The 461,373-nt window shown below is 39.9% G+C and carries 366 protein-coding genes, 6 tRNA genes and 1 riboswitch (2 of these 373 running past the window's edge); of the genes, 160 read left to right on the top strand and 212 right to left on the bottom strand.

Annotation, left to right across the window (positions count from 1 at the left end; translation table 11 throughout):
• The 14 genes from HW120_RS05605 to HW120_RS05540 all read left to right on the top strand — a co-directional run.
• A protein-coding gene (locus HW120_RS05605) for an NAD kinase (protein WP_177731784.1) crosses the window boundary here: on the top strand, nucleotides 1-348 show its 3' portion. It extends 537 nt beyond the left edge of the window; the window shows 348 of its 885 coding nt (coding positions 538-885); its start codon lies off the left edge, out of view; the stop codon is at nucleotides 346-348.
• Nucleotides 349-501: 153 nt separating this feature from the next.
• Nucleotides 502-1,185, top strand: a complete 684-nt coding sequence (gene porG, locus HW120_RS05600; protein WP_177731781.1) for a type IX secretion system protein PorG — start codon at nucleotides 502-504, stop codon at nucleotides 1,183-1,185.
• A gap of 4 nt (nucleotides 1,186-1,189) precedes the next feature.
• Nucleotides 1,190-1,930 (top strand): isoprenyl transferase, encoded by a 741-nt coding sequence (locus tag HW120_RS05595; protein WP_177731778.1) that lies wholly within the window; start codon nucleotides 1,190-1,192, stop codon nucleotides 1,928-1,930.
• Nucleotides 1,863-4,610 (top strand): BamA/OMP85 family outer membrane protein, encoded by a 2,748-nt coding sequence (locus HW120_RS05590; RefSeq protein WP_177731775.1) that lies wholly within the window; start codon nucleotides 1,863-1,865, stop codon nucleotides 4,608-4,610. The genes HW120_RS05595 and HW120_RS05590 overlap by 68 nt, the downstream gene beginning before the upstream one ends.
• A gap of 44 nt (nucleotides 4,611-4,654) precedes the next feature.
• The gene (locus HW120_RS05585; protein WP_177731772.1) at nucleotides 4,655-5,857 is read left to right on the top strand and encodes an OmpH family outer membrane protein; all 1,203 of its coding nucleotides are present in this window, start codon (nucleotides 4,655-4,657) and stop codon (nucleotides 5,855-5,857) included.
• A 17-nt stretch (nucleotides 5,858-5,874) separates the two neighbouring features.
• The gene (locus tag HW120_RS05580) at nucleotides 5,875-6,387 is read left to right on the top strand and encodes an OmpH family outer membrane protein (RefSeq protein WP_177731769.1); all 513 of its coding nucleotides are present in this window, start codon (nucleotides 5,875-5,877) and stop codon (nucleotides 6,385-6,387) included.
• Between the two features lie 65 nt (nucleotides 6,388-6,452).
• Nucleotides 6,453-7,232, top strand: coding sequence for a glutamate racemase (gene murI / locus HW120_RS05575; protein ID WP_177731766.1), 780 nt, complete (start codon nucleotides 6,453-6,455; stop codon nucleotides 7,230-7,232).
• 222 nt (nucleotides 7,233-7,454) lie between these two features.
• On the top strand, nucleotides 7,455-8,666 hold the full coding sequence (locus tag HW120_RS05570; RefSeq protein WP_177731763.1) for a lanthionine synthetase C family protein: 1,212 nt from the start codon (nucleotides 7,455-7,457) through the stop codon (nucleotides 8,664-8,666).
• A 4-nt stretch (nucleotides 8,667-8,670) separates the two neighbouring features.
• Entirely contained in the window at nucleotides 8,671-10,896 is a 2,226-nt protein-coding gene (locus HW120_RS05565) for a lantibiotic dehydratase family protein (RefSeq protein ID WP_177731760.1), read from the top strand.
• The gene (locus tag HW120_RS05560) at nucleotides 10,889-11,773 is read left to right on the top strand and encodes a thiopeptide-type bacteriocin biosynthesis protein (protein WP_177731757.1); all 885 of its coding nucleotides are present in this window, start codon (nucleotides 10,889-10,891) and stop codon (nucleotides 11,771-11,773) included. Before HW120_RS05565 ends, HW120_RS05560 begins: the two co-directional genes overlap by 8 nt.
• Nucleotides 11,774-11,945: 172 nt before the next feature.
• Nucleotides 11,946-12,185 carry a class I lanthipeptide gene (locus HW120_RS05555; protein ID WP_177731755.1) on the top strand — a complete coding sequence of 80 codons (240 nt, stop codon included), beginning with the start codon at nucleotides 11,946-11,948 and terminating at the stop codon, nucleotides 12,183-12,185.
• A 64-nt stretch (nucleotides 12,186-12,249) separates the two neighbouring features.
• Nucleotides 12,250-12,495 (top strand): class I lanthipeptide, encoded by a 246-nt coding sequence (locus HW120_RS05550; RefSeq protein WP_177731753.1) that lies wholly within the window; start codon nucleotides 12,250-12,252, stop codon nucleotides 12,493-12,495.
• 39 nt (nucleotides 12,496-12,534) lie between these two features.
• Nucleotides 12,535-12,801, top strand: a complete 267-nt coding sequence (locus HW120_RS05545; RefSeq protein ID WP_177731749.1) for a class I lanthipeptide — start codon at nucleotides 12,535-12,537, stop codon at nucleotides 12,799-12,801.
• Between the two features lie 192 nt (nucleotides 12,802-12,993).
• Nucleotides 12,994-13,242, top strand: coding sequence for a class I lanthipeptide (locus HW120_RS05540; protein WP_177731746.1), 249 nt, complete (start codon nucleotides 12,994-12,996; stop codon nucleotides 13,240-13,242).
• Nucleotides 13,243-13,295: 53 nt separating this feature from the next.
• On the opposite strand, the gene HW120_RS05535 is transcribed toward HW120_RS05540, so the two are convergent.
• The 3 genes from HW120_RS05535 to HW120_RS05525 are packed head-to-tail and all read right to left on the bottom strand — an operon-like array spanning nucleotide 13,296 to nucleotide 21,041.
• Nucleotides 13,296-13,805, bottom strand: a complete 510-nt coding sequence (locus HW120_RS05535) for a gamma carbonic anhydrase family protein (protein WP_177731743.1) — start codon at nucleotides 13,803-13,805, stop codon at nucleotides 13,296-13,298.
• A 60-nt stretch (nucleotides 13,806-13,865) separates the two neighbouring features.
• A complete protein-coding gene (locus tag HW120_RS05530) occupies nucleotides 13,866-14,864 on the bottom strand; it encodes a PorP/SprF family type IX secretion system membrane protein (RefSeq protein WP_177731740.1) in 999 nt (332 codons plus the stop codon).
• A gap of 3 nt (nucleotides 14,865-14,867) precedes the next feature.
• The gene (locus HW120_RS05525) at nucleotides 14,868-21,041 is read right to left on the bottom strand and encodes a choice-of-anchor L domain-containing protein (protein WP_177731736.1); all 6,174 of its coding nucleotides are present in this window, start codon (nucleotides 21,039-21,041) and stop codon (nucleotides 14,868-14,870) included.
• 146 nt (nucleotides 21,042-21,187) lie between these two features.
• Between HW120_RS05525 and HW120_RS05520 the strand changes: the two genes are divergently transcribed.
• From HW120_RS05520 to HW120_RS05505, 4 genes are all read left to right on the top strand, one after another.
• Entirely contained in the window at nucleotides 21,188-22,087 is a 900-nt protein-coding gene (locus HW120_RS05520; RefSeq protein WP_177731733.1) for a NifU family protein, read from the top strand.
• 76 nt (nucleotides 22,088-22,163) lie between these two features.
• Nucleotides 22,164-22,364 (top strand): dodecin family protein, encoded by a 201-nt coding sequence (locus HW120_RS05515; RefSeq protein ID WP_177731731.1) that lies wholly within the window; start codon nucleotides 22,164-22,166, stop codon nucleotides 22,362-22,364.
• Between the two features lie 41 nt (nucleotides 22,365-22,405).
• A complete protein-coding gene (locus HW120_RS05510) occupies nucleotides 22,406-24,430 on the top strand; it encodes a thioredoxin domain-containing protein (protein WP_177731728.1) in 2,025 nt (674 codons plus the stop codon).
• A gap of 12 nt (nucleotides 24,431-24,442) precedes the next feature.
• Nucleotides 24,443-25,213, top strand: a complete 771-nt coding sequence (locus HW120_RS05505) for a mechanosensitive ion channel family protein (RefSeq protein ID WP_246297040.1) — start codon at nucleotides 24,443-24,445, stop codon at nucleotides 25,211-25,213.
• Here the strand turns inward: HW120_RS05505 and tsaB are convergent.
• The 3 genes from tsaB to HW120_RS05490 form a co-directional block, all read right to left on the bottom strand.
• Nucleotides 25,203-25,877 (bottom strand): tRNA (adenosine(37)-N6)-threonylcarbamoyltransferase complex dimerization subunit type 1 TsaB, encoded by a 675-nt coding sequence (gene tsaB, locus HW120_RS05500; RefSeq protein WP_177731725.1) that lies wholly within the window; start codon nucleotides 25,875-25,877, stop codon nucleotides 25,203-25,205. The two genes, HW120_RS05505 and tsaB, sit on opposite strands and share 11 nt — an antisense overlap.
• Nucleotides 25,878-26,012: 135 nt before the next feature.
• Entirely contained in the window at nucleotides 26,013-27,329 is a 1,317-nt protein-coding gene (locus HW120_RS05495; protein WP_177731722.1) for an efflux RND transporter periplasmic adaptor subunit, read from the bottom strand.
• A gap of 6 nt (nucleotides 27,330-27,335) precedes the next feature.
• Complete coding sequence (locus HW120_RS05490; protein WP_177731719.1) at nucleotides 27,336-28,769, bottom strand: TolC family protein; 1,434 nt, start codon at nucleotides 28,767-28,769, stop codon at nucleotides 27,336-27,338.
• 144 nt (nucleotides 28,770-28,913) lie between these two features.
• Here HW120_RS05490 and HW120_RS05485 point away from each other — a divergent pair, with 144 nt between their 5' ends.
• A complete protein-coding gene (locus HW120_RS05485) occupies nucleotides 28,914-30,305 on the top strand; it encodes a DUF4403 family protein (protein ID WP_177731716.1) in 1,392 nt (463 codons plus the stop codon).
• Nucleotides 30,306-30,356: 51 nt separating this feature from the next.
• On the opposite strand, the gene HW120_RS05480 is transcribed toward HW120_RS05485, so the two are convergent.
• The 21 genes from HW120_RS05480 to HW120_RS05380 form a co-directional block, all read right to left on the bottom strand.
• Nucleotides 30,357-30,632 (bottom strand): hypothetical protein, encoded by a 276-nt coding sequence (locus tag HW120_RS05480; RefSeq protein WP_246297039.1) that lies wholly within the window; start codon nucleotides 30,630-30,632, stop codon nucleotides 30,357-30,359.
• Nucleotides 30,622-31,161 carry a DUF420 domain-containing protein gene (locus HW120_RS05475; RefSeq protein WP_177731714.1) on the bottom strand — a complete coding sequence of 180 codons (540 nt, stop codon included), beginning with the start codon at nucleotides 31,159-31,161 and terminating at the stop codon, nucleotides 30,622-30,624. The genes HW120_RS05480 and HW120_RS05475 overlap by 11 nt, the downstream gene beginning before the upstream one ends.
• Before the next feature lie 5 nt (nucleotides 31,162-31,166).
• Nucleotides 31,167-31,793, bottom strand: coding sequence for an SCO family protein (locus HW120_RS05470; RefSeq protein WP_177731711.1), 627 nt, complete (start codon nucleotides 31,791-31,793; stop codon nucleotides 31,167-31,169).
• A 65-nt stretch (nucleotides 31,794-31,858) separates the two neighbouring features.
• The gene (locus HW120_RS05465; protein WP_177731708.1) at nucleotides 31,859-32,509 is read right to left on the bottom strand and encodes a hypothetical protein; all 651 of its coding nucleotides are present in this window, start codon (nucleotides 32,507-32,509) and stop codon (nucleotides 31,859-31,861) included.
• A gap of 80 nt (nucleotides 32,510-32,589) precedes the next feature.
• Nucleotides 32,590-32,940: a cytochrome C oxidase subunit IV family protein gene (locus HW120_RS05460; protein WP_177731704.1), complete on the bottom strand. Its 351-nt coding sequence runs from the start codon at nucleotides 32,938-32,940 to the stop codon at nucleotides 32,590-32,592.
• 19 nt (nucleotides 32,941-32,959) lie between these two features.
• Nucleotides 32,960-33,937 (bottom strand): cytochrome c oxidase subunit 3, encoded by a 978-nt coding sequence (locus tag HW120_RS05455; protein WP_177731701.1) that lies wholly within the window; start codon nucleotides 33,935-33,937, stop codon nucleotides 32,960-32,962.
• 44 nt (nucleotides 33,938-33,981) lie between these two features.
• A complete protein-coding gene (locus tag HW120_RS05450; protein ID WP_177731698.1) occupies nucleotides 33,982-34,563 on the bottom strand; it encodes a cytochrome c oxidase subunit 3 in 582 nt (193 codons plus the stop codon).
• Nucleotides 34,564-34,567: 4 nt separating this feature from the next.
• Nucleotides 34,568-35,470, bottom strand: coding sequence for a heme o synthase (cyoE, locus tag HW120_RS05445; RefSeq protein ID WP_177736193.1), 903 nt, complete (start codon nucleotides 35,468-35,470; stop codon nucleotides 34,568-34,570).
• A 157-nt stretch (nucleotides 35,471-35,627) separates the two neighbouring features.
• The gene (locus HW120_RS05440) at nucleotides 35,628-36,170 is read right to left on the bottom strand and encodes an SRPBCC family protein (RefSeq protein ID WP_177731695.1); all 543 of its coding nucleotides are present in this window, start codon (nucleotides 36,168-36,170) and stop codon (nucleotides 35,628-35,630) included.
• A 43-nt stretch (nucleotides 36,171-36,213) separates the two neighbouring features.
• Nucleotides 36,214-38,313, bottom strand: coding sequence for a gliding motility protein RemB (locus tag HW120_RS05435; RefSeq protein WP_177731692.1), 2,100 nt, complete (start codon nucleotides 38,311-38,313; stop codon nucleotides 36,214-36,216).
• 12 nt (nucleotides 38,314-38,325) lie between these two features.
• Entirely contained in the window at nucleotides 38,326-39,069 is a 744-nt protein-coding gene (gene deoC, locus HW120_RS05430) for a deoxyribose-phosphate aldolase (protein ID WP_177731689.1), read from the bottom strand.
• A gap of 48 nt (nucleotides 39,070-39,117) precedes the next feature.
• Entirely contained in the window at nucleotides 39,118-39,498 is a 381-nt protein-coding gene (locus tag HW120_RS05425) for a VanZ family protein (protein WP_177731687.1), read from the bottom strand.
• Nucleotides 39,491-39,871 carry a glycine cleavage system protein GcvH gene (gene gcvH, locus HW120_RS05420; protein ID WP_177731684.1) on the bottom strand — a complete coding sequence of 127 codons (381 nt, stop codon included), beginning with the start codon at nucleotides 39,869-39,871 and terminating at the stop codon, nucleotides 39,491-39,493. The genes HW120_RS05425 and gcvH overlap by 8 nt, the downstream gene beginning before the upstream one ends.
• Nucleotides 39,872-39,932: 61 nt before the next feature.
• A complete protein-coding gene (gene sov / locus HW120_RS05415) occupies nucleotides 39,933-47,177 on the bottom strand; it encodes a T9SS outer membrane translocon Sov/SprA (protein ID WP_177731681.1) in 7,245 nt (2,414 codons plus the stop codon).
• A 3-nt stretch (nucleotides 47,178-47,180) separates the two neighbouring features.
• Nucleotides 47,181-47,762, bottom strand: a complete 582-nt coding sequence (gene ruvA, locus HW120_RS05410; RefSeq protein WP_177731678.1) for a Holliday junction branch migration protein RuvA — start codon at nucleotides 47,760-47,762, stop codon at nucleotides 47,181-47,183.
• A 92-nt stretch (nucleotides 47,763-47,854) separates the two neighbouring features.
• Nucleotides 47,855-50,146: an NADP-dependent malic enzyme gene (locus HW120_RS05405; RefSeq protein WP_177731674.1), complete on the bottom strand. Its 2,292-nt coding sequence runs from the start codon at nucleotides 50,144-50,146 to the stop codon at nucleotides 47,855-47,857.
• Nucleotides 50,147-50,296: 150 nt separating this feature from the next.
• Nucleotides 50,297-51,136 carry a hypothetical protein gene (locus HW120_RS05400; RefSeq protein ID WP_177731671.1) on the bottom strand — a complete coding sequence of 280 codons (840 nt, stop codon included), beginning with the start codon at nucleotides 51,134-51,136 and terminating at the stop codon, nucleotides 50,297-50,299.
• A gap of 144 nt (nucleotides 51,137-51,280) precedes the next feature.
• Nucleotides 51,281-52,207 (bottom strand): tRNA epoxyqueuosine(34) reductase QueG, encoded by a 927-nt coding sequence (gene queG / locus HW120_RS05395; RefSeq protein ID WP_177731668.1) that lies wholly within the window; start codon nucleotides 52,205-52,207, stop codon nucleotides 51,281-51,283.
• 4 nt (nucleotides 52,208-52,211) lie between these two features.
• Entirely contained in the window at nucleotides 52,212-53,234 is a 1,023-nt protein-coding gene (gene ruvB, locus HW120_RS05390; protein ID WP_177731665.1) for a Holliday junction branch migration DNA helicase RuvB, read from the bottom strand.
• A gap of 65 nt (nucleotides 53,235-53,299) precedes the next feature.
• Nucleotides 53,300-53,584, bottom strand: a complete 285-nt coding sequence (locus tag HW120_RS05385; RefSeq protein WP_177731663.1) for a GNAT family N-acetyltransferase — start codon at nucleotides 53,582-53,584, stop codon at nucleotides 53,300-53,302.
• Nucleotides 53,577-53,807, bottom strand: coding sequence for a (4Fe-4S)-binding protein (locus HW120_RS05380; RefSeq protein WP_177731660.1), 231 nt, complete (start codon nucleotides 53,805-53,807; stop codon nucleotides 53,577-53,579). The genes HW120_RS05385 and HW120_RS05380 overlap by 8 nt, the downstream gene beginning before the upstream one ends.
• A 93-nt stretch (nucleotides 53,808-53,900) precedes the next feature.
• On the opposite strand from HW120_RS05380, the gene HW120_RS05375 reads away from it, so the two are divergent.
• A complete protein-coding gene (locus tag HW120_RS05375) occupies nucleotides 53,901-55,313 on the top strand; it encodes an APC family permease (protein WP_177731658.1) in 1,413 nt (470 codons plus the stop codon).
• Between the two features lie 49 nt (nucleotides 55,314-55,362).
• Here HW120_RS05375 and HW120_RS05370 read toward each other — a convergent pair whose 3' ends face one another.
• The 10 genes from HW120_RS05370 to HW120_RS05325 are packed head-to-tail and all read right to left on the bottom strand — an operon-like array spanning nucleotide 55,363 to nucleotide 70,022.
• Nucleotides 55,363-56,634: a 3-coathanger stack domain-containing protein gene (locus HW120_RS05370; protein WP_177731655.1), complete on the bottom strand. Its 1,272-nt coding sequence runs from the start codon at nucleotides 56,632-56,634 to the stop codon at nucleotides 55,363-55,365.
• 26 nt (nucleotides 56,635-56,660) lie between these two features.
• Nucleotides 56,661-58,628: a beta strand repeat-containing protein gene (locus HW120_RS05365; RefSeq protein WP_177731652.1), complete on the bottom strand. Its 1,968-nt coding sequence runs from the start codon at nucleotides 58,626-58,628 to the stop codon at nucleotides 56,661-56,663.
• Nucleotides 58,606-60,408, bottom strand: a complete 1,803-nt coding sequence (locus HW120_RS05360; protein ID WP_177731649.1) for a cytochrome c oxidase subunit I — start codon at nucleotides 60,406-60,408, stop codon at nucleotides 58,606-58,608. Before HW120_RS05360 ends, HW120_RS05365 begins: the two co-directional genes overlap by 23 nt.
• Nucleotides 60,409-60,433: 25 nt before the next feature.
• The gene (locus tag HW120_RS05355) at nucleotides 60,434-61,606 is read right to left on the bottom strand and encodes a cytochrome c oxidase subunit II (RefSeq protein ID WP_177731646.1); all 1,173 of its coding nucleotides are present in this window, start codon (nucleotides 61,604-61,606) and stop codon (nucleotides 60,434-60,436) included.
• 19 nt (nucleotides 61,607-61,625) lie between these two features.
• Nucleotides 61,626-63,104: a quinol:cytochrome C oxidoreductase gene (locus HW120_RS05350; RefSeq protein WP_177731643.1), complete on the bottom strand. Its 1,479-nt coding sequence runs from the start codon at nucleotides 63,102-63,104 to the stop codon at nucleotides 61,626-61,628.
• Between the two features lie 28 nt (nucleotides 63,105-63,132).
• Nucleotides 63,133-63,678: a c-type cytochrome gene (locus HW120_RS05345; RefSeq protein WP_177731640.1), complete on the bottom strand. Its 546-nt coding sequence runs from the start codon at nucleotides 63,676-63,678 to the stop codon at nucleotides 63,133-63,135.
• A gap of 8 nt (nucleotides 63,679-63,686) precedes the next feature.
• A complete protein-coding gene (locus tag HW120_RS05340) occupies nucleotides 63,687-64,211 on the bottom strand; it encodes a DUF3341 domain-containing protein (RefSeq protein WP_177731637.1) in 525 nt (174 codons plus the stop codon).
• 6 nt (nucleotides 64,212-64,217) lie between these two features.
• Entirely contained in the window at nucleotides 64,218-65,624 is a 1,407-nt protein-coding gene (nrfD, locus tag HW120_RS05335; RefSeq protein WP_177731634.1) for an NrfD/PsrC family molybdoenzyme membrane anchor subunit, read from the bottom strand.
• Nucleotides 65,625-65,664: 40 nt separating this feature from the next.
• Nucleotides 65,665-68,715, bottom strand: a complete 3,051-nt coding sequence (locus HW120_RS05330) for a TAT-variant-translocated molybdopterin oxidoreductase (RefSeq protein ID WP_177731631.1) — start codon at nucleotides 68,713-68,715, stop codon at nucleotides 65,665-65,667.
• A 32-nt stretch (nucleotides 68,716-68,747) separates the two neighbouring features.
• Nucleotides 68,748-70,022 (bottom strand): c-type cytochrome, encoded by a 1,275-nt coding sequence (locus tag HW120_RS05325; RefSeq protein WP_177731628.1) that lies wholly within the window; start codon nucleotides 70,020-70,022, stop codon nucleotides 68,748-68,750.
• Between the two features lie 217 nt (nucleotides 70,023-70,239).
• On the opposite strand from HW120_RS05325, the gene HW120_RS05320 reads away from it, so the two are divergent.
• On the top strand, nucleotides 70,240-70,629 hold the full coding sequence (locus HW120_RS05320) for an SPOR domain-containing protein (RefSeq protein WP_177731625.1): 390 nt from the start codon (nucleotides 70,240-70,242) through the stop codon (nucleotides 70,627-70,629).
• A 133-nt stretch (nucleotides 70,630-70,762) separates the two neighbouring features.
• On the opposite strand, the gene HW120_RS05315 is transcribed toward HW120_RS05320, so the two are convergent.
• From HW120_RS05315 to rimP, 9 genes are all read right to left on the bottom strand, one after another.
• On the bottom strand, nucleotides 70,763-71,980 hold the full coding sequence (locus HW120_RS05315) for a hypothetical protein (protein WP_177731622.1): 1,218 nt from the start codon (nucleotides 71,978-71,980) through the stop codon (nucleotides 70,763-70,765).
• Nucleotides 71,981-72,103: 123 nt separating this feature from the next.
• A complete protein-coding gene (locus HW120_RS05310; protein ID WP_177731619.1) occupies nucleotides 72,104-72,712 on the bottom strand; it encodes a DUF6705 family protein in 609 nt (202 codons plus the stop codon).
• Nucleotides 72,712-73,359, bottom strand: a complete 648-nt coding sequence (locus tag HW120_RS05305) for a DUF6705 family protein (protein ID WP_177731616.1) — start codon at nucleotides 73,357-73,359, stop codon at nucleotides 72,712-72,714. The genes HW120_RS05310 and HW120_RS05305 overlap by 1 nt, the downstream gene beginning before the upstream one ends.
• A gap of 358 nt (nucleotides 73,360-73,717) precedes the next feature.
• Nucleotides 73,718-74,308: a DUF6705 family protein gene (locus HW120_RS05300; RefSeq protein WP_177731612.1), complete on the bottom strand. Its 591-nt coding sequence runs from the start codon at nucleotides 74,306-74,308 to the stop codon at nucleotides 73,718-73,720.
• On the bottom strand, nucleotides 74,308-74,922 hold the full coding sequence (locus HW120_RS05295) for a DUF6705 family protein (protein WP_177731609.1): 615 nt from the start codon (nucleotides 74,920-74,922) through the stop codon (nucleotides 74,308-74,310). The genes HW120_RS05300 and HW120_RS05295 overlap by 1 nt, the downstream gene beginning before the upstream one ends.
• 6 nt (nucleotides 74,923-74,928) lie before the next feature.
• Nucleotides 74,929-76,437, bottom strand: coding sequence for a hypothetical protein (locus HW120_RS05290; protein ID WP_177731606.1), 1,509 nt, complete (start codon nucleotides 76,435-76,437; stop codon nucleotides 74,929-74,931).
• 545 nt (nucleotides 76,438-76,982) lie between these two features.
• Complete coding sequence (gene infB / locus HW120_RS05285) at nucleotides 76,983-79,880, bottom strand: translation initiation factor IF-2 (RefSeq protein WP_177731603.1); 2,898 nt, start codon at nucleotides 79,878-79,880, stop codon at nucleotides 76,983-76,985.
• A 62-nt stretch (nucleotides 79,881-79,942) separates the two neighbouring features.
• Nucleotides 79,943-81,187, bottom strand: coding sequence for a transcription termination factor NusA (gene nusA, locus HW120_RS05280; protein ID WP_177731600.1), 1,245 nt, complete (start codon nucleotides 81,185-81,187; stop codon nucleotides 79,943-79,945).
• 13 nt (nucleotides 81,188-81,200) lie between these two features.
• Entirely contained in the window at nucleotides 81,201-81,665 is a 465-nt protein-coding gene (rimP, locus tag HW120_RS05275) for a ribosome assembly cofactor RimP (protein ID WP_177731597.1), read from the bottom strand.
• A gap of 182 nt (nucleotides 81,666-81,847) precedes the next feature.
• On the opposite strand from rimP, the gene HW120_RS05270 reads away from it, so the two are divergent.
• Nucleotides 81,848-82,672 (top strand): universal stress protein, encoded by an 825-nt coding sequence (locus HW120_RS05270; protein ID WP_177731594.1) that lies wholly within the window; start codon nucleotides 81,848-81,850, stop codon nucleotides 82,670-82,672.
• Nucleotides 82,673-82,720: 48 nt separating this feature from the next.
• Here HW120_RS05270 and HW120_RS05265 read toward each other — a convergent pair.
• Nucleotides 82,721-82,791 (bottom strand) — tRNA-Gln (locus HW120_RS05265).
• 159 nt (nucleotides 82,792-82,950) lie between these two features.
• Nucleotides 82,951-83,021: transfer RNA gene (locus HW120_RS05260), tRNA-Gln, on the bottom strand.
• A gap of 164 nt (nucleotides 83,022-83,185) precedes the next feature.
• Between HW120_RS05260 and HW120_RS05255 the strand changes: the two genes are divergently transcribed.
• Entirely contained in the window at nucleotides 83,186-86,389 is a 3,204-nt protein-coding gene (locus HW120_RS05255) for a glycosyltransferase family 117 protein (RefSeq protein ID WP_177731591.1), read from the top strand.
• Between the two features lie 60 nt (nucleotides 86,390-86,449).
• The gene (locus tag HW120_RS05250; RefSeq protein ID WP_177731588.1) at nucleotides 86,450-87,091 is read left to right on the top strand and encodes a polysaccharide deacetylase family protein; all 642 of its coding nucleotides are present in this window, start codon (nucleotides 86,450-86,452) and stop codon (nucleotides 87,089-87,091) included.
• Here HW120_RS05250 and HW120_RS05245 read toward each other — a convergent pair.
• Together HW120_RS05245 and HW120_RS05240 are read right to left on the bottom strand one after the other, a co-directional pair.
• Nucleotides 87,088-87,384 (bottom strand): thioredoxin family protein, encoded by a 297-nt coding sequence (locus HW120_RS05245; protein WP_177731584.1) that lies wholly within the window; start codon nucleotides 87,382-87,384, stop codon nucleotides 87,088-87,090. The genes HW120_RS05250 and HW120_RS05245 overlap by 4 nt on opposite strands.
• Before the next feature lie 74 nt (nucleotides 87,385-87,458).
• Nucleotides 87,459-88,694 carry a metallophosphoesterase gene (locus HW120_RS05240; RefSeq protein WP_177731581.1) on the bottom strand — a complete coding sequence of 412 codons (1,236 nt, stop codon included), beginning with the start codon at nucleotides 88,692-88,694 and terminating at the stop codon, nucleotides 87,459-87,461.
• A gap of 197 nt (nucleotides 88,695-88,891) precedes the next feature.
• On the opposite strand from HW120_RS05240, the gene HW120_RS05235 reads away from it, so the two are divergent.
• Entirely contained in the window at nucleotides 88,892-89,419 is a 528-nt protein-coding gene (locus tag HW120_RS05235; RefSeq protein WP_177731578.1) for a hypothetical protein, read from the top strand.
• Between the two features lie 252 nt (nucleotides 89,420-89,671).
• Nucleotides 89,672-92,266 carry an FG-GAP-like repeat-containing protein gene (locus HW120_RS05230; protein ID WP_177731575.1) on the top strand — a complete coding sequence of 865 codons (2,595 nt, stop codon included), beginning with the start codon at nucleotides 89,672-89,674 and terminating at the stop codon, nucleotides 92,264-92,266.
• 76 nt (nucleotides 92,267-92,342) lie between these two features.
• Here the strand turns inward: HW120_RS05230 and HW120_RS05225 are convergent, their stop codons facing one another.
• From HW120_RS05225 to HW120_RS05215, 3 genes are all read right to left on the bottom strand, one after another.
• Nucleotides 92,343-92,534 (bottom strand): hypothetical protein, encoded by a 192-nt coding sequence (locus HW120_RS05225; RefSeq protein WP_177731572.1) that lies wholly within the window; start codon nucleotides 92,532-92,534, stop codon nucleotides 92,343-92,345.
• A 98-nt stretch (nucleotides 92,535-92,632) separates the two neighbouring features.
• Nucleotides 92,633-93,967: a sensor histidine kinase gene (locus HW120_RS05220; RefSeq protein ID WP_177731568.1), complete on the bottom strand. Its 1,335-nt coding sequence runs from the start codon at nucleotides 93,965-93,967 to the stop codon at nucleotides 92,633-92,635.
• Nucleotides 93,968-93,974: 7 nt separating this feature from the next.
• Nucleotides 93,975-94,649 carry a response regulator transcription factor gene (locus HW120_RS05215; protein ID WP_177731565.1) on the bottom strand — a complete coding sequence of 225 codons (675 nt, stop codon included), beginning with the start codon at nucleotides 94,647-94,649 and terminating at the stop codon, nucleotides 93,975-93,977.
• 133 nt (nucleotides 94,650-94,782) lie between these two features.
• Between HW120_RS05215 and polA the strand changes: the two genes are divergently transcribed.
• From polA to HW120_RS05080, 27 genes are all read left to right on the top strand, one after another.
• On the top strand, nucleotides 94,783-97,641 hold the full coding sequence (gene polA, locus HW120_RS05210; protein ID WP_177731562.1) for a DNA polymerase I: 2,859 nt from the start codon (nucleotides 94,783-94,785) through the stop codon (nucleotides 97,639-97,641).
• A gap of 124 nt (nucleotides 97,642-97,765) precedes the next feature.
• Entirely contained in the window at nucleotides 97,766-98,671 is a 906-nt protein-coding gene (locus HW120_RS05205; protein ID WP_177731559.1) for a nucleotidyltransferase domain-containing protein, read from the top strand.
• On the top strand, nucleotides 98,664-100,121 hold the full coding sequence (locus tag HW120_RS05200; protein WP_177731556.1) for a B12-binding domain-containing radical SAM protein: 1,458 nt from the start codon (nucleotides 98,664-98,666) through the stop codon (nucleotides 100,119-100,121). The genes HW120_RS05205 and HW120_RS05200 overlap by 8 nt, the downstream gene beginning before the upstream one ends.
• On the top strand, nucleotides 100,118-100,900 hold the full coding sequence (locus tag HW120_RS05195; protein WP_177731553.1) for a class I SAM-dependent methyltransferase: 783 nt from the start codon (nucleotides 100,118-100,120) through the stop codon (nucleotides 100,898-100,900). Before HW120_RS05200 ends, HW120_RS05195 begins: the two co-directional genes overlap by 4 nt.
• A complete protein-coding gene (locus HW120_RS05190) occupies nucleotides 100,897-102,282 on the top strand; it encodes a B12-binding domain-containing radical SAM protein (RefSeq protein ID WP_177731550.1) in 1,386 nt (461 codons plus the stop codon). The genes HW120_RS05195 and HW120_RS05190 overlap by 4 nt, the downstream gene beginning before the upstream one ends.
• Nucleotides 102,283-102,297: 15 nt before the next feature.
• Nucleotides 102,298-103,803 (top strand): hypothetical protein, encoded by a 1,506-nt coding sequence (locus HW120_RS05185; RefSeq protein WP_177731547.1) that lies wholly within the window; start codon nucleotides 102,298-102,300, stop codon nucleotides 103,801-103,803.
• A complete protein-coding gene (locus tag HW120_RS05180) occupies nucleotides 103,800-104,918 on the top strand; it encodes a hypothetical protein (RefSeq protein ID WP_177731544.1) in 1,119 nt (372 codons plus the stop codon). The genes HW120_RS05185 and HW120_RS05180 overlap by 4 nt, the downstream gene beginning before the upstream one ends.
• A 3-nt stretch (nucleotides 104,919-104,921) precedes the next feature.
• On the top strand, nucleotides 104,922-105,668 hold the full coding sequence (locus HW120_RS05175; RefSeq protein WP_177731541.1) for a glycosyltransferase family 2 protein: 747 nt from the start codon (nucleotides 104,922-104,924) through the stop codon (nucleotides 105,666-105,668).
• A complete protein-coding gene (locus HW120_RS05170) occupies nucleotides 105,665-107,224 on the top strand; it encodes a glycosyltransferase family 87 protein (RefSeq protein WP_177731537.1) in 1,560 nt (519 codons plus the stop codon). Before HW120_RS05175 ends, HW120_RS05170 begins: the two co-directional genes overlap by 4 nt.
• 36 nt (nucleotides 107,225-107,260) lie before the next feature.
• Nucleotides 107,261-108,424, top strand: a complete 1,164-nt coding sequence (locus tag HW120_RS05165; protein WP_177731534.1) for an MATE family efflux transporter — start codon at nucleotides 107,261-107,263, stop codon at nucleotides 108,422-108,424.
• Nucleotide 108,425: 1 nt separating this feature from the next.
• The gene (locus tag HW120_RS05160) at nucleotides 108,426-109,949 is read left to right on the top strand and encodes a B12-binding domain-containing radical SAM protein (protein ID WP_177731531.1); all 1,524 of its coding nucleotides are present in this window, start codon (nucleotides 108,426-108,428) and stop codon (nucleotides 109,947-109,949) included.
• A complete protein-coding gene (locus HW120_RS05155; protein WP_177731528.1) occupies nucleotides 109,949-110,611 on the top strand; it encodes a methyltransferase in 663 nt (220 codons plus the stop codon). Before HW120_RS05160 ends, HW120_RS05155 begins: the two co-directional genes overlap by 1 nt.
• A 54-nt stretch (nucleotides 110,612-110,665) precedes the next feature.
• Entirely contained in the window at nucleotides 110,666-111,979 is a 1,314-nt protein-coding gene (locus HW120_RS05150) for a serine hydrolase domain-containing protein (protein WP_177731525.1), read from the top strand.
• Between the two features lie 220 nt (nucleotides 111,980-112,199).
• A complete protein-coding gene (rplM, locus tag HW120_RS05145; RefSeq protein ID WP_177731522.1) occupies nucleotides 112,200-112,655 on the top strand; it encodes a 50S ribosomal protein L13 in 456 nt (151 codons plus the stop codon).
• The gene (rpsI, locus tag HW120_RS05140) at nucleotides 112,655-113,041 is read left to right on the top strand and encodes a 30S ribosomal protein S9 (protein ID WP_177731520.1); all 387 of its coding nucleotides are present in this window, start codon (nucleotides 112,655-112,657) and stop codon (nucleotides 113,039-113,041) included. The genes rplM and rpsI overlap by 1 nt, the downstream gene beginning before the upstream one ends.
• 162 nt (nucleotides 113,042-113,203) lie before the next feature.
• Nucleotides 113,204-113,971, top strand: coding sequence for a 30S ribosomal protein S2 (gene rpsB / locus HW120_RS05135; RefSeq protein WP_177731517.1), 768 nt, complete (start codon nucleotides 113,204-113,206; stop codon nucleotides 113,969-113,971).
• 100 nt (nucleotides 113,972-114,071) lie between these two features.
• On the top strand, nucleotides 114,072-114,896 hold the full coding sequence (gene tsf / locus HW120_RS05130; protein ID WP_177731513.1) for a translation elongation factor Ts: 825 nt from the start codon (nucleotides 114,072-114,074) through the stop codon (nucleotides 114,894-114,896).
• Nucleotides 114,897-115,046: 150 nt separating this feature from the next.
• On the top strand, nucleotides 115,047-115,712 hold the full coding sequence (locus HW120_RS05125) for a queuosine precursor transporter (protein ID WP_177731510.1): 666 nt from the start codon (nucleotides 115,047-115,049) through the stop codon (nucleotides 115,710-115,712).
• A complete protein-coding gene (locus HW120_RS05120; protein ID WP_177731507.1) occupies nucleotides 115,702-116,262 on the top strand; it encodes a DNA-3-methyladenine glycosylase I in 561 nt (186 codons plus the stop codon). The genes HW120_RS05125 and HW120_RS05120 overlap by 11 nt, the downstream gene beginning before the upstream one ends.
• Nucleotides 116,263-116,326: 64 nt before the next feature.
• A riboswitch (TPP riboswitch) is annotated at nucleotides 116,327-116,424 on the top strand.
• 51 nt (nucleotides 116,425-116,475) lie between these two features.
• Entirely contained in the window at nucleotides 116,476-116,682 is a 207-nt protein-coding gene (gene thiS, locus HW120_RS05115; protein ID WP_177731504.1) for a sulfur carrier protein ThiS, read from the top strand.
• Between the two features lie 33 nt (nucleotides 116,683-116,715).
• A complete protein-coding gene (gene thiC / locus HW120_RS05110) occupies nucleotides 116,716-118,536 on the top strand; it encodes a phosphomethylpyrimidine synthase ThiC (protein WP_177731501.1) in 1,821 nt (606 codons plus the stop codon).
• A gap of 3 nt (nucleotides 118,537-118,539) precedes the next feature.
• A complete protein-coding gene (locus HW120_RS05105; RefSeq protein ID WP_177731498.1) occupies nucleotides 118,540-119,124 on the top strand; it encodes a thiamine phosphate synthase in 585 nt (194 codons plus the stop codon).
• Nucleotides 119,097-119,852 carry a hydroxymethylpyrimidine/phosphomethylpyrimidine kinase gene (locus HW120_RS05100; RefSeq protein WP_177731495.1) on the top strand — a complete coding sequence of 252 codons (756 nt, stop codon included), beginning with the start codon at nucleotides 119,097-119,099 and terminating at the stop codon, nucleotides 119,850-119,852. Before HW120_RS05105 ends, HW120_RS05100 begins: the two co-directional genes overlap by 28 nt.
• Nucleotides 119,845-120,477 carry a thiamine phosphate synthase gene (locus HW120_RS05095; protein WP_177731491.1) on the top strand — a complete coding sequence of 211 codons (633 nt, stop codon included), beginning with the start codon at nucleotides 119,845-119,847 and terminating at the stop codon, nucleotides 120,475-120,477. Before HW120_RS05100 ends, HW120_RS05095 begins: the two co-directional genes overlap by 8 nt.
• A complete protein-coding gene (locus HW120_RS05090) occupies nucleotides 120,464-121,234 on the top strand; it encodes a thiazole synthase (RefSeq protein ID WP_177731488.1) in 771 nt (256 codons plus the stop codon). Before HW120_RS05095 ends, HW120_RS05090 begins: the two co-directional genes overlap by 14 nt.
• Before the next feature lie 11 nt (nucleotides 121,235-121,245).
• The gene (thiH, locus tag HW120_RS05085) at nucleotides 121,246-122,367 is read left to right on the top strand and encodes a 2-iminoacetate synthase ThiH (protein ID WP_177731485.1); all 1,122 of its coding nucleotides are present in this window, start codon (nucleotides 121,246-121,248) and stop codon (nucleotides 122,365-122,367) included.
• Between the two features lie 5 nt (nucleotides 122,368-122,372).
• A complete protein-coding gene (locus HW120_RS05080; RefSeq protein ID WP_177731482.1) occupies nucleotides 122,373-123,083 on the top strand; it encodes a HesA/MoeB/ThiF family protein in 711 nt (236 codons plus the stop codon).
• Nucleotides 123,084-123,104: 21 nt separating this feature from the next.
• Here the strand turns inward: HW120_RS05080 and aat are convergent, their stop codons facing one another.
• The 3 genes from aat to HW120_RS05065 form a co-directional block, all read right to left on the bottom strand.
• Nucleotides 123,105-123,752 carry a leucyl/phenylalanyl-tRNA--protein transferase gene (gene aat, locus HW120_RS05075; protein ID WP_177731479.1) on the bottom strand — a complete coding sequence of 216 codons (648 nt, stop codon included), beginning with the start codon at nucleotides 123,750-123,752 and terminating at the stop codon, nucleotides 123,105-123,107.
• A 56-nt stretch (nucleotides 123,753-123,808) separates the two neighbouring features.
• The gene (locus HW120_RS05070; RefSeq protein WP_177731476.1) at nucleotides 123,809-124,183 is read right to left on the bottom strand and encodes a DUF3127 domain-containing protein; all 375 of its coding nucleotides are present in this window, start codon (nucleotides 124,181-124,183) and stop codon (nucleotides 123,809-123,811) included.
• Between the two features lie 70 nt (nucleotides 124,184-124,253).
• Entirely contained in the window at nucleotides 124,254-125,129 is an 876-nt protein-coding gene (locus HW120_RS05065; protein ID WP_177731473.1) for a flavin reductase family protein, read from the bottom strand.
• Between the two features lie 169 nt (nucleotides 125,130-125,298).
• On the opposite strand from HW120_RS05065, the gene HW120_RS05060 reads away from it, so the two are divergent.
• A complete protein-coding gene (locus HW120_RS05060; RefSeq protein ID WP_177731470.1) occupies nucleotides 125,299-126,456 on the top strand; it encodes a sensor histidine kinase in 1,158 nt (385 codons plus the stop codon).
• Here the strand turns inward: HW120_RS05060 and HW120_RS05055 are convergent.
• Genes HW120_RS05055 through greA form a run of 3 tightly spaced genes read right to left on the bottom strand, consistent with a single transcriptional unit; the run spans nucleotide 126,446 to nucleotide 128,247 of the window.
• Nucleotides 126,446-127,357, bottom strand: coding sequence for a hypothetical protein (locus HW120_RS05055; protein WP_177731467.1), 912 nt, complete (start codon nucleotides 127,355-127,357; stop codon nucleotides 126,446-126,448). The two genes, HW120_RS05060 and HW120_RS05055, sit on opposite strands and share 11 nt — an antisense overlap.
• 2 nt (nucleotides 127,358-127,359) lie before the next feature.
• Nucleotides 127,360-127,749, bottom strand: a complete 390-nt coding sequence (locus HW120_RS05050; RefSeq protein ID WP_177731464.1) for an HIT family protein — start codon at nucleotides 127,747-127,749, stop codon at nucleotides 127,360-127,362.
• A gap of 21 nt (nucleotides 127,750-127,770) precedes the next feature.
• Entirely contained in the window at nucleotides 127,771-128,247 is a 477-nt protein-coding gene (gene greA, locus HW120_RS05045) for a transcription elongation factor GreA (RefSeq protein ID WP_177731461.1), read from the bottom strand.
• A gap of 159 nt (nucleotides 128,248-128,406) precedes the next feature.
• On the opposite strand from greA, the gene HW120_RS05040 reads away from it, so the two are divergent.
• Nucleotides 128,407-128,829 (top strand): Rieske (2Fe-2S) protein, encoded by a 423-nt coding sequence (locus HW120_RS05040; RefSeq protein ID WP_177731459.1) that lies wholly within the window; start codon nucleotides 128,407-128,409, stop codon nucleotides 128,827-128,829.
• A gap of 33 nt (nucleotides 128,830-128,862) precedes the next feature.
• Here the strand turns inward: HW120_RS05040 and HW120_RS05035 are convergent, their stop codons facing one another.
• The 6 genes from HW120_RS05035 to HW120_RS05010 form a co-directional block, all read right to left on the bottom strand.
• Nucleotides 128,863-131,067: a TonB-dependent receptor gene (locus tag HW120_RS05035; protein WP_177731456.1), complete on the bottom strand. Its 2,205-nt coding sequence runs from the start codon at nucleotides 131,065-131,067 to the stop codon at nucleotides 128,863-128,865.
• A 302-nt stretch (nucleotides 131,068-131,369) separates the two neighbouring features.
• Entirely contained in the window at nucleotides 131,370-131,774 is a 405-nt protein-coding gene (arfB, locus tag HW120_RS05030) for an alternative ribosome rescue aminoacyl-tRNA hydrolase ArfB (protein WP_177731453.1), read from the bottom strand.
• Entirely contained in the window at nucleotides 131,774-133,861 is a 2,088-nt protein-coding gene (locus tag HW120_RS05025; protein WP_177731450.1) for a DUF4301 family protein, read from the bottom strand. The genes arfB and HW120_RS05025 overlap by 1 nt, the downstream gene beginning before the upstream one ends.
• On the bottom strand, nucleotides 133,822-134,445 hold the full coding sequence (gene pnuC, locus HW120_RS05020) for a nicotinamide riboside transporter PnuC (RefSeq protein WP_177731447.1): 624 nt from the start codon (nucleotides 134,443-134,445) through the stop codon (nucleotides 133,822-133,824). The genes HW120_RS05025 and pnuC overlap by 40 nt, the downstream gene beginning before the upstream one ends.
• Complete coding sequence (locus HW120_RS05015) at nucleotides 134,442-135,167, bottom strand: geranylgeranylglyceryl/heptaprenylglyceryl phosphate synthase (protein ID WP_177731444.1); 726 nt, start codon at nucleotides 135,165-135,167, stop codon at nucleotides 134,442-134,444. Before HW120_RS05015 ends, pnuC begins: the two co-directional genes overlap by 4 nt.
• 1 nt (nucleotide 135,168) lies before the next feature.
• Complete coding sequence (locus HW120_RS05010; RefSeq protein ID WP_177731442.1) at nucleotides 135,169-135,810, bottom strand: 4'-phosphopantetheinyl transferase family protein; 642 nt, start codon at nucleotides 135,808-135,810, stop codon at nucleotides 135,169-135,171.
• Nucleotides 135,811-135,974: 164 nt separating this feature from the next.
• Between HW120_RS05010 and ahcY the strand changes: the two genes are divergently transcribed.
• Nucleotides 135,975-137,291, top strand: coding sequence for an adenosylhomocysteinase (ahcY, locus tag HW120_RS05005; RefSeq protein ID WP_177731440.1), 1,317 nt, complete (start codon nucleotides 135,975-135,977; stop codon nucleotides 137,289-137,291).
• 138 nt (nucleotides 137,292-137,429) lie between these two features.
• Here the strand turns inward: ahcY and rpmA are convergent, their stop codons facing one another.
• On the bottom strand, nucleotides 137,430-137,690 hold the full coding sequence (gene rpmA / locus HW120_RS05000) for a 50S ribosomal protein L27 (protein ID WP_136403778.1): 261 nt from the start codon (nucleotides 137,688-137,690) through the stop codon (nucleotides 137,430-137,432).
• Between the two features lie 23 nt (nucleotides 137,691-137,713).
• Complete coding sequence (gene rplU, locus HW120_RS04995; RefSeq protein WP_177731438.1) at nucleotides 137,714-138,076, bottom strand: 50S ribosomal protein L21; 363 nt, start codon at nucleotides 138,074-138,076, stop codon at nucleotides 137,714-137,716.
• A gap of 202 nt (nucleotides 138,077-138,278) precedes the next feature.
• Here rplU and HW120_RS04990 point away from each other — a divergent pair, with 202 nt between their 5' ends.
• Together HW120_RS04990 and HW120_RS04985 are read left to right on the top strand one after the other, a co-directional pair.
• Nucleotides 138,279-139,604: a M16 family metallopeptidase gene (locus tag HW120_RS04990; RefSeq protein ID WP_177731436.1), complete on the top strand. Its 1,326-nt coding sequence runs from the start codon at nucleotides 138,279-138,281 to the stop codon at nucleotides 139,602-139,604.
• Nucleotides 139,605-139,617: 13 nt separating this feature from the next.
• A complete protein-coding gene (locus tag HW120_RS04985; protein ID WP_177731434.1) occupies nucleotides 139,618-141,660 on the top strand; it encodes a M16 family metallopeptidase in 2,043 nt (680 codons plus the stop codon).
• Nucleotides 141,661-141,710: 50 nt separating this feature from the next.
• Here HW120_RS04985 and HW120_RS04980 read toward each other — a convergent pair whose 3' ends face one another.
• Complete coding sequence (locus tag HW120_RS04980) at nucleotides 141,711-142,574, bottom strand: DMT family transporter (protein WP_177731432.1); 864 nt, start codon at nucleotides 142,572-142,574, stop codon at nucleotides 141,711-141,713.
• Between the two features lie 113 nt (nucleotides 142,575-142,687).
• Between HW120_RS04980 and HW120_RS04975 the strand changes: the two genes are divergently transcribed.
• The gene (locus HW120_RS04975) at nucleotides 142,688-143,206 is read left to right on the top strand and encodes a cation transporter (protein WP_177731430.1); all 519 of its coding nucleotides are present in this window, start codon (nucleotides 142,688-142,690) and stop codon (nucleotides 143,204-143,206) included.
• Nucleotides 143,207-143,262: 56 nt separating this feature from the next.
• On the opposite strand, the gene HW120_RS04970 is transcribed toward HW120_RS04975, so the two are convergent.
• From HW120_RS04970 to mutY, 5 genes are all read right to left on the bottom strand, one after another.
• Nucleotides 143,263-144,488, bottom strand: a protein-coding gene (locus tag HW120_RS04970) for an IS3 family transposase (protein ID WP_394353019.1) whose coding sequence is annotated in 2 segments (ribosomal slippage) — nucleotides 143,263-144,140 and nucleotides 144,140-144,488 — 1,227 coding nt in all. Because the reading frame shifts where the segments join, the coding sequence is not laid out codon by codon here.
• 79 nt (nucleotides 144,489-144,567) lie between these two features.
• Nucleotides 144,568-145,137: a gliding motility lipoprotein GldD gene (gene gldD / locus HW120_RS04965; protein ID WP_177731428.1), complete on the bottom strand. Its 570-nt coding sequence runs from the start codon at nucleotides 145,135-145,137 to the stop codon at nucleotides 144,568-144,570.
• A gap of 3 nt (nucleotides 145,138-145,140) precedes the next feature.
• A complete protein-coding gene (gene gldE, locus HW120_RS04960; protein ID WP_177731426.1) occupies nucleotides 145,141-146,433 on the bottom strand; it encodes a gliding motility-associated protein GldE in 1,293 nt (430 codons plus the stop codon).
• A gap of 23 nt (nucleotides 146,434-146,456) precedes the next feature.
• Nucleotides 146,457-146,900, bottom strand: a complete 444-nt coding sequence (locus tag HW120_RS04955; RefSeq protein ID WP_177731424.1) for a single-stranded DNA-binding protein — start codon at nucleotides 146,898-146,900, stop codon at nucleotides 146,457-146,459.
• Between the two features lie 42 nt (nucleotides 146,901-146,942).
• The gene (gene mutY / locus HW120_RS04950) at nucleotides 146,943-147,998 is read right to left on the bottom strand and encodes an A/G-specific adenine glycosylase (protein WP_177731422.1); all 1,056 of its coding nucleotides are present in this window, start codon (nucleotides 147,996-147,998) and stop codon (nucleotides 146,943-146,945) included.
• Between the two features lie 116 nt (nucleotides 147,999-148,114).
• Here mutY and HW120_RS04945 point away from each other — a divergent pair, with 116 nt between their 5' ends.
• Together HW120_RS04945 and HW120_RS04940 are read left to right on the top strand one after the other, a co-directional pair.
• Nucleotides 148,115-148,426 carry an HU family DNA-binding protein gene (locus HW120_RS04945; RefSeq protein WP_262888439.1) on the top strand — a complete coding sequence of 104 codons (312 nt, stop codon included), beginning with the start codon at nucleotides 148,115-148,117 and terminating at the stop codon, nucleotides 148,424-148,426.
• Between the two features lie 334 nt (nucleotides 148,427-148,760).
• A complete protein-coding gene (locus HW120_RS04940) occupies nucleotides 148,761-150,320 on the top strand; it encodes an Rne/Rng family ribonuclease (protein WP_177731415.1) in 1,560 nt (519 codons plus the stop codon).
• Nucleotides 150,321-150,372: 52 nt separating this feature from the next.
• Here HW120_RS04940 and HW120_RS04935 read toward each other — a convergent pair whose 3' ends face one another.
• Nucleotides 150,373-150,813, bottom strand: coding sequence for a nucleoside deaminase (locus HW120_RS04935; RefSeq protein ID WP_177731413.1), 441 nt, complete (start codon nucleotides 150,811-150,813; stop codon nucleotides 150,373-150,375).
• A gap of 38 nt (nucleotides 150,814-150,851) precedes the next feature.
• On the opposite strand from HW120_RS04935, the gene HW120_RS04930 reads away from it, so the two are divergent.
• Together HW120_RS04930 and HW120_RS04925 are read left to right on the top strand one after the other, a co-directional pair.
• Nucleotides 150,852-152,621 carry a 1-deoxy-D-xylulose-5-phosphate synthase gene (locus tag HW120_RS04930; RefSeq protein ID WP_177731412.1) on the top strand — a complete coding sequence of 590 codons (1,770 nt, stop codon included), beginning with the start codon at nucleotides 150,852-150,854 and terminating at the stop codon, nucleotides 152,619-152,621.
• 46 nt (nucleotides 152,622-152,667) lie between these two features.
• On the top strand, nucleotides 152,668-153,618 hold the full coding sequence (locus tag HW120_RS04925; protein ID WP_177731410.1) for a DUF3078 domain-containing protein: 951 nt from the start codon (nucleotides 152,668-152,670) through the stop codon (nucleotides 153,616-153,618).
• A gap of 39 nt (nucleotides 153,619-153,657) precedes the next feature.
• On the opposite strand, the gene HW120_RS04920 is transcribed toward HW120_RS04925, so the two are convergent.
• The 6 genes from HW120_RS04920 to HW120_RS04895 all read right to left on the bottom strand — a co-directional run bounded on the left by HW120_RS04920 (nucleotide 153,658) and on the right by HW120_RS04895 (nucleotide 162,985).
• The gene (locus HW120_RS04920; RefSeq protein WP_177731408.1) at nucleotides 153,658-156,303 is read right to left on the bottom strand and encodes a T9SS-dependent M36 family metallopeptidase; all 2,646 of its coding nucleotides are present in this window, start codon (nucleotides 156,301-156,303) and stop codon (nucleotides 153,658-153,660) included.
• 90 nt (nucleotides 156,304-156,393) lie between these two features.
• Nucleotides 156,394-157,734 (bottom strand): dGTP triphosphohydrolase, encoded by a 1,341-nt coding sequence (dgt, locus tag HW120_RS04915; RefSeq protein WP_177736190.1) that lies wholly within the window; start codon nucleotides 157,732-157,734, stop codon nucleotides 156,394-156,396.
• Nucleotides 157,735-157,785: 51 nt separating this feature from the next.
• Complete coding sequence (locus HW120_RS04910) at nucleotides 157,786-158,496, bottom strand: AAA family ATPase (RefSeq protein ID WP_177731406.1); 711 nt, start codon at nucleotides 158,494-158,496, stop codon at nucleotides 157,786-157,788.
• Nucleotides 158,497-158,680: 184 nt separating this feature from the next.
• Nucleotides 158,681-161,065 carry a ribonucleoside-diphosphate reductase subunit alpha gene (locus tag HW120_RS04905; protein WP_177731404.1) on the bottom strand — a complete coding sequence of 795 codons (2,385 nt, stop codon included), beginning with the start codon at nucleotides 161,063-161,065 and terminating at the stop codon, nucleotides 158,681-158,683.
• A 94-nt stretch (nucleotides 161,066-161,159) separates the two neighbouring features.
• Nucleotides 161,160-162,137 carry a ribonucleotide-diphosphate reductase subunit beta gene (locus tag HW120_RS04900; RefSeq protein ID WP_177731402.1) on the bottom strand — a complete coding sequence of 326 codons (978 nt, stop codon included), beginning with the start codon at nucleotides 162,135-162,137 and terminating at the stop codon, nucleotides 161,160-161,162.
• Between the two features lie 281 nt (nucleotides 162,138-162,418).
• Nucleotides 162,419-162,985 carry a DUF3109 family protein gene (locus tag HW120_RS04895; protein WP_177731400.1) on the bottom strand — a complete coding sequence of 189 codons (567 nt, stop codon included), beginning with the start codon at nucleotides 162,983-162,985 and terminating at the stop codon, nucleotides 162,419-162,421.
• 214 nt (nucleotides 162,986-163,199) lie between these two features.
• On the opposite strand from HW120_RS04895, the gene HW120_RS04890 reads away from it, so the two are divergent.
• The 3 genes from HW120_RS04890 (at nucleotide 163,200) to HW120_RS04885 (ending at nucleotide 164,651) form a co-directional block, all read left to right on the top strand.
• Nucleotides 163,200-163,775 (top strand): MarC family protein, encoded by a 576-nt coding sequence (locus HW120_RS04890; RefSeq protein WP_177731398.1) that lies wholly within the window; start codon nucleotides 163,200-163,202, stop codon nucleotides 163,773-163,775.
• A gap of 62 nt (nucleotides 163,776-163,837) precedes the next feature.
• A complete protein-coding gene (locus tag HW120_RS17720) occupies nucleotides 163,838-164,038 on the top strand; it encodes a hypothetical protein (RefSeq protein WP_246297037.1) in 201 nt (66 codons plus the stop codon).
• Between the two features lie 4 nt (nucleotides 164,039-164,042).
• Complete coding sequence (locus HW120_RS04885) at nucleotides 164,043-164,651, top strand: FAD-dependent oxidoreductase (protein WP_177731396.1); 609 nt, start codon at nucleotides 164,043-164,045, stop codon at nucleotides 164,649-164,651.
• A gap of 36 nt (nucleotides 164,652-164,687) precedes the next feature.
• On the opposite strand, the gene HW120_RS04880 is transcribed toward HW120_RS04885, so the two are convergent.
• From HW120_RS04880 to HW120_RS04870, 3 genes are all read right to left on the bottom strand, one after another.
• The gene (locus tag HW120_RS04880) at nucleotides 164,688-166,265 is read right to left on the bottom strand and encodes a S41 family peptidase (RefSeq protein ID WP_177731394.1); all 1,578 of its coding nucleotides are present in this window, start codon (nucleotides 166,263-166,265) and stop codon (nucleotides 164,688-164,690) included.
• Between the two features lies 1 nt (nucleotide 166,266).
• On the bottom strand, nucleotides 166,267-166,695 hold the full coding sequence (locus HW120_RS04875; RefSeq protein WP_177731392.1) for a deoxycytidylate deaminase: 429 nt from the start codon (nucleotides 166,693-166,695) through the stop codon (nucleotides 166,267-166,269).
• A 166-nt stretch (nucleotides 166,696-166,861) separates the two neighbouring features.
• Nucleotides 166,862-167,455, bottom strand: coding sequence for a HupE/UreJ family protein (locus HW120_RS04870; protein WP_177731390.1), 594 nt, complete (start codon nucleotides 167,453-167,455; stop codon nucleotides 166,862-166,864).
• A 143-nt stretch (nucleotides 167,456-167,598) separates the two neighbouring features.
• On the opposite strand from HW120_RS04870, the gene HW120_RS04865 reads away from it, so the two are divergent.
• Complete coding sequence (locus HW120_RS04865) at nucleotides 167,599-168,030, top strand: tellurite resistance TerB family protein (RefSeq protein ID WP_177731389.1); 432 nt, start codon at nucleotides 167,599-167,601, stop codon at nucleotides 168,028-168,030.
• 53 nt (nucleotides 168,031-168,083) lie between these two features.
• Here HW120_RS04865 and fbp read toward each other — a convergent pair whose 3' ends face one another.
• Nucleotides 168,084-169,097, bottom strand: coding sequence for a class 1 fructose-bisphosphatase (gene fbp, locus HW120_RS04860; protein ID WP_177731387.1), 1,014 nt, complete (start codon nucleotides 169,095-169,097; stop codon nucleotides 168,084-168,086).
• Nucleotides 169,098-169,203: 106 nt separating this feature from the next.
• Between fbp and HW120_RS04855 the strand changes: the two genes are divergently transcribed.
• From HW120_RS04855 to HW120_RS04795, 13 genes are all read left to right on the top strand, one after another.
• Complete coding sequence (locus tag HW120_RS04855) at nucleotides 169,204-169,677, top strand: GNAT family N-acetyltransferase (protein WP_177731385.1); 474 nt, start codon at nucleotides 169,204-169,206, stop codon at nucleotides 169,675-169,677.
• A 48-nt stretch (nucleotides 169,678-169,725) separates the two neighbouring features.
• Nucleotides 169,726-170,979, top strand: a complete 1,254-nt coding sequence (locus HW120_RS04850; RefSeq protein WP_177731383.1) for an aspartate kinase — start codon at nucleotides 169,726-169,728, stop codon at nucleotides 170,977-170,979.
• Between the two features lie 126 nt (nucleotides 170,980-171,105).
• Complete coding sequence (locus HW120_RS04845) at nucleotides 171,106-174,528, top strand: hypothetical protein (RefSeq protein ID WP_177731382.1); 3,423 nt, start codon at nucleotides 171,106-171,108, stop codon at nucleotides 174,526-174,528.
• A 147-nt stretch (nucleotides 174,529-174,675) separates the two neighbouring features.
• On the top strand, nucleotides 174,676-175,269 hold the full coding sequence (locus HW120_RS04840; protein ID WP_177731380.1) for a TetR/AcrR family transcriptional regulator: 594 nt from the start codon (nucleotides 174,676-174,678) through the stop codon (nucleotides 175,267-175,269).
• 128 nt (nucleotides 175,270-175,397) lie between these two features.
• Nucleotides 175,398-176,522 carry an efflux RND transporter periplasmic adaptor subunit gene (locus HW120_RS04835; RefSeq protein WP_177731378.1) on the top strand — a complete coding sequence of 375 codons (1,125 nt, stop codon included), beginning with the start codon at nucleotides 175,398-175,400 and terminating at the stop codon, nucleotides 176,520-176,522.
• 23 nt (nucleotides 176,523-176,545) lie between these two features.
• Nucleotides 176,546-179,713, top strand: a complete 3,168-nt coding sequence (locus tag HW120_RS04830) for an efflux RND transporter permease subunit (protein WP_177731376.1) — start codon at nucleotides 176,546-176,548, stop codon at nucleotides 179,711-179,713.
• Between the two features lie 16 nt (nucleotides 179,714-179,729).
• A complete protein-coding gene (locus tag HW120_RS04825) occupies nucleotides 179,730-181,133 on the top strand; it encodes an efflux transporter outer membrane subunit (RefSeq protein WP_246297036.1) in 1,404 nt (467 codons plus the stop codon).
• A gap of 268 nt (nucleotides 181,134-181,401) precedes the next feature.
• On the top strand, nucleotides 181,402-182,004 hold the full coding sequence (locus HW120_RS04820) for a hypothetical protein (RefSeq protein WP_177731372.1): 603 nt from the start codon (nucleotides 181,402-181,404) through the stop codon (nucleotides 182,002-182,004).
• Nucleotides 182,001-188,117: a hypothetical protein gene (locus HW120_RS04815; protein WP_177731370.1), complete on the top strand. Its 6,117-nt coding sequence runs from the start codon at nucleotides 182,001-182,003 to the stop codon at nucleotides 188,115-188,117. The genes HW120_RS04820 and HW120_RS04815 overlap by 4 nt, the downstream gene beginning before the upstream one ends.
• A gap of 42 nt (nucleotides 188,118-188,159) precedes the next feature.
• Entirely contained in the window at nucleotides 188,160-188,681 is a 522-nt protein-coding gene (locus HW120_RS04810; RefSeq protein WP_177731368.1) for a hypothetical protein, read from the top strand.
• Between the two features lie 6 nt (nucleotides 188,682-188,687).
• A complete protein-coding gene (locus HW120_RS04805) occupies nucleotides 188,688-189,374 on the top strand; it encodes a hypothetical protein (protein ID WP_177731366.1) in 687 nt (228 codons plus the stop codon).
• A 4-nt stretch (nucleotides 189,375-189,378) separates the two neighbouring features.
• A complete protein-coding gene (locus tag HW120_RS04800) occupies nucleotides 189,379-200,556 on the top strand; it encodes an RHS repeat-associated core domain-containing protein (RefSeq protein WP_177731364.1) in 11,178 nt (3,725 codons plus the stop codon).
• Nucleotides 200,557-200,569: 13 nt separating this feature from the next.
• Nucleotides 200,570-200,992, top strand: coding sequence for a hypothetical protein (locus HW120_RS04795; RefSeq protein ID WP_177731362.1), 423 nt, complete (start codon nucleotides 200,570-200,572; stop codon nucleotides 200,990-200,992).
• 443 nt (nucleotides 200,993-201,435) lie between these two features.
• Here HW120_RS04795 and HW120_RS04790 read toward each other — a convergent pair whose 3' ends face one another.
• Nucleotides 201,436-201,837, bottom strand: a complete 402-nt coding sequence (locus HW120_RS04790; protein ID WP_177731360.1) for a hypothetical protein — start codon at nucleotides 201,835-201,837, stop codon at nucleotides 201,436-201,438.
• Nucleotides 201,838-201,988: 151 nt separating this feature from the next.
• On the opposite strand from HW120_RS04790, the gene HW120_RS04785 reads away from it, so the two are divergent.
• Genes HW120_RS04785 through HW120_RS04775 form a run of 3 tightly spaced genes read left to right on the top strand, consistent with a single transcriptional unit; the run spans nucleotide 201,989 to nucleotide 204,641 of the window.
• Nucleotides 201,989-203,737, top strand: coding sequence for an RHS repeat domain-containing protein (locus tag HW120_RS04785; RefSeq protein ID WP_177731358.1), 1,749 nt, complete (start codon nucleotides 201,989-201,991; stop codon nucleotides 203,735-203,737).
• Entirely contained in the window at nucleotides 203,725-204,114 is a 390-nt protein-coding gene (locus HW120_RS04780) for a hypothetical protein (RefSeq protein ID WP_394353043.1), read from the top strand. The genes HW120_RS04785 and HW120_RS04780 overlap by 13 nt, the downstream gene beginning before the upstream one ends.
• A gap of 2 nt (nucleotides 204,115-204,116) precedes the next feature.
• Nucleotides 204,117-204,641 (top strand): hypothetical protein, encoded by a 525-nt coding sequence (locus tag HW120_RS04775; RefSeq protein WP_177731354.1) that lies wholly within the window; start codon nucleotides 204,117-204,119, stop codon nucleotides 204,639-204,641.
• A 403-nt stretch (nucleotides 204,642-205,044) separates the two neighbouring features.
• On the opposite strand, the gene HW120_RS04770 is transcribed toward HW120_RS04775, so the two are convergent.
• Nucleotides 205,045-205,118 (bottom strand) — tRNA-Ala (locus tag HW120_RS04770).
• Between the two features lie 90 nt (nucleotides 205,119-205,208).
• Between HW120_RS04770 and HW120_RS04765 the strand changes: the two genes are divergently transcribed.
• A complete protein-coding gene (locus HW120_RS04765; protein WP_177731353.1) occupies nucleotides 205,209-205,979 on the top strand; it encodes an enoyl-CoA hydratase/isomerase family protein in 771 nt (256 codons plus the stop codon).
• Between the two features lie 3 nt (nucleotides 205,980-205,982).
• A complete protein-coding gene (locus HW120_RS04760) occupies nucleotides 205,983-206,153 on the top strand; it encodes a hypothetical protein (protein WP_177731351.1) in 171 nt (56 codons plus the stop codon).
• 35 nt (nucleotides 206,154-206,188) lie between these two features.
• Here HW120_RS04760 and HW120_RS04755 read toward each other — a convergent pair whose 3' ends face one another.
• Nucleotides 206,189-206,812: a 2OG-Fe(II) oxygenase gene (locus HW120_RS04755; protein WP_177731349.1), complete on the bottom strand. Its 624-nt coding sequence runs from the start codon at nucleotides 206,810-206,812 to the stop codon at nucleotides 206,189-206,191.
• A 91-nt stretch (nucleotides 206,813-206,903) separates the two neighbouring features.
• Here HW120_RS04755 and HW120_RS04750 point away from each other — a divergent pair, with 91 nt between their 5' ends.
• The gene (locus tag HW120_RS04750) at nucleotides 206,904-207,356 is read left to right on the top strand and encodes a 6-pyruvoyl trahydropterin synthase family protein (RefSeq protein ID WP_177731347.1); all 453 of its coding nucleotides are present in this window, start codon (nucleotides 206,904-206,906) and stop codon (nucleotides 207,354-207,356) included.
• A gap of 11 nt (nucleotides 207,357-207,367) precedes the next feature.
• On the top strand, nucleotides 207,368-208,129 hold the full coding sequence (locus HW120_RS04745) for a UDP-2,3-diacylglucosamine diphosphatase (protein ID WP_177736187.1): 762 nt from the start codon (nucleotides 207,368-207,370) through the stop codon (nucleotides 208,127-208,129).
• Here the strand turns inward: HW120_RS04745 and HW120_RS04740 are convergent.
• The 4 genes from HW120_RS04740 to HW120_RS04725 form a co-directional block, all read right to left on the bottom strand.
• Nucleotides 208,123-208,575 (bottom strand): hypothetical protein, encoded by a 453-nt coding sequence (locus HW120_RS04740; RefSeq protein WP_177731345.1) that lies wholly within the window; start codon nucleotides 208,573-208,575, stop codon nucleotides 208,123-208,125. The two genes, HW120_RS04745 and HW120_RS04740, sit on opposite strands and share 7 nt — an antisense overlap.
• Nucleotides 208,576-208,732: 157 nt before the next feature.
• Nucleotides 208,733-209,665: a bifunctional riboflavin kinase/FAD synthetase gene (locus tag HW120_RS04735; protein ID WP_177731343.1), complete on the bottom strand. Its 933-nt coding sequence runs from the start codon at nucleotides 209,663-209,665 to the stop codon at nucleotides 208,733-208,735.
• Nucleotides 209,666-209,764: 99 nt separating this feature from the next.
• A complete protein-coding gene (locus HW120_RS04730; protein ID WP_177731341.1) occupies nucleotides 209,765-211,843 on the bottom strand; it encodes a T9SS type A sorting domain-containing protein in 2,079 nt (692 codons plus the stop codon).
• A gap of 190 nt (nucleotides 211,844-212,033) precedes the next feature.
• The gene (locus HW120_RS04725; RefSeq protein ID WP_177731339.1) at nucleotides 212,034-214,901 is read right to left on the bottom strand and encodes a T9SS-dependent choice-of-anchor J family protein; all 2,868 of its coding nucleotides are present in this window, start codon (nucleotides 214,899-214,901) and stop codon (nucleotides 212,034-212,036) included.
• Between the two features lie 428 nt (nucleotides 214,902-215,329).
• Between HW120_RS04725 and HW120_RS04720 the strand changes: the two genes are divergently transcribed.
• Nucleotides 215,330-218,032 (top strand): zinc-dependent metalloprotease, encoded by a 2,703-nt coding sequence (locus HW120_RS04720; protein ID WP_177731337.1) that lies wholly within the window; start codon nucleotides 215,330-215,332, stop codon nucleotides 218,030-218,032.
• Nucleotides 218,033-218,085: 53 nt separating this feature from the next.
• Here the strand turns inward: HW120_RS04720 and HW120_RS04715 are convergent, their stop codons facing one another.
• The 4 genes from HW120_RS04715 to HW120_RS04700 all read right to left on the bottom strand — a co-directional run bounded on the left by HW120_RS04715 (nucleotide 218,086) and on the right by HW120_RS04700 (nucleotide 220,959).
• Complete coding sequence (locus tag HW120_RS04715; RefSeq protein WP_177731335.1) at nucleotides 218,086-218,526, bottom strand: hypothetical protein; 441 nt, start codon at nucleotides 218,524-218,526, stop codon at nucleotides 218,086-218,088.
• A 114-nt stretch (nucleotides 218,527-218,640) separates the two neighbouring features.
• On the bottom strand, nucleotides 218,641-219,207 hold the full coding sequence (gene pth, locus HW120_RS04710) for an aminoacyl-tRNA hydrolase (RefSeq protein ID WP_177731333.1): 567 nt from the start codon (nucleotides 219,205-219,207) through the stop codon (nucleotides 218,641-218,643).
• A 168-nt stretch (nucleotides 219,208-219,375) separates the two neighbouring features.
• On the bottom strand, nucleotides 219,376-219,987 hold the full coding sequence (locus tag HW120_RS04705; protein ID WP_177731331.1) for a 50S ribosomal protein L25/general stress protein Ctc: 612 nt from the start codon (nucleotides 219,985-219,987) through the stop codon (nucleotides 219,376-219,378).
• Between the two features lie 30 nt (nucleotides 219,988-220,017).
• Complete coding sequence (locus tag HW120_RS04700; RefSeq protein WP_177731329.1) at nucleotides 220,018-220,959, bottom strand: ribose-phosphate pyrophosphokinase; 942 nt, start codon at nucleotides 220,957-220,959, stop codon at nucleotides 220,018-220,020.
• 160 nt (nucleotides 220,960-221,119) lie between these two features.
• On the opposite strand from HW120_RS04700, the gene HW120_RS04695 reads away from it, so the two are divergent.
• Nucleotides 221,120-221,199 (top strand) — tRNA-Leu (locus HW120_RS04695).
• 670 nt (nucleotides 221,200-221,869) lie between these two features.
• On the top strand, nucleotides 221,870-222,943 hold the full coding sequence (locus HW120_RS04690) for an ankyrin repeat domain-containing protein (protein ID WP_177731327.1): 1,074 nt from the start codon (nucleotides 221,870-221,872) through the stop codon (nucleotides 222,941-222,943).
• Between the two features lie 212 nt (nucleotides 222,944-223,155).
• Here the strand turns inward: HW120_RS04690 and HW120_RS04685 are convergent, their stop codons facing one another.
• The 22 genes from HW120_RS04685 to HW120_RS04580 form a co-directional block, all read right to left on the bottom strand.
• A complete protein-coding gene (locus tag HW120_RS04685; protein ID WP_177731325.1) occupies nucleotides 223,156-223,668 on the bottom strand; it encodes a hypothetical protein in 513 nt (170 codons plus the stop codon).
• Nucleotides 223,669-223,672: 4 nt separating this feature from the next.
• Complete coding sequence (locus HW120_RS04680; RefSeq protein ID WP_177731323.1) at nucleotides 223,673-224,632, bottom strand: hypothetical protein; 960 nt, start codon at nucleotides 224,630-224,632, stop codon at nucleotides 223,673-223,675.
• A complete protein-coding gene (locus HW120_RS04675; protein ID WP_177731321.1) occupies nucleotides 224,616-225,140 on the bottom strand; it encodes a hypothetical protein in 525 nt (174 codons plus the stop codon). Before HW120_RS04675 ends, HW120_RS04680 begins: the two co-directional genes overlap by 17 nt.
• Nucleotides 225,133-226,323, bottom strand: coding sequence for a PilN domain-containing protein (locus tag HW120_RS04670; RefSeq protein ID WP_177731318.1), 1,191 nt, complete (start codon nucleotides 226,321-226,323; stop codon nucleotides 225,133-225,135). The genes HW120_RS04675 and HW120_RS04670 overlap by 8 nt, the downstream gene beginning before the upstream one ends.
• Nucleotides 226,323-228,236: a type II secretion system protein GspD gene (locus HW120_RS04665; protein WP_177731316.1), complete on the bottom strand. Its 1,914-nt coding sequence runs from the start codon at nucleotides 228,234-228,236 to the stop codon at nucleotides 226,323-226,325. Before HW120_RS04665 ends, HW120_RS04670 begins: the two co-directional genes overlap by 1 nt.
• 3 nt (nucleotides 228,237-228,239) lie before the next feature.
• On the bottom strand, nucleotides 228,240-229,643 hold the full coding sequence (locus HW120_RS04660) for a GspE/PulE family protein (RefSeq protein WP_177731314.1): 1,404 nt from the start codon (nucleotides 229,641-229,643) through the stop codon (nucleotides 228,240-228,242).
• The gene (locus HW120_RS04655) at nucleotides 229,640-230,122 is read right to left on the bottom strand and encodes a prepilin peptidase (protein WP_177731312.1); all 483 of its coding nucleotides are present in this window, start codon (nucleotides 230,120-230,122) and stop codon (nucleotides 229,640-229,642) included. Before HW120_RS04655 ends, HW120_RS04660 begins: the two co-directional genes overlap by 4 nt.
• 7 nt (nucleotides 230,123-230,129) lie before the next feature.
• On the bottom strand, nucleotides 230,130-230,564 hold the full coding sequence (locus tag HW120_RS04650) for a type IV pilin protein (RefSeq protein ID WP_177731310.1): 435 nt from the start codon (nucleotides 230,562-230,564) through the stop codon (nucleotides 230,130-230,132).
• 72 nt (nucleotides 230,565-230,636) lie between these two features.
• Nucleotides 230,637-231,758 carry a type II secretion system F family protein gene (locus HW120_RS04645; protein WP_177731308.1) on the bottom strand — a complete coding sequence of 374 codons (1,122 nt, stop codon included), beginning with the start codon at nucleotides 231,756-231,758 and terminating at the stop codon, nucleotides 230,637-230,639.
• Nucleotides 231,755-232,270 carry a hypothetical protein gene (locus tag HW120_RS04640; protein ID WP_246297035.1) on the bottom strand — a complete coding sequence of 172 codons (516 nt, stop codon included), beginning with the start codon at nucleotides 232,268-232,270 and terminating at the stop codon, nucleotides 231,755-231,757. Before HW120_RS04640 ends, HW120_RS04645 begins: the two co-directional genes overlap by 4 nt.
• The gene (locus tag HW120_RS04635; protein ID WP_177731305.1) at nucleotides 232,233-232,580 is read right to left on the bottom strand and encodes a hypothetical protein; all 348 of its coding nucleotides are present in this window, start codon (nucleotides 232,578-232,580) and stop codon (nucleotides 232,233-232,235) included. The genes HW120_RS04640 and HW120_RS04635 overlap by 38 nt, the downstream gene beginning before the upstream one ends.
• The gene (locus HW120_RS04630; protein ID WP_177731303.1) at nucleotides 232,555-233,769 is read right to left on the bottom strand and encodes a hypothetical protein; all 1,215 of its coding nucleotides are present in this window, start codon (nucleotides 233,767-233,769) and stop codon (nucleotides 232,555-232,557) included. Before HW120_RS04630 ends, HW120_RS04635 begins: the two co-directional genes overlap by 26 nt.
• Entirely contained in the window at nucleotides 233,753-234,526 is a 774-nt protein-coding gene (locus HW120_RS04625; protein WP_177731295.1) for a toxin-antitoxin system YwqK family antitoxin, read from the bottom strand. Before HW120_RS04625 ends, HW120_RS04630 begins: the two co-directional genes overlap by 17 nt.
• A gap of 2,449 nt (nucleotides 234,527-236,975) precedes the next feature.
• Complete coding sequence (locus HW120_RS04620) at nucleotides 236,976-237,131, bottom strand: hypothetical protein (protein WP_177731293.1); 156 nt, start codon at nucleotides 237,129-237,131, stop codon at nucleotides 236,976-236,978.
• Nucleotides 237,115-237,366: a hypothetical protein gene (locus HW120_RS04615; RefSeq protein WP_177731291.1), complete on the bottom strand. Its 252-nt coding sequence runs from the start codon at nucleotides 237,364-237,366 to the stop codon at nucleotides 237,115-237,117. Before HW120_RS04615 ends, HW120_RS04620 begins: the two co-directional genes overlap by 17 nt.
• 1,370 nt (nucleotides 237,367-238,736) lie before the next feature.
• The gene (locus HW120_RS04610; RefSeq protein ID WP_177731289.1) at nucleotides 238,737-238,955 is read right to left on the bottom strand and encodes a hypothetical protein; all 219 of its coding nucleotides are present in this window, start codon (nucleotides 238,953-238,955) and stop codon (nucleotides 238,737-238,739) included.
• A 5,672-nt stretch (nucleotides 238,956-244,627) separates the two neighbouring features.
• Nucleotides 244,628-244,771, bottom strand: coding sequence for a hypothetical protein (locus HW120_RS17835; protein WP_177731287.1), 144 nt, complete (start codon nucleotides 244,769-244,771; stop codon nucleotides 244,628-244,630).
• On the bottom strand, nucleotides 244,756-254,667 hold the full coding sequence (locus HW120_RS04600; RefSeq protein ID WP_177729788.1) for a thrombospondin type 3 repeat-containing protein: 9,912 nt from the start codon (nucleotides 254,665-254,667) through the stop codon (nucleotides 244,756-244,758). Before HW120_RS04600 ends, HW120_RS17835 begins: the two co-directional genes overlap by 16 nt.
• An 11-nt stretch (nucleotides 254,668-254,678) precedes the next feature.
• Entirely contained in the window at nucleotides 254,679-255,401 is a 723-nt protein-coding gene (locus tag HW120_RS04595) for a hypothetical protein (RefSeq protein WP_177731285.1), read from the bottom strand.
• 8 nt (nucleotides 255,402-255,409) lie between these two features.
• A complete protein-coding gene (locus HW120_RS04590) occupies nucleotides 255,410-258,859 on the bottom strand; it encodes a vWA domain-containing protein (protein WP_177731283.1) in 3,450 nt (1,149 codons plus the stop codon).
• A 23-nt stretch (nucleotides 258,860-258,882) separates the two neighbouring features.
• Entirely contained in the window at nucleotides 258,883-264,465 is a 5,583-nt protein-coding gene (locus HW120_RS04585) for a hypothetical protein (protein WP_177731282.1), read from the bottom strand.
• The gene (locus HW120_RS04580; RefSeq protein WP_177731279.1) at nucleotides 264,462-265,067 is read right to left on the bottom strand and encodes a hypothetical protein; all 606 of its coding nucleotides are present in this window, start codon (nucleotides 265,065-265,067) and stop codon (nucleotides 264,462-264,464) included. Before HW120_RS04580 ends, HW120_RS04585 begins: the two co-directional genes overlap by 4 nt.
• A 424-nt stretch (nucleotides 265,068-265,491) precedes the next feature.
• Between HW120_RS04580 and bioB the strand changes: the two genes are divergently transcribed.
• From bioB to HW120_RS04565, 3 genes are all read left to right on the top strand, one after another.
• A complete protein-coding gene (bioB, locus tag HW120_RS04575) occupies nucleotides 265,492-266,574 on the top strand; it encodes a biotin synthase BioB (RefSeq protein ID WP_177731277.1) in 1,083 nt (360 codons plus the stop codon).
• Between the two features lie 136 nt (nucleotides 266,575-266,710).
• Complete coding sequence (locus tag HW120_RS04570; protein WP_177731275.1) at nucleotides 266,711-267,583, top strand: cupin-like domain-containing protein; 873 nt, start codon at nucleotides 266,711-266,713, stop codon at nucleotides 267,581-267,583.
• A gap of 26 nt (nucleotides 267,584-267,609) precedes the next feature.
• Complete coding sequence (locus HW120_RS04565) at nucleotides 267,610-268,092, top strand: regulatory protein RecX (protein WP_177731273.1); 483 nt, start codon at nucleotides 267,610-267,612, stop codon at nucleotides 268,090-268,092.
• A 9-nt stretch (nucleotides 268,093-268,101) separates the two neighbouring features.
• Here the strand turns inward: HW120_RS04565 and HW120_RS04560 are convergent, their stop codons facing one another.
• Complete coding sequence (locus tag HW120_RS04560; RefSeq protein ID WP_177731271.1) at nucleotides 268,102-269,256, bottom strand: beta-ketoacyl synthase N-terminal-like domain-containing protein; 1,155 nt, start codon at nucleotides 269,254-269,256, stop codon at nucleotides 268,102-268,104.
• 23 nt (nucleotides 269,257-269,279) lie between these two features.
• A complete protein-coding gene (gene bioA, locus HW120_RS04555) occupies nucleotides 269,280-270,560 on the bottom strand; it encodes an adenosylmethionine--8-amino-7-oxononanoate transaminase (RefSeq protein WP_177731270.1) in 1,281 nt (426 codons plus the stop codon).
• Between the two features lie 140 nt (nucleotides 270,561-270,700).
• Here bioA and HW120_RS04550 point away from each other — a divergent pair, with 140 nt between their 5' ends.
• Nucleotides 270,701-271,522 (top strand): hypothetical protein, encoded by an 822-nt coding sequence (locus HW120_RS04550; protein ID WP_177731268.1) that lies wholly within the window; start codon nucleotides 270,701-270,703, stop codon nucleotides 271,520-271,522.
• A 34-nt stretch (nucleotides 271,523-271,556) separates the two neighbouring features.
• Here HW120_RS04550 and bioD read toward each other — a convergent pair whose 3' ends face one another.
• From bioD to HW120_RS04535, 3 genes are read right to left on the bottom strand one after another with little or no spacing between them, the layout of a single operon-like run.
• Complete coding sequence (bioD, locus tag HW120_RS04545; protein WP_177736181.1) at nucleotides 271,557-272,177, bottom strand: dethiobiotin synthase; 621 nt, start codon at nucleotides 272,175-272,177, stop codon at nucleotides 271,557-271,559.
• Entirely contained in the window at nucleotides 272,177-272,593 is a 417-nt protein-coding gene (locus HW120_RS04540; protein WP_177731266.1) for a putative signal transducing protein, read from the bottom strand. The genes bioD and HW120_RS04540 overlap by 1 nt, the downstream gene beginning before the upstream one ends.
• Nucleotides 272,593-273,735, bottom strand: a complete 1,143-nt coding sequence (locus tag HW120_RS04535) for an aminotransferase class I/II-fold pyridoxal phosphate-dependent enzyme (protein ID WP_177731264.1) — start codon at nucleotides 273,733-273,735, stop codon at nucleotides 272,593-272,595. Before HW120_RS04535 ends, HW120_RS04540 begins: the two co-directional genes overlap by 1 nt.
• A gap of 177 nt (nucleotides 273,736-273,912) precedes the next feature.
• Here HW120_RS04535 and HW120_RS04530 point away from each other — a divergent pair, with 177 nt between their 5' ends.
• Nucleotides 273,913-277,218: a zinc-dependent metalloprotease gene (locus HW120_RS04530; protein WP_177731262.1), complete on the top strand. Its 3,306-nt coding sequence runs from the start codon at nucleotides 273,913-273,915 to the stop codon at nucleotides 277,216-277,218.
• A 107-nt stretch (nucleotides 277,219-277,325) separates the two neighbouring features.
• Here the strand turns inward: HW120_RS04530 and HW120_RS04525 are convergent, their stop codons facing one another.
• The 5 genes from HW120_RS04525 to HW120_RS04505 form a co-directional block, all read right to left on the bottom strand.
• Nucleotides 277,326-277,607 carry a F0F1 ATP synthase subunit epsilon gene (locus HW120_RS04525; RefSeq protein WP_177731260.1) on the bottom strand — a complete coding sequence of 94 codons (282 nt, stop codon included), beginning with the start codon at nucleotides 277,605-277,607 and terminating at the stop codon, nucleotides 277,326-277,328.
• Between the two features lie 54 nt (nucleotides 277,608-277,661).
• The gene (gene atpD / locus HW120_RS04520) at nucleotides 277,662-279,173 is read right to left on the bottom strand and encodes a F0F1 ATP synthase subunit beta (RefSeq protein WP_177731258.1); all 1,512 of its coding nucleotides are present in this window, start codon (nucleotides 279,171-279,173) and stop codon (nucleotides 277,662-277,664) included.
• Between the two features lie 152 nt (nucleotides 279,174-279,325).
• The gene (gene glmS, locus HW120_RS04515; protein ID WP_177731256.1) at nucleotides 279,326-281,173 is read right to left on the bottom strand and encodes a glutamine--fructose-6-phosphate transaminase (isomerizing); all 1,848 of its coding nucleotides are present in this window, start codon (nucleotides 281,171-281,173) and stop codon (nucleotides 279,326-279,328) included.
• 3 nt (nucleotides 281,174-281,176) lie between these two features.
• Nucleotides 281,177-282,790 (bottom strand): DUF4270 domain-containing protein, encoded by a 1,614-nt coding sequence (locus HW120_RS04510; RefSeq protein WP_177731250.1) that lies wholly within the window; start codon nucleotides 282,788-282,790, stop codon nucleotides 281,177-281,179.
• 17 nt (nucleotides 282,791-282,807) lie between these two features.
• Nucleotides 282,808-283,614 carry a glycogen/starch synthase gene (locus HW120_RS04505; protein WP_177731248.1) on the bottom strand — a complete coding sequence of 269 codons (807 nt, stop codon included), beginning with the start codon at nucleotides 283,612-283,614 and terminating at the stop codon, nucleotides 282,808-282,810.
• A gap of 106 nt (nucleotides 283,615-283,720) precedes the next feature.
• Between HW120_RS04505 and panC the strand changes: the two genes are divergently transcribed.
• The 9 genes from panC (at nucleotide 283,721) to HW120_RS04460 (ending at nucleotide 292,552) form a co-directional block, all read left to right on the top strand.
• Nucleotides 283,721-284,569 carry a pantoate--beta-alanine ligase gene (gene panC, locus HW120_RS04500; protein ID WP_177731246.1) on the top strand — a complete coding sequence of 283 codons (849 nt, stop codon included), beginning with the start codon at nucleotides 283,721-283,723 and terminating at the stop codon, nucleotides 284,567-284,569.
• Nucleotides 284,570-284,582: 13 nt separating this feature from the next.
• A complete protein-coding gene (gene panD / locus HW120_RS04495; RefSeq protein WP_177731244.1) occupies nucleotides 284,583-284,933 on the top strand; it encodes an aspartate 1-decarboxylase in 351 nt (116 codons plus the stop codon).
• A 38-nt stretch (nucleotides 284,934-284,971) separates the two neighbouring features.
• Complete coding sequence (locus tag HW120_RS04490; protein WP_317168416.1) at nucleotides 284,972-285,901, top strand: lysylphosphatidylglycerol synthase transmembrane domain-containing protein; 930 nt, start codon at nucleotides 284,972-284,974, stop codon at nucleotides 285,899-285,901.
• A 51-nt stretch (nucleotides 285,902-285,952) separates the two neighbouring features.
• Nucleotides 285,953-287,095: an alpha/beta hydrolase gene (locus HW120_RS04485; protein WP_177731240.1), complete on the top strand. Its 1,143-nt coding sequence runs from the start codon at nucleotides 285,953-285,955 to the stop codon at nucleotides 287,093-287,095.
• 25 nt (nucleotides 287,096-287,120) lie between these two features.
• Nucleotides 287,121-288,485: a DNA repair protein RadA gene (gene radA, locus HW120_RS04480; protein ID WP_177731238.1), complete on the top strand. Its 1,365-nt coding sequence runs from the start codon at nucleotides 287,121-287,123 to the stop codon at nucleotides 288,483-288,485.
• Nucleotides 288,486-288,495: 10 nt separating this feature from the next.
• Nucleotides 288,496-289,008, top strand: a complete 513-nt coding sequence (locus tag HW120_RS04475) for a hypothetical protein (protein WP_177731236.1) — start codon at nucleotides 288,496-288,498, stop codon at nucleotides 289,006-289,008.
• Nucleotides 289,009-289,013: 5 nt separating this feature from the next.
• Nucleotides 289,014-289,859, top strand: coding sequence for a helix-turn-helix domain-containing protein (locus tag HW120_RS04470; RefSeq protein WP_177731234.1), 846 nt, complete (start codon nucleotides 289,014-289,016; stop codon nucleotides 289,857-289,859).
• A 72-nt stretch (nucleotides 289,860-289,931) separates the two neighbouring features.
• Nucleotides 289,932-290,474: a YbhB/YbcL family Raf kinase inhibitor-like protein gene (locus HW120_RS04465; protein ID WP_177731232.1), complete on the top strand. Its 543-nt coding sequence runs from the start codon at nucleotides 289,932-289,934 to the stop codon at nucleotides 290,472-290,474.
• A gap of 119 nt (nucleotides 290,475-290,593) precedes the next feature.
• Entirely contained in the window at nucleotides 290,594-292,552 is a 1,959-nt protein-coding gene (locus tag HW120_RS04460) for a transglycosylase domain-containing protein (protein WP_177731230.1), read from the top strand.
• 2 nt (nucleotides 292,553-292,554) lie between these two features.
• Here the strand turns inward: HW120_RS04460 and HW120_RS04455 are convergent, their stop codons facing one another.
• Nucleotides 292,555-293,307 (bottom strand): LytR/AlgR family response regulator transcription factor, encoded by a 753-nt coding sequence (locus tag HW120_RS04455; RefSeq protein ID WP_218618746.1) that lies wholly within the window; start codon nucleotides 293,305-293,307, stop codon nucleotides 292,555-292,557.
• Entirely contained in the window at nucleotides 293,307-295,127 is a 1,821-nt protein-coding gene (locus tag HW120_RS04450; protein ID WP_177731225.1) for a tetratricopeptide repeat-containing sensor histidine kinase, read from the bottom strand. The genes HW120_RS04455 and HW120_RS04450 overlap by 1 nt, the downstream gene beginning before the upstream one ends.
• Nucleotides 295,128-295,277: 150 nt before the next feature.
• Here HW120_RS04450 and HW120_RS04445 point away from each other — a divergent pair, with 150 nt between their 5' ends.
• The 4 genes from HW120_RS04445 (at nucleotide 295,278) to HW120_RS04430 (ending at nucleotide 300,459) form a co-directional block, all read left to right on the top strand.
• Complete coding sequence (locus HW120_RS04445; protein ID WP_246297034.1) at nucleotides 295,278-296,243, top strand: SIMPL domain-containing protein; 966 nt, start codon at nucleotides 295,278-295,280, stop codon at nucleotides 296,241-296,243.
• 105 nt (nucleotides 296,244-296,348) lie between these two features.
• Nucleotides 296,349-297,653, top strand: a complete 1,305-nt coding sequence (locus HW120_RS04440; RefSeq protein ID WP_177731223.1) for a prenyltransferase/squalene oxidase repeat-containing protein — start codon at nucleotides 296,349-296,351, stop codon at nucleotides 297,651-297,653.
• A 4-nt stretch (nucleotides 297,654-297,657) separates the two neighbouring features.
• Complete coding sequence (locus HW120_RS04435; RefSeq protein WP_177731221.1) at nucleotides 297,658-298,803, top strand: VWA domain-containing protein; 1,146 nt, start codon at nucleotides 297,658-297,660, stop codon at nucleotides 298,801-298,803.
• A gap of 39 nt (nucleotides 298,804-298,842) precedes the next feature.
• Nucleotides 298,843-300,459, top strand: a complete 1,617-nt coding sequence (locus HW120_RS04430) for a DUF4139 domain-containing protein (protein ID WP_177731219.1) — start codon at nucleotides 298,843-298,845, stop codon at nucleotides 300,457-300,459.
• Nucleotides 300,460-300,497: 38 nt separating this feature from the next.
• Here the strand turns inward: HW120_RS04430 and HW120_RS04425 are convergent, their stop codons facing one another.
• The 3 genes from HW120_RS04425 to HW120_RS04415 form a co-directional block, all read right to left on the bottom strand.
• On the bottom strand, nucleotides 300,498-301,106 hold the full coding sequence (locus HW120_RS04425; protein WP_177731217.1) for a hypothetical protein: 609 nt from the start codon (nucleotides 301,104-301,106) through the stop codon (nucleotides 300,498-300,500).
• A gap of 171 nt (nucleotides 301,107-301,277) precedes the next feature.
• Complete coding sequence (locus HW120_RS04420; protein WP_177731215.1) at nucleotides 301,278-301,685, bottom strand: hypothetical protein; 408 nt, start codon at nucleotides 301,683-301,685, stop codon at nucleotides 301,278-301,280.
• A gap of 7 nt (nucleotides 301,686-301,692) precedes the next feature.
• Complete coding sequence (locus HW120_RS04415) at nucleotides 301,693-303,393, bottom strand: T6SS effector amidase Tae4 family protein (protein WP_177731213.1); 1,701 nt, start codon at nucleotides 303,391-303,393, stop codon at nucleotides 301,693-301,695.
• A gap of 356 nt (nucleotides 303,394-303,749) precedes the next feature.
• Here HW120_RS04415 and HW120_RS04410 point away from each other — a divergent pair, with 356 nt between their 5' ends.
• Nucleotides 303,750-305,117, top strand: a complete 1,368-nt coding sequence (locus HW120_RS04410; RefSeq protein ID WP_177731211.1) for a PQQ-dependent sugar dehydrogenase — start codon at nucleotides 303,750-303,752, stop codon at nucleotides 305,115-305,117.
• Nucleotides 305,118-305,120: 3 nt separating this feature from the next.
• Here HW120_RS04410 and HW120_RS04405 read toward each other — a convergent pair whose 3' ends face one another.
• The 3 genes from HW120_RS04405 to HW120_RS04395 form a co-directional block, all read right to left on the bottom strand.
• Entirely contained in the window at nucleotides 305,121-306,155 is a 1,035-nt protein-coding gene (locus HW120_RS04405) for an NADP(H)-dependent aldo-keto reductase (RefSeq protein WP_177731209.1), read from the bottom strand.
• Between the two features lie 98 nt (nucleotides 306,156-306,253).
• The gene (locus tag HW120_RS04400) at nucleotides 306,254-307,219 is read right to left on the bottom strand and encodes an OmpA/MotB family protein (RefSeq protein WP_177731207.1); all 966 of its coding nucleotides are present in this window, start codon (nucleotides 307,217-307,219) and stop codon (nucleotides 306,254-306,256) included.
• A gap of 17 nt (nucleotides 307,220-307,236) precedes the next feature.
• On the bottom strand, nucleotides 307,237-307,998 hold the full coding sequence (locus tag HW120_RS04395) for an exodeoxyribonuclease III (protein ID WP_177731206.1): 762 nt from the start codon (nucleotides 307,996-307,998) through the stop codon (nucleotides 307,237-307,239).
• A gap of 193 nt (nucleotides 307,999-308,191) precedes the next feature.
• Between HW120_RS04395 and HW120_RS04390 the strand changes: the two genes are divergently transcribed.
• Nucleotides 308,192-310,003 carry a GNAT family N-acyltransferase gene (locus tag HW120_RS04390; RefSeq protein ID WP_177731204.1) on the top strand — a complete coding sequence of 604 codons (1,812 nt, stop codon included), beginning with the start codon at nucleotides 308,192-308,194 and terminating at the stop codon, nucleotides 310,001-310,003.
• A 51-nt stretch (nucleotides 310,004-310,054) separates the two neighbouring features.
• Here HW120_RS04390 and HW120_RS04385 read toward each other — a convergent pair whose 3' ends face one another.
• From HW120_RS04385 to serS, 11 genes are all read right to left on the bottom strand, one after another.
• A complete protein-coding gene (locus HW120_RS04385) occupies nucleotides 310,055-310,519 on the bottom strand; it encodes a DUF2752 domain-containing protein (RefSeq protein WP_177731202.1) in 465 nt (154 codons plus the stop codon).
• Nucleotides 310,494-310,877: a DUF4234 domain-containing protein gene (locus tag HW120_RS04380; protein ID WP_246297033.1), complete on the bottom strand. Its 384-nt coding sequence runs from the start codon at nucleotides 310,875-310,877 to the stop codon at nucleotides 310,494-310,496. The genes HW120_RS04385 and HW120_RS04380 overlap by 26 nt, the downstream gene beginning before the upstream one ends.
• Before the next feature lie 44 nt (nucleotides 310,878-310,921).
• Nucleotides 310,922-311,320 (bottom strand): VOC family protein, encoded by a 399-nt coding sequence (locus HW120_RS04375; RefSeq protein WP_177731200.1) that lies wholly within the window; start codon nucleotides 311,318-311,320, stop codon nucleotides 310,922-310,924.
• Nucleotides 311,313-311,711: a hypothetical protein gene (locus HW120_RS04370; protein WP_177731198.1), complete on the bottom strand. Its 399-nt coding sequence runs from the start codon at nucleotides 311,709-311,711 to the stop codon at nucleotides 311,313-311,315. Before HW120_RS04370 ends, HW120_RS04375 begins: the two co-directional genes overlap by 8 nt.
• On the bottom strand, nucleotides 311,704-312,660 hold the full coding sequence (locus HW120_RS04365) for a 2-hydroxyacid dehydrogenase (protein ID WP_177731196.1): 957 nt from the start codon (nucleotides 312,658-312,660) through the stop codon (nucleotides 311,704-311,706). Before HW120_RS04365 ends, HW120_RS04370 begins: the two co-directional genes overlap by 8 nt.
• Nucleotides 312,657-313,436, bottom strand: coding sequence for a pyrroline-5-carboxylate reductase (proC, locus tag HW120_RS04360; RefSeq protein WP_177731194.1), 780 nt, complete (start codon nucleotides 313,434-313,436; stop codon nucleotides 312,657-312,659). The genes HW120_RS04365 and proC overlap by 4 nt, the downstream gene beginning before the upstream one ends.
• An 18-nt stretch (nucleotides 313,437-313,454) precedes the next feature.
• Nucleotides 313,455-314,807, bottom strand: a complete 1,353-nt coding sequence (gene mgtE, locus HW120_RS04355; protein WP_177731192.1) for a magnesium transporter — start codon at nucleotides 314,805-314,807, stop codon at nucleotides 313,455-313,457.
• Entirely contained in the window at nucleotides 314,797-315,576 is a 780-nt protein-coding gene (gene rsmA, locus HW120_RS04350; RefSeq protein ID WP_177731190.1) for a 16S rRNA (adenine(1518)-N(6)/adenine(1519)-N(6))-dimethyltransferase RsmA, read from the bottom strand. The genes mgtE and rsmA overlap by 11 nt, the downstream gene beginning before the upstream one ends.
• A gap of 41 nt (nucleotides 315,577-315,617) precedes the next feature.
• On the bottom strand, nucleotides 315,618-315,929 hold the full coding sequence (locus HW120_RS04345) for a DUF4286 family protein (RefSeq protein WP_177731188.1): 312 nt from the start codon (nucleotides 315,927-315,929) through the stop codon (nucleotides 315,618-315,620).
• Nucleotides 315,930-315,982: 53 nt separating this feature from the next.
• Complete coding sequence (locus HW120_RS04340; RefSeq protein ID WP_177731186.1) at nucleotides 315,983-317,761, bottom strand: tetratricopeptide repeat protein; 1,779 nt, start codon at nucleotides 317,759-317,761, stop codon at nucleotides 315,983-315,985.
• An 80-nt stretch (nucleotides 317,762-317,841) separates the two neighbouring features.
• Entirely contained in the window at nucleotides 317,842-319,113 is a 1,272-nt protein-coding gene (gene serS, locus HW120_RS04335) for a serine--tRNA ligase (protein WP_177731183.1), read from the bottom strand.
• A gap of 174 nt (nucleotides 319,114-319,287) precedes the next feature.
• Here serS and HW120_RS04330 point away from each other — a divergent pair, with 174 nt between their 5' ends.
• The 4 genes from HW120_RS04330 to HW120_RS04315 all read left to right on the top strand — a co-directional run bounded on the left by HW120_RS04330 (nucleotide 319,288) and on the right by HW120_RS04315 (nucleotide 322,897).
• Nucleotides 319,288-321,201 carry a M1 family aminopeptidase gene (locus tag HW120_RS04330; protein ID WP_177731181.1) on the top strand — a complete coding sequence of 638 codons (1,914 nt, stop codon included), beginning with the start codon at nucleotides 319,288-319,290 and terminating at the stop codon, nucleotides 321,199-321,201.
• Between the two features lie 77 nt (nucleotides 321,202-321,278).
• Entirely contained in the window at nucleotides 321,279-322,604 is a 1,326-nt protein-coding gene (rseP, locus tag HW120_RS04325) for an RIP metalloprotease RseP (RefSeq protein WP_177731179.1), read from the top strand.
• A 71-nt stretch (nucleotides 322,605-322,675) separates the two neighbouring features.
• Nucleotides 322,676-322,749 (top strand) — tRNA-Asn (locus tag HW120_RS04320).
• A 74-nt stretch (nucleotides 322,750-322,823) separates the two neighbouring features.
• Nucleotides 322,824-322,897 (top strand) — tRNA-Asn (locus tag HW120_RS04315).
• A gap of 77 nt (nucleotides 322,898-322,974) precedes the next feature.
• Here the strand turns inward: HW120_RS04315 and HW120_RS04310 are convergent.
• A complete protein-coding gene (locus tag HW120_RS04310) occupies nucleotides 322,975-323,310 on the bottom strand; it encodes a winged helix-turn-helix transcriptional regulator (RefSeq protein WP_177731177.1) in 336 nt (111 codons plus the stop codon).
• A 231-nt stretch (nucleotides 323,311-323,541) separates the two neighbouring features.
• Between HW120_RS04310 and HW120_RS04305 the strand changes: the two genes are divergently transcribed.
• The 9 genes from HW120_RS04305 to HW120_RS04265 all read left to right on the top strand — a co-directional run bounded on the left by HW120_RS04305 (nucleotide 323,542) and on the right by HW120_RS04265 (nucleotide 335,537).
• Nucleotides 323,542-330,261: a T9SS type B sorting domain-containing protein gene (locus HW120_RS04305; RefSeq protein ID WP_177731175.1), complete on the top strand. Its 6,720-nt coding sequence runs from the start codon at nucleotides 323,542-323,544 to the stop codon at nucleotides 330,259-330,261.
• Between the two features lie 138 nt (nucleotides 330,262-330,399).
• Nucleotides 330,400-330,597, top strand: a complete 198-nt coding sequence (locus tag HW120_RS04300; RefSeq protein WP_177731173.1) for a hypothetical protein — start codon at nucleotides 330,400-330,402, stop codon at nucleotides 330,595-330,597.
• Nucleotides 330,598-330,633: 36 nt separating this feature from the next.
• Nucleotides 330,634-330,933, top strand: a complete 300-nt coding sequence (trxA, locus tag HW120_RS04295) for a thioredoxin (protein WP_177731171.1) — start codon at nucleotides 330,634-330,636, stop codon at nucleotides 330,931-330,933.
• Between the two features lie 21 nt (nucleotides 330,934-330,954).
• Nucleotides 330,955-331,161 carry a YgaP family membrane protein gene (locus tag HW120_RS04290; RefSeq protein ID WP_177731169.1) on the top strand — a complete coding sequence of 69 codons (207 nt, stop codon included), beginning with the start codon at nucleotides 330,955-330,957 and terminating at the stop codon, nucleotides 331,159-331,161.
• Between the two features lie 125 nt (nucleotides 331,162-331,286).
• Nucleotides 331,287-332,588 (top strand): NAD-dependent succinate-semialdehyde dehydrogenase, encoded by a 1,302-nt coding sequence (locus HW120_RS04285; RefSeq protein WP_177731167.1) that lies wholly within the window; start codon nucleotides 331,287-331,289, stop codon nucleotides 332,586-332,588.
• A gap of 3 nt (nucleotides 332,589-332,591) precedes the next feature.
• The gene (locus tag HW120_RS04280; protein WP_177731165.1) at nucleotides 332,592-333,104 is read left to right on the top strand and encodes a nuclear transport factor 2 family protein; all 513 of its coding nucleotides are present in this window, start codon (nucleotides 332,592-332,594) and stop codon (nucleotides 333,102-333,104) included.
• A gap of 121 nt (nucleotides 333,105-333,225) precedes the next feature.
• Complete coding sequence (locus tag HW120_RS04275) at nucleotides 333,226-334,386, top strand: Atu1372/SO_1960 family protein (protein WP_177731163.1); 1,161 nt, start codon at nucleotides 333,226-333,228, stop codon at nucleotides 334,384-334,386.
• A 132-nt stretch (nucleotides 334,387-334,518) separates the two neighbouring features.
• Entirely contained in the window at nucleotides 334,519-334,953 is a 435-nt protein-coding gene (locus tag HW120_RS04270; RefSeq protein ID WP_177731161.1) for a hypothetical protein, read from the top strand.
• Nucleotides 334,954-334,970: 17 nt separating this feature from the next.
• Entirely contained in the window at nucleotides 334,971-335,537 is a 567-nt protein-coding gene (locus tag HW120_RS04265) for a globin family protein (protein WP_177731159.1), read from the top strand.
• A gap of 48 nt (nucleotides 335,538-335,585) precedes the next feature.
• On the opposite strand, the gene HW120_RS04260 is transcribed toward HW120_RS04265, so the two are convergent.
• On the bottom strand, nucleotides 335,586-336,530 hold the full coding sequence (locus tag HW120_RS04260) for an L-threonine 3-dehydrogenase (RefSeq protein WP_177731157.1): 945 nt from the start codon (nucleotides 336,528-336,530) through the stop codon (nucleotides 335,586-335,588).
• 179 nt (nucleotides 336,531-336,709) lie between these two features.
• On the opposite strand from HW120_RS04260, the gene HW120_RS04255 reads away from it, so the two are divergent.
• From HW120_RS04255 to HW120_RS04245, 3 genes are all read left to right on the top strand, one after another.
• Nucleotides 336,710-337,297: a hypothetical protein gene (locus HW120_RS04255; protein ID WP_177731156.1), complete on the top strand. Its 588-nt coding sequence runs from the start codon at nucleotides 336,710-336,712 to the stop codon at nucleotides 337,295-337,297.
• Between the two features lie 85 nt (nucleotides 337,298-337,382).
• On the top strand, nucleotides 337,383-340,697 hold the full coding sequence (gene mfd, locus HW120_RS04250) for a transcription-repair coupling factor (RefSeq protein ID WP_394353042.1): 3,315 nt from the start codon (nucleotides 337,383-337,385) through the stop codon (nucleotides 340,695-340,697).
• 12 nt (nucleotides 340,698-340,709) lie between these two features.
• On the top strand, nucleotides 340,710-341,354 hold the full coding sequence (locus tag HW120_RS04245; protein WP_177731152.1) for a DsbA family oxidoreductase: 645 nt from the start codon (nucleotides 340,710-340,712) through the stop codon (nucleotides 341,352-341,354).
• A 79-nt stretch (nucleotides 341,355-341,433) separates the two neighbouring features.
• Here HW120_RS04245 and HW120_RS04240 read toward each other — a convergent pair whose 3' ends face one another.
• The 10 genes from HW120_RS04240 to uvrC form a co-directional block, all read right to left on the bottom strand.
• The gene (locus tag HW120_RS04240) at nucleotides 341,434-344,211 is read right to left on the bottom strand and encodes a TonB-dependent receptor (protein ID WP_177731150.1); all 2,778 of its coding nucleotides are present in this window, start codon (nucleotides 344,209-344,211) and stop codon (nucleotides 341,434-341,436) included.
• A gap of 199 nt (nucleotides 344,212-344,410) precedes the next feature.
• The gene (gene pgi, locus HW120_RS04235; protein ID WP_177731148.1) at nucleotides 344,411-346,021 is read right to left on the bottom strand and encodes a glucose-6-phosphate isomerase; all 1,611 of its coding nucleotides are present in this window, start codon (nucleotides 346,019-346,021) and stop codon (nucleotides 344,411-344,413) included.
• The gene (locus HW120_RS04230) at nucleotides 346,022-347,251 is read right to left on the bottom strand and encodes a M23 family metallopeptidase (protein WP_177731146.1); all 1,230 of its coding nucleotides are present in this window, start codon (nucleotides 347,249-347,251) and stop codon (nucleotides 346,022-346,024) included.
• 26 nt (nucleotides 347,252-347,277) lie between these two features.
• On the bottom strand, nucleotides 347,278-348,204 hold the full coding sequence (locus HW120_RS04225; protein ID WP_177731144.1) for a tryptophan 2,3-dioxygenase family protein: 927 nt from the start codon (nucleotides 348,202-348,204) through the stop codon (nucleotides 347,278-347,280).
• Entirely contained in the window at nucleotides 348,204-348,980 is a 777-nt protein-coding gene (locus HW120_RS04220) for a DUF3108 domain-containing protein (RefSeq protein WP_177731142.1), read from the bottom strand. Before HW120_RS04220 ends, HW120_RS04225 begins: the two co-directional genes overlap by 1 nt.
• Before the next feature lie 296 nt (nucleotides 348,981-349,276).
• The gene (gene hppD, locus HW120_RS04215) at nucleotides 349,277-350,437 is read right to left on the bottom strand and encodes a 4-hydroxyphenylpyruvate dioxygenase (protein WP_177731140.1); all 1,161 of its coding nucleotides are present in this window, start codon (nucleotides 350,435-350,437) and stop codon (nucleotides 349,277-349,279) included.
• Between the two features lie 82 nt (nucleotides 350,438-350,519).
• Entirely contained in the window at nucleotides 350,520-351,680 is a 1,161-nt protein-coding gene (locus tag HW120_RS04210) for a homogentisate 1,2-dioxygenase (RefSeq protein ID WP_177731137.1), read from the bottom strand.
• A 249-nt stretch (nucleotides 351,681-351,929) separates the two neighbouring features.
• On the bottom strand, nucleotides 351,930-353,567 hold the full coding sequence (locus tag HW120_RS04205; RefSeq protein WP_177731135.1) for an amino acid permease: 1,638 nt from the start codon (nucleotides 353,565-353,567) through the stop codon (nucleotides 351,930-351,932).
• A gap of 114 nt (nucleotides 353,568-353,681) precedes the next feature.
• On the bottom strand, nucleotides 353,682-355,883 hold the full coding sequence (locus tag HW120_RS04200) for a patatin-like phospholipase family protein (RefSeq protein ID WP_177731133.1): 2,202 nt from the start codon (nucleotides 355,881-355,883) through the stop codon (nucleotides 353,682-353,684).
• Nucleotide 355,884: 1 nt separating this feature from the next.
• Complete coding sequence (gene uvrC / locus HW120_RS04195) at nucleotides 355,885-357,690, bottom strand: excinuclease ABC subunit UvrC (protein ID WP_177731131.1); 1,806 nt, start codon at nucleotides 357,688-357,690, stop codon at nucleotides 355,885-355,887.
• Nucleotides 357,691-357,816: 126 nt separating this feature from the next.
• Here uvrC and HW120_RS04190 point away from each other — a divergent pair, with 126 nt between their 5' ends.
• Both HW120_RS04190 and HW120_RS04185 read left to right on the top strand, forming a co-directional pair.
• On the top strand, nucleotides 357,817-358,791 hold the full coding sequence (locus tag HW120_RS04190; protein WP_394353041.1) for a succinylglutamate desuccinylase/aspartoacylase family protein: 975 nt from the start codon (nucleotides 357,817-357,819) through the stop codon (nucleotides 358,789-358,791).
• Nucleotides 358,784-359,356: a 5-formyltetrahydrofolate cyclo-ligase gene (locus tag HW120_RS04185; protein WP_177731129.1), complete on the top strand. Its 573-nt coding sequence runs from the start codon at nucleotides 358,784-358,786 to the stop codon at nucleotides 359,354-359,356. The genes HW120_RS04190 and HW120_RS04185 overlap by 8 nt, the downstream gene beginning before the upstream one ends.
• Nucleotides 359,357-359,393: 37 nt before the next feature.
• Here the strand turns inward: HW120_RS04185 and HW120_RS04180 are convergent, their stop codons facing one another.
• The 6 genes from HW120_RS04180 to porZ form a co-directional block, all read right to left on the bottom strand.
• Nucleotides 359,394-360,596, bottom strand: a complete 1,203-nt coding sequence (locus HW120_RS04180; protein ID WP_177731127.1) for a hypothetical protein — start codon at nucleotides 360,594-360,596, stop codon at nucleotides 359,394-359,396.
• A gap of 74 nt (nucleotides 360,597-360,670) precedes the next feature.
• Nucleotides 360,671-361,264, bottom strand: a complete 594-nt coding sequence (locus HW120_RS04175) for a lipoprotein signal peptidase (RefSeq protein ID WP_177731125.1) — start codon at nucleotides 361,262-361,264, stop codon at nucleotides 360,671-360,673.
• Nucleotides 361,265-361,348: 84 nt separating this feature from the next.
• Nucleotides 361,349-361,729: a TraR/DksA family transcriptional regulator gene (locus HW120_RS04170; RefSeq protein WP_177731123.1), complete on the bottom strand. Its 381-nt coding sequence runs from the start codon at nucleotides 361,727-361,729 to the stop codon at nucleotides 361,349-361,351.
• Nucleotides 361,730-361,737: 8 nt separating this feature from the next.
• Nucleotides 361,738-365,142: an isoleucine--tRNA ligase gene (gene ileS, locus HW120_RS04165; RefSeq protein WP_177731121.1), complete on the bottom strand. Its 3,405-nt coding sequence runs from the start codon at nucleotides 365,140-365,142 to the stop codon at nucleotides 361,738-361,740.
• Nucleotides 365,143-365,234: 92 nt separating this feature from the next.
• Entirely contained in the window at nucleotides 365,235-365,948 is a 714-nt protein-coding gene (gene recO / locus HW120_RS04160; protein ID WP_177731119.1) for a DNA repair protein RecO, read from the bottom strand.
• A 45-nt stretch (nucleotides 365,949-365,993) separates the two neighbouring features.
• Nucleotides 365,994-368,285 carry a type IX secretion system anionic LPS delivery protein PorZ gene (porZ, locus tag HW120_RS04155; protein WP_177731117.1) on the bottom strand — a complete coding sequence of 764 codons (2,292 nt, stop codon included), beginning with the start codon at nucleotides 368,283-368,285 and terminating at the stop codon, nucleotides 365,994-365,996.
• Between the two features lie 225 nt (nucleotides 368,286-368,510).
• Here porZ and HW120_RS04150 point away from each other — a divergent pair, with 225 nt between their 5' ends.
• A complete protein-coding gene (locus tag HW120_RS04150; protein WP_177731115.1) occupies nucleotides 368,511-369,302 on the top strand; it encodes a THC0290_0291 family protein in 792 nt (263 codons plus the stop codon).
• A 67-nt stretch (nucleotides 369,303-369,369) separates the two neighbouring features.
• Here HW120_RS04150 and HW120_RS04145 read toward each other — a convergent pair whose 3' ends face one another.
• Nucleotides 369,370-370,515, bottom strand: a complete 1,146-nt coding sequence (locus tag HW120_RS04145) for a cystathionine gamma-synthase (protein WP_177731113.1) — start codon at nucleotides 370,513-370,515, stop codon at nucleotides 369,370-369,372.
• A gap of 104 nt (nucleotides 370,516-370,619) precedes the next feature.
• On the opposite strand from HW120_RS04145, the gene HW120_RS04140 reads away from it, so the two are divergent.
• The gene (locus HW120_RS04140) at nucleotides 370,620-371,369 is read left to right on the top strand and encodes a DUF3298 and DUF4163 domain-containing protein (RefSeq protein ID WP_246297032.1); all 750 of its coding nucleotides are present in this window, start codon (nucleotides 370,620-370,622) and stop codon (nucleotides 371,367-371,369) included.
• Here HW120_RS04140 and HW120_RS04135 read toward each other — a convergent pair.
• The gene (locus HW120_RS04135; protein ID WP_177731111.1) at nucleotides 371,362-371,817 is read right to left on the bottom strand and encodes a DinB family protein; all 456 of its coding nucleotides are present in this window, start codon (nucleotides 371,815-371,817) and stop codon (nucleotides 371,362-371,364) included. The genes HW120_RS04140 and HW120_RS04135 overlap by 8 nt on opposite strands.
• 138 nt (nucleotides 371,818-371,955) lie before the next feature.
• Here HW120_RS04135 and HW120_RS04130 point away from each other — a divergent pair, with 138 nt between their 5' ends.
• The 6 genes from HW120_RS04130 (at nucleotide 371,956) to HW120_RS04105 (ending at nucleotide 376,648) form a co-directional block, all read left to right on the top strand.
• On the top strand, nucleotides 371,956-372,306 hold the full coding sequence (locus HW120_RS04130) for an arsenate reductase family protein (RefSeq protein ID WP_177731109.1): 351 nt from the start codon (nucleotides 371,956-371,958) through the stop codon (nucleotides 372,304-372,306).
• Nucleotides 372,307-373,233: a DMT family transporter gene (locus tag HW120_RS04125; RefSeq protein ID WP_177731107.1), complete on the top strand. Its 927-nt coding sequence runs from the start codon at nucleotides 372,307-372,309 to the stop codon at nucleotides 373,231-373,233.
• 54 nt (nucleotides 373,234-373,287) lie between these two features.
• On the top strand, nucleotides 373,288-374,148 hold the full coding sequence (locus HW120_RS04120; RefSeq protein WP_177731105.1) for a YicC/YloC family endoribonuclease: 861 nt from the start codon (nucleotides 373,288-373,290) through the stop codon (nucleotides 374,146-374,148).
• A 26-nt stretch (nucleotides 374,149-374,174) separates the two neighbouring features.
• Nucleotides 374,175-374,747 (top strand): guanylate kinase, encoded by a 573-nt coding sequence (gmk, locus tag HW120_RS04115; protein ID WP_177731103.1) that lies wholly within the window; start codon nucleotides 374,175-374,177, stop codon nucleotides 374,745-374,747.
• A 43-nt stretch (nucleotides 374,748-374,790) separates the two neighbouring features.
• Nucleotides 374,791-375,372 (top strand): nicotinate (nicotinamide) nucleotide adenylyltransferase, encoded by a 582-nt coding sequence (gene nadD / locus HW120_RS04110; protein WP_177731101.1) that lies wholly within the window; start codon nucleotides 374,791-374,793, stop codon nucleotides 375,370-375,372.
• A gap of 115 nt (nucleotides 375,373-375,487) precedes the next feature.
• Entirely contained in the window at nucleotides 375,488-376,648 is a 1,161-nt protein-coding gene (locus HW120_RS04105) for an iron-containing alcohol dehydrogenase (RefSeq protein WP_177731099.1), read from the top strand.
• Nucleotides 376,649-376,744: 96 nt separating this feature from the next.
• Here HW120_RS04105 and HW120_RS04100 read toward each other — a convergent pair whose 3' ends face one another.
• Nucleotides 376,745-377,626, bottom strand: a complete 882-nt coding sequence (locus HW120_RS04100) for a nicotinic acid mononucleotide adenyltransferase (protein WP_177731097.1) — start codon at nucleotides 377,624-377,626, stop codon at nucleotides 376,745-376,747.
• A 159-nt stretch (nucleotides 377,627-377,785) separates the two neighbouring features.
• On the opposite strand from HW120_RS04100, the gene HW120_RS04095 reads away from it, so the two are divergent.
• Both HW120_RS04095 and HW120_RS04090 read left to right on the top strand, forming a co-directional pair.
• Nucleotides 377,786-378,781, top strand: a complete 996-nt coding sequence (locus HW120_RS04095) for an NAD(P)H-dependent glycerol-3-phosphate dehydrogenase (RefSeq protein WP_177731095.1) — start codon at nucleotides 377,786-377,788, stop codon at nucleotides 378,779-378,781.
• 223 nt (nucleotides 378,782-379,004) lie between these two features.
• Entirely contained in the window at nucleotides 379,005-379,982 is a 978-nt protein-coding gene (locus tag HW120_RS04090) for a TerC/Alx family metal homeostasis membrane protein (RefSeq protein WP_177731093.1), read from the top strand.
• A gap of 61 nt (nucleotides 379,983-380,043) precedes the next feature.
• Here the strand turns inward: HW120_RS04090 and HW120_RS04085 are convergent, their stop codons facing one another.
• The 4 genes from HW120_RS04085 to HW120_RS04070 form a co-directional block, all read right to left on the bottom strand.
• The gene (locus HW120_RS04085; RefSeq protein WP_177731084.1) at nucleotides 380,044-382,860 is read right to left on the bottom strand and encodes a GH92 family glycosyl hydrolase; all 2,817 of its coding nucleotides are present in this window, start codon (nucleotides 382,858-382,860) and stop codon (nucleotides 380,044-380,046) included.
• Nucleotides 382,861-382,928: 68 nt separating this feature from the next.
• On the bottom strand, nucleotides 382,929-383,336 hold the full coding sequence (locus HW120_RS04080) for a hypothetical protein (protein WP_177731082.1): 408 nt from the start codon (nucleotides 383,334-383,336) through the stop codon (nucleotides 382,929-382,931).
• 97 nt (nucleotides 383,337-383,433) lie between these two features.
• Nucleotides 383,434-384,453 (bottom strand): phenylalanine--tRNA ligase subunit alpha, encoded by a 1,020-nt coding sequence (pheS, locus tag HW120_RS04075; protein ID WP_177736166.1) that lies wholly within the window; start codon nucleotides 384,451-384,453, stop codon nucleotides 383,434-383,436.
• Nucleotides 384,454-384,565: 112 nt separating this feature from the next.
• Nucleotides 384,566-384,922: a hypothetical protein gene (locus HW120_RS04070; protein ID WP_177731080.1), complete on the bottom strand. Its 357-nt coding sequence runs from the start codon at nucleotides 384,920-384,922 to the stop codon at nucleotides 384,566-384,568.
• Between the two features lie 129 nt (nucleotides 384,923-385,051).
• On the opposite strand from HW120_RS04070, the gene HW120_RS04065 reads away from it, so the two are divergent.
• Nucleotides 385,052-385,591, top strand: coding sequence for a CvpA family protein (locus HW120_RS04065; RefSeq protein ID WP_177731078.1), 540 nt, complete (start codon nucleotides 385,052-385,054; stop codon nucleotides 385,589-385,591).
• A gap of 1 nt (nucleotide 385,592) precedes the next feature.
• Here the strand turns inward: HW120_RS04065 and HW120_RS04060 are convergent, their stop codons facing one another.
• The 8 genes from HW120_RS04060 to HW120_RS04025 form a co-directional block, all read right to left on the bottom strand.
• On the bottom strand, nucleotides 385,593-386,336 hold the full coding sequence (locus tag HW120_RS04060) for a tetratricopeptide repeat protein (protein WP_177731076.1): 744 nt from the start codon (nucleotides 386,334-386,336) through the stop codon (nucleotides 385,593-385,595).
• A 5-nt stretch (nucleotides 386,337-386,341) separates the two neighbouring features.
• Nucleotides 386,342-388,099, bottom strand: coding sequence for a BatD family protein (locus tag HW120_RS04055; RefSeq protein WP_177731074.1), 1,758 nt, complete (start codon nucleotides 388,097-388,099; stop codon nucleotides 386,342-386,344).
• A 54-nt stretch (nucleotides 388,100-388,153) separates the two neighbouring features.
• Complete coding sequence (locus HW120_RS04050; RefSeq protein WP_177731072.1) at nucleotides 388,154-388,924, bottom strand: tetratricopeptide repeat protein; 771 nt, start codon at nucleotides 388,922-388,924, stop codon at nucleotides 388,154-388,156.
• Nucleotides 388,924-389,958 (bottom strand): VWA domain-containing protein, encoded by a 1,035-nt coding sequence (locus HW120_RS04045; protein WP_177731070.1) that lies wholly within the window; start codon nucleotides 389,956-389,958, stop codon nucleotides 388,924-388,926. Before HW120_RS04045 ends, HW120_RS04050 begins: the two co-directional genes overlap by 1 nt.
• Nucleotides 389,959-389,960: 2 nt before the next feature.
• The gene (locus HW120_RS04040; protein WP_177731068.1) at nucleotides 389,961-390,962 is read right to left on the bottom strand and encodes a vWA domain-containing protein; all 1,002 of its coding nucleotides are present in this window, start codon (nucleotides 390,960-390,962) and stop codon (nucleotides 389,961-389,963) included.
• Nucleotides 390,962-392,587, bottom strand: a complete 1,626-nt coding sequence (locus HW120_RS04035) for a hypothetical protein (protein ID WP_177731067.1) — start codon at nucleotides 392,585-392,587, stop codon at nucleotides 390,962-390,964. Before HW120_RS04035 ends, HW120_RS04040 begins: the two co-directional genes overlap by 1 nt.
• Nucleotides 392,588-392,589: 2 nt before the next feature.
• A complete protein-coding gene (locus HW120_RS04030) occupies nucleotides 392,590-393,456 on the bottom strand; it encodes a DUF58 domain-containing protein (RefSeq protein ID WP_177731065.1) in 867 nt (288 codons plus the stop codon).
• A 75-nt stretch (nucleotides 393,457-393,531) separates the two neighbouring features.
• On the bottom strand, nucleotides 393,532-394,536 hold the full coding sequence (locus HW120_RS04025) for an AAA family ATPase (RefSeq protein WP_177731063.1): 1,005 nt from the start codon (nucleotides 394,534-394,536) through the stop codon (nucleotides 393,532-393,534).
• Between the two features lie 167 nt (nucleotides 394,537-394,703).
• Between HW120_RS04025 and HW120_RS04020 the strand changes: the two genes are divergently transcribed.
• The 4 genes from HW120_RS04020 to HW120_RS04005 are packed head-to-tail and all read left to right on the top strand — an operon-like array spanning nucleotide 394,704 to nucleotide 397,966.
• Nucleotides 394,704-395,459: an SDR family NAD(P)-dependent oxidoreductase gene (locus tag HW120_RS04020; RefSeq protein ID WP_177736163.1), complete on the top strand. Its 756-nt coding sequence runs from the start codon at nucleotides 394,704-394,706 to the stop codon at nucleotides 395,457-395,459.
• A gap of 24 nt (nucleotides 395,460-395,483) precedes the next feature.
• On the top strand, nucleotides 395,484-396,653 hold the full coding sequence (locus HW120_RS04015) for an ATP-binding protein (RefSeq protein WP_177731061.1): 1,170 nt from the start codon (nucleotides 395,484-395,486) through the stop codon (nucleotides 396,651-396,653).
• Nucleotides 396,646-397,374: a metallophosphoesterase family protein gene (locus tag HW120_RS04010; RefSeq protein WP_177731059.1), complete on the top strand. Its 729-nt coding sequence runs from the start codon at nucleotides 396,646-396,648 to the stop codon at nucleotides 397,372-397,374. Before HW120_RS04015 ends, HW120_RS04010 begins: the two co-directional genes overlap by 8 nt.
• Before the next feature lie 43 nt (nucleotides 397,375-397,417).
• Nucleotides 397,418-397,966 carry a DUF3575 domain-containing protein gene (locus tag HW120_RS04005; RefSeq protein ID WP_177731057.1) on the top strand — a complete coding sequence of 183 codons (549 nt, stop codon included), beginning with the start codon at nucleotides 397,418-397,420 and terminating at the stop codon, nucleotides 397,964-397,966.
• A gap of 69 nt (nucleotides 397,967-398,035) precedes the next feature.
• On the opposite strand, the gene amaB is transcribed toward HW120_RS04005, so the two are convergent.
• Nucleotides 398,036-399,583, bottom strand: coding sequence for an L-piperidine-6-carboxylate dehydrogenase (gene amaB, locus HW120_RS04000; protein ID WP_177731055.1), 1,548 nt, complete (start codon nucleotides 399,581-399,583; stop codon nucleotides 398,036-398,038).
• 131 nt (nucleotides 399,584-399,714) lie between these two features.
• Complete coding sequence (locus tag HW120_RS03995) at nucleotides 399,715-400,254, bottom strand: 3-hydroxyanthranilate 3,4-dioxygenase (RefSeq protein ID WP_177731053.1); 540 nt, start codon at nucleotides 400,252-400,254, stop codon at nucleotides 399,715-399,717.
• A gap of 110 nt (nucleotides 400,255-400,364) precedes the next feature.
• Here HW120_RS03995 and HW120_RS03990 point away from each other — a divergent pair.
• Nucleotides 400,365-401,590, top strand: a protein-coding gene (locus tag HW120_RS03990) for an IS3 family transposase (RefSeq protein WP_394353016.1) whose coding sequence is annotated in 2 segments (ribosomal slippage) — nucleotides 400,365-400,713 and nucleotides 400,713-401,590 — 1,227 coding nt in all. Because the reading frame shifts where the segments join, the coding sequence is not laid out codon by codon here.
• Nucleotides 401,591-401,632: 42 nt separating this feature from the next.
• On the opposite strand, the gene HW120_RS03985 is transcribed toward HW120_RS03990, so the two are convergent.
• Nucleotides 401,633-402,739, bottom strand: coding sequence for an endonuclease/exonuclease/phosphatase family protein (locus HW120_RS03985; RefSeq protein ID WP_177731051.1), 1,107 nt, complete (start codon nucleotides 402,737-402,739; stop codon nucleotides 401,633-401,635).
• A gap of 138 nt (nucleotides 402,740-402,877) precedes the next feature.
• Between HW120_RS03985 and HW120_RS03980 the strand changes: the two genes are divergently transcribed.
• Genes HW120_RS03980 through HW120_RS03970 form a run of 3 tightly spaced genes read left to right on the top strand, consistent with a single transcriptional unit; the run spans nucleotide 402,878 to nucleotide 407,695 of the window.
• Nucleotides 402,878-405,667 carry a TonB-dependent receptor gene (locus HW120_RS03980; protein WP_177731049.1) on the top strand — a complete coding sequence of 930 codons (2,790 nt, stop codon included), beginning with the start codon at nucleotides 402,878-402,880 and terminating at the stop codon, nucleotides 405,665-405,667.
• 10 nt (nucleotides 405,668-405,677) lie between these two features.
• Complete coding sequence (locus HW120_RS03975; protein ID WP_177731047.1) at nucleotides 405,678-406,313, top strand: choice-of-anchor J domain-containing protein; 636 nt, start codon at nucleotides 405,678-405,680, stop codon at nucleotides 406,311-406,313.
• Nucleotides 406,314-406,318: 5 nt separating this feature from the next.
• Entirely contained in the window at nucleotides 406,319-407,695 is a 1,377-nt protein-coding gene (locus HW120_RS03970; protein ID WP_177731045.1) for a DUF5689 domain-containing protein, read from the top strand.
• 249 nt (nucleotides 407,696-407,944) lie between these two features.
• Here HW120_RS03970 and HW120_RS03965 read toward each other — a convergent pair whose 3' ends face one another.
• The 3 genes from HW120_RS03965 to HW120_RS03955 all read right to left on the bottom strand — a co-directional run bounded on the left by HW120_RS03965 (nucleotide 407,945) and on the right by HW120_RS03955 (nucleotide 417,032).
• Nucleotides 407,945-409,816 carry an OmpA family protein gene (locus HW120_RS03965; protein ID WP_177731043.1) on the bottom strand — a complete coding sequence of 624 codons (1,872 nt, stop codon included), beginning with the start codon at nucleotides 409,814-409,816 and terminating at the stop codon, nucleotides 407,945-407,947.
• 19 nt (nucleotides 409,817-409,835) lie between these two features.
• Nucleotides 409,836-410,759: a PorP/SprF family type IX secretion system membrane protein gene (locus HW120_RS03960; RefSeq protein ID WP_177731041.1), complete on the bottom strand. Its 924-nt coding sequence runs from the start codon at nucleotides 410,757-410,759 to the stop codon at nucleotides 409,836-409,838.
• A 72-nt stretch (nucleotides 410,760-410,831) separates the two neighbouring features.
• Nucleotides 410,832-417,032 (bottom strand): fibronectin type III domain-containing protein, encoded by a 6,201-nt coding sequence (locus tag HW120_RS03955; RefSeq protein ID WP_177731039.1) that lies wholly within the window; start codon nucleotides 417,030-417,032, stop codon nucleotides 410,832-410,834.
• 164 nt (nucleotides 417,033-417,196) lie between these two features.
• On the opposite strand from HW120_RS03955, the gene hflX reads away from it, so the two are divergent.
• Nucleotides 417,197-418,432: a GTPase HflX gene (gene hflX, locus HW120_RS03950; RefSeq protein ID WP_177731037.1), complete on the top strand. Its 1,236-nt coding sequence runs from the start codon at nucleotides 417,197-417,199 to the stop codon at nucleotides 418,430-418,432.
• A 46-nt stretch (nucleotides 418,433-418,478) separates the two neighbouring features.
• Here hflX and HW120_RS03945 read toward each other — a convergent pair whose 3' ends face one another.
• The 14 genes from HW120_RS03945 to HW120_RS03880 all read right to left on the bottom strand — a co-directional run bounded on the left by HW120_RS03945 (nucleotide 418,479) and on the right by HW120_RS03880 (nucleotide 432,628).
• Nucleotides 418,479-419,351 (bottom strand): DUF3078 domain-containing protein, encoded by an 873-nt coding sequence (locus HW120_RS03945; protein WP_177731035.1) that lies wholly within the window; start codon nucleotides 419,349-419,351, stop codon nucleotides 418,479-418,481.
• Between the two features lie 81 nt (nucleotides 419,352-419,432).
• Nucleotides 419,433-419,936 (bottom strand): DUF2480 family protein, encoded by a 504-nt coding sequence (locus HW120_RS03940; protein WP_177731033.1) that lies wholly within the window; start codon nucleotides 419,934-419,936, stop codon nucleotides 419,433-419,435.
• Nucleotides 419,937-419,954: 18 nt separating this feature from the next.
• Complete coding sequence (locus tag HW120_RS03935) at nucleotides 419,955-420,278, bottom strand: SUF system Fe-S cluster assembly protein (RefSeq protein WP_177731031.1); 324 nt, start codon at nucleotides 420,276-420,278, stop codon at nucleotides 419,955-419,957.
• Between the two features lie 5 nt (nucleotides 420,279-420,283).
• Nucleotides 420,284-420,703 carry a SufE family protein gene (locus HW120_RS03930; RefSeq protein ID WP_177731029.1) on the bottom strand — a complete coding sequence of 140 codons (420 nt, stop codon included), beginning with the start codon at nucleotides 420,701-420,703 and terminating at the stop codon, nucleotides 420,284-420,286.
• Between the two features lie 4 nt (nucleotides 420,704-420,707).
• Nucleotides 420,708-421,187, bottom strand: coding sequence for a hypothetical protein (locus HW120_RS03925; RefSeq protein ID WP_177731027.1), 480 nt, complete (start codon nucleotides 421,185-421,187; stop codon nucleotides 420,708-420,710).
• 12 nt (nucleotides 421,188-421,199) lie between these two features.
• A complete protein-coding gene (locus tag HW120_RS03920) occupies nucleotides 421,200-422,420 on the bottom strand; it encodes an aminotransferase class V-fold PLP-dependent enzyme (RefSeq protein WP_317168415.1) in 1,221 nt (406 codons plus the stop codon).
• 199 nt (nucleotides 422,421-422,619) lie between these two features.
• On the bottom strand, nucleotides 422,620-425,745 hold the full coding sequence (locus tag HW120_RS03915; RefSeq protein ID WP_177731025.1) for an efflux RND transporter permease subunit: 3,126 nt from the start codon (nucleotides 425,743-425,745) through the stop codon (nucleotides 422,620-422,622).
• A 3-nt stretch (nucleotides 425,746-425,748) separates the two neighbouring features.
• A complete protein-coding gene (locus HW120_RS03910) occupies nucleotides 425,749-426,048 on the bottom strand; it encodes a DUF190 domain-containing protein (protein WP_177731023.1) in 300 nt (99 codons plus the stop codon).
• An 11-nt stretch (nucleotides 426,049-426,059) separates the two neighbouring features.
• Entirely contained in the window at nucleotides 426,060-427,061 is a 1,002-nt protein-coding gene (locus tag HW120_RS03905; RefSeq protein WP_177731021.1) for an efflux RND transporter periplasmic adaptor subunit, read from the bottom strand.
• On the bottom strand, nucleotides 427,062-428,315 hold the full coding sequence (locus tag HW120_RS03900) for a TolC family protein (protein ID WP_177731019.1): 1,254 nt from the start codon (nucleotides 428,313-428,315) through the stop codon (nucleotides 427,062-427,064). It lies immediately after the preceding gene.
• 246 nt (nucleotides 428,316-428,561) lie between these two features.
• Complete coding sequence (gene sufD / locus HW120_RS03895) at nucleotides 428,562-429,878, bottom strand: Fe-S cluster assembly protein SufD (RefSeq protein ID WP_177731017.1); 1,317 nt, start codon at nucleotides 429,876-429,878, stop codon at nucleotides 428,562-428,564.
• Between the two features lie 48 nt (nucleotides 429,879-429,926).
• Entirely contained in the window at nucleotides 429,927-430,673 is a 747-nt protein-coding gene (gene sufC, locus HW120_RS03890) for a Fe-S cluster assembly ATPase SufC (protein WP_177731015.1), read from the bottom strand.
• An 87-nt stretch (nucleotides 430,674-430,760) separates the two neighbouring features.
• Complete coding sequence (gene sufB, locus HW120_RS03885; RefSeq protein WP_177731013.1) at nucleotides 430,761-432,209, bottom strand: Fe-S cluster assembly protein SufB; 1,449 nt, start codon at nucleotides 432,207-432,209, stop codon at nucleotides 430,761-430,763.
• Nucleotides 432,210-432,298: 89 nt separating this feature from the next.
• Nucleotides 432,299-432,628: a HesB/IscA family protein gene (locus HW120_RS03880; RefSeq protein WP_177731011.1), complete on the bottom strand. Its 330-nt coding sequence runs from the start codon at nucleotides 432,626-432,628 to the stop codon at nucleotides 432,299-432,301.
• A gap of 313 nt (nucleotides 432,629-432,941) precedes the next feature.
• On the opposite strand from HW120_RS03880, the gene HW120_RS03875 reads away from it, so the two are divergent.
• From HW120_RS03875 to HW120_RS03830, 10 genes are all read left to right on the top strand, one after another.
• On the top strand, nucleotides 432,942-433,802 hold the full coding sequence (locus HW120_RS03875; RefSeq protein ID WP_177731009.1) for an MBL fold metallo-hydrolase: 861 nt from the start codon (nucleotides 432,942-432,944) through the stop codon (nucleotides 433,800-433,802).
• 71 nt (nucleotides 433,803-433,873) lie between these two features.
• Nucleotides 433,874-435,484, top strand: coding sequence for a S8 family peptidase (locus tag HW120_RS03870; RefSeq protein WP_177731007.1), 1,611 nt, complete (start codon nucleotides 433,874-433,876; stop codon nucleotides 435,482-435,484).
• Nucleotides 435,485-435,568: 84 nt separating this feature from the next.
• A complete protein-coding gene (locus HW120_RS03865) occupies nucleotides 435,569-437,458 on the top strand; it encodes a M1 family metallopeptidase (protein WP_177731005.1) in 1,890 nt (629 codons plus the stop codon).
• Between the two features lie 245 nt (nucleotides 437,459-437,703).
• Complete coding sequence (locus HW120_RS03860; protein ID WP_177731003.1) at nucleotides 437,704-438,180, top strand: M15 family metallopeptidase; 477 nt, start codon at nucleotides 437,704-437,706, stop codon at nucleotides 438,178-438,180.
• A gap of 60 nt (nucleotides 438,181-438,240) precedes the next feature.
• Nucleotides 438,241-439,278, top strand: a complete 1,038-nt coding sequence (locus HW120_RS03855; protein WP_177731001.1) for a patatin-like phospholipase family protein — start codon at nucleotides 438,241-438,243, stop codon at nucleotides 439,276-439,278.
• A 75-nt stretch (nucleotides 439,279-439,353) separates the two neighbouring features.
• A complete protein-coding gene (gene rnpA / locus HW120_RS03850; protein WP_177730999.1) occupies nucleotides 439,354-439,737 on the top strand; it encodes a ribonuclease P protein component in 384 nt (127 codons plus the stop codon).
• Nucleotides 439,738-439,838: 101 nt separating this feature from the next.
• Nucleotides 439,839-440,660, top strand: coding sequence for a DUF4349 domain-containing protein (locus HW120_RS03845; protein WP_177730997.1), 822 nt, complete (start codon nucleotides 439,839-439,841; stop codon nucleotides 440,658-440,660).
• Nucleotides 440,661-440,663: 3 nt separating this feature from the next.
• Nucleotides 440,664-442,304, top strand: coding sequence for a S41 family peptidase (locus HW120_RS03840; RefSeq protein WP_177730995.1), 1,641 nt, complete (start codon nucleotides 440,664-440,666; stop codon nucleotides 442,302-442,304).
• Nucleotides 442,305-442,370: 66 nt separating this feature from the next.
• Nucleotides 442,371-444,353 carry a KUP/HAK/KT family potassium transporter gene (locus tag HW120_RS03835; RefSeq protein WP_177730993.1) on the top strand — a complete coding sequence of 661 codons (1,983 nt, stop codon included), beginning with the start codon at nucleotides 442,371-442,373 and terminating at the stop codon, nucleotides 444,351-444,353.
• Nucleotides 444,354-444,369: 16 nt separating this feature from the next.
• On the top strand, nucleotides 444,370-445,188 hold the full coding sequence (locus HW120_RS03830; RefSeq protein WP_177730991.1) for an OmpA family protein: 819 nt from the start codon (nucleotides 444,370-444,372) through the stop codon (nucleotides 445,186-445,188).
• A 4-nt stretch (nucleotides 445,189-445,192) separates the two neighbouring features.
• On the opposite strand, the gene HW120_RS03825 is transcribed toward HW120_RS03830, so the two are convergent.
• The 9 genes from HW120_RS03825 to HW120_RS03785 all read right to left on the bottom strand — a co-directional run bounded on the left by HW120_RS03825 (nucleotide 445,193) and on the right by HW120_RS03785 (nucleotide 454,194).
• Nucleotides 445,193-445,639, bottom strand: a complete 447-nt coding sequence (locus HW120_RS03825; RefSeq protein WP_177730988.1) for a GNAT family N-acetyltransferase — start codon at nucleotides 445,637-445,639, stop codon at nucleotides 445,193-445,195.
• An 18-nt stretch (nucleotides 445,640-445,657) separates the two neighbouring features.
• Entirely contained in the window at nucleotides 445,658-446,626 is a 969-nt protein-coding gene (locus HW120_RS03820; RefSeq protein ID WP_246297031.1) for a DUF4837 family protein, read from the bottom strand.
• 36 nt (nucleotides 446,627-446,662) lie between these two features.
• Nucleotides 446,663-448,516 carry a LysM peptidoglycan-binding domain-containing protein gene (locus HW120_RS03815; RefSeq protein WP_246297030.1) on the bottom strand — a complete coding sequence of 618 codons (1,854 nt, stop codon included), beginning with the start codon at nucleotides 448,514-448,516 and terminating at the stop codon, nucleotides 446,663-446,665.
• Between the two features lie 119 nt (nucleotides 448,517-448,635).
• A complete protein-coding gene (locus tag HW120_RS03810; RefSeq protein WP_177730982.1) occupies nucleotides 448,636-449,823 on the bottom strand; it encodes a phosphoglycerate kinase in 1,188 nt (395 codons plus the stop codon).
• A 220-nt stretch (nucleotides 449,824-450,043) separates the two neighbouring features.
• Nucleotides 450,044-450,553, bottom strand: coding sequence for a hypothetical protein (locus HW120_RS03805; RefSeq protein ID WP_177730980.1), 510 nt, complete (start codon nucleotides 450,551-450,553; stop codon nucleotides 450,044-450,046).
• 76 nt (nucleotides 450,554-450,629) lie between these two features.
• The gene (locus HW120_RS03800) at nucleotides 450,630-451,646 is read right to left on the bottom strand and encodes a dioxygenase family protein (protein ID WP_177730978.1); all 1,017 of its coding nucleotides are present in this window, start codon (nucleotides 451,644-451,646) and stop codon (nucleotides 450,630-450,632) included.
• A gap of 117 nt (nucleotides 451,647-451,763) precedes the next feature.
• Complete coding sequence (locus tag HW120_RS03795) at nucleotides 451,764-452,447, bottom strand: pirin family protein (protein WP_177730976.1); 684 nt, start codon at nucleotides 452,445-452,447, stop codon at nucleotides 451,764-451,766.
• Nucleotides 452,444-453,142, bottom strand: a complete 699-nt coding sequence (locus HW120_RS03790) for a LytR/AlgR family response regulator transcription factor (RefSeq protein WP_177730974.1) — start codon at nucleotides 453,140-453,142, stop codon at nucleotides 452,444-452,446. The genes HW120_RS03795 and HW120_RS03790 overlap by 4 nt, the downstream gene beginning before the upstream one ends.
• Nucleotides 453,139-454,194, bottom strand: a complete 1,056-nt coding sequence (locus tag HW120_RS03785) for a sensor histidine kinase (protein WP_177730972.1) — start codon at nucleotides 454,192-454,194, stop codon at nucleotides 453,139-453,141. Before HW120_RS03785 ends, HW120_RS03790 begins: the two co-directional genes overlap by 4 nt.
• A gap of 130 nt (nucleotides 454,195-454,324) precedes the next feature.
• Between HW120_RS03785 and HW120_RS03780 the strand changes: the two genes are divergently transcribed.
• Both HW120_RS03780 and HW120_RS03775 read left to right on the top strand, forming a co-directional pair.
• On the top strand, nucleotides 454,325-455,473 hold the full coding sequence (locus tag HW120_RS03780; RefSeq protein ID WP_177730970.1) for a DNA polymerase III subunit: 1,149 nt from the start codon (nucleotides 454,325-454,327) through the stop codon (nucleotides 455,471-455,473).
• Nucleotides 455,474-455,478: 5 nt separating this feature from the next.
• On the top strand, nucleotides 455,479-455,865 hold the full coding sequence (locus HW120_RS03775) for a DoxX family membrane protein (RefSeq protein ID WP_177730968.1): 387 nt from the start codon (nucleotides 455,479-455,481) through the stop codon (nucleotides 455,863-455,865).
• A gap of 50 nt (nucleotides 455,866-455,915) precedes the next feature.
• On the opposite strand, the gene HW120_RS03770 is transcribed toward HW120_RS03775, so the two are convergent.
• The 4 genes from HW120_RS03770 to mnmG form a co-directional block, all read right to left on the bottom strand.
• Nucleotides 455,916-458,183 carry a helix-turn-helix domain-containing protein gene (locus HW120_RS03770; protein ID WP_177730966.1) on the bottom strand — a complete coding sequence of 756 codons (2,268 nt, stop codon included), beginning with the start codon at nucleotides 458,181-458,183 and terminating at the stop codon, nucleotides 455,916-455,918.
• An 87-nt stretch (nucleotides 458,184-458,270) separates the two neighbouring features.
• A complete protein-coding gene (locus HW120_RS03765; RefSeq protein WP_177730964.1) occupies nucleotides 458,271-458,840 on the bottom strand; it encodes an OmpH family outer membrane protein in 570 nt (189 codons plus the stop codon).
• A 261-nt stretch (nucleotides 458,841-459,101) separates the two neighbouring features.
• Complete coding sequence (locus HW120_RS03760) at nucleotides 459,102-459,950, bottom strand: class I SAM-dependent methyltransferase (protein WP_177730962.1); 849 nt, start codon at nucleotides 459,948-459,950, stop codon at nucleotides 459,102-459,104.
• Between the two features lie 161 nt (nucleotides 459,951-460,111).
• Nucleotides 460,112-461,373: the 3' portion of a tRNA uridine-5-carboxymethylaminomethyl(34) synthesis enzyme MnmG gene (gene mnmG, locus HW120_RS03755; RefSeq protein WP_177730960.1), read on the bottom strand. Its footprint extends 616 nt past the window's final position; the window shows 1,262 of its 1,878 coding nt (coding positions 617-1,878); its start codon lies off the right edge, out of view; its stop codon occupies nucleotides 460,112-460,114.

Raw genomic sequence — 461,373 nt, 5'->3', positions numbered from 1 at the left:
GGTTTAATCATTTCCACACCTACCGGATCAACCGGTTATTCTCTGAGCTGCGGCGGACCGGTTATTACCCCGGATGTAAAATGCATCATCATTACCCCGATTGCACCACACAACTTAAATGTAAGACCGCTTATCATATCAGACGACACCGCTATCCGCCTGAAAGTTTCCAGCAGGGAACCACAGTTTCTGGTTTCACTGGATTCCGGAACAAAAGCAATAGACAACGAAACGGAAATCCACATCAGCAAAGCACCGTTTACCATTAATATGGTAGAATTCCCGGAAGAAGGTTTCCTGAAAACCCTGCGCAACAAATTGCTGTGGGGAGAAGACAAACGAAATTAATGGTTTTTATAACGCCTCATTATACTATAAACATCATAAAATCGTTCTATTGTTCTAATGCATGATTACGGATTATCAAAAAATAATTGAAAATCCGAGTAATTAAATGGTTTAGAAATCAATATTATTATATTTGCACACTATTTTAGAAAAATGAGTCGAATCCTTATTGTTTTTTTACTGGTATTCTCTGCCACAACTTCGCAAGCTCAGATTAATGAGTTGGGAGTCTTTTTAGGCGGAACCAACTATGTGGGAGATGTGGGACCAACAAGCTATATTGCTCCTAAAGACTTCGGTTTTGGTATTTTATACAAATGGAACCGAAGCACCAGACATGCCTACAGAATTTCCTATACTCAGGGAAAAATAAGCTCCAGCGATGCCGATTCCAAAGTATCCGGCAGAAAAGACAGAGGCTATAGCTTTGAAAATTCTGTAAAAGAATTATCTTTAGCCCTTGAATTCAATTTCTTTGATTTTGATTTACACAATTCAGGACCCTTAACAACTCCGTATATTGCTACCGGAGTGAGTTTTTTCCGATATGATGAATTGTATATTATAAACGGTAGAACCCGAACAGACGATTCAAGAAATGCCATGGCTATACCTATTATTGCCGGGATAAAAACAAGATTAACAGACAATCTTATTCTTGGATTTGAAGTCGGAGCGCGTTATACTTTCACCGATAATTTAGATGGAAGTAACCCAAGGAATGATCAATATAAAAAATTACAATTTGGTAATTTAAACAGTAATGATTGGTATGTATTTTCCGGAGTTACCTTAACGTATACTTTTGGTCAAAACCCATGCTTTTGTGCAGAATAAATAAATGGATTTAGAAATTACGATTAATAAAGACAACCTTCCCAGACATTTAGCCATCATTATGGATGGTAATGGACGTTGGGCCAAACAAAAAGGCATGCTTCGTGCTTTTGGTCATGAAAACGGTACAAAATCGGTTCGAGAAACGGTTGAATGCTGCGCAAAATTAGGAATTGAATTCCTGACTCTTTATGCCTTTTCCACAGAAAACTGGAATCGTCCTAAACTTGAAGTGGAAACTTTAATGAAACTTTTAATCAAGTCATTAAAAGCAGAACTTCCCACCCTTCAAAAAAACAACATTAAGCTTAACTGTATCGGCAACACACAACACCTGCCGGATTCTGTGCAAAAAGAACTTCTCGAGGTAATCGAAAAGACAAAAAACAACACGCAGATGACGTTAACACTGGCTTTGAGCTATGGTTCCCGCGAAGAGTTAATCGCCGCAATTAAAAACATTAGCGATAAAGTTAAAAATAATATAATTTCATCAGGCGATATTGATGAATCAATTATAAATCAGCATCTTTACACGCACAATTTACCTGACGTAGATTTAGTAATACGAACCAGTGGCGAGCACCGTATAAGTAATTTCTTATTATGGCAAATCGCATACGCCGAGTTCTATTTTACGGAAGTACTATGGCCTGATTTTAGACAAAAAGATTTATATGAAGCAATTATCAGCTATCAAAAAAGAGAACGTAGATTTGGAAAAACAAGCGAACAAATTAAATAATTCACAAATGCTTCAAAAAGGAATAAAACTACTTTTTGCAATTTTAATTTTAGGAAATATTTCCAAAATAAATGCTCAAGAACACACTGAGCCTGAAACAGGCAGACAATATATTTTAGCAGATGTTGATGTTACAGGAAAAATAAGCTATAATCAGCAAACTGTGGTTACTTTTTCAGGTTTGGAAAAAGGACAAATGATCAGCGTTCCCGGAGAAGAGATTAGTAATGCCATCAAAAAATTGTGGAAGCTTGGACTTTTCAATGATATCAATATCTATTACAATAAAATACAAGGCGACAGCATCTACATTGAATTAAACATTCATGAATTACCAAAATTACAGGACGTAAAAATCACCGGTGTAAAAAAAGGTAAAAGTGAAGAGCTTATCAAAGATAACGACTTAAAGAAAGGGAAAGTAGTGAATGAAAACCTGATCACTACAGCCCGAAACTACATCGAAAACAAATACAAAAAAGACGGTTACTTCAACACCAAAGTAACCATAAACACTATTCCGGTAGATTCTACCGAGGCTAATGTGAATATGGTTATCCTTGTTGACAGAGGTAAAAAAGTGAAGGTTTCGGATATTGAAATTACCGGAAACTCCATGATGAAAACTTCCGCGATTAAAAAGGCAATGAGTAACACCAAAGTGAAAAATCCTTTTAACCCGATGCGTCTTTTCAAAACCTCGAAATACATCAAAGACAAGTATAAAGAAGATTTAGTTTCTGTTGTTGAGAAATACAAAGAGAAAGGATACCGTGATGCCCGTATTACTTCGGACACTGTTACTTACAACAAAGAAAAAAATACCGTTGCCATTAAATTCAATGTCGAAGAAGGTAAAAAATACTACTTTGGAGATATCCGTTTCTTAGGAAACACGGTATATACGGATCGTGACCTAAACCGTGTACTGGGAATCAACAAAGGTGATATTTACAACGGAAAAGAATTACAGGAACGAATCGCTAACAAGAAAAGTCCTGATGCAGAAGATTTAACAAACCTATACCAGAACAACGGTTATTTATTCTCCAATATTAACCCGGTTGAGGTTAGAACGGCTAACGACACTATTGATTTCGAAATCCGAATCGTAGAAGGTCCTATCGCCTACTTTAACAACGTTACCATTAAAGGAAACGACAAGACTAACGATTATGTTATTTACCGTGAGTTAAGAACCCGTCCGGGGCAAAAATGGAACAAACAGGACGTAATCAGAACGATCCGTGACTTAGGAGCGTTACAGTTTTTCGATCCGGAGGCTATCCATCCGGAGGTTAAAAATGCCGACCCTGCTTCCGGTAGTGTTGACGTGGAGTGGACCGTTGTAGAAAAAGGTTCCAGCCAGGTAGAGCTGCAAGGTGGTTACGGTGGTGGCGGATTCATCGGAACACTTGGTTTATCGTTCAATAACTTCTCCATTAAAAATATATTTAACAGGGATGCCTACAAACCGCTTCCGATGGGAGACGGTCAGAAAATGTCGCTTCGTTTACAGGGAAGCAGCTATTTCCAGACCTATAGTATTTCATTCCAGGAGCCATGGCTTGGTGGTAAGAAACCGGTGAGTTTCTCCACTTCCATTTCACACAGTAAACAATTCCTGTACAACTACCAGACAAGAGATGTAACCAGAAACCAGAGTTTCAACATTACAACCTTATCGGTAGGTTTAGCAAAAAGATTGAATGTTCCGGATGATTACTTCCAGTTATCACACGTTTTAAGTTTCCAGTATTATGACTTAAACAACTATAACACAGGATTATTTACATTCGGTAACGGTTCCTCTAAAAACTTAACCTATACCATTGGATTGACTCGTAACAGTAAAGGTTTCAACCCGGTTTATCCAACTTATGGTTCAGAATTTAGTATTTCTGGAAAATTTACCTTACCTTATTCCCTTTTTAACGGGGTTGACTATGGCGATTTAGGAAATCAGCAGGCTTATAAACTAAAAAATAACGGTGCAGGTTATACCAACTCTACTACCGGAAATTATGTTCCTGCAGGCGCCTATATCAATTCCAATGGTGATGCGGTTACCAATTACCAGGATGCTGCTGCCGATCAGTCGTTAGTGGATCAAAAGAAATTTAATTGGCTGGAATACTATAAAGTGAAGTTCAAAGCAGACTGGTATACCACAATTTATAATAAATTAGTACTTCGTTCTTTAGGTGAATTTGGATTCCTTGGTGCGTACAACCAAAATAGAGGTTTAGTTCCTTTCGAACGTTTCTATTTAGGAGGTGACGGTCTGGCGAATTTTTCTATGGACGGTCGTGAGGTTATCCAGTTAAGAGGATATCCTAACCAGTCCTTAACGCCAATCATCCAGGAAGGTCCTCAAAAAGGGCAACAATCCGGAGGAACGATTTATAATAAATTTTCATTAGAATTGCGTTACCCGATTACAATGAATCCGTCAGCGTCAATTTATGCCCTTTCCTTCTTAGAAGCAGGAGCATCGTTTGACTCTTTCAAATCCTACAATCCTTTTGACCTGAAACGTTCTGCAGGATTTGGATTAAGAGTATTTATGCCGGCATTCGGATTATTGGGTATTGATTTCGGTTATGGTTTTGACGCCCTTCCGGGACAAACACAGAAAAATGGATGGGAAACGCACTTTATCATTGGACAACAGTTTTAAAAAAGTTTGGCACGATAGTTGAAAAATAATATTTAATTAATGTTATGAGAAAATATTTTTTAATTGCACTTGTAACGTTTGCTAATTTAACGGCAAATGCGCAAAGTAGAGGTATCAGAATAGGTTACATTGATATGGAATATATTCTTGAGAAAGCTCCGGAATATGCCGAAGCAAAAAACCAACTGGAATTAAAGGCGCAGACTTGGAAACAAGAAATTGAAGTTAAAAAAAATGAAATCAATAAGCTTAAAGAAAGTTTAAAAACTGAAAAAGTATTATTGACGAAGGAATTGATCTCCGAACGTGAAGACGAAATCCGGTTCCTTGAAAATGAAATGCTGGATTACCAGCAAAAACGTTTTGGTCCTCAGGGAGATCTGATGACACAAAAAACCATGTTGGTTAAACCAATACAGGATCAGGTTTTCAATGCCGTTCAGGATATAGCCGAAGCAAAGAAATATGATTTTGTTTTTGACAAAGCCTCCGATCTGACGATGCTTTTTGCAGCGCAGCGTTTTGACATCAGCGACCAGGTTTTAAGAGTATTGACCCGTTCTCAGAAAAAAGAACAGATGAATAAAAAACAGCTTAAAGAACTGGAAGCACAGGAACGTAAGGAAGATATGGACAGTGCCAATCCGGATCAGGTGGAACGTCAGAAAAAAATTGACGAACGTAAAGCTGCCCGTGACAAGATCATTGCAGACAGAAAAGCTGCTTTGGAAGCTAAAAAACAGGAACAGCTGGAAAAACGTCAGCAGTTATTAGACGAACGAAAAGCAAATAAAGCACAGCCGAAAGCAGAAGGCGAAGAAAATACCGCTCCAACGGCGCAACAGGATGCAAAAGCCAGACTGGCCGAAGAACGTCAGCAGAAATTAGACGAACGTAAAGCCGCTTTGGAAGCGAAAAAGAAAGAACAGGCGGACAGACGTCAGCAAATACTTGACGAAAGAAATGCCAATAAAGCACAGCCAAAAGCACCTGCAGCTCCGAAAGAAGGCGAAAAACAGGTTCCGGCAGCACAAACGCCTTTAAGCGAAGAGCCTAAAAGCGATGTTAAAACAGAACAACAGGATGCTAAAGACAAATTAGCTCAGGAGCGTCAGCAAAAACTGGACGAACGAAAAAAAGCTTTGGAAGACAGAAAGAAAAAAATACTGGAAGACCGCGAAAAAGCTAAAAAAGACAGAGAAGAGAAATTAAAAAATAAATCATCAGAAAATAAATCAGAAAATTAAATTAAATACCTAAAACAATGAAACAGTTAAAAACTTTACTTATCGCTGCTGCACTTTTCATTGGTGCGAGTCAAACAATTTCTGCACAGGCAAAAGTTGCTCACATCAACGTAAGTGATTTGATGACAAACTATCCTGACATGAAAACGGCACAGGCTCAAGTGAAAAAAATTGGGGAGACATACGATGCACAATATAAAACTATGGTTAGTGAGTATCAAACCAAATTAAAAAAATATGAGTCAGAAGCTGCAACTGTAACGGAAGCTATCAACGAAACACGTTCTAAAGAAATGCAGGATATGGGTCAGAGAATCCAACAGTACAGAGAAAATGCTGGAAAAGAATTACAACAAAAAGAACTTGATCTTGTAAAACCAATCATGGAAAAAGCAAGAGCTGCTATCCAAAAAGTTGCTAAAGCAAAAGGATACCAATATGTTTTAGATTCTACAGATGGAAGTGGTGTTATCCTTGCTGATGGTCCGGATTTATCAGCTGACGTTAAAAAAGAATTAGGTTTTAAATAATAAATTAAAGCTAAAAAATAAAAACTGCCCTTATAATGAGGGCAGTTTTTTTTTATATTTGTGTAATGAGTAATAAAAATCCAATAGGCTTTTTTGATTCCGGTGTTGGAGGAATTTCCATCTGGAAAGAAGTACATCAGCTTTTACCCAACGAAAATACTATCTATTTAGCCGATAGTAAAAACGCTCCATACGGTCAAAGAACCAAAGAAGACATTATACGCCTGAGCTGCAAAAACGTAGATTATTTACTGGAACGCGACTGCAAGTTGATTGTGGTTGCCTGTAATACGGCCACAACGAACGCCATTAAGGAATTAAGGGCAAAATACAGCGTTCCTATCATTGGTATTGAACCGGCCATAAAACCGGCCGCAAATCAAACCAAAACAGAAACCATAGGCATATTAGCAACCAAAGGCACCCTGAACAGCGAACTGTTTCATAAAACGGTTGCCAATTACAAGCACATCAACATCATCGAACAGGTTGGTTACGGACTGGTACAGTTAATTGAAAATGGCGATCTGGAATCGGACGAGATCAAGGAACTGCTCAAAACCTATCTTAAACCGATGGTCGAAGCCAATATTGATTACCTGGTGCTTGGCTGCACGCACTACCCTTTCCTTTTGCCACAGATAAAAGAAATCATTCCGGCTCATATTAAGATCATTGATTCCGGGGAAGCGGTTGCCAGACAAACTAAAAATGTACTGAAACAAAACAACCTGCTCAATACTACCGAAGCAGAAAGCACCCACCTGTTTTATACCAATTACAAATCGCAGGTGCTTAAAAATATATCCGGCTTTTCAGCTAATGTTTTTGAAACCGATTTCTAAAATCGATTTCAAAAACATTTTGCAACAAAAGAGCCAAACCATTATATTTTATAAGGCTTCAATACAAAAAAGCAACAAACTCCTCACCTGCTACAGCTTTTTATTGCAGTAATTACATTTTTAAGTTTTTTCTTTCATTATTTGTTTCTAAATTTGTTTGGCTGCCATTCTTAAATGTTAAGCCGAAAACCATTAGACTTATCTCAAATATTTAAGAAAAATATGCTTAAAAACGACCTATACGCGAAACTTCAGGAAATCTACCAGGCCATTGCGGAAAAATACCAGCACGAAACCGATACCGGTGTTTTAGTGGGCAGTTCCGGTTTAACATTATTCCTTTTTTACTATTCCCGCCTGGTTCAGGATGACCAGTATTCTGATGTTGCTTCAGATATCCTGATGGAATGTCTTGAAAAAATGAACAACGGCTACAACTATCCGACTTACTGTACCGGGATTTCGGGCATGGCGTGGGTAATTGACCATTTGGAACAGGAAGGTTTTATCGATAACGATAATGACGACCTGTTATCGCCAATGGATACCTACCTGCATTCGGAAATGATGCGAAACATGCAGCTAAAAAACTACGACTTTTTACACGGCGCAATAGGCATAGCCTATTATTTCCTGAATCGCTACAGAAATACCAAATCTGACGCTTTAAAGCAACAATACAGCAATTATGTTGTTGAGGTTATTGACCTGTTAGACAGCTATTCGATAAAAGAAAAGGAAACCATAAAATGGCTCACCATTCTCAATTATGAAACCAATGAAAAAGCATACAACCTAAGCTTATCACACGGAATGGCGAGCTTCCTGAAATTCTTCTGCAAACTGCACAAGTTTGAAGCTTTCCGTTCAAAAGTAGAACCGTTGTTAAGAGGCAATGCCAAGTATCTTTTAGAACAGAAAAACCGGGAAGACAATCCATATTCGATGTTCCCGAACTGGGTGAGCGATGAAGGAGAAGTAAGCAAATACAGCCGTTTATCCTGGTGTTACGGCGATCTGGGTATTGCACTGGCATTGTGGGAAGCGGCAGGCTGCCTGGAAGATGAAACGATGAAAAAAGAAGTACTTACCATCTTCGAACATGCAGCAAAGAGAACATCCTATGAAGACAGCCGGATCATGGATCCCGGCATTTGCCACGGTTCCTTCGGAGCAGCAAAAATTTTCAACCGCATATACCGCGAAACGGGCGACGAACAATTCCTTGAAACTTCCCGCTTCTGGATTGAAGACGGTCTGAAAATGGCAATACACGAAGACGGTTATGCCGGCTTTAAAAAATGGAAAGCAAAAGAAGAGATCTGGCAAAGCGACCTGACCTTACTGGAAGGCGTTGCCGGCATCGGGTTATCGATGATCGATTTCCTTTCCGATCAGGACAATACCTGGGATGAATGTTTAATGTTAAACTAAAAAAATGGCCAATACAACCTATCATAATTTTCCACAGTTTGTACTTAGAACACCACTGCTTTCACTCGATTTCTATCGCAAATTCACCGGCAACGAAACCATTACCGATGAGCAATACAAAGACATCCTGACCAATCCGGTAATTGCGGAAGCACTATTTTTAGCCTCACCTGCTTTTTACGATGAACTCAAAAAATGGGAAGCCGGAAAAATTAACGATCCCAAAAAAGTGGAGCGCCTAAAAAATTCGTTCTTAAAATATATTTCCAGAATGGCAACAAGACCTACTCCTTTCGGTCTTTTTGCAGGACTGACCACCGGAGATTTTGCCGAAGAGACCAACATCACCCTCAAAGCAATTGACCAGCACAAAAGACATTCCCGTCTGGACATGAACTACCTGGTTTCCCTGTCGCAGGACATTTTAAAGTCCGAAAACATAACCGACCAGCTGTTGTTTTACCCCAACTCTACAATATATAGTGTAGGCGACCAGATCCGTTATGTAGAATACAAATACATTAACGGAAAAAGGGAGCATCATTTAATTGCCGTAACAAAATCGGACTATTTAGAAAAAATATTAGCGCTCTCCAAACAGGGCATACACGCTTCCGGTTTGGCTCAGGCCATCGTTGACGAAGAGGTTACCTATGAAGACGCAAAAGATTTTATTGATGAGCTGATATACAACCAGATCCTGGTAAGCAAATTAGAACCGTCGGTGACCGGCGACTCCTATCTGGATTCCCTATGCAGCACTTTAAAAGAAATTGATTCCGAAAGTCCGACATACAAAACCCTGAAAAAAGTAGGAAACGACCTTTCCGGACTTGACAAATCGATAGGCAATGACCCGCAAAAATACCTGGAAATAGCACAATCGCTGGAACAGATCGGTACGGAGATCAACTTAAAATACATGTTTCAAACCGACATGTTCATTACCCATGACACCAACTATTTAAGTACCGGAATAGCCGATTCCGTTAAAGAAGGACTGACCTTTTTAAACAAAATCACCTCACAATATTACAATCCTATTTTAAAGAAGTTTGCCGATTCCTTCCGGGAGCGTTACGAAACAAGCGAAGTGCCGCTTTCTCTGGCCTTAGATTCAGAAACCGGTTTGTTATACAAAGAGATCAATAATGCCGACATTAACACGCTAATTGACGATTTGGTTTTCACCAATGAAGGCCAGTCGGAAAACATGAAATTCGAATGGTCGCCATTTGATCTTATTTTCCAGAAAAAATTAATGGAAGCAACGTCAAAGAACCAGCCGATACGCCTGACAGATGACGATGTTAAAAGCTTTAAGGAAAATTGGGACGACCTGCCGGACACCATGGCAACACTGATTGAAGTAATCAATATTGACGGACAGCAAAAAATCACATTCACCGGTACCGGCAATTCAAGTGCCGCCAACCTTATTGGCCGTTTCTGCCACGGAGACGATGTTTTAAGAGAGCATTCCCAGCAGATCATCGACACCGAATCCCAGATAAACAGCGACAAGATTTTAGCCGAGATAATCCACCTTCCGGAATCCCGGACCGGCAACATCCTGTCAAGACCCAGTTTCCGGGAATACGAAATTCCATATCTTGGAAAATCGACTTTAAACGCCGAAAATCAAATTCCGTTGGACGATTTATACCTTTCCGTTAAAAATGACGGAAACATCCTCCTGCGCTCTAAAAAGCACAACAAAGAAGTGATTCCCCGTTTAACGAATGCCCACAATTACAGCAACAACTCCCTGCCTATATATCACTTTTTATGCGACCTGCAAACGCAGGGAAAAAGAAACCTTCCGTTTTTCCTGAATCAGATTTTCAACGGGCTGGATCATATGCCCCGCATTGAATACAAAAACCTGATCCTGCAGGAAGCCACCTGGAACATCAAAAAATCCGTGTTTGAAAAACTTTATAAAATCACAGACAACACCGAAATCTTAAAGAAGACAGCCGAGATTACCGAAGCCCACAAAATACCGCAATATGTTAAACTGATACAGGGAGATAATGAGCTAGTGATTAACTTCAGGAATACCGACTCCATCAAAATGCTTTTAAAAGCAGCCGAAACCTTACAGCAGTTCCAGCTGAAAGAGTTTCTGTTTAATGAGAAACAAGTTGTAAAAAACCAGCAGCACAACGAAACCTATTCGAATCAAATTGTAATATCCTACTATAATAAAAAACTGAAGCATGACTAATACACTCCAAAAGAATTTTATTATTGGCGATAAATGGCTATACTATAAAATATACACCGGAATAAAAACAACCGAACACATCCTACTGGAAATGGTTAAGCCGGTAGCCGAAAGACTAATGGAAGAAAAGATTATCGACAAATGGTTTTTCATTCGTTATACGGATCCCAAACATCATTTACGGCTTCGCTTCCACTGCACCGACACTAACAACCTGAACAGCGTTATTACGGCATTAGCGCCTTACCTGCAAAAGTTCACCGAACAGCATTATATCTGGAAAATTCAGAACGAAACTTATGAAAGGGAAATAGAGCGCTATGGCAAAAATTCCATGGATCTTTCGGAAAAGATTTTCCATCACGACAGCGAAATGATCCTTAACATTCTGGATTTAATTGATGAAGGAGAAGAAGGCGATGAATTAAGATGGCTGTTCAGCCTTAGAGGCATTGACGCTTTTCTGGAAAGTTTCCGGTTTACAATTGGTGAAAAAGAAAATTTTATGGATCGGCTCAAAACAGCTTTTGAAAAGGAATACGGATCTTCCAAATTCCTTAAAAGACAGCTGGACACGAAATACCGGAACCACCGGGAAAAGATAGAGGCTTTTATGACCCAATCGGGTGAAGAGCTGAATCACGCTCCGCTTTTAGCATTGTTAAACAGCAAACAGGAGAACATTGCCGCGACCGTTCAGGAAATTCAAATATTGCGAGAAAATAACAATTTAAATATCAATATTGATGACTTTTTGTCCAGTCACATCCACATGTTTATGAACCGTCTGTTTAAATCTAAAAACAGAACCTATGAATTAGTTTGCTATTTTTTCTTACATAAATATTACAAATCTTCCTTAGCCCGCTTAAAATAAGGTTTCATTGTTTTATTACATTAAAATCACCATATAAAACATTACACAAAACTTAATATTAAACTTTAACATAATTTAACTAAAAAATAAAAAACAAACATGTAAATTTTTCTTACATTTGGATACAACCGATTACAATAAATCTAACCGTTATACATTTTTTATTTAGATTATGAAGAAAAAAAACGTAAAGTTAAGTTTAGATAAAATGACTATTAGTCGTTTAAACTCAAATCAGGCAAGTCAGTTAAATGGCGGAAAAGCAGACACAACTGTTACCAGTACCCTATTAATGTGTACACCTTGTCCAAATGACACTTCAATAAATGCTACAAAATTAGGACTTTGCCCTGATTCACCAACAATGAACGCGGTTTGCCCAAGTTTTAACAAAAAATGCATTAGCCAATAAAACAATAAAAGGACATTTCATGTCCTTTTATTGTTTATACCTACCATAACACCCAGTACTAATTATGAAGAAAAAGAATCTGAAATTAAGTTTAGACAAAATGACGATCAGCCGTCTGAACTCCAACCAGGCAAGCCGGTTAAACGGTGGTGTTGCAAACACTACACTCACGAATATCTGCTCTCCCTGTCCGGGCGATACAGGTACTGTAGCAACGGCACGTACACAATGTGGTTCTATTTGCCCGACCGACCCCGGATTAACCAGTAATTGCCAGTCTTTTCAAAAGAAATGCATTACCCAATTATAAGCTTATTAGTCAAATACCAATAAATAAATCAATTTAATTATGAAAAAAAAGAATTTAAAATTAAGTCTAGACAAAATGACAATCAGTCGTTTAAACTCTAACCAGGCAAGTCAGTTAAACGGTGGTGCAGACACTACCGTTACCAGCACACTTATGATGTGTACACCATGTCCGGTTGACAACACTACTGTTAGTGCTACAAAATTAGGCATCTGCCCGGGTTCGCCAACTATGAATGCCGTTTGTCCGACTTTCAATACAGCATGTGCATCCTTACAGAAAAAATGTATCGGAGGAGGATTTTAATTCCCAATTATAAAGAATTAAATCCAACATCAATTTAAAACAAATAAAAATCAGGCGTTTAAGCGCTAATCAGGCAAACAAGTAAGTCAGTCGTAACAGACCCGTTGCGAATACGGTTTGCCTGACTTTTAAAAGTACATTTTCTTCATCACAAAGAAAATGTTTTACAGTAAACCCTTTTTAATTCAAATCATGAAAAAGAAAAACCTAAAATTAAGTTTAGATAAAATGACGATCAGTCGTTTAAATTCAAATCAGGCAAGCCAGTTAAACGGAGGAAAAGCAGATACAACTGCTACCAGTACGCTTATGATGTGCACGCCATGTCCGGTTAACGACACTACTGTTAGTGCTACAAAATTAGGCATCTGCCCGGGTTCACCAACCATGAATGCTGTTTGCCCTACTTTCAACAATAAATGTGTTGTAATCGGTCATTAAAAAATAAAAAGGCACTTCAATGAAGTGCCTTTTTTTATACTATTTAAAGCCTGCTATTTAAACCAGCTTGAATACATGACGTAATTATTCGAAATCCGTTCAATTTCACCGGCAAAATCGGAGGCATTAATATCTTTAACTTTCTTAGCCGGAACACCTGCATAAATGGTCCCGGATTCCACAACCGTATTCTGCGTAACCACAGAACCCGCCGCAACGATAGAATTGCTCTCTATAACGCAATTATCCATCACAATGGCTCCCATACCTATCAGGACATTATCTTTAACCGTACAGCCGTGTACGATCGCGTTATGGCCTATAGAAACGTTATTCCCGATAATGGTCGGATGCTTTTCATACGTACAGTGTATTACTGCACCGTCCTGGATATTCACCTTATCGCCTATACTGATAAAATTCACATCACCCCTGATCACCGTATTAAACCAAACGCTGCATGATTTTCCAAATGTAACTTCTCCGACAATAGTTGCGTTTTCCGCTACATAACAATCTTCCGGGATTTGAGGGTATTTCCCTCTGACTTCTTTAATGATCATACTATCTCAAAAAAAATCGTCCCGAATAAAATCGGGACGGAATTAATAATCTCTTTATAATTAATTAACTGCAGGACAGTTACAATCGTATGGTTCTCTTTTACAGAAAAGATTAATACCCAATGTGATCTGGTGAAATCCTGAATTATCAAACTTAACATCTCCAGTTAAGTGAGAATAGGTATACGCAAACATAAAGTTTTTATAATTCACACCAACAATCGGCGTGATGTATTGCAACTTCTGATCACTCACACTGTTGTCGGCCACATATTGAGCACCGTCAAAACTTCTTCTATAAGACAATCCTCCCCAAAGTTTACCGAAATCCATTTCTTTATAAACTTTCAGGTTGATATCAAACGTTTTCTCTTTTGTTTTATCTACATACTGTAACATGAAAGATGGCTCCCATGACAGGCCGTTATCTCTGTTTCCAAAAACATAACCTGCACTCCATAAGTATTTTCTAAGGTTATCGCTTTCCACATCTGTATAGATATCTCTTTTATTCGATACGGCATTTTTAACAGTGAAATGCGTATAGAAATCCAAGAAATGATATGAAGCCCCTAAATCAACATTAAAATAAGAATCTTTCTGTTTCATTCCTCCGTCAATAATCGGATCAAACTCAGGACCGAATTTAGACTCATCTAAAGTACTTTGTACTAACCCTGCACTCATACCGAAAGATAACTGATTCAAGTCGTTTACACCTCTTGAAAATCGGATGTGGTGTGCATAAGTCAATTTCCCTCCCACTTGAGAATGATACCCATTTTTATCATTAAAAGCGATAATACCAATACCGGACTGTTCTCCAACGCTGGTATTAAAACTCAAAGTTTGTAATGCCGGAGCATCATCCTGCCCAAACCATTGTTGTCGGGCTGTTAATCTTATTTTACCACAATTAGCAGCTCCCGCCATTGATGGGTGTATCAAATAATAGTTATCCGATAAATAATCTGAATAAACTGCAATCCCTTCCTGTGCGAAAGACATTTGTGATAAAAATAATGCTAAAACTAAATAACGTTTTTTAAAAATATTCATGAGTTATCTTTTTAATGAGAAATGGGCTTTAAATTCTTTTAATTGTCCTTGTTCGGTATAGGTCACTGTAAACCAGTAATCCGTAGATGGTAACGGCTGACCGTTTAACGTTCCATCCCAACCCGTAACTTTTGATGGTTTGATCTGTTTTAATAATTTTCCGTATCGGTCAAATATATAAATTTTTGCGCTTGCATCATTCTCTAAATCGCCAATATTCCAAGTGTCATGGTAATTATCACCATTTGGAGTAAAGTAATGCGGATAGTTGATCGCCGTTACAGGGATCGTTACACTCGCACAACCTTTATTGTCATATACCGTTACCGTATGGGAACCATGGGTTACGTTCTCAAATACAGGGCTCGTTTGAATATCGCCTTCATCCAATTGGTAAACATATTCTCCGATTCCGATCGCTTCAACCGTAATGGTCTGGTTATCGGTAAACGCATTCGATACATAAGCTGTAACTGCTGCCGGTTCCGATTGGGTTACCGTTACCGATACCGGTAGGTTCTGACATCCTGTAGCAATGTTTGTAGCTACCACTGAGTAAGTCGCCGGGTGGTTCACTTCTAATGTCGGTCCGGTTTCTCCTGCAATTAGCGTTGTGCCATCAAACCATTCAAAACTGTAAGTCGCTGCATCCAGGCCACTGTTGATGATATGGGTGCTTAGTACTGTTCCGGTTTCCTGGTCAATACATACAAATCCGCCGTTTGGTGTTGGTTCCGGTAGCGGGTTAACAACCAGGATCACATCTACATTTGCAGGACAGCCGGAAACGGTTGTCGTATGGGTAACCTGAGCGATTATCGTTTGCTGGTAAGCAATCGTATTGGTGAAAATAACATGTCCGTTATCCGCCGGGTTTGTACTGGCTGGAATCGGGTTGTTATTGATCAGATCCTGGGCATTGGCATAATAATGAATCACATAATCCGGATTGGTCTGACCGTTCATGATCTGAGCATCCAATAAGTCTGTAAGGTCAAAGGTATGGAAGCCATCGTTCGTGCCGTCTTCATCACAAACTGTTGTATCTGCAGGATCCGGAGCCGTGGCGGTCGCTTCCTCTTCTACTAACAGTTCAAAGAAGGCTGTGTTCACACATCCTGTTGCATTGTTCACAATACGAACACCGATAACTTTCGCCGGAATTACATTCGTATACGGGTAATTCGATGGCGTAGTGATAATAGCGGTATTGTTCTGGGCATCGGCATGGCTTTCATGGTAAGTTACCGTAAAGTCGGCCGGGTTCTGACCTGCCAAGGCTTGCGGGTCTTTGGTGGTTAGATCAAAGATGCCACTGCCGCTGGTACCTGGCTGACACAGGTAATACGTAGTCATCGGACCAACTGCCGGTAATGGGTTTACCACGATTGGTTGTTCTACTACTAAAGAGCATCTGTCTGCCGCACTTGCCGGAGCCGTAGTTACGCGGATCCATACGCTTTGAAGCGCGTTTCCGTTAGCATCCTGGTTAGACCAGTTGGTTGGTGTAGCAATTGGGTTTACTCCTGCTTCTGCATCGGCCTGACTCGCATGGTAGGTCAATACATAAGTAGGGTCTCCGTTTTGGATATAGGTTGCATTAACTGTCACATCTACAGTGGTGATACCATCGTTTGGATAAGCATCATCACAGGTTACTATTGGCTGCGGATCGAATTTCGGTTCCGGTAACGGAGTTACACGGATCGTCATACGAATATAGCTCGTACAGCCTTCGTTGCTGGTCACGCCAATCACGATCGATTGGGCTGTAGCAGTGTTCGTATAAGCTGTAGGAGTGGTAATTAAAGTACCCGCAGCTGGTGGAATAACCGTACTGGCATAGTAAGCAAAGGTATAACCTGTTGCTCCGCCTGTGATCTGGTTTTCTCTGATGGTTAAGTCAAATTCTGTGCGTTGGTCATTTGGTAAGGCTTCATCACATTTGGTGATCTGATCCGGCTGGGTTAACAGTAACGGACTGTTCACATGTAATTTGAAGCGCGTGATGTTATGACAGCCTGTTACCAGGTTGTTGATACGTACCCAGATGTCCTGACCGTCTGTTCCCATAAAGTTAGCATCACTCACGATAAACGGTGTTCCTGCCTCGGCAAATGCCTGAGATACAAAGTAACGTACTTCATAGTCTGTTGCAGGACCGGTTTGCGCCGTTAACAGGATCGGAGTTTGTACCGTCAGGTCAAAATAGGTCTGGTTGTCATGAGGGTTATTGTCTTCATCACATTTGGTTAAGTCAATCAACGTAGGGATCTCCGGTGCGGAGTTTACCTGAAGGTTGAACGAGTAAACACTCTTACAACCGGTAACCGTGTTGGTGGCCAATACCCATAGGGTTTGGGTGAACGGGTTAATGTTGTCGTAAGGGTTCGTTGTAATAGGGTCTAAGCCGTTTTCTGCATTGGTCTGGGTTTCGTAGAAGCTTACCGCTACGTTTGGCTCTCCGTTTAACATGTTCGGAATTAAAGCCGTCAGGTCAAAGCTGCTAAAGCCGTTACTGTTGGTATCACATACCATCACGGCTGCTGTTGGCATGACTAAAACCGGAAGCGGTTCTACTCGTAAATCCATAGCTGTTACGCTAAAGCAATGTGTGGTGGTGTTTTCTACACGTACAAAAATGGTTTGTACTGTAGGTACTTGGTTGGTATACAACAATGGTAATTCGGTACCGGCTACTCCTGCCTGAGCATCTGCCTGGCTGAAATAGAACGTTACATTCAATCCTGTTGTGGTTCCGATGATTTCCGGAATCTTAGTCGATAAATCAAATTCTTCATGTAATGGTAGTCCGGTATAGTCACATAATGAGTAAGCCGGTACTGGCATTGGCACAACCGGTAATGGGTTAACCATTAGTTTGAATGAGCCTACTGCGATACAACCGTGTATGTTTTTCAACTGGTACCAGATCGTTTCCGGATTGGTCGCATTGGTATACGTTCCCGGGGTAACGATAGCATTATTTCCAGCTAAGGCATCTGCCTGATTGGTATAGTACGTAACGGTAACGCCTGGTTGTCCGTTAATTACTTCAGTATCTTTAGTGTTTAAGTTAAATACTTCAAAGCCGTCGCCCGGAGTACTGGTTTCACACAATACATAATCCGTTACAACTGGTGCAATGATCGGACGTGGGTTTACAACCAAAGTAAGGGTTGTAAAGGAAGCACAGGCATTAACACCGGTATTCACCACTCTGATATACAGAATCTGTGTGTTCGGGTTAATGTTCGTATACAATGGCATCGTGATAGGATAGTTTCCTAACTGCGCATCTTGCGGGGTTTCATGGAAAGTAACGGTTAAGTTCGGATCACCACCTGTTATCTGAGGAATTACAGTACTCAGGTTAAAGGTTTCGAAGCCGTCGTTATTAGCATCACATACTTCCAATACACCCGGGTTATTGATTGTTGGAGCCACAACGGTAGTTACCGTATGGCTGTCGGTTTGTGGCTGGCTACAAGCTGGTGTACCGTTAGAGGCAACATTGATTAGCTGGTAAGTAATCGGGCCGGTTAATGCCGGTGAAGTTACCGTAGCTGTTCCGGAACTGTTAAGGGTAACCGTTTGTGTAGTAGTACCGCCATCAGTAGTATAAGTCACGGTAGCATTTGGCGTACCGTTAAACACAATTTCTGCTGTACTGCCGGAACATACTGAAGCTGGTCCGGTTACCGTAGCAACTGGTAATGGCTGGATACCGATAGTAATCGAAGCGGTTAAGGCTTTTGTACAAGCCGGTACATCAGTAGTTACAACACTGGTTAAAGTATAAGTCGTCGGGTTTGTTAATGGCGCCGTTGTAAAGGTAGCCGTACCCGCTGCATCTAAAGCGATGGTATAAGTTGTCGTACCGTCTGTATACGTAACGATAGCGTTTGGTGTACCGTTAATCGTTACCACACCAGTACTGCCGGAGCATACTAAAGCTGGTCCGCTGATCGTAGCTGTCGGTAATGTTTTTACAGTAATCGTAGCACTTCCTGTTTGTGGTTGTGAACAAGCCGGTGGTCCTGCAACAGCAACACTCACTAAATCGTAAGTAGTTGTAGCCGTTAACGGACCAACTGTTGCACTTCCTGCTCCGGTACCGTCTAAGGTTACTGTCGCATTGGTCGTACCATTGGTATAGGTAACTACAGCATTTGGTGTACCGTTAAAGGTCAACACCGCTGTGTCACCCGAACAGATTGTTGTCGCCCCGCTGATGGTAGCCGTTGGTAATCCGTAATATACAATCGTTACACTTCCGGTTAACGTATTATGACAGTTTGGTGTACCATTAGAATCAACACTTACTAAAGTATAAGTAGTATCTGCAGTTACCGGAGGAGTTGTTACCGTTGCGTTACCGGTAGCATCCAGCGTAACGTCTGCCGGGTTACCGTCTGCAGTATAATGAACGGTAGCTCCGGCAGGTCCTGAAAACACAATAGTTGCCTGACCTGAACAGATTCCGTTCGGACCGGAAATCGTTGCTGTTGGCAACGCCACAAGAATTAACTGGAATGACGTTGTTCCATAAACAATAGGATCCGACACTTTTTCCATACGAACATAAATTGTCTGTCCTGAACTTGGAAAAGCATTTGCCGGGGTTATAGGATTAATATCAGCATCGGCATTGGCCTGGCTGGTATGATAAGTAATGGTATAATCTGCAGCTAACTGCCCTCCTAATATCGTGGTATTTTGCTCCGTTAAATCAAATATTTCTGTATTATCCGAGTTAACATCACAAGCACGCATATCACCTGGGGTAACAGGATCGGCTGTACAGGAAATTACATTCAAATTAAATTGTCTGATAACATAACAGGAATTTTCCCCTGTTGAAATATTCACAAAAATCGGAATAGTTACAGCAGTTGGATAATTTGCAGGATTCGGGATATAGTTCGCTCCTATTTCCGCATCGGCAAGGCTGGTATGATAGGTAATAATTGTACTCGGATCAAGACCCGCTAAAATATTAGCATAATTATCATTTAAATTAAAGGGAACCGGAGTTGTTCCGTCACCACATTTTGTCAGATCGACCGGATTACCCGCTGCAATCGGTGGGAATGCTTCAACGGTAATAGGTGTAGGCTGCTGGATACAAGATCCACCGTTATTATTAATAATCACCCCATAAACACCAGGAGCAGAAACACCATAAGAAGCTCCGGTAGCACCCGGAATATTCTGTCCGTTTAAGGTCCATTGAAAAGTATAAAAAGCAGGATTCAATCCTGTATCTAAAGTTCTGATTTCACCCGGACACAATGCCGCTAAATTGTCGATTGTTAAATCTCCGCCCAAAGTAGCCTGTCCAACATTAAAACTTCCCGCTTTAAGGAATACCGCAGAGTCAAACCCTGTATCGGTTCCGTCGGCAATTACCATTTTAATTTTATACAGCGTATTCGGAACAACGGTAGAAGATGCCGTCATTGGAATTGTTCTTCCCATATAGTTAATGGGAGCAGGCGGAAAACCGTTTTCCGGGTAATATGCTCCAAAGAATCCCTGATTCTGGGATACACAGATAGCATTGTACAACTGATTTTTAATTGTAAGGGAAGAAATCGGTGTTGAGGTACCCGGCACAACTGCCAGATTGGTAACCTGACCGGTAACTGTATTGGTCAATATAAACGCAAAAGCATCAGCATAATCCCCGTTACACTGATATGTTCCATACTCTTCGGAAGCAAATAAAAATTCGAAACTAAAACTATCGGTTAAAGGAACGAAGTCGAATTGCAGATAGGTAGCATTTCTATAAACAAAGGCATTGTTCACTACTCCTGCAGCAACCATCTGCGCTTTCAGATCGGCATCTCCTGTCCAGGAATTAACCCCTTCACTTAAATTTCCGGTATTCGGACCGGGAGCAGACATGGCTCTACCGGTACTTAAAATAACTCCGGACTGAATTGGAAAACCAGCATTGGTATTTTGAAAAAAACCGATGCCGTTCTCAGAGTTCTGCCCGTTTGTATTACCGGTTCTCCAGGTAATATTTGAAACCTGAGCACACTGCGAATTAATCAACACGTCTTGCACTAACTGCGGAACAGTATACGTATTCGTATTAACGGTAATGGGTTGTGCAAATGCCGTAATTGATAATAACAAGACCACTAAAAAGTAGAGCTTCTTCATTGGCTATAACTGGTTATAAATGATTAATCCTTATCCTTATTTTAACGTTAAAACAACGCCTTAATGTTAATTTTTCCTTTAAAATTTCCAAATATACTTATTCAAACGATATATGTTCGTTAAATTTGCAAAAAATCACAAAAAAAATGTTAAAAGTAACAATACGAGATACGCAAAACCCGGCCATTGTAAAATTTGAATTTCCGGATTTCATCACAAAGAGCGAAAGTTTTGAATTTAAGAATATTGACGAAACGGCAGCATCCCCTTTGGCCAAACAATTATTCTATCTTCCTTTTGTAAAAACGGTATATATCTCAGGAAATTTTATCGCAATTGAAAAATATTCTATTGTGGAATGGCATGAGGTAAAAGAATTGCTTGCCGAACAGATCGAAACCTTTGTTGACAAAGGCGGCAAGATCATCAACATTGATGAAAATAAAAACAAAAAAATTCCGGTAACCGTTTATGCGGAAACCACTCCAAACCCGTCGGTTTTAAAATTTGTTGCCAGCAAATTACTGACCAAAACAAGTGTGGAGTTTAAAAATATTGACGAAACGGCGGCTTCTCCCCTTGCCAAAGAATTGTTCAAACTTCCTTTTGTAAAAGAGGTATTCCTTGATGAGAATTATATCTCCATCACTAAATATGAAATTAACGAATGGCAGGAAATCACTCAGGAAGTACGTACCTTCATTAAGAATTACATTGAAGAAGGCAAAACAATCATCGACGAAAGTCAGATCGTTAAAACAGCTAATCACGAGAAACAGCAAGAAGAGTATTTCAACAACCTGGATGTAACTTCGCAGCAGATTATCAACATTCTTGACGAATATGTAAAACCGGCTGTAGCCTCCGATGGCGGAAATATTATTTTCGAATCCTATGACGAAACAGACAAACGTGTAAAAGTAATTTTACAGGGTGCCTGCAGCGGATGCCCGTCTTCGACCTTTACGTTGAAAAACGGTATCGAGAACATGCTTAAAGAAATGTTACACGATCACGATATCAAAGTTGAAGCGGTAAACGGTTAACATTCTGCCGAAATCGTTGTTTTTCATTCTTTAATACTGTACCTTTATTAGCTATAACCTTAAAAACTAGCAAATTATGGGAGTATTAAAAGTTATCGAACTGCTCTCCAGTTCAGAAGTAAGTTGGGAAGACGCTACAAGAAAAGCCGTAGCAGAAGCTTCCAAAACATTGAAACACATACGCTCCGTTTACGTTCAGGAACACAGCGCAGTGGTTAACGACGATCAGGTCACCGAATTCAGAGTAAATTTAAAACTCACTTTTGAAATAAAATAGTTTATACAGGCGTTCCTTTGAGAACGCCTTTTTTTAAAATTATGAACGAACTACAATACGAATCCAGCCCCTATTTACTGCAACACGCCAACAACCCGATTCACTGGAAAGCTTGGAACGATACTTCCCTTTCGGCTGCCAGAGAAGCAAATAAGCTTATCATCATCAGTATTGGTTATTCCGCCTGTCACTGGTGTCATGTTATGGAACACGAAAGTTTCGAAAACAGTGAGGTTGCTTCCGTAATGAACTCCGGATTTGTTGCTATAAAAGTAGACCGTGAAGAGCGTCCCGATGTGGATGCTATTTATATGAAAGCGGTACAGCTTATGACCGGACAGGGCGGCTGGCCATTAAATGTGGTTTGCCTGCCGGACGGAAGACCCGTTTGGGGCGGCACCTATTTCAAGAAAGATAATTGGATGGACATTTTGAGCCAGCTCGATAATTTATACCGCACCAATCCGGATAAAGTAATTGAATATGCCGAAAAACTGCATGAAGGCCTCTCCTTTTTAGGTCTTGTAAACCATGCCAATGCCGATAGCGATGCTCAAAATCCGCAGCATATCAAACCACTGGTCGAAAAGTGGTCCAAAAGTTTCGACTGGGATTATGGCGGTTATGCCCGGGCACCTAAATTTATGATGCCCAACAATTACCTGTTTCTTCAGCGTTATGGCTACCAGACTGCTTCGGCAGACTTACTGGACTTTGTAGACCTGACCCTGACCAAAATGGCACATGGCGGGCTTTTTGACGTGTTAGGCGGTGGATTTTCCCGTTATTCGGTCGATATGCGCTGGCATGTTCCCCATTTCGAAAAAATGCTTTACGACAACGGTCAGCTGGTAAGCCTTTATGCCGAAGCCTACAAGCGAACCAAAAATCCTTTATATAAAGAAGTCCTTGAAAAAACACTTTCCTTTGTGGAAAGGGAATTGTGCAATCCTGATTTTGGCTTCTATGCTGCCCTGGATGCCGACAGCTTAAATGAAATTGCCGTTTTGGAAGAAGGCGCTTATTATGTCTGGACAAAAGAGCAGCTGCAAACTTTATTAACAGCAGATTTCGATCTTTTTGCAGCCCTTTTCAATGTTAATGAATTCGGTTTTTGGGAACACGATCATTATGTGCTGATCCAGAACCGGTCTGTTCAGGAAGTTGCGGAGCAGTTCAACCTGTCTGAAGCTGCCTTGCTGGCTAAAAAGAAAGCATGGGAATCGCTATTGTTCAGCGAAAGGGAGAAACGTCCCAAACCACGTCTGGACGACAAATCACTGACTTCGTGGAATGCCATTATGCTAAAAGGATATGTGGATGCTTACAATGCTTTGGGCGATCCGCACTATATTGCCATTGCCAAAAAAAACGCCGCCTTTATTACCGGCAAAATGTGGTCGGAAGAAGGCCATTTGTGGCACACCTACAAAAACGGCAAAAGTACCATCGTGGGATTTCTCGAAGATTACGCCTTTACAATAGAAGCTTTTATTGCTTTATACCAGGCTACCCTTGAAGAAACTTATTTGCTGCATGCAAAACAATTAACCGATTATTGTTTGGATCATTTCTACAATGAAGAACAGCAATTCTTTTTATTCAAAGCAAAAAACACCACGGCGTTAATTGCTGCTCATTATGAAATTGAAGACAATGTAATTCCTGCCTCCAATTCGGTTATGGCTAATAATCTTTACATCCTCAGCACGCTGTTTCATAACGAATATTATGAAAAAACTGCCCTGCAGATGCTCAACCACCTTATCCCGAATATTGATTATGCTTCGGCCTATTCGAACTGGATGAACCTGTGGATGAACCTATCAAAAGACACTAAAGAACTGGCCGTTTGCGGACCTGATGCTCTGGAAGCTTTAGCAACTGTTCACTCCGAATACCTGCCGCATGTTATTATTGCCGGTTCCAGACAACCGTCGGCAATACCTTTTCTTCAGAATCGGTTTGACGAAAAAAAATTACTGTTTTATATTTGTGAAAACAGGAATTGTAAACTGCCTGCCACCGCTGTTGAAACAACTTTAAACGAATTAAGAATTAAATAAATATGCCCCCCTATGGAAAAAATGAATAACTTTTTCATTCACTATCTCAACGTACTCCTTGACTATTCCCCAAAAGTAATTTCCGCCGTCATCATTCTGGTTGTCGGTATCTGGGGAATTAAGTTTATCCGGAAAATTGCCGAAACGGTCATGACCAAAAGAGAGCTAGAGCCTACGCTGATCAAGTTCTTATTAGACTTTTTGATCTGGGCATTGCGCATACTGCTTTTTGTTTCGGTCATCTCAAAATTAGGAATCGAAACCTCTTCTTTTGTTGCTATTTTAGGAGCAATTGGTTTGGCTGTTGGTTTATCGCTACAGGGTTCCTTATCCAATTTTTCCGGTGGTGTCCTGATCATTCTTTTCAAGCCGTTTAAAGTGGGCGATACGATTGAAGCTCAGGCAGAAAATGGAAAAGTACTCGCAATACAGATTTTTTCGACTAAAATACTGACTTCCCAAAATCAGATCATCTATATTCCGAACGGTATTTTATCGAATGGAAAAATCAAGAACTTTTCGCAGAAACCAACCCGAAGAACCAATTTAGTGGTTCCAACGGCTTATACTTCAGACATACGGGCCATCAAAACACAACTGGAAGAATTGATCAACAATCATCCTGATGTATTAAAAACGCCTGCTCCGGAAGTAGTTATTGAAACGTTGGGTGAAAAAAATGTAAACTTTGCTATTCGTGCCTGGACAAAAAATCAGGATTTCGGAGCCGTTAGTTCCCAGCTTTTAGAACAAAGCAGCAAACTCGTTACCGTTACGGCTTAACAGCCTTGGTAGTCATCACAAAATCCTTTAGATAAAAAGGCTCAAAATAAGCGACATCAACAGTGTCGCTTTTTTTATACTTCTCAAAAGACACTTTGCTCATTTCTTTAGCAGAAGGATAAATAACTGCATCGTGATATATAAAATCTGGCGTGTTTAGGAGTTCCTTGCATTTTGCAGCACCGTCACCAACCAGATGTATGGTTTCCCTAATGTCCTCATAGATCGTTTCGGTAATGATCTCCGCTTTAGTAGTTCGTAAGCAGGCAAACGATTTATCAAAAACAGCTGTAAATACTTCCATACGGCGGGCATCAATCATCGGGATAATCACACCGTTTTCGATCCGGAGCTGTCTTGCCAGCGTTTCTAAAGTATCCACCGCTATCAGTGGAATGCCCAAAGAATAACACAGTCCTTTTGCAGCCGAAACACCAATGCGCAGCCCGGTATATGAACCCGGCCCCTGACTTACCGCTACCGCATTTAAATCCTGAAAGCCAAGCCCGGCTTCTGCCAAAGCATCCTGAATGAAAACATGAAGTTTTTCTGCGTGCGAATAGCCTTCTTCTGCAATTTCCATAGAAACAAGTGTTTCTCCGTTTTTTGCAATTGTGATCGAACAATTTTTTGTGGCAGTTTCAATATTTAAAATATAAGTCATTCTGATAAAATTATTGGCAAAGATAGTTTATATTTTTTTGCCACGAACCGTATACTTTTTAGCTTCATGGCTAAAACATTTATACAGTTCGTGGCAAAATGGTTATCAGGAATCTTCCTGATGGCAATCAAAAAACTAAACTTTTTTATCTTTTTTCTTATCCGGAATCTCGTCCTTTTTAACAGTCACTCTATCACCCGGATTCAGATCTTTGGTAACCGTTGTATAGGGTCCTACAATGATAACATCGCCTTTTTTCAGTCCGCTTACAATTTCAATATTGGTATCATCCTGAATGCCGGACTTGATTTTACGCAATTCGGCTTTGTCGCCTATTTTTACGAAAACACATTCGAATTTCTTATCTGTTGATCCTTTTACTTTTTCTTTCTCTTCTTTTTCCAGTTCTTCCAGTACGTCTTTTTTACCGGAAATAGTATCCGTTTTCATTACAACAGCACTAATCGGAACTGCCAGAACATTTTCTTTTCGCTTGGTTTCAATATCAACCGTTGCAGTCATACCCGGACGGAAAGGTGAGAAATTTGCCGGTTTGCCCGCAATCAGATCTTCATACGATTCTTTTAATATTCTCACTTTAACTTTAAAGTTCGTTACCTGATCGGCTGTTAGTGTAGAACTTGCCGAGTTGGAAATACTGGTAACAATACCTTTAAATTCTTTTTTCAGGTAGGCATCCACTTCAATTTTTGCCGAATCCCCGATATTAACTTTAACAATATCGTTTTCGTTCACATCCACTTCAACTTCCATATTATTCAGGTTGGCCACTCTTAAAAGCTCTGTTCCTGCCATTTGCTGCGTTCCCAGAACACGTTCTCCCAATTCGACATCCAGTCTTGAGATCGTTCCGTCAACCGGTGCATAAATTGTGGTTCTGTTGAGGTTATCTCTTGCTTCTGTTACCGTAGCCGAAGCACTTTGAACGCTGTAATAAGCCGATTGCTTGGACGCTTGTGCCACTTCATAGGCCGAAACAATTTTATCCCATTCCGATTTGGAAATTACGCCTTTGGTAAATAATTTTTTATTTCTTTCATAGTTGGCTTTCGCTTCCTTAACCTGTGCTTCCGCCTGGCTTAATCCGGCTTTTGATGTAGACAGTGACGCTACCGTTCTGTTTAATCCCGATTCGTATAAATCCGGATTGATCTTAACCAGCAGGTCGCCTTTTTTTACTGTCTGCCCTTCTTTAACCGACAGCGCAATAATCTCTCCCGATACTTCGGATGAAATTTTCACTTCTACTTCCGGTTGTATTTTTCCGGTTGCCGAAACAGTTTCAATAATGGTCATCTGATTTGCCTGAGCTACTTCTACCTCAGTTCCTTTGTCTTTATTCCCGATGACACCTTTTTTACTTAGTATTAACAACAAGGCAACAACAGCTACGACACCTCCTATTAAAAGAAATTTTGTACTCTTTTTCATGATTTTTTAATTTTGAGTGATCGGCATTCCAAAATAGAATTCTAATATTTTCGTTCTGAAGATATAATCATATTTTGTTCTCAATACTTCCGACTGTGCATTTACAAATAAGGTTTGCGCTTGTGTAAAATCGAAAACATTCATTAAGCCAACTTCATAACGTTCTTTTGCATAATTGAATGATTCCTGTCTTGCTTCTAAGGTTGAAAGCGCCGCTTCATAGGATTTTAACGATCCTTTTGTATCGGTATAAGCCGTATAAACCGTTCTTTCCAAATCCAGTTCCTGTTGTTCCAGGTTGATTTTGGAACGTTCCAAAGCAACTTTTGAACGCTCTACATTATTTCGAACCGACAAACCGTTCAGGATAGGAACATTTAAAGAGAAACCGAAATTTTGTCCTTTGTTATCGCTAAACTGATCCAACACCGGAGCCGGGCTCCCTAAAATCGGGCGGTAATTATTCTGTAAAACGCTTAATCCGTTTTCGGTAAAATATTGTGTTGCTATGGTCGGGTTGTTAGGATCCTGCTGATAGCCCACTACTCTGTCTGCATAAGCCGCACGGGTACTGAAACTATAGAATCCCTGCAAGGTAGGATGGTATTTTCCTCTTGCGATAGACAGATCTTTTTCGGCAATCGATACGTTTGCTTCCGCTATTTTAATATTCGCTCTGGTTTCCCTTGCTTTTTCAACAATCTTTTCCGGTTCTTCCATCATCACACTGCTGTTTTTCACCGGTGTTTCGTTATCCACGATATCAAATTCCCTGAAACCGTCTAATTGCAGCAATTGCGCCAGACTTAAGCGGGAGATCAACAACGCGTTCTCACTGGCAATCAATTTCTGATTGTCTGCCATTACCGTTGCTTTGACATCCAGAAGATCACCTTTTGGCACCACTCCGGCATCAACAAGCTCCTGTGTTCTTTCCATCTGCTTGGTATCGTACGCCAGTTGCTCTTTCTGAACTTTCAGATTTTCTTTATTGAACAGGATCTGCAAATAGGCATTGACAATGTTTAACGACACGTCTTCCTGCATTTTCTGCAATTGATACTGTGACGCAATTATGGATAGATTGGCTTTTCGGAGTTGGTTCTGGTGTTGTAACCCTTTATAAATATCGATTCCTACGTTAAGCCCTGCAGAAGTAAACTGAACGGTTTGGTTTTCCAAAAGTCCTGTTGTAATATTCTGGTTCAAACCAACGTTCCATGAGTGGGAAGCCTGACCGTTAATTGTCGGCAGGAAACTACCATAAGCATCTTTTCTTGATATATGTGCTACCTGTTGATCTAAAACGGATTGTTTGATAGAAATATTCTTCTCCATTGCGTGGTTAACGCACTCTTCTAAAGTCCATTTTTTAGTTTGTGCTTTCGCTTGAATTGCCACCATCGACAAGCCCAAAAACAGCAATGTTGTACTCTTCATATCGTTTATTTTCCTACAAATATATAATTTCTGTTAGCATATCACTGCTATTTTTATTATGATTAGACGCTTTTCTTTAACAAACGTTACAATTTTATTTCAATAAAAACCTACTTTTACCGAAGATTTTTAGACGAACCCACTATGAAGCCTTTTTTTTCATTCATCGCTGTTTTTATCTTCGCGATGTTCTTTAGCAATTGCAGTACAACAAGCAGAATAGACGCCTTAAAACCGGAACCCAGCGACAACAAGCCCGCTGTTTTTGAAACCACCACTTCTTTCATCAGCTTACCGGTTGACATTCCTTTAAAAGAAATTGAAAACCAGTTAAACAAATCGTTAAACGGTTTAATTTATAACGACAGTATTCTGGTTGATGATAAAACCGAGATGAAGATCTGGAAACAGGCTCCGATCAAGTTAACAGAAAAGGACGGCAAAATCCGTTCGGTACTGCCGCTTAAAATCTGGGCTAAAATAAAATACGGAACGGATTTCCTGGGCTTAAACGATACCAAAGAAATCAATTTAAACGGGCAGATCATCTTATTGAGTGATGCCAAATTATCCAACTGGAAACTGACAACATCTTCTGTAATTGAAGATTTCGAATGGAAAGATAGCCCGAGTATCGTTGTTGGCGGAAAAAATGTCCCGATCACCTATGTGGTCAATCCGACGATACGCCTTTTTAAAGCCAAAATCGCCAGGACAATTGACGATGCCATCAACAAAACAACCGATTTCAAACCTCAGGTATTAGCAGTACTTGAAAAAATAAGCACGCCTTTTAAAACAAGTGAACTATATGAAACCTGGTTTAAGGTTGCTCCGACAGAATTATATGTAACCGATGCCGTACTTTCAAAAAGCAAGATCACGATGGATATGGGACTGAAATGCAAAATGCAGACCATCGTCGGACAGGAACCGTTAAACACTTTTAAAAAGGAGTCGATTGTTTTAAAACCGGTTTCAAAAATGCCGGATAAAATAGAAGCTACCGTTGCGGCTGTTTCGACCTATGAAAGTGCTTCCCGTATTATTACCAAGAATTTCCAGGGCAAAGAGTTCGCCTCCGGAAGCCGGAAAATTGTGGTTCAAAAGGTCGATTTATGGCATAAAGACGGCAAGATGATTATTGCCCTGAGCATGACCGGAAGCATCAACGGAACCATTTACCTTTCCGGAATACCCAATTATAACGCTTTGACCAAAGAGATCTATTTCGACCAGATGGATTATGTACTTAATACAAAAGGCATACTGACCAAAACCGCCAACTGGTTAATGCAGGGTCTTATTTTAAGCAAAATACAGGAAAGCTGCCGCTATTCTATTAAGGAAAACCTGGAAGAAGGCAAGAAAAACATGCTGCCGTATTTAAACAATTATTCCCCGATGAAAGGTGTTTTTGTGAACGGCAAGCTAAATGACTTTATTTTCGATAAGGTAGAAGTAACCGATAAGGCCATTATTGCTTTTATTAAAACTTCCGGACAAATGAGCATCAAGATTGACGGAATGGAGTAACATCCCGTTTACACCATAAAAAAAAGCAACCTGATCGGGTTGCTTTTCTATTTAATTCGTTTCCGGCTGTTTGACTTTCTTCCTCGTCTTTAACCGGTAAATAGCATATCCTAAAGCACCCACAAGGACATAAGGGATAATCATCAGGTATACAATTCCGTCATTTACCGCTTCCGCCTTTACACCGCCTTCTTCACTTTCCAAAGCAGCCCGGCACATTGCGCATTGTGCACTGGCACTAAATGAAGCCGCTAAAAACAATACTGCTATAAAAACAGACTGCAGGGAAAAAGCGCTTTTCTTTTTTTGTAGTTCTTTAGTGTGCATAATATGGTGAAATCATAAGGTAAACAATCACTCCGGTAACAGCAACATACAACCACATCGGGAATGTTATTTTCGCAAGCTTTTTATGTTTATCAAAACGCTCTGCCAAGGCTCTCACATAAGTAACCAAAACAAACGGTATGATAATTACCGACAGCAGGATGTGCGTTATCAATATAAAGTAATAAATATACTTAATAGCACCTTCTCCTCCAAACTTCGTAGAATCCGAAGTCATGTGATAGGCCACATACATTGCTAAAAACGCAACAGAGCACGCTATAGCCACTTTCATCAGGTTTTCATGCAGACTTCTCTTTCCGTTTTTAATCGCCATAACAGCGGCAACCAAAACCACAGCGGTAACACCGTTTATCGTGGCATAAATTGGCGGCAGGAACGATAGCGGTTCCACATCATACCCTAACTTTCGTAAGTTAACCCCAAAAAGCAAGGCTACCACAAGCGGAATAGCAACTGACAATACTACGATCCACTTATTATATTTCTTTTCAACTGAATTCTCCATTACTGTTATTCTTCTAATAATTTTTTGATATCTTCTTTTATTGCTTTTACTCCTGCTTCTTCCAATCCGTCATAATATAAAATCGGGTTGTCAAAGCTGTCTTTGCGGCATCGGATGTTTCCTTCTTTGTCCACCAAGGCAAACAAACCGGAATGTTCAAATCCTCCTGCCTGCTTATCATTTTCACCGGCATACAGGTTAAATCCTTTTAAAGCCAAATCGTAAATGTATTTTTTATCGCCGGTAAGAAAGTGCCAATTGTAATTTTTAACGCCCAACTGGGTCGCATGTGCTTTTAAAACAGCCGGAGTATCATGAGCCGGATCGATTGTAATGGATGCAATACCGAATTTCGGATTGCCATAAAACGCATCCTGCAGCTTTAGCATGTTCTGATTCATAATCGGGCAAATCGTCGGACAGGTTGCAAAAAAGAATTCCACCACATAAACCTTTCCTAAATAATCTTCGTTGGATATTTTTTTATTGTCCTGGTCAATCAGTTCAAATTTCGGAACCGGGCCGATAACGACTAAATCTGCCTTCTGAAATTTATTCAGGATTTTAGGAACTACCCAAATACCAAAAATTAAAACAATAAACGAAATCCCAATGTATGACTTGTTCTTCATAATATATGATTTAAACGTGACAAGATAACCGGCAAAGACAGCTGTTGCTAATTACCTTCAGATGATTATATTTTTCTTTTGTTATTTTTTTTGAGTGCCAGGCGGTATTCTGCCAGAATGATCTTAACATCGTCACTCATTTCATTGTGAAGGTCGGCAGCTGAAATGGTGTTATAACCTTCTTTGTATTCGTCTTCTCCTTTTTTGTTTTTCCCTTTCCGGCCTCTGAGGTTTAAATCTTTATCGATGATAAAAACATTTGGCGTTCTGAGTTTGTCGTCCAGCTTGCCAACCAGTTTCAGGGAATTGTAGTAGGCCTGGATTTCCTCCGGTTTGGCAAACACATAATGCCACACCGCTAAATCGGAAATACCGCTAAGTTCACTTTTCAATTGCTTTGCCTGATCTTCTGTTCCTTCCGGAGCAATCATCACCACCTGAAAATCGGTAAACTCTCTGTTCTTATTATAAATCTTCTGGTCCAGGTTAAAAGCGTCTCCTTTGTTATACAGCATTTCCGAACCCGGAAAGCCAAGAATGGTGATTTTCTCTTTCATCTGAACTTTTTCGCCATCCAGCGATTTCCAATCGGAAAGTTCTTTAATGTTAGGGGTAACGGTGGGTAATTTAGCGAAGCTGTTCACACCGGAAGCGAAGAATAAATAAGCACAGATGGGAAGTGCAAAAAGAACCGTAAGAACAATATATTTTTTCATTATGTAAGGCCTTTATTTTGTGAGTACAAAAATAAAAAAAGGCGGTTGAATAACCGCCTTTTTTATAATTTAATATGCTATTAAAAAATCCATTTATATTCAGAATTTTTAAACACATCAAAGATATAATTACCTTCTACTAGCAAGATGAACACTAAATAGATAATTAAAAAAACTAACGGTCCAACTATTGACCATCTAAAATTACTTTTTTCTCCTTCAAGGTGCATAAAAGCCCACATAATATAGTATGCTTTAACAACAGTAAGAATTATGAAAATCCAGTTCAGTAAGTTCATAGACAGTAAATCTGTCATGTACAATGAATGTGGTTTTATAATACCTAAAATAACTTCTACAGTTGTGATGATGGATAGTAATCCGAAAACAACCCAGATTCTTTTTGTATTTGATTCGTGTGTATGTGCCATGATATTCTTTTGTAATAAATTATACTAAATAGAAGAATGTAAATACGAACACCCAAACTAAATCTACAAAGTGCCAATACAATCCAACTTTCTCAACCATTTCATAACTTCTTCTTTTTTCGTAAGTTCCCAACAATACATTAAAGAAGATCAAGATATTAATCAATACTCCTGTAAATACGTGGAATCCGTGGAATCCTGTGATAAAGAAAAAGAAGTTTGCAAATAATTTATGCCCGTATTCATTTCTGATCAGGTTCGCTCCTTCAACAACATACTTAACGTCGTCTAATTTTTTAAGCGATTCTTCTCTGGATAAAACCGTTTTAACTTTATCCTTAGTATTGAATTCTGAACGGATTAAGATATCCGGATTTGCTTTGAAACCTTCTACAACTTCCTGAACCGAATAGGTAGGAACCGAAGATTCTTTCATAAACCAGGTACCTTTATCTCTTGTTAATTGCTCTCTTTCTTTTGGAAGGTGTGCTGCAAAATCAGCTAATGCCACACGTTTTCCGTCTTTATCTACAAACTGAAGGATAGAACCTCCTTTTGTTTCTACCGCGCCATACGTTCCCTGAATGAAGTTTTTCCACTCCCAAGCCTGAGAACCTAAGAATATAAAACCTCCAACGATCGTTAAAAGCATATAAACGGCAACTTTTGTTTTCTTTAAGTGATGTCCTGCATCTACCGCCAATACCATGGTTACAGATGAGAAAATTAAGATGAAGGTCATCAATGCCACATAGTACATTGGTGCATCCACTCCGTGCAAGAACGGAAAGTGATTAAAAACTTCGTCCGCAATTGGCCAAGTTTCAATAAATTTAAATCTTGAAAAACCGTAAGCTGCCAAAAATCCAGAGAATGTTAAGGCATCTGATACGATGAAAAACCACATCATCATCTTGCCATAACTCGCTCCCATCGGTTCATTTCCGCCGTCCCAAGTTTTTCCATTAGTAGCTGTTGTAGTAACTGTCGCTCCCATTATAAAGTTATTAGTTAAAAAGTTCCCAAATTTACATTTTTTTTCTATTTGTAGAAATAGAAAAATAAAAACAAATACACCCAAAGAAAATCCAAAAAGTGCCAAAACATCGCACCAAGCTCAATTCCAAGGGTTTGACCTGAATTGTATTTTTGTTTAAAATGATTATAAATTATAATTAAAAGTGCTATCAACCCTCCAAATAGATGGGCTAAATGCACGATAACTACCACATACAAGAATGACGTTGTGATCGTACTTTCACTTCCGGTAAAGAAATACCCGCTTTGAATTACCTGATCAAACCCCACAAACTGCAAAACAACAAACGCAATCCCTAAAGCAAGCGTTAGCAGCAGAAAATTGGAAGTTGCCGCTCTGTTGTCTTTCTGAATGGCTTTTTTAGCCAAATGAAACGTTGCACTGCTCAACAGCATTACTACCGTACTCGCTATAAAAGCACTTGGAAGCGTAAAATCCTTTAACCAATCCGGTCTGGATTTACTAATCACGTATGCACTTGTTAAGCCTGCAAATACCATAACGATGCTAATCATAGCAAACCAAAGCAGCATCTTGAATGACCTTGCTTTTCTATCGTTATGTTCCTGAACTGACATTTCCATATAATTAACGTAAAAATTTATCTATAACATAAATCAGCTGCAACAATGAAATATAAGTAACGCTAACGAGCATTAATTTTCTTGCTGCTTTCTCATCCATTTCCTTGTACAGCTTCACAGCATAATACAACATCCACAATCCTAAAAGCAATACAAACCCGGCGGCTACATAACTCAATTTCAAATCACCGGTAAATCCTACTACCGGAATTAACGAAGCCACAATAAGCCATACCGTATACAAAATGGTTTGTAAAGCGGTTTTCTTATCCTGTTTCCCTGTAGGCAACATAAAGAAACCGGCTTTCTCATAATCTTTATACAAGAACCAGCCAATAGCCCAAAAGTGAGGAAACTGCCAGAAGAATTGTATTAAAAATAACGTTCCCGCCTCTATACCAAATTCATTTGTTGCGGCTACCCATCCTAACATAAAAGGGATAGCTCCCGGAAAAGCACCCACAAAAACCGATAGCGGCGTCATGGTCTTTAACGGTGTGTAAACACTGGTATAAAGAAAGATTGAAATCGCCCCGAACATTGCTGTTTTAGGGTTGATCGTATACAGGATTGCCAATCCGATCACCGTTAGTACAGCACCTAAAATAAAAGCCGACTGTTTGGTGATTCTCCCTGATGGCAACGGACGATTTTTTGTTCGGTCCATTAAAGCATCCAGGTCTTTTTCTATAATCTGATTGAAAACATTTGAGGCGCCAACCATACAATACCCACCAATACCAAGCAAAACAAAGGTCATCCAGTCAAAAGGAAATTCAGCGGATACACCCAACAAATAACCTACTATTGATGAAAAAACCACACTAATCGCTAAACCAGCTTTAGTGATTCCCTTAAAATCAGTAAATAAAGAAGTGATTGAAATTGATTTTTCTGAAGCGTTCAAAGCAGTTTTCATTATTATTTCTAAAAACGGTGCGCAAATATACTCCAAAATTTACTTCTCATCAAAAGTATACTCTTAAAATCAATCTTTAACAGCACTTTTAACAAAAAAGAGGAACCCGGCAGGCTCCTCTTTTTAAATATTTCTTTTTTTGTGATTACGGTTTTTCAAGAATGGTTTTCAAATCTTTCAGTCCGGCATCTAAAGCACCACCCAATTCTTTGTCCATATCCATAAACAACAGCATCAGATTCATCGGATAGTTCATCGTTCCTTTAAAACCCCATTTCACTTTTGTTTCATTCGGACTAACGGTTTCCGTTATCATATAAGCATTATCTTCTGCCTCAAACGGCTCTTTAAAGCGCAGTTTCATGTCGATTCTATCCCCGTCCACTATGTTTACGATTTCCTGTTCTCCTTTACCGACTTCTTTGTCACTACTGTCCCAGGCTACCACAAATCCTACTTGTCCGTCATTCCCTTTATAATCTTTTTTCATTGCAGGATCCTTCTTGTTCCAAACACTGTAATTATCCTGATTTTTAACAAACTTCACGTAGTTAAAAACTTCGGCTTTAGGCTTATTGATCACAATCGCCCTTTCTACCGCATACTCTTTTTTAACAAACAATCCCGCTATTAAAAGCAAAACGATTATTCCGATAAAAAAGAAAATAAGTTTTTTCAAGATTCTCATATCACATTATTTTCTGGTTACTTTTTAAAAGTACAAAAAAATATTAATAGTCATAGTACCAATTGAACAAATCCGCCCTTAAGCCAACTGAAAACCAGGTTGTTGAATTTTTAAGCGTTGTAGCGGTTTCCGCCATCGGATCAAAGTTTCTATAGATGATATTTCCGAAGAATTTCAGATTCATTGCCGGATTGACCAGATACCCGGCCTGGAAGTCGCCAATCAGCACATTGGTTTTATTCCCCTGTCCTGTAACCACACCCGAATCATACGGTCTGTTTTCGTCATAATTTCTATAAATATTCCCTCCGTAGTTAAAGGTATTGTCGGCAGTATTGAAATCCAGACCTCTTTGTCCGTAAATCAGTTTGGCATCGGCAAACCATCGCCCGTAATAATATTTTGCGATCGCTACGACTTCTTTAAAGTTTCCACCCCACAAATGCCCCATGCTTTGGTTGTTATGCCCGTAATTGGTCAGCACATTGCTGTGTGCATAAACATAAGGGCGAACATGGTTGTATTCCAGCTGCAGCAACAGGTTTTTAACTTTAAAAGCATCATAATATTTTGCACCCAGCTGAAAGCCGTATTTATTTTTCCAGCTGTCGTTACCTTCTTCAACGTCTCCTAAAGAAAATTCATCTAACAGAAACTGCCCGTAAAGATTAAACTGGTTGCTCAGCTTGTATTTCGACGTTAATCCCAACACGGCATTTCCGCTTTTTGAAGAAGAGGAGAATTCAACCGCACGGTAAAAAATAATCGGGTTGACAAAATTGAAATCAAATCCACGGTCGTTGGTATTGCTCCAGATCACCGATTCGAAAAATCCTAAATTAAACCGTTTGGTAACATTCCAGCTCAAATAGTGGTTTGCCATGTATTTTGTAGCATAGGTTTTCTCGTCGGTCACCTCGTTACGCACATCTTTCAGCCACATATAGGTGTTTGTATATTTGATCTTCCAGAAGGTGGTATTGATCTTAAAGTACGGATACGGACTTGCCGCATCACTAAGCAGCAACGAGCGGTAACCGTCGCCAATAAAGTTTCTTCCGTAACCCAGTTGCAGGTTGATGAATTTATTGGGCGTATAGGTCAGATTTGCTTCCGCCATCGGGAAGTCATAAGCATCTGTCCGGAATTCTTTTGCAATACCGATACCCGGAATAATTGCCGGATTTCCGCCGGAAGGTTTTATGGATTCTGCATAGGCATTGTAATAATCGGCAAAACGTCCCTGACTTTCATAAACCGACGTCGAGAAACTAAGCTGCTCGCCAATGGCTCCCTGAACCTGAAGTCCGCGGGTATTCACATAAGTATATTTTAAATCACTACCGAAATCTTTCCCCAACCGCAGGTCGAAAATAGGATTTATCGTAAACCAATAATCCTCACCCTGGATCGCTGCCATATTTTCATTCCACAGCTTTCTTCCCCACCAGGAGGTTTTATTTTTCAGCAGCTTTCGCTGTTCGGCTTCAAAATCATAGTATTTCGCCACTTCCGCATAAGAATATGGTTTCGATGCCGAGTGATTATTGCTTCCCACCTGATTTACAGCCGCATCAAAAACCATATAGTTCTGATGGGTAAACGGGATGTTCAGGTTGCTTTTGAATTGCGGGTTTTGAAATGGTTTGCTCACAATTTTGTCAAACTCCTCCAATTCCTTATTCACATCCGATGTCTTCCTGAACGTACCGGCAACAGCAGTACTGCCCGGCATGGCCGGTTTTACCAGCGGTATGGCAATGTGAATGGTATATTTGGCATAGGTTGGTTTTCCGGCATATTTTGCCGGCTCCACTTTATCCAAAGCGGCGAAAACACGTTTGGTTTCTGCTGTTAGTTCCGGGAAAGCGGCATCGATATACAACGGTTTAAAAGCACCGGTTGTATCCACTTCAAAAAGCGCGATAACCGTTCCTTTATAGTTTTGCTGTACCAGTTCGTCCGGAACTTTAAAGTTATTATAGAAAAAGTCCTGCACCTGATGGTTAAAACAGGCTTCTTTGTTTTCCTGCGCAACTTCTTTACAGGCTTTAAAAACAGGATACTGCTCTCTCGACATTGTCTGAGAAAATGTTTTGCCATTCATTAAGAACAACAGGAACACACACCAAAAATACCTCATTAACAATGCGTTTTAGTAATCGTTTTTAGAAATTTCACCACTCGCTATGGCTTTTGCCGAAGAAGTGCCGATTCGTTTTACACCCAAAGCAATCATTTCCAATGCCTCCTGATAGGTACGTACACCACCGGCCGCTTTAACAGATAGCGGGAAAGCATTTTCGATCATCAGTTTGATTGCCGGAACCGTGGCTCCGTTTGGTTTTCCTTCTTCCGTTTTGTAAAAACCGGTTGATGATTTTACAAAAACCGATTCGTATTGCTGTTCTTTAAAGTTGGCAATGACAATATTTTTTATCAAAGCCGAAAGCTGTACAATCTGATGATCGTTCAGTGCCGCAACTTCAATAATCCATTTTACAATTTTATTATGGAAAAGTCCTAAGCGTGTACATTCCAGAACCTGCTTTTTCACCGCATCCACTTCACCGTTTTTAAAGGCTTCATAATCGAGTACAAAATCCAGATCATCCGCACCGTCTTCTATAGCCTGTACCGCTTCCGTCAGTTTCTCTTCAAGCGTACCGTTTCCATTCGGAAAATCGATTACCGTTCCGATCGTAAGATTGGATTTCTTCTTTGTAATCATTTTTTTAGCCAGCGCTACCCTGTCCGGTCTGATCATGATCAGTTTAAAACCTTCTTCAATTGCCTCCTCAATGAAAGCGGTTGCGATTTTTATATTTTCTTGTTCGGAAACTCCCGCCTGTTCGGCAGTTTTCAAATAGGTCGAATCTAAATAATTTCTAATATCCATGGTATAAAAATAAAAAAATCCCACAGAAGTGGGATCGTTATATGGTAATTAATTTGGTCTTCTGTTTTTTATCTTTTCTAAAAAATACAAAACAATTACGGCAAACAAACCTCCTGTACTATTGGCTAAAACATCCATGATATCTGCCGATCGTGTTTGGGTAAACAGTCCCTGACAAATTTCAATGGCTACCCCATAGGTAAAACCAAGAAGAAAAACCGTAATCAGTTTTTTATTCAGCGTCCACTGGTTCTGTTTTTTATCTAAAAACTTAAACCAAAAAAAGGTGAACAGGAAGTAAAAAACAAAATGAACAAACTTATCCTTATTTGGAATATCAATTCCGGTGTTATCATTAAACGTGATCAGACAGGCAATACCTATAAAAAGTGACCAGAATAATGCTAACCAAAGACTTAGTTTAGGCACCGATTAATTCTTTATAGGCATCACTGGACAACAATGAATCGAAATCAGCCACATCGGTAACTTTCACTTTAATCATCCATCCTGCTCCGTAAGGATCCGTGTTTACTTTTTCAGGTTCTGACTCTAATGAATCATTGAATTCAATAATCTCTCCTGTTAAAGGCAAGAACAAATCCGAAACCGTTTTAACCGCTTCAACTGTTCCGAAAACTTCATCTTTATCAAGTGTCTGATCTAAAGTTTCAACTTCTACATAAACGATATCTCCTAATTCTTTCTGAGCAAAATCAGTGATTCCTACCGTTGCAATATCGCCTTCAAGGCTTACCCATTCGTGGTCTTTTGTGTACTTTAAGTTAGATGGTATATTCATTGTGTTTATTTTTATTGGCAAATGTATATTTATTAGTGATAACTATAAAATCTTTTCTTTATTAATTTCCGAAGTTATAGCGCAATGTGAACCCGGCACGAATATTCGTCATTGGGAACGATGTTGAAATAACCGCCTGAGAGAACGAATGATCATAATAGAAAATCGCTGTCAGGTTTCTGCTGAACATATAATCGGCTGTTAGTTTTAGTGACCAGATATCCTGACCTCCTGCCAACTGGTTGTTATCATAATCCAGGTAACGGACAATCGTCTGGTTCTGACGTAATGATAAATCGGCTTTCAAGTTAATATCACTCTTAATGACACCCATTGGATTATCGGCCAGTTTGGAGTTGATCGTTACATCTTTGAAACGGTATCCCAATCCTACGATATATTCATTTCCTTTTACTTCTGTCAGCAATCCGTTATCAAAACTCAACGATAAGCTTCGGTCTTTTTTCATTTCCGCCAAAATCTTGAATGAGTTTTTCATTTCAAAATCCACTCTCATTAACGGGTTGAATTGTTCCACTAAGTTAACATTCGATACTATGGTTTTTACCGGATAATTCTGTGTGGTCTGATTCACAACATCCGGATTGGCATCATATTCAAAATTCGAACGGAAGGAGTTTACCGTATAGGACGCCCGGTATCCATGCTGTAAAGAGAAACGTTTGAAGTTATCTTTAAAGAATTTATAACGCATTAATCCGGTATATTTCACGGTCCAGTTCGGAATCGGAACATCACGGAAAATTCCTGTCGACACACTGGATGCATCCGCTCCGGTATAGGCCGCTAAGAATGCCGGCAACAATACTGCCTGGCTGTTTCTTCCGAATCCTTTCGGGAAACCGTCCGTACCAATATTGGCAGGGTTCGTTAAATCGATTCCTCTTTCTTCTGCCAAACGGTTTGCAATGACCAAACGGTTACTTCTAAAGTCATTAAATGCTGCCGAGAAGTTTTCATCACTTTGTGAGAACGCCGTTTTAATCAGCACCGTCGAAATGGAGAAGTTACCAAAATCGTATGGCGAACGGGAATTATAATTACCATAAGCATCAACATCATATTGCTCAGAGAAATTCTGTGCATAGGTTCTGTTGGCATTCAAGTCGATTTTTAAATCCGGGAATAACTCTACCTGAGCGGTTACATCAAGGATTTTATTTTTAACCTGAGTAAAGCTCTGATTGAATTCCGGATAGTTGGTCAACCAGCCGTTTCGGGCCGCTTCATAACGAACATCCGACTGACTACCCATAATAAATCCAAGTGTAGGCTGCATCGTTCCGAAGAAACCGATACTTGGCAGGTAACCCGGAAGTACCGTACCACCATTTTCGGTATAATTGATCTGGATGTTTTTCACACTGGTAGCCACGCTGATCAAACCGTCTAAAATCAGATTTGGCTTGTTGTCAACCGGAGCATCCAGTTTAGTGATCTTCTGACCCGGAACCGGTTTCGGCGCTGGTCCTGCCGGTTTCGGTGCCACTTTTTTACCTTGCTTGGTCAATCCGATATATTTATAGAAGCTGTCCATCGTTAATACCGTGTTCAATCGGTGGGAACCGGCATTCTGAATGGTGTTTCCTAAATCATAGCCATCAATAGAAGAGAAAGCATCGGAAGAACGCTGCCAGTTGTAATCACCGGTATACGTATAGGTCGATTTCACAAAGCTTAAGAACGGCAGTTTATTTAACGGCAGGTCATAGTTGATATTCAACTGCTGCGTGTGATTATTCGGTTCTCCGATATCGAAATAGCTGTCCCAGATCGTATTGTTCGGATCCGGAATTTTATTTTCATCCAGATAGTTTCTCACGATATTATTGGACGACGCATTGTAATTGATACGCAATGATTTTGTCAGGTTATAGTTAAAACCATACTGGTAGTTGAAGAAGTAATTTCTTCTGTATAACGGATCAATCGCAATACCTTCAACACCATCTACCTGACGGAATTGCTGTCTGTTGTACTGACGTAAAATTGTCGAACTGAATGAAATATTAGTCGGAAGGTAGTTAAAGTTAAAATCGCTCAACATTTTCCAGTAACTGCTTTTCTTCATGAATTTCGTATTCTTTAACGGTTCAACCGCTTTCGGTTTAAACGTAAAGGCATAGTCGGCAGATGTTTTTACCTGCTGATCCAATAAATTCTCTACTTCAAAATCATGGTGTTCCGTTTCGTTAAAGGAATACGATAAGGTAAGGTTTTCCGGGTCGTAAACGTGTTGTTTCTGTTCCGGAGCCCTGTCTTTTTTCACGCCGATAAAGTTAATACTCTTCCGTTTTGTATAGTCGATCGCACGGTTACGGATATTGTCTTTTTCAGCACCGTCAGCCGTTACATCCAGCAATTGCTGTAATTTAATATCCTGGTTGAACGGATCATATTCCGGCGTGATTATCTCTTCACCGATACCATAGTTGAATGGCAGGTTGATTCCCCATTTCTTCGGTAATAATTTACCCAGGTTAATATTGGTAACGATATTATACTGTTTAACATCTTCACGGCTTCTTTCATTTGGTCCCTGTTCCAGTGTTCCGAATCCAACGGTACTCATTCTACCGGTAGCCGAAATGTTCATTAAATCGGCAAAGTTGGTATCCAGATTGGCAATAGCCGCCATACCGCCTTTGTTGTCCATTTCCGACATGCGCAGCTCGTTGAACCAAACTTCTCCCCTTACTTCCTGGGTCGAGATATTTTTCAATCCGACCATTAAGGTTCTTACCATACCGAAATTCGGATTCCCTTTTATACCCAGCGTTAATTTATTCACTTTGGCAGACAAGGACGGATCCAGGATATCTTCCCGCACATAGGCAATTCCGGTAAGCGGGTCTGCCGGTACCGGCAGATTATTCTGTAAAGCCAATACTTTTAACTGTGTCAGCAATTCCAGTCGTAAATCGATTTCATTTTCAAGCGGCCAGATCTCTTCTGCCGAACGGGCTGAAAAAGCCGTCGGTTTTAAAGGAATCTCCACCTGGTAGAAGTTTTGTGTAAAGTCATTACCAAAACGGATGAAAGCAACCATCTGATCGGCCATTAACGGTTGTGTTTCTGCCGGTGGCTGCAATGCTTCTGCGTGCAGGAACATTCTCAGTTTTTTAAACTGACGCATGTCTACACTAACATTTTTAAACACCGCTCTTGCATCACCCGGTTCCAATCCGCCTAAGCCCGGAGATCCGGCCTCTTTTTTATAGACTCTTAGGGAAAGGGCCTGCTCGTTTTGGTTAATGATCGTATTGTTGTTATACAATTGCTCTCTGGTAACTCCCGGAGGGGTTACATAAGGAATTGGCGAACGGTTTCCGTTTTCCTGGATGTTTATCGCTACAACATCGAATCCGGTGTTGTCGTTTTCATTTTGTTCTTGTGTTTCGTTAGGATCCAATGTATTGGTATAACGTCTCCATTCTCCTCTAACCAGGTCTAAAGCTCCGAAACGCAATGTAATCTGATCGGAGAAGTTCGACATGAACATTCTCATAAAACGGATCGAACGGAAATCGGAAATTGTTCCTTCACGGTTAGCATCTGTTGCTTCCAGAATCGGGATTTTATACAGGATCCATCTTACCTGTCCGGTACCGCCATTGGCTAAATCCACGTTATTGTTGATTCGCACATCGGCAATAAAGTCCTGTCCAACCGGTACATCGCCCGGATAGTATTTAATAGGCACTTCAAATTTCCAATAGGCATTAATCGTATTCATGGTATTGTCACGATTAATATCTTCCACATCCGGTAAGGTAGTCGATCCTCTGTTTGTATCGGACACGGCTATCGGTGAGTTTCCTTGTACACCGTTGTAGTTTCTGTAACGCTGGATAATATCACCCTGTGCATTCAGGAAGTATTGGTAGTTATCTGCAGCCGGATCGGGATTTCCAGCAAATGCCGGGAATTTAGCCGCTTCTTCTGCATCATTTAAACCGTCGAATCCGACATCCTGTGCCTCACGGTTGTTTTCATTGGTATCGAAAGCATAGATCAGGGATTGGGAAGCCGGAACGTTACCCCAAGGTCCCTGCGGCTGTACCAATATCTGATTTGGTCCTAAACCGTTTTCATAGAACTTTCTTCCGTCTTTTAAAATATCTTCCGAAATTTCTCCTAAGTTGAATGTCAGTTTTCCTTCATTGGTAAACAACGACGGGTTATTGGCGCCGTAATAAGGGTCCATCATCCAAAACTGGATGTATTCCACATTCGACTGTTCGAAGTTGGTCGAGTTAATCGCTCTCATGATACCACCCCAGTTGTTTTGCGGATTCGCCAAAGAGTTATCGGCCGGATTCGCAAGCGTACTAAAGTTATAAGGTCCTCTCTCACGAGGATAGTATGTTAAGTCTAAAGTGTTCACAACCGTACTTTGTCCCTGGGCAATATCGGTAACCGGGTAAAGTTCCTGGCTGAAAATTCTACGGGTTCTGTTTGAAGAAATATCATCTACAGATAAACCTGCCGGTAATTGTGACGAAGCATAAAATGTAGGGTCAATAGAGTACCATGACAATTTCGCTCTTCTGAAGCCATAGTCCGGAGCAGCTAGTTCATCGCCGTAACCAACCGGTGTACTGGCTAATGACCAGGCCTGGGCCGAACGCATGTCTATAGTTGTCTGTGAACCTTCAAAGTCATCAATATAGGTTGTTGCTTCTCCGTTAAACTGGTCGGCTGTTGAAGCGCCCGGTTGCAGGTAAGCAATTTCTCCTCTAAAGGAAAGATTGGACGGTACATCTGTATCCACATTCGGAAGCTTGTTTACCAATCGGGTAAAGAATGGTACTTCTGTAGAGAAATTAGTATTTAATCCGAAGATCGTATTGTTAACGGATTCCTGTCCGTAGTTTGATTTTTGCGTGAACGGACGTTCCGATAGTCTCAGGAAGGTACCGCCTACCAGGAATTTATCCGAGAATTTATGTTCTACGTTCAATCCGTAGAAACGTCTTGTCTGCTGTCCGAAGATGGCATTGTTTTCCAAAGTTACTTCAATCGGAATGCTGGATGCCTGTAAAGAAGGGTCCAGAATCTGAACACGACCTCTCTGGTAATCAACCGTAAAATCGACACCTTCCACCAATCTTCTTCCTCCGGCTGTTACCACAACAGATCCCTGAGGAACGTTAAAGGCACCAATTGCAATACCGTCGCCTCCGGAAGATTTGAATTTACCTTTTAACTGGAATTTATTTTTATCGCTATCCTGTAATGCGCCTGCCTGTGTTGTTTTATAGAGGTTTCTAAAAACATATTTTTTCTGGTTCGCATTATAGTCAGATCCATTGTTTGGATTCCCAGTATAATCTTCTGTTGGTGATACTTTCAGTTTCTCGAATAGGTGTTTACCAAATGGTTCTACCGTGGTAAAGATAATCCGTCCGTTTTGCTGATCTACCGTAATACCCGGTACAAAGTCGAAGAAACCGTCTCCGCCAACCTGCGGGTCATTGGTATAATTCAGACGATCCAGGTTAAATACTTTAATCAACGGTGTATTTTCCACATCTGCCGGTAAAGGAACCGAAGGTTGTGACACCCCTCCTGCCGGAGCCTGAGTGATGTAATTTAACGGGGAAGGATCGGTATATAAAATATTAAAACGGAAATCTTCCTGTGTTAACTGGAAAGCTCCCGGAATCTGGTAGATATTTTTCATCATCAAATTCCAGACAGGCTGACTCACATTGGTCAAACTACTTTTCAACATCTTAAGGATAAGACTCTGTGTGTTTACAATTGGCTGATCGCCCTGGTTTGCTCCCGGCTGTACCACGGTACCGTCAATACCGTCTGTACCGAATTCTCCAACCTGAAAAACCTGATCGCCCATTGTATACTGGTAAGCTACCGCCAATACTTCATCGTTTGCCAAACGCTGGTTTAAGGAGATATATCCCAACTGCGGATGGAAGGTATATTCGTTTGAAGTCAGTTTTCTGGCATTTTCCAGTTTCGCAAAATCTTTTCCTTCAACAGCGGTATAAGCCGGAATATTAAAGGCTGTATTTCCACTGGAGATTTCCCTGATGCCCGATCCCAAATAGTTCGTACCGATATTTGCAGGGTTGAATTTGTTATTTTTATTGTCTACTGGCGATCCCGGCGGCTGGTTAAAAAATCCTGCCGAAGGAATACCGATAATATCCGTATCATTAACGCCCATCTGCTGTGCCTCCCCTAAATCCTGCAAGGCCATGATGTTTCTAAGGTTATTGTCTGTAGTACTAACCCTGTTCTGTTTGTTCGTTACCCAAACTTCCACACGGGTAATCTGTACACGGCTGTTGATTTGCGGATAGGGTTTTAAAGCATCGTCATAGCGGTTTCTAAAATACTGTGACAGGAAGTAGTGTCTGTCTGCATCATAATCCATTGCGAATAACTGGAATTCCTGAATGGTTCCTCCGCCCTGGGCCGTAACCGTTTTGGTTTGCGATTTTTGTTCCGAGAAAACTCCCGTTACAGTTGTTTTTCCAAATTGGAATTGGGCTTTAACCCCAAAAAGACTTTGTGCTCCACGAATCAGGGAGCTGTTTAATGGTAAGCTTACGTTACCAACTTCTATTTTTTTGATGATATCATCTTCACCCGGAGCATATTCCAGTTTGATTAAGTTCTGGAACGCAAAGGTTGATTGGGTATCATAATTGGCATTTACGTTTAACCGGGTTCCTACTTTCCCCTGTAAACTCAAACTGATCCGCTGATCGAAATCGAATGTAAATGTCGATCTGTTTCGGGGTGAGAAAGCCGGATTATCCTGTTTGGTGTACCGCATTCCCAAATCGACTTCTACGGAACCTAGCGGTTTCACATCGATGGTATTCCCTCCAAAAATGGCTTCGAAGAAGCTTGAATTCACATAATATCTTGGTAATAAATCTTTTTTAGCATTTTCACTTCCGGCTTTCTTGCCGTCAATCGCACTTGATTTTTGCTTGAAATAATCCCGCATTGATTCTCTCAAAACCAATTCTTCATATTCCTGTGGCGTTAGTATAATAGGGTAGTTAATATTAAAACCGTCAAAAGTTTTGGTATAGATATACCGATTCGTAACCGGATCATAGGTATAAGCCTCCAGAATGCTTTTGGGATTCGATATATTAAGTTTCCCTAAGGATGCCCCAGTTTTAATAGAATCTTGTTCTTCTTCGTCCACCTGAGCTTGGATAGAAAAACAAAAGAATAAAACCAAAATTGTAAATCCGGTCTTTGTCTTCTTAAAAAAATCATGAGAGTAAAATGTTTCCAAGAATTATAAGTTTTTTAAGGCTAGTTTAATGATTGACTCCACAGAAGCATCGGGATTGTCCTTTACAATTTTATCGACCACTTTTTCGGCTGATTTTCTCATAAATCCTAAAACCTCCAAAGCTGATAACGCTTCATTTTTATTTGTATTGCTTTCTACAGCAGAAACTTCCTCCAGATTATAGACTTTTAGTACTTTATCTTTCAGGTCCAATATGATACGCTGCGCCGTTTTAGCGCCAATTCCCTTAATGGATTGAACGGTAGCGACATCATTACCGGCTATAGCATGAATGATTTGCTGAGGTGTTATGGAAGACAGCATGGTTCTTGCTGTACTTGCTCCCACTCCTGAAACGGAAAGTAATAGTTTGAATAGTTCTCTTTCGGCTTTTTCCATAAACCCAAAAAGTGTATGGGCATCTTCTTTTACCTGTAGAAAAGTATAGAGCTTTATGTTTTCTGAATTTGGCAATAACGAAAACGTATGGAGCGAGATATTTATGTGATACCCTACACCATTACAGTCTATAATTACCTCTGTTGGCGACTTTTCAGTTAGTCTCCCTTGAATATGTGCAATCATAATTACGTATTCGTTATTACCAAAAATAAGAAAAATCTTTTATTATCCTAATTTAAAAGGGATAAGTGTCAATTTATCCGATTTAGACCAAATTATCGTTTGGCTTGTTTTACCCTTTTTTCTTTTTCCTGAGCGTCCACTACAGCTACTGCTGCCATGTTTACCATTTCTTCCACACTGGCACCCAACTGGAAAATATGTACCGGTTTGTCCAAGCCCAGCATGATTGGTCCGATAGAAACCGCTTTATCCAGCTCTTTCAATAGTTTATAGGTAATATTCGCAGCATCCAGATTAGGGAAGATTAAGGTATTCACCTTCTTATTCGCTAATTTAGAGAACGGGAATTTGCTTTTCAGCATGTCGGAATTCAGGGCAAAATCGGTTTGGATTTCTCCATCAACAATTAAATCCGGGTAGTTTTTATGTAAATAGGAAACGGCCTCACGAACTTTGGAAGCACTTTCGTTTTTAGACGAACCGAAATTCGAGAAGGACACCATGGCAATTACCGGTTCCATTCCGAACATTCTTACTGTTTTTGCAGTCATTAAGGCAATTTTCGCCAGATCTTCCGATGACGGATTCGGGTTAATTGCCGTATCGGCTAAGAAAAGCGGTCCTCTTTTGGTCATCATCAGGTTGGTAGTCGCCACTCTGGAAACACCATGTCCTTTTTCAATAAGTTCCAGCATTGGTTTTACAACCGTTGGGTAACTTCTGGAATATCCGGTAACCAAAGCATCTGCCTCGCCTTCGTTGATCATCATCGCGGCAAAGTAGTTACGCTCTCTCATCCATTTCTGAGCATCCAGCAAGGTTGTCCCTCTTCTTTGTCTGCTTTTCCAGTATGCTTCTGCGAAACGATTTCTTCTGGCTTCTTCTTCTTTTGTTTTCGGATCAATGATCAGTACTTCCTGTTCAAAGCCAATTTCTTCCATCAGTTCCTGAATGGTTTCTCTGTTTCCTAACAAAATAGGTTCACCGATTCCTTCTTCCGAAACAATTTGTGCTGCTTTCAATACATCCAAATGATCCGCTTCTGCGAAGATGACTTTTTTAGGATCTATTTTAGCACGGTTAATCAGCAATCGCAGCATTTTATTATCGGATCCCATTCTTTCCAGCAATTCCTCGCTGTATCTGTCCCAGTCGGTGATTGGTGCTGTGGCCACTCCGGATTCCATAGCAGCTTTAGCTACTGCCGGCGGTACCTGCGCAATCAATCTCGGGTCGAATGGTTTTGGAATGATATAATCCCTTCCAAAGTTTAGTTTTGTTTCGCCATAAGCGATATTCACCTGCTCCGGCACCGACTCTTTCGCTAAATTAGCAAGAGCGACTACCGCAGCTTTTTTCATTTCTTCATTAATTTTAGTAGCACGAACGTCTAAAGCACCTCTAAAGATAAAAGGGAATCCTAAAACGTTGTTCACCTGGTTAGGATGGTCCGAACGTCCGGTTGCCATAATAATATCTTTACGGGTTGCAATCGCCAGGTCATAATTAATTTCCGGACGCGGATTAGCCATCGCAAACACAATAGGGTTTTCGGCCATACCTATTAACATATCCGGCGTTACGATATCGCCTGATGACAGTCCGATAAATACGTCTGCACCCAGCATCGCATCTGCTAAAGATACATATTCTTTATCTGTAGCATACACCCGCTGCATTTCCGAAATCTTCGGATCGTCTTTACGCAAGGCTCCTTTACTGTTGAACATGACAATATTTTCCTGCTTCACGCCAAAAGAAACGTATAGGTTAGCACAAGCAATTGCTGCCGATCCTGCACCGGAAACAACCACTTTTACTTCGTCCATTTTTTTCCCGGCAAGTTCAACGGCATTTAATAAGGCGGCACTCGAAATGATAGCCGTTCCATGCTGGTCATCGTGCATAACCGGAATATTCAATTCTTCCACCAGTCTTCTTTCGATTTCAAAAGATTCCGGTGCTTTAATATCTTCCAGGTTAATTCCTCCAAAAGTCGGAGCAATATTTTTTACGGTTTCAATAAATTTATCAACGTCTTTTGTATCAACTTCAATATCAAAAACATCAATATCTGCAAAGATTTTAAACAAAAGTCCTTTCCCTTCCATTACCGGTTTTGAAGCTTCCGGTCCGATATCACCCAAGCCCAAAACTGCTGTTCCATTTGAAATTACAGCTACTAAATTTCCTTTAGCGGTATACTTATAAACATTATTTACGTCTTTCTCAATTTCCAAACACGGTTCTGCTACTCCAGGAGAATAGGCTAAAGCCAGGTCTCTTTGTGTTGCATATTTTTTAGTTGGTACCACCTGGATTTTTCCCGGTGTCGGTTTAGCATGGTATAATAAAGCCTCTCTTCTTTTGCTGTCTTTATGCATAGTTTTTTATTTTACTAACAGACAAAGATAACGGTAAGTGTATAATTTTAGAAACTTTTAACAGCGAATCTTTTAAAAAAACACAACCCTCAAAAAAGCACAAAGGGCTGCCTGAAAAGACAACCCTTTGAGATACAATTAACTAAAATATTAATTAACAGTCATTCCAATCACTTCTTCTACATAAATAACGCATTTTGCCGTTGGTAATGTCGCTACCGTGCCGCCCGGATTAATGAACATAAATTCCACTCTCCAGAATTTATTGTAGTTCACATCGTCAACGGTAAGGGTGTATTGCCGTTTTTCACTGGTGCTTCCGCCGCCCGCCTGGATAAATCCGGATTCACCCCACCATGCCCAGGAGTTAGCAGGCAATGTCCGGGTATTGGGATTCGCCAGATTCGCAGCGGTATTGATAACCGTTCCGGAAGTATAGTTAATGGTTCCGCTGCCATTTCCGTAGTTCATAGCAGCAAAACCCGTTAAGTCGATATTCGATACTGTGTTATTCCGGATCTGAGGTGAAACATTTTCACTGGTCGTTCCACTTACAATATTGGGACTTAACAGTATTCTGAAAGAGAAATCACCAACATTGATACCGTTAGTACTTTGACCGGAGTACGGCCCGACATAGGCATAGGTTTTGATTTTAGCATTACTGCCGTTTGAGTTGGATGTTTCTGCGATATTGACCCATTTTGTACCGTTCCAGTAATGGTAGCCAACCGGCAGTTCATCATCTGTTCCAACGGCAACTGCTGTTGTATTATACACCATCAGGCCTACAGCCGGGTTGGGTATCGTGGCAATATCAGCATTCCCGGATAGGGATACCCGTGATAATAATGTTCCTTTGTTGTTTCCGGCAACATCCAACATAGCCGACTGATCCGGTGTTGCTGTTCCGATTCCTACCTGAGCAAATACGTTTACACAAAAAAGTATTAAAAGGGATACTAAAATTTTTGGGGGACTTTGTTTCATAGGATTATATTTATTAAAATTACTAAAAATTGCTTATTTCTCAAATTTTAGAAAATAAAGCAACTACATTATTAATAAATATAACAAAAAACAGACCAATAATGTCAAGTTTTTATTAATTTAACAAATACTTATGCTATCCGTTTAGTCTTTCAGGAATTTCAGATTCCGAACCAGTCCCTGGTGTTTTGTTCTTTTAACGGCGGAGTTTTTAAATACTTTTCTGAAGGTGTCTTCCGTTATTTCTTCCCAATCTTTTTTAGAAAAAGAGAGTATGTCGCGATTGGGCTGCAATAGCGGTTCGTTATGGGGTTTTGAGAAGCGGTTCCACGGGCATACATCCTGGCACACATCGCAGCCAAACATCCAATCGTCAAATTTTCCTTTGACTTCCGTTGGAATGTTTTCTTTTAATTCGATGGTAAAATAGGAAATGCATTTACTGCCATCTACAACATAGGGTGCTACGATTGCCTGGGTAGGGCAAGCATCCATACAGGCGGTACATTTCCCGCAATGGTCGGTAGTGGCATTATCATATTCCAGATCAAGATCCACAATGAGCTCTGCGATAAAAAAGAAGGAGCCCACCTGTTTGGACAACAGGTTACTGTTTTTTCCAATCCAGCCCAAACCGCTCTTTGCCGCCCAGGCTTTGTCTAAAACCGGAGCCGAATCTACAAAAGCCCTGCCGGACACTTCCCCGATTTCTGTTTCGATAAAGTGCAGCAGTTCCCTGAGTTTTTCCTTTATCACAAAATGGTAGTCTTCCCCGTAAGCATATTTTGAAATTTTATAGCTTCCGAAGCTTTGCTGTTCTGCCGGATAATAATTCAACAGTAAGGAGATAACACTTTTGGCATCATCAACAAGCAGTGTCGGATCCAGTCTTTTATCAAAGTGGTTTTCCATATAGCTCATTTTTCCGTTTCTGTTGTTTTTCAGCCAGTCTTCCAGACGGGGTGCTTCTTCTGCTAAAAAACCGGCTTGCGAAATACCACATGACAAAAAACCGAGGCGTTTGGCTTCGGTTTTGATGAGATCTGTATATTTTGCTTTATTGTTAATCATGGTCTTAAAACAATCCTCCCTGAATATTGGTTCTTATTCTTCCCAGATGTTTATAGGCTTTATCGGTCACTTCCCGTCCCCGCGGTGTCCGGATGATAAATCCTTCCTGAATTAAAAAGGGTTCGTACACTTCTTCGATTGTTTCTCCGCTTTCCGATACGGCTGTTGCCAGGGTGGACAATCCCACCGGGCCGCCTTTAAATTTATCGATTATAGTGGTTAAGATGCGGTTGTCCATTTCATCCAGTCCATGGGCATCGACATTCAGGGCTTTTAGTGAGAAACGGGCAATTTCAATATCAATTTTTCCGTTTCCTTTTATCTGGGCAAAGTCACGAACACGTCGCAGTAAAGCATTGGCGATACGCGGTGTTCCGCGGCTTCTTCCTGCAATTTCAATGGCCGCTTCCATCGTGATAGGCATCTTCAAAATAGAAGAGCTTCTTTGCACAATGGTCGTGAGCAGTTCGGTATTGTAATATTGCAGCCTGCTCTGGATTCCAAAACGGGCACGCATTGGTGCTGTTAACAGTCCGGAACGTGTGGTTGCGCCTACCAGCGTAAACGGGTTCAGGTTAATCTGAACCGTTCTGGCATTCGGACCGCTTTCGATCATGATGTCAATTTTGAAATCTTCCATAGCCGAGTACAGGTATTCTTCAACTATAGGGCTCAATCGATGAATCTCATCAATGAACAAAACGTCACGCTCGTCCAGATTTGTCAGCAAACCGGCTAAATCTCCCGGCTTGTCCAAAACCGGACCGGAAGTAATTTTAATGTTCACATCTAATTCATTGGCCAGAATATTCGCCAATGTTGTTTTCCCTAATCCCGGTGGCCCGTGAAATAAGGTATGATCCAGTGCTTCTCCACGCATGTTGGCAGCCTGAACAAATACTTTCAGATTTTCCAGTACCTGATCCTGTCCTGTAAAATCGCTAAATGACAGCGGTCTCAATTTTTTTTCTAAATCGAGTTCCTCTGCATTATATTTTTGGTTTGTTGGATCTAAATGTTCATTCATGCGGCAAAGATAGAAAATGTTTACTTGCCAAACCGTTTATTCGTTCTTCATACTGCTTTACCGTATTAATGTGCCACAATAGTTTCCCATTCCGGATGCCGTTTGATATAGGCCGCCACAAACGGACATAAAGGGACTAACGAAAAACCATTGTCTTTAATATAGTTCAGTGTTTTGAGCACAATTGCATTCCCCACTCCTTTTCCAGCCAGTTCCGCCGGAACTTCAGTATGGATGAGGTATATTTTTTTGTCTTTTATTTTATAATCAATAAAGGCCATGTAGCCTTCCACTTTCAGTTCAAAGCGGTTTTTTTCCTGATTATTGACTAATTTCAAATGATCATCCATTGTTTTCTTTTTTATTGTAATAAAACGATAAGGCACCCGAAGGACATTGTTCGATCTGATGGATTATTTCTCCGGAACTGGCCTTACGGACTTCGATCCAGGGGGTAATTTTAGGACGGAATACTTCCGGAAGTCCACGAACGCAATTTCCGGAATGTTCACATAATTGTTGCTTCCAAACCACAGTAACTTCTCCGTTGCTGTACTCTTTTACGTTTTCCATAATGTTTTGTTTTTGTCTTTATGAAAGTTACAAAAAAAAGAGCAACAAAACTCATTTTTCATATCTTTAACCCTAATAAATCATTAATTCTATATGCATAACGAAACCCCAACTTTAAAACGAGAATTAGGTCTTCTGGACGGCACTATGCTTGTGGTAGGCTCGATGATTGGTTCCGGAATTTTTATTGTGAGTGCCGGAATCACTCAGAACATAGGCAGTGCCGGATGGCTGATTGCGATCTGGATTGTTTCTGCTTTAATAACCATAACGGCTGCCGTTAGCTACGGAGAGCTGAGTGCTATGTTTCCGCATGCCGGCGGGCAGTATATTTATTTAAAGGAATCGTATAATAAGCTGATTGCTTTTTTATACGGCTGGAGTTTCTTTGCGGTCATACAAACCGGAACCATTGCCGCTGTTGGCGTCGCCTTTTCAAAATTCACGGCCTATCTGATTCCTGCGGTAAGCGATGAGAATATCCTTTATGAGATCGGTTCTTTCAAGCTTAATGCAGCGCAGCTGGTTTCCATAGGAACCATCATTTTCCTGAGTTATATTAATAGTAAAGGGGTTCGAAACGGAAAATACATCCAGACTATTTTTACCATCACGAAGATCGCCTCCCTTTTTGGTTTGATCATTTTCGGTTTTATCCTGGCTGCCAAAGCCGATATCTGGAATGCAAACTGGACGGATGCCTGGAATGCACAGTCTTTCCAGAAAGACAGCAATTCATGGATTCCTGTTTCCGGATATGCCTTAGCATCGGCTATCGCTGCATCCATGGTAGGCTCCTTATTTTCCAGTGATGCCTGGAACGGGGTTACCTTTATTTCCGGAGAGATTAAAAACCCGGAGCGCAATGTGGGCTTAAGCTTGTTTTTAGGGACTTTAATTGTGAGTGTCATCTATATTTTAGCCAACGTGATGTATCTTGCCGTAATGCCGTTGCAGGAAATTGCTTTTGCTCCATCGGAAAGGGTTGCCGTAGCCGCATCGCAGCACATTTTTGGCGCGACCGGAACCATAGTCATTGCAATCATGATCATGATCTCGACTTTTGGCTGCAACAATGGTTTGATCATGGCCGGATCCCGCGTGTATTACACGATGGCAAAAGACGGTTTGTTCTTTAAAAAAGCCGCCGAGTTAAACAAAGCCAGCGTACCGGGCTGGGGATTATGGATCCAGTGTATCTGGGCTTCCTTTTTGTGCCTGACCGGGAAATACGGGGATTTACTGGATTATGTAATGATCATTGTAATCATCTTTTACATACTGACGATATATGGTATTTTTATTTTAAGAAAGAAAATGCCGGATGCCAACAGACCGTATAAGGCTTTTGCCTATCCGTTTTTACCGGCTTTGTATATTATCGTAGCATCAGCTATATGCATTGCTTTACTGATCGACCGCACCAGTACGTGTGGTTGGGGCGTACTGATCATGCTTGCCGGAATACCGGTTTATTATATCACAAGACCAAAAGAAACTGCGTAAATAAATTATCATTTATAAAAAAGGTTGGACATGTCCAACCTTTTTTCATTTAATTCTTAATTATTTTTTCAGTGTATATCTCACCATTCTCTGTTTGTATCATAAGTATGTATATACCTACTTTAAAACTGGTTACATCGAGAAGAAAAGCATCATCAGCATTAGTGATTTTACTTCTAAACATTTCTCTACCATCAATCGAACTCACAATTAACTCCCTGCTATTTACTGGTAAAATAATATTCACAGAAGAACTGGAAGGATTCGGACTAACATTTAAGCTATTCTTTCTATCTACTTCTAATCCCCCGGAATCTTCCTTACTATTTTTACCTGCGTAATTTCCGGTACAACCTTCTATATACCCTCTAAATCTTGATCCATTTGCCGAATAAAAACCATTTGTTAATACAACCTGATCTCCGGCATGATAAATCGCAACAGCCCCGTTATTAACTTTATTAGAAGCCGTTATTAATGAAGAAGCCTGGTGGTTACTTTGCAAAGAGACTAATACATCATCCGAAGGAGACACCAGATTTTTCACTGCAACACATGTTGGCTCTGCTACCGAACAAATATCATCTGTTACTAAATCAATCTCTGTTTGTGTTAATAAAAAATTCGTTTTAGGCAAATAAAACCTCGGGGTTGTTCCAGGTCCGCCTGGATCTGCAGGATAACTTTCCACAGGCCCCGTATACCCTCCTCCCACACTTGCAATAGCCGCTCCAGCAGGAGAATCAAAAATCTGATTTTGAGGAACATGCGTTACAATAAATATTGCATTTCTATTGTTTTTAAAATTAGTATAATTTAAAAACGCTTCATTAGTCCCAATACCTAGTGATGAAGATGGGTTGATCAATCCATAGTGTCTATATGCATCCGTAAAAAGATATACAGCAAGAGAATTTCCTGGTGTTCTTGTCAAAATCTGGTTTCCAAAAATATTTGAGTTTGGCGCACCATCAAGAGCATTACCTATCAACAAAAGCGCCCCATGAGCTTCATCTCCATATCCCACAAAATTAGTCCTTCTAACAAACGAATTAGCAACATTTACATTACTTGTAAAGTTTGATTCAATATATATTTTACTAACCCCATTTACACCATACTGAACGACAGCTACTCTATTTAATGGATTACACAATAAGATATTTTGAATAATTGCTCTTATTGACGTTCTCATATCCGCATACTCAACATTATCAACAGATCCACTATTATCTACCCAAATAATAACATCAGAGCCTTGCGAAAAACTTTTTAAAGAAAGAAAGAAAAGAAAGACAATAGAAAAATATAAGTTTTTCATAATTTACATTTTTAATTAAACTTATATTATTCTTTCTTATTTAACAATAATCTTACCTGCTCTTTTAACTCTTCGATTTCTTTATTTTGTTTTATAAGATACAGCGTTAACTCTTCGATTTTCTCCTGTTGGATTTTAGTCATTTCACCTAAAGCAATTCCCTCTTCTTTTACTTGTTGCGCAGAAGGCACATTTGGTAAGTGTCCGTTTTTATTGATAAAACTTTCAACATCTTTCAGACTTAACAAGTTATAATCTTTATTAAACACATAATCCGCCCAGGTAGATTGTAAACTAATACGAACTTCTTCCGTAAGGATTCCTCCTTTTACAAACAGGTTGTAATTTGATACGTTTACCGCACCAGCAGTAGTTGGGAAGTTTCCGAAATTTATTGAACTATTGCCTCCAATCCCCACTTTACCGTGCAACTTCAAAATATCATTGGCAAAATCACCAAAAATCAAAGGATTAGATGTGTTTGAATTATCAATAAATAATTGATTATTTACATTAGAAGCATTTTCACCTGCATGAAAACCAATCATCACGTTATTACTTCCTGCCGCATAACCTGCTCGCTCTCCTATTAAAACATTTCCGCCTCCTGTAGCATTATATCCCGCAATAGCTCCATAGATAGAATTACTGTTTTTAGCAGGAATATTTTTACCCGCTTCAAAACCTGTCAGGACATTATAGTAACCGGAGTCATTACTTAAACCAGCTGTAAACCCAATAAAGACATTATTATTCCCGGTAACACTATTTTGCCCGGACAAAGACCCTAAGAAAACATTATTACTTCCGTTATTTTTATCACCTGCATTTACACCAATATAAACATTGTCATTTCCTGTAACATTGGCCAAACCAGAGTTAGCACCAACAAAAGTATTGGCTCTACCAGCTGTATTCGCTTTTCCGGAATAAGAGCCCAGGAAAGAATTATGACTACCTGTTATGTTATCCATACCTGCTACAGCTCCAAAAAATGAGTTATCATCAGCATTTGTATTTAAACCAGCCAAACCTCCAAAGAAACTATTACGGGTACCCGAAACATTTTGAAACCCTGAAGATCTTCCCACAAAAGTATTCCAACCGGCATTATTATTAGCTCCGGATTCAAACCCAACAAAAACATTTTCAGCACCATTAACATTTTTCAATCCACTATTAAACCCAATAAAAACATTGTCATTTCCTGTAACATTGCCCAAACCAGAGTTAGCACCAATATAAACATTGTCATTTCCTGTAACATTGGCCGCACCAGAGTAGGCACCAACAAAAGTATTGGTTCTACCAACTGTATTTGCTTTTCCGGAATATGAGCCCAGGAAAGAATTATGACTACCCGTTGTATTATCCATACCTGCTGCAGCTCCAAAAAATGAGTTTTCATCAGCATTTGTATTTAAAAAACCAGCCAAAGCTCCAAAGAAACTATTACGGGTCCCCGAAACATTTTGAAATCCTGAAGATCTTCCCACAAAAGTATTCCAACCGGCATTATTATTAGCTCCGGAATCAAACCCAACAAAAACATTTTCAGCACCATTAACATTTTTCAATCCACTATTAAACCCAATAAAAACATTATTTCCTCCCTCTTCATTCATCGCACCTGTAAATGCTCCTAAAAAAGTATTATTGGCCGATCCTTTATTTAATCTCCCAGATTTATATCCAATAAATGTATTGGCATTAGCTCCATTTCTATTGCCTGCCTCATACCCTACATAAGTTGATTGCGGAGCCCCACCCGTTCCGTACATATTAGCTCCGTTGCTAATTCCAAAACCAGTACTTTCAGTTGATTCAATCGGTTGTGCATTTAAAGCAACAATAGACAAAAACAACAACGCTAATAATAATTTAGTTTTTGTTTTCACAATAGTATAATTTAAATTAACATTTATTCCATAAAAAAAAGAGCCATAATTATGACTCTTTTTTTTATTATTCTTAGTGATGTAATTGTTCTTCACCCGGCTTCATTGGTACATTCTGAGGAACGAAATCTTCATCATGTCCTGGTTTGCTATAGTCGTAAGACCATCTGTAAACCTCAGGAATTTCACCTGGCCAGTTTCCGTGAATGTGCTCAACCGGAGTAGTCCACTCTAACGTGTTTGATCTCCATGGGTTTTGCGTTGCTTTTTGTCCTTTGAAAATGCTGTAGAAGAAGTTCCATAAGAATACTAACTGGAATGCTGCTCCGATTAAAGCGAACATTGTGATTAATACGTTTACGTCTGCTAAATCATCAAATAAAGGGAAAGCAGTGTTGGTATAGTAACGTCTTGGCAAACCTGCCATACCGATAAAGTGCATTGGGAAGAATACTCCGTAAGCACAAACTGCCGTTACCCAGAAGTGAATATAACCTAAGTTTTTATTCAACATTCTTCCGAACATTTTAGGGAACCAATGGTAGATTCCGGCAAACATTCCGTAAAGAGCAGAAATACCCATTACCAAGTGAAAGTGTGCAATAACGAAATAAGTATCGTGAACGTTAATATCTAATGTACTGTCTCCTAAAATAATCCCGGTTAAACCTCCTGTGATGAATGTCGAAACGAATCCGATACAGAATAACATAGCAGGGTTTAACTGAAGGTTACCTTTCCAAAGTGTTGTAATGTAGTTGAACGCTTTTACAGCCGATGGAATTGCAATTAATAAGGTAGTAAAGGTAAATACAGATCCTAAGAACGGATTCATACCCGATACGAACATGTGGTGACCCCAAACGATAGTAGATAAGAATGCAATTGCTAAGATTGATGTAATCATTGCACGGTAACCGAAGATCGGTTTACGGGCATTCGTAGCAATAACTTCCGATGTAATACCCATTGCAGGTAAGATTACAATATATACCTCAGGGTGACCTAAGAACCAGAATAAGTGTTCGAACAATACCGGAGAACCTCCCTGGTAATGTAAAACTTCTCCGGAGATAAAGATATCCGACAAGAAGAATGATGTTCCGAAGCTTCTGTCGAAAATCAATAATAATGCAGCAGATAATAATACCGGGAACGATACGATACCAATAACAGCCGTAACAAAGAAAGCCCAGATGGTTAACGGAAGGCGTGTCATGGACATACCTTTTGTTCTCAGGTTAATAACTGTAACTACATAGTTTAGTGATCCCATTAATGAAGAAGCAATGAATATTGCCATAGAAACCAACCATAGTGTCATACCTGTTCCAGAACCTGGAATCGCTTGTGGTAAAGCACTTAAAGGCGGGTAAATTGTCCAACCTGCAGATGCCGGTCCGGATTCTACAAAAAGAGAGATAATCATGATAACGGAAGAAAGGAAGAACAACCAGTATGAAACCATGTTCATAAATCCGGATGCCATATCTCTTGCTCCAATTTGAAGCGGAATTAAAAGGTTACTGAAAGTACCGCTCAATCCGGCTGTCAATACAAAGAATACCATGATGGTACCATGGATGGTTACCAATGCCAAATAAATATCATTTCGCATAACTCCTCCCGGAGCAAATTTATCGCCTAAAAGGATTTCAAAGATTTTGAAAGACTCTTCCGGCCATGCAATCTGCATACGGAATAATAGCGACATTATAATACCGATGATACCCATAACAATACCTGTAATTAAGTATTGCTTCGCAATCATCTTATGATCTATACTAAAGATGTACTTTGTGATAAAAGTATCTTTATGGTGATGTTCGTGCCCGTGATCGTGTTCGTGACTGTTATCGTGTCCTACTGCTGACATATTTTTTAATTTATATTAAAAGCAATTATTTTTTTACTACTTGTGCTAAAACTTTAGTTGTATCAGCTACAGGAGCAGTCGCTTCCGGAGCTTTAGCTTCAGATGCAGCAGCCGGAGCTTCCGTTTTGTTAGCATCTTTAATAGCACTAGCTAAAGTAGGTTTCCCTTTTAACCATTTTTTGTAATCTGCTTCGCTTTCAACTACAATTTTCATTTGCATGTTGTAGTGAGAAGGACCACAAATTTTATTACATAATAATAAGTAATCGAAAGTATATGGATCTAAAGCGGTTTCACCTTTAGCAACAAGTTCAGCACTTCTTTTTGCTCTAATCTTATTGATGTTTGCTACTTTTTCAACGATAGCAGGATCCTGACGCATCTGATCTGTAGTTACAGAAGGCGTGAAAGCAAACTGCGTCACCATACCCGGAACACAGTTCATCTGCGCTCTGAAGTGTGGCATATAAGCAGAGTGTAAAACGTCCTGAGAACGAATCTTGAATACTACTTTTTTACCAACCGGCAAGTGTAATTCATTAACTACTTTATCATCTTGTGCATTTGGATCAGCCATGTCAACACCTAAAGTATTCACACCCTGAATGAATCTAACGTTTGCTTTACCTAATGAGTTGTCTTCACCGGCATAACGTGCTTCCCAGCTAAACTGTTTTGCATATAATTCAACGTAGATCACTTCTTCTTCTTCATCAACAAACATGATGTTTGTCCATGCATATAATCCGTAAAGGATTAATCCTGCCAATACAATTACCGGGATAATTGTCCAGATAAATTCTAATTTATCATTATCAGCAAAATATAATGCTTTTTTGTCTTTACTACCTCTGTATTTGAATGAGAAGTAGTGCAATAATGCCTGGGTGATTGTTTGAACGATGAAAATCAAAACCATTGAAATCATCATCAGGTTGTCATAATGTGTTCCGTGTTCCGAAGCCGGAGTTCCCAGAACCAAATGTCCCCATTTCAATAAAGAGTAGATAGTGAATATATAAATAAACCCTAAGAACCCAAACATTAAATACCCATTAACATTATTATCTCTTTCGTTGGCAATTTCTGATTTTTCAACAGAAGACTGTCCAATTTGAGTTAAATCGAATATCTTAGTCAATTGCCATATAGCAACTCCTAACAAAACTACAACTATAAGTACCAATAAACCTGTCATTTGTTTATTACTTTAAATATTAATAATGAAAATGTTTACTTTCTTCAATTAACGGATTACGTTTTGCCAGTAACGGTGCTTTTGTTAAAGCTGTAAATACTACAAAGATGAATAATCCAAAGAAGAATAATAATGAACTGATCTCAGATACTCCAATAAACCACTGATCTCCAACAGTTGCAGGCATAATCATATTAAAGAAATCAATATAATGTCCAGTTAAAATAAGAATACCAGCCATTACTACAACCCATGTCAGACGTTTGAAATCTGTATTAATTAAAATTAATATCGGGAATACAAAGTTAAGCGCTAACATACCGAAGAATGGTAATTTGTAGTTCTCAATTCTTGTAATAAAATAAGTAACCTCTTCCGGTATATTAGAATACCACATTAACATAAATTGTGAGAACCATAAATACGTCCAGAATACAGAGATACCAAACATGAATTTTGCTAAATCGTGGATGTGGCTTGTATTTACATATTCTAAATGTCCTTTTGATTTTAAGTACAAAGTAACGAATGCAATAGTCGTAATACCGCTTACAAAGAAACTTGCAAACACATACCATCCGAATAATGTACTATACCAGTGTGGATCTACAGACATAATCCAGTCCCAGGAAGCTATAGATTCTGTTACGATGAAGAATACTAAGAATCCAGCCGCTAATTTGAAGTTCTTTTTGTAGAAAGAATCATCATTAGCATTGTCCTGTGCAAGGGAATTTTTTCTTGACAAGAAACGGTAAAGATTCCAACCTGCTAAGAAAATAGCAGCTCTGATCAGGAAGAAAGGAACGTTTAGGAATCCTACTTTACCCTGAATCAATTCATCGTGTTTTACTACTTCCGGATCCATCCAGATAAACAAGTGGTTTAAATGCATTCCGCTTGCAATTAACAGGATAAAGAAAATGATCGAACCCGGTAATAAATAACTGGTGATCCCTTCCATAACTCTGAAAAGTACCGGAGACCATCCTGCCTGTGCAGCCCATTGGATTGCATAGAAAGCAAGTACTCCAACAGAGATTAACATGAAGAAGATACAGGCAACATATAAGGCAGCCCATGGTTTGTTTTGCAACTGGTGTAAAACGTGTTCTAAATGTTCTTGATGTTCAGCATGTGCATCAGCTCCCTCATGTCCATGAGCGGCTTCAACTTTGTGATTATCGTTATGGTGCTCGTCAACTACAGGTGCAGCTGCGGCTTTAACAGTATCTTGTGCTGTTGTTTTTAATGAATCTGAAACTACCGCTTCAGTTTTAGCAGCCTCGTGGTGTGCCACATCGGTTGCAGCATGATCGTCGTGCGATTCATGTGCTACAGCCTCTGTATGATGTCCACCATGATGACTATTGGCTAAAATTTTCTCTACGTCTTCAACGGTCTTAGGTGCAGTCAAAAAACCAAATGCAATCCCTACTAACCCTAAAGCCATTAAGACAAATGCAAAAGTTTTTAATTTGCTTGAAAATGTGTACATATCTAATACTTTCAAATGTGTTCTACAATTATAATCCTGCTTTTAATTTCAACACGTGATCCACAACTTGCCAGCGTTCTTCCTGGTTCAATTGGTTTGCGTGAGATCCCATGGAGTTCAAACCATAAGTAATTACATGGAAAACACTTCCCTCTGTAACTTGTCTGTCGGCGTAACTTGGTACCCCTAAGAATTTTTCTCTTTTAACCAATTTCCCTTTTCCGTCTCCGTTTTCACCATGGCAAATTGCACAGTAAATATTAAAAAGTTGTGTTCCTCTTTCAGAATCAATGGTTGTAGAATCCAAAGGAGATTTCAGGTTTGCTTTAGCTAATTCATAGCCTGCTGTTGAATTTTCATATTCATAAGGTGTAAATCCTCTTGGGATAGAACCTTTTGCAGGTAACTGACCTTCCTTACCATTTTTGAAAGCTGCAGATTGTGAATACGTTTCATAAGCTACAGACTCGTACATATTTGGAAAGAACTGATAGTTAGGCTTTGATTTGTTAAAACAAGATGTTGTAACAATCGATACACCTACTAATGCTACTATTTTATATAAGGCTTTCATATCTTCTATTAATGCTTATCAATTACTTTAACTTCTACAGCACCCGTGTTTTTGAAGAAAGAAACCATATCTTCTTCGCTTCCGTGAAGTGCAACTTCCATTAAGAAGTGATCATCTGTAGTTCTTACATCAGGGTTTTCAGCTGCTTTGAAAGGCCATAATTTACTTCTCATATAGAAAGTAATAACCATTAAGTGGGCAGCGAAGAACACTGTTAATTCAAACATAATAGGCACAAAAGCAGGCATATTATCAATGAAGCTGAAACTTGGTTTTCCACCAATATCTTGTGGCCAGTCTACAATCATTACATAATTCATTAATGATGCAGCAACAGATAGACCAACTAAACCGTAAAGGAAAGAAGCGATAGCAATTCTTGTAGGTGCTAATCCCATTGCTTTGTCCAACCCGTGAACCGGGAATGGCGTGTAAACTTCTTCAATATGATGATGAGCGGCACGTGTTGCTTTAACAGCATCCATCAGGATGTCATCATCATTGTATATAGCATGTATAACTTTATTACTCATGATCTATTAATGATTATGTGAATTATGTCCTTCTTGTTCTCTTTGTCTCTTGTAATTATCTCCGGATGTTTTCAAGATTGTTTTCACCTCTGCCTGAGCAATTACCGGGAAGCTTCTTGAATACAATAAGAATAATACAAAGAAGAAACCGATTGTTCCGATATAAATACCAGCATCAACAAATGTTGGCTGGAACATTGTCCAAGATGAAGGAAGGTAATCTCTGTGTAATGAGGTAACGATAATTACGAAACGCTCGAACCACATACCGATGTTTACAACGATAGAGATAATGAATGAGAACATGATACTTGTTCTTAGTTTTTTGAACCACATGAACTGTGGAGAGAAAACGTTACAAGTCATCATCAACCAGTATGACCACCAGTAAGGTCCTGTTGCTCTGTTTAAGAAAGCATATTGCTCATACTCTACTCCGGAATACCAGGCAACGAATAACTCTGTAATATACGCGATACCTACGATAGATCCGGTAATCATTACAACGATATTCATTAATTCGATATGCTGAACAGTAATGTATTCTTCAAGATTTGAAACTTTTCTCATGATAATCAACAAGGTATTAACCATTGCGAATCCGGAGAAAATCGCTCCTGCAACGAAGTACGGAGGTAAGATTGTTGTGTGCCATCCAGGAATAACTGAAGTAGCAAAGTCAAAGGATACGATCGTGTGTACAGAAAGTACAAGTGGTGTTGCTAATCCGGCTAATACTAAAGATACTTCTTCAAAACGTTGCCAGTCTTTTGCTCTACCGCTCCATCCGAAAGACAGGATAGAATAAACTCTTTTAGTAAAAGGTGTTACCGCTCTGTCACGTAGCATGGCAAAGTCAGGTAATAAACCAGTCCACCAGAAAACCAATGATACTGATAAATACGTTGAAATCGCGAATACGTCCCAAAGTAACGGTGAGTTAAAGTTCACCCAAAGAGATCCGAACTGATTCGGGATTGGTAATACCCAGTATCCTAACCATGGACGACCCATGTGAATAATTGGGAATAAACCTGCTTGTACTACCGAGAAGATAGTCATCGCTTCCGCAGAACGGTTAATTGCCATTCTCCACTTTTGACGGAATAACAATAATACTGCAGAAATTAGAGTTCCGGCGTGACCGATACCAACCCACCAAACGAAGTTAGTGATATCCCATGCCCAACCTACTGTTTTATTTAATCCCCATGTTCCGATACCTGTAGTAATGGTGTAAGTCATACAGCCAACTCCCCAAAGGAATGCTGTTAAAGCGATAGAAAAAACTATCCACCATTGTTTGTTTGCTCTACCTTCAACCGGTCTAGCCACATCTACTGTTACATCGTGATAAGTTTTATCACCTATAACCAAAGGTTTTCTAATGGGTGCTTCGTAATGAGACGACATAATCCTTTATATTGATTCTTAATTAATTTATTTTACTTTTTTAGGTATTTCTAACTTTTACGTGATAGAATACATTTGGTTTTGTTCCGATGTGCTCCAATAAATGATACATTCTGTCATCTTCAGCTAATTTAGCTACTTTGCTTTCTTTATCATTTACGTCACCAAAGATCATGGCACCACTTGAACAAGCTGCAGAACAAGCTACATCAAATTCATCTTTACCGACTGCTCTGCCTTCGCGTTTCGCTTTAAGGATAGTAGCCTGAGTCATTTGGATACATAGTGAACATTTTTCCATTACCCCTCTTGAACGAACGTTAACATCCGGGTTCAATACCATACGACCTAAATCGTCATTCATGTGGTAATCGAATTCGCTGTTCTTGTTGTATAAGAACCAGTTGAAACGACGTACTTTATAAGGACAGTTGTTTGCACAATAACGAGTACCAACGCAACGGTTGTATGCCATGTGGTTTTGCCCCTGACGACCGTGTGATGTTGCCGCTACCGGACAAACTGTTTCACAAGGTGCGTGGTTACAGTGCTGACACATTACCGGCTGGAATGCTACCTGTGGATTTTCTGACGGATCTTCCATACCTGTAAAAGTATCGATAGAGTTCATTAATCCGGAAGCACCTTCTTTTAACTCCACATCACCTTTGAAGGTATCCTGAGAAGAGTAGTATCTGTCAATACGCAACCAGTGCATATCACGGCTTCTTCTTACCTCTGATTTACCAACAACAGGAACGTTGTTTTCAGCGTGACAAGCAATAACGCAAGCTCCACATCCTGTACAAGCATTCAAATCGATCGATAAGTTAAAGTGGTGACCGATAGAACGGTCGAAAGAATCCCAAAGATCTACTTTAGTTGCAGGTGTTTCTTTGTGATCTAAAGATACCATTGGAACAATATTCCACTCTGCAGCATCTTTAGTATTGAATATTTCAAGGGTAGTTTCTTTGATGATATCACCTCTACCCATCAATGTTTTTTGTAACTGAACACAAGCAAACTCGTGATCTCCGTTAGCTTTAGTAACCTTAGCTACCTGGTCGGATTTCATACCTGCATAAAGCGCATAAGCATTAACCCCAACCTGCATTTCCTGTTTCATTGCTTCTTTACGGCCATAACCTAAAGCAACTCCGATTGTTCCAACAGCCTGACCTGGTTGAATAATTACAGGAACGTTTTCTAACTTAACACCGGCAACTTCAATAGTTGTATAACTTCCGTTCAAACCTCCGTTTGCAACATTGTAGTTTACCAATCCTAATTTTTCAGCATCTTTTTTAGCTACTGTTACATAGTTATCCCAAGACACACGGGTAATCGGATCCGGGAACTCTTGTAACCAAGGGTTATTTGCCTGTTGCCCGTCTCCCATTCCGGTTTTAGTATACAATACTAATTCTAATCCGCCAGCATTTTTAGCTTGTGCTAATTTTCCGGCAGCAGAACCGAAATCAGCAGCAGAACCTGCAAGAGGTGCTACTTCCGAAACAAAAACACCATCGTGTACCAAGCTATTCCAGGTTGTTCCGGTAGCGATAGCAGCGCTGGTTGCTTTTAGGAAATCATAATAAGAAGCCGGATTTCCTGTCCAGGACAATAATGCTTCCTGGAATTGTTTTGTATCAAACAACGGACGAATTGTTGGCTGCGTAATACTGTAGTGACCTTTGGCGATGGTTACATCACCCCAGGACTCCAGGTAGTGCGGCACAGCAACTGCGACAGCTGATTTTGAAGCTGTTTCATCTTCTTTTAATGAAAATGCAACCGATAATTTTACTTTATTAAGTCCTTCCAAGAAGTCTTTTGCATTTGGTAAAGTATAAACCGGATTAACACCGTTCATAATCAAAGTATGAACTGCTCCCGATTTCATATCGTTAACCAATTGCGCTACCGCTTTAGCATCCCCTTTACGGATTAAACGGGTTGCAGCCGTGTTGAACGCTTCAGAACTTAAAGCTCTGTTAATAGCCAATACTAATAATTGTGCATTAACATCGTCCAATCCTGAAACCAAAACTCCTTTTCCTGCAGCAGCTTTTAATTGCTGAGCAGCTTTCATTACCGCTTCTTCATTGGCAATTTTTGAAGTTGCAACAGAAGCACCGGTAACTACATTGAATATTTTTACTAAAGCAAGTTTTTGATCTGTAACAGTCAAAGGAATACGCTTGTCTGCATTTGCACCCGCTAAAGACATGTTTGCCTCAATCTGGATGTGTTTCGACATTTTCCCGTTTTTAGGAATACGTCCTTTTGCATAACCTGCATCATATCCTCCACCTTGCCAATCTCCTAAGATATCAGCACCAACAGAAACAATAACATCTGCTTTTGAGAAATCATAATTTGGTAATGCTCTTTCTCCATAAACCATTTGGAAAGCATCAAGAGCATCAGAGCTTGATACTGCATCATAAACAACGTGTTTAGCCGTTGGATTTTTTGCAATGAAATCAGCAATCAATTTATCTGTTGACGGGCTTGCCATAGTTCCTGTTAAAAGAACGATCTGACCACCTTTAGCTTTTGCGTCTGATAAAGCTGCTCTTACTTTCGTATCTACTTCAGACCACGAAGCATCTTTACCTGCAATTTTTGATTGCTTTAAACGAAGACTATCATACAGCGACAATACAGAAGCGTGAACTCTTGCATTAGCACCGGTTATAGCATTTGGTAAGTTATTATTTTCTACTTTAATAGGACGACCTTCGCGGGTTTTGATCAGGATGTTTGCAAAATCAAAACCATCAGCGATAGTAGTTGCATAAAAATCTGCAACACCAGGGATGATTTCCTCAGGTTGAACTACATAAGGAATAGACTTGATTACCGGACCTTCACACGCAGCTAAAGAAGCTGCTGCTGTAGAAAATCCTACGTATTTCAAAAAGTCACGACGAGTAGTTGATGAAGTCGATAAAGTATCTTTATCTCCTAAAAATTCATCTGTTGGAATTTCTTCAACAAACTCATTGTTTCTTAGCGTCTCAACAATAGAACTATTTTCGTTTAGTTCTTCAACACTTTTCCAGTATTTTTTGTTTGATGCCATTGTATATAGATATTAGCTTCTTAATTTATTTATTAATAGTGACATTTACCACACTCTAAACCTCCCATTTGTGCAGCAGTCAATTTATCTACACCGTATTTTTTAGAAAGTTCTTCGTGTATTTTTTTGTAGTATTCGTTACCTTCAACCTTAACATTGGTTTCTCTGTGACAGTTCACACACCATCCCATTGTTAACGGAGAATGTTGTCTCATAATTTCCATAGTCTCAACCGGACCGTGACATTTTTGACATTCAAGACCAGCAACAGAAACGTGTTGTGAGTGATTGAAGTACACAAAGTCAGGAAGATTATGAACACGAACCCATTTAACAGGTTTCACTTTTCCTGTATATTTTTGAGCTGTTTTATCCCAACCTACCGCATCGTAAAGTTTTTGAATTTCAGCAGTATAGAATTCTTTTGTATGATCCACATAAGTAGAATCTGCATCCCCCTGGAATTCATTAATGTTTTTATGACAGTTCATACAAACATTCAACGAAGGAATACCTGAAGTTTTACTTACTCTGGCAGAAGAGTGACAGTATTTACAATCAATACCGTTATCACCAGCGTGAATTTTGTGAGAGAAATGGATTGGCTGAATCGGCTCATACCCCTGGTCTACACCTACCTGCATTAAATATCCGTAGATAAAGTAAGCCCCTACCAAAAGCATAAGTATTACAGAAACAAGCACTAAGAACTGGTTTCTGGCAAAAGCAATCCATAATGGAATTGATTTTTCTTTTACCGGCAGCTCTACACCGTTAGCTTTTGCAATCTTGTTAAGCACATTCTTAACAAACAGCAACATCGCTACCAACATAGCCAATACTACACCCAATACTCCTAAAACCAGATTGTTAGAAACTCCGCCTTCCTGAGCAGCTCCCGTAGCTCCTGCTGTTGTAGCAGCCGCTTTAGGCTCTTCTTTAGGCTGAGAAGTATACGCTAAGATATTATCAATATCCGCATCTGACAATTGAGGGAAAGCAGTCATCGCTACTTTTCCATTTTCTTCAAACACTTTGATAGCCTTAGCATCACCTGATTTGATTAATTCCGGACTGTTTTTAATCCATTTATGCAACCAGGCTTTATCATATTTTTCCGCAACATTACGAAGCGCAGGCCCCGTCATTTTTGCGTCCAGCTTATGACAAGCGGCACAGTTAGAATTAAAAAGCGCTTTACCTGCAGCCGCATCCTGAGCTTTTGAGGTAAAAGAAAAAGATAGCACAAATGCTAAACTGAACAATAAAATCTTTGAAAACGATTTATGGTTACCCACTTTTTTCATAGTTAAAATGATTATCAACTAAATTTGGCATGATTTTATCAGAAACCTAATTTCAGATAAATAAATACCTTATTTATAAACTCCGACAAAAATACGACTTATGTATTATTCTAAAAACCTTAAATTTGTCTTAATTGTAATTTATACCCATTCTAAATAAACCTGAGAAAATTCTTTTAATTATATAATTGTATTTTTGCAGTAAACAGACTTCATTATGAGAATCTTAAGAGTAAACAAAAACCACTTCCTTCCTTTAATAGCACTATTTTTAGGATACACTTCCAACGCGCAGACCGCAAAAATTAACATTGATCAGGACCAGAAATTTGAGCAACTCCTGAATGAGAAAAGAAAAATCAATTCCTCTATAACCGTTAACGATCGTTATAAAATTCAAATTTTTTACGGCACTAATGAAGAAGCCAAAAAAACACTGGCGAGTTTCAGAAAAGAATTCCGGAATATAGACGGTACCATCGTTTATAACAATCCAACCTACAAAGTATGGATTGGCAGCTTTAAGACCCGCATAGAGGCCGAAAAGAACCTTAACGACATTAAAAAGAAATACCCGAACGCTCTTTTAATACGTCCGAATAAATAATGACCAGTCTAAAACAGGCTGATATGTTTTACAATACCATTTACAGTAACCAGTCAGGATTTCCCGGCTGGTTTTTTTAATGCATAACCTTAGGTGTTTGTACAGATAAACCCCAATGAGGTCATGTATGGTTTTAACAGTTATAATCTGCTTCAGGGACTTTAACCGGCTTTTTCGTCATTTGCTTCAATTGCTTAGCAAACGGATCAAAGAAATAAGTGTCGTCAATAAAAATGTCCCGATAATTTTCTGTTTTAAGATGAACAATAAAAACTGCATATCCGGATCCTTTTGCAGGAAGAACATTCTGAAATGTAAAATATTCAATTTTTTCAAGGTCCAGAATCAATGCAGTATCTATTCCTGCAAATCCGATTTTATTATTAGCACTATCGAGCCAGATACCACTTTTCTCTTTCAGTAATGCTTTTACTTTTTGTGGAATATGTTTAACGTCATCATCATCAATATACCTGACTTTCAGATCCAATTTATTATGGAAGGATATTAATCCGGATATTTCCATTACTTCTTCATACTCTTTATTTTCCAAAAAATACCTGTATTCCCGTTTGTTATAAAAATGAAGCGATGTACTGCCATCGTCATAAGCAGAGCCTTTATCGTAGGTATAACAAATAGAAACATCTATACCTTTTGCCAAAGCAAATTGCAGATAACACTGGTCTTCTCTTTCATAGCCGTATTGATCAATATCAACATCGTCACCGATCCAGAGTCTGCGTAGTTTTTTATAGCTCTCATCGGTATTGGTTGCATCATACAGGTCTACGAAAAACTCCTGCACAGGGCGATTAGTACTGGCGTTGCCTGCATATACTTCTAATTGATCGATAAGAATACCTTCTATTCTAACCGGATATTTGAATCTTAAATATTTAGTGCCGTAATCGGCAAAATAAACTGCGACACAACCCGATGCTTCCAATTGCTCGTAAGTAGTATCCCAGGATATCATCTGTTTGGGCGCTGCATATACTTCGTAGCCAGAATCACCATCATCCGGATATTCGTCCAGAATCTGATAATTTTGAGGCATTTTTTTTGCCCAGATTTTTACTTTCTCATCTTCTTTTCTTGCTTTGCATACTGCAAAAAAGGTTTTGTCATCAAAACAAAACCGATCTGACAGTTCGCGATACACCTCTTCAAATCCCTGTAATTCAGTGGATATATAGTGTTGATAATCTGCAACAACAAACAGAAAGGCTATATTTCCTAAAACCTGTACATAAGCATATTTTAGTGAATTAATATTTGCTTTTTCAATGCTGCTATGATCTTTGTAAAAAAGTGTATCTCCTTCTATCCAGGTTTCTTTATTTACCATTTACTGTTCTTTTATATATTTAGTAAAATCATTATCAACATCTTTATTATAAGTACCACTCTATAGCCTGTGCTTTACAGGATAAAAGGAAAGAGACTAACAGTATTGTGAGTATAGTTTTCATTACGGTTGTTTTATCAGAACATATTCTCCATAAGGAATACGCATTTCATCAGGAGAGCCTTCTGGTTGCATGATAGAATTATCACTCTTATATATTTTGGCTATTATTTTTTCGGTTCCATTGTCATTTTTATATCGCAAAATAACAGAGCTGCTTAAATATCTTCTTTCAGGGTCATAAATTGAAAGCTTAATACGACGTTCATTCTCCGCACAATCACTACATACAGGGTATAGATTTTTTGTCCAAATCAAATTTCCGGAAATACTATGATCGTCGCCACTTAGCGAATTATCAGCAAGTAATGATAATGTGTTTATGATTTCAGTCCCGTTGTTGATGTATTTGTATTCACCAACTAACAAATCCTGATAGTAATTTTTATATTCGAAGTACTCGAATGTTATTTTGGCAAAAGAAATTGTAAGTGATGTATTTCCGTTTTGGTATTTCCATGTACCAATATATTTAATGAAATCATTATCAACATCTTTATTATAAGTACCACTGGTATATGCCACATCGCTATCTTCGGCAATTGGCACTACAACCTGTGCTTTACAGGAAAAAAGGAAAGATACCAACAGGATTGTGAATATAGTTTTCATTACGGTTGTTTTACTAAAATATACTCTCCATAAGGAACACTAAAGCTATTTATGTTTGTTGAAGGACCATCCATTGTGTTTAATGTTTCAAGACCGTGTCCGGTATAGACAAATTGTACTTTTAGTTTTTCCTGTCCGTTTTCAACAAATTTTCTGATCACAAAATTATTACTTATCCCGCTCCAAATATTTCTACGTGAGGGCTCATTAAAAAACATTAACAGCCGCTTTTCATTCTCCCCGCATTCCGGACATAAAGGGTATGAACCCTTTTCCATCATAGCCACAGAGAACAAATTATAGTCCATAATATCTGAATAAGAATTACCTAAATTAGTTAATGTGTTCACTTTTTCAATTCCATTTTCTATGTATTGAAATTCTCCGACTAAATAATCCTCATAATAGTTTTTAAAACTTGACACATACACCATCGGCTTTTTAATAAAAACAATTTTGAGCGTCGTATTACCGTTAGAATAAATCCAGGTTCCGACGTATTGATTCAATAAGCCATTAACGTCCTTATAATACGCGTTTTCAACTTTACCAATAGTCATGCCCTCAAATCTATCAATCACCGGGCTTTGAGCGCACCCGTAAAAAGTGATCATACCTGCTATTGAACTATATAAGTATTTTTTCATTTTTTCATTTTAAAAAAGTACAAAATCTTTCTATTATGGATATGGCTTGTTTGCTATTTTCCCTTTGCTTATTGACAATTCACCCCATTTAAAATTAGTACCGGCTAAATCACTAACCGTTAAACCAGCACTACCCTCATACATCCCGATTCCATCCCGGAGCAGGAAGATGGTTTGGGAGAAAACTTTTTTCGGATCTGAGTATCCTACAGAATATCCGATATAGCTATCAAGGCGTTAAGAATCTTATTCTTAAGCTTCTCATCAGCCAGTTCTTTCTCAAATCTTTTGGACAAACTGAACAGGAGTTTATTTAGATTTAGACATAGTTTAAGATGGACATTTCAAATAAGACAGCCTATGGCTGTTTTATCAAAGTGTATTTATCAATAGGTACGGGCTCATATCCGGCCGGCATTGCTGGTAATTCTCCTGTATGAACATAAGTATCTGGTTTTAGCCCGATTTTTATTTTTTCAACACCATTTTCGATAAAATACTTTACACTCATTTGAGAGTTTAAATAACTTACGACCGGGTCATTAAAAAATAGAAATACCAAGTTTTTTGCGCCTGCAGGACATTCATCACATTTACCTAATGTTGTCCCGTAGATGTTATTATTACCATAGTCCGCCGAATTTGCTTCCATTAAACTTATGGTATTGGTCTGCTGAATACCATTGTGAATATAGCTATACTCACCAATGAGCATATCTGTTGTAAAGTTGCGGAAAGGATTAACCACCTGTGTTTTTTTTCTCAGTACAATGGTTAATGAAGTTGAACCATTAGTGTACTTCCACGTTCCCTGAAATTTATTCAGGTCATTATCTATATCTTTGTAGTATTTTCCAGATTCCTGGCTGTGTGCCAGATATAAAGGTAAAGTTTGTGAACAACCGGAAATTGATAATAATAAAATCGTTATTATAAATATATTTTTCATTACGGTTGTTTTATCAAAACATATTCACCGTATGGAAGCCGCATTTCATCAGGAGCGTTATCAGGTGGCATAAATGAAGTACCGTTTTTAAAGATTTTTGCAATTATCTTTTCAACACCATTTTCATTTTTATAGCGTAATACAATTGCATTATCCAAATACTCTCGTTCAGAATCATTTATAAAAAGAATAACTCGTTTTTCATTTAAAAGGCACTCAGGACATTGTGGATATACTCCCCTATGGACAATACGATTCCCATATATATTATATCCTCCCGTGGTTGATGGAGGATTGCTAAGGATACTTAAAGTATTAACTTTCTCTATTCCATTTTCTATATATTTATATTCTCCAATCAGTAAGTCCTCGTAATAATTTTTCTTTTGGTAGTAGTCAAAAATAATTTTCTTAAACACAATAGTTAAAGTCGTATTCCCTTGTTGAAACTTCCATGTACCTGTATATTTATCAAATTCATTATCAACATCTTTAGTGTAAGTATTCGATTTATGATACATATCACTATGATCTTGTGAAAGAGGTACGATGGTTTGCGCCTTGCATGAAATAGCAATAAAAAAATAAACAGTAAATACAAATATATTTTTCATGATAATTTAATTACAGTTAGTCTTTATTATAGGTTCGTTGGTGTTGGTATTCGAATCATTATTAAGAGATAATTTAGTCCAACCAGTTAAATCATCATTGGCATTATATAATGATATATTCAAATCATTTTCTTTTAAAAATTCTAAAAAAGTTTTCTGATAATTCTGTAAATAACCTATAGGTAATAATGTATTTTCATCAGCTAATTTATCATATCTTTTTCCAATATCGTTAATAAATTTCTTTCTTGAATCTTTATTCGAATAAATATCTAATAACTTTTGTATACTAACATGATCATCTGCACTGATAGCATAAATTCCTTGATTAGTTACTACAATATGTACTGGAATCGTTGGATCTGCAACTCCATTATTCCCTATAAAATTATGACGGGTATAAAAACCACTTAGTATAGCAACATCGTCATGAGAAAACATGGGAGCATGGCTACGGAGATGACAATGTATCCCTCCAAAAAGCATGGCAGACTGAGAATACCGAACAGAACTCTCTCCTGTACTCTGATAAGGCACTTCGGTTGCTATTAGTTTATTTTGCGGGTTTAGCGCCAGGTTATAGCCTTTTTCTTTAGTGCCGCCAAAAACCTGTTCACTATTCAGGGCACGAATAGCATTTTTAACGGCTGCACTTTTTAAAAGCCCTTTTAATTTGTCACAATGCAAAGGCGGCTCTACCCATTCCTCAACTGGCGTGGTCACAAAAACAGGACATCGCGGGCAATGATTAGGAGGTGTAAGTCCCCCTCCTGTTGAAGGATCACCGTCTCCGCCACCGCCGCCACTGCCGCCGCCATCGTCACCAATAGGAACAGTTACCCCCGGATCACCATCGCCGCCGCCGCCAATATCGCCATTAGTAGTATAACAAGTCGTAACCGGAGAGTAAAATAAATGGTTCTGGTCATTACATTCATTGGTAGCAACGTGTACACCGGTGTTGTCCGGACTCCACGCCTGGTCGCACATCAATATTTGTGCGGTTACACAAATGGTGGTTTTATCCATTTCCGAAGCATTATAAACAATCGGCGTAATTTTTACCTGCCCTTTGAATGCAAATGAACCGTGAGCGCTCAGAGATAATGGTTCACTTGGTGTGTACTTTAGGATATAGGCACTTGGTTGTCCTAAACTGTCTACGTTAATTACAAGGTTTTCAAAATAGTCCGGGTTAGAGATTTCTCTTGTAATCTTAAACGTATAAGAAGTTTTACTGCCATCTTCAATGACTTTCGCACCGTGTGGTACAATTGTAAAATTATACTGCCCTTCCATTACCGTACGGGATTTCTCTCTGTTCGCATAAACTGCATTATAGGCATTTACAAATTTGTTTTCACGAAGCAGTTTTTCAAGTGATGCCTCCCTGATATTGATTTTATTCGTATCGTTTTCCCTACGGATTACTTCCTCGTTCAGCTCACAACCAAAAAGAGCAAACAGCATAAAAATTAAAACAGGAAAGCAGGCGCGTAATTTACTATTCTTCATATTGCCACATTTTATTACTGCAAATCTTGCGATTTTATCGTAATGACAATTACAGAAATCCACAAAAAACAAAAATTGAGTATAAGTGCGTATAAAACACCCATATTTACACTTATATGGCATAGGAAATAGCATAAGTATTATTATGCCTCAAAAACAATTTGAGTATGTTTTGTGGATATCCATAAACTTACTTTACTTAAAATTTCTTCAAAAAAAGAATAAAAACACAAACCCATATAAAAATGCTATAGCAGAAAGGGTCAAAATGGAATATTGAAAGATGCGTTCTGACCATAGGATAAATGTGAAGCCATCAAACAAGCAGGAGAGCCCGCCCGGGAGAGTATTGAGATTTACAACCACTAAGGCCGCACATGAGTTGTTTGATGCTTACACCAAACCAAATGCATCAGCAGCACAGAATACAACGAATATCCTTTAAAAAGAAAAAGTTCAAACATTTTAAAAATGTTTGAACTTTTATCAAATTTATAGAATCAAAAATAGTCAGCCTATTTTAGAACTCGTTATTATAAAATCAACTATTTCAGTTTCTTTTTAACTTCCACTTGCTGGAATCCTTCAATAATATCCAATTCTCTGATATCATTGTAGTTTTTGATCTGCATACCGCAATCGTATCCTTTGGAAACTTCTTTCACATCGTCTTTGAAACGTTTCAGTGTTGACAATTCACCAGTGTAAATTACAACGCCTTCACGGATCAAGCGGATTTTAGAGTTTCTGAAGATCTTACCATCGGTAACCATACATCCTGCAATAGTTCCCACTTTCGAAATCTTGAATGTTTCACGAATTTCAGCTGTTCCGGTAATTTCTTCTTTCATTTCCGGAGACAACATACCTTCCATTGCATCTTTCAGATCATCAATTGCATCATAGATGATGGAGTAGCTTCTGATATCGATTTCTTCCTTGTCTGCCAATTGTTTTGCACTTCCGGAAGGACGAACGTTAAATCCGATAATAATCGCATCGGAAGCAGACGCTAACAATACGTCCGATTCTGTAATCGCTCCAACTCCTTTGTGAATAATTCTGATTTGAATTTCTTCTGTAGACAATTTAGAGAAGGAATCCGATAAGGCTTCTACCGAACCATCCACGTCTCCTTTTAGGATAATGTTCAATTCCTTGAACTGACCTAAAGCAATACGTCTTCCGATTTCTGCAAGGGTAATGTGTTTCTGAGTACGAACAGACTGCTCACGCATTAATTGCGTACGCTTAGCAGCAATTTGTTTCGCTTCTCTTTCGTCTTCAAAAACATTGAATTTATCACCTGCTGTCGGCGCTCCGTCCAAACCTAAAATAGAAATCGGGGTTGAAGGACCTGCCTCTTTAACGTTATGACCTCTTTCATCATGCATCGCTTTCACTTTACCATGATGCTTACCGGCCAATACGTAATCTCCGATTCTTAAAGTACCTGCCTGAACCAATACTGTCGAAACGTATCCGCGTCCTTTATCAAGGAATGCTTCTACTACTGTACCTACAGCCGGTTTATTAGGGTTTGCTTTTAAATCTAAGATTTCAGCTTCTAATAATACTTTTTCTAATAGTTCTTTAACTCCTAATCCTGTTTTTGCAGAAATATCATGGGATTGGTATTTTCCACCCCAATCTTCAACCAACAAGTTCATACCTGCCAGTTTTTCTTTAATTTTTTCAGGATTAGCCGTTGGTTTATCCACTTTATTGATTGCAAAAATCAAAGGTACCCCTGCTGCCTGAGCATGGCTGATAGCCTCTTTTGTTTGTGGCATGATATCATCATCCGCCGCAATCACGATAATTACAATATCCGTTACCTGAGCTCCACGGGCACGCATCGCCGTAAAGGCCTCGTGACCCGGTGTATCCAGGAACGTAATTTTCTGACCGTTGTCTAATCGAACACCATACGCTCCGATGTGCTGCGTAATACCTCCGGACTCACCCGCAATAACATTTGCTTTACGAATGTAATCCAATAAGGATGTTTTACCGTGATCCACGTGACCCATTACCGTAACAATCGGCGCTCTGTGGATCAGATCTTCCGGTCTGTCTTCAATAATTTCAATTGCTTCTTCAATATCCGTGGTAATGAATTCTACCTCATAACCAAACTCGTCTGCAACGATAGAAAGCGTTTCCGCATCCAATCTCTGGTTCATGGTTACCATGATACCCAAAGACATACACGTTCCGATAACTTTGGTAATTGGCACATCCATCATGGTTGCAATTTCACCAACCGTAACGAATTCTGTTACTTTCAGTACTTTGCTTCCTTCTTCGATAGCTCTTTGCTCGTCATCCGATTTCTGACGGTGAGAATCTCTCTTGTCTCTTCTGTACTTCGCCGCTTTCGATTTATTTCCTTTACCCTGAAGTCTTTCTAAAGTCTCCTTGATCTGGTTTTTAACTTCTTCTTCCGTTGGCTCAACTTTTGCTACGATAGCAGGACGGTTTCCTTTCTGGAATGACGGCTTGTTCGCCGTAAATTTACCTGGTCCTCCCGGTCTGTTAGCATTGTTACCACCCTGGTTGTTATTACCGCCCTGACCCTGGCCCGGTGTACCCGGAGCTCCCGGTTTGGTCGGAATACGTTTTCTCTTGTTCTTATTATTATTCGAATTGTTCGAATTCTGACCCTGACCTTGTCCGGCATTCTGGTTGTTACCAGTATTCGGCTTGTTTCCGTCTTTCTTAAAGTCTTCTTTCTTCTTTTTCGGTTTATTGAACTGAGAAAGGTCAATGGTTTGACCTGTAAACGTAGTACCGCTTAATTTCTGGTACTGTGTTTCGATTCTCTCTTCTTCCACTACAGGCTCTGCAGTTGCTGCTTTTTCAACCTGAGGTTTCTCTACAGGAGTGATTTTAACAACTTTTTCTTCACGAATAACCTTCTTCTCTTCTTCCTTAGGTTTCACTTCCTCTATTTTTTCAACAGGTTTCTCTTCAACAACAGGTTTCTCCTCCACAACAACAGGCTTCGTTTCCGGTACTGAGACTTTCTCCTCTACTACTTCTGAAGATGGTTTTTCAGTAACAACTTCAGCTTTTTTAGGATTCAGGTCAATTTTACCAATAGCTTTCGGACCAGACAATGTGGCTTTTGCTTTAATGATTTCTTGACGTTGTTTCTCTTCCTCTTGTTTGCGTTTCTCTTCAATCTCGCGCTCTCTTTCTACACGTAATGCCTCTTTTTCTTTCTTTTTCTCTTCACTCACCTCCAGAGAAGCTACTTTTTTACCCTTATCAGCAGAGAATTGACCGCACAAGATAGAATATTCCTCATTAGAAATTTTAGCATTCGGACTTGATTCAATGGTATGCCCTTTTTCTTTCAAATAGTCCACAGCTCTATCCAGAGAAATGTTTAATTCCCTTAAAACCTTGTTTATTCTTATTACTCTTTCTTCAGACATATAATCTTTTTAATATTATCGTAATGCGTGTTGTGTTGTTGTTGTTTGTTGTAATACTTAGGTTATTCTTCGAACTCTTCTCTCAGAATTCTGATAACTTCTAAAATTGTTTCCTCTTCAAGGTCAGTTCTTCTCACTAAATCGGCAACATCCTGATTCAATATGCTTCTCGCAGTATCCAATCCAATTTTAGCAAACTCCTCGATTACCCATCCTTCAATTTCATCTGAGAATTCTGTTAATTCAACATCGTCCTCTTCCTCTGCAATATTACCTTCACGAATTACATCCAGCTCATATCCTGTTAGTAATCCTGCCAGTTTTATATTATGTCCTCCACGTCCGATAGCTTTTGAAACTTCTTCCAGTTTCAAGAACACTTCTGCAGATTTACCTTCTTCATCAATTTTAACCGAAGAAACTTTAGCCGGGCTAAGCGCTCTGGTTATATACAATTGTGTATTGGTTGTATAGTTGATAACATCAATATTTTCATTTCCAAGCTCACGAACGATACCGTGAATACGGGAACCTTTCATCCCCACACAGGCACCAACCGGATCAATTCTGTCATCATACGAATCTACGGCAACTTTCGCTTTTTCACCCGGGATTCTCACAACTTTTTTAACCGTGATCAAACCGTCAAAAACTTCCGGAATTTCCTGCTCAAATAATTTTTCCAGGAATTTCTCTGAAGTTCTGGACATAATGATTTGCGGCTTGTTCCCTTTCAACTCCACATTCTCAATAATTCCTCTAACGTTATCTCCTTTACGGAAGAAATCGGAAGGGATTTGTTTTTCTTTTGGCAATACAATTTCATTTCCTTCATCGTCCACCAAAATAACTGCTTTTGGACGCACGTGATGTACTTCTGCTGTATAAATATCTCCGATTAAATCTTTAAATTGCTTGTAAAGATTTGTATTATCGTGCTCATGAATTTTAGAAATCAGATTTTGACGCAATGCTAAAATAGCTCTTCTTCCTAATTGAATTAATTTCACTTCTTCAGAAACTTCCTCTCCCACCTCAAAATCAGGCTCAATTTTTCGCGCTTCCGATAACGAAATTTCAGAATTTGAATCTTCCACCTCTCCATCAGCAACTACAATACGATTTCTCCATATTTCCATATCTCCTTTATCCGGATTTATAATAATATCGAAGTTATCATCTGAACCATATTTCTTTTTCAATGCATTTCTAAACACATCTTCTAAAATTGCCATTAAGGTAACTCTGTCGATTAGTTTATCGTCTTTAAACTCTGAAAACGATTCGATTAATGCAATATTTTCCATGCAAACTCTTTATTTAAAATGTTATTATAACAATTGCTTCCTTGATATCTGAATAAGGAATTTCTACCTTTTTGTGAACTGTTTCTTTACCTTTCCCGATTTGTTTTGGCTCTCTTGCTGTCCATTCCAAAACAATAAACGCATCTGTTGCTGCTGTCAATGCGGCTTCGATTTTCTCGGTAGCCGTAGTTACTTTCAGCGTTCTGCCGATATTCTTTCTGAACTGTCTTGGCAATTTCAACGGACTGGTTGCTCCCGCAGAAGCTACTTCCAATGAAAAATCCTGTTCTTCGCGATCCAAATTATGCTCTATAGCACGGCTAATATCAATACAGTCCTGAAGACTAACACCGTTATCACCGTCTAAAGTTACAATAATTTTATAAGAATCGGTTATTGCCAAATCAATTAAAAAAAGAGACGGTTTCTGCGACAACCCCTCATTCAGCAACGCGCTAACTTTTTCTTTAAATGCCATATTAGTATAAAAAGAGGGGACTTATTGCCCCCTCATTATTTAGTTCATTAATAAATAACGGCGCAAATATAGTGTTATTTTTTAAATATTGAAAATCAATTGTGTATTGTAATTTAAATTCCTACCTTTATAAAACAGATTTTAACAAATAAACCACAGCAAATCACTACAAATTATTTATTATGAAAAAGATTTTAGTACCAACTGATTTTTCCGATCATGCAGAATACGCCCTAAAAGTTGCCGCTCAAATTGCAAGAAAAAACGACGGAGAAATTGTTTTACTTCACATGCTTGAACTACCACATGAAGGAAGCGATGCTATTGGCAGCGGCCACGAAATCCCTGAAATCATGTTCTTCAAAAAGAAAGCAGAAGAAAGACTAGACGAAATCGCAAATTCTTCCATTTTATCCGGAATAAATGTAACACAGATCACCAAACTGGAAAGAGCTTTTGACGGTGTTCTGGACATCAGCAATAAAAACGAAATCGACTTAATCGTTATGGGTTCTCATGGCGCCAGCGGTTTCAAAGAAATGTTCATTGGTTCCAATACCGAAAAAGTGGTACGTCATTCAGAAGTTCCGGTACTGGTAATCAAAAAAGAATCTGACAATTTTAATGTAGACAAATTTGTTTTCGCTTCCGACTTTACAGACGAGGTTAAAAAACCGTTCGAAAAAGTAGTGGAGTTTGCCAATCAGTTCAATGCTAAAATACATCTACTGATGGTCAACACGCCAAACAACTTTAAATCTACAGCTGTTGCCGAAAAAATGATGGCTGATTTCATCACTCCTTTCAGCATTAACAACTACAGCACACACATTTATAATGATGTAAACGTTGAAAAAGGTGTTTTACACTTCGCCAAAAACATTGATGCCGACTTAATCGGAATCAGCACACACGGAAGAAAAGGAATTTCCCACTTCTTTAACGGAAGTATCAGTGAAGACCTGGTAAACCACGCGAAACGCCCGGTAGTAACTTTCAAAATATAACAAAAGATACCTAAAAGAAAAACCTCTCCGATCGGAGAGGTTTTTTTGTTGGCCTACTAGGACTCGAACCTAGAACGACTGAACCAAAATCAGCTGTGTTACCATTACACCATAGGCCACTAAATCAGTATTGATTTTTTCAGAGGGGCAAATGTAAAATATTTTTTTTATTCTCCAAACAAAGCCGGAAAATTTAACCCGGAAAATCCACTTTCAAAAACACACAAATCCCACACCCCTTAAAACAAAATAACCTCTCAAAATTGAGAGGTTATTTGTTGGCCTACTAGGACTCGAACCTAGAACGACTGAACCAAAATCAGCTGTGTTACCATTACACCATAGGCCACTAAAACCGGCATCATTACTGATTTCCGGGTGCAAATGTAGGACATTTTTTTTACAATCCAAATTTTTGATAAAAAAATATTAAAAAAACATTTTCAGCTTTCTTTCTCCAAAAAAATAGTTTCTTTGTAAAAGAAATTAATCCGAAAAAATAGACAAGTATATATGGTAACATTTAACTTTAAAAAATGGAACACGATCTTAGGATGGTCAACATTTGCAATTGCCTTAATTACTTATTCGCTAACCGTTGAACCCTCGTTAAGTTTCTGGGATTGCGGTGAATACATTGCTACTTCTGCAAAACTGGAAGTAGGTCACCCGCCGGGAGCTCCGTTATTTCAAATGATCGGTGCTTTCTTCGCGATGTTCGCAACAAGCCCTCAAAAGGTCGCTTTAATGGTGAACATGATGTCTGTTTTTTCGAGTGCTTTCACTATTTTATTCATGTTTTGGTCAATGACCATCCTTTTAAAGAAAATTGTTTCCGGCTTTACCGAGTTTGACAAAAACAATGCAATCGTTGTTTTAGGAAGTGCTTTTGTCGGTTCCCTTGCCTTTACCTTTTCAGACAGTTTCTGGTTTAGTGCTGCCGAAGCAGAGGTTTACGCCATGGCATCACTGTTCATTGCAGTATTGTTCTGGCTTGGCTTGCGATGGGAAGAAGACATGCACAGCCCGAGAGGAAACAGATGGCTTTTATTGATTTCGCTAATGATCGGACTTTCTTTTGGTGTCCACTTCATGGCTTTATTAACCATTCCGTCTTTAGGATTACTGTATTATTTTAAAAATTACAAAACCGTTACCATAAAGAACTTCATCATTGCCAATGTGGTAATTGTGGTAATCTTATTCTTTGTCTTTAAGTTCCTGTTACCGTACACACTGGCTTTCTTCGGAAAAATGGAGATTTTCATGGTAAATTCTTTAGGATTGCCGTTTAACTCCGGAACCATTTTCGCAGTCATCTTAATCGTTCTTTTCTTCTATTTCGGATTGCGTTATACAAAAAAGAAGGAAAAACCGCTTTACAATACCTTATTACTTTGTGTATTATTCGTTTTAATCGGATTCTCTACCTGGTTAATGCTGCCCATTCGTGCCAATGCCAATGTGGTTATTAACGAAAACAGACCTTCGGATGCTGCAGAGGTTTTAGCCTATTACAACCGTGAGCAGTACGGAGAACAAAAAACATTCTACGGCCCATTGTTTACCGAAGCCTATGTAGGACTGGACGAAGACAAACCGTATGAAGACGAAAAACCAAACTACGAAAGAGATTATAAAACCGGCACCTACAAAATTGTAAACAACTATGTTAATGCCCGACAAAATACCAGCGACACCCAGAAAGGCTTCCTGCCAAGAATGTGGAGTCCGGACAATGCGGTGAACTACATGACTTTTACACAGCCTGTAAAATTCACCATCAACCCGGAATATTCCCATGAAGACGAACTGGTACAGGTCGTAGCCGAGTTCCGTAACGCTTACAGTTCCGGGAAATTAGGGATTGAAGAATATGATAAATTCTTAAAATCTTACGGCGAATACCTTATCATCGAAAAACCGTCCTTTGTTGACAACATGAAATTCATGTTCGAATACCAGTTTGGTTATATGTACTGGCGTTACTTAATGTGGAACTTTACCGGTCGTCAAAACGACATCCAGGGTAAATATGACACCCAAAACGGAAACTGGCTGAGCGGTATCAAGTTTATAGACGAAATCCGTTTAGGCTCTCAGGACAATCTTCCTGCAGATGTATTAAACAACAAGGCAAGAAATACCTATTATTTCCTTCCTTTTATCTTAGCCGTTATCGGTATGATTTTCCATGCCAAAAAAGATCTTAAAAGCTTCTATGTATTACTGGTTTTATTCTTATTCACCAGTTTAGCACTAAAAGTATTCCTGAACGAAAGACCGTTTGAACCGCGTGAAAGAGATTATGCGCTGGTAGGCTCTTTCTACATCTTTGCCATGTGGTTAGGATTCGGGGTTTATGCGATATACGACGGAATCAAAAATTATTTACAGCCAAAAATTGCAGGACCGGTTGTGATAACTGCCTGTTTACTGGCGGCTCCGGTTTTAATGGCCAAAGAAAACTGGGACGATCACGACCGTTCGAACCGTTATACGGCTGTAGCAATGGCTAAAGCCTACCTGGATTCCTGCGAACCGAATGCGATTTTATTCACCATTGGTGACAACGATACCTTCCCGCTTTGGTATGCTCAGGAAATCGAAGGCTACCGAACAGATGTGAGGATCGTAAACACCCAGCTTTTCACACAAGACTGGTACATCGACCAGATGAAATCGAAAGCATATAATTCCGATCCGCTGCCTATTTCGTTCACACACGACCAATATGTAAAAGGAAAACGCGATTATATGTTCTTCCAGGAATTAACAAAAGAACGCATCGACATCAAACAGTTCATTGACTTTATTAAGAGTGACGATGAGCGAACGCTGTTTACAATTCCAAGAAGCGGACAAAAGATCCACTTCTACCCTACCAATAAAATCAGTATTCCGGTTAACAAGGAAACCGTTATTAAAAACAAAGTGGTAGCGCCACAGTTAAACGATTCTATTGTTTCGGCAATTGATGTGGATATCGAAGGCAGTGCTTTATACATTAACCGTTTAATGATGCTGGATCTGGTTTACAACAACAACTGGAAACGCCCTATCTATTTTACAGGCGGTAGTTTTGGTGACGACGATTATATCTGGATGAAAGATTACCTGCAGCTGGATGGAATGGTGTACAAACTGGTTCCGGTAAAAACACCGATACCGAAAAACGGAAGTCCGCTGGATATGGGTAATATCGATACGGAAAAAATGTACAAAATTGTAATGTCATGGGATTGGGGCAACAGTGGTGATCCGAAAATCTACCACGATCCTGAAACCCGTAAAAACAGTATTTCCTACCGCACGAATTTAGCCCGTTTAACAGAGAAGTTAATCGCAGAAGGCAAAAAGGATAAAGCGAAAAATATTATCGATTTAGCAATGGCTAAAATGCCGATTGACGAATTCGGATTCTATACGTTCGTAGAACCTTTCGCTTCCGGGTATTATGAAATCGGAGAAGTGAATAAAGCCCGTGCGATCTTAACCAGGTTAGCCGGGAAATACCAGGAAAACATCCGTTACTATAAAGGATTAAAGAGTGCCGAACAAAACGATATGTATGTAGACATCGTTACCGACATCGAAAGATACCGTGCGCTTCTGGACATCATGAAACAATATGACAAACCGTTTTACGAAACCAACAAAGTCAAATTCAACAGTTATAACAAAATGTTTGAACGTTTCGCAAGAGACATGGAATAACAACCCGATACAATATGCCAATGAGATTCATTGGCATATTGCTTTTATACCGTCATTACAATGAGTTTCTGGATAAAAACGAACCGCTTTATAAAAGCCATTTTCTTTAATCAGGTTTGGGATGTCCCGAATACAAAGAACAGGATATACCTTACTTTCGACGACGGACCTACTCCCGAAATAACGGAATGGGTTTTAGCCGTTTTACAGGAACACCACATCAAGGCCACCTTTTTTTGCATTGGCAACAACATCGATAAACATCCTGATATTTTCAGGAAGCTCATCGCTCACGGGCACACGATTGGTAACCATACCTACAACCACCTGAAAGGATGGCAAACAAAACAGTCGGAATATATTGAAAACACGGAAGCCTGCCGTAAAGCCATACTAAAGCATTCCGGCAGCAAAACAGCCTCCTGCCTGTTCAGACCGCCTTATGGCAAAATAAAGCCGTTACAATCGCGCCAATTGCGAAAATCAGGCTACAAAATAATCATGTGGGATGTGATCAGCATGGACTTTGACAAGACCATTACACCGGAACAATGTCTTGAAAATGTAGTTAAAAACACGACACCGGGAAGTATAGTCGTATTTCACGATAGCGTAAAGGCTTTTAAAAACCTCGAACATACGCTGCCAAAAGCCATACAGCTTTTAAAAGAAAAAGGATTTGAATTTGGTGTATTAAATTAGTATTGCTCCTGAACCAGCGCAATGATCGTATTGGCATCCAGCTCTCCGGATTGTCTCCATACCATCTGTCCGTCTTTATAAATCATTAAAGTCGGTAGTCCTTTAATACGTAGCGCTTCTGCCAGTTCCTGGTTTTTATCGATATCAATTTTAATCACTTTGGCTTTATCACCCAAAGCGGCCGCAACATCTCTGATAACCGGATGCATCGAAACAGAAGGTTCGTTCCAGTCCGTATAAAAATCAATCAGCACTGGTACTTGTGCATTGATAAGTTCTCCAAATTTTGACATAGCTTACAAGTTTAATATACTTTAAAGATACTTTTACAATCTATTATCTATACAAATGTAGCATTTTTAACGAATTACGCTACTTTTTCGCCTTTTTTTAGTTCGATAACCGTTATTTCCGGCCAGATGCCAACCCGTCCCGGATAGGCGTGGAATCCGAATCCGCGGTTCACATAAACATATTTACCAACCTCTTCATACAATCCGGCCCATTGTTTGTAAACGTATTCAATTGGACTCCATTTAATTATACCCGGAATTTCAATTCCGAACTGCAAACCGTGCGTGTGTCCGCTCAGCGTTAAATGGAAATGCTTGTCGTGCTGTTTCACCTCGGCATCCCAATGCGACGGATCATGGCTCATCAGAATTTTAAAGTCCTCTTTTACCAATCCTTCCGAAGCTTTGTTTAAATCGCCCGCCTGTTTGAACTTTACACCCCAGTTTTCAACACCAACAAGCGCTATTTCATCGGAACCTTTTTTGATTTTTACATTTTCATTAAGCAACAGCCTGAAATCAATTTGACGGTGTAAATCCTTAATCGCCTTGAAATTTTCATCTTTGGCTTTTTGCGAAGGCCAGTCAACATATTCCCCGTAATCATGGTTCCCCAAAACGGAATATTTCCCTAATGCCGGTGTTTTAATTTTCCGGAAAGTCTCAATCCACGGATGCATTTCTTCGGCATGTGTATTCACAATATCCCCGGTAAACAGGACAATATCCGATTGCTGCTCGTTTATCAGATCGATCGCATAACTGATTTTTTCAGGATTATCAAAACTGCCGCTGTGCACATCCGAAATTTGCGTGATCGTAGTCCCGTCAAAACTATCCGGAAGATCCGGGAAAAATATCGTCTGACGGATCACCTTGAAATTGTATTTCCCTTTCGTCATACCATACAGCAAAGAGCTGAAAGGAATCAGCGCTACCATAATGGCAACCTGGCTTACAAACTTTCTTCTTTCCGGAATGGCTTCTTTTATATTGTCAACCTGAGTGAAGTAGTTGATCACGGTGGCGAACATACGGAAAATATCTTCTCCTAATAATATGATCGCGATCAGCAGTTTGGGTAAAAGCGTTATCAAAAGCAGTCCCATCGTAAAGAGCGTCTGTCTGTTCTGCCCTGTTCTTTTATCAAACTGGCTGAAGGAGTAAATCAGATACACAAAAATCAGCAGGCTTATCACCTGATAAGCAATCAGTATCCATCGCTCTTTTGTAATTGTTTTAAATGCCTGGAAAGCATACAGCTCAACCAGTAGTAAAATTATCCCTATAAAAACTAAACGCATCATCATAAATTAATAAACAAAGTAACAAAGAATGCCCTTACTCTTGGTTTTATATTAGCAATATTTTAACTATACCCTGTCATTACTCCGGACTTATCAAAATACCCGCAAAGAGACTATCAATATACATTTTGTTTTAACAAAAATCAAACTGATTAATCAGCATAAGCCAAAATGATTATTTTTGCCGCAAACCTTACAAAATGAGAAAAATCCTATTTTTACTTTTTGCTTTTAGCCTGACTTCAGCCTATTCGCAAGAAGTATTGACCGCACAGTCCAGAGGACGTGTTTTCAATGCCGGCAACCAGCGCCTGACCACAAGTGAAGTCCGCAGCCTGATGCAGACCAATGCAGAAGCATTAAAACTGTATAATGCCGGAAGAAATAAAAAAACATTCGGAAACATCCTGATTGCTGCCGGATCCGGAATGATTGCCGGAAACCTTTTGTACAATCTTACCACCGACAGCGATTCTAAAGTGACCCAGCATAATTTTGGTGCCGGGCAAGTCACTACCGTTGAAAAAGAAAAACAAAAGTTCACAGTAGCCGCCATTGGTCTGGCCGCCATAATTGTGGCCATCCCGATAAAAATAGGCTATACCAAAAAAGTAAAAAAAGCCGTGGATATGATGAATACAGACCTAAAAAATCAAAACCAGGGTTTTATCGAATCTTCTGCTATTATTGCCAATGGCAACGGATTGGGCATTCAGCTTTCCTTCTAAGCACACACTTTTCAATACAAACGATACAACCAGAGCAAAATGCTCTGGTTTTTTTATACAATCCGTTCCTGCCCAATCCAACCAAACCAAAAATATTAACCTATAATTTTATTCAGAATACAATCTAACCGTTAAATAATTCCGCATCCCAAAAATATATTTCCAATATTATCACAAAAAACTAAAAAACGGCTTCTGTTATTTTTATTTAATCTAAATAAATAAATTTGCAAAGACTTAATTAAATGATTTATGAAGAAAATATACTTACTCTTTACTGTTGTTTTCCTTTCCCAGCTGGATTGTAAAGCACAGTTATTAACGCAAAACAGTGCTGTGTTTACCGGAGTATTTTATGGTGACTGCGTGGCAGCCGACTTTAACGGTGACGGTAAAAAAGAAATGCTGGTAACGGGTGCCTTACCCGGTTATGACAGCTTTACAGCCTTATACGAATTGGGTCCTGACGGATTTGTAATGAATACGGCAAACAATTTTACGCCAATAATGTATTCTGCAGTGGCTGTTGGCGATATCAATAACGACGGACACCTTGACTTTGCCATTACCGGTACCGAGTCTATTAACGAAACCCAGGTTTTTGAAATTTACTATGGCAACGGTAACAACACATTCAGCAAAGTAGCAATACCTTCCATAGTTCCTACCAATTACGGTTCTATCGGATTAGCCGACCTGAATCAGGATGGTCACATGGACATACTGGTGAACGGTATCAACGATACAGACAGTGTTACCAAAGTGTACTTCCAGACCGGAAATACCGGTGTTTTCGAACCGTCAAACATCAATTTATTAGGAACAAACTTTAGCGCAACCAAAATATTCGATGCTAATTCAGACGGATTACCAGACATATTGGTAACCGGATACAGCACAGCCTATGTACCGGAAACAAAACTATACATCAATCAGGGAAATGGTCAGTTTACCAGCCATAACAGCAGTTTAAACTCGGTTTATTTCTCTTCAATTGATACCGCAGACATTAACGGCGACGGTCATTTAGATATCTTATTATCCGGAATGAGCGACACGTTCGAACCGATACTTCACGCATATTTAAACGACGGAGCCGCACATTTTGCACCAATTGGCTCCTCTTTCTTAGGAACTTATTACGGCAGCTCCCGCTTTATTGACTACAACAACGACGGTCTTCTGGACATCTTTACCATGGGTTCCAATGCTGACGGAGACAACAAACTGGCTTTATACAAAAACAACGGCGACGGAACATTCAGCCAGGATGTTACAAACGCTGCTCCGCTGAATCCTTTAACCATGTCCCGCGCTTTATGCTTTGACTATGACAATGACGGCGATACCGATTTGTTTATCATGGGGTATGAAGACAATGATCTGGCAAAATCGATCCTGTACACCAACAATTCCGTTCAGGACTGTACTCCGGTATTCCAATACAATGCCGACAGTAATATGATTACCAATGTTACATTCGGTACGATTAACAATACTTCTCCTTTCCAATCGGGAACAACACCGGTATATGAAGATTTTACCAACATCAGCACACCGGTTATCAAAGGACAAACCTATCCTATCGCAGTAAAAGGACCATCCAGTTCTTTCCCGAGCGATGTAATGGTATATATCGATTTCAACCAGAACGGCAACTTTAATGATGCCGGCGAAGGTTTCTATATTGGCCAGCTTGCTCCGGCAAATCCGGCAAATGCCAATACCCTAACGGCCAATATTGCTATTCCGGCGAATGCCGCAACCGGAACTACGAAAATGAGAATTATCAAGAATACGAATGTAGCGGCTTTGAGCAATCCAGCTGCGCCAAACACCATTAACGATCCTTGTGACACCACATTAAGAGCCGGGCAAACAGAAGATTACAGTATTGCCATTGAAAGCGCTGTGGTTTGCCAGGAACCGGCAGAACCGGTAGGATCATTAGGCTGCATAACGTTTACTTACCAGGGCAATACGGTTACCTATACTACCGTTAGAGGTGCCGACAGAAACATCTGGCTACAGCAAAACTTAGGAACGCCTGCTGTAGCAACTTCCTCTACCGATGAAAACTCTTTTGGAGATTTATTCCAATGGGGACGTTGGGACGATGGACACCAATTGAGAACTTCTTCAACGGTTTTATCGCCGGCAGCAAACAATCCTTCAGGAATCGGAACCGGAAACCCGAACTTCTTTACATCCGGACCGGCATGGTGGAACGGTAACATTTTGACGGACGAATGGACTGCCGCAACACCGGCAGCAGCAACCAGCACAAAAGGTTGTGACCCTTGTAAAGCATTAGGTAACGGATGGCGATTGCCAACACAAACAGAATGGGAAGAAATTGCCGTGAAAGAAGTGATTACATCACCCGGAAAAGCGTATGACAGTAATTTAAAACTAACCGTAGGCGGAAACAGAGATACCAGCGGAAATGCTAACTATAAAGGACAAAGAGGTTATTACTGGAGCAGTACCACAAGCAGTATCGGAGCGAAATACTTCTATTTCAGCAGTGCGATAATCAACCCGTCTGCCGGAGGACCACGTGGTCAGGGATCGGCAGTGAGATGTTTCAAACAAGGTACTAATTTAGGCCTGCACGAAACCGCTAAAGCCCGTTTCACGGTTTATCCGAATCCGACAAATACAATCGTAAATATCGATACGGAACAAACGGATATCACTGTAAAAATATTCAACCAGCTTGGACAGCAGATCATCGTTGCGAAATCGAAATCAATCGATCTTTCCAGTCTGGCAGCAGGAATATACATCCTGAAAATAGATGGTGAAAACGGTGAAACCTACTCCCAGAAAGTAGTAAAACAATAAGGTGAAAGAAAACACCTCAAATAAAAGAGGCTGATTGTACAATCAGCCTCTTGATATTTTATAGCGAGAAAAACAATTATTTTTTCTCTGATTTCATTTTTGAATTCTCTGCTTTAGCATCCGTTTTTTTAGCCTCTTCTTTTTTAGCTTCAGCTTTCATTTCGGTTTTAGCGTGTTTGTGTGTTTTAACTGTTTTTGCTGGTTCAGTTTGAGCGAAAGTCATTGCTGCAGATCCTAGTAATACAGCAACTAGCATTAATTTTTTCATGATATAAAAGTTTTAATGATTAATTTATGAGTCAAAGTTATATCGCGAAAATGAAGCTAAAATGAAGATTTATCCTTCCCGGAAAAATTAACTTTTATTTAGCTTTTTGCCGGTAAATGGAAAAGCAGTGAAAAAACACTGCCGCTATCCGGCTCTGAGGTTACCGCAATCTCAATATGATGAAAATGCGCTATCGTATGCGCAATAGCCAGCCCAAGTCCTTGTCCTTCCACTTTTAAATTCATCCGGGCAAAACGATTAAAAAGCTTCGAAACCTGTTCCGGATCAATTCCGCAGCCGGTATCGGAAACCGAAAACCGGTATATCCCGGATTCAAAAGCATCCGAAAGAATTATCTTTCCGCCTTCTTTATTATACTTTATAGCATTCACCAGTATATTGAACAGTAAGATATGAATAAGTGTTTTATTCCCCTGGAATGAATAGGACGTACTCATTGTATTTATAACGGTAATGTTCCGGTCCCTGATCCGGTCCTCCAGTTCCAAAAGCAATTCTTTCAGCAATTCCTGCAACGCGATCGTTTCATCGGCCTGAAACTGATTGTTCTCAATCCTGGAAATCAGCAACAGATTATTGATAATCTTTTTTAAGGTATCCAAAGTCCGAAGCGAACTGACTATTTTGTCGAGTCCTTCATCGTTAATCGATTCGTTTACCAGCAGGTTTTCAAACCGGCTTCTCAGGATCGCGATCGGCGTTAGCAATTCGTGCGACACATTCGCAATAAACTGTTTCTCTTTATTAATAACATCCTGCATTCTGCCCATCATCTGATTCAAGGCCGTATCCAGTTCTTTAAAATCATCGGAATGTGACGGAATCATTTCATAATTAAACGCTTCCGGATTATCAATATACCTGATTTTTCTGTCGATAATACGGTAAAACGGCCGTAACAGGTAATCAATAAAAAAAGCCTCAAACAAAAAGGTCAGCAAGACCAGACCTATCAGTACGGCTACGGTAAAAGAACGGATCACAAAATACAGATCCTTTACCTGAGCCAGGTTATTCCCTATTTCCAGCAGATATGATTTGCCTTCATATTTAAAAAAATACTGCAGTATGCGGTATTCGTTCTTTTCCTTTTCAATAATTCTGGGTGCCGTTATAAAAACCGTTTTCGGTTCCACCTTTACACTGTCGGGAATACGGGACAGCTGCAAAAACTCGCTGTGCAGGTTGGAAAAACTGGCATAGGTATCGTCCATTGTATTGTTCGACAAAAAATCATTGATCTCCTCATTATTAAGGTTCTTGATAAACTTCTGCTTTTTCTCCGTTAAGCTGGTCGTGATATGCCGGAAAACCACTTTTTCAACCAGTATCGGCAAGGCAAACCACAACACTACAATAAGTGTAATTCTGGTGAGAATACTAAAGGTCGCGATCTGATGTTTAAATTTCATCGGCTGTTCATTCGTTAATGCGATATCCTACATTCCGGACCGTTTCAAACCAATCCAGCTTTTCGTGTTTTTCCAGTTTTTTCCTCAGGTTTCGGACATGCACGTCTATAAAATTGGAATCGGAATTGATTTCCAGTATATCGCCCCAGATATGCTCTGTGAGCTGCAAACGGGTAACCACCCTGTTTTTGTTGAGCACCAGGTACTGAAAAACGTCAAATTCCTTTTTTGTTAAGCTAATCGACTGTTCCCCGTGCCGGACTTTATAATCCTGCAACTGAATCCGGAAACCGTGAATCGGCAGTTCATTCATTGTAAAACCGTGTATCCGGCGGATCACGGCAAACAAACGGGCGCTCAATTCCGTCAATGCAAACGGTTTGGTCAGGTAATCGTCTGCTCCCAGATGAAAACCATTGATCCGGTCATCCAGTTCTCCTCTGGCAGTGATTACAATAATGCCCATCTTCGATTTATTCTTCCGGATGGTTTTTAGCAAATCCAGACCGTCGCCGTCCGGCAGTCCTAAATCCAGCAACATCACATCATATTCGTTTCTGTCAATTTCATCGAGTGCCGCTTTGCAGTTCTTTTTTACCGTACAGATATAGCCGCTATCGGTCAGGAAACGCATAAGCTCCCCGGCTAATTCCTGATGGTCTTCCACAACAATAATATTCATACGGATAATAGCATTAAAATCTATTAAAATTACAGAATAATCCCCATAATAAATGCGATTGCCAATAAAATTTCCGGGGTATTGAATCCTATAAATATTGGATTCCTTATTTTTACATTCAAATATCATTATCATGTCACAACAAAAACGCCTTTTTCTTCTTGATGCTTATGCATTAATCTTTCGCGGCTATTATGCTTTTATCAAAAATCCCCGCATAAACTCCAAAGGATTAGACACTTCAGCTGTTATGGGATTCATGAATTCCCTGATGGATGTTATTAAAAGAGAAAAACCGGGTTATCTGGCTGTTGCTTTTGACAAAGGCGGAAGTGATTTCAGAAACCAGATGTTTCCGGAATATAAAGCCAATCGTGATGAAACTCCCGAAGCGATAAAAATTGCCGTTCCCTACATACAGGAAATTTTAAGAGCCATGCATATTCCCATTATGGAATTACCGGGCTATGAAGCTGATGATCTGATCGGAACACTGGCAAAACAAGCCGAAAAAGAAGGCTATACGGTTTATATGGTTACGCCCGATAAAGATTTTGCACAGCTGGTTTCCGAAAATATTTTTATGTACCGCCCGGCACGAATGGGGAATGATATCGAGATCTGGGGTGTTCCTCAGGTACTTGAAAAATTTGAAATTGAAAGACCGGAACAGGTAATCGACTTCCTGGGCATGATGGGTGATGCTGTCGACAATATTCCGGGACTACCGGGAGTGGGCGAAAAAACAGCCAAAAAATTACTGAAAGAATACGGTTCTATGGAAAACCTCTTGGCCAATACCCATGAGCTGAAAGGAAAAATGAAAGAGAATATCGAAGCCAATGCCGAAAAAGGGATCATGTCCAAAACACTGGCAACGATCCTTTTGGACTGCCCGGTAACTTTTGATGAAAAAGACTTTGAACTGTCCCGTCCGGATGTTGAAAAAACGGAAGCCATATTCCAGGAACTGGAATTCCGGAGAATGAAAGAACAGTTCGACAAACTGTTTGCCGACGGATCGGAATTTGACGAAATCAATACCAATAATTTAGAACCTTCGGCATCGACTGTTTCCAAAACCACTCGGAAATCGGCTAAAAACGAAGACCAGTTCTCATTATTTGGTGAAGCGGCTCCGGCCGAAACAGCCGCTGCGGCACACAACAGTTACTACAATACATTAGAAAACACCAGTCATAATTACCAGATTGTACAAGGCGACCTGGGCATTAAACTAATGCTGCAAAACCTGCTACAGCAATCGGAAGTATGTTTTGATACCGAAACAACAGGCCTCGATGCCTTACATGCCGAACTGGTTGGAATTGCCTTTTCTTTCGAAAAAGGAAAAGGATTTTATGTACCGTTTCCGGAAAACCAGGACGAAGCAAAAGCACTGCTTGAAAAACTGCTGCCGTTCTTTGAAAACGAAAACATTACCAAAATAGGGCAAAACCTGAAATACGATTTAAAAGTATTGTCCAATTATGATGTGGTTGTAAAAGGAAAACTTTTTGACACCATGATTGCCCATTACCTGATCAATCCGGATATGCGCCACAACATGGACGTACTGGCGGAAACCTATTTAAAATATTCGCCGAAATCCATTGAAACCCTGATTGGTAAAAAAGGGAAAAATCAAAAATCCATGCGCGATGTGGAACTGGAAGATGTTAAGGAATATGCTGTGGAAGATGCCGATATTACGTTACAGCTAAAAGAACTATTCTCGGAACAGCTGGATAAAACAGGTACTAAAAAACTGTTTGACGACATTGAAATCCCATTGGTTACCGTTCTGGCAGCTATGGAACGCGAAGGAATCCGTCTGGATGTTGATTTTCTGAAATCGCTATCGAAAGAACTGGATAACGATATTAAAGTTTTTGAACAGCAAATCTATGAAACTGCCGGGGAGAAATTCAACCTGGCTTCTCCGAAACAATTAGGAGATATCCTTTTCGATAAATTAAAGATTGGCGGAGCCAAACAAAAGAAAACCAAAACCGGACAATATGCAACCGGTGAGGAAGTGCTGAGCTACCTTGCCAACGAACATGAAATTGTCAAAAACATTCTGGACTGGCGCCAATTGGTTAAACTTCAGAACACCTATATTGATGCGTTACCGAACCAGGTAGACAAAGTAACCCAGCGGGTGCATACCGATTATATGCAAACGGTTGCCGCAACCGGCCGATTGAGTTCGAACAATCCGAACCTGCAAAACATTCCGATCCGTACCGAAAGAGGCCGTCAGATCCGGAAAGCTTTTGTAGCAAGAGATGAAAACTACACACTGGTTTCTGCCGATTACTCTCAGATAGAACTGCGCATTATCGCGGCCTTAAGCGGAGAACAAAACATGATCAATTCGTTCCGGAACGGAGAAGACATTCACGCTTCCACAGCTGCAAAAGTATTCAACGTGCCTCTGGAAGAAGTAACCCGCGAACAGCGTAGCCATGCCAAAACCGTTAACTTCGGGATCATATATGGTGTATCTGCTTTTGGTTTGAGCAATCAGACCTCTCTGAGCCGTTCCGAAAGTAAGGAACTTATTGACACCTATTACCAGACCTATCCAAGACTGAAAGCCTATATCCAGGAACAAATGGAATTTGCCAGAAATCACGGTTATGTACAAACCGTTTTGGGCAGACGCCGTTATTTAAAAGACATCAACTCTGCGAATGCCGTTGTGAGAGGTGCCGCCGAACGAAATGCCGTTAACGCCCCTATTCAGGGTAGTGCTGCCGATATTATCAAGATAGCGATGATCAATATTCACAAACGCCTGATTGCCGAAAACTGGAAAAGTAAAATGCTGCTGCAGGTACACGATGAGCTTGTTTTTGACGTGCACAACAGTGAATTGGAGAAAATTCAGCCAATGATCAAACACGAAATGGAGAACGCTTTTATACTGGAAGTTCCTTTGAAAGTAGAATTAGGTCACGGAAAAGACTGGCTACAAGCCCATTAGAACAATCTCCTTCCGTTTCCCAATTATTTCATACCATATCATCAAAAAATTAATATTTAATAAAAGATTTTGCTAATTTTAATACGGTTCAACAAACATATTATTAATAGCAAAATCTTTTACTTTGAAGATATTAAAGCCTATTCTCTATTTTTCGATTTTTAATCACCCTCTGAAATTAGAGGAAATCTATTCTTTCTCCGATCATGAGAACAGAAATGATTTTGACTGCGAAATAGAACAGGCTTTAGCAAGCGGAATCATCACCAAAACCGATTCCTACTACCATATCAACCTGACTTCCGAACACATTAAAAGACGCGAAACAGGTAACCGGAATGCCGTCAAAGCACTGGGAACCGCACAAAAAAAAGCCCATTTTATCAGTTCGTGGTTTCCTTTTGTAGAAGCCGTTGCCATTTCCGGATCGCTTTCAAAAGGATATTTTGACAGCAAAAGTGATATCGACTATTTTATAATCGTTAAACCGGAACACCTCTGGACCTGCCGGACTTTCCTGGTAGCCTATAAAAAATTATTCCTGTTCAATTCCAGGAAATATTTCTGTATGAATTACTTCATTACAGCCGACAATCTTGAAATAGAAGAAAAAAACAGGTTTACAGCCACCGAAATTGCTACTTTAGTACCGTTACACGGAAAAGAAATGCTGACTGCTTTTTTTGAACAAAACCGCTGGGTAACCGACTATTTTCCAAACCATCAGAAAAAAGACGCAGAAATAAAACCCGTTGTTAAAAAACGAATTGTCCGCGCCGTTGAAAACCTGCTTTCCGGTTCCTTTGGAAAGAAAGTAGAGAAAATGACCTTTACCACTACTTTTTCATTTTGGAAAGTGAAATTCGAGAAAAAACTGGCTTCCGAATTTTCCATCGCTTTCAAATCATCAAAAAGAGTGTCCAAACACCATCCTTCCAATTTTCAGAAAAGAGTCATTGACGCTTTAAACCGGAAATACGAAGAATTATATACCGCACACAATATCCAATTAACCAAAGAACATGTCTGACATCCTTTTTTCGCATTCTTATTATTACAGGCTGGATCCGAAGCAATGGAAAAACAAAACGCCTTTTCCGCCTTTGGGAACGCTTTATGCAGCTTCGTTAATGCGACAGAACGGCTATAAGGTTGACTTGTTCGACACCAATTTATTAGACAGTCCGCTGTCTGTCATTCCCAAATTACAACAGTTTCAGCCCGATTACCTGGTTATTTATGACGACGGTTTTAATTACCTGACCAAAATGTGCCTCACTAAAATGAGAGAAGCCTGTTTTGAAATGATCGCCATCGGGAAACAACATCACGCCATTGTGATTGTCTGCAGTTCCGATTCGACGGATCATTATGAAAAATACCTGGAAAAAGGCGCCGATTATATTCTACAGGGTGAAGGCGAATACAGCCTGCTGGAGCTTATAAAAGCTTTAGACAGCAAACAAACGGCTGCCAGTCTGAGCGGGATTATTTTTAAAGACCCCGACACGCAGCACACCCGTATAAACCCCAAAAGAACAGTTATTCAGCACCTGGACGAATTGCCGCAGCCGGCATGGGACCTGGTAAATATTCCTGACTATAAAGCCATCTGGCAAAAAAGCAAATATCCTTTTACCCTGAATATTGCCACCACCAGAGGCTGTCCGTATAAATGCAACTGGTGCGCCAAGCCAATTTACGGCAATCGCTACAATGCCCATTCGCCGGAATATATCGTGCGGCAGATCGCTTATTTAAAAGAACAGTTCGGGGTTTCCCGATTCTGGATGTGTGATGACATTTTCGGATTAAAACCCAATTGGGTACAGGAATTCGGAAAAGAACTGGACAGGCAGAAAATCACCATCCGCTACTACATACAGAGCCGGGTGGATTTATTATTAAAAGAAGATACGATTTCTGTCCTGGCAAAATCCGGTCTGGAAGAAGTATGGGTAGGTGCCGAAAGCGCTTCCCAGAAAATCCTGGATGCGATGGACAAAGGAACTACGGTAGCCCAGATATATGAAGCGACCCGATTGCTCAAAAGCAAAAAAGTGAGCGTGGCGTTCTTTCTCCAGTTTGGCTACCTGACCGAAAACCAGGAGGACATTCAAAAAACCATTGCGATGGTTAAGGAACTGCTGCCGGACAATATTGGCATTTCGGTATCCTACCCGCTTCCGGGAACCAAATTTTACGACAAGGTTAAAGAAGACCTGAAACTCAAATCCAACTGGTCCGATTCTGATGATCTGGACATGATGTTTCACGGCACCTACTCCTCCGAATATTACCGGAAACTGCAACGCCTGGTGCATAAGGAATACCGCATCAGCCAGGGCATCAGTTTTCTGAAAAATATATTTAACGATTCCGTAAACCGGACACAGCTCAAATCCATATTAAAATTAGGGTATTATATTCCCAGTACCTATATTGATCGTTACCGGATAAAAGCATTGGCAAAATCATGAAGGCAACATTCGACATAGCCGCATCTACCTATGATGTAACGTTTACCAATACGGTCATTGGCAAATTACAGCGCAGTTATGTTTACGGTCACCTCAGCAATTGCTTAAACAACCAATCTGTCCGGTCTGTTCTGGAAATAAACTGCGGTACCGGTGAAGATGCGTTCTGGCTTGCCGGGCAAGGTTACCGGGTTACGGCTACCGATATTTCGGAAAAAATGATACAGGTTGCCCAACAAAAAAAGCAGGCTGAGAATATCACTTTCCGCCAGGCCGACATTAATGCGCTGCCGGCGGTTTTCCCTTCGGCACAATTTGATTGTATCTTTTCCGATTTTGGCGGTTTAAACTGTTTGTCGCCCGGAGAATTAAAGAATTTCTTTGCTAATGCAGCATCCTTATTGCCCCGAAACGGAAGCCTGCTTCTGGTGATCATGCCCAAAAACACCCTTTGGGAGCAAGGCTATTTTCTTTTAAAAGGACAATCCGGCAATATTTTCCGCAGAAAGCAGGAAAAGGTTCTTGCCAATGTGGACGGAGAAAAGATTGCCACCTATTATTATAATCCAAACGATATTAAAAAACTGTCGGAAGAACATTTTACCATAACCACGGTAAAACCGGTTGGGTTGTTTGTTCCGCCTTCTTATCTGGAAACATTCATAAGCGGTAAGCCCAAAACAACCGCCTTACTGAACTATCTGGAAAACAAGGCAAAGAACCTCAGCTTTACCGCCCGTTATGCCGACCATTATTTTATAGCATTACAAAAGCGATGAGTATTCTGCTGACACATGGGTACTATCTTACCGATGACCCGAAAGAACAGAAAATAATGAAGCCCTATCCGCCGTTAGGGCTGCTCTATATTTCTGCCTATTTGTTAGAACGCGGCATCGACAACAAAGTGTACGACAGCACTTTCTATACCCAAACAGAACAGCTTCGCTTTATTGCCGGAATGCAGCCGAAGGTCATTGCGATCTATACCAATCTGATGACCAAAATTGAAGTCATTCAGTTGATCCGGATCTTGCTTACCGATTCCCGCTACGGATTCCCGAAAATCATACTGGGCGGTCCGGACATTACCTATAACTGTGAGAACTACCTGAATACCGGGGCTCATTTCCTGATCATTGGCGAAGGAGAAGAAACCGCATACCAGCTCTACAATGCGATCATGGACAACACCGGTTATTCCGGTATTGACGGCATTGCCTATCTGGAAAACAATGTCGTGGTTAAAACCAAAGCCCGGACAAAGTTCAAAGAGCTTAACGAATTGCCGATACCCAACCGCGAAGCCGTTCCTATTGAAAAATATTTAGAAACCTGGAAAACAAATCACGGCAAAAGCTCGATGACCATTTCCACCCAGAGAGGCTGCCCTTACACCTGCAAATGGTGCAGTACGGCCGTTTACGGGCAAAGCTACCGCAGAAGGCCTGCACAGCAGGTTGCGGCAGAAATGCTGCTGTTAAAAGAAAAATACAATCCGGACAGCATCTGGTTTGTAGACGATGTATTTACCGTGAGCCACAAATGGCTGACGGAGTTTCACGATGAGGTCATTGCCCAAAAGGCGGTTATTCCTTTTGAATGCATCACCCGTGCCGAAAGGCTCAACGATGCGATATTGACCCTCTTGAAAGAAGCCGGCTGCTACCGGATCTGGATTGGCGCCGAAAGCGGTTCGCAGAAAATAATCGACCTGATGGACCGCCGTGTTGATGTTAACGTCGTAAAAGAAGCCATACAGAAAACAAATGCACTGGGTATCGAAACCGGAACGTTTATTATGGTGGGCTATCCGGGTGAAGACAAAACCGATATTTACAAAACCATTCAATATTTAAAAGAAGCCAACCCGACAGAATATACCATAACGGTGGCCTACCCGATTAAAGGGACATCCCTTTATGACGAGATCGAAAGCAACATTACCATCAAACCGGACTGGGAAACCTCAACCGACCGGCAAATTGATTTTAAAAGAACCTATTCCCGGAAATTCTATGATTATGCCGTGAGCAAAGTGGTTAACGAAGTCGAATTTTACCGCGAGCTCATTAAAAAGGAAAACAGGAATCCCGTTAAGATTTTAAAGCTGAAGGTAAAATCCCTTTTGGCCGGAGGACTAATGATGATTAGCAAATAGTATAAACAGACACTGATGATAACGGAAAAAGCCGAAGCAAAATACCTGATCTGTATTATAGCATTGTACTTTGCTGTAAGCCTTATTGGTATTCTCCATCATGAGCTCTGGCTGGACGAAGCACATCACTGGCTGTTGGCACGGGATAGCAGCAGTTTTTCGGAATTGTTGCAAAACAGGAAAAACGAAGGGCATCCCGTTGCCTGGAACATACTCCTTTTTATGATTAGCCGTTTTACCGCAAATCCGTTCTGGATGCAGTTTTTTCATATTGTTGTATCCACTATTGCCGTTAGCGTTTTTGTAAAGAAAGCCCCTTTTTCATTGGTCTTTAAAACCCTTTTTATTTTCGGGTATTTCTTCCTGTTCGAATACAACATTATCAGCCGGAATTACAACATCGGGATATTATTCCTGTTTTTAGCCTGCAGCATTTACAGGCAGCGAAACGAAAAGTTCACGCTGTACTGCCTGTACCTCATTATCGCGGCAAATATTCATCTTCTGTTTGCAACGATCAGCTGTGCGCTGCTGCTGACCTTTATCTATGAAAACAGAAAAATAAAAACGACGCATTATTGGGGATATACGATATTCTTTTTAGGATTGCTGCTGCTATTCATACAGGTAATCCCTTCCGATCTGCATGCTTTTGAACAGAGAGTAGCCGACATTCCTTTCTATGAAAAATTCATCAAAGGTTTTATCTCACTGTTCAAAGGCATCGTCACCATCCCTGACTTTAGCACCATTCATTTCTGGAATTCCAACTGGATTGTAAACACAAGCAAAACGCTGGCTTTATTAGTAGGCGCTTTACTCTATTTCCTGCCGCTATTGTTTTTCTACAAAAGAAAAAATACGCTGTTCTTTACCTATACCGCCTTAATTGGCGTGCAGTTCTTTTTCTTCGTTACCCAGACAGGTGCCACGCGGTTTGACGGAATCACCTACCTCATTATTGTCATTGCCTTATGGATCGACCGGTATTATCAACAGGCCGGAACTTCCGGAAACATTACCGTAGAGCTGTTAAAAAAAACAACTGTTTACGCAATATTGATCATTCAGTTTTGCAGCGGTATCCTGGCCTGTACCGTCGATTATAAAGAACCTTTTTCCTCCGGTAAAGCCGTAGTCGGTTTTTTAAACCGGAACAAACTGTCCCATCTGGAAGTGGTGACCCTGTTTTGTGAAGGAACCATCATCGCGCCTTACCTGAATCAGAAACCTTATTTTGTTTGCCAGAAAAGCCGTCAGAGTTTTTGCGACTGGAGTTTCCGGTGTGACACGCAGCTTTCCGGCGAACAAATCCTTACGATACTCTCGGCCGATACAAACATCAGCACGCCTTTTATCTTTATCAGCAAAAAAAACATCCTTGAAAACCCGGCCGGCATCAGCGACCGGCATCATTTAAAAGTGGAGCAATTAACAAAACTACAGGAAGCTATTGTCCGGAATACCGATTATTACCTTTATAAGATTAGCAATACCCGCCATAACCCGCAGCAACAATGAAAAAAATAATACTCCTTTTTAGCTTTATATTCCTCTCCTGTGTTAGTGAGACCTATTCGGATCTATTGGAAACCAACGACCCGTCACTATTCCTGAAATGGAATAAGGCTTATGAAAATGACGACATCCACACTTCCGTTATCGGTCTGAAATGGGCATTATCCTATATAGGTGCCAAACTGCCTGCCAATGCTAACGGTATAACCGCCAGCGGCAATCGCATTGCGATAGATCTAAACAAGCTGGGGTTTTCCGAAAATGCAAAAAACAAACTCCATCAGCTGCATGAAACTTTAAAAAACACTCCCGAATACCAGCTTACCGGCACAATCGACTTAGGACGGTATGTATCGCTGCTTTTAGGATCATCCGAACATTACTATAAAATTGCCGGAGTACCGGAAAATCTGAACACCCTTCTTAACAAGTACACCCTAAAACCCGAAAAAGGATATGTAAACGATTCGGGCGTTTCACTGGAGCACCGGATAATCCGGTTTTCAGAACAAAACGGCTTAAACCAGTTGTTTGTTTCTTCCGAAATTAATCCGGCAGACGGAACGGTACTGGAATATGAAACAATAGAACTGCTGGAAAACGGGCAATTGCGCTTTGGCATTTTCGACCCGAACGGACAGCGAAAAAACAATGCCGATCCGGTACACTCAAATGCCGGCAAACCGGCCAAATGCATGTGGTGTCATGAATCCTCCATACAGCCGCTTTTTAGTATTCAGAACAATTACAACGGCTATCTGTCCTACAATGATTTCCAGAATACCCTGCTCAATTACAGGGTTTCCCATAATGCGATAAAGAACAGCCTGTCCGGTGAGATTGATTTTTCCCAGACCCAGCAGCACACTTTAACAGAATTGTTATATATTTCCTTTATGGAACCTTCTGCCGAAAGACTAAGCCTCGAATGGAATCTCCCGCTGGCTGAGGTGCAAAGCAGATTATCGGGACTCACAACGCATGTGTATCCGGAATTTCCTTTTCTGGGCAATCTGTACAACCGGAAAGATGTTGAAGCGCTGGCTCCTTTTCAGGGACTGGCAGTTTCCGATCATGTAAGGGAGCAATCTCCGAATGAAGTCAATTATATCAACTGATTTATGGTAAACAATAAAAAAATAATAGTTGTCCTTCCGGCTTACAATGCCGCAAAAACCATTGAACGCACCTACAGCGAAATCCCTTTTGATATCGTAGACGACATCATTTTAACAGACGATTTCAGTAAGGACGACACTATTGCTGTTGCCAAAAAGTTAGGAATACAGCACATTATTGCCCATGACCGCAACAAAGGATATGGCGCCAATCAGAAATCCTGTTATAAAAAAGCATTAGCCTTGCAGGCCGATATTATCATCATGCTGCATCCCGATTACCAGTACACGCCAAAACTGATCCCTTCGATGGTAAACATGGTCGTTACCGATTTGTATGATGTGGTACTGGGATCCCGTATTTTAGGCAAAGGCGCCTTAAAAAACGGCATGCCGTTTTATAAATACATAGCCAACCGGCTGCTCACCTTTTTTCAGAATCTGCTTATGAACCAGAAATTATCGGAATACCATACCGGATACCGCTGTTATAAAGCGTCGGTTTTACAGCAGATTGATTTTGAAAAGAACTCAGACGATTTTGTGTTTGACAATGAAATACTGGCACAGTGCTGTTTTATCAATGCCCGTATTGGTGAAATTTCCTGCCCTACACATTATTTTGAAGATGCATCGTCCATTAATTTTAAACGAAGCGTTATTTATGGCCTCGGTGTGCTGAGGGTTTCTTTTAGCTATGCCCTGCAAAAAACCGGTTTGTTTTCATTTTCAATTTTTAACCGGTTATGAAAGCACTAACAGGAAAATATTACGGCCTGCTGCCACTGCTATTGCTGTGCGGTTTTTATATTGTTAAAGCCACCGGTTTTTCGTTGCATGATTTCGGGAACTACTATTTCGGGGGCTATTTCTTTGCTCAGGGAACGTTCACTGCCGACATGTACTTTCCTTATATTTTTAACCGGGACATTGCCGCTTTAGGATATGAATCCCTTTTTTTAAGTTATGCGCCCAATACGCCGTTCCTGACTATCCTCTTTTACCCGTTTCATTTTTTAGATCCTTTTACCGCCAAGCTCATATTCAACCTGCTCAGTACCTTTTTATTCCTGTACAGTACCAGCCGGCTTGTCGCTTTTTATAAGATAAAACCCGTTTATGCCGCTATCATACCGGTCCTGTTTTTCCTTCCGGTTAAAAACAACCTGTTATTCGGTCAGTTATATTTTTTATTATTCTTTCTGTTAGCCGAAGGATGGCTCGCTTATGAAAAAAAACAGCTGTTCCGGATGAGTTTGTTTTGGAGCATGGCCGTTTTGATTAAGGTCTTCCCGGTAATGCTAATTGCTTTCCTGCTGTTTAAAAAAGCTTATAAACCGGCTGCATACCTTATTTTTTGCTGTGCCCTCTTAACAATTGGTTCCGTATTGTTAAACGGTGTTGAGGTCTGGTTTTTCTTTTTTGAAAAAGTACTTCCAAAAGCTTCGAACGGCGAAATAGCAACTGCTTTTGTAGACAATTACCAATCGGTTTATATGTTTCTGAAACGTATCTTTATTACCGACGCCATCGAAAATCCCTACCCGGCAGTCAATAACCCGTTTCTGTTTCACTTACTGTTAATGAGTTTTAAGCTTGGCCTGGTATTCATGGGGTACTACATAACTCAAATAAAGAAGAATACGCTTTTTGTTTTTTCCTATTGGATCATCATCATGCTGCTGCTTTCTCCCTATGGCAGCACCTATACGTTTATACTGCTGCTTTTTCCGTTTTTTAGTATTGTGAATACCAACAGCAGTCCTATCGTAAAATGCGGCTTTATACTATTGCTTTGCGGCAGCTGCAACTGGCCTTTACATTTTTTCACAAACAGTAGCTTTCCGGTCAGCTACTGCCGTTTATTACTATTCCTGTTGTTTTTTATACTATACCTGCTTTCCGAAAAAAGTACCGTCAACTGGAAATGGAGTCCGCTGGTTTTAGTACTGGCCTCCGGGGTGAGCTATTACAGCATCCATACCATGCGCCCTGCAGACGCAACGGGGCTGCTACCTGCAAAAAGCCCGATTCTTATTTATAAATATACCATTGCCGATAACCGGCTGACTTATTATTACTGGAATGAAAATGGTGAAAACCGGATGTCCATACCGTTAGCTGCATCAAAAACGGCTGAGGCAACGATCCGGAACAACCAGATTTACCACAATGGCAAAAAGCTCACTTATGGCAACGATAATAAAACCAATGCCCTACTAGTCAATAACAAAACCCTGATCTATTTATCCGATTACAACCGAGGAATTGGTTTTTATACCTTACGGGTACTAAAAACAGAGTAACCTCAAACAGCTTTTCACCCTAAAACAAAAACGGAATTGGCCACAAAAATAAACCCTAAGCTATTACATATATCCAGCAATACCATCCGGCAGCTGATCATCTCAGCTTTTGGCATGGCGGTTCCTTTCCTGGTTATTCATTTTTCGCAAAAAGAAATATGGGGTGCTTTTGTTTCCATACTGCTGTACACGCTGTTCACCGTCCAGATCATCAATTGGGGCAACAAAGAATATTTACTCCGGCTGTTCAGCCTGCTTCCGAATAAGATCAAAAAGAACTATTCCGGAATATTATACACCCGCCTGCCTTTTGTATTCCTGTTTTCGGCAGGCAGCATGTTTTTCTTTCCGCTGCCTTACACCTTCTATATTTTTATCTGGATACTCGGGCGTTACTTTAATCATTCCACAGAAGCACTGGTGGTGTATGAAAAGAAATTCAATGCTTCCATTAGTATTGAATGCATCGGCTTCCTGATTTTTCTTCTTCCTTTTTATGTGTTGAAAAACGATTTCGGAATCTATTCACTGCTGGTTAGCTATAGCTTTTATCAGTTTGTAAGAGGCCTGCTGTACTTTTTGTTATTCAAAAAATACCTTTCCGTGAAAAACATGAAAATGGATTTTTCCTATTTTAAAACAGCGCTGCCTTTTTTCCTGCTATCCGTTCTGGGTTTCTTCACTTCCAAAATAGATGTGTATTTAGTGGACTATTTCGAAAACAAAACCGTGATTGCCAATTACCAGATCATCAACAGTCTTCTGGTTTTTGCCATGTCGCTGGCCGCTTTTATCTATGCCCCTTTCACTAAAAACATTTACCGCAATAACGAAACGGTCATTTTAAAAATCCAGCGAAAACTCCAATTATTAGGACTGCTGCTCGTTCCCTGCGCGCTGGCTGTTATTTACCTGATTGTACACTATTATCTCAGGCTCAGGCTTTCCTTCTGGTTTTATGGTATTGCTTTTTTATACATTTATCCCTCTTTTAGCTATGGCATTAAAATTGTGGAACTCTTCAAAATATACAAAGAAAAAAGCGTTATAAAAATTTTACTGGTTGGTGCCGTTGTTAATGCGGTTGTATCGACAATATTGCTATATTTAAACCACGGAATGACCGGTGCGCTTTTGGGTGCCGCAATTGCGCAGATTATTATATTACTGATTACCGACAAAACAACACTATTCCGATAAGTTGAAAAAGAATAAAGTCATATTATTCAATCCGAGAAGTGCTAACGGAAAGCACCGCATTCCCAATTCTATATTACAGGTTGGTGCCTCCATTCATGGGCTTTATGATTATGTGTTTATAGACGGAAATCTGGAAAAAGACCCGTGGAAAACCATTGAAAACTATCTTAAAACCGGCGAATTCAAATACTTCGGAGCAACGGTCATGCCCGGCCCGCAATTGCGGCAGGCGATTCCGTTTACCAAAAAAATAAAAGAAACATTTCCGGATATCATAACCGTCTGGGGCGGCTATTTTGCTTCCAATCAATACAAAGTAGCGCTAAATTCCGGTTATGTGGATTATATTATTAACGGTCCCGGCGACAGAACTTTTCCCGAGCTGATTCAGGCAATCGAGAATGAAGTGACCGACCGTGTCGTACTCATCAAAAACCTTATCTATAAAAACCCGGAGAACAATATTACCAAAACGGCCGTTGAAGCCTTACTGGATCAGGACACACTGCCGAAGTTTCCGTATGAATACCTCAATACGTTTTACCCGGTCAGAAACTATCTGGCCAAGACATTCATGGGTAACAAAACCTTGTCCTACCATTCCAGCATGGGCTGTCCGTTTTCCTGTTCGTTCTGTGCCGTTGTCCCTATCTACAATGCCCGATGGAAAGGCATGTCAGCTTCCCGTATTTATGAAGACGTACAATATTTCAAGGAAAAATACAACATTGACGCCATCGAATTTCACGACAATAACTTCTTTACCTCTAAAAAGAGAGTACTCGAATTTTCCGAGCTCATTTTAAATGACAACATCAGCTATTGGGGCGAAGGAAGGATCGACACGATCAACATGTATTCGGACGATGAACTCCGGCTGATGCGTAAGGCAGGCTGCAAAATGATCTTTTTAGGTGCCGAAACCGGTAACGATGAGATACTCAAACAAATGAATAAAGGCGGTACCCAATCCGGAAAGATGATTAAGGATTTTGTATTGCGGATGAAAAATGTAGACATCGTACCGGAACTTTCCTTTGTACTGGGAATGCCCGCTGCAACAGAAAAACAGGTTTACGACCAGATTGTATGGGACATCAACTTTATACGGGAAATAAAAACCATTAACCCCAAAGCCGAAATCATAATTTACCTGTACAGCCCGGTTCCTACAGAAGGTTCCGAACTGTATCAGCAGATTCTCGATGCCGGATTTTCCTTTCCGGAGCACCTGGAAGACTGGATCTCGCCAAGCTGGGAAAACTTCGACCTGCGCAAAAATCCGCTGACTCCATGGTTAAAACCATATATGATCGATACCATTAAAAACTTTGAAACGGTTTTAAACGGTTATTACCCCACCGCTTCCGATTTCAGGATCAGGGGCTTAAAAAAACAATTACTGCAAACCATCGCCGGACTGCGGTACAAAACCGGATTTTACCAATATCCTTATGAAATCAAGGCACTTCATAAAATATGGAAATACCGCCAACCGGAAATTGAAGGATTTTATTCGGAATAATGAGAAAACTAATTCAAAAAATAGTCAGCCCTTTTCTGAAAAAAGCGAGTGCTTTATACCTTTCCAAACCCCGGAAATACCATTATAAAAATATCACTGTACAGGTCGTACCAACGGTGTTCCCGCCTTTTATCACGATCAGTACCAAATTGCTGCTGCAATTTATCGAACCCCAGCCTTTAGCAAACAAGACCTTTCTGGAACTGGGTTGCGGCTGCGGCATTATTTCCATTTTAGCAGCAACAAAAGGAGCGGTTGTAACGGCTACCGATATCAATACCGCTGCACTTGAAGCCTTACGGCAAAACAGCTGCCGGAATGCCGTTTCGATAAACATACTGCATTCCGATTTATTTCAAAATCTGAAAGACCACGCTTTTGACTATATCGTCATCAATCCGCCATACTACCCGAAAACACCACAGAATATAGCTGAAAATGCCTGGTATTGCGGCGAGAATTTCGACTACTTCGAACAGCTTTTCGCCCAGTTAAAACCTTATTTAACTCCGGCAAACAAAACCTATATGATCCTGTCCGAAGATTGCGAACTGGATACCATCACTAAAATAGCGGCCGGAAACAGCCTCCGGATGCAGTGCATTCACACGGAAAAAGTCTTCAAAGAAGAAAACTATATTTTTGAAATTGACCGGCAATAATTTTTGACGTAACTTTCGGGTGTAATAAGAAACCTATTCCGAAAGCCCTTTTTTATGAAAAAAGCAATCGTATTTTTCCTTTTCCTGTTTTCAGTAACCGTTGTGGCACAGGAGAAAACACGCTTCAATAAAATTGACAGCCTGCTCACCTATCTTAATGATAACAACAGGTTTATGGGGGCTTTGACCATTCAGGAGAGCGGAAAAGTTGTTTTTGAGAAAAATTACGGATATGCCGATGCAGACTCTAAGACAGTGGCAAATCCGGACACCAAATATAAAATCGGTGCTATTACAAAAATGTTTACGGCAACGATAATCTTCCAGTTAATAGACGAAAAACGACTGACCTTAGATACCAAACTATCCAAATTCTATCCGGAAATACCCAATGCCGACAAGATCACTATCGGGCTGCTGCTGAACCACAAAAGCGGACTGTTCAATTATACTAACGATCCGGATTTTAAAACCTATTCCCAGACACCGCAGACAAAAAAACAAATGCTGAAACGGATCGCTTCCCGTGAGCCGGTTTTTGAACCGGATACCAGAGCAGAATACAGCAATTCCAACTACCTTTTGTTAGGTTATATTATCGAATCGCTGACCGGGAAAAGTTATGGCGACAATGTCGCTTTCCGTATAGCAAATAAAATAGGTTTAAAAAACACCTACTATCCTAAAAAGAACGGAACCGCAAAAGATGAAGCGTTCTCCTATACTTTTACCAACAATCAGTGGACCAGAACAGCCGCCAGGGATCCAAGTACTATTGGCGCCTCAGACGCTTTAATTTCCACACCTTCCGATTTAACGCAATTCATTAATGCCCTGTTTAACGGAACCCTGATAAAACCGGCTTCCCTTGCCCAGATGACCGAAATGGAGCATGGCTATGGAAAAGGAATACTGCAATTCCCTTTTGGCGATAAAAAATTCCTGGGACATAACGGAAGTATCGAAAGTTTCAAATCCAGCCTCGGGTATCACGCCAGTGAAAAGCTTGCCTTTTCGCTTATCATAAACGGAAACAACTATAACGAAAACGATATTACGATTGGTATATTGAGCATTTACTACAAACTGCCGTACCGTTTCCCGAACTTAAAAACCGTGGCCGTAGCCGAAAAGACCTTAAAATCATACGAAGGAATTTACAGTTCAAAACAAATTCCGCTCAAACTGACCATCAAATTAGAAAACGGGCAGCTATCCGGACAAGCTACCGGGCAAAATCCGTTTCCGCTGAATGCGATCAGCAATACGGAATTTATTTTTGACCCTGCCGGAATAGAAATTCTTTTTAAAGAAAAAGGCTTACTTTTGAAACAGGGCGATGCGAAATACAGTTTTATGAAAGAGTAATCCCAAAAAAACACACTTTTCTGCAGCTTTTAGCCCGATTCTTTTCCAAAAAAGATTTTATTTTAAAAATGCAGCTCCCAAATCATCGCAAATTCTGCAATAACACAACTGATTATCAATCAATAAAATATTATTAGACTAGCATTTGTATTTAAAATAATTTATTGTACTTTTGCAACCCCTTTATTGGGGATGGAATGTTTAATTAAAATAAATTATTGTGAACAATTTAAGCTACAAGACAGTATCAGCTAACAAAGCAACTGCTCAAAAAGAGTGGATCGTTGTGGATGCTGAAGGTCATAACTTAGGTCGTTTTGCTTCAAAAGTAGCAATGCTTTTAAGAGGTAAATACAAGCCAAGTTATACACCGCACGTGGACTGTGGAGATAACGTAATTGTTATCAACGCAGAAAAAATCAACCTAACAGGTAACAAACTTGAGGATAAAACATATATCCGTCACACAGGTTACCCAGGTGGTCAAAGAAGTTTATCTGCTAAAGTAATGCAACAAAAAAATCCTGCATTATTAGTAGAGAAAGCTGTAAAAGGAATGTTACCTAAAAACAAATTGGGTGCAGAATTATTCCGAAATTTAAATGTATATGTAGGTTCTGAGCACAAACATGATGCACAACAACCTAAAACCGTTAACTTAAACGATCTAAAGTAATGGGAGTTATTCACAAAATCGGTAGAAGAAAAACCGCTGTTGCTCGTGTATATGTTACAGAAGGAACTGGAAACATCACAGTAAACAAAAAAGAATTTACAACTTACTTCCCAACGGCTACATTACAGTACAAAGTTATGCAACCTCTAACATTAACAGAGAACGCTTCTAACTTTGACGTAAAAGTAAATGTATACGGTGGAGGAACAACTGGTCAGGCTGAAGCTGTACGTATGGCTATTGCAAGAGCAATGTGTGAAGTTGAAGCTGAAAACAGAGCTATCTTAAAACCAGAAGGATTACTAACAAGAGATCCTCGTATGGTTGAGCGTAAGAAATTCGGTCAGAAGAAAGCTCGTAAGAGATTCCAATTCTCTAAACGTTAATATTTATTTATTATTAAAAAAACTAAGTTTTTGTTGCTCTCCTATTGAGGTAGGAATTAGTTTAGCATCTAAATGGCTGAGACCTGAGCTTCAGCATCCCAAGGGACTGATGAAATCGCTACTCTACCATTGCTAATACAACAGAACGTAAACTATTACAAAATGGCAAACAAAGTAGAAGTTAAAGAATTACTAGAAGCAGGTGTTCACTTTGGACACATGACTAGAAAATGGGACCCAAACATGGCTCCTTACATCTATATGGAGCGTAATGGTATTCACATTATCAATCTATATAAAACTGCAGCTAAAATCGAAGAAGCGAATGAAGCTTTGAAAAAAATCGCTGCATCTGGTAGAAAAGTCCTTTTCGTTGCTACCAAAAAACAAGCAAAAGATATCGTTGCAGAAAAAGCTACGGCTGCTAACATGCCTTTCATCACAGAAAGATGGCCAGGTGGTATGTTAACCAACTTCGTTACTATCCGTAAAGCTGTTAAAAAAATGGCTTCTATCGATAAAATGAAGAAAGACGGTACTTTCATGACATTATCTAAAAAAGAACGTTTACAGGTAGATCGTCTTCGTGCAAAACTTGAGAAAAACTTAGGTTCTATTGCAGACATGACTAGATTACCAGCTGCGTTGTTTGTAGTGGATATCAAAGCGGAACACATCGCTGTAAAAGAAGCACAAAAATTAAACATTCCAGTTTTTGCTATGGTAGATACCAACTCTGACCCACGTCAGGTTGACTATGTTATCCCGGCTAACGATGATGCTTCAAAATCAATCGACAAAGTTTTATCTTTAGTAAGTGGTGCTATCATTGAAGGTCTTTCTGACAGAAAGTCTGACAAAGACGAGCAACCAGCTGGAGAAGTAGCAGCTGCTCAAACAGAAGCTACAACTACTGCAACTGAAGAATAAAAATAACATTATGATAAAGTCGTTGTGCTGGTGGTTGCTTACTTTTGGAGTTACTATCAACATAACGACTTCATTTTTTAACTTAAAATAATACATTCAAATGGCAAATATTACTGCTGCAGACGTAAATAAATTAAGACAAATTACCGGTGCTGGTATGATGGATTGTAAAAAAGCATTGGTTGAAGCTGATGGGGATTTCGATTTAGCTATCGAAAACTTACGTAAAAAAGGACAGAAAGTTGCAGCGAACCGTTCAGACAGAGAATCTACTGAAGGAGCTGTTATCGCTGTTGTAAATGCTGATAAAACTGCTGGTGTTGTAATCTCTCTTAACTGTGAGACTGACTTCGTAGGTAAAAACGAAGGTTTCGTTAAATTAGCTACTGATTTAGCAAACCAGGCATTAAACTATGCTACTAAAGAAGAATTTTTAGCTTCAGATTTCAACGGAATCACTGTTGCTGATAAATTAATCGAGCAAACAGGAGTTATCGGAGAGAAAATCGAAATCGGTTCTTTCGAGCGTTTAGAAGGAGCTTTCGTTGGATCTTACATCCACGCTGGTAACAAAATCGCTACTTTAGTTTCTTTATCTGCTAATGTTGCCGGAGCTGAAGAAGCTTCAAGAAACGTTGCAATGCAGGCTGCTGCAATGGCTCCAATCGCGTTAAACGAAGAAGGAGTTGATGCTGCTATCATTGAAAAAGAAATCGAAATCGCTAAAGATTTATTACGTCAGGAAGGAAAACCGGAAGCTATGTTGGAAAACATCGCTAAAGGTAAATTAGCACGTTTCTTCAAAGACAACACTTTAATCAACCAGGATTATATCAAAGAACCAAAAATGAGCGTTACAGAATACGTTAAATCTGTTGACGGTGCATTAACGGTAACTGGTTTCAGAAGAGCTGCTTTAGCATAATTTCAATTCGGAATCCGGTTCAGAATATAAAACCGTTTCCCGAATAACAATATTACCTTCGGGTAACCCAAAAAAACCTCAATCGAAAGATTGGGGTTTTTTATTTTTATAAAATATTAGCGTACTTTTGAAATAACAACAAGAACACCAATGTTTAAAACCAAAAAGGATCTCGTATACATTATACTTGCCGGAATTTTTATAACCAATGCCGTCGTTGCCGAATTAACAGGAGGAAAACTTATTCATATAGGCCCTTTCATCATGAGCATCGGGATTATTCCATGGCCGGTTGTATTCATCACCACCGACTTAATTAACGAACATTTCGGAAAAGACGGTGTCAAAAAACTATCATTCATCACTGCCGGGCTAATCGCCTACTGTCTGATCATTCTCTTTCTCGCCATCCATATTCCGGCGGCAAAAGGCATCAGCACCGTGACCGACGAGCAGTTTCAGGCTGTTTTCGGGCAGGGCGTCATGATTATGATTGCCAGCATCATCGCCTTCCTGGTATCGCAGTTAATTGACGTATCTATCTTCTGGTTTTTACGCAATAAAACAGGCAAAAAAATGATCTGGCTGCGCAGCACCGGATCAACCGTAATATCGCAGTTATTCGACAGCTTTATCGTTTCCGGTATCGCCTTTTGGCTGACCGGGAAAATCACCACTGCCGAATACATCAATATGGCAGCAACCGGTTACACCTTTAAACTGATCATTGCGATCTGCCTGACGCCAATGATATACCTTGGACATTATATTATTGAAAAATATTTAGCAGAAGACCCGATAGCCGATGGAGACTAAAGAAAGATGCGGATGGTGCAAAAACGATGCACTTTACGAAAAATATCACGACGAAGAATGGGGCGTACCCGTTTATGAAGACCAGAAACTTTTTGAATTCCTGATCCTGGAAACCTTTCAGGCAGGCCTGAGCTGGATAACCATACTCCGCAAAAGGGAAAACTTCAAAAAAGCTTTCGATAATTTCGACTACAAAGCCGTAGCCGCTTATCAGGAAGACAAAATCCAGGAACTACTGCTCGACAGCGGTATCATCCGGAACAAACTCAAAGTAAGAGCCGCTGTGACCAACGCACAGGCTTTTATGAAAGTGCAGCAGGAATTTGGCAGCTTTTCCGATTATATCTGGAAATTCACCGGCGGGAAACCCATTGTAAGCCAAAGGGAAACCCTACGGGACATTCCGGCAACTACACCGCTATCGGACGAGATCAGCAAAGACCTGAAAAAACGCGGCTTCAAATTTGTGGGCTCAACGGTAGTCTATGCACACATGCAGGCAACCGGTATGGTAGACGACCACATCAGCAGCTGCTGGAAACGGTCATGACTCCACACCCGAATGTTAAATCTTCCGATTTAGAATTCGACTTTTAAAATAATACTATACATTTGTTTCACTTTAGGGGTGTCTATTGAAAAGTAGGCTGAGATTTTACCCTTTGAACCTGATGCAGTTCATACTGCCGTAGGGAAAAGTGCAATGACTTCATTTTTATGTAGCCATTCCTAAAGTATATACCCATATAACAAACTTTAAGGAATGGAAATCAAAGTTAACAATCAAATTAAAGAATTTCCGTCTGGCGAATTAACCGTCCAGGCTTTACTCGATTTGGAAATTCCCAACAAGCAAAATGGCCTAGCCTTAGCCATAAACAATACCGTTATTCCAAAAACCGACTGGAGCACACACTACATCCACGACCGGGATGACATCCTTATTATCATTGCCACACAAGGCGGATAATCCCCTATTGCTTAACGACAAACAAACATAAAAATGGAACAAAAAGAACAGCAGATTTCGAGAACACCCTTTCCGAATTCAAAAAAAGTATACATAGACGGTACTATTCACCCCATTAAAGTAGCCATGCGGGAAATAGCCCTGCACGACACCAAACTATCCAACGGAAAAACGGAACACAATCCGCCGGTAACCGTTTACGACACCAGTGGCCCGTATACCGACCCTAACATGGAAATTGACGTGCGCAAAGGACTGGACCGCATTCGCGAACAATGGATTTTAGACCGGAACGACGTAGAAGTATTACCTTCCATAACGTCAGACTACGGCAAGGAACGCCTTAACGACTCCAGACTGGATCACCTGCGTTTTGAATACCAGCACAAACCCAAACGCGCCATTCAAGGTGCCAATGTTACCCAGCTGCATTACGCCAAAAAAGGCATTATCACTCCGGAAATGGAATACATCGCCATCCGCGAAAACCAACAGATTGAATTGCTGAACCAGCAAACCAAAGCCATGCAGCATCAGCATGCCGGAAACAGCTTTGGTGCCAATACACCTAAAAAATACATCACCGCCGAATTCGTTCGCAGTGAAGTTGCTGCCGGAAGAGCAATCATCCCGAACAACATCAACCACCCGGAAAGCGAACCGATGATTGTAGGCCGTAATTTCCTGGTAAAGATCAATGCCAATATCGGAAACAGTGCCGTTACCTCAAGCATCGAAGAAGAAGTTGAAAAAGCCGTATGGGCATGTCGTTGGGGCGCCGATACAATTATGGACCTCTCCACCGGAAAAAACATTCATGAAACCCGGGAATGGATCATCCGGAACTCCCCGGTACCCATCGGAACCGTACCGATCTACCAGGCATTGGAAAAAGTAAAAGGCATAGCCGAAGACCTGACCTGGGAGATCTTCCGGGACACCCTGATTGAACAGGCAGAACAAGGCGTTTCCTATTTTACAATACATGCCGGCGTTTTACTGCGTTACATCCACTTAACCGCAAACCGTGTTACCGGGATTGTTTCCCGCGGCGGTTCCATCATGGCAAAATGGTGTCTTTTCCATCACAAAGAAAATTTCCTTTACACTCACTTCGAAGAAATCTGCGAAATCATGAAAGCCTATGATGTAGCCTTCTCTTTAGGCGATGGCTTACGTCCGGGTTCGATTGCCGATGCGAACGATGCCGCACAATTTGCCGAATTGGAAACACTGGGCGAACTGACCAAAATTGCCTGGAAACACGATGTACAGGTTTTTATTGAAGGCCCGGGACACGTACCGATGCACCTCATCAAAGAAAACATGGACAAACAGCTGGAACATTGTGCCGAAGCACCATTCTATACCTTAGGCCCGTTAACTACCGATATTGCTCCCGGTTATGACCATATCACCTCGGCCATTGGTGCCGCTATGATCGGTTGGTACGGAACCGCAATGCTGTGTTATGTCACTCCGAAAGAACACCTTGGCCTGCCAAATAAAAAAGATGTAAAAGACGGTGTGATTACCTATAAAATTGCTGCACACGCTGCCGATCTGGCCAAAGGTCATCCCGGCGCACAGTACCGCGACAATGCTTTGAGCAAGGCACGGTTTGAATTCCGTTGGGAAGATCAGTTCAACCTGGCACTCGATCCGGATACCGCCCGTGAATTTCACGACGAAACGCTTCCGGCAGACGGAGCAAAAGTGGCTCATTTCTGTTCGATGTGCGGACCGAAGTTCTGCTCGATGAAAATCTCACAGGAAATCAGGGACGTAGCCGAAAAAGGAATGCAGGAGAAATCGAATGAATTTGTGGAAAGCGGTAAAGAAATCTATTTGTAAACCATGATCGTAATAACCAGTCCGACGGCTATTGCCAACGAAACAACCATTATCCATTCCCTTTTTGAAGAAGGCTTAACCTGCCTGCACATCCGGAAACCGGATTTTTCAGAAACGGCTATGGCTGCGTTTTTGGCCGGAATAGCAACCACCTATAGCCATCGCCTGGTTTTACACAGTCAGCATCAGCTGGCACCCACTTATGGAATACCGGGCATACACCTGACGGAGCGGGACCGGACCAGCCTGACGGACCGTTTCCCGCAAGTTGCCCGGTACACCACCGCCACCCATGCCATAGCAACATTCAACACCCTGCCGGAACTATTCGAATATGCCTTTCTAAGCCCTGTTTATCCCAGTATATCCAAACCGGGATATACTCCGGAACACGATTTGTTGAAAAGCATAACAAACCGGACAAATTACCAGACGAAACTAATTGCTTTAGGCGGTATTACTGCCGCAAACATCAGGCATACCCTGGAAAGCGGTTTTGACGATATCGCCCTGTTAGGAACCCTCTGGAATAGTCCCAAACCACTTGAAAATTTTAAAAAATGCCAGCAAATCGCCCTTTCGTATTAACCATCGCCGGACTGGATCCAACAGCCGGTGCCGGTATCTTATCGGATATTAAAACCTTTGAAAACCACCGCACACAGGGTTTTGCCGTGAACACAGCAAACACCATACAAACGGAAAATGTGTTCTATGAGCTGCAGTGGAGCGACATTGATTTTGTTCTGCAAAGCCTTCAGATCCTTTTAGAAAATTATGAATTCAAAGCGGTCAAAATCGGCATTGTTCCTTCATTGGATTATCTCAGCAAAATTGTGGCTATGATCCGCAAACACGCTCCGCTAACGGTCATTATCTGGGATACGGTCTTAAAATCCTCAACCGCTTTTAGCTTTCTGACCATTGAAAACCAAACGGCTTTGTTATCCATCCTGAAACAGCTGGATGTGATTACGCCCAATTATGACGAAATGCAGAAAATGCAGCCTTTTGAAAGTAATCCGGAAGCAACTGCCAAGGCACTTTCCAAATATTGCAGCGTCGTTTTAAAAGGCGGGCATAATCCCAACGAAAAAGGAACCGATTATCTCTATATGGAAAACAGTACGTTCGAATTCCCTCCGGAAAACAGCCTTGTATATCCAAAACACGGTTCCGGCTGCGTTTTTTCGGCCGCATTGGCAGCCAATATCGCTTTAGGACTGGATATCAAAACCGCTTGCCGCAAGGCTAAAGGTTATACCGAAAAATACCTTATTTCCAACAAGACCCTAATTGGCTACCATTATGTATAACAAACTGCAATATATTTCACAGGGGGCAACTCCGGACGAACAATGGTTCAACATCCAAACGGCACTGGACAACGGCTGCCAATGGATACAGCTGCGTTATAAAAACGGCACCAACATGGAATTATCCGCTCTGGCCACAACCGTTAAAAAACACTGTGAGCAATATGCCGCAACATTTATTATCAACGATAATCCTGAACTGGTAAAGCAAATCGATGCCGACGGAGTGCATTTGGGTTTGCAGGACATGTCCGTAACCGAAGCAAGGTCTTTATTGGGCACAGCTAAAATCATTGGCGGTACTGCCAACACCTTCGAAGATATCGAACAACGTTTTAACGAACAATGCGATTATATCGGACTGGGGCCATACCGCTTTACAACGACCAAACAGCAATTAAGCCCGGTACTGGGAACTGCCGGTTACCAATCCCTGTTGAGCCGGATGAAAACCCATAACATCAATATACCGGTATATGCTATTGGCGGAATCACAATGACGGATATCCCGGAATTAATGGCGACCGGTGTATACGGCATTGCCGTTTCCGGTTTAATAACACTACAGGACAACAAAAAAGAACTACTAACACAACTCAACCAACAATTATATGGCAGCTTTTAAAATCGCCGACAAGACATTTCAGTCCCGCCTGTTTTTAGGAACCGGCAAATTCGGCTCATCCCAGCAAATGGAAGCAGCAATTCTGGCTTCTGCAAGCGAACTGGTTACCGTCGCGCTGAAAAGAGTGGATTTAGAAACCGAAACCGATGCTATTTTAGCCCATCTGAAACATCCGCATATCAATTTATTGCCCAATACTTCCGGTGCCCGTAATGCCAAAGAAGCCGTTTTTGCCGCACAGCTGGCAAGAGAAGCATTGGAAACCAACTGGCTGAAACTGGAAATCCATCCCGATCCGAAGTATTTGCTTCCGGATCCTATTGAAACGTTAAAGGCTACCGAAGAGCTGGCAAAACTCGGTTTTATCGTGTTACCCTACATTCACGCCGATCCTGTTTTATGTAAAAAACTGGAAGAAGCCGGAACAGCCGCTGTAATGCCTTTGGGCTCGCCCATTGGCAGCAATAAAGGCTTAAAAACGGCAGACTTCCTGGAAATCATCATCGAGCAAAGCAAAGTTCCCGTTATTGTCGATGCCGGAATCGGAGCTCCTTCTGATGCTTCCAAAGCCATGGAATTAGGAGCCGATGCCGTTTTGGTCAATACCGCGATCGCAGTAGCCGGAAATCCGGCACTAATGGCGGAAGCTTTTAAAGAAGCGGTCATTGCCGGCAGAAAAGCCTATGAAGCCCGGTTAGCCCCGATGGCTTCCAATGCCGTTGCATCCAGTCCGCTAACCTCTTTTCTGTACGAATAACACTTACGATTATGAACACTACTTTCCAAACGGTTTTTGAACATTACGATTGGGATACCGTACAGGCAAAAATATATGCCACAACACCCGAACAGGTGCTCCGTTCGTTAGCCACAAACAAACGCAGCCTGGAAGATTTCCTGCACCTGATCGCTCCGGCTGCCCAGCCCTATCTGGAACAAATGGCACAACAGAGTCATGCTTTGACCACAAAACGGTTTGGAAAAACGATACAGATGTATGCCCCGATGTACCTGAGTAATGAATGCCAGAACATCTGCACCTATTGCGGTTTCAGCCTGGATAATAAACTGAAAAGAAAGACACTCTCAGCATCCGAAATCGCACAGGAAGTAACCGCGCTGAAAAAAGCGGGATTCGACCATGTGCTTTTGGTAACCGGAGAAGCCAATTATACCGTTAACATCCATTATTTCCTAAAGGTTATTGAGCAGATCAAAAATGACTTTGCCAATATTTCCGTAGAAGTACAGCCCCTTTCTGAAGAAGAGTATGTACAGTTGCATCAGGCTGGTGTTTACTCGGTGCTGGTTTATCAGGAAACCTACCACCGGGACGTTTACAAACAATACCACCCGAAAGGGAAAAAGTCCAATTTCGATTTCCGGCTGGAAACACCGGATCGTGTGGGAAGTGCCGGGATTCACAAAATCGGACTGGGCGTTTTGTTAGGATTGGAAGATTGGCGTACCGACAGTTTTTTCAATGCGCTGCATCTGGATTATCTGCAAAAAACCTACTGGCAAAGTAAATTCTCGGTTTCTTTTCCGCGGCTGCGTCCGGCAGAAGGAATCATTGAACCCAATTTTATAATGGACGACAAGGATTTGACGCAGCTGATCTGTGCGTACCGCCTGTGGAATGAAGATCTGGAACTTTCTGTTTCCACGCGGGAAAATGAGAAATTCCGGGACAATATCATTCCGATTGGTGTAACCAGTATGAGTGCCGGATCCAAAACCAATCCCGGCGGTTATGTTGTCGATCCGCAATCGCTGGAACAGTTTGAAACCAGCGATGAACGTTCTGCCTTGACCATAGCGCGGATAATAACCCAAAAAGGCTACGAACCGGTCTGGAAAGACTGGGACAAAAGCTACAGCCAACACTGATTTTTATGATAAGTATTCAGGATTTTTTACGATACAACCGGCAAATGCTGCTGCCGGAAATAGGCGAAAGCGGTCAGCAGCGACTAAAGGATGCCCGCGTTCTGGTCATTGGTGCCGGCGGATTGGGCTGTCCCGTTTTACAATACCTTGCCACAGCAGGAGTGGGAACCCTCGGGATCATTGATTTTGACGTGGTGGAGTTACACAACCTGCACCGTCAGATTTTATACAGGGAAGCCGATGTTAACCAGCCCAAAGCCCTTATTGCCGAATTGGCCCTGAAACAGCTGAATCCGGAAATCCGTACTATTGTTTTTAATGAAAAGCTTACTCCGGATAATGCCGCCGGGATTTTTCAGCATTTTGATGTGGTTGCGGACGGCTGCGATAATTTCACCACCCGCTATCTGGTGAACGACACCTGCGTAAACTTAAATAAACCGCTCATTTACGGCAGTATTTTAAAATTTGAAGGACAGGTAGCTGTTTTTAATCATAACGGCAGCAAACAGCTCCGGAACCTGTTTCCGGAACCGCCAAACCCGGAAGATGTACCGAATTGCAGCCTGAACGGCGTTTTGGGTACGTTACCCGGAATAATCGGTTCGATGATGGCACACGAAACCTTAAAGCTGATTACCGGTTTACCCGTTTTAACCAATGAGCTGCTGCTGCTAAACACGCTGGAATGGCAATTGACCAAACTACAGTTTTAAGTATTAAAAAAGGGAACCGTTTCAGTTCCCTTTTTTATAATGCAATACTTTCATAAAGTCTTCCCGGTTCACTTCAAAAGCGCCCAGACTTTCCAGGTGTTCATTATAGACCTGGCAGTCGAGCAATACGTAATTGTTGTTCCGAAGGTGTTCTACCAGAGTGATAAAAGCCACTTTGGAAGCATTGGAAACTTTGGAAAACATGCTTTCCCCGCAAAAAATATGACCGAGGTCAACACCATACAGGCCGCCAACCAATTCGCCATCCTGCCATACCTCAACAGATTGTGCATGTCCCTGCCGATGCAGTTCGCAATAGGCTTCAATCATGTCATCGGTAATCCAGGTTCCGTTTTGCCCTTCTCTTTTAATGGACTGGCAATTGGTAATGACTTCCCGGAAGTTTTGGTTGAATGTGACGGTGAAGATTTTCCGGTTCAGGATGTTCCGCATGCTTTTGGAAATCACCAGATAATCGAATACCAGCACCATTCTAGGGTCCGGAGCCCACCAGGTAATCGGTTCCCCGTCTTCAAACCAGGGAAATATACCGGAACGGTAGGCCAGTAAAAGGCGTTCTACAGATAAGTCGCCGCCTACGGCTAATATCCCGGAATAATCGGTTTCGGTAACCGGGGGGAAATACAATTCTTTTGTTAGAAAATACATAGTCGTTTAAAAAATAAATCCTGAAAGTTTTGAAGCTTTCAGGATTCTAAGTTTTATTAGAACGGCAAATCGTCATGTTCTTCTTCATTGAAATTTGAAGCCGGTTCAAAGGCATCGGCAGCCGGCATTGGAGGTACCTGACCTGCTGGTGCTTCTGCTTGTAATTTTTCGATTCTCCAACCCTGGATAGAGTTGAAATATTTTGTTTCTCCCTGAGGATTAACCCATTCTCTACCTCTAAGATTAATAGAAACTTTCACAGGTTCTCCCACTTGGTAACTATCCAGTAAATCACATTTATCCTGAGTAAACTCAATCATAATATGTTGCGGATATTGTTCTTCGGTAGTGACAACTAACTCTCTCTTTTTAAAACTTGCGCTAATTTGCTGCGCTCCATTAATCACTTTGATTTTCCCTGTAACTTCCATAGTAAAAATATTAATTGTTTATAGTAAGGCTTATATAAAAATTCAATTCAAAAATACAAACCGCTAATTCTTATTGTCTTGACAAAAGTACTTTCCAGGCGGTCAGCACTTCATTATTGTCCAGATATTCTTTCGCTTTCTGATGTTTTTTAGTTTCATCATCGGCACTTAAAACTGCTTTAATGGCAAAATTTTCTTTTACAAATATAGCAATATCTTCATCCGTTGGCAATGCTTCCACATTTCCAAGCTTACCAAGGTCATTCCCGTCAAAAACCGGACTTTCTTTAATAAAATCAGGAACGGCATCAACACCAATTCCAAGTGTTGTCAGTGGTTTTTCCACTTCAAACAATCCCTGATTAGCACGGGAATACCAGTTTCCTCCCATTCTGGAAACCAGATCTATTTTATATTGATCAACTGCTCCGTTTTCATCCAGGATGGCTTCATCAATATGTATTTTAACAACTTCACAGATAATCAGGTTTCCGGCACCGCCTTCGGTTCCCAGTTCGATAATATCGTTTACCTTACATTCAAACTGCACCGGGCTTTCTCCAACGCGATATGGCTTTACCACATCGGAAGGAACCATTGTCAATCCGGATTTCACAAACTCGTTAACGCCGTCGCCATATTCCGTACTGGACAAAGAAGCCTGCTGTACGATCGCATAGTTTACAATATTGATTACCACTTCGCGCGTTTGTTCGGCATTGATCAGTGTGTGTTTCACGGTATTGTTACGCACTCTTCTCGCCGGAGAGAAAATCAGTATCGGCGGATTAGAACTGAACACATTGAAAAAACTGAAAGGGGATAAATTCGGATTACCCTGTTCATCCATCGTACTTGCAAAAGCAATCGGTCTGGGACCAACGGCACCTTGTAAATAAGCTTGTAATTTCATCGGATTTAACTCCTTTGGATCGACACTAATCATAGCTGTAAAATTTCCACAAATATACTTTTTTTTAGCCCGAATGAAAATACAATTTTACATAGCTGTCCGTATTTATTTTGAAGTTCCCGATCGGGCAGCATGCATTTCCTGCTTATATTTTTGCTCCCTTATATCTTTTCCTTATTTTTAAACACAAATTACACAAAGCATGAACTTTTCGGAAAGAAGAAATTTAATTCGCTGGATAATTATTCTGGGATCCTTCAATATTTTAGTTTTGATTCTATGGAATACTTATACTTTTTTTCAGAAGTTCAAAGATGAAGAACGTCTTAAAATGGAGCTCTGGGCAACGGCAACCAAGACATTGAACAATGCCGATGAAAATACGGAAGTAGAACTTCCTTTCCAGATCCTGAGCAACAATACCACGATTCCGATTATACAGACGACCGATAAGGACAGCATTATCAACATGGTTAATGTGGATAAGGAGATTGTTGCCGATGCCGCCAAATCGAAAGTTTTCCTGAACAAGTTAAAATCCGAAAACCTCCCGATCATCATCGAGCTGGGCGGTTATAACCAATATCTCTATTACGGCAATTCATCGCTGCTGACCAAATTGAAATTTTACCCGGTGGCTTTAGTCCTTATCGGGCTTTTCTTTAGCGGTATGATCTTTAATTTTTACCGGGCGAGTAAAATGGCTACCCAAAACAGGCTTTGGGCCGGTATGGCCAAAGAGACCGCACACCAGATCGGCACGCCGCTTTCTTCTTTAATAGGCTGGCTGGAAATTATGAAAGCCGATAATGTGGATGAAACGACCATAGCCGAAATTGAAAAGGATATCAACCGGCTGCAGACAATAACGGATCGTTTTTCCAAAATTGGTTCCGAACCGGTGCTTGGTGATTATGATCTGGTAAAAGAAACCGAACAGTCGTTCGAATATTTACAATCCCGTACTTCCAAACAGGTTGAGTTTTCGTTCCTGGCTCCGGAATATCCTATCCATATCATGCTGAATCCTGTATTGCACAGCTGGACCATTGAAAACCTGGTAAAGAATGCTATTGATGCTATGAAAGGAAAAGGCAAACTGGCTATCGTTATTGAGGACACGGAGCGTTTTGTAAAAATCAAGGTTACCGATACCGGAAGCGGGATTCCGAAAAAACAGTTTAACAGTGTTTTCGAACCCGGTTTTACAACTAAAAAACGCGGTTGGGGATTAGGGCTTTCGCTGACAAAACGTATCGTGGAAGAGTACCATAACGGAAGGATTAAAGTAGCTCATTCCGAAATAGGAAAAGGAACGACCATGCAGGTCACGTTTAAAAAGGAGAAAGCTACTGCTTAATGATGCCTTCTTTCAGCTGGACTTTTTTTAGCAGGCTGGCTTTTTCGCCATCCCAGGAATAGGTTTCTTTCCACACCTTTTCCCGCATCATATAGTCCTCATTGTTTTCACTGTCTATTGCTTCGGCCTCTTCAATAATTTTGTAGATATAATCCGGTTTTCCTCCCGGTTCTTTCGGAAAAATAAAGTTCTCGCTGTGGTAGTAAACACCGGCATCGCCAACATTCATTTTTTCCGGCAGCAGCAATAGTTTTTTTCCGGTCCACCCGAAATAGAAAAAGTAGGTCGGTATACCACAGGCTTCCCCGCTAAAACTGATCCGGTATAGTTCCTGAATATTTTTAAGTCCCTGGTTCCCCAGAAGACTTTGCTGGTAATAATAGCTTTCGCTAATCGGTTTTTTAATTTCTTTACTATCCAGCACCAGATTGTTTTCATCCAGGACCTTAACGGCAATAACGTGTTCCTGGGAAACATAATCTTCTTCTTTTTTAGCATTGATCCGTTCCAGAACGGTCAGGAATTTCAGTCCGTTTGTTTCTTTATAGTCTAATGCTAAAAATCCGAGCCAGAGATAGCCCTTCCGGATATCGCGATTGGGTAACTGGTATTGAATTTCAACCCAATTCATATCGATACCTTTTAGTTTCTGTGTTTTTTCGGTTTTGGATAAAACCGTTATTTTTTTCCCCAATTGCAGGGAGTCAATCAGTTTTCCCGCTGTGGAAGGCATATCCCTCACATAGCAGTTTTTAACACCAACAATTCCTTCTACATTGATCTGATTGGTTTCGGAATATCCTGCGTTTTTGCCGGACAGCCACAAATAGCTATCCTGTCCCTGGGCAAAAACCGAAACGGACAGCCAAAAGAAAAACAGCAGGAAAGTATATTTTTTCATGTTTACATATTGCCGGCAATAGCCTGGGCAAGTTCTTCAAACTGTAATGGTGTAAGGCTTGTTTTACGTTGGAAACGCATATCATCCATGTCCTGTAAAGGAATTAAGTGAACGTGTACATGCGGCACTTCCAGCCCCACTACAGCTACTCCGATCCGTTTGCAGGCCACTGTTTTTTCCAAAGCTTTGGCAACTTTTCTGGAAAAACGCATCAATTCCAGATAGTGCTCTTCTTCCATATCAAAAATCTTGTTGATTTCTTTTTTAGGCACACAAAGGGTATGTCCTTTTGCATTGGGATTCACATCTAAAAAAGCGATAAAATTTTCGTCTTCCGCTACTTTATAACTCGGAATTTCCCCGTTTATGATTTTTGTAAAAACTGAACTCATTGCCAAATAGGATTTAATTAATTAGTCTCTGGAAATTTCTAATACTTCAAATTTTAAAATACCGTTCGGCACCTGAATTTCTGCAATTTCACCTACGGATTTCCCTAACAATCCTTTACCAATTGGTGAGGTAACGGAGATTTTTCCGGTTTTTAAATCGGCTTCACTTTCTGCCACCAACGTATATTTCAATTCCATTCCGTTGGTTTGATTTTTTATTTTAACAGTAGACAGTACCAATACTTTTGATACATCCAATTGCGATTCATCAATTAAACGGGCATTGGCAACTACATCTTCCATTTTAGAAATTTTAAGTTCCAAAAGTCCCTGAGCTTCTTTAGCCGCATCATATTCTGCATTTTCAGATAAGTCACCTTTGTCTCTTGCTTCTGCAATTGCCTGCGATGCACGAGGACGTTCGATGCTTTTTAACTGATCCAACTCATCTCTTAATTTCTTCAATCCTTCAGCCGTATAATAAGATACTTTACTCATAATTTCGTCGTTTATATAAATAGAAAAAATCCCATCGAAACGGGATTTATTTCTACAAAGATATTGTTTTTTATTTATTTCAATTTTTAATACGCTTTATAGCATTAGTCAAAGTTAATTAAATTAAATTTGTTTTTCAATTGTTTTACGATAATTTATATGAAAAAGTACATCTTTTTATTGTTTTTAATTCCCCTGATTGGCGGCTGCAGCAAAGACAGCGTTGTTAACAACAATAATCCTTATCTGCCTAACTATCAGGTTTTGATTACCATCGACACGAACCTTCCTTCATACAGTCCTTTAAAATTCACAAACGGATCAGCTTATATTGCCGGCCCGACAGCCGGAATCAGAGGAATCATCCTTTTTAATACCGGAACCGGCATTACGGCATTTGACCGCGCCTGTCCGAATCAGTCGCTGAGCGAATGCTCCACTATGGATGTAGACGGTATTTTTGCCGTGTGTTCCTGTGACAATAAAAAGTACAGCCTGTTCACCGGAATAGGCGACGGACAATATCCGATGAAGCAATACCGTACAGAACAGATGGGAACACTTATACGGGTATTCAATTAAAAAAAATCCTGATGTTGTCATCAGGATTTTTTTTTAGAACTTCAGCGTTAGGCCGGCCATAAAATTAATTCTTGCCTGCGGATAATATCCCGTTCCTTCAATGGTGGTAACTGTATCCGGACTGGACCAGTCATCATCATAAGTATAGAAGAATCCGTTGGACTGGTATTTGGTATTAAAGATATTGTTCACCAAACCGGAAATCACGATGGATTTAAAAATTCGTTTCGGTTTAATTTCATAGACAATATTAAAATCGGAAACCGAATAGGCTTTCAAAACAGATTTCTCCGAATCGATATTACCCATATACTGGTTCCCTACAAATTTTGACAACAAAGTCAGCTGCAGGTTTTTCAACGGTAAGAACGTTACCGCATTACCGGCAATAAAATCGGGTGAAAAAGCGATATTCGTTTTTCCGAAATTGTGCATTTCCCCATCTTTACCGGCTACAAAGTCGACAATTTTATTCTGGCTCACCGTAACATTTTGTCTCAATACCCATTTGTCGGAAACAAAAATACTGGCATCTACTTCAAGTCCTAAACGATAGCTGTTATCCACATTGATACGCTTTGATTCTCCCACATCGTTTAATGCACCGGTTAACACTAACTGGTCCTTGTATTTCATATAATAGGCATTAACATTCAGTCTGGCTACAGCCGAAGCATGCCGCCATCCCAACTCGTAATCGTCCATTTTTTCCGGTTTCGGAACATTTCCTTCATAATCGTTTCTGTTTGGTTCACGGCTTGCTTTTGCATACGAGAAATACAGGTTGTTCTGTTTGTTTATCGCATAGTTCAATCCTCCTTTTGGATTGAAAAATTTAAACGTATCGTCAACAAGTCCCGTTTTTACAGCATTGGCTTTGTAATTTACCGTACGGTATTGCAAATCCCCGAACAGGCTTAACTGACTGGTAATATCATAGGTTGCTTTTGCAAACACATTCACATCTGTTTTGGTCGCAAAATCATCATAGAAAAGCTGCTCATAGTTATAGACCGCTTTTTCTTTTACCCAAAGCAGTTTACCAAAATGCGCGCCTTCATATTTATTCGCACCACCACCCAAAATCAGGTCCAGTTTGTCTTTTTTGTAGTTTGTCGAAAACGTCACTCCGTAAAAGTCATTATCCAGCCATTTCTGGTTGATCAAATCGGATTTTTTTATTGTAACCCCGTTTTCTTCAAAAGGCGTCAGTCCGAATTCACTGAACTTCCCACCTCTTTTATAGCTTTCATAATATCCTTTTCCTTTGGTATAATGCAGTGCCACATTGGTAGACCAGTTATCGGTCCATTTTTCATTCCAGTGCAGCTGATAATGATCCTGTCTGAAATTATCCGTTTGATTATCGTAAAATTTCACATTGCCGTTTTCATCAAAATACAAACCGGAAATATTGAATTTCGGATTGTTATCCAGCATGTGCTCATCCAGACCCAGGTCTTTCAGCTCCATACCGTCCAGTCCGTTCCATGACTGGTATGTTTTTTCGGAACCGCCGAAAACCAGAGCTTTTATCAATGTTGATTTCCCTACATAAGTTCCCTGTAAAAAATAGGATTCCAGGTTGGAAGAAGCCCTGTCAATATATCCGTCAGAATTGATCTTTGACAAACGTCCGGCTATTTCGAATTTATTATCCATCAAACCGGTACTGAATTTAACAGTATGTTTTCGCGTGTTAAAGCTTCCGAAAGAGTTGGCAATTTCACCGTATCCTTTTTCGGAATACGTATCGGTTAACATGTTTAAACTTGCTCCGAAAGCACCGGCTCCGTTTGTAGACGTTCCGACACCTCTTTGCAGCTGAAGGCTTTCTACAGACGATACAAAATCGGGCATGTTTACCCAGAAAGTCCCCTGTGATTCGGAATCATTATACGGAATTCCGTTGATGGTAACATTCACACGGGTGGCATCGCTACCACGCACCCTGATTCCGGTATAGCCTACTCCGTTCCCGGCATCGGTTGTGGTCACTACCGATGGCAGGTAATTCATCAGCACCGGTATGTCCTGACCTAAGTTTCGTTCTGATAATTGTTTTTTACCAAGATTACTGAAGGTAACCGGTGTTTTGGAAGTAACCCGCACTGCCGACACCAAAACCTCATCCATCTGTTTGGGTTTAACGGTGTCCTGAGTTGTTTTTTCCTGCGAGAAAAGCACAAAAGGCTGCAGGCAAAATGCAATAACGACTGATTGTAATAACGTTTTCATTCGTAAAAGTTTACGAATAAAAGGGGTAATTATTCTTTGTTTTAAATTAAAATGATGTTTCAATGACGCGGAACAATTGCCTCATTCCGTTTGTCATTTCTCCCTAAACAGCATTACCTGTTCCAGGTTCATTGGGTATGATCTCAGCTCGATTGTCCGGAAAAACCGGATATAAGCACCCCTTTGAGACAGCGCAAAAGTATAAAAAGAAAACACACAAAATCAAATAATACCAATAAAAACGCAATAATCACCTGTAATTCCTTAGCATTATTACATTTTACACAAATCAGCACCGAAAGTTAGTCCAATTTCGGTTTTTTGCGGAAGTCTTTTTTCTGGGATAAATTCCGTTTGCTCTGAATACGCTTTTTAATTACCGAATGCGGAATTTTAGTTGCTTTCCGTTCTTTATCAACCCATAACGATTCCTGAATGAGTGACAGAAAGCGCCTGATAACTATTTCTTTATTTTTAAACTGGCTCCGGTTTTCATCACAATTCAGTAACAAAACCCCTTCTTTCGTCAGCCGGGCTGCCAGTTTTTCCAGCACTTTACTTTTCTCCTCATCGGTAAGTGCTGACGAATTGGAAACATCAAACGTGAGCTGGATTTTCGAAGAAACCTTGTTTACATTCTGTCCTCCGGCACCACTGCTTCTCACAGCCTTATAACGCAACTCGGCAATTAGCTTTTCTTTTTCCATTATCTGGGCTGATGTGCCGGTTTTAGCAGGTCGTTAATATTTTTTACCGGATTGAAGGTTAAAAGCGGCACTTCAACAAAAACGGTAATCCAGTTTGCCATAGCACCATTCCATAATCCGGGTAGTTCGTAGGCCTTAATATCGTGACAGCCTTTTGTTTTCTGAACGATAAAGCCTGCATTATGGTCTACAAAATTTTCCAGTTCAAACTTTTCTCCTTTGTAGTTTTTAAGTCCGCACACCAAATCCACCGGGTTAAAATGTGTTGCACTATTCAGGATTTGCCACTGCTTTTTATTTTGCAGATCAATTTGTGACGATTCGACAATCTGCAAGGACAGGCCACCTTCTTCACCGGTAACCCAAAACGGTCCTCCGCCCGGTTCGCCTTCGTTTTTTACCATCCCGCAAACCCGGACAGGTCTGTTTAACAACTGAAACAATAAGTTTTTCTGATTTTCAAAAGTGTATTTTGAAAAATTCTTCGGCAATACGATATTCAGCTGACTGGTTGCAAAATCTATTATTTTTTGCAGGCCTTCCTCGTTTACCGAGCTTTCCAGAGCATGAAGATATCCGAACGTTTCTTTTTGCAGTTGCATCAAAAGTCCGCCCAGTAGTTTTTTATAACGTACAATTCCTTCAAAATGGTTGTAACAAACATTGTCAATGTTTTTTACAAAGACAATATCACTCGTTAGCCGGTTCAGGTTCTGTATCAGCGCACCATGTCCGCCGGGACGAAAGAACAAACGGTCATTATCCAGTCTAAACGGAGTATTATCCATCGCTACCGCTAAGGTGTCGGTCGATTTATCCTGAAAAGAATAGAACACCGCAGCATTCACGTTGCTTTGTGAAACAGATTGTTCAAAACTGTCTTTATGTTCTTCCGATACCGTGAAATGGATTTTCGGTTTCCCGTCCACATTAGTATATACCAGTGCTTCTTTTAAATGTTTATCGATAGGAGTAGTAATAAAATCTCCTTCCTGATGAAACGGCAGGATTCCTTTTGGTTTATTCAGGAAGTCAAATTTTTCCGTAGCCAGCATTGCCGCAATAAAATGGTAATACTTTTCATCCTGTGTAAAATCATCATAGCCTTTGTGTATCCTTCTCACTTCATACAGCACACTTTCATAAAAAGGAAATTTCTCAATTCCTACCAGAAACACTGATAGCTCCGCCTCTTTTTTTCTGTTTATATAGGCATTGATGCTTTCTTTATGCAGTTTGAATTCGTTCAGGAAATCTACCAGAAATTTAAACATCCTGCTGGCAGCCCCGGATGCCGGAACGAATTTCTCAATTGAAAATGCGGCTTTACTGGCATCAAAGTAGTCCACCAACTGCTGGATCTGCTCTTCTTTAAAAGCTGTGATACCATCGTTTACCGTTGCAATTTTTGCGAGGTTAATTTTTGCAATCCCTTCATTAAAGAAACCCAATTGTCTCGCAATGCTGTCGATATTAGTTCCCTGTTCCCACATTTGCACAAAATCAGCAGCCGTGAATCCAATGGATCTGGCAGTGATTAGTCCGTTAACGGCTTTTACCGCTTTTTCGAAACGCGCTTTCTGGTTTCCGGAAAGCACTATATAGGGTTTATTGTTTTCGTCCAAGGCTTTTTTAAAGCGTTCAAACGTTTCTTTTCTGTTTTCCGGCCGGTCTCTTAAGTCATCTTTTTCCCAGGGCACATCTACATCCGTCAGAAAGAAAAGGTTGTATTCGTGTTCGCGTGCGGCTTCGTCTAAAGCCTCATCACAAAATCCGTAGTAAATTTCAGAAAACACTTTGGTCACCATTAAGTTGGTGTCACAAAACAGGAGTTTATTAGCCAATAAAACAGCTTCATTTTCCAGTTTTATCTGTCCAACGGCAATAGGAAGCATGTCGTTGGCATCGCAGATCTCTTTTTTTAAATCCCATTTTTCCTGCAGATAATCACGGGCAAACTCCGGTATCCAAATCGTATTGAAATGTGCAGCCAGCTGTTTTGACAAGGTTGTTTTACCGGTACTTTCAGGACCGTACATGGTTATCTTTATCGTTTCTGAATATCGTTGTTTAAGATCTTTCTCCATTCTAAATAGGCAGAGATTGCCAAAATTGTAAATATTAAATATTGTAGCGACAACATCCCCAAACCTCTATAGGCATAAAGAGGCACTGCAATTATGTCGCCTATTATCCAAAGCGTCCAGTTTTCTATTTTTTTATTGGCCATATACCACATTCCTGTAAAAAACAGTCCTGATGCCAATATATCGATATAATTTTCGTGCTTAATTTCGTAATCCACGGCATTATAGATCGCGAAAATTATAACAATTGTCGTTAAAAACAATGCCATACCGATAATTTTTTCCCGAAGGCTTGTCCTGGAGATAAGCAGACTATCTTCTTCATTCCGCTTTCTTGACCAGTTGTACCAGCCGTAAACACTCATGATCGAGAAATAAATATTGATGATCATGTCCCCTAAATAGCCTGCCTGAAAAAGCAGATAAACCGTGATTGTCGTTGCTATTAATCCTGTAGGATAGACCAGAATGTTTTCTTTTTTAGCATACCATACGCTGGCGATTCCAAATACAAATGCCAGAAATTCCAGAATGATCTGCAGTAGCGGTGCGTTCTTATAGGCGTTCAGAAAAAATTCGATCATACTTGTGCTTCCCTAAAAAAGTTAGTATCTTTTTCAAAAGCCGTCCCGATAACCAGCATGGTGGCACCTGCCTGATAGAGGGCTTCCATTGTTTTTTGCGAACGGATACCACCGCCCACAATCAGCGGAATATCAATATTATCTGAAACGTCTTTTACCATGGCTAACGGCACATGATTTTCGGCGCCGCTTCCCGCTTCCAGGTAAATGAGCTTATTCCCCAGCATTTCTCCCGCCATAGCCGTTGCCACAGCAATTTCGGGTTTATCTTTAGGAATAGGTGTTGTACCGCTCATGTAGGAAACGGTGGTTTGCCTGCCGCTTTCCACCAGCAAATAGCCGGTTGCCATTACTTCCAACTGTGTTTGTTTTAGCAAAGGAGCTGCCTGTACATGCTGCCCGATCAAATACTCCGGGTTGCGGCCGGAGAGCAGCGACAGGAATAAAATCCCGTCGGCTAAATTGGTAATATGGGAAGCATTGCTTGGAAAAAGCAAAACCGGAACAGTTAATACTGCTTTCAGTTCCCGGATGATCTCCTCCTGCGTGTCTGAAAAAAGCAGGCTTCCTCCGATAAAAATATGGGTCGCCGGTGCGTTTTTAATTTTTGTAATGAGATCCGCTAAATGTGCTAATTGTATCTTATCCGGATCCAGTAAAATTGCCAGTAGTTTTCTGCCTTCTCTTTTTGCTGCAACTATTTCGGCGTAAATTTTGTTCATGCTATTTTCTTTTATCTTGTTCTAAAGCATAAACCAGCGTAAAATCTTCAATTTCTTCAAAGTAAAACTGGAAATCTTTTTTAAAATCTTCTTTTCGAACGGTAGCCAGTCCTTTTTTATCTGTTAACTGAAAAGGATGTACGGTCATATTATCTTTAAAACTAAGGCTTTTCGAGTTACACATTTTGTATTTTGCTTCTTTCGCGCCCCATATAACGGTTAGTTTACGGATATAGTCATCTGCTGCTTTATCTAAAAACGAGAATTCCGTATCCATAAATTTATCGGCTATTTTACTTATTTTATCCCTGCGCAGTTCCATATCGATGCCCACATTGTCATAACCCACAATTATTGCCGCAAAACTATAGGAATGAGTTATCGAAATATGTTTACCGTCTTTTAAATGCGGTTTTCCAAATTCATCATAATACAAATCAAAATCGTCATACCCCAATGCTTCCAACAGGTTCCGCACACTTAAAAATCCTCTTTGATGCTGCTCGGATTTCATCCCTTCCACCCGGGTCAGACTGGAATCTTTTAAAGGTTTGTTCCGGAACAGTTCTTCCAAAGTTTCGGTAATTTTCCATACCAGAACCTTTGTATTACTATCTATTTCTATCGTTTTATACAGCGGCATCAGAGCGTATTTGATTTTAAGTTTACAACTTGTTAATTTATTTTTCTGAAAGTTAACACTTTAGCATCTTTAAACAAATGCTAATTATCAATCAATCCTATATATTTTAAAAAGTAATTCCGTAAATTTGCACTAAATTTTTTGTAAATACAAATATAGAGTAGATGAGCACAAAAACATTGCCTTTCGTGGCTTACAAAGTAAAAGATATTTCCCTTGCAGCCTGGGGAAGAAAAGAAATTGAATTAGCAGAAGCAGAGATGCCGGGATTAATGGCTCTTCGTGCTGAATATAAAGAGGAGCAGCCTCTTAAAGGTGCTCGTATCGCAGGTTGTCTTCACATGACTATCCAGACTGCCGTTTTAATTGAAACTTTAATTGCTTTAGGAGCTGAAGTTACCTGGAGTTCTTGTAATATTTTCTCCACTCAGGATCAGGCAGCAGCAGCAATTGCAGCAGCAGGTATTCAGGTTTATGCCTGGAAAGGATTAAACGAAGAGGATTTTGACTGGTGTATTGAGCAGACTTTATTCTTCGGAGAAGACAGACAGCCTTTAAACATGATTTTAGATGACGGTGGTGATTTAACGAATATGGTTATTGACCGTTACCCGGAATTAATCCCTGGAATCAAAGGTTTATCGGAAGAGACTACAACCGGAGTTCACCGTTTATACGAAAGAGTTAAAAACGGAACGTTACCAATGCCGGCTATTAACGTAAACGATTCTGTTACAAAATCTAAATTTGACAACAAATACGGATGTAAAGAAAGTGCTGTAGATGCGATTCGTCGTGCAACAGACTTAATGTTAGCCGGAAAAAGAGTTGTTGTTTGCGGATATGGTGATGTTGGAAAAGGAACTGCCGCTTCTTTCCGTGGAGCAGGTTCTATTGTTACCGTAACGGAAATTGACCCGATCTGTGCTTTACAAGCTGCTATGGACGGGTATGAAGTTAAAAAATTAGACACTGTAGTAGGAAATGCTGATATCATCATCACGACTACAGGAAATAAAGATATCGTTGTGGGAAGACATTTCGAGCAAATGAAAGATAAAACTATCGTTTGTAACATTGGTCACTTTGACAATGAAATCGACATGGCATGGTTAAACAAAAACCACGGTGCTTCTAAAATCGAAATCAAACCTCAGGTTGACAAATACACCATTAACGGAGTGGATATCATTATCCTTGCCGAAGGTCGTTTAGTAAACTTAGGCTGTGCTACAGGTCACCCAAGTTTCGTGATGAGTAACTCTTTCACCAACCAGACGTTGGCACAAATTGAGTTATGGAACCACAGCGATAAATATGAAAACCAGGTTTATATGTTACCAAAACACCTGGATGAAAAAGTAGCCGCTTTACACCTTGCAAAATTAGGTGTTGAGTTAGAAACATTAAATACAGAGCAGGCAGCTTATATTGGTGTTGAGGTACAAGGTCCATTCAAACCGGAATACTACAGATACTAAGCCGTATCGTTATAATAAACAAAACCCCTTACAGCTTGTAAGGGGTTTTTATTTACCTGTTTCTCAATATTCCGCATAAAAAAAGCCCGTTTCTTAGAAACGGGCTTTTTAATATTTTCTCTTGTAAGATATAAATTCTTATGCTTCGAATGGAATTACAGAAACGAAAGATTTGTTATCTCCTTTTTTCTGAAATTTCACAACTCCATCAACTTTTGCATGTAAAGTATGATCTTTACCCATGTAAACGTTTTCACCTGGATTGTGCTTAGAACCTCTTTGTCTTACGATAATGTTTCCAGCAATTGCAGCTTGACCACCAAAAATCTTAACACCTAAACGTTTCGATTCTGATTCTCTACCATTCTTGGAACTACCGACACCTTTCTTGTGAGCCATGACGTATTAGTTTTTAATGTTAATTATTCTTCTGTAGCTTCCGCTTTTTTAGTCGCTTTTTTCTTTGGAGCTCCACCTGCAACGATTCCCTCGATTACAATTTGAGTTAAAGATTGTCTGTGACCGTTTTTCTTTTTGTAACCTTTTCTTCTTTTCTTTTTGAAAACGATTACTTTATCACCTTTTAAGTGTTGTAACACTTTAGCTTCTACTGAAGCACCTTCTACAGCTGGGGCGCCTAAAGTTACATTCCCTTTGTCATCCAATAAAAGAACTTTGTCAAAAGTAACTTTTGCTCCTTCTTCAGATGCTAAACGGTGAACATAAACCTTTTGGTCTTTGCTTACTTTGAATTGTTGCCCTGCTATCTCTACGATTGCGTACATAACAATAATGTTTAATTAATTTTTTAAGAGTGCAAATATACAACTAATTCTTTATGATACAACCCTATATGCACAAATTTCACAATCCCGCAACAGGAAAGTAACTTAATTCTCAAAATTACGGGAAATCATCACTTTTAAATGTAACAATTTGCCGAAATTGCACACCTATACGAATATCCAAAATAAATTATTAATTTTTATGAAAAAATCTTTGATGGCTTTGAGTTCCCTTCTGATGCTTGGCGGCGTAGCTTCGGCGCAGAAAGTAGCGTTTGAAGAATACAATTTAGACAACGGACTGCATGTGATTTTACACAAAGACCCTTCCGCTCCGGTAGTGGTTACTTCGGTAATGTATCACGTTGGTGCAAAAGACGAAAACCCGGACAGAACTGGTTTTGCACACTTTTTTGAACACCTTTTATTTGAAGGTACTAAAAATATCGCAAGAGGAGAATGGTTTAAAATTGTAACGGCTAATGGCGGTAACAATAATGCCAATACTTCTGACGACAGAACGTATTACTACGAGGTTTTCCCTTCTAACAACCTGGAGTTAGCCTTATGGATGGAATCGGAAAGACTAATGCATCCGGTAATCAATCAAATTGGTGTTGACACTCAGAACGAAGTTGTTAAAGAAGAAAAAAGATTGCGTGTTGACAACCAGCCTTACGGAAACTTATTCACTGAGGTTAAGAAAAACATCTTTACAAAACACCCTTACCGTTGGGCACCTATCGGTTCTATGGAGCATTTAGATGCTGCAACACTTCAGGAATTCCAGGCTTTCAACAAAAAGTTCTACATTCCTAACAATGCGGTTCTGGTTGTAGCCGGAGATTTCGATAGCGCTCAGGCAAAACAATGGATCCAGAACTATTTCGGACCAATTCAAAAAGGCACGCCTATCACGCGTCAGAAAATTGAAGAGACTCCGATAACACAAACAATCCACGCAACATACCAGGATCCGAACATCCAGATCCCAATGGCTGTTACGGCTTACAGAACACCATCTATGAAAACACATGACGCCAGAGTACTGGACATGATTTCTTCTATTCTTTCTGACGGAAAAAGTTCAAGATTATACAAAAAGTTAGTTGACGATAAGAAAATGGCGCTTCAAATTGGTGCTTTCAACTACAGCCAGGAAGATTATGGTGTGTATTTTATCTACGGATTACCACAAAGCCCGACAACTCCTGCTGAATTAATTAAAGGTATGGACGAGGAAATCGTTAAGCTTCAAACGGAATTGATTTCTGAAAAAGATTTTCAGAAATTACAAAACAAGTTTGAAAACCAATACGTAAACAGCAATTCAAACTTAGAAGGTGTTGCAGAGAACCTGGCTTCTTTCTACTTACTTTATGGCGATGTAAACTTAGTAAATACTGAAATCGACATTTACCGTTCCATCACCCGTGAAGAAATCAGAGATGTTGCTAAAAAGTATTTAAATCCAAACCAACGTTTGATTTTAGATTATGTTCCAGCAAAAGATAAAGCACAAAACTAAGCAGCCAATAATCATGAAGAAAATAATATATATAGCAGCGAGCTTGTTTTTAACGATTACTATGCAAGCACAAGACAGACCTCAACCAAAACCGGGACCGGCTCCAACAATCAATGTTAAAAAACCGGAAACCTTCACTTTAAAGAATGGTTTAAAAGTAATGGTAGTAGAAAACCATAAACTACCGAGAGTTACTTATTCCTTAACACTGGACAACCCTCCGTATGCGGAAGGTGACAAAAAAGGTGTAGCCGATTTAACCAGCAGCATGATTGGTAAAGGGACCCGAAAAATATCTAAAGACGCTTTTAACGAAGAAATCGATTTCTTAGGCGCAAACATCAACTTCTCTTCCGGCGGAGCTTCTGCCAGCGGATTGTCTAAATATTCCGGAAAAATCCTGGAATTAATGGCTGATGGTGCTTTAAACCCTGTTTTCACTCAGGAAGAATTCGACAAGGAAAAAGCAAAATTACTGGAAGGAATAAAATCGCAGGAAAAAAGTGTTACGGCTGTTGCCGGACGTGTTGAAAACGTTCTGGCTTTCGGAAAAACACATCCAAGCGGAGAATATTTAAGCGAAGAAACGATCAACAAAGTAACGTTAAACGATGTGGTTTTAAACTACAACACATATTTTGTTCCGGGTAATGCTTATCTGGTAATTATTGGTGATGTGAACACAAAAGATACCAAGAAAATGGTTGAAAAACTTTTTGGTTCATGGAAAAAAGCGATTGCACCGCAGTTGGTTTATTCCGATCCAAAAAACGTACAATACACTCAAATCAATTTTGTAGACATGCCAAACGCGGTACAGTCGGAAATTGCTTTAGTAAATACGGTTAACATCAAAATGACGGATAAAGAATATTTCGCTTCTCTTTTAGCCAACCAGATCCTTGGTGGTGGTGGTGAAGGAAGATTGTTCTTAAACCTTCGTGAAAAACACGGATGGACTTATGGTGCTTATTCTTCTATCGGATCCGGAAAATACGTTACGAAATTCCGTTCTTCTGCTTCTGTTAGAAATGCAGTTACCGACAGTGCTGTAGTAGAGTTCTTCAACGAATTAAAAAGAATCAAAACAGACCTTGTTTCTGCTGAAGATTTAAAAAATGCAAAAGCAAAATACATCGGAAACTTTGTAATGCAAATTGAAAAACCGGCTACAATTGCCCGTTATGCTTTAAACACTGCAACTCAAAACTTACCGGAAGATTTCTACGAGAACTACATTAAAAACATTAATGCCGTTACTCCGGAAGATATTAAAAATGCCGCTAACAAATTCTTTTTATCAGACAACACCAGAGTTGTGGTTGTCGGTAAAGCTGCAGATGTATTGTCAGGATTAGAGTCTTTAAAAATTCCTATTTTCTATTTTGACAAATTCGGTAATGCTACAGAAAAACCAGTGGTAAACAAACCAATTCCTGCCGGTGTTACTGCAAAAACAGTATTTGACAACTATATCAAAGCTATTGGTGGTGAAAAAGCCGTTGCCGGCATTAAGTCTATCGCTACTACAGCTACAGCTACAATCCAGGGACAAGCTTTGGAAATGACTTCCAAACACACTTCAGACAACAAGTCATTGTTTGAAATGAAAGTTGCCGGAATGACAATGTCCAAACAAGTTGTAAACGACAAAGCGGCTTATGCTATTCAACAAGGTCAGCGAAAAGATTTCACTGCAGAAGAATTCAAAGAGAAAAAAGAAAGTGCTGCTGCATTCCCGGAATTGGCTTTAGCGAAAAAAGCAGATTTAAAAATCAAAGCTATCGAAAGCATTAACGGTAAAGATGCTTATGCTATCGAAAACGGAAAAAGTACCTTATACTATGATGTAAAAACCGGTTTAAAAGTAGCGGAAGCAAAAACACTTGAAAGAGCTGGTCAGAAAATGACACAAATGATTACTTACGGAGATTACAAAGATGTAAAAGGAATTAAAGTTCCTTACAAAATGGTAATGAACGTTGGAATGGATTTAGACTTTACAACTTCTGATGTAAAAATCAACGAAGGTGTAACACCAGCTGATTTCCAATAATCACAAAATACAATATCATAAAAAAGACCGCCTTCCGGCGGTCTTTTTCTTTATTTCCTGCTGGAGAAATACACTCCGACTAAAATTATCAGGGCGCCTACAATTTGAAAGAATTCCATTTTTTCATGATCCAATATACCCCACACAAAAGCAACCACCGGAATTAAATAGGTAACGGAAGACGCAAAAATGGGCGATGAGATCTGTATTAACCGGAAAAAGACAATGTTTGCAATTCCGGTTCCTACAATACCCAGAATAGCAATATACATCGCCGACTCCTGAACTTCCGGTTTACCGGCAACCTGAAAGAAATCGGTACAGGACAGCACTATCAATGCCGGAATGGTCAGCACAACAAAGTTCCCGGTAGTAATACTCAGCGTATTCAGATCGGAAAGGTATTTTTTAATCAGATTGACATTCATTGCATAGCAGATTGCCGCCACGACCACAAACAAAGTATAATAGTAATTCTGATTGGGATTGCTCTGCGCTCCGGAATAAATGAGCAGCACACAGCCTATCAGTCCTATCAGTACACCGAAGAATTGTCTTCGCTGAAATTCCAGCCCGAAAACAAAAGCACCGAGCAATAAGGTATTCAGCGGTGTTAACGAATTCAGAATCGCACTGGTTGAACTGCTGATTTCCGTTTGGGCAATAGAAAAAAGAAACACCGGCATAAATGTTCCCACAAAAGCCGTCAGCGCAATATATTTCCATTTTCCCAGCGGAATTTTCGGCAGGCTTCTAAATCCTATCAGCAGCAAAAAGGCAGCAGCAAACAATATCCGTAAAGCTCCCAGCTGAAAAGGCGATAATCCGACCAATCCTCTTTTGATTAAAATAAAAGAACTCCCCCATATCAGGGAAAGCCCTATCAGTAAAACCCACTTTAGCTGTTTTGTCATTTTCTATCAATTTTAAGGTGTAAAATTCCAATATTAAAACGAAAAAACGCCTGTTTTTTTATAATTTTGTAACTCTTTACAAAAGAGCTTTTTAATCTTAAAAAAACACCATCATGAATTTCACAAAAAAAATAGCTGTATTTGCTTTAACCGCTTTTGTATTGGTTAGTTGTAAAAAAGAAGATAAAAACACTACTGCAGCAACCGCAACAGAAGCGTCAAAAGACGTAGCAGCAAAAATGGAAACAGCCAGCATGAACATTGAAGGAATGACCTGCGCTATGGGCTGTGCAGCCACTATTGAAAATAAATTATCCCACCTGGAAGGCGTTACTTCTGCCAAAGTTGATTTTGAAACCAAAACAGCTACTGTAGAATTTGATGCAAACAAACAGTCAACTACTTCCCTGACACAAACTGTCGAAGGTGTTGCCGACGGAAAAACATACAAAGTTACCAGCGTAAAATCATCTGGTGACAAAGCAATGGTTATGGATCAGGAACCGAAAAAAGCAGAAGGTAAAAAATGCTGTTCGGCTGATGCTAAAAAATCATGTGCCGATAAAAAAGGAGACGCTCCTAAAAGCTGTGCCACAGATGCTAAAAAAGACACTGACGTTAAAAAGGCATAACCAGACACATATGAGTCGTCCTAAAATAGGTTGACAGATTTTAGAATAAAAATATATTAACCAGTCAGGTTTACCTGGCTGGTTTTTTCATGTATAAAATTAGGCGTTTTCATCATTAAACTCAAATGAGGTCTTTTAGCATTATACGTTTCTATCGCTGTTTTTATAAGCTTTCCTAAAGTCTGACCATCTTTGCATTTATAAAACAAGAATTCGTTTTTTAAAATTCCGTTTATTCTTTCAGCTAAAGCATTTTGATAACAATCATATCCGTCAGTCATAGAGGGTGTAATACCGTTTTTAGCTAATACTTCCTGATAAATTTTAGAACAATATTGTAATCCTCTATCGGAGTGATGTATCAGGGGTAATGTTGATTTCCTATTCTGTATAGCCATTTTTAATGCCTGTACCACATTTTCAGAACTCATATCATCACTCAGCTTATACCCCATTATTTTTCTGCTATAAGCATCAGTAACTAAAGACAGATAATGGGTTTTCCGGGATGATTTGACATAAGTGATGTCGCTTACATATACCTGTTCAGGACGTTTAATCTCACACTCTTTCAAAAGATTTTCGTACTTGTGTAGCCAATGTTTAGAATAGGTAGTTTTAGTGTAACTCTTCATTGGTTTAACAAGTAACTTCTCCCTTCTTAGATAACCAAATAAGGCATCACGACCTATCTTTACACCCTGTTGATCAAATTGCTTCGAAAGTAGGTAATATAGTTTACGTGTCCCTATACGTGGCATTTCCAATCGCAAAGAAAGAACCAGATGCTTTACTTTGAGTAACTCAGATTCCCGATCGAGGATTCTTTTTTGTTCCTGATATATAGCTTGCCTACTTATCCCAAACAATCGGCAACTTTTGGACAAACTTATTCCTGCTCCTTCCCGGAGTCGGAAGATGGTTTGGGAGAAAACTTTTTTCGGATCTGGGTTCCGTACTGACTATCAGAAATGTCGATCATCGTATTGAGGATCTTATTTCGAAGCTTCTCATCTGCCAGTTCTTTCTCTAATCGTTTAATAATCTGAGCCGGGGTTTCTTTAGATTTAGACATAAATAACAGATTTGGTTTACTCCAGTCTAAGTTACCATATTTTCGCAGCCAAACCAAAACAGTACTTCTGCCTTGGATACCGTAAACAGTTTGAGCCTGTTTATAGGTCATTTCGCCTTGTTCAACTCGGGAAACTACAGCTAATTTAAAAGCCATATTATAATCCTTTTGAGTACGCTTAACTCGCGTTGTTGTTGTGTCTTTCATAATAAGTCGATTTTGTGTCAACTTATTTCAGGACGGGACAATAGTATAAAAAAAAGCGAACTGAATAGTTCGCTTTTTTTTATTTCCATCGTATGCTTTGCATGATTTCCCGCATGTCGTTTTTAATATAACTTGCCGCCGGCATAATGGAATCAAAATTTGGTTTTGCATAAAAATAAACCGATCCCACAATAAAATGCCTCGTACTGTCCGTTACATAAAACTGTGCATTCGTAGCCGCATCGCCGCCCACCTGGTAAAACATTCCGTAAACTTTATCTTTACGGTTCACAAACGGCTGTTCCTGTATGTCGTCCGCTTTAATAACGTGCTCATACGTTAGTTTCTGCGCATCTCTTAACAAGACATCAATATTATTATTTACCGGCTTATAATCGATGTAAATGGTCCCTTTCATTTTCGGATACACAATATTAAAGCCACAGGCTCCTTTTTCGGTTATCTTCGTCAGCGTATTCACATCAAAAGTAAAAGCGCAGCCATCCGTAAACATTCTGTATTCCGGCATAGGGTATTCCAATCGCAGGTGTGCTTTTGGCTTTGGCACTACATCACCTTTACAGGCTGTAAACAAGAAGCCTATTCCCATTAGCAGCAGTAATCCGGTATTTCTTAATTTTCTATTCATTTTTTAAAGCAGTGTAACTTTAATTTGTTTCACACGGCGTTTATCGACCGATTCGACGGTAAATATACAATCTGCAAAATTTATTTTCTGGTGCTTTTTTGGAAAATTTCCGGAAATCTCTAAAATAAATCCGGCCAAAGTTTCCGATTCCCCTTTATTGGCTTCAAAAACCTCTTCATCGACCGGGACGATCCTGTAAAAATCTTTCAGGCTTATCTTCCCTTCAAACAGGAAGTTTTTGGCATCAATCTGCGAAAAGACAATATCTTCATCATCAAACTCATCACTGATATCTCCCACAATTTCTTCCAGTATGTCTTCCAGCGATATCAGGCCGGAGGTTCCGCCATATTCATCAACTACTATTGCAAGATGGTTTTTCATACCCTGAAATTCCTTTAGCAGGTTATCGAGTTTTTTATTTTCGGGAACAAAAAACGGACTCCTTAATAAGGTCTGCCATTCAAAATCGGTTTTATCAATATGCGGAATCAGGTCTTTTACAAACAAAACGCCTTCAATATGATCGATATCTTCTTTATAAACCGGTATTCTCGAATAGCCTTTATCTACGATCTTAGCAAAAATCTCTTCAAATGTTTCTTCAATATTTAAGGCAAAAACATCAATACGGGGACTCATAACCTGGCGCACTTCCGTATTACCAAACGTTACTATGCCTTCCAGTATTTTCTGTTCTTCTTTGGTTGCATCGCCATAGTCGGTCATTTCCAATGCCTGCGACAGCTGATCTACTGAAAAGTTTTCTTTTTCTTTCCCTATTTTTTTATGCAGATACAGGATGATCTGCCGAAGCGGAACACTTACCGGCGTTAGCAGTCCGGTTAAAAAAACCACAAACGTGCTGACCCCTTTGGCAAATTTTACATTATTCCGGGTGGCATACATTTTAGGCAGTACTTCCCCAAAAAACAGGATCAATACCGCCACTATGGCAATTTCAAGGATTACTTTCGTGCTCAGCGCCATTCCTTCGGAAAAAACGCGGTTTCCAAAATAGGAAAAAAGCACCACAATTGTAATGTTCAGAAAGTTATTGGCGACCAGAAAAGTCATGGACAGCTTTTTGGGTGTTTCCAAAAGCCTGCTGATTTGTTTTCCTTTATTCGTATTGGCCGATATCAAATCGTCAATCTCTTTTCTGTTCAGGGAAAAAATAGCGACTTCTGCACCGGAAACCAATGCAGAACAAAACAACAGGAAAAGTATTCCTATTATTAAAAAAATAAGGTTAAAATCTATTATACTTATTAAACTGACGGGGCCTGGGTCCAAATCAAATCAATTTAGTTAAACAATTAAAACGGCATGTCATCATTCTGACCTGACGTATTTGGCCCGTCAAAAGAAGGCTTCGAAGGATCTGATGACGAAGAGAATCCCTGTTTATTGTTTTCAATTTCCTTTTTAGTTGTTAAAAAAGTAAATTCCGTAACCTGGATTTCTGTTGTATATTTTGTAGTTCCGTCTTCTGCCTGCCATTGTCTGGACTTGATACGCCCTTCTACATAAATCTTATCTCCTTTAGAAAGATATTTTTCACATATTTCAGCCGCTTTATTTCTGACCACAAGATTGTGCCATTCCGTAGAAGTGATTCTCTCGTTAGTGGATTTGTTAATATAGACCTCATTAGTAGCCAAAGGGAAACGTCCTATACAATTTCCGCCTTCGAAATAATGCATTTTTACATCATCTCCCAAATGTCCTATTAACATAACTTTATTTACCGTTCCGTTCATGGCTGATACCTGTTTTATTCACTCAAATATACTAATTTCTATTCACTTTGCTCTATACTCTTCAATAAAATTATAGATCACTATCGGAAAGGGCAGCTTTTCAATCTCCGGAAAAGACATTCCGCCAACCAGTGGCTTGTCTGTTTTCAGCTCCCAAAAATGGATGTGCAGGTGTTGGTGCGAAAGTTTATGGATTATTTTTTTAGTGTTCAGCAACCTCAGATCCGATGTTTCAATTCCCTCCCTGCTCCAATCCTGCCCGCTGTTTTGCAGCAGCCCCGCCATTTCCTCCTGCCCTATATCCTGACTGGTTTCAAACAGCGGAAATTCATACAATCCATGCCAGATCCCTTTTGCTTCTCTTTTCGCAACCAGCGATCTTTCATTGACATCCTTTAGAATAAGGTAATTAAAATAGCGGTTAACAACTTTTGTCTTTTTTAATTTCACCGGCAGGCTGTCTACTTTTTTCTTTTGCAATGCCGCACAACTGTCATTAAAAACGCAGCTTCCGCAATCCGGATTCCTCGGCACACATTGCAAAGCACCAAATTCCATCATCGCCTGATTAAACAAGGACGCCTGTTCTTTGGGCAACAAAGCTGCCGCCAGCTCTTTAAATTCTTTTTTAGCCGCCGGAGAAGCAATATCCGTTTCCACATCAAAATAGCGGGACAACACCCGGAACACATTACCGTCTACCACCGGAACGGGCTCACCATAAGCAATGGAAGCGATTGCGGCGGCCGTATATTCACCCACTCCTTTTAATATTAGCAACTCCTTATAAGTACCGGGAAATACCCCACCCATTTCATACGCAACCTGTTTGGCCGTAGCATGAAGGTTACGGGCACGGGAATAATACCCCAAACCCTGCCAGAGTTTTAACACTTGTTCCTCTTCGGCATCTGCCAGATCACGAACCGTTGGAAAAGCCTCCGTAAAAGACAAAAAATAGGGCAAACCCTGCGCAACTCGCGTTTGTTGCAACATGATTTCTGACAGCCAAATAGGATACGGATTCGTTGTTTTTCTCCAGGGTAAATCACGTTTATTTTGTAAATACCATTGAATTAACAAGTTAGTAAAATGCATTCTAAAAAATTAGTCAACAAAAATAAAACTTTATGTAATTAAATTTTAATCAATTAAGGTTGAAATATTGTATTTTTAATTGCTATATTTGCAAACTCAAAAAATTACACATCAATATAAATCGAAAGAAAATGACGAAAGCAGACATCGTAGCGAAAATTTCCGAAAAATTGGGTCTAGAAAAAGGAGATGTACAAGCAACAGTTGAGTCTTTTATGGACGAAGTAAAAAACTCATTAGAAACTGGTGACAATGTATACTTAAGAGGTTTTGGTAGCTTTATCATCAAAACAAGAGCAGAAAAAACAGGTAGAAATATCTCTAAAAACACTACAATAAAGATTCCTGCCCACAACATTCCAGCTTTCAAACCAGCAAAAATTTTTGTTGATGGCGTGAAAACGAATACTGAAGTAAAAGTTAACTAATTTATTAATCACTAAACACTACAATTTATGCCAAGTGGTAAAAAAAGAAAAAGACATAAGGTAGCGACTCACAAACGTAAAAAAAGAGCGAGAGCTAACCGTCACAAGAAGAAAAAGTAGTTTAAAACTACTTTTTTCTTTTTAAAGTTTAAAGTTCATTGAAATTGAAATTATCGTATTTGACTCAAAAAAGAGCGATTTATATTACAAATCGGTTTTTTAGCACCTCAAATCTTTAATTTCGCGGGTTTAACCTGTAAATTAATGTTTAATCCATCTATACGTTTAGTTGCTGTTTTGCCTTGCAAAACACAATGGTCATGTATGGATAAAAATGTACCATGTGAACAAGGAATTAATTATCCGATCTGGTTCAGATGCTGTAGATTTTGCCTTATTAAAAGATGGAAAACTAATTGAATTACACAAAGAAGAGGGCGACAAAAACGGCAACGGCTTTCAGGTGGGCGATATTTTTATTGCCAAAATCAGGAAACCGGTTGCGGGACTAAACGCTGCTTTTGTAAATGTAGGCTTTGAAAAAGACGCCTTTTTACATTATCACGATTTAGGACCAAACCTATCTTCTTTAATAAAATTCATAAAACTTGTAAGCGCAGGTAAAATAAAAGATTTCTCCCTAAAAAACTTTCCTTTTGAACCTGAAATCAACAAAGATGGCGCCATCTCTGATGTATTAAGCGCCAACCAGTCGATTTTAGTTCAAGTAGTTAAAGAACCCATATCCACAAAAGGCCCGAGAATAAGCTCAGAGCTTTCTTTAGCCGGCAGGTATGTTGTTTTAGTTCCTTTTTCGGACCGGATTTCGATTTCTCAAAAAATTGAATCCAAAGAAGAAAAAGACCGCTTAAAACGTTTGGTTCAATCTATCAAACCAAAAGGATTTGGTGTTATTGTCAGAACAGTAGCAGAAGGCAAAAAAGTAGCTGAACTTGACAAAGACTTACAAAATTTACTGGACAAATGGACAGCAATGTGTAAGCGAATCCCTACAGCTCATCATCCTTCAAAAGTATTAGGTGAACTCAACAGAGCCTCCTCAATATTGAGAGATGTATTTAATGATACCTTTACCGGTATTCACATAGATGATGAGGATCTGTATTATCAAACAAAGGAGTATTTGCAAGAAATAGCTCCTTCAAAAGTATCTATTGTTAAGCATTATCAATCGAAAGAGTTACCTCTTTTTGAGAAATACAATATAGAGCGACAAATTAAAACGTCATTTGGAAGAACGGTTTCTATGAGTAAAGGAGCTTACTTAATCATAGAACACACCGAAGCATTACACGTCATTGACGTTAACAGCGGTAATCGTTCCAACAAAGCGCAAAATCAGGAAGACACTGCTCTTGAAGTTAATCTGATAGCTGCTGCAGAAATTGCAAGACAGCTGCGATTAAGAGATATGGGTGGTATTATTGTAGTCGATTTTATCGATATGTCCAATCCTGACAACCGCAAAGTACTCTATGATTTCTTAAAAGAAGAAATGAGCGATGACAAAGCAAAACATAAAATCTTGCCTCCTAGTAAATTTGGATTAATTCAAATCACTAGACAAAGAGTCAGACCTGAAGTTAATATCAAAACAAGAGAAGAAAACCCGAATAATGAAAACGGGGAAATCGAAGCTCCAATCTTGATTGTTGATAAGATATCAGCTGATCTAGAAAGAATTTTAAAGGATCACAGCAAAGTGGTTCTGAATGCGCATCCATTCGTGGCTGCATACCTTACAAAAGGTTTTCCATCATTACGTTCAAAATGGTTTTTTGAACATAAAAAATGGGTGAAAATTATACCTCGTGATGCTTACACGTATTTAGAATACCATTTCTTTGACAAACAGGGAAATGAAATTAAATAAACTAAAAAACCGCTATTCTTAACTGATTAGCGGTTTTTTTTATATGTGTATATTATCGTTTTTTCTTAAAGAACTCCTTCATTAAAGCAGCACATTCATTTTCCATAACTCCGCCGGTAACAAGCGTTTTGGGATGCAGCTGTGTTCCCATTTTCTGAAATCCGCGCTGTTCATCGCGGGCACCAAATACGATTTTAGAAATCTGGCTCCAGTATAACGCCCCCGCACACATCTGGCAAGGCTCCAGCGTTACATAAAGCGTGCAGTCTTTCAGGTATTTCCCGCCTAAAAAATTAGCCGATGCAGTAATTGCCTGCATTTCGGCATGTGCTGTAACATCGTTTAACAACTCCGTCAGGTTATGGCTTCTGGCAATAACCCGATTGTCTATAACCACTATGGCGCCTACAGGAATCTCCCCTTTTTCAAAGGCAATTTCGGCCTCTTGCAAAGCCTTTTTCATAAAATAATCGTCGGTGAAAATATTTTCCATAAAAACAAAAATACAATTTCAAATTGTACCTTTGCTGCATGTCCGAAAAACTCTTACCAAATATTCAATCTCCAGTCCATTTACGGCAGCTTCCGGTTGAACAACTTCCGGTTTTAGCACAGGAATTACGCGACTTTATAATTGATATTGTTGCTGTCAAAGAAGGCCATTTAGGCGCAAGCCTTGGAGTAGTCGAACTTACGATAGCGCTTCATTATATTTTCAATACCCCTGAAGATTTATTGGTCTGGGATGTAGGCCACCAGGCTTACGGACATAAAATACTGACTGAAAGAGCCGAAATATTTCATACGAACCGGCAGCTGAACGGCATATCCGGTTTCCCGAAACGCAGCGAAAGCATTTACGATACTTTTGGTGTCGGGCATTCCTCCACGGCAATATCGGCCGCACTCGGAATGGCCATTGCGTCCAACCTGAAAGGAGAAACGGAAAAACAGCACATCGCCGTAATTGGCGATGCTTCCATAGCTTCCGGAATGGCTTTTGAAGGACTGAATCACGCCGGGGTAACCGATGCCAATTTACTGGTTATCCTGAATGACAATGCCATTGGGATAGATCCCAGCGTAGGTGCTCTTAAAGATTACCTGACTTCGGTAAAAGCCGGAAAGAATCCGAAAGAGAACAACATGATCAGTTCCCTGAATTTTGATTATTCCGGTCCTATTGACGGTCATGACATCCCTCTTTTGTTAAGTGAGCTGAACCGTCTTAAAAATAAAAAAGGTCCTAAATTCCTTCATATTATCACCACCAAAGGAAAAGGACTGGAACAGGCCGAAAAAGACCAGGTGAAATACCATGCACCGGGAAAATTCGACAAAGTAACCGGTGAGATAATTCCCAAATCTGAAGATCATCTGCCGCCAAAATTCCAGGATGTTTTTGGTTTAACCCTAGTGGAACTGGCCCGACAGAATGAAAAAATAATCGGCATCACACCCGCTATGCCAACCGGTTCTTCCATGAAATTCATGATGGAGGAAATCCCGTCGCGTGCCTTTGACGTGGGCATAGCCGAACAGCATGCCGTAACACTGGCCGCCGGAATGGCAACACAGAGAATGGTTGTTTTTTGCAACATTTATTCTACCTTTTTACAACGGGCTTACGACCAGGTTATCCACGATGTGGCACTACAGGATCTTCCGGTAATTTTTTGCCTGGACCGTGCAGGGCTTGTCGGCGAAGACGGCGCAACCCACCAGGGTGTATTTGACATTGCCTACCTGAGCTGTATTCCGAACCTTATCCTGTTTGCTCCGCTTAATGAGATCGAACTGAGAAACGGGATGTACACCGCACAGACAGGACTGGAACATCCTATTGCGATACGCTATCCGAGAGGAAGAGGCTATATCCGCAACTGGCAGCTGCCTTTTGAAAAAATTGAGATCGGCAAAGCCAGACTATTGCAAAAAGGTACCCAAACAGCCATACTATCTACCGGCACAATCGGCAATAATATTACTGCGGCTTTAAACGAAATACAGGATGCGGCTTTATTTTCGCATTATCATTTTCCTTTTATAAAACCACTGGATGAACAAAGCCTGCATGAAATCTGTAACACACACACCACTATCATAACCATTGAGGATGGCAGCATCATCGGCGGCTTCGGCAGTCTTGTTACTGCTTTTATAACCGATAATAATTACCCTGTAAGTGTTAAAAAACTGGGGGTACCGGATTTTTTCATTGAACACGGCACAGTTATTGAGCAACAACAAAGTTGCAAAATTGACGTTATCAGTTTGAAGAATTTTTTATCAAGCCTCTGAATGTAAGCACTTTTGCCTATTACAAAATTAAAAACTCTATTTGATCATGAAAATTACTCCGTATCTAATCGGATTACTTTTTATTTTAACTATTTCAAAAAGTAATGCACAAGACGTTGTAAGAACAACAATCCCCGACACCACCACCTACTGGCACAAAAAGAACGTTATCGGCCTCGATTTCAGCCAGATTGCCTTTATCAATTGGAGCGTCGGAGGAAACAACTCCATTTCCGGCCTTTTAAAGGGCGCTTTCCTAAGAAACTACACCAAAGGCAATCTTAGATGGAAAAACGAATTAATCGTGCGCTATGGCGTAAATAAGCAGGAAGAAAGGGAATTACGGAAAACGGATGATGCGGTACAGCTTAATTCCACCATCGGATACCGTCATGATAGTATTTCAAACTGGTACCACAGTGCGAAATTAAATTTCAACACGCAGTTTACAAGCGGTTATGCTTATCCCAATACGGATCTGGCAATTTCGAAGGCTTTTGCCCCGGCTTACTGGTTTCTGGGTGTAGGAGCAGAATATTCCAATAAAGAAAAAAAGCTGAATGCCTATTTTTCTCCGCTGACACAAAAAACCACTTTAGTACTGGATCAGCGTTTAGCCGACCAGGGGGCTTTCGGGGTTGACAAAGCGGTTTATGACGCAGATGGTAATCTGATCAGGCATGGTAAAAAGTCGCGGACAGAAGTGGGAATTTTAGTCACCAACCAATGGAAGAATGAAATCTATAAAAATATTTTCCTGGATCATCGATTAAGCCTTTATACCGATTACCTGAATAATTTTGGCAATGTCGATGTAGACTGGCAGGTACAGCTTGATCTGGTCGTAAATCAATATGTAAAAGCCAATATCGGTACCAATCTCGTTTATGACGATGACATCAAATCGAAAAAGGAGATAGACGGCGTACAGGTTACACAAGGTCCTAAAATCCAGTTTAAACAATTACTCGGTGTAGGATTGAGCTATACTTTTTAAAAACAAAAAAGGTTCCTTTCGGAACCTTTTTTATTAGAATTAATTTAATATAACCTTCTTCGTATAACTTAGATTATCTCCATCAATCTTAAGAATATACATTCCTGATTGTAATCCTTTCAGATTTATTGTTTTTTCGATATTGAAGTCGTCAACTTTTTGGTTGTACACTTTTCTACCGTTTATATCAAATACTTCAAGTGTCACTTTTCCGCTGTAGTTTCCAATAAACACATTGAACGTTCCGTTTGAAGGGTTAGGATATACCTTGATCATATCTTCATTCTGGAAATAGTCTACTGCTAACGTACAGTTAGGTCCCTGTGGCGGCGTTGTAAAATCTTCCACCTGGTCGTTAATACCGGCAATACCGGAATTGGTTCCAGCCGAAGCATTAACACCCAATCCTCTTCTTGCAAATACATCCCAGATCATACAGAAATCCTGTCCGCCTGTCGTTGCCTGATCTGCTGCAATAATAGCATTTCTACCGGAAACGAATGAAGGGTTACAAGGCTGTAATTTTAAAGCGTCAATAACCAGTCTTAAAACTTTGTTATTTCCACCGGTACCGGTGTACATATTCGCATCGTATCCGTATTTGTTAACATAAGCCCAGGCTAAATCCCATAATACACTAGCCCAAACCGTTCCTACAGCGTGAACATCAATTCTTGTTGTTCCGTTAGCGTCTACATAGGTTAAACCATTTGTATCTCCGTAAGTAAGCGGGTTAATAGCTAAATCCGTTGAATATTTAAAAGCACGGATTCCTCTTCCGTCTGTAGGCTGATTGGCCAAGAAAGTAGCAATACCTTTACCAACAACCGGAGAATCACCAGCTTTCATCTGCAACATATAAGCAAAGAAATCTGACCATCCTTCTCCCATTTGCTCTGAACTTGTTAAACAAGCCGCATTAGCCGGTCCGCCGGTTAAACGGGAAGAAACACCATGTCCGTATTCGTGTGTAATAACACCATTATCAAAATCGCCATCAGAATTCACAAAGTTAACCGGCTGAATAGCAATCGTTAAATTAAGTGTTCCGTTTTGCATGGCTGCGATCATAGCATTTCCAACAGAAGGTCTGATGGAAATAGCAGGGATTGTTATCGCTGCATTATCACCACCCATCACGATATCTTCTTCTAAATTGTTTACCACGATAACTGCAAGTGCTCCTGCATTCTGAGCAAACATAACTTTTTCAACAAAAGAACAGGTTCCTCTTTTGATCATTACGATCTTACCGTTCAATTCTGCACCGTTTATAGCTGCTGTACAAGCATCTGCATTATCCGGAACACCGTCATTGAACAGGGCCACATTAGCCGTAATCCCTGCAGGCTGCACCGGCAATGCCACGTGACCGTTAGTAAAGTTATTGTCAACCGCTACATAGCTACCCGCTAAAGAAGCCGGGGAATGAATCTCGAAAAATTTAGGTCTTGGTCCAACATCCCATAAATACATCTGCATTCTCGGGCGCTGTCCGTCAACCGGTGTGGAAAAGTTTGCGTTATTTGTTCCGCTTCCATCCTGTGCATCAGCTAAAACAGCATCACCCTGAAGGGTAACTGTTCCTCCTTTTCCATAATTATTCTGCTGGAAGTTACCGTTAACTTCATTAAAACCATACTGATACATGATATCGTGCATGATATTATTCATGTAGAACAGGTTTGTCGTTGCAGCATTCGTATAAGTAGACGCTGCTACTCCGGTTCCGCCGTAAGGATAGTCAAAAACCAATCCTGCACCTCCGTCCGGACTTGCTCCGTTTCCGTTTGTTCCGGCAATATCTTCTTTTGCCCAAACGTTATTTCCTCTTGTAATGGTAAATTCCGCGCCGGCTGTTCCGTTAATATCATGCCATCCGTAAGGAGAAGCAAGCGCATTATCCGGAGAAACCAACAACTCTCTGTTACCGTGATTAGGACTTTCCACATTGAATGGGTACACACGGTAAGATCCCGACTGTACCTGCGCAAAAGAATTTGCTTCTTTAAACGCTTTATTGCCAAAGTTCATGGAGTGGTTGTGCTCTTTGTGATTCGCATCACCAAAATTACAACTTAAAACCAAGTCAAAATTTTCCAGAAGTTTACCGTTTACAGCATCGATTCTAACACTCCATAAATGCTTGTAATCGGAAGTATAAAACGTATAATCCCAGGCCAGACGCAACGATTCGTCTTCCATTTGCTGGAACACCAATTCTGCACTTACCGGATCATCCTGTAACGTTCCGTTAGACAATTTAAATTCTTTATTGCTGATTGTAGTAACAACCTGGCTGCTGAACGTTTGTACTTTCAACAGGCTTAACGCTTTCTGGAAGCCGTCAAGCACTGATAAAACCGGAGTAACCGTATTGATCTTTGCCGATATTCCCGGAACAAACCGATTTCCAACATTAATAACCTCTCCGTTTTTAACAGAAAAATTGGTTATTGCATTAAAAATTTCGATTCCTTTATACCGCTGCTTAACATAATAGTTATTGATTTTTGTAGTGGAAGAACTCGCTTCACTTTCAACAAACCAGTCCTCAACATCTTGCTTCGTTAATCCAAGTTTTTGATGATTATTAGCCAGATATCGCTGAATCTGCTCATTTTGGGATTGGGCAAATCCTACGCCACTTGCTAACATTAGCATCAATAGGGTAGTTTTTTTCATAATTTGTAGTTAGCTTTTTTAATTTAAGTATCACAAAATTAAACTTTTATTCCACTTAACAAAAAAATAGCGTTAATTTATCAGTAAGAATTAAATCCCGGCTTTTATAATATTAAAGATTTGTAAAGCTTTACCGTCAGTTAACATCGAAACGAAATGACAGATATGCATCAGCCGTTCATAAAGTTTCATTTTTTCGGTTATAAATTTCTCCGGCAATAATTTTAAGATCAGGATATCATAATTGGTTGCCTTGCCTTCAAATTTATTATTGTATGCTGTACAGAATTTATCCAGCAACGTATTGATAATCTGGTAACCCATGATTTCTTTTTCAATTACCTCACGGCTCTGATAGATATTCTTAATACTAATCTTGATAATGTCGTCCATCTGGGCTTTGTACTGGCTTTTGTCCATCAGGGCTACATGGAAGTTCCCCTGAAGAATTGCTTCTTCATTTTCAAGGAAGACCTTTACGGCATCGCCTATCAAGCTGCTGATCGCCAAAGCACGCAGGTAGCTGATACGGTCTTCTTTTGTGGTAAGGGTATTGTATTTTTTGTTATCGATCGTATGCCTTACTAAATTAATAAGGTATTCCAGAGCAAAGTCCTCATCTACCAGACCCAGATTAATACCGTCTTCAAAATCGATTATGGTATAGCAAATATCGTCTGCCGCTTCAACCAGAAATGCCAGCGGATGTCTTTCAAACCCGATATCTTCCGTTTTTTTATTGGACAGCATCCCCAGTTCTGCCGCTACGTCTTTAAAAAATTCTTTATCGGTCTGGAAAAAGCCGAATTTCTTATCGGCTATATTAGCCGTAGGTTTTTTAGGAAGGCTTTCTTTCGGATATTTCATAAAGGCTCCTAAGGTGGCATAGGAAATCCGAAGCCCGCCTTCATTACCCGGACGGGAACCGGTCAGTACCGAAAAGCCATTGGCATTTCCTTCAAAGTCCACCAGATCCTGCCATTCTTTAGGTTCCAGTTGCGCCTGATACTGCAAGCCGTTTCCGGTTTTAAAATATTCCCCTATCGCCTTTTCGCCGGAATGTCCAAACGGCGGATTCCCGATATCGTGTGCCAAAGCAGCTGCCGCTACAATCGTTCCGAAATCGTTCATGTGGAAACCGTGTATTTCTTTTAAATGAGGATATTTTTCTAAGATTTTCTTTCCAACCAAACGGCCTAAAGAACGTCCCACAACCGATACTTCCAAACTGTGCGTTAACCGCGTATGTACGAAATCGGTTTTCGAAAGCGGAATAACCTGCGTTTTATCCTGTAAGCTTCGAAAGGCAGATGAAAAGATGATCCTGTCGTAATCAACTTCAAAACCCAGCCGGGTATCATCCTGTTCTTTTCTTAAACGTTTGCTTGTATCGCCTTGTCTTTTTAAGGACAAGAGCTGTTCCCAGTTCATCATTGGATTCCTTATATTATATATTCTGAATTGTTCTGATTCAAAATAGGATTAATTATTTTGTTGTTTGGCTATCTCTGCCTGAATAATATTGTTTTTCACTTCTTTAAAAACATGGTTTTTTGCCTCTGCAAATGAAATGTCATAGATGCGTTCCAGTTTTTGGAATGGTACCGGATACTTAGACAATAAATGGGTGTAATATTTATCCAGCACATCTTTGGAAGGCAAGGTAAATTCCAGCTTTAATTCAAACCGGCGTACCAAAGCTTCATCAATCATCTGTATCTGGTTGGTTGCCGCAATTAGAATGGATTTTTTCGGGAAGTTATCAATCAGCTGTAAAATGGCATTGACAACCCTTTTCATCTCGCTACTGTCTTTGTTATCATAATCCCGGATTTGCCCCAACGAATCAAATTCATCAAAGAACAATACGGCGCTTTCATACAATACTTCTTTAAACAGTCCTTCAATATTCTTTGCTGTTTCGCCCAGTTTGGACGACACGATACTCGCCAGGTTTACAATGATGATTTTCTTATCGAGCCGTTTTGCTATGGCTTTTGCCGTCATTGTTTTCCCACAGCCGGTTTTTCCGTAAAGCAGCATTTTGTTGACTACCGGCAGTTCATACTGTTCCAAAATTTCCCGATACTGGTATTCCTTTAAAAACTGATTGATCTGTCCGGATACCGCTTCGTTAAAAACAACATCTTCCAGGTTGATATTACTCCTGTCTGTAAAATATAAAGTACTCAAAATTATTCCGGTTTTATACGTTAGGACTTATTCACAAATGTACAAATACAATTTCTTTAAAAACAAAACAGCTGTCAAATGACAACTGTTCTTTATATATTCTTTCTTTCTACTATTTTCTACAGTAAAAAAACAGCTACCTTTTCAAGTAGCTGCCTGTTATTCTTATAGTTTCATTCCAGAATTATGAACCACACATTTCGCAATCGTCCGGTTCTGCATTTTTAGAACGTTCCAGCATGGCGCGGAATTCGTCAACTGCAATTTCCTCTTCTTTTACAGATGGTGTTTCTTCTTTTTTATCATTATTCAATGTGAACTTGATCGCGTCAACCGCACTCTTCGTTCTTAAATAGTACATTCCTGTTTTTAATCCGGATTGCCACGCATAGAAATGCATTGATGTTAGTTTTGCAAAAGTAGCTCCTTCCATAAACAGGTTTAACGACTGGGACTGATCGATAAAATATCCTCTGTGACGTGACATATCGATAATATCTTTCATACTCATTTCCCAAACGGTTTTGTACAATTCTTTAATATCCTGAGGAATCGCATCGATATCCTGGATAGAACCGTTTGCACGCATGATTTCCTGTTTCAGGCTTTCATTCCACAATCCTAAGTTTACCAAATCATGTAATAAATGCTTGTTTACTACAATAAATTCACCAGACAATACCCGTCTTGTATAAATATTGGATGTATATGGTTCAAAAGCTTCGTTGTTTCCTAAAATCTGAGACGTGGAAGCTGTTGGCATCGGTGCCATCAACAAAGAGTTACGCACTCCGTGTTCCATTACTTCTTTACGCAGTGATTTCCAATCCCAACGACCGCTTAATTCTTCATCGCTTAATCCCCAAAGATTATACTGGAATTCTCCCTGAGAGATCGGTGATCCCTGGAAAGTTGAATATGGCCCTTCTTCTTTTGCCATTTCCATCGAAGCAGTAACTGCAGCAAAGTACATGGTTTCAAAGATTTCCTGGTTCAGTTTTTTAGCTTCATCGCTGGTGAAAGGCAAACGCAGTAAGATAAAAGCATCCGCCAGACCTTGCACTCCCAATCCAACCGGACGGTGACGCATGTTTGAGTTTTCCGCTTCCTGAACAGGATAGTAGTTTCTGTCGATTACTTTATTCAGGTTGCGTGTTACACGTTTCGTTACATCAAAAAGCAATTCATGGTTAAACGCCCCGTTTTCTACAAACATCGGTAACGAAATGGAAGCCAGGTTACAAACAGCAATTTCATCTGCCGATGTGTATTCCATGATTTCCGTACACAGGTTGGAAGAACGGATTGTTCCTAAATTCTTTTGATTTGATTTTCGGTTTGCCGCATCTTTATACAGCATATAAGGTGTTCCTGTTTCAATTTGAGATTCCAGGATTTTTTCCCATAGTTCACGGGCTTTTATTGTTTTTCTGCCTTTTCCAGCATTTTCATAGGCAATGTACATCGCATCAAACTCATCGCCGTAAACATTATATAATCCCGGACATTCGTTCGGACACATTAAAGTCCATGAAGCGTCTTCCTGAACTCTTTTCATGAAAAGGTCATTCATCCACATTGCATAAAAAAGGTCACGGGCACGCATTTCTTCTTTACCGTGATTTTTTCTCAAATCAAGGAAATCAAAAATATCCGCATGCCACGGCTCTACATAAACAGCAAAGCTTCCTTTACGTTTTCCACCGCCCTGGTCTACATAACGGGCCGTATCGTTAAACACACGAAGCATCGGTACGATTCCGTTTGATGTTCCGTTTGTTCCACGAATATACGAACCGGTTGCACGAACGTTGTGGATCGATAATCCGATTCCGCCGGCAGACTGGGAAATTTTAGCCGTTTGTTTTAATGTATCGTAAATACCGTCAATACTGTCATCCTGCATGGCTAACAGGAAGCATGAAGACATTTGCGGTTTTGGTGTTCCGGCATTGAATAACGTTGGTGTTGCATGTGTAAAGAATTTTTTAGACATTAACTCATACGTTTCGATAGCCGATTCAATATCGTTAAGGTGAATTCCAACGGAAACACGCATTAACATGTGCTGCGGACGCTCTACGATCTGCCCGTTGATACGCAGCAAATAAGAACGCTCCAGGGTTTTAAATCCGAAATAATCGTAATTAAAATCCCTGTTATAGATAATTGTAGAATCCAATCGTTCGGCATTTGCCATAATCACTTCGTGAACCTCATCGGAGATTAACGGTGAATCCTGATTGGTTCTCGGATTAACATACTGATACATGTCAGTCATGGTTTCCGAGAATGATTTTTTAGTATTCTTGTGCAGGTTGGATACCGCAATTCGCGCTGCCAACTGTGCATAATCCGGATGCGAAACGGTCATTGACGCTGCCGTTTCGGCAGCTAAATTATCCAATTCGGATGTTGTTACTCCATCATACAAACCTTCAATAACACGCATGGCTACTTTTACAGGATCAACCAGGTCGTTTAATCCGTAGCATAGAATTCTAACTCTATCTGTAATCTTATCAAACATTACAGGTTCTCTTCGTCCGTCTCTTTTTACTACATACATATTATTGAAAAATTTATGAGTGATTAATTAAAAATTGTGAGAAAACCTTTTTTGTTTTCTGCTTAAACTTTCCCAAAAAGGGAATACATGTCGATTAAAAATCAGCGTCGAAGCTAATTTTCTGCGAATCGGTATCTTTATTCATAACGCCCGCTTTCTGATATTCGGAAACTCGTTTTTCAAAGAAATTTGTTTTTCCCTGTAACGAAATCATGTCCATAAAATCAAACGGGTTTGTTGCATTATATACTTTTTCGCACTGCAATTCCACCAACAATCTGTCGGCAACAAATTCCAGATACTGAATCATCAATACAGAGTTCATCCCGATCAAACTCGCCGGTAACGATTCTGTAATAAATTCTCTTTCGATATTCAGTGCATCTGTAATAATCTCTTTAATTCTGTTTTTCGATACTTTATTAACCAAATGGTGGTTGTGTAAATGCACTGCAAAATCACAATGCACTCCTTCATCACGGGAAATCAGCTCGTTCGAAAATGTCAGTCCCGGCATTAATCCGCGTTTTTTCAACCAGAAAATAGAACAGAAAGCTCCTGAGAAGAAGATTCCTTCAACCGCTGCAAAAGCAATTAACCGCTCTGCAAACGAATCGGACTCAATCCATTTCAACGCCCACTCCGCTTTTTTCTTAATTGCCGGAAACACTTCAATAGCGTGGAACAACTGGTTCTTTTCCGCTTCGTCTTTTACATACGTATCAATTAAAAGCGAATAGGTTTCACTGTGGATGTTTTCCATCATGATCTGGAAACCGTAAAAGAATTTCGCCTCGGCATACTGTACTTCATTCACGAAGTTTTCAGCCAGGTTTTCATTTACAATACCATCAGAAGCCGCAAAAAATGCCAGAATATGTTTGATAAAATATTTCTCATCCTCATTTAACTTGGTATTCCAGTCGGTTAAATCCTGATGAAGATCAATTTCTTCCGCCGTCCAAAAGCTAGCTTCCATCTTTTTGTACCATTCCCAGATATCATGGTGTTTGATAGGAAAAATCACAAAACGATCTTTGTTTTCTTGTAAAATTGGTTCGACTGCTGACATAGTATGTTGACTTTTATAGAATTATAATTTTAAAGATTCCCAGAAAGAACCCCTACAAAGGTTGTCATTTGAAATGTAAAAAGAAAGTCAAACCCAGCCAAACTTATTCACAATTGGAACGAGTTTTTAACAACCGAAGAAAATTCTTTCAAGGTCATTATTAAAGTCTAAATTTTTGAATTTCAACAATTTACAAAAAATCAAAAAACAACGAAAACCTGCCCGAAAAGCAGTAAATACATTGGCTTAAAGCCTAAAGGAAACGATTCTTTTTTGAAGCTTTATGCTTTGAGTTCTTCGGCTACTTTTTCAAGCTCATCATACCAGTCTTGTCCAAATTTCCGAACCAAAGCTTCTTTTACAAATTTATATACCGGCACTTCCAATTCCTTTCCTAACGAACAGGCATCATCACAAATATGCCACTTGTGATAGTTAACAGCTGCAAATTCCGAAAAGTCTTTAACGCGAATTGGATACAGGTGGCAGGAAACCGGTTTTTTCCAGTCTACCAATCCCTGATTATACGCCTGCTCTATACCGCAAAGCGCGGTTTTTCCATCGAAAATAACGTAAGCACAGTCGGCTCCGTTAATTAAAGGTGTTTCTAATTCACCGTCTTCCCCAACAATAGAAGTTCCCTGCGCTTCAATAGCAGCAATACCTTCCGGACGAAGAAACGGCTTTACAATAGGATATATTTCCGCTAAAATTTTAGTTTCGTTTTCATCAAGCGGCGCACCGGCATCCCCGTCCACACAACAGGCTCCTTTACAAGCCGACAAATTACATACAAACTCTTTTTCAAGAATTTCCTCAGACACAATGGTTTTACCTAATTGAAACATTTTTACTTCCGATTCTAAATTTATCCGGCAAAGGTACAAAGTTTAAAGCATTAATGCGAATCAAAAACCATCTCACTCCAAACAGCTTTATTGCAGTATAAACAAAAAAAGCAGCCTTAAATACAGATATTTTATTTTTTTGTTAAAAATTAACTTGTTTTTATATAATTTTGTTAGAATAATACATAATTTTGCACCCTCAAAAAAACAAGTCATGGGATTCGATTGGAAAGAAATTTTTACGGTAGGAATGGTATTATTTGCGGTTATCGATATTTTCGGAAGCATTCCTATTATCGTAGATTTACGCAACAAGGTAGGACATATTCAGTCTGAAAAAGCGTCGATTGTTGCCGCGGTGATCATGATTTCCTTCCTGTTTGTAGGTGATGAAATCCTGAAATTAATCGGTATTGACGTGAATTCGTTTGCCGTAGCCGGTTCCTTTGTATTGTTCTTCCTGGCTTTGGAAATGATTCTTGGCATCACGTTATATAAAGACGATGCTCCCAATACGGCTTCCATTGTACCAATCGCATTTCCGCTGATTGCCGGTGCCGGAACCATGACCACTTTATTATCCCTTCGTTCGGAATACCAGACAATCAATATCATCTTTGGTATTGTAGCCAACATATTAATTGTGTACCTGGTCTTAAAGTCATCTGCCAAAATTGAAAAAACATTAGGCAAAAACGGATTGGGCGTGATCCGAAAGGTATTTGGAGTAGTGCTTTTAGCGATTGCTGTTAAATTATTTGCAGCTAATGTTAAAGGTCTCTTTATTTAAGCAGATTTTTATTAATTTCACCGCCATAATTTAACTACTCGTAGTTCTTTTTTTTAATTACAATGAAAATTTTCTCATACATACTAATTGCTGCTGCAATAGGGTTAATCATTTTTAATGTAACTCTTTTAGATTTTTCAAATCTTTTCGAAGGCAACAGTTTAGTGGCGCTAATAGGAATCGTAGCTTCTTTATGTGCTGTTTGTATTTTACTTATCTTTAAGATGTCGAAAGCCATCGAAGAAAAAACAAAAGGAAACTAGATTCATGTTTGATGTTTTAATTATTGGTGGCGGTGTAGCCGGGGTATCCTGTGCCCTGATTTTAGGCTCCGCACACAAGAAAAATTTCGTAGCCGATAAAAAGATCGGTATTATCACCCATCAAAAAGCGTCAGCATTACAAGATGCGCTTTTTAACAACGCCTATGGCATTCCTGCCGGAAAACCGGGCGCTGAGATCCTGACCGAAAGTACTAAACACCTGGCGATGACCTATCCGCATATCGAGCAGATTGCCGATGAAAAGGTTATTAGCGTAACCGGAAGTTATGGTAATTTTACGGTAACCACCAACAAAGCTTCTTATCAGTCAAAAATAATTGTAGTTGCCATTGGTGCTTCCAATCTGTTTAGCATTGAAGGTTTAACACAGTATATTGAACCGCATAGAAAGTCATTGGCAGAAAAGAACCGAATTCAATTAAAAAACAACGACCATCTTGTTGCCGAAGGCATTTATGCAGCCGGAACATTAGCCGGATGGAGAAGTCAGCTGGCTATTGCAGCCGGAAGCGGTGCAGCTGTTGCCACCGACATCCTGACCTTATGGAATGGCGGCATTGAAACCCATTCACACGACAGTATTCGAAAATAACACCAGCATATAAAAAAACAGGGAGACAATGTCTCCCTATTTTTTTGCACTTAAAACAGCCTTAATCATCGGGTCCTGTTTTAAGATGATCTGATAATATTTTTGTTCGTTAAAGAGCTGTCGCACAAACTCCGCTGCCAAATATTGTTTTACCACATCCTGGTGTTTTTCAAGATTAAAGATCAAACCGCTTTTGGAAAGGTGCTTTCTAAACCCGTTAAAGTAATAATCGGTATTCCTGATTTTCTCTTCAACCTGAACAGCGTTTAACTTTTCAAATTCTTTTCTGTTTTTATCGACTTCTTCAAAAACAAAATAGCTTACAATTCCGGATTGCATGATCATCGTTAAGGCTTCATCGCCGTGTTTTCCTTCCAGCGGAACAAAGATGTCCGGAATGATTCCGCCGCCGCCGTATACAATTTTGCCTTTTTTGGTTTTAAATTTCAGGCTGTCCGCCACTTTAATACTATCAAAGGCATACAGTTCACCGCTTTCAAAACGTTTTTCGAAATCACTGAAATAATCATCCGCTCCTTTATTATAAGGCTTCTGGATAGAACGTCCGGATGGCGTATAATAACGTGCCACCGTTAAGCGAACAGCAGAACCGTCACCCAAAGGCATTTCACGCTGCACCAATCCTTTACCAAAAGAACGTCTGCCTACAATTATCCCCCTGTCGTCATCCTGAATGGCTCCGGCTAAGATTTCACTTGCAGAAGCACTGTTTTCATCAATAAGCATGTATAATTTACCGTTTTCAAAAGCGCCTTTGGAAGTGGCATAGGTTACTTCTTCTGTTCCTTTACGGTTTTTGATCTTTACGATCTGCTCTTTATCTTTCAGAAACTCATCGGCTATTTCCACTGCTTTTTCCATATAACCGCCGCCGTTGTTGCGCACGTCAACGATCAGCTGCTGCACTCCGGCCGCTTTTAACTGCAGCAAACCTTTGTGAAATTCATCATAGGTGGTTTCGGCAAACCGGTTAATTTTAATATATCCCGTTTGATTGTCCAGCATTAACGCCACATCAACACTTTTAATAGGCACAACATCGCGGGTAACCTTTACTTTGAATTTTTTATTTTCACTTTTTCGGTAAATCGTCAGCTCCACATTAGAGCCCACTTCGCCTTTCAGCTTTGAAAAAAGGGTGTCGTTGGAAATTTTTCTTCCGAAAAGTTTGGTATTCCCGGCAAACAAAATCCGGTCGCCGGCTTTTATCCCGGCTCTTTCAGACGGTCCTCCCGCTATAGGTTTGATTACCGCTACCGAATCCTTATAGGTATAAAAGTTAACCCCGATACCTACAAAATCCCCTTTCATGCTTTGGGAAATGGCTTCAAATTCATTTTTTGCAATGTATACCGAATGCGGATCCAGTTTTTCAAGAATACCGTTAACCGTAATATCCACAATAGAATCGGTATTCACTTCATCGACATATTCATTATTAATAAAATCAAGCAGTTTGTTGAGCTTGTTTTTACTTGCATTGGATGAAAATGTAGCTGTGGGTGCCGAAAAATTCAGATAGCCGCCAATAAGTACCCCAACGGCTATGGCCGTAGCGATGATAACGGGCAAATATATTTTTTTGATTCTCATATTATTCCAAGTCTGTAATATGATCTACTTCTACGCCTGCCTTTCTCAGGAAATCCAATCCGGCATCATCTTTATAGCCTTCATAATAGACCACTCTTTTAATTCCCGCCTGGTGAATCAGCTTACTGCAGTCTTTACAGGGCGAAAGTGTTATATAAAGTGTCGCTCCTTCGCAGGACTGTGTAGAACTGGCTACTTTTAAAATAGCATTGGCTTCTGCATGCAGTACATACCATTTTGTCATCCCCTCATGGTCTTCACAACAGTTTTCAAATCCTGAAGGTGTCCCATTGTATCCATCGGAGATAATCATCCGGTCTTTGACAATTATTGCTCCAACCTGTTTTCTTTTACAATATGATAATTGTCCCCATTCTTTCGCAATACGCAAATAGGCTTTATCATATTTATTCCGCTTTTGTTCTTTCATTAATGATTGCTTTTAAGCCTTAGCTAAAACGCTATGGTTTCCCGTTTGCCCCGATGGCAATACATGCTTGTTACTGCAACAAGCTATCGCGAACAGCCGGCATTTTAGGCTTTACAAAAATACGCAAACGTTTCGCTACTGATACTGAAAAGATAAGCATTTTTTATTAGCGCTTCCAAATTTCGCTTTCGATAATCATCGGCAATACGACTCCAATAACAAAAGCAGACATTACCAGCGTCCAGTCGCGTTTTGAAAAACGGAAAAATGTCTGAATAATATACGATAAAATCAGCACAACCAGTACAACAATGATCTGTGCGCCTTCAATTCCCAAAGCAAATTCCAGCAACGGCAGCAGTTTGTCTGAAGCACCGCCCGGAAGCAGTGTTTTAAAGTAGTTGGAAAAACCCAAACCGTGTATGATTCCAAAAAACAGGGTTACAAAAGCAACAAAGCTCACACTTTCATTCTTACCCGATTTCCCGGCAGTAAACAAATGAAAAAGTGCCGTAACCAGTATGGTTATTGGTATTAAAAATTCGACCAGGCTGGCTTTTATATAAACAACGCCATACACCGAGAGCAATAACGAAAGGGTGTGTCCTAAGGTAAACAGGGTTACCAGAAGCAACACACGTTTCCAGTCTTTAAAAGCATAAGGAACAACAAGAGCAATAAGAAACAACACATGGTCATAAGCCCTGATATCCAGCACATGGCGCAGGCCGATATTAAAATATATCCAAAATTCCGACATAATTTTATTTTATTTAATTTGGGTTCTCAAACTTACAATTTATTTTGATATTTGATTTAACTGCTCAATAAAAGCTTCTCAATTGTTTTCAAACGATTGGAAATACAAGTATATTTGCATAACACCATTAATACCAAAAAATTATGTCATTTTCAGATTTATTCGATAGCGAATTTAAGAACAGAAATAAAGGTCATTTTTCTGCTATTGTAAGAGTTGCAATCGCCGACGGTGATTTAACCAATGAGGAAAGAGCCTTTTTAGACAAACTGGCTATCCAATTAGAAATTTCCAAGGAAGAATATGAAGAGATCCTGGAAAACCCTTCAAAGTACCCTATTAACCCTCCTTATTTATACACACAACGTTTGGAACGTTTGTATGATTTATCCCGTATGGTTTATGCAGACCATATTTTAGGTCCTAAACAAAAAGAAATTTTAATGCGTTTCACTCTGGCTTTGGGCTTTACACCCGGAAACGCTTCTTATATTGTAGACAAAGCCTTATCCCTTTTGGTTCTGAGTGTGGACCTGGATACTTTTGTATATGAAATGCAGAACATGAACAAATAAAAGATTCCGCTATAAAAACAAAAAGTCCTGATTGCTCAGGACTTTTTTTATGGTTACGACTGACTTGCTTTTGTCATAAATTCTTCTGCTTTTTCAACCATGTTACGGCTTCCGCAGAAAAAAGGAACCCGCTGGTGCAGTTCCGTCGGTTTTATTTCCAGTATTCGGTCAAATCCGTCGGATGCTTTTCCTCCTGCCTGTTCTGCAATAAAAGCCATCGGGTTGCATTCATACAGCAAACGTAATTTTCCGCTTGGCGCTTTGGAACTGGTCGGATAAATATATACTCCGCCTTTGATCATGTTTCTGTGGAAATCGGAAACCAGACTTCCGATATAACGGGACGTATACGGACGATCTCCTTCTTCCTGCTGACAGTATTTGATATAATCTTTTACACCTTGCGGGAAATGAATATAGTTCCCTTCGTTAATCGAGTAGATCTTACCATCCTGCGAATAACGCATGTTCGGATGCGAAAGATAAAACGTTCCGATAGCAGGATTCAGTGTAAATCCGTTTACGCCGTGACCGGTAGTATAGACCAGCATGGTCGATGTTCCGTAAATCACATATCCGGCAGCTACCTGATTGACACCCGGCTGTAAAAAATCTTCCAGCGTTACCGGTGTTCCCATTGGCGTTACTCTTCTGTATACCGAAAAAATGGTTCCTACCGAAACATTCACATCAATATTGGAAGAACCGTCCAACGGATCCATCAATACCACATATTTATTATTGTGGCTGGCGTCTTTTCCCTGAACCGTAATGAAATCATCATTTTCTTCCGAAGCAATTCCACAAACAATCTCCCTGTTGATCAAGGTCTGAATAAAAACCTCATTAGCATAAACATCCAGTTTTTGCTGATCTTCACCTTGTATATTCTGTTCGCCGGCTGCCCCTACTATATCAACCAGTCCGGCTTTGTTTACTTTGTGGCTAACCACTTTTGCTGCCAGACGTATGGAGTTGATAATACGAGATAATTCTCCCGATGAGTACTTGAATTCTTCTTGTTTTTCAATGATAAACTCACCTAGCGTTATATTGCGATCTTTCATTATTAAATAGGATTGTTGTTGTGTTTTCGAGTACAAATATCGCTATTTTTGTGCAATGCGAATAATTATTCTCGCAATAATAAAACTCAATAATTTTTCTAAAAAAATGACAATACGGGAAGGAAGAAAAGAAGATATGCCTGCTGTTCTTGATTTAATTCAGGAGTTAGCTACTTTTGAAAAAGAACCGGATGCTGTGGTAATAACGGCTGAGGATCTGGTTCGTGACGGATTTGGAGACCGTCCGCTGTTTAAAACTTTTATCGCAGAGGTGGATTCCGAAATTGTAGGCATGGCTTTGTATTACCACCGTTATTCGACCTGGAAAGGAAAAACGATCCATCTGGAAGACCTTATCGTAAAAGAAAAAATGCGCGGAACCGGACTGGGTCATGCCTTGTATTCCGAAATTATCAAACAGGGAAAGAAAGACAATGTCCGCCGTATCGAATGGGCAGTTCTGGACTGGAATCAGAATGCCATTGCTTTTTATGAAAAATCCGGGGCTAAAGTTTTAAAAGACTGGTATGTCGTTCAGATGAACGAAGCCGGAATTGCTGATTTTACAAATAATTTATAGCTTCCAGCAGTTATAAATCACAATATTTATATGTCTAATTAATAAACAATGAGAGTATTCAAATTTGGCGGTGCTTCTGTAAAAGATGCCGGTAGTATCAAAAACGTATATGACGTTTTGCAAAAAGTAGGTTTTGACGATGTTCTTTTAGTTGTTTCGGCAATGGGAAAGACCACAAACGCTTTAGAAGTGGTAATAAAGAACTATTTTGATAAGTCCCCGGAGCTGAAGGCTTCCATACAGGAAGTCAAGAAATACCACAATCAGATTTTACTGGATTTGTTTGAAGACGAACAACATGCCGTTTTTGCTGCGGTGAACAGGCATTTTTCCGATATGGAAAATTTCCTGAACATCAACAAATCCCCGAATTACAATTTTGTTTACGACCAGATTGTAAGCTATGGCGAGATCCTGTCGACAACCATATTGAGTTATTATTTTAATTATGCCGGACTGAAAAACGAATGGGTAGATGTCCGTAACCTGATTAAAACCGATACAACCTATCGCGATGCGATCGTAGACTGGGAACTGACCCAAAAAACCATTTCCAAAAACATCCGGAAAAAAGTACTGAACATTACCCAGGGCTTTTTAGGTTCGGATGAAAACAATTTCACAACAACTCTGGGACGTGAAGGTTCCGATTATTCGGCAGCAATTTTTGCATACTGCCTGAATGCGGAAAGCGTAACCATCTGGAAAGATGTACCGGGTGTTCTGAATGCCGATCCGCGTTATTTTGAAAATGCCGTTTTATTGAACCAGATCTCCTATCGTGAAGCGATTGAGCTGGCTTTCTACGGCGCTTCGGTAATTCACCCGAAAACATTACAGCCGCTACAACGCAAAGAGATTCCTTTGTATGTAAAATCGTTTGTCAATCCGTTGTTACCGGGAACGAGTGTTTCCAAAGGTGCCGACCTGGAACCACAGACGTCCTGCTTTATTGTCAAGAAAAACCAATTGCTGATTTCGCTTTCTTCAATAGATTTCTCTTTTATCATGGAAGAAAACATCAGCGAGATCTTCGGCCTGTTCCATCAGTATAAAATAAAGGTAAGCCTTATTCAAAACACAGCTATCAGTTTCTCGGTTTGTATTGAAGATAAATTCAATAACTTTAACGAGCTGAAAAACACTTTATCTAAAAAATTCAAAGTCACCTATAACGATAATGTTTCGTTATACACCATTCGTCATTTTACGGAAAAGGCGGTACAAATGGTCGAAAAAGACAAAGATGTACTGGTTAAGCAAATGAGCCGCGAGACCATGCAGATTATCACTAAAGAATAATCCAAAATATAAACCGTTAAAAGGAGTGCTTTCCTTTTAACGGTTCTTTTCCCTGTCCTACTTTGCGGCTTTTTTAAAATTTAAACGAAATTACACTACTTTTGGCATTTTGGAGTTATATCTTGTATGCTGAAAAACTGGATTTTAATTTTGTCTTTTTTATGTATTTCTGGGCTTTATGCCCAAGAAATAGAGACTCCCTATAAATCCAAAAAGATCACGGTTTCCAAAGACACCATTACCATTGACAAGGTCAGCATTAATAAGGAGTTTTTCAAGCTTCTGGACAAAGCCGGAAATGAAATTGACACGACTTATTATACCGTAAATTTCCAGAAAGGCACACTTGCTTTTAAAAACAATTTTCAGACAAGCGACACTTTAACGGTTCGCTATTTAAAATTCCCGGAATTCCTGACCCGAAAATATACGATTTACGACCCGTCCCGCGTGGTCAACAACGGAACCGGGCAAAAGCTATATACCATTACCCGGGAACCGGTAAACAATTTCAAACCTTTTGACGGTCTGAACACTTCCGGAAGTATTACCAGAGGTGTTACAATCGGGAACAACCAGAATACGGTTTTAAACTCCAATCTGGATTTGCAGATCACCGGTAAAATATCCGATAAGGTCAGTTTACGTGCGTCCATTCAGGACAGCAATATTCCTTTGCAGGAAGGCGGTTATTCCCAAAAGCTGGATGAATTTGACCAGATCTTTATCGAATTGTTTTCGGACAAATGGAACATCCGTGCCGGGGATTTATTCCTGGAAAACCGGCAATCCCGCTTTTTAAATTTCAATAAAAAAGTACAGGGACTTTCCACGCATTTCACTTTTGGCGATGCCGGTAACAAAACCGATGTTTTCGCTGCCGGGGCACTGGTTCGCGGACAATATACCCGAAGTACCTTTATCGGGCAGGAAGGTAATCAGGGACCTTATAAATTAAAAGGCCCAAACGGCGAATTGTATGTACTGGTCATTTCCGGCTCCGAACGGGTTTATGTAAACGGGATCTTATTGAAACGCGGGGAAAGCAACGATTATATAATTGATTATAATGCCGGGGAAATACGCTTTACCTCCCTTTTCCCGATTACTTCCGAAATGCGTATCAATATTGAATACCAATATACCGACCGGAATTATACGCGGTTTGTAACCTATGGCGGAGTAACCCATGAACGCGAAAAATGGAGTGTCGGCGGTTTTTTATATTCCGAAAGTGATGTAAAAAGCCAGCCGTTGCAGCAAAACCTGTCGCCTGAGCAGATTCAGATCCTAACCGATGCCGGCGACAATCCGGATCTGATGAATGCTCCTTCGGCTTATGTGGACAGTTATTCCGAAAATAAGATCCTCTATAAAAAAGTAGTGGTAAACGGCGTCACGACCTACCAGTATTCCAACAATCCGGAAGGTGAATTGTACAATGTCCGTTTTACTTTGGTGGGTAACAATCAGGGAAACTATATACTGGCCAACAATCAGGCAGTGGGGCGTATCTATGAATACATTGCACCGGAAAACGGCCTGCCAAGAGGAAATTACGAACCGATTATCCGTTTGGTTCCGCCTACGAAAATCCAGATTGCCACTTTTTTAGGAAAATACAATCCCAGTGAAAAAACACTGGTTGATTTTGAAATCGGGTTGAGCAATAATGACAAAAACCTGTTTTCTCCAATTGACAATGACGACAACCAGGGTTTAGCCGGAAGACTGAATATCAAACAACGTTTATGGTCAAAACGCTGGGAAGTAGATGCCCTGCTCAACTATCAGTTTGTACAGAAAGAGTTTAAAACCATTGAACGTCTTTTTACCATAGAATTTGACCGGGACTGGAATCTTACCAATCCGTTGGGCGATCAGACGCTTTTGGTTTCCGGACTGAATTTCAGATTGCCGCAAAAGGCCAATTCTGCCAACAGCGGTTTTGCCAAATACCAGCTGGAAAAGCTCGATTTTTCGGAAAGTTTTTCCGGAACCCGCCATGTCGTTGACGGTCAGTTCAGCTTAAAAAACTGGGCAATCCGCAATAACAGCAGTTTCCTGAACAGCGACAGTAATTACTCGACCTCAAAATTCATCCGAAGTCAGTCGCTGGTAAAATACCATATCGACAAAAACTGGGTGGGCGGCAGCTTCCGACTGGAAAACAACGAAGAAAAAATTAAGGAAAGCAATCAGTTTTCGGCTTTAAGCCAGCGCTTTAAAGAATTCGGCGCTTTTGTGGGACGTGGCGACAGTACCAAAGTTTTTATGGAAGTCGGCTATTTGCAACGCACCAACGACAGTTTGCAGCAAGGTCTTATTAAAAAGGTGAACACCTCTTATTCTTATTACCTGAAATCCCGGTTGATGCAAACCGAAAAAAGTGATCTATCCTTATTTGTCAATTACCGGTACCTGAAGTTTGAAGATCCGGCAAGAGCCAGCGAGCCTTCCTTAAACTCCCGTCTGCTCTACAACGATCGTTATTTTAACCAGCTTATCCAGGTTACTACTGCTTATGAAACCACTTCCGGTACAATTCCGCAGCAGGAATTCACCTATTTGCAGGTCGAACCGGGACAGGGAATTTATATGTGGAACGATTACAACGGCAATGGCATTCAGGAGCTGGAAGAATTTGAAATTGCCCAATTCCCCGATCAGGCAAAATATGTCCGCGTATTCCTGCCAAACCAGATTTTTATCAAAACCCATCAAAATAAGTTTTCCCAATCGGTAACCCTGAATGCCAATCAGTGGCAGAATGAAAAAGGTTTAAAAAAACTCTTATCTTATTTTTACAACCAGACGTCTTTTATCATGGACCGGAAGATCATACGCAAAAGCGGCAATTTCGATCTGAATCCGTTTTTTGGTAACGACGACGATTTATTAGGACTGAACTCCAGTTTCCGAAACAGTTTATTTTACAATCGCGGCAAGCAGGACCATTCCATTACCTATACTTTTTTAACGAACAGGGCTAAAAACCTGTTGTCGGTAGGTTCACAGGAAAACACCAGTTCTTCCCACCAGATCCAGTATGCGCATCTGATCCAGAAAAGCTGGCTTGTTGGCTTTAACGGAAAAACAATCCGCTCCAATACCTATTCTCAAAACTATGCCAGCCGTAATTTTGAGCTCTCAGGCTATCAACTGGCACCCAAAATCTCGTATTTGTTCTCCAAAAACGCAAGCTGGGATCTTTTTTATGAATACCAGCTGAAAGATAATAAGATTGCCGATTTTGAAAAGCTGAACCAGCAGCGTGTAGGAACTTCTTTTAGTTATGCTTCCGACAAGCGTTTTACGATTAACGGCGAGTTGTCCTACTATCAGAATAAATTCACCGGAAACGAATTATCGCCGGTTGCCTATCAAATGCTGGAAGGTTTACAAGCCGGTGAAAATTTAACGTGGCGCCTGCTTTTGCAAAAGAATCTGACACAATACCTGGATATTAACCTCAACTATCAGGGCCGAAAAAGCGAAACCAGTCAGACTATTCATACCGGAAACGTTCAGTTAAGAGCTTATTTCTAATCCTAATAACCGGCTATTCCCTACTGTTTCAGGCATTTTCAGGTTGCTGTTTATGGCAGCATAGAAAAAAATTATAGTTGTTTTGTTGCATGATTAAAATTTGTATTACTTTTGCTTAACACTGTTAAATGATTTAATAGATGGGTTATGGGAAGTAAAGACAGAATATTACGGCAAAAAGAAGAGACGCGAAATAACATCCTGGATGCAGCCTGCACTATTGTAAAAGAAGAGGGCTGGCAAGGACTTAGTTTGCGTAAAATTGCTGATGCCATTGAATATACTGCTCCCATTATCTATGAATATTTTGCGAATAAAGAGGCAATACTGCAGGAGCTGACCATAAAAGGTTATGTTGTTCTGAACAAAGATTTAATTGCTGCACGGGACAAGTTTGACAATCCTGCCGATCAACTGGAAGCCATGTGGCTGGCTTACTGGGAATTTGCATTTGCAAATAAGGAAATGTACCAGTTAATGTTTGGGGTGGAAATGACCACCTGCCAGATGAGTAAATATCCGGAAGTGGAAACACCTTTCAAACTTTTCACAGCTCCTATTAAAGAGCTGATGAAAGACAACAATCCGGGTGAAGATACTGTTTGTCAAAAATATTACACTTATTTCTCAGTAGTACACGGTTTAATCTCAATCAATATTGTCGGTAATGGGCTTCCACCAGATATCAACCAGCAAATATTAAAAGATGCCATTATTGGAATCACCCGTTCTATCCGCTAGCGCGGTTTTTTTTAAACACATTACTTAACACTGTTAAACAGTTTAATATAGTAAAACGCAAACAGTATGCAACGCACTGTTTTTTTTATTCAATTTCACTTAACACCATTAAATAATTTAATACCATTATGAGACTACTAATTCTAAGCTTAACTTCACTTTTAGTTTTTGCCTGTGGGAATAAAACTGAGAATACCGCCATGCCGGCACCGGAGTTACCTGTAATCAGCATTAATGCCAATAATGCTGTTACCTCATCGGAATATCCTGCTTCCATTCAGGGTACGACAAACGTGGAGATCCGTCCGCAGGTGGCCGGAAACCTGGAAAAGGTGTTTGTAGATGAAGGCGCTTTTGTTTCCAAAGGACAATTGCTTTTTAAAATTAACGAACAGCCTTTCCGGGAGCAGCTAAACAATGCCCTTGCAAGCCTGCATGCAGCAGAAGCAGCGGTAATTAACGCACAACTGGAAGTAGACAAACTAACGCCGCTGGTTCAGAACAAAGTGGTTTCCGACTATCAGCTGAAAGCCGCTAAGGCCGGTTATAAAATTGCCGTAGCCAATGTGAACCAGGCCAAAGCGATGGTAGGAAGTGCCGAGATTAATCTGGGCTATACTTCCATCAAAGCTCCGGTGAGCGGATATCTGGGAAGGTTACCTAAAAAACAAGGAAGCCTGGTTGGCCCTGCCGATGTGGAAGCACTGACACAATTGTCTGATGTACACGAAGTACACGTATATTTCTCGTTGGGAGAAAGTGATTTTATTGCTTTCAAATCGCAGCATGCCGGAAATTCCATCAATGAGAAAATCAACAATCTTCCTCCGGTTACACTGGTACTGGCAGACAATTCCGATTATTCCGAAAAAGGACGTATTGATATGGTTGACGGGCAGTTTGACAAAAACACCGGTGCGATTACCCTTCGTGCTTCGTTCCCTAATGCCAAAGGTTTGCTTCGCTCCGGAAATACCGGAAAAATCAAACTGGATATGAAACACAGCGATGCACTGCTGATTCCACAGGAAGCGACTATGGAAGTTCAGGATAAAATCTATGTTTTCACAGTGGACAAAACCAATAAAGTAAGCAAACAGCCTATTGTTGTTGCCGGAAAAAGCGGTACCGACTACCTGGTTACCAACGGGATAAAATCGGGCGACAGAATTGTCTTCAAAGGATTTGAGAATTTACAGGAAGGCACTGTGATCAACCCTGAAAAGGCTAAAAAAGCAATTGCTCAGAAATAATTAAAAACTAACCAACAACATTTATGTTTAAAAAATTCATTGACAAACCTGTACTGGCCACTGTCATCTCCATACTATTGGTAATGGTGGGTATTTTGGGCTTAACAAAATTACCGCTCCAACAATTTCCGGATATTGCCCCGCCGGCGGTTCAGGTAACCGCCTTATATCCGGGAGCGAATGCCGAAACCGTATTGCGTTCGGTGGCTCCTTCGCTGGAAGAATCCATCAACGGAGTGGAAAACATGAGTTATATGAGTTCCACCGCCAGTAATGACGGTTCTCTCGTGATTACCGTATTTTTCAAACTGGGAACCAATCCCGATCAGGCAGCTGTAAACGTTCAGAATCGTGTAGCCCAGGCTACAAGTCAGCTTCCGGCCGAAGTGGTTCAGGCGGGTATTACTACAGCCAAACAACAAAACAGCCTTTTAATGGTTGTGGACCTGTATTCGGATGATGAAAAAACATACGACCAGACGTTCCTGGCAAATTATGCCCAGATCAATATTATTCCGGAGATCAAACGTATTCCGGGTGTAGGACAATCCATTATTTTTGGTGGTAATAAAGATTATTCCATGCGTGTCTGGCTGAATCCGACACAAATGGCTGCCTATAATCTGACACCAAAAGAGGTAATGGCAGCAATCCAGGATAAAAACCTGGAAGCAGCTCCGGGGAAATTCGGGGAAAGCAGCGCCGAATCTTTTGAATATGTAATCAAATACAAAGGAAAATTAAACAAGCCAACGGAATATGAAAACATCATTATCCGTTCCAATGCCGACGGTTCGGTATTGCGATTAAAAGATGTGGCTAAAATAGAATTCGGGGCTTACACTTACGGAAACTTTACCCGCGTGAATGGTAAACCGGGTGTTAATATTGCTTCGATGCAGTTAGCCGGTTCGAATGCCAATGAAATCCAGATCGCTATTGACAAGTTAATGCAAAAGGTTTCCAAAGATTTCCCGAAAGGCGTAAAATACCTGATTCTTTACAATACCAAAGATTCCCTGGATCAATCCATAAACCAGGTAATTTCTACTTTGATTGAAGCTTTTATACTGGTATTTATCGTGGTTTTCCTTTTCTTACAGGATTTCCGCTCTACTTTAATTCCGGCCATTGCGGTTCCGGTAGCGATCCTGGGTACATTCTTTTTTATGTCCCTGTTCGGATTCTCGATCAACCTGTTAACGTTGTTTGCATTAGTACTGGCTATCGGTATTGTGGTGGATGATGCGATCGTTGTGGTCGAGGCGGTGCATTCCAAAATGGAGCACAAACACCTTCCGCCCAAAGCGGCTACGACTTCTGCCATGAGCGAAATTACCGGAGCGATCATTTCGATTACGCTGGTAATGTCGGCAGTATTCTTACCGGTAGGTTTTATGGAAGGTTCAACCGGTGTATTCTACCGTCAGTTTGCCTTTACGTTAGCCATTGCCATCATTATTTCGGCTATTAATGCTTTGACCCTAAGTCCGGCTTTAGCAGCTTTATTCTTAAAAGAGAATCATTCCCACGGAAATGCCACGGAAGAGAAGAAAACCTTTAAAGAGAAATTCTTTATCGGCTTCAACCAGGGTTTTGACAAATTAACCAACAAATACCTGGGCAGTATCCGTTTTCTGATCCGCCACAGATGGTTAAGCCTTGGTGGTCTTGCCGTTGTGATTGCTGCCACTGTTTTTATGGTACAGCGAACGCCGACCGGATTTATTCCTTCGGAAGATCAGGGCTTTATTGCCATTTCCTTATCCATGCCGGCAGGAGCTTCCTTAGAAAGAACAACCAAAGTGATTCATGAGGCAGAAGGTTTGCTTCAAAATATGGAGTCTAAAAAGACGTTAATGGGACTGTCCGGATTTAACATCCTTACTCAGTCTTCCAGTCCGTCATCGGGTGTTGCTTTCGTTTTATTGAAACCGGCTAAAGAGCGTGGTGCCGTAAAAGATATCAATGCGATCATGGATGAGGTACGTCAGAAATTATCAACCATAAAAGGGGCTAATTTCTTTGTCTTTACCTTCCCTACCGTACCGGGATTCAGTAATGTTGACGGTTTGGACCTGGTATTACAGGATAAAACCGGCGGCAGTCTGACCAAATTCAGCGAAGTCGGCAACAAATTCCTTGGGGAATTGATGAAGCGTAAGGAAATTGCTTTTGCCTTTACTTCGTTTAAAGCCGATTATCCGCAATATGACATGGAGGTTGACGATGTCAAAGCGGAACAACTGAGCGTGAATACGAAAGATATCCTACAGACCATGCAGGCTTATTTTGGTAGTGCCCAGGCATCCGACTTTAACCGTTTCGGAAAATATTACCGGGTAATGGTTCAGGCTGACAAGTCGGCCCGTACGGAAGCGTCTTCCATGAATGGTATTTATGTAAAAAACAGAATGGGCAATATGGTTCCGATCAATACGCTTGTAAAGCTAAAACGTGTTTACGGACCGGAAACAGCATCCCGTTACAATCTCTTTAATTCGATTGGTGTGAATGCGATTGCCAAACCGGGCTTCAGTTCCGGAGATGCCATTAGAGCGGTAGAAGAAGTTGCTGCACAGCATCTGCCATCGGGATATGCTTTTGAGTTTTCGGGCATGACGAAGGAAGAGCTTTCTTCCGGAGGACAGTCGACCGTGATCTTTGTACTATCCTTATTGTTTATCTATTTCCTGCTATCGGCACAATATGAAAGTTACATTCTTCCGCTGGCGGTAATCTTATCGATCCCGACAGGAGTGTTTGGTGTATTTGCGGCTATCGGAATAGCCGGTATTGAAAACAATATTTATGTACAGGTTGCCCTGGTAATGCTTATTGGTCTATTAGCCAAAAATGCCATCCTTATTGTGGAGTTTGCCTCACAACGCCGGAAAGCCGGTAAGTCGCTGCTCGCTTCTTCCATTGAAGCTGCGAAGCTCCGTTTGCGTCCGATTATCATGACGTCCCTGGCTTTTGTGGTTGGCATTATCCCGATGATGAGTGCCAAAGGACCATCGGCTATGGGTAATCACTCTATCAGTATTGGTGCTGCGGGCGGTATGGTTACCGGAGTTGTATTAGGGTTGTTTATCATTCCTGTGCTGTTTGTGGTTTTCCAGTATTTACACGAGAAAGTTTCCACCAAGAAAACAGAAACGGTACCACACGAAGAAGCGGTAACGGTTTAATCAAATGAAAAAATACATGAAAAAATATATCACCTTATCTTTATTTATTGCAACGTTAAGTTCCTGTCAGGTCTCCCGGAATGTGGAGACTCCAAAAGATGCAATTCCCTCTGAATACAGAGGGGTTGCTTCTACCGACAGTACCACCGCAGGTGATCTGGAATGGAAATCTTTTTTCACCGAAAAAACATTGCAAGGCCTGATTGACAATGCGATTGCCAAAAACAATGAGCTGCAACTGGCACAAAAGAATATCGAAATTGCCCAGCTACAGTTCAGGCAATCGAAATGGAATACTATTCCTTCCCTGAATCTTCAGGTAACCGGCAATTCCACCAATCCGTCTGAGAACAGTTTGAACGGGGTGAGTTTAAGTCAGTTTTTAGGTAAAAATCATATTGAAGATTTTACTGCTGCCGCCAATTTATCCTGGGAAGCAGACATCTGGAGTAAACTCCGCAATCAGAAAAAAAGTGCCCTGGCACAGTATTTACAATCGGAAGAGGTAAAAAAAGCATTGCAAACCACTATCGTAGCAACGGTATCCAAAGGTTTTTATAACCTGCTGATGCTGGATGCCCAGCTGGAAATCGCCAAACAGAACCTGGCACTGAATGACAGTACGCTGTTTATCATCAACCTGCAATATGAAGCGGGACAGGTTACTTCGCTAGCGAAACAACAGGCTGCATCGCAACGTTTGGTTGCCGCTCAGTTAATTCCGTTACTGGAACAGAATATTGTTATCCAGGAGAATGCGTTGAGTGTGCTAACCGGAAGTTTTCCAAAAGCGATAGACCGCAAAGCAACGCTACAGGCTATTGCTGCCCATGAAGATCTGAAAGCCGGAATTCCATCGACTTTGGTGAACAAACGTCCGGATGTGAAAAGTGCGGAACTGGCTTTACAAAGTGCCAATGCTAAAGTGGGTCTTTCAAAAGCAGCTTTATATCCGTCCCTGTCCATCACGGCAACCGGCGGTTTAAATTCTTTTGAGTCCAGCAACTGGTTTACCATGCCGGCTTCTTTATTTGGCGTTGTTGCCGGAAGTATTGCACAGCCTTTGCTGAACAATAAAAAACTGCGTACGCAATATGAAATTTCCAAAAAGGAGCGTGAAAAAACGGTTATCAGTTTCCGCCAGTCGGTACTGACTGCTGTTGCAGAAGTTTCGGATGCCATGGTAAAAATAGACAAACTGGATGCACAAAATAAGATAGCTGCTTCCCGTGTGGAAACGCTGCAGGAAGCAATCCGCAATGCGACTATGCTATTTAAAAACGGTATGGCCAATTATTTAGAGGTCATCACGGCGCAAAGTAATTTATTACAGAGTGAGCTGGAACTGGCTGCTCTTAAAAAATCAAGGCTGGAAGCCGATATCGAATTGTACCGCGCTTTGGGCGGCGGATGGCGATAACATTATCTTGCAATTATTATATTCATTAAACCCTTTTGGACGTTTTTCAAAAGGGTTTTCCTTTTTTTAAGAATTTTGTTATTATTAATCTATAAACAAACATCTGCTATAATATAGAAACGTTCTTTATAAAAAAAATTATATTTTTGCCGCATATACGCCCCGTATGATCTTTTCAACTCTGTTGAAAATTCAAAATATTTAAGCCTAAAAAAAACAATCATAGCTGATGGTTCTCCGGTAGAACTAATAGCTATACATTAAAGCCATGAAAATAGTTAAAGCATTCTTTACAGCCTGCTCCTTATTACTGCTCTTATCTTGCGCTAAAGATAAAAAGAGCGGTTCTGACGATTCCGAAATCCGGGAACGCTATTACAATCTTGAAAAAATCGGATGGAAATCCAAAGTTTACAGTCAAAAAGTTGATCAATTCGATTTTACAGCAACCGAAGTACCTATTCAGTATTACCTATTAAAGGATAAAGGCAATGCCAATTTATTCCTTGTAGACTCCCTATACAATGACAACAAAAGGGAAAGAGTAATTGAATTTACATTTGAGCAGGAAAACGAAAAAGACATTTTAGATCCCGAAACTACCGGAATCCCTTATGAAGATGGGGTTAAATATATGTCGTTTTCAATTGAAAACGACTTTTCTGTTGTTATCAATCAAAAAGATACTATCCCCTGTTCGGGAGCATTGTTTGAGAGAAGTTATAAAATAACACCCTATCAAAAAGTGATGTTGTTTTTCTCCAATATTGACCCCAACGCTAAAATTCAGCTTCTCTATAAAGACAACCTTTTTAAGAAAGGCACCCTAAAATTCCAATTTAAAGATCCATTTACAGAAATAGCCTTATGATAAAGCAAATCCGAAACAGCAAATTCACTAAAGTTGTGGCTTGGTACTTAACGTTAATGATTTTTGTTGAAATCACCCAGCCCATCCGTATGTATGCTTTGACCAGTGGTCCGTCGCAACCTGAATTTAACTCCTTTACCCCTATCGGAACTTCTGATATGGTTGATTTGGCCAGTGGTGATTTTAACTATAATATCCCGATTATGGATGTAGGCGGCTATCCTTTAAACTTATCCTACAATGCCGGTATCACAACCGATCAGGAAGCTTCATGGGTAGGTCTTGGCTGGAATTTAAACGTAGGACAAATTGAGAGACAAGTACGCGGTTTACCGGATGATTTTAATGGGGATAAAATTAAGTATGAAAATGATCTGAGGGATAATATTACCGTTGGAACTCATTTTGGTTTTAATGCTGCCTTTGCGGGTTATGACGCGATCAGACCCGGTGTAGGACTTGGTGTTCAATACAATAATTACGAAGGAATTACCTTTAAGCCTTCGTTTGGCGCCAACTTTGCTTTAAGTGAAAATGTAGCTGTAGGATTAAATTTTTCAAGTTCCGTTAGTGAAGGAGCAAGTGTTAATCCTTCTGTTAGTATATCTAAAAAATTAAAAGAAAAAGCAACAAGTGCAATCAGCTCAGAAAGCTTAAAAGGTACCGGAGGAATAGGACTCGGATTTAGCAGTAGAAAAGGTGTTGAAAACCTGAACTTATCTGCAAGTGTGAGGCGTATTAAAAACGTTTCCTTCTCTATTCTGGGAAACAGCTATAGTTTTACAAGCTCCAAAGGGGGTGGTGTTGGCGGAAGCATTTCATTCAACGATCAAAGCTATACGCCGAGTAAAAGAGTTGGTTTTGAAAATTCGAGTTTCACTTTTAACGGCGCTTTTGGTGGTGAATTTTACCTGGGTGAGTTTCAGGCACAACTGACCGGCTATGGCTCCTATCAAAAGGTTGCTTCTCAGTACCGAAACCGAACAGAGAAAGCATACGGTTATGACAATACGGAATACAAAAGAAAGCAGGCCGGTGTAATGGACTTTAACCGGGAGAACGACAGAACCGTTACAGAGAATACAACTGCTCTACCGGTAACCAATTACACCTATGACATTTACAATATTGAAGGACAAGGTGTTTCAGGAATGTTCAGGCCTTATCGTTCCCAAGTAGGCTATCTGTATAACGATAGAGTTTCAGATTATGGAGTCGGGGTAAGTCTTGGTGCCGAATTTGGAATTGGAAATTTAGTACATGGCGGTATTGACTTTAAAGTTGCTCCTTCAAGCAGCAGCACCGGCGGTTGGGTTAATAACAATCCGGCGTTGCAGTATTTCAATGAAAGTAGTGACGACACCAAAGCTTTAGGCTATGAACCTGTAACCTACAAACTTGTAGGAAGCACCGTTGTAGATCCGGAGCAAAGTATTTATTTTGATAAAATTCATCAGACAAAAGCACTGAGAATCGGTTTGGGCGGTAGTACCAGAAACCGGATGACAACCAACAATTATAATGAAACACTTAATAATTCGTCCTATGCCATTAACTCTAAAATCAAGAGAACCAAACGGTATTTAAGAAACCAGGTTATCCATAAAGTAACCGCCGAAGAAACAGCCGGCGATCCTTTTGTGATCAAGAATGACAGTGCCAAGGTGCATCATACTGCCGGGATTAAAGTTTTGCAAACGGATGGTTCTACCTATGTGTATGGAAAGACAGCCTATAACACTAAGAAAGTGGAGGCTACTTTTGATGTTTCCAAACAACCCGGAAACAACACGACCGGTTTGGTGCCTTATAACGGAACGACAGCAGGTAACAACACCAATGTGAGTGATAAATTCCTGAATAAAATAACAACTCCTGCTTATGCACATAGTTATTTAATCACTTCAGTTTTATCAGCAGATTATGAAGATGTGGACAGTAACGGGCCGAGTCTAAACGATTTGGGGACATTTACAAAATTTGATTATACGACCATTAACAACTATCAGTGGCGCATTCCTTTTCAGAGCAATACCGCCAATTATAACGAGGGTTTGATCTCTAATAAAGATGATCAGAAAGGAACCTATATCTATGGAACAAAACAACTGGTGTATCTGGATAAAATCAGTACGAAAACCCATGTAGCCTTCTTTGATTTAGAAGACCGTCAGGATGCTGTAGGTGTTAGTGGAGAACATGGCGGTGCCGGTTCCGGGCGGATGAAAAGAATCAAGTCCATCCGACTTTATTCCAGACCGGAAGTAACCAATGCCTCAGGTGCAATTTTCGATCCCGGGATTGATGGTGCTGTCAAGCCTATTAAAACGGCACATTTTGACTATGATTATTCGCTATGTCAAAATACGCCTAACTCATTGGCTTCTACAAAAGGAAAATTAACCCTGAAACGCGTTTATTTCACCTACCGAAGTTCCAATATGGGAAAATATACACCGTATGTATTTAATTACGGACTTGAGAAATCAAAAGACAAACCGAGCGACTATACCATAAACAATGATCCTGTTAACAACCCGGAATACAATCCGAAAGGTTTTGATATTTGGGGGAATTACAAAGTAAACCCGGCCGGAAGCGGTAATATTAACACACCGCTTTCTAATAGCGAATATCCTTTTGTGCAACAGGGCGACAAAACGCTGGCAGATAACAATACCGGTGCCTGGACCTTAAAATCCGTTCAGCTGCCATCGGGAGGAGTTATTGCTATCGAAACAGAAAGTGACGATTATCAATATGTTCAAAACAAAAGAGCAATGCAAATGTTTAAGGTTATTGGAGCAGGAACAACGAATACCCCTGGATCGAATAATATAACCAATACCTTATACGGTGATGGTAGTGGTCATAAAAAATACCTTTATGTAAAACTGAATGCCGCCGATTCGATCACAACAAGGCAGCAGTTTATTGACCGGCATCTGGGTGAAAATTATAATAAAGCGATTCAGTTTCGTTTCCTAATGAACATGACGGCGAATGATGCACAATATGATTATGTCTCCGGGTATTTTGAGATAGAAGAAAATGAGAATCAAAACATCAAAATAAATGTCCTGAACCATGAAACCTATGGTCCTATAGCGGCGATTCCGCTTAAATTCCTGAACCGTGATGGTGCAAGTGGAGACGCAGAGGTAAATCCTATTGTTAAAACCGGTTGGGGTTTTGGAAGAACCTATTTAAACCGGATTGTCTATAGTATCGGAGGAGACGCAACGAACACTAATTTTGTATCCATTGTTAACGACCTTGTTGCAAGTATCACTGCCATTGGCGAAATTTTTAGCGGTCCGAATAAAGCACTTCAAAACAAAGGCTGTGCCCGAATGTTCAAAACCGATAAATCATGGATACGACTCGAAAATGCAAAAGGAAGAAAATTGGGCGGTGGTTTGCGCGTTAAATCCATTCGACTGAGTGACGAATGGGGCTCCATGCTAGATAACAATCAATCCGGCGGCACCGATTTGTCCAACATGGAATACGGCCAAATCTATTCGTATAATGATGACCATAAAAGATCAAGTGGTGTGGCAACCTATGAACCTAACGGAAGTTCAGAAAATGCACTTTTAGAACCCTTATATCCAAAAAATGGCAGCTATGCTCAAAACATTTCGGCACCAAAGGAAAATAATTATGTAGAGAAACCGTTCGGTGAAAACTTCTTCCCGGCACCAAGAGTAACCTATTCGCGGGTAATGGTAAAAAACCTGCCTCGAAAAGATGGCAATAAAAAAGTCGAAAGACACGCAACCGGAATGGTTATAACCAGACATTACACCTCGTATGATTTCCCTACAAAAGTTGAATTCACCGACCCGGATATTAAAAATGATATTCCGGATCCAAGTAACATCATGAATATTGTTGTTCAACTGGCGAATGTTGTTGTAAGAAGTCATCTAACCATGTCACAGGGATATTCCATTGAAACCAATGACATGAACGGAAAAATCAAATCACAGGAAGTATATGCCGAAGGGCAGAATTCACCTATTTCGAAAGTAGAATATAAATATAACATAGCCGCAGATGGTACCCTGGATAATACTATACAAACCATTAATGAAAAGGGTGAGGTAAAAAAACAACTAATGGGTGTGGATTATGATATGGTGAATGATTTTAATGAAAGTCATTCCGAATCGGAATTGGCTGGTTTTGACGGAAATTTAGCGGCCTTTTTAGTTGCCATTTTCCCGGCATTTGTTCCTACTATACTTCCTAAATATTCGTATAACGAAAACTTACTACGAACGGCTGTTACTACAAAACACGTTCATAAGACCGGAATAATGGTTGAGAAAATTGCGTATGATTTAGGATCGACCGTTTCGACTAAAAACCTGGCATGGGATGCCAGTTCCGGTGAGGTGATACTCAATCAGACGATTAACGAATACGGCGATCAGTACTATTCGCTAACGTATCCGGCCTACTGGAAATATGACGGTATGGGATTAGCCAGTACTAATATCGGTCTTGAGGGAAGTTTAAGAGCTGAAACTCCGGTAACAAGTCCTCCTCCTCCTAATAACGACGGAACTCCGATTCTTGCGACAGGGAAACCGTATTTTAAAATCAACTTTCAAAACGACTTAACCAAGTTTTTCCACTTGGGCGATGAGCTATATATTAAAACCGGAACACCTTTGGAACCGATAGAAACACAGGCGCTTGCTGCCCCATCACCGGGAGCATCTATACTGGTAAACAGACTTTGGGTTATTGGCTTTAAGAGTGATAAATCCGGAATTCTATTGATGGATAAAGATGGTAACTACTTTAACAAGTGCGAAGATTATGTCGAGATTCCGTTTAAAATTGTCCGTTCGGGCTACCGGAATTTACAGGCCGCTTCAATGGCATCGGTTACTTTGATGAAAAATCCTGTTAAGATTACGGATGCGGTCAATCAAACCGGAATCCTGGATCAGGATATTCTGACGTATAGCGGTTCGGCAACTGCGAATCCGAGGATACTAAATGCTAGTGCCGTGGTTTACAATGATTACTGGAAACCACAGTCTGAAAATAATTTACCGTATTATCCGGAACCAACTGCGAATCCTAATTCTCCGATTGATGCACAGGGGAATCCGAATTATCCGTATGCCGTTAGAGTTAATCCATATCTCTGGAATATCAAAGGAGATTGGAAAACCGAAAAATCGTATGCATATTTAACCAGTAGAAACGCTTCGGCAACTACGGTAAATAACCCGAGAAATGAAGGTTTCTTCGCCAAGTTTACGCCTTTTTATATTGTCACAAATGGTCTTTGGTCGGTAAATACGGCTAACTGGACCAGTGCAAGCAGTATCACATTATATAGCCCTTATGGAACAGAACTGGAAAACAAGGATGCTTTAAACCGTTATAGCGCTGCGCAGTATGGTTATAACTATACGTTACCTATGGCGATAGCTTCCAATTCAAAATATTCGGAAATGGGGTTTGAAGGCTTTGAAGAAACGCCGAAAAACGGAACCACTAATCCATCACACTTTAGTTTCGATACCAGTAATGCATCGTATGCTACCAATCATTCGCATACCGGAAAGAAAAGTATAAAGGTGAGCACCGGCCAATCCGTTAAATTATCCCGTGAACTGGTTACGGCTCCGGCATCTATCCCGAAAGAAACCTGTCCGTCAAGTGCTGGTGAGAATCCGCCGAGCAACTGTACCTTTAATTTTACGCGAAATAGCTGTTCAAGTGGTGGTGATACAGATGCCTGCAAAGGATTAAAATTAACATTCCCTGTAAATGTTGCTACTGTTACGGTTACAACCATTCCAAGTCCAACACAAGTTGCTTTGACCATTCCAAATAACAATATCGTTATCACCGGAAAAACGGTTCAGGTAAATATCATCGGAGACTTTTTAAATGGGGCTGACAATAACGGACAAAATGATAATCAGCAGTCTTCATTAAACGCAGAGATACAACTGAACGTTACTTTGGTAGGAAACACCTCACCTTGCTGTATCATAATTAAGTGTGAACACAATGTAAGCGGAGGAACAACACAAAACTATTTGGGTGTAACTCCAAGAACATGTAACAATAACCAATAGGATTCAATTTTTATGAGATATATTATATTCTTCGTGTTATTTATGAGTGTAAAAATAAATGCTCAGTATACCGACTTCACTAATTCATTCCAGCCTGCCCCGGGCAAGTATGTGGTGAGTGGATGGATAAAAGAAATCCATCCGACACAACAACTAACCTATACCGGCATGATTAAAATAAACATGTCCAATACGACTTCACCACTACTGGCCACCTTACATCCGGTTGGAGAAATTATAGATGGCTGGCAGCTTATTGCCGGAGTGGTGGAAATTGTCTTTATTCCGGCCACGGTTCCGGGTTTGGAAATCGAACTGGTTTGTTCCAATACTGCCACGGAATGTTATTTTGACGATATCCGGTTCCACCCGTACAACGGCTCAATGAAAAGTTTTGTATACGATGAACAGACACAGCGTTTGATGGCCGAACTGGATGAAAACAATTACGCTACCTTTTATGAATATGATTTAGAAGGCGGCTTGATTCGTGTGAAAAAAGAAACGGAAAAAGGCGTCTTTACCATACAGGAGACCCGAAGTAACAGTATTAAAAAAAATTAATTCCTAATGATGAAAACATTACGATTCTATTTACTTTTCCTGATGGTGCTTCCTGCTTTTTCACAAGGGAAAGATACCGTTGAAGAGGTATTTGATAAAGTTGAAAAGAAATATAAGTCGGAGAAAAGCTACTGTTATCAATCGCAATATAACTTTTATAACACCGCTACTGCGACAAAACCGGTTGACAGTTATACCGGTACTATTTATAAAAATAATGCGGTAAGCTATCAGCAGATTAAAGACACTGAATTTGCCAGTTTCGGAGCGAACAACATCCTGATTAATCACCAGGAAAAAATAGTACAAATCGGTAAAGTGGAAAACAACAATTCACCAATTGCCTTAAAATCTTTTCTGAAACTATTTCCGGAGTATTCGCTAAAACAAGATAAAACGTACTATATCTGTGAATTAAAATCAGGAAAGTATTCCCAGGTTTCGATGGATAAATTGATCATCTATATCAATAAAGCGGATTACAGTCTGGTTAAACAGTATTTTTATTTTATGGGTGAAAAAGATTTTATGATTAAGGATAAAAAGATCAAAATAAAAAATCCAAAACTGGAAGTACACTATAAAAAGAACCCGAAATGTCCGGAGATCAAACAACAGGATTTCTTCACGGTTAAGGACAAAAAGTTTATCGTTACCCCTAAATTAAAAAATTACAAGGCTATAACATTATAATAATATGAATACAGTATTAGGCAGGTTATTGATTATAATTACCCTTTTTTCATCCGTTTTTGTTACGGCACAAATAGATGAAAAGGAATATCCCATTGCTCCGATTCAACTAAATGGTTTTAGCCAGCAGACTTCGGTATCAGACCCCGAAGCCGGTTGGGCCAACCAGCATAATAAGGATCCTTATTGCTATGCACGCTTGCGGGTTGACAATACTTTGCCGCCCTATATCTGGTATGAGTTCAAGGCTACTTTTTTAGTTACGCCATTGTTAGCTGACGGTACCGTTGACACTACGGTTACACCGAGAGAAGAGGTATTGTCGCTTTCGTATAATCCGCATTCGGCAGCCACGACCAATACCCTGTTTACTGATGTAAGCTTTTTACAGGTTAAGAATAGATACGGAATGAAGATCAGTTTGATTCCGGGGTCTGTTGTATATAAAAACCTTGTTAACAATACAACCTCTAATTATATTCCTGAAAACATTTTCCTGGATTTAGGATTAAAAGTAAAACGATATTATACGGTTTCCGATCAGTTACCGAATCCGGTCTCAACGATAACGAACCTGTTGGATTCCGCTACAGGAACCATGGTACCGGGTTCTATTAAAATAGAATGGCAAAAACTGACCGGTGCTCTCGAATATGAATTGGAATGGACGTGGGTAGATTCCTATTCCGATACCGGTGCTACTGATAACTTAGCCGCGAATGCAATCAATTTTAGCGATCGTGATTTTGAATTGAACAATACCCGTATTCTAACCAAATCCAAATCCTACGAAATTCCATTGCTTTATGCCAAAGGCTATCTTATTTACAGAGTAAGGGCTGTGGGTTTATATCCGGAGCTTTTCAGAGGAAAATACTATGGTAAATGGAGTTCGGGAACGGCTTCAAAAACCAAGGTTTCCGACTGGCCGCATATTGCCCAGCTGTCTGAACACGAAAAAAACAAAAACTGGCAATTACAGGTTAGTTATGCCGAGAATGGCAAAAAGAAAGAAGTGATCAGTTATTTTGACGGCTCGTTGCGTAACAGACAAACGGTAACAAAAATCAATACCGACAAAAATGCCATTGTAGGGGAAGTAATTTATGATGCACAGGGCAGACCTGCTGTTGAAGTTTTACCTACTCCGGTAAATGAGAATAGTATTCGCTATTTTAAAAATCATAATAAAAATCAATCCGATACGTCTTATTCCTATAAGGACTTTGATTTTGATTCTACCTCAGATACGATATGCAATGTGCAGGTCAATAAAATGGATTCCGGATTTGGTGCGGCCAGATATTATTCAAGCAAGAGCCTTTCCGATTTCCCGAACAGTATTCATCAGGAATATGTACCGGATGCGCAAAATCACCCTTTTTCCCAAATAGAATACACGCCTGACAATACTGGTCGTATTGCCCGAAAAGGCGGGGTAGGCTATAACCATCAATTAGGATCCGGGCATGAAATGCAGTATTTATACACTACACCTACAGATAAAGAAATCAATCGCCTGTTTGGTTATAGTGTAGGCGATGTCTCGCATTACAAAAAAAACATTGTAATCGATCCTAACAGACAGGTATCGGTTAGTTATATCGATCCGCAGGGAAGAACGATTGCAACAGCCTTATCAGATGATCCAAAAGACAATCTGGATAAGCTTGAAGATGCCGGAAACGACAACCCGATGCATGGCATGATGGAAGTTGACTTGTTGGGTATCAACCGACTGGAATCTACCGGTAATTTCCCGGTAAACAACGATAAATTAGTCGTTTCAAAACAACTGGCTGTTGGAGGCAATAGGATTGCACATGAATTTGATTATACGGTAAATCAAACACAGCAATTTACGCCGGCCAGTCCGGAAAATTGTAACAGACCGGTCTATCCTTTTGTTTATGATTTAAAAATCAATCTGAAAGACCAATGTCAGGAAGACAAGATCGCTGTTGAAAAAATTAAATTGGGAAGCGCATCAAATCCTTTCCCCTACCAGTCGAATCCAAGTACTTTTTTCATGGCTTTGAATTCCGGTTCCTATACGCTTTTAAAGGAGCTTAAAGTCAATGCTGAACAACTCAATGAATATGCCACGGATTATATCAGTAAGCTTAGGAATCCCAATAATTCCTGTTATGTAAATCCAAACCAGTTCTCTCCGAATATCTCATTGGATATGTGTAATATGACCTGTACAAGTTGTACGGCTGCCATTGGTACCCCGTCAAACTATATTATAAATTCATTGAGTACCTATTACAGTGTTCCTGCGGCCACATTTAGTTTACCAACCAATCTTACGGCTCCGATATCCGTAACGATATCCGGCAATACCAGTATTGACCAAACTCAGGCTAACGGACTCGCCAATCGCTTTTTTAGAGAATGGCAATTGTTAAAACAGGAGTGCGACCAACTATGTCCGGCTGAAGTGTATTTTGATTCCAGTTGTACGGTTAATGAGCAAACCTTATTGGGCGATGTGAGTCCTTTTGGACAGTATGGAATTACTAAAAGCACAATGCTGAATGCAAATGGACAAGAAGTAGCCAATCCGGATTTCGAGTTAAGTGTTTTCAATCAACAGGGGAAATTATACCGAAACGGAGCGGTAACCGGTAATAACTGGAAAAATTCAAGTCTTTCTTATAAAGACATCGACGGTAATGATGCCTACGTAATCGTAATACCAAACGGAGACGGAACCTATACACCTGCTGTTACAGGCTTAGTTCTTACAGAGACGGTGGACGGTACATTACGTCGTAAAGTAAAACCGCAACAATTAGTTAACTATGCTGACTTTGTTGAGGCCTGGGATCTCAGCTGGGCGAAATCATTACTTATTTATCACCCGGAATATCCTTATTTAGAGTACAATAAAGAAGTTTGTAAACTTACTAAAAATGTTCAGGGTACCAGTACAATAATTGCAGTCAATTCAGATGGATATGACAGTTACCTGCAAAATGTAAAAACACTTAACGATGCCGTAAGTAAAGGCTTAATTGGGAATAATCTTTCCGCACATACCGGAATTTATACTAATGACCCCTACTTCCAGCAACTGCCGGCAGCTTTTGAAAGTGCCGCACTGTTTGGTTACCGAACCGGTATTATGCAGGAAGCCATCAATTCCGATTATTTATCAGACGGTACAACCGTACTGAAATTATATCAGGCCGCTTTACAGGCCGCTTACTGTAATCCACTGGTACAGTGCAATCTCCCAACGGCTGTTTCGTCTTTAACAACCGAACAAAAAGACGTCTTCTGGAAAACGTACCGAAGCCTTTATATTGGTTTAAAATCGAAGATAAAACACGTTTTCAGCAATATTTATGCGATCGAAAAAGGATCGTATAATGGTTGTATCGGTGGCGTATTGGATTATTCGGTTACAAATGTATTAACGGATAACTTCTCGCAAAAAGCCAGTTTATTCAATTATATCTATAGTATTTCGGTACCGTCACTTTGTGCCAGCACCAGCGGCATCTTATACAAAGAAAAAACAAAGCGCTTTATCCCGGTTGATTTTGGTTATGATTCCGGTGTTGATCCGCAAACGGCTCTGGATCAGTTACAGGCACAAAACGACTACGAATATTATACCCAAACCGGTAATTGTCCGTTGCTTTTTGATTTTGAATATTTTATAAGCGGATTCTTTAAAGACGCATCATTTACCGGGCAAAACATTACAGCATTGTCCAGCCGACCTTTTACAGGACAATATGTAACAGCCGATTTAATCAAAGCCCTGGGATCGGCAATTGTGCCGTTAAATTCGCTGAACATCAGCTCGGCTACGGCAAACAATACGCTTACGATAAACTTTAACAGCAGTCCGTCGCAACCGTTTTGTGGCACCACAATTAAGGTTGATTCTTCCGAATATACGTGGGCGAATTATAACACCACGTGGAAAATTAAAAATATCAAGCAGTGTTATTATGACAGTGCAGCTTCCATGCCGGCGAATCAGGTTTTCGCTTACAAAGCAGTGGCAGTAATTTTAGTTAACGGAACCGAAAAAGAAGTAGTTCTTTACGGAACGACCTGTGCACCGATTGGGGAATGCAGTACGGATCATAATAATCAAATTGGTCAGGTACTGGATCCTAACGCCGGAACATCCGAAAACGGAAACAGCTGTATGAAGAGATATCAGTTCCGTCAGGCTTTTGTAGCTTTTATTAACCAGTTAAAACAAACAGGTCAATTACAAAGTACAACTCCGGTAAATCTTGACAACGTATCCTCCTATAAAAATTCCTATCTGGCTACATTCTTTAATGAGCCTGTCAATTCTCCGATTCAGACAACATGGGGCAGCGGTCAATATGGTTATGGTATGAGCCGGGGAGGAGAACCTATATTCTCATTGGATCAAACTGTAAATCTTTCTACTTTGAGCACCTATCCGTTTAGTAATGTAACGATTACAAGTAACGGTTCAATAGATATTTTTACGTTTCATTATCCGAATGCATCGGGATCTGTTCAGTCTGTAACCGCGCGGGCAAAACCAAATCTTAATTATACAGACAGTCAATGTACCGTATGTATTCCGCAAACGGTAGTTCCTGTTGCCTGTGATGCAAAAAAAGCCGATTTCTTAAACTTTATACTTCATGGAGGTCCTAATAATGGTCCGCGTTTCAGCGATTATGATGTTCAAGCCAATCAGTTTGACAATTTCTGTGCAAACAATCTTCAATATATTGTTGACAGCTATAAATATTACTGCAATCAGTTAGCGATCACATCGTCTTACGATTTTAATTTCAGAACCATTGCCGAATTTGGAAATACCTATTTGCATTACGGGTTTAATCAGATCAACAGTGTTATCGATGCCTATAAGGGATACTATACAGCTAATGCCGGCAATCCGGATCGTTTAAACTGGAACAACTGGGTAAACACCCTATATAAAGATGCACATCCGGAGATATGCCCTCCGGCTTCATTAGGCACATACTCGCCGGAATTACCTGCCGATAACGAAAGCACCTGCGTACATTTAATTAAAAACCTGAACGAAACCTATCAGCAGGAGGCCTATGACAATTATTTAGAATCCTTACGAAAAAAATTCATTAAGGAATATACAGCTGCTGCAATGGCAACAGTTAAAGAAACATTCAAGGTAAATTATTTCGATAAAGAATATCAATATACACTATATTATTACGATCAGGCCGGGAATTTAACACAAACGGTAGCTCCGGAAGGCGTAAAACGTTTTACACCGGACGAGATTAACACCAAAAACACGGCGATCAATACTTTTAAAAATAACTTTGATCCGTTGGCACCTAATGTTGAAAATACAGCGTTACAGCCACAACACACTTTTAAAACACAATACCGTTATAATACACTGAACCAACTGGTATGGCAAAAAACACCGGATGGTGGGGAAACCCGTTTTGCTTATGATGCGTTAGGAAGAATAATCGCTTCACAAAATGCTAAACAATATGTTCTTGAGTCTAGTATTAAGAGAATGAGCTATACGGTTTATGATAATTTAGGTCGCATTATCGAAGTTGGGCAAATCGTTATATCTGGTCAGCCAAATCAATATGGCACTCATTTTTTTATCTCAGATGAAGGAAGGCTGGTGCGTTCCTATCTTACCGGAGGCAATGTTACAAATCAGATTGTCAATGGTTTCCCGGAAGAAGGACTTATGAAAGTGGAAGTAACCCGAACCGTTTATGGTGAAGACCCTCAGCTTGAACTGTATCCGGAGTCAAGGTTGGCCTCCGATTTCTTCTATTCCAATTATAATCCGCAAGCGAGCAGGAATCGCGTAACCGGTATATTTGCCTATGACGAATACATTCAGGGTGAAGAGCTTGATTTTATAAATGCCATCGTTTATAATTATGACATACACGGTAATGTAAAAGAGACCCTGACATACATACCAACATTAAAAGATTATTATTGTGATCCGAACGTCATGGCGGATGCTGCTTTAGGGCTTAAAAATGATTGTGAACTGCATATTAAACGAGTGGTATATGATTATGACCTAATAAGTGGTAATGTGAACTCGGTTACGCTTCAGCCCGGAAGAGCCGATCAGTTTATTCATCAATATGAATATGATGCAGACAATCGTATTGTAGCCGTAAAAACATCTCCTGATGGTATTGTCTGGGAGAATGATGCAAACTATAAATATTATGCCCATGGTCCGTTGGCACGTGTTGAACTGGGTGATAAAAAAGTTCAGGGTATCGACTATGCCTATACGTTACAAGGATGGCTTAAAGCCGTAAACGGTGAGAATCTGGCGGCTCCGGAAAACGATATGGGGCTTGACGGAACGGCTTCAAAAAAAGACAGCAACAAAGATGCCTTTGGTTATTCCCTTACTTATTTTGACGGTGATTATAAAGCCATAGCAACGGAAGATAACGGAGACGCACAATTCAAACCGCTGATGTTTAGTCGGGACAATGGTATTGCCGCAAGTGGCAGAAATCTGTACAATGGTAACATCAAACAGATGACAACGGCTATTCGCACCAACAGAGAGGCCTTACTGGATGTTCAGAAAAACAATTACACCTATGACCAGTTAAACCGTATTACCGGTATGACCTCTGTTGCCATTACGCCTAACGCTACAGGTGCGGCCGATGTTAAAAACGAGAGTTACACCTCTCGATATACTTACGATCGGAACGGAAACCTAAAAACACTTTCCAGAACCGCTCCAGACCAGAATGGTGCTTTTCAGAAGATGGATGATTTATCCTATGACTATTTACCGGGAAATAACAAATTACGCCTGGTTAAGGATAAGGTTCAGGATAGCAATTTAAGTCCGAATGACCTGGAAGACCAGGTTCGGCAATTGGCTGAAATCGGAATTGTTTATAACATCAACAACCTGAATACGCATAATTATATTTACGATGAGATCGGTCAGTTAGTAGCAGACAAAACAGAAGGTTTAAAAATAAACTGGCGGGTTGATGGTAAAGTGCAAAGGATAACAAAAAATAAAAACGGAGCCGAGACGGTAATCTATTTTGAATATGACGGTTTAGGAAATCGAATTTCAAAAAACGTTGTTGAATCCTCATTTGGAGATCCGCTTACCAACTCCGATTATTATTCCAGAGACGCTCAGGGGAATGTCCTTGCCGTTTACAGGTATTCGACCCTTTCAAACAGAAATGGAATAAGTAAAAATTATTACATTAAAGAACATCATATTTTTGGCAGCAGCCGATTGGGTCTGGAAGACAAAATGGTTCAATTGTATAAATACAAAAAACCGGAAATTATCGGGCCGCTGGCACATGCTGCTCAGGCAGGCAATGCAGCCGCAGCAAGTGCTCCGAGTGTACCGCTGAGTGTTTCCGATTTAAAAATATATTCCTTAAATGTTACCCCGTCTACTAATGCGACCTGGAATGAGCCATATTTAACAACGGTAAATTCAAACGTTGATACTGTAGCATTAACCAGCAAGTTTAAAATAAGCCAGACAGCTACGCCGCCGGCTTCCACTTTAATCGGTCAGGTAGAAATTATGGGTCAGGGAACCTATATCGACCATAATAAAACGATTGTCCGTCCGCCATTAAATGTAATGTCCAATATTAACATAGAAGCCGATGGTACAATAACCCGAACAGTAGCCGGAGATAGTTGGGGTAATGTGGGTGGTTCTACACCATATCTTTTAACCGGAGATGGTTATGTGGAAAGAACTATAAAAGGACCTTTGGCTTCTAATGAATATGTGATGCTAGGTTTATCATATTCCGATCCTAACGTTCATTATAACACCATCAATTATGCATTCTATACTTTCGGTTCCAATATTTTGTATGCCTATGAAAATTCCGTACGATATACATTACCCACTGGAAACGATCTTTTTGCGATAGGTGACCTGTTACGAGTAGAAAGACGAAGTGGAAAAATCAGATACTTTAAAAATAATACATTGGTGCGAGAAGTTGTCGAGTCCCAGCCAGGACAACCTATGCTGGTTGACTTTGCCCTGTATAGAAGCCAGACTAAAATCTACGATCTGAAAGTTGTAAAATATAATATTCCTTATGTTAATGCAAATGAAGTAATCACCAAACCACAATTGACCAGCTCACAAAATGTTGCTGTTGATGCCTCCGGAAAAATTACGAAAACAAGTATGACCGACTGGAATTCGGGAGGTGAAACGGCTAAATTATTAGTTGGTAATGGTTATGTAGAAAGAATAATTGGCGGAACTTTGGAGTCCAATTATTATGTGATGCTTGGATTGTCATACCAGCCTAATCCGAATGTTGCAGATCATAGCAATATTAACTATGCTATGTATAGTTATATGGATGGCAGAGTTATGGCTTATGAAAATGGTGTGAATCAGCCCTTAACAGCATCGTTTCCGGCAGGGGCTAATTACTACAAAATTGGCGATGTCTTAAGGGTTGAAAGGATAAACGGCAAAATTAAGTACTCTATTAATGGTATTTTACTACATATATTGAATGAATCTGCTGCAAATGCCGGTCAGCCAATGTTAGTTGATTTTTCAATACTAAAACAAAATTCCAGTATTTACAACCTTAAAGTAGTCAACTATGATGCGGTACCGCAGCCGGAAAACTATTATACCATTACCAAGCCGCCATTAACGGCTTCACTGAATATCGCAGTGGATGCTAATGGTACCATTACCAAAGCTAATCCACAGGTTTGGGATTCCGGTGCAGAAACAGCTAAATTATTAGTGGCTAATGGTTATGTGGAGAGAACGATTGGCGGAACTCTGGATTCAAATTACAGGGTGATGTTAGGATTGTCATATCAGCCAAATCCGGATGTTGTGGGCTATAGTAGTAATTATGCCTTGTTTAGTTATCTGGATGGCAGAATTCTGGCTTATGAAAATGGTGTACTTCAACAACTATCGGCATCATTCCCGGAGGGGACCAATATGTTCAAAGTAGGAGATGTTTTGAGAATAGAACGCCTGAATGGTAAAATTAAATTCTATAATAATGGTATTTTACTGCACACATTGAATGAGCCTGCTGCAAATGCAGGTCAGCCAATGTTAGTTGCTTTTATAATGCCAGATCCGAAAGCTACTATTTACAACCTGAAAATTGTAAATTATGTAATGCCGCAACAGGTCACGGAAGGCAATATCAAAACAGGAATTCAATTGTTTGCCGATTACCAGAACGGCACTTTTAAACCGAAAGCAATCGTAACCAAAGAAGTATTTGCGAATGGTATTACCACTAAAAAGCAATATACAATAGCCAATCTTTCCGGTTCAACCGTAACGGCTGCGGAAATGAAAGAAAAAGGAATGCAGGTTTCTTTTGAAGGAAAAATAACACCGGTATTAGGTTCGGATAGTATTGAAGGTGGTATGGCGGTAAACGGAAGCCAGAATACTGCATTCAACAGGAATGCGGTGACCTCAACATCGGCAACTGCTCTAACAGCCCCAGTTTCAAAATTAGGTGCCGGAACGTTTGATATTTGTAGTGTCAATTATAGTTTTGGCAGTCCGGTTAACACACTAACGCGTGAATTTGACTTTAACAATAATGTAGGCGCCGGATTAAACAATCCGCCGGTTTCTGCTTCCGGCAATATTACAATGACCGTATCCCCTGCTGCCGTTCGTGTTTTAGGACCGTGTTTAACAGATACCGATGGCGATGGTCTTTATGACATTTTTGAAGATGTTAATAACGACAATAACCTGACCAACGACGATACCGATGGCGATGGTATTCCGAATTACCTGGATCTTGACGATGACGGCGATGGCTATGCAACCTGGGAAGCTATTGAAGGTGCCGATCCTAACGGGGATCATAACCCATCGGATGCGATTGATAGTGATGGTGACGGTATTCCGGACTATCTGGACAAAACAAATGGTAATTATCCTGTAGCAGGACTTATTGCATATAAAAAATATGTAAATTTGGTAGGTGACAAACGTTATGAGTTAGCCAACCACCTGGGTAATGTATTAGTCGTTATTAACGACAAGAAAATACCGGAGTTTAATATCCTTGACACACCAGACAGTGGTTTAAAAGCGTTTAATGCGGACGTTCTTACCTATTCTGATTATTACCCGTTTGGTATGATTATCGATGCCAGACATCGCTCAAAAACTGATTATCGTTATGGTTTCCAGGGACAGGAAATGGATAATGAAATTAAAGGGGAAGGGAATTCGTTGAATTACACCTTTAGGATGCATGATCCGAGAGTGGGTAGGTTTTTTGCGGTTGATCCGTTAACCCATAAATATCCGCATTATACTCCATATAGTTTTAGTGGAAACAAGCCAATTCAATTTGTAGAACTTGAAGGAAAGGAAGAATCTGTACCAAATTATCTTGATATAAATTTTGCTGAAATGACTGTAGCAACCTTTATGGAGGTAAAACATAGCGTTAATAATTTAGTACTAAATGGGTTATTACGGTCAAGTCCTACGGGTATAGTGTCTCCTTTTGGTAAAAAGGAATATTGGAATATATATGCCGAACAATTTAAAGATTATGGATATGCACCATCTAATCCATCTTCATATGTTCAATGGGGATATGATATTGACCCAAAAACAGGCTACTATGATTTAAAAAATTCAAGAGCATACATAATGCCTCGAGGCTCCAATAAAGAGGAGTTTATGAGATTCCTTGGAGATGTTGCAACTGTTGGATTAATGGCTACTACTTTTAAAGTTGGAGGTATGTCAGGACCTATGATATTGCTTGAAAGAGATGGATTAGGAGAATCTATGCTGATAAGTACTTTTAGAAGAGCTGGTAACTTTGGAGGAGATATAAAATTAGCTTGGGGTAATGCAAAAAAAGGATTAGAACATATTTTAAGAAGACATTCAGCGGATGAATTTTTAAATAACCCTGGAGGTAAGGGAGGATTATTTCCTAAAGGTACTTCAGATGCACAGATAATTAGAGGAATTGAAGAAGTTTACTCAAAAGGTAAAAGAGTGAGCAATATTAATAGTGGAGTACAAACTTTTGAAAAAAGAATTAAAATTAATGGTGAATCTGCAAATTACAGATTAGTAGTAGATAAAGCTGCCGAAAATGTGATATCATTTTTTAAAATAACTGAATAAATAAGCAATGAATATGAAATATTTTTTTAATGAGTCAGAGAATTTAGATACTCAGGATTCATCTTTAAGTCTTGGTTGGTTTAGTATCAATGAAATATTTTTTTTTAAGTCAACATATTGCATATTAACTATTTCTCTAGCTGACTTAATTTCTGAATTGAATCTTTTAAAGAATGAAAAAAAAAATAAAACTGTTTGGTATCCTAGTGATAGTGGAGAAAAAGTTGAGCTAATTAAAAGCAAAAATAAAATTGAATTAATTTATAATAAAAATAAAATTTTGTTTGATTTTCAAGAATTTGAAGAAGCTGTTTACAAAGCTTCTATGAATTTGTTACGTGAATTGTACTCGAATTATAATCAAGTTAAAATTGAATCAGCTTTTAAAGACCTTTTTAATTATGTTAAAGAAAATAACGAAAATTTTACATTATAAAAGATGATAATGTCCCAAATTAGGCCATAACACTAAAAATCATTTTAAATAATTGAGAAACAGTAATTAAAAGAAATTTAGTTACTGTTTTTTAGTATCATAAGTAAGTCTTGAATTGAATTATTTTTTTGTCTCAGGGCTTAAAATAAGAGGTTTTTTCAAATTAGGGCATGAAAAAAGTAAAACGTAAGTATTTGATAATAACGCAATCAACAAATCCTAACCGTAAATAAAAAGTTAGGATTTCTGTTTTTATTTCAATTGCTCCCACAATCACCATAGCACTTCAAACATCATAAGCAGTAAATCGCCAATAATCTGAAATACACCACCAACGAACATAAAGGCATCGGATATACTCAGAGACGAGAAACCTATTCCAGCTTTGGAATCGGTTTTCTGTTTTATTTGAATAGGTTCATTTTTCCAAAAACACCATCAATCTACGTTTCAACTACGCACATGGTTTTATATTCTTCAGTTACTTCATCAATAAAATCAAAATCATTTGATAATATATCATAAGATATGTCCAAACTTGTTTCCGTCACATAATTACCGTATTTTATCCTAAATCTTTTGAAAAATTCATCGATTGTTATTCGTTTGGTGTTGGTGTCCATGGTAACCGCTTCTGCTTCATTGACACCCTTTGTAGCCACACCTACAATGGAGCAATCAACATCGATTTTTGGGCTGGTATCTTTAACACAGGTTTTTACACCATGCTCCAAAATGATTCGGTTCATGGTTTCCATCACCACCGTTTTGTCTTTTTCTTCACATAAAAGCGCATCATAAACGTACAGCACATACACCGACCGAGTTGAAATATTTGATAACATCGGTCATTATCTCCACTTCAAGCCTAAACATTTTCTTTGAAGTGATTTTGTAGCATTCCCTTTTTGTCACGATAAATCCTAGAAATCATATCTGGCTTATGAAAATGGTGCACTTCAACAACTATCGGCATCATTCTCGGAGGGGACCAATATGTTCAAAGTAGGAGATGTTTTGAGAATAGAACGCCTGAATGGTAAAATTAAATTCTATAATAATGGTATTTTACTGCACACATTGAATGAGCCTGCTGCAAATGCAGGTCAGCCAATGTTAGTTGCTTTTATAATGCCAGATCCGAAAGCTACTATTTACAACCTGAAAATTGTAAATTATGTAATGCCGCAACAGGTCACGGAAGGCAATATCAAAACAGGAATTCAATTGTTTGCCGATTACCAGAACGGCACTTTTAAACCGAAAGCAATCGTAACCAAAGAAGTATTTGCGAATGGTATTACCACTAAAAAGCAATATACAATAGCCAATCTTTCCGGTTCAACCGTAACGGCTGCGGAAATGAAAGAAAAAGGAATGCAGGTTTCTTTTGAAGGAAAAATAACACCGGTATTAGGTTCGGATAGTATTGAAGGTGGTATGGCGGTAAACGGAAGCCAGAATACTGCATTCAACAGGAATGCGGTGACCTCAACATCGGCAACTGCTCTAACAGCCCCAGTTTCAAAATTAGGTGCCGGAACGTTTGATATTTGTAGTGTCAATTATAGTTTTGGTAGCTCGGTTAACACACTAACGCGTGAATTTGACTTTAACAATAATGTAGGAACCGGATTAAACAATCCGCCGGTTTCTGCTTCCGGCAATATTACGATGACCGTCTCTCCTGCTGCCGTTCGTGTTTTAGGACCGTGTTTAACAGATGGCGATGGTCTGTATGACATTTTTGAAGATGTTAATAACGATAATAACCTGACCAACGACGATACCGATGGCGATGGTATTCCGAATTACCTTGATCTTGACGATGACGGCGATGGCTATGCAACCTGGGAAGCTATTGAAGGTGCCGATCCTAACGGGGATCACAACCCATCGGATGCGATTGATAGTGATGGTGACGGTATTCCGGACTATCTGGACAAAACAAATGGTAATTATCCTATAGCAGGACTTATTGCGTATAAAAAATATGTAAATTTGGTAGGCGACAAACGTTATGAGTTAGCCAACCACCTGGGTAATGTATTAGTCGTTATTAACGACAAGAAAATACCGGAGTTTAACACCCTCGATACACCAGGCAGTGGTTTAAAAGCGTTTAATGCAGATGTTCTTACCTATTCTGATTATTACCCGTTTGGAAGCCTTATACCGAATAGGCATGGCAGCTCACAATCATACCGTTATGGGTTTAATGGAAAAGAAAAAGATGATGAGATTAAGGGAACTGGAGTTCAGTATGATTATGGATTTAGAATATATGATACGAGAATTGGTAGATTTTTATCAACCGACCCCTTATTTGAAAGTTACCCTTGGTATACACCATATCAATTTAGTGGGAATACCCCTATTTGTTCCGTTGACATTGATGGATTGGAAATGTGTTTTGCAGCTGATGGTAAATTTTTGGGTCAGAGTATAAAAGGGGGGTCAGAAATAAAGATTGCAACTAATTATACAGTTTTTCAACAAAGAGACAAAAGTGGAAATATGAAAACAATGTATAAAATTGCAGCTTCAAAAAGTATTGACCAATTTGATGTAAAAACTGCTGGAAAAGTTTACCAAACTATTTATGATAAAGAGATTAAAGGTAAATCTACAGGAGTAATTGCATACAAAGATGACACTAATTTTGGTGAAGGTGGTTTTACCGACACTGAAACGAAAAAGATATCCATTAATATGGAAAATGAACATGGAAAATTAGAAAATTAGAAAATGGGAAATATGAGAAACTAAATAATGATTATAATAATGTTGTAAATACTTTATTTCATGAAGATATGCATGTTCAAGGTATATCAGATTCTGGTTTTGAGCATTTTAAAGTTTGGGATGCACAAACATCACAAAAAAGTTATATTAATAGTACACCATTATTTAAAGATTATTTAAAAAATATTGGTTCAAATTACATCTCAAGTATGGAAACAAATATTAAACAATTAGTAAATAATGAAATGAAGTTCCCTGAAAGAGTTAGAAAAGAGAGTTTAAAAGCATATTATGGTGAATATTTAAAAAATGTCAAAACTTATAATAAGAAGACAGGAAGCAATTATTCAGCAAAAAAACTTACAGAAATTAAATAAGTATGAAAGGAAAATATAAGCTTATTTTAGCAATTATTATAATGTGTTTTTTTTCATGCAAAAAGAATATTGAAAAAAAGCGTGTTGACAATGAAATTATAATTGATTCGATAGAAGTGCATAAAATTACTGGTGATTTAAGTTTAAGTTCTGAAAAAGACAAAATAAGATTTTTTTTAAAACTTCCCAAACATGAATTACCAGATACTTTGACTATTCGTGCTTCAAAAAAATTTATAAAAATTTATAAAAATTTAAGATTAAATGAAAAAATAAAAACAAAGTTTATATACGATTTTTTGATACCGAGGGAGGAAGGTTATACTTTAAAGGTCATATTAGACAACTATAAGTCATTTGTCAATCTTAACGATGAAAATATCATGATTTATGATGAAAACTCAGCTATGTTTAAATTAAATAAAAGTGAATCTTTTTTTGTTAAATATTATTTAAACAGAAAATTAATTTCAAAAAATGATTCAATTAGCCTAAATATCGGTTTAACTTTCCCAAAGCCGAGGTAGCTAGTATCTAAATTAGAACTAAAATAGTGCGTAAAAAGTCTAAATTCTTCATTTACCTACTTATTAGATAGACTACAAAAGTTACAGCCATTCAACCATTTAGAACCACGTATTGATAGGTATTAACGACAAGAAAATACCGGAGTTTAATATCCTTGACACACCAGGCAGTGGTTTAAAAGCGTTTAATGCAGATGTTCTTACGTATTTAAACAGGAAAAATCAATTAGTTTAAATAGCAGCATAAACTTTCCAAAACCCATAAATACAGATTTTAATCCAAGTCCATATTAAAGACATAAAAACGTAAAGAATTTTATCTATTTAAAAAAATCTTCACACCCAGGTATATAAACATAAAAAACGCTGTAAAACTTTCGTCTTACAGCGTTTTGTCTTTTAGTGGAGAAGATGGGGCTCGAACCCACGACCTCTTGACTGCCAGTCAAGCACTCTAGCCAACTGAGCTACATCCCCGCTTATTAACGGGTACAAATATAGCTTTTTCAATCATTCTACAAATAGATTCTGCTAAAAATTGTATTTTTAAGGCAAAATATTTTACGAATGACTACTGACAGAATAAACGGTTCCTTATATACCCGAATTGACAACAAAATTGCCTTTGTAGAATTTGGCCATCCGGCCAGTAATTCTTTCCCCGGTGAATTATTACAACGCTTAACGGACGAATTGCATAAGCTGAGCGGCAATCCGGATGTTTCAGTGATTGTTTTAAAGAGTGAAGGCGACGGTGCTTTTTGTGCCGGAGCATCTTTTGACGAATTATTAGCGGTTTCGAATCTGGAAGAAGGCGCAAAATTCTTTTCCGGATTTGCCAATGTGATCAATGCGATGCGTAAATGTTCCAAACTGATTGTGGGAAGGATCCACGGAAAAGCTGTTGGCGGCGGCGTTGGCCTGGCTGCAGCCTGCGACTATGCCCTTGCAACCGAACAAAGTGCCATCAAACTATCGGAATTGGCTATCGGCATCGGACCGTTTGTGATTGAACCGGCAGTTTCCCGAAAAATTGGCAAAGCGGCTTTAGCCGAAATGACACTGGCCGCACATGAATGGAAAAATGCTTATTGGGCGCAGGAAAAAGGTCTATATGCCAAAGTATTGGAAAATGTACCGGAACTCGATAAAGAACTGGAGCTTTTCACGTCCAAACTGGCCAGCTACAATCCGGAGGCTTTAGCCGAAATGAAAAATGTATTATGGGAAGGAACCGAAAACTGGGACAGCCTGCTGTATGAAAGAGCCGGTATTTCCGGAAAACTGGTACTATCCGATTTTACCGTAAAGGCATTAAATCAGTTTAAAAAGAAATAAACCATGAAAAATATACTCCTGTTTCAGCACGCTACTATTGAAGAGAAAATAAAAAATGCTCCCGATAACAACTATGAGATCGGAGTCTTTATCGGTTCCTTACTGCCTTTTGTCGTGCTGGTTATCATAGCCTATTTGATGTACCACAGAGCCCGGAAACGAAACAGGGAATAACAAAAAAGCTGTTCATTAGAACAGCTTTTGTTTTTTTACCGGGTTTTTAACCAGCCGGTAATACTCAGCCGGGGTTGTTTGACCGGTTTCACTTCGTGTTCCAGCAGCTGACTTTCAAAAATAACCATTCTTCCTTTAACGGGATAAATATTTTCGGTGACTTCCAGCCCATTATTATCTTTATAAATAGCCAGTTCACCACCATAATCGGGCTGCCAGTTTTGCTCGTTCAGGTAACACACCATCGACAGCTTTCTTCTGCTGTCGCTCTGGAACGTATCCAGATGCCTTTTATAAAAAGTCCCTTCCGGATACAGGGCATAATGAAACTCCTGGTTCTGAATCCCCATAAAACAGGTTCTGTTCAGGTATTGTACGAAATCGTTTATTTTATTGAAAAATGCTTTTTCTGCTGCATTGCTTTCTTCTTCATTCAGCCAGAGAATAAAATCGCCACGAACGGCATCTATAATTTTTTCATTGCTGAGGTTTCCGATAGCGGATTTTTTAAAGTTGTCTTCTTCATATTTCTGCAACAAACTTTCCCGAAGGGCAATTACTTCATTATCAGAAAAAAAATCATCAGCGATGCTGTATTGCTGCTGCAGCAAATCGTCTATGATCTGCTCGTATATTGGATTCAATTGAAAATCACTCATACTTATTTATAATGGATGTGTAAAGATATGACAAAACGGAAATCCGATCGCTTTATTTTATTTACTAAATTTGCAGTCTAATTTCTACAGAATGAGTAACATCAGAATCACCAAACAATTCACTTTTGAAACCGGACATGCCCTATACGGATATGACGGAAAATGTAAAAACGTTCACGGTCACAGTTATAAATTATCGGTAACAGTAATCGGAAGGCCTATTACAGACAATACAAATGTGAAATACGGTATGGTTATCGATTTCGGTGACTTGAAGAAAATTGTAAAAGAAGAAATTGTTGATGTTTTTGACCATGCCACGGTTTTCAACCAGAACACGCCGCATCTAGAGCTGGCGAATGAGCTTAAAAACCGCGGTCATCATGTTATATTGGTGGAATACCAGCCAACAAGTGAAAACATGGTTACCGATTTTGCCGCAAAAATTAAAAACCGCTTACCACACGGAATCCACTTGCATTCTTTAAAATTACAGGAAACGGAAACCTCCTTTGCTGAATGGTACCAATCCGATAATCTGTAATATTGATGATGATGAACATTCCGCATAACAAGAAAATATATTTTGCATCCGACCAGCATTTTGGCGCTCCAACCCCGGAAAAGAGTTTTCCGCGGGAGCAAAAGTTTGTGGCCTGGCTGGATCTGATTAAAAAAGATGCGGAAGTACTGTTCCTTCTGGGAGATTTATTCGATTTCTGGTTTGAATACAAAACCGTTGTTCCAAAAGGTTTTATCCGGGTTTTAGGCAAACTGGCGGAACTGAGAGACAGCGGCATCCACATTTATTTCTTTGTGGGTAATCACGATTTATGGATGTATGATTATTTTGAAAAAGAATTGAATATCCCGGTATATCACACACCGCAGGAGTTTGTTTTTAACGACAAATTGTTCCTGATTGGCCATGGCGACGGACTTGGTCCCGGCGACAAAGGTTATAAAAGAATGAAAAAGGTGTTTACCAATCCTTTTTCGAAATGGTTGTTCCGATGGCTTCACCCGGATTTAGGGGTTCGGCTGGCACAATATCTTTCCGTAAAAAACAAGCTGATTTCCGGTGCTGAAGACGTAAAATATTTAGGAGAAGAAAATGAGTGGCTTGTACAGTACTCCAAGCAAAAGCTGAAGTCCAAACAGTATGATTTCTTTGTTTTCGGGCACAGACATCTTCCTCTCGAAATTACACTTTCCGAAAAAGCTACTTATATCAATCTTGGCGACTGGATAAGTTATTTCACCTATGGTGTTTTTGACGGTGCGGCTTTTGAGTTAAAAAAACATACCGATCAATGATGTGGTTTCGGCTTTAAGACCTTTCCGTGCCAGTACTGCATTAAAAGAATACAGCCAACTACAGACGAAGCAATACCTTCAAAAAGCAATCCGATACAATATTCATTTACTTTTGGTCTGCCTCCGGTAAATATAAAGCCATCGGAAAGTCTGCTCAGATACGGTTCACCTCCTCTTATATGAATATAAACAATAAGTGCCACAACGCTTATTAAAATCCCGATAACGCAGGTTTTAAAGCTCGACAGTATATTATTCAGATATTCGGCATTCCCGTCTCTAAAGTTCTCTTTTATCGTCCTGTTGGCACCATAAAGAACAATTACCGCGTTGAATAACCGCAAATACAATTTATCCGTCAGCCCCAGCAGTTCCATTACAAGGAAATACAAGGCAATACCGATAAAAATAACCATCCCGTTTTTAAATTCTCTTGACTTGAACATAATCTTACATTTTAACAGTTAAACAAGATTTTATGTTTCTGACGAGAAGTTTTAAGAAACTTACTATCAGGCATTTAATCAAATTTACAAAAAAATAAGGTTCCGAAAGTCAATTGAGCGGAATAATCGTTAAAGTCAAAAAAACACCTGTTATGGCTTATTGCTGGTTTGCAAAATAGGCAGAAGCGGTCTGTTTATCCAGAGCCAGTTGTTCTTTGAGCGCATCCAGAGATGGAAACTTCTGTTCTTCCCTGATTTTTTCATGAATGGCAATTCGTAGTTTTTTACCGTAAAGATCTCCGTCGAAATTCAGGAAGTTAACCTCAATGGTCAGGTTTTCACCATCAACAGTAGGTCTTATCCCGATATTCATCATGCCGTTAACCGGCACACCGTCGATTTCTGAAGATACGATATAAACCCCTCTTTTCGGGATAAGCTTGTACTCTTCTGCAATCTGCATATTGGCGGTTGGAAAGCCTATTGTTCGTCCCAACTGGTTTCCTTTTACTACGGTTCCGGTAAAGAAGTAATCATAACCCAGATAGGAATTTGCCAGGGCTACATTGCCTTCATCCAGGGCATTTCTGATTTTGGTAGAGCTAATCGAAACATCATCGATTTCCTGAGCCGAGATTTGCTCTACTTCAAAACCGTATTCCTGTCCGAAACGGATTAGGTCCTCAATAGTTGCCGTTCTGTTCCTTCCGAAACGGTGATCGTATCCGATTATAATTTTGCCGATATTGAATTTATCTACCAGGATATTTTTTACAAATTCTTCGGCTGTCAGTCGGGAAAAGGTCTGATCAAACGGGTGAATAATCAGGTTATCGATTCCGAATTCTTTCAGAAGATAGGATTTTTCGTCTATAGTATTCAATAGTTTTATATCCGAATCCTGCTGCAGGACCATTCTCGGATGCGGAAAGAAAGTAAGCAACAGACTTTCTGCATGCAGCGTCTTACTGCTTGTGATTACTTTTTCCAATATACTTCTGTGTCCCAAATGTACACCATCAAAGGTTCCTAAAGTAACAACTGTTTTCGATTCCGAATGAAATTCCTGTATTGATGAAAATATTTTCAATTGGCAAATTTTGATTCGCAAATTTAAGCTATCCTATTTATATAAAAAAAGAGGATTGTAATAAAACAATCCTCTTTGTACTATAAAGATACGGTTAATTTAGTTTTTAACGAATTTGATCGTTTTAGTGTTACCGTCTTTGTTTATTTTGATAAAGTAAACACCATTACTCAAGTCGGCTGTATTAACACTTAAATCAGCAGTAGTAACTTTATTTTTAGCTACAATTGTCTGACCTAAACTATTATAAACAACATAACTTTCCGGAAGGTCTAAACCTTGCGGGATCATAATGTTTAAAATATCTTTAGTAGGGTTCGGATAAACTGTTATCGCTCCTAACGCGTTAAATTCAGTTGTTCCTAATGCGTTTATTCTGAATGCTTTTGATTCTGAATCACCAAATTGTCCTCCGGAAACAATTACAGTTCCTGTTGGTGTTTTGATATCATAGAATCCGCTTCCGTAATCGCAGCAGATTCCATCTCCTTCTGCATCTAAAATTGTGAATGTATAACAATCGTTACTTGCCAATGTCCAGTTTTGTGTTAACAAAGCCGGCATGCTCGGACTGGTATTCGAATAACCACTTCCCTGATACAGGATCGTTCCGGCACTGTTTTTAAGGTTCCAGGTTGTTTCAGCACCATAACGATCACGTTGCAATCTGAATACTACCTGATTGGTTTCAAAGTTTGCCGGTAATGAAGCAGCAATAGTACCGGAAGCGGTATTATTTGTCGCTCTTTGATCTGCTACACCGTTAGCCGTTGTAACTGCTACATTGAACGTTCCGCTTGCTGTAGCCGCAACCGGTAAGCTGATTACCGCATAAGCATTAGATGCTAATGATCCGGTCCATGTATATGGTGTGTTTGCACCACCGTTAACATTGTAGTTTAATCCTACAGACGTAAGCGTACTGGTACCTCTGTTATAAACAATTACTTTTTTCACTGCCTGACCACCTGCTCCGCATGCTGCTCCTAAAACAGCTGTACAATCCGTATCGATTTTAATTTCGGCATCATTTGCAAAAAGCGCAATCGGCTGGTCTTTAGTAGATGTTTTCAATTCAACTCTTCTAAGCGCATTGTTCATTACAGTTGCAATTCTTGTTTTCTGATTAGCTGTAAAGATATTCATACAGGTATCATCTGTATAATCCATATAGTTCTGGATCATATCTAATCCCGGGCTTGAAGGACAAGAATCTGTTCCTGTAGGGCATTCGTAGTTTTCCTCTGAAGCCGCCGGAGTATCCGGACAGTAATCGTTAAAGCTATCTGCGATATTTACCGTACAGCTGGAGTTATCACCCCAGATATGACGTAATCCTAACCAGTGTCCCACTTCGTGTGTCATGGTTCTTCCTTTATCATAAGGAGCAGCTAACATAAATGTTCCGTCTGTATAATCCGAGCTTCCGAAAGTAGAGAAGTTCGAAACAACACCGTCTGTATTCGCCGGACCTTCGTCAGGAGATAATCCTCCTAAAGTGGAGTTGGATGGAAATTGAGCATATCCTAAAAGCGTATCGTCTGTAAAATTAACAGACCACATGTTCAGGTATTGTGTCGGATTCCAGATCGTATTTGGTTTTACATAATTATCAATCTCGGTTGTTGACCAGGAAGACTGACATAAATTCACACGATCAATACCGTTAGTAGGGTTTCCGTTCGGATCCTGTTTTGCCAAAGCAAACTGGATCATCGTATCTGCTCCAACAGGATTCGTGTTGAATCCAGGAGTTCCCGCTAATCTTCTGTAGTCATTGTTCAATACCGTGATTTGCGACATTACCTGTGCATCTGTAATATTCGGAGCAGCACCTAAAGCCTGACCGTTATGAATTACGTGTACTACTACAGGGATAGTGATTACCCCGCCTGCTTCCGATTTATTATTTTTAGCCTGCTCCACTAATGGTGCCAACCATGCCTCAAACTGGGCAGTAGTTGCTCTTTTTGGGTTTTGAGCACGCAGGTATTCTTCATATTCAGTTGTAGCACATCTGATATGTCCTGTTTTAGGATTTACCGAAGAAGCATGTACTGCTTTTCCAAAAACCATCGCTCCTTTTTGGTTGGGTGTTTTTTGGGCAAACGTAGCCATTGGAGTTAGTCCCGTCAATGCCGCTACACCCAGTAAACCCAATAAAGTATTTTTCTTCATAATCATTGGTTAAAAAATTAGTAACCTACAAATCTATTGAATATTTTATTTTTTCATACAAAAACCATAACTTTTTTCAAAAAATACACATTTTAAGCCATTATTGTTTTAAAAACACAGCAATAATTTATTTAAAAACAAAAGGGGATTACCAAATGGTAATCCCCTTTTTCAGCTATTAAAAAATATATTAGTTTTTAATAAATCCTAATGTTTTAGAAGAACCGTCTTTATTGATTTTAATAAAGTATACTCCTTTTGCAAAAGCTGACGTGTTTACAACTAAGTCAACCTGAGAAACATTATTTTTAGCAAGAACTGTTTGTCCTAAGCTGTTATAGATAATATAATCTGTTCTTGACAAATCTCCAGGAATGTTAATATTCAGGAAGTCATTTGCCGGGTTAGGATAAACGCTTACAGAGTTGATTATCTCAAAGCTTGAAGCACTTAAGCTGGCATCTGTTCCGAAGAAATAAACACCATTCATACCTGTATTCACAACAGTTTCTAAAGTAACGTTAGGTCCGAAAGCACCTAAAGTAGCTGTATTTGCTGTAGTAGCTCCCTGTTTGATAACTTTAAGAGCATTTCTTGAATTTCCGGTTGCAGCTTCCCATGCAGCGATTTCCGCTTCTGTGAAGTAGAATTTCAACGTAACGTTTCCAGAAGTATTGTTAGTTGCAGGCGTAATTGTAAATGATTTCGCCATAACTAATCTGCTAGGAGTATTATTTCCGTTATAGGCTACAGCAGCAGCACCTGCAGTTGCCTGATCTCTGGAAACAGCCACTGAAGTACATCCATAGTTGAATGCATCACTTGTAATACTTGCCATTACTTTACCGGTAGTAGCATCTTTAGCATACGTTACACCGCTTGTAGGAACACTTGCCTGGTAAGCAGTAGAAGTGTTAACAGCTGTTTGAACAGCAGTAGAAACGGTTGAAGTAACATCAACTGTATCCAGCATCAACATTCCATTTCCATTTGGATTGTGGAAGTGTCTGAAAACCAAATAACCTGTCTGACCTGCATAAGCCGTAAGGTTATGCGTTCTCATTTCTGCAGCTCTCGCCGGAATTTCTCTGTTATTTTCTAAAACTGCACCAGCCTGAATTGCTGCAGCTGTAGCTTTATTTGTTGTAAAGTACACATAATAATGTTCTTTATAACCTGTAGGGTTAGCTGTTCTGCTATAACCTCCAATTGCGTATGAAACACTTGCTGCAGTAGCACCTGCAGGAATTGTGAATTGCGGGCTGATCATATAGTTATCAGCGTTAGGATTAGATCCTACTCCACCGGTTAAAATAAGGTTATCTGTTGCAGAATAAGCAAACGCACCTGAAATACCTGTCCATGGAGCTCCTGATAAACCAGAAATTAATCCCCAGTTTTTACCATCACCGTCACCATCAAGGATAGTCCATCCTGTTGCATCTTCGAAATCTTCCGTTAATAAAACAGTTGTTTGCGAAGCTGAAGGAGCAGCATCATTGTCGATAATTGTAACAACAATTGAGCTTGCAGCTGTATTTAAGGTAGCATCACCACCATTAGCATTTAATGTCATGTTCACTGTGAACGTTTCATTAGCTTCTACTAAACCGTCATTAAACACACGAACTGTTAAGTTCTGAGAAGTTACCGCACCGGCAGCAAAAGTTACTGTTGGTGTCATGATTTGGTAATCTACTCCCTGAGTTGCTGTTCCGCCAGCAGCCACATTAAAAGTAACAACTGCATTAGCAGAAGGCGCTTTTCCGATAGAAACCGGGAAATTAACTTCTGTATAACTACAGTTTGTACCTTCATTTACAGAACCTGTAGAATTATCAAAACGGATAATTGGTGTAGGGGTCTGACACTTCGTTGAAGCATTTAATGAGTTTCTTCTTGGTGAGTTCTGCATAACCGCAACGATACGGTCTTTTTGATTTTGTGTAAATGTGTCCATACACGCATCGTTTGTATAATCCATATAATTCTGGATCATATCGTTTCCTGGAGACAACGGGCAAGAGTTAACGGTAGCACAAGTATAGTTTGCTGCCGCAGCTGCAGGAGTATCCAAGCAATAGTCATTAAAACTGTCTGTTGCATCAACAGTACAACTGGAGCTATCTCCCCAAATGTGACGTAAACCTAACCAGTGACCTACTTCGTGTGTCATGGTTCTTCCTAAATTATACGTTCCATTCATCATGAATGTACCATCATTTTCAGCAATTGTTCCAAATGCATCGTAACCTGCAACAACACCATCAGTATTTGCTGCACCACCATTTACATTCAGACCTCCTAAGTTAGAGTTTGAAGGAAACTGAGCATAACCTAACAACCCGTCTAATCCAGGTGCTGTTGGATGATTTAAAGGATTACCACCCGGACGAATTGTCCACATATTCAAATATTGATTCGGATCCCAGATTGTCGCTGCTTTCATCGTCTCAACATCTGCTCTGGTTTCCCAGTCAGGACCACCGGCACCATTGGTAATATTATTGCTGTAAGGCGCAATATTATGTCTGATGATACCTGTCGTTAAGTTTCCGGAAGGATCTGTCTGAGCCAGACAGAAGTTAATTTCAATATCTACAGCCAAACCGGTTGAGTTTGCTCCTCCCGGAGTTCCAACCATTTTTCTGTAATCCTGATTCATCACATTGATCTGGGAACGTGCCTGAGCATCGGTAATATTCTCACCGGTACCAATCGCATCTCCATTGTGGATAATGTGAATTACAACAGGAATGTTATACACTTGCTGAACATTTTTCCCGGCAGCACGATCTGCTTTTATCTGAGCGATCTTTGGAGCCAGCCATGTTTCAAATTGCTCATTTGTAGCTCTTTTTGGGTTTTCCGCTCGCAAATAAGCCTCATTCTCATCCGTCATACATCTGATATGACCACTTGGCGTTAGTGCTTGCGTTGGGAGTTCAATCACCTTACCAAAATGAGTAACTTTTCTTGTAGGATTCTGCGCCATCGCTGCATTGGAAAACATTCCAACTGCGATTAATGCAAAAATCTGCAATGTAGTTTTTTTCATAATTTGTTAGTTGTTTAAATTTTAATCTCGGTAAATATAAATCTTTTATCAAAAGTTTACCTAAATTTAACACCAACCCCTTATTTTTCAGCAGCTCACGAGAGAATACATTAATAAATTATTCACACCTAAAAACATAATTTAAAACCAAAAACATATATTATTTGTTAAAAAATAAACACAATTAAACAACAAAGTATTAAAAAATTCAAATAAAAAATTATCTCCGCAATAAAGCATCACTAGCTGTATTTTAAAACATATTGTAGGAATATTTTAAATTTTAACTTCATTTAACCCAATTATTCAGCGCATCAAACATACCGGTTCCCACAAAAAACAACGGCGATTTTTGTTAAAAAAATAAACATATAATTTATTATTAGTATATTCACGGCCAACTAATTAATAACTTAAACCCTTAACTAATGAAAAGACAATTACTTTTTGTTGTATCGGCCTTTTGTATTTTTGCTTCCGGCTATGCACAAAGTTCATTATGGAGTAAAGTTAGCGAGGACAAAATTCGAATGTATGAGAAAACGGAACGCGCTTCCCAGCCTCAAAAATTTGAATTATTTTCACTTGATCTTGCTGCTTTAAAAACAAAATTACAAACAGCACCGCTTAGAGACAACTCCAATGGCAATTCCAATGTAGTTATTTCCTTTCCTAACCCACAAGGAAATTTAGACAGCTATCGTATTTTCGAATCCCCTGTAATGGATGCTGCATTAGCAGCTAAATACCCAGGTATCAAATCCTATATCGGAAAAGGAATTGAAGATCCTACTGCTACAATCAATTTCACAGTAACCCTATTCGGATTACACACAATGACATTGTCTGCAAAAACAGGAACAAGCTATATTGATACCTATACAAAAGACTTAAACAATTATATTGTTTACTCGAGAGACGGATTGACTACCAACCGCACTTTCAGCTGTATGATTGAAGACGATCACGAACAAGTTTCCGGAAAAATGATTCAGGATGCTTCTCTTGCATTGGCAAGTGACGGGAAATACCGTGTTTTCCGTTTGGCTATGGCCTGTACAATCGAGTATGCCGCTTACCACGTAAATGCAGCTGGTCTTAGCACCGGAACTCTTGCTCAGAAAAAAGCAGCCGTTTTAGCAGCAATGAACGTTACCATGAACCGTGTTAACGGATTATACGAAAGAGACATGGCTATGCACATGAATTTAGTAGCTAATAACGACCTTATCATCTTTATCGATTCTGATAACTTCACTAACGACAACGCCAATACGCTTATTAACGAAAGTCAAACCGTTATCGATGCAAACATCGGTCTTTCCAATTACGATATCGGACACACCGTTAGTACAGGTGGTGGAGGTCTGGCTCAGCTAAACTCTCCATGTACAAACAACAAAGCAAGAGGAATCACGGGTTCACCAGCTCCGGTTGGAGATCCATACGATATTGACTATGTAGCTCACGAAATGGGACACCAATTTGGTGCCACACACACTTTCAACGGTATTGGAGGAAACTGTACAACAAGTACACGTAGCAACGCTACAGCTGTAGAACCAGGAAGTGGTAACACGATTATGGGTTATGCAGGTATCTGCCCTGGTGTAGACGTACAAAACAATTCTGATTCACATTTCCACGCTGTAAGTATTGCACAAATGCAAACTTTCGTTAACGGAGCAGGTAGCTGTGCCGTAACAACCAATAACGGAAATGCAGCACCGGTTGTAAATGCCGGAGCTGATTACACGATTCCTTACGGAACTGCTTTTATCCTTAAAGGAAGCGCTACTGATACTGCAGGAGAATCACTTACTTACTGCTGGGAGCAAACAGATACACAAATATCTACACAGCCTCCTGTAGCTACTGCTACAACCGGACCTAACTTCAGATCATTCCCTCCATCTTCGAATCCTAACCGTTATATGCCAAGATTCCAGGATGTTTTAGCCGGAAACCTTGTACCAACATGGGAAGTAGTTCCTAATGCTGCAAGAACAATGAACTTTGCGCTAACCGTTAGAGACAACAAAACACCAAACGGAGGTCAGACAAACCGTGACAACATGGTTGTTACATTTGCTAATACAGGACCATTCAGAATCACGTCTCCAAGTACTGCTGATGTTTCATGGACACAAGGTTCTTCACAAACTGTTACCTGGGATGTAGCAGGAACAACTGCAAACGGTATCAATACCGCTAACGTAAACATCTTATTATCTACTGACGACGGAGCAACCTTCACTACTTTGGTAGCGAACACTCCAAACGATGGTTCACAAGTAATCACTGTACCAAACGTTGCCTCTCCTAAATGTAGAGTTATGGTAGAAGCAGTTGGAAATATCTTCTATGCTTTATCAAAAAATATCGCAATAGGATATACTATTTCTACAACTTGTAACACATACACTGCTAATCCTAACACTACAATTGCTGCACAAAATCCAATTGCATGGCAAATATTAGGACAGGTAAATGTTCCGGACAACGTAACAATATCTGATTTAAACCTTGCGGTTAATATTTCACATACAAAAATCAATGATCTATACATTGGTTTATTAAAACCGGGAGCAACTACAGTAGGAGAAATCCGTATTGTTTACCAACAAGGATGTTCTGCCCTTACAACAAGCAACATGGTTACTACTTTTGATGATGCAGGAGTTGCGCTTGCCTGTGCAGGAATCGGAGCAAACAACACTTACAAGCCATTAAACTCATTAGACGTATTTAACGGACAGAGTTCTGCAGGAAACTGGAGATTGGTTATCGCTGACGTTGCTGCCGCAAATAACGGTACTTTAAACAGCTTTGGTGTAAACATTTGTTCCAGAACAGAAACTCTGGGAAGTGAAAGTTTCGGATTACAGGATTTCAATATCTATCCAAACCCTAACAATGGTAATTTCAAAATTGAATTCAACTCTAACTCTAACAACGATATCAAAGTTGTTTTACACGATATCAGAGGAAGAGAGATTTTCAACAAATCATACCAAAACTCAGGATTATTCAATCAGGACATCCAATTAAACCAGGTACAATCTGGTATCTATATCGTTTCCGTTCTTGACGGAGAGCGAAAAGAAGTAAGAAAGATTGTTGTTGAATAATCAAAACAAAATACTTTTATAACAAAAGAGTCCCGGAAAAACCGGGACTCTTTTTATTTTACGACAGCTTTAACTTCTGTAAACAGCTGCGGTACTTCTGTGACTTTAAAATTCAAATTAAAAGACACTACATTATCTTTTTGCGTCAGTTTAAGGTTTCCTTTGTTAACCCTGAAATAACCCGCCTGACCCCTGCAAAAACAGTGTCTGCCAAACAACATCTTCACATTACTCAAATCCCCATCGCTAAAAGCAATTTCCGAAGCTTTATTATCTATTTCAAAAATAATTTCTTCCTTGTGCTGCCCGTCCTGCAAACCTTCCGGCACATCGCGGTTATACTCGTAAATAACAACCGATTTACTACTATCGTCAGCTAACTGGTAGTATGTCGAACCCAGTCCGTCCATTTTAATATCTACGCTCTTATTTTTAATCAACTGAACAGAACATTTCCCGTTATCAGGACAAACAGATTCAATAGTAACAGCCATATCGGTTTTTTTTGTTTTTGCAGTATTACAAAATGACACCGCGAAAATCAGCGGAACAAACAACAATTTTTTCATAATTACTTATTTTTCATCTTTAAAGATAGTCAAAACCAATTACTTCCCGTTAAAAGTATTCATCGTATTTGCCAATCCGGATAACGCAAACGATTGTATCACCTCAACAGCCATATCCAAACGCTCCGGCAGTTTTGCTTTTTCCTCCTCACTCCATTCTCCTAAAACATAATCAACCTGCTGCCCTTTTTTAAACTGGTCGCTTATCCCGAAGCGAAACCGGGGATATTCAACAGAGTTCAATATCAGCTGAATATTTTTAAGTCCGTTATGTCCTCCGTCACTTCCTTTGGCTTTAATGCGTATCGTTCCAAACGACAGGTTCAGATCATCCGTGATTACCAAAACGTTTTCTTTTGCAATTTTTTCCTTACCCATCCAATACTGCACAGCCTTACCGCTCAGATTCATATAAGTGTTCGGCTTAAGCAGCAAAAGCGTTCTTCCTTTTATCCGGTACTCCGTAAGGGATCCGAGTTTAACCGTTTCAAACGACAGGCTTTCTTTTCTTGCCAGATGGTCCAAAACCTTAAACCCTATATTATGTCTTGTATTGGCATATTCTGCTCCAATATTACCCAAACCGACAATTAAAAACTTTTTCATGGGATCTGTATTTTCTATTATCTCTTTCTTACTAAAAAATCTCTCAAATAATTTCATGCGCAAAAATAATCTTTTTCAAACGGATCTGCTTCAAAAACCAGTCCTTCACCTGCAAACATAAAAAAAGCACCGAAAAATCGGTGCTTTTGATATAGGTAAAAAATAAAATTATTTTTTCTTTCCTTTTGCAGGTGCTTTTGCAGCTTTTGCAGCCTCCTGAGCAGCTTTCATAGCAGCACGTGAAATTCTCACCTGACATACTACAGTGTTGTCCGGGTGCAATAACTTGAAGTTATTTGTAGGTAATTTAGTTACATACAATTTGTTACCCATCTCTAATTCAGTAATATCAGCCTCAACAAAGTCAGGTAAGTTTGCAGGTAAAGCTCTTACTTTTAATTTACGTTGGTTTAAACGTAAAACACCACCAGCCATAACACCTTTAGAGTTACCAACGATTTTCACAGGAACTTCCATAGTGATTTCTTTATCGTTGTGTAATTGATAAAAGTCAATGTGTAGGATTTTATCAGACACCGGGTGAATTTGGATATCTTGTAAAATCGCGTTAAGAGTTTTACCGTTTTCCAATTCAATTACCACTGTGTGTACGTTTGGAGTGTAAACTAAATTTTTAAACGCTTTTTCTTCAGCGATAAAATGTACTGGTTGATCTCCTCCGTATAACACGCAAGGTACCATTCCAGCATTACGTACCGCTTTCGTTGCCGACTTGCCTACGCTTTCTCTTTCAGATCCTTTGATCGTAATTGATTTCATTTGAAATATAATTAAATTAATAAAAAATTCTTAAACAATAAATTTGCTGCTGATCGAATTATTATTCTGAACCATGTGCATTACATCTGCAAATAGTTGTGCACAGCTAACAACTTTAATTTTCTTACTCTCTTTTTTCAACGGAATCGAATCGGTAACGATTAATTCCAGAATTTTAGAGTTCTCTATTTTTTCATAAGCATCACCCGATAAAATGGCATGCGTACAAATTGCTCTTACGCTTAAAGCGCCTCTTTCCATCATCATGTCTGCCGCTTTCGCCAAAGTTCCTCCGGTATCAACCATATCGTCAACAAGGATAACATTTCGGCCGGTAACATCTCCAATCAATTCCATGGTATCAATTACATTCGCCTGCTTTCTCTGTTTGTAACAGATTACCACATCCGATTGTAAGAATTTTGAATAAGCATACGCTCTTTTCGAACCGCCCATATCCGGAGATGCAATCGTCAGGTTATCCAGGTTTAAACTTCTCACGTAAGGCAAGAATATTGTAGACGCAAATAAATGGTCAACCGGTTTTTCAAAGAATCCCTGAATCTGATCCGCATGTAAATCCATCGTCATGATTCGGGTTGCTCCTGCAGATTCCAGAAGTTTCGCTACCAATTTAGCTCCTATCGGAACCCTTGGTTTGTCTTTTCTATCCTGGCGTGCCCATCCGAAATAAGGAATAACCGCCGTGATGTGACGTGCCGAAGCTCTTTTTGCAGCATCAATCATTAACAAAAGTTCCATTAAATTATCAGAACTTGGAAATGTCGAACACACTAAAAATACGCGTAATCCACGTATTGATTCCTCAAAAGACGGCTGGAATTCTCCATCGCTGTATTTTGATATGGTAACCTTACCAAGCGTTACGCCATAGTGCTTTGCTATCTGCTCTGCCAGGTACACACTTTGGGAACATGCAAATATTTTTGCCTCCGGTTCTATATGTGACATTTTAATTCGTTGTTTTGTAGTTAGTTAGTGTTGTATCGTTTTAACGAGGTGCAAATTTAGAAATTAAATTCCACACATAAAGAATATTTTCATCTATTTTTTTGATTATTTATATTTTTTTTATTTACATTTGCACCCACAATTGAATGAGATAATTCATGCCTAGGTGGCGGAATTGGTAGACGCGCACGACTCAAACTCGTGTACTTCGGTGTGTGGGTTCGATTCCCACCCTAGGTACAAAAGCTCCAAACATAGTTTGGAGCTTTTTTTTATTTACAACAGCCTGAAAATCAATAATCCACAAAGTAAAATTGATTTAAAATTCTCTTTCTCTCAAAAATCACCATTTCTCCATATCGAACTAAAACAGCAAAACATAAGTTACTATATTTCAAGTTGTTACAATAAAAAAATCGGATTTTTCAATCATTTTCAAACTACCTTCCCTGCAACTAGGTTGACAGGAATCGAACCACACAACACACTGATTTACAAATAAAAACGAATTCAAAAAATTCATTTTGCCCTCTAATGACCAATAAGGTTATTTTCTTTAGGTAAACGATGCTATTTAAATATTTGCAGATTGAACCATTCTCTTTTCGTAAAACAGTCCTCAATAAAGATTAAATGTCTTTGATAAGTTTATTTTTCAAAATATCGTTAGCCATACAATGACCAAAAATATTGAAAAGATAAGAAACGACAGCTAACAAGCCGTTTGGCAAAATGGCGGGTTTTGGAAAAATTGAAAGTTTGCACATTTTTTTGTCGCCAATACTGTTCTCTTTGGCTTTTTTATTATTTTAGTCAACGGCTCCTGCGTTTCTGGCAAATTGAACTTCCCGTCCAATTTATCTGCCACTTCGCCAAGCTGCCGAACTGTTAGCTGTAATTAAAAAACGATATGGCAAAAAAAAGAAAAACATTACCGAAAGACTTTGAGGAACTTCTAAAGAAAGGGGATATTCAAGAACTTATTCAACTATTTGACAAATGCGAGATAGAAGCTCGTGGTGGATACAGCAAAGGAACTGCATTGTCGTTTGCAGAATGTCCGCACGAATTAGCCAAATGGCTGGTTGAACAGGGGACAGACATAGAGGCGCTTAATGACTATAGCTATACCCCACTTCAGGAGCGTTCCGGGAAGCGTTTTTCGGGCAACATCAGGAGTTTATTAGAATTGGGAGCAAACGTAAACACAAACACCCATAGAGGAACAGCGTTACATTGTGCAGCAAAAAACCATAACACGGAAAACATAAAAATACTGCTAGAATACGGCGCAGAAGTTGAGGCTTTAGTTTCGGACGGTTATGGAGAAAAAAGAGGAGATTACACAGCGTTGGAGCTGACTTTAAGGGCTTGTTGCAACATCGATATAAAAGATACCCTTGAAATTTCCAAAATATTGTTGAACGCTGGTGCTCAGAAAACAGAAAAAATGAAAGGGTTCGTTACTGAAATCGGAAAAACGTTTGAACAACACAGACCGAATTTTTATGATGAATCAACGGAACAAATAAGCAATGATTTAGATGAACTTTACAGCATCTTTGAGGTTGAACCTGTCCCAAGACGGATAGTGTATGACGGCAAATCGCCTATTACCGTCAAAGCTACAACCTGGCAGAAGCAACACGAAGAATTATGGGAGCTTTTGGTTCCCGGACGTGGTGCTGCCCAAACCGTACAGGGAGAAGTTATTCGTATCACAGGAAAAGTAGCCCGGGAATTATTAGATAACGGAGGCGGTAATTGGGACATTGAATTTAAAAAAATGGTGGACAGTTATTTCAAATATATTCAGCAAGAAAATCAACTTTCCCAGGAAGAAATAGAAGAACTGGCTATTATTACAAGTGAAGTGAAAGCTAGAAATACTGAAAACATATATTTAATGAGTGAATTAGGAGTAAAGTGGGTGCTTAATAATCCAATTCCTAAAAGTCTTACTGTAACAGATTATAACCGTTAAATAGCTACAGCCAACAAGGGTTTTTGCAAGTGCATTAATTCTAGTTTATACGCGAAAGTGCTTCTAAGTGCCTTTATTTGTCCAAGATCGGGTTCGATATTGGCACCACAGTGGATACAAAACCCTGAATGTTTGACATTCAGGGTTTTATTTTTTAGAACACATCCCAAAAAAAATGCCCTGTAATTAATACAGGGCATTTTTATGAGTATTTATCCTCTTCTCAGCATTCTCTTTTCTTTATTAAAGCTCAATTCTACAGAATCTTTATAGACTTTATTCAGTACCAGCCCTTCCACTTCCTGTCCTTTTCGAAGGCGGTGAATACTGTTCCCTACTTTAAGCATTACCAGTTCATCTTTTTTCTCACCCGATTTGATAAAACCGTAATAAGCAACCGAAGGCCAGTTTTTAACTTCCTTTGGTTTTTCAACAACTGTTTTCACAGGAGCAGTGTGTCGTTTGACACCTCTGTTTATAGTACCGGCAACAGCGGCACTTTCACTTCTTACCAGCGTTTTATTTAAAAACGGATCCCGGTGGATTTTCTCCAGCACAAAAGTATCCCGTTCAACCTGTCTTCCGCTGCTGCTATAACTGGCAACACTATTCGCCTCGACCGTTTCATTTGAAAAAAAATATTGCGCAAGCGCCTTATAGCCTACGGTTCCCCAAAGCCCCAAAACAACAATAATCAACACAATATTTATTTTCTTCTTTGCCATGATCTTAGTTTAAAACAAATTTATATCCTCCGCTATACACTCCTTCATTACCGGCTTTATCTTTGGCTTTAACTCTCCAGTAATACGTTCCGGGATTCGTAAAAGTTTGCTGTAATGATGTACCGCTCACATCGAACTGCTGTGTGACATTTGTAAAGTTAACATTGTCTGAAAACTGCAACACATAGCTTATAGGCGACTGAACCGTTCCGGAATCCTGAGGAATAGTCCACGAAAAGGTAATTTGCTGGTTAACGGTTAACGTTGCATTATTAGCCGGCGCTACATTTTGCGGCTGGTTCGGATTCACACGGTCTATCGAAAACTTACGGGTACTGTATTGTGTTTGTGTATCATTATCACTGTTTACCGCCTGAACTTTCCACTGGTAAACACCTTCTGCCGATAAAGCAACATTATTTAACTGCACTATGGTTGTTGTCTGGTTTGTATTTGAATATACCGACTGACCGGTAGTTGTATTGATCACCTCAACCACATAGTGTGTCGCTGCCTGAAGGCTTTGCCAGCTAAGGGTCAGGGCTGTCAAATTCGTATAGGCATCAATGTCCGGACTTGATAAAATCACCGATTGGTTCGTTAAATCTTCCGAAATTTCCGTTGAGAACGCTATCGGAAAGGTATATTGCGACTGGTACGCAAAATTTTCTGCCCGTACACGCCACTGGTAGTGACCGGACGGCAATTCCTGCTCTAAATGCGTATCTTCCGATTCTTTTTCTGCGATCAGCGACTGGTTCATATCAAAAACCTGAACACGATAGGTCTTCGCACCATCCATTTTGTTCCATTGAAAATTAACGACGTTACTCTGGATAACCGCTCCGTTTAAAGGATAGGTAGCCTGAACCGAACTGTTCGAAATATCTTTTTCCAAAATATCTTCACAGGAAGACATAAAAACAGCCAATAGTACGATGATAATTTTATTTATTGTTTTCATAATTTTGAAATATCATTTTTAAATGTAAAACTTCTTCTTTATTATTCTTTTTTGTCGCAAAAAATTTCATTCCAACCATTCTGGAATAGTCGTATTTCTTTTCAAAGTCGTAAGCCATCTGCAAGAGCTGGTTGGTATTCCCAACGACATCCAGCTGATTGGTATAAACCGTATAATTTTCATCAGCAAAACTATGAATCGGCGCCAGCTCATTTATGGAAACATGCGGCTGTGACTGTGTTGCAAAACTAACCATTCCCTGCTGTACCATTTCTTTTGTGACACCTTCTTTACCAAGCATCTGATCCAGATAGGCTATTTCGCGTCTTAACTCATCGGCATTCTTTGCCTTTTTATTAATATCACCCACACGTGCCGAGAGTTCTTTATACTCTTTTACCACCTGGAACAGTGAGCTAAAAGACCGCTTATAAGCCGTCACGGACAGCATTATAAAAATGACGATCAAAGCACCGCATTTTTGTTTATACGAGTAATTCTCAAACATCTTTAATCGTAATTTTCACTTCAAACTGGGACTTGTTTTTCTTATCCTTTTTTAAAGTTGTTATTTCAAACTTTTTAATCCACTTCACATTCTTCAAACTACTCATCCAATTATTAAAAGAGGTTTCATTATAGGTTTCCCCTTTTAACAGTATGGTTCCCGGATCGAACAATACTTTTTCATTCGATTTAATCTCTTTGGCCACCGGTACTATATTCAGTTCGTTAAGCAATATATCGCCCGGAATGATCTTAATCAGTTCATACGAATAAAAAGACAAGAATCTTGAAGAGGAAAATCCCGAGTCTCTGAGAATATTCTGTTTGTTTTCTTTTTGTTTCTCCAGATCCAGCACCAGCTGATACGATTGGTTGGAATAGACATTCTGAAGGTTCAATTCGGCATTTTTAGTCCCGTAATATTGTATCAGGAAATAGCTTACCAAAAGGCTTAGCAGAAACCCGACCAGCATTACTGCTCCAAAAAGCGTAAAGGCCTTTTTATAGATGATCTCTTCAATATTTAAGGCATCGCTTTCTGTTTTTGTAACTTCTTTTTGCCGCAGAAAAAAATGAACCAAAACACCATAAAGCGGTACAAAATCACTGCTTATCTGGTCTTCGTTGATCTTGTATTTCAGTTTCATCGGTATTTCCGCAAACTGCTTCGTAAAGCCAACAAATTCAGCATCTTCAAATTCCAGCATCAAATCGCCGGAAAGTATTTTCTTTTCGTTAATAGCGGGCTGCAACAGCGCTGTCAGGAAAGCACCAACATATACATCTATTACCTGTAATTTATGGTTTATAAATTTTTGCAGGACTTCCTCAACGGCATTTTTTCTGCAAAAACTGATATAGTTGCTTGTCCCGGTCTTATAGGCTGTAAAATAGATCGCATTATAATCGACATTTTTCTGCCAGTTTACATCGGCTTCATTATTAAAATCGATTTTCTTATTCAAAACACCTTTCCCGTCAACCACGATGATAACCGGTAATTTGGCATCTATCTTTTTCTCCAAACCGTCAAAAGAATCGTAGGTTTCCGTTGCCACGATATCGATTTTATTGCCTTTTCGTTTTACAACAAGCAGGTTAAAAACGTCACCGTTTTCCGTTTTGGAAACCCCAACGATATTAAGACTGTTAATCTTTATTATTTTAGACAGTATCGGCAGCATTAGTAAATAATGGTAGGTTTAATAAAAATGTGCAACTTCGAATCGTTCTTACCTTTTTTTCTACTGCTGAAAAACCATTTCAGGATCGGAATACGGGAAAGCAACGGCACACCCGAACCGGAGTTTTCTTTTTTCAGTTCGTCCAGACCTCCCAACAAAATCATTTCGTTGTTTTTCACTCGCACCAAGGATTCAAATTTCTGCGTTGCCTTACCCGGAGGTGCCGTATCGCCCGCTCTACCTAAGAAAGAACTTTTTTCCACAGATATTGTCAGCGTTACATTTTCGTCTGTTGACACAAACGGCTTGATCGAAACACTCAGGTTTGCATCGGTCGATTTCCACGTACCGGACTGTAAAATATCGTTTCCAATACTATTGGTCAGCAATCGGTTGTTTTGTTCAAAATAATAGCTGGTTTCCCCTATTGCCAATTTCGCTTCATGTCCGCTGATTGTTGCAATTTTAGGTGTGGACTCAATTTTTACAATGGAGTTGTTTTCCAGTAATTTCAAGTTCATATAAAACGACTGTGTTACTTTCCCCAGTTTAAAAAGTCCGAATCCGTTAAAAGCATTGATCAAGCTGTTAACGGAAGATCCGTTAACGGTCATATCTGCCGACGGGTATAATGTACCGCCTGTCTGCGCGATATTTTTACTGTCTATCCCCGCTTTAATCCCGGATTGTATGTCGTATGATTTATTATACTGTGCAATGATCACTTCAATCTGAACCAAAGGAACCACTTTATCAATTTGCTTCATGTATACTTTCAGCTCTTCTATAGCGCTTCTGGAACCGGAAACGATAAGTCCGTTTAATTCCACAAATTCTTTAATCTCTAATTTTTCGGAGAACGTTTTCGGCAATGACGGCAATACGGATTCTATGGAACGGTTTTCGAGCGGGATCAGTTCTGTAGCGCGCAATCCTTCTGTAGCGTGTTCTCCGATCAGATACAGGTTTTCCTGTTTTCTGTAAATGTATTTCTTTCCTTTAAAAACATGTTCCAACAGGTCGTCAAACGTGATATTGTCTGCCGACAAACTTGTTTTTTCATTTTCCGGCTTGTTGTACAGGAAGTAGTTTACATGCAGTTTTTCTGCCGCTTCGGTAATCAAATCGGAAACATCGGCAACATAGGCTTTTACCGTTAAAAATCCGGCTTTATTCAGGTCAACTTCATAATATCCGGCTGCACCGACCGATGCTTTGGGCTGTTTGGTTTTTTGACCGCTACCGCCATAAGTATTTCCGGCAGCACCGCTATTCGCATCCTTATTTTTTTCAATAAAGTAGAAACCGTTTTCATCTTTGGTCGCCAATAAATCATTTGACTTGGCCATCATTTCAATTACCTGGTCGAACGGGCGGTTCAGGATATAGGAAGATACCTTAAGGCCTTTAACATCCGGTGCCAGGATCAGGTTTTTACTGGATTTATCAATAATCGCCTTCGCAACAGACGGCAGTGAATCGTTTTCCAATTTCACCGACAGGAAATCGTTCTGAGGGTTATAGCTGACATCGACCAGTTTAGGCTGTTTCCGCTCTATGATCTTCACTTCTTTTCTTTTCTTGAAAGTGATGATATTACTCATAAAACCAACTTCCAGATCGTATTTCTGCGCCAGGAAAAGGAACACGTCTTTTACCGTTACATCGAAAAAGTTGTTTACAACCGATTGGGTCAGATCACTTTCGGCACTGACATTCAACTGATGTTCTTCGGCAATGGAGAGAATAAAGTCGTGCAATGTTAAGCCTGAAACATCAATTTTTATGATTTCGTTCAGTCCTTTTTTCTGTTTGGCTAATTCGTCAAATTTCTTTTCCAGCTCAATATCCTGAGCCGACAGTAATCCTGTGATTAATAAACTTATAATTAAAAAAACGGTCTTTTTAAACATTTCTTAGGCGTTAATTAAAATAGAATATATTTCTTCTAATGAAGTTTCTCCTTCGGCTAATATATCAAAGGCTTTTTCAGATAATGATTTGTGTTTTTCATCATTACCCAAAAACTGCGCTATGGTATTGTTTTTTATCGATTCGGAAACACTATGGTTAATATTTAAAACTTCATAAATAGCTCTTCTGCTTCTGTATCCGGTATGATAGCATTTGTTGCAGCCAACCGGTTTATAATAGGTTTCGATTTCATACGGAAATTCGAAATGGGACGGAAAATCTTCTTTATTACAAACGGCTTCTTTTTTGCAGTCATTGCAAAGTTTCCGAACAAGCCGCTGTGCTACCGAAAGATTGAGCGTTTCCGCAATCAGATAGGACGGCACTCCCATATCTACAAGTCTGGAAATTGTCCCGATTGCAGAGTTGGTGTGTATTGTGGACAACACAAGGTGTCCCGTTAATGAGGCACGTATTGCCATTAATGCGGTTTCGGAGTCACGAATCTCCCCGAGCATAATGACATCGGGATCCTGACGCAGGAACGATTTTAAGGCCGACGCAAATGTCAGTCCGATATCTTCTTTCAGCTGCACCTGGTTAATTCCTTTTAAGGTATACTCGATCGGGTCTTCTACCGTTACAATATTTCTTTTGGAATCATTGAGCAATCGCAATGTGGCATACAGCGTAGTGGTTTTACCGGAACCTGTAGGACCGCTGATCAGGATGATCCCGTTTGGTTTTTTTACTGCTTCCAGATAACTTCTCAGTTCTTCTTTTTCCAGTCCTAACGTGTTCAGATCTATATTTGAGGCATCCTGACCCAATAAACGCATTACGATTTTCTCGCCAAATAAGGTCGGCAATATGGAAACCCTGATATCAAATGATTCATTGGTAATCCTTCCGTCCTGCGGCAATCGCTTTTCGGTAATGTTCAGCTTGGACTTGATCTTGATCTTATTCACTAATTCCAGGTAGTTATCCTTTTCTACCTTGTAGCGTTCGATAAGCTGACCGTCGATCCTGAAACGAATACGGGACGACTCTTCATAAACCTCAAAATGAATATCACTGCTTTTTAAGGATTTTGCTTCTTCTAAAAGGTTTTCCAGGAAATCGCCTTTTTCAATATTCAGGGATTTATTACTACTGGTATGACGTTCTTTCCGGTAATGAATGGACAGTGCTTTTTCGATTTCGGAAGCATCCGAAATTTCAAATGAAATCTGTTTCCCCAATAACAATTCCAGTTCGTCTTTTATGTCCTGATGATTGTGGGAACCATCAATATATAATTCGATTGTATTTTCATTTACAGTTTTTGGTAAAACCCTGTAATGATTTGCCATATCACTTGAAATAATATGCTGTATATCCGGATTGACCATTATATCATTCATATTCTGGGTATCAATGTGATTTTATAAAAATTTAAAAATAGATCGCCTGCCATCAGTATCAATAGCAAAAGGGATGCAAAGCCAGCCAAAGGTATTGTCCTGTGTTTCATGACTTTCTTTAATCCCAATTGTAGTACTATGGAAAACAGCATGGAAAAAATAAAATAGACCACATAGTTTTTAAGCAGGAATAAGGGTGTTATCGCTAAATAGAACAGCAGGTCACCAAGTCCGAAATAGTGTTCAAACGGGTTTAAAAACTGTTTGTTCTTCCAGCTCATATAGAGTATTAATATCACAAAGGTGACCAGGAAGAAACCGGCATTATAGGCCGTTATCATCCACACGCTGCTATATTCCTGTTTTATCAACAGCAAAGACAATACAAAGACCAGCAGCGGTAAAGCCACGTGAATGGTCCTGTTTTTCCAGTCCTGAAAAACCATCAGCAATAAGCATAGTAATACTCCCGGCAACATATACACGTTATTCTTTTGTCACTTCTGTGAGCACTTTTTTACTGTCTATTTCCCATGTATTGAAATTACCGTCGCCATCCAAATCGGAAACCGAGGTCGCTCTTGCCATAAAAGAATCGTTTGACGCTTCAATGATTTCAACTTTGTAAACAGCCTGTCCACCTTCCTGAACGGTTTTTTCCTGTTCGAAGCCCAATTCCTCCAAACTGTTGGAATATTTTGAGTGTCTGTAGAAATAACTTTTCTGCAAGCCATATACCTGATTGAGCATTGCCTGCGCTTCAATTGCCTTAGCCTGGCTGATTACCGAGGTCTGGTTGGGCAATACCATCAGTAATAAAATTCCGATGATACATAAAACGATTAGAATCTCCGTTAAGGAGTAGGCTTTAACAGCGGCTTTCTTTATTTTTTGAAGATATTTTTTTGTGGTAGCAAACATCTTTATACTATTTTATTTATTAAAAAGTGTTAATTAACGGCGGCAAAAATACAAACATTAATGAGATGATTCTTAATTATTTATTATTTTACTTAAATCAAACATCGGCGCATACATCGATACCATGATCACCCCAACGATGACGCCAATTACAATAATAATCATCGGTTCCAGGATTACTCCAATCATTTTTGTCTGGTGACTGATCTCTTCATTATACTGTTCGGCCAGTCGTTCAAACATGGTATCCAGCTGATTAACCTGTTCGGCCACTTCAACCATGGAAACCATTTTATTTTCAAAAACATGGTGTTTCTTTAAACTGTCACTAAGCGAAACCCCTCTGGTAATATCCTCCTTGATTTCTTCAATCGCAATTTCAATCGGATAGAATCCGATCATTTTGGAGGTTAACGACAGCGCATTGATGAGTGTTGTTTTTGAGGTTATCAGCAGGTTCATGGCCTGACAGAACCTGGAGATGTATATTTTACGGATCAGGCTTCCAAAATAGGGTATTCTTAAGATCATGTTGGTCGTAAAAGCCCTGTAGCTGTTTTTACCTTTCAGGAGGACATGGATTAACACCAGTCCCGCAATCACAATCGCCACTATTGTAAAAATGGTTCCGGAATGATTCGATATCTTAAGAATGATCTGCGTGCTTTTAGGCAGCTCACTTCCGAATTGTTTGAAAACGGAGCTAAACATCGGCACGACTTTATTCAGCATAAAATACAATACCAGTATGGTCACACACATTACAATCGCCGGATAGGTCAATACCGAAACGATCTGCCTGCGCATCTGGATTTTCCGGTTGAAGTATTTTTGCAGTTCGGTTAAAACCTCTTCCAGTTTCCGGGTTTCTTCCCCAATCTGGATACTGTAATATTCATAGGGCGAAAATTGCTTGGTTTCCCTCATGGATTCATAGATACTCCTGCCTTCTACTACTTTATCCTTGATTTCGATAATGATTTCTTTTTCCAGCTTATTACTGGACTGGTTGCTCAGAATTTCCAGTGCTTTTTTAAAATCTACCCCGGACTTTAAAAGCATACCCAATTCCCGATAGAAAACTTCTTTCTTTTTATCGGATAGTTTTTTTGAGAACTGGAGCTGACCGGTTTCGATCCTGAAATCCTTTTTCTCCGTTTTTTCTTTTTTATAGGTACTTAAATCAAAACTCATTTCTCCTGTATTGCTTGTAATAGTTCGTTAGCATAAATCTGCTTATAAAAATTCAGCCCCATTTCTTTTTCGCTGACTTCCAGCTTCATTTTCAGTTTCCGGAAGGCTAATCGTTTCGAGCGACTAAAGACAGAATCCATAACCATTTCTTTTATCTGAATTTTAAACGTGTCAACAAACTCGCCTTTGGTGCGTAAAGCATAGTCTTCCTGAACGCTATATCTGACCAGTTCTCCCGAATATCCGGTAAAAACAAGTTCTTCCTGCCGGATCTGCATTTTATCATTTTCGAAAATATCTTTATTAACCGAATACGTCAGGCGGTTCAGATCGTTTACCGGCTGGTTCTGGTTTTTAAAATCCAGCAGTCTTTCGGTGACAATAGAAAAAACAACAAATATCAGACTCATGATAATTGCTGTAATGGCCATACCCACAATGGCCTCTATCATTGAAAAGGCCTGTAATTGTGTTTTATTCACCGCTGCTTTGTATGTAAAAACTTTTTTCAAATTTGAAATTAGTACTGTCTTTATACTGTATGAATATTTTCTTCACTCCGGGGTTAACGACTTCTTCCTCTATTTCAAGGTTCTTATCTTCACTATCATATTGCAGAGAATCTCCTTGCAGCTGCATCAGATAAAACATTTCATTGACTTTATTCTGGGTATTGTAAAACCTGGCAGATGTGCGCGGTGTAAATACCGCGGCATAAACCGTGATCGCAATATACAGGCATACCGAAATTATTGTCAGCGCAATTACGGATTCCAGAATGGAGTTTGCCGGAATATTACAATACTTTTTTAATAACACCATAATTGTTTTTTTTAGCCTCAAATAACGGAATCGCCATAAAGTACTCCGGCCGCTTTAAAGGATCTATTTCGATGTCTACAATCATATTATCATTGACGGAAGAACCGTTTTTATAGAAAAAATAGTTGGTGTACACCGAACCGCGTACATCGCTTTTTAAGTCCAGTTTTCCGGTACAATAGATATCGCCCAGTACGAAACTTTTTTCATCAAGCTCCATAATGTTTTTATTGATTGTCAATATCGAGCTTCCAAACAGGACTATTGCGCCTTCTATTTTACATTCCTTTTTTATTTTGAGCTTACTCTCCCCTTCCGTGTCGTTATACACGCAAACTACAGACGGGTATTGCAGATTCACTTTTTCCTGAAGCTCTATTCTTTTGGTCGCAAAAGCCTGAACCGTTCCTTTAAATCCTTCCTCGAAAGTTATTTTCGGGGCTATCAGTATGACATCTTCCAAAACCGTATTTTTCCTGATCACTATCGAATCATTCGAACGAAGTACGAAATTCCCTTTGAATATAACATTGGCCAGGAGCGTATTCGTTAACAGTATTTCCTTAGTTTCTTTCAGAAAGGAATTGAAATACAGGGAGTCTTTTGTTTTTTCAAACTGGGATAAGGCTACTTTTTCTGTTTTGATTCCTTCAAAGATCTTCTTAAAGTTTTCATTGATCTCCGGAAGTTTGATCTCCGAAACAGTATTTTTCCCGGTAACCGTCAACTGGCTTGCTTTGTTCGTGAGATACGACGTTTCTATAAATGTTGACGGTAATTTATTATCGCCATTCAGCCTGACCGTTCCCGAATAACGAAGCGATTTGGTAAGGTTCGCCAAATGAATCGCTGTTTTATCATTGGAATAACTTCCTACAATATGCGCCGAAACAACAGTATCATTCCTTAGGGATGTTTTTGCCAGCAGCACATTCAGTAATCCGTATTGTCTTACTTCATAATTTCCCTGAACTCCGGAGGCTTCGTCTGCCGGAAATTCTTCTGCAGCCAGTTTATTCCCCAAAGCATAATTCACCACCGACTGGTTATGAATGTATAATTCCTCCTGTAAATTGTAATACAAATTCAGCTGATTGTACAAACCGGAGAAATACAGCAATGCGCCGCAGATTATGGATACAATCAGGCAAATATAAACCGCATATAAAAGACTATGCGCCTTTACCATTCGTGTTCTCTTTTGGTTCTTTTTTCTTAAACAGCCTTTTAAAGAAACTTTCTTTTTGTTCCTGTGGCTGGTTCACTCTTTGTGGCTGATTCGCCTTTTGTTGTTTGTCCAGCTCTTTTTGCTTTTTCTTATTTTCTTTCTCAAGGGCTTTTTTCTCTTTGTCCAGTTTCTCCTGAGCTTTTTTAGCAGCTTTTGCTACTTTTTCGTCTTCTTTTACTTTTGCTTTTTCTTCTTTAGTCAACTTAGGAGGCGCCACAAATACTTTTCCGTTTTTATAAACGGTAGTATCTTTTTTGATATGGTCAATCCACTCCCCGTGTTTGATATGGCTTTTATAATATCCTTTTTCAATCAGCACTCCTTTATCATCATAGCGGTAAAAGTTTCCCGTTTTCAGACCACTGCTCCAGTATTGAGTTGTTTCCAATGTTCCGTTCGGATACCAGGTTTTCCACAAACCTATCTTTAGTCCTTTTTCAAATTGCCCCTGTTCTGCCAGTTGGTTGCTGTGGTACATTTTAGTAAAGGCATCATCCAGCAATTCACCAGCTGTACCGCCTTGTGCATTATGTATGGTTCCGCCTTTAAACCAATAGTAGGTTTTTTCCGATTTGGGTTTTACTTTTTTATCCGTTACATAGAATTCATAGCGGAAGTTCGCATCGGAAACGCGCTTTATCAGATACGGATCTGTAAAAGAAAAGAATATTACTACTAAGGATATGCAAAAAAAACGAAATAAAGTCTTTGTTTTCAAGGGATTCAATTATTTTTTTAATCGTCGCAATATAGTACTTTTTCAAAAACCAGAAAAAACCTTTTTGTACGATTCTTTTTTAAAAAATTTAGTTAAATTCAACCCTAAGCCTGTATCTTTTTCAGCGTTAAAAAAGGGTCGTTTTTCACCATAATAGGCAATTTTTAAATTTTACACAAACCTGTAAGTTATTATTAATAAGATTTTTATACTACTATAATTCCTATCCGTTTGGGATGCTGGGTACCTAATCATGAAGCCTCAGAATCATATCGTTACGGGTTTAATGGAATGGAGATGGATAACGAGTTAAAAGGCGGTGAAGGTGATAGTTATGACTTTGGAGCAAAGGATGTATGACCCTAGAGTTAGTAGATGGTTTGCTCCTGATCCATTAGAAAAAAATACCCCATTGGTCATCTTATTCATCGATGGGAAATAGTCCTATTTTTTTGTTGATGGCTGATGGAAGAACCAGTTTACTTATCGTTAAAAAAAAACTCGTTTTATATTACAAATTAAAACCAAACAATGGTATGGTACAGCAGGAATTTATGATAATAAGCATTAATGCAGCAGATTTTTTATAAAATAGTACAACAAAAAAAGCTGATTTGCTTATAGAACGGTTTAAAACCAAATACTATATACGTTTGGGTTCAAAACAAGTGCAGTAATCAAAAAAAGGAATCAATTCCAAATGGTTTGGAGCTGCAGAATCGTTACTGGATTTAAATGATTTTAAAGGTACAGAAATTCTGATGGAATCAAATTTTCTCAATGTCGTAAAGTAGACTGATTCCTTCAAGAAGGAAATGACTTTTTTGGGCCTATTAATGGAAAAAAAAAAAATGCAAAAGATCTATTGGATGACGGAAAACTTACCAGATAAATACCGACGACAAATTTAAGTTCAATCATTCGAAGGGCAAAAAAAGTAGGTATTGATATGGATTATAAAATGGTAGAATTTGAACAATCAAAAGTTCAGGAATTTATTAAAATTATCGAGGTGATTTAACAAAAAAAAATTGCTGGTGTTAATAAATTAATGGTAGCCCTATTGCGCATCAGAGAACGAAGGTTATGAAAAAAATGTTTTGAAAAGTGGAGGTAAAAAATTTTAAACGTTATGAAGATCAAAAAAAGTAAAACTAGGTAAAGAATTAATAAAAATAAACACGATGACAAGTAAGATTCTACGATTTTGATTTATATTTAAAATTTCAAAAAGAAATAGTATTGACCCTTTTAATGCTTGTTAAAAAAAATTGATTACTTTTGGCGATTCGGTTTTGTTTCTTATAAAGCAAAGAAATATTATTGGAGCAGGATATTAAATGCTTATGGACCATATTTTTGGAGGTTGTTAAAAAATGGTTGAACTTTAAAAGTGCTTTTTTTTTTTCTTATGCTTTAAATTAATTTTATTATTAAAAAATAAACCTTTAGTGATTCTCATTTTTTTTAACTTAGGGTTTATGCTTTGCTATCTTTATTGAAAATTTATTTGGGAAAACACGGAAATTTACCAGCAGAAGGATCAATGTTTGTTATTGACCTGTATAAAATAATTTTGGCCCTGGATTTTTTTCACAAATACCTTATTAAAAAAAAACAGATGGAAAATTGGTTACTATTAAAAGAAAAAAAGGTTAGTCTTATTTTGAACAAGACTGATTTTTTTTGATGGAATATTAACTTAAAAAAATGGACTACCATATAATAAAATTATAATTGTAAACAGGATCAAAAAAGGTGTCGCAATTATAGACTAAATCTTTTAAAGTTCCAATTTTTTAAGAACTAAATGCGATTCAATGGATAAAATGTATTTTCAATAATCCACTTTTGAAAAAGATGGATCCTTTTTTTTTTCAATTTTAAAAGTCAAGCCTTAGTAATCGTCTCTTTTTTTTTATTGCGCCTGTTAGGTTTTTTTTATTATCCCCATCAATAATGTTTTTTTTTTATAATATTTATCATTACTATTATTAAAAAACCTTCAAATTTTTTTTTTTTCTTGATTAATTAATAGACTGTTTTACAATCCTCAACTATAACTGAATAGATCTCATCCGATTAAAAAAAGTAAAAACATTTACGTCCATATTCTCCTGTTTTTGAATCAGAATATTTCCCATTATTTTTTTTTTTGATATTCTGTATGAAATTCAAAATAGCCCGTTTTTAAAAGAGAATTGCTAAAAAAAACCTATTGTTTTTTTTGGAATGTTTACGTTCCATTTAAATTACTGATAAGTATTAGTTAAAAATTTATATTTTGAATCTTTTCTTTTTTTTTTTTTTTCTTCACCAGCATTACCTCAGAATAAATGATTTAAATGTTTTTGAATCATAAATACAGACCGTTGCTGTTGTTCCATTTGCATTTACCCGTATAGACATGTTAAATGATCCGAGAACATGTATTGGACTATTTTGACTATTATCTTTCCATTTTTCTCCTTTTTAATCTTTCAAAAGCCTCTTTGAGTCCCGTTTTTTTTACATTGGACGGAAGATTTCCTGGTCTAAAATTTCTATAGGCTATTTCTCCAGGATTGACTTTTCCATCGTTAATAATTTCATCTACCATTTCCATTGATGATGTTCTTTATAAAAAGGCCTTTTACGACCTTCCAGTTTTGAACAGATTTTTTTTTCAAATCACCTCCGATAACAATTAAGTTTCTTTCGCCCAATCCTAATACAAAGTTAGTCAAAACCAACACTTGCAATATTATTTGAAAAACTTCCTTTCCATCTGCATTAAAAAGATTTTGATAACCTCCTCTTGGATTAACAAAAAAATCAGCCTCAGGGTTAATTGTTATCAAATTCTGACCAATCGTTAAAAAGTTTATTTTTGTCTACAATTCCATTCATTTTACTATATCATCAATGGAAACGCCATATTTCTTGGAAATTTTTGTCAAATTATCATCTTTAACAAAAATGATTTTTTTTCGGGTCACCAGGTCCCATTCCAAGTACATCAATAAGTTCAATAGGGCTGTTTATGCAAAGGCAAATGGACTTTGAGAAGGATACTGATTTTTTTTTGCGATAGGATCAATAGTGATAAACCATCTACTAAACGTGGATCATAGCCTCTTTCTGAAAAAAAAAAAAAGCGATATGATTCCCTTCGCCACCTTTTAAACTCATCGTCTTTTTCCTTTCCGTTAAACCCGTAACGATATGATTCTGAGGCTTCATGTCGGTTAGGTACCAGCATCCCAAACGGATAGAAATTATATTTATGTAATTAAGTAATTTACAGTAATTTAAATGGAATTTAAAACTTTTTTAAAAATACTAATCAGAGTAAAAAAAACACCTCAAAAAAAAAAAACGGGATGATTTTGATTGCAATTATGGAAAAAATGAACGTAATAATGAGGTGAAATTCGATTCAAATATAGGCTCTTTACAAATAATTAGAGGACTTCTTATTTAACTTTTTTCAAAAAATGATTTTCTTCTGATAGAAATTTACTTATTTTTCGATATCGATTTTTATAAATTGTTTTAAGAAAGGTTTTTTGTAATATTTCTTCAAGAAAAAAAAAAAAAAAATCAGTTAGGGATGGAAAATAAAAAAACCTAAATTTTTAAAAGTTAGGTTTTTTTGTTTTGAACATTTAAAATTGAATGCAATTTACTGGATTGTTCTATTCAATCTATATAGAGCATTTTATCCATGAATTTGAGTCCTTAAAAAAATATGGAACTTCAAAAGAATTATTTAATATATCTTTTTTTTTGAGGTAATATATTCAATACTTTTTTTCATATCCAATTCCATTTGATTATTAGTGTTAATATCAATTCCATCATCAAAATCAGAATCTTGTTTAAAAATAATTTATGATCTTTTAATAGTAACCAACTATATGGGTTTAAAAAATCATGTAATGAAAAATCCAGACCAATTATTTTTTTTTTTAGTTCAATAACCAACAGTAAGTTATTATATATTTCCGCTGATAAAATATTTTCTTTTAAAAGGAAGACCTCTAATTGAAAATTAAAATTGCACGAATCACATTAAGCTGTGTTATCTCAAAATTAATTGTAGCAGATTCATCAAAATTTTTCAGTTCATTTATTCGATTTTTTGGATGTATTAAATATGGTAGCCAAAGCATTTAATATCCTATCAATTCTTATTTCTTCTTATAGTAACAAACTAGAATCGCCATGATTAATATTTTTTTTTAACAAAGTCTTGGGCAAATTTATAATCTTCATTTGAAATTTTAGAATATTTTACTGCAGCATCCAGTCTTTCACGAGGAACTGTTTTAATTAGTTGGATTGCTTTAATTTGACCTTGACTTACGTTTAAAATGAATTCTTTGGCACCGCCATCTTTTCGGATAAAGTGTTTTTCCTTCGTTCTTAGTGCTATAAGTTCGACCATTAATCAAAACGTCACCTCCTTTTAATTTTGAAATCTCCGGTATTATAAGCCTCAATATCCGCGTCTAAAATTGCTCTAGGAGCCATAGTCGCAGGGGCTGTTTTTTTGGCTTTTGCAATAGCATCAGAACTTAAATAATGTCTGCTATTTATCTGTGAGTTTCCTCTTTGATAATCCCTCGAGTATACCAGGCTTTTCCATTAATAGGCCCGTACATAAGAGTGTTATTCTGAAGATTAACAGCCGTCTGAGCCATTGCCATATTATTTGATTGGCCTTCAGAATTGAAAGACTCTTTAAAATCATTTAAAGTCCAGTGAGATTCCGAATCTCTAAAAAAAGTTCGAAGAGCTCAGCTTTATCTTGATTACCACTTCCATAAGTAACCCGCAGAAACCGATATAGTATTTCCTTTTTTTTTTTTCATGAGTAACCAAATATTTTTTTTTACTGGAATTTTATAATATCGATCAATTAATCCCCACAGTAATACAACATGATTAAACTTTTATTTTGTATTTGTCAATATAAAATGAGTTTTTCCTTTAACGATTTTTTTTAAAGTGTAGTGATATTCCTCTGCGCCATCCAAATCAATTGCCTGAATAGGAGTATTCCCCGCAAACTGATAAGGAGATACCATGGGTTTTTTTTCTAATGGATCAATAGAAAGAATCGGCCAATTCTAGGGATCATAGAATCTTTTGTCAAGTTAATTCCATTTCCTTCACCGCCTTTTAACTCGTTATCCATCTCCATTCCGTAAACCCGTAACGATATGATTCTGAGGCTTCGTGGCGATTAGGTACCAGCATCCCAAACGGATAGGAATATAACGGATTTTTGACGAAATATATTAGCAATCAGTGCTTATTTTCCATTGAGAATTAATATTTTTTGGAGAAAAATTACCATGAAAAAAAACGGCCCCTATAACTTCACTGTTTAAACAATTTATAAAAAGACCGAAACAGGTTAAAACGTTTAAAAAAGAACGGCGAACGGATCAAACCGGATTCCATGAAAAAATTAGTATTATGTTTTACAAAACTTGATTCAGTTTTAATCGATACCAGTTTTGAATTACGGATTTGTGATGCCTCAAAATTGAATAAACGAGAATTACAATCGGAGAAAAACTACTAAAAAAATTCTATCAGAAATTTACAGATTTTTATACAAAAAAAAAGGCTGCCATGACAATTATGTCGGCTCTAACATTAAAGTCATTCGGGTCTTTTTTTTAACTACCTAAAAATAAAGATTTCTTTACCGGCGATTTCCAACGGTTTTATGTCCGAAAACAAAAAAGAAATTGAAATCTTGGTCTTGTCTCAAAAAACGGAGAGTTAAAGTTTCTGATTCACGATAAAGAATTTGAAAATAACTTATCGGAAATAATGGTCGGATCAAAGATATTTTTGTTTTTCAATGTACAAAAGGATTACGATCCGAAAACAAAACTCCGATATTTTTTTTGCTGACGAAAAAAACTTTGAAAAAAGTAGAAAATGACTGGTATTTAAAACTAAAATCGAAGAAAACCAAAACCTTTAGCCATATCAAACTCCCGGCTTACGCTTTATTGATTTAACCAAAATTATCAGTCTAGAAATGTAAAAAAATCCGGTATTTAGAAGTACAAGTCTGTTTAACTTTTAATAAAAGCCTCAAACAAATAGGTGAATTAGCCAATTTTACAGCTTCTGTTTTTCGGGAAAAGCAAGGAATGTTCTGACAAAACAAAACAACAAGGCTGCTAATCGCTTTTTTCTGAAAAGATGGATGGTAAAAATGAGTTCTCATATGATGCGGAGAACAGCAATTACAACATTACTTATTTTAGGTATGCCGGAACATCTGGTTCGAAAAATAAGCGGACATAGTCATGCCAGCGGTTCGTAAAATCGCTATTACACTATGTTTCAGGTATTTATTGACAAAGAAATTAAAAAGTACATCTAAAGCTGGAAAATAGTATGCAAAGTAATGCACATTTTTTTTAATTTCCAAAATGTTTATTAATCAATAAAGGAATCCGGGAGTTTAATCTAGCTAAAGACTATTGATTGCCTTCGTATTTTTTTTTAATATAGATGATCATTTTCGTTAGTTTTTCTAAAGTTTTTATTTTTAGCAAAAAAAAGGACAGATCGTTTGTTTTCGGATCCTAAGATAAAGTCGTAGTTTTTTATCTTTTGAAAAAACCGGTCGTATAACCATTAATTCTGGACCAGATTTTAGCCGATTCTTCAGTGGCAAATTCTGGTTAAAAGCTTCGAACTCCTTTTTTTGGCGATCAAATCACGGGTAATCGCTTCAATTTTTGTATTTCGGAAGCGCCTTCCTGTTGCAAACAACATATAAACTATCTAAAACTTTTTTTTTTTTCGGGAATTAAAAAAATTCCGAATCACCTTTTTTTTTTTCAATTCTTTAGTCATGTTAAAGCCATCAAAAAAAAGCCTAACATTGTATAAAAAACTTTAAATTTTAGGGCTATTTTTCCAGTAGTTTTTATATTGTAATTCTAGTTTATCCAATTTTGACGATCAACAAAAAAACAAAAAACAATGTTTGTAATGATTAAAAAACGGAATTTATTTTCGAACACGGTTTTACTTGTTAAATTTTCAAATGGAAACTATTTGTAATACGTTCTCCTATCTTTAAATTAAATTTTAACCCATAATTACGTTCTTTTTAGACTATAATTGCTTTGAAATCAGTACATTTTTAAAGGCCTTTTTTTACCATAATCAGCATTTTTATCAAAAAATATTAATATCTCAATTAATTACTGATTGAAATTATTTTCAGAATTACATAAAATGATTACTATCCGTTTGGGATGCTGGTACCTAACCGACATGAAGCCTCAGAATCATATCGTTACGGGTTTAATGGAATGGAGATGGATAACGAGTTAAAAGGCGGTGAAGGGATAGTTATGATTTGGAGAATAGGATGTATGACCCTAGAGTTAGTAGATGGTTTGCTCCTGATCCATTAGAAAAAAAAATATACGGGATGGTCACCATACATTTTTTGTTTGAATAGCCCTACAAATGCATGATTGGAATGGGATGGAAGACGCGTTTATTTTGTTAAAGATGGTAATGATTTCAAAAATTTCCATTAAATGTATGGCAGATTTAAATCAATATGGATGATATTTGGGAATAAAAGATTTTGGAATTGTTATGCCAAATGGTAAAATTCGATATTTTTGTTAACCAAAGAAATAAGGAGTTTTTTCAGGACGATCCAAGAGGATTTTTCAAAAAACATTTTGAAAATGCAGATGGAAAAGTTTTTAAAAATCCAAATAATTTGCAAAAAGAATAAACTTTTATGAAGTAATTTAGGATTGGGGAAGAGAATAATTGTTAAGGTGATTTGAAATTGTTAAAAGATGGCGAAAGCCTTTAAAGACTGGCTATAGTTATGAAATCTGTTTAACATGGAAACATCTTGCAATTGCATTGTCGAAAGGGGCCTAAAATTGATGAATCTGATTTTAATAGGAAAGCCCAACATCAAATGAAAAAGGATCAAATAAGGCTAAATTATCCAAAAAAAGATCAAAAAAAAGGGGTAAAATAGGAAAATAATAGTCGGGAAAATTAAAGGAGATAAATTGGTAATCCAAAAACATGAATGGGAATTTACAAATGGAAAACAAACGGTCTGTATGATGGTTCAAAAACATTTTGATTTTGGCCAGACCTGGTGAAGCAAAAAAAAAAAAAACGAAAAAAAAAAGATTACAAAAAAAATGGATCAAATAAAATAACACTTATTAGTATTGCGATTTTTATTATTTAAAGCGATAACGAAAAAAACAATAGGTTTTTTTTAGCAATTTCTTTTTTAGTTTTCCATTGATTTATTTCGAGAATGTCTTAAAGACAAATCAACTTTCAACATTATTATTCCATCAAAAAAAAGAAATTATAGCTACGATAATTGATTCTAATTGTTGTAATAATGGACGCTTATAAAAATGTTTAAGAAGTTTTTTACATTAGAAAAAAATCGTATTCAGTTGGAGTTTTTTTTGAAATTTAAAAACGGATTTTCTTCTTTAAAAAAAGCCTATATATTTGAATGTTTTATATATAATAAAATGAGCAAAATATCTGATAAAAGTTAATGAATTTAAACATGGGGATTTAAAAAAATAACAGGCGCAATAAAAAAAATCCCAACGATTATGGTTGGGATTTTTTAAAAAATAAATGAATCCATTTTTTCAAAAGTGGATTATTGAAAATCATATAATTCGATTGAATCATTGCATTTAGTTTTTAAAAAAAAGATTACGCTTCAAAAGAATTGAAGTCTATAATTGCGACACCTTATTTGTTTACAATTATATTTTATTATATTAAAAAAAATACCATTTTTATATAGAATATTATAAAAAAAAGGTTAGTCTCAAAATAGAACTAATTTTATTTTTTACCAATTTTAAAATCAATTTTTTTAAAATAATATTTGTCAAAACAATCGGGGCCAGAAATTTGCTTGATTTTTTTATATAAAGGACAGAACAAATATTGATCCTTTGCATAAATGATGTTTTCCCAAATAAATCTGTGACAATAAAATTTCAAAGTTATTAAACATTTAAGTTAAAAAAAGTCTCTATTGAGAATTCGCGAAAATTTATTTATTTAAACGGATAGAAATAGATTATTTATAAAAAGCTATAACTGATTTTTTATGACATTAAATAAAACCTAAAAAAAAACTCCTTTATCTTTATGGAATTTATTTTGTTTTATTTGAACAAAACCGAATCTCTGTCAATAAAGTCAAGCAATTAATAATCCTAAAAATAAAACCCAAAATATTTAAAGTAGAAATAGGTTATCCATAGTTAAAAAAAAAGCAAAACGTAAATCAATACTTGTCATCAAAATGCCATTTTTATTAATTTTTTACCTAGTTTTTTCGATTTTTTTCCGTTTAAAATCAAACGTTTTGGCCAAATTCAAAAAAACATTCTTTCATAACCTCTTTTTGATGCGCCAATAGGGCTACTTCATTAATTTATTAACACCAGTTTTATTTTTGTGTTTTTGATAATTTTAATAAATTGCCCCGTTTTATTGTTCTTGGAATACCTACCATTTTTTCCATTTCAATACCTACTTTTTCCCTTCCGAATTTGATATTTTGGATTGATCGCTAGTTTCTTTTTGTGATTTTCCGTTCCTTTAGATCTTTTCAACATTTTTATATTATGCCCGATCACAAAAACCAATTCATTTGTTCTTGTGGAAACGGTCTAACATAGCCACTTTGAATGTTCCTCCATCTTTTTTAAAAATTTTTTAAAATCACCATTTAAATCCAGTAACGTTCCATTTTTCAAACTTTTTTGGAATTGTTTTTACCTTTTTTATCAACAGTTGATTTTTGAACCAATCTTCGTTCTAAGCCTTTCAATTTTTGCAACTCCAGTAAACGCAGGTAAACCGTTCTTTAGCTCCTTCAAGCAGCTTTCCATTTTAATTTTATCAAAAACTCTATCTGCATTAACGATTCCATATTATCATAAATCTAAACCATAATGGGTTTCCAGTAAAAAAGCAACAACAATTTTTTCAAATATAGCCGAATTGGATCTTCTCCATCCGGATCAACAAAAAAAAGGATAGGGACTATTCAAAACGAAAATTAATGATGAGAAATCTGGTATTTTTTTCTAATGGATCAGGAGCAAACCATCTACTAACTCTAGGGTCATACATCCTCGCTCCAAAGTCATAACTATCACCTTCACCGCCTTTTAACTCGTTATCCATCTCCATTCCATTAAACCCGTAACGATATGATTCTGAGGCTTCATGTGGCGATTAGGTACCAGCATCCCAAACGGATAGTAATCATTGTATGAAACTACGTCTGGAATTAGCAGTCGTCCTCGTCCATAAATTCCTAACAATTTACGGTCGGTCACTACAGAAAGAACGTTCCCTAAATGGTTCGACAATTCGTAGTTTTTATCTCCTACAAAACGATAGGCTGTAACCGGTGTTCCAACTTCCGCAGATGTACCTTGCCCCTGATCCAATCCTTCACAAACATCTCCAATACCATCGCCATCAGCATCTTCCTGACCCGGGTTGTAAATTGTTCTACAATTGTCACAAGCATCACCTCTTCCATCACCATCCGTATCAATCTGATTGTAATTCGGATTATTGATACAGTTGTCACAAACATCTCCTCTACCATCACCATCTGTATCAGCCTGGTTTGGATTATAGGTGTACACACAGTTGTCACAAACATCTCCAACGCCATCGCCATCCACATCACTCTGATTCGGGTTAAATTTATTCGGACAGTTATCCACTGCATCCGGAATTCCGTCACCATCAGAATCTAATGCCGTAGGTCCACAATACGATTGTGTATACGGAACTCCATTTCGTGTCATGCTCAACAAATTGTTGGTTGCCGTTGGTTGCCCAACCGGTCCTTCATCAAACGGAAAGACATATACCGGTGTATTATCCGACCCTTGACCATTATTCACAGTATAGGTGAAATCACACATTTCAACAGGAACCCCCTGGAAAGAATTTCTAAGATTGTTTCCTTCCACATTTCCATACTCTTTTGTGGTTTTACCCAAAGTATTCCAAACCGCATTTGGTTCCGGGAAATCTCTGTAATCGTCCGATTCCGGTCCGTTTAACTCTTGCGTTACATTACCGATAAAATCTCTCGACGTGTAAACATTTCCGTTAATCGTAAACTCTGGACTAAAATTATCGCCATTCACCGATACCTTCGCATGGAAATTCCATTCGGTTTCCGGTATCGCATTTCGCAACTCATACGTCCAAACGGTTTTATAGTTTCTATAATTCCAACGTCTGTGGAAAACAAAGAACGGTTTATAACGGTGGAACCTTTTCGTATACTTTTCAATTTCTAATGCCGGCACATAAGCACCATTGCCATTTCTCTTAATCACGATACGTGCCACACTATTGTCCCATTGCTTGTATTCCGGTCTTCTGGCACCATCTAAAGTTACTAACGCATGATTTTGATTTACTGTCATCGCTGAACCTCCAACAATTTTGAAATTCGTTCTGATTTCAAAGTCCTGTGTTTTCGCTCCAGATTGATCAAAGAAATTGATACTCTTGTCGCCATCGCCCCAAGTAACATTGTTATTTCCACTAAACGATAATCCCCAAATTGAAGACGGTGTTGTTAATAAAGCCTGCGAGACATTATCTGCAATCTGTGCCGAAGCAATCATCGCATCCATTCGTAACGCAATTCCTCTTCCACTTTCTGCATTAAGCTCTTTTCTTCCTTTTTCAACCCCAAGACGACTGCTTCCGTAAATATCCTGTTCCACCAGGTAATATCTAATCCCTTCCCCAGCTTTCTTCACCATCTCATAGGTACTCAATACATTTCCTTGTGCATCGCGTTGGTAGAAAGTAGTCGTTGCATTGCTTCCTTTGGTAACGCTTTTAGCAATTCTTTTTCCTAAACCGTCATATTCGAAATCGATTACGGTTCCATTGGCTTTGTTTACCGTTTTCACTTTTCCATCGACTCTCCAAACAATATTCAAGCCTTCTTTTTCATCACGGATCAACTGACCAATCTCATCGTACTGATAGTTATCTCGCTCCTGATTATCAATATCCAGAGAAGTATCATTCGGATTCGACGGATCATTGGTAAACGCTCCGTTAGGAACAGTATCATTAATATGCGTCAACTTATTCGTCCCATCCTGATACGTATAACTTAATTCATCCATTAACTGGTTTCTTCCAGAATTTTTTTGGGTAGGCGCCCAACGATTTAATGTCAATAAGTTACCATTTCTGTCATACGAATATTGCGATCGATACGATTCCTCTGTAAACAATCCTAACAAATCATTAATATTAAGGGAATTCATACCCTTAATTCTGTTTAACTGATCGTATGAATAATAATTATACTGCGATGATAAATTTGTCTGCCTCAAATCCATTAAAGAAGTAACCATCTCTTTAATGTTTCCGTTATACAAATTCCTATCTCTTTCAAGATCGTTTGTTAAACTATAACTTAAAGGCATATTATCCGCACCATTGTTAACATGGTGTCTCGACTGGTAATCCCCTCTAAAATAATTCAATCCAAATCCAAAAGCATCTTTAGCGGCTCCACTGAAAATCTCTCCATCGCCACCGATATCGTAGTTGGTGAAGGCGCCTCTAAGTGTGATTGTACCTAGACGTTCTGAGTTCACTCCTTTTAACCAACCTTGAAGCGTATAGAAGTAATCCAATCCCTGAACCTGCTTATCTCCAACAACAAGACGTGCTAAAGGTCCATGCTCGTAATAGTCGTACTTCGCTTCTTTTTCCCAAACGATTTTATCCTTACTGGTATAAACCTGTGTGATTCGGTTATCCGCATCATACTCATAACGGTGAATAAACTGATCTGCTTTTTTAGGTTGGTAGGTTACACTATTCACGTTTCCACTAACCAGATCGTAATCGTAGATCACTTTTTTGACATCCTGATTTAATTCTTTTAAGATCTCTTTATTCGTATGATAAATAAGTTCTTTTACGTTTCCGTGGATATCATAATCATATAAAATCGCATTATCATAACGGTCGTTCGCGATAATGTCCATTCTATCCAGGTCTACCCCTTCATCCAGAACACTGTACACTAATACAGCCGTAACCCTTTTGTGATTATTGTTTCCGGAATACGATTCAAACCAACTGGTACTATTCGCAACCGGAGTATCATAAAGTGTTCGCGTCACCTCATAGCGGGTATAATCGTGTGTTCCCAGATCACTTACCGGAGAACCTCCTATCATAACATTCCCTTCATCGTTAATATACGCTTGTCCAGGAATATATTCCCCAGCTTCCACAATTCGTCCCAGACCATCATATCGTGTATAACTGAATCTTGGTTTCGGCATCGCCGCCTGTTTTGCATTTTGCGAGGCAATAATACGCCCTAACTGATCATATGCAAATCGCGTTTCACCACCATCCGGTGTTTGCTGCCATACCAACTGATTCAACGAGTTATAACGATATAGCGTTTTCATCGTGTGATTTGGATCGACAACAAGACCATTCACCATCCCTTGTTCTTCGTTAGGGAATATATTTCTAATCTCATTAATCGTACTGTCGGTAGCCGGTGTTAATCGGGATACCCCCTGAGGCGGAACCGTTTGTACTAAGTTTCCTGCCTGATCATAATAGTATAAAGTATACTGGTATTCTTTATCATAAGACACTTTATTCAACGATTCTTGTAACCCGTTGATAGCGGCCTGAATATATTTTTGTTTAAATTCTTCTCGTTTTGCAATAAAATATTCCTCTCTTAATTCTTGTATATAAGTCTGTTGTACCGAGTTTACAAAAATCTCACAAGCAGTAGGAATATTATCTACTTGCATATCGATGGTCGGAACCATTGGTGCCGGAGGACAAATTTTATTTTCCGTCATATACAGGTCTACGAACTCACTCCATGTAACAGAAGGATGCGTCGGCAAATACGCTGCATAGGCATTGATAACCATTTGTGTACCATTATAACCATAATTCAATTTGGTTGCTCCAAATTCACTTATCGTTATAAAGCTCGGCATACTAACATCGTAAGCTCCCGTTATATTCAAATAATGGATATAATCTGTAACCAGATATCCTAAGTTAGCTTCACAGAAATATTTCGCATCTTGAGCCAGATGATCCGGCATTTGATAACCTTGTACGATGTCCATAATATCGCGAAACTCCAGCCATTTTTGCACACAAACCGACGGAGCAACTGCTGGCGGTATACAAGAGGTACAAGGCACCTGAATTACAGCATTACATTTTCGTGCAGTGATACATTTACTAGTACCGTTGGCAATAATTTGCGCCCCTGTATTGGTGGTAACCGTAGCCGTAAAATTACCCGATTGTGTATTGGTAAATGACAATCCCGAAATATTCGTAACATTTGCAAATGAAACACCCGGTACCGTAAACACTACCTCACATTCCGATTCTTTGGCAAACGTAAATCCAATTTGAGAACTGGCCGTATTTTCTACTTTGTAAAAGTTATTGATACTGGCTGACGGAGCCGCTCCAGATAACTGAACATACGTATTTAAAGCCGGTAATCCATTGGCAGTAGCACCGTCGGCTACTGTTTGCTGCTGTATAAGATCCTTTAACACGGATGTCAGTGCATTCGTAACCCCGAATTCCTCTTCACAGAACGTTTGCTGAAGGCAGCTTATCGTGCCACGAGCCTCCTGAATTCCAGCCGGATAGACCATATTAAATCGGCCACTACTAACTCTATAAGAACCATGGTGAACAAAAACACTAAAAGCATACGTATTATTACCTAAATTTTCAAGTATTTTAAAATTCGAGAAATGTGTAATCTGTGAAGCATAATTCGTCGTAGTAGAACCTCTTCCCGGATAAGCATAAAGTGGCAACATAAACTGACATTCCTGAGAACCCGAAAAGAAATTAAACTTGATACCATCATAAGTCGATAGTCCATCCGACCAGTGTGTCGCATATTGATTTACCGTTGGATTATTTCCAGCAATATATGGAGCTACAGCCTGCATCTGAACAGGATTATATCCATCTAAAAAGCCATGTGAAATAGGACCTCCTGCGCTCCAAAGATGATTCGTCAGGTTTAAGAAGTTCGCTCCTATAGCTTCTGTCTGAGAAACTTCTTCCGTACAGATACAACTATAATTTAATGGTGTGATACGTCCATTTAGGGTAAACACCTGATCTTTCAGATCCAGATAACTGATTGTTATTTTATCATCTCCACTTACAACACCATTCACCATATTTTTCTCAATCTTTATTCCCGTTACTCTATAAAAAGTTCCCGGAAGGAAAGATGGATTTCCAAATTCGTTCACCAGATTATAAATCGTAAACGGACTTGGACCGTTAACGGTAAAACTGGTATTCGGACTACACGACCAAGACGAATTTAAGGCAAGATCATTTAACACCTCCGGCATAACACTGCTACCATAGGTATAATTATCATTCGGAGCTCCTTTTAATGCTATCCCAGACGTAAACAATTGTCCCGGAATATTTGGATTCGTTCCTTTTAACGCATTCATAACGCGTACCAATGCTTTTTCAAAGCGCACTCGTTTGTCGCAATTTTCACCTGTTTCACCAGCTGCATCCCCAAAACTACATTGTCCGATAGCTGCTTTAATCGTTCCTTCAAGAACCACCTCTTCTAACGCCGGGCAACTTGTTCCCGTAAGTCGTTTTAGAACCGCAACAATCTGGAATTTATACGTATTGTTTAACGGATTAAACGATCCCGGTACATAATAAATATTCTTGAAATCAACAATCTTAAAGTTTGTATTATAGGTCGTCCATGTAGGAGCTGGTACCGTTTCGTTACAACCATTCATATAGTACCCTATAGATAAAGACTGTGTTAGAATCTTAAGTTCGATTGGCTCTGCAATACTACCACTAGCCGTATTAAACGTAAGGTTCAAACTTGCACCTCCATTTACAACACTTCCATTAATAGTCACATTTTGTGGGTTTGCTGCATAAGCAGTCGGGTCTAACAATACCGAATTAAATAAATCCGGTGTTAGCATCGGCATACTATAGGCATTAAAACCGTACAGCAATAATCCCTGATTCTGGAAAGAAGGATTGATCAATCCTTTTAACAAACTTTCGGTGTCTAATAATAATGGACATTTTCCAGTTTGGTAATAGGTATTTGCATCGGCATCGGCAGTAGCATCGGCAATGGCCTGTGCTCCCGGAACACCGGAGTTAAAGCCATAATCGGCCGATATAAATCGTTTTTCTTTGTTTTTATAGTATCCAACGGTAGTAGTCGAACAAGCTAGTATCGTACCGGCAGGCGTTGTCGGAACCGGAGTTGCAAAAGCCTGGTTGATTCGTTGTAACAGGTTACTATAATTACCTGTTGTATTATATTTTTCGAACAGCGTTACAAAAGTATCAACGTTCTGTACGTCGCCGATACAACCGTTATACCCACTATTACGTAAAGCATAAATATGAGAGAATACCGTTCTTGTTTTTTGTTTAAACGCGATATAGTTGTTCATAAAGCTCTTCCAAACACGCTCTTTTTCCGTTGGATTCAGCGCATTAAGAATTGGAAGTAATTGGTTAACCGGAGTGGTCACCAAACTTTGATAAGTAGAAGCCGGTGCAATTCCATTACCGAAGACAGTGGTATAATAAGCTGTCTGAAGCATATTTAATCGGGCGTTATTCGCCAATTTAATACCTTCGTAATTCGTATTCATCGCTTCCAGCAATAAATTTTTTCTCAGACTAAAATCATTCGTAGTTTCGGCATCGTAGTTAATCCCCGATGATGGCGTCGCTGTAATTTGTCCGTTATAGAAAGGATCATTAGCTGAAAGGGCAATTAAATTCTGAACCAATCCATTTGTCGTAAAGACATTGGTATAATCGGTATTTTTAAGTTTCTCGTCAAAGCTATCGGAGTTATCACCAGCCGAATTTGTTTTGGCACAAATGGCTTTATTGTATTTCAGATACTGGTATTCCGGGTGGTAAGGTAGTAACGATTCCGCCCAGCTTGCTTGCCAGTTATTAACAAAGTCGGTTACATTTCTTAAATATTGCGGGCGCACATATTTATTGGATGAAGTCGGATCCAATGGATCATCTTCGACACTCGCCGAAGGCATAATTTCAGGGATATAAGTATTGTAATTAATTCTTTCGACTTTTACCTTCGCAAAATCACCATTATCATCCATATATGGCGTAGCCGGTCGTCTCCAGTTATAGTTCGATACATTTTGTGTAACGGTTAATCCGGTATCCAAATCGATAAACGTCTGAACAGAAGAACCGCCATATAACAATTGATTGTTTTCATTAAACAAACTTAGGGTATCGTCAACATTACCAGCAGGCGCGTTTATTCCACCTGGTTGCGCCGTTGGAAAATCGATTCCTGCAATGGATCCGTATTGACCGTGCGGACTAACATCCGACAGTAACATGCTCGTATTGATATTACAGGTATCGCCCGGCTGTATACACAATTCTCTACAACCCTCTAATAATCCTCTAAACTCCTTTTTAAAACGAACTACATAGGAATTGATTAGATACTGTGAAATAAGTCCGTTCTGATCCACATATAGTGATCCGTTATAGACAAACCAACTTCCGGCAAAATTGCTGTTCAGGTTATCGATTACATATTTTTGTTCTGCCAATAAAACGTAATATTCTCTATTCCCAACATCTCCCAATACACTTTCATCTGTGCCGGCAGGGAAGGTCATTCTAAATGACTGACATGTCTGTAGTGCTAAATAACTACAAATCAGTGCTTCCTCACAACTTCTACACGTCACATGACAGTCTTCTTCGCTAATATCGATTGTAGAACCTGCTAAACTCGGAAAACACGGATTGCTTGACTGTCTTATTTGTGCGATATAATCGTCTGCATATTGCTCGACAGCAACCTGATTCACGCGGATATCCTTATTTAAAGTATACGATCCGATTTTCAACACACTGGATGTTAAACTTTTATTGAATGAAATCGCTGGCGCATTCGGTGTATAGGAATTCAGATTTATCATTCCTATCTGAGCGATTCCACCCCCATTCGAATCAACCAGCATGTCATTACCACAATCGTCCAAAAGACTCATCTTCCAGTCAAACACAAAAGGATAGTATTTGCCACCCATACAGTAGTCGTTATAGGTATTCGTAGCATGCGTCAAACCATAGTTAAGAGTTAACGCTTCTTCCTTCACAACTCCCACCTGACTATTTAATCGTACGCCATCCTGTAATATCCCGTTTATTCCGGTAGTATAGGCATCGTTATTCGACATCATATTGGTTGTTGTCATTTCGTGTAATGCGTTATTGGTTTCATCCTCTAACGACATCATTGGCTCGTCTTTCCGGTTGTCACCAGCCAGTGCTGTAGCAATCGTTCTTCCCTGAGGGTCCAGATAACTAACACTAACCTGTTTGTTCGGATCGACAACTATATTCTTTTTATAACGTTTGAAATCTCCTACTTTATATCCAAAAAGTCGGTTTAATTCTTCCTGGTCCGGTTGCAGGTAAAAATAGCTCATCTCGTGACCGGTACCCAATTGAAGTTCTTGTCCTACACCACCTTTTCTTCGGATTCTTCCGGTATTATCCGGCGTATATTCAATCTGAGAAAAAGGATATTTATTCGCATTTGGCACAAAATCCTGATAGTTTGCTACAGGTGCACTTTGTTCCGAATAATATTTACTGGCTCCGGAACTTTTTGACATTCCCGGCGGCAATATCGGCTCACAGATTAATCCATTCAGTCGATCCCAGTCGAAATCATGATGGGTATAAACCTGATTGTTATCATTTTTATTTAAGTCCCTGTAATAGCGAATACCGGAAGCTTCGATAGGTGTTGGCAACACTTCAACAGCAACACGTCCCTGATTATCATAAACCGATTCTCCAACAACGGCTTTATTATTCGTATTGGTTTTAGTAACCGTTTGACGATTACGCAACGTACCATCGAAATAACTTACCACTTCTTTTTTCTTACCATCTTCGGCAAAAGAAGCCTGGTATTGCCAGTTCTTTTTACCTACTTCATGATCGGCATCAATTTCCAGGAAAGTCCCCCAGTTACCTACATTTTGAAAGTTACCCGCCAATCCAGAAGACCAGGTTCCGTAATAACTCTTTTTCGTATCGTCCAGGAATCGTCCTACCGGTCTTACCCGGTATACCAAATACCCCTTTGAGAATACCAATGGAATTCTATATTTTAATTCTTTGGTTTGTATTCTTGTACTATTCAGTTTAAAATCCTGCTCTGTTAAAGCAATCTGATTGGGCATCAATTTATTTCCGTTTGGCCCATAGTTATCCACCCAGGTCCATTCCAGTTCATATTCTGTCGCTGGCGCATCGATATAACGTGTCCAGTTGATTTCCAGTTCTTCGGCACCGTCACTTACATTGTTAACCACCATTTCCGTCAAACCATTGTACTTAATAAGTCTTCTGGAAACCGGATTCACCGTTGTATTTTTGATATTGTAATAGCGGTCCGTTTTAAAACGAAGCTGAAGGAACGCTGTAGAATTAGTAACGGTAGGAATAATTTGTCCCGATAAATCTCTATACACGACTTCATCTACCGCTACATCCGCTTTATGGATGCCCGGCAACTTATAAATCGAATAATCGTCGAATTTTACATTTTCGGTTAGGTTATCGTGCACAATTCTCAACTTGACAGCATAAGGTGCCAAAGTTCCATTTTGGTTGTTATAGGGTACAACTCTCAATTTCACCTCACAAGAATATTGCGCCTGATAAGCCGTTAGATCACTTGCAAGATCCTTGAAACCAAAATGAATATATACAGCAGGATCAATAGAAGTCAGCACATTCTGCTGATTCAAAGAGGCATACTTCGGATCGGTAATCTGTAGCATAGGTAGGCTATGCAACTGGCTACCCGAACTAATCGTGCCCAAAGTTTCTTCCTGTTGTCCAAAAACAAACGCTGTAAATAGTGTAAATACTAAAATAAATAAACGCTTAGGGATATACATATATCTGATTTTTATTTTATATTATTAGAAATAATTCGTTCATCAATTATTTCGTATTTTTTAAACCGCTGAGCCAAAACAATGCTATTCTTACCGGAGAAAGAAAGGTAGTTTTGTGTATTAAAAACCGAAGGAGGAATTGCTTTTCTGCTATAATCGCTATAAACCACTTCCAGTCTCGGATAGTTAACATCTGTTCCTTTATACTCTTTGGAAAAATTAATTCCCGTGTTATAGTAAAAGATCTGTTTTTGTATAAAATAGGTCTTCGACACGTTTAAGACGATCTTGGAATAGGTCAGTCCGGAATGCGCTTTCGGTTCCAGAATAATTTCCCAATAGGTTTTAAAATCTTTAAACGAATTCAGCTTACACAATTCGAATACTTTATTAAAATCGGCTTCCCCAAAATAATTATTAACCGGATTCGAAACGACCATTGCATTTTCGGAGTGGCTGATTTTTATATTGGTTTTTTTCGTATTAATAATCTCCGTATCGTTGATTTTGATGTAAACTTCGTTTGCCGCATTTTTATAAAAGACACCTTTATAGTTTTCTTCTACCTTAGTCGACTTATAATCTTTAAACAGTTTATAGTCGGTTTTATACTGTAGCGGTTGTGCGATACTGTATCCGGCTGTAATTTTCTTAAAAACCTCTCCTACAGTTTGTGCCTGAACCAGACACCCCATCAGTAGGATGGAAACGGATGTGATGATTTTATGTACCATAACTTCCTTTAGTTTTTAATTACACTTCCGGAACGGGTTTCCTGAATGGTTTTCACACCTCTTTCCGTTTCTTTTTTAATACGTACCAATCCACCTTCGTTGTCATACTCATAAAAAGTAGCGTAGTTGTTATCGTCTAATTCCGACATCAGCTTAAAGGTTTCCGGATCGTATACAAATGATTTCATACTACCTTTTAGCGGATGCACGCGTATATCATCAAAATAAACCGGGATACTCGGACTGTTATTCGCCAACTCCACTCCAATTGAAATAGTATTATTGATGGCACTTGTTGACGAATACGGAATTTTAAACTTGGTAAAAATGCGTTGCCATCCATCGATAATTTCACCCGAAGGAATTGCTGTAACTCTTCCTATTTCGTGTTGTGGCAATGCCTGCTTATTGTGATAAAAAATCAGCGTAATTGCAGGGTTCGTAAATGTTTTAAGCTGTTCGTTCGTTTCTTCTTTTGCCCAGGCACTTAAAATATATTCCTGTCCGGGTTCCGGTTGGAACGAATAACAATCTTCACAAAAATCTTTCGTAATGGAGATTCCACATGAGATTTGGCTATCGACTAATTTTTCTGAAATATAACGATCGTCAGATCCCAGAATAGTAAAGTTATCATGTCCATAATAATCAGCCGGTTTAAAATAATCCATACTGGCTACCGGGAATTGATCTGCAGGATAACCCAATAAGAATTTTAATGATTTTCTAAGGCGTGACTCGGCTTGCGTTTGAATCACATCGGTATGTTCAACCGCGGCAATTCGGGCGAAATCGTTCGTTTGCAAAGTAGGTGCTACCAAAGCAGGATTCAGATTAGGATCCTGGTTTTGCGCCATTCGCTGACTTACAACCGTTTCCGAATCTACATAGAAACCATTCTCAATTCCCAATACATATAAGTGCGGACCGTTTGGTGTTAATGGCGTGGTTGGGTTCGCCGGATTTCTATAATTATCGAATGATTTCATTGTACTTACCAACGTCGAAACATTGGCTGTCTGACAACCATCGGTAATCATAATCACCGCTTTAGGTTTCATCGAAGCCTGCAATGCTTTTTGCAAGGCACCATTCCAGTAATCCGAACCATGACTGATTCCCGGTTGACCGTATCGGGCACCAAAACCGTTAATCCAGTTATTAAACTGATTTAAAGTAGACCCATTCGTAACTTTAACCTGCATGATTGCATCGCCTCTGTTATAAGTATCACTGTCAGACATACCGATCAGGGAAATATAGATATTCGTTCCTAAATTATCATTCGTATCAGCCTGTTGCTGTACAAATGCTTTTAGTTGTTTTTTGATTTTTCGGATTTCAGTATCGTCCAACGATCCCGACTCATCTACAACAATAGCCACGTGCGACTCACAGTACAACTCATCCGGACATAAATTGATATGCTTTACCGTTCCTGTGTTAATCACCGAACCATTACTGAACGTTGTTTTAAACGTCGCCTGTGTATCCGGGAAAAAATAATTGTTGAATTCCACATTGGTAATATTTAAATTACTTAGAAGCGGAACTACCACGTCATATTGCGCTCCATGCGGGTTAAACGAGAATGAAATCGCAGCACCTGTATTATTAAAGTTGTAGATTTTAGCATTAACATCGGTAATGTACGGTGCCAAAACGGTTAATTCCGTACAGGTAAAACCATTCGGCACACTTGCATTAGGAAGCGTTCTTAATTTATTGATCAAATTAAGGAACAAGTTTTTGATCACCGGAGCATTTGGATTAACTGTTGTACAGTAAACCGGTGCCGGAGGACAAAAATTAACATGTTTAACCGTGTGATTCGGCTGGTATACACTTGTGTTTAAAAGTACCGGCAAAGTCGTGACTGAAGCAGTCGACACATATCCGGACATATCCAAACCGGTTACGGTTGTATAAGGTGTATAACGAAGCGAAACATCATAATCGCTTCCATGATTCGCAAATGAGAATCGGAAATACTCTCCGTTATTTGCAAAATGCGCATTATAAATTTTAGGATTTGGATCAGAGATATAAGGCGATAATGAAATCAGTTGTGAAGGTGCATAACCATTGGCGATATACCCGTCGGTCTGCATTTTTGAAATCAAATGATTCAATAAATTAAGATACAACTGTTTTACAATAGGCGATGTTGTATTATTCGACGCACAAAACGTTGTACAATTTTGCACGGTTACATCATCTAACTGACCGGAAAACGTACACCCTCCGTCATAATTCACTCCATTTACAATAATGGTATAAGTACCTGCATCCAGCGAATTGATATATATCTCATTCGTACCATATATCGTATTCAAATCGATAACTGTTCCGTCCGATTTCACAATTCGGATGTTGTACTCGGCAGCGGACATATAAGGATATACGACCACTTTAATAAATTGTCCGGCACATAAGGTTGCCTGATTGGTAGAACTCAACAACTGAATTCTTGTTTTTTCGTCACAGATCGGCAATTTATCCGGACAGAAATTAATATGCATGACCTCAAATTCCTTTAAATGGATTCTATAGCCTGGATAATTGTCTGAATAATCTCCTTGCAAATTCAAATAATGATCGGAATCGGTATATCCCCCTAAATCGATGTCAAAGTTAACAAGAGCGATATCCGAAAAATCACCGTAAAGTCGAACATCGTGCTCACCATGGTCCCCTGTAAAAGAGAAACGCATCTCCCTTAAACGATTATTCGAAGGGTCTACATCGGTACCGAAGTGCGTAATTTTAGGATACGGATCCGTTATAAACGGTTTTAATGCGTTAAATTCCGGCGGGTTAGTCCCCTCGATCATATAATCAGGCACACCACTATTTTTGGCATTAACCAAATATTTTATAAAATTCAGGAATATCGTTTTTACGGTAGGAGTATAGATATTGTCTTTGGTACATGAACTCCATTTTACTCTATCGTTTGTTACAGTCGTTGCTTTATCCGCAACCGCAACCTTTTCCCCCGTTGTTTTTGTATTCGCAGCACTCTTAGTTGTAGTACCTTTTGCTATTGTCACTGAAAGAGCATCGTCCTTAAACACAGGTAAATCCCCCATAGGTTCCAGCAAATCCTCAGCTAATTCGCCGGTTACTTTATTACCGTTAATTAAAAAACGAGTCAACGCCTGGAAAGCATCCGGGTCGGCTTTTAATTCCCCTTCCAGATTATTGTCACTTAAAACAATATCGGTAACATGGCCGTCTTTAACCGTTACCCCATACCATCCTGTTTTCTTTGCAGCATCCCAGGAAGTCACCACCGATTTAGGATTGTTAACATCCCAACCTTTATTGTTCTTCCATTTGCTACCGTTAGTACTGTGATATATATCGATCAGTGCCTGTCTCTCTTCCGGAGAAACCTGAGCCAAGACCGTGACACCCGACCATAGCAAAAACACTATTAAAACTAAATTTTTCAATTTTATACGAATCATCTCTACTACTATTTTTTAATGTCTTTAGCTAATACTTTATCTGCCGGTTTCACTTTCGCTGTAGGACTTTGTACTTCCACACAGGAAACCACCTGTTTTTTAAGCAGCGCTTTTTTCCCTGCCTCAATTTTCAAACTCTTTCTACCGGTATGTGATTGTTTCGACGAAACGGTTACTTCATTTGGTTTAAGTAGTCCATGGAAATTAAAATGGGCCGACGTCAGACAGGTAGAGAAATCATAATCTTCAAAGCCGTCAAAAGCCATTTCTTTATATTTTGCATTGGATGCCACCGCCATTGGGAAACGATTATTATAACCGTAAAGTGCCGACGAATAACGATTTAAGGCATCTTTATTTTCCACTTCCTGGCCATATGGATTATATTGCGTCACTTGGGAAGCAAAAGTCCATTTACCAAAACCGGCATAGATTAAATTCTTCTCCCACTTGCCCGTTGCTGCACTGTAAACATAGAACGGATCAAAATTGTTAAAGAAACCTGTTTTTCGAAGCGTTGGATTCAGATCATTCGCATTTGGCGTGAAATTTCTTCCGGTCAAATACGCATACGATTTATTAGCTCTCCAGTTTCCTAATACATTATACAAATACGGGTTATACGAGTTGGCGGCAATATCATCCGGGTCACCGGTATTGTTGTCTTTTTCATATTCAAAAACAAGGTTTCCGTTTTCATAAGTCATTCTTGGCAAATCACATTCACATTGCGCCGCCCAGATATTATTGTATTCTACTGCCGAGGCCGCGATGATTCTGTGCTTATTATAGTCTGCTGAGAGATACGGAGTCGGTCCTATGTTTGATCTCAATATTGCAAACTCCGGATCATTTCCGCTATATTTATAAAGCGGATTTCTAATCGACGTTACTCCAGCCATAGGATCTTCCAACATGTTTCGATAACCGGATCGGATTACCTTCATTTTACCAAACAGGATGTGATCTCGCGTTACACGCAAACCGTTTCGATCGATCAGCATAAATTTATCTCCGCTCGTTTTAACCACCCAGGCAAAAAGGGTTTTATCCTGTTCCATTCTATTCATACCAGTAATCCATACTTCATCACCATCCATTAAATAATCGGCGGCATAATAACCATCTATTTTATATCTATCGGTGTTGTCGTTAGTAGAAATACTACATTCCAATCCGATATTTTTCGCTACCTGCCCCATTCCTTTATATGCCCAGTATGCCGGGAAGGTAAAACTGTGGTAATTATCGTTATATTCATTGGTCGTTTGTGTCAACAATACCTGTCCGGTATCGGCATCCCATGCCGTATTTCTAGTAGACACTTTCGCGCCGGCATCATAGGCAATTTTTTCAGACAGAATACCACTTGTATGAATCACTTTTGTCGTTACCGCAGTTCGGATCTGATTTTCGTGTTTCGAATAACTCGGTAGCGGAACCGGTATAATCACAAAAACCATAAACAACGGAATACCAGCGGTATTAAAGTGAATTCCGGCCGTTTGTGTTACCGATTTACTTTCTCTAAAGTCGTTGATCACATCGTAATCCACACCTACCAGTTTTAAACCGATCTTTCCGGAACCGTCAATCGTAGTCACCACATTGTTTAGTTTCCCCAGATTCTTAGGCGTATTTGGCGATTCCTTGTATTTATAATCCACTCCGGAAATAAAGGCCGTTTGTCCTTCGGCATAAATACGCTGGCTCTTCATTTTACCATCCATATCATTGGTATGAATCGAGTATCCCTGAGACAATGTTAAATGATCTCTAACATTGATTTTTAACAAACTCGCCAGGATATCCGATTTATCATAACGCGATGACATCGGGGTATAACTCACCACGGTAGGATAATCGTAAGTCGTATAGAATTCGGTTACCACATGTCCTGTAGCGTGTCGTTTTACCATAGCAGGATCACGCGGTCCTAATGCTTTTCCTCTTTCAAGGTTTTTAACCGTCACCCGACTATAGGTAACTTTTGGCGATGGGAAAAACGATTCCCCAAAAGGTTTTTCGATATAGTTTTCGGTTTCAGGACCTAACAATAAACTCTTAGTGGTTTTATCGTAGAAAGGCTCCACAAAAGGATTGTCTTTTGCCCCAATCGGCTCATAACTCGCCACTCCGGATGTCTTCCCTTGCTCTGTTTTGTAGGTATATACCTGACCGTAATGCTGTTTGTATAGCTCATCACTTGGATTATCGGTCATTATCTGCCATTCGTCATGCATTTTAACTTCTTTTACACGACTACCGCCACCGATTTTTTCACGGTTCGGCTGCATTAAACGAATCCATGATTTTCCGGAGATAAATTTGCTGGCAATTCCTTTCTCTTTTAGTTTTCCATTTGGACTTTTGAAAATATCCAACAACGTTGGCATCCAACCGATAAGTTCCATAACAACCCCTTCAAGATTGTTAGTGTCCTCTTCATTGTTCATACTATACACCACGCGGTTCAGGTTTTGTCTTCCGAAATACCAACCCGCTTTCGATATCGGATTCACTTCCGGATTACCACCGTCGCCCTGGTTTACCATTTCGATTTTGATAGACACATAACTATCACCGTTACCATCCTGAATAAAGTTATAGGTTTGATTTTTGACCACGTTTAGATACCCCGTCACATAATCGTATTTGTTATTATCATTTTGCGCCATATTCACTAAAAACCTAAAATAAACCGGGTCATTTTGTATTGGCTTGATATAACGCTCATGGAAGTCTTGAAAATTAGAGTCGTCTAATTTGATGTACAAATAACGCGAAGGATTAAATGATTCATATAGTTTTGTATTGTTTAACTGGCTTAGGGATGTTAATGGCGCACTACCGGCTCCTACTACTTTAAACATTTCCATCACATCGCGATCCTGGACATGGCCATAATCGTCGGCCTCATAATTCATTTCAATTCTACCGCCGGATGGCAAACTAATATTATTGATTAACCAGGCCGATGCATATTGATTGGCAGCAGCTCTGTCTTTTTGATCCACATATCCGTATTCGGTATTCGACAACGCATCGTTTGTTCCGCAGCCCACATTTGCGGCAGTCGGTTTGTAATTCCCCCAGATATCATAAGCCTTCATATCGTAAGAAGGATTATACCCGTAATTAAAAGTATACGGTGCGTATTTACCCATATTGGATTTCTTATAGGTAAAGTATAGTTTTTTTAGCGTCAGTTTTCCTTTTTGACCGTCGTACGCGCCACCCGACATGTTTGCGTTTTCGTGGTTTTCAACCCCCTGACACAAACTGTAGTCATATTCGAAATGCGCCACTTTAATAGGTGTTGCACCAGTCGGATTCGCCAGGTATTCCGGTTTCGAATACAATGAAATTTTATCCAGTTTATACGATTTGGAATCCAGTCCAATACCTCCGTTTTCACCTTTTACACCATAGGCATCTTTACGTGGTGAAATCTCAAAAATAGCAACGTGTGTTTTCGTTTCAATTTTTTTGATATAAAGCATTTCTTTTTCACCATACTGATAGTTTCCTTTATTATCCTTTTTACTGGAACGTAAACCTTCGTCATAATTGGCTACATTTTCTTTAAACGGAATACGCCATTTATACGGTTGTGTATTATTATAGGTAAACTTGGTATAGGTTCCTAAATCGTCATCCGTAGGACCGTCATCTTTTAAATCCTGATAATCGGACGACAAAACAGATGTTAACAGATACGTGTGCGCATAGGCCGGAGTTGTAACCCGGTTAAAATACTGATCACCATCTTTACTGTTATTGGCTGAGTTATCACTACCCGGGTTATAATTTACCATTCCTTTAGAACAGTTTACCCCCGGATTACTTCCCACGTCAAACGTAGCTTCTCTCTTAATGGAGTTATACGCTGCTCGTCCGTAGATATAGCGTTCACCACCTTCTTTTATAACTCGTACTTCTGAAGTATGATGATCGTGTTTTCCAGCTAATGAGTACGGGCTAAATTGGGTTTTAAAACCAAATTTTTGTGCTTCCGTACGGGTTAATTTTTGGATAACCTGATTTCTACCCAAACGCCCTTGTCTTTTCACATAGCTGGCTCCCGGTAAATAACTGCCGTTTCTGGAATAGTTCAGCATCGTATTTCTTGAAAACTTAGATCCTCCGATTTCAAGTTTAATCGGATCATAAGCTCCCAATTCGCTATCGAATAAGTTTAATTCTTTATCAACATGGTTTCCACCGATGTTTTTGAAAAACACTTTTTCATAATCCAATCGGTTACCATTCACTTTCTCTCTAAATCGTGCCAAAGCAGGATTACTGCTCACCCACAATCCTGTCGCACTGTTCCCTTTTGTAATCGTGGCATCGAAACCAAAGTGAACACCGCCACCGGCTCCAAATTCAAGACCTAAACTTCCTCCATTTGTATCGTCCTGTACATAATTATCATATACAAAACCTACTTGTGATTTATACGGACGATACATTCCCGACACTCCTTGTCCCTGAATACTATACAAATCGTATGTATTATTGGTAACCGGTAATGAGGTTGTATTTTTATTAAACGTTCTGTCTTTTTCTCTGTTAAAATCTAAGATATCAGTACTTCCTGCACTATAGCTGTTTTCATAACCATAGCCTCTTTCTATTTTATATTTTTCAGAACTTTTAATACCCTGACTGGTTCGGTATCCGGAAAACTTCATTCCCGGTTCCACTCCCCAAAACTCACCTTCCACATTCACACCAAACATATAGTTAGACGACACCATTCCAACGCGTTTTGTTGGTGTAAAAGACGCATCCCCAAACGACAATGAGCCTGACAATTCATCACGCTTATCTTTTATATTTTTAAGATTGGTGTTATTCTTAGTCGACTTATACGACATCGATAGTGTTTCCAGTCCTTTTCGGCTGTTTAAGCTCACTCCGACACTTCCGGTTAATGTATAATCCTTTTTATCTTTATCGGTTTTCTTTTTATCGAACGACACACTTGGTGATACCGAAACACCTTCAGAAGACGAAGACTCCATATTCATCCCTACAGAAAGGTTATCACTGATCTGATAACTCAGACCACCATTAACTGAGAATCCAAAACCGTCGTAATTGTTATACTTCACCCCAAGTCCGATACTTGGAATGGCCATCTCGCCAATGCCAAATCCAGCCAGGAAGAAGTTTGCATTCGACCCGATGGTCACATTGTCTTTCATATTGTTTTCATAGATCATCTCATCTCCTTTGAAATCATCCGGCAAACCGCGCATTTGTCGGTTAATCTGCCCGACATTCAAATCCCAGCCTAAACCAACCCATGAAGCTTCCTGATCCATGGTAATTCCGGTATTGTATGCCAGGTTTAACGGATACCCTCCTACATCCATAATCGGGATATTGTAGTTAAGATCACCGCTGGCCAGATCGACCATATCGGAAGTATCAATAGGTGTAAACGATTCAAACTCCGGTTGTGAAGGACCATTGGTTAAAGCATACGCTGCCATTGGCTGAACCATTTCTAAAAACAACATCATCGCTAAATAAATAGCAACGACTTTTGTAACCTTACTCGTTCTGATTTTTTGAATCATAATAATATTTCTGTAAATGTGTCTTTAAACTTAAACTTCAATGTTCCTTTACGGAATAACTTGTCTTTATAAACCAATTGAATTTTCTCATTGGGATCGATACCGGAGAAAAACAACACAACTTTCTGGAAAGGTGCTATTTTATAATTGCGCTCGAAGGAAACGCCGTTACATGGTATCGTATCATTTTTGGAAGTAACCACATAAAAATCGTTATTGATGGCAAACGCCATATATTTAACCGCATCGGCATAAGGCAATCCGGTAAATTGATCGGACAAAAGATCTTTTTCCTGATCCTGACGAAACGTAAACTCAACTACCCGTTCCTGTTTGTTAGCTTCATACAGGGAGTCCACTTTAAACAGATCAGTCGTTCCCTGGTCTTTTAAAATGTAATATTGAATTGGCACTTCGGTAGCCGTAAAATTGATATCGTCTACTTTTTGGGAATATTCGCGCGATTTCCAGCCGATTTTCTCTAACTGAAAATAACGGGAGCGGATTTCTGAATCATCCCTGCCCGTTGTTGTCTTTTCTTTTTTACAAGAAAACAGTGAAAAAACAAAAAATATGAAAAGTAGTTTTTTATACACCCGCATATTTTTTATTTAGACAAACTATGTATTTCATTTCGAATCACCATTGATTTCTTATCTAAAATTCTTCTTCCTTAGTGTTAAAGTGCCTAAAAAACACCCCTTTACCTTTTCACAACTAAGGCATTAGTTACTACACCCATGTTAAAGCACGTAGTATTACTTGTTAAAATTCTCACAAAAATAAAATTTTCTTTCTAAGAAAAAAGCCTCTTGTGTAAAAATTATAATACTAAAATGTTATTTTTTAGAAAAAACACTACAAAAAGTATCCTAAAACCCTTGTGAATCCTACAAAAAGTCAGCATCTCAAAACAAGTAATAAAAAATAAAAAAATTCACCAATCGCATCAAAATTCAGAAACAAACAAAATTTCATACTTATAATCAAATTCCCTACTTTTGAAGCATCAAAAAAATGCTAAGGATGAGCGCAACAAAACACAATTGGACAAAAGAAGAGATTATTGATATTTACAATAAGCCTTTAATGGATTTGCTTTTCGAAGCAGCAACAATACACCGAAAAAATCACGACCCAAATACAGTACAAGTTTCCACACTATTATCGATCAAAACAGGAGGTTGTCCTGAAGACTGTGGTTATTGTCCTCAGGCAGCACGATACCACACTAGTGTTGAAGGAAATGACTTAATGACTGTTCAGCAGGTAAAAGCACAGGCTTTAAGAGCAAAGTCAAGCGGATCATCCCGTGTTTGCATGGGAGCAGCATGGAGAAACGTTAAAGACGGACCGGAATTTGACCAGGTTCTGGAAATGGTAAGAACCATCAACAAACTGGACATGGAAGTTTGCTGTACGCTGGGAATGCTTACCGAAAATCAGGCACATCGTTTGGCCGAAGCAGGTTTATATGCTTACAACCACAACCTGGATACTTCGGAAGAATACTATAAAGAAGTTATTTCAACCAGAGGTTTTGAAGACCGTTTACAAACCATTGAAAACGTAAGAAAAACCAACGTTACTGTTTGCAGCGGCGGAATCATCGGAATGGGAGAAAGTATCGAAGACAGAGCCGGAATGCTGGTAGCACTGTCCACCTTGAACCCACAACCGGAATCTGTTCCGATCAATGCCTTAGTAGCCGTTGAAGGAACACCAATGGAAGAAGAAAAACCGGTAGAAATCTGGGAAATGATCCGAATGGTTGCCACAACCAGAATCATCATGCCGGAAACACAGGTACGTCTTTCTGCAGGAAGAACACAAATGTCAAGAGAAGGACAGGCCATGTGTTTCTTTGCCGGAGCAAACTCTATCTTTGCCGGAGACAAGCTGTTAACCACGCCAAACCCGGATGTAAACGAAGACATGAAAATGTTTGAAATGCTTGGCTTACAACCACAGAAACCATTTATAAAATTAATGCAGCCGGAAACGGTTGAAGCCGAAGATTCTAAATTCCAGGCCTTAGGAGAAAAACCAAAATGGTCAAGACCAGGACACACTATAGAACGGAATCTGGAAGCCTCAGCAAAAAAATAAACCTGGAAAACTTTTTAAATTTTTAATTTATTTTAATTTAAAATAATTTTACGATAAGATAAAGCTTTCTTAACTTTGCTCCTGTTTAATAGCATAAAATAGGAGCATCTTTTTATAAGTAATATAAACATTTCTTATGGCTTTACATTTAACAGAAATTGAGCGCGTAAAAACTATTTCAAAAGAAGACTTTTACAACAACTACGTAAAAAAACAGAAACCTTTAGTCATTGAACAGCTCACCAAAGATTGGCCGGCTTATGAAAAATGGAAGTTAAATTATATTAAAGACATAGCGGGAGACAAAACGGTGCCACTTTATGATGACAGACCCGTTTCCCACGAAGATGGATTTAATGAGGCTCATGCCAAAATGAAAATGGCAGACTACATTGACTTATTACAATCCAAACCCACAAATTACCGTATTTTCCTATACAACTTAATGAAGGAAGTTCCTTCACTTCGAAATGATTTCAAATGGCCAGATATTGGTTTACGCCTTGTAAAACAATTGCCAATGCTGTTTTTCGGAGGAGAAAACTCCAAGGTTTTCATTCATTACGATATTGATTACTCTAACATTTTGCATTTCCATTTTCACGGAAAAAAACAATGTATCCTGTTTGATCCGGACCAGACGCCGTATCTGTACAAAGTACCGCACGCACTGATCTCCAGGGAAGATATCGATTTTGACAATCCTGATTTGGAAAAATGGCCGGCTTTAAAACAGGCTAAAGGACTTATTTGCAACCTTAATCACGGGGAAATGCTGTATATGCCGGAAGGATACTGGCATTACATGAAGTACTTAACTCCCGGATTCTCGATGAGTTTAAGAGCTTTTCCACGCAAAATAACCAATTTATCCAAAGCCGCTTACAATGTTTTTGTAATGCGCCATTTTGATAACTTTATGCGCAAATGGAAAGGACAGGAATGGATTGATTACAAAAACGAACAGGCTGTTATCCAGACACACAAAAAACTCAACATAAACGTTTAAAACTAACCTCAAAGCAGCTAAAATTGATGCAGAACAATCACAAATCCTACACAATTGAAGATGCTACGAAAAAACTGGAATACTATTGCAGTTATCAGGATCGTTGTCATGACGAAGTAGTCAAAAAACTTCGGGAAATGAACATGATCCCGCAGGCTATTGATGTAATAACCGTTCATTTAATTGAGCATAAATTCCTCAATGAAGAACGTTTTGCCTGTAGTTTTGCCAGAGGAAAACACCGGATAAAAAAATGGGGAAAAATCAGGATCATTAACGAATTAAAATTCCGGAATATCTCTAAATACAATATCGATACAGCGCTTAAGGAATTTACACCCGAAGAATATTTCGAAACATTTGAAACATTAGCAGTCGCAACATGGAACACTATAAAAGAAACCAATAGCGCCAAAAAGAAAAAGAAATTTTGTGATTTCATGCTCCGAAAAGGATACGAATCAAACTTAATATACGAGAAACTCTCAGACTTAGCAAACCAGGATTAAATCCTGGTTTTATTTTGACAGCAAAACACTAACCGCATTCCCGCCAAATCCAACAGCATTGACCAGTACTTTCCGGATTTTAGCCGTTCTTGTATAAGGTTCATGCACATAAGGAACGCCTATAAACTGCTGCTTTTCCATCATCAGTAACGCCAGCTCAACACTCAGTATTCCGGAAGAACCGAAAGTATGCCCGATCTTCCATTTATTGGTCGTCAACAAAGGCTTTGCATCACCGAAAACTTTCGCGATCGCGTTCAGTTCCGATGTATCGCCTTTTATCGTTCCCGGTGCGTGCATCACGATAACATCTACCGATTCGGGTGGCGCACCATTCAAAGCCATTTTCATCGACTTCTGAAAACAATCAGCATCTGATGATATCGAAATATTGTGTTTTAAAACTTCCGTAGCATAACCAATTCCTTCCACATAAGCCAGGGCATTTGCTCTTTCACCGGTTTCAAGACAGGCAATTGCCGCTCCTTCACCCAGAACCATGGTATTGCTTTTTTTATCGGGATCCAATGCTTTACAGGGAAACGCATCGGTTGTTGTTGCATATATTTTAAGCGCCTTCATCTGTGCCATTGTAAAGGGCGTTAACGGCGCTTCACTCCCTCCCACCAGGAATTTATCCGCCATACCCGATTGCAGCCAGGCCACGCCGTTTAAAAGCGCATGCAATGCCGTAGAACAGGTAATGGAATGGGAAATATCCGGACCAACACTTCTCAAATCATTGGCAACCCAGGAAGAAATATTGCCAAGAGTAGTGGTAGGCGATGTAAGCGTTTGTGTTCTTCCGGTTTCCAAAAACTCTTTATGATGCTTTTCAAACAATTGCGTAGCGCCACGGGACGATCCGATATTGACTCCGAACACATGGTCTTTCCAACCGGCCATCGCTACCGCATTTCTCGAAGCTAAAAGTGCATACAGTACCGAATTATCCAAAGCTTTATACTTGATATCCGAACTCCGCAGCGCCTCTATTTTTGCTAACAAGGCAGCTGATAAAACAGAAACCGGAAACGACTGTTCTCCGATTTTCGTTTCCTGTATTAAACTTTCCGGACGAAGATATTCCTTCCAGACAGATTCCGGCGAATCGCCCAAAGGAGAAACGGAAGCCAAAGCCGTTATTGCAATTTTATTTTTCAACACAATAGTATTACGCAGTAAAATTAAAACTTATCCAAAGCTTCCGCTATAATTTCATAAACTTTTTCCAGTTCTTCCGCTGAAATAACATACGGCGGCAAAATATAAACGATATTTCCTACAGGACGCATAATAACCCCTTTTTCAATAAAAAAGGCATACAGCTTATTCCTGAAATCACCATAATAACTATCGGCATCATCTCTTATAAATTCCAGGGCAAAAATAACCCCCAGAATACGGGTCGTTTTTACTCTCGGGTGATTTTCAATACGCTTCTGAAAAGACAAATGCTGTTCATTAATTCTTTTAATGCCGCTCTTTACCGCTTCGCTTTCCAATAATTCCAAACCGGCAAGGGCCGCAGCACATCCGGTAGGATTAGCTGTAAAAGTATGTCCGTGAAACAATGCTTTATTAACATCTTCATCATAAAAACCATCAAAAAGCGCTGCCGTAAAAGTCGTTAGTGCCATCGGGATCGTTCCTCCGGTAAGCGCTTTCGACAAACACATCATATCCGGCTGCTGTTGCAGGTAATCGCAGGCAAAGTTTTTACCGGTCTTTCCAAAACCGGTCATTACTTCATCGGCTATTGTAAACACGCCGTTTTCCTTACACAATTTTATAAGCCGGTCCAGTTGTTCCGGTGCATACATCACCATTCCCGCCGCACCCTGAACCAAAGGTTCAAAGATAAATCCGGCAAATTCTTTTGTAGCAATTAATTTCGAGATCGCCTCAAAACAGCGGTCTTCATTGCCCGCTGTCGGAACCGGAATCCGTTCCACATGGATCATCGCACCCTGAAAAGCCTCGGTAAAAAAGGAAATCCCGCTGGCAGCCATCGCTGCAAAGGTATCGCCGTGAAACGCATTTTCGAAAGCGATGATTTTCGTTCTTTTTTCCCCTTTGTTATAGTAAAACTGCAAGGCTACTTTTATCGCTACTTCAACCGCGGTCGAACCGTTATCGGAGAAAAATATTTTCTGTTGATTATCCGGAAGCAGCTTCATTAACTTCTCCGCAAGCACTATGGCAGGTTCGTGTGTAAATCCGCCAAACAAAACATGTTCTAAGGTTGTAAGCTGTCTGTAAATGGCATCTGCAATATGAGTATTCGAATGCCCGTATGGATTAACCCACCAGGAAGCAATGGCATCAATGTATTCTTTACCATTTTCATCCCATAATAAAGTTCCTTTTCCTTTCGTTATTGCTATATGAGGTTGTGCTGTTTTATGCTGAGTATAAGGATGCCAAAGGTGTTTTTCATCCGCTTTTTGCAAATAATTATTTTCCACTTAATCGTTTTTAAAGTTAGAAATCCGGTAGTACAAAGATAAAAACAGATGCCCTTCTATTTTTCCAAACAAAAAAACTTTAACATTAAACCATTTATCTTTTTATTTGTCTAAAAATAGAACCTAATCAAAACAAAATTATGAAAACGACTATTAAACTATTAGCTATTACTGCTTTTATGGCTATTTCCTGTAATAGCGATTCCGACGTTACCAACAACAACGGAAACAATCAGGATACCTCTATTAGCGCAGATGTAAAAGCGCAGATCATAGAAGAAGATGTAGACGGAATAAAAGAAGAAGTACTTTCCGCGAACGGTTATTATGCTTCCAAAAACGAATTGCAGCTTCCTCCGTCAAACTGCAGAACAATAACACAGGAAACCTTAACAGACGGCGGTAAGAAATTCAAAGTTGATTATGGCACCGGCTGTATTGACACACAAGGAAATAACCGGACAGGCATTATTTATATTGTGGTTCACAACAACACGACTACCGGCATAATCAATGCGGCTATAACTTTTGACAATTACTACATTAACAGTAATAAAGTGGAAGGCACTATTGATGTTACAAGACAAGTCATCGACAATATCCCTACGCATACAAGAAATACCGATATCAGTATTATCCAGCCTGCAAACGGAGGAACCATTCACAGAACCGGTGACTTCACGATTGAAAAAATTGCCGGGGCATCAACACCTTTGGTTTTCACAGACGATGTTTTCAGTATTGACGGAACGGCTACTACTACAATGGCTAACGGAACACTACTGCAAATGGAAATTACAGAACCGCTAATCAGAGACTTAAGCTGTGGCAATATTACAAAAGGGAAAAAGACCCTGGTAAGAAACTTGCAGACCTACATTCTTAACTATGGCAGCGGTGCCTGCGACAACGTTGCTATTCTTACATTACCGGACGGAACACAGTTAACAATCAATATCTAATAAAAAAGGCTCCTTAAAAAGAGCCTTTTTTTTATTATTTCAATTCCAGTAAAGCATGCCGGAATACCTCTGCATATTCCTTAACCACATTTTTATCAAAATACGGTTCTTCATCAATACGACCGATACAGTTAATTCCGGTGCGGTTTAAAATAAGCGATTCCGTATCGGTATTTTCTGCCCCGTTAAAAATAATTCCGGCTACTTTCAGTCCTTTAGCTTTTAAAGCTTCTATCGTCAGCAAAGTATGATTGATACTTCCCAGATAATGACGCGACACCACGATTACTTTATAGTCCGACCGGATCAAATCGATAATACTATCGTTATCATTCAGCGGAACAAAAACACCGCCGGCACCTTCAATAACCAGATGATTCTTGGTTTTAGGCTCTTTTATCGTTGCCATATCAATCGTTAGCCCGTCAATTTTCGCTGCAAGATGCGGACTCGCCGGAGTATTCAAAGCATACGCATTATCAAAAATATGCGTTTTGGAATTGGATATTTTATCCTTAATCTTATGACTGTCGGAGTTATCCAGATCACCGGCCTGTACCGGCTTCCAGTAATCCGCTTCCAGCGCTTCGGTTAGTATGGCTGAAGCAATTGTTTTCCCTACATCAGTCCCGATACCTGTTACAAATAGTTTCATCATTTTTTAAATTCAAAATTACAATTATCGCATTTATATTTATACTTCGCATAAAAAGGCAAAATCAAAAAGAGCAGACTCAAAACAAACGAGAAAATCGATCTGGCATCGTCCACTACCGTTAACAGCTGCACTTTTTCTGCCCCGCAATCCGGGCATTTAATCAGCGCTCCTTCATTCGTCATCGAATATTTACTAATCTCCGACAGAATTTCTTCGGCTGCCGCAAAGTCCTCTTCTCTGACAAACAGTTTTACACCGCCAACAGCATTACTAACGAGCGGATCGGTATCAATCGTAAAATTATCCCGCATAAAAACTGCAATTCCTTCCGATTCCAGCCTGCCTTTATAGATGATTGCTTCCGATGAATACTGAAAGCTTGCTATTTTCCTAAACAATGGTTTTTCACCCATTATACTAAATCCTTTAAAATTCTTAAAACATCCGAAATTTCTTCTTTCGAATTATAACTGTGAATGCAAAAGCGCAAACGCTCCTGCCCTTCCGGAACGGTTGGCGACAAAATGGCCTTAACATCAAATCCTCTTTGTTCAAATTGCTTTGCTATCGATTTAACCCGTTCATTCCCGGGAATAACCGCCGACTGAATCGCCGATTTACTCCGGATAAACAAGGGTTTTAAGCTCTGTAAATTCTTTTCCTGATTGAAATGAATAATATTCTCTTTCAGCTTTTCAGGCAAAGCCGTTTCTTCATTCAGCTTGCCATAAGCAATCCCGATTGTCGCCACGGCATGCGGAGACAAGGCTGTCGTGTAAATAAAGCTTCGGGAAAAATTCACCAGGTATTCCTGTAGCTTTTTACAGCCCAGTACAACGGCTCCATGGCAACCCAGTCCTTTCCCGAAAGTCATGATCCGGGCAAAAACCCTTTCGTGCAAATCCAGAAACTGGACCAACCCTGCCCCATTGGTTCCAAAAACGCCTAAAGCATGAGCTTCATCGATTACTAAATAACAATTATATTGTTCCGCAAGCAGTACCATTTGTTCCAATTCCGGCGAATCGCCATCCATCGAAAAAACACTTTCCGTTACGATATAAATAGTCGGTTGGTTTTCCTGAAACCGAATGATCAGCCGTTCCAGGTCTTCCAGGTCGTTATGCTTAAATTTATAAGCCCTGGCATTCGAAAGCTGTATCCCGTCCCGGATGGAAGCATGACTCAGTTCATCAAATAAAATGATGTCGCCTCTTTGCGGCACACTACTCAAAAAACCAACATTGGCATCATAGCCGGAATTAAACAGCAAAGCACTTTCCGCTTTATGGAATGCGGCAATTTGCTGTTCCACTTCTTCACAAAGGATATGGTTTCCGGAAAGCAATCGCGATCCGGTTGCTCCGTTTGCCATGATGTTCCTGCCCGTTAAAAACTGGTGTACTTCCTGAAAAAGCACCGCTGATTTCGAAAATCCTAAATAATCATTCGATGAAAAATCAACCGGACAATGTTGCCCGGGCAGCTTTCGCAGTGAATTCGCTTCGGTTCTTAACTGCAGCCTGGCAGATAATGATGAGGGAAATGCTTTCATAAAGCAAAAGTAGGCATCTTTTTTTCTCCTTTTACAACTGCCGGCATTATAGACACCCTTCCAGCAACCAGGTATACCGCAATATTTTATAAATCAGGACTAAAACAGTAAAATGCATTTTTTAATGTAAAATTTACTTAATTTTGAAAACTATTTAACATTAAACCAAAAATAATAATGAAAAAACAACTACAACTAGCATTACTATTGCTTTTTTCATTTTCCGTAGGTTTTTCCCAGTCGAAAAATTTATGGAAACCGGTAGACGGGAATCAGCTCGCCTCCAGCAAAAAAGTCAATCGTAGTTCTTTTCCAAGATCTTATGCTTTATACCAGCTGGATCTTACCACTTTAAAAAACAATTTAGCCGGAGCCCCGGTTAGGGGAGTCTTTCAGGGCAAATCCAATCTGATTATTGAATTGCCAAATGCGGACGGAATTCTGGAACATTACCGTGTGATGGAAACCCCGATCATGGAGCCGGCACTTGCCGCCAAATATCCGATGATAAAATCGTATGCCGCTCAGGGAATTGAAGATCCTACTGCGGTTGCCCGATTTTCGGTAACGCAATTCGGACTGCACAGCATGACCATGTCCGGAGAAAAAAGTACGGTTTACATTGATCCGTACACAGAGGACAGACAACATTATATCGTGTACAGCCGACAGTCCTTAAACAAGGAAAACGAAGACTTTACCTGTTTAACAGATGCGGGAATTAAACTGCCTTCTTTAACCAATGACAAAATTGTATCTCCGGAAAGCGCCCTTAATACAGACGACAAAAAGCTAAGAACATACCGTTTAGCACAATCGTGTACTGCCGAATACGGAAATATATTTGCCGGAACCGGAACCGATGCTCAGAAAAAAGCAAATATCCAGGCACAGATGGCCATTACCATGACCCGTGTGAACGGTGTTTATGAAAAAGATTTAGCGATTACTTTGGTATTCATTGCCAATAATGATTTACTGATCTATTTCGGAAGCACTACCAGCGACCCGTGGAACGGAGAATACAACGTTCAGACTGGGGTAACCATTGATGCTAATGTTGGCTTCGGAAGCTATGATATTGGCCACAACTTCAACACTTCCGGTGGTGGAAATGCGGGTTGTATCGGGTGTGTATGCAGCACCAACTCCAATCCAAACAGCGGAAACCACAAAGGAACCGGAATGACCGGAAGATCAAATCCAACAGGCGATGCTTTTGATATTGATTATGTTGCCCATGAAATGGGACACCAGTTTGGAGGCTACCACGTGCAAAGTAGTTCAGGCTGCCGTTCCGGAAGCGGTTTAACGGAAGTAGAGCCGGGATCCGGTTCTTCGATCATGGGTTATGCCGGGATTTGCGCTGCCAATGTACAGGCGAACAGTGATGATTATTTTGCTTATGTGAACATCCGTGATATCTTAAACAATGTAAAATCCGGTGTGAGCTCCAGCTGTGCCCAAATAACGAATATCACCAACAATCCACCAACAGCAGATGCCGGAAGGGATTATGTAATTCCAAAATCTACCGCTTTTATGCTTACGGGTTCCGGAACAGATGCCGATGGCGATGCCCTGACCTATACCTGGGAGCAAAACGATCCTCAGAATCCAAATACTACGGCTGCCCCGACACCTACAAGAGCTAACGGACCAATGTTCCGTTCGGTTAAAGGAACCGGCTCACCGGTGCGTTACATGCCGAGCTTAAATACTGTTTTAGCCGGTAATACGGCAAATACATGGGAAGTATGCCCTTCTATAGGCAGAACCTTAAATTTCTCTTTAACAGTAAGAGACAATAAAGCGGGCGGCGGACAAACGGCTTCCGACCTGATGAAAGTTACCGTAAACGGAACTGCCGGACCATTCCTGGTTAGCGTCCCAAACACAAATGTATCCTGGCAGGCCGGAACGAACCAGACAGTAACCTGGGATGTAGCCGGTACCACTGCCAACGGGGTAAATGCGGCTTATGTTGACATTTATTTATCTACAAATGGCGGAACTTCTTTTCCTACATTATTAGCCAGCAAAGTTCCTAATGACGGTTCGGAAATAATAACCGTTCCGAATACTCCGGGAACACAAAACAGAATAATGGTTAAAGGATATGACAATATTTTCTACGATCTATCCAACACCAATTTCACGATTACCGCACCTGGCAGCACACATACAGCTGCTTTCAACGGGGTATCAGGAGAGCAGAACAAAACAATCTGTACCGGCTCTAATATTGCCTACAGCATTGCATATACTGCTTTGGGAGGTTTCAGCGGAAGTACAACGTTTAGCGTAGCCGGAAATCCACCGGGAACAACGGTTACCTTTTCACCGGCTTCAATAAATGCCAACGGAACCGTTACAATGACCGTGAGCAATACTACAGCAGCCACTCCGGGCTTCTATACCTTAGCTGTAACGGCTACTTCCGGAGCTACTACTAAGAATGTTAACTACTATCTGAATCTTTTAAATTCTAATTTTGGTACGATGACTCTGACCGCACCGGCTAATTTAGCTGTCGGACAAAACACGACCCTGAATTTAACCTGGACAGCAAATAGCAATGCCACATCCTATGATGTACAGGTAGCTACCGATAATGCGTTCACGAACATTGTTAGCACCGGAAACACAACTACTGCCAGCTATACCGTATCGGGATTAGCAGAAGCGACTAATTATTTCTGGAGAGTACAGCCTAAAAACGATGCCTGCATTGGTACTTACAGCAGTCCGTTCAGGTTTACAACCGGACAGATAACCTGTACTACAAACGCATCAGCAAACGTTCCTTTAACGATCTCTACTACCGGCGCACCAACTATCAACTCCACCTTAAATATCCCTTCCGGGGGCGTTATTTCGGACGTAAACATTACGATGAATGTGACCCATACCTGGATTAATGATTTAACGGCAACTCTGATCAGTCCGACCGGAACACAGGTACAGTTATACAGCCGTCCGTGCAGCAATGCCGATATTCAAAACATCGTTGCTACTTTTGACGATGCCGGCACTACGGTTGTTTGCGGCACAAATCCGGGAATTTCCGGAACGGTTATGCCAACGCAGACACTATCTTCCTTTAATGGTCAGAATTCAACCGGCACATGGACCTTGCGGATTTCCGATGCCTTTAATGAAGACGGAGGTGTATTGAACAACTGGAGTTTAAACATTTGTACGATCAGCCCTCTTGGCACTACAGAAAGCAAATTAAACAACTTTGTGATCTATCCGAACCCGAACAACGGTTCTTTCCAGGTTCAGTTTAATCCGGATGCATCCAATACTATTGAAGTACATGTTTTTGATATCAGCGGCCGCCAGATTTTCAAAAAAGACTTCCAGGGAACGAATCTTTTTAACGAGTCTATCAATTTACAAAATACACAATCGGGTATTTATCTGGTAACGGTTAAAAATGGTGATCGCCAGGAAACGCAAAAAATAATAATCAGATAATACAACTGCAAAAGGCTTTCTGTTACGAAAGCCTTTTGTTTTTTATTACACATAGCAACAAAAAAGCCCGGCAATTGCCGGGCTTTTCTATTCAGTATATCATTGTATTAGTCAGCTAAAACAATAACTTTATTATCATTCATTTCTACTGTTCCTGAATTAATCGGTAACCAATAGGTCTGCTCATTAATCTTGTTGAATTTACCTGCAAATTCTTTTGCAATTTTCAAACCAGAGCCAACGATTTTGATATTACCTTTTCCCAATAACGACACAATTGGCGCGTGGTTATTTAACATTTGGAACTCACCATTTACTCCCGGAACAGCTACAGAAGTAACTTCTCCTTTAAATAAAGTGGCTTCGGGTGAAACTATTTCTACAATCATAATCTTTTTAATTGGTAATTGATAATTCTCAATTGATAATCTTCAATTGAATGACTACGCTTCAGCTAACATTTTTTGTCCAGCTTCGATAGCATCTTCGATGGTACCTTTTAAGTTGAAAGCTGCTTCCGGTAAGTGATCTAACTCACCGTCAATAATCATGTTAAATCCTTTGATAGTATCTTTAATATCAACCAATACCCCCGGGATACCTGTAAACTGCTCCGCTACGTGGAAAGGTTGAGACAAGAAACGTTGTACACGACGTGCTCTTGATACAGCAAGTTTATCTTCTTCAGACAACTCTTCCATACCTAAGATCGCGATGATATCTTGTAATTGTTTGTATTTCTGTAAAATCTCTTTAACTCTTTGTGCACAGTTATAGTGATCGTTACCTAAAATTTGCGGTGTAAGGATACGGGAAGTAGAATCCAATGGATCTACTGCAGGATAAATACCTAACTCAGCAATTTTACGAGACAATACTGTTGTAGCATCTAAGTGGGCAAATGTTGTAGCAGGTGCCGGATCCGTTAAGTCATCCGCAGGAACGTAAACCGCCTGTACAGATGTAATAGATCCTTTTTTAGTTGAGGTAATACGCTCTTGCATCGCACCCATTTCTGTTGCTAATGTTGGCTGATACCCTACCGCTGATGGCATACGTCCTAATAACGCAGATACCTCAGAACCGGCTTGTGTAAAACGGAAGATATTATCAACGAAGAATAATACGTCTTTCCCCTGACCTTCACCAGCTCCGTCACGGAAATATTCCGCAATGGATAATCCTGATAATGCCACACGTGCACGAGCTCCTGGCGGCTCATTCATCTGACCGAAAACGAAAGTAGCTTTAGACTCTCTCATTCCGGCTTTATCTACTTTAGATAAATCCCATCCTCCATTTTCCATAGAGTGCATGAAATCATCACCGTATTTAATAATTCCTGACTCTAACATCTCACGAAGTAAGTCATTTCCTTCACGTGTTCTTTCTCCTACTCCAGCGAATACAGAAAGACCACCGTGACCTTTTGCAATATTGTTAATTAACTCCTGAATCAATACTGTTTTACCTACTCCGGCACCACCAAACAATCCAATTTTACCTCCTTTTGCATAAGGCTCGATCAAATCGATTACTTTGATACCTGTAAATAAAACTTCTGACGAAGTTGATAGATCTTCAAATTTTGGAGCCTGACGGTGAATTGGCAAACCATTCTCACCTTCTTTTGGCAAATCTCCAAGACCGTCAATAGCGTCTCCGATTACATTAAATAAACGTCCATAAATATCTTTCCCAATTGGCATTTGGATTGGAGCTCCAGAAGCCACAACTTCTTGACCTCTACTTAATCCATCTGTTGAATCCATTGAGATAGTACGAACTGTATCTTCACCAATGTGAGACTGTACTTCAAGTACTAATTTTGAACCATCTTTTTTAGTGATTTCTAATGAATCATAAATCTTTGGAAGTTCGGCATTTTGTGTGTTGAATACTACGTCAACCACTGGTCCGATAATCTGTGCAACTTTTCCTATTCCTTTAGACATTGCTTATGTATTTATTAAACAGCTATTTACGTTTCTTGAAAAAACCTCTTTTTTCAGAGCGCAAAGATAGTTTTTTATATGGTAATTTTGCAATATAATTTTTGAATTTTTATAATAAAAAAGCGGATTTCAAAAAAACCCGCCTTATTTATTTACTCTACAGTAACCGATTTCGCCAGATTCCTCGGCTGATCCACGTTACAATTACGCATTACTGCAATATGGTAAGACAATAACTGTAAAGGGATTGTCGCCAATATAGGCGTTAACGCTTCGGCAGTATCCGGAATCTCAATAATATGATCAGCCAGTTCCTTAACCTGAACGTCACCCTTGGTCACTACTGCTATAATTTTTCCGCTTCTTGCTTTAATCTCCTGGATATTACTCACTACTTTATCATAGTGATTTTGTTTCGGCGCAATAACCACAACCGGCATTTGCTCATCAATAAGCGCAATCGGTCCGTGTTTCATTTCTGCCGCCGGATAACCCTCAGCATGAATATAAGAAATTTCTTTTAATTTCAATGCACCTTCCAGGGCTACAGGGAAATTATACCCTCTACCCAAATAAAGACAATTTGGTGCATCTTTATAAATTCCCGCAATTGTTTTTGCGATTTCATTACTTCCTAATGCCTCTTCAACTTTTTCCGGAATCAATTCCAATTCCAGCAAATAACGCTGATAATCGGAATTATTCATTGTTCCTTTTGCTTTAGCCAGACGCAATGCGATTAAGGTTAAAATCGTGATTTGCGTGGTAAATGCTTTCGTAGAAGCCACCCCGATTTCCGGTCCGGCATGCGTATATGCTCCGGCATGTGTTTCACGGGAAATAGAAGACCCGACAACATTACACACTCCGAAAACAAAAGCTCCTTTTTCTTTTGCTAATTTAATAGCTGCCAAAGTATCTGCTGTTTCTCCGGATTGCGAAATAGCAATCACGACATCATTCGGATAGATAATCGGGTTTCTGTATCGGAATTCTGAAGCATATTCCACTTCAACAGGAATTCGTGCAAATTCTTCCAAAACATACTCGGCCACTAAACCGGCATGCCAGGAAGTACCACACGCAATAATCAAAATTCTATTAGCGTTCAGGAATTTCTCCAGATTATCCTCAACACCTGCCATTTGAATAATACCTTTATTAGCCAGTAAACGACCTCTGTAAGTATCTTTTATAACACTTGGCTGCTCATAAATTTCTTTTAACATAAAGTGATCGTAACCGCCTTTTTCAATCTGCTCCAAATTCATTTGAAGTTCCTGAATATAAGGATCCACTAAAGAGTCATCTTTAATTTTACGCACTTTCATCGGCTTGTTCAAACGAACAATAGCCATTTCTTCATCTTCCAAATAAATCGCATTCGTAGTATACTCAATAAACGGAGAAGCATCGGAAGCAATAAAGTATTCGTCTTCACCAATACCAATTGCCAACGGGCTACCCAAACGGGCTACTACAATCTCATTTGGCTTTTTCTTATCAAAAACTGCAATGGCATACGCCCCTACTACCTGATTCAAAGCTTTTTGTACGGCTTTACCCAGTTTCAGATTTTCCTGTTTCTGAACATCTTCAATAAGGTTAATTAAAACCTCCGTATCCGTATCCGATTTAAAAACATAACCTCTCTTGATCAATTCTTTTTTAAGAGGCTCATAGTTCTCTATAATACCGTTGTGAATAATCACCAAATCACCTGAATTTGAAAGGTGAGGATGCGAATTCACATCGTTTGGAACACCATGGGTAGCCCAACGGGTGTGCCCCATACCAACAGTTCCGTTAGTTGTTATTTCTGTAGCCACTCTCGCTTCTAAATCGGAAACTTTTCCTTTTGTTTTAGAAAGCTTCAAATCTTCTCCATCCCACAAAACAACACCGGCACTATCATAACCTCTGTATTCAAGTCTTTTAAGACCTTTAACGATCACAGGATAAGCTTCTCTGTGACCTATATAACCTACAATACCACACATAGTCTATTCTGGTTTAGTATAATAAATTTCTAATTTTAATCTTTTATCAGCATCAGTACTGCTTGTACCGTGCAACACTGTTCCCAACGGATTTACCACTGATGAAACCGGAAGGAATTTCACATTATAACTGTTGGAATGCAACGGATCAGTCATCACAAAAGGATTTCTGAAATAGGCACTCTTAACATTATTAATATCTTCCATAACAACCAATCCTACCCTAACATTCGTAGAATCCTTATTAATAAGATTGTTCACATACTGTGTTAATCGTATTTTATAACGGATGGCTTTCTTATCACCGGTCGTTTCTCTTTCAACCAATCCACCAAAAACAACTTTACTTCTTTTCGGAAGTGTTGTATTGGTAGTACCGTCATAATTATAATCCAACAGTACTTTATTGTTTTTCATATCATACAGATAAATACGCTCCGGTTCGTTTTTCACATTATGCATCGCTGTTTTATCCACATAGAAAGTCAGATTTGCTTCGTTAAGCAATATTTTTTTGCTTCTCAAATCATTCAACTCCGTATCATTAAACAAATCGATATAGGAAACCGAACCCTGTCCGCCTTTCAGATAAAGACGATTGCTACCCGACTCTGTTGGAAGACTATACGTATTATCCATAAAGTTAACCGTAGTTCCGGTTAAATTCAGAACCAGCGTTTTTCTTGTTCTGGCCGAAGAAGTAGTCGCAGAAGGATCTACTTTATAACGAATATTAATTTTGGCTTTCGAAAAATCAAGCATTGCCATAGCAGCTTCACCCGGAATTCCTTCAGCCTGGAAATACAATCCTCTGAAATACTCTTTAAAAACATTGTTATTCAACAACTTATCTGCCGGTGCATTTAAGATTTTTGTCTGGAAAAAGTTTTTATCCAGATCCAGCCACATACCCGGAGCAAATCGCTCTAAAATAACCCTGTTTGCAATATCGTCATTCGCTATTACCTGACCGGCTGAATTCAGATATTCACCAGCCGCATTCAGTTTATAAAGAATTGTTTCCTCTTTACTAAAATAGAACGCATCATTCTGATTCGCAGGACCATTATTCAAAACCTGCGTCCCTCTGTTACTTTCTACTAAATTTTTCTCATCCGAATAATACTTCTGAACATCATCGCCCCCACCGTACGGATCGAACGTTCGCAACATATATTTCGATTCGTAAACCTTCAATTTAAACTTAGAATCCTCACCATAAACCGAATCCAATTCATAAAGACGTACGCCGTTTCCATCGGTTCCCGTTTGTTTGCTGAAATAAGGCACATAAACCCAAACAGAATCAATAACCGGATTATCTCCAATTGTAGGTGCTCCGGCAACTAACTGAACCTGCGACACAAAGTGGGCTTTTGTTTCCCCAAAAGCATCACTATTCATGACACCTAAAAGATTTACAGGTAAATTATTGGTCTGAACCGGACCGGTTGCTTTATTGTAAGCTGTTAACGTCTGCCCGATATATTTGTCTATTGCAAAATTCTCTTCCCCTACCAGATCAGATCCTATAGTATTAAAATCTTTATCGCAGGAAAACAACAAAACTGCCGTTAACGATAAAAGCAACTTTTTTAACAATGAAATTCTATTCATATTTTATCAATCAATGATTATATAACTTGATTCTTATAGAAATTAGTATATGCCTCTGCAAATCCATCTTTCGGCACGAAAGGTAAAAAAGGTTTACCCGATGTTTCTATAAATTTTGTTAAACTTGGAGACAGGTCTTCCGACGCAACAATTACCGCATCCGAATGCATTATACTAACCTTCATAATATTCTCATAATCCGGCGTTTCCAATGTTGCAATAGCATCATTCGGAACCTGGTCAAAAGCCACTTTACTCATCATTTCCGGATCCAGCGTTCCGTCAAATGACTGCGAGTAAACAGATGTTACAATCTTAGTATCTGCAAAAAGTGCCTCGTCTTTATAATAGTGTTTCATATAAACCGGCAGCATTCCTGCCAACCAACCGTGAACATGGATGATATCCGGAACCCAGTTTAATTTCTTCACTGTTTCCACAACCCCTTTTGCAAAAAAGATCGAACGTTCGTCATTATCAGGATACAAAACACCGTCTTCATCCGAAAAGGTAGCTTTGCGTTTAAAATACTCGTCATTGTCAATGAAATAAACCTGGATACGCTCTTTTGGAATAGACGCCACTTTGATAATCAACGGCATGTCCATGTCATTCACGACTAAATTCATCCCCGACAAGCGGATAACTTCATGCAATTGGTGCCTACGTTCATTAATATTTCCGTAACGAGGCATAAAAATTCTAATCTGCCCGCCCTGATCATTAATCATTTTCGGCACGTCATACGACATTAAAGAAACCTCATTTTCAGCCAAATATGGCACCACCTCAGATGATACATACAATATCCTCTTATCATTCATTGCATTAAATTTTATTTATTGGATATAAAAAACATGCAAAATTACAAAATTTTATGCAGTTGTTTGACAAAATAGTAATTTTGCACCCAATTTAAATCTGAAGCAAATGTTTGTTTTTGCCAAAAAAGCTGATTTAGCGCATCATTTAGCACAAATCGGCAACACTAAAAAAACAGTAGGACTAGTTCCTACTATGGGTGCATTACATCAAGGTCACCTTTCCCTGTTAAGTAAATCCTGTTCCGAAAACGATATAACCGTCATCAGTATTTTTGTCAACCCAACACAGTTCAACAATCAGGAAGATCTGGAAAAATATCCGAGAACCATCGAACGGGACATCGAAAAAGTACGCTCTGTTTCAGAAAACATCCTGATTTTCTCCCCAACTGTAGAAGACATTTATGAAGGCAATACACAATCTGTTGCTTTTAATTATGACGGTCTGGAATTTCAGATGGAAGGGGCACATCGTCCCGGGCATTTTGACGGAGTGGGAACAATTGTAAAAAAACTGTTTGAAATTGTAAAACCAACCAATGCCTATTTTGGAGAAAAAGACTTTCAGCAATTACAGATTGTCCGAAAACTGGTCAAAAAACACAAAATACCGGTAAACATAATCGGCTGTCCGATTCACCGTGAAGCAAGCGGCCTGGCGATGAGTTCCCGAAACGAACGCCTTAGTGAAGAAGCAAAAGAAGATGCTTCCCTAATTTACAAAGTACTGTTAGACGCAAAGCAAAAATTCAGCACCAAATCGGCAAAAGAGGTAACTGATTTTGTCACACAAACCTTTGCAAAACACCCGGCTTTCACACTGGAATACTTTGAAATAGCCGACGAAACAACCCTGTTGACCTGTAAAAGAAAAAGCGTTGGCAAGAAATACCGCGGCTTTATTGCGGTTTTCATAAACAATATCAGATTGATTGATAATATTGCACTAAATTAATTAACTTTGCCCCATGCAAATTCAAGTTGTTAAATCCAAGATTCACCGTGTTAAGGTGACTGGAGCCGATTTAAATTACATCGGAAGTATTACGATTGACGAAGCTTTAATGGAAGCTTCAAATATTTTTGAAGGAGAGAAAGTCTCTATTGTGAACATCAATAACGGTGAACGTTTGGAAACGTATGCTATTCCGGGCCCGAGAAACAGCGGTGAAATCACGCTGAACGGACCGGCTGCCAGAAAAGTTCACAAAGGCGACATTATCATTATTATCTCTTACGGAATTATAAGTACAGACGAGGCTAAAACCTTTAAACCTTCCATTATTTTCCCTAACGAGAATGATAACTCCCTAACGTAATTCTTTTGAAAGAAAAATTTAAAAAGATAATCAGTATTGTGCTCCCACTTTTGTTGGGAGTTTTTTTAGTGTATTACGCATACAACAAATTCACCCCGGAACAGCTGGAAGAAATGAAAGGCTATTTTAAAAATGCCAATTATAACTACATCCTGATTTCCACTTTTTTCTCACTGGTGAGTTTGATCGCAAGAGGATACCGCTGGCGATACAGCCTGGAACACATGGGCTATTTTTCGGCATTCAAAACCAACCTGTCTGCCGTTTGTATCGGTTACCTGATGAATTTAACCATACCCCGTTCCGGTGAAGTTTCCCGTGCACTGATTGTCAAAAAATACAATACCGTTCCGTTCGATAAGGCATTTGGTTCCATCATAGCCGAAAGGGTGATCGATCTGGTCATCTTACTATCGTTGATGCTAACCGCATTACTGTTACAGTTTGACAACCTGAAAACCTTTTTAATCCAAAAAATCCCCATTCAGAAACTAACCGTTATCGGGATAAGCGGTGTTACCATTCTTATTGTAATCACGTTATTATTCCTGTATTCGAAATGGAAGCCTATCCTGATCATTAAAGAAAAAGTATCCGGACTGATTGAAGGTGTGCTGAGTGTTTTTCAAATGCCAAACAAATGGGCTTTTCTGTTTTACACAGCTGTTATCTGGATTGGTTATGTACTTACCTTCTATTTTGCCATTTTTGCCATTAAGGAAACCAGCGCCATCAGCTTTGGTGTGGTGGTAACCGCTTTTGTAGTGGGAAGCCTTGCTATTAGCTTTACAAATGGTGGTTTCGGCGCATTTCCGCTGTTGATTTCCGAAATATTATTATTGTATTCCGTGCCCGAAACAGCCGGAACCACATTCGGATGGATCCTGTGGGCATCACAAACCGGCCTGATCATTATCATGGGATTACTTGCCTTTTTGTTATTACCCCTTTTACACCGAAATAAATAATTTTTGTTATCTTGCTTCTCTATTCCAAACTACGAGAAACTACTAACAAACATGAAACAAAAACTTGCAATCTTAGTAACTTTTTTACTAACAAATTCTCTATTCTCACAAAAAACGGTCGAAGCTTTTCCATCGGAAAAACTTAACGAAACAAGAGAAATAACCATAATCACGCCCGATTCTTACGAGGGCAATAAGGATAAAAAATACCCGCTATTGGTTGTCCTGGACGGTGAATTTTTATTAAACCCTTTCTACGGTGTTTTTTCCTATGGAGCTTACTGGGATGATTTACCGGAAGTAATTATCGTTGCCATCAACCAGAATAAAAACAACGAACGGGAATACGACACTTCTTATGACGACGGCGGACTTCCCAATGAAAAAGGAGCCAAATTCTTCGAATTTATCGGTGCCGAATTAGTGCCCTATATCGAAAAAAAATACCGTGTAGCCCCTTTCCGCATGATTGCCGGATTAGACACGACTGCCGGGTTTTTAAACTTTTACCTGTACAAAGACAATCCGTTGTTTAATGCCTATATCTCGCTGAGCCCGGAACTTGCTCCCGAAATGGAAACCAGAATACCGGAGCGGTTAGGCGTTATTCAAAAACCGATTTTCTATTACCAGGCCACTTCCGATGCGGATTTAAAGAAGATCCAGACCAACATGAAAGCGCTGGATGAAAAAGCAAAAGCCCTGAACAATCCGAATTTAAAATACCGTTTTGACGAATTCAAAGGACTTTCCCACTATTCACTGGTAACCTTTGCTATTCCGAATGCTGCCTACCATATTTTCGACGGTTACCAGCCCATTTCCACCACGGAATTTCAGGAAAAAATTGCAAAAATGCCAACAGGCCACACGCAGTATTTAATTGACAAATACACCAATCTTGAAAAGAAACTGGGCTACAAACCTACTGTTCGTTTAAATGACTTTAAAGCCATTGAGGCCGCTATCTTAAAAAACAAAAACTACGAAGAGCTGCTAACGCTGGCCGAATTGTCTAAAAAGAACTACCCGAAAAGCATGATCAGCGACTATGAAAAAGGCTTATACTACGAAAACACGGGCGATATGAAAAAAGCGCACAAAGCTTATATGAGTGCCTTTAACATGGAACCGATTGGTGATTTAACCAAAGACGGCATGCTGGAAAGAGCCGATGCTGTAAAAACAAGATAAACTACTAAAACAAGAGAATACCGGAATGGCTATCAAATTAAAAACGTCTTTCTTCTGCCAAAGTTGCGGCACCCAATACTCCAAATGGCAAGGCCAGTGCAATGCCTGTAAAGAGTGGAACACCATAGTGGAGGAAATCATACAAAAGGAAGAAAAAACAGCCTGGAAAGCCAGTTCCACGGAAGTAAAAAGAGCCTCCAAACCGCTAAAAATAAAAGAGATCGATTCGGCCGAAGAAGTACGGATGGATACCACAGACGGCGAGCTGAACCGCGTTTTAGGCGGCGGTCTGGTTCCCGGCTCCCTGACCCTTTTGGGCGGAGAACCCGGAATCGGAAAAAGTACATTACTACTGCAAATCTCTTTAAAATTACCGTATAAAACATTATACGTTTCCGGCGAGGAAAGTCAGAAGCAGATCAAAATGCGCGCAGAACGTATCACCACGAACAGCGACAACTGCTATATCCTTACCGAAACCAAAACGCAGAATATCTTTAAACAAATTGAAGCCATTGAACCGGAAATCGTAATTATCGATTCCATTCAAACGCTGCACACCGATTATATAGAATCATCGGCGGGAAGTATCTCACAGATCAGGGAATGCACCGCCGAACTGATCAAATATGCCAAAGAAACCAATGTCCCGGTTATCCTTATCGGGCATATTACCAAAGACGGAAACATTGCCGGGCCAAAGATACTGGAGCACATGGTGGATACCGTTTTACAATTTGAAGGCGACAGAAACCATATTTACCGTATCCTGCGTTCGCTTAAAAACCGTTTCGGTTCCACAGCCGAACTGGGAATTTATGAAATGCAGGGAAGCGGACTACGGGAAGTCGCCAATCCGTCTGAAATTCTGATCTCCCACAAGGAAGAAGAACTTTCCGGAACGGCAATTGCCACCACTCTGGAAGGCATGCGACCGCTGATGATCGAAATACAGGCTTTGGTTAGCACAGCTGTTTACGGAACGCCGCAGCGAAGCACCACCGGCTATAATGCCAAACGTTTAAACATGATCCTGGCGGTACTGGAAAAACGCGCCGGATTCCGTTTGGGCGCCAAAGACGTCTTCCTGAACGTTACCGGCGGAATTTCTGTGGACGATCCGGCTATTGACCTTGCTGTTGTGGCAGCAATCTTATCGTCTAACGAAGACATTCCGGTGGGCAAAGACTTTTGTTTTGCCGGCGAGGTAGGGCTATCCGGCGAAATACGTCCGGTGAACCGTGTCGACCAGCGTATTCAGGAAGCTGAAAAATTAGGATTTGCGACCATTTTTGTTTCCAAATACAACAAGGTAACGCTTAAGAATACCATTATCAACGTCAAATTGGTGTCTAAAATTGAAGATGTTGTCAGCGAGTTATTTGGTTAAGGATTAACGAATGAAATCTTTAGCAGCCATACAACTCCGCATTGATGCACTTCATAAAGAAGGAGCCACAATTGCCGCTGCTCATTTTCTTTTGCGTGAATATGGTCTGGAAAACCCAAATTTCAAAGGCTTTGAACTGCGTGAAAAAGCCAGACCCGATTTTATACTGATGACAACCGAAGGTTCGTTTGGCGAACCGCAGCTCATACGGATTCCCGAAAACACTTTTGAATTTCCATTAGTCCTGATGCTCAATTTACTGGCACACGAAATGGTTCACGTACAGCAAAAGACCAAAGAAAACACGGTTACCGATAAAAACGAGCGCGAATGGCAGGCCTATTATGAAATGCTGTTCCACATCCTTTTCCCTCAGATTCCGGAATTATCGCCGTTTCACAAAAAATTCTTTGCCCGTAAAGCCCTGGAATATTATAACAGAATGGGCGAAAACTCCGCATTACAACTAAAGTACAGCGAACAGAAAAATGAAGTCGAACAGCTATTAGCTGCGTTAACCTGAAAAACATGGAACAATACCTGCTACCCGATGATTTTTTTAAAAACCCTGTCGCAAATGACGGTATTTTCCTGCACCATTACCACACCACAAGTGAATGCGAAAAAAGCAGGATTATTTTAAAAGACAATACGTTCAGCTTTTTATTTAAGGGGCAAAAACAGCTGTATAACGAAAACTATAAAGAGCATATTGAATCCATGCAGTATGTGTTTATGAAGTCCGGAAACTATTTGATGTCCGAAAAGACAACTTTAGAAAACGAATACAGCAGTCAGCTTTTATTTTTCGACAATAATTTCCTGGCAGAATTTATCTTCAAATACCCGCAATTAGCCGCTCCAAAAACGCAGCAGCAACCGGCTGTACTAAAAGGCGACATCGACGAATATATACTGCACTTTCTCAAATCCATTTCATACATAGATCCGACAGATGTGTTGGCAAAAAAAGTAAAAATGGAAGAGATCCTGCTCTATTTTATTCAGAATAAAGGATTGTCTGTTGCTGATTTACTGGAAAATCAAAACAAAAGCCAGCAGCTAAAAATTCAGGAAATCATCCACAATAACTTAGACAACAACCTTGAAATCAGTGAGCTTGCTTTTTTGTGCAACATGAGTGTTTCAACTTTCAAACGCCATTTCAAAACCATCTACCACAATTCCCCGATCAAGTGGATGCAGGAAAAACGACTGGAAACAGCCGCCCAAAAGCTCCTACAGGCAGAATACAGGGCAAATGACCTATATCTTGAAACCGGTTACCAGAGCTTATCCAGCTTTATCCAGGCCTTCAAACAAAAATTCGGACAGACCCCGAAACAGTATCAGCATAATAAATTGGACGTTTAGCAACACTTTTACGTCTTTTGGAAATAGCGCTAACAGAGCTGTCCGTACTACTTTTGACCTAAAATAATTCTTATGAAAACACTTTATGTCATCGCAGCAAGCCTTTTGCTATCGCTTTCGGCAAGCGCACAAACCTTTACTTTAAAAAGTACCGATTTACAGGGACAGGCAACCCAAAAACAGGTTTTTAACGGTTTTGGCTGTACCGGAGAAAATCGCTCCCCCGAACTTCATTGGGAAAATGCCCCGGAAGGAACCAAAAGTTTTGCCGTAATCATGTATGATCCGGATGCTCCCACCGGCAGAGGCTGGACGCACTGGGTGCTGTTTGATCTTCCCGCTACTACAAAAGAAATCAAAACCGGAGCAGGCGATATTACTAAGCTGCTGCTTCCCAAAGAAGCCATACAAAGCACCAACGATTACGGAAGTTATGGCTACGGAGGCCCGTGTCCGCCGGTTGGTGACAAACCGCATAAATATGAGATCACTGTTTTTGCCCTTAAAACAGCTTCATTGGGTCTGGACAAAAACACCAATCCGTCAATTGCAGGTTTTTACATCAACAGCAACACCCTTGCCAAAACAACGATAACCGCTTATTACAACCGTTAGCAAATAAACAGCAGAGGAGTAACTTCCTCTGCTAAACTATACGATATTAACATTTTCTTCTATAGTATTATAAAACGGGTTTTCTAAAAAAGTCTATTTTTGTACAAACAAGAAGAAGCATGAGCACAAGAAGACAAAAAATCATACGCTTTTCTATAGGCTTTATTTTATTTTTTGCCCTCGTATTTACCGGTCTTTTTATCTTTCGTAATACCCTTTTACAGAAAGCAATTACCAAAGCAGAAGCCAAACTGGACACGGAATACAATTGCGTCCTGACGATAAAAGGAGCTTCTTTTGACGGCCTTACCGGTGTGTCCCTTCAAAACATTGTTTTAGTTCCCAAAAAAGCGGACACCCTGCTCGCTGTTGAAAAAATAAAAACCAAAGTCAGCCTTTTCCAATTATTAACCGGTGATATTCAATTGCAGCAACTGGAAATGAATAACGGTTTTATCCAACTGGTTAAAAACAAAAACGGCCGCAATTTTGATGCCTTCCTCAAAAAAGAAAAAGAGGACAAAAACGATAACGAAAAAAGAAATTACGCGAAACTCGCCTACCGATTGCTCACAAAAGCCCTCAATCTGGTTCCCACAAATATGCGCTTGCAAAATCTTTCGTTACGCATGGACGATATGGGCAGAAAGGTAACCATGCACATGAACGAATTGGATCTGAAAGAAAAACAGCTGCAAACTTCCATAGCCGTACAGACCAATACTTTCTCACAGAACTGGAAGATAAAAGGTCTTGCCGATCCGAGAAACAAAACGGCCGACCTGCGTTTCTTTAACAGCGACACGTCCAAAATAAAAGTTCCCTATATAGACGAGCGCTTCCATTTGCTGTCAAGTTTCGACAGCATCCACGTGAATGTACAGAAAATAAAAATGGAAGGAAACGAGCTGCACGTAGACGGTTTTACTTCCATTACCAATTTCACGATCAATCATCCGCGAATTGCTAAAAAAGATGTCGTCATCGAAAAAGCGAGGCTGGATTACCGCTTTCTTTTCGGAAGTGATTTCGTAGCTATCGACAGTAGTTCCCGGGCGCAGCTAAACGCTATAAAAGTGCAGCCGTTTATGGAATATAACACCGAAAAAGACACGGTATATACTTTGCGCGTCGCTATTCCAAAAATGAAAGCCCAGGATTTTATCACCTCACTACCAAAAGGGCTGTTTACCCATTTTGAAGGAATGGAAGCCGAAGGCAGTTTTGATTATAACCTGAATTTTCAGTTCAACAAAAACAATCCGAATGCCCTTGTTTTCGACAGCAGGCTGAACAAAGAGAACCTGAAAATAACCAAATACGGAGAAGCCGATTTAGCCAAACTAAATGGTGTTTTCACCTATCGGGCTATGGAAAACGGCGTACCGCAGCGCCCGATAGTTGTTGGCCCGTCCAATCCGAATTTTACGCCTTTAGACCAGATATCCCCTTACCTGCAAAAAAGTGTTCTGACATCGGAAGATCCTTCGTTTATGTCCCATCGCGGCTTTATAAACGAAGCCTTCAAACAGTCCATCGTTAAAAATATCCGTACGAAAAAATTTGCCCGCGGTGCCAGCACCATCAGTATGCAGCTGGTTAAAAATGTATTCCTGACCCGTGAAAAAACATTGTCGCGAAAACTGGAGGAAATCCTTTTGGTTTATATCCTGGAGAACAACCGCATTGCCAGCAAACAGCGTATGCTCGAAGTCTATTTCAATGTGATCGAATGGGGACCGAATGTATACGGAATTGGAGAAGCCGCACAATTTTACTTCCAGAAAAGACCGGCCGATCTGACTCTTAAAGAATGTTTGTTCCTGGCGAGTATTGTTCCCAAACCGAAAAAGTTTATGTGGCAGTTTGACAACGAAGGTCATTTGAAAGGTTTTGCAAACCAGCACCAGAATTTCCTGACGAACCTGATGCTGCGCAGAGGTGTTTTGCAATCTGAAGACACCATTGGCTACAAAATGCCTTTTACGATAACCGGACGTTCCCGTTCTTTCCTGAAATTGAAAGTACAGGACAGCATTCCTGTCGATTCTCTTTTTATAAAGGAAATCGTTTACTAGATCTATTTGAAGTTTTTAAGGAATTCCTCTTTGTAAGTAGGCGAGATTTCCACTTCCGAACCGTCAAACAAGGTAACATAGCCGCCTGTTCCTTTGTGGTATGATTTCACAAAGTTCACATTGATAATATGGGATTTATGTACCCGTAAAAACGGAAAAGGAAGAATCTCTGAAAAGTGTTTTAAAAAACGGCACACCATTTTTTTACTGCCATCCTGTAAATACAGATCGGTAAAATTACCGTTCCCGCGCAGCCGGACAATGTCTTCCATTTTAGCCACTTCAAAGCCTTCCAGCGTGGGCAGAATAACCTGTTGCCGTTCCGGATTGGGTTCCCTGAAGTTTTCCACAATGATCTTGTTGCGGTTAAAGATCTCCTGATTGAGCAATTGCAGCTGTACTTTGTTAACCGCTACGATCAGTTCTTCAATACTGATGGGTTTCAGCAAATAATACGCCGCACTCTGATTGAGTGCTTTTAACGAATACTCGGAGAAAGCAGTGACAAAAATGGTTTCAAACTGCAGTTCTTTACAGGCTTCCAATACATCAAAAGCATTTCCGAAGGGCATTTCCACATCCAGGAAAACCAATTGCGGCCGTATTTCATGAAGCAGCGGAACGGCTTCTCTGATATTCTGGGCTTCCCCGACAACTTCAATCTGCGGACAGTATTTGCTCAGGTAATTTTTAAGCACTTCCCTTGCCGCCGACTCGTCTTCAACGATAACACTTTTTATTTTTTGCAAAGTCATCATATTCTTTCAATCAATGGAAAATTAATTACTACTATCGTTCCGGTTTCCGGTTCCGGTTTTTCCTGCAGCGATAGCGTGATCTCTTTTTTATACAGTTCGTTCAGCAAACTGATCCGCTCTTTGGTATTTGTCAGCCCTCTGGACTGGTGTACTTTCTGGTTTTTGGTTTTGAGTTCCTGACTTTTGGTTAACCCGATACCGTTGTCGTCAATTACCACGCTTACAGTACCGTTTTTCAGGTAAAACCCCAGCTGTAGCAATCCCTTTCCTTCTTTATAGCGCAGTCCGTGCCAGATTGCATTTTCAAGATGCGGCTGGATGATCATGTTCGGGATCAAAATCGTTTCGGCATCCAGATTGTCATCCACCGTGATCTGGTAGTCAAACTGATCTTCAAAACGCATGTGTTCCAGATCCAGGTATTTCCGAAGCTGTTCGACTTCACTGCCCAAAGCAATAAAGTCCTTATTGGAATTTTCCATCATGTTCCGCATCAGGTTCGAATAGGACGTCAGGTATTTATTAGCTTCCAGCTCCCTGTTTTGCGAAATAAACTGGTTCACACTGTTCAGGCTGTTAAAAATAAAATGCGGGTTCATTTCCCGGCGCAGCGACTGCAGCGCAATTTCCTTATTCTTGGTTTTAATAGCATACAGCGCTTTTATGATCAATCCGAAAAGCACTAACAGCAGTACAATCGAACCGATCAGGAAATAGTTAAAGGTGTTTTTCTTTGCGATCAGTTCATCCTTTAAAACTTTTTCCTTTTCAAGCTGCCGGATTTTTTCTTCTGTCACCTGGAAGTTTTTGGTATCCGCCAGTGAACTGTCGGCATGAATAAGTTTTTCAAAATTCCGGAAGAACTGTTCGTACAGCAGAATGCTTTCTTTGTCTTTTCCTGTTTTTTTATAGTAATCCAGCAGTTGGGAAAGGCTTTTTTTAACCTCATCCGTTTTACCTTGCCGTGTGGCCAGTTCATAAGCTGCTTTTAGCTGCGCTACTGCTTTTTCCGGTTCTTTCTTTTTAAAATAGATCGTTGCTATCGATTGCAATTGGGCTATTTCGGTATCAAAATCTTTTTTAGACCGGGCTTCTTTCAGCAGTTTTTCCGAGATTCCGAGTGCTGCGTCAAACTGGTTGTCGGCCGTGTACACTTTGGCTATTTCATTTTTTAACTTGATTACCGTTTCCGGTTTGTCTTTCGCAAAGGAAATTGCCTGGTTGTAACTTTCAATCGCTTCCGCCTTATCTTTTTGCTGCAAATTCATTTCCGCCTTCTGCACATACGCATCCGCGACTTCTTCTTTGCGGCTTTCTTTTTCAAGCAACTGGATCTTGGCATTAACATAATTGTATTGTGCCGCAGGATTCGCAGCACTTTTTAGTCGTTTGGCATCACTCTGATTAACCAGTTCCTGATTTTTTTCCGTGGCGATTTCACCGGCAATCTGGTAGTTCTGGATCGCATCCTTATATTTACTCTGATTTTCCTGAACCCGCGCCAGGCTTCGGGTCACTCTTGCCAGATCCGGTTTCCGGTTAAGTCTGGTATAGCTTTCCAATGCTTTTTTGAGGTATTCCTCCCCTTTGGTATAATCGGCTATATCAATAAATTCCTGCGCCAGTTTTTCATAACTGCCGGCAATTTTTACCTCATCGTTTTCATTCAGTGAATTGGATAGTTCTTCGGCTGCTTTGCTGATTTTGGCATTGGCACTTTTTTTAGCATTTACAGTAGAAATCTGCTGCGCCGTTATTCCTTGCGGAAACAGCAACACTAAAAAAAGAAGTCCGAAACCAATTGATAAAATACGCATTACAAATAAGTTATTTTCAGAGTGTAAAGTAACTTCATTTCAAATTGCTTTCCTATACTTTTCACCAAGTCAAAAGACCGGTTCACCCTTTCTACCAAAAGTACGTTTTTTCGATCAATAGATTTGTCCCGTACAATTAAAACCGCAATCATGAAAAAATCTTTTACTCTTTTTGTCATGCTAATCCTATGCCAATTAGCTGCCGGACAGGTTTCCGGGAATATCAATTATCAGAACCAGGTGCGTTTTACCGACAATGCGATCAACATCAGCTTTCCTTCCAATGCCGATGTTATGGTGAGTGTTAAAGGCCTTGCCAATGTAAAAGCGGATGCCTATGTGGCTATTTTCAGCACCACCCAAACGGGCAAAACCACTCAGGAGGTAAACGAGTTAATCGACAAACGGATTGCACAGTCCCTCGCGGAGATCAGGCTTAAAAAAGGTGTCGAAACCTTTGTAGACATGATTTCTTTTGTTCCCGTTTATGAATATGAAGTCGAGAAAAAAATCTTTAGCCGGAAAACCTACAATGAAATACCGGCAGGTTTTGAACTGAAAAAGAACATTCATATCAAATTTTCCGATCCGAATCAGCTGAATGATTTTATCAGCATATTGTCCAACCATGAGGTTTATGACCTGGTTAGAGTGGATTATTTTTCCAGCACTCTGGAAACCATTAAAAAAGAAATGATGAACAGGGCAAAGCTGCTGGTTCAGGAAAAGGTTAAAAACTATGAGCTGCTGCTGGGAGAGACTTTCGGCAATGTGGAGAAAAAGATTGCCGACGGATACAGTGTGACATTACCCGTGGAAATGTATAAATCCTATGAAGCCTATAACAGTTCTTCCCTTAACTTAAAGAGAGCCGCCAATATCAACCAGGCCGGTAAATCCACTACGCTATTCTACCAGCCGGTTTTCAACAAGGAATTTGATTTTGTCATTAATGCTACAGTACTCGAACCGGTAATTCAGGTGCAATATGAAATCAAAATGGCCATTAACCGGGAAAAGAAACCGGCTTCAAAAACAGACAAAGAGTTTATACTGATTACGCCTAACGGTGATTTGAAAACCCTGAATCTGAATACCTCAAAACAAACCCATTAATCCCAAACGGGCCTTTCACCAAGTTAAAATACCGTTTCACCCATTCTGAAAAAAACGCATGATTACTCTTGATACTTTTGAACTGTAATCTTAAAATCAAAAAACATGAAAGCTGAAAACATTGTAATAGCATTGACCGCTTCTGTTCTGCTAACGGGAGTTGCCTTAAAAGTTGAAAACACTCCCGATACGGGATTGATTACACCGATCATCAAAACCGCAACACCGGAAAAACCCTGCGTTTTCATGTCGGTTATGGGAGAACAGCCGGTAGACCGGTATTCGGTTTACAAAAATGCTTCCGGACTAAAAGCCAGTCTTGACAAAGGGGAAAAATGGCTAGCGGAAGCACAAAACAAAGACGGCGGCTGGGGCGCCGGTTCCCACAGCAACCAGGGCGAAATGAATCCGCATGCCGTTAGTTCCGACCCGGCAACAACAGCTATGGCTGCGATGAGTCTGTACCGGATGGGTTTTAGTATTGAGAAAGGAAGGTACAAACAACAGCTAACGGCGGCTTTGAATTATTTACTGCATCAGGTTGAAGAAAATAAAAATAAAGAATTCATAACTCCGGTTCGCGGCACTCAGATCCAGCAAAAATTAGGAGCAAACATTGATGCCGTTTTAACCTTACAGTTCCTGAACCAGCTGGTTCCTACAGTATCCGATAAAGCGCTGACCAAACGGGTAGAAAATGCCATCCAGATTTGTGTTGGCAAAATAGAGAAATCATATGATGCAAACGGAAAAGTTTCCGGTGCCGGCTGGGCAGGTGTTTTACAGTCTTCTTTTGCCAATGCTGCTTTGGAGCAGGCTTCCAAAAACAAGAATATAAAAGTAGACCCGGATAAAATGACTGCTGCCCGGAATTACCAGAAAGGTAATTATGATGCCGAAAACAATACCGCTAAAACAGAAGACGGTGCCGGAATCGTGCTATATGCCGTGAGTAGTTCGGTGAGAGGCAGTGCTTCGGAAGCCAAAGAAGCCGAAGAATTATTTGAAAAGGCCAAAGCCGAAGGTAAAATCAGCAAAAAGGCGGAACTGAACACCCAGAATCTTGAAAAAATAGGGGTTAATAAGGATAAAGCACTTTCTTATGCCGCAGCAGCTAAGGTTTATAAAGCTGCAAAAGTACAGGCAATGGACAACCAGGTAATGAACGGTTTTGGCAACAATGGCGGCGAAGAATTCATGAGCTTTTTACAAACCGGGGAATCCATGCTGGTTAAAAAAGACAGCGACTGGAAAAACTGGTATGATAATGTGGGCGGGAAAATTCTAAAAATCCAAAACCAAAACGGAAGCTGGAACGGGCACCACTGCATTACCAGTCCGGTTTTCTGTACTGCAACCTGTCTTTTGATCCTGACAATAGAAAACGATATTAAATTATTACAGCAATAATATCATGAAAGCAACATTCCTAACCGCAGCACTTCTGGCAACCGTTTTTTCGTTTGCCCATACCGCAACGACCGTTAATCCGCAAACGGCGGCAATTCATAAAGCAGAAAACACCAAAATTCAGGTAGCACTTTTGCTGGATACTTCCAATAGCATGGATGGCTTGATCGACCAAGCTAAATCCCGCCTCTGGAATATCGTTAACACACTGACTACTTTAAAATACAATGGCAAAACACCCGATATTGAAATTGCGCTGTACGAATACGGCAACAACGGGTTGTCCCAGACCGCTAATTATATCCGCCAGGTGACACCGCTCTCGACAGATCTGGACCTGATTTCGGAAAAGCTGTTTTCCTTACGTACAAACGGCGGTGCTGAATATTGCGGCGCCGTTATTCAGGACGCGACCAGACAATTGCAATGGAAGACCGACACCAACAGCATGAAGCTTATTTATATTGCCGGAAATGAGGCTTTTGATCAGGGCAGTATTTCTTATAAGGAAGCCATTAGTGATGCGTTGAAAAAGGACATTTATGTGAACACTATTTTCTGTGGTGATTATGACGAAGGTATCAGCTCCTTATGGAAAAACGGTGCCGAAACAGGAAAAGGGAAATATTTCAATATCAACTCCAACCTGGCAGTGCAGTACATTCTGACTCCTTATGATGCCAAAATAGCCGATTGCAGCAGTCGTATCAATGCTACTTATATTGGTTATGGTGCCAGCGGACGGGCAAAAAAGATGAATCAGGAAGTACAGGATAAAAATGCCGAAAGCGTATCGGCTGCCAACTATGCCGAACGTGCCGTTAGCAAATCGAAAGCCATTTATAAAAACGAAAGCTGGGATCTGGTTGACAAGGTAAAAGAAGACAAAGATGCCATCGCCAAAATCAGGAAAGAAGAACTGCCCAAAGAATTGCAAAACAAAAGCAAGGCAGAGCTAAAAACCCTTATTGAGGCAAAAACAAAGGAACGCGAGAGCATTCAGCAGGAAATCGCACAGCTTGCTAAAAAACGCCAGGAGTATATTGATACCGAAAATAAAAAAACAAAATCGCAGGACGATCTGGGAAATGCCATTAATAGTTCCATTACGGCCTATGCCAAAGCAAAAGGATATACTGTCGAGAAATAAAAGTAAAATCCTATATTTATCATCATAAAAACATTGACAATGAAAAAGTTCATCATCACCTTATTATTTGCCATTCCCGGTATTGCGCTGGCGCAAAAACCGGTATTTACCACCGCCAAAGTAAAAGACGTAACAGTATATTTTAACGCAGCCGAAATTGCACAATCGGCGACCGTGAATATTCCTGCCGGAACCCATGAGATTGTCATTAAAAACATCGCCAATTACCTGAATGAAAATTCCGTACAGATAGGCGCTCCTTCAACCGTAACCGTTTTGTCTACGCAATTTACCAATGATTATATCTCCGAATACGATCTGGACGAAAGTTCACCAGCTATCAAAAAAGTAAGAGACAGTATCAAACTGGTTCAGAAAGATCTGGAGAGGCTTGCCAACATTAAAATTTCAGAAATCAAGACCATTGAGATGCTGGATAAAAACCAGCAGATTTACGGACAGAATTCCGGGTTAAACGTGTCTGAATTAATGAAAATGGTAGAGTATTACAAATCAAAGCGAACAGAGATCAGCAATTCTGTAAATGCGATTACCGAAAAAGAGAAAAACCTCAATGCGCTGCTAACGAAACTCAACAGTAAGCTGGAAATTAACACCAATAAGGAAGAGAAAAATGCAAGCGGGAAACTGGTTTTACAGGTCATGAATCAGACAGCAGGAAACATTCCGCTTGAAATTTCCTATCTTACCAATAATGCACGCTGGGTTCCTTTTTATGACCTGAGAGCCGATAATGTAACCTCGCCTATAAACATGATGTACAAGGCACAGATTGTTCAAAATACAGGAGTAGACTGGAAAAAAGTAAAATTAACGCTTTCCAGCGGTATGCCAAACCAGAACAATCAGGCGCCAACAATCAGACCGTGGTTTTTAGCGTACCAGCAACCGCTATACAACAATGCTGACTATGCCCGTAAGGAATTACAGGAAGTTGTGGTAACCAGTGCTCCCAGTCTAAGAGGTAAAGTTTCCGGGATTGCAGTAGCCAGCTCTGTTTCCGATTACACCTTGATCAACGAGAACCAGCTGAATATTTCTTTTGATATTGATATTCCGTATGATATTTTATCGAACGGCAAAGTACACAGCGTGGCTTTAAAAGAGATCCAATTGCCGGCTACTTACAAATATTATGCAGCACCGAAATTTGACAAAGAATCATTCCTGCTGGCAGAGATTACCGATTATGGCAAATACAACCTGTTAAAAGGAGAAGCAAATATTATTTTTGAAGGCATGTATGTGGGCAAAACCATTATCAACCCGGGACAAACGGCCGACACGTTAAACCTGAGTATGGGACGTGATAAAAAAGTGTCTATTACCAGAGAAAAAATAACCGATAAATCCGGCACCAAATTCCTGTCTTCTAAAAAAGAGCAGACATTTACGTACGACATTACGATCCGCAACAATAAAAAAGAAGCGATTGTCATGAAACTGGAAGACCAGTATCCGTTAAGTACCGATAAGGAAATTGAGATTGAACTCAAACAAAAAGACGGTGCTAAAGTTAATACCGAAAGTGGTTTGCTAACATGGGAGCTCAATTTAAAACCGAATGAGACCAAAAAAATCCGCATCAGTTATGTGGTAAAATATCCGAAAGATAAAGTAATGAGCAATCTTTAATCAAAAGCCCCTCAATTGAGGGGCTTTGTTTTTTTAAGCTATTTTATTTGTTTAAGAAGCTGTTTATAATCCGGTTCGTCGAACGTAAATTCTTTCACTTTTTCAAACTTACATTCGTTAACAATAATTGGAAAATCCTTAAGATTTTTTTCATTTATCATAAGACTATACCTGTTTTCAAACTTAAATATTGCTATCCCTTTTTGCTTGTCAAAAATAGTATATTCTAAAGATGCCTTGTTCCCTCCATAGTCTTCATATAAAAAGGTGAAGACCTCTTTTGAAGCACTATTAATTTTTCTAATTTCATAAACGGAACTTTCAAAATCTTCAACCGTAAGTTTTTTTTCTGTCAATTCTATTTTTCTATTATAACCGGAATCACAGGGAACATAGAGATAGTATGCTCCATTATAACTATAAATCGGAATCCATTTTTCGTTTTTACTACTCTTTTTATTTGTCTTTATTTCAGATTCAAAGGTTTTAAAAAAAGTATAGTGTTCTGAATTCTTATTGGGTTCAATATATACTTTTTGTGATTTTTCATTTAGTAAAAAAATGGTATCCTTGTCAATAATCTGGGCTGTCATCTTAAAAGTACTCAAGCTCGTTAGCAGAAATATAAAACACAATATTTTTTTCATCTTATTCTTAGTTTAATACTCTTTCCTTTATAACCAAAGTCAATATTCCTTATCAGCAATTGTCGTTTCAAATCAAAAGAAAGACTTTTTTCTCATGGTATTGCTTTGGTTTCAATATTATTAAAAACTAATACTGTAACTAACTCAATGTGTTTAACAATTACAAAGCCGTTATTCATCACGCTGATCATTCCTTTTTTTATAATAAAGAATCGCCAATGAATCTATTTTTTTACTATTGTAAACCTTCAAACATTGTTGAAAAACTTTTTTCCCTTCTGCTCCTTCCGCAACTTTTCCTATTGTATTTATAGAATCCTTACGAATCTTTTGATATGTTAACTTTGCCAATTCTTCAATAGCCCCGTGTTTTTTATCAAATGGTTCGTCAAAAACCAGACTTTTATCCTCTTTTAATAATTTCTTTATTTCTTTTGATTCATTAAAACCATATTTTAAACATTGGCAAAGAAATTCCGTTTTAAAACGTTCCTTATACTCTTTCTTTTCATGCTGTTTTAAAGTAGAACACCCATAAAACATTAATATAATCAGGAAAAATATTCCGGTTTTTTTCATCTTATTCTTAGTTTAATATCCATAAATTGATTTCTTGTACATTGTTTCCAAAATAGCAACTATTTCCACAATTAATTCCATCAAATATATCACAATGTCCCGATGCTCCAAATAAACTTGGATTTATAGGCAACATTATATAAATACCTTTATTTGGAGTCAAATGTTGTGAAAAATTCTGACCATAGGCTCCTCCTTGTACCGTATTTAAATGTAAATTGGGTGTCCCAAAAGTTTTCTTCATCCAAGAATATAATGCCTTAGCATTCAAAAAATAATATTTACCGTCAGCTCCTTTAACAGTTAGTTTTAATCCATTTGGTTTAAGAAGTTGAGGTATCATAATGCCTGAATAATTAAGTGCTCTAGATACTTTCAAGGCACAAGTATTCTCCGTATCATTTGGATATTGTAATCTAGTTTCCCATACTTCACCTCCAATATATCCATATACATTATCAGCGCCCGTCATACATGTACCATCTTGATTTCTTAAATAAGCAGAATTAAAGTCATTCCATGAGGGCAACTGTTGCTGTTGAAAAGTAAGATTAGGATCTTCCCAAAACTCACTATCATAATCCCCATCCTTTCCTTCATTTGGTATTAAAAACCAATTCTCAAACTGTGCCCAAGTTACATCAGGATGCAGGTTAAAATACCCAACAGCCCAAGTCACAAACTCCGACACCTGAAAATCAACGGATCCTGTTTGGCTATTAAAATTATGCTGTAAATATTGAACTATCTTTTTCCCGTTTGTTGTATTCCACCATTGATGATCCGGAACCAGCTGGCTCACTCCCTGTTTAAAATTTTTTATAAATGATGTAAATGTCATCGGTACTACCGGAGTGGTAATAACGGGTGAACCGTCTCCATAAACAGCACCACCTCCCCCTACATGGCCAACATTTCCTTCAGCTCCGGTATCATTACCGGTATCAGTTCCCGGCGGATCATAAACACCAGTGTCATAGCCGGTTCCCATCCAGCCGCCCCAACCGCCATCTGAAGCGCCTCCATTACCGGAATTCCCATCACCGGTACTTGTTTGTCCGCCGCTATTGAGCTGGTCGATACAATCCTTATCGATTAATTCAATAAGCTCGCTATGGGTAACCTGCCCTTGTTCGTTCCAGGCCGCCGGAACCGTTATCAATGTATGGCAGGGTTTTAATTTACCTTTCCCTAAAACAGCCATATCAAAATCCGGTAAGGCCCGGATTGTCATTTTATCATTCAGGCTGCCAACAGTCTCCAGCCGCAATACCTGCTCCCGGCTTAGTTTATATGTTGTAATATAAGCATGGTAAACACCGTCTTCTTCCCTGTTTAACACCAGATTTTCCACATATAAACCGGGTACCGTTCTTACAATCGGGAAAGTATACGAATGCTGGCTTCCATTTTCAATATACGTTACGTCTTCGGTGTCAAAGGAAAAATTATGGACCGGGTCGGTTACCGTTTTTCCCAAAAAAGCTGCTTTTTTTGCATTGAGCTGCTCCAGTTTATGTAATAGGGCGGGATTGTTTTTCAACGATTCAAAAGGTAGCTTTTTAATCGTAAGCGGATTTCCTTTCTTTTCAAAGGTTTCCTCAAAAGTATCTTTTTCACATCCGGAAAAGACACATACAAAACACAAGGAGAAGAGTACTCCTAATTCTTTCATTTTCTGTAGCATGGCGTATATTCTAAAGTTCAATAAAGCAAATTGTAATGCTACAAACCTGCTTTAAAATTATTACTTGGAGGGCATCTATTCTGTAAACATAAATAAAACACTTTTAAAAAACAAGCATAAAACATTAAAAAACAACACTATACAACTTTTTGTTTTAAAAAACACTTTAGCTTTACCCCATAACCATTTGTTTATTTTTTTTGCAATAACCTAAAAAAGTAACCCCGTTGATATACCGATAAAGCTCCTGAAATCCGATGAACAGCCAACAATTACCGACCATAGCATTCTAATTACAACACTCAAAATTAAACAGTTGCACAGCTTCCTAATTATTTTTTACTAAATTTACTACAACCAACTTAACAACATAACCTATGAAAAAAGCATTACTTCCCCTTATGTTACTTGTCACGGGCATCTGTTTTTCCCAAACAGTCGCTCTGGAAAGTTTCGGAACCGGATTTTCAAGCCCTGTAGAAATCACCCATGCCGGTGACACCCGTCTCTTTGTCGTAGAAAGAGGCGGTGCCATTAAAATATTAAATGCTAACGGAACCGTTAACCCAACGCCTTTCCTTAATCTTTCCGGCATTATTAGTTCCGGTGGCGAACGCGGACTATTAGGACTTGCCTTTCACCCAAATTACAGCACGAACGGGTTTTTCTATGTGAATTATACGAACACGGCTGGCAATACGGTTATTTCCCGTTATAGCGTGAACAGCGGCAATCCCGATGTTGCCAATGCTTCGAGTGCCAGCATACTGCTGACGATTACACAGCCGTATTCCAACCACAATGGCGGTTCTGTTAAATTTGGTCCGGACGGATACCTCTATATCGGTATGGGCGATGGCGGAAGCGGCGGTGATCCGGAAAACCGCGCACAGAACATCAATGAATTATTGGGAAAAATGCTTCGCATTGACGTTAACAACGGCACGCCTTATGGCATCCCGGCGAACAATCCTTATGTGGGTATTGCCGGTGCCGACGAGATCTGGGCAATCGGTGTCCGAAATCCCTGGAAATTTTCGTTTAACCGAAGCAATGGCGATTTGTGGATTGCCGATGTAGGTCAGAATAATTTTGAAGAGATCAACAAAGTAAGTTCCACTCAGGCCGGATTAAATTACGGCTGGCGCTGTTATGAAGGCAACGCCGCTTATAATGCCACCGGTTGTGCGGCACAATCCACGATGACTTTCCCGTTAGCAGTAACCACACACTCTGCCGGAAACTGCTCGATAACGGGTGGTTATGTCTATACCGGAACCACGTATCCGAACTTCCAGAACAAGTATTTTTTCACGGATTACTGCGCGTCCAAAATAGGAATGGTTGACAACTCCGGAAACATCACATATTCGGCCAATTTCAGCGGAAACAGCTTTGTGACTTTTGGTGAGGATAATAACGGCGAATTGTATGTGGGCTCCATTAACAACGGAACCATCTATAAAATCAAGGACAGTTCTTTAGGCACATCCGATTTCAGCAAAACGGCTTTTACCGTTTATCCTAATCCGGCCAGAGCCGAAATAAACATCAAATCATCCGGAAGCAATTTCCCTACGGAAGTAACGGTTTTTGACATGAACGGAAAACAGGTTGCTTTCCAGAAAACACAAAACCCGGAGCTAAACACGATTAAAACATCGCATCTGGCTACAGGTTTGTATCTTTTACACATTATGGATAATAACGGCAACACCGCCACCCATAAATTGGCTATAGAGTAATTTTTACGGCGCCGGATTTGGAATTAGCTCCTGAATATAGTTAATCGCTTTGATCATTTCATCCGTAAGGGTAATGCTATGCGTTTTAATATTTTCATCCAGTTGTTCCAAATTCGTCGCTCCTATAATGGTCGCTGTCACAAATTGCTGCTGCTGCACAAAAGCCAGAGCCATTTCGGTTAACGTCAGCCCAAAGGAATGCGCAACTTCCTGGTATTTTCGTACCGCATTTGTGGATTGTGCACTGGAATAACGCGAGAATCGCGGGAATAACTTAATTCGTGCATTCGGATGTTCCCCGGTTAAAAACTTCCCGGTCAGCGTTCCGAATCCCAAAGGAGAATAGGCCAACAAACCTACTTTTTCGCGATAACAGGTTTCCGACAAGCCTACTTCGAACGTCCGGTTCAGTAAGGAATACGGATTTTGTATCGTTTTAATACGCGGTAAGCCATGCTGCTTGCTTTCTTCCAGAAAACGCATTACGCCCCACGGTGTTTCGTTAGACACTCCGATATGGCGGATCTTCCCTTCTTTGATCAAAGCATCAAATGTTTCCAGAACAGCCTTAAAATTATCTTCCCAGGCATCGTCCTGAATGGTAAAACCCCGTTGTCCGAACATATTCGATTTCCGTTCCGGCCAATGCAGCTGGTACAAATCGATATAATCCGTTCGCAGCTGGGTCAGGCTTTTCTCCAAAGCCTGCCGGATATTTGCAGGAGTAAAACTCAGATCATCTCTCAGGTATTCCATGCCGCGGTTTGGACCGGCAATTTTGGTTGCAATCACTACTTTATCGCGGTTTCCGTTTTTTTGCAGCCAGCTTCCGATATAACGTTCCGTTCTTCCGGTTGTTTCCTGGCGTGCGGCTACCGGATACATTTCGGCAGTATCCAGAAAATTGATTCCCTTATCCAGGGCAAAATCCAGTTGTTCATGAGCTTCCGCTTCGGTATTCTGTTCGCCAAAAGTCATGGTTCCCAGACAGATACTACTGACTTTCACATCGGTATGGGGTAATGTCGTATATTTCATTTTGTAAAATGTATCGAAAATTATGGGTTTCAAAAGTACGCAAAAATAAAGGTTCAGCATTTACATACTGAACCTCTCTTTTTTATGTTTAACAATGCTTAGTTAATATCATTCAGCATTTTAGAAATTTCATCCAGTTTTGGCGTCAGAATAATTTCAATTCTACGGTTTTTCGATTTTCCTTCTGCGGTATCATTCGTCGCTATCGGAGCATATTCTCCTCTACCGGCCGCGGTCAGGTTTTTCTTGTCGATCGCTTTGTTCTCCGCCAGGATGTTCACAATTGCCGTAGCTCTTTTTGTAGACAGATCCCAGTTGTTTTCGATTTGTCCAACAGCTCCTGCAAATTTATCATTATCCGTGTGGCCTTCAATCAGCACAGTAATTTCCGGGTTGTCACCCAATACCTTACCAACAGCTACAACTGCTTTTCTTCCTTCTGTACCTACAGCCCAGCTTCCGGTTCCGAATAACAATTTATTCTCCATCGAAACGTAAACTTTTCCGTTTTTATGCTCCACTGTCAATCCTTTTCCTTCAAATGCATTTAAGGCTTTGGAAAGGGTTTCTTTCAGTTTTTTCATACTCGCCTCTTTTTCTGCAATCATGCTTTCCAGCTCGTTAACCCTGTCCGAACGGTCTTTTAAATCGTTCTTCAGTTTTTCCAGACGGTCTCTTTCTGCTGCCAAAGCTTTTTCTTTGGCTTCCAGCTGTGCTAAAAGTTCACGGTTTTTGTTCATATTGCTCTGTAAAGCATCATCACTGTTTTTTTCCAATGCCTTATAAGAAGACTGTAATGTGTTCAGGCTGTTTTTGGATGCCGCATAGTCGGAAGCCAGTTTGTCACGCTCTGCTTTCAGCTTGTCCAATTGCCCCTGTAAATCTTTTGACAACAGGTCCAATTGATTTTTATCTTTACTTAAAGCCGTATTTTCATCGGATAACTGACGGTTTTCTTTCTTTAAATCGGCAAATTTCGTTTCTAAATCCGTGTATATTTTTTTAGAAACACATGAAGTTGATAAGGCTAAAGCCAAAACTCCAATAGACATTTTTTTAATCATCTTTAGTGGTATTTTGATTATTCTATTTCTAATAAAACCGGGCAGTGGTCAGAATGTTTGGCTTCCGGTAAAATAACCGCACGCTTCATTCTTTCTTTTAAAGGTTCGCTCACCAGGTTATAGTCAATTCTCCAGCCTTTGTTATTCGCTCTTGCATTTGCCCTGTAGCTCCACCAGCTGTAATGATGCGGTTCTTTGTTAAAATGACGGAAACTGTCCACAAAGCCGCTTTTCATAAAAGCATCCAGCCATGCCCGTTCTGCCGGCAGGAATCCGGAAACTTTTGCATTTCGGATAGGATCATGGATATCAATTGCCTCGTGACAAATATTATAATCGCCACAGATAATCAAATTCGGAACCTCTTTTTTCAGTTCGTTGATATAGTTCTGAAAATCGGCCATATACATAAATTTATGATCCAGACGGTCGATGTTTGTTCCCGATGGCAGGTACAGACTCATGACCGAAACATCATCAAAGTCTACCCTAAGGTTTCTGCCTTCTTTATCCATGTGCGGAATTCCGGTTCCGAAAACAACATTATTCGGTTTTATCTTCGATAAGACCGCGACACCGCTATAGCCTTTTTTCTCCGCTGGGAACCAATAATGATACGGATACCCGGCTAATTCTATATCCAATAACGGAATCTGTTCCTGTGTGGCTTTAATTTCCTGAAGGCAAATTACATCAGGATCAGCACTTTTCAGCCAATCTAAAAACCCTTTAGTGATTGCCGCACGGATTCCGTTGACATTATAAGAGATAATTTTCATCGTTACTGTTTCATTTTCTCCAAAAATAGGTAAAAACCAATAGAATTAAAACAAGAATTATGGAAATAGAACAAATCATTCACAATCAAATACCTAATTATATTCTTCATTAAAAAAAACGTAATAATAGACCAAAGCCTTTTTGCGTTAGATGAGATTTATTATCTTTGTTTTTCGCTCAAAACGAAATTAAATGGGTTTAGTTACCGCTAAAGAAGTTGCCAAGGCAATAAACACTGATAAATACGGGTTTTTAGGAACTTTTTCAGGCTGGTTACTGATGAAGGTATTGAAAATTTCTACTCTTAACAAGATTTATAACAGAAACAAACATCTTAGTGATGTAGAATTTCTCAATGCAATTCTGGACGAATTCCAGATAAAATTTGAAATTCCCGAAGAAGATCTTAAAAGATTACCAAAAGAAGGTGCTTATATTACGATTTCCAATCATCCTTTAGGTGGGATCGATGGTATATTGCTATTGAAATTAATGCTTGAAAAAGAACCGAATTTCAAAATTATTGCCAACTTTTTATTACACCGCATCGAACCGTTAAAGCCTTATGTTATGCCGGTTAATCCTTTTGAAAATCACAAGGATGCCAAATCCAGCGTAGTAGGCATTAAAGAAACACTCAGACATTTAAGTGACGGAAAACCATTGGGTATTTTCCCGGCCGGTGAAGTTTCTACCTATAAAGACGATGAGCTTGTTGTGGACAAACCCTGGGAAGAAGGCGCTTTAAAGCTTATCAAAAAAGCGAATGTTCCGGTAGTACCTATTTATTTCCACGCAAAAAACAGCCGTTTATTTTATTTGTTATCCAAAATCAGCCCTACACTGCGTACGGCTAAATTACCATCGGAATTACTGACACAGAAAAAAAGGGTAATAAAAGTCCGTATCGGGAAACCGATCTCTGTTAACGAGCAGTGCGAATATGAAAGCATTGAGGCTTATTCCGAATTCTTACGTCGTAAAACATACATGCTTGCCAATTCTTTTGAAGCGGAAAGCAAATTACTGTCCCCTCCAAGTTTAAAATTACAACTTCCTAAAAGCAGTCCGAAGCAAATTGCCAATCCTGCCAATAACGAAAAGATCTTACAGGAAGTAACCGAATTGCGAAAAGGCGATTACCGTCTTTTACAAAGCAAGAACTACGAAGTTTTCTTAGTGACTGCCGATAAAATCCCGAATATCCTGCACGAAGTGGGCCGTTTGAGAGAAATTACTTTTAGAGAAGTAGGAGAAGGCACCAACGAATCTTTAGACTTAGACCAATACGACAAATATTATCACCACATGTTTTTATGGGATGATGATGCAAAACGTATCGCCGGAGCTTACCGTATGGGATTGGGCTCCGAGATTTACAAAAAATTCGGTATTAACGGGTTTTACCTGCACGAACTGTTCCGCTTCGAACCGGAATTATACGATATGATGTCTAAATCTATCGAAATGGGACGTGCTTTTATCATTAAGGAATACCAGCAAAAACCAATGCCTTTATTCCTGTTGTGGAAAGGAATTGTACACACCACTTTACGCCACCCGGAACACAAATTCCTGATTGGCGGCGTGAGTATCAGCAACCAGTTTTCCGATTTTTCCAAATCGCTGATGATTGAGTTTATGAAGTCGCATTATTACGACCCGTATATTGCCCAGTACATCCACCCTAAGAAAGAATACAAGGTTAAATTAAAAGACGCCGACAAAGATTTTGTTTTTAACGAAACGGAAGCCGATTTGAACAAATTTGACAAGATCATTGATGAGGTAGAACCGGGAAGCCTTCGTTTACCGGTACTGATCAAAAAATACATCAAACAGAATGCACGCGTAGTGGCCTTTAATGTAGATCCGCTGTTTAACAACGCAGTAGACGGCTTAATGTACATCCGAATTGCCGATTTACCGGAAAGCACCGTTAAACCGGTTATGGAAGAGTTTCAGGCTGAACTGGAAAGAAAACTCAATGAAAAAGGAGAATAAGAAATATAAGAATGATAAAAAAAGCGCCCTGAGATGATCAGGGCGCTTTTTTTATCTCCATACAGACTGCCGGAGTATATCGTCGAAAGTATTATCGGAAATAAAATAATACAGTCGGATTAAATGATACACAACCAGTATAACTCCTAAAACATAGGCTATTTTACGGCTGTAAAAAATGTCCCTGAAATAGCTTTTATCGGTTATCAGTTCTATTGTTAAAACAATTACCGTCAGGATACAGAATACAAACACTAACGGCCCGAATAAATGAAAATAAAGACTTCTGTACAAATCTCCTTCATAAATATATACCAAGGACTTCGTAATCCCGCATCCGGGACACGGGAAGCCTGTGAGCATTTTAAAAGGACAAAGCGATTGTGCCGTATCCAGATGATTGTGCTCGTTTTGAAACGTAAGCAAAAAAGGAATTATCAGGGTAATTAATGCCCCGATAATTCCATATACTTTGAGTTGTTTCTTTTTATTATTTGTAAAGCTTATTGATATCACCTTGTACAATCATTGCTGCCACCATTGGAAAAATAAAACCTAACACTAATAAAAGAACCGATTGGTCTTTGTTTGGCTCACCAATTTTCTCATATACTTTTGGTAGACCTTCTTTACCTGCTATGTAGTAATAATACAAGTTAACAGGCATACAACATCCGGAAAAAATAGCAACCGGCTGTGAAATGATTTGTTTCCCGGCTACAGCATTTAAAACTTCTGCAACTTTAATATTCCAGTAGATAAGGTATAACCCGCACGTTAGAAATCCGAAGACTAAAACCATGATCGGATCGACCTTAAATTCCGGGATTTGAGGATTATTCCAATCCTCTGACATTGAACTTTTTACTTCCATTTTTTGTTTTGATTAGATTGATTATGTAGCGAATATAGTACTTTTTATAGAAAAGCATCATCATTCGGCTCCCAAAGTTCAATTTTGTTTCCTTCCGGATCCATAATCCAGCCAAATTTCCCGTATTCGTACTCCTCCATCTCACCAACAATCGTAACTCCTTCTTCCCGCAACACCTCCAGCAAAGCCACCAGATTATCCACCCTGAAATTCATCATAAACTGTTTTTCACTGGGTTTGAAATAATTAGTATCTTTTGAAAACGGCGACCATTGCGTAGAACCGTCATTGCCATCTTTGTCTTTCCACTGAAACGAACAGCCATAAGCATCGACAGGAAGTCCCAAACGATCTTTATACCATTCCTTAATTGCATCCGGGTTTTCGCTCTTAAAGAAAAAACCTCCTAATCCGGTAACTCTTTTAATTTCTTTTTTATCCATGGTTCTGATTTTTAAAAAACAAGGTCACTGCCAGCAACAGCAATATTCCTTCAATAGTAAATAAAAACATATGATCTATTTCTCCCGAAATATACGTACATCCCAATCCAAAGATACTCAATCCCAAACCCAGCAGCAACATTTGTACTCTGGCCCGGAACTGCCCTTCTTTTATGGGTTTTGCCAAAAAAAGCATCCACATCCCGCTTAGCAGCATCATTACGGACGAATAAAACCAGATCATCCGCATTCCGTTCGCAGCCGGCTCCTGTATTTCTCCTTTGGCAATATGCTCCATCACCGCTTTCATTCCTAAAAACGCATGCGGAAAGAAGCTCAGACAGGTAATGACTCCAACGAGAATCACTAAATAATAGGCTATCTTATTCATGTTTATAGTGCTTAACAATCTTATCAACGATCACCTGTGCCAGTTTTTCTTTACTTTCCACCGTCCATCCGGCAATATGCGGTGTTAACAATACATTTTCCGATTCCAGTAAATACTGAAAAGCATCCGGCGTTTGCCCATCGGTAAACAGGTTTTCGAAAGATAATTTTTCATATTCCAGCACGTCTAATCCGGCTCCCAGAATTTTACCCGTTTTCATGGCGGTAACCAAATCAGCGGTAACCACACTGTTTCCTCTTGCGGTATTGATAAACCAGAACGGTTTTGAAAAGGCATCGATAAAATCAGTATTGATCATCTTATCGGTTTCCGGCGTCCAGGGCGTATGCAAACTCAGCACATCGGCTCTTTTCTGCAATTCGAGCAATGAAACCTGGCGTGCATTTCCGTCGCCTACATTATCCAGGATATCATAACACAGCACCTCCACATCAAATCCCCGCAGCTTTTTAGCAAAGGATTTCCCCATATTTCCGTAACCGATGATCCCAACCGTTTTACCGTCCAGCTCATGGCCGCGATTCGGTTCCCGGTTCCAGTGTCCGCTCCGCACTTCCCTGTCGGCTTTGTTAAGCTTGTTAAACAAGGACAGCAGCATGCCCAAAGCATGTTCCCCAACCGCATTGCGATTTCCTTCCGGTGCCGCTATTAAATGCACCCCTTTTGCTGTTGCATAGTCACAGTCGATGCTTTCCAGTCCTGCACCTACTCTTGCAATAAACTGCAGGTTTACAGCCTTATCCAGAAAGGCTTTGTCTATTTTAAAACGGCTTCGGATTACTATACCGTTATAATCCTGAATTTTAGCTTCCACCGCTTCTTTGGAGGATTTAAAATCTTCATGATTAACAAATCCTGCTGCTTCCAGCTGTGCCCATAATATAGGGTGGTTACTATCGATATGAAGTATTTTTACGTCCTGATTCATGTCCCTTTTATATTGTCTAATGATGTTTTTATTCCTTTAATCAGTGACGAACTGAATCCCTGATGTTCCATTTCATTGAGTCCGGCGATGGTACAACCTTTTGGCGTTGTAACCCGGTCTATAAGCTGTTCCGGATGCACTTTTTCCTGCAATGCCATTTCGGCAGCGCCTTTCACCGTTTGCGAGGCGATTGCCAATGCCGTCTGGGCATCAAAACCGATCTCAATTCCGGCCTGCATAGCTGCCCGGATATAGCGCAGTGCATACGCTGTTCCGCAGGCTCCCAGAACCGTTGCCGCATCCATCATTTTTTCTTCAATGACCTCTACGGAACCCAACTGGGCCAAAATGTTTAAAAAGGGCTGTACGGTATTGCAATCGTCTTCCCGCAGGGTCACACAGGTTGCCGAAGCACCAAACCGGATGGCAATATTCGGCATAATACGGATGGCAACCGAAGTCGCATCCAATTGCTCCTGCAGGCTTTCCATTGAAAGTCCGCTAACCGCTGAGGCAACAATCTTCTGTTTTAAATGGGGTCGTAAGGCTGTAATGATATTGGTTACCTGAAAGGGTTTTACGGCTAAAATGACCACATCGGCGTTAGTAACCGCATCATTGTTATCAGAAGACAACTGTATGCCGCTATCTTCCAAAAAACGAATTGTTTCCAAATTTCTCCTGGTAACCACTAAGGTGTTACCTTCGGTAAATTTAGCAATGCCCAAAGCGATGGAGGTACCTAAATTACCACCACCAATCACTACAATTTTCATAAGAACAGTTTTTTATGATTAAAAGCCCAATATCAGTTTGGCTATGGAAAAGTAAATCAGGATCCCGCAAATGTCATTACTGGTGGTAATAAATGGCCCGGTGGCCAAAGCGGGGTCAATACCATAACGGTTTAAGGTCATGGGGATAAAAGTACCCAAAACGGAAGCGGTAACAATTACCGAAAGTAAGGCTACAGTTACGGTGATACCCAGCATAGGGCTTACACCTAAAAGGAAATGGCTTCCGATTAATAAAATAATGGCTAATATAAATCCGTTTAGCAGGCTAAGGCTGACTTCTTTCAGTAACCGGTTCCACAAAGAACCGCTTAAGGTGTTGTTTGCCAAACCCTGAACAATAATTGCTGAGGATTGTACTCCAACGTTTCCTGCCATAGCAGCGATCAACGGTGTAAAGAAAAACAATTCCGGATGGTTTTCCATCGCGCCGTCAAAAAGGCCTAATACCTTAACGCTGATGAATCCGCCCAATAGTGCCAGAACCAGCCATGGCAAACGCGCACGGGTTAATTCAAGGATACTGTCATCTGCCTCAACATCCTGCGAGATACCGGCAGCCAACTGGTAATCCTTATCGGCTTCTTCTTTAATAACGTCAACGATATCGTCAATGGTAATACGTCCTACCAGGCGTCCCATTTCGTCTACAACCGGAATGGCTTCCAGGTCATATTTCTGCATGATACGCGCCACTTCAACATCTTTGGTATCTACTTTTACATAGTCTACTTTTTTGATGTATACCTCGCTGATTGGCGTTTTGGTAGAAGTAGTCAGCAAGTCTTTCAGGGACAAACGGCCTTTCAGGCGTTCTTCATCGTCCACTACATAAATAGAATGCACGCGGGAAACATTCTCTGCCTGTTGCCGCATTTCTTTAACACAGGTGAGCACATTCCAGTTTTCATTCACTTTTACCAGCTCTTTCCCCATTAGTCCACCGGCAGTATCTTCGTCATAACGCAATAAGTCTACAATGTCTTTTGCGTGTTCCACGTCTTCCAGCTCGGAGATTACCTCTTCTTTTTTAGACTGTGGCAATTCGGCGATAATGTCGGCAGCATCATCGGTATTTAACTCATCCAGCTCTTCCGCAATTTCTTTTGCAGAAAGGTTTCGAAGGATTTTTTCACGGACTTCTTCGTCTAGTTCAAGAAGAATTTCGGCCGTTTTTTCACTGTCAAGGATTTTAAAAAGATAGCTTGCCTCTGCATCATCGAGTTCCTCCATGATTTCGGCAATATCAGCATAGTGAACGTCCTGGAGCAGAATTTCGAGTTCCTGTCCTTTGTTTTCACTGATTAGTTGCTCAATCTGAGCAATAAAGTCTCTGCTGATTTTAAACTCCATCGGCGGCTATTTTTTGAGTGAGTTCTATAAATTGTTCTACCGAGATTTGCTCCGGGCGGAGGTCAAAGATACTATCTTCTCTTAAATTATCCGATAGCTGAAAAACTTTTAAGCTATTTCGCAGTGTTTTTCTGCGTTGGTTAAATGCGGTTTTCACCACATTAAAAAACATTTTCTCATCACACGGCAGTTTGTAGTTTTCTTTTCTACGCATGCGCATCACTCCCGACTTCACTTTTGGCGGCGGTGTAAAAACGTTTTCCGATACCGTAAACAGGTATTCTGTATCATAAAAAGCCTGTACCAGTACGGAAAGTATCCCATAGGCTTTAGTACCTTTTTTTTCACAGATACGCTCGGCTACTTCTTTTTGAAACATCCCGGAAAATTCCGGAATCTGATCTCTCAGTTCCAGTGCGCGGAATACGATTTGCGAAGAAATATTGTACGGGAAATTACCAATAATGGCAAAAGGTTCGTCGCCAAAGACTTCTTTAATATTGTATTTTAAAAAGTCTTTGGAAATAATACGGTTGCTCAGCTGCAGGTAATGCGTTTGCAGGTATTCCACCGACTCGGTATCGATCTCGATCACATAGGTTTCTATGGGTTTCTCCAAAAGATACTTCGTGAGCACGCCCATTCCGGGACCAATTTCCAATACTTTTTTATAGCCTTCCAATACCAGCGAATCTGCAATTTTTTTTGCAATATTCTCATCATTCAGAAAGTGCTGTCCCAAATGTTTTTTTGCTCTTACCTTATCCATTTTTTGGTCTTTTAAAGATTCTACCGCTGTGCTGTTTGTTATTAATGATCACTGATGAGCTGTAATTCGGTTCTGAAAGCCAGCATTTTATCCCCAAACAAAGCAAATCCTTCCGCTCTTAAACGAGGCGCATCTTCATCATAGTATTTTTGCAGGGTTTCTTTGCTGTCTGTCGTGTACTGAATGGAATAGGTAACACCGCCCATTTCTTCTTCAATCAGCACTCTTACCATACGGGCCGAAGTAAATTTCCCCGTTGCCAGAACATCGGCAATGTGCTTTTCCTGCATCCATTTCATCCAGGCATCATGTACACTTTCGTGTATATTAATCGTTACGTTGTAAATTATCATTTTTTAGGAATCTTAATTATTATTGTATTGGGAGTAACCGGAACGCTTTGCGTTTATAAATTATTATCTCCTCTTAATTTTCTGTAGTTGTTTCGGGCATCCACATAATAGATACTGTCCTGATGGCTGAAAATCACTTTTTCATAAAGTGCTTTGGCTTTTTCAACATCCAGCAAATATTTCCGGTATATCTCTGCCGAGAAAAACAAGGCTTCATCGACATAGACACCTTCTGCATGTTTTTCTATAATTTCCTGATAGGTTTTTAAGGCCCCGGTATAGTCTTTTTTCTGCTCCAGGATCTGCCCGATTTTCAGCAGGGTTTCGTCTTCGATACTTTTCCCTTTCTGTTCGCTCAAAAGGGACTGGAATCCGCTTAAGGCTTCATTGGTTTTGTTCTGGTACAACAGGAAATCCGCTTTTGCAAATTTCTTTAAGGCAACCTGTGTACTGTCCTGAACGGTATGATCGCTGATTAACAGGAATAGCTCCAGCGCATCGTTTGCAATGAGTTGTGACGACGATGCTTTAAGGACTTTAAATTGCTGCTGTGCCCAGTCGAAGTCGCCTTTAAAGTAACTGGCTTTTGCCATTTTAAAGCTGGCTTCGTGTCCTATTTCATCATTTTTCAGGTCGTCTTCTATTTGTGCATAATAAATAATCGCCTGATTGAATTTTTCATCCAGCAGCAAAACGTCTGCCAGTTCCATTTTTACTTCCGCTTTCTGGTAATTGTTTAACGGCAAGTCCAGCGATTGGGTGAGTGTTGTTTTTGCCGCTTCAAACTGTTTCAGGTTAAAGGCATCAAAATGTGCTTTTAAGATCTGCAGGTGCAGCGAATATGGGGATACCCCGTATTGTTTGAGTAATCCGGACAGTTTTTCCTGAATTACCGGATAGTCTTTTACCGTTGCTTTATCGATATCCATCGAAACAAGCTGATAATGTGCTTCCATCTGCAATTCCATATCCTGGGTGTTTAGCAGTATAAAATCCAGGATTTCTTTTGCCGTATCGTTTTCGCCTTCCTGAACGGCCAGTCTTGCCAGGCTGATAATATTGAACAGGTTTTCCGGGTTGCGTTTAAAGATAGCTTTTTCCTGAATAAAGGCTTTTCCGTATTCTTTTTGCTGTACAAAAAACCAGCTTAAAAACTGGTTCCAGAAAATGTCCTGTGTTTTCTGGGTTCTGATCAACAGGGCTTTTCGCAGGTTGCCATTAAAGGTTTCCTGAGTATCTTCCATCATAAAGCGCGCCAGCTGGTTTTGCACCAAAGCCTGATTGGGCTGGTTCCGGTAGGAATAGTCCAGTAATTTTTCAATCATCAGTTCCAGATTTCCCAGTTGTCCCTGCAATAAGGCAATCTGGTAATCAAAGTTCAGGTTCGGATTTCCCGCTACGCCTAGTTCGTAGGCTTTTAAGGCTTGTTCCAATAATACTTTTTGTTCAAAAGCACTTGCAATACCGTAAACATTATTCGGGTTCTCTTTGATAACGTCCAATGCTTTCTGATAGTTTTTATTGGCTTTATCCGTATCCTTCTGCAACTGGTAATTATACCCCAATTCGACATAAAGACTGGTTTGTCTGAATTTATCGATACGGAATTTAATCAGTTCTTCTGCTTTGGGATAGTCTTTCAGCTGCTGGTAGCAGGCAATCTGTTTCTGAAAGTAGAGGTAGTTATTGGGCTGTGTTTTTAACAGGCCTTCATAGATCACAATTGCTTTATCGAACTCTCCTCTGTCAAAATAGTTTTGCGCCAGCTGTTCATTTTGCGAGAAAACAAACATCGAGCTAAGCAAAACGATATAAAGAAGAAGGTTTTTCATTCCACAACTGTCATAAAAAAACAATGTACTAATGTAGCTTTTTTTAGCTAATTAGTACATTATTAAAGTATAAGATTTTATTAATTTATGATATCAAATCCGGTGTAAGGACGTAATACTTCAGGAATTACGATTCCTTCCGGTGTTTGATAATTTTCCAGGATTCCTGCCAATACACGCGGCAACGCCAATGAACTTCCGTTTAACGTGTGTGCCAGGTGGTTTTTACCGTCTTTATCTCTGAAACGCAGTTTCAGACGGTTTGCCTGAAAAGTCTCAAAGTTAGATACCGAGCTGATTTCCAGCCAACGGTCCTGTGCTGTTGAGAACACTTCAAAGTCATAGGTTAATGCCGAAGTGAATCCCATATCGCCTCCGCACAAACGCAGGATTCGGTATGGCAGTTTTAATTCCTGAAGCAATGTTTTCACATGCTCTACCATTCCTTCCAGGGCTTCGTATGATTTTTCAGGATGCTCGATTCTAACGATCTCCACTTTATCAAACTGGTGCAAACGGTTTAATCCGCGAACGTGCGCTCCGTATGAACCTGCTTCACGACGGAAACACGGTGTGTAACCCGTACATAAAACCGGCAGTTCATTTTCCTGCAAGATCACATCACGGAATAAATTGGTAACCGGAACTTCTGCCGTAGGGATTAAGTATAAATCGTCAATTCCCACGTGGTACATCTGCCCTTCTTTATCCGGCAGCTGTCCTGTTCCGTATCCTGATGCTTCGTTGATTAAATGCGGAACCTGGTATTCTTTATAACCGGCTTCGGTATTTTTATCTAAAAAGTAAGCGATCAATGCACGTTGCAAACGCGCTCCTTTTCCTTTATAAACCGGGAATCCGGCGCCTGAAATTTTGGTTCCCAATTCGAAGTCGATAATGTCATATTTTTTCACCAATTCCCAGTGTGGCATAGCACCTTCATGCAATACCGGAATGGTTCCTTCTTCAAAAACGGTTTCGTTATCTTCCGGTGTTTTTCCTTCCGGAACAACATCGGCAGGAAGGTTTGGCAATTTATACAGTTCCTGCGTTAATTCGTCAGAAACCGCATTTAACACATCTGTTAATTCCTTGCTTTTCTCTTTTAAGATGGTTGTTTTTTCTTTTAAGATTTCCGCTTTGGCTTTCTCACCGCTCTTCATTAACTCTCCGATGTCTTTGGATAGCTTGTTCGATTCTGCCAAAGTGTTGTCTAATTCCACCTGAGTTGCGCGGCGCTTTTCATCTAAAGCCACCACTTCTTCAACCATTGCTTTTGCGTCTAAATTACGTTTCGCCAAAGACTGGATTACTTTTTCTTGGTTTTCTCTAATAAATGCTATCTGTAACATACTATAATGATTTTAAGGTCAGCAAATTTAAGGAATTGTTTTTTATAAAAAAGAATGCAATTTAACAAAGCCTTTCTTCTTTCCCCGTCCCTGTTAATTATCAGCGCATTATTCGAAAAAAACGAGCCCCTATTTTAGATTATTCCTTAACTTTGGCAAATTTTACTAAAGTATATGAAAAAACACCTCTTAATTTTTGCATTATTAGCAACCACATTTTCTTTTGCCCAAACCGAAGAAGAAGTGTTCTCCAGCATGGTGGAAGCCGAAATGAAAGCCGCTTCCAACACGATGAGCTTTGCTGCCAATGCCAATACTCAAAACTATGACATTACCTATCATAAGCTGGAATTCACCGTTAATCCTGCCAATTATTTTATTTCGGGAGTAGTCACTACCGATTTTATTGCCAAGCAAAACATGAATACCATCACTTTTGATTTAACCAATGAATTAACCGTGAGCAGCGTTAAACAAGGAAATACAACCTTAGCCTTTACACAAAATGCAAACGACGAACTGGTAATCACGTTACCGTCCACACTGGCTACCGGTGCTGCAAGTTCCGTAAAAATAACCTATTCCGGCGCACCATCCGGTGAGAATGCGGCTTTTACAACCAGTTCCCATTCCGGCACACCTATTTTATGGACCTTATCCGAACCTTACGGCGCCAAAGACTGGTGGCCCTGCAAGCAGGATCTTAACGACAAAGCCAACAGTATTGACGTGTATATCACCGCTCCTTCCCAATATGTGAGCGTATCAAACGGACTACAGGTTTCCAGCACAACCAATACCGGCGGAACCAAAACAACGCATTTTCATCACAGCTACCCTATTCCGGCCTACTTGATTGCTATTGCGGTAACCAATTACCAGATATACAATCAGCTTGGCGGTATTGCACCAAACACTTTCCCGATTGTAAATTATATTTATCCGGAAAGCGCTACTGCTGTTCAGGCTAATTTAGCACCAACGCCAACGATCATCAACCTATACGAAACCCTTATCGGGCCTTATCCTTTCCGAAATGAAAAGTACGGACACGCACAGTTCGGATGGGGCGGCGGAATGGAACACACGACCGTTTCTTTTATGGGCGGTTTCAGCCGCAGCCTGATTGCACACGAAATGGCACACCAATGGTTTGGCGACAAAATCACCTGTGGCACCTGGAAAGACGTCTGGCTGAATGAAGGTTTAACCGAATATATGGCCGGACTGGTTGTGGAAAATCTGGACAGTACCGCAGATTTCATCACCTGGAAAGACAATAAGATCAGCAGTATCACGGCTCAGCCTGACGGTAATTTATACCTGACAGACGATCAGTTAAGCAACGTAAACCGTATTTTCAGCAGCCGGCTTACGTACAATAAAGGCTCCATGGTAACCAACATGCTGCGCTTCAAATTAGGCGATACCGTCTTTTTCCAGGCGTTACGCAATTATTTAAATGACCCGGCACTGGCTTATGGTTATGCGGTAACTTCTCAGTTACAGGCACATCTTGAAACAGCTTCCGGAATGAATCTTACCGAGTTCTTTAACGACTGGGTTTACAACCAGGGTTATCCTTCCTATACTATTACGGCTCAGAACTGGGGTGCCGGCCAGGTAAAGATCAAAGTGACACAAACACAATCGCATGCTTCCGTGAGCTTTTTTGAAATGCCACTTCCGATCCGCCTGAAAAACGGAACACAAACACACGATGTAGTCGTAAACAATACTACTAACGGGCAGGAGTTCATTGTTCCGGTTCCGTTTAGTGTTACCGCTCTTGAATTTGATCCTGAGAAAAACATCATCTCCAAGAATAACACGGCTACTTTAGGAAACGCCTCATTCGATATAGCCCAGACAATCGCGGTGTACCCGAATCCGTCCAGCGATCGGATCACGATACAGTTGCCAACCGATATTCAGCTGGAAAACGTAGCGATTTACAATACTTTAGGACAGTTGATCAGCACCGAAAAAAGCAGCGATATTAACGTTAGCCAACTGGCTAAAGGCATCCATATCCTAAAAATCAGTACTTCCGAAGGTGTCTTTCATAAAAATTTTATAAAAAAATAGGCAATCTGTAATAACATGATAAAAAGTAAGGTGAAAACCTTACTTTTGTCGTTTATAATAAAAAAAGTTTTTCAAAAATGATACAATTAGGGCAAATCCTTTTCATATTATCCGTATTGGTTATTCTTCATGAATTCGGTCATTATATTACTGCTAAGATGTTCAAAGTGAGAGTAGAGAAATTCTACCTTTTCATGGATGCCGGATTCTCTTTATTAAAAAAGAAAATCGGAGAAACAGAATGGGGAATCGGATGGCTGCCTATTGGCGGATATGTAAAACTTTCCGGAATGGTAGACGAAAGTATGGATCTGGATCAGATGAAACAGGAACCTCAGCCCTGGGAATTCCGTTCTAAACCGGCCTGGCAGCGTTTAATCATTATGCTGGGTGGTATTATTGTAAACATTCTTCTGGCCTGGTTTATCTACACAATGGTGTATGTTACTTACGGGCAGAAATATATTGCTACAGAAGTTATTCAGAAAAACGGACTGGCTTTTGGCGAGACCGGAATCAATGTAGGTTTTAAAAACGGCGACAAAATCCTTGCTGTTGACGGAAAATACCAGGATCGTTTTAACCGTATGACTTTAGACATCTTATTGGGTGATAAAATCGAAGTGGAAAGAAACGGAGAAAAGAAAACCATCGTCCTGACCGATCCGCAAAAAGCAGAGATCATCGGTAAAGAAGGTCGTGATTTTATCCAGCCGCGTCTTTCCAGCGTTGTAGTCGATTCTATTGCGCCAAAATCGGAAGCTTTTAAAGCAGGATTCAAAAAAGGGGACCACCTGGTTGCCATTGACAATAAAGATTTCCGATTCTTTGATGAATTAAAAGAAAGCCTGAGTGCTCATAAAAACGATTCGGTTAGCATTACCGTTATCCGCAACAACGAAAAGGTTACATTAAAGACCTTGGTTGACAAAGACGGCAAAATAGGCTTTATCCCGGCTTTTAAAGACAAACTGGACTATGAGGTTATCAATAAACTAACGTTGTTTCAGGCAATCCCGGAAGCCGTAAAAGAGTCCTACGAGCTTTTGGTTTACAATGTAAAACAGTTCAAATTGATTTTACGTCCGAAAACGGAAGCCTACAAGCATGTAAAAAGCCCAGTTGGAATTGCAAGAGCTTTACCGGATCAATGGAACTGGGAGTTTATCTGGAACTTTACCGCACTATTTTCTATCGGTTTGGCGTTTATGAATTTGTTGCCAATCCCGGGATTAGATGGCGGACATGCCCTGTTTACCATTGCTGAAATGATTACCGGTAAAAAATTAAGTGAAAAATCGATGGGGTATGTACAGACCTTCGGAATGATTATCTTATTGAGCTTAATGGCTTTAACTTTCGGCAAAGATATTTACCAGTTAATTGCCGATAAATTTTTCTAATTTTTTGCATTTTTTATTTGCGAGATTAAAATTTCGACTTATATTTGCACCGCAATAAAGGTAACACACCTTCCTCCTTAGCTCAGTTGGTTAGAGCATCTGACTGTTAATCAGAGGGTCCTTGGTTCGAGCCCAAGAGGGGGAGCAAAATAAAAGCCAGTTCAACGCTGGCTTTTTATATCTAACAATAAGTTCTTTTTTTGACAAAAAAACACAGTTTCCTCCTTAGCTCAGTTGGTTAGAGCATCTGACTGTTAATCAGAGGGTCCTTGGTTCGAGCCCAAGAGGGGGAGCTAAAATAGAAATCCTGGTAGCAATACCGGGATTTTTTCGTTTACAACATTTCCGTTTCTATAAAGAAAATTCCAAACTACAGCGTTACCGCAATCTGCTCTAATTGCCTGAAGACCGGTATTAACGATTTTCCTTTTTCCGTCAGGGAATACGCTATATGCAATGGCTTCTGCCGAACCACAACCTTATCCAGCAAACCAGCCGCAACCAATTCTTTTAAGGCAATTGCCAGTGACTGCTTATTCGTTCCTTCTATCTGGCGTAACAGCTTATTGAACCGCAAATCGGATGCGATTGCCAATTGAAATATTTCAGGCTTCCATTTACCGGAAAGCAATTTTAAAAGTTCCTGTGCCGGACAAATTTCCACTATATCCACTGCCTTTTCGGTAATCGTATTTTTCTGGCTCATTGCATTCATATTAAACGGAAATTTATAAAAAATAAATCAATTATCCGGTTTGAATTTCACAACCAGACCACTTTCAACAATTATCCCCACAAAACAACATCTACTACCCTCACCTTCACTCAAAAAAGTTATATTTCTAATACACTTGTTTAAAATCCAACACTTCCCCAGTACATTTCTTTACATTTGCAACACCTTTAGCCCTATACATTATTTTAAGCCACTCCAAAAATGAAAATCAGAACAATTACCTTCCTTTTTATTTTTATCAGCTTTATTTCCAAAAGCCTATACGGTCAGGTTCCGGAGTTGATTATATCCGATCATAACAATACCACCGGCACGATAACCATTGATTGTGATTACAACTTTATTCCGCCCAAAAAAGTCAGGCTGACAGCAACCTTTCCCGATTTAAAAAGTACCACAGAATATACCGTTGAAAGCGTTCCGTTCAACCAAACCGGCAGTTTTGCCGATGGAACGCCTATCGTATTTAGCGGAGACGACACCTGGAGCAGCACCATCCCAATGGGTTTTACCTTTTGTTTCTACAACAACAACTATAATTCGGTTACCGTAGGCGATAACGGCATCGTCCGTTTCGGGTACGACAGCAGCGTTCCCGAAGGTGCTTTTTCATCGATAATCAATACTACTCCCAACCCATCATTGGTCAGAAATGCCATTTTTGGCGGGTTTCAGGACATGCTCAACATTCCGGCAGGATTTGGCTGTGCCACAGGAGAAAACTGCGGCACGGTTACCTACCTGACCACCGGAACAGCCCCTTTCAGAAAATTTATCGTAAATTTTAATGCCGTTAACCATTTTAACTGTTATGGTACGAATACCCGGAAATCCACATTTCAGATCATCCTGAACGAAACAACCAATATCGTTGAGGTGAATGTAAAAGACAAACCTTTGACCTGTACCGGAAATATCAGCGCCAACGGAAACGGAAATTCACTGATAGGGCTTAATAATTCCAATGGCACAAAAGGAATTGCGCCGCCGCAAAGAAACACCGGTACCTGGGCCGCCCAAAATGAATCCTATCAATTTCTGCCTAGTGGTGCCAGCAGTACCACCTTGTCCTGGTACAATGCTGCCGGCAGCTACCTCGGAAATGCCAACCCAATAGAAATAATACCGCCCAACTATTCTACTTTTTACAATGCAAAAGTGCTGTACAACACCTGCTCGCCCGTTACTATAGAAAATACCATCGTGATTAACTACGACCTGGATTATCCCGTTGCACCGGACATTACCGCAATTTTTTGCGATACCACCAATCCTTTCCCCGATGAAATCGTAGACATTGCCGGTTTACTGCCTGCGGAAGCCGGAATTATCAAAACGATACACAATACCCAGGCAGAAGCCGATGCCAACGCAAATGCTTTGCCCGGCATGGACACCTTTCATATGACCACCACCACCCGCACCTTTTATTACAGGGTAACCAAAGGAAGCTGTTATGCCACCGGCAAGATTACTGTGAAATTATTTCAGACACCTCAAATAGCCGATCAGGAAATCCGCATCTGCGACACCAATAATGACGGCTCCGAACCGGTTTCTTTACCTGGTTTAACAAGCCAGATTGCCGGCTATCTGCCCGGCATGACTGTTTCCTACTACCATAATCTACCCAATGCCAATGCCGGGATCAATCCTGTAACCAGTATAACCGTAAACAATCCTCCCGGCTTTTATGACGTGTACATCAGAGTCGTGAACGCCAATAATTCCAACTGTTTTACAGTACGTAAAATCACCTTGAGAATAATGCCGAAACTGGAATTGGCTCCGATTACCCCATTCTGCATTAACGATCCGAATTTTGATTTACACGAATTATTCGACTTAACTTCAATTCCGGTAACCATAATAACCGGTCCTGCAAATACAAATGCGCTGACAATCCAGTATTACACCTCGCTGTATAATGCACAGAACGGCATCAGTCCGATTGCCAATCCGAACAATTATATGGTAAGCATTCCGTCACCGCATACGGAAACAACCCTATATCTGACGATCAATGCATCCGGTTTTTGCAGCACGATAGTACCGGCAACGATCCGCTTTTGTGAAGCCATGGGTGGCGGTGGAAGCGGTGGTGGTGGTGGTGGTGGTGGAACTGGCGGCGGAGGCGACTTTGGTGCCTGTCTGGAAACTGGCGAACCCATTCCTTCCTACGACCTGAATGTAGTTTACAACAGTACGATGAGCGCGATCGTACCGCTTCCTGTTCCGTTAGGCTTTTATACCACTTTAAACGGTGCCCAGACCGAAGATCCTGCAACAGCATTAACCAGCACCCAGATCAGCAGCTTTTTCCCGGTTGTCCCGCTTTCCGCAGTATGGGTACGCTATGTCGACGTTAACGGAGTTGTCGGTATTATAAAACTCGTCATTCCGGTTAAGTTTATCAAACATGTCAACCAGGATTATACCATTTGTGACCTCTTAAACGACGGACACGAAACGGTTAACCTGCTGCCTTATATCACCCAGATACAACTGGAAAATCCCGGGGAAACCGTTAGCTGTTTTGCAAGCATAACCGACTATAACGCCGGCACCAACCCGATTACCAGTATCACGGTTTCTTCCCCGAATACGATTGTATACGTAAAAGTAAAGTCCTATAATTGCAGCTCTAATTATGACCTGAATTTTATCCTGACCCCTTTTAACATCGGAACTCCCGTTAACCGGCAGGTTTGCGATATCGGGGCAGACGGTACCGAACTTTACGACCTGACAACGATGATTCCGGGACTTACCTCCGGATTTAACAGCCCGTTAGTGAGCTTCCACACCACCTCAGCCGGTGCTTTCAACCAGACCAACCTCATCAATTCCCCGGCAAACTATCCGATAAACCCAATGACCGTTGTATGGGTGAGAATTGAAGAAGATCCGGCAACGGCTCCGAGTGAATGCCCGACCATACAGCAGGTAAATTTCGGTTTCTTTAATTCTGTGGCCACCAACCCGATTGGTGTGGTTGAAATTTGTGATACGGACAATGACGGACAGGTTCTTTTTGACAACCTGAATCAGGTTGTTGCTTCCGTTATTATCGAAAACCCTTTGGAACCGATTATCAAAAAACTATACACCAGCCTGACCGCTGCTCAAAACAACGATCCGGTTTACGAAATTTTACCCGACTGGGATACCTTTGTTTACGACACTTCTATTTTAGGTGTTACCGGTAGTATTTACCTCTATTTAAAGAACACGGTTACCGGCTGCGAAAGAATCGTCCCGATCAACGTTGCCATACTGTCGTTCCCGCTAACGGTCAATTCTGTGGTCACTACCTGTGATTTCGAAAACGACAATACCGAAACCATTGCCGACATGGCTGTTTTTAACGCTCAGATTACTTCCAATTACCTGCTCTACACCTATCAGTATTTCGAGAACATGGCCGATGCCCTGGCAGGAACACCCGAAATTCCGGCTGATTTCACCATTCAGCATAACGATACCATTTATGTAAAAATAACCAATGGCACAAACGCTGCCTGTGCCCGCATAGTACCTGTTGCCATTCAATTAATCCCTGCTCCGGTGGTAACCCCGGTAACGGCTGTTATCTGTGATAACCTCGGAGACGGAAGCGAGGCCGTTAACCTTAACAGCTATCAGGACCAGCTTATCAGTAATCCTGCAAATACTTCTTTTACATTTTACAATTTATATAGCGATGCCTTACAGGAACTGAATCCCATTCCAAATTTGAGTACAACAAACTTTACCGTTTCCTCATTCGACGCAAACAATTTTTCCCCTCCTGTATTTGTGAGAGTCACCAATACCATTACCCATTGTTTTGCCATCACAACGATTGTTTTTCAAAGAAGGGATCTAATAATTGCCAATGATACCATTCAGTCAGCCTGTGATATTTCGGTCACAAACGAGCTTAGCGGTATTTTTAATTTACCCGCTTCCATACCGGACATGATCACCAATCCTTCCGGCTATACCATTAGCTTTCACAACACTCCTGCCAATGCCGCTACAAGTGTAAATCCTATTGCAACCCCAGATATATATCCGGTAACTGCCAGCCAGACCTCTTTTGTATATGTCCGGTTCGAAGACCTTGCCACCGGCTGCTACACGGTTAAAACGCTGGAACTTCAGATTTACAACCTGCCAAAATTCGTGAACAGCACCTACGATGTCTGTGATGATAATTTAGATGGTTTGTACACCATTGATTTAACGCTGCTTAACGCTACTGTAGTCGAAAATCCGCTGCCTTACAGCTTCCAGTATTTTTTAAATGCGGCCGATGCTGCCAACAATAGCAATGCCATTACGAATATTACCAACTATACTATTGATCCGAATGATTTTCCTGAAATCATTTATGTAAAAGGTACCAACAGCAATAATTGCAGTAAAACAAAAACGGTAACACTGGAACACAAACCGGAAGTGCCATTGTTAACAGATACCGTAATCCTTACAGAATGTGACACGGATAACAACGGTATTGAAACCTTTGATTTAACAGCAGCTGAAGGGCTTATCACTGCCCAGCCGGGAATTCAATTCCAGTATTTTTCTACTATTGCCGATTTGCAGTCGAATACCAACCCGATTGCCAATCCCGGCGCCTACCCGAATCCGCTACCCAATTCGAATCCGGTCTATGTAAGACTGTCTGCGCCAAACGCCCATTGCGACAATTGGGCGACCATAACCTTAAATCCGTTTTACGAAGAATATTCTTTACCCAATCCGATAACACTTTGCGATAACAATGCCGACGGAACAGAACAGGTTGACTTAACCCAGACCATCTACGACCTGCTTCCTGCCTATGATCCAGCGGCTTTAGCACTCGAGTTCTATCTGTCTTCTTCGGATGCCAATGCCGGTACAAACAGCATAACCGATCCGCAGCATTATATATTTTCAAATTTTGCGACACCGCTTTTCGTAAAAATCAGGAATATTGCAACCGGATGCAGCCTTGTAAAAGAACTTCATTTTATCAATCCGCCAGCCATTATACTGACTCCTCAAACAATAAGCCGCTGTGATTTCGACAGGAATAGCACGGAAGTCATCAACATATCGGACTATTACAACCTGCTGCACAGCAATCCGTCCGGCTACACTATCAGCTGTTACGCCACTGAGGCTGGCGCCAATGCCGCCTTAATTGCCGATCAGCTATCTGCAACAGCATACCTGCTAACGCAACCGCAGCAAACAATATGGATCCGCTTTGAAGACAGCCACGGTTGCTTTTCCGTAACGTCCTTAACGGCACACATTATCCCGCTTCCCAATCCGAACACTCATCCCGTTTCGCTGGAGTCCTGCGACGATAATAACCCCGGTGATTTGAAAGAGGTCTTTGATCTCACTACAAATGCCGCTTATGTTTTAAACGGCAGTACCGACCTGATCACCTATCACCTCACCGAAAGTGACGCCAATGACGGTTCCAACAGCATCGCCAACCCAACAAGTCATGAAACGGCCACCGCAAGTATCTGGATCAGGGTTACGACAAATCCGGTGAGTACGCTTACCGATTGTGCTGTTATTATCGAGCAAAAGCTCATTGTACATCCTTTGCCGGCAGCCGGCAGCATCAGCGATTATTACAGCTGTATCAATACCAATGACGGAAAAGCCACTTTTACCTTACATACAAAAGATGAAGCCGCTTTAGCCGGACAAAACCCAAATACGTTTACCGTGAACTATCACCTTGCGGAAAGTGATGCGGCACTGGCAGTAAATCCGCTGCCTGCAATTTTTATAAGCACGAGCCGGTTACTTTGGGTAAGCATTCAAAACAACCTGACCGGCTGTATCAGCACCACTACATTACAGCTGATTGCCGAAACCAGTCCAACAGCTACAAAACCGCCCGTTCATGCTACAACCGTATGCGATACCTATGGCACTAACAATGGTCACATCATTTTTGATTTAACCGCATTAGATCCGGTGATCTTAGGTCCGTATCAGGCTAACAATCCGGATTATTCGATTCATTATTACTCCGGTTTGGCAAACCTCAATGCCAATATCCCGATTAGCAATCCGACTGCTTTTGAAAACGAATCCAATCCGCAGATAATATATGTAAGGGTCGTTCATGAAAATACGGTCGGGAAATGTGCCGCCGAAACAAGCTTTAATATAAAAGTCAACCGCCTGCCCGAACCGGTGCCAAACGATGGTTTTGTGTGCTACAATCCGGTTACCGGAGCCGTTCTGAGCAGCCATATTATCCATTCAGGATTGAGTGCTACAACCCATACTTTTGAGTGGTACAACGGAACCGTACTGATACCGGGCCAAACCGGCACTGCGCTGGAAGCAACACAACCCGGTCATTATTTTGTAGTGGCCACACATACCGCAACAGGATGCGAATCGGTTCCGGCAGAAGCCGTAGTCGGACATTCGGAACCGGCTATCGCGACCGCACGGGTAGAATATTCTTTTAATGACATTATCAACATCATCATCCACGCTACGGGTGCCGGAAATTACAGCTATCAGCTAAACGAGGAACCGATACAGGCTTCACCAGTTTTTGAGAATGTAGCTGCCGGAACACATACCCTACTCGTTCATGACAATAACGGCTGTAATCCTACCCGAATAGAAGCGGTAGTCCTCGATTATGACAAATTTTTCACCCCGAACGGCGACGGCTATAATGACACCTGGCATATCGCCGGAATTAAAGGGCAGCCAAACGCTAAAGTGTACATCTTTGACCGCTATGGAAAATTCCTGAAACAGCTCTTTCCGGGAGGAAAAGGATGGGACGGGACTTATAATGGCGCACCGCTTCCTTCAACCGATTATTGGTTTTCAGTAAAATACATTGAAAATGGGGAAGAGAAGGAATTCCGTTCCCATTTTGCTATGAAAAGATAGGTCCGGATGCCCGGATCAGCCATAAAAGTTAGCCGAAATAACCTTGTTTTATTTCGGCTAACTTCATTTATGTAACAAAAGTTACATCTTATCTCCGTTTTTTTTTCGTAAATTTATAAGTCAAAAGGAACATTTATCATGAAAAACACATTCCAGAACTGGCATTTTATGCGGTTCTTCCGTCTTGCCATTGCCTTGTTTTTAGGCTATACTGCTTATGACAGCAACCATTGGATATTCGGGTTGTTTGCGCTTTTCTTCCTGTTCCAGGCATTATTTAATTTCGGATGCCAGTCGCAATATTGCACCCTTCCATACAAAAGGAGAAAACAATAACATTAACACGCAATGCTTAATTAAAAAAGATGATTTATGAGCACTTTTTCTGAAATAACCAATAGGAAAGAACCTGTTTTAATTGACTTTTTTGCAACCTGGTGCCAGCCTTGTACCGCATTAGCCCCGGTGTTAAAAGAAGCAAAAGCTGTATTGGGCGATACCGCTCATATCCTCAAGATCGATATTGACAAAAATCAGGACCTCGCTGCAAAATACCAGATAAAAAGCGTCCCGACCATGCTGCTCTTCAAAGAAGGCAGGCAGCTTTGGCGGCATTCCGGAATAATCACAAAAGATGCGCTTATTTCCGTTATCAATTCTCATAAAAGTTAAGCCCCCTAAACCTTTATAACCATGAAAAAAAATATCGGTAACATCGACAAAATCATCCGTATCACCGTTGCCATTATCCTGTCCTTACTGGTTTCCACAGAAATCGTAACCGGAACTTTTGGCTATATACTGTTAGCCATCGGGCTGTTTTTACTGCTTACGGGTGTAATTAATTTTTGTCCCATTTATTCCTTTTTCAAAACCAACACCCGGAAACTGAAGTCTTAAACCGCAGCAATATCTTTTGGAAATGCTTTCTAAAACAGGAAATGTTAAAACACACCTGCTATTTTTAACACCACATTCTTTTCAAAATAAGTATCTTTACTAATAGACCATAATTAAAGATACAGATGACTTCTGAAATCACTTCTGAAAAAATAAATACTGCAGCACAGGCATTCTCACACTGGAAAACGGTAAACATAACCGAACGCATAGCCTGTATCCGGCAACTGAAAACAACCCTTTTGGACAACAAGCGTCAATATGCAGAAATGATCACGGCAGAAATGGGCAAACCCATTACGCAGGCGGTTGCCGAAGTAGAAAAATGCGGGGTACTATGTGATTACTATATAGAAAATGCAGCTACTTTTTTGCAGGACAGGATTATAAAAACAGAAGCCGCAGAAAGTTATGCAACCTATGAGCCCTTAGGCGTGCTACTTGGCGTAATGCCCTGGAACTTTCCTTTCTGGCAGGTTTTCCGGTTTGCCGTTCCGTCCATAATAGCCGGAAACACGATTGTTTTAAAACACGCCAGCAACGTTCCGGAAACGGCACAGCTGCTCGAAACACTTTTCACCAAAAGCAACTTCCCGGTTGGCATCTATCAGAACCTGCCTATTTCCAGCAAGGAAGTTGCCGCAGTTATTGCCAACCCGCATGTTAAAGCGGTTTCCTTAACCGGAAGTGAAAACGCCGGAATTTCCGTTGCCACGGAAGCTGCAAAACACCTGAAAAAATCATTACTGGAATTAGGCGGAAGCAACGCTTTTATTGTTTGTGAAGATGCCGATCTGGACAAAGCGGTTAGTACTGCGGTAAATGCCCGCATGCAAAATGCCGGACAAAGCTGTATTGCCGGAAAACGTTTCCTGATCCAAAAAAACATCTACGAATCCTTTTTAGAAAAATATATCCTTGCCGTGAGCCAGCTAAAAATGGGCGACCCGATGGATCCCGCAACACAGGTGGGTCCGATGGCCAGAGCCGATTTAGCACAGGAAGTGGAAGAACAGCTTAACCGATCCATTGCCATGGGTGCCAAAGTAGTCTTGGGCGGTCATCGCAATGATGCCTATTTTGAACCGACCATAGTGACCAACATCACAGCAGACATGCCGGTTTTTAACGAAGAAGTATTCGGACCTGTCGCGGCCATAATCACTTTCGATACGATTGAAGACGCTATAAAAATCAGCAACAACTCCCGGTTCGGGCTGGGCGTCTCCGTTTTCACACAGAACATCCCTTTTATCAAAACCAAAATACCCGCTTTTGAAGAAGGTGCCGTATTCCTTAACGAGATGATAAAATCCGATCCGCGGTTACCGTTTGGCGGTGTCAAAAAATCCGGTTACGGAAGGGAACTTTCCGAAGAGGGAATACGGGAATTTGTAAACATCAAAACAGTACTTATAAATAATTAAACCATGCAAAAAGTAATAACAATACTGGCGGCTACCGCTCTTTTCACCTCCTGCATGAAACCCAGCGAGGAAACCGTTAACGAAGAAAAACAGGAAATCGGCACCACACTCGACGATTGGCACAAAGCGGCGGCAGAAGCCAATTATGACGATTATTTCAATGAATTAACGGACGATGCCATATTTATCGGTACCGATGCTACCGAGAACTGGGACAAAACCGCTTTTCAGAAATTTGCCAAACCGTTTTTTGAAAGAGGAAAAGCCTGGAATTTTACACCATTGGAACGCCATATTTATTTTAACGAAGACCTTTCGTTAGCCTGGTTTGATGAGCTGCTGGACACGCAAATGAAGATATGCAGAGGCTCCGGTGTTATGGTTAAAACCGAAGGGCAATGGAAAATCAAACACTATGTACTGTCCATGACCGTACCTAATGACAACATTACCGAAGTGGTAAAGGCTAAAAGTGCTCTTGAGGACAAACTGGTCAATCAATTAAGAAAACAATAACTATTTTCCTTTTTTTAAAATTTAATTTTGCATCCTCAAACCAGAGCATGCAAACAGCGTTACACCGGATAATGGTATCCGGCATCCGGTCTTGTTTTTGGTGCTCTTTTATTTATCTATCATGAAGAACATCTTTTTTATCTGTATGGCTTTCACAATGGTTTTAAACCCGATAAAAATGAATGCACAAACTAAAGAAACAAACATCCTGGTTTTAATTCATTCCCAGAACGGAGGAACCTACAAACTGGCACAAACCATAGCCGAAGGGGCCAAATCCTTTCCGGATACAAAGGTGACGATAAAAAGAGTTCCTTCAATTGATGAAAAAGCGAAACTAAGTCCGGAAGTAGCCAGATTAGCGGTTGCTGCCATTGACGAACTTCCGGCTTATGACGGAATCGCATTCGGAAGTCCGGTGCATTTTGCTAATGTAAGTGCCGATATGAGCTACTTTTTCAGCAAAAGCATCCCGATATGGACGGACAGAAGCCTGGAAGGCAAACCGGCAACGGTATTCATGTCTGCCGGATCCGGATCGGGCAGGGAAGCCGCCATTCAGTCTTTCTGGAACATCCTCTCGATGCACGGCATGGTAATTATCCCAACCGGATTAATGGCTTCCTATAAAACAGACAAAACCGTTCCGCAGGGAAATACTCCTTTCGGCGCATCATCCTTAAGCGGTGCAAACGGAACCCGTCCTTCGGCAAGCGAACTGGCTTTGGCTAAAGAACAGGGACTGGCCTTAGCCAAAACAGCAAGTGCCTTAAAAGTTTTTACTTCCGTTAAAAAACAGCCTGCCACTTCCGGCAATACCGCTCCGGATGTGAACAAAACCCTGAGAGAAAACAAAATCAGCATACCCGAAGCACCAAAACCGGTAGGCAATTATGTGCCTTATGTAATTTCCGATCATAAAGTTTACATTAATCAGGTGGCGCTGAAAGACGGGAAAATCGTAAATCCCGGAAAAATCGGCGTGACAGTAACCGAAGAACAGGCTAAAGAAGCCACATACCAAACAATGCTGAATGTTATTGCTGTGCTTAAAGATGCCTGCGGCGGTGATTTGAACAGGGTAAAACAATGCGTGCAATTAACCGGTTTTTTCAATACCACTCCCGAATATACACAGCATGCGGCCATCATGAATGCCGCTTCCGATCTTACGGCAACGGTTTTCGGAGAAAAAGGCAAACATGCCCGGGCAACCATTGGCGCAGCCTCTTTACCTGTAAATTCAGCTGTTGAAATCCAGGCAATATTTGAAATAGAATAGCTCAGAAAAACATCCCGATACAACCAACCGGACACCGATAAAAGTGTCCGGTTTTTTTATTTCATTTTTTTTAAAACCATAGTCCTTTTTTTCCCGTACATAAACCTAACAAACTTATAAACGAACTGCGCTATGAAAATCAACAAAAAAGTTAAATGGATAGCAGGCGGCTTATTCGGGATTATTGCACTGCTTTTTATCACACTGGTAGTCCACATCCTGATGGTTACTCCAAAAAGCTATGACAATATGAGTTTACAGTTAAGCCGTATTGATTTTAAAGAACCCATTGATTCGGCAAAAGCCAAAGTTATCAATGCCCAGCTGCGAAGTATTGACGGTGTTGAAAACACCTATTTCAACATTAAGGACGGCATACTGGTATATACCCACAACCTGAATAAAGTTGATTCTCAGAAAGCTTTTGATGCCCTTCTGGAAAAAGGAAATTATAAAGCAGAACGCTTTGTTGTTACGGATCAAATGAAAAATTCCGGCTGCCCTGTTATGGACCGCAATTCTTTCTCTTATCGTTTTTCACATGGAATACAAAAACTTTTTAATTAACTATAAAATAAATTATTATGAAAATCTATTCAAAACTAACATTAGCAGGGCTTCTTCTGGTTGGCCTATCGGCTTTCTATGCCTGTAGTAACGATAATGATGATACACCTACACCCGTTACACCGCCAACGCTTTATCAAAAATTAGGAGGGACAACCATGGTTGCCGATCCGAGAAACTCCGGGCAAATGATCGAACAGGGCCGTTTGGGATTGCGCTCTGTAGTGGACAGTACTATTTTTGTAATTGCTGCCGATCCGCAATTACAACCTTATTTTGCCACATTACTTTCGGAAGTTGGTTCCGGAAATACGACCAATCTGGCGATACTGAGTAAAAATCTAACCGATTTCTTTTGCGTGGGCACAGGTGCCAAAAATTTCTCTTATACCGGTTTAAACATGACAGACGCACACAATCCGGCAACAAACCCGAGAATGGCAATGAAGGCTAACAATGCCGACATGGACAAATTTATTGGCGATGTTGTGATTGGTGCACAAAAGAACAGCGTTCCCAACGACCTTATTGGTGAGGTTGGGGTCGTTTTAGAGTCACTACGACCGCAGGTAGTGCAACAGTAAGTTTGTTTTAAATGAAAAACGCTACCTTATTCCGGTAGCGTTTTTTTATTATTTTTTAGCAAGGTTTTCCAGCATTACGGCTGTCATTTTTTCCAGGTCAAAGTCGTGTTGCCAACCCCAGTCTTTTCTGGCGTAACTATCGTCAATACTTGCCGGCCAGCTGTCTGCAATTGCCTGACGGAAATCAGGATTGTAATCAATTGTAAATTCCGGGATGTGTTTTTGTATCGAAGCGGCAATTTCTTTTGGTGTAAAGCTCATCGCCGAAAGGTTGTAGGAAGAACGCACTTTCACGTCTGCTGCCGGAGCCTGCATAATGCTGATCGTTGCTTTTATCGCATCGTCCATATACATCATTGGCAAAGCGGTTTCTTCCGAAAGGAAACAGGTATAGCTTTTATTTTCCAGGGCTTTGTAGTAAATATCCACCGCATAATCTGTAGTGCCTCCACCGGGTGGTGTGGTCCACGAAATCAAGCCCGGGTAACGGATGCTTCTCACATCCACACCATATTTCTGGTGGTAATATTCACACCATCTTTCTCCCGTTTGTTTTGAAATTCCATAAACGGTAGACGGTTCCATAACCGTATACTGCGGTGTATCGATTCTTGGCGTAGTCGGTCCGAAAACCGCAATACTGGATGGCCAGAATACTTTTTTAATTTTTTCAGCTTTCGCCAGATTTAAAACATGAAACAACGAATTCATATTCAGGTCCCATGCAAAAGCAGGATTTTTTTCGGCTGTAGCCGAAAGCAATGCTGCCATTAAATACACTTCGTCTACTTTATATTTTTCAACAACTTCTTCAATCTGATTAAAGTCCATTGCGTTTACCACTTCGAAAGGTCCTGTAGCGACAAAATCCTGTGTCCCTTTTCTGATATCGGAAGCAATTACATTATCATTTCCGTATATCTGGCGCAATTTCACGGTAAGTTCAGACCCGATCTGACCACAAGCACCAATAATTAAAATTGTTGTATTCATATTTATTTGCGTAGCTATATTTTTGACAAAGATAGCGCATTCAAGGAAATCTACAGGCTACTTTCCGACCCTATTATTTCACCGGACAATTAATTTTAGTTAACAAATTCCCATAAAAAAAGAAGTTTTGGATAACATTTGTAAATTTGTTGTTTAATACAAACGTTTTAAGTAAACAAATGAAATATATAGTAGCGGTTTTAGCGGGTTTTTCTCTTTTTCTTTTTTCATGCAACAACAAGGATGAACGTGAGATCGAATATCAAAAATCGTTACAGCAAAGGGACTCCGTTTTTGCCATTATCAATTCCAACTGGAAATTCGACATTCCGGCCGTAAGTCCGAAAGTACAAAGCAAAATCCAGAATTGGGAAGAATGGCGCCAGTTCAAACAGGAACTGGCTCAGAAACCGAAAAGCACCCTGAATGCCTTTAAGTTAAAGACGATCACCCTGGTTAAAAAATCGGATTCGCTAACCAATAATATCCCGGTGATTTTCAATACGCCTGCGGTAAAAAGCCGCCTGTCGACTTTGAACACCAAAGTTAAATCGCTGGAAACCTTTATTTCCCTGGATTATATCCCGACTAAAAAAGTAATTTCATTAATTCATGAAGTTTCGGAAGAAGTAATGTCCGTACAAACCCAAATGGATGAAATTCTTTATAAAATGGAAATTCCTAAAGAAATTGGAGAAACGGAAATGTTACAGGCGCTTGACACCGTGCGCCGTGCCAGAGCAAATTTTTCAGAGCCTAAAAAATAAACTGCTGGGATTTATTTCCCATCAACTTTAAACCATCTATTTTTTGAAACCCGATATAGTAAACATATACGAAAAGTCTTCAAAAGTGAGTCTTTTGGCAGACCAGCTGCAAAAAAGAGAAAACAAACTGCATCTGAAAGGATTGGTTGGTTCTTCCCTGTCTTTTGTGGTACAATCCCTTTTTTCAAAAAGCGACCTGCCATTTCTGCTTCTTTTTCAGGATAAAGAAGAAGCGGCTTACTATTTAAATGATCTGGAAAACCTGATAAACGACCAGGACGTTTTGTTCTATCCCGGTTCGTATCGCCGTCCGTACCAGATTGAAGAAACCGACAATGCGAATGTTCTCCTTCGTGCCGAAGTGCTGAACCGCATCAATTCCCGTAAAAAGCCTTCCATAATTGTGTCCTATCCGGATGCGATTTTTGAAAAGGTGGTTACGCGGAAGGAACTGGACAAAAACACGCTGAAAGTGGCTACCGGCGATAATATCTCGATTGATTTTATCAACGAGGTGCTTTTCGAATACAATTTTAAAAGAGTTGATTTTGTAGCCGAACCCGGAGAATTTTCGGTTCGGGGTGGTATTATTGACGTGTTCTCTTTTTCCAACGACAATCCGTATCGTATGGAGTTCTTTGGAAACGAAGTGGACAGTATCCGTACGTTCGACGTAGAAACACAGCTTTCTATTGAAAAGCAGAAAAAGATCACGATCATTCCGAATGTGGAAAACAAATTCCTGAAGGAAAACCGCGAAAGCTTTTTAGACTATATCAATCCGCAAACCGTTATTTTTATCCAGAATACCGATTTGCTGCTGAGCAAACTGGACAAGTTGTTTGACAAGGCCAATGAGGCTTTCGAAAAGCTATCGAAAGAGATCCAGCATGCCACTCCGGAAACCATGTTTTTAAACCAGACTTCTTTCGTTAAGAAGGCTTTGGATTTTACCATAGTGGAGTTTGCTTCAAAACCCATTTTCAGAACGCAGAAAACGGTGGAATTCCACACCCAGCCACAGCCTTCGTTTAACAAGCAGTTCGATTTGCTTTTAAACAACCTGAACGACAATCATTTTAACGGTTACAAGAATTATCTTTTCTGTTCCAATGAAGGCCAGGCAAAACGTTTCCACGATATTTTCGAGACCCTTGATGAGGCGAATCACGAAAACATCCGGAAGCAGTATAAAACCATCGTTGCTCCGTTATACCAGGGTTTTATAGACGAAGAAAACCAGATTGCCTGTTATACCGATCATCAGATTTTTGAGCGTTATCATAAATTCAATCTTAAAAACGGTTATTCGAAAAAACAGAATATCACTTTAAAAGAGCTTACCACACTATCGGTAGGCGATTATGTAACGCATATTGACCACGGCATCGGAAAATTCGGCGGTTTGCAGAAAATCCAGGTGGAAGGCAAAACACAGGAAGCGATAAAACTGGTTTATGCCGATAACGACATCGTGTATGTGAGTATTCACTCGCTGCATAAAATTTCCAAATACAACGGAAAAGACGGTGCGCCGCCCAAAATATACAAATTAGGTTCTTCTGCATGGAAGACTTTAAAACAGAAAACGAAGGCACGTGTTAAACATATCGCCTTCAACCTGATACAATTATACGCCAAACGCCGACTGGATAAAGGTTTTGCCTTTGCGCCCGACAGTTACCTGCAAGCGGAACTGGAAAGTTCTTTTATTTATGAAGACACGCCGGACCAGTCTAAAGCCACACAGGAAGTGAAAGCCGATATGGAAAACGACAGACCGATGGACCGTCTGGTTTGCGGTGATGTTGGTTTCGGAAAAACGGAAGTCGCGATTCGTGCCGCATTTAAAGCGGTAGACAACGGCAAACAGGTTGCCATCCTGGTACCCACCACAATCCTGGCTTTCCAGCATTACAAAACTTTCCGCGACCGGTTAAAAGACATGCCGGTTAACGTGAGCTATGTGAATCGTTTCCGTACTGCCAAGCAAAAAACGGAGATTCTTAAAAATCTGGAAAGCGGCAAACTCGATATCATCATCGGAACCCACCAACTGGTTAATAAAAATGTTGTTTTTAAAGACCTGGGCTTGCTGATCATTGATGAGGAGCAAAAGTTTGGGGTAGCCGTTAAGGACAAATTAAAAACGATTGCCCAGAATGTCGACACCTTAACGTTAACCGCGACGCCTATCCCGAGAACCTTACAGTTTTCCTTAATGGCGGCAAGGGATTTATCGGTTATTACGACACCACCGCCCAACCGTTACCCTATAGAAACCAATGTTGTTGGTTTTAATGAAGAAATAATACGCGATGCTGTTTCCTATGAAATTGAACGCGGCGGACAGGTTTATTTTATCAACAACCGTATTGAGAATATCAAGGAGGTTGCCGGAATGATCCAGCGTCTGGTTCCGGGAGCCAAAGTTGGCGTAGGCCACGGCCAGATGGACGGTAAAAAACTGGAAGAGCTGATGCTTGCCTTTATGGATGGCGAGTTTGACGTCCTGGTTGCTACAACCATCATTGAAAGCGGACTGGATGTGCCGAATGCAAATACTATTTTCATTAACAATGCCAATAATTTCGGATTGTCGGATTTACACCAGATGCGCGGACGCGTTGGACGAAGCAATAAAAAAGCGTTCTGTTACTTTATCTGCCCGCCTTATTCTGCCATGACGGAGGAAGCCCGGAAGCGTATCCAGGCACTGGAACAGTTCAGCGAACTGGGGAGCGGCTTCAATATTGCCATGAAAGATCTTGAAATCCGAGGTGCCGGCGATTTACTGGGTGGTGAGCAAAGCGGCTTTATCAATGAGATCGGTTTTGATACCTATCAGAAAATCATGAATGAAGCCATCGAGGAATTAAAAGAAAACGAATTTAAGGATCTGTATCCGGAAGAGAATGATATCGAGACCAAAGACTATGTAAAAGATATCCAGATTGATACCGATTTCGAGCTTTTATTCCCGGATGAATATATCAACAATATTTCGGAGCGTCTGAACCTGTATAACGAACTGAGTGTTATTAAAACGGAGGAAGACCTGAAAGTATATGAACAAAAGTTAATTGACCGTTTCGGGCCATTGCCGAAACAGGCTGTTGCCTTACTGAACAGCATCCGCATTAAATGGATTGCTACAAAAATGGGTATTGAGAAGCTCATCTTAAAGCAAGGCAAGATGGTGGGTTATTTTGTTGCCGACCAGCAATCGGATTTCTACCAGTCGGCACGTTTTCACAATGTACTGCGATTTGTACAGCAGCAGGGCAATTTGTGCAAGATGAAAGAAAAGGAAACGAAAAACGGTTTGCGACTGTTATTGACTTTTGAAAATGTAAAATCCATTAAACGCGCCCTGGAGTTAATGGAAATGATGAATTAAAAAAGGAAATTTATGAAAATAGAAATATGGAGTGACATTCGCTGTCCCTTTTGTTATATCGGAAAAACAAAATTTGAAAAGGCACTGGCTCAGTTTGAGCACAAAGACAAGGTAACGGTAATCTGGAGGGCTTTTCAGCTGGATCCGGAAGCGGTTACCGATACTACTATTTCTGCTGCCGAAAGTATGGCAAACAGAAAAGGAATCAGCGTGGAAGAATCCGAAAGGATGCATGACCATGCAACGGCCATTGCCAAAGATGCCGGACTGGATTTTCATTTTGAAAAAGCCGTTCCTGCCAACAGTTTCCGCGCACATCAGCTTTCTGCTTTCGCCAAAACGAAAGGGGTTCAGAATGAGGTTGAAGGCGCGCTATTCAGCGCTTACTTTACAGAAGGAAAAAATATCGATGCCATTCCGGAGCTGATTGCTATCGGAACACGTTTTGGACTGTCGGCTTCCGATATCCAGAATGTTTATGATAACGGCTTATTTGCCGAGGAAGTAAAAGCCGATCAGGAGCAGGCATACGAATACGGCATCAATTCGGTTCCCTATTTCGTTTTAAACAACAAATATGCCGTTAAGGGCGCTCAGCCTGCCGAACATTTTTTAGAGACCTTACAGGGCGTTTTTGAGGAAGAAAACCAATTTTAAGCGTTTCATACTTTTTATAAAATCAAAAACCTCCCGATCTTGCGACCGGGAGGTTTTTTTCATTATGAACGATTGCGAATTAAAAGTCGTAACGAATAGATACGTTCCATGTTCTTCCGAATCCGAAGAATACCTGGTTCGCATCTGCTACACCCTGATAGGTTCTTCCGGCAGCCTGATATGTAGGCGCACCTGCAGCAGAACTCACATTATCCGTAGCATGGATATTTGTTCTTGATTCAGCGATGTATATTTTGTCAAATAAGTTATCTACATTTACTCTGAAGTTAACCGAGTTTGCTTTGTCTTTGCCTACTAACATTTTATAAGACAATCCTGTGTCTACCAATCCGAAAGATGGCAATTCCAAAGATCCTTTATTGTTTTCCTTAGAGAAAGCCGTAGGATCGATAGCAGCATATAATTTATCTACATATCTGTAGTTTGCATCCACTTTTAAGCGTTCTACCACTTCATAAGAAGCACCTAAGCTCGCTGTGATCTGTGCAGCATCACCTACTTTTACTTTATCCAGATATACGATTCCGTCTGCTCCTACCTGGTTATTGCTAACATCGTAGTTTTTACTGGCACTGTTTCCTTTATAGAACCAGTCTCCGTAAGAGAACATACCATTCACTTTTAATTTATCGGTAGCTTTAACGGTGAAATCCAATTCAGCACCCATGTGAACTTCTGTAAGTCCTGTAAAATCATAATATCCACCAGGGTTACTTGTACTGAAATCTGTTGATCTCAGGTTTCTGTCTTTCCAGGTTGTATGATACACGTTTACGTTTGCATTGAAGATTGAAGAACGGAAACCGTAACCTGCTTCAAAACCTGTAATTTTCTCGTTTGTTAAAAGCGGGTTTACAAGACTCGCATTACCCGGATAAACCGCGTTAAAGAATGGTTGTTTTGAGTAATAACCTGCATTTACAAACACATTGTGCTGCTCGTTAATGTTATAGTTGGCACCTGCTTTAACGTTTCCTCCCAATATGTTTTCATACGGTGTTGACGATAACGGATCTGATGACAGATATTTGAAGTAATCTACTCTTTTAAAGCCCTGGTTTGAAATCGCTCCCTGAACAAAAGCAGAGAAGTTTTCCACATTATACTCCACCTGAGCAAAAGCACCATACCAGTTTACATCGCCATCATTGTTGAAGTTAATTGCCTGCTGGTAGCTGGTATCCGAAAAAGGATTTCCGTTTGGTCTTGTATTGTATACTGTTGTGAATAATTTCTGTGGATTGTTGATATCTGAAGTTCTGTTGTTGAATACATCACCTCCTAATAAATCATTCAATACCTGGTAGTGCATTCCTTTGTACATTCTTAAATCAACCCCAAAATCCATTGACCATTTCTCGTCGAATTTTGTATTTAATTTAATGATACTTCCGTACCAGTTGTGAGAGTTAACAGAGGATATTTTAGAAATACCGTTTGAGGTATTGGTTGCTCCCGGTGTACTGGAATCATTTTGGTATTGTCCGTTAATCATGGTTCTGGTATAAGGCATACCATTAATATAAACGGTCTGTCCGGAATTGTATGCATAAATATTATCAACATTGATTGATCCGTCTGCATTTCTCAATTCGCTTACATTGTATCGGAATTTATTAATACCTCCAGTTACTGTAGATCCTCCTCCACGTCCCCATGAACCGTAGAATACCGAGGATAATTTCATATTATCAGAGATTTTCCAATCCCAGTTAATAGACGCTACCGGTTTGTGATAGTAGTTGGTTCTGAATGAATATTCTTTCCCGTTCAGATAACCCCAGTCACCATTGTAACGAATGTTAGGATCACCGTCTTTGCTATATTTCTGGTACTCTGCAATTGTTGGGGCATTACTACGTTGATCGTGCCATTGCGGTGCACCTGTAAAAGTGAACTGAATATCGTGTTTGTCGTTTATTTCATAGCCTAAACCAATGAAATAATTGTATCCTTCATATTTGGTTGCATCTACATAACCGTCACCGCTTGTTCTGCTGAATAGCACTGCTGCAGAAAGACCGTTTTTCATTTTTCCGGTAGAATAGGTTGCCAGTAATTTCAGATTATTATTGTTTCCTACCATTGACGACACTGAACCACCTTCTTTTAAGTCGGATGTTTTTGTCAATACGTTGATCGTTCCTCCCACAGAAGAAATCGCCAGTTTAGAAGATCCTAAACCTCTTTGTACCTGCATAGCAGACGTTACATCGGAAAGTCCCGCCCAGTTTGACCAATAAACAGAACTGTTTTCCATGTCGTTAACCGGCATACCATTTACCATAACGGCAATATTGCGCTGGTCGAAACCACGAATATTGATTTTTGAGTCACCAAAACCACCCCCTTGTTTTGAAGTATAAACCGATGGTGTACTGTTTAAGATTTCCGGAAATTCTTTATTTCCTAATTTTTCCTGAATTTCAGCTGCCTTAATTGTAGAAACGGCAACCGGTGTTTTTCTGTCTTTTGCGATATCGGCAACACCCGCTTTAACAACGATATCTTCTAAAGTATTGGAGTCCGATTGTACTACGATATTCCCAAGATTTACTGTTTTGCCGGCTTCCGCTTTAAAAGCAACCGTTTTTGTTGCATATCCTATAAAAGAAATAACGATTTCCCCGGTTGTTGCTGTAGTGCTTAACGTAAATTTCCCGTCGAAATCAGAAGTAGTTCCTTCAGTAGTTCCCTTGATAAGAACGCTGGCTCCCGGTAAAGTGCCTTTTAGTTCTCCATCAATGATAGTACCTGTAATTTTTGTTTGTGAAAAAGAAACTGTTGACACTAACGTTATTAGCGCAAGCAGTAGCCAATTTTTCAGAGTTCTCATGTTGCAGTTGTGTTTTTAAATTTTCCGCAAAGTTCAAAGTTTTATTGATTCCTAAAGTTATATTAATGTTAATAAACGTTAATACTTTGAAGTATTATCAATTATTCACTCGCTAAAAGAGAATAATTCATTTTTTAACTTTAATTTAACCTTAAAAATAAAGACTATTGATTTTTTTACTCCAAAAAATAGTAAAAACCTATTTCAAATAATGCTTTAAGAGAAATTTTGTAGACGAATCATGACTATCTATTTTATTTTCAGTCACTTCCTTCAGTATTGTAGTGGCTAATGACTTCCCGTATTCAACGCCAAACTGGTCGTAACTGAATATATTCCAGATCACGCCCTGAACAAATATTTTATGTTCATACATCGCTATCAGACTTCCTAAAGATTCGGGAGTCAGCGCATTAATTAACAGTGTATTCGTAGGTCTGTTACCGTCAAATGCTTTGAAAGGCACCAGAAATTCCGGAACATTACTTTCCTTTTTCACCGTTTCTTCCGTTTTACCGTTAAGAAGTGCTTCCGTTTGTGCAAAAAAGTTGGACATCAATTTGTCATGATGGTCTTTATTGCCGTGCAGCGAGTTTACAAAACCGATAAAATCAGCAGGAATCAGTTTTGTTCCCTGATGAATTAACTGGAAAAAAGCATGCTGGGAGTTACTGCCCGGTTCGCCCCAGACAACTGTTCCGGTTTGATAGTTCACCGGATAGCCTTCTCTGTTAATCTGTTTTCCGTTGCTTTCCATAAATGCCTGCTGCAGATACGGCACCAGTTTTTGCAGGTAATGGGAATACGGTATAATCGCTTCCGTTTCTGCTTCAAAAAAGTTATTGTACCAGATACTCAGCAATCCTAAAACAACCGGAATATTGCGATCGAAAGCCGCCGTTTTGAAATGCAGATCCATTTCATTGGCGCCTTTTAATAGTTTTTCAAAATTTGGATATCCTACAGCAAGACTAATTGATAAGCCAACGGCGCTCCACAGCGAGAATCGGCCGCCTACCCAGTCCCACATCGGAAAGACATTCTCAGCCGCAATTCCAAATCCGGCTACCTTGTCAAGATTTGACGAAACTGCTACAAAGTGACTTGCAATAGCTTCCGGCTGGCCATAATTTAAAAACCATTCTTTTATGGTTTCGGCATTGGTAAGCGTTTCCTGCGTAGAGAATGTTTTGGAAACAATCACAAATAGTGTAGTTTCCGGATTCAGGTTTTTTATTTTTTCGGCAACATGATCGCCATCAATGTTCGAAACAAAGTGTAACGTAAGGTGATTTTTATAGAATTTTAAAGCTTCTACAACCATGTCCGGCCCTAAGTCGGAACCGCCAATGCCAATATTGACAATATCGGTAAAAGCCTTACCGGTAAATCCTTTCTTTTCACCGTTAATAATTTGCTCCGAGAAAAGCTGAATCTTGTTTTTTACCGCATGAATTTCCGGTATAATATTTTGCCCGTCAACAAGTATTTCTTTTTCGGCAGACCGCAAAGCCGTATGCAATACTGCTCTGTTTTCTGTAAAGTTGATCTTATCTCCTGAAAAATATTTAGCGATGGCATTTTTCAGCCCGGCTTCTTCCGCCAGGGCTGTTAAAAGGTCAAGCGTTTTTTTTTCAATCCTGTTTTTAGAATAATCCAATAGAAAATCGTTCCATAGAATATGGAATTTCTCCGTTCTTTGGGCATCGTTCGCAAAAAGTTCCTGCATTTTCACAAATTGCATGTCCTGAAAATGCTCGCGCAATTTTTGCCATGCAACTGTTCCGGTCGGATTCGTATTTTCTAACATTTATTCTCCAAACTTAGCTATTGAAACGCTGTCTAATTCTTTTTTAAGTGGCTTGATATATTCCATATACCGCGCTTTGTATTTTGAGCTCATAGGCTCGGAATTGGGTAGTTTCTGACGTAACGGATCTACCTGTATCCCGTTTTTCCAGAAACGGTAGCACACGTGCGGGCCGGTTGCCAGTCCGGTACTTCCTACTCTTCCAATCACATCTCCCTGCTGTACCCGTTGTCCCTGTCGTACTAAAATTTTCGACATGTGTAAATATTGTGTGGCAAAGGTTCCGTTGTGTTTCACTTTTACAAAGTTACCGTTTCCTGCCGTATATCCTGTTCGTTCCACCACTCCGGAAGCGGTTGTCATGATTGGTGTTCCGGTAGGTGCTGCATAATCCGTTCCGTTATGGGCTTTCCATTTTAACTGCACCGGATGAAAACGGCTTTTGGTAAAACGCGAGGTAATATTCACGAATTTCAAAGGCGCTTTCAAAAACATATTTTTCAGCACTTTTCCTTCTTCATCAAAATAGTCCACCCGCTTTGAATTCGGGTCCTGCTTAAACGGAAAGGCATATACTTTTTTTCCTTTGTATTCAAAATAGGAAGCATCAATGCTTTCTACTCCGGCATAAATGGTATCGCTGATGTATTTTTCGTTAATGGTCACTGCAAATTTATCGCCTTTCTGAATTTTAAAGAAGTCAATAGACCAGGCATAAATCCGGGATAACTGCGGTGCCAGTGAAGCGTCCACTCCAGCTCTTTTCAAGGTTTCGGACACCGATCCGTCAATTGCCGCAGCAATCGTTCTTCGTTTTATCGTAACCGGACGTTGTTTTTTGTGCACAGCAATAGAATCCCGCAGATCCACCACATAATAGGTCATTCTATCCGGCTGATAGATAAAAACCTTTAAATCATGCGGAGCCGTTTTGTTTTGCAGTAGCGTATATGGCTTCCCAATTCTAATATCGCGAACATTAAAGCTGTCTTTTACTTTTTCTGTAATTTCATGAATCTTTGCGGCGTCAAAGTTTTGGGCACCCAAAATCTTTCCGAAACTGTCTCCTGATTTTATCGTATCGTTTACGACTTTAAAATCATTAAGAGTAAAACCGTATTCTACCAGGATTTTCTCTTTTTTTACTTTTGTTTCTTTAACTTGCTTTTCCTCTTTTTTATTACAGGCGAATAATGTTGTTAATAATAATATGATGGCAATATACTTCAATTCTTGTAGGTTTTGTGGTTATTCTTTTATTCTCCCCATTTTTCCAATTCTATATCCGACCAAAGTTCCGGGAAAAATATCCTTCTTTGATATTTTGGCAACATATATTTTTTCCAATCACTTCCTCCGGTAGCTTCCTGCGTTCCCGGCACACTCTCAATATATTTAACAGCGGCATTATAGTGACCCATTACCCAGGTAATGTTTACGGTTTTGTCATAATGGCGCATTGCCTGTATCAGTTCTTCGTTTTGCTGGTCTTTTTCCGGCAGCTGTTTGAATTTTTTCCAAAGGTTAATGGTGTTGAATTCCTCCATATGTTCCAGGAAACTCTTTTTGTATTTCTTTTCAAACTCTTTGATCAGATAGGACTTTTCACCTGTTTTATAGTCTTTTCCGGCAGCCTGCCAGTACAAATGCTCAAAAGCATGCTCGTATGGCGTGTTTCGGTCTATTGTTGCTCTGAAACGGTGATCGATAAGGTTTATCAGATCTGTTGAAGCAAATTCTATCAAACGGTATTGTGCACTCTGAAAACCGCTGGCCGGCGTCAGGGTGTTTCTGAATTTTAAATATTGTTCGACTGCCATACCTTCTTTCATGATATCAAAAGAAGTGGTTAACATATCAAAATAACGGCTAATGCGCATCAGTTTGTCTGTAAACAGCGAGGTAGTAAGCTTTTCGCAGTGGGATACCTGGTTGATTTCCCATAGGATCATTTTGAAAAGCAATTCGTTTACCTGGTGGTACATGATAAAAACCATCTCATCAGGCAGCGTGGTTCTTTGAACCTGCAGACTCAAAAGCGGGTCTGTTTGTATATAATCCCAATACGTTATCGGCTTAGACCAAAGCATCCCTTCCAAATGGGTTTCGGTCTTTTGGTTTATAGCCTGATATTTCGCATCTATTTCATCAATTTTATTTTGAATCTCCGGGGTAATTTTCATTATTGGTTAACTTTAATTTTGAAAGAATTTTTAAGTCCTTTGAATCCATCCAAATCCGCTTTCAGTGAACCCACTGCCAAGCTCGCCTTCACTCTGATCGGCAAACGATTGTCATCGTCTGATATCCAAACTGTTAAACTCTCCTGCTCTTTAAAAACGCGTCCAGCTTGAACATAAGGTCGGAATACCATCGTGGAAATGGTCCCAAATTTAGTTTTTATATCTTCTCTACCGATAAATTTTAGCTTAAATTTAAATGTTTCATCATCAAAAAACATGTCGATCACGATGGCTTCGCCTTCTTTTAACTTGTCTATCTTGGGATGATTTCTCAAATAATAGAATGAAGATACAATATCTTGCACGTTTTCCGGCACTGAAAATGTTTTTTCAGTGTTCTTTTCATAATCTTTAACAAAAACTGTTTTTTTTGTTTGATTAAAAAAGCCTTCCTGGTTTTTCTTATAGCCGCCTTCGTCTATTTTCCGAATAAACTGGTACGGTCTCCCGGTTTCTTTGTCTATATAACTTTGATAATCGTCTTCAACCTTGAAGAAGAATTTTGTCATTCCTGTAGTGTAGCCATTTCCCAGAATATGGAAAACTTTTTTATTATTTCTTACTGCTTCCTGAACTTCCATGGTGGCATAACCTGCATTTACGATCCCGTAATGAATCCTAAACTTAAACCATTCACCGGCGGCGTAAGCACTGTCTTTTTGAGCAAAAGTAACTGCCGTTATCAGGAGGAAAAATAATATTACCGTTTTTTTCATGAGGCTCATTTTTTAACATTCGAAATAACAAGTTACAATTTCTGTTCCAAAAATAAGAAACAAAAAAACTCAGCCAAAAGAATGACTGAGTTTTTATGCTATTAACCAACCAAAAAACTATAAATTATGAAAATTTATTTCACAAATCTGAGGATTATGACGCCTCATTTTTGCGAGTGCAAAGGTATACAGTTTTTGTTGATTTACAAATCAATTTTTAACTTTAACACAATATTAGCAAAAAACAGCCTTTTTGAAGCATTGTTTTTGAAATATTCTCAGTTAAAAGTCCTTTTTTACAAAGTTCCTCTTAATTCCTGCTCTCTTTCGATAGATTCGAACAATGCTTTGAAGTTACCGGCACCGAATCCTCTGGCTCCCATTCGCTGAATTATTTCATAAAACAGCGTTGGTCTGTCTTCAACAGGCTTCGTAAAGATCTGCAATAAATATCCTTCTTCATCCGCGTCAACCATGATGGCTAACTTCTCCAGTTCTGCAATATCTTCTTTCATCATTTCCATGTGCTCACCCAATCTTGCCGGAATAGCATCATAATATGATTTTGGCGGAGCCGATAAAAATTCAACACCTCTTGCTTTCAATTGGGAAACTGTCGAAATGATATCGTCAGTAGCAATAGCGATGTGCTGTACACCCGGTCCGTTATAAAAATCCAAATATTCTTCAATCTGTGAACGTTTTTTACCTTCAGCCGGTTCGTTGATCGGGAATTTAATACGTCCGTTACCGTTAGACATCACTTTACTCATCAAAGCGGAGTATTCCGTATGGATCTGTTTGTCATCGAAAGAAAGGAAGTTTACGAATCCCATCACATCTTCATACCATTTTACCCAGGTATTCATTTCATTCCATCCCACATTTCCTACCATGTGATCGATGTATTTTAATCCAACCGACTCCGGATTGTAGTCTGATTCCCAGGCTCTGTAACCCGGTAAGAATACACCGTTGTAGTTTTTACGTTCCACAAAAATGTGAACCGTTTCACCATAAGTATAGATTCCGGAACGAACTACTTCACCAAACTCGTCTTTTTCAACTGTTGGCTCCATAAACGGACGCGCACCGCGTTTTGTAGTTTCTTCGAACGATTTTGTTGCATCCTCAACCCAAAGTGCCACAATTTTCACTCCGTCACCGTGTTTAACGATATGGTCGTTAATTGGCGAATCGGCATTTAAAGGCGTTGTCAGCACCAATCTGATTTTGTCCTGTTTCAAAACATAAGAAGCCCGGTCTCTAACACCGGTTTCCAATCCTGCATAAGCCAATGACTGGTATCCGAATGCTGTTTTGTAATAGTGTGCTGCCTGTTTTGCGTTCCCTACATAGAATTCTACATAATCCGTTCCTAAAAGCGGCAGAAAATCCTGAGCGCCCTCAAATATTTTTTCTAATCCGTATTCTACTGATTTTACTTCTTTACTCATTGTAATAATATTTTAAGCGGCTATTCCTTAATTAATTAACGAATAGCTCAAATGTTTGTTGTTTGTTTTTTATTTCTAAGAATTAGTGCTCTAACCAAGATTGGTAGTACTTATCGTCTGCAATTTTCATTGCTTCTTCGGTAACCATTAACGGCTTGAAAGTATCGACCATTACGGCCAATTCCTGCGTTTCGGTTTTACCGATGCTTCTTTCAACAGCTCCGGGGTGCGGTCCATGCGGGATTCCTGCCGGGTGTAATGAAATATGCCCAGCCTCAATATCGTTTCGGCTCATAAAGTCACCATCCACATAATACAGTACTTCATCACTGTCAATGTTACTGTGATTGTAAGGAGCCGGTATTGCATCCGGGTGATAATCATATAATCGGGGTACAAAAGAGCAAACCACGAAAGCATCCGTTTCAAAAGTCTGGTGTACCGGTGGCGGCTGGTGAATTCTTCCTGTAATCGGTTCGAAATCATGAATAGACAAAGCATACGGATAGTTGAATCCGTCATATCCCACTACATCAAAAGGATGCGTAGCATATACCATTTCAAAAATCTCGTCTTTCTTTTTTACTTTGATTACAAAGTCGCCTTTTTCATTATACGTTTCCAGTTCTTCCGGACGACGGATGTCTCTTTCACAAAAAGGAGAATGTTCTAAAAGCTGGCCAAACCAGTTGCGGTATCTTTTTGGAGTATAGATAGGTCTTCTTGACTCTACAATGAACAAACGGTTATCGTCTGTATCGAAATCGATTTTATAAATCATCCCCCGCGGAACAATCAGGTAATCACCATATTTAAAATCAAGATTCCCCAGCATCGTTCTTAATTTCCCGGTACCTCTGTGGATAAAAATCATTTCATCCGCATCTGTATTCTTATAGAAATAATCACGAGTCGATTCTTTTGGAGCAGCAAGTATAATAGTACAGTCACTATTCGTTAAAACGGCCTTTCTGCTTTCCAGATAATCATTTTCAGGCTGAACCTGAAATCCTCTCAGCCGGTAAGACTGGATGTTGTTATCTTTTGCAATCTTAGGAGCAACATTGTATTGCTTGCGGATTTCTTTTACTTGTGTCGGACGATGTTCGTGATACATATTGGTTGACATACCGTCAAATCCAACAGTTCCAAAAAGCTGCTCGTAGTATAAGTCTCCGTTTGGTTTACGGAAAATCGTATGTCTTTTTGGTGGAATTTGTCCTAATTTATGATAAAATGGCATATTTTTTTAATTTAAAAAATTTAAACTATAGCATCCTGATTTTCGCTCAGCGCTGTTGAAATATTTTAGCATAAACCAATACACTCATTCCGGATTTCTCTTAATGAGGTATTTTAACAGTCCTAATAAGCCTTCCCAATGTAAACTCATAATCATACAAATATCGGAATTAATCACAATCCCTTAAAATAAAAATTCCCAAAAAAAGCATTACTGACATTTTTTTGGGAATTTTAAACTAAAACGTTCTTATTTGTTCTTTTTATAACTCAATGCATATATCACAGCATGTATTACTGAGAATACCAGGGAGAAGTAAAAAAGGAAGGTATCGTCAATTTCAGGGTTCGAGTGGTGAACAAAAGCCACAATTACCAAAGCGATAACCATCCCTATTCCGGACAGGCTTACTACTTTGTAGCTGCTCTTATCAAACGTTCCCTTGTTCAAAATACTGTTTTTCATTCCGTAGAAAAGATAAAGGTCAAAACCAATCATCATCCATACAATCAAACGAATCCAGGTATCCAATGGTAAGAATACCATCATGAACAAGCATACAAAAATTCCCAATATCGGTACTAACGGCACTAATGGTGTTTTAAATGCTCTTGGTGCATCCGGCATTTTTTTACGCATTACCAATACACCCAGACAAACCAGGATAAAGGCAAATAAGGTACCGATACTCGTCATTTCCCCAACAACTCTAGCCGGTACGAATGCTGCAAACAAACTCACGATTAACATGAATAACAGGTTGTTTTTTGCAGGTGTTCTGTATTTCGGATGTACTTCCGAAAACACTTTTGGCATTAATCCGTCTTTACTCATTGAGAAGAAAACACGGCTTTGCCCCATTAACATTACTAAAATTACCGAAGCATATCCGGCAAGAATAGCTAAAATAATCGCTTTGTTCAACCATGGGAAAGCCGGAGTAATCATTCCGGAAGCATCTGCTGTTCCCATGTGGTCAATGGCAATTGCTACCGGAGCAATACCGTCCGCACCTGCAAAAGCGGAATAATTTACCACTCCCGTCATTACGTGAGCAAACAAAATATATAATACGGTACAAATCGTTAAGGATAATAAAATCCCGATTGGCATATCTCTTTTTGGGTTTTTAGCTTCCTGTGCGGCTGTTGAAACAGCATCAAAACCAATATAGGCAAAGAATACAATTGCTGCTGCACGGATAATTCCTGTAAAACCAAATTCACCGAATGTCCCTGTGTTAGTCGGAATGTATGGTGTATAGTTTTCCGGACGGATATACTGCCATCCTAATGCGATAAACACTAAAACAACGGTCACTTTTAGTAAAACAATGATTCCGTTAACCAAAGCAGACTCTTTTGTCCCTCTCATTAAAACCAAAGACATTACCATTACGATTAAAACCGCCGGGATATTGATGATTCCGCCTTCAAAAGGGGAATGTGTTAACGACTCACTGAGGTGAATGCCATAACCGTCGAGAAACTTAATGAGGTAACGCGACCAGCTAATGGAAACGGTGGCTGCTCCAACGGCATATTCCAACACTAAATCCCATCCGATAATCCAGGCGATAAACTCACCCATAGTTGCAAAGGAATACGTATAGGCACTACCGGCAACCGGAATCATCGATGAAAATTCCGCATAACACAATCCTGCAAAAAGACAGCCTATAGCGGCTACCACAAAGGAAATTGTAATGGCCGGACCGGCATTTGTAGCGGCTGCCAATCCTGTAATAGAGAAAAGTCCTGCTCCGATAATAGCCCCAACTCCTAATGCAGTTAATCCGGGGGCTGTTAATGTTTTCTTTAATCCCTTCTCAGACTCGGATGCTTCTTCAAGCAATTGTCCTAAAGGTTTTCGTTTCCAAATTGACATATTATAAGTTTTTTGGTTTTTTTTAGTTTTCAAAAATAGAATTTTTTAAAAACATTCACATATAAAATACCATTTAATATAAAAAATGTCGCTTTTTAAACGTTTCCTGCAATTTTAGAACCAAAATCCTACACTAAACCAAGTGTAATTTTCTTTCGTTTCCGGTGACCAGCTGTGTTTTATCTCAATCGGACCAATTAAGGTTTCAAATCCGTATCCCAAAGCATATCCGGAGTACTGTGCCTTTAAAAACCAGTCAGTTGTACGAAAAATCCTTGTTCCCACATTAGCATAGTTGGCCGTAAAGTTAATATGGTGCTTTTTATAAAACTCATAATCGAGCGTACCGCTTCCTTTTATATAGCTATCCCCGGCAATACTCAGGAAGTCGTAACCTAAAAAATGCCTGAAATTATTGATGGTCGTATATCCGTAACCACCCAGAACAAAGTCAAAATACGGAACGGAACGGTTACCGATGGTAAATCCGGCTTCCGATTGCAATTTCAGCGAAAGCTTTTTAAAGAATGTCTTTACGATTCCGGCATCGGCTTTGGCAATTGAAAACTGGCTCAAATGGTCTTCGCCTTTATCCGAGTATAAAATCGTTCTGAAATCGCCAAAGAAATACCATCCTCTTTTCGGAAAGTACTTCTGATCGAAGGAGTCGTATTTTAAATTTCCAAAAGCGGAAAAATAGTTATCACTTGTTAAAATCGGCGAGTTATTTTCCAGCGTGGACGATCTGATCTTTAAATGTTTGTGCTCCAGTCCGGCGCCGATCAGAAACTTCTGCGCAAAAACGGTCTGAAAATACATCTGATTGGTAAAATCAGAAAAATCAACATTAATCGATTTCAGTCCCAGATCCCGAAGCAGCTGACCGTCGCTAAAATCGGTGGCCACATTTTTATTGAACCTGTAGTATCTTGAGTTCACTCCGAAACTCCAGTAAAAACCGTTGTCTATGTAGTAATTCAGATTATACCTGAAATTATCTCCTAAAATAACATCCAGGGCAATAACATCATTTTTAAGTATGAATTTTTTCTGGGTCGCATTCAGCAATAAGGCACTTTTAAACAGTTCATCATAGTGCAGACCGAATTTCAGATAGCGGTTTATCGGATTTTCTTTAAGCGTCAGGATCAGGTTATCTCCTTTTTCGGCTTCATCAAAAGAATAGGAAATTGTACTAAAGTTTTGTGTAGCATTCAGGGTATTGATGCCTTTGTCTAATGCGGCATAAGTTATTTTTGAATTGGGATGAAAGCGCAGCTTCCCTAAAACATAGGCTCGGGTATAGCCTTCCAGTCCTTTTACATGTATATCGGCAACTTTTAAGGTATCTGTTAATCGTCTTGGTTCAAAAAGCCTTGACTTACTGGCGATGGCGCCCAATTTAACCAGATCTTCATAAACGGTAAAAGCCGCTTCTTCACCTTTTTTGATAATCTCACCTCCCTGATCGAAAGAAATTACAGAATACCCGTGAATATTAGGCTTGATATAAATATCGGTAGCCTTTTTTTTGGCTTCCATTTTTTCAATCATCGAAAAATTGGTGATCTGCAAAAGCACTCCGGTGGCACCGCCTATTGTTGTCCTGTCTTTTAGACCATCCTGAACGTCAACTCCGATGATCACATCGGCACCCATTTTTTTCAGTTCTTCAACGGGGTAATTATCCACAACACCACCGTCTACGAGTATTCTTCCGTCTATTTCCACAGGAGAATACAACGACGGAAAAGCACCGCTTGCCAGAATAGCCTGCGGCAATACGCCTTTTCGCAACACAATTTTTTCTCCGGTTTCAATATCGGTGGCGATACAGACAAACGGTATCGGCAGTTCGTTAAAGTCGCGGATATGGCGCACATGGTTCGTTAACCGCGTTAAGAGGTTATAGTTATACAATCCTTTTGAAAGGGCTGTTGGTACGCCTACTTTGAAATTATTAAAGGGCAAGGCCAAAGCATACACTTCATCGTTTCGTTTTTCAAAAAAACTCTTTGAGGAACGGGGAATATAATCCTGTAACAACGCGTCGGAATCGACTTCGCGAAAAATGGAATCCAATTGCCGGGCGGAATATCCGGAAGCATACAGTCCGCCGATGATGGCGCCCATACTGGTTCCGCCGATATAGTCAACCTGAACACCGGCTTCTTCCAACACTTTCAACACACCAATATGTGCCAGGCCTTTTGCTCCGCCACCACTCAAAACAACCCCTACTTTAGGTCTTTTTTCCTGTGAGAACACCGATTGTACTAAACAAAAGCTTAAAAATAGCAGTAATATATTTTTCATGTTACTTAGTAGCATTGGTTGCCTTGTAAAATTCGGTAATTTTTTTGGCTTTTGAAAGCCCCACAACGTCAGAAATTTCTTTTTCCGTTGCCAAAGTCAATCTTTTAACAGATTTAAAATGTTTTAGTAACGCAATCATCGTTTTCTCGCCAATTCCGGGAATGGTTTCCACCGAAGTCTGCAGCGCACTCTTACTTCTTTTATCCCTGTGAAAAGTGATTCCGAAACGATGCGCCTCATTTCTAAGATGTTGTATCGTTTTTAATGTTTCCGACTTTTTATCCAGGTACAAAGGCACCGAATCACCCGGATAATAAATCTCTTCCAGTCTTTTGGCTATGCCGATAATTGCAATTTTACCTCTCAGTCCCAAATCGTCCAGGCTTTTTAACGCCGACGACAGCTGTCCTTTACCACCATCGATGATGATTAGCTGCGGCAACGGTTCATTTTCGCCCAAAAGGCGCTTATACCGCCTGTATACCACCTCTTCCATTGAAGCAAAGTCATTGGGTCCTTCCACTGTTTTGATATTGAAGTGGCGGTAATCTTTTTTACTTGGTTTTCCGTCTTTAAACACCACACAGGCGGCAACGGGATTCGTTCCCTGGATATTGGAGTTATCAAAACATTCTATATGCCGTGGTTCCACCGGCAAACGCAGGTCTTTTTGCATCTGCGCCATAATCCTGTTGGTATGGCGGTCCGGATCTACAATTTTAATTTGTTTCAGCTGATCCAGACGATAGTATTTCGCGTTGCGTTCCGACAGGTCCAGAATCTGTTTTTTATCGCCCAGTTTCGGTACCGTTACCCGGATGGCCTCACCCATATCTATTTCAAAAGGCACTATTATTTCCTTTGAATTGAGGTGAAAACGCTCGCGAAGTTCCACAACAGCGAGTTCCAGCAGTTCCTGGTCGGTTTCTTCCAGTTTCTTTTTCAGCTCCATCGTGTGCGAACGGACAATCGCCCCGTGCGAAATCTGAAGAAAGTTAATATAGGCCATACTTTCATCGGAAACGATGGAGAAGACATCGATATTGGATATTTTCGGATTTAAGATCGTCGATCTGGACTGGTAATTTTCCAGCACTTCGATTTTCTCTTTTATTTTTTGAGCTTCTTCAAACCGCATGTCCATTGCCAGTTCGGTCATGTGTTTTTTAAAGTCTTTTAAGCTTTCTTTAAAGTTCCCTTTTAGAATTTCGCGAATGGCATTGACATGTTTCTGATAATTTTCCAGCGTTTCATATCCTTCACAGGGTCCTTTACAGTTACCGATATGGTATTCCAGGCAGACTTTAAATTTTCCGCTGTCAATATTAGCTTTACTCAGGTCGTAATTACAGGTTCGCAGCGGGTATAATTCCTTGATTAGCTCCAGAAGCGTATGTACCGTTTTAAAACTGGTATAGGGACCGAAATATTCCGAGCCGTCCTTTACCATATTACGGGTTGGAAATATTCTCGAAAAAGGTTCTTTCTTGATACAGATCCAGGGATAGGTTTTATCGTCTTTTAGCAGGACGTTATACCGCGGCTGTAATTTTTTAATCAGGTTGTTTTCCAATAAAAGCGCATCGGTTTCCGTAGGCACAACGATGTGCTTGATCGATACAATTTTTTTAACCAGTACATTGGTTTTTGCCGTATCGTGGATTTTATTAAAATAAGAAGAAACCCTTTTCTTTAAGTTTTTAGCCTTCCCGACATATAATATTTTTCCGTCTTTATCATAATATTGATATACCCCGGGACTATCGGGTAATGTTTGTATTTGAAGTTCTAAAGAAGGAATACTCATTGATGCGGTTCTGTTTTATCGGAATTTAATTCAAAATTACGAATAACATTTCTGAAAAGCGAAAAACAACCCACAACTTAGCGCCGGTATGCTATAATTGTATATTTTTATCTTTTGATTACAATTATGAATTACCAGCATAAGGATATTACCATCCTAAAAGAGACTGTTTTACCGGGTGAAAGCAAGACCATCAATATGGAAATTGCCAAGCTTCACACGATGACAAAATTAAAAATCCCGATTATCGTTGAACGTTCCAAAGTTCCCGGTCCAACCGTTTTATTCACAGCCGGCCTTCATGGCGATGAAATTAACGGAACAGAAATTGTCCGGCAGTTGATTATACAGAAAATCAACAAACCGAAAAGCGGCACGGTTATCTGTATTCCGATTATCAATGTTTTCGGATTTGTGAACAAAACCCGGGAGTTTCCGGACGGACGGGATCTGAACCGCGTATTTCCGGGCAGTAAAATGGGTTCGCTTGCCAGCCGTTTTGCCTATTACCTGCTAAAGGAGATCATCCCGCATGTGGATTATGCCATTGATTTTCATGCCGGCGGCGCCAGTCGTTTTAATACCGCACAGATCCGGATCATTCCGGATAACAAGGAGTTAAAAGACCTAGCCGATGTGTTTCATGCTCCTTTCACGCTGTATTCCAAAAACATCAGTGGTTCTTTCCGCAATTCCTGTCATAAATTAGGGGTCAAGATGTTACTGTTTGAAGGCGGAAAGTCAAATGATTTTAATGACGAAATTACTTTACAGGGCGTTGAAGGTGCCAAAAGGATTTTACATCATTTTGACATGCTGAACGGACGAAAGAAAACGCATATACCCGAAGACAAGAGCATTTACATTAATAAATCCAGCTGGATCCGCGCCAAATATTCCGGAATGTTTCACGGTCATACCAAAGTGGGCCGTTATGTGGAACGCGGTGATTTACTGGCAACCATTTCCGATCCGTACGGCAAGATCGAGCACAGGCTCAAAGCACCCAATTCGGGCTATATCATCAATGTAAACGATGCTCCCATAGTGTACCAGGGAGATGCCATTTATCATATTTCAACTTCCCTCAGCAATGAATAAAAAAGCGCTTCGAAAAAAATATAAGGAATTACGCCGGCAGCTTTCGCCGGATGAAGTGGAAGAGCAAAGCCTGGCTATTGCCAACAGGCTGCTGCAACTGGACATCTGGGATAAAACTTATTATCATTTATTCCTGCCGATAACCGAGCACAAAGAAGTTGACACCGAATTTATCCTGCAGATACTGGCCGGAAAAGACAAAGACATCATTATTTCGAAATCGGATTTTGAAACCCGCAAAATGACGCATTTCCTGCTAACCGACAATACCCGGATCAGGAAAAACGAGTACAATATTCCGGAACCGGTTGACGGGATCGAAGTGCCTTCTTCCAAAATAGATGTGGTTTTTGTACCGCTTTTGGCATTTGACACAAACGGGCACCGCGTAGGCTACGGAAAGGGCTTTTACGACACTTTCCTAGCCGAATGCAGGACAGACATCATCAAAGTAGGGCTTTCCTTTTTTGAGGCCGAAGCAATCATTCCTGACACCATTCCGCAGGATGTGCAACTGGATTATATCGTTACGCCTCATCAGACATACTCAATAAAAAAAGGGTGATTAAAGATCACCCTTTTTTATATTATCTGCAAACCCGTTAATACCTGCGGATTGCTCTTACTTTTTTTCCGTAGCTTTTATATTCCCACTCATTTATACTGGAATATTGCGTGTCGTACGATTGCGCCTGATCCATATTTTTTTCCGTAGACGACCAATATTCCCTTGGTGAAGCCGTTGGAATCGTATATGCCCCGACAGAACTTAAATAAAAGATTTTTAATTCTTCAATAGATGGTAAAAACCAATCATTAAGTCCGTTTACCGAATAGGCATCACAAACCTTTGCTGCCGTACCGTTATTAGTACATACCGACAGGATTCTTAGCGTATTCTCTAATCCGGAACCCACAATTGCCTGTGTCTGGCCTATTATTGATCCATAACATCCCCAGGTCATAACATTGGAACCATTATAAGTCAGATCATTCGGAGCCGCCTCCAGGTAACGCCATCCATTAGTTGTTTCTCCTTTATCATAAAACACATAACCTCCTGAAGCACCTATCTGACCTGCCGTTTTAAAACTTACTTCATTTCCATAGAAAACTTCCCCATTATAATCTTTGCCATAACTTCTCACATAGTACACCGTATTCATGATCAATCCCTGTACTACTCTCGAATAATCACCCAAAGCATTAGGATCTGTCACCATACCCGTCATATTTACACTTGTCCCGTTTGTCAAACTTGGATTTGGCGAAGTACTGTAACAAAAGCCTTTTTCGGCCACATTACCATAATGCGAATCATTCGAAATGACATTCCCGTTAAAAGAAGCTCTGTTAGTATATATTTCCTTTACAGCTGTTGTCGCCAACGAATATTTGAGTGGTGTAGTCATTGTAAGATTATTTCCGTAAACTATTCCGGTTCCGGTAACAGCATAGGCTCTCACATTATAGACCCGTCCGCCAAGATCCAGTATATCCGTATATGGCGTAATTTTAAAGAAATTTCCGGTTCCGGATCCATCAGCTGCAATGTAGTTTGTTAAATCCTTGGTTGGATTAGTATTATACCCCCAACAGAATCCTCTTTCGTGGTAACCATCACCTAATGACTGCACTGTAGCATTAAACTGAATATTTCCGCTGGGAAATGTAGTTGCCAATGTAACCAGTACAGGCGGTACAGCAGGCGTTGGCTCAGGATTTCCCGGGTTTCCTACAGAAGAATCGGAACTACACCCAATAAAGATTAAGAGAAACAATGAAAACAGTATTATTTTTTTCACAATAATTCATTTTAAAATTAAGGTGCCAAAAATAAAAAATCCTCCTAATAAAACATAAAATTCTTACTTTTTTTCTATTTTCCGAAAGCTTTTTTATTAAATACGATCAGAATCCCTACTCCCACCGATATTGCCATATCGGCTACATTAAAAATAGCATTGAAGAATGTGAAATGCTTACCGCCCCACAATGGCAGCCATTTGGGCAGGTTACCTTCCCAGATAGGGAAATACAGCATGTCTACTACTTTTCCGTGAAACCACGTTCCGTAAGGGTTGGAAGCAAATAATGATGCCGGTTCATGGAAGCTGTCGTTAAAGATAACGCCGTAAAAAACAGAGTCAATAATATTCCCGAAAGCTCCGGCTAATATTAAAGCCACCGCTACAATCAGGTAATTCGAACTGTTCTTTTTCACAGAATCATACAACCAGTATCCGATACCGCAAACTGCTACAATTCTAAAAAGTGTCAGAAATAATTTCCCATAAGTTCCCGGAATTTCAGCTCCCCAGGCCATACCTTCATTTTCAATAAAATGAATTCTAAACCATTCAAAAACATAAACCTCATCATTCAATACAAAGTTTGTTTTGATATAGATTTTAGACAGCTGATCAATGATCAAAACCAATATGACTAATAAATAGGATTTTCTTAAGGACATTTTTTATAATTTGAGCACAAAAATAAGAGAATTATTGATATAAAAAACGCTCCATACGGAGCGTTTTAAAAGATTTTGAAAAGATTAACGTTGTAAATTCTTCGCTTCAATACTCATTGTAGCATGCGGAACTAATTTTAATCTTTCCTTGTTTATTAATTTTCCGGTTACCTTACAGATACCATACGTTTTATTTTCAATACGGATTAACGCATTTTTCAAATCTCTGATAAATTTTTCCTGACGGATAGCCAGTTGTGAATTCGCTTCTTTAGACATGGTTTCGCTACCTTCTTCAAATGCTTTAAAGGTTGGTGACGTATCGTCTGTACCATTATTAAGGTCATTCATGTAGGCGCTTTTAATCAAATCCAAATCCGCTTTTGCTTTTTCCATCTTTTTCAAGATTAATTCTTTGAACTCAGCTAAATCAGCGTCGGAATATCTTATTTTTTCATCCACCATAATTTCTTTTATTTTGAAATTAATACTCTTGTTTTAATGTCATCAAACTCAATTTCTATACCATTGTTGATGTTTTCTTCAAAAATTAAGGCTTCGGTTAACGTTTCTGACTTTATATAGGACTCATTGCTCAAGATTGCATTTTCTAATTGCACATTTTTTTGCAGATGAACTTTAATTTTATCCGTTACTTCAAATCCCGAATCTTTTCTGATATTCTGGATACGGTTAACTAACTCTCTGGCGATTCCCTCTTTCCTTAACTCATCAGATATGGTAATATCTAATGCCACTGTAATCCCTCCGGAATTTGCTACCAACCAACCCTCAATATCCTGTGAAGAAATCTCTACATCTTCAGTTGTTAAATTAACACTTTTTTCTGAGATAACAAGCGCCAGGCTGCCTTCTTTCTCCAATTGACTGATCTGCTCCTGAGTGAATTTTTGTATCTCACTGGAAATCAATCCCATATCTTTACCAAAGCGCGGTCCTAAAACTTTAAAATTAGGCTTGATTTGTTTTACCAATACCCCTGAAGCATCGTCTAAAAGCTCAATCTCCTTAACGTTTACTTCCGCTTTAATCAGGTCGGAAACCGCCTCAATTTCAGAACGTTGTTCTTCGTCAAGTACCGGAATCATTACCTTTTGCAATGGCTGACGCACTTTGATCATTTCCTTTTTACGCAGGGATAAAACCAGTGAAGAAATCGTTTGTGCTTTCTGCATTTTGCTTTCTAACGATTTATTAACAAAGTTTTCAACGTATTGCGGAAACTCGGCCAAATGTACACTATCATATTGTTCCGACTGTGTTGCCTGCGTTAAGTCTCTGTAAAGTTTATCCATAAAGAAAGGAGCAATTGGCGCACCCAGCTTCGAAACGGTTAACAAACAGCTGTATAAGGTTTGGTAGGCCGCGATTTTATCCTGGGCATATTCTCCTTTCCAGAAACGTCTTCTGCACAAACGCACATACCAGTTACTCAGATTTTCCTGAACGAAATCGGATATTGCCCGCGCCGCTTTTGTAGGCTCATAGTCTGCATAAAACTCATCCACATTCTTTACCAATGTATTCAGCTCCGACAGGATCCAACGGTCAATTTCCGGTCTTTCTTCCAGCGGCACTTCCGCTTCCTGATATTGGAAACCGTCAATGTTCGCATACAAAGAGAAGAAAGAATAGGTATTATAAAGGGTTCCGAAGAATTTACGTCGCACTTCTGCCACCCCTTCAATATCAAATTTCAGGTTATCCCAAGGATTCGCATTCGAGATCATGTACCAACGCGTAGCATCCGGACCATATTCTTTTAAGGTTTCAAACGGGTCAACGGCATTTCCTAAACGTTTGGACATTTTCTGTCCGTTTTTATCCAATACCAGTCCGTTAGAAACTACGTTTTTATAGGCTACTTTATCAAATACCAGCGTAGCGATGGCATGCAAGGTATAAAACCATCCTCTGGTCTGGTCTACTCCCTCAGCAATAAAATCTGCCGGGAAAGCAATATTGTTATCCACCAGTTCTTTGTTTTCAAACGGGTAATGCCATTGTGCATACGGCATCGAACCACTATCGAACCATACGTCGATAAGATCGCTTTCCCGCTGCATCGGTTTTCCGCCTGGTGAAACCAGCGTAATTGTATCCACGATATTTTTATGAAGGTCTACCAAATCGTAGTTCTCTTCACTCATGTTACCGATTTCAAATCCTTTAAACGGGTTTTCCGTTTGTAATCCCGCAGCTATTGCTTTTTCAATTTCCGCATATAATTCTGCTACCGAACCGATTATCAGTTCTTCCGATTTGTCTTCCGTTCTCCAGATAGGCAACGGAATTCCCCAATATCGGGAACGGGATAAGTTCCAGTCGTTTGCATTTTTCAACCAGTTTCCAAAACGTCCTTCTCCGGTTGCTTTCGGCTTCCAGTTGATCGTTTCGTTAAGGTCAAACATTCTATCCTTGATTTCGGTTACCTTGATAAACCAGGAATCCAACGGATAGTATAAAATAGGTTTGTCCGTTCTCCAGCAATGCGGGTAACTATGGACATATTTTTCCACTTTAAAAGCTTTATTCGCTTCTTTCAGCATGATAGCGATCTCTACATCAACGGAACGTTCCGGAGCTTCACCATCGTTATAATATTCATTCTTTACATATTTACCGCCCATCTCGGCTCCCATCTGTTTGATAAATTTACCTTGTAAATCTACCAGTGGAACCGGGTTTCCGGCATCATCCAATACTAACATCGGCGGCACTTCCGGCACCGCTTCTTTTGCCACTTTAGCATCATCCGCACCAAATGTAGGCGCCGTATGTACAATACCGGTACCGTCTTCTGTGGTTACAAAATCACCCGGGATCACGCGGAAAGCGTTTTCCGGATGCTGATACGGTAACGTATAGGCTAACAATTGTTCGTACTGCGTTCCTACTAAATCTGCTCCTTTTGCTTCTGCCAGTACTGCATACGGGATCTTTTTATCTTCCTGTTTGTAGTTTTCAAAATCGGCATCACTTTCTGCCAGGAAATATTTCCCTGCAAACTGTTTTGCCAACAGCGGTTTTGCCAGGATGACATTTACCGGCTCGAACGTGTACTGGTTGAAGGTTTTTACTAAAACATAATCGATTTTAGGTCCTACCGTTAAAGCGGTATTGGACGGTAACGTCCATGGCGTAGTCGTCCATGCCAGGAAATGGATCGTTCCGAAACCTTTTAAAAAGTCCGGTAACGTTTCTTCTTTTGCTTTAAACTGCGCTACTATTGTTGTATCGGTAATATCCCGGTAACTTCCCGGCTGGTTAACCTCATGGGAACTCAGTCCGGTACCTGCTTTTGGCGAGTACGGCTGGATGGTATAGCCTTTGTACATCAGCTCTTTATCATAGATCTGCTTTAACAGCCACCAAACGCTTTCCATATATTTGGATTTGTAGGTAACATACGGATCTTCCATATCTACCCAGTAGCCCATTTTTTCGGTCAGGTCATTCCACACGTCTGTATAACGCATAACGGTTCTTTTACACGCTTCGTTATATTCTGCAATGGTAATCTTGGTACCGATATCTTCTTTCGTGATTCCCAGTTCTTTTTCCGTTCCTAACTCTACCGGAAGTCCGTGAGTATCCCAGCCTGCTTTACGCTTTACCTGGAATCCTTTTTGAGTTTTATAACGACAAAAAATATCCTTAATGGAACGTGCCATCACGTGGTGAATACCCGGCAATCCGTTTGCTGAAGGTGGTCCTTCAAAAAACACGAATGGCTGGTTTCCTTCACGCGAAGTGATACTCTTTTCAAAGATGTTTTGCTCTTTCCAAAAATCAAGCACCTCAGATGCTACTGTTGGCAAATCAAGTCCTTTGTATTCAGTAAATTTCGTACTCATTTTGTCGTTTTTTCTAATCAATTCGCGAAAGTACGGATTTTTGAATAATTCTTAGTTAAGACAATTAGAAAATAGCAGTTTGCAAAGCCTTTTTAGGAAAAAACTTCTTTGAGCACATCCAGTGACCGGGGTTTTTTAAAACCGTCAAAATGAAAAGTATAATAATCGAGTAGTATTCTAAGCAGTACTTGCCTTTCCATTCCGTTAAACACCTTCTGATCGCTGTCGAATTTCAGGTCTTTGAGCTTTTTGAAAAGCCGGGTTTCGTGTTCGGAAAGACAGCTTATTCCGTGAAAGGGCACAAACATGCCTTCTGTCATTTCAAAAAAAGGCAGCCCGTCATCCGAAGTATCCGGATAAAAGCCTAAAAATTTGGTCATTTCCAGCAACAGCATCAGGTGGAAGTTAGCAACCTCATCGTGATTGTCCAGCCATAGCAAGGCTGTTTCCAGAAAGGAGAAAAGGTTTCCGTTTCTTTCTTCTTCCTTGATGGTATTGTGCAGCATCTCGGAAAGAAACATGACAATTGTACTTTTTACAATATCAATATTAATGGAAGCATACGGCGTTGAAAGTTTGATTTCCTTAAAACGCTCCAACGTTCCTTTGTTCTTATGACTCGCTTCTATTTCCAATAGTGTCAGCGGTTGAAAATAGGCTATTTTCTGATTGCTCTTTTTGCCGGAAAAGGCACTTTGCACAAAATAGGATTTCAGTCCGTCCGATTCCGTAAAGCATTTTACGATCAGGCTTTTTTCCTGATATTTAAGGGCACTAAGAACGATTGCTTTTGTTTTAACAAGCATCTTTTACAATATTGGAATAATGGCAATTATCCGGGAATATAGCCGTTAACGGATAATCATTACTTTTTTCACTTTTGTTTCGGCACCGTCATCAGAAGCAATAAAAATCATGTAAACACCGGAGGCTACTTTATATTTTCCGAATGCCGTAGTATCCCACATCACCGTTCCTCCCTGCGAGGTGGTTTCAAAAACCAGGTTTCCTTCAATATCGGTGATTTTCACATTGGCTTTGTCAATCAGTCCGCTGATGTTTACCTCGCCGCTAAATCCGGGACGTACCGGGTTTGGAAACACATATACATTGTTCAGGTCATCATTGGCCTTTGTTGCTGTTCCTTTAAAAGAAACCAGCCCTTTATCGGTGGCAAAAAACACTTCTCCGGTGACGCCGTCAATTTCAATATCGTTGATATTGTTACTTGGCAACGGTGAGTTTTCTTTTGTAAACTTGTGCAGTACACTTTGTCCGTTTGGAGAAACCTGAAAAACACCGGCATCTGCAATCGCTATCCATTTATTATTGGACCCGTCTACAGCAATATCCGTGATACTCTGCTGATAGAAAAGCTCCTGAGCCAGATTGTCTTCCAGAATGATAATCGCATTTGTTGTTAGTGTTGTTTCACTTAAAAACCGATCGACACTCGGCAATATTCTCAACCCTTTATAGGTACCGATCCACAATTGGTTCTTCGTATCGATTGCCACTGCTCTCACATCATTATCCGGAAGATTTCCCTCATCGGCACCTGTTTTGATCAGTATAAATTTGTTCCCGTAGTTTTCATTAAAGGCAATCACCCCATTATATAAAGACGGGATCCATTTGGTATTGTTCTTATCCACAACAATAGTACTGTAACTATCGTCTTTGGGCGCTACCGTTACGTTGCTCAAATCGTAAGAAGCCCATTGGTTATCGGTCTTTAAAACTTTTAAGCCTTTATTGACCCTGCTGTTTGTCATCCACAGGTTTCCTTTTTTATCAAAAGCCGGTCCGTTTACCCTTACATCATTAACCGGCGGCGGTAACAATGATTCCAGTCCGTTTGTTCCGGTATTCAAATTGGTGTAAAGAGCGGACAAACTGTTGCCTTCTATCTTTAAAAGTCCGGAATAAAAAGAACTTACAAAAACCTGGTTCTCGTTATTCGGGTTAACCGCAATACGGCTCAGTGATTTTGCCTCTGCCAGGTTTTCATAGGGAATTAGCGACCAGCCGACATTGTCCACAAACTTACTGATCCCGTAAGAATCCAACGGATACGGATTATAGGTTCTGGTATAATCACCATACACTGCCCATAAAGCACTCGGCGCTTTTTTCAGTGAAAAGATCCTGTTTTTAAAAGGTCCGTTCGGGGTGTTATTCTCAAAGCTCATCGGGTTCAGTACCGTTGTACTGAACATCCCCCTGTCTTTTGTCCCGATAAAAATATTGTTCCCGGCAGCAACAGCACAGGTAAAGGTTGTTACGACATCCGGAATCTGGGTAATATGCGCCTGCAAGACCATTACATTATCAAAAACATAAACATGATTTGCCGAGGTATACACCAGTTTATCATTGGCAGCCTTAAAATTGACAGCCTGTTGTCCGGTGGTATAAACTTCCTGGATCGCCGCATTGGTATAACTGTAAATACGGTTATTGGTATTCGCCAGGAATAATTTATTATTTAAGGTCACCGCTCCCAGCCAGCTTCCGGAATCAAATTCCTGCCATTGTGCAAAATCCACTAAATTGGGATTCCCCACACTTGCTCTACGGATACCGTTATTCCGGGTTACGGCATAGATGAAACCGTTAAATATAGTGGTTTGCAAAACTTCCACTTCCTGTCCGGCCGGACCAATAAAATAGGTATCACCAAACTCTGAAGTGGCAAGATTGTACACACATACTCCGAAATCGCAGGAAATATAAAGCTTTCCGTCACTTTCATACAGGTGGTTTATTTTTTTCTTATTGGGTGCTATCGAAGGCTTGTTCACAATATCCACAACATTAAAAATGCTGCCGTCCGCTTCATTGACAATCAGCAGCAAGCCGTTATTATTCCCGACAAATGTTTTATTCTTCGTGACACTAAAATGCAAAGCCGTTATCGTTTCGGCTTTAAGTCCGTTAATTGATGTGGTGGTCTTCAGTTCATTTGTAATCAGGCTTTTCGAGAAAACCGCATTTTCGGAAGACGTAAAAACCCGTATTGGAGTTGCTGCAATATCAGTTACTTCCGCATACGAAAAAAAACCTCTCCACAATTGATTTTGCTGGGCGAATGAACTAACAGTGGTAATCAGTATTAAAAAAATATAAAGTGTTTTTTTCATTAACGGAATATTGATTTACAAATATAGACTAAAACGCAATTATTTTCTCTTTTGTATAATTCTTATCACAAAGATTCACTATCTTTAAAAAGAAGGATTGTTTTGTTAACCTCAAAGCAACATTTTGGTTTTATCCATTATATTTTCAACATATTATCATTTTTTTATTACGGTGAAATATGTTTTTATATATTTGTCAAGAAAAGTTATTATTTTTTAGTGAAAATGCCTAGAAAAATTGTAAACCTCCTATTAGCTCTGGCTTTAGGAACCAGTTATTCCGTAAAAGCTCAGTTTGGTTTTTCTCATGAAATTGGGGTTATCGCCGGTCCTGTGGCTTTCCAGTCTGATTATGGAGAAAGAAGCGATTTTAAAACCGATGCCGGTAATACCGGTTTTGGAGTTGGTATTGTGCATTATCTCAACTTTTCATACCGCGCCGAATGTAATTGTTATACTCCTGAAACATATTTCAACGATCACTTCAAACTTCGTACAGAATTATCATACAGCAAAACAAAACTGAAACATTTCGGGCAATGGGTACAGGACAGCAAACAGTCTGTTATGGCCAATCAGCTTAGAGGGATGCGAGGTTCGACTGCTGTAACCGACGTTGGAATGCAGCTGGAATATTTCCCTTTGAGTATTCGTGATTTCTCCGTTACTCCGGGTGCATGGGCTCCGTTTGTGAGTCTGGGTGCACATTTCAGCTTTTACGATACCGAAGCGTATTCTACTTTAGGGCCAAACCTGGGTACCAATCCTAATGTAACGCCTACAAAATATATGGGCGCTGTGAAAAATGACGGTGGCAATGCATGGTCAATCGTTTCCAGTGTCGGAACACGTTATAAACTAACGGAATTATCGGACTTAATGATTGATTTACGTTTCCAGTATTATTTCTCCAACTGGGTTGACGGTTTAAATCCTGATCCGAACATCTACACAGAAAACAAAGCAAACGACTGGTTAGTCTGGTTAAACGTAGGTTATATCTACTACCTGAATTAACAGTACACGATAACAATAAAAAAACCGGGAGATTCCCGGTTTTTTTGTGCTTGTATTTTAATGGCGCTTATGCTAAAGCCTGTTTTAAGTCTTCGATAAGATCATCGATATCCTCTACCCCAACGCTCAAACGTACCAGGTCATCCGAAATACCAATTTCCTTACGTTTGTCTTCCGGTATCGAAGCATGCGTCATTAAGGCCGGATGGTTCGCTAACGATTCTACTCCGCCTAATGATTCCGCCAAAGTGAATACTGCCACTTTTTCAAGGAAGTCAATCGCATCTTCTTTCTTGCCGGACTTGAATGTAAATGTTACCATTCCGCCAAAACCGCCAATCATTTGTTTTTTAGCAATTTCATGAAAAGGATGTGATTCCAGTCCAGGGTAATACACTTTTTCAACCTTAGGATGGTTCACTAAAAATTCCGCTACTTTAGCACCGTTTTCACAATGTCTTTGTACTCTTAAATGCAGGGTTTTAATTCCTCTTAGTACCAGGAACGAATCCTGTGGTCCTAATGTGGCTCCGGTTGCAAATTGCTGAAAATGCAATTGGTCACCCAATGCTTTATCTTTCACAATCAACGCTCCGGCAATCACATCGGAGTGTCCTCCTAAATATTTTGTCGCCGAGTGCATTACAATATCCGCTCCCAGATCCAACGGTTTTTGAAGATAAGGCGTTGCAAACGTATTATCGACTGCAAAAATGATTTTATGTTTTTGCGTAATGGCTGCAATAGCTGCAATATCGGCCAGTTTCATCAAAGGATTCGTTGGTGTTTCCACCCAAACCAATTTGGTATTGGCATTAATCAACGATTCGAATTTTCCCAGATCATTCATATCCACAAAATGGAAAACAATTCCGGAATCTTTATAGATACGGGTAAACATTCTGTATGTTCCACCGTATAAATCGTCCATTGCAATTACTTCATCACCTGCTTTTAACGATCTCAAAACGCAATCGGTAGCCGCAAGACCTGAAGAAAAAGCCAAACCGCGTGTTCCGTTTTCAATACTGGCTAAGGCATTTTCCAAAGCTGTTCTTGTAGGATTCGCTGCACGGCTGTATTCGTACTCATTCAAAGGCACACCAGGACTTGTCTGTACATACGTAGAGGTCTGATATACAGGCGGCATTACAGCCCCTGTACTGGGATCATGGTGCTGACCACCATGTATAGCTTTTGTATTAAATTTCATAAATCTGTTCTTTATTTACCAAATAAACTAAGCAAATTTACCCTTTATTTTCTGTTGACAATATAGAAAATTGTACCTTTATGAATTATTAACACATTTTTACCATGAAACATATCGCTTATTTTCTTCTAATCGGACTTTTAACAGTCAGCTGCCAGAAAAAAGAAATACAATTCGAGAATATCGTATATGAAAAACAGAGTAAAACACCTTGTGATTCCTCCTGTACCCAGGTAAAAATCAATGTTCCTATAGCCGAAAACAGTCCTGTAGTTGAGGACAGCATCAACAATGCCGTATTCAATACGGTACGGGAGATTATCTATTTTGGCGAAAAACCGTACAATGCTTCCAACTACACCCAGCTGATGGATTTATTCATCAAATCGTATACAGATGTGACCACCCAATTCCCGGATGACCACATGCCGGTATGGGAAGCCAGTATTGACGGACAAATAGCCTATCATTCGGACAAGGTTATCAACATCACTTTAAAACATTACACCTTTACCGGCGGTGCCCACGGATATAGCGGCTTACGCTCCATACTTGTTCATGCCGAAACCGGAAAGACCATTACAGAAAAAGACTTTTTAAAAGATAAAAAAGGACTAACTGCTTTTGCAGAGAAAAAGTTCCGCGAGAAATTCAAAATACCGGCAAACAAACCTATTAACGAAGGCGGACTGATGTTTGAAGACGAGGTTTTCCAACTGCCACAAACGTATGTTTTCTCCGATAAAGGCCTGATCCTTTACTACAACACTTACGAAATCGCTCCTTATGTTGACGGTCCGCGGGAACTGCTCTTATCCTATGATGCGCTGGAACCTTATCTGATCCTTAAATAAACTTGCGGATGCTCATGATAATACCCGTATGAATACCTTCATGGTAATTATTGAATTCAATCGCTTCTGCAGCGTTTTTAATCACAAAACCTGACATCGTTTTAAATTCGGTATACTCCTGAAACAGCCCGGCATTATAATCCTTTTCGGTGGTATCGATAGTGGTGTGCAGCAGTTTTTTAACGGCTTCCACTTCTGCCGCCGTAACATCTGCTTCCGGTTTTGTGCCGCGTTTGTATTTTTCTACCATCTCATCCGATACCTGCATCTGCAATCCGGATAATTTATATACCAGCATTTGCTGTACCACCACAATATGGGCAATATTCCAGATCAGGTTATTACTAAATCCGGCCGGCACTTTATTGAGTTGTTCCAGAGAATGGCTTTCCAAAACAGCTAAAAGTTTATCCCTGCTGTTTCTTGAAATATCAAAACTTGTTTTCATACTTTTCTTTTCCGCTAATGTAGTCAAAAGATAAATTCAAAAAAGAGCCGGTTTCTCCAGAAACTAAAATTGAATCCGATTCGCTTATATTCGTTAAGTTTCTTACTATTTTTGCAGCAACATTTTTTGACAATTATCATGAGAAAAATATACCATTTAAAAACCTGCGATACCTGCAAACGCATTTTGAAATCCCTTCCAAATCTGGATACTTTCGAATTACAGGACATTAAAGAAGCTCCTGTGACGGTAAAACAACTGGAAGAAATCCATGCCATTACCGGTAATTATGAAGTGCTTTTCAGCAAAAGAGCCAAACTGTATAAAGAAATGGGTTTAAAAGATGAAGTCCTGACAGAGGCCGATTACAAACGGTATATTTTAGAGCATTATACTTTTTTAAGCCGTCCGGTTATTCTTATTGACGGAAAAGCTTTTGTGGGAAACAGCCCTAAAGTGGTTGCCGCAGCTATTGCATTCCTGGGCTAAATGAGCAAACGTACTTATGCCTTGATGGCTGCCTGGACGGTAGCGATCATTTATGGGGTGACCTTTACGATTGCTAAGGATGTCATGCCTGCTTATGTGGATGCTTTCGGTTTTATTTTTATGCGCGTAGGCGGTTCAACCTTATTGTTCTGGCTGGCTTCGATAGGAATTAACCGGCTCAATCCTGCCAAAAAGCAAAAAATCGACAAAAAGGATTTCTTCCGGATTATTGCTGCTGCCTTTTTTGGCGTGGCGTTTAACATGCTTACTTTTTTTAAGGGATTAAGCTATACTTCTCCCATTATGGGTGCCGTTTTAATGGTCACCACACCCATGATCGTTCTGGTTTTGTCGGCTATTATTATGCGGGAACGCATGCAGCGGCAAAAAGTAGCCGGTATTTTTCTGGGACTTGCCGGAACGGTACTTTTGATTCTTTACGGAAAGTCGATGATTAACGCCCCAAATGCCGCCCTGGGTAACTTTTTAGTCTTTGTAAATGCCGTTTCTTATGGTTTTTACCTTATCCTGGTTAAAAAATTAATGGACAAATACAGTCCGTACACCTTTGTGAAATGGATTTATCTTTTTGGTTTTATAATGGTAATTCCTTTCGGATGGCAGGAATTTCAGCAAATCGAATGGCACAGTATGCCGCTTAGCGTCTATTGGAAAATCGGTTTTGTGATTGTGGTTTCCACCTTCCTGACGTATTTACTCAACTTGCTATCCATGAAAGAGTTAAAACCCACAACCGTTGCGGTTTTTATTTACCTGCAGCCTTTTTTCGCTTCCATTTTTGCAATAAGCCTGGGTAAAGACGAGCTGAGCTGGGTAAAAATAGGCTCCTCACTTTTAATCTTTTTAGGCGTTTATCTGGTTACGCAGAAAAAGGAGAAACAAGCTGACAAAAAAGGGATTACTTAACTTTTTTAACATACTGAACTCTTTTTAGTACATTTGTAGCTATTACATTTTTATATGATACAATCGATGACTGGTTTCGGCAAGGCTTCTTTGCAATTGCCAACCAAAAAAATTACTATAGAAATTAAGTCTTTAAACAGTAAAGGGCTCGACCTTAACGTTCGTATGCCTTCTGTTTTTCGCGAAATGGAATTGGGACTTCGCAATCAGATTGCACAACAGCTGGAACGCGGAAAAGTTGATTTCTCCCTATACATTGAAGTTACCGGAGAAGAAACGTCAACAAAAGTTAACGCCCCGATTGTAAAAGCGTATATGAATCAGATGCGCGATATCCTTCCGGATGCCGACATTACCGAATTGATGAAAATGGCGGTTCGGATGCCGGATGCCTTAAAAACAGAACGGGATGAAATTGACGAAAACGAATGGAAACACATCCAGAATGTGGTAACAGAAGCGTTGGTTAACATCAATAATTTCCGAAAAGATGAAGGTGCTTCACTGGAAAAAGAATTCCGTTTGAGAATTGCCAACATCCGCAGTTTTATGGAGCAGGCACTGGTTTTAGATCCGGAAAGAATCCAGGCAATCAAAGAACGTTTGCAACATGCTATTTCGGAATTGCAGGTCAATGTTGACGAAAACCGATTTGAACAGGAGCTTATATATTATCTTGAAAAATTAGATGTCACGGAAGAAAAAGTCCGCCTGACCAACCATCTGGATTATTTCCTGGAAACCCTTTCCGGACAGGAAGCAAACGGTAGAAAACTGGGATTCATCACTCAGGAAATGGGACGTGAAATCAACACTATGGGTTCCAAATCGAATCATGCCGGAATGCAGAAACTGGTCGTTCAGATGAAAGACGAATTAGAAAAAATTAAAGAACAGGTTTTAAATGTTTTATAACAGCTAAAACTTCACAATACAACAGCATGAATACAGGAGGAAAACTAATTGTTTTTTCAGCACCGTCCGGTTCCGGAAAAACAACAATTGTAAGACACTTATTAGGCAAAGAAGATCTGAACCTTGAATTTTCAATTTCGGCGACTTCCCGCGCCCCAAGAGGTGAAGAAATAAACGGAACCGATTATTATTTCATTTCGCTGGAAAGCTTCAAACAGCACATTAAAGCCGAAGATTTTTTAGAGTGGGAAGAAGTTTACCGCGATAATTTTTACGGTACTTTAAAAACCGAAGTGGAGCGCATCTGGGCCAAAGGCAAAAATGTTATTTTCGACATTGACGTTGCCGGCGGATTGCGTATCAAGAAAAAATTTCCAGACGAAACCTTAGCGGTTTTTGTGAAACCTCCGAGTATTGACGAATTAAAGATCCGTTTGAAAAAACGTTCTACCGAAAGTGAAGACAAGATCAACATGCGTATCGCCAAGGCATCTGTTGAGCTGGCTACAGCGCCGCAGTTTGACAAAATCATAAAAAACTATGATCTGGACACTGCCAAACAGGAAGCATACGAACTGGTTAGAGATTTTATAAAATAGTTTCCCTTTATTATCGGAATACATTCATAAAATAACGCTGCAAATGAAAATAGGGCTTTATTTCGGAACGTTCAACCCCATCCATATCGGCCACCTGATTATTGCCAATCACATGGCAGAAAATACCGATATGGATCAGATCTGGATGATTGTAACACCACACAATCCCCACAAAAAGAAAAACACCTTACTGGACGATCACCATCGGCTGCAAATGGTCTTTTTAGCAACATCCGAATATCCCAAAATAAAGCCTTCCGACATTGAGTTTAAGCTCTCCCAGCCCAATTATACGGTTAATACGCTGGCACATTTGCAGGAAAAATATCCGCAGCACGAATTTTCACTGATTATGGGTGAAGACAATCTGAATTCGCTGCACAAATGGAAAAACTATGAAGTGATCCTGAACAATCACAACATTTATGTTTATCCGAGAATTTCGTCCGAAATTGTTTCCGGCGAGTTCATCAATCACCCAAAAATCCACAGAGTCGGTGCTCCGGTCATTGAGCTTTCCTCTACCTTTATCCGGGAGAACATCAAAAAAGGAAAAAACATTACCCCCATGCTGCCCGGCAAGGTTTGGGAGTATATCGACCACAATCTTTTCTATAAAAAATAACCTTTACCCGCTGACAATCAGCGTTATTTTTTTATTTTCTATTAACATAGTTTTAAAAGTGATTGGAATAATCTTCCCTAAATTTGAACTGTAAATAATTCAAATCAAAATCGCTATGTTAAATTTTGAACTATATAATCCTACCAATTTAGTCTTTGGAAAAGGACAAACCGAAAAATTAGCCCAGCTGGTTCCGCAAAACAGTAAAATATTACTGGCTTACGGTGGTGGCAGCATTTTCAAAAACGGTGTTTACGATCAGGTAAAAACGGCTTTAAGCGGTTTTGAAATTGTAGAATTCGGAGGTATTGAACCAAATCCCCGTTATGAAACATTAATGAAAGCTGTTGCGGTTATTAAAGAGCAGAAGCTTGATTTTATTCTGGCTGTTGGCGGCGGATCTGTTATTGACGGTGTTAAATTCATTTCGGCAGCCGTTAACTTCGAAGGCAATCCTATGGAAATTCTTCACAAAAGACTTTTAATCAAGGAAAACGCCATGCCGTTTGGAACGGTATTGACCTTACCGGCAACAGGAAGCGAAATGAATTCCGGAGCCGTTATCACGATCAATGAAACACAGGAAAAACTGTCGTTTGGCGGTTCGGCACTGTTTCCGAAATTTTCCATCTGTGATCCTACCGTTATTGCTTCTTTACCGAAAAGACAATTGCAGAACGGAGTGATTGATGCCTATACCCACGTGATGGAGCAATACCTTACCTATCCTCATGATGCGCTTTTACAGGACCGCATTGCCGAAGGTATTCTTCAGACTTTAATTGAAATTGGTCCGGGTGTGGTGGACAATCCGACAGATTACAAACTGGCTTCCAATTTTATGTGGAGCTGTACGATGGCTTTAAACGGTCTGATCCAGAAAGGTGTTCCAACCGACTGGGCTACACACATGATCGGACATGAGTTAACCGCTTTATACGAAATTGACCATGCCAGAACACTGGCCATCATTGGCCCGAATCTGTACCGTGCCTTATTTGAAACCAAAAAAGAAAAATTAGCACAGTACGGCGAACGCATCTGGAATGTTACCGGTACTACCGTTGAAGAAAAAGCCTTACAGGCAATTGAAAAAACAGTTCAGTTTTTCCATATAATGGGCATGGAAACCAAGATTTCCAATTATACCCCGGATTATAAAAAAACAGCCGATTTTATTGTGGAACGTTTTGACCAGAGAGGTTGGAAAGCCATGGGAGAACGCCAGAACATTACTTTAGATAAAGTCCGCGAAATTGTGGAAATGAGCTACTAAAGCTTTTTTATAACACGACTTAAAAACGAAAGGCGCTCCTGAATTATATTCAGAGCGCCTTTCTTCACCAAAAACAAAAAATAGTAACTATTTTAATTAACTTAACTTGAGGTCCTGCTGCTTCACTCTCTTCATCCCGCCTTCTTTCAGGTATTGAATAAATCCTCTTCCCTGAAATTCGTAAGTAGTACCGGATGCCTGGTGAAACAATCGAATCCTGCTGTCATTAATAACGGTCAATCTAAAGCCTTCATTGCCCCAGAAATCATAATCTAATGTTAAAATTTTCTGATACGGGTTACCGGGCACTTGCTGAATCCCGTAAAGCCCTGTAAAATCCCAATAGATATTATTAACCGGAGTACCGGGAGCATCCTGTGAAGAACGGAAGTTATTGCCGCCGGATAAAAACTGCACGAAGTTTTCGTGGTCAAAATCGTTCAGCGCCCCTACGTTACTGGTATATACTTTTTCCCAGGCTTTATATTCCTGCAGGAAATAGGTAATATTATCATAAAACAAACGGTTGTAATCAAAGCTGTTGCGCTGATAGCCTACCAGATAATAGGATGTATTCAGGTTGCGGTTGTACAGCCGGATTTCATTGGCACTCAAACGGGTAACCTCTAAGTTATACTGTCCGTAAACGTTGTGAAAGAAACGCACTTCACCCGGATAAAAATCATAATATCCCACATTGATACCAAAGCCGTTTCCGGTGGAACCGATCCCCACAAGGTTATTGTTTGCAAACAGGGTTCCGTTTACCAGCGAAAGGGTAAACGCTCTTGATAAAAAAGGAATATCACCGGGGCCTGTTGTTCTTTCATAATCCACATACCACAATTCATATCGCTGCATTAACTGCGGTAAAGTCGCACCGTCATCTACATAATCATCACCATATTCTGCCACTGTACAAGATGAAAATGTGAGCGGTATCATTAGCAGGGCTAAGAGTAATTTTATCGTTTTCATAAGTCTCCTTTTTTAATTTAAGTAACGATATCCAATTTGCGTGCCACTTTTTTGGTTTTGATTTTTTTAGCTTTCTCTTTCCGTTCTGATTTCTTTACAATCGATACTTTGTTGTTCCTATGTTTTTAAGTACATTTGGATTCACAAACAAAAATGATAATGAGTGACAATCCGAAATTTGCAGTAATAGGCGGGGGAAGTTGGGCTACGGCCATTGCAAAGATGTTGTGCGTAAATCTTTCAGAAATAGCCTGGTACATGAGAAGTACCTATGCTATTGAACATATCAAACAAAACAGACACAATCCGAATTATTTGAGTTCCGTTGAATTCGATACCAATAAACTAATCTTAACAGACGATATTAACGAGGCGGTTGCCTATGCCGATTATGTGATTTTTGCCATTCCATCGGCTTTTTTGAGCGGTGAACTGGAAAAACTAACGGTTAGCCTGCAGGATAAAGTTATTTTTTCGGCCATTAAAGGTATCGTACCGGAAACGAGTTTAATTGTTGGCGAACACTTTCACAGTGTGTACGATATTCCTTATGATAATATTGGTGTTATTACCGGTCCCTGCCATGCAGAAGAAGTGGCATTGGAGCGTCTTTCCTATTTAACGATTGCCTGCGGAGATACCAAAACGGCAAAAGTAATGGCTAAAAACCTGAACAGCCATTATATCAAAACTAAAATTTCTGATGATATTGTCGGTACGGAATATGCCGCAATGCTTAAAAATATCTATTCTATCGCTGCCGGTATTGCACATGGTCTGGGCTATGGCGATAATTTCCAGGCGTTACTGATGAGCAACGCTATCCGCGAGATGAAGAAATTCATCAAGAAGGTTCACAAAATGAAGCGCAACATCAACGATTCTGCTTACCTGGGTGACTTGCTGGTTACCGGTTATTCCGTTTTCTCGCGTAACAGAATGTTTGGGAACATGATCGGGAAAGGCTATACTGTAAAATCTGCCCAGATGGAAATGAGCATGGTAGCCGAAGGCTATTATGCCACTAAAAGCGCGTATAAGCTGAATGAGGAATATAAGGCCAAAACCCCAATAATAGATGCGGTTTACGACATTTTATATGAAGGAAAAGAGCCTAAAAAAGTATTTAAAAAGCTAACGGAAAAATTAGATTAATTTTTTTCATTTTTCACGTTACCGGAGATTTTACCGTTTCCGGACCCCAAAAAAGAATTTAAAACACTGGATTACAATGTATTAAATTCTTTTTTTTTGTGCTGTACTTTTTTGACAGCCTCATCAAAAAAGCACTATAAAATACTGATTACAAGATATTTACACTCTTTTCCCTTGGAAAAAAAAAGAAGTTTTATTTTCGCACAAAATTAAAGACAACATTATGGACCACTTAATTAACCATCCGGGAATTCTTACCGCCTTTTCGATTATTATCCTTGTAATGCTCTTACTTGACCTGGGCGTTTTTAACAAAAACAGCCATGTGGTTTCTAACAGAGAGGCTTTAGCATGGTCCATCGTATGGATTTCACTGGCGATGGGATTCAGCGGGGTCATTTATTACTATATGGGATTGGAGCAGTTTACCCAGTTCCAGTCGGCATACTGGATTGAAAAAGCGCTTTCGGTGGACAACCTCTTTGTGTTCATACTCGTTTTCGGATTTTTTAATGTTCCCAAAGAACTGCATCACAAAGTACTGTTTTGGGGGATTATAGGGGCATTGGTTTTCCGTGCTATCTTTATCTTCACCGGTGTGGAGCTGATCAACATGACGTATTTACCGGAAATGATCCTTTTCGGACATGCGGCAAAAATTAATGTTATCCTGACCGTTTTTGGTATTTTCCTTATTTATGCGGGAATCAAATCCTGGTTTGCAGAAGACAGTGACGACGGTGATAAAGATTTTACCAAAAGTCCGGGTGCAAGACTGATACACCGCTTTTTTAAAGTAAGCGAAAACTATGACGGCGATAAATTCTTTACCGTTAAAAACGGTATTAAAATGGCAACGCCTTTACTGGTTGTTGTGGCTGTTATTGAGTTTACCGACCTGATTTTTGCCGTGGACAGTATTCCGGCTATTTTTGCCATTGCGCCAAACGATCCGTTTATCCTTTACACTTCGAACATATTCGCTATTTTAGGCCTTAGAGCGCTTTATTTTCTTTTAGCCAACTTCATGTATATGTTTAGCCGTTTGAAGTACGGATTAGCGATTATATTGAGTTTTATCGGTATCAAGATGCTTATCGCTCCGATCTTTCACATATCGTCACCGGTATCCCTGCTCATTGTGGGCAGTATTTTGATTCTTTCGGTAATTGCATCGCTCTTATTCCCGGTCAAAGAATAACCGCCTATAAAAAAAAGCAAGTCTTAAACGGACTTGCTTTTTTCTTTTACCCTAAGGCTGATTATTGTATTTGTATTTCATCAATAAAAATATAGGCATCCCCTCCGGCTCCCTGATGCCACTCCGGCAGTTTACCATAATTGTAGGCGATGATTTTTACATAGCGGGCTTTTGCCTGTTTTGTGTTCGCTTTAAAAGGAATGATCGTATTGTCGGTTACTTTTGGATTTAACGTATTTTCAACCGTTGCCGCCAGTTTAAAGTTTACATTATCGTCCGATAAATAGAATTCCACTTTAACAGGCATTACAATCCAGGCGCGGCTGTCCTGCAGAAAACGGGCGGTTATTGCAGAAACCGGTCTTTGTTTTTTCAGATCGATAACCGCTTCAAAATCCTGTCCCTGATATCCCTGCCAGTCGCCTTTTCGCCAGTTTTCAGTTCCTAAAATCCCATCGATCAGTCCTTCCGGTCCGCCGGCATGGTATTGCGGATTGTATTTTGATGTAAGCGTTACTGTCCAATTGTTGTCTTTTTTAAAATAGGAAGCGGCCACTATATTGCTTTTTTGTCCTTTAATTTCTGCATAGGCTTTGATCACCGCCGATTTTTCAATGACAAACGGTTTTGTATAAACACTAAAGCCTGTACCCGGCTTAGAACTGTCGGAATAATATATTTTAGTGTCTTTACTGCCTGCGGTTATGGCAATCGTGAGTTTGTCTTTAAAGGCCTTACCTTCTGCCTCAATTGCCGGAACCGGAACAATTTTATCTTTCGGATTTAAGTTCAGCACCACAATTTCCTTGTTTAGTCCTATGTTTTTTAATGTTTCCGCCGGAGTATCCTTCGTAATTGTTTTGGACGTTCCGTCTTCAAAATTAATCTTGATTTTGTCAAAATACGGCCTGGTCGTACTCCACAAAGGCATTCCCGGTGTTACCGCATAAATTCCCATACTGCTCAGCACATACCACGCACTCATTTGTCCGCAGTCTTCATTCCCGATCAGTCCGTCCGGTGTGTTCTTATAAAATTCATCCAAGATGTAGTGTACTTTTTGCTGTGTCTTTTCCGGTTTGCCAATGTAGTTATACAGATAGGCCATGTGGTGACTCGGCTCGTTTCCGTGAGCGTATTGCCCGATAAGCCCGGTAATATCGGCCTGTTCTCTTCCGGTAGTTGCTGACGGAGCGGTAAACATTTCATCGAGTTTGGCTTCAAATTTTTCTTTTCCGCCATAAGCTTCAATCATACCGCTGATGTCCTGAGGCACAAAAAAGGAGTACTGCCAGCTATTGCCTTCGGTAAAATTGTTATTCACTTCCCTCGGGTCAAACGGTTTGTCCCAGCCGCCATTTTTCTTCGGACGCATAAATCCTGTCTGGCTGTCAAAAATATTTTTCCAGTTTTGGGAACGTTTCATAAAATACCGGTAGTCATCCGGTTTGTTCAGCTGCATGGCCATTTGGGCAATACACCAGTCGTCATAAGCATATTCCAGTGTTTTGGAAACGCTTTCGTGTTCGTCATCTATACTGATAAATCCGTTTTTCTTGTAGGCATCCAGTCCTAAATGGTCGAGCATCGCGCTGTGTTTTGCCGCTTCAAAGGCTTTGTTGTAATCAAAACCGCTTATTCCTTTTGCCATCGCATCGGCAATTACCGAAACGGAATGGTATCCGATCATACAGTCGGTTTCATTGGAAGCAAGTTCCCAAACCGGCAGCCGTCCGCCCTGTTCATATTGTTTCAGGAATGTATTGATATAATCGGAGGTTCTTTTTTTATCGATCAGGGTATACAACGGATGCGCTCCGCGGAAGGTATCCCAAAGGGAGAAAACGGTATAATAGTCGAAGCCGTCGGCTTTATGGATTTTATTGTCACGGCCGCGGTACATGCCGTCCACGTCCATCGCAATGTTGGGCTGCATCATCGTGTGGTACAATGCCGTATAGAAAATGGTTTGTTTTTCCTTGTCGGAAGTACTTATTTCAATCCGGGACAGTTCTTTATTCCAGAGCTGTTCTGCCTGTTTTTTTACTTTCCCGAAATCCCAGTCCGGAATTTCTGCCGTCATGTTTTTGGCAGCACCTTCGTAGCTTGTGGGCGAAAGCGCCACTTTTACCAATATTTTCTCTCCTTTTTTAACGTCTTTACTAAAGCTGATCGCCAGTTGGTTTCCGGCGAAAAAGGTATCGGTAATTTTTGCCGGAGCAAAGGCATTGTTGCGGACTTTGGTGATCTGCATCGGCTGGCTGAATTCAATACGCGCAAAAACATATTGGTCTGTCGCCCAGGCTTCGCTTCTTCGCAAAACTTCAACCGTATGGCTGTTGATGATCCGGACATCACCCATCAGCAGTTTGTCGCGGTGGTTCAGGTCCAGGATAACATTGGCTTTACCGGCCTGATTGAAGGTGTATTCATGGAAACCGACTCTAGTCGCAGCGGTCAGGCTCACATTGATGTTGTGTTTATCTAATTTTACGGCATAAAAACCAGCAGTTGCTTTTTCGTTTTTATGTGAAAATGCCGACGCATAATCTTTGTTTTCCAAAGCCGGTTCGCCCATCGTAGGCATCAGCATGATGTCGCCAAAATCGGACACTCCGGTACCGTTAAGGTGGGTATGCGAAAAGCCGTAGATCACCGGATCGGAATAATGATAACCGCCGCAGCCGTCCCAGCTTCCGTCAATACGGGTATCGGGTGATAGCTGCACCATTCCGAACGGAACAGTTGCTCCGGGAAAGGAATGTCCGTGCCCGCCCGTTCCTATAAACGGATTCACATACTGTGCGTAATCGTTTTTCTGAGAAAAAGTGGTAAGCGTTTGTAGTAAAAAGAGGAAAAGTAAAGCGTGCTTTTTCATTATAATGGTGCTGTAAAATTTCTATAAAGTTGTGAAATTTTCCTGAACAGACCAATTATAAAAACAATTTACTTCCCTAAAATCCCTTGTTTTGTCAACACCGGTAATTCCGTTAATGCACTTTTATCGATGGTATTGGCTCTAAAAACGTAGTTTTTATCGTAAAGTGTACCTCCAATAAAGAAGGTAAGCATAAATTCATTGTTGAGCTGCAAAACATTGTTTTCCAGCAATTCTATTTTTACAGCCGAGTTGGGCAATACTTCCTTAAAAGCATGGCGAAACGTTCCTGTTTTTCGTTCTTCCCCATCGATCAGCCCGTATGCTTTGGAAACAACTATTGCCATTTCCAAAGTTACCTCACCGTCATTGATTAAATAGGCATACCAGGAATTTTCCATAAAGTCGTCATTCCACTCCTGAATAGCGGCTACATAAACGTTTTCTACTTTTGGGATTGTGATGTCTTTTTTCATTGCAAGGATACTATAAAAGGCTTCTGAGCGTCAGAAGAACGTGAATAAAAAATAAAACGAACAGCCCGCAATACAGGCTGTTCGTCATTATGGTGTTTTAAATACTGGATTTAAACTGCTCCAAGAATCGTACGTCATTTTCATAAAACATACGAATATCTCCGATTTGGTATAACAACATGGCAATACGTTCTATTCCCATACCGAAAGCAAATCCGTTATATTTATCGGCATCGATGCCGCAATTTTTCAATACGTTAGGGTCTACCATTCCGCAGCCCATGATTTCCAGCCATCCGGTTCCTTTTGTAATACGGTAATCGGTTTCCGTTTTCAGTCCCCAGTAAATATCCACCTCAGCACTTGGCTCGGTAAACGGGAAATACGACGGACGCAAACGGATCTTCGATTTTCCGAACATCTCTTTTGTGAAATACAGCAAGGTTTGCTTTAAATCGGCAAAAGATACATTCTGGTCAATATACAATCCTTCCACCTGGTGAAAAATACAGTGGGAACGGGAGGAAACCGCTTCGTTACGGAAAACTCTTCCTGGTGAAATCGTACGGATCGGCGGTTTGTTTTCTTCCATATAACGTACCTGAACAGATGAGGTGTGCGTGCGCAGCAAAATATCAGGGTTTGTCTGGATAAAGAAGGTATCCTGCATATCTCTTGCCGGATGGTATTCCGGAAGGTTCAATGCGGTAAAGTTATGCCAGTCGTCTTCAATTTCCGGTCCTTCGGAAACATTGAATCCGATATTGGAGAAAATATCAACGATTTGATTTTTTACAATTGAAATAGGGTGACGCGATCCGATAACCAAAGGTTCTCCCGGACGTGATAAATCCCCATACATTCCTTTTGCTTCTTCTTTACTTTCCAAAGCGTCCTGAATGGATTTTACTTTATCCTCTGCAGTAGTCTTTAATAAGTTGATCACCTGTCCAAATTCTTTTTTCTGGTCGTTTGGCACGTTTTTGAATTCCGCAAATAAATCTTTAAGAAGTCCTTTGCTTCCTAAAAATTTGATTCGAAATGTTTCGAGGGTTTCTTTATTATCTGTAGTAAAAGCCTGCGCTTCGCCTATGTATTCTTTTATCTTATCAATCATCGGTCTTTCAATAAAGGGCAAATTTACGGATTTTGAAATCAGATTCCACAGCTTTTCGCATATAAATTTCTTTTCAAAAGGTCCGTTCTGTATGTTTTTGCCGCTGTGATTTTTAATCTATCAATTCCTTTTCAAGGAAATAATTTACAATCGCTTCTTTCATCAGTACCGATTGTTCTCCGGCTTTTAAAGGCGGCAATTGTTCTTTTACATTATAATGCGGCCATCCGTCTTCGTCAAAAAAAGCAAATTCATAATAGCCGTATGGTTCCAGCAAACGACAAATAGCGATATGCATCAGGTTTAGCTTTTCGTCTTTTTTGAATTTTCTTTTCAGCTGTCCGAGTTCCTGTACTCCGATTAAATAGATGATGGCATCCAAATCCAGTATTTCGCCATCGGCAAAACGGTTTGAAAGTATGTTGACCAGCGTTTCCCAACGCTCTTTTAGTTGTTCGTCTCTTGACATATTTTGGTTTTGTTTTTTGTTAATCAGACTTCTTTTAACAGTCTTTAAACAAATTTGAGCCGACAAAGATAAGAAGTTGGAATTTGACATTCCACAATTCTTTTATCTTTGCCTTTTATCCAATTATTTATGAGTTTCTTTGATATCATTTTAGCTGCCATTTTAGTATACGGTTTTATCCAGGGTTTCCGCCAGGGTCTTTTTGTAGCTCTAGCTTCATTTGTTTCCCTAATTATCGGTATTATCCTGGCTATAAAATGTTCCCATCTGGTACGCTCCGTTATTGAGAATCATGTTTCGTGGAATCCCAGATATATCGAAGTGATTGCTTTCGGGCTCACTTTTATCCTGGTTGTTGTCGGTATTATTTTACTGGCAAAGCTCTTTACCGGAATTGCCAGTTTTGCCCAGATGGGCTGGTTAAACACTATTGCCGGCGGTGTTTTTGGTACGCTGAAAATGGCACTGATTCTGAGTATTCTTCTAAATCTTTTCCAGAAGGTCAATATTGACCATTATTTCCTTTCTCAGGAAACCATGGATAAATCTTTATTTTACAATCCGATACAGGAAACTTCAAAGCTTATTTTTCCAAGTGTAAAAGAATGGTATGACGATTTTAAGACCATGGATACTCCGGAAGAACCGGTTTCTTCAGCGCCGCAATAATTTATTTCAGTTCTTTAATCGCGTCTTTTTCGATCCAGCCTTCGGTATCATCGGTCAGCTGGATTTTTCTCCAATTGTCCAGTGATTCGATCACAAAAACTTTGGTTCCTTCGTGTAGTACAAAAGCATCGGAAGCCGTCGTTTTCGGTTCGCTTTTCACCGGAGCTACTTCTGCAAAAACAATGGCAGGTCTTTCGTTTTTATAATGATCTCTTTCTGCTATTGCAGCAGCAATACTGATAAACATGCCCAGCAGCACAACAAACATCCCGAAGAAAAAGATTCTTTTCACTACGGTGATACGGGCAAAATAATAGCCTATAAAAAACAGCAGGAACAATACGGATGCCCCAACAGCAAGCCATGCCCAGCTTTCATAATGAAACACATCCAACAAGTCGTCTATCATTTTAGAAAAGCCCACTTTAGGAACGACTTTAATTTCATCAATCGTCATTTTCTGAGCAAACTTCAAATTGGTCTGAACGTCTGTATCGTCAGGATTTAACAGCAGCGCTTTTTCATAGTTGTAAATCGCCGGTGCTACCTGATGCATTTTATAATAGGAATTTGCCAGATTAAAATACAGTTCTGCCGATTGTTTACCGGATTTCAACACCTGCTCATACTGTGCAACCGCCTCTTCGTATTTTTCTTTTTTATAACTATCATTTCCTTTTTCAAAAGCAGACTGTCCCCAAAATACCTGAGTTACCAACAGTAGTATATATAATAACTTTTTCATGGCGATTAATTATTGATTTGTTTTTCCAATCCGGAAATTACGGTTACTGCTTTGTCATAATCCTGCTGCATGGTTCCTACAGATGCCGGGGTATAACGGGCAAATTCGCAGCTGTCCATCAAGGCGATAAAGTTTTGAACGGTATCCGGTGCTGCTTTTTTAGAGAGCAGTAATTCCCGGATGTTTTCTTTACTCATTTCGGAGGTTTCAATGTGCAGTTTGGCTTTCAGGAAGTTGTGTAAGGCTTTTTCCATTGCCACATAAAAGGCTTCCTTGCTGCCCAGTTGTTTGTTTGCTTCCGACAGGAATTTCTTAGCCAGTTTGTTTGACTGACGGATTTTATTACCGGCTACATCACCGTCTATCGCTTCTTTTTTCTTCTTCGCCAGAACGATTACCGGGATGATTAAAAACGGCGCCAGCAAAAGCGAATAGAAAAGCCCGGAGCCTAAAAAGTCTTTTTGGGCAACAGCCGCAAGGTTGGTTTTCAGTTTAATAAACTGGAACTGGTCGTTTGCCACCACATTTTGTTTGCCTTCTGCCGAAGCAACCTGAGGATCACCCGATGTTGGCATTGGTCCGTCCAGCACATTTACCATAATTTCTTTTGACGTAATGGTTTTATAGGCATTGGCACTCAAATCAAAATAGGAGAATACCATTGGTTTGATCTGGTAATTTCCTTTGTATTGTGGTATAATCGTATAGGTATCGGTAATTTCACCCTGCATACCGGAAAGCGGCGTGTTTACCTTTTCCTTGTGTTCCGGATCATACATTTCCAGCGCACTTGGCACTACCGGTTTGGGCAGGTTAAAGAGTTTCAGGTTTCCTTTTCCGGAAACACTTACTACCAAATCCAGCGATTCCCCGGATTTTAAGGTTGTTTTTGATGGGGTTACTTTAAAGTCAAAGTCACCAACAGCTCCGGAGAAATCAACCGGTTTTCCGGCTTCGGGCAAGGATCGCACACTAATGGATTTTGCTCCGGCAGAAACGGTTTTATTCCCGCTGGCATATTCCATTCGTCCGAAGAAATCACGGCGTCCTGTAGGCAAATCAACTTCGATGTCCAGAGAAAGCGGTTCTATTTCCAGTTTTCCGGCTTTTTGCGGATACAGCACTGTTTTGCGCAATACCACATAGCGGTAATCTTCTCCGTTGTATTTTCCGTTTTCGACAACCAGTTTTTTAATATCGATGTTCTGGCTCCAGAAATCATTGTATTTCGGACTTGCCATTTCTCTCCAGTTCCGCACGCTGGCTGTATTGCTCACATAGAGCTTGTACACAACCGTAATCGGTTCGTTTATGTACGGATTGGTTTTGGATATTTCTGCCACCAAATGGATTCCCTCACCCATTTTCTGCTGTGGGTTGTATGGGTTTACTTCTTCCTGAACGGCATTGGTGATCGTTACTTTAATGGGTGCCGTTTTGTAAATTTTACCTTCAATTTCAATGGAGGCCTGTTTGATAACCAGCGTTCCTTTTTTTAGCGGCATCAAAAAATACGAAAAGGATTTGTTGAAGGATTTTTTTCCGTTCATCCAGGAGTAACTCACTGCCTGATTCGGGCCGCCCACTACTCTGAAGCCTTCAAAAGCAGGCGGACTAAAATTATCACCATCTTCATTCATCGTAAAATCAACCCGTAAACGTTCGTTGATTCCCAAAGAAGTTTTGCTCACACTGGCGTCAAATTGTACCTGAGCGAGTAATCCCTGAAAACTTAATAATAGTAGAAAAATATATTTCTTCATTTTTTATAATCCCAATGTTTTTCTGTGTGTCAATCCCTTAATTTCTATAATCCCTTACCAGTCTTTTTCATTTTTAACCGGACTGCCTTTTACTTCTCTGGCTTTTACCTTGTCCTGTATTTTCTTCTCTTCATTATTTACCGCATCCAGCAGGTTTTCCATTCTTTGTCTGGAAGCACCGCCCGACTGTGGCGGGGCATTTTGTTTGTCTTTATCGCCTTTCCCGTCTTTGTTGTCTTTATTTTTAGGATCGCCTTTATCGTCTTTTTTATCCTGACCTTTGTCTTTGTTCTGATCTTTCTTATCGTCTCCTTTTCCTTTGTTGTCCTTATCCTGCTGATCCTTGTTTTTGTCTTTATCTTTATTCTTGTCTTTGTTTTTATCGTTTTTCTTCGGCGGATTCTCTTTCAGTTTTTTCTTTGCCAAAGCATAATTGTAACGCGTTTCTTCATCAAACGGGTTGTTTCGCAACGCATTTTTATAGGCTTCCACAGCCGCTTCGTAGTTTTTTTTCAGCATGAATACATTTCCGATATTGTGAAATGCTTTGTGTTTCTGTCTTTTGCCTTTTGCCGTTTCAATTGCTTTCATATAGGCAAATTTGGCTTCACCAGGCTGGTTTTGTCTGTAAATCGCGTTTCCTAAATTGTAAGAAGCCGTTGCTCTTGCCGGTACTTTTGAATGAGAAATACGGTAATCTGCTTCCGCTTCGGAATAACTTTTCTCTTCAAAGGCTTCATTCCCTCTTGGCAGGTTCCGGTCTTTAATCTGGCCCAGTACTGCAAAAGAGAATAGTAAAAAATAATAGCTAAACAACTTCTTCATTATTCTTTTTCATTAAATAAATTCAACTTCTTAACCCAGGCGGTTTTTCTTTCCAGGAAGAACACATCCAGTAGTAACAATACAAAAGCAATGCCTAAAAACCATTGGTACTGCGATTGGAAATCGGCCATTTGCTGGCTTTCAAAATCTGTTTTTTCCAGATTGTCCAGTCCGTTTTTAACAAACTCGATCACTTCTTTCGTATTTCCTCCAAACACATAGCCGCCATTGGCATTTTTAGCGATGGTTTTTAAGGTTTCCGGATAAAGCTTGGTTACAACCGTTTCTCCTTTTGAATCTTTTTTAAATCCTTCAATAGTCCCGTTTCTTCTCAATGGAATCGGCCCTCCTTTTTCGGTACCTACTCCTATTGTCAGTATCTTAATTCTTTTTTCTTTGGCTTCTTCTACCGCTTCTTCAAATCCTTCACCATGATCTTCACCATCCGAGATCAGTACAATCAGTTTGCTGGTTTGCGGGTCATCAAAATAAGAGGTTGCCAGTTTAATTGCTTCAGACAAAGCGGTTCCCTGCGAAGAGACCATATCGGTATTCATGCTTTGCAGGTACATTTTGGCAACGCTGTAGTCTGTTGTTATCGGCAGTACAGGATAGGCACTTCCTGCATAGCCTACAATCCCGATTCTATCCGACCCCAGCTGATTGATGATCTGGGAAACGATCTGCTTGCTTTTTTCAAGCCGGTTAGGTGCAATGTCTTCCGCCAGCATACTTTTAGAGATGTCCACTGCAAAAACAATATCCACTCCCTGACGTTTTACGGTTTCCATTTTGGTTCCAATTTTCGGGTTGACCAAAGCGAGTATAATTCCGGCTAAAGCCAATAATACCACCACCAGTTTTAAAACCGGTTTGAATATCGATTTTTCCGGACTCAGTTTTTTAATTAGTTCCAGGTCGCCAAACTGCTTTTGTTTTTTTCGTTTCCAATACAGATTGATCAGAAAGAGCAAAACCAATATGGGTAATATTGCCAGCAGATAAAAATATTTCGGTTCTTCAAATTCCCACATAACTAGATAAAGCTTCTAAAAACAGTTTTTCTCAATAAGATCTCCAAAACCAGAAGTCCCAGTGCGAAGAATACAAACGGTCTGTATTTTTCGTCGTAGTTGAAGTATTTCATTTCTTCAATTTCGGTTTTTTCCAATTTATTGATTTCATTATAAATATTCTCCAAGCTTTTATTGCTGGTTGCTCTGAAATATTTCCCGTTTGTTGTCGCGGCAATTTCTTTCATCAGCTTTTCGTCAATTTCCACCTGCATCATCCGGAAAAGGAATTGCCCGTTTGGTGCAATTGCATACGGGAATTCGGCCATGCCGTTTGTCCCGATTCCGATAGTATAAACTCTGATTCCGTATTCTTTTGCAATTTCAGAAGCCATTCTCGGATCAATAAATCCGGCATTGTTCACACCGTCTGTCAGCAAGATCACCACTTTACTTTTGGCTTTACTGTCTTTTAAACGGTTTACCGCCGTGGCCAGTCCGACACCGATTCCGGTACCGTCCTGTAAAACGTTATCATATTTAACGCCTTTCAACGCTTCTAAAACCACTGCTTTATCGCTCGTTACCGGTGTTTTGGTATAACTTTCGGCAGCATAAACCACCAGTCCGATTCTGTCGTTTGGTCTTTCTTCAACAAATTCCGAAGCCACCCGTTTTAACGCTTCCATACGGTTGGGCTTTAAATCTTTGGCCAGCATACTTCCGGAAACGTCAATCGCCATAACGATATCAATACCTCTTGAGGTTCTTGTTTTATTGGTCACGTCTGTCGACTGCGGTCTTGCCAATGCTACGATCATCGCGCTTAATGCCAGCATTCTTAAAACAAACAATACCGGTTTTAGCTTTGGCAAAACCGAGGGTGCCGCTTTAAATCCTTTTACAGAACTTATCTTTAATGTTGCGGTCTGCTTATTTCTTTTCCAGAAATACCAGGCTATTGCTATTGGCAATGCCAAAAACAGCCAAAAAAATTCGGGATGTAAAAACGTAACATTCTTCATTATTCGCCTAGTTTTCTGAGTTCAATAGAGTTAATTATCCTTTCGGCTATTTCTTTTGCTTTTTCATCTTCGTCGCGATATACCAGGACTATTTCCTGTACTCCGAATTTCTGGGAGAAAACAATCATCTGGTAAGCCATTCGCTGGTCTTCATTTTTTACCGGGTTAAAAATCGTCATCGATCCGTAACCTCTCTTGCCGGTAAAGCCATCTTTAATTTCAAAATCATCGGTTTTAACGATAATTCCTTTGGCTCCTACCGTTTTTTCAAACCGCGCCAGGTTCTCGTTCAGGATGACATCATTATTAGCCGCAACAGAGTCTTTAAATGCCGTTGTATTAATTACAATATTGAAATTGTCGATCAGGCTTCCGTAGATAAACTTCTGCGACGATCTGACATTCGGCGGCAGGTTGTTCTGAATTTTTTCTTCCTGAAAACGTTTCAGCACTTTTGGTGTTTCAAGAATAATGGACGGTTCTCCATATTCACTTTTCACCCATTCGCCATTTAGCAGGTCTTTTGTACTGTGCCCTATAAATTTATCTTTTATAAAATCCAGTCCGTCTGTAGACAGGTAGTACATAAATGTTCCAATAAACAGGACAACGCTGGTTGCAACGGCTATCAGGATACGTCGTACTTTCTGATTTTTAATCAGTTTTTCTCTTTTCAGTCTTTCGTCTTCTATGGATTGCTCCACTTCTTTCGGAATGGACTTTTCTATTGTGAATATAATTTTTTCGATGTTCTTTCTGTCGTCTGCAATTTCAAAATCCAGTGGTTTTGATTTCGCAAACTTCACTAAATCGGCATTTTTCAGGATTCTTTCAAAGGTTTCGAAAGTGTCTTTTTTAATGCCCATTTTCTTTTTAATCACAGCGGCTTTCAGTGCGGTCAATAATTCGGCCGTTGTACTTTCCATTGCCGGAACCTGAATGGTTTCTTCAATATAGGTACGGGTAATATCGGTCATTTCGGAGTAATAGTCTTTTACTTCTCCTTTTTGCCAAAGTTCTTTTTTCTCCAGGTTTTGCAACAGGCTGGTTGCTTTTTCTATCGGAGAAGCATAGATAATTTCTTCTTTTTTATCCCTGTTCTGGTATCGTTTAAGCAGCCAGTTTACCAGAAAGCCAATGCCGATAATCAGCAGCAGTATCATGCTGTATTTCCAAACGTTACTAATGGGTTTATCTACGGTAACGATGGTTTTGATGTCATACATTTGTTGTTTGGTCGTATCTACCACAACATTTGTGACCGTTACCGGAGGCAGTGAATCGGTAATGAACTGGCGTCCGTTGATGATTACCGGTAATTGCGGTATGGCATATTTTCCGGAATCAAACTGGGTCAGTCCGTATCTTTTAATCAGTTCGTACCGGGCATCTTTTTTAATGGTATCAACCGGATATGATTCCAGTACTTCAAATAATCCAAAGGTTTTACTATCCGGAAAAAAGACGTGTGCACTACTGTCGACAGTGGTTTTTAACGTCAGTTTAAACTGTGATCCTATTTTAATTTTGGTAGAATCAACGGTTACCTGTACCGGTTTTTGCTGACCAAAAACAACCGCTCCGAAAAGTAAAAACAGTACTATGTAAAATTTGTTTTTTGTCATTTTTAGGTTCTTGCTTTAAAATAACCCAGTAATTTGGTTACATACGATTCGTCTACACGGGTATTGACCGTTCCTGATCCACAACGGGAGAATGTTTCTTTAAAATATTTCACATTGTCCTGATAGTGTTTTTCATATTCCATCCGAACCGATTTTGCGTTTGTGTTCACTAATAGTGTTTCGCCCGTTTCGGCATCTTCCATGTGTACCATTCCGATGTTAGGCATTTTTTCTTCGCGAATATCATAGACCCGGATTCCGGTAACATCGTGTTTTTTACCGGCTATTCTGAGGGTCTGTTCATAATCGGAAGTCATAAAATCGGAAATAACAAAAACGATGGCTTTCTTTTTCATGACCCCGGAAAGGAATTTCAGCGCCTGGGAAAAGTCGGTTTTCCTGCTTTTAGGTGTGAATTCAATGAGTTCACGGATAATGCGCAGCACGTGTGATTTTCCTTTTTTAGGCGGAATAAACAATTCGATCTGGTCCGAGAATAAAATCAGTCCGATTTTATCGTTGTTCTGGGTTGCCGAAAAAGCCAGGGTTGCCGCTATTTCGGTAACCACATCGCTTTTGAGCTGGTTTTTCGTTCCGAAGCTTTCTGAGCCGCTTATATCCACCATCAGCATCATGGTCAGTTCGCGTTCTTCTTCAAAAACTTTAATATACGGTTCGTTGTAACGTGCCGTAACATTCCAGTCGATCGCACGGACATCATCACCAAACTGGTATTGACGCACTTCCGAAAAAGTCATTCCTCTTCCTTTAAAAGACGTGTGATATTCTCCCGAAAAGATGTGATCGCTCAATCTTCGGGTTTTAATTTCTATTTTTCGTACTTTTTTTAAGAGTTCTTTGGTATCCATTCTGATTGTTGCTTATAGAATAATGATCCGGAATTTGATTGGGTTCAATCAAGTCTGAAGTCAGAAATCTATATACTAAGGCACTTCTACTTCGTTAACAATTTTATTGATGATCTCTACAGAAGTGATGTTTTCCGCTTCGGCTTCGTAGGTAATCCCGATTCTGTGACGCAATACATCGTGTACTACAGCCCGTACATCTTCCGGAATTACATAACCGCGGCGTTTGATAAAAGCATAACATTTTGCAGCAGTTGCCAGGTTGATACTTCCACGCGGAGAAGCGCCAAAGCTGATCAACGGTTTCAGGTCTGCTAATTTATATTTCTCCGGATAACGGGTTGCGAAGATGATATCCAGAATGTATTTTTCAATTTTTTCATCCATATAAACTTCACGAACGGCTTCCTGAGCGCGTTTGATCTGTTCTACGGATACTACTGCGTTTACTTTTTCGTAAGATCCTTTCAGGTTTTGACGGATTACCAGACGCTCGTCTTCCATTTTCGGATAGTCGATCACGGTTTTCAGCATAAAACGGTCTACCTGTGCTTCCGGTAACGGATAGGTTCCTTCCTGTTCTACCGGGTTTTGGGTTGCCATTACTAAAAACGGTTTGTCCAGTTTGAAAGTCTCGTCGCCAATGGTTACCTGTTTTTCCTGCATCGCTTCCAGTAAAGCCGATTGTACTTTCGCCGGAGCACGGTTAATCTCATCTGCCAGTACGAAGTTGGCAAAAATAGGTCCCTTTTTTATCGAGAAATCATTTTGTTTGATATTGTAAATCATGGTTCCCACAACATCGGCAGGTAATAAATCCGGTGTAAACTGAATTCTGCTGAAAGAACCCTGAACCGCCTGCGACAGGGTATTAATGGCCAGCGTTTTTGCTAAACCGGGAACCCCTTCCAATAAAATATGTCCTTGTCCTAAAAGTCCGATCAATAATCTTTCAACCATGTGTTTCTGACCTACAATCACCTTGTTCATCTCCATTGTCAGTAGGTCAATAAAAGCACTTTCTCTCTCTATTTTTTCATTAATTGCTCTAATGTCTAAAGTAGTTGTGGTGTCTTCCATTTGTGTATTTTTTTGAGCCGTGAAATTAATAAGTTATTTTAACACTGCAAATTGAAAATTTATTTAGTGTTTTGTTGTTAATAATTGGTTAAAAGTCTTGGTAACACTTTCATTTTAAGCCTGAATTATGATTTTGTTTTTATATTTTTAAGAACTGAAATTTAATTATCATGAAAACTGCCTTAATTACCGGCGCCACAAGTGGTATCGGGAAAGCTACAGCCGAGCTTTTAGCACAGCATAATTACCGTTTAATTCTTTGCGGGCGAAGAAAAGAAATTCTTGACGATTTAAAAAGAGATTTAGCAAAACATACACAAATTGCCACTTTAAACTTCGATGTAATCAACAGGGAAGACGTTTTTAAAGCGATTGCTTCTTTACCGGAAGCCTTTTCAACGATTGACATTTTAATCAACAATGCCGGAAATGCCCACGGACTGGATCCGATTCAAAACGGCAATACCGACGATTGGGATGCGATGCTGGACATTAACGTTAAAGGGCTTTTGTATGTTTCCAAAGCCATAATACCACAAATGATCGCCCGAAAATCAGGGCATATTATCAATATCGGCTCTACTGCCGCCAAAGAGGTTTATCCTAACGGCAATGTTTACTGTGCCAGCAAACATGCGGTTGATGCACTCACTCAGGGTATGCGGATGGATTTGAATGCCTACGGAATCCGTGTGGGCGGTATTCATCCCGGCATGGTACACACCGCTTTTTCGGAAGTCCGTTTTAAAGGGGATGCCGAACGTGCCGCGAATGTTTATAAGGGTTTCCAGCCTTTATTAGCCGAAGATATTGCCGACATCATTCACTTTGTGGTTTCAAGACCCTATCATGTGAATATTGCCGATCTGATTGTGATGCCTACCGCTCAGGCTTCGGCGACTATTGTAAACAAAAATTTATAATCCTTTTATAGCGATTCTGAACCGATGATTAACAAACGACTGCTTGTAAAAAACCTTTTGGCTCACAATGATGAGAGCAGTTTTTATGATAAAAAACGGCAACTGAATCTGCATACCAAAGAAGGCAAAGCAAAGTTTTTAAAACATATCTGTGCTTTGTCCAATTCAAACCCGACCAACAATTCATATATTGTTGTGGGTGTGGAAGACCAGGATAATGAAATTGTGGGCGATGACTTTTTTGACGACAGCAGGATCCAGAATCTGGTTAACGCTTTTCTGAATAATCCGCCCCGGATCCAGTATGAAAATGTTCCGTTTCCGAATCTGCCTAAAGATAAAGTTATCGGACTGGTGACGATAAAACCGGCACATAAGGTTTCTTCTTTTAAGAAGGGAATTTATACGATTCCTGCCAAAACGATCTTCGTAAGGCGCGGCAGCAATTCCATTCCCGTTGAAGAGCAGGATTATGTCCCGACCGATATGGAATTTAATTATTCCAATACCGAAACGGTCATCAGCATCGAGAACAATTCCCGGAACAGCATTGAACACACGCTGGAAGGGGTGATCGATTTTATGAATAACCGTCATAAAGACATGACGCCCAAATATAAAGTTTTCAAAGAGCTGTTTGTGGTTTGCTGGGCCGGCAACAAAAAGAAGGTGCGCGACAAAACATTTTTTTCAAGGGTTGATATTGAGCTGATCAACGAACAGGTCAAACTGTTTTATTCTGCTTTAGACGAAGTTACGGTGGAATATTCCGACGATAGTTTTACCATTACCGAATACCTTCCTTTGGGGTTAAATGACAAAACCAGCTACTATCCGCTTGAACGGATGTGCATTAGTTTTTATGACAACGGTTATTACAAAATGGATACGCAGATGCTTTTTGAACCGCCGGAATTTAACCGGAAAATGTTGTATCACATTTATAATTCCAATTTGTCATTAATCAGTAAATTGCAAAAAGGTTTACATTTGTCCGACAGGGAAAACAAAGATCTGGAAAACCTGCCTTCTACCTTGATGATCTGTTATTTAAACGGATTTGAAGAGGCAAAACAAAAATTGATTGACGCAAAACTTCTTTTAAAAGCACACGAGAACCCAACGGTATACATCTCGTTCAAGGAAGCGATGCGCATTTTAAGAAAAATGAAATACGGAATGAGTAATGAGTAGAACATTAGTTATTGGAGATATACACGGCGGACTAAGAGCTTTGCATCAGGTTCTTGAAAAAGCAAAAGTCAGCCCGGACGATAAATTGATTTTTTTAGGGGATTATGTCGATGGCTGGAGCGATTCTCCGAAGGTTATTGACTTTCTGATTGAACTGGAACAATCCCACCAGTGTTTTTTTATCCGGGGAAATCATGAAGAAATGGTTTTCCGCTGGTTATCCGCAGGGGATGACAATGCCGAATGGCGTTTTCATGGCGGACAGTCGACAGTGGATGCTTACCGGGATCTGGACATTCATACCAAAGACCGCCACATTGCGTTCCTGGACCGCCTGAATGATTTTTATATAGACGAGCAGAACCGTTTGTTTATCCATGCCGGCTTTACCAATCAGAAAGGGGTGCACTATGAGTTCTTCCGCGGGATGTTCTGCTGGGACAGAACGCTTTGGGAAACAGCCCTGTCGCTGAATCCTGCGCTTTCGCCGGAAGATCAGTTTTATCCCAAACGGCTCACATTGTACACGGAAATATTCATTGGCCACACGCCGGTAACCAGAATCGGGTCGACCGTGCCGGTCAACAAAGCCAACCTGTGGAATGTAGATACCGGAGCGGCGTTTAAAGGCCGTTTAACCATTATGGATGTCGATTCCAAAGATTTCTGGCAGAGCGACCCGTTAAATGAGCTTTATATCGATGAAAGAGGCCGGAATTAGTTTATAATTTTCAAATGCATACTTTTGCAAAAAATTTTTTAATATGAAAAAACATATCTTTCTTTTTAGCTTATTATTATGCAGCTTGTTTGTAAAGGCACAAACTAAAAACGAAGTTAAAGTGAATATCCTTAACACGATAGTACTGGCATCAGTAGAACTGGGTTATGAGCATTTCATTGATAAAGATCAGTCCATTGGCGTTGAATTCCTGATCAATGATCGTTTTTCATACACTACAGAAAAGAAAAACGGTGCTAAAGAATTTAAAACCAATAGTATTTTAGCTTCTTATAATTTTTATTTCGGTTCTGACGGACAAAGTAATTCCGGTTATTATGTTTCTCCGTTTTTAAAATACCGTTTCGGTGATTTTAATGAAAAAGAAACCGTTAATGATGTTGAGATCACCAAAACAACAGATATGAACAGTTTTATCGTTGGTTTGGGTACCGGTTATAAATGGGCATGGAATGACAAATTTGCCATTGCTCCTTATGTTAATATTGCAAGAAACTTCAGCGAGGAAGTAAACGACCGTTTTAGTGCTGTTGAAGTAAATGCCGGTGTTAGCATCGGTTACCGTTTCTAAAACGTAAAAAAACATATAAAAAAACCCGATTCCTGCGAATCGGGTTTTTTATTTGGATATAACCAACTACTATAAATCAAATTTGATTCCCTGCGCTAATGGTAACGCATTTCCATAGTTGATGGTATTGGTTTGTCTTCTCATGTAAGCTTTCCATGCATCAGAACCTGATTCACGTCCGCCTCCTGTTTCTTTCTCACCACCAAAAGCACCACCGATTTCAGCTCCTGAAGTTCCGATGTTTACGTTTGCAATTCCACAGTCAGAACCGGCATGTGAAAGGAATAATTCCATTTCTCTCATGTTGTTCGTGAAGATAGATGATGATAATCCCTGAGGCACTCCGTTTTGCATTGCGATTGCTTCTTCGATAGTGCTGTATTTCATTACGTAAAGGATTGGTGCAAAAGTTTCTTCCTGAACGATATGGAATTCGTTTTTAGCTTCAATGATACATGGTTTCACATAACATCCGCTTTCGTATCCTTCTCCTTCTAAAACACCACCTTCAACAAGGATTTTTCCACCTTCCTGTTTGGCTTTTTCGATTGCGTTTAAGTAATCGTTTACAGCACCTTTATCGATAAGCGGCCCTACGTGGTTATTAGCATCCAACGGGTTACCGATTTTCAATTGTCCGTAAGCGTTTTGCAATACACTGATCGTTTTGTCGTAAACACTTTCGTGAACGATTAAACGTCTTGTAGAAGTACAACGTTGTCCGGCTGTTCCAACTGCTCCGAATACCGCTCCAACCAATACCATACTGATATCAGCATGTTCTGAAACGATGATCGCGTTGTTTCCTCCCAATTCCAGAATGGTATTTCCGAAACGTTCTGCAACCGTTTTCGATACGTGACGTCCGATTCTTGTAGAACCTGTGAACGATACTAAAGGAATACGTTTGTCATTGTTGATTAAATCACCCGACTCGTTTCCAACAACCAGACAGCTTACACCTTCCGGAACGTTGTTGTTTTTAAGTACTGTCGTGATGATGTTCTGACAAGCTACTGCACACAAAGGTGTTTTTGAACTTGGTTTCCAGATACAAACGTCTCCACAAACCCAAGCCAGCATGGAGTTCCAGCTCCAAACAGCAACCGGGAAGTTAAATGCCGAAATGATCCCAACAGTTCCAAACGGATGCCATTGCTCATACATTCTGTGCATTGGTCTTTCGGAGTGCATTGTTAATCCGTATAACTGACGGGACAATCCTACTGCAAAATCACAGATGTCGATCATTTCCTGAACTTCTCCCAAACCTTCCTGAAGGCTTTTTCCCATTTCGTAAGAAACAAGTTTCCCAAGAGGTTCTTTATATTTTCTTAGTTCTTCTCCCATTTGACGAACAATCTCACCTCTTTTTGGTGCCGGGATCAGTCTCCAAACTTTGAATGCTTCTTCAGCAGCTTTCATTGCTGTTTCGTAGTCTTCTTTTGTTGAAGATTTCACTTTTCCGATTAACTCTCCGGTAGCCGGAGAATACGATTCGATGATTTTTCCGTTTGAAAACCAGTTCGAACCTGTAGATGTTCCTTCGTTTATTTCTTTAAGCCCTAATTGTTGCAGTGCTTCCTGAATACCGAATTGGTCAATTACTGTTGCCATTATTCTAAGTTATTTTCTTGTGTTTTTATTTTTCACAAAGTTACTGTTTTTTGTTTAAGGTTTTTAATCATTAACTTTTTAGCATGTTATGATTTCTTTACCCAAACAGCAATGATGCCCGTATTGTGTGGTTATTTTTTTGCGGTAAATCTTGGATCTGATTCCATTACGGTGCCGCAGCTCGAGCAGGTTCTCAAATCTTCCGAATTATAGAAGTGCTGAAAATGCGGCAGGAAATCTTTTTCGATGTCGTGCAGTTCAAAATAAACTTCATATAGTTTATGGTTGCAGTTGTCACAATGCCAAAGCAGTCCGTCTGTAAATCCGCGTCCGGCTCTTTTGCGTTCTATAACCAGTCCGATGGATCCTTCACTGCGAACCGGCGAATGCGGCATACGCGCAGGATGCAAATACATGTCACCGGCTTTCAATGCCATTTCTTTGCGTTCGCCCTCTTCCTGAATGACAATTTTTATATCGCCTTCCAGCTGATAAAAAAGTTCTTCCGTTTCATTGTAATGATAATCTTTTCGGGCATTGGGTCCGGCAACGATCATCACAATAAAATCATCTGCATCTACATAAATATTTTTATTACCCACCGGCGGTTTTAACAAATGCCGGTTTTCATCAATCCACTGGTTGAGATTAAAAGGTTTCTGGACAGCCATAATAAATGTTTTTACTAAAGTACAAAAAATGAAAAAGGCAGGTAAAAAAACCTGCCTTTTATTATTACTTTGTCCCGTCCTGAAATAAGTTGACACAAAATCGACTTATTATGAAAGACACAACAACAACGCGAGTTAAGCGTACTCAAAAGGATTATAATATGGCTTTTAAATTAGCTGTAGTTTCCCGAGTTGAACAAGGCGAAATGACCTATAAACAGGCTCAAACTGTTTACGGTATCCAAGGCAGAAGTACTGTTTTGGTTTGGCTTCGAAAATATGGTAACTTAGACTGGAGTAAACCAAATCTGTTATTTATGTCTAAATCTAAAGAAACCCCGGCTCAGATTATTAAACGATTAGAGAAAGAACTGGCAGGTGAGAAACTTCGAAATAAGATTCTCAATACGATGATCGACATTTCTGATAGTCAGTACGGAACCCAGATCCGAAAAAAGTTTTCTCCCAAACCATCTTCCGACTCCGGGAAGGAGCAGGAATAAGTTTGTCCAAAAGTTGCCGATTGTTTGGGATAAGTAGGCAAGCTATATATCAGGAACAAAAAAGAATCCTCGATCGGGAATCTGAGTTACTCAAAGTAAAGCATCTGGTTCTTTCTTTGCGATTGGAAATGCCACGTATAGGGACACGTAAACTATATTACCTACTTTCGAAGCAATTTGATCAACAGGGTGTAAAGATAGGTCGTGATGCCTTATTTGGTTATCTAAGAAGGGAGAAGTTACTTGTTAAACCAATGAAGAGTTACACTAAAACTACCTATTCTAAACATTGGCTACACAAGTACGAAAATCTTTTGAAAGAGTGTGAGATTAAACGTCCTGAACAGGTATATGTAAGCGACATCACTTATGTCAAATCATCCCGGAAAACCCATTATCTGTCTTTAGTTACTGATGCTTATAGCAGAAAAATAATGGGGTATAAGCTGAGTGATGATATGAGTTCTGAAAATGTGGTACAGGCATTAAAAATGGCTATACAGAATAGGAAATCAACATTACCCCTGATACATCACTCCGATAGAGGATTACAATATTGTTCTAAAATTTATCAGGAAGTATTAGCTAAAAACGGTATTACACCCTCTATGACTGACGGATATGATTGTTATCAAAATGCTTTAGCTGAAAGAATAAACGGAATTTTAAAAAACGAATTCTTGTTTTATAAATGCAAAGATGGTCAGACTTTAGGAAAGCTTATAAAAACAGCGATAGAAACGTATAATGCTAAAAGACCTCATTTGAGTTTAATGATGAAAACGCCTAATTTTATACATGAAAAAACCAGCCAGGTAAACCTGACTGGTTAATATATTTTTATTCTAAAATCTGTCAACCTATTTTAGGACGACTCACTTCACTTCTTTGATTAAGTAGATGTATACCGGAAAGTGGTCACTAAAGCCCGGTTCTCCGTTTGAATTTCTTAAAGGATAACCCTGGTACTGACCCGTTTTCTGGATAAGATACGGTTTGTTAAAAATACCGGCTTTCCAAAAACGCAATGAAGAGTAATCTTTACGGATTAACGGTTCGCTAACGATGATCTGGTCAAAGATATCCCAGGCATCACGATAAGCCAGTGTTCCCAATCCGTCTTTAGACATTTGTTCCATAGGGTTGAACATGCCAAACTCTTTTACATCTTCTTTTTTACCTTTTGCGCCTAAAGCCACTTTAATACTCTTATTATAAGGTCCGTCATTTAAATCTCCCATAGTGATTACTTTCGCATTCGGGTTGATTTTGTATAACGAGTCAATAATTTTTTTGTTCAGCGCTCCTGCCGCTTCACGGAACGGGCTGCTTTTTTTCTCACCGCCTGAACGTGACGGCCAGTGGTTTACAATAACACTGATCTCTTCACCATCCAATAATCCGGTTACCAATAACTGATCACGGGTATAAACTCTTTTGGTTTTAGCATCTACATTTACGTTGTCGTCTGCCTTGTCATCGCCGTCACTTTTTGTTTTTTTGTTCAGGCCTTCTTCATTTTCATAAATGTATAACGGTATGTTTTTATAGCTTGTTGGCTGGAAGTGTTTTTTCTGATACAGGAATCCCACATCAATACCCCTTTTGTCCGGGGAATCAAAATGAATAACGCCATATCCTTTTTCCAACATTCTTGGCTGTTTCACCAAATCTTCCAGTACGCCTCTGTTTTCTACTTCGGCACAACCGATAATTACAGGGGCATTCGGGTTTTCGCCTGTTCCGATTTCAGGAAGAACACGGCTCAGATTATCTAATTTTTTTTGGTATTTCTGTCTTGTCCAGCTTTGGGCTCCTTTTGGTAACCATTCCTCATCATTATTCGGCCCTTTTATAGTATCGAAAAGGTTTTCGAGGTTATAAAAAGCAATTGTGTGCACTTTGAATTTTTTGTTCTGTGCGGTAACTCCGTTAGCTGTAAAACATAAAAGTAACAGAGCAATGAAATTTCTAATTTTCATGTATGGAATATTAAATTAACATCAAGTTTGATACAAACTCTGGGTCAAAAGTAAATAATATTCTTAAAAAATGTACATTTGCAGGCTGTTAAGTTTTTATTAAGACTTCGCAAACAAAAAATTAACTTAATTTTATTTATGAAAAAACTTGTATTTAGTATTTTATTTGTACTGCAAGTAGTTTTTGTTTGGGCTCAACAAAACCCGTCACTAAGGGGAAAAGTTGTTGATTCGAAATCGCAAAAACCACTACGAAATGTTGTTGCTACTATTCAAAGTACCAACCAATCTGTTATCACCAACGCAGAAGGTGTATTCCAGTTTCCAGTTCTTGCAGAAGGACAACAAACACTATCGGTAACAAGTACGGGGTACACTCCTCAAACTTTTGCTATTGAAATTGTTAAAGGCCAGACCGTTGACATGGGTATGGTTGTATTAGAAGAAGACATTACTTCTGAGCAACAATTGAGTTTAATCACTATTACAGAAAATGATTTGGGTGATGACAACAGTGGATCTGAAAGTACTTCAGGTTTATTACAGGCATCACGTGACGTTTACCAACAGGCTGCGGCTTTCAACTGGGGACTTGCACGTTTCAGAATCAGAGGTTTAGACAATGAGTACGGTACTACAATGATTAATGGTATCGTTATGAATAAACTATATGACGGAAGACCACAATGGAGCAACTGGGGTGGATTAAACGATGCAACAAGAAATCAAGAATTCACGATGGGTTCAGGCCCTTCTGACTATACTTTCGGAGGGATCTTAGGAACTCAGGAAATCAATACCAGAGCTTCTTTCTACCGTCCGGGAACAAGAATCTCTTTCTCAGGAACAAACACAAACTACTCCTGGAGAACCATGGGTACTTATGCTTCCGGTTTAACAAAAGACGGATGGGCATTTGTGGTTTCCGGTTCAAGAAGATGGGCTAAAGAAGGTTTCTTCGAAGGAACTGACTATGCTGCAAACTCATTATTTGTTAGTGTTGAGAAAAAATTCAACGAAAAACACAGTTTGAACTTTACCTCTATATATGCACAAAACAGCAGAGGAAAAAACTCTCCTAACACTCAGGAAGTTACGGATTTAATGGGTTATAAATATAACTCATACTGGGGATGGCAAAATGGAAAAAGAAGAAATTCCAGAGATAAAAATGTTGATGAGCCAATGATGATGTTAAGCCACTATTGGAAAATTAACTCCAAAAACACTTTAAACACTAACGTAGCTTACCAATCGGGTTCTATCGGTAATACCAGATTAGAATATCCGGGTGGAAATAATCCAGATCCAACGTATTACAGAAATTTACCTAGTTATTATTTAAATTACCACACTTCAGCAGGTCAATGGTTACCAAACAGAACTGAAGCAGCTGCTGCAAGAGAAAACTTCCTGAACAACAGCCAGATCAACTGGAACGATATGTATACTGCTAACCAGAATACATCCGACGGAAGAAGTGCTTATGCACTTTCTGAGCAACGTACAGATGACAAACAGTTTACAGCAAACTCTATTTTAACTTCAGAATTATCAGAAAACATCAGCCTTAACGCTGCCGTTAATTTCAAAAAATTAACGTCTCATAATTTTGCTACTGTTGTAGATTTATTAGGTGGTGATTACCTTTTAAATGTGGATAAATTCTACCCTGGTTCAAGAGGTCAGTTTGACTTGAACAACCCGGATGCTCACATTACTGAAGGTGGTATCTTTGGTTACAACTATAACTTATTAGCGAATGTTGTTGACGGATTTACACAATTCAAATTCAACTACAAAAAAGCTGATTTCTACTTAGCACAATCGTTCTCCCGTTCTGAATACCAAAGAGAAGGTTTATTCAAAAACGGTAACTACTCGACTAACTCTTTCGGAAGAAGTGAGAAAGTAACTTTTGAAAACTTCGGTTTCAAAGGAGGTTTAACATACCGTGTAACAGGTGCACATTCCCTGAACTTTAACGGAGCTTATATGACTAAAGCGCCTAACTTAAGAAATACTTTTGCCAATGCCCGTAACAACAACAACATTACTCCTGATTTAGAGAGTGAAAGAGTTTTCAGTGCTGATGCAAGTTATATCTTAAGAACACCAAAATTAAAAGCACGTTTAACCGGTTTTATGTCTAAAATTCAAAACGTAACAGAATTATCATTTTACTATGCTGAGAACATTTCTGATGCAGAAGGAGATGAGGATTCTTTCGTAAGTGAAATCGTAACCGGATTAACGAAAAAGAACATCGGAGCGGAGTTAGGTATCGAGTACCAGATTACGCCTACAATTAAAGCAACAGCTTCTGCTTCTTACGGTCAATATACGTATGATAACAATCCTAACGTAAAAATTAACGACGATGCACAGGCTTCTGTTTCAAACACTTTCCCTGTTACTAACTTCGGAAAAGCATATCTTAAAAATTACAGACAACCGGGTATGCCACAACAAGCTTACTCTTTCGGTTTAGAATATAGAGATCCTCATTTCTGGTGGATTGGTGCTAACGTAAACTACTTGGCAGACAACTACATGGATGTATCTAATGTTTTAAGAACAGACAACTTTACAATTGATCCTTCTACTGGTTTATCATATGTTGGTGCTAACGAAGAAACGGTTAGAAAAGCGTTACAACAGGAAAAATTCAATGATTTCACATTGGTTAACTTAACAGGTGGAAAATCATGGAGAATCAGCAAAAAGAACAGAAACACTTTAGGTTTCTTTGCTAGTGTTAACAACCTTTTTGATGTTACCTACATCACTGGTGGTTTCGAGCAATCAAGAAAAGCTACTTACCCAGACCAACAACAAGATATGGCAAGCGGTATCCGTTCTTTCGGTTCTAAATATTTCTACGGTTACGGAAGAACTTATTTCTTAAACGTATATCTTAATTTCTAAAAAATAGTATATGAAAAATATAAAAATCAAACAATTATTGTTTTTAACTATTCTTTTAGGGGTTTTCACAAGTTGTGTAAAAGATGACGAGTTTGACATCCCTACTTTAAAAGAGGTTTTATTCTACGAAAGCTTTGAAAGCACTACTCCGGGTAGTGGTTCTGTTGAAAATGCAATCGCTCTTCCAGGTTGGGGAAATTTTGCTGTTCACGGATCAAGAAAATGGCACAGCAGAGCTTTCAGCGGTAACAAATATGCTGAATTCTCTTCTTTCTATTCAAATGCGGCAACAGACCCGAATGATGAAATCTGGTTAGTTACTCCGGCTATTGACTTATCAAGTTCTCCGGCTGCTTTTTTAGCCTTTGAAACAAAAATAAGATTCTGGCAAGGTGCTGCATTAACTGTTTTAGTATCCAAAGATTTTGACGGTACTCAGGCAGGTATCGCTACTGCTACATGGACAGAGTTGAACCCGACTTTACCAGGTAGTACTCAGGCGGATGTATTCCTTTCAAGTGGTCCTGTGGACTTAAGCTCTTATGTTGGTAACTCTAATGTTAGAGTTGCTTTCAAATATGTTGGAAGCCGAAATGGAATTACAACTACCGTTCAACTTGACAATGTGAAAATTTACGAAAACTAATACGTATGAAAAATTTTAATATAAAAAGCATTTTTATTATCCCTGTTCTTTTCGCAGTTGCTACAAGCTGCGTGAACGGTGATCATTATTCTGCTCCGGATTTATCGGGAGATTGCTCTAATCTTACAGCAACAAAACCCGTTACAGCTGTTACTTCAAATGCTACAGCAGCCTACAAAAAATATGAAGATGCCGATATTATCGAAGCTTATGTAACATCAAGTGACGAAGGTGGTAACTTCTACAAATCAATTTCATTGGTTTCTACAGACGGAACTGTTGGATTCAGTATGCCAATTGATGCCTACAATCTTTACAACAGATACGAACCGGGAAGAAAAGTTTTTGTTAACATGAAAGACCGTTATTATGCAACGGAATTCAATTCTACAATCATTGGTTCTTTATTTAACAATGATACTCCTGATAATCCAAGTGATGATAAAGTAGGTAGAATTTCTGCTAATGACTATAAAAATATCCTGAAAGCTTCTTGTACTAAAGTTAACGAGGATCAGATTGTAAAACACCTTACGATTAATGAGGCAAAAAGCAATCAGTATCTTAACATGCTGATCGAGTTGGATGGTGTTCAGTTTTCGGATGCTTCAAACGGGAAAATGTATTATGATGCCAGCTTAAACAGCTTAGGTGGTGCTACTAACCACAACATCACTGATATCAACGGAAATTCTTTGATCCTTAGAGTAAGTTCATTTGCTACTTTTGCTGCAGATGTAACTCCTAGAGGAAGTGGAAAAATCAGAGGTGTTATGACAAAATATAACAACGATTTCCAGTTCATGATCAGAACAATCAATGATGTTAAAATCGAGAATCCAAGATTACAGGCTTTCTTTAGCCAGGATTTCGAAAGCATTACGGCTACCGGTGCTAACCAGTTCATCAACTTACCGGGATGGTCTAACGTTTCTTTAAACAATGGTGCTAAAAAATGGGAAGCCCGTATTTTCAGCAGTAACAAATACGCACAACTTTCTGCTTTTGGTTCCGGAGAAACAAACATGAATACCTGGTTAATCACACCGGCAATCAACATGGACAACACCACTAATGAACTTTTACTTTTTGGTTCTAAAATTGGTTTTGCAAATGGTGTAGCGGTTACAGTATTAATTTCGACCAACTATGATGGTTCAGGAACTGCTGCTGCGGTTAACGCGGCAACATGGACACCATTGAATCCAACTATGGCTCCACAAACGCAGTCTTATCCAACAGACTTCGTTAGTTCAGGACCGGTAGACATTTCGTCATATAACGGAAACGTTCATATCGCCTTCCGCTATGTTGGTTCATCAACCGGTATTAATTCAACATACCAGATTGACAACATTAAAGTTTACGGTGCTCAGCAATAAGCAGGCATCTTAATGATACCCAAAACAAAAAGGGGCATTGTACAATGCCCCTTTTTTTATTGCCGTAACGCAACGGTCAGTACAAAGCTAACCGGGCAGGCCTTCAAAGCCTGCGCTTTATTTTAAGCGTTTTTACAGCTGCTTTTTTAAAAGATCACGGATTTACCCACCTTTACCGGAAAACAGCGTTAATCCAATAAAAAGGGCGGTCAGATGACCGCCCTTTTCTTATTTGATGAAGAAAGAATCTTATTTCTTAACAATTAAGAATTCGGATCTTCTGTTTTTCGCATATTCCTCTTCGCTGCAATTCTCGCCACAGTTCACTTTCGGCTCGCTTTCGCCATATCCTTTACCGGATATTTTGTCTTTCGCGATTCCTTTAGAGATGATGTACTGAACGGTTGATTTTGCTCTTCTGTCGGACAGGTTCATGTTGTACTGGTCACTACCTCTGCTATCGGTATGGGATTTCACCATGATCACCATAGCCGGGTTGTTTTTCATTACCTGAACCAGTTTGTCTAACTCAAACGCCCCTTGTTGGGTAATGTTGCTCTTGTCGTATTCAAAGTAAATATCATTCAGGATGATCTCGGTTTCGGTTACAATTACATCGATTGGCTGTAAGTCGGCATTGATATTAACAATACCGCCTCTTGTTTTACTCACCGGGAAGTTATTGCTCTCATAACCGTCTTTGGCTACCTGAAGGGTGTAGGCTTTGTCACACTCCACATCGTAAGATACTGTTCCGTCTGCCGCCGTTGTTTTGGTAGCGATGATGTTGTTCTTCTCGTCTAAGATCGCTACGCGGGCTCCTGATAATTTAGAACCTGTTTTAGCATCTCTCACTAAAGAAACCACTTCCACCCCACATACCGGAGTGGCACTGTAGATGTTGTCTACCCCGCCACGGTTACTGGATACAAACCCGATGTTTTTAGCGGTATTGAAGCTGAATGCGAAATCGTCTTTTTCAGAGTTTACCGGTTTGCCCACATTGGCAGCCTCGGTTCCTTTGTTAAGATCGATCACATAAACATCCATGCCTCCGAATCCCTGACGGGCATCGGAAGAGAAATACAATTTGTTCTCATCGGTAATAAACGGGAAACTCTCGTTTCCTTCGGTATTGATCTTCTTGCCTAAGTTCTCCGGAGTTCCGAAAGAGCCATCGGCATTCACACTTACTTTCCAGATATCCACACCCCCTACAGATCCGGGCATGTTGGAAGAGAAGTATAATGTTTTGCCATCTTTGCTTAAACTCGGATTGCTGGTCGAGTAGTCTTTGCTGTTAAAAGGCAGCGGCGTTGGTTTGCTCCATTTTCCATCGGCTTTAACCGATTTGAAAAGTGCCACCTGTCCGAACTTTAACTTCTGAGCCTTGTCTTTTTCAAACAAGCCTTCGTTAAAACTCTCACTGGCCAGGTACATGGTGTTTCCGTCTGCACTGATGCTTGCCGGTCCGTCATGGAACTTGGTGTTTACCCCTTCCACAGCTGTTGGCTGGCTGAAAGTACCATCGGCGTTGTATACCGCACTGTACAGGTCCAGGTAAGGCTGTTCGTTCCAACCGTAGGTTTTACGGGAGGTATTACGGGCCGAGGCAAAATACAGGGTATTGTCGTTGCTTAACATGGCTCCGAAATCGGACTTGTCGCTGTTAATATCCAATGATTTGATGTCGAAGGATTTTGCTTTTTCATTCAGCTTAGGCAGATAGTTCGGGTTTTGTTTGAAAGCTACCGCACGCTGATCGTTTGGTGCCATATTGGCAAACTTCTGCAGCTGTTTGTTCGCTTCTTCATATTTTCCGTCTGCTTTAAGCATCTGTGCATAGCGGTAATAGGTCTCGGCATCCTGTTTTTCGGTCAGGGCCTTGGCATACCATTTACTGGCTTCGGCAGCGTTGAATACATTGTAGTAGCTATCGGCCAGTTGTTTGTATACATAACCGTCTGCTTTTCCTTTGTCTACCAGTTTGAGGTATTCGCTTGCCGCGTCCACATACTCAAAACGGTTAAAGAGTCTGTCTGCGTTTTTGGTGTCTTTGTTTTGTGCCGATAGTGTCGAACTGGCGATCACAAAACTTAAAGTGATATATAAATTCTTCATGTCTTAGGTCGCTTTTATATTAGAAATATCTTGGAGATCGGGACACTTTCTTAGAGAAGTTCACATCAAAAAGAAGGATCACTTCGTGAGAAGAAGGTGTGGTTACTTTCAGGTCGGATACGATATGGTCGTAAGCATATCCGATTCGAAGTCCCGGAGTGATAGCATAATTAACCATTGCTCCGAAGGAATCATCCAAACGATAGGTAGCTCCGATTTCGAATTTATCATAAAACAGGAAGTTGGTAGACACATCCAGGGATACCGGTGCATCGAAAGCCGACTTAACTAAGAAGAACGGTTTGAATTTCAGGTTTTCGTTCAAATCAAATACATATCCCCCAGTTAAGAAGTAATGTTGTTTGTCGGAACCGAATTTCTTTCCGTCATAATCCAGGTAGGTATTGCTTAGCATATTGGGAACCGAAAGGGCCATGTAATACTTATTGGTATAATAGAAGATCCCGCTTCCTACGTTAAAGAAGGTACGGCTGGTGTTTTGAGCAAATGCCGGGTCATTGGCATCGGGCACGAACCCGTTACCGATCTGGTCGAACAATCCGATCTTATGAAAGGTTGCTCCGGCCTTGATCCCTAAAGCCAGTTTGTGTTCTCCGCCCAGGTTCAGGGTATAGGAGAAATCGGCATATACGTTGTTTTCTTTTACCGGTCCTATCTTATCGGAGATCACCGAAAGTCCCAATCCGACATTCTTACCCACCGGGCTGCTGGCCGCGAAGGTTGCCGTTGAAGGAGCTCCGTCCAGATCTACCCATTGTTTACGGTATAGCAATCCTCCGGAAAGGCTTTCTTTAGAACCTGCATAAGCAGGGTTGATGACGTTCATATTATACATGTATTGTGTATAATGCGGATCTTGTTGTGCTGAGGCCTCATATAAACCGATAAAGGCTAAAAAGGCGGTCAAATATATTTTCTTCATTGGTGTAATTTTTGTGGAATAAAGCGCTGTTCACAATAAGGTGAACAGCTGCTTTATTAAAATAGTTACTACTTATTTCTCTCTGTTGATATAAATCCAACCTGTTTTAGTCTCGCTGCCTTTTAATTCTATAACATAGAAGTAAGTACCGTCTGGTAGTTCATTTCCGCCATTGGATTGTCCGAACCACTGATTGGTGTAACCCGCTCCGTGTTTGAAGACTTCTGTTCCATAACGGTTGAAGATGCCTAGTTTTTCAACATTAAATCCGGTCAGGTCAAAAGTATCGTTCAGTCCGTCGCCGTTTGGAGAGATACCTCTCTGGATCTGACAGTAGATCTGTTCTACCGTATAGGATTTCTCTAACGAGCAGCCGGCTGCCGTGGTTACTTTTACGCTGAACTGTGCCGGAAGCACAGGAGTCGTACCTGAGGAAGTATAATAGTTGGTTACATTAAAGCTAACGTTATCGTTGCCTACCGGAGCTCCGGTGCTATTGTACCACTGGAAGTGGGCATTGCTCAGATCCAGCGCACCATCAGCGTTTTGTACGTTCAGTACAAATTCATTACCGATACAGTCTCCGAAGATCTCATAGGTAAAGGCTCCCTGAACCGTTACGGTTAATGTTGCGTTTTGAGCACATTGTCCTGTTGTTGGTGTAAAGGTATAGGTACCTGTTGCAGTGTTGCTCACCACAGCCGGTGACCAGGTGCCTGTTACGCCTTCCAGAGAAGTTGTCGGCAATACCGGTGCGGTATCGCCAGGGCATATTGCTGCTACCGGTGTAAAGGTAGGCTGGGTAGCCGGGATAACGGTGATGGTCATCGTAGCCGGGCTTCCGCATTGTCCTGTTGTCGGGGTAAAGGTATAGGTTCCTGTTGCGGTGCTGCTCACCACAGCCGGTGACCAGGTTCCCGTTACACCTTCCAGAGAAGTTGTCGGTAATACCGGTACTGTAGCATTGGTACAGAACGGTGCGATCTGGGCAAACGTTGGCTGAACACCCGGGTTAACCGTGATGGTTAACGAACCGTTTGCGGCACAGTTACCGGAAGCCGGTGTAAACATATAAGTCGTTGTAGTTGTATTATCCACTACTGCCGGATTCCAGGTTCCCGGAATTCCTTCCTGGGAAGTTGCCGGTAATGCCGGTGCAGGATCATTCGGACAGATTGCCGGAATTGCTGCAAACGTAGGGACAACCGGTTGATTAACCACAACTGTCATTTGCGTTGTCGCGGCACATTGTCCTGCATCAGGAGTAAACGTATAGGTTCCTGTAGCAACATTACTCACCAATGGCGGCGACCAGGTTCCGGTTATGCCTTCTAAAGAAGTGCCCGGTAAAATTGGCGGACCAGTGGTTATATTTGCACAAAATGGCGGAATCTGCGTAAACGTTGGCGTAGTTCCGGTATTCACCGTAACCGTTAGTGTAGCCGTAGTGGCACACTGACCTGCATTTGGTGTGAAAGTATAGGTTGCCGTTGCCATATTATCCACTACTGCCGGATTCCAGGTTCCGGTAATCCCTTCTATCGAAGTCAATGGTAAAACCGGTGCCGTAGCGCCCGGACAGATTGGTGTCACGGCTGTAAACGTTGGCTGTATATTTCCATTATCGTCAAAAACAATTTCCAATGTACTGATACAATATAATGTTGTCCAGTCATATTTGTATGTTCCGCCAACGGTAAAACCGGAAATAGTTGTATTGTTTAAGTTCAGATTAGCAATAACAGTAGTCGCCGGGTTACTGCTGTGGGCAGACCACGTTCCTACTCCAGCAGCCGAAACGTTTGCTAAGTTATTGGTACAGCTTAAATTCAGCGGATTAGGCGAAATAATACCATTATTGGCGGTAAAATTAATATTATCCAAAAAGTTCCCCACACTCGGATTTCCACCCGAGCTCGAAATAGATTGGAAAATAAATCGGGTAACGGTTTGTCCAACCGGAACAGTATAATTCCCGGTATAATAACCCCATGCCGTTTTATCTGTCGACACGCTGGTTACCAAAGTATAAGGTCCGCCCGGAGGTCCTGCATACAATCCGCAGGAATCCACACCCATTCTTCCTCTATGGGCAAAACCATAGGTAAACTGTGTGGTCACTGGTGTCAGGTAATCCTGGTAAACTCCGGAAACTTCATTGGCATTCAGCTCAATAAACTGTGTTCCGGAATAGGCCGGTACACTTTCATAATTCGGTGTATTCCAGAATTCCATGATCTGATCCGATGCCGTTGTTCTCCATCCCAATACCGTATTGTGGTTAATCATCTGCGGATAGATTGAAGTCGAAACGATATCCGGTAATTCAAAATCGGCATTTACTGTATTGATCAAACAATCGGAACTATTATTATTTGCCGGTGGCGTTGGTGTTTTCACACAAATGTCAAAATTAACATTCTGAGTCGCACTGTTTGAATTGATCGTCGCTCTGATTTTATAAACCGTATTCGGCTGTAAGCCTGTTGCAGTTATCGAGTTATTGAAACTACAATACAACTGGGTCAGGTTACCGCACACATCCCCTTGATACATCGTTAGAACAATCGGAAGCGGGCTGCCGGTAAAGTTTAACAATTCTATCAGATGGGTACTGTTTGTTGCTGTAAATTGAAACCAGATGTCACCGCCATTGGCCGTTCCGCAGGTACCTGCTTCAGGAGAAGCGGTAGAACCAAAGAACGAAACTGCGGTTATTTGTGTACATTCATTGGTTAAATTAACCGGTAAGGTATAGGCGGCACTACAATTGTCATTCCCAATCGCTGTTGTAAAAGTAACCGGTAAAGACCATAAACTGACATCGGTAGCACTACAAAGGGCTCTCACATAAAAATCATAGGCTGTGAAAGGCTGCAGTCCGCCAAAAGTATACGGCGGCGGTGTATTTACAATAGCTGTAATTGCTGTGGACGGCAGTGGCGTTGTGTTAGGTGATGGTGTCCCCACCGGAACAGCCACAACTTCCCAACTGGTTGCCGTTCCCATTTCCAGCCATGTTAACTGAACCGAATTGCTCGTAGGGTTCGAAGCCGCTAAGTTCTTTGGCTTCGGACATGTTGGCGGCGGTCCGCAGGTAACGGTAGCATCCCATCCCGGACGCACACCGCTTCCATCGGAAGTGAACACAAAAGTGATACAGCCTCCCGGAGCAGCAGATTCAAAAGGTCCCGGTAAATTGGCACCGGTCAGGTTGCCGTTAAAGGTTCCCAACAGTGTTCCTGCCGTTCCGGTTCCTTCATATACCCTTAAGTAATCATAGCCGGCTTCCGTATTGAAACTATTGAATTCAATCGTAACAATATCGGTAGCATTTACAGGACAAATAGTCGTTGTAACGTTGGCGCTATTGGCATAATCTCCGGTTGCGCCTCCGGTATCATAGAAATGATCGCCTCCGCAATAATCCGGTAATGTTTTGCTGTTTCTTGGTCCTGTCCAGGTACTCTTATCGGTAGTACTGCAAAGGGCTCGCACATAGAAATCATAATTGGTATCCGAATCCAGCCCGTTTAACACATAAGGCGGTGGTGACGTCACGATGGCCGTGATGGCCGTTGACGGAACCGGGTTCGAATTGGGTGATGGTGTTCCTGCCGGTACAGCCATCACTTCCCAGCTGGTTGCCGTTCCGGTTTCTGTCCAGGTTAACTGAACGGAACCACTTGTAGGATTGGTTGTATTGAATGCTGTCGGCTTCGGACAAGTTGGCGGCGGCCCGCAGGTAACGGTAGCATCCCAACCCGGACGAACACCGCTTCCATCGGAAGTAAATACAAAGGTTAAACAGCTTCCCGGTGCAGACTCAAATGGTCCCGGTAAATTCGCTCCGGTTAAGTTTCCGGTGTAAGTTCCTAATAAGGTTCCGGCTGTTCCCGTTCCGTCATATACTCTTACAAAATCATAATTTGCTTCTGTATCAAAGCTGTTGAATTCTACCGTTACAATCTGACCGGCAGCAGCAGGGCAAATGGTAGTTGTAACGTTAGCGCTATTGCCATAATCTCCTGATGCCCCTCCCGGATCATAGAAATGATCGCCGCCACAATAGTTAGGCAGGGTTCTGATAGTCGCTGCTCCAGTCCAGTAACTGGAATCGGTAGGGCTGCAAACGGCTCTTACATAAATATCAAAAGCGGTATCTGATGTTAATGTCAATATTGTTGATGGTGTTGTCGTTACCGATACGATACCTGTTGTTGGCGGTATTGTATTCGGCGAAGGTGATCCTGCCGGTAAGGCAATCACTTCCCATGCCGTAGCCGTTCCGGCTTCTGTCCAGGATACCTGAACGGAATTCATGGTAATATTACTGGTCGTCAGCGCCGTTGGCTGCGGACATGTTGGCGGAGTACAATCCGTTGGTCCGGTATATAACAAACTGTCCTGAGAACCGGTTCCCGGTGGTTTGGTGTAAAGGGTAACGCCAAAAGGTGTTACTACCGTAAGGCCTACTTCTGCCGGGTAGCTTCCTCCGGCATTCCAGTATACTTCAAACGGAATTCCCGAACATAACGCTATCTGCGCCGTTACCGGGTTTGTTCCGTCGGCAGCTGCCGGTCCTGTTAGCGTTCCGATAACTACTCCGTTTTGTTTGATGCTGATCGTATTGCCGTTCCAGCCGTCACCATAGGTATCTCTCATGATGAAATTGAAGTTACAGGCATTGTTACAAAGCGGTGTCTGGAATGGTTTTGGCCCGGACCATTGGCTGAACGATCCGTCCGGACATTTTGCTCTTACATAATATTCATAGGCTGTTCCGGCAGTTAAAGCGGCTCCGGCCAATGTGGTAGTGGCTGTATAAGGCATGGCTGTAACCGTTGTTCCGGCTCCGGCTGGTACTCCGGCTCCCGGAAGCTGTACCGCCACCTGCCATTCTGTTGCTCCGGAAGGATTCCCCCAGCTTAGATCGGCAGAAGTCATGTTTAAGGCTCCTACGGCTAAAGCTGTTGGCGGCAAACAGTTAATTTGCTGAATCACCAAAGTGTAGCCTGTAGATACCGGTGTAGCATTGGTTGAAATCACAAAATAATAGGTCGTTCCGGCAGTTACCGGAAAGTTTGTAATATTCCGGATATTGGAATTCGAGTTCCCTACACCCGCCAAACAGCTGGTTCCTATATTGGCACAATTGTTATAAACAAAAATACCGGAATAGGTTGCTGTAGGGGTCATGGAAATATCGATTATCCCGGTAGTTGTGGCCGTATAGGCATATACGACATCGTTACCGGTCAGGTAGTTTGTTGTGGTACCACAGCCGGTTGTTCCTTGACTGCTGGTGATGTTGTTCCCGTAGTTCGCCGTGTTATCCGTTGTAGAATATGGCAGTCCGCCAATAACAATCGGGGCGGCACAGGTTTGTCCTAAAGATACGGTCGTAAAGTAAAAAGGTCCAGCCCAATCACTGTACACATCGGTTGTACCTCCTGTACATTTGGAACGTACGCGGTACTGGTAAACCGTACCCGGCGTTAAATTTTGTGCTGTATAAGGATTTGTTGTTATTGCTGTTCCCACTCCTGTTAATGGAGAAGCAGAAGGTACTACTTCAATTTCCCAATTGGCAGAACCGCTTGGATTGGTCCATGACAGGGCAGCCGTTGTGGTGGTTATGGTATTTGCAACACCATTTGTAGGATCCAGACATCGCTGTACTAAATTAATATCATCAATCACAAAACGGTCACCGCCCACAGCTGCTGTAGGCTGGGTATAAACCCTTACAAAAGCGATATAGACACTTTGGTTGGCAAGATTGAGCCCGGCAAGGTTAATTACCTGTTCGGCATAGGTTCCTGCTGCAGAAGAAATTTGTGATTCGGTTAAATCGGCAGCCATTATGGTATAGCTGCTCATGTTACTCTGATCGTTGCCGGTTGAGATACGAACCTGTAATTTAGATCCCTGATCTCCGGCACGGCCTTGTTGTGCAAAAAAGCGTAATTGTCCGTTTGCGGGAATGGTAACCGGGGGAGTGATTAACCAGTCTTCTTCGGTATTACCGATTCCAATGTTTACCCGTTCAACGGAATAGGCATATTGCCCGGTGTGTGGCGGTGAAGTCGCCGAGTTAGGCCCACTTCGAAGCCATAAATTGGTGTTTGATGGACCCATTCCTACACCATTATCAAGGATCAGCCAGCCTGTTGGCAAGGCAGAAGCTCCCTCAAAACCTTCAGGGAAAGTCTGGGAAAAGCCCACAAAACTCAATAATGACATAAAAATTAAAAGCGTAATTTTTTTCATAAGCATTTGTGTTATATAGTTTTAGTAGTTTTTAAATATAATGCCTATTTAACAAATAAATAACTTATATTTCTAAAATAAACAAAAAAACCGTTTTTTGTTACAATATTTTAACACATCTGATTCGGCAGGAATTGCTTATTTTTGCAATTCAAAAGAATAAAATGCTAGAAAAAGAAGTAATCAATTTTGAAAAGACTGTAATAGTAGGGATCATTACTAAGGAGCAGTCGGAAGAGAAACTTAGTGAGTATCTCGACGAGCTGGAATTCCTTACTTTTACTGCCGGTGGGGAGGTCATTAAACGCTTTTCCCAAAAGATGGAAAAACCAAATCCTAAAACATTTGTAGGAACCGGTAAAATGGAGGAGATCAATTATTATATAAAAGATAATGATGTTAAGACGGTTATTTTTGATGACGAGTTAACTCCCGCTCAGCAAAAAAATATTACAAGGGTACTGGATTGTAAAGTACTGGACAGAACGAATCTTATCCTGGACATCTTTGCACAAAGAGCAGAGACTTCCTATGCCCGTACACAGGTTGAACTGGCACAATGCCAATATTTGCTGCCAAGGCTTTCCGGTATGTGGACCCACCTGGAGCGTCAGCGGGGTGGTATTGGTATGCGTGGTCCCGGAGAAACGGAGATCGAAACCGACCGTCGAATTGTAAGGGACAGGATTGCTTTGCTAAAAGAAAAAATCCGCACGATCGACAGACAGATGTCGGTACAGCGCAGTAACCGCGGAGCGATGGTTCGTGTGGCTTTAGTGGGATATACCAATGTTGGAAAGTCGACCTTAATGAATGCGATTGGAAAAAGTGACGTTTTTGTTGAAAACAAATTGTTTGCAACACTGGACACTACCGTTCGGAAAGTGGTTATTAAAAATCTTCCGTTCCTGTTATCGGATACGGTAGGTTTTATCCGCAAGCTTCCGACACAATTGGTAGAATCCTTTAAAAGTACGCTGGATGAAGTTCGCGAAGCCGATTTATTATTGCATGTGGTTGATATCTCACATCCTGATTTTGAAGATCATATCGCCTCGGTAAACCAGATTTTACAGGACATCAAGAGTGCCGACAAGCCAACCATCATGGTGTTCAATAAGATTGATGCCTACAAGCATTTAACGATAGCCAACGATGATCTGATCACGGAACGTACCAGCAAGCACTATACCCTTGAAGACTGGAAAAACACCTGGATGTCTAAAGTGGGAGAAGATAATGCGCTGTTTATTTCGGCAACGAACAAAGAGAATTTCGAGGAATTCCGGGAAAAAGTATATGAAGCGGTAAGAACCATTCACATTACCCGTTTCCCGTATAACAATTTCTTATATCCCGATTATAAGGATGCTGTTGAAAAAGAAGACAATGAAGCATAAAAAAAAGCCCGATTTGATCGGGCTTTTTTTATTTCTATAATGGTTATCAGAAACCGTAATTAATACCCACTCCCAAAACCTGACGGATCTGGAATCCTTTGAAGGCATTGTCATCATAAATGGTCTGGAACGCTAAATTCGTTGACAGGTATTTATTGATTTTCATCACGATGTTTAACTGGTAATCCAAATCGATATTTTGCGGATCTTCCAGATAGTTCGAATACAAACTCAGGATGTTTTCAAACGAAACGTTTTCCATTAAACTGAATTTATAGTACCCGGAAGCATAAAAACCAAGTTCATAACGTAAACTTTTCCCCTGATCCACGCCAAAATAGGCATTGTTGGGAAGGGTAAAATCTTTGTCTACTATGGTCACTTTAGAAGTAGCCGGTGCCAGATTCACTTTAAGGTTATCGCTTTTCTTCCACAGCATACCCGGACCAAAAGTCAGATATCCCGGAGACAGGAAGTTCGTATATTCCGAACGCGTTTCTGCACCATCAGTATCCGTGCCGTAAACATATCCTTTTGTCATCTGGGTTTTAAAGTTTAAAAAAGCAGAATAGTACCAATATCCTGAAGCTTTTTTTCCAAGCAGGGAGTTAAACTCGAAACGGTCATCCGTTTTTTTCTCAAAAGCGGAGTTCTTTGTTTTTACAAGTCCGTAGGCTGCGATAATCTTGTTATCCCAGGACCACGGTCCTTTTTTGTAGTTAAAATCGTAATTTATACCCAGATTACCTGCGATATTATTCTCACCTCCGGCAACCCAGTTATTAAAAGCAGATTGATTAAAAAGAAACGAAACATTTCCTTTTTTCGTCCAGTGTTTGGTCGTATCCTGAACGGTTTCCTGTGCTTGTACGGCAATCGTACCGATGAAACAAAGCAGTGAAAAAGCAATTTTTCTCATAGATAAGGTTTTTCTGTTCACACAAAGTAACAAAAAAACACAAAAAAATCACAAAATTACGACGTAAAAACCGACAAAAGTCTATTTTCTCTTGTAAATCGGTACGGCAGAACAGGCTTCGCCAAACATAATGCTTTTGGCAACAGGCATTAATTTTTCTGTCGCCAGCACATATACTTCCTGCGGAACCGGTTTTTTAGAGCAGCCTTTAATAATAACAGGCTTACCTTCATAGGCCGAATAATCCAGCCGGTTTAAAATATCCTGAAATAAAGAGGTTTCCATCTGCGAAAGGGAACCGAGGTAGACTTTCTCGGAAAACGGCTTTAAATAAGATGTAATGAGCATATAGGCCCATGCCGGGACTATCGCATCCGTTGAGCAGAACAAAGCCACATAGCCACCTTTATAAACCGACCAGTCGAAATTTTTTAATTGCTCCCGAAAGTCTTTTTCGCGCAGGACAAATCCTTCAAACAGCCATTGGGCAATATCAATCGCAAACCGCTGTCCTTCCGGATAATAATCCTCCAGGTCAAAAACCTCCAGAGCGCTATTGGCAACCCTATTTACAATTTCTTCCATTTTTTTATTGCCAGTTGATTACAGCATTCCCAATTCCAGTTTGGCTTCTTCGCTCATTAAATCCTTACTCCAGGGCGGATCGAACGTGATTTCCACCTCACAGGATTTAACAGCATTAATGGATTTGATTTTTTCTTCCACTTCCATAGGCAGCGTTTCTGCTACCGGACAGTTAGGAGATGTTAAAGTCATCAGGATTTTTACGTCGTTATCCTCGTTGATCATCACGTCATAAATCAAACCCAATTCGTAAATATCCACAGGGATTTCCGGATCATAAATACCTTTCAGTACTTTTACAACATCCTCTCCCAAATTGATTGTATCGTTAAACTCTTCCATATTCTTTAGTTTTTGGCCTGAAACGCCAAAGCATACATTTTTATTTGTTTAATCATTGACACCAATCCGTTGGCACGGGTTGGCGACAAGTGTTCCTTTAATCCGATTTCGTCAATGAAATCCGTATTCGCTTCCAGTATTGCCTGCGGCGACTGATTGGAAAACGTGCGGATCAATATGGCAATAATTCCTTTGGTCAATATGGCATCGCTATCGGCCGTAAAAACAATATTACCGTTTTGTTCTTCTCCGTGAAGCCATACTTTCGACTGGCATCCTTTGATTATATTTTCTTCTTTTTTATATTCTTCATCAATCAGCGGCAAGCTTTTCCCCAATTCGATAATATATTCGTATCGCTGCATCCAGTCGTCAAACATGGAAAACTCATCGACTATTTCTTCCTGAATATCTTTTATGGTCATTGTTTTATTTTTTTTCAGTCAGTTCGTTTAGTTTGTTTACAATTTTTGCAATGGCTGCCGGCGGAAATCCATGGTCAAAAGTATCGGAAGCATAGGTGCCGTCTTTTGTTATTACTTTAAAGTTTGCCATAGCCGCTCCGTCATAAAATCTTTTTTCGGTAGGTGCTTTCAGATTCGGGATTCCGGCTAAATCCAGGTTTTTAAAATACCCCAGGATTTCATTCCAGTCTTTATCGGAAACCGCAATAGTTTTCGGCACTGCCGAGTCGCCTCTTCCCTTTACAACTTTTAAGGCTTTATTGTCCAGAACAATTTTAGTATAAAGTCCTCTTGAAGAGGCTTCATATTCAAAAACGGGTGATTCCTTTTCCTGTTTCATGGTTGCTGTTGTTGTATTACCGGAATCGTCAGTTGTTTTTTGCTGGGCAGAGTTGCAGCTTGTACAGCTAACAACAACTGCTACTAAAAGCGTTAATAGTTTCATCTTTTTTGTTTTTTAGGATAACATTTGCTGTGCTTTTTTAACCGCTTCTACAAATATATCAATTTCTTCCTTGGTATTATAAAAAGCAAAAGAGGCTCTTACCGTTCCCGGAATATCGAAAAAGTTCATAATGGGCTGTGCACAATGGTGTCCGGTTCTCACCGCTATACCTAATTTATCAACAATCGTACCAATATCGTACGGGTGAATGCCTTCAATATTAAACGAAATTACCGATGCCTTTTTAGCTCCGGTTCCGTATATTTTCAGTCCTTCGATTTCCAATAGTCGTTGTGTTCCATAAGCCAGCAATTCCTGTTCGTGCGCTTCAATAGCGTCAAACCCGATGGAATTAAGATAGTCAATGGCTTTACCCAGCACTATTCCTCCGGCGATATTGGGCGTTCCCGCTTCAAATTTATGCGGCAGTTCGGCGTATGTGGTTTTTTCGAAAGTCACTTCTTTAATCATTTCCCCACCACCCTGATACGGCGGTAACCGGTTCAGCCAGCTTTCTTTACCATATAAAATCCCGATACCGGTTGGCCCGCAAACCTTGTGTCCTGAAAACACATAAAAATCACAGTCCAGTTCCTGAACATCCGGGCGTAAGTGCGGTGTTGCCTGCGCTCCGTCAATTAAAACGGCAGCACCAACTTTATGTCCTTTTTCAATAATCTCCGCAATCGGGTTAAGGGTTCCCAATGCGTTGGAAATATGGTTAACGGTTATCACCTTTGTTTTTTCATTCAGCAAACGGTCAAATTCAGACATGATCAATTCTCCGTTTTCATTCATCGGGATGACAACCAGCCGGGCACCGGTGCGTTCGCATAGCATCTGCCACGGCACTATGTTGCTGTGGTGTTCTATAGCCGAAACCATTACCTCATCGCCCGGTTTCAGAATAGCGGCAAAACCGTTTGCAACCAGATTGATGCCATGTGTGGTCCCGGAAGTAAAAATGATTTCATAGTTGTGCTTCGCATTCAGGTGGCTTTGTATCGTGTTACGGGATACTTCATAGGCATCTGTAGCCAACTGGCTCAACGTGTGAACGCCTCTGTGAATATTGGCATTAATTTCTTCATAATACTTTGTAATCGCATCAATAACCACTTTCGGTTTCTGAGCGGTTGCTCCGTTATCAAAATATACTAATGGTTTGCCGTTAACTGTTTGTGAAAGTATTGGAAAATCGGCTCTTACAGCCTGAATGTCTATCTTTTTCATCTGATTTTGTCTTGTTTTTTAAGGTCAGACGGAACTTCAAAGCAGGTTATTAGCTCCTGCAAATCCGTTTCATTTTATTTTTATGCAAATTTACGGGATGTTTATTTAAAACAAGAATAAATTAAGACAGATTTAAGGCTATTTGTCTTTTGCCGGAATGCCAATAAAAAACCCCGACGGTAATCGGGGCTTTCGTTATTTAGGGTTTTCTTTTTTTCTCCGGATGCAGCCAGTAATACAACGGCGGAATGACGATTGGTGTAAACAGTAGTGTACTTAATAATCCGCCAATAATTACCGTTGCCAGCGGTCGTTGAACATCGGAACCAATTCCCGAAGAAATTGCTGCCGGTATTAATCCCAGAACGGCCAGTATGATAATCGACATGATGGCCCGCAGCTGTTCTTTGGCTGTTCGCTGTACCTTGTCTTTGAAATCTTCTTCATCCGGGATCAGGCTTGCCCGGTTCATCGCCGAAACCAGCAATACTCCTGCCATTACTGAGATTCCGAAGATCGAAACGAAACCAACTCCGGCCGATACGTTGAAATAATAACCCCGAAGCAGTAAGGCTACGATTCCGCCGCCCAGTGCAAACAGTATGCAGGTCATTGTTAACAAGGTATCTTTGAAATTTTTATACAGGAAGAACAACAGTATAAATACCAGCCCGATGGTTAACGGAATAGTCATTAACAATTGTTTACCGGCTCTTTCCAGGTTTTCATACTGACCTCCATATATGATTTCATAGCCTTTTGGCGTTGGAATGGATTTTTTAATTTTTGCCTGTAATTCATTTACAAAACCTACCTGATCACGGCCTACAATATTGGTTCTCACGGTAATCATACGTTTGCCGTTATAGTGGTAAATGTTGGTCTGACCCTGAATAAAGCTCACATCTGCCAGTTGTTCGATAGGAATAAGCGAACCGCTGGTAGAGGTTACCAGTAAGTTTTTGATTTCATCAATATTGGCACGATACTGCGGCAGGTAACGCACGATAACATCATAGCGTTTCACCCCGTCGTATAGCGTGGTAACGGCTTTTCCACCAATCGCGGCTTCAATAATATCCTGGATATCGGACACATTGATCCCGAATCGGGCCGTTTTTTCCCGGTCAATGGTAATCGACAGCTGATCCTGTGGTCCTTCCTGCTCGATATTAACGGAAGCACTTCCTTTCATGTTGTTCACAATCGAAACGATACTGTCGGCTTTGGCCCGCATCAGTTTTAAATCGTCCCCGACGATACTCACTGCAAGATCGGCAGCACTACCCGTTACAATTTCCATTACCTGGTCAATAATTGGCTGACCGGATGAGAACCGCACGCTTGGCAGCTGGTGTTCCAGATCGGCGCTGATGCGTTTTACCAGATCTTTCTTCGTAATGGTATCGCTCCACAGTTTGTAATCTTTCAGTCCTATCAGTATCTCGTTTCGGTTCGCCGGGAAAGGATCCGTTCCGTCATCATTTCTTCCTGCCTGCGTAATAACGTATGATATCTGCGGATACTTGGCTATGATTTTCCTGATCTTAGGAGAATATGTTGCATTTTCCTGGATTGAAATGCCCGATGCAAAGTTTCCTCTGAAAAAAATGGAACCCTCATCCAATGCCGGTAAAAATTCCGATCCCAGTTTCGCTCCGAAAGCAATTAAAACCAGCACGAAAAACATTCCGATATAAACGGTTCTTTTGTATTTTCTCAGGGTAACCGACAAAAAGTTATTGTATTTTTTATCTAAAAAGTCCAGGACAACGTTTTTGTGTTCTTTAATTTCCGCATCAACATTGGATACCACTTTGTTGTACACAAAGGAGATCAATACCGGGATTAACGTTAAGGCTGCCAGCATGGAACCGATTACCGCGAAAGATAATGTAAGCGCCATTGGTGAAAACAGTTTTCCTTCCACACGGGTCATTAACAATATTGGCATATAAGCCAGGATGATAATGGCCACGGAAAAGAAAATCTCACGTCCTACTTCCTGGGCAGACAACATCGTTATCGCTACAATTCCTTCTTTCCGTTCTTCCACACTGGCCTTGCGGTACCTCCTGATCAGGTGTTCCGCCATTACAACGGCTCCGTCTACAATGATACCAAAATCGATCGCACCAAGGGATAATAAGTTGGCCGGAATTCCGGTTAACCGCATGATGATAAACGCAAACAACAGTGAAAACGGAATTGTTAAAGCTACTACCAACGCACTTCTGAAACTTCCTAAAAAGAAAATTAAAACCAGGATTACGATACTAACCCCTTCAAACAAGGTTTTTCCAACGGTTTCCAAAGAGTGGTTAATCAGGAAGCTTCTGTCGTATAGTGTTCTGATCGTTACCCCTTCCGGAAGGCCGTGATCCTGCAAATCGGTAATACGCTGTTTTAGTTTCTGTAAGGCTTCACTCGGGTTTTCGTATCTTCTTAACAATACGATTCCTTCCACGCCATTGCTCACATCTACTTTTTCGGCATTGATGGTATATCCTAAAACCCCGCTTGGAGATGGTGGTGCAATTTCCACATCGCCCACATCACGGATAAATACCGGTAAGCCGTTCGCCGTTTTAATTACGATATTTTCAATGTCTTTTTCCGTTTTGATGGCTCCTAATCCCCTAACGGCAAAAGCCTGTCCGCCACGTTCTATCGTGTTACCGCCCGAGTTAATGTTGTTGGCCACAATTTTGCTTTCCACATCGGCAATGCTCAGGTTGTATTTTCGAAGTTTATCCGGCGACAATTGAATGTGAAATTGTTTCAGCGGTCCGCCAAAGGTGGTAATATCCGCCACACCGTCTGTTTGCAGTAAATACGGTTTGATCACCCAATCCTGCAAGTCGCGTATTTCCGTTGGCGTATAGCTTGGCGGTGCTTCCACCACATATCTTAAAATTTCACCTACGGCAGTCGATAACGGTGCCAGTTCCACATCTACCCCTTCCGGTAATTCTGCGGTTGCCAGTCTTTCCATAACCTGCTGTCTGGCAAAATAATCATCCGTTCCGTCTTTAAACGTAAGCTGAACGATCCCCAAACCAAAAATGGTCCGGCTTCTTCTGTCCAGTACATTTGGTGTATTCTGAAGCGCTCTTTCAATCGCTACTGTAACCTGTTGCTCTACTTCTTCTGCCGCTCTTCCCTTATACTGCGCCACAACAATTACGTTCGTATCGGCAATATCCGGATAGGCTTCTATTTTTAGTTGTGTGAAACACAGGTAACCTATAAGCATTAATGCGATGCTTATACCCACTACGATCCATCGGTTTCGCAGTGAGAATAAAAGTAAGTTCTTAATCATTTTTTACCATTGTTCCACAGCCTGTGTTATAATAAAACCGCCGCTGTATTGATTTCTTAATTCTGTTAACGCATTTTTCACTTTTTCTTCTTCATCGATAAAAGTAATTACCAGCGGCGTTTCATCAAATGAAAACCCGCTGTTGGGGCGCTTCAGTTTCTGGTGTTTACCAAATCCCATAATGCCCACAAAAGCTGTTGCGCCGGCAATATTTCTTTCCAATAAGAACAGCAAAATGAATTCGTATAAAGGTTTGATACCTTTCAATTCATCTTTATCAATAAAAATCTGAGCCTGTATCATACTTTTTAAAATTAATATCCAAAAGACAATCCTTTTAACTGCATTATTCCCTGGGTAACGACTTTCTCTCCTTTGTTTATTCCGCTAAACACTACTACTCTGTCGCCAATTTGCTGCCCTACTTCTACTTTTCTTCTCTCAAACTGTGCATCGTCTTTTTGAATGAAAACATAGTTCATTCCCTGAACGGTAACGATCGCCATTTTAGGAACACTCATCGTGTTGTCACTTTCCAGTCCGAAAGCAACGTTGGCATACATTCCAACTTTTAATTTATTGTTGGTATTGTCCAGTCCGATTCTGAGTTTTACCATACGGGTTGTAAAATCCACACGGTCGGCAATCGCTTCTATTTTCCCGGTAAATTTATCATTCGGGTAAGCGGTAAACTGTATTCTGCAGATGTCGCCCACTTTCAGTTTGCTGATCTGGTTTTCCGGAATATCACTCACCAGATAAGCCGTTCCTTTTTTCGCTCTGCGCAATAAGTCCGGATCAAATCCCGCCGATTTCAGCATTGCTTCATGCTCGATTATCGCCGCTTTTTCATTGGAAAGATTCGTCATTTCCATCGATAGCGCTGTTTGGGTATTCAGCAATTCCTGTCCGGTCATCGCGCCATGAAGGTTCAGGTCTTTTGCTCTGGCCAGCTCGATCTGTCTTTGTTTGATATTGACATTGCTGATCTGTTTAATATTGATCTGGTGCTGGATTAACTGTGTATAGTTCGATGCCAGTTCCGGGTTTTCAAATAAAACAATGTTATTCGAACTTCCGGAGTCGGATCCTAAAACGGTAGCTCCTACCAATCCTACCGAAACCAGGTCGCCGGTAATGGAACCATCGGCTATTGTTTCGGTTTTAAACAGTTTAAAGATGGCTTTATCCTTAAACGTTATACGGGTACCATTGTCTTCGACTTTTGGAGGTTGTGGTGCTTCTTCTTTCTTGGTTTCTTTGGAATTGCAAGAAAATAAGAGCATCATGATTACGAGTGAGAAAACGCTTTTCATTTATTGTGCTATTTGATGTATTAAACCTGTTGTATATAGTAATTTGATGTAACTTTCTTTATGCTGGTATATCGCTTCATAATAGTTTTCCTGCGTGTCATACCAGGTTCGCTGTGCTTCCAGAAAGTCAATCAGCGTGGTTCCGCCTCTCATGTAGGCATATTTCACATTGTCTAAAATGTGATAGGATTGTTCCCGCATTTTTTTCAGATTGGCCGCATTCTGTTCAAATTGTTTGTAGCTGGTATAGGCATTGCTGATCTCCGTTTTGATCTTTTCCTTGGATGTGATCAGTTCCTGCTCTGCTTTATCTCTGGTTACCTGCGATTTTTTAATTTCTCCCTGGTTTCTGTCGAAAAAAGGCAGATCGATAGTTGCGTATATCCCGACATACGGAACGTTGTTCTGCGGGTTGTAAACAGCACCCAGTTCCGGCTGCGGATAGGCTAAGCTTTTTTGAAGGGAAACATTGCTTTTCATGACTTCAATATTGCTTTTAAGTACATTGATATCGCTTCTGTTTTCGATAGCATTGTTGAGCAGTTCTTCCTGGTTTGCCAGAGCGCCCAGCTCCACGGCATCGTCACCGGCAATCGTGATGTCATCCGTAACGCCCAAAATGAATTTGAGGTTGTTGAGCTTGTTCTGGTAATCCTGTTTTGCCGTTTGTGCCAGCACGTTGTATTGACTGGCTACCAGTTCTGTCCTGCTGTAATCTGTAGTGGTGATCACCTGGTTTTTAAGACGGCTTTTGTTTACGGTAACCAACGTATCCCAGTTGTTTTTTGCCATTAATGCGGTTTGCCATTTTTTCTGCGACAGCCATACATCCAGCCAGTTCATGGCAACTTCCGTTAGTAAGTTTCGCTCAAAATCCTTGTAGTTCGCTTCTGTAACCGCAACACCTTTATTCGCAACATCAATTTTGTTTTTTCTTTGCGAAGGCAGCTGGAACTGTTTGGTTAACTGCCACCATACCTGTCTGTTCTGGGAATTGCTCCATTTGGTATCCGGAGCATAATGTGCCGATTCTGCCAATTGTAACGTCTGGTTATTCAACGACAAATTGGGTCTTAATTTTGCCGTTACAACGTCGGCCTGAGCCACCTGAACATTAAGCTGTTCGGTTTTTAGCTCCCGGTTGTTGGCTTTTGCCGTTTGGAGGGCAGTTTTAATGTCATAAACGGTTTGCGACATTAAAACATCTTTTGCTGTAACCAGTAAAACAAAAGTGAGAAATAGTTTCAATTTCATATAAAACAGTATTGAAAAATTGTATTCAACAACAAATCATAATTCTGCAACAAAATTCTATGTTCACTAAAATAAAAACTAATTTATGTCATTAGATTTTTATTAGATTTTCAATTTCTGTTAATAAAATTAACAATAAAAATCGTAATAAGATCAAATGAAGCATACTAAAACGCGAATAAAAACGATTTAAAACAAAAAAAGCCTGACAAAACTGCCAGGCTTTTTAATTATTGTAATCACTAATTATAAGTCAAATCCCATGTTTACGCCTAATTTAGTCGCAATAATACGGGCAATCTTATTTTTTAGTTCCGGGATTTTAATACTGGATGTTACTTCGCTTGTAAAGGCATACATTAACAACGCTTTCGCTTCTTTTTTAGGAATTCCGCGCTGCTGCATATAGAACATGGCGCTTTCGTCCAATTGTCCGATCGTACAACCGTGTGAACATTTTACATCATCTGCAAAAATTTCCAATTGCGGCTTGGCATTAATCGTGGCTTTATCACTCAGTAAGATATTGTTGTTCTGCTGGAAAGCATCTGTTTTCTGTGCTTCTCTTTCCACATATATTTTACCGTTGAATACCCCTGTCGAATTATCGCCATAGATTCCTTTGTAATTCTGGTGGCTTTCGCAGTTTGGCTGTGCGTGGTGCACCAGAGTATAGTGGTCCACGTGTTGTTTGTCGCCAATAAGGGTGATTCCTTTTAAAGTACTGTCTATTCTTTCGCCCTGGTGGTAGAAATTCAGGTTGTTTCGGGTGATATTCCCTCCAAAAGAGAAGGTGTGTACCGACACGATGCTTTCCTGTTTCTGGGAAATATAGGTATTGTCAATCAGGTTTGCCGTTTGCACGTCATTCTGGATTTTATAAAAATCCACGATGGCGCGTTTGTGGGCAAAGATCTCGGTTACCGAGTTGATCAGAACCGGGTTCTCATTCAGACTCTGATGACGCTCTATGATCTGCACATGGGCGTTTTCCCCAACGATAATCAAATTTCGGGGCTGTACCATCAAAGCGGCTTCATTTCCTGTGGAGAAGTAAATTACTTCAATCGGTTTATCGGCAATCTTGCTTTTCGGGATGTTGATATACGCTCCTTCATAGGCAAAAGCGGTATTCAGGGAAGTCATGCTTTCTTCCTTGTCCGCAACCTGGTTGAAGTAGGTATCGATGATCATTTTATATTTAGGCTTTGTCAATGCCGAAGACATCAGACAAACATCCTGTCCGTCATGTGTTGTAGAAGATAAAAACGAACTGAAGACACCGTCTACAAAAACAATTTTGTAGGTATCCACATCGTTCAGGAAGTATTTTTTTACTTCTTTAAAATCTACAGCACTTTCATTTTTAGGAAATACACTGAAATCATTTTTTAAAACCGCATTCAGTGAGGTATATTTCCATGCTTCCTCTTTTTTAGTCGGGAAGCCTTTATTTTCAAAATTCTTTAATGCTTCTGTACGGGTATCGTGCAGGGTTGCCTGCACATCTACACGCTCTTCAAAAGCCATAAAAGAGGAGATCAGTTTTTCTTTTAAATCCATGTTTGCTACGTTTCAAAAATTGAATATGCTTTCAATCTTTTTTGAAATCTAGTTTTCGTTTTTAATCCAGTCGTATCCTTTTTCTTCCAGTTCCAGAGCCAGCTCTTTCCCTCCGGTCTTAACGATTTTACCATCGTGTAAAACGTGTACAAAATCAGGAACAATATAGTCTAACAATCTTTGGTAGTGCGTGATCACAACTACGGCATTCTCTTCACTTTTTAGTTTGTTAACCCCATTGGCCACAATTCTCAAAGCATCGATATCCAATCCGGAATCGGTTTCGTCAAGAATAGCCAGTTTTGGTTCTAACATTGCCATCTGGAAGATCTCATTACGTTTTTTCTCACCTCCGGAAAATCCTTCGTTTAACGAACGGGATAAAAACTTTCTGTCGATTTCCAACAGCTCCGATTTTTCACGGATCATTTTCAGCATTTCATTAGCCGGCATTTCTTCCAGACCTTTTGCTTTTCTGGTTTCGTTGATCGCCGTTTTCATAAAGTTTGTAACCGAAACTCCCGGAATTTCAATAGGATACTGGAACGACAGAAACACGCCTTTGTGTGCTCTTTCCTCCGGTGCCAGTTCGGTCAGGTCTTCCCCTTCCAAAAGGATTTCCCCTTCGGTCACTTCATAATCCTCACGACCGGCAATAACCGATGATAAGGTACTTTTCCCGGCTCCGTTTGGTCCCATTATCGCATGAACTTCTCCTGCTTTTACTTCAAGATTAATTCCTTTTAATATTTCTTTATCTTCTACGCTAGCGTGTAAATTTTTTATAACTAACATTTTGTTTCCAATGTTTAATTTTTAAATGTAGCAACGTTGTTGACGTTCCTTTATTTCTGATATATGTTTTTGAAGGGTTTCCGCAGCTTAACCAACCGATCCTTCCAATGATATTTCTAATAATTTCTGAGCTTCCACAGCAAATTCCATCGGAAGTTTGTTTAAAACTTCTTTACTGAATCCGTTTACAATCAATGCAATGGCTTTTTCCGTTGGAATACCTCTCTGGTTACAGTAAAACACCTGGTCTTCACCAATTTTACTGGTGGTTGCTTCGTGCTCGATTTTTGCCGAACTGTTTTTGGATTCGATATACGGGAATGTATGTGCCCCGCAATTGTTACCCATCAGCAACGAATCACACTGGGAGAAGTTACGGGCATTTTCCGCGCGGGAACTCACCTGAACCAATCCACGGTAGCTGTTTTGAGATCTTCCGGCAGAAATTCCTTTGGAAATAATGGTACTCTTCGTATTGTTTCCTAAGTGAATCATTTTGGTTCCGGTATCTGCCTGCTGGAAGTTATTGGTTACGGCAATAGAGTAAAACTCACCTACCGAATTATCTCCTTTTAAAATACAGGAAGGATATTTCCAGGTAACTGCCGATCCGGTTTCAACCTGTGTCCAGGAGATTTTTGCATTTTTCTCACACAAACCTCTTTTGGTTACAAAGTTGTAAACACCACCTTTTCCTTCTTTGTTTCCGGGGAACCAGTTTTGAACGGTAGAATATTTAATTTCGGCATTGTCTAAAGCAATAAGCTCAACAACAGCGGCATGCAGCTGGTTTTCATCACGGGAAGGTGCTGTACATCCTTCCAGGTAGCTCACATAACTGCCTTCGTCTGCAACAACAAGTGTTCTTTCAAACTGACCTGTTCCTGCCTGGTTGATACGGAAATAAGTAGATAATTCCATCGGGCAGCGAACGCCTTTCGGAATATAACAGAAAGAACCATCCGAGAATACTGCCGAGTTCAATGCGGCATAAAAGTTATCTTTTTGAGGAACAACACTTCCGATATACTGACGAACCAGTTCCGGATGTTCCTGAATGGCTTCCGAAATAGAGCAGAAAATAATGCCTTTTTCGGCCAGTGTCTTTTTAAAGGTAGTGGCTACAGAAACCGAGTCCATTACAATATCGACTGCTACTCCTGCTAATTTTTTTTGCTCGTCTATAGAGATTCCCAGTTTTTTAAAGGTTTCCAGTAATTCCGGATCTACCTCATCCAAACTTTCGTATTTGTCTTTTTTCTTTGGGGCAGAATAATAAGAGATTGCCTGAAAATCAGGTTTTTCATAATGAACATTTGCCCATTCCGGTTCAATCATCTGTTCCCAGGCACGAAAAGCTTCCAATCGCCATTCTGTCATCCATTCCGGCTCATTTTTCTTTTTTGAAATGGCCCGGACAATGTCTTCATTCAATCCAACAGGAAACGTTTCCGACTCAATATCGGTATAGAAACCATATTCATACTCTTTGGTTTCCAGTTCTTTTTTTAATTCTTCTTCAGTATACTTACTCATTTCTTTTGTCTTATTGTCGATTGCTCTTACCGTGATTTCAGAATTAAACCACTCTGAAATCATGGTATGGAGCGTAATGACTTACCTTTTTAAAGTGAAAAACTTTCACCACAACCGCAAGTTCTGTTGGCATTCGGATTGTTAAATACAAATCCTTTTCCATTCAGCCCTCCGGAATATTCTAAAGTAGTGCCTACTAAATACAAAAAGCTTTTTTTATCTACGGCAATTTTTATATTGTTGTCTTCAAATACTTTATCGTCATCTCCCAGGCTCTTATCAAACTTTAAGTCATACGATAAGCCTGAACATCCACCGCTTTTTACACCCACACGAACATAATCAGTAGTAGCGTTAAAACCGTCATCTTCCATTAAGTTAACGATTCTTTTTTTTGCTGTCTCAGATACTTTTATCATAACGTTTAAACAGATTATTTCTAAATTGATGCAAAGATATTACAAATATTGCGGTTTGCCATACTACCTAACATTTTTATAACTAATAGCTTGATAGAAAAACGTTATTCTATGATAATTGTCAGCTCTGTAATGATTTCCAACGATTATCTTGCATGATTTTCATTTCGGAAAACCCGTCTTTGCGTCATCATTCCGGCAAATACCGTTACTGTAATTCCGGGCAGCATGCATTGTCTTTTTGCATTGCGCATTTATTTTTTTCTATTTTATCTTTAAAAAGTATCTTTACATTCCAATTAAATTTTTTGTAATGAAACTATATCCCATAGAAAGCGGCAACTTTAAACTGGATGGCGGCGCTATGTTTGGCGTGGTTCCCAAGACCATCTGGAACAAAACAAATCCGGCCGACGAGAATAATTTAATCGATATCGCAGCACGGTGCCTGCTTATTGAAGACGGCAACCGGCTGATTTTGATCGACACCGGAATGGGAAATAAACAATCCGATAAATTCTTTGGTTACTATTCGCTTTGGGGAACACACTCTATCGACAAATCCCTGGCACAATACGGTTTTCACCGTGATGACATCACCGATGTGTTCATGACCCACCTGCATTTTGACCATTGCGGCGGCAGCGTAGTCTGGAACAAAGACCGCACCGGCTATGAAGTGGCTTTTAAAAATGCTACCTACTGGACAAACGAAAACCACTGGGAATGGGCAACCCAACCAAATGCCAGAGAGAAAGCCTCATTTTTAAGCGAAAACACCCTGCCAATCCGGGAAAGCGGACAATTAAAATTCATCGATCGTCCGGAAGGCGATTTCCTTGAACAGTCAGAACTGGGATTCGGAATTTTATTTGCAGACGGCCATACCGAAAAACAAATGATCCCGCATATTCAATACCAGGATAAAACACTTGTTTTTTGTGCCGATTTATTAGCAACAGCCGGGCATATCCCGATTCCGTATGTAATGGGATACGACACAAGACCGCTGCTGACGCTTGATGAAAAAACAAAATTCATGAACAATGCTGCCGACAAAAATTACTTTTTATTTTTGGAACACGATGCGCACAATCAGATTATAACTGTTGAGCGTACCGATAAAGGAGTGCGTCTTAAAGACGTTTTTCAATGTGATGAAATACTAAAGTAGTGTTAATCTCAAAAAAAATTGTAACAAAAACAAATACATTCGACCTATAAAATTAGAAAAACAAAAAGTATATGAAATTAATAAAACCCCTTTATTTATCTGCTGCACTTGCCTTAGCCCTAGCGAGTTGCGGAACTCAGAAAACAGCAGTATATACTCCTTTAACGGCATCAGACAACATGCCTGTAAAAGTTGGAAAACTGGCTGAAAAAGATTTGAAACGCTGGAGCCATCTTGACTTAATCAAAGATACCGTTCCCGGAATGAGTGTTGACAGAGCTTATGCAGAATTATTAAAAGGCAAAAAAAGCAAAAAAGTTATCGTTGGTGTTGTAGACTCCGGTGTCGATATTGACCATGAAGATCTAAAACCGGTTATCTGGACAAATCCGAAAGAGGTTGCCGGAAACGGAATCGATGACGACAAAAACGGTTATATTGATGACATCCACGGCTGGAACTTTTTAGGAAAAGCAGAACATGAAAACATGGAATATATCCGTATCCTTAAAAAAGGAGACGATGGTTCTGAAACCTATAAAAAAGCAAAAGCAGAATACGAAAAAGAATCCAGTGAGGTAATGCAGGCGAAACAACAGCTTGATTTTATCTTAAATGCCAGCAACACTATTAAAAAGCATTTAAAGAAAGATACCTATACGCTTGAAGATATTCAGAAAATCCAGACTTCAGAACCGGCTTTAAGCCAGGCGAAAATGGTAATGTCGCAGGTATTGCCGCAAACCGGTAACGATCTGACCAAAATTGACGAGTTTAAAGATCAGGTTTACAGCCAGGTAAACTACCACATGAATTTACAATTCGACGGTAGAAAATTAGTTGGTGACAATCCAAACGATATTAACGATAAAAAATACGGGGACAACAATGTAATCGGTCCTGTAAAAAGCGGTGCCAAACACGGAACTCACGTTGCGGGTATCATTGCACAAACCAGAGCTAACGGAATGGGCGGCGACGGTGTAGCGAGTAACAATGTTGAAATCCTGGCTGTTCGTGCTGTGCCGGACGGAGACGAATATGATAAAGATATCGCTTTAGGTATCCGTTATGCTGTAGATAACGGTGCGAAAGTAATCAACGGAAGTTTCGGTAAATATTTTGCACAACATCCGGAATGGGTTTATGATGCTATCAAATATGCCGCTTCAAAAGACGTATTGATCGTTGTTGCTGCCGGAAATGAAGGATTGGATCTGAATGCAGACGGCGGTGTGGACCGTTTCCCGAATGACAACATCAAGATGGGGCCGGAAATCGCAGACAACTTTTTAACGGTTGGTGCCTTAAACTATGTTTACGGACCGCAACTGGTAGCTGATTTCTCCAACTACGGAAAATCGGATGTAGATGTTTTTGCTCCGGGTGAAAAGATCTATGCCACTACGCCAAACCAAAGTTATGAGTACTTACAGGGAACCTCAATGGCTTCGCCAAATGTTGCCGGAGTAGCTGCTTTAATCCGTTCTTACTATCCAGGCTTAACGGCTGCCCAGGTAAAACAAATTATCATGGACTCCGGAATTGCAGTAAAACAGGAAGTTATTTTAGGTGGTGATCCTGACAACAAGCGTATGTTCAGCGAAATTTCCAAATCAGGAAAAATGGTTAATGCTTACAATGCATTGATCATGGCTGAAAAAGTAGCTTCAAAAAAATAAGAAACGAATAAAATGGAAGGGGCTTTCCCTTCCATTTTACTATTACATAAGGCCGCTTCCGGCCTAAATTCAATTACTACAAAAATGAAAAAGTTATTCCTACTTTCTTTACTGAGCATCGGTAGTTTGTTTGCTCAGCACAATCCAAATCCGGGATACTGGCAACAGCATGTTGACTATAAAATGGAGGTAAACATGGATGTGAAAAATTTCCAGTATAAAGGAACGCAAACCCTGGTTTACACAAACAATTCTCCCGATACCTTACGCAAGGTATTTTACCATTTATATTTCAATGCTTTCCAGCCGGGAAGCGAAATGGATGCGCGGTTGAAAACCATTTCCGATCCGGATAAAAGAATGGTAAAAAGCTTCAAAACCGGAGATAAAACGGTAAAAGAAAGTAGAATAAGCACGTTAAAACCAAATGAAATCGGTTACCTGAAAATAACGAACTTCAAACAGGATGGTGTTGCGGCAAACAACCGTGTGGTAGGAACTGTACTGGAAGTTGATCTTGCCAAAGCATTATTACCGGGTAAATCCACAACATTTACTTTGGATTTCGACGGACAGGTGCCGTTGCAGATTCGTCGTTCCGGAAGAAATTCAGACGAAGGTGTCGCACTTTCCATGACCCAATGGTATCCGAAAATTGCCGAATTCGATTTCGAAGGATGGCATGCCGATCCGTATATCGGACGTGAATTTCACGGAGTTTGGGGTGATTTCGACGTAAAGATCACACTGGATAAAGATTATGTAATCGGCTCGACCGGTTACCTGCAGAATAAAAATGAAATCGGACACGGTTATGAGGACAAAGGCGTAACTGTTACTTACCCTAAAAAAGCCAAAACATTAACCTGGCATTTTAAAGCGCCAATGGTTCATGACTTTGCCTGGGGCGCCGACAAGGATTTTATCCACGACATCTATCCGGGACCAAACAATGTAGCATTGCACTTTTTCTACAAAAACAACCCGAAATACAAAGACAAATGGAAAGAGTTCCAGCCAAAAACAGCTGCTTTAATGGAATTCTTCAACAAATCCGTAGGCCAGTATCCGTACAAACAATACTCGGTGATCCAGGGTGGCGATGGCGGAATGGAATATGCCATGTGTACCTTGATTACCGGCGACAGAAGTCTTCCGAGTTTAATTGGTGTAACCGCTCACGAAATGGCGCATTCCTGGTTCCAGCACGTTTTGGCAACTAATGAAAGCAAACATTTCTGGATGGACGAAGGATTTACTTCCTTTATTTCCGACCTGGCCATGATTAACGTAATGGAGAAAAAATTACAGGAAGACGAAAACCCGTTCCAGTCTGCCTATAATAACTATTTCTATATGGTAAATACCGGCAGGGAACAACCGCAGTCTACACATGCCGACCGTTTCGATGAAAACATGGTGTACAGTATCTCGGCTTACAGCAAAGGAGAAGTATTCCTGACACAGTTGGGATATGTGATTGGAATGGACAAAATGATGGAAACCTTAAAACGTTACTATTCCGATTTTAAATTTACACACCCTACGCCTAACGATTTCAAGCGTACTGCCGAAAGAGTTTCCGGTGCATCACTGGACTGGTATTTAAACGACTGGACCAAAACAACCAATACCATTGATTACGGTATCAAAGCCGTAACGGAAGACGGTAAAAACACCAAAGTAACTTTGGAAAGAATCGGAAGAATGCCAATGCCATTGGATATTCTTGTGGTTTACCAGGACGGAACCAAGGAAAGTTTCTATATCCCGAACACCTTAATGCGCTGGAATAAAGAAAACCCGTTCCCGGACATCAACAGAACAATTCTTAACGGATGGGATTGGGCATTTACAACCTACGAATTACCGATCAAAAAAGAGAAATCGGCAATCAAAGCGATTGTTATTGATCCGAGTGATTTAATGGCCGATGTGAAAAAAGAAAACAATGTTTATCCGGCAAAACCATAACCAATACCAAAGCTTCCGCTACGGAAGCCTTAATAACAATAAAAGCGGCCTTAGAGCCGCTTTTATTGTTAATACCCGGAATTGTCCGGACACCGGATTTTACAAGCGCAAACGCCTTTATTTAGACGTTTCAACTTGTTTATGCTGATAGCGCCTGTGCCGACGGACAAAACCGGCCACTTCCGGTTTGTGTTCGCTTTTTTCTTTTAATTTTATACCACCAAAAAGACTAAAACCAAAAAACCATGGACAAAGCTACCCAACAGCGCATTGAAAAACTACATCCTTTTGTCAGGGAGGAAATGACGAAAATCATACAGGAATGCGACAAGCAACTCACCGGCAGGGCAAAAATCAGGATCACACAGGGATTGCGCACGGTAAAGGAACAAAACGATCTATACGCCATCGGGCGAACCGTTCCCGGAAAAAAAGTCACCAATGCCAAAGGTGGGCAGTCCATTCACAATTATGGCTTTGCAGTAGATATTTGTTTAATCATTGACGGCAAAACGGCTTCCTGGGATACAGTAAAAGACTGGGACAACGATACCATTTCCGACTGGTACGAATGTGTCCGCATTTTTGCCAAACACGGTTGGGAATGGGGCGGTAACTGGAAAAAATTCAAAGACCTGCCGCATTTTGATAAACGCGGTTATAACGATTGGAAAAAATTATCAAAATTGAAACAGGATAAAAGCGGATATGTTGTCCTTTAATAATACTTTAGCTACACATAAATCCCCACTATTTGGAGGAAACTTAACAGCGTAAAAGCCATGTCTAAAAAGATAAGAATATTAAGTCTGGACGGAGGAGGAATCCGGGGAATCATCACCTGTGTCATCTTAAAATATATCGAAGAAGAATTACAGAAGCTCGACAGCCCCACAGCCAGGCTGGGTGATTACTTTGACCTTATTGCCGGAAGCAGCACCGGTGGATTGCTGACTTCTATCCTGCTCTTTCCGGATAAAAACAAAAAGGCAAAATTTTCGGTGGAAGCCGCTCTGGATCTGTATGCTAAAAAAGGAGAAAGTATTTTCAATGTTTCCCTTTGGGAACACGCGATCAATCCTTTTGGTTTGTTTAATGAAAAAATCTCGCAGAAAAATCTCGAAAAACAGCTGGAAGAAGTCTTCGGTAACCTGGAAATAAAAGATTTTATCAAACCCTGCCTGATCACTTCATACGACATCGGTCAGCGCAAAGCCAAATTCTTTGCCAGCCATGAAGCGCATTCCAGTCTGGAAAATTTTTATGTAAAAGATGTTTGCCGGGCCACCAGTGCCGCACCGACCTATTTCGAGCCGGCAAAAATAAAATCCCTGTACGGTCAGGAGTTTGTGCTGATCGATGGCGGCGTATATGCAAACAATCCGGCACTTTGTGCTTATGCGGAAGCGCGCAAGATCGCTTTTTCAAAAGTTTTGTCCGATGACAAAAAACCGGATTATCCCGCTATAAACGACATGATCATTGTTTCGGTAGGAACCGGCGAAGTACACAAACCTTATACGTTTGAAAAGTTTGAAAATGCCGGAAAGATAAAATGGATCGCTCCTTTGATCGATATGCTGTTGTCTGCCAATGTGGAAACAGTGGATTATCACCTGACAAAAATGTATGAAACCCTGGGTCCCAGAAATCGGAAAAACTATTACCGTTTAATGCCGCAACTCAAAAATGCTTCATCCGAAATGGACGATACTTCCAAGAAAAACATCTACGAACTCATCCAGGCTGGTTTGTTTTTTGTGGACCAAAACCGGGACGCACTGCATGAAATTGCCAAAAAACTAATTAAGAATAAATAAGTTCCGGCCTTTCTTTTGAAGAAAGGCTTTTTATTTCTGTGATTCCCTTCGTAACTTTGCCACTTAATTACGTACATGAAAAACACCTATCCGAAATCGGAAAAACTAAAAAGCAGAAACACCATCGATATTTTATTCTCTGAAGGGAAATCGGTATCGAAATATCCGCTGCGCTTAGTCTATACCCCACTGGAATCAGAACAGGAAACGAAAATCAAAATGGGTGTTTCCGTTTCCAAACGCTATTTCAAAAAAGCGGTGGACCGTAATTATTTTAAAAGGGTTTTGCGGGAAACGTACCGTCTCAACAAGCAGCTGTTGCTGGAAAACACAGACAAACCCTATGCTTTTATGTTCCTGTATCAAACCAAAGAACGCCTGACTTACCAGGAAATCAACGAAAAAACCATACTGCTTTTCGAAAAGTTCATTGCAACGATCAACCCGGCAGATCAATAATTTTTATTGTTTTAGCAATCGTGTTATTGGCTTAATATTCCGTCAAAAAGTGTACTTTTAAATACTCTTTTACGTTGTATATCAAATAATAGCAATTGCTTATGAAAAGAATTATCGTTGCCCTGTCGTTATTACTAATTACCATTGGCTGTCAAAAACAGCGCTCTGAACAAATTGCTGCGACCGAATATGATGCAGCGCCTGTTGCCGCTGCTATGGCACCATCCCTGCAGAACGAGTCGGGCGGTGCCGGTGAAGAAACTAAAATCGAAGCCAAAATCATTAAAAATGCCAATCTTCGGTTTGAGACTTCCAACCTCAACCAGTCTTTTTCCGATGTTCAGAAAGCCATTGTAAAATACAAAGCCACCATTCAAAACGATGTGTCCGGAAAAGATTACGGTTCGGTGTACCGCAACCTCATCGTCCGCATTCCGAATACTGCTTTTGATGCTTTTATAACCGACATCGGTCAGGGTGTTTCCCATTTTGACCGGAAAGAGATTTCATCAGACGATGTTACCGAAGAATATATTGATGTGGAATCCCGCATCAATACCAAGAAAACATTAGAAAAACGCTATCTCGAATTGCTGAACAAAGCCACCAAGGTTTCCGAAATAATTGAAATTGAAAAAGGGCTGGCAACCGTTCGTGAGGAAATCGAGGCAAAAGAAGGGCAGCTAAAATACCTGCAAAGCCGGGTAGCAATGAGCACGGTAACGATTGAAATGTACACGAACAATGCTTCCGAAAGCGGTGCAACGGTATCTTACGGCAGTAAAATGTGGAATTCTTTTAAGGAAGGCTTTTTTGGAATTTCAACTTTCTTTCTGGGATTACTGCAAGTATGGCCATTTATCATTATTTTCGTGTTGCTTTTTGTTTTCATTCGCAGAAGGTTTAAGAAAAAATCAGTTTAAAAAATGCTAAGTCTGTTAAAGAAAAAATATATCATTCCTGTAGTGGCAGGAGGTTTTTTATTTGTTGGTGCCAGTTTCCGGGATGATTTCTTCGAAATTGCCAAGCAGATAGAAATTTTCACAACCCTGTTTAAAACGGTCAACCAAAACTATGTTGATGAAACCAATCCGGGAGAACTGATGGACAAAGCCATCAAGAACATGCTACTGGATCTGGATCCGTATACCGTTTATTTTAACGAACAGGACGTTGCCAAATTCAAAATCAATTCGACCGGTGAATATACCGGAATCGGTGCCTACATCAGCCGTAAGGACGGTCGTTTGATTATCCGCGAACCGTATAAAAACTTTCCGGCAGACAAAGCAGGTTTAAAAGCCGGTGACGAAATTGTTCAGATCGGCGATGTAAATCTGGTTGATTTTAAAGACGATGCCGCACAATTATTGAAAGGTACCAAAAACACCAAAATCGACATCCAGTACAAACGTCAGGGAAAACTGATGAACACCCAGCTGGTTTTGGATGAAGTGGAACTGAAAGCCGTTCCGTTTTATGCGCTTTTAAGCGATAATACTACCGGTTATATCGTGCTGTCGCAATTCAATTCGAAAGCTTCGGCCGAAACAAAAGAGGCACTGGAAAAATTAAAAAGCCAGGGTGCTAAAAAAATAGTTCTGGACCTGCGCGGTAATCCGGGCGGACTACTGCACGAAGCGGTAAACATCTGTAATCTTTTTGTTCCTCAGAATGAGATTATTGTAACGACAAAATCGAAAATTGAAAAACACAATAACAGCTATAAAACCCAGAAACCACCTGTTGATCTGGAAATTCCACTGGTTGTTTTAGTAGACGGCCGCAGTGCATCGGCTTCCGAAATTGTTGCCGGTGCCTTACAGGATTTAGACCGCGCGGTGGTGGTGGGTGCCCGTAGTTTTGGTAAAGGTTTGGTGCAACGTCCGTTGGATCTGACCTATGGCACTCAGGTAAAAGTAACTATTTCAAGATATTACACCCCATCCGGAAGATGCATCCAGGCTTTGGACTATTCCAAAAAAGACAAAAACGGAAAAGCAATCCGCACCGATGCCAGCCAGTACAATGCGTTTAAAACCAAAAAAGGAAGAACGGTTTATGATGGCGGCGGTATTCAGCCCGATGTGGAATTAGCCGAAACCAAACAAAGTACCATTGCTGATGCTTTACTGAAAAACGATGGTATTTTTAATTATGTAACGCAGTACTACTATAAAAATCCGAATCTGGGTACCAGCATTCCTAATTTTTCGGATACCGATTTTGCCGATTTTAAAGCCTTTCTTAAAAAAGAGAAATTCGAATTTGATACCGAAACGGAACTGGCGCTTAAAAACACACTGGCAACAGCCAAAAAAGAGAAAATAGACGAAACGATCACTGCAGAATACCAGCAGCTTTTAGCCGCTTTGCAGCGAAGTGATGAAAAAGAACTGGAAAAAAACAAAACGGAAATCAAAAAACTCATCACCGATGAAATCATAAAACGTTATCAATACAAGGAAGGATTGTACCAATATTACACGAAAAGTAATGCCGAAATTACTAAAGCACAGGCAATATTGAATAATACGGCCGAGTACAACAAAATTCTTAAAAATTAATTTTCAAAGAATTATGCATGACTTTCGTTTTTTATGATAATTTTGTGATTTTAAATATTTCACATCGTGAGTTCTACCCATAGCAGTAACCACCTTAACAAAGTCACTTTAGGTGGTTTAATTGTAACATTAGGAATCATTTACGGAGATATCGGAACTTCTCCGTTATATGTAATGAAAGCCATCGTTGGCAAACAAGCAATAAATCCTGATGTTGTACTTGGTGCTATTTCTTGTATTTTCTGGACCCTGACAATTCAGACAACTTTCAAATACGTAATCCTGACATTACGTGCTGATAATAAAGGGGAAGGAGGAATCTTTTCCTTATACACCCTTGTTAAAAAACTAAAAAAACGCTGGCTCATTGTGCCGGCTATCCTCGGGGGAAGTGCCCTGCTGGCCGATGGTATTATTACCCCGCCCATCTCGGTTTCTTCTGCCATTGAAGGATTAAGGACCTACAATCCGGAGCTGAATACCATTCCGATTGTAATTGGAATTTTATTTGCGTTATTCTTTATTCAGCGATTCGGAACCAAGCTGGTTGGAAAATTTTTCGGCCCGTTAATGCTGCTTTGGTTTGGAATGCTGGGAACGCTGGGTATCATTCACCTAATGGGCAATGTTGCTGTTTTAAAAGCACTTAACCCTTATTATGCCTTTCATTTATTAAAAATACATCACGAAGGATTTTATGTTTTAGGCTATGTTTTCCTTTGTACCACCGGAGCCGAAGCCTTATACAGTGATTTGGGACATTGCGGAATTAAAAACATCCGTATCAGCTGGATCTTTGTAAAAAGTATGCTGGTTATCAACTATTTCGGACAAGGTGCCTACCTGATTTCGCATACCGGAAGTACGTTAATCGAGTTGAGCGGAAACGCGAACAATCCCGGAAATCCTTTCTATCTGGTAATGCCGGACTGGTTTTTACCATTCGGAATTGCGATTGCTACAATGGCGGCCGTTATAGCTTCCCAGGCCTTAATCAGCGGATCGTTCACTTTAATCAGTGAGGCGATGCGTCTGAACTTATGGCCAAAAGTGCGCATCAAATATCCAACCGAATTAAAAGGACAATTATACATTCCTTCCATTAACTGGCTGTTATTCATTGGCTGTGTGTTCATTGTAGTACACTTCAAAGAATCCGGAAATATGGAAGCGGCCTACGGTTTGGCGATCGTAATGTGTATGATCATGACCACGATCCTGCTGGGATTCTTTATGGTCTTAAAACGTTATAATCCAATATTTATCGTTCTGGTTGTTTCTGTTTATCTGACCATTGAGATTTCTTTCTTCCTGGCCAATATTGAGAAATTCCCGCATGGCGGTTATGTATCCGTATTTATTGCCGGACTACTGGCCTTCATCATGATTACGTGGTTTACCGCTAAAAAAATCCGAAAAGATTATACCGAATTCGTCAAAATCGGGAAATTCAAAAATGTCATTTCAGAATTGAGCAATGACCTTTCCATTCCGAAATATGCAACGCACCTGGTGTACATGACCAATGCCAGCCATGGTGACGAAATCGAATCGAAAATTATCTATTCCATTTTACAGAAGCGTCCGAAAAGAGCCGACATCTACTGGCTGATTCACGTGAATGTTGTGGATGAACCGTATGAAATGGAATACCGTGTTCGCGAAATTGTAAAAGACGACATTATCCGTGTGGACTTTTACTTAGGTTTCCGTGTGGCACCGCGTATTAATTTATTATTCAAAAAAGTAGTTCAGGATATGGTGAAAAACGGAGAGGTTGATATTACCAGCCGTTATGAATCCTTAAACAGAAACAATGTACTGGGTGATTTTAAATTTGTATTAATTGAGAAATTTGTATCGTATGACAACGATTTCCCTTGGTACCAAAGAATTATCCTGGACATCTATTTCTTCCTGAAAAAAATAAGTCTTTCAGAAGAGCAGGCTTTCGGTTTGGACAGCAGCTCGGTGAAAATCGAACAATACCCGATTGTGATTCACCCGCCGGAAGATTTAAGCTTAACCAGAATTAAAGAAAGGAAGTAACCCAATCTTAGCCATTATGAAACTATCGAAGTTTGTTTTTCTTTTATTGTTTATTACGCAGTTCATCAGCGCCCAGGAAGAAGTTGTTCATTCTGTATATTTTGAATTCGACAAATTTAATTTAGAAGAAAAACAGGCTAACGATGTGGTGGCTTTCGTCAAGGCCATCGATACTACCCGCGTGGAAAGCATCCAGATTTACGGTTATTGCGACGATCGCGGCAAAGATGCCTATAACTATAAGCTTTCGAACAATCGTGCCAATACGATCAAAAACAAGCTGATTGAAAAGGGTATCAAAAACAAGATCATTGTAACCATTGAAGGAAAAGGGCGTGTGCTTATCGATGATGATATTATTGACAATCTTCCGGAAGTACGCCAGAAAAACCGCCGCGTGGATGTTGTGATGAACTTCAAACCGGTTCCGTTAAAACCGATTCCGGGTATTCATTCCACGATTAAAAGCGACCTGGTAATTGGCGACAGGATCTATCTTGAAAAAATCCTTTTCGATAAAGGCAGCAGCCGCCTGACCTTAAAATCAAAAAACGAACTGGAAAGGATTGCCAAACTACTGCACAAATACAAAAACTTAGAGTTTGAAATACAGGGGCATATCTGCTGTACGCCTACTTTTCAAAAAGAAGCGATAGACAAGGATACTAAAAAAAGGATGTTATCCCATAACCGTGCACAGGCCGTATATAAGTTTTTAATCCAGAAAAAGATCGATAAAAAACGAATGACCTTCAAAGGTTACGGCAACACACAGCCATTGGGCAACGGCCCCGATCAGGACCGCCGCGTGGAACTGGTTATCACAAAAGTGTAACTATTTATGCTTTCCGCATTTCGATATGCGGAATATTATCTTCCAGGTATTCTTCCGATACTTTTACAAATCCGTGGGATTCATAAAACTTTTTCAGGTAGAGCTGTGCCGAAATGGTTATGGCTGCAACATTATAACGGGCAGCAATTCCGTTAATGGCTTCCCGGATCAGGTTGTGTCCCCATTTTTTATCGCGATAGGTTGCTTTAACCACTACTCTTCCGATAGAAGCATCTGCAAAATAATCGCCCGGCTGAAACAACCGGCAATAAGCCACCAATTCGCCGTTAAAAGTTCCCAATACGTGTAAGGCTTTGTCGTCTTTACCGTCAATGTCCTGATAAACGCAATCCTGCTCCACTACAAAGATCTCTGAGCGCAGTTGCAATACCGAATATAACTCAACAAGCGAAAGCTCGTTAAAACGCTTTATTTTGAATTCTAAACTCATTTTTATTGATAAAAGTAATTATTCTAATATGTGAACGGATTTCATAATCGCTTCCAGCTCAAAAATAAGGTCTCTTTTGGCATTGGACGGATTATAGGTAAATCCTTCTAAAATCAGGTATCGTTTGTTTTTTTCATCGCGGATGACATAATTCAGAAACGGTCCGTTCATAAAATTATTCTGGAGTTCCCAGGTACCTTTCGTTTCGTAGGTAAGCTTCCCGTCTACTTTTGTTGTAAAAAAATAAGGGGAATAGCCTTCTTCCGTGATCATCGAGGAGTTTTCCATCGTTCCGTGAATGTACAGGTTTCCAACGGAGTCCCTTACTTTGACAATGTTTCCAACGATGTCGTTTCCTCTTTCTATCTGTCCCATCGGCACCTGATAGACCAATAGGCTCGAACTGCCGGACGGAATATCTTTTTTGATCCAGTAAAAATTTTCTTTTTCCGCAACATACTTGTACGTATCCGGTATTTTAATGTTGATTAAAAACACGCCCCGCAGCTTATCATCTTTCAGCAGCGCTTTGCCCATTTTTTGCTGGACAACCTGGATTTCGGAAAATTTTATAATCGAGATAATCGTTTCCGAATGCAATTCGATCAGATCCAGAATTTCGTGTATGGAATATCCGGTAATGTAAAAAACATTCTGCGGCCTGGCATATTTGTTTTCCACATGTTTGAATTCTTTGGTAATGCCTTTGGAAACCACAATTATATTCCGGCTTTGGGTTACCACGCCCTCAAAGATCTTGGGAGAATACTGGTTGATCGTCAGGATGGGTTCCTCCTGCGGCAGCCCGTCAATAGGGTAAGCGAGTTTTTTACGAAGGCTGTCGCCCACTTCTCCGGACCATAAAACATCGTCAATAACAATCGCAATGTCGTTGATGTTGCCTTTTGAGGAAGGCAAAAAAGCTTCCCCTTGTTCCTGTTTTTTCTGACAGGAAACAAGAGAAAGCAATAATAAGATAATGGTCAAAAAGATTCCTTTTTTCACTTATGTCTTGGGCAGGTATTAGCCGTTTATTTTAAGCTTCATACCCGGTTTAATATTTTCAGTTTCTATATTATTCCATTTTTTAATTTCAGCAACGGTAATTCCCGGGTGTTTTTTTGCAATACTAAACAACGAATCTCCTTTTTGAACGATATACATTCTTTCTTTGTTATAGTTGCGTTCTTTGCTGGAATCTCTTCTGATGATTTCTTTTTTGGCAACTTCTTTTTCCACAACGGCAACCGCTTCTTCAACCGGCTGTTGCACCGTTAATTTCTGTCCGGCCTGAATTTCATTCGATTCCATATTATTCCAGTCTTTTAACTGGTCAATGGTAACTTTATGTCTTTCGGCAATTGCTGTCAGGTTATCTCCTCTTTGAACCACATACAATCCTTCGCTCTCAATAACTTTAGGCTCAACTATTTTAGGTTCTGCAACTTTTGGTTCTGCTATTTTCTTTTTAGCAGTTGTTCTGTCGGCAACAGCCACAGTAGTTTCATACTGTATTTTTAATTTCTGACCGGCATTAACGCTATTCTTTTTCAGCTTGTTCCATTTTTTCAGTTCTGCCACCGTCACGTTGTATTTAGACGATATTTCAGATAGATTATCGCCACGCTTAACGGTATGGAATTTTGTTTTCGTTTTTTTAACGGATTTCATCGGGAAATCTTCCACATCGGCTATCGCTACAGAATCCCTGCCTGTTCCATTTGCTGTTCGCTGTGCAAGTGCCTCTTTGCGAATTGTAGTAAATGGTTTTTCGCGTTTGTCCTCTTCAAATTTCAAATAGGCATAAATCTTATCTTCATTGGAAGCAAACATTCCGGCTTTTTGTTTTGGCAAACGGATATAATGCGGTTTATCTGAAAAATAAGGAACCACATCCAGTTTGTAGATCGGGTTTAGCAAACGCAATTGCTCCACCGGAATATCCAACAAGTCGGAAAGCTGTTTGAATGACATTTTTTGTTTAACCATTAACGTATCGGTTTCAAAATAGGTCAATGGTGCTTTTTTAGGCACAATTCCATGTTCTTTTTTATATTCATAAATGTACATGGTTGCCAGGAAAGCCGGTAAATATCCCTGTGTTTCCTTGTGCATGTATTTACGGATGTTCCAGTAGTTTGTTAATCCTCCCGAACGGCGGATTGCTTTGGAAACATTCCCAGGTCCGGTATTATAGGATGCTAAAACCAGATCCCAGTCACCAAAAATACCGTACATCGCTGAGAAGTACTGGCATGCCGCTTCGGTAGCTTTCAAAGGATCGCTGCGTTCATCCACATACGAATTCACTTCAAGGTTGTATTGTTTTCCGGTAGCATACATGAATTGCCATAATCCTGTTGCGCCCACTCTTGATTTTGCTTTTGGATTCAGAGCCGATTCTACTATAGCCAGATATTTCACTTCCAGCGGAATATTGTATTTTGCCAGATGCTCTTCAAACATCGGGAAGTAATACTCCGAAATAGCCATCATTCGTTCGAAAGCTTTCGGTCTGTTCTTTAAGAATGATTTGATTACATTTTCCAGAGCCGGATTGTATTCGATATTAAACGGGGATTTTTCATCCAGTTTTTTCAATCGTTCTTTCAGTAGGTCTGTTGGTAAATCATAAGAAACTTCCTGATCAATATTCACTTTAGCAATGTCCGATTCCATATCGGTAAACAGTTCCTGATTGCTTAATTCTTTCATCCACATTTCATCAATGCAGGCACTGGTTTCATATTTGATGAAAGTAGATTTCAGGGAATCCAGATAGGATAGTTTAATCTCGGGTTTGATTTGGACTTCATTTTCGGCAGTTTCCTGAGCTAAGGCAGCCAGGCTGAAAAGACCGAGAAATAAAGATAACATTTTTTTATTATTCATACATTCTATCTTATAACATATTACAACTCAATTCTTTATGTAGGCATTGCAAACATAATAGCTAATAACTTATATTTTCTATAAATATTGTTAAAAAAAGAAAATTAATCTAAAATAGCTGCAATTCCGGGTAGTGTTTTTCCTTCTAACATTTCCAGCATTGCCCCGCCACCAGTGGAAACATAACTCATTTTTGGTTCTAATCCGAACTGTTTTACCGCTGCAACAGAATCACCGCCTCCAACAAGGGAAAAAGCACCGTTTTTAGTTGCTTCTGCAATAAAATTCCCTAAAGTGATGGTTCCTTCTGCAAATTTTTCCAGCTCAAACACGCCCAAAGGACCGTTCCATAAAATGGTTTTCGAATTTTTAATAACATCTTTTAACGCTTCCAGCGATTTCGGACCTACGTCCAATCCCTGCCATCCGTCCGGAATTTCGTTTACCGGAACAATCTGAGTGTTTGCCTCGTTCGAAAAAGCATCGGCAGCCACAACATCAACCGGTAAATGAATCTGAACATTTTTTGCTTTGGCTTTTTCCAATATTTCCAATGCCAATGCCATTTTATCGTCTTCACAAATGGAATTTCCAATATTTCCGCCCAGGGCTTTGATAAAGGTAAAAGTCATTCCGCCGCCAATGATCATGTGGTCGATTTTGTCAAGGATGTTTTCAATAACGGTGATTTTCGAAGAAACTTTAGAACCTCCTAAAACGGCGGTTACCGGTTTTTCCGAATTATTTAAAACTTTGTTTAAGCTTTCAATTTCTTTTGCCAGTAATAATCCGAAACATTTGTTTTCCGGAAAAAAACGGGCAATAATGGTTGTGGAAGCATGTGCTCTGTGTGCCGTTCCAAAAGCATCATTTACATAGATATCCCCTAATGCGGCTAATTTTTCTGCAAAATCAACATCGCCTTTTTCTTCTTCAGCATAAAAACGAAGGTTTTCCAAAAGTAAAACTTCACCCGGTTTTAAATTTTGGGACGCATTTTCAGCAACAGCTCCAATACAATCGGAGGCGAATGTTACCGGAACTCCCAGAATTTCTGCGGTTTTCGATACGATATGTTTCAGGGAATATTTCTCTTCAACGCCTTTCGGACGTCCTAAGTGAGACATTAAAATAACACTTCCACCCTCACTTAAAATTTTATCGATAGTTGGTTTTGCCGCTTCAATACGGGTAGCATCGGTTACTTCAAAATTTTCATTAAGCGGTACATTAAAATCGACACGTATAATAGCTTTTTTATCTTTAAAATTAAAGTCGTTCAGGGTTTTCATTTGATATTTTTTTGTTGATTGTTTTATTTATAATCTACAAATATAATATTTTTATTTTTTATGTGCTTTTTTGAATTTTAATGAAAAATAAACCGGTCAAAACTGCGTATTATTTATTTCTATCGTTAGAAAAGCCGTTTTTACTACTAAAATGATTTTTTACACGGTAAAAAAAGGATGGTTTTGATATGGCTGAAACATGCTGCAAACCTTGTATTTCTTAGTAGTCTGCTTTCTCGAAGTAACAAATAGCCAGATTTTCCTGAAACGGAAAAGAGAGGGTTTCCCATGCTGAAACAGTTTCTGTATTGACCGAAACCAGATAATGCCTGTCGATCAGATCAATCAGTCTTACAACCGGAGAATAGAACGTAATCCCGATTTTGTGTTTTGTACTATCCCGGATATCGGTATTGATAATATCCAGTTTGTAATTGATAAACGGTAAATAGTTGTTGCCCAAGGCATCCGGAACATTATAAATATTTCCTTTTAACTGGCTGATATAGGGCTCTGCTGCTATTCCGGTTAAAAAATGCAGCTTTTCAGCCTTATCGTTATGATACAGTAAATCCCTGAAGGTAAACTGTGGATTTTCTTTGGAATTGTATGCCTGCTGCTGCATCAAATATTCTCTAAAGGTATCCTCAAAAACATATTGCTGCCAGACAATACCGGATGTATTGTCAATAACCATACGATAGGCTAATCTTATTTTTGAAAATTTCATCCCGAATTTGTTTTAATATCCTGAAAATAAAGAAGAAGATACAAAAAGTATCTTCTTCAGCTTAAACAGACGTAGTTTAATGTACCAGCATTTTTTTACTTTCGCTGAAAACACCATTATCATTTTCAACAATAACTCTAAAAATATAATATCCGCTGCTTAAATTATTCCTGTTCAGTTCCAGGTAATTTGTTCCTGCCGGAAACTCTCCGTTAATCGGGGTTCCTATATGCCTGCCGCTTAAATCTATGATATCCACTTTAACGGTAGAATACGAATTTAAAAGCAATGGTATCTTGGTTGTGGTCTGAAAAGGGTTCGGGAAGTTTTGCTGCAATTGGAATTCTTTCTGAACAGCATCTGCAACGCCTAAGGTTGGACCAGCAACAAAAATGGTATGTGTCTGTACAAAGCCTTCTGCAATGCTTCCGGTAATCACCGACATTTCATTACTCACACCATCCGAAAAAACATTGTCGCCGGCATTGTAAGTATAACCGGTCATTCCCTTTGTGTACCCGTAGCTGGTCGCAGCATTAACCTGAACAACTGCGCTGTTTGTACCTTCCGGAAATGCAATCTGAGTAATTAACAATGAGGTTCCCGAAGCGTTATAGACATGTACGTGAACATGCGTAGCCCTTCCGGTATACCAACCCGGGAAAATGGAGGTAAAACTGACTAATCCATTAGCATCCGTAGTTTGTCTTCCTCTTAAAAAATGGTTGCTGGTATAATTGGCAGGCTGCATTCCGGTTCCGCCGTATTCGGAATAATTACCATCTTTATCACAATGCCAGATATCTACAATTGCTCCGGAAAGTGCATTACAATTGCCATTGGTGTTTTTAATGGTAATATTGATCGTAAACGGGATTCCGGTTCTGTCGCCCACAATATTGGTTCTTACCCATGAAGCCGGGGAAATAGTAGGAAAAGGTCCTGCCGTTTCACTATTTGTAACATTACAGGCAGCGGTGTTTTCAATTTCCATATCGCTCTGACAGGATCCTGCTGCCCGTAAAAGTGAAGGAGCTGCCACAACCATTCCGAGAAAACCCAGGCTGTTCTTTAAAAATACTTTTCTTTCCATCCTTTTTTAGCTATTTAGTTACTCAAATTTAGATTTGCTAACTTTTATTGCCAAAAAAATGAGGTAAACGCTTTTTATTTTGAGGTAAACTGTAGAATATTGATTTTTAAGCCGTTTTTATTTCGTTTCAAAAAGCAATAAAATCGCATTTTCAGATAGTGCTTCAAATTCAATGGTTTCGGCTTCACTAATCGCTAATCCGTCCCTGCTTTCTATCAGCCGGTTCTGAAATTCGAAAGCGCCGTGAATAACATAGGCAAATATTCCGTTTTGGGTATTCTTTGGGGTATAGGTTCCTTCTTCCCTGCCCGCAAACATTCCGGTAAAAACAGCATAATTATCCGTGACTGCCAATGGAAATAAGCGGTTCTTTACCGTAAAATCAAATGTTTTCAATAACGGCTCCCGGTATAATCCGGTATTGTCAAACCGGATCTGAATAAAATTAATCAGCTCCTTTTCGTATGGGTTCTCCATTTCAAACGGCATTCCGGCATTTGCCGAAAACAAAAAGCATTGTTCGGTATTTACCAATACCGGTTCCGCTGTTGTTTTACAATCGAGCGCACCCACCAGCGGGATAATCAGGACATCCTGGTTTTGCTGAGCGGTATACACTACCTTTTGCTGAGCCGCAAGTGTTTCATCGTTAATCAGCTGAATATTTCTATACGGTTTGCGGCTGTCTTCCTGATATTCAAGATAGTTAAATGTCGCCAGACAGCGATGGATATTGTTTTCGATATGCCCACGAAAAGGCGCTTTGTAAATTTGCGAAGGCTGCTGTAAAAACTTGCTCATGATTTATGTTCTAATGCCTGAAAAAAAATAGCTTCATACGTTGCACTAACAGGTATTTCTTCATTGCCGATATGGATGATTTTACCTTTCACTTTATCAATCTTGCCTATCGGAACGATATACGACCGATGTACTCTGAAAAATTCATCAGTAGATAATTTTTCCAATATGCTTTTCATCGTCATCCGCGCCACAACTGTTTTCTGGTTCCGGATATGGATTTTCAGGTAATCGTCTAATCCTTCAATAAATAAAATATCCGAAACGGGAATTTTTATCAGGCTGTAATCGGCTCTTATAAACAAAAACTGCTGTTCTGTATTTTGACTTTTATTTTCGGAAGCAAATTGATTTTTTGCTTTTTCCACAGCCTGTTGAAATCTGGAAAACGAAAATGGCTTTAAAAGATAATCGGTGGCATTGAGGGTAAATCCTTCAACGGCAAATTCGGAATATGCGGTTGTAAAAACAACCATTATTTTATGGGGTATTTTTTTAAAGAAATCAATTCCTGAAATAGACGGCATGTTGATATCCAGGAATAGTAAATCCGTGGGATATTTTTTAAGATGCTTTAATGCTTCCTCCGATTTTGTAAATGTTTTCTGTAAATCAATATCGTTTGTCTGACTACAGAAACTTTGCAAAATTTCCAAGGCTGGCGGTTCATCATCAAGGGCAATGGCTCTGATCATAGTTCAAGATTTAGTGCAATGGTATAATTAGCTGCTGTATCCGTTAGCTCCAGATTGTATTTTCCGGCATAATGCAATTCCAGCCGTTCTGTCGTATTCTGTAATCCCATTCCTTTTTCGCTTTGGACAGAATCAACTTTTTTATTGCTGACGAACAGCATAATGTTTTCATCGGTAATTGAAATCTTTATTTTTATTTCCGATGGCTGATCCGGATTCACGCCATGTTTAAAGGCATTTTCAATAAATGAAATCAAGATCAGTGGTGCTATCTGCTTCGCTGCCGTGCTGCCGTTTAATTCATATTCAATAGTTACCGTGTTTCCCAAACGGGAACGCTGCAATAAAATATAATTGTTGATATAGTTGACCTCTTTTTCCAAGGCAATTTTATCGTCATGTGCATCCCGGATAATGTAGCGCATTAATTCCGAAAGCTGAACAATCGAATCTGCCGTGCGGTCATCTTTACGAATTGCCAGTGCATAAATACTGTTTAGTGTATTGAAAAGAAAATGCGGGTTTATCTGTGCTTTCAATAAGGAAATTTCGGCTTTCATTTTATCCCGTTCAACCGTTTGAAGCCGTCTGTTGATTGCCAGAAAAAGGCTCATTAAGGTTCCGGTCAGATATACCAAAATTGTATTAAAATTCTGATTTGGCTTATCCTTGTGCATCGGATGAAATTCCGGTCCCGGTCCTCCTTTGAATGGCGGCTCCGGTTTGGGCATTCTTTCCAGGTTGAAAATATCCATTTCCGGTTTGTCAAAAAAATGCGACAGCAGCAGTAATACAATCAGGAAGAAAAAAAGAAGCGTGAAGTACAGCGTTTTCTTATCGGCAAAATACAGTTTCGGGATAAAAAAATAATAGTTTACATAAAAGAAAATCAGCAAACCGAGATAGATCACAAAATAGGTTCTGTCATGTCCGTTATTAAAAATATCCGGTATTTTAATGATGCTGTTTTGGGATGAAAAAAGATAGGGCAGCACTAAAAATGAAATGCAGATGCAGAGATGATAACCATAAAATGAGATCTTTCTTTTCATTTTTTAAAAGTTTCCTATCAAAAATAGGCTTATTGGTTTAGCCTGTAAAATTATTGCGGTAAAATATTGTTTTTTTGCGGTGATTGCTTTCCCTGTTTTTACTGTTGGGGTTTTATTCTATATTTGCTCTATGTTATTTTCAGAAATATTAGGACAAGTTCATATTAAAAGCCATTTGACAAAAAGTGCCGATTCGGGCAGGATTCCGCATGCGCAGCTTTTTGTAGGACCCGAAGGTTCAGGTACTTTACCCATGGCAATTGCCTATGCGCAATATATACTGTGTTCCAATGTTGACGGTGAAAACCATTCGGGAAATGAGGCATGCAATTTAAAGTTTGCTCATTTTTCACATCCGGATCTGCATTTTGTTTTTCCGGTTTCATCAAATGATGAAGTGAAAAGCCACCCGGTGAGTGCCAATTTTATGAAGCACTGGCGCGAATTTGTGACCACCACTCCTTACGGCGGTTTGTTTGACTGGTATAAATCCATTGGCATACAAAACAAGCAGGGACAGATTGGTGTTGACGAAGCACAGGAAATCGTAAAATCTTTGTCGCTAAAATCTTATGAAGGTGGTTATAAAGTGATGATTATCTGGATGGCCGATAAAATGAATATCGCCACTTCAAATAAATTGCTGAAACTGTTGGAAGAACCGCCGCAAAAAACAGTTTTCCTGCTAATCACAGAAAATGAGGACGATATTCTTCAAACCATTTTATCCCGTTGCCAGGTATTGCATTTTAGCGGTTTACCGGAAAGTGTTATTGCGGAAACCCTTGTTTCACGTGAAAAAATAGAAGAAAAATCGGCTTTCAAACTGGCGCATCAGGCACAGGGTAATTACAACAAGGCCTTACAGTTATTGCACAAAAATGAAGATGATTTTCCTTTTGAAGTCTGGTTTGTACAATGGGTTCGTGCGGCTTTTCGTGCCAAGGGAAATGCTGCAGCCATTCAGGATTTGATTTCCTGGAGTGAGGAAATTGCCGGTATTGGCCGTGAGGCACAAAAACAGTTCCTGCATTTTTGTATTGAAATGTTCCGCCAGGCTTTATTGCTGAACTATCAGTCTCCAAAACTGGTGTATATCGAACCGACCGTTGAAAAATTCAAACTGGAAAATTTTGCCCCTTTTGTTAACAGCAATAACATCCACGATATTTTCAAGGAACTTTCGGATGCTATTTACCACATTGAGCGCAACGGAAATGCCAAGATTATCCTTACCGACCTTTCTATAAAACTAACCCGTTTAATACATAAAAAATAAACAACATGACAAATACCGAAATCTTTGGAATCTTAATTTTAGCTTTTCTGGCTATTACTTTTTTACAATCCGGATATGATAAAATCATGGACTGGAAAGGAAATGTAGAATGGCTGAAAGGGCATTTTTCGAAAACCTTTATTAAAAATCAGGTACCGCAATCGCTATTGCTGATTTTAGTTTTAGAAGTTATCGCCGGCGCTTTGTGTGTGATCGGAATTGCACAGCTGGTTATGAACGGCAGCACTACTTTTGGTCATTATGGCGCTACTTTTTCCTGTGTGACGTTATTGTTTTTGCTTTTCGGTCAGCGAATTGCCAAGGATTATGACGGAGCCCGTACCATTGTAATTTATTTTATTCCGGCTATTTTAGCGGTTTACTGGCTATAAAAATATACCAAAAAAAAAAGAGCCTCTGACGTTTATCAGCGGCTCTTTTTTTATAGGCTGGATTTATACAACCGCAGTTCATCCCAGGAGAATTCATCACCGTATTTTTCTTTTATTTCGTTCAGACTTTCGCCTTTATATCCTTTGAACGCTTTTTTCAGCTGTTTGATTTTTTCTTCCGGAAGCAGGTCGGAAAGGGACAATGCTTCCATTTGGATCAGCTTTGAAAAATGGGTATAAATGGTTGCCACTGTAAGCTTCCGGATACCGGCAATTTCCGGTATCGAAAGGTTTTGCGTCCAGAGTTCCAGCGTTTCTTCGATGGTCGATTTTTTGGGTTCTTTTGCTTTTTTCTTTCTGGAAGTATACCGTTGCACATCTTCCTCGTCTTCTATCAGTGTTACCGGGTTTTTACGAAGGGCTTCTTTGATCACCTCAATTTTATCCTGTTTGTAACGCTGTAATAACGGTGAGGTCAGTTTTTCTTTTGAAATTTCTTCCTTGTCCAGTATGGCTTTCATCAGCAGCCTTGTCTTTAGCAATCGCAGGACAGCATTGGTTTGGAGTTCTTCCAGCTCCGATAGTTCCTCATAAAATGTTTTGGCTTTTTTCTGGCGTTTTATTTCTTCTATTTTCCAGAAAATATCAAACGCCAAAGCATCCATTTTCGGAAAAAAGTAGTCAAAGGCTTTGTTTATTCTTTCGTCAATGAATTCAAGATTAATGGGTTCCTCATAAAACAGTTTGTTGAGCTGTGCAATAAATTTCCGGGACGGCTCCAGTAAATCATGCACCGCTTTTGATTGCTGCTGTGCCCAGGTTCTGGATTTCGATTTGGTCGATTTTTCGGTTTCGGAAAGGTAGGTTTGCTGGTGTTTACTCCATTGTGCCGCCAAGTCGCTCCAATCGAAACTGTTTTTCAGGTAGTTATGAATAAAATAGCGGGTTTCGGCTTCCAGCGAATCTTCCAGTTTTTCTTCCGTGGCTTTGTTTTGTGCATAGTCCATCACATCGGCATCGTTCGAAATACCGTTCATATGTATCGGAGAAAGCAAAATAAGCCCTTTTAACGAACGCAAACGCGAAAGAGCAACATAGGCTTGTCCGGGCAGAAAAACGCGCGATACATCGAGCGCAGCTTTGTCGAAGGTTAATCCCTGGCTTTTGTGTACCGTTATGGCCCACGCCAGCTTAATCGGATAATGGGTAAACGTTCCCAGAATTTCTTCATTGATTTCCTTGGTCATCTCATCCACATAGTAGCGGATGTTCTTCCATTCGTAGCGCTCCACTTCTATTGTTTTGTTCTCTTCCGGAAAATGGACAAAGATTTCGTTAGCCGAAAGCGATTTGATTATTCCCATTTTTCCATTGAAAAAGAGCTTTTCAAAAGAGAGGTCGTTTTTAACAAACATAATCTGCGCCCCTACTTTCAGGTTTAAAAGCTGGTCCACCGGGTAGATCTTTTCCGGAAATTCCCCAACGATTTCCGGATGGAACGTATATTCTTTTCCTTCCAGATCCTTTAATGCTTCCGTATTTATGGTATCTGCCCTCACATTGTGTGTGGTAAGGGTAATATAACCTTTGTGTTTTTTAAAATCAAAATCGGGTTTTACATACTGATTCAGTATCGCCAGATCCTCACTCGTGACTTTGTTATTGCGGAGATTGTTTAAAACGGCAATAAAATCCGAATCGGTTTGCCGGAAAATTTTGTCCAGTTCAATGTATAACGGCGGGTTCAGCTGGATCACATGCGAATGAAAAAAGAATTTACCACGGTAATAACGCTGCAACACCGACCATTCTTCATTTTTTACAACTGGTGGTAATTGTAGTAAATCTCCTATAAATAAAACTTGTACTCCGCCAAATGCCTGTTCGTTGCGTCTTACTTTCCGAAGCATAAAATCCATCGCATCCAGAACATCTGCCCGCAGCATACTCACTTCATCAATGACCAGCAGTTCCATGTTTTGAATAACAGCACGTTTGGCATTGCTCATCAGGAAATGGCGGCGCAGGGTTACCTGGTTTTCAAAGCGTGTGGTTTCGGAAACCTGCGGATCGATTGTCGCATCCGGAAGGAAGGCCGCAAAAGGCAGCTGAAACAGGGAATGTATCGTGACACCACCGGCATTTAATGCGGCAATCCCTGTGGGAGCCACTACAACGGTGTTCTTATGAGTTGTATTGATGATTTCGCGTAGCAAGGTTGTTTTGCCCGTACCCGCTTTGCCCGTTAAAAATACGGACTTCTGGGTTTGGTTAATAAAGCGCAAAACATAAGCTGCGGCGTTTGAAATTTTTTCCATTTGGCGTAGAATTATAATAATATTCTAAGATACTATAAATAAGTATTTGATTTACAATAAAAAAGCCTTCACAAGGAAGGCTTTTGATTATTTTTTCTCTTCAGCTTTTGGCTCTTCTTTTTTACCGCCGGCTTTATATTTCTCGTTTAATTCTTTGCTTACTTTTTCTGTGATATCATATCCTTCTTTAGCATACAATATGGAAGCTGCATCACCCGTTCCGTAAATATATTCGTAGCTGTTTTTCTTACCGTAATCTTTGATATATTCTTTAATTCTTTTTACTAAAGAATCCATTTCTTTACCACTTTCCTGTTGTAATGTTTGCAACATTGCCTGTTGTTTCATTCCCAGTTGCTGCTCTCTTTTTTGCAATTCAGCACTTTTTTGTTGCGCCCATGCCATTCCTTTTACCTGTGCATCTCTTTGAAAAGTTGCCGCATCGTTTTGGAATTGTTTCGCTTCTCCTTCTAACTCTCTTCCCATTTCCTGCGATTTGGTTTTGTATTTCGATTCGATGTCTTTTGCTTCATCGTTTTCTTCTAATAATTTGGCTGTATCCACATAAGCCGTTTTGTGTTCAGAAGATGATTGTGTAGCATTGTTACAAGAAAACATTGCAAATGCAAGTCCGATTATTAATAAGGATTTTTTCATTTTATGAATTATGATTTATAATTTTCTGTAAAAATAAGAATTCGAATCAAAGTTCCAAAGTTGTACACCGGAAAGTTCAAATTCCGTTCGTTTTATTGTTTTTTTAAAGGAATAAGATTTCTTTATGCTGAATTTATAATCAATAATAAATAGCTATAAAAACCGGATTCAAATAAAGCGATTTAAGCCACTTTCTAAAATTCCCCGATAAAACGGATATTTCAGCTTCTAAACGTTTATTATTTCCTTTTATTTTAATTTTTACTCGTTTTTCAGGATATAAATGTGTGAAGAATACTCCGAATTTCGTTTTGCTTTTAAATTTGACTGTAAGCCTATCCAAAAACCGTTAATAAAATTCATTTTCCCGTTTTTATATTTTTCGGATAAAAGTGAAACATAAAAACTGTCAAATACCATTGGCAAAACTTTTACCAGTTTTATATTTTGCTTCCGGAATAATTTTTCAATAGCAGTTTTTGAAAAATGCCAAAGGTGTCGCGGCACATCATAAGCTGCCCAGTATGCTCCGTAATATTTGGCATCGTAAGATTTAAAATTTGGCACAGCAATAATTATTGTTCCGTTTGGTTTCAATAATCTTTTTAAAACAGCGATCTGATTTTCTAAATCCGGAACGTGTTCTAATACATGCCACATTGTAATGACATCAAAAGAATGATCCGGAAGTGAGGCTAAATTTTCTGCAAATGCAATTCCTTTCTGAATTGCAATTCCTTTTGCTTTTTCGCTGGGTTCAATTCCGATAGTATTCCAATGCTGTTTTTTTGCTTCCAATAAAAAATCGCCGGTTCCGGCACCAATATCCAATAAAGAACCTTTTTGATTTTGCAGACTTGTTATTAAGCGCACTTTATCGCGAATGGCTTTTCTTTTAATGAAGTGATATATTTTTTCAAACAAAGAACGTTTTCCATCTGTGTGCGAAATATAATCGTCGCTTTCATAATAAGACGGTAATTTTTCTAAAGAGGGCTGCGGACTGGTTTTTAAAAGCTGTAGCTCTTCGTCCAACAGTAATTCAAAATTTTCTTTGGAAACGGAATGGTCTTTTACTTTTATATAAATGGTGTTGTCTGAAAAATTCATGGATGCTAAACGAATTTAAAAATTTTGTTTTTGGAGCTAAATCTCTTTGTTTACAAGCCTTCGCAAAGTTAGTTTCACGTGGAACATAAAAAGTAAAGATTGAAAAATAACCTGAGTACTTTATACTTCCGTTACTTTTCAATCTTTATACCGCTTCTATTTTATCTTCCCATGTGAACCAATAACACGGAAACATCACTTGGTGATACACCGCTGATTCGGGATGCCTGTGAAACAGAGGCCGGTTTTATTTTCTTTAATTTTTCTCTTGCTTCAAAGGAAAGGGATTTTATTTTATCGTAATCGAAATTTTCAGGAATACGAACATCTTCCAATCGGTTTAGTTTGTCGGCATTATTTTTTTCTTTTTCGATATAACCGGAATATTTTACCTGGATCTCTGCCTGCTCGATTACTTCCAGATCCAGATTATTTTCTTCAACATATTCTTTAACCTTTTCAAACTTCAAAATATCTTCCAAATCCAATTGTGGTCTGGAAAATACTTTAAACATTTTATCCGGCTGCGAAATCGGTGCAGAACCTTTGGCTTCCAAAATAGGATTTGCCTCGGCAACTTTTACACTGGTTTCTTTAAAGAAATTGACAAACGCTTCCGAATTGTTTCTTTTTTGCTCCATACGTTGCAAACGTTTGTCGGAAGCCAGACCAACAGCGTGTGACATTGGCGTCAAACGGAAATCGGCATTATCCTGGCGCAATAACGTTCTGTATTCGGCACGGGAAGTAAACATACGGTATGGTTCTTCCGTTCCTTTTGTAATCAGGTCATCAATCAACACTCCGATATAAGCTTCGTTACGTTTTAAAACAAACGGATCCTGATCGTGTGCTTTTAAGTGTGCATTCATTCCGGCGATCAAACCTTGTGATGCTGCTTCTTCATATCCTGTAGTTCCGTTGATCTGTCCTGCAAAATATAAACCTTCCACCAATTTTGTTTCCAAAGTGTGCTTTAACTGTGTCGGCGGGAAATAATCGTATTCGATCGCATAACCCGGGCGGAAGAATTTTACATTCTCAAATCCGGCTACAGAACGCAAGGCTTTAAACTGAACATCTTCCGGAAGGGAAGTTGAAAAGCCATTCACATAAACTTCTACCGTATTCCAGCCTTCCGGCTCTACGAATAACTGGTGGCGTTCTTTGTCGGCAAAACGGTTAATTTTATCTTCAATGGACGGGCAATAACGCGGTCCTAAACTTTTAATTCTACCGTTAAACATCGGCGAACGGTCAAAACCTTCACGCAATAAATCGTGAACCAGTTCTGAAGTATACGTCATATGACACGCTCTTTGGTGTGTCAATGGTTTGGTTATATCCAGATAGGAAAACTTGGAAGGGTTTTCATCACCGGGTTGTATTTCCATTTTGGAGTAATCCAGCGAACGTCCGTCAA

Source organism: Flavobacterium inviolabile (assembly GCF_013389455.1).
In the GTDB taxonomy this organism is placed as follows: domain Bacteria; phylum Bacteroidota; class Bacteroidia; order Flavobacteriales; family Flavobacteriaceae; genus Flavobacterium; species Flavobacterium inviolabile.
The sequence above is the reverse complement of the archived record's forward strand: the minus strand, read 5'-3'. Positions and strand labels throughout refer to the sequence as shown.

What these genes read in the sequence shown, in the direction of transcription:
- HW120_RS04380 (WP_246297033.1), bottom strand. Translation starts at nt 310,877, where the DNA reads ATGGAAGTAAAAAGTTCAATGTCAGAGGATTGGAATAATCCTCAAATC.
- HW120_RS04840 (WP_177731380.1), top strand. Translation starts at nt 174,676, where the DNA reads ATGGGAAGTAAAGACAGAATATTACGGCAAAAAGAAGAGACGCGAAAT.
- nrfD (WP_177731634.1), bottom strand. Translation starts at nt 65,624, where the DNA reads ATGTCGTCTCATTACGAAGCACCCATTAGAAAACCTTTGGTTATAGGT.
- HW120_RS05290 (WP_177731606.1), bottom strand. Translation starts at nt 76,437, where the DNA reads ATGAAGAATAGTAAATTACGCGCCTGCTTTCCTGTTTTAATTTTTATG.
- HW120_RS05050 (WP_177731464.1), bottom strand. Translation starts at nt 127,749, where the DNA reads ATGAGTTCAGTTTTTACAAAAATCATAAACGGGGAAATTCCGAGTTAT.
- HW120_RS04275 (WP_177731163.1), top strand. Translation starts at nt 333,226, where the DNA reads ATGAAGAACATCTTTTTTATCTGTATGGCTTTCACAATGGTTTTAAAC.
- HW120_RS05450 (WP_177731698.1), bottom strand. Translation starts at nt 34,563, where the DNA reads ATGGAAATGTCAGTTCAGGAACATAACGATAGAAAAGCAAGGTCATTC.
- sufB (WP_177731013.1), bottom strand. Translation starts at nt 432,209, where the DNA reads ATGAGTAAGTATACTGAAGAAGAATTAAAAAAAGAACTGGAAACCAAA.
- pnuC (WP_177731447.1), bottom strand. Translation starts at nt 134,445, where the DNA reads ATGATCGAATTTTTTCTGAACGCCTATAAGAACGCACCGCTACTGCAG.
- HW120_RS05515 (WP_177731731.1), top strand. Translation starts at nt 22,164, where the DNA reads ATGGGAGTATTAAAAGTTATCGAACTGCTCTCCAGTTCAGAAGTAAGT.
- HW120_RS03975 (WP_177731047.1), top strand. Translation starts at nt 405,678, where the DNA reads ATGAAAAATATAAAAATCAAACAATTATTGTTTTTAACTATTCTTTTA.
- HW120_RS03940 (WP_177731033.1), bottom strand. Translation starts at nt 419,936, where the DNA reads ATGGAAGAAATTGTAAATAGGGTTGCCAATAGCGCTCTGGAGGTTTTT.
- HW120_RS03960 (WP_177731041.1), bottom strand. Translation starts at nt 410,759, where the DNA reads ATGAAGAAAATATATTTGACCGCCTTTTTAGCCTTTATCGGTTTATAT.
- HW120_RS03935 (WP_177731031.1), bottom strand. Translation starts at nt 420,278, where the DNA reads ATGGAAGAGTTTAACGATACAATCAATTTGGGAGAGGATGTTGTAAAA.
- HW120_RS04045 (WP_177731070.1), bottom strand. Translation starts at nt 389,958, where the DNA reads ATGTGGGAATTTGAAGAACCGAAATATTTTTATCTGCTGGCAATATTA.
- HW120_RS04340 (WP_177731186.1), bottom strand. Translation starts at nt 317,761, where the DNA reads ATGAAAAACCTTCTTCTTTATATCGTTTTGCTTAGCTCGATGTTTGTT.
- HW120_RS04750 (WP_177731347.1), top strand. Translation starts at nt 206,904, where the DNA reads ATGAGTAACATCAGAATCACCAAACAATTCACTTTTGAAACCGGACAT.
- HW120_RS04410 (WP_177731211.1), top strand. Translation starts at nt 303,750, where the DNA reads ATGAAAAAAGCATTACTTCCCCTTATGTTACTTGTCACGGGCATCTGT.
- HW120_RS03765 (WP_177730964.1), bottom strand. Translation starts at nt 458,840, where the DNA reads ATGAAAAAATCCTTATTAATAATCGGACTTGCATTTGCAATGTTTTCT.
- HW120_RS04035 (WP_177731067.1), bottom strand. Translation starts at nt 392,587, where the DNA reads ATGACAAAAAACAAATTTTACATAGTACTGTTTTTACTTTTCGGAGCG.
- HW120_RS04140 (WP_246297032.1), top strand. Translation starts at nt 370,620, where the DNA reads ATGAAACATATCGCTTATTTTCTTCTAATCGGACTTTTAACAGTCAGC.
- HW120_RS04040 (WP_177731068.1), bottom strand. Translation starts at nt 390,962, where the DNA reads ATGAAGAATGTTACGTTTTTACATCCCGAATTTTTTTGGCTGTTTTTG.
- HW120_RS04790 (WP_177731360.1), bottom strand. Translation starts at nt 201,837, where the DNA reads ATGTTATCAAATATTTCAACTCGGTCGGTGTATGTGCTGTACGTTTAT.
- HW120_RS04855 (WP_177731385.1), top strand. Translation starts at nt 169,204, where the DNA reads ATGACAATACGGGAAGGAAGAAAAGAAGATATGCCTGCTGTTCTTGAT.
- HW120_RS04085 (WP_177731084.1), bottom strand. Translation starts at nt 382,860, where the DNA reads ATGAAAAAGCACGCTTTACTTTTCCTCTTTTTACTACAAACGCTTACC.
- HW120_RS03910 (WP_177731023.1), bottom strand. Translation starts at nt 426,048, where the DNA reads ATGATACAGGCTCAGATTTTTATTGATAAAGATGAATTGAAAGGTATC.
- HW120_RS04745 (WP_177736187.1), top strand. Translation starts at nt 207,368, where the DNA reads ATGAACATTCCGCATAACAAGAAAATATATTTTGCATCCGACCAGCAT.
- HW120_RS05100 (WP_177731495.1), top strand. Translation starts at nt 119,097, where the DNA reads ATGCCAGCAAATCGCCCTTTCGTATTAACCATCGCCGGACTGGATCCA.
- HW120_RS05095 (WP_177731491.1), top strand. Translation starts at nt 119,845, where the DNA reads ATGTATAACAAACTGCAATATATTTCACAGGGGGCAACTCCGGACGAA.
- HW120_RS03880 (WP_177731011.1), bottom strand. Translation starts at nt 432,628, where the DNA reads ATGATAAAAGTATCTGAGACAGCAAAAAAAAGAATCGTTAACTTAATG.
- HW120_RS04185 (WP_177731129.1), top strand. Translation starts at nt 358,784, where the DNA reads ATGAATAAAAAAGCGCTTCGAAAAAAATATAAGGAATTACGCCGGCAG.
- thiH (WP_177731485.1), top strand. Translation starts at nt 121,246, where the DNA reads ATGAACACTACTTTCCAAACGGTTTTTGAACATTACGATTGGGATACC.
- HW120_RS05460 (WP_177731704.1), bottom strand. Translation starts at nt 32,940, where the DNA reads ATGGCACATACACACGAATCAAATACAAAAAGAATCTGGGTTGTTTTC.
- greA (WP_177731461.1), bottom strand. Translation starts at nt 128,247, where the DNA reads ATGAGTAAAGTATCTTATTATACGGCTGAAGGATTGAAGAAATTAAGA.
- HW120_RS04530 (WP_177731262.1), top strand. Translation starts at nt 273,913, where the DNA reads ATGAAAAAACAACTACAACTAGCATTACTATTGCTTTTTTCATTTTCC.
- dgt (WP_177736190.1), bottom strand. Translation starts at nt 157,734, where the DNA reads ATGAACTGGGAACAGCTCTTGTCCTTAAAAAGACAAGGCGATACAAGC.
- HW120_RS05315 (WP_177731622.1), bottom strand. Translation starts at nt 71,980, where the DNA reads ATGGTAAATAAAGAAACCTGGATAGAAGGAGATACACTTTTTTACAAA.
- HW120_RS05270 (WP_177731594.1), top strand. Translation starts at nt 81,848, where the DNA reads ATGAAAAAGATTTTAGTACCAACTGATTTTTCCGATCATGCAGAATAC.
- mutY (WP_177731422.1), bottom strand. Translation starts at nt 147,998, where the DNA reads ATGCATTTTACTAACTTGTTAATTCAATGGTATTTACAAAATAAACGT.
- HW120_RS04820 (WP_177731372.1), top strand. Translation starts at nt 181,402, where the DNA reads ATGAAAATAGTTAAAGCATTCTTTACAGCCTGCTCCTTATTACTGCTC.
- rpsI (WP_177731520.1), top strand. Translation starts at nt 112,655, where the DNA reads ATGGGAGTTATTCACAAAATCGGTAGAAGAAAAACCGCTGTTGCTCGT.
- HW120_RS03845 (WP_177730997.1), top strand. Translation starts at nt 439,839, where the DNA reads ATGAAAAGAATTATCGTTGCCCTGTCGTTATTACTAATTACCATTGGC.
- HW120_RS04450 (WP_177731225.1), bottom strand. Translation starts at nt 295,127, where the DNA reads ATGCGTATTTTATCAATTGGTTTCGGACTTCTTTTTTTAGTGTTGCTG.
- HW120_RS03770 (WP_177730966.1), bottom strand. Translation starts at nt 458,183, where the DNA reads ATGGAAAAAATTTCAAACGCCGCAGCTTATGTTTTGCGCTTTATTAAC.
- HW120_RS04400 (WP_177731207.1), bottom strand. Translation starts at nt 307,219, where the DNA reads ATGATTAAAAAAATGTCTATTGGAGTTTTGGCTTTAGCCTTATCAACT.
- HW120_RS04765 (WP_177731353.1), top strand. Translation starts at nt 205,209, where the DNA reads ATGACTACTGACAGAATAAACGGTTCCTTATATACCCGAATTGACAAC.
- HW120_RS05375 (WP_177731658.1), top strand. Translation starts at nt 53,901, where the DNA reads ATGCATAACGAAACCCCAACTTTAAAACGAGAATTAGGTCTTCTGGAC.
- HW120_RS05495 (WP_177731722.1), bottom strand. Translation starts at nt 27,329, where the DNA reads ATGAAAAAGAGTACAAAATTTCTTTTAATAGGAGGTGTCGTAGCTGTT.
- HW120_RS03905 (WP_177731021.1), bottom strand. Translation starts at nt 427,061, where the DNA reads ATGAAAAGCGTTTTCTCACTCGTAATCATGATGCTCTTATTTTCTTGC.
- HW120_RS04270 (WP_177731161.1), top strand. Translation starts at nt 334,519, where the DNA reads ATGAAAATCAACAAAAAAGTTAAATGGATAGCAGGCGGCTTATTCGGG.
- HW120_RS05590 (WP_177731775.1), top strand. Translation starts at nt 1,863, where the DNA reads ATGAAGCAATTATCAGCTATCAAAAAAGAGAACGTAGATTTGGAAAAA.
- aat (WP_177731479.1), bottom strand. Translation starts at nt 123,752, where the DNA reads ATGTATTTTCTAACAAAAGAATTGTATTTCCCCCCGGTTACCGAAACC.
- HW120_RS04280 (WP_177731165.1), top strand. Translation starts at nt 332,592, where the DNA reads ATGCAAAAAGTAATAACAATACTGGCGGCTACCGCTCTTTTCACCTCC.
- HW120_RS04825 (WP_246297036.1), top strand. Translation starts at nt 179,730, where the DNA reads ATGAAAAAATATATCACCTTATCTTTATTTATTGCAACGTTAAGTTCC.
- HW120_RS05465 (WP_177731708.1), bottom strand. Translation starts at nt 32,509, where the DNA reads ATGAAAAAATATATTGTTCTTACGGTTCTTTTTGCACTTCCCATCTGT.
- HW120_RS05380 (WP_177731660.1), bottom strand. Translation starts at nt 53,807, where the DNA reads ATGGAAAACGTAAAAGAGTACAGCAACGGAGAAGTTACTGTGGTTTGG.
- HW120_RS05360 (WP_177731649.1), bottom strand. Translation starts at nt 60,408, where the DNA reads ATGTCAGCAGTAGGACACGATAACAGTCACGAACACGATCACGGGCAC.
- HW120_RS04700 (WP_177731329.1), bottom strand. Translation starts at nt 220,959, where the DNA reads ATGTCACATATAGAACCGGAGGCAAAAATATTTGCATGTTCCCAAAGT.
- HW120_RS04265 (WP_177731159.1), top strand. Translation starts at nt 334,971, where the DNA reads ATGAAAATCTATTCAAAACTAACATTAGCAGGGCTTCTTCTGGTTGGC.
- HW120_RS04720 (WP_177731337.1), top strand. Translation starts at nt 215,330, where the DNA reads ATGAAAAGACAATTACTTTTTGTTGTATCGGCCTTTTGTATTTTTGCT.
- HW120_RS04795 (WP_177731362.1), top strand. Translation starts at nt 200,570, where the DNA reads ATGAAATATTTTTTTAATGAGTCAGAGAATTTAGATACTCAGGATTCA.
- HW120_RS04805 (WP_177731366.1), top strand. Translation starts at nt 188,688, where the DNA reads ATGATGAAAACATTACGATTCTATTTACTTTTCCTGATGGTGCTTCCT.
- gldD (WP_177731428.1), bottom strand. Translation starts at nt 145,137, where the DNA reads ATGAATAGAAAATTAAGAAATACCGGATTACTGCTGCTAATGGGAATA.
- HW120_RS05540 (WP_177731746.1), top strand. Translation starts at nt 12,994, where the DNA reads ATGAAAAAGAAAAACCTAAAATTAAGTTTAGATAAAATGACGATCAGT.
- HW120_RS03995 (WP_177731053.1), bottom strand. Translation starts at nt 400,254, where the DNA reads ATGGCTGTCCAGAAACCTTTTAATCTCAACCAGTGGATTGATGAAAAC.
- HW120_RS05150 (WP_177731525.1), top strand. Translation starts at nt 110,666, where the DNA reads ATGAAAAAAGCAATCGTATTTTTCCTTTTCCTGTTTTCAGTAACCGTT.
- HW120_RS04925 (WP_177731410.1), top strand. Translation starts at nt 152,668, where the DNA reads ATGAAAATTACTCCGTATCTAATCGGATTACTTTTTATTTTAACTATT.
- HW120_RS03955 (WP_177731039.1), bottom strand. Translation starts at nt 417,032, where the DNA reads ATGAAAAAAATTACGCTTTTAATTTTTATGTCATTATTGAGTTTTGTG.
- HW120_RS04875 (WP_177731392.1), bottom strand. Translation starts at nt 166,695, where the DNA reads ATGAAAGAACAAAAGCGGAATAAATATGATAAAGCCTATTTGCGTATT.
- HW120_RS04205 (WP_177731135.1), bottom strand. Translation starts at nt 353,567, where the DNA reads ATGTCAATTTGGAAACGAAAACCTTTAGGACAATTGCTTGAAGAAGCA.
- HW120_RS04985 (WP_177731434.1), top strand. Translation starts at nt 139,618, where the DNA reads ATGAAGAAAATAATATATATAGCAGCGAGCTTGTTTTTAACGATTACT.
- HW120_RS04510 (WP_177731250.1), bottom strand. Translation starts at nt 282,790, where the DNA reads ATGAATAGAATTTCATTGTTAAAAAAGTTGCTTTTATCGTTAACGGCA.
- rsmA (WP_177731190.1), bottom strand. Translation starts at nt 315,576, where the DNA reads ATGGATAAGGTAAGAGCAAAAAAACATTTGGGACAGCACTTTCTGAAT.
- HW120_RS04240 (WP_177731150.1), bottom strand. Translation starts at nt 344,211, where the DNA reads ATGAGAACTCTGAAAAATTGGCTACTGCTTGCGCTAATAACGTTAGTG.
- atpD (WP_177731258.1), bottom strand. Translation starts at nt 279,173, where the DNA reads ATGTCTAAAGGAATAGGAAAAGTTGCACAGATTATCGGACCAGTGGTT.
- HW120_RS04435 (WP_177731221.1), top strand. Translation starts at nt 297,658, where the DNA reads ATGAAAGCAACATTCCTAACCGCAGCACTTCTGGCAACCGTTTTTTCG.
- HW120_RS04785 (WP_177731358.1), top strand. Translation starts at nt 201,989, where the DNA reads ATGTTCAAAGTAGGAGATGTTTTGAGAATAGAACGCCTGAATGGTAAA.
- HW120_RS05520 (WP_177731733.1), top strand. Translation starts at nt 21,188, where the DNA reads ATGTTAAAAGTAACAATACGAGATACGCAAAACCCGGCCATTGTAAAA.
- HW120_RS05580 (WP_177731769.1), top strand. Translation starts at nt 5,875, where the DNA reads ATGAAACAGTTAAAAACTTTACTTATCGCTGCTGCACTTTTCATTGGT.
- HW120_RS04800 (WP_177731364.1), top strand. Translation starts at nt 189,379, where the DNA reads ATGAATACAGTATTAGGCAGGTTATTGATTATAATTACCCTTTTTTCA.
- HW120_RS04200 (WP_177731133.1), bottom strand. Translation starts at nt 355,883, where the DNA reads ATGAAAAATATATTACTGCTATTTTTAAGCTTTTGTTTAGTACAATCG.
- HW120_RS04300 (WP_177731173.1), top strand. Translation starts at nt 330,400, where the DNA reads ATGAAAAACACATTCCAGAACTGGCATTTTATGCGGTTCTTCCGTCTT.
- HW120_RS03865 (WP_177731005.1), top strand. Translation starts at nt 435,569, where the DNA reads ATGAAAAAGTTATTCCTACTTTCTTTACTGAGCATCGGTAGTTTGTTT.
- HW120_RS04565 (WP_177731273.1), top strand. Translation starts at nt 267,610, where the DNA reads ATGCAGAACAATCACAAATCCTACACAATTGAAGATGCTACGAAAAAA.
- HW120_RS05155 (WP_177731528.1), top strand. Translation starts at nt 109,949, where the DNA reads ATGAGAAAACTAATTCAAAAAATAGTCAGCCCTTTTCTGAAAAAAGCG.
- HW120_RS04540 (WP_177731266.1), bottom strand. Translation starts at nt 272,593, where the DNA reads ATGGGTGAAAAACCATTGTTTAGGAAAATAGCAAGCTTTCAGTATTCA.
- HW120_RS04685 (WP_177731325.1), bottom strand. Translation starts at nt 223,668, where the DNA reads ATGGCAAAGAAGAAAATAAATATTGTGTTGATTATTGTTGTTTTGGGG.
- HW120_RS05560 (WP_177731757.1), top strand. Translation starts at nt 10,889, where the DNA reads ATGACTAATACACTCCAAAAGAATTTTATTATTGGCGATAAATGGCTA.
- HW120_RS04425 (WP_177731217.1), bottom strand. Translation starts at nt 301,106, where the DNA reads ATGAAAAAAATATTGTGTTTTATATTTCTGCTAACGAGCTTGAGTACT.
- HW120_RS03780 (WP_177730970.1), top strand. Translation starts at nt 454,325, where the DNA reads ATGTTATTTTCAGAAATATTAGGACAAGTTCATATTAAAAGCCATTTG.
- HW120_RS04440 (WP_177731223.1), top strand. Translation starts at nt 296,349, where the DNA reads ATGAAAGCTGAAAACATTGTAATAGCATTGACCGCTTCTGTTCTGCTA.
- HW120_RS04370 (WP_177731198.1), bottom strand. Translation starts at nt 311,711, where the DNA reads ATGAATAAGATAGCCTATTATTTAGTGATTCTCGTTGGAGTCATTACC.
- HW120_RS05255 (WP_177731591.1), top strand. Translation starts at nt 83,186, where the DNA reads ATGGTAACATTTAACTTTAAAAAATGGAACACGATCTTAGGATGGTCA.
- HW120_RS05595 (WP_177731778.1), top strand. Translation starts at nt 1,190, where the DNA reads ATGGATTTAGAAATTACGATTAATAAAGACAACCTTCCCAGACATTTA.
- HW120_RS04705 (WP_177731331.1), bottom strand. Translation starts at nt 219,987, where the DNA reads ATGAAATCAATTACGATCAAAGGATCTGAAAGAGAAAGCGTAGGCAAG.
- HW120_RS04650 (WP_177731310.1), bottom strand. Translation starts at nt 230,564, where the DNA reads ATGTTTGCTACCACAAAAAAATATCTTCAAAAAATAAAGAAAGCCGCT.
- HW120_RS04135 (WP_177731111.1), bottom strand. Translation starts at nt 371,817, where the DNA reads ATGAAAACAAGTTTTGATATTTCAAGAAACAGCAGGGATAAACTTTTA.
- HW120_RS04905 (WP_177731404.1), bottom strand. Translation starts at nt 161,065, where the DNA reads ATGTATGTAGTAAAAAGAGACGGACGAAGAGAACCTGTAATGTTTGAT.
- HW120_RS04455 (WP_218618746.1), bottom strand. Translation starts at nt 293,307, where the DNA reads ATGACTTTGCAAAAAATAAAAAGTGTTATCGTTGAAGACGAGTCGGCG.
- HW120_RS05470 (WP_177731711.1), bottom strand. Translation starts at nt 31,793, where the DNA reads ATGAAGAACAAGTCATACATTGGGATTTCGTTTATTGTTTTAATTTTT.
- HW120_RS05295 (WP_177731609.1), bottom strand. Translation starts at nt 74,922, where the DNA reads ATGAAAAATATATTTGTATTTACTGTTTATTTTTTTATTGCTATTTCA.
- HW120_RS04405 (WP_177731209.1), bottom strand. Translation starts at nt 306,155, where the DNA reads ATGAAATATACGACATTACCCCATACCGATGTGAAAGTCAGTAGTATC.
- HW120_RS05125 (WP_177731510.1), top strand. Translation starts at nt 115,047, where the DNA reads ATGTTTAAAACCAAAAAGGATCTCGTATACATTATACTTGCCGGAATT.
- HW120_RS04670 (WP_177731318.1), bottom strand. Translation starts at nt 226,323, where the DNA reads ATGCTGCCGATACTGTCTAAAATAATAAAGATTAACAGTCTTAATATC.
- HW120_RS04285 (WP_177731167.1), top strand. Translation starts at nt 331,287, where the DNA reads ATGACTTCTGAAATCACTTCTGAAAAAATAAATACTGCAGCACAGGCA.
- recO (WP_177731119.1), bottom strand. Translation starts at nt 365,948, where the DNA reads ATGCTTGTTAAAACAAAAGCAATCGTTCTTAGTGCCCTTAAATATCAG.
- HW120_RS03925 (WP_177731027.1), bottom strand. Translation starts at nt 421,187, where the DNA reads ATGAAACTATTAACGCTTTTAGTAGCAGTTGTTGTTAGCTGTACAAGC.
- HW120_RS04070 (WP_177731080.1), bottom strand. Translation starts at nt 384,922, where the DNA reads ATGTCAAGAGACGAACAACTAAAAGAGCGTTGGGAAACGCTGGTCAAC.
- HW120_RS04460 (WP_177731230.1), top strand. Translation starts at nt 290,594, where the DNA reads ATGAGCACAAGAAGACAAAAAATCATACGCTTTTCTATAGGCTTTATT.
- HW120_RS05065 (WP_177731473.1), bottom strand. Translation starts at nt 125,129, where the DNA reads ATGATTAGTGTCGATCCAAAGGAGTTAAATCCGATGAAATTACAAGCT.
- HW120_RS04390 (WP_177731204.1), top strand. Translation starts at nt 308,192, where the DNA reads ATGGGTTTAGTTACCGCTAAAGAAGTTGCCAAGGCAATAAACACTGAT.
- HW120_RS05055 (WP_177731467.1), bottom strand. Translation starts at nt 127,357, where the DNA reads ATGAAAAAATATACTTTCCTGCTGTTTTTCTTTTGGCTGTCCGTTTCG.
- HW120_RS04225 (WP_177731144.1), bottom strand. Translation starts at nt 348,204, where the DNA reads ATGAAAATTACCCCGGAGATTCAAAATAAAATTGATGAAATAGATGCG.
- HW120_RS05525 (WP_177731736.1), bottom strand. Translation starts at nt 21,041, where the DNA reads ATGAAGAAGCTCTACTTTTTAGTGGTCTTGTTATTATCAATTACGGCA.
- HW120_RS04890 (WP_177731398.1), top strand. Translation starts at nt 163,200, where the DNA reads ATGGGATTCGATTGGAAAGAAATTTTTACGGTAGGAATGGTATTATTT.
- ruvA (WP_177731678.1), bottom strand. Translation starts at nt 47,762, where the DNA reads ATGATTGCACATATTCAAGGGAGACTAACTGAAAAGTCGCCAACAGAG.
- HW120_RS05235 (WP_177731578.1), top strand. Translation starts at nt 88,892, where the DNA reads ATGAGAAAAATCCTATTTTTACTTTTTGCTTTTAGCCTGACTTCAGCC.
- HW120_RS04730 (WP_177731341.1), bottom strand. Translation starts at nt 211,843, where the DNA reads ATGAAGAAAAATACTTTATTGGGTTTACTGGGTGTAGCGGCATTGACG.
- HW120_RS05035 (WP_177731456.1), bottom strand. Translation starts at nt 131,067, where the DNA reads ATGAAAACGTTATTACAATCAGTCGTTATTGCATTTTGCCTGCAGCCT.
- HW120_RS04955 (WP_177731424.1), bottom strand. Translation starts at nt 146,900, where the DNA reads ATGAACGGAACGGTAAATAAAGTTATGTTAATAGGACATTTGGGAGAT.
- HW120_RS04830 (WP_177731376.1), top strand. Translation starts at nt 176,546, where the DNA reads ATGTTTAAAAAATTCATTGACAAACCTGTACTGGCCACTGTCATCTCC.
- HW120_RS05190 (WP_177731550.1), top strand. Translation starts at nt 100,897, where the DNA reads ATGAGTATTCTGCTGACACATGGGTACTATCTTACCGATGACCCGAAA.
- HW120_RS04900 (WP_177731402.1), bottom strand. Translation starts at nt 162,137, where the DNA reads ATGTCAGCAGTCGAACCAATTTTACAAGAAAACAAAGATCGTTTTGTG.
- HW120_RS04680 (WP_177731323.1), bottom strand. Translation starts at nt 224,632, where the DNA reads ATGAAAACAATAAATAAAATTATCATCGTACTATTGGCTGTTTTTATG.
- HW120_RS03760 (WP_177730962.1), bottom strand. Translation starts at nt 459,950, where the DNA reads ATGAATTTTTCAGACAACACCATTTATATAAAAGTAAAAGACCATTCC.
- rimP (WP_177731597.1), bottom strand. Translation starts at nt 81,665, where the DNA reads ATGGCATTTAAAGAAAAAGTTAGCGCGTTGCTGAATGAGGGGTTGTCG.
- HW120_RS04980 (WP_177731432.1), bottom strand. Translation starts at nt 142,574, where the DNA reads ATGACAAAACAGCTAAAGTGGGTTTTACTGATAGGGCTTTCCCTGATA.
- HW120_RS03830 (WP_177730991.1), top strand. Translation starts at nt 444,370, where the DNA reads ATGAAACTATCGAAGTTTGTTTTTCTTTTATTGTTTATTACGCAGTTC.
- HW120_RS05195 (WP_177731553.1), top strand. Translation starts at nt 100,118, where the DNA reads ATGAAGGCAACATTCGACATAGCCGCATCTACCTATGATGTAACGTTT.
- HW120_RS04645 (WP_177731308.1), bottom strand. Translation starts at nt 231,758, where the DNA reads ATGAGTTTTGATTTAAGTACCTATAAAAAAGAAAAAACGGAGAAAAAG.
- HW120_RS05435 (WP_177731692.1), bottom strand. Translation starts at nt 38,313, where the DNA reads ATGAGGTATTTTTGGTGTGTGTTCCTGTTGTTCTTAATGAATGGCAAA.
- HW120_RS05240 (WP_177731581.1), bottom strand. Translation starts at nt 88,694, where the DNA reads ATGATGATGCGTTTAGTTTTTATAGGGATAATTTTACTACTGGTTGAG.
- HW120_RS05220 (WP_177731568.1), bottom strand. Translation starts at nt 93,967, where the DNA reads ATGAAATTTAAACATCAGATCGCGACCTTTAGTATTCTCACCAGAATT.
- HW120_RS04880 (WP_177731394.1), bottom strand. Translation starts at nt 166,265, where the DNA reads ATGAGAATCAAAAAAATATATTTGCCCGTTATCATCGCTACGGCCATA.
- HW120_RS05040 (WP_177731459.1), top strand. Translation starts at nt 128,407, where the DNA reads ATGAAAAAGTACATCTTTTTATTGTTTTTAATTCCCCTGATTGGCGGC.
- HW120_RS17835 (WP_177731287.1), bottom strand. Translation starts at nt 244,771, where the DNA reads ATGGATAACGAGTTAAAAGGCGGTGAAGGTGATAGTTATGACTTTGGA.
- rnpA (WP_177730999.1), top strand. Translation starts at nt 439,354, where the DNA reads ATGAAAAACACCTATCCGAAATCGGAAAAACTAAAAAGCAGAAACACC.
- HW120_RS04975 (WP_177731430.1), top strand. Translation starts at nt 142,688, where the DNA reads ATGAATTTCACAAAAAAAATAGCTGTATTTGCTTTAACCGCTTTTGTA.
- HW120_RS04420 (WP_177731215.1), bottom strand. Translation starts at nt 301,685, where the DNA reads ATGAAAAAAACCGGAATATTTTTCCTGATTATATTAATGTTTTATGGG.
- serS (WP_177731183.1), bottom strand. Translation starts at nt 319,113, where the DNA reads ATGTTACAGATAGCATTTATTAGAGAAAACCAAGAAAAAGTAATCCAG.
- HW120_RS04740 (WP_177731345.1), bottom strand. Translation starts at nt 208,575, where the DNA reads ATGTTCAAGTCAAGAGAATTTAAAAACGGGATGGTTATTTTTATCGGT.
- HW120_RS05480 (WP_246297039.1), bottom strand. Translation starts at nt 30,632, where the DNA reads ATGCACACTAAAGAACTACAAAAAAAGAAAAGCGCTTTTTCCCTGCAG.
- HW120_RS05355 (WP_177731646.1), bottom strand. Translation starts at nt 61,606, where the DNA reads ATGACAGGTTTATTGGTACTTATAGTTGTAGTTTTGTTAGGAGTTGCT.
- HW120_RS05555 (WP_177731755.1), top strand. Translation starts at nt 11,946, where the DNA reads ATGAAGAAAAAAAACGTAAAGTTAAGTTTAGATAAAATGACTATTAGT.
- rseP (WP_177731179.1), top strand. Translation starts at nt 321,279, where the DNA reads ATGATACAATTAGGGCAAATCCTTTTCATATTATCCGTATTGGTTATT.
- HW120_RS05485 (WP_177731716.1), top strand. Translation starts at nt 28,914, where the DNA reads ATGAAGCCTTTTTTTTCATTCATCGCTGTTTTTATCTTCGCGATGTTC.
- HW120_RS05475 (WP_177731714.1), bottom strand. Translation starts at nt 31,161, where the DNA reads ATGGAGAATTCAGTTGAAAAGAAATATAATAAGTGGATCGTAGTATTG.
- HW120_RS05250 (WP_177731588.1), top strand. Translation starts at nt 86,450, where the DNA reads ATGAGTTTCTGGATAAAAACGAACCGCTTTATAAAAGCCATTTTCTTT.
- HW120_RS04345 (WP_177731188.1), bottom strand. Translation starts at nt 315,929, where the DNA reads ATGATAATTTACAACGTAACGATTAATATACACGAAAGTGTACATGAT.
- HW120_RS05185 (WP_177731547.1), top strand. Translation starts at nt 102,298, where the DNA reads ATGATAACGGAAAAAGCCGAAGCAAAATACCTGATCTGTATTATAGCA.
- HW120_RS04610 (WP_177731289.1), bottom strand. Translation starts at nt 238,955, where the DNA reads ATGGTCGAACTTATAGCACTAAGAACGAAGGAAAAACACTTTATCCGA.
- HW120_RS03915 (WP_177731025.1), bottom strand. Translation starts at nt 425,745, where the DNA reads ATGATTAAGAACTTACTTTTATTCTCACTGCGAAACCGATGGATCGTA.
- tsf (WP_177731513.1), top strand. Translation starts at nt 114,072, where the DNA reads ATGGCAAATATTACTGCTGCAGACGTAAATAAATTAAGACAAATTACC.
- HW120_RS03945 (WP_177731035.1), bottom strand. Translation starts at nt 419,351, where the DNA reads ATGAGAAAAATTGCTTTTTCACTGCTTTGTTTCATCGGTACGATTGCC.
- HW120_RS04065 (WP_177731078.1), top strand. Translation starts at nt 385,052, where the DNA reads ATGAGTTTCTTTGATATCATTTTAGCTGCCATTTTAGTATACGGTTTT.
- HW120_RS04375 (WP_177731200.1), bottom strand. Translation starts at nt 311,320, where the DNA reads ATGGATAAAAAAGAAATTAAAAGAGTTACCGGATTAGGAGGTTTTTTC.
- HW120_RS04095 (WP_177731095.1), top strand. Translation starts at nt 377,786, where the DNA reads ATGAGTGACAATCCGAAATTTGCAGTAATAGGCGGGGGAAGTTGGGCT.
- HW120_RS03810 (WP_177730982.1), bottom strand. Translation starts at nt 449,823, where the DNA reads ATGAAAACCCTGAACGACTTTAATTTTAAAGATAAAAAAGCTATTATA.
- HW120_RS05505 (WP_246297040.1), top strand. Translation starts at nt 24,443, where the DNA reads ATGGAAAAAATGAATAACTTTTTCATTCACTATCTCAACGTACTCCTT.
- HW120_RS04665 (WP_177731316.1), bottom strand. Translation starts at nt 228,236, where the DNA reads ATGTTTAAAAAGACCGTTTTTTTAATTATAAGTTTATTAATCACAGGA.
- ileS (WP_177731121.1), bottom strand. Translation starts at nt 365,142, where the DNA reads ATGAGTACGAAATTTACTGAATACAAAGGACTTGATTTGCCAACAGTA.
- HW120_RS04030 (WP_177731065.1), bottom strand. Translation starts at nt 393,456, where the DNA reads ATGGATACCAAAGAACTCTTAAAAAAAGTACGAAAAATAGAAATTAAA.
- HW120_RS05200 (WP_177731556.1), top strand. Translation starts at nt 98,664, where the DNA reads ATGTCTGACATCCTTTTTTCGCATTCTTATTATTACAGGCTGGATCCG.
- HW120_RS05070 (WP_177731476.1), bottom strand. Translation starts at nt 124,183, where the DNA reads ATGGAAGTTACAGGGAAAATCAAAGTGATTAATGGAGCGCAGCAAATT.
- HW120_RS04365 (WP_177731196.1), bottom strand. Translation starts at nt 312,660, where the DNA reads ATGAATCAGGACGTAAAAATACTTCATATCGATAGTAACCACCCTATA.
- hppD (WP_177731140.1), bottom strand. Translation starts at nt 350,437, where the DNA reads ATGAGTAAAGAAGTAAAATCAGTAGAATACGGATTAGAAAAAATATTT.
- HW120_RS05570 (WP_177731763.1), top strand. Translation starts at nt 7,455, where the DNA reads ATGCTTAAAAACGACCTATACGCGAAACTTCAGGAAATCTACCAGGCC.
- HW120_RS04025 (WP_177731063.1), bottom strand. Translation starts at nt 394,536, where the DNA reads ATGGAAGACACCACAACTACTTTAGACATTAGAGCAATTAATGAAAAA.
- HW120_RS05510 (WP_177731728.1), top strand. Translation starts at nt 22,406, where the DNA reads ATGAACGAACTACAATACGAATCCAGCCCCTATTTACTGCAACACGCC.
- HW120_RS03980 (WP_177731049.1), top strand. Translation starts at nt 402,878, where the DNA reads ATGAAAAAACTTGTATTTAGTATTTTATTTGTACTGCAAGTAGTTTTT.
- HW120_RS03920 (WP_317168415.1), bottom strand. Translation starts at nt 422,420, where the DNA reads ATGAAAAAGATAGACATTCAGGCTGTAAGAGCCGATTTTCCAATACTT.
- HW120_RS04715 (WP_177731335.1), bottom strand. Translation starts at nt 218,526, where the DNA reads ATGGCTGTTACTATTGAATCTGTTTGTCCTGATAACGGGAAATGTTCT.
- queG (WP_177731668.1), bottom strand. Translation starts at nt 52,207, where the DNA reads ATGATTAACAATAAAGCAAAATATACAGATCTCATCAAAACCGAAGCC.
- HW120_RS03825 (WP_177730988.1), bottom strand. Translation starts at nt 445,639, where the DNA reads ATGAGTTTAGAATTCAAAATAAAGCGTTTTAACGAGCTTTCGCTTGTT.
- ahcY (WP_177731440.1), top strand. Translation starts at nt 135,975, where the DNA reads ATGAGCACAAAAACATTGCCTTTCGTGGCTTACAAAGTAAAAGATATT.
- HW120_RS04015 (WP_177731061.1), top strand. Translation starts at nt 395,484, where the DNA reads ATGATTAACAAACGACTGCTTGTAAAAAACCTTTTGGCTCACAATGAT.
- pgi (WP_177731148.1), bottom strand. Translation starts at nt 346,021, where the DNA reads ATGTTAGAAAATACGAATCCGACCGGAACAGTTGCATGGCAAAAATTG.
- thiC (WP_177731501.1), top strand. Translation starts at nt 116,716, where the DNA reads ATGGAACAAAAAGAACAGCAGATTTCGAGAACACCCTTTCCGAATTCA.
- HW120_RS04470 (WP_177731234.1), top strand. Translation starts at nt 289,014, where the DNA reads ATGGAACAATACCTGCTACCCGATGATTTTTTTAAAAACCCTGTCGCA.
- HW120_RS05170 (WP_177731537.1), top strand. Translation starts at nt 105,665, where the DNA reads ATGAAAGCACTAACAGGAAAATATTACGGCCTGCTGCCACTGCTATTG.
- ruvB (WP_177731665.1), bottom strand. Translation starts at nt 53,234, where the DNA reads ATGAATGAACATTTAGATCCAACAAACCAAAAATATAATGCAGAGGAA.
- HW120_RS04305 (WP_177731175.1), top strand. Translation starts at nt 323,542, where the DNA reads ATGAAAATCAGAACAATTACCTTCCTTTTTATTTTTATCAGCTTTATT.
- HW120_RS04150 (WP_177731115.1), top strand. Translation starts at nt 368,511, where the DNA reads ATGCCTAGAAAAATTGTAAACCTCCTATTAGCTCTGGCTTTAGGAACC.
- HW120_RS03875 (WP_177731009.1), top strand. Translation starts at nt 432,942, where the DNA reads ATGAAACTATATCCCATAGAAAGCGGCAACTTTAAACTGGATGGCGGC.
- HW120_RS03860 (WP_177731003.1), top strand. Translation starts at nt 437,704, where the DNA reads ATGGACAAAGCTACCCAACAGCGCATTGAAAAACTACATCCTTTTGTC.
- HW120_RS04100 (WP_177731097.1), bottom strand. Translation starts at nt 377,626, where the DNA reads ATGAAAACGATAAAATTACTCTTAGCCCTGCTAATGATACCGCTCACA.
- HW120_RS04850 (WP_177731383.1), top strand. Translation starts at nt 169,726, where the DNA reads ATGAGAGTATTCAAATTTGGCGGTGCTTCTGTAAAAGATGCCGGTAGT.
- HW120_RS04580 (WP_177731279.1), bottom strand. Translation starts at nt 265,067, where the DNA reads ATGCGGGTGTATAAAAAACTACTTTTCATATTTTTTGTTTTTTCACTG.
- HW120_RS04660 (WP_177731314.1), bottom strand. Translation starts at nt 229,643, where the DNA reads ATGAATGATATAATGGTCAATCCGGATATACAGCATATTATTTCAAGT.
- HW120_RS04690 (WP_177731327.1), top strand. Translation starts at nt 221,870, where the DNA reads ATGGCAAAAAAAAGAAAAACATTACCGAAAGACTTTGAGGAACTTCTA.
- HW120_RS04430 (WP_177731219.1), top strand. Translation starts at nt 298,843, where the DNA reads ATGAAAAAGTTCATCATCACCTTATTATTTGCCATTCCCGGTATTGCG.
- HW120_RS17720 (WP_246297037.1), top strand. Translation starts at nt 163,838, where the DNA reads ATGAAAATTTTCTCATACATACTAATTGCTGCTGCAATAGGGTTAATC.
- HW120_RS05550 (WP_177731753.1), top strand. Translation starts at nt 12,250, where the DNA reads ATGAAGAAAAAGAATCTGAAATTAAGTTTAGACAAAATGACGATCAGC.
- bioB (WP_177731277.1), top strand. Translation starts at nt 265,492, where the DNA reads ATGAGCGCAACAAAACACAATTGGACAAAAGAAGAGATTATTGATATT.
- gcvH (WP_177731684.1), bottom strand. Translation starts at nt 39,871, where the DNA reads ATGAATATACCATCTAACTTAAAGTACACAAAAGACCACGAATGGGTA.
- rpsB (WP_177731517.1), top strand. Translation starts at nt 113,204, where the DNA reads ATGGCAAACAAAGTAGAAGTTAAAGAATTACTAGAAGCAGGTGTTCAC.
- HW120_RS05300 (WP_177731612.1), bottom strand. Translation starts at nt 74,308, where the DNA reads ATGAAAAATATATTTATAATAACGATTTTATTATTATCAATTTCCGGT.
- glmS (WP_177731256.1), bottom strand. Translation starts at nt 281,173, where the DNA reads ATGTGTGGTATTGTAGGTTATATAGGTCACAGAGAAGCTTATCCTGTG.
- HW120_RS04090 (WP_177731093.1), top strand. Translation starts at nt 379,005, where the DNA reads ATGGACCACTTAATTAACCATCCGGGAATTCTTACCGCCTTTTCGATT.
- HW120_RS03785 (WP_177730972.1), bottom strand. Translation starts at nt 454,194, where the DNA reads ATGAAAAGAAAGATCTCATTTTATGGTTATCATCTCTGCATCTGCATT.
- porG (WP_177731781.1), top strand. Translation starts at nt 502, where the DNA reads ATGAGTCGAATCCTTATTGTTTTTTTACTGGTATTCTCTGCCACAACT.
- panC (WP_177731246.1), top strand. Translation starts at nt 283,721, where the DNA reads ATGTTTGTTTTTGCCAAAAAAGCTGATTTAGCGCATCATTTAGCACAA.
- gmk (WP_177731103.1), top strand. Translation starts at nt 374,175, where the DNA reads ATGAATACAGGAGGAAAACTAATTGTTTTTTCAGCACCGTCCGGTTCC.
- HW120_RS05340 (WP_177731637.1), bottom strand. Translation starts at nt 64,211, where the DNA reads ATGAGTAATAAAGTTATACATGCTATATACAATGATGATGACATCCTG.
- HW120_RS04845 (WP_177731382.1), top strand. Translation starts at nt 171,106, where the DNA reads ATGCTGAAAAACTGGATTTTAATTTTGTCTTTTTTATGTATTTCTGGG.
- HW120_RS05585 (WP_177731772.1), top strand. Translation starts at nt 4,655, where the DNA reads ATGAGAAAATATTTTTTAATTGCACTTGTAACGTTTGCTAATTTAACG.
- HW120_RS04620 (WP_177731293.1), bottom strand. Translation starts at nt 237,131, where the DNA reads ATGGAAATGGTAGATGAAATTATTAACGATGGAAAAGTCAATCCTGGA.
- HW120_RS04595 (WP_177731285.1), bottom strand. Translation starts at nt 255,401, where the DNA reads ATGGTACATAAAATCATCACATCCGTTTCCATCCTACTGATGGGGTGT.
- infB (WP_177731603.1), bottom strand. Translation starts at nt 79,880, where the DNA reads ATGTCTGAAGAAAGAGTAATAAGAATAAACAAGGTTTTAAGGGAATTA.
- HW120_RS05305 (WP_177731616.1), bottom strand. Translation starts at nt 73,359, where the DNA reads ATGAAAAAATACTTATATAGTTCAATAGCAGGTATGATCACTTTTTAC.
- HW120_RS04655 (WP_177731312.1), bottom strand. Translation starts at nt 230,122, where the DNA reads ATGTTGCCGGGAGTATTACTATGCTTATTGCTGATGGTTTTTCAGGAC.
- HW120_RS04190 (WP_394353041.1), top strand. Translation starts at nt 357,817, where the DNA reads ATGAATTACCAGCATAAGGATATTACCATCCTAAAAGAGACTGTTTTA.
- bioD (WP_177736181.1), bottom strand. Translation starts at nt 272,177, where the DNA reads ATGAAACTATTTGTAACAGGTATCGGGACTGATGTAGGGAAAACAATT.
- HW120_RS04525 (WP_177731260.1), bottom strand. Translation starts at nt 277,607, where the DNA reads ATGATTGTAGAAATAGTTTCACCCGAAGCCACTTTATTTAAAGGAGAA.
- HW120_RS05400 (WP_177731671.1), bottom strand. Translation starts at nt 51,136, where the DNA reads ATGAAACAAAGTCCCCCAAAAATTTTAGTATCCCTTTTAATACTTTTT.
- rpmA (WP_136403778.1), bottom strand. Translation starts at nt 137,690, where the DNA reads ATGGCTCACAAGAAAGGTGTCGGTAGTTCCAAGAATGGTAGAGAATCA.
- HW120_RS04005 (WP_177731057.1), top strand. Translation starts at nt 397,418, where the DNA reads ATGAAAAAACATATCTTTCTTTTTAGCTTATTATTATGCAGCTTGTTT.
- HW120_RS04395 (WP_177731206.1), bottom strand. Translation starts at nt 307,998, where the DNA reads ATGAAAATTATCTCTTATAATGTCAACGGAATCCGTGCGGCAATCACT.
- HW120_RS03800 (WP_177730978.1), bottom strand. Translation starts at nt 451,646, where the DNA reads ATGGAAAGAAAAGTATTTTTAAAGAACAGCCTGGGTTTTCTCGGAATG.
- HW120_RS05015 (WP_177731444.1), bottom strand. Translation starts at nt 135,167, where the DNA reads ATGAACAAAATTTACGCCGAAATAGTTGCAGCAAAAAGAGAAGGCAGA.
- trxA (WP_177731171.1), top strand. Translation starts at nt 330,634, where the DNA reads ATGAGCACTTTTTCTGAAATAACCAATAGGAAAGAACCTGTTTTAATT.
- HW120_RS04600 (WP_177729788.1), bottom strand. Translation starts at nt 254,667, where the DNA reads ATGTATATCCCTAAGCGTTTATTTATTTTAGTATTTACACTATTTACA.
- HW120_RS04935 (WP_177731413.1), bottom strand. Translation starts at nt 150,813, where the DNA reads ATGGAAAATATTTTCACCGACGATTATTTTATGAAAAAGGCTTTGCAA.
- nusA (WP_177731600.1), bottom strand. Translation starts at nt 81,187, where the DNA reads ATGGAAAATATTGCATTAATCGAATCGTTTTCAGAGTTTAAAGACGAT.
- HW120_RS05385 (WP_177731663.1), bottom strand. Translation starts at nt 53,584, where the DNA reads ATGGATGATCATTTGAAATTAGTCAATAATCAGGAAAAAAACCGCTTT.
- HW120_RS03970 (WP_177731045.1), top strand. Translation starts at nt 406,319, where the DNA reads ATGAAAAATTTTAATATAAAAAGCATTTTTATTATCCCTGTTCTTTTC.
- HW120_RS05490 (WP_177731719.1), bottom strand. Translation starts at nt 28,769, where the DNA reads ATGAAGAGTACAACATTGCTGTTTTTGGGCTTGTCGATGGTGGCAATT.
- radA (WP_177731238.1), top strand. Translation starts at nt 287,121, where the DNA reads ATGGCTATCAAATTAAAAACGTCTTTCTTCTGCCAAAGTTGCGGCACC.
- HW120_RS05310 (WP_177731619.1), bottom strand. Translation starts at nt 72,712, where the DNA reads ATGAAAACTATATTCACAATCCTGTTGGTATCTTTCCTTTTTTCCTGT.
- HW120_RS04055 (WP_177731074.1), bottom strand. Translation starts at nt 388,099, where the DNA reads ATGAAGAAATATATTTTTCTACTATTATTAAGTTTTCAGGGATTACTC.
- pheS (WP_177736166.1), bottom strand. Translation starts at nt 384,453, where the DNA reads ATGATTGATAAGATAAAAGAATACATAGGCGAAGCGCAGGCTTTTACT.
- HW120_RS04550 (WP_177731268.1), top strand. Translation starts at nt 270,701, where the DNA reads ATGAAAACGACTATTAAACTATTAGCTATTACTGCTTTTATGGCTATT.
- HW120_RS05105 (WP_177731498.1), top strand. Translation starts at nt 118,540, where the DNA reads ATGATCGTAATAACCAGTCCGACGGCTATTGCCAACGAAACAACCATT.
- HW120_RS04755 (WP_177731349.1), bottom strand. Translation starts at nt 206,812, where the DNA reads ATGAGTGATTTTCAATTGAATCCAATATACGAGCAGATCATAGACGAT.
- HW120_RS04255 (WP_177731156.1), top strand. Translation starts at nt 336,710, where the DNA reads ATGAAATATATAGTAGCGGTTTTAGCGGGTTTTTCTCTTTTTCTTTTT.
- HW120_RS04585 (WP_177731282.1), bottom strand. Translation starts at nt 264,465, where the DNA reads ATGATTCAAAAAATCAGAACGAGTAAGGTTACAAAAGTCGTTGCTATT.
- HW120_RS05120 (WP_177731507.1), top strand. Translation starts at nt 115,702, where the DNA reads ATGGAGACTAAAGAAAGATGCGGATGGTGCAAAAACGATGCACTTTAC.
- HW120_RS04220 (WP_177731142.1), bottom strand. Translation starts at nt 348,980, where the DNA reads ATGAAAAAAACGGTAATATTATTTTTCCTCCTGATAACGGCAGTTACT.
- tsaB (WP_177731725.1), bottom strand. Translation starts at nt 25,877, where the DNA reads ATGACTTATATTTTAAATATTGAAACTGCCACAAAAAATTGTTCGATC.
- HW120_RS04010 (WP_177731059.1), top strand. Translation starts at nt 396,646, where the DNA reads ATGAGTAGAACATTAGTTATTGGAGATATACACGGCGGACTAAGAGCT.
- HW120_RS04170 (WP_177731123.1), bottom strand. Translation starts at nt 361,729, where the DNA reads ATGGTGGATGAAAAAATAAGATATTCCGACGCTGATTTAGCTGAGTTC.
- HW120_RS03805 (WP_177730980.1), bottom strand. Translation starts at nt 450,553, where the DNA reads ATGAAATTTTCAAAAATAAGATTAGCCTATCGTATGGTTATTGACAAT.
- HW120_RS05175 (WP_177731541.1), top strand. Translation starts at nt 104,922, where the DNA reads ATGGTAAACAATAAAAAAATAATAGTTGTCCTTCCGGCTTACAATGCC.
- HW120_RS04260 (WP_177731157.1), bottom strand. Translation starts at nt 336,530, where the DNA reads ATGAATACAACAATTTTAATTATTGGTGCTTGTGGTCAGATCGGGTCT.
- HW120_RS03775 (WP_177730968.1), top strand. Translation starts at nt 455,479, where the DNA reads ATGACAAATACCGAAATCTTTGGAATCTTAATTTTAGCTTTTCTGGCT.
- HW120_RS04210 (WP_177731137.1), bottom strand. Translation starts at nt 351,680, where the DNA reads ATGCCATTTTATCATAAATTAGGACAAATTCCACCAAAAAGACATACG.
- HW120_RS04475 (WP_177731236.1), top strand. Translation starts at nt 288,496, where the DNA reads ATGAAATCTTTAGCAGCCATACAACTCCGCATTGATGCACTTCATAAA.
- HW120_RS03930 (WP_177731029.1), bottom strand. Translation starts at nt 420,703, where the DNA reads ATGACCATAAAAGATATTCAGGAAGAAATAGTCGATGAGTTTTCCATG.
- HW120_RS04130 (WP_177731109.1), top strand. Translation starts at nt 371,956, where the DNA reads ATGAGAAAAATATACCATTTAAAAACCTGCGATACCTGCAAACGCATT.
- sufD (WP_177731017.1), bottom strand. Translation starts at nt 429,878, where the DNA reads ATGGATTTAAAAGAAAAACTGATCTCCTCTTTTATGGCTTTTGAAGAG.
- HW120_RS05325 (WP_177731628.1), bottom strand. Translation starts at nt 70,022, where the DNA reads ATGAAAAAAGTGGGTAACCATAAATCGTTTTCAAAGATTTTATTGTTC.
- HW120_RS04050 (WP_177731072.1), bottom strand. Translation starts at nt 388,924, where the DNA reads ATGAAGAAGTTGTTTAGCTATTATTTTTTACTATTCTCTTTTGCAGTA.
- pth (WP_177731333.1), bottom strand. Translation starts at nt 219,207, where the DNA reads ATGAAAAAGTTTTTAATTGTCGGTTTGGGTAATATTGGAGCAGAATAT.
- HW120_RS04120 (WP_177731105.1), top strand. Translation starts at nt 373,288, where the DNA reads ATGATACAATCGATGACTGGTTTCGGCAAGGCTTCTTTGCAATTGCCA.
- fbp (WP_177731387.1), bottom strand. Translation starts at nt 169,097, where the DNA reads ATGAAAGATCGCAATATAACGCTAGGTGAGTTTATCATTGAAAAACAA.
- sufC (WP_177731015.1), bottom strand. Translation starts at nt 430,673, where the DNA reads ATGTTAGTTATAAAAAATTTACACGCTAGCGTAGAAGATAAAGAAATA.
- HW120_RS05080 (WP_177731482.1), top strand. Translation starts at nt 122,373, where the DNA reads ATGATAAGTATTCAGGATTTTTTACGATACAACCGGCAAATGCTGCTG.
- HW120_RS04570 (WP_177731275.1), top strand. Translation starts at nt 266,711, where the DNA reads ATGGCTTTACATTTAACAGAAATTGAGCGCGTAAAAACTATTTCAAAA.
- HW120_RS04330 (WP_177731181.1), top strand. Translation starts at nt 319,288, where the DNA reads ATGAAAAAACACCTCTTAATTTTTGCATTATTAGCAACCACATTTTCT.
- HW120_RS03790 (WP_177730974.1), bottom strand. Translation starts at nt 453,142, where the DNA reads ATGATCAGAGCCATTGCCCTTGATGATGAACCGCCAGCCTTGGAAATT.
- HW120_RS04445 (WP_246297034.1), top strand. Translation starts at nt 295,278, where the DNA reads ATGAAAAAATCTTTTACTCTTTTTGTCATGCTAATCCTATGCCAATTA.
- HW120_RS04895 (WP_177731400.1), bottom strand. Translation starts at nt 162,985, where the DNA reads ATGTTTCAATTAGGTAAAACCATTGTGTCTGAGGAAATTCTTGAAAAA.
- HW120_RS05245 (WP_177731584.1), bottom strand. Translation starts at nt 87,384, where the DNA reads ATGTCAAAATTTGGAGAACTTATCAATGCACAAGTACCAGTGCTGATT.
- HW120_RS05320 (WP_177731625.1), top strand. Translation starts at nt 70,240, where the DNA reads ATGAGAATCTTAAGAGTAAACAAAAACCACTTCCTTCCTTTAATAGCA.
- HW120_RS04505 (WP_177731248.1), bottom strand. Translation starts at nt 283,614, where the DNA reads ATGAATGATAAGAGGATATTGTATGTATCATCTGAGGTGGTGCCATAT.
- HW120_RS03965 (WP_177731043.1), bottom strand. Translation starts at nt 409,816, where the DNA reads ATGAAGAATTTATATATCACTTTAAGTTTTGTGATCGCCAGTTCGACA.
- uvrC (WP_177731131.1), bottom strand. Translation starts at nt 357,690, where the DNA reads ATGAGTATTCCTTCTTTAGAACTTCAAATACAAACATTACCCGATAGT.
- nadD (WP_177731101.1), top strand. Translation starts at nt 374,791, where the DNA reads ATGAAAATAGGGCTTTATTTCGGAACGTTCAACCCCATCCATATCGGC.
- HW120_RS05025 (WP_177731450.1), bottom strand. Translation starts at nt 133,861, where the DNA reads ATGGAGAAAGATCTTAAACAACGATATTCAGAAACGATAAAGATAACC.
- HW120_RS04725 (WP_177731339.1), bottom strand. Translation starts at nt 214,901, where the DNA reads ATGAAAAAAACTACATTGCAGATTTTTGCATTAATCGCAGTTGGAATG.
- arfB (WP_177731453.1), bottom strand. Translation starts at nt 131,774, where the DNA reads ATGGAAAAAGAAAAGCTAATTGCCGAGTTGCGTTATAAGGCTGTGAGA.
- HW120_RS04760 (WP_177731351.1), top strand. Translation starts at nt 205,983, where the DNA reads ATGAAAAATATACTCCTGTTTCAGCACGCTACTATTGAAGAGAAAATA.
- HW120_RS04835 (WP_177731378.1), top strand. Translation starts at nt 175,398, where the DNA reads ATGAGACTACTAATTCTAAGCTTAACTTCACTTTTAGTTTTTGCCTGT.
- HW120_RS04080 (WP_177731082.1), bottom strand. Translation starts at nt 383,336, where the DNA reads ATGAAAAAAGACATCACAATCCCAAAAGTAGAAAACGTTTATGTAGCC.
- HW120_RS04675 (WP_177731321.1), bottom strand. Translation starts at nt 225,140, where the DNA reads ATGTTTGAGAATTACTCGTATAAACAAAAATGCGGTGCTTTGATCGTC.
- HW120_RS04245 (WP_177731152.1), top strand. Translation starts at nt 340,710, where the DNA reads ATGAAAATAGAAATATGGAGTGACATTCGCTGTCCCTTTTGTTATATC.
- HW120_RS04630 (WP_177731303.1), bottom strand. Translation starts at nt 233,769, where the DNA reads ATGGTAAAGGCGCATAGTCTTTTATATGCGGTTTATATTTGCCTGATT.
- mgtE (WP_177731192.1), bottom strand. Translation starts at nt 314,807, where the DNA reads ATGGAGTTTAAAATCAGCAGAGACTTTATTGCTCAGATTGAGCAACTA.
- HW120_RS04535 (WP_177731264.1), bottom strand. Translation starts at nt 273,735, where the DNA reads ATGAAAGCATTTCCCTCATCATTATCTGCCAGGCTGCAGTTAAGAACC.
- HW120_RS03795 (WP_177730976.1), bottom strand. Translation starts at nt 452,447, where the DNA reads ATGAGCAAGTTTTTACAGCAGCCTTCGCAAATTTACAAAGCGCCTTTT.
- HW120_RS05330 (WP_177731631.1), bottom strand. Translation starts at nt 68,715, where the DNA reads ATGGCATCAAACAAAAAATACTGGAAAAGTGTTGAAGAACTAAACGAA.
- HW120_RS04635 (WP_177731305.1), bottom strand. Translation starts at nt 232,580, where the DNA reads ATGGTGTTATTAAAAAAGTATTGTAATATTCCGGCAAACTCCATTCTG.
- hflX (WP_177731037.1), top strand. Translation starts at nt 417,197, where the DNA reads ATGCTAGAAAAAGAAGTAATCAATTTTGAAAAGACTGTAATAGTAGGG.
- HW120_RS03840 (WP_177730995.1), top strand. Translation starts at nt 440,664, where the DNA reads ATGCTAAGTCTGTTAAAGAAAAAATATATCATTCCTGTAGTGGCAGGA.
- HW120_RS04290 (WP_177731169.1), top strand. Translation starts at nt 330,955, where the DNA reads ATGAAAAAAAATATCGGTAACATCGACAAAATCATCCGTATCACCGTT.
- HW120_RS04920 (WP_177731408.1), bottom strand. Translation starts at nt 156,303, where the DNA reads ATGAAAAAAACTACCCTATTGATGCTAATGTTAGCAAGTGGCGTAGGA.
- HW120_RS03870 (WP_177731007.1), top strand. Translation starts at nt 433,874, where the DNA reads ATGAAATTAATAAAACCCCTTTATTTATCTGCTGCACTTGCCTTAGCC.
- HW120_RS05530 (WP_177731740.1), bottom strand. Translation starts at nt 14,864, where the DNA reads ATGAATATTTTTAAAAAACGTTATTTAGTTTTAGCATTATTTTTATCA.
- HW120_RS05455 (WP_177731701.1), bottom strand. Translation starts at nt 33,937, where the DNA reads ATGGGAGCGACAGTTACTACAACAGCTACTAATGGAAAAACTTGGGAC.
- HW120_RS05535 (WP_177731743.1), bottom strand. Translation starts at nt 13,805, where the DNA reads ATGATCATTAAAGAAGTCAGAGGGAAATACCCTCAAATCCCGGAAGAT.
- HW120_RS05010 (WP_177731442.1), bottom strand. Translation starts at nt 135,810, where the DNA reads ATGCCGCTGTATAAAACGATAGAAATAGATAGTAATACAAAGGTTCTG.
- HW120_RS04865 (WP_177731389.1), top strand. Translation starts at nt 167,599, where the DNA reads ATGTCATTTTCAGATTTATTCGATAGCGAATTTAAGAACAGAAATAAA.
- HW120_RS03815 (WP_246297030.1), bottom strand. Translation starts at nt 448,516, where the DNA reads ATGTTATCTTTATTTCTCGGTCTTTTCAGCCTGGCTGCCTTAGCTCAG.
- rplU (WP_177731438.1), bottom strand. Translation starts at nt 138,076, where the DNA reads ATGTACGCAATCGTAGAGATAGCAGGGCAACAATTCAAAGTAAGCAAA.
- HW120_RS03900 (WP_177731019.1), bottom strand. Translation starts at nt 428,315, where the DNA reads ATGAAATTGAAACTATTTCTCACTTTTGTTTTACTGGTTACAGCAAAA.
- HW120_RS05345 (WP_177731640.1), bottom strand. Translation starts at nt 63,678, where the DNA reads ATGAAAGCCTTATATAAAATAGTAGCATTAGTAGGTGTATCGATTGTT.
- HW120_RS05215 (WP_177731565.1), bottom strand. Translation starts at nt 94,649, where the DNA reads ATGAATATTATTGTTGTGGAAGACCATCAGGAATTAGCCGGGGAGCTT.
- panD (WP_177731244.1), top strand. Translation starts at nt 284,583, where the DNA reads ATGCAAATTCAAGTTGTTAAATCCAAGATTCACCGTGTTAAGGTGACT.
- HW120_RS05350 (WP_177731643.1), bottom strand. Translation starts at nt 63,104, where the DNA reads ATGTACACATTTTCAAGCAAATTAAAAACTTTTGCATTTGTCTTAATG.
- HW120_RS04175 (WP_177731125.1), bottom strand. Translation starts at nt 361,264, where the DNA reads ATGTCCTTAAGAAAATCCTATTTATTAGTCATATTGGTTTTGATCATT.
- HW120_RS05440 (WP_177731695.1), bottom strand. Translation starts at nt 36,170, where the DNA reads ATGAGAATCTTGAAAAAACTTATTTTCTTTTTTATCGGAATAATCGTT.
- HW120_RS04125 (WP_177731107.1), top strand. Translation starts at nt 372,307, where the DNA reads ATGAGCAAACGTACTTATGCCTTGATGGCTGCCTGGACGGTAGCGATC.
- polA (WP_177731562.1), top strand. Translation starts at nt 94,783, where the DNA reads ATGTCACAACAAAAACGCCTTTTTCTTCTTGATGCTTATGCATTAATC.
- HW120_RS04775 (WP_177731354.1), top strand. Translation starts at nt 204,117, where the DNA reads ATGAAAGGAAAATATAAGCTTATTTTAGCAATTATTATAATGTGTTTT.
- HW120_RS04485 (WP_177731240.1), top strand. Translation starts at nt 285,953, where the DNA reads ATGAAACAAAAACTTGCAATCTTAGTAACTTTTTTACTAACAAATTCT.
- HW120_RS05545 (WP_177731749.1), top strand. Translation starts at nt 12,535, where the DNA reads ATGAAAAAAAAGAATTTAAAATTAAGTCTAGACAAAATGACAATCAGT.
- HW120_RS03855 (WP_177731001.1), top strand. Translation starts at nt 438,241, where the DNA reads ATGTCTAAAAAGATAAGAATATTAAGTCTGGACGGAGGAGGAATCCGG.
- HW120_RS05405 (WP_177731674.1), bottom strand. Translation starts at nt 50,146, where the DNA reads ATGCATAAAGACAGCAAAAGAAGAGAGGCTTTATTATACCATGCTAAA.
- HW120_RS04940 (WP_177731415.1), top strand. Translation starts at nt 148,761, where the DNA reads ATGTACCATGTGAACAAGGAATTAATTATCCGATCTGGTTCAGATGCT.
- HW120_RS05230 (WP_177731575.1), top strand. Translation starts at nt 89,672, where the DNA reads ATGAAGAAAATATACTTACTCTTTACTGTTGTTTTCCTTTCCCAGCTG.
- HW120_RS05225 (WP_177731572.1), bottom strand. Translation starts at nt 92,534, where the DNA reads ATGAAAAAATTAATGCTAGTTGCTGTATTACTAGGATCTGCAGCAATG.
- HW120_RS04870 (WP_177731390.1), bottom strand. Translation starts at nt 167,455, where the DNA reads ATGTCGGAATTTTGGATATATTTTAATATCGGCCTGCGCCATGTGCTG.
- HW120_RS04930 (WP_177731412.1), top strand. Translation starts at nt 150,852, where the DNA reads ATGTCCGAAAAACTCTTACCAAATATTCAATCTCCAGTCCATTTACGG.
- HW120_RS04310 (WP_177731177.1), bottom strand. Translation starts at nt 323,310, where the DNA reads ATGAGCCAGAAAAATACGATTACCGAAAAGGCAGTGGATATAGTGGAA.
- HW120_RS04815 (WP_177731370.1), top strand. Translation starts at nt 182,001, where the DNA reads ATGATAAAGCAAATCCGAAACAGCAAATTCACTAAAGTTGTGGCTTGG.
- HW120_RS04885 (WP_177731396.1), top strand. Translation starts at nt 164,043, where the DNA reads ATGTTTGATGTTTTAATTATTGGTGGCGGTGTAGCCGGGGTATCCTGT.
- HW120_RS04145 (WP_177731113.1), bottom strand. Translation starts at nt 370,515, where the DNA reads ATGAAATTTAATACAAAAGCTATACATGGTGGTCAGCACCATGATCCC.
- thiS (WP_177731504.1), top strand. Translation starts at nt 116,476, where the DNA reads ATGGAAATCAAAGTTAACAATCAAATTAAAGAATTTCCGTCTGGCGAA.
- murI (WP_177731766.1), top strand. Translation starts at nt 6,453, where the DNA reads ATGAGTAATAAAAATCCAATAGGCTTTTTTGATTCCGGTGTTGGAGGA.
- HW120_RS05565 (WP_177731760.1), top strand. Translation starts at nt 8,671, where the DNA reads ATGGCCAATACAACCTATCATAATTTTCCACAGTTTGTACTTAGAACA.
- HW120_RS05370 (WP_177731655.1), bottom strand. Translation starts at nt 56,634, where the DNA reads ATGAAAAACTTATATTTTTCTATTGTCTTTCTTTTCTTTCTTTCTTTA.
- HW120_RS04105 (WP_177731099.1), top strand. Translation starts at nt 375,488, where the DNA reads ATGTTAAATTTTGAACTATATAATCCTACCAATTTAGTCTTTGGAAAA.
- HW120_RS04990 (WP_177731436.1), top strand. Translation starts at nt 138,279, where the DNA reads ATGAAAAAATCTTTGATGGCTTTGAGTTCCCTTCTGATGCTTGGCGGC.
- porZ (WP_177731117.1), bottom strand. Translation starts at nt 368,285, where the DNA reads ATGAAAAAAACACTTTATATTTTTTTAATACTGATTACCACTGTTAGT.
- amaB (WP_177731055.1), bottom strand. Translation starts at nt 399,583, where the DNA reads ATGGCAACAGTAATTGACCAATTCGGTATTCAGGAAGCACTGCAACAA.
- HW120_RS04465 (WP_177731232.1), top strand. Translation starts at nt 289,932, where the DNA reads ATGAAAACACTTTATGTCATCGCAGCAAGCCTTTTGCTATCGCTTTCG.
- HW120_RS04060 (WP_177731076.1), bottom strand. Translation starts at nt 386,336, where the DNA reads ATGAAAAAGTTATTATATATACTACTGTTGGTAACTCAGGTATTTTGG.
- HW120_RS05090 (WP_177731488.1), top strand. Translation starts at nt 120,464, where the DNA reads ATGGCAGCTTTTAAAATCGCCGACAAGACATTTCAGTCCCGCCTGTTT.
- HW120_RS05060 (WP_177731470.1), top strand. Translation starts at nt 125,299, where the DNA reads ATGAACTTTTCGGAAAGAAGAAATTTAATTCGCTGGATAATTATTCTG.
- proC (WP_177731194.1), bottom strand. Translation starts at nt 313,436, where the DNA reads ATGAAAATTGTAGTGATTGGTGGTGGTAATTTAGGTACCTCCATCGCT.
- deoC (WP_177731689.1), bottom strand. Translation starts at nt 39,069, where the DNA reads ATGGATATTAGAAATTATTTAGATTCGACCTATTTGAAAACTGCCGAA.
- HW120_RS04810 (WP_177731368.1), top strand. Translation starts at nt 188,160, where the DNA reads ATGAGTGTAAAAATAAATGCTCAGTATACCGACTTCACTAATTCATTC.
- HW120_RS05180 (WP_177731544.1), top strand. Translation starts at nt 103,800, where the DNA reads ATGAAAAAAATAATACTCCTTTTTAGCTTTATATTCCTCTCCTGTGTT.
- HW120_RS03985 (WP_177731051.1), bottom strand. Translation starts at nt 402,739, where the DNA reads ATGAAAATTAGAAATTTCATTGCTCTGTTACTTTTATGTTTTACAGCT.